Genomic DNA, 461,373 nt, shown 5'->3' on the forward strand with positions numbered 1-461,373 from the left:
ATATTCACATAAGAGAATTTTGGCTATTCACATCTATTTAACCCTGTTTTATGGATAAAAAAAGTATTATTCACATATAAAAAAAGAAACAAGGTTTTATGTGAATATAGGTCAAGAAGTATTACAGGCACTCAAAGATGAAATAAGTGAACTCGAATATAACAGATATATAAGACATCTCTCTTATGATATAAAAAAATCTACTGCTGATTTGGCTATATTTTATGCTCCCAATGCACTGGTTGTCAACTGGATTAAAAATAAATACAGAGAAAAAATAGCACATCTTTTTGAAGTAAAAAACGGTTCCAAAGTAAATGTAGAAATAACGCTTAAAAACAGTATAGAAAAAAGAAAGACAAAAAAAGCCGTAGAAGTAAAACAAAGCAGCTCTTTGTTAAATCCTTCACACTCTTTTGACAACTTTATGGTCGGAGGTTCCAACCAGTTTGCCTATGCTGCTGTAAAAAGTGTCAGCGAAAATGCAGGAAAAGTTTACAATCCTTTGTTTATCTACGGTGGTGTCGGTCTTGGAAAAACCCACCTCATGCAGGCAGCCGGCAATGTTTTTCAAAATGAAGGCAAAGTTGTTATATATACGACAGTTGAGCAGTTTTTAAATGATTTTATCCGACATGTACGGAACAAAACGATGGAACGTTTTCAGGAAAAATACCGTAAATGTGATGTACTGCTTATTGATGATATTCAGTTTTTAAGTAATAAAGAAGGTATTCAAGAAGAATTTTTTCACACTTTTGAAGCTTTAAAAGGTGCCGGAAAGCAAATTATTCTCACGGCTGACAAACATCCTAAAAAAATCGGCGGTCTTGAAGCGCGTCTGCAAAGCAGATTTGAGTGGGGACTCGTTGCCGATATACAGCCACCGGAATTAGAAACAAAAATAGCCATCATCAAGAAAAAATGTGAAATAAACAAGGTAAAACTCTCCGAAGATATAGTCAACTACATAGCAACCGTCATCGACAGCAATGTAAGAGAAATTGAAGGAATACTTTCCAAACTCCATGCCTATTCACAACTGATGCATGTTGACATTGATCTGGATTTTACAAAAAATGTGCTCAAAGACCAGATGAATGAGAACAGAGCAAACCTTACAATGGAAACCATTACCGAAGTTGTAGCCAAAGATCTCAACATCAAACCAAGTGAAATACGTTCAAAAGGCAGAAGCAAAAATATTGTATATGCCCGTAGAATTGCCATATATATCTGCCGCGAACTTACACAAAACACAATGCCTCAACTCGCACAGTATTTTGGAATGAAAGACCATACCGCCATCAGCCATACCATTAAAAAAATCAACAATCTACTTAAAGATGATGAAGATTTTAAAGTAAAAATTGATGAACTTACAAACAAAATAACATCTATCTCCTGATTTTATTTTAAAAGCATTAAAAAAAAAGATATAATTGTAAAAGTGAATAGATGTGAAAGAAGCCTTAAGGTGTATTCACATCTCAAAAAGTAAGCCTGTAGGTGTTTGAGTTGATTTGTCACATATTCACTCCATACTACTACTACTTACTAAAATTATATAAATATATAGGGATTTAAAAAATGAAAATTACCATCTCAAAATCTATATTGGAAAATATACTCATTCATGCTGCACCTTTTTTGGAAAAAAAAGATACATCACAGATAACTTCACATGTCTATATGAATGTTTCCAGCTCAAAACTAACACTGAAGGCAACTGATTATGAAATAGGTTTTTTAGTATCAACTGATAATCTAAAAATTGAAAACGAAGGCAGTATTACCGCTAACGGTAAAAAATTTCTCGATATTGTCAGAATATTAAAAGATGATGATATTAATTTGGAAGCAAAAAATGACACTCTTCTTATATCACAGGGACACTCTAATTTCAAACTGCCTACTTTTTCATATAATGAGTTTCCGGAATTTCCTTCTTACGAAGGAAAACCAAGAATTTCCATCGAATCACACACTCTCATCGAATCTTTAAAAAAAATAACACCTGCCATAGATACCAACAATCCCAAATTTGAACTTAACGGTGCTTTAATAGATATAAAAAAAGATTCTATTAACTTTGCAGCCACAGATACACGAAGATTGGCAGTTGTTACTCTTAACAACCAAAGTGAGAACGAATTATCTATAATAATTCCCAAAAAAGCAATTGTTGAAATCCAAAAACTCTTTTTTGATAATATCGAGCTCTATTATGACGAAACAAATCTTATTATCCATTCAGAACAATATACTTTTTTTACAAAACTCATTAACGGAAAATTCCCTGAATATTCAAGAATCATTCCCAAAGAAACAAACTATAATCTGGTTTTGCCTAAAGCCATTATGATTAATTCTATCAAACAAATTACAACTATATCTACAGATGTAAAACTCACTTTTTTCAATGATACCATCAGTTTTGAAAGTTTAAGCGAAGACAACATCGAAGCAAAAACAGAAATTAGTTACAACACAGGTTTCGATGAACCTTTTTCAATAGCAATCAATTCAAAATATTTACTTGATTTTTTAAATTCTATAAACTCTTCAGAATTTACAATCGGACTCAATGAAGGAAACCTTCCTTTTGTTTTAAAAGATGAAAATTTTATTACAGTTGTTATGCCTATAGTTATTTAAACTGTAGGTTCTCCCTTCCTCTGCACAGCTATAAAACTTATCATAAGATTATTTTAGATAAAATGTCTTTAATTATGCCGAAAACGGCAATGGAGTATTAAATGCAACAAGAATATGGCGCTAGTAATATTAAAGTTCTTAAAGGCTTGGAAGCTGTTCGTAAACGTCCCGGTATGTATATCGGAGATACCGGACACCGCGGTCTGCATCACTTGGTCTATGAAGTTATTGATAACTCTATTGATGAAGCAATGGCAGGGTATTGTGACACTATAACAGTAACACTCACTAAAAACGGTACATGTAAAGTCAGTGACAACGGTCGCGGAATTCCGACAGAGATGCACCCTACCGAAAATATGAGCGCCGCTACTGTTGTTTTAACAGTACTGCATGCCGGAGGTAAATTCGACAAAGATACCTACAAAGTTTCCGGAGGACTGCACGGAGTCGGTGTTTCTGTTGTAAATGCCCTCTCTTCTGATTTACACATGACAATTTACCGTGACGGGAAAATCCATGAACAGGATTTTAAAATGGGGATTCCCCAGGGACCTCTTGAAGTTACAGGAACAACCCGTAAAACCGGTACAACTATTGAATTTGCAGCAGATCCGAGTATCTTTACAGAAACAATAACCTTTGAATACGAATATCTGGCAAAAAGATTCAAAGAACTTGCCTATCTGAATCCTTTTATCACCATAAAATTCAATGATGAAAGAAACGGTACAAAAGAAGTCTATCATTTTGAAGGCGGTATAGCCCAGTATGTAAATGATATGAATAAAAAAGAAATTGTTGCCAATGTCTACAGTTTCAGCGGAAAAGCCGAAGATATAGAGTTTGACATTGCCCTGATGTATAATGACTCCTATGAAGAAAAACTTGCCTCATTTGTCAATAATATCCGCACGCCAAACGGGGGAACACATGAAGCAGGTTTTCGTGCAGGACTTACACGTGTCATATCAAACTATAATGCCAAAAACGGTGCCGCAAAAGAAAAAGATGTCAAAATTTCCGGAGATGACGTAAAAGAAGGACTGATTACAATTGTTTCAGTCCGTGTTCCGGAACCTCAGTTTGAAGGACAGACAAAAGGAAAACTCGGAAACACCTATGTACGTCCGCTTATTCAAAAAGCAACAGGTGAAGCTCTTAACAAATATTTTGAAGAAAATCCTATAGAGGCCAAAGCCATTGTCAGCAAAGCTTTAATGGCAGCACGCGGTCGTGAAGCTGCCAAAAAAGCAAGAGAATTAACACGAAGAAAAGATTCTATGAGTGTTGGCACCCTTCCAGGAAAATTGGCTGATTGTCAAAGCAAAGATGCAAGTATCTGCGAACTCTATCTGGTGGAAGGGGATTCTGCGGGTGGTTCTGCAAAAATGGGGCGTGACCGTGTTTTTCAGGCAATTTTACCACTTAAAGGTAAAATTCTAAATGTTGAAAAAGCACGGCTTGACAAGATTTTAAAATCAGATGAAATTACAAATATGATAACGGCTATGGGTTGTGGAATCGGAGAAGAGTATAAAGAAGAAAAACTCCGTTACCATAAAATTATTATCATGACGGATGCTGATGTTGACGGTTCTCATATTCAGACACTTCTCCTTACTTTCTTTTTCAGGTATTTTCGTGACATTATCGATAAAGGCTATTTGTACCTTGCACAACCGCCACTGTATCGTTACAAAAAAGGCAAAAAAGAGATCTATTTTAAAGATGATGCTGCTATGAATGAATATCTTATCAGCAACGGTATAGAATCTTTGGAAGTTGACGGAGTGGGAAATAATGATTTAATAGCCTATTTTAAAATGGTTGATCATTATGCTTCTTCACTCGAAGCACTCAATCGTCGTTATGCTCTTGTAAAACTTATCCGTCATTTTATTGAAAACCCTGACCTGATTGCCTTGCCTGCAAAAGAGATGTTTGTTGAAATAGAGAAATTTTTAACTTCAATAAACAACAATATTTTAACCTATACCATTAATGAAGAAACAAATGAAATTCATCTTTTTGTACAGACAGAAACAGGAATGGAAGAGCTTCTTATAAATGATGATCTTTTTTCTGCTCCGCATTTCAATGAAGCAAGTTTTGTTTATAAAAAGATAACAGAATGGGATATTCATTTTGACAAAGATATCATAGAAGTACTGGAAAATATCAAAGACTATGCAAGAAAAGGTGCGTATATTCAACGCTACAAAGGTCTGGGTGAAATGAATCCTGATCAGTTATGGGAAACAACCATGACACCTGAAAACCGTGTCCTTTTACAAATTTCCATAGAAGATGCAACTGTTGCATCAGATGCATTTACATTGTTTATGGGTGATGAAGTTGAACCTCGTCGTAACTATATCGAAACACATGCAAAAGATGTGAAGCATTTAGACGTATAAATGTTATTGTCCCAAACAAAAGAGAGGGAATACCGTTTTAAGCTTGCACTTAGAATGGCTTTACCTATCTTTGCTCTTATACTTGCCTTTATTTTTCATACACTTATCAGTAATTACACTACACTTGAAATATCATTTTATATAGAAGCTGTTTTACTTTTACTTGTCAGTATCTACTTTATTTTTTTTCTTATATACAAAGGATTTGATGTAAAAATAACAGACAGTGTAACAAAAACCTTCAGCAGAGAATATCTGTATCAATATTTGCAAAAAGAGATAAAACAAAAAAAAGAGTATACGCTGATTCTTATCAGTATAGATAATTTAAATGATATAAATACTCTTTACGGATTAAAAAACGGAGATAAAGTTTTAAAGTATGTTGTTGATTGGATAACAGAGTATTTAAAAAAAGAAGGGATTGAAAATTTTCCTATTGGTCACATTAAAGGCGGTGATTTTATCATAGGACTTGATGGAGCAAAAGACAGATACAGCACTTTGCTAGAACTTATATGTTTAAAATCCAATGATTTGAATGTGGATGATATAGAGATAAAAATATCAGGAGCCATGACAGATACGAGTTATTCAAAAGATTTAAATTACCTCATAGAAAACCTTTTTGATCTTCAAAATAAAAACAAAAATATGAAATACAAAGAAGAAGAGAGTATCAATCCAAATGAATTGGAATTATTGGTCATTGATGCTATTGAAAATAAAAATCTTCTTATTATGTCACAGGCAGTTTACAACAATAAAAATGATGCAGTCTTTAGAGAATGTTATATAAAACTCAAAGGACAAAACAAAAAAATAATTCATCCAAAAACATATTTAAAAGTTATCAATAAACTGGGACTCGGTGTGAGTTTTGATTTGATGGTCTTAGAAGAAATTTTAAAAAACTGCCAATACAGAGAAAATATTTACGCAATCAATGTTTTGCCTACATCATTGAGAAATGACAAATTCCTTTCAAAAACAAAAGAACTTTTAAAAGAATATTCTGACAAGAAAATAATGTTTGTTTTAAGTGAAATGCAGTATTATTCTTATATAAGCAGATATAATAGTATAATAAAATCGTTAAAAGCTTTTGGTGTCCTTGTAGCCATAGACAGATTAGGTTCACTGCATACAAGTTTTTTATATTTAAGAGAATTAAATATTGATGTAGTCCGATTTGATACTTATTATTCAAATAAAGAAAAACTATTTCACAATCGTAATATAATTGATGGTTTTACTGTTATGGCTCATGAAAAAGGTGTAAAAACCTGGATAAAAAATATAGAAGATAAAGAAGTTTACACGGTTGCCAAAGAGATGAAAATTGATTATCTGGAAGGAAAATATCTCTCAGAAATTGAAACTGTTGTAAACTAAAATATAAGGAGTAGATAATGTTTGGTAAAAAAAATCAAGATAAATTGGCAAATTCGCAATTAATTGAAAAAATAGCAAAAATGAATCTTACCGAAATGCGCTCTTATATAAAAAATAATATGAAAGATCTTGCACTAAGTGTTGAAGGCGCAAATGAAGTTATGAAAAAACTTATTTCGTTTGATGAAAAAACACAAGCATATTTTATTAAAAACGATGATATGGATATAAAAAAGAAAAAAGCTTTTGAGCTTTTTATTGCTGTTTTGACGAACAAACATATTAATATGGAAACTATCGAATCAGCTCAAAAATTTTTAGAAATTTATAAAGAACTTATCAATGATTATGACACACGTAATAAACAAATATACAGTTCAAAACTCGTTGAGACTTTAAAATCAGCAATAAACACTATAAATCAATATTCAAAACTACAAAATAAAATGAATATTTTAGGAAAGTAGATTTTTTTGGAGCCAGATGAGAGCATCAGATTTAGTGTTAAAAATATTTTGAATCTGTGCCTGATATGTTGATTGAAGTATTTTTGAAAATTCTTTTGATGGCTGCAGACCCAGTTCAATTAAATCTTTTCCACTGACGAGAGGAGGAATTGGTTTATGAAGTACATTGAGTTTTTTCGCTTTTTTGAGTAAATACTCTGTATTTTTCTTTTTCTTCTGCGTTACATGTAAGTAGTGTGCATAAAATGCAATATCTGTTTTTTGAGCAAGTTTGTATATATCATAATCATTAAAATCATCTAAATCAAAATCAATTGTATGAAGTTGCAAAACTTTTTTGATTAGTGTTTTTTCATTTGTTACTCTCTGTAAAAATGTCTGTGTCTGTATTGTTGAAAACTTCGATGTTATAACAGCCAAAGCAAGTATAACAAACTCTTTATCATTTGTTATTGACAGTTGTTTTAACATATCCAAAGAGTTGAAAATTTCCTTATACTCTTGTCTGTTTAGAAATGCAAGTTCTCTAAAAAATGAAAATGCTCCTAACTCTTTAAGAAGATTAAATCCGAGAGAGGGTTTGTCTGATTTTAGAAGAAGTTTTTGTAATTCTTGAAAAACTCTTTCTTTGGGAAGTTCTTCAAGAAGTTTTTCTTTTATCATCTCTTTACATGTAAGCATAAGAATTTTATCAAGCTTCATACGGAAGCGGGATGCAAAGACAACGGCACGAAGAACCCGCAAAGGATCCTCTTTAAATTTTTGTTTATCCACAGAGCGTAATATTTTTTTATCTAAATCTTCTCTGCCGTGATAAGGATCTAATATTTTTTTACCGACAACATCATAACCTATGGCATTGATGGTAAAATCCCTTCTGAGTGCAGCTGTTTTAAAATCCAGATTTTTATAGATTTTGATTGCAAAACCCTGATGTCCCGAAGCAATTTTGTTATCTTCTCTTGGCAGAGAAAAATCCAAATCCAAATTTTTATAGTACATCTTGCAGACACCAAAGCTCTTTCCAACACTGTTCACCTTTCCAAATTCCTGTAAAATTTCTTCAACTTTATCAAGAGAACTGACTCCGTAGAGCTCAATATCAATATCATTTGAAGGAATTCCTAAAAGTGTATCGCGAATATAACCGCCTACAATGACAGGCAGTATATTGTGTGTGTATAATTTGTGAAAAATAGTATCGAGACTCTTCGGATAGTTAATCATACTCTAAGTATATCACTAATTTTACAAGGATATAATAATTATTTGGGTATAATTCGCGAAAAATAGCTGAAAGTACTCTGAAATGCAGAATTTTCTTCAGCAAATTTTCCAAATAAAGGAAACCCCTAATGCAAAAAATTAGAAATATAGCCGTTATCGCTCACGTTGACCACGGTAAAACTACACTGGTTGATGGGCTCTTGGAGCAATCCGGTACATTCGGTTCTCACGAACAACATGATGAAAGAGCGATGGATAGCAATGACATCGAAAAAGAGCGTGGTATTACGATTCTTTCAAAAAATACAGCTATTCGTTACAAAGATTATAAAATCAATATTATAGATACTCCGGGCCACGCCGATTTTGGTGGGGAAGTTGAACGTGTTTTAAAAATGGTAGATGGTGTTTTGGTACTTGTTGATGCCTATGAAGGTGTTATGCCTCAAACAAAATTTGTTGTGAAAAAAATGCTGGCACTTGGTAAAATGCCGATTGTCGTTATCAATAAAATTGACAAACCTTCAGCAGATCCTGAGCGTGTTGTAGATGAAATGTTTGACCTTTTTGCAGACATGGGTGCAACAGACGAACAGCAGGATTTTCCTATTATCTATGCTGCTGCCCGTGACGGTATGGCAAAAATGGATATGGATGATCCTGATGGTGATTTCGAGTGTATTTTTGAAACAATCATCAATAAAATTCCTGAACCGGAGGGTGATGCACAAAATCCTCTGCAGGCACAGGTATTTACACTTGATTATGACAACTATGTCGGTAAAATCGGTATCAGCCGTATCTTTAACGGTACTGTACATAAAGGCGACAATGTTATGCTTGCAAAAGCTGACGGCGAAATGGTCAAAGGAAAAATCTCCAAACTTATAGGTTTTCACGGACTGAACCGTATGGAAATCGAAGAGGCGGAAGCAGGAGATATTGTTGCATTTGCAGGAATGGAAACTGTTGATGTTGGAGACACGATTGCCGATCCTGTAAATCCTGTTGCACTTGATCCTATGCATGTTGAAGAGCCGACACTGACTGTTGTTTTTGCCGTAAATGATTCTCCTTTGGCCGGTAAAGAAGGCAAACACGTTACATCAAACAAGCTTCGTGAAAGACTTGAGTTTGAGATGAACACAAATGTTGCCATGCGTCTTGAAGTTGTCGGCGAGGGTAAATTCAAAGTTTCCGGCCGTGGTGAACTTCAAATTACAGTACTTGCCGAAAATATGCGTCGCGAAAACTTTGAATTTTCAATTTCGCGTCCGGAAGTTATTACCAAAGAGATTAACGGTGTGAAATGTGAACCTTTTGAGCATTTGGTGATTGATGTTCCGGAAGATTTAAGCGGTACGGTTATTGAGCGTTTGGGAAAAAGAAAAGCGGAAATGAAATCAATGCTGCCAATGGGACAGGGTTTCCAACGTATAGAGTTTGAAATTCCTGCGCGTGCACTTATCGGTTTTAGAGGGCAGTTTTTGACAGATACAAAAGGTGAGGGTGTAATGAATCACTCTTTCTTGGAATTTCGTCCGTTCTCAGGTGAAGTTGAGTCACGTTCGTACGGTGCACTTGTTTCCATGACATCTGGTTCTACACTGGCTTTCTCGCTTTTTGGTATTCAAGACCGCGGTGTTTTGTTTATCGGTGTGCAGACAGAAGTGTATGAGGGTATGATTATCGGTGAGCATTCACGTTCAAATGACCTTGTGGTAAATCCTATTAAAGGAAAAGCACAGTCAAATGTCCGTTCAAGCGGTGCAGATGAGGCGATTAAACTTGTTCCGCCTCGTGATATGAGTTTAGAGCGTGCATTAGAGTGGATAGAAGATGACGAACTTTTGGAAGTGACACCTAAAAATATTCGTATCCGTAAGAAATTTTTAACAGAGAGTGAAAGAAAACGTCACGCACGCAAATAAAAATAGAGAGTTTCAAATATCTTTTTGAACCTCTTGCTGCAAAAATGTTTTAAAAAAACTGACAACTCTTTTTTCCGCCCAATATTGAGGGCGGAAAATACTTCCTGACACAAACCCCACATGTCCTCCAAATTCACTGACTTCCAATTCAACGGCAGATGATATTTCATTATATTTTGGCAATATATCAGGAGGCATAAAGGGATCATCTTTCGCATGAATAACAAGTGTTGGAACTGATATGAATTTTAAAAACTGTCTGCTGCTGGATTTCGTATAATACTCCTGTGCAGAGCAAAATCCATGAACAGGGGCTGTGTAGACATTGTCAAATTCCCAAAAATTTTTTAATTTTTTTATCTCATTTTGCTGCAAAGAAATAATCTGTTGCATATTAAAAGATTCATATTTCTTTTCCAAGTCTCTTTTTAAATCTTTTAATAAAATCTTTTGATAAAATTTTGCAAAGCCTTTATTTATGTGTGTGGCACATTTGTCTAAAAGCATCGGTGCAGATACAGCAACAGCGGCAGTAAGTTTACATGTAGAGCGTTTCTCTCCTAAAAGTTTCAGGAGCATATTTGCACCGAGTGAAAATCCGACCGCAAATATCTTTGCCCGGGGATATCTTTTTGAAACAGCCTGTATAAATTCAAAAGCATCCTGTGTATCACCGCTGTGGTATGATCTTGGTTTGAGATTCTGCTTGCCCGAACAGCCTCTGAAATGCATGACTACACTGCTGAATCCCGCTTCTTTGAGTCCTTTTACTGTTCCTTGAATATAGGGAGACTTATAAGAACCTGCCAATCCGTGAAAAAGTATGACAACAGGAGACATTTTTGTATGATTATCAATCTTTTTCCAATAACATTCGAGAAAATCTCCGTCGCTGAGGGTGAATGTTTCTATCTCAAAATTTTTGACAAGAACCCTTCGAAAGAGGCTGGCATAGACAGTTTGTACATGTCTGTTTTTTAATAAAATAGATGGTTTGAAATTCATTCTCATATCTTATCAAAAATTTATCTACAGATGGATATAATCATACACTCAAATAATCACTTACAAGGGAATTCCATGAACAGAAAACAGATATATAACCCTGACTCAACTGAAAATGTTAATGACAGAAAAGTCTTTGGCGGAAATCCGACAGGTATTTTTGAACTCAATAACATTAAATACCAATGGGCATATAATCTGTGGGAGATGATGCTCAACAACACATGGTTTCCAAAAGAAGTTGATATGACACGGGATGTCAATGATTACAAACAACTCACGGATGCTGAAAAAACGGCTTATGACAAAGCGCTTTCGCAACTTATTTTTATGGATTCACTCCAAACAAACAATTTAATAGATAACGTAAATCCTTATGTGACTGCTCCTGAGATAAATCTTATTTTGGTGCGCCAGTCTTTTGAAGAGGCTTTGCACTCACAAAGTTATGCTGTGATGGTTGATTCTATTTCCACAAATTCGGAAGAGATATATGATCTGTGGCGCAGAGATATGATGCTCAAACACAAAAATGATACGATTGCCGCAGTCTATCAGGAGCTGGCAAAAAATCCGACAGATACAAATTTTGTCAAAGCATGTTTTGCAAATCAGATACTTGAAGGCATCTATTTTTACAGTGGTTTTACCTACATCTATACACTGGCACGTTCGGGAAAAATGCTCGGTTCCGCACAGATGATTCGTTTCATTCAGCGTGATGAAGTGACACACCTGGTACTGTTTCAAAATTTAATCAATACCTTAAGAAAAGAGCGACCGGATCTTTTTACTGATGAACTCAGAGCCGATGTAATTGAGATGTTTAAAGAGGCTGTCAAGCTTGAGACCGAGTGGGGAAAATATATCACGCAGGGACAGATTTTAGGTTTGACAGATGGGATTGTTGAGCAGTATATTCAGTATCTCGCCGATGACAGATTAAACTCTGTCGGTTTTGACAAGCTGTACAATGTCTCCAACCCTATTAAATGGGTAGATGACTTTGCAAAATTCAATGACCAGAAAACAAACTTCTTTGAAGGCACTGTAACAAACTACTCAAAAGGCAGTCTTTCGTTTGATGATGACTTCTAACACTGCCGAATACTCTTTATGCTCTTTGTTGTTTGAAACAACACAGAGTTATGAAAATAATTTACAGACACTTTTGGCACTTATTACACAAACAGAAAAAAATACCATTATAGTTGCACCTGAAGTGTGTTTGACTTCTTATGATTATGAGCGTATGGATGCAATGCTTGCTTTTGCGCCACGGGCTACTGAGGCACTGAAAAAAGTTTCTCATGACAAAATCATTGTTTTGACAATGTTAGAAGAAAAAGAGGGGAAAGTCTATAACTTTGCCAAAGTTTTTTATAACGGAGAAGTGGTGTTTCAAAGAGCAAAAGCCAAACTTTTTAAATTTGGTGATGAAGACAAATACATGCATGCAGGCAGTGAAGAAGATTTTAAAATAGTGGAAGTTGCCGGTATTAAGTTAGCCGTGTTTGTTTGTTTTGAACTGCGTTTTAAAGAACTGTGGCAAAAATCAGAAGGGGCCGATGTTATTGCCGTGCCTTCATGGTGGGGAGAGTTGCGTACAGAGCATTTTAAAATTTTGACACAGGCACTGGCCTTGATGAATCAGTGCTATGTTGTGGCAAGTGACAGTGCAAATAAAGAGTGCACAGCAATGAGCGGTATTATCACCCCGCAGGGTGAAGCCTTCAGAAACACAAACAAGTCTTGTTTGAAAATGCAGTACAGGAAAAAAGAGATAAAACTAATGAGAAGATATATGGATGTGGGGATAGAATAACTTGGACAGAATAACAGCGACAAAAACAGCCCGTCTGGCAGAAGAGTGTAGTACACAGTTTCCTTTAAGTGAAGAAGTAAAAAAAGCGATTGCTGCTACAAACAGAGAAGCCTTTGTGCCGGCAGGATTTAGACACAATGCCTATAAACTCGATGCTTTGCCTATAGGGGCTAATCAGTATATCAGTTCTCCTTTGACTGTTGCAAAAATGACGGAATACCTTTTTCCGCGTGGAGCAGACAGGGTTTTGGAGATAGGCTGCGGAAGTGGATATCAGGCAGCCGTTCTTTCCCATCTGTTTCGCGGGGTTTTTACCATAGAGCGCATAGAATCTTTGATACTTGAAGCAAAAAAAAGGTTTCGAGAACTTGGTATAAATAATGTCCATGCCCGTACAGATGACGGACAAAACGGCTGGATTCAGTATGCGCCTTATGACAGAATTCTTTTTTCTGCAACAGCGAAAGAGATTCCAAAAAAACTTTTTGAACAGTTGGCTGAGGGGGGAATTCTTGTTGCCCCTTTGCAAAAAGGAAACAAACAGGTTATTACCCGTTTTATAAAAAACGGGGAGTATATTGAAGAAGAAGAGCTTGAAGAGTGTGATTTTGTTCCGATACTTGACGGGGTGCTCAAGTAGCTTTTTAAAGCTTTTTATAGTAGAATAGTAGTAATTTAATTGAGGGCATAATCATGGAAGAGATGTATGGCATAAAGTATACGAAGCCAGAAGTTGTTTTGCTGCAAGATACCGGTATTGGCGTGGCAGAAACAGCTGCACGCACATGTTATGACAGTTTTGGCAACAGTGAAAATGAGATTGTTCAAGAAATTGAAAAGGTGCTTCCTGATACGAAAATGTGTGAATCTTTGAACAATATAGAAGAGTCACAGCTGCTTGATGATTTGGCATGGACCTATTTTCACCACTCTATTTTGGAACATGCCAATTTGAGTTATCTTATTCGCTCAACAAGCAGAGGGGTTTTACAAGAACATGCAAGACACCGCATACAGGCAATCAGTGTAAGAAGTACACGATATACAATGAGCTCGCTTATCAATGCTTTTGTTGCTGCAAAACACTCAGGAGAGAAAGAATTTTTTATAGAAAAGGTTTTGGGTTTTGATATGTTTGTCACTGCCGATGAAGCCTATAACAGACTCGAAATCAGCGCAATGTATGATAAGCTTGATTTTCAGTCAAAAAAAGTAGACAATTTTTATGAACTTGCTGTTGCAAAAAGTTCTCTTCCTCTTTTGAAAGAATTTCAAGGCAAGCCCCAAAAACTTTATGATGCTCTGCAGACCGGAAAAAAGAAGAGAAATGTAGGCGATGCTTTTAAACACATCATTACAGATAATGTCAAAGTTGACATGGTAGTGACATTTAATCTCAGAAGTTTGAAAAACTATCTTACATTACGCGACAGCGGTGCTGCCTATTTTCAAATACGCTGGCTGGCTCAGGAGATGATGAAAGTCACTCCAAAAAAATATCTTGATTTGATTATCAAGAAAAAATAGGATTTTTTATGATTAAGATTTCAATGCTTACAATACTTTTTTTGACAGGATGTTCCAATATTACTATAACAGCGGCCATGTGTGACAAAATTCAAGGTGATCCCACTGCCACGATTCCGCAAGAGTGCCGAGACTATAGTGAAAAAGAGGCAGATAAAGCATTTAACAAAGTTGTGAATGAGAAAAAAGTATCTGATTCAGATTTAGAGTTTCATAAAGAAAAGTAGTATAATTCCAAAAAAACAATGAAGGAATAAAATATGCCAAGAAGTGAAGTATGTGAATTATGTGCCAGCAGTGAAGATGTGACTCTTTTAGAACTGCCTGTAAGTGATGGCAGTGAAGAACAAAGCGTTTATGTTTGTGTTACATGTAAAGAGCAGATAGAAAATGATGAGCTTGATGAAACACATTTTAACTGTCTCAATGATGCTATGTGGAGTGAAGTGCCGGCTGTAAAAGTACTTTCGTATATATTATGGAACAGGCTTGGTCGCGGGGATATGACAGATATGATGTATCTTGAAGAAGAAGAGAAAAAACTTGCAGATGCGGCTATCAATGCAGAAGCAAACAAGGTAGTTTTTCGAGATGCAAACGGCGTTGAACTCAAGGCCGGTGACTCCATCGTTATATTAAAAGATTTAGATGTCAAGGGTGCGGGATTTACTGCAAAACGCGGAACAACTGTGACAAGAATTGCATTGCCGCATGATATGGATGACCATGTTGAAGGTCGGGTCAACGGAACAAAAATCTATCTAAAAACCGAATTTATTAAAAAAGCCTAAGAAGAACAATATTGAAACCTTATGAACGATTTTATAAAATAGAAAAAGATTTTCGCAATCCTTATTGACAGAGACAGAATCATTCACTCTGGGTCATTTAGAAAACTTGAGTATAAAACACAGGTTTTTCTAAACCACGAGGGTGATTTTTTTCGCACACGTTTAACACACTCTATAGAAGTATCTCAGATTGCACGTTCCATAGCATCACAGCTTGAACTTAATGAATCACTCTCTGAATCAATTGCTCTTGCACATGATCTCGGACATACGCCTTTTGGACATGTAGGGGGAGATACTCTGGATGAGTGCTTGAAGGCTGACGGATTTTCTAACGGATTTGAGCATAATTTTCAATCATTTCGGGTTGTGACCAAACTTGAAAAACGGTATAAAAATTTTGACGGACTCAATCTTACTTTTGCAACACTTGAAGGAATTTTGAAGCACTCTTATCCCTACAAAAAGCCCTTTCTTCCAGAGATAATAGACAAACAGTTTGATTTAAACAAACATCCTACCTATGAGGCTATGGTTGTAGACCGTGCCGATGAAATTGCGTATATGAGCCATGACATAGATGACGGGGTAAACTCCGGACTGCTTACTTTTGAGGATCTCAAAGAGAGTGAACTTGCCTGTGAAATTCTTGAAAAGGTTGCTTTGGAAGGTGTAGGAGAAGAGAATGATGAAATGTTTCGCTACAGATTCAGTTCACATCTTATAAACCATCTGGTCTATTCTCTCCTTGAATACTCAAAGCAAAAAGTTGCGCATTGTGAAGAAACACCTATAGGTTTTGAAAAAGAGCTTGAAACAAAAATTAAAAAACTGAAGAAACTTCTTTTTGTCAAGATGTATCAGCATAAAAATATAGTTCGAAAAATGTATGCCGGGAAACAGGCAGTCAAAGGACTTTATAAAGGTCTGATGGAAGAAGAGAAAATGCTTCCGCAGTTTTATTATAAGCAGTTGGATATAAGAAGCAAACACAGGGTTATTGCAGATTATATTGCAAGCATGAGTGACAGGTATGCACTTAATTTTCATAATGAAATGTATGGAAAAATAAATTAAAGGATTAAGAGAAGAAGAAACGTTCTCCCAAAGGAGAAGCGTTTACAGGCGTGATTCGTAACGTCTCATCATATAAAGACGTTTAAGCATTTTCTTACGAGAAGCAATTTTGAACTTTTTACGTTTTTCAGTCTCTGTTTCATGGAAACGGCGAGCACGAGCTTCTGTAACGATTAAGTTACGGTCAACTTGTTTTTTGAAACGTCTGTAAGCAGCATCAAAGTTGTCATCCGGACGTAGTACAATACCAGGCATATCACATCACCCACTTTCTGTTTAAATTTGAAATGGAAGTATAGCATAATAAATTTTTCTTTCAAAGTTGATATTGTTTTTTTATCGTGCGGTACATGAAATAATTTTTGGTAAAGTTGCTATGTCTTCCTGTATTGTGTCTAAAAAGCAGTGCAGAACTTTATTTTTGCCAAGAGAATAAATGATCCACTTTCCGCTTTGTTTTGTTTGTACAAGTTGGGCTTCGCGCATCTGTTTCAGATGGCGTGAAACCAATGGCTGTGAGAGCTCTAAGGTGTCACAGATTTCACATACACAGAGCGCTTTTTCTCTGTAAAGCAGTGCTATTATTTTTACTCTGTTACTGTCTGACAGTATTTTTGCAAGCTGAACTAATTTTTCCATCTAATCTCTTTCGAAGTTTTATTATATAACAATATCGTTATATGAATTATATCATAAAAAGGAATTTTAGTTATGAAAAAATTATTATTAGTTTTAATTTTAGGATTTGTTTCTCTTGGAGCAAATTCGGGAGAAAATATATACAAAGCAAAATGTGCCTCATGTCATGCTATGAAAGGGATGATGGATCAGACACAGATGCAGGAAATGCGTCAGAAAATGCAAAATGCCACACAGGAAGAAAAAATGGCAATGCGTGAAAAAATGATGCGTAAAATGCAAAAAAGCAAAATGAAAGCGCCGCCGATGCCTATGGTATCAAAACGTTTGAAAATGATGCTCAAAACCCGTGAAGATTTTATTGCTTTTGTAGCAGATTATATACAAAACCCTTCAAAAAAGAAAGGTTTCTGTATGCCGATGGCATATAAACGTTTTGGCACAATGCCTCCGATAGGAAAAACGCTAAGCAAAGAAGAGAGAGCGGCTGTTGCTTCCTGGCTGTATGATAATTTTAAAGAGTCATGGGGCAAATCTATGGGTGGTAAAATGTGTGAAATGAAAAACAAAAATATGAAATACGGCGCAGGAAAATGCGGCGCCGTAAAAATCCAAACACATTAGGTTTATGATGGAAACTGTTATGCTTTTTTTCTCTGCTCTGGTTGATTTAAGCAACGCCATGGCCCCTTATATTTTGTTCGGACTTGTTTTTGCCGGGTTTTTGCACGAACTTGTTCCTGAGAGTATTGTAAAAAACCATCTTGGAAAAGATTCTGTTATGTCGGTAATCAAAGCGACAGTTTTCGGTATTCCTCTTCCTGTATGTTCTTGCGGGGTAATTCCTTTGGCAGCGGGTATCAAAAAAAGCGGTGCAAGTAACGGTGCCACACTCTCTTTTTTGATCTCTACACCGATTACGGGAGTTGATTCCATACTTGCAACTTATGGAATGTTTGGCTGGGCTTTTACTATTTACAGGGTTGTGACTTCGATGATTATTTCTGTTATTGCCGGAATTTTATCCAATTTTTACCCTGAAAAGGAGAACAAAAAAGAGCAAAAACCTGCCGCAGTATTTAGTATGAAGGCTCCGACAAACCAGCCTTCGGTAATGACTTTCTCGGCAGTAAAAACATCTGATGATGCAAGCTGTTGCAGCACGCAGGCAAGCAGTGGCGAGAAAAAAAACAATATTGTTAAAAATGCCTTTACCTATGCTTTTGGAACACTTTTAAAAGACATTGCGTCACCATTGCTTGTAGGTCTTCTTCTGGGTGCTTTGATAACTGTGGCGGTTCCTGACAATCTGAGTGAAATACTTATAAAATACAACTGGCTCTCGTATATCATAGTGATAGCCATTGCCGTGCCTATGTATGTATGTGCAACCGCTTCTTTGCCGATTGCCGCAGGTTTGATGTTAGCCGGTGTGAGTCCCGGAGCGGCTTTTGTTTTTTTAAGTGCAGGTCCTGCGACAAATACTGTAACAATAGGCGTTGTAAAAAAGATGTTGGGAACAAGAACGCTTTATATCTATCTTGGGACCATCATAGCCGGCTCCCTTCTTTTCGGACTGGGACTTGACTATCTTTTTCGCGATGTGAATGTCAAAGAACTTGTGCATATGGATGAAGATGCCGGTTTTATCGCCTGGATTGCAAGCCTTGTTCTTTGGGGATTTGTGCTGTACTATGTAATAAAACCATATTTTTTCAAGGATAAAGAGTGTAATGACGGCAGTTGTTGCAGTGCTTAGGGTATAATACGATTATGAAAAAGAGACTGCTCACATTTGTTTTATTGTTGTCAATGAGTTTTAACATACTCCATGCGTACGCAATAGAGGTTCTTGAGACAGACCCGTGTCAGGTGAGTGAGTATGTCCATGAATTTAGCAATAACAGTGAGACAGCGGATAACTGCATTTGTCAGTTGCACCACTGTTTTCACATTGCTTTTATTCTTCCTGAAATAAATATCCCTTTTGCACGTGAAAATTTTTCTCAAAAACCCTATTCAAATATCAAGATATATGAGTTTAACTCATACGATAACTTTCTAAAACCTCCTATCAGCGCATAGTTCTAATCTAATATTTATAAATTAACAACAAACAAAAGGATAACTATGTTTAAAAAAAGCATATTTGCAGTATTTGGATTTTGTGCAGTTCTGTCCGCACAGGATTTTGATACATTTTTATATGAGGCTTTGCAGGCATCTCCCTATCTTAAAGCGAATGCTTTGGAGATAGAGCGTGCGGATGAGCAGTCAAACGTGATACAGAGATATAAAAACCCGAAACTCTCCCTTGAGGCATCAAAGTTTACTCCTGATCTTGGAAAGAGTGAAGCAGGCTACAGGGTTGCCCTGATGCAGCCTGTCCGTTTGTGGGGTGTCGGCAAAGACAGAACAAATTTGGCAGCAGCAACAAGGGCAGAGGCTAAAGGACTGGTGACTCTTCAGCATGCAGAATTTGTGAAAGTGCTCTCTTTGCTTTATGTTGAGTATATAACCGAGTCTGCATTGCTCCGATTGGCCCGGGAGGAGTTTTTAATTTCTAAAAATATTGCAAATATTTCAAGAGAGCGATATGAAGCGGGAACAATCGCAAAAGTGAAATATCTTCGGGCAAAAGTGGATTTGACAAGCAGTAAAAACCTGCTGAATGAGAAAAAAGCAATGCGGCTTGCAAGTTATTATAAACTGTTGGCATTTGCGGGTCTGCAAAACGAGAAAGAACTCGATGACAACTATGTGTTTAGGCTTTCAGACAAAATGCAAAAAGAAGAGATACAAAACAGTTCGGCAGAGCTGTACTACCTCAAAACACAGCAAAATACCGCAAATGCAAAAGCAAGACTCAATGCAAACAAAATTCAGTGGATGAACGTTTATGCAGCCTACGAAGCTGAACCGGACCAAAGCATTGCCAGAGTCGGTATGAATATTCCTCTTGCTCTGTTTAACACAAAAAAAGAAGAGCAGCGTATCGCCGTATTACAGGCAAAACAGAGTGAATTTCTGCTGCAGAATCAAAAAACAGCGCTTTCGCGCAATATCGAGCGGTTAAAAAAAGAGTTAAATATTCTACGTGCTGTTGTAGGCTCTACACAGGATCTTTACAATGCGCAAAAAGAGCTGTTAAAAATGTATGAAGACGGTTACAAAATAGCAAACATCAACCTTTTGGAACTGCAAAATATCAAGAACCAAATGATACAGACAAAAGAAAAAAAGATAATACTTGAAAATAAAATAAACAGAAATATAGTTCTGTATAACTATGAAGTAGGAGAATATAATGAATAAGTTATTACTATCACTGTTGCTGGGAATCGGGGCTGTTGTACTGGCTGCTGAAGTTCCACTGGCAAAGACACAAATGCACAGTTTTAAAAAATCGGTAGCACTCAATGCCAAGATCATACAGCTTTCAAACGCGCAGCAGTCTATTACCTCGTTAGTGGGCGGGCATTTGGAAAAATATTTTGTCAAACCCGCACAGGATGTAAGTGAAGGGGATAAAATTGCTCTTATCAAGTCTATTAAAGTTTCAAAAATGAGCGCAGATTATATTGCACTGAAGAAACAGTATAAGTCAGCACAAAAAAATTATGAAGCTGTTGAAAAACTTTACAAAAAGGGAATGACGTCAATGCAGAGTCTTAACTCTGAAGCGATTAAGACAAGTGAAATTGCGGCCAATCTTACAGCCTTGCAGTCGCAACTTGAAACATTGAATATAGATGTGAAAAATCTCAAAAAAGCAACCGCTGACTTTATTTTATATGCACACAGCTGCGGACGTGTTTCAGCTCTTTTAAAACCATTGCACTCTTCTGTATCCCCAAATGAACCGATTGTTTCAATAGTAAAGAATCAAGCCTATTATGTGAAATCCTATCTGCCTCTTGAATATGCGACCAAAGCGCGTATTGGGGATACAGTAGTGGTTGACTATGCAGGAGAAGAGATTATTACACATGCCACGCAAATAATGCCCAAGGTGGATGAAACAACACAAAGAGTCGTGGTTCTTTCAAGCGTGGATCAAAAAGTGGATGATCTTTTTATTGATGTCTATGTAAAGGCAACAATATATTTTGCTGATGCAAAAAGCTATGTTGCTGTGAAAAAATCGGCACTTTCTTTTTTTAACAACGAATGGGTGGTTTTTGTTCCCAGCAAGGAAGAGTCTCCGGAATATGTGCCGCAGGTTGTGGCAATAGTTGCAGAAGATGATGAATATGTCGGGGTAAAAGGTTTGGAGTTGGGAGAAACCTATGTGAGCGGTGAGAGTTATTATGTGAAATCGGCATTGCTCAAATCATCTCTTGGCGATGGGGATTAGGGGCTGGTATGTTAGATAAACTTATAGAGCTTTCGCTCAAATACAAAATTTTAGTGCTTGTCTTTTTTCTCGGAATTATTGCTTTTGGTTACAGGGCATACCGGGATATTCCCATTGATGCCTTTCCTGATATTACGCCGAAACAGGTTGTCATTTATACAGAGAGTCCGGGAAATTCTGCCGAAGACATAGAAAAGCTCATCACCTACCCTATAGAATCAGTTGTCTCGGGGATGGCAGGGGTGAAACTTATTATGTCAAACTCCATTTTTGGACTCTCCTATGTTTCTGTCTTTTTTGAAGACGATATGGACATATATTTTTTACGCCAACTCGTTTCAGAACGACTTGCAAGTGTGGATATTCCAAAAGGCTGGGGAAAACCTGTTTTGGGACCAAATACAACCGGTTTGGGACAGGTTTTCTGGTATCAGGTAGAAGATACAACAGGAAAATACTCCCTGCAGGAACTCAAAGAGATGCAAAAGTACATTGTTACCCCTCTTTTTAAAAGTGTCAGCGGTGTCGAAGAGGTCATCGGCTGGGGCGGTTATGAGAAACAGTATAATGTTTTGATAGATACAAAAAAACTGCAGGACTTTGGGATTACCTATGGCGATATCATTGAGGCACTGCAAAAATCAAATCAGGCAGCAGGCGGGCAGTATTTGGAGTTTAACCGGGAACAGTATCTGATTCGCGGAGCAGGTTTGTATAAAACGCTTGATGATATAAGAAACAGTGTCATAAAACCCAGTCAGGGGCAGGCTATTACCATTGGTGATGTTGCCAGTGTAATGCCTGGTGTGAGCCCAAGATTTGGAGCCGTGACGATAGACGGGAATGAAGCTGTTATGGGAATGGTGCTGCAACGGACAGCTACCAATGCGGCAAAGGTCGTCGAACGTTTAAAAGAAAAGATCAAGACAGTCAACAGTGCTCTGCCGGAGGGTGTGAAAATTACTACTCTGTATGACAGAACAGACATTACACACAAAGCGGTAAATACAATGACCTCGGCACTTTTAAGTGGTGTAGTTTTGGTTGCCATTGTACTGTTTTTATTTCTGTTTGAACTGCGCAGCGCTTTTATTGTTATCCTCTCTTTGCCCCTGTCTTTATTGAGTGCGTTTTTGCTGATGGATTATTACAATCTTTCAGCCAATCTTATGAGTTTGAGTGGTCTGGCAATTGCGGTAGGTATGATAGTTGACGGAACCATTGTAATTGTAGAGAACAGTTTTAGAAAACTGCATGACAATCCTTATGAGCCCAAATTGCAAGTAGTCACCGAGGCGGCAAAAGAGGTGGCAACCCCTGTGACTTTTGCTGTTTTAATCATTGCGGCGGTCTTTATTCCTCTGCTCTCACTTGACGGTTTAGCCGGAAAACTCTATACGCCGATGGCACTCAATATTGTGTTTGTCATGCTCGGCTCGCTGCTTGTAGCACTTGTACTGGTTCCGGTACTTATTTTGATGCTTTTAAAACCGACAAACTCTCCTGAAAATATCGTGATGAGAGCTATTAAAAAAGTCTATACGCCTGTACTGCTGTTTGCACTGGAAAATGCAAAAAAGATATTGGCAATTGTCACTGTTGTGTTTATTGTTCTTGCCTATATGCTTTCTCAGCAGGGACGGGAATTTTTGCCAACACTCAATGAAGAGTCTATTATGTACAGGGTTATTGCAATTCCGGGAACAGCGCTTACCCAGTCCATAGAAGTTTCTGAAGATATAGAAAAGTATATACGAAAACATTACCCCAAAGATGTAGAGTCTGTGCTGACAATGATAGGACGAAGCGAAAAAGGAGAAACGGCGCAGGCAAACTACATGGAAGTGCTTTTGACGCTCAAACCCAATATTGAAAATTTGCCTGCTTTGACGAAAAAGATGAGTGAAGATTTGGAACATCATTTTGCTTTTGTACAGTTTATTCCTACGCAGCCTATTGCAATGCGTATAGAAGAATTACTTGAAGGCGTAAAAGCAGAACTGGCTATTAAAATTTACGGAGAGAATCAAAAAGAGCTTGACAGAATTGCCAAAGATATTCAAAACACCATTAAAGGCGTGGACGGACTGGAGCGAATGGAAGTAGAATCACAGCTTGGTCAGGCACAGATTAAAATAACTCCGGACTATCTCGCTCTTGCACGGTACGGTATAAGTGTAGAAGATGTGATGCAGGTTATTCGTAACGGTATAGGAGAAGAGGGTGTCACCCAGAAAATAGAGGGGATTAAAAGATTTGCCATTGTTGCCAAGATAAAAGGCGCAAAAGAAGATATTGCATCTATAAAAAATGTAACACTCCGTTCACAAAACGGAAATATTGTTAGGCTCAAAGATGTCTGTGCCATTGAAATAGTCCAAGGCGCCTCTTTTATCAAAAGAGAGAACCTGAGCCGTTATATGGTCGTCTCAATGGATGTAGAAGGACGAGATACCGCCTCTTTTGTAAAAGAAGCGGACAAACTGATAAAAGAAAAAGTGAAAATGCCCGCAGGATACTATATAGGCTGGGCGGGTGACTTTAAAAATATGAAAGAAGCGACACAAAAGCTGATTATTATTATTCCCGTAACACTTCTTTTGGTTATTTTACTGCTTTATACGGCATTTAATTCTCTGAAAAAGTCGATGATTATTTTGCTGAATGTTCCTTTTGGGTTTATCGGCGGTATCATTGCTCTGCTTGTCGGCGGTATATATTTGTCTGTTTCGGCGATAGTGGGCTTTTTGGCTATTTTTGCCATCGCGATACTCAACGGTATTGTATTGGTGAGTTTTATAGATGAACTGCGAACCAAATATCCTGATGTGGATTTGAAGATACTTTTAAAAGATGCAACACTGCTGCGTCTGCGACCGGTACTGATGACAGCTTTTACAACACTTTTCGGAATTCTGCCGCTTCTTTATGCGACAGGTGTAGGGAGTGAGATACAGTACCCTTTGGCGGTGGTTATAACAGGAGGGATTATAAGCTCGACACTGCTTACTTTACTGATATTGCCATCAACATATCTGCTTTTTTATGATAAAAAGAAAAATTAGTGAAGTGCTAACACTTTGCTAACTATGTTGTGTGATAATACCAACATCAAAACAAGGGAATCAAAGAATTCCCGGGTTTGAAAATTAAACACAAAGGATTTCAGATGAAATTAGTTAACATTACATTATCAGTTGCTTTGCTTGGTCTTTTAAGCATAGCTTCGGCAGAGGATGTTGTCACTACAGACACAACAGTGAGCACTGCTCCAACAGAAGAAACTGTTTCAACAGATACTACGACAGATACTACGGTGAATATTGATGCACAGATAGAAGCTATTCAAAGTGCACCGGAACAAGATAGAGTGGAATTGATGAATGAGTTTAAACAAAGACTGATGCAGATGAATCAGGAAGAGAGAATGGCTGCAATACAAGAAATGCAGAGTAAAATGCAGGCAGAAGCTGGTACAGAAACTGCAAGCATGGCAAGAGATATGACACAAACAAGAGCTCAGGATCATGTGCAGGAGATGCAACTGCAGACAAATGAAAATATGAGCCAGGTACAAAATATGATACAGCAGCAGGCTGGCAGTCAGTATATGCAAACTGTTGAAACGAGTGGAATAACAAGTACCACTAATATTCCAAGCATGAATGCTGGAATGATGCGACGCAGATAAAAAATTAAACAATCAATCATCTCCAGAGCTTAACGAGGTGATTGATTAATAAGGAGATATTTATGAAAAAAATGTTTATATTAATGATGCTGGGCATGTTCTCTGTCAGCCTTTTTGCCTACTCTGATTCAGATATGGACGGTGTGGATGACAGTAGAGACAAATGTCCCAATACCCCTTTGACCGATTTGGTTGATATAAACGGGTGTACTAAAAAAAGCCTTGTCTCCTCCCATCATTTTGATATTATAATCGGTGCAAATTATGCCGGATCCAATTATGCCTCTTTAAATCAGACAGATACCTATTCCAGTTCCCTTCAAATTGACTATTACTATAAAAACTTTTCACTTCAGGCGTCTACATCCTATTATACTACCAATGGAGACGGCTACAGTGAAAATGGTTTAAATGACTCGTTTTTAGGAGCATCGTATCAGTTTAAACCACTGAAATCTTTCTCTTTGCGTGTAGGAGCAGGCGTTCTTCTGCCTACATATGATACAGCGTTAAATAACAACAACACTGACTATACAGCTTCACTGAATGCAAGTTATGCTTTAGGAAAAGTCAATATATTCGGTGGTTATATTTACACGATGATTAATGATGATGATATAGCAGGAACGGTTGCCTATCAAAACACAAATGCATTTAGTGGCGGTTTAGGGTATTACGTTACAAACAAACTGTACCTAAGCGGGGCATATAATACTTCAGACAGTATTTATGCAGGTGTTGAAAAAATTAGAACAGTTTCGGCGTACGGATACTACAGTATAAACATGCACTGGTTCACTACCTTCTCTTATGCGTACGGACTGAGTGACAGTGCAAGTGACCAAGCCGCTTCCGTAAAACTGGGCTATTATTTTTAAAGAAAGATGATGCAAAAACATATACTTTTACTTGAAGATGATGTACCCCTCGCCCTGACTTTGGCAGAGCTCTTGGAAGGGGCCGGATACAGTGTCGATACGGTACACAACGGAAATGATGCTATTGACGCTTCTTATGAGAACAGGTATGATTTGTATGTTTTTGATATTAATGTTCCGGATATGAACGGACTGGAACTTTTGGAGAGCCTGCGAAATGCCGATGATACTACGCCGGCAGTTTTTATCAGTGCTTTAATAGATTTGAATTCTATATCCAAGGCGTTTTCCATTGGTGCGGATGATTATCTCAAAAAGCCTTTTTTCCCGGAAGAGTTGCTTATCCGTGTCAATGCCAAATTGTCTCAGACAAACAAAGACATTGTTTATAAAAATCTGAGATATTCAGCAGAAAAAAAAGAGCTCTATAAAGATGGCAAAATAGTCTCTTTGGGAGAAGTGCAAGAGTGCCTTTGTGATCTGTTTATGCATAATATCGGCAAGGTTTTGGACAAAACTGTTCTGATGGACTGTCTTGTCAGCCCATCAGATGCGGCTTTACGGGTTGCACTCAATAAATTTAAACATATCACAGGTCTGGATATAAAAAATATTCGCGCAATAGGATATATGCTTGAAAAAAGTTGAAAAAGAGTCCCTGCTGAAGAGTTTTTTTCTCTTCTTCTTATCACAGACACTCTTGGCAGGGGCTCTTTTTCTGCTCAACTATCAAAAAGAGCTGCAAAGCCTTGATGAGACTGTTTTTTCAAAAATGAGACTTTGCAGTTTTTCTCTGCAGTGTAAAGAGTTTCAATACGATTTTGTCCCCAAAAAAGAGTATGAACTCTACAGACTGTATAAAAATGAAAGCGAATTAAGTGCTTATTTTTCCATTCCTAATTCTACAAAAAATGCCCTGAAAATTTATCTTCCAAAAGAGAAGTATATGCAGGAGGTACGCACTCTGCAAAAAGAACTTTTATGGAATTTTTTTATTGTTGTATTTGTCATTGCAATATTGTCTTTTTTCTTTGCTCTGTATGCACTCTCTCCGTTAAGAAAGGCGTTACATGTAACCGAGGAGTTTATAAAAGATATTTTACATGATTTTAATACGCCTTTGTCTACCTTGCGCCTCAATGTTTCCATGCTCAAAAGTGAAACGGGAGAAAATACTAAAATCGAGAGAATAGAAAATGCTGTGCAGAATATTTTGAATCTGCAGGCAAATTTGCGAGCTTATCTGCATTCACATGTAACGCAAAAAGAGCAGCTTGTGTTAAAAGAATTTTTGAAAGAGCGTATAAATCTTATAGAAAGTAATTACAGAGATATCAGCTTTCATACAGAAATTCCGGCTGTTGTGTTACATGTAAACAAAGATTCTTTTGCGAGAATCATAGATAATCTGATCTCAAATGCTGCCAAATACAATCAAAAAGAGGGAAAGGTTTTTGTCCGATTTAGCGATAATATTTTAAGCATTGAAGATACAGGCAAAGGCATACAAAATCCCAAGCGTGTCTTTGAGAGATTTTACAAAGAGCAGAAGAGAGGTATAGGCATAGGACTGCATATCGTTAAAAAACTGTGCGAAGAATTAGATATTGCTGTTTCTGTACAAAGCGAAGTCGGCAAGGGGACAGTTTTCACGCTTAATCTTAAAAATATCATAGTATAATTTCTTTATGATTTCCCAAGATTCCATAGAAGCCCTCAAAGCCAGACTTGATATTGTTGATGTTGTCGGCAGCTATATAGAACTGAAAAAAGCAGGAGGTAATTTTAAAGCACCTTGCCCTTTTCATGAGGAAAAATCCCCCTCTTTTGTAGTGAGTCCGCAAAAACAGATCTTTCACTGTTTTGGATGTGGAGCCGGCGGGGATGCAGTGAAGTTTGTGATGGAGTATGAAAAGCTGAACTATCCCGAAGCTTTGGAAAAACTGGCGGATTCCTATAACTTTACACTTGCTTACACCGATAACAAACATAACAAACCACGTTCACAGGTTATGGAGAAGCTCAATGAGTGGTATCAATCACTTTTAACGAAAAACCAAACAGCCTTTTCGTATCTTCAAGAGCGGGGCATTTATGAAAACAGTATAGAAAAATTTGGTATCGGTTATGCACCTGATTCGAATGCAACGCTGAACTTTATCCGCTCACAGCAGTTCAGTATCAAAGAAGCAGTAGATATGGGTGTTGTCGGTTACAATCAGGAACGCAACCATACCTATGCCCGTTTTATAGAGCGAATAACCTTTCCGATTTTCTCCGCCAACGGCAGTATTGTCGGCTTTGGCGGCAGAACCATAACCGGACATCAGGCAAAATATGTCAACTCTCCCGAGACAGCCTTTTTTAACAAATCACGTCTTTTGTATGCCTATCATCTGGCAAAACAAAGCCTGCATAAAAAAGGCGAAATCATTATCACGGAGGGTTATCTCGATGTTATAATGCTGCATCAGGCCGGATTTGACAATGCTGTGGCAACGCTGGGAACGGCGTTGACACATGAACATCTGCCGCTGCTTCGAAAAGGTTCTCCTCGTATTGTCATGGCATATGACGGAGACAAAGCAGGGCGTGCAGCAGCCCTCAAGGCTTCAAAACTTTTAAGTGCTTCTGGTTTTAACGGCGGTGTTGTGGTGTTTGACGGAGGACTTGACCCTGCCGATATGGTCAAAGAGGGGCGCGTTGAAGAGTTGAGCAGTATGTTTCGCAAAGCAAAACCTTTTATAGAGTTTGTCCTTGATGAAATTCTTTCTCTGTATAATCTCAAAGACCCAAAAGAAAGAGAAGCATGTAGAGAAGATTGTGTTGGATATTTGAAAACTTTGTCTCCAAGTTTGCAAGAAGCCTATAAACCAATTTTGGCAGCAAAATTAGGTGGTTTTGTTATTAAACCTTCTTTAATTAAAGTTTCTAATACAAATAGTATGGATACTAATAATATTAGAAAAGACTCTCACAGAGATATGTGGGAGCTCTCTTTGATTAAAACTATTTTGGACAAACCTGAGTATATTGAACAGATTTTGGATGTGATTGACCCGAGTTTTTTGCAGTTTCACTCTTATGAATTTTCACTGGTCCTGCAGGGAAAACAAGATACTCCCGAGATAATGGCTATTCGGGTAGATGAGACTATCACACCGCTTCAAGATGAAGAGGCTTTGAATGCGGAACTGATTACTTTTTTGACAAGATACTATGAAAGAGAGTTGAAAAAGGTCAATATTGCTTCAAATATCAGTTTTGAAGAGAAAGCTTTTTATATCCGGAAATTCCGGGGGAAAATTGCAAAACTCAAAAGAGGGGAACTGGTCACACCGAATGATTGAGTCGGATTAAAGATTTTTTGTTATACTAAAGAAAACAGAAGGAACCCAAGATGGCAGGCGTACATTTCTCATTTGACAATTTTAAAAATTTACTGGATTTAAATATTGGTATATCGGACAGACTGGATGAAAACCGTGCTGAGAGTTTTACTCTGCTCTACTGCGATTTTTCGGGGATTGAGCAGAGTGTGGTGGATGCTTCTTTAACGGAAATACTGCGTTCATCAGATTCGATAGCAAATGACGGCGCGGATTATTTTTTTGTCCTTCCTTACACTGACAAATACGGAGCTGAGATTGTCAAAAAGATGTTTGATGAGTTTTTTGCAAAGTATCTGGACTCTTTTTTACTGAGCTATCCCGTGGACGGTGAAACAACAAAAGATATTCTTGAAAATATGCAAAACAGTGTCAGTAGATTTTTTAAAAAAGAGTTGCACTGTCTGGACAGGATTACAAGAGACTATTAAGTAGGTACTTAGAAGCCTTTTTTTGTAAATTTATAATATTTGGAGTTTTTGTAAAAAGAGATTGCTTCGGATATTTTTTGCTCTTTGTATATTTTTTTATCGCACACCCATCTGCATTTTATTTTTGGGTTGTGCATCGCTTCAATATTTGACTTGGAAACTTTTGTGGCATATATGGTCTCTGCAATCACCAATAACGGCAAAAGTATAAAAAATATAATTTTCATATTTTTAATATCGACACTTCTTTAAAAATATTAATGCTTTCTCGGAACCGGTACTTTCTAACGCTAAAGCGTGACTTGGAAAAAACTAAATTTTTTTCTGCAGTGTCTGCTGTTGCAATAGTCTTGCCACTCTCAGCCCGGACTGAAGTCCGCGTTCCGAAAAATCTGCTTAACTTAATGGAACACTAAATGCTTTGTATTTTAAAATTCTTTTGAAAAGCAGAGGAGCAAAGTGTGATTTCAGTAGATATAAAAAAAGAGATTTCTTCCTTATCTCCTTTAAATACAGCACTTCCGGAAGAGGAAGAGCCAACGATCTCTTTTGCATCCTTGCTTAAAGGAACAAAAGAATCAAACAGTAAAATTATGCAAAACGGTTCATTGATTCTTGCATTAAATGATGAAAAAGTTTCTGTTGGATCTGCCACAGAAGTAGAAAGTTCCGAACTTGCTTCGCAAATAACAGCCAAAATGTCACAAGAGGATGTGAAGGTTTTGATAAAAGAGGCAAAAGAGTTTCTGAAAAACAAAATTGTGCAGAGTGAAGGGTACAAGAAAGCCGAGATTGATGCCTTGCCAAAAACACTGAACGGTCTTGTACAGCTTGCAAAGAAAACAGGGATTGAACTTTCAAAAATCACATTGGAAGAAGTAAAAGACTTTGCACAGACGAATGCAAAAACAATAGCAGAACAAAAATCCCCTCCTTTGCAGATAAAACAAGAAGCAGTACAAAAGTCAGAACAAACTTCTTTTTCCCAGATAAAACAAGAAGCAAAAGAAGAAGCAGACGTTTCAAATGAAGAGATACCGGTTCGTGTCAAAGTAAAAAAAACAAAAGCAGATGTTGCAAAAGTTCAAGAGACAGGGGTGGCAGACGAAAGTTTGGAACTGGTAAAAAAAGAGAGTGTTAAAAATACACAGCAGGTTAAACAAGAGCAGAAACAGACCCCCTTGTTTAAAGCGCAGAGCAGCGTTACTGAAATTACGACACAGCAAATTGTAGATACAAAAGTAAATACACTGACAATAGACAAAACTCCAAAACAAAAAGCTGATGACACATTGAAGCTTCTTCTGCGTGGAGAAAAAATCACAAAGAATGAATCAGGTCTTACAGCAGATTTTTCAGTGGCAACAGCAAAGGTGATGGTAGCACCGCATACTTCAAGAGAGACAGAAAAATCATTAGCGTCTCTTTTGCAAAATGACAAGAGTGAAGACGGCGCTGTACAGGCAAAGACAGATGGATTGAATATTGCAAAGGCAGACAGTTTTGAGGTAAAACTCAATGAAGCAAAACAGATGGTAAAATATCTCTCTCATGATGTAAAATCTGCAATTGAAGAGTATAAGTCACCATTTACACGTATCAAAGTTCAGCTAAATCCACAAAGACTGGGTGAGGTTGACCTGACAATAGTACAACGCGGAAAAAATCTTCATATAAATATCAGTTCAAACAATACTGCCATCAATACTCTGGCTGTGAATGCGCAGGACTTAAAAGTGCAGTTACAAAATAATGGAATACAAAATGCTTCTTTAAATTTTAACAGTAATGCTCAAAGCGAAAACTCTCAAGCCGGACAGCAGGAACAGCAGAGACAAAACCAGCAAAAGGCTGATGACGAGTACAACTATTTTGAAACGCTGCAGAGCAATGAAGAAGTTTTAAGCTCATTGGAAATTGTAGTTCCATACTACGCATAAAGGACATATTATGACAATAGATACAACAGCAAATAATTCGGCACTCTCCGCAACTACATCGTCTGACAATCCAAAAGGAACACTCGGGAAAGATGATTTCATGAAGCTGCTTTTGGTACAGCTTCAATATCAGGATCCCACTTCACCAACCGACACAGAAACAATATTGACACAGACTTCCCAATTGGCCAGTCTTGAATCGGCGGACAATACAAATGCAGCCTTGGAAAAATTGACAGCTTCTTTGGGAAGTTCGCAACAGTTTTCGACTATCGCAGCGATAGGAAAAACTGCCGATCTTGGCAGTGATGCTATTGCTCACGACAAGGGGACAGATACAACCTTTGAAGTTTATTTTCCAAATGCAGTCGAACAGGGTACGGTTTCTATTACAGATGCAGACGGAAATACTGTACAGACTTTGGATGTAGGAACAAATCCTTCAGGTGTGTATCAGTTTACATGGGATGGTACAGACACTTCGGGCAATCAGGCTGAGAGTGCCATTTATCATGTAAATGCACAGTATGTAGATGCAAATGGTGATACACAACAAACACGCTTGGGAGCTTATCCTATAGAGTCTGTACGATTTGACAACGGAAATACACTTGTCAAAGTCGGTTCAAATTATGTGCCGTTAGACAACATAAAAGAAGTTTACTAAAAGAAGGATTTGCTATGATGACGCAAGCATTTTATACGGGAATATCCGGCTTAAAAACATCTTCTGGTGGTATTGATGTTGTTTCAGATAATCTTGCAAATATTTCTACTGTCGGATTTCGTGCATATAATGCTGAATATTCAACACTTTTTGAAGACAGCTTAGCCAGCGCATCAAATAATCTTGCCTTGAACAACAGTATAGGTACTGGTGTGCAGATGCAGTCAACTTCTCTCTCCCTGGCACAGGGAACTTTGTCACTTTCTGACAGAAGTACAGATTTGGCTATTTTGGGTGATGGCTGGTTTGGAATTGAGCAAGGCGGTGCACCACTCTATACCAGAGCGGGAGACTTTACTTTTGATGCAAACAGTGATCTTGTCACTACTGATGGATACTATGTTCTTGGAACAATTGGAAATAATATCAGTGAAGATAACATACTTACACAAACACTTAGTGAAGTTCCGTTAGGTGGTGTAAATGAGCAGGAAAAACTACGTTTTCCAAAAACCCTCACATACCCTCCTGAACCAACAACACAAGTGAAATTCTTAGGAAATGTAGGTGTGGGTGCAGAAGGTTCAGAAGTGGTTACAATGGGTGCAAGTGTTATTGACCCTCAAAATAATCGTAATGAGTTGCGTTTAGAATTTACCAAATCAGCAGTGCAAACCCCGCCGGGAACACAATGGGATGTTACAGCAACAACAAAATCACTTGATGGGCAAATAATTTATGATACGCAAACCGGAACAGTTGCATTTGATGAAACAGGTGCTCTTGTCTCATCGACATTAACAACTATAGATAATAATGGCACACCTGTCACCATTGATCTTGGTACAGCATATGATGGGGTTGTTTCAATCGACATACCTGTAGTACCTGGCTCTTCTGTAGCCGATGGAACAATAGGGGGAGAACTTGAGGGATATGCAATCAATAAAAACGGTGAGGTAATTGCAACGTTTACAAATGGAAGACAGAGTAGTGTCGGACGCATAGCCGTATACCATTTTGTCAATGATCAGGGCTTGGAAAGGATTACCGGTACTCGATTTGGAGTAAGTTCCAACAGTGGTGAACCAATTTTTTTTCAAGATACCAACGGGCAAAATATAATTGGAACAGAAATTACAAATTTTAGATTGGAAGGCTCCAATGTTGCAATGAGTGCCGGACTTACCGAACTGATCATTCTGCAGCGTGCCTATGATGCCAACTCAAAATCAATTACTACAGCGGATCAAATGATGCAAAAAGCACTCAATATGGATGCATAAAGTATAAAACTGGAACACTTTATGCTTTAAAAATCATACTAACACTATCTTTTTGCGATAGTTTTCAAAGGATTTAATATGTTAAAATCACTTTTCTCCGGGGTATCCGGACTGCAGTCCCATCAGGTTGCGATGGATGTAGAATCAAACAATATTGCCAATGTCAATACAATTGGTTTTAAATACTCCAGAGCAAATTTCTCAGATCTTTTGGCACAAACAAAGGCAATTGCTACTGCTCCTCAGGGACAGCTCGGCGGAAAAAATCCTGTACAGGTGGGGCTTGGTTCAACGGTCAGCTCCATGACGCGTATTTTTTCACAGGGATCTATCCAAAACTCCGATAAAAATACGGATGTCGCGATTCAGGGAGATGGGTTTTTCATTATATCGCCTGATGGGGGGAACACATATAAATATACACGTGCAGGTGATTTTAAGTTTGATGCAGGCGGAAACTTTGTTGACAATAACGGCTTTATAACACAGGGATGGCTGCGTGATCCGGTTACCGGAAAAGTGGATTCTACTGCACCGATTGAAAATATCAATATTCCGCCAGGATTGACAACTCCTGCAAGTCCAACTTCAGAAGTTGTTTTAAAAGCAAATCTCAATTCGGGACCTTTGGTTGAGAGTTACTCTCGTGCTTATCAAATTGATGATGCCGGAGTTGTGAGCGATTATAACGGTAATACCGCTGGTGTAAATTCCGGTGATGTCGGTTCTATGTTTAACAGTAACGGAGAGGCTTTTTCTTTGCAGGACGGACAGGGTATAACAATTGACTATGGTAATGGAACTGTACAGACATATGAGTATCAGTCAGACGGTACAGGAGACTTTCAGACATTAAAAGACCTTAGAGACAAGATAAAAGCAGATGTGAATCTTGTGTCATCTACTGCAACAGTTGTTGTAGATGAACAGGGGAAAATAAAAATTGACAACTCAGCTGCCGGTGGTGCTGCTTTAAATATTATAGTAGAACCACTGTTAGCTGGTGGGGTGACTGAAAATACACGCTTTTTGACAACAATGAGTGCCCTAGAAGGCAGTTTGCCAAATGTTACAGGAGCCGTTGCTTTTTCTCAGGATTTTAATGCCGCTACGCATTCAAGTTCTATAGATATATTTGATTCACTGGGTACTAAACATACGCTTCGAACTGAATTTAGAAAGGTTTCTGCAAGTAAATGGGATATGAGGATTACCGTTCCTGAACCTGCAACAATCAGTACAGCAGCCCCTACAAACCAGGTCAATGGTTCGATAACATTCAATACAGACGGCTCTCTGAGTACCTATGATCCGACAAGTGTTTCCTTTACCGGAAACAACGGTTCTGCTCCAAATCAGACTGTTAATCTTTCTTTTGGTACGCCTAACAACTTTGACGGGATGACATCATTTGACAGTAAAAGTGCTACTTCCGGGATTTCCCAAGACGGTTTTACAGGAGGGGATTTGATTGGAATCAGAATTGATCAAAGCGGTACTCTGATTGGTTCATTTTCAAACGGACGTTCTTTTGGTTTGGCACAAATTGCTATGGCGAAATTTACAAATAACGAAGGATTGGCTACAGAAGGCGGAAATGTTTATAACCAGACAGCCAACTCAGGAGACCCTATCATAGGAACTGCTGCGACTGCCGGACGTGGATTTATCCAAAGTTCTGCCCTGGAAGCTTCTAATGTGGATCTTTCTCGTGCATTGACACAGCTCATTATTATTCAGCGTGGTTTCCAGGCAAACGGAAAAACTATTACGACCTCTGACCAGCTTCTGCAAACACTTATTGGTTTAAAACAGTAAGCTTTTAGTACAGCACTCTGTTTTCAGGGCTTTATTGGCTCTGAGAATGTATAATTATTTTTATGTTTAAAACATTAATTGGTAAATTTACTTTCTTATTTTGGCTTGTATTTTTCTCTATCATCATCCCTGTATATATTATTTCATTTTCCTATTTTAAAGAGATACTCATTAAAGAAGAGGGACAAAAGATTACATTCTTATTTCGCGGAATAGAACCTTTGCTTGCTTTTCACATCTCTTTTGAGCAAAAAAATAATGTAAAATTTTTGCTAAATAAAATATTAAAACAGTATGATATTGCTGAAATACGTCTAAAAGATGCAGACGGAAAAATAATATATGAAAAGAAAAAGAAAATATTGCCTCAACAGGCTTTTTATTATGAAGGTGTTATAACAGATCCTTTTAATAATAAAAGCATAGCTTCAATCAAAGCAGAATATTCCAATAAAAATTTGAAAAAACTTTCCGTAAATATACTCTATATGCTGGGTTTGACACTGTTGCTTACTTTGGGAATCTTTTTAATAAGTCTCTTTTTATTGCGGCGTGATTTGCATCTGCTCAACGTCATATCTAAAGCTTTTTTAAAATATTCACATACAAAAGAACCGGTTGATGTGAAAGTTGATAATGCAACGCAGGAAATTCAAATTATTGCCAAAACATCAAATGAAATGATGTACACGATTACAGACTATTTGCATCAATTACAATTATTTAATAAAGAACTCAAGGAGAAGGTACAAGAAGAAGTGGCAAAGCAGCATCAACAGGAAAAGCTTATGCTGCATCAATCAAGACAAGCTGCTATGGGGGAGATGATTGAGTCTATTGCACATCAATGGCGTCAGCCTTTGAATAATATTGGACTGGCTAGCAGTGATTTGCTGATTAAGTATGATCTTGATACATTACATGCACAAGAGTTTCACAAGAGAATGGAAGAGATCTCTCATAATATTCAGTATATGTCTGATACTATTGATGATTTTCGCAATTTTTTAAATCCTTCAAGAAAAAACAGTTATTTTAATTCTGTTCCTTTATTAAAAGACGTTATAAAGATTTTGGATGCACAGTTTAGGAATAATGCAATCTGCTGTAATTTTGATGTGCAAACTAAAGCACTTTTTTATGGTGTTGAAAACGAATTCAAACAGGTTGTGCTCATAATACTGAATAATGCAAAAGATGCCATTAGGAGCAGACAAGAACGGAATGGGCTTACAGATGGCATGATTTCTATGGTGCTCAAAGGTACAGATAAAGATACTGTTTTAGAAATTTGTGATAATGGCGGAGGCATTCCTCCAAAAATTATAGCAAATATATTTGAGCCTTATTTTACAACAAAATCTAAAATTTCAGGAACAGGAATCGGACTGCATATTGCAAAAAATATTATAGAATCGAGGATGAAAGGTTTGATAATGGCTGAAAATAGAGATGATGGGAGCTGTTTTACCATCAAGTTAAAAAATTATAAAGAGAGTGAAGAATGGTAAAAATGGTTTTTTTACTGCTGTATGCAGTTTTTGTTAATGCAAATGCCACATTTGATGATTTTAATTTGACACAGGATCTTCAGGATGTTTCACAAATTGCAACAAAAAGTAAACTTAACATCAGTCAAACACCTTCCGTTGTTTCGGTTTTACATCCAAAAGAGTTAAAAAAACTTGGAATTAGGACTCTGTATGAGGCTCTCTCTACGGTACCCGGTATTGAGCTTTCAATGGGAACAGCCGGAGCAAAGCAGATAAATATGAGGGGAAACAAATCATTTATCCGTGATAAAATCAAACTGATGATTGATGGGGTGGGCATTAACAGCGAGTTGGCAGGAGGGGGATATTTTTACCTTGATATGCCGATAGACCTCATAGAACAGATAGAGATTATTCGCGGACCTGCTTCTGCGTTATATGGTTCTTTGGCACATGTCGGCGTTATCAATGTTATTACGAAAAGTTTACATCCGTCAGCGCATATTCTCTCTTATACCCGTTCTTCTAAAAACTTTCAAAATCTGACATTTTCCCAGTCTGTAAAACAGAACAATATGCATATTGCCCTGGACGGTTACTTTAATAACAATGAAAACAGTCGTATATATAAAAACTATTCTTTAATTACAACACAAAACAAGTTTGTCTCTTATGAAAATTACACAGACAAATCATTCGGTTTAAATATAGCGTATAATGCTTTGTCATTTAAATCACGATGGCTTGAACACAATACACAAAACTATTATGGTTACGGGGATTGGCCGATTAGTCATGATCCTAAAAAAATTAAAACAAAATCTTTTTTCAGTGAGCTCGTGTATGCTCCAAAAATAAATAATAATTTGTCTTTTAATCTAAAAGCCGGTCTGAAATTGTACCAGTTTGGCGGTGTTTCTCGCTATATTCCATACTCGATTATGACAACACCCCCCTCTCCCGAGTATGATTTGTTGGGAGAAGGCAGATATAAAGAGCGTACACTCTACAGTGAAGACACCCTTTTATATAAAACACAGTTGAATGAATTTCTACTTGGGATATATATTGCAAAAAGTGATGAAATTACTACCGATTACAGAGTGAATGATCCAACCCTTTCAGAAAATATCAATATAAAAGTAAATAATATTGATAAAGATATTAAAAGAAAACAGTATGCCCTTTATTTTAATGATATTTATCCGTTAATGCCGCATATTACACTCGATGCAGGTGCAAGATATGATTATTACAGCGACAGTGATGCAGGATTTTCTGCCAAGTTGGCATTATTGTATGCGTATGATGAAGTACAAAACTACAAACTGCTTTATCATCGTTCTTTTCGTGTGCCCTCTTTTTTGGAGCTTTACAGTTCTGCAAGTCCATATTTTGGAAATAAAGATCTTAAATCTGAGACAATTGATACTGTAGAATTAGTGTATCATCGTCAAAACAGTTTTAATAACTGGATAAATATTAATCTGTATTATTCAAATATGTCAAATTTTATAGATAGAAACAACAGCTTTTATTTTTATAATGCTGAAGATATAAGTTCATACGGAGCAGAGTTTGAGATAAAATACTCATTGGATGCAACAATGAATGTGCAGGCAAACTACTCTTTTGTTAATAATACGAAGATGCCTTTTATTTCCAGCCATCTGGCAAATATTATGCTGTTGAAACATTTTACAGCTGATCTTGAGAGCGGAACCCGCATACGCTATGTCGGTGCAAAACAGAGAGAATCTGCCGATACACGGGAGAAAATAAAAGCAAAAGTTTTTGTTGACCAGACTTTTACATACTGGTATAAAATGTTGACATTGACGGCATCTGTGAAAAATATTTTTAATACAACTCCCGTCTACCCTTCAAAGCTTGGAGACGGAGTGACGACAGGGACATATCTTGAAGATTTTCAAAGAGATGGGCGGACATTTTGGTTGAATGTCGAATGGAATCTGCCTTGAAAAAACTCTTACTCTTCTTTGTAGTCGCTTATACAACTCTATTCGGATATCAGTATGATACTGTTATTATAGATATAGAAGCAAAGTTGTTCCCAAAAATTGCATTAATGGAAAAAAGTGTGCAAAAATCCCCTTCAAAGCGTTTGAATATTTGGATTGTTTATAAAAAAATAGACACCAAGATGGCCAAAAAATTTAAATTTAAAATTGAAATGCTCTACAAGATGCCTCTGCTTGGCAAAAAAATAACGGTTGATACTGTTTTAATGAGTCAATATAATAAGATGCAAAATCTTCCGGATGCTCTTATTGTGCTTTCATATGATTCAAAAGAGATGAAAGATATTGCAAAATGGGCGAATGAAAATAAAATAGTCAGTTTTGTGTATGAACCAAAAGATTTGCAATACGGTTTTTTGGGCTCCGTTTATATTGGGCTTTGTGTGAAGCCTTATCTCAACAAGAAAACGATAAAAGAATTTGGATTTGTTTTGACTCCTTATCTATTACAGTTAAGTAAGTTCTGAATTATCTTAAGCATTGTATAATTCTGCTATATATAAATAAGGAAGTATAGTTATGCACTTTTCTGCCCCTCTTAAATCAAATTCAAAAAAAATCATGTTGCTCGGTTCCGGTGAACTTGGTAAAGAAGTCATCATAGAAGCACAGCGCCTGGGACTTGAAACCATAGCCGTTGACAGATACGAAAATGCTCCTGCTCATCAGGTGGCGCATCGTTCCCATGTTGTGAATATGCTTGACAAAGATGCCCTTTTGGAAATCATCTATCGTGAAAAACCTGATTATATTTTACCGGAAATCGAAGCTATCAACATTGATGCGCTTTTTGCGGCAGAAGATCGAGGCTACAATGTTATTCCAAATGCCAATGCAGTCAGCAAAACGATGAACAGAAAAAATATCCGTACCTTTGCGGCAGAGGTTTTGGGACTCAAAACCGGACCGTATAAATTTGTTACAACACAAGAAGGCATGCTTGAAGCAGCATGTGAGCTTGGCTTTCCCTGTGTGATTAAACCGGTTATGAGTTCAAGCGGACATGGGCAGAGTATTGCCAAAAGTGAAGCAGATATTCCTGCTTCATGGGAAGCGGCAAAAGAAGCACGCGGAGATGCAAGTGAGCTGATAGTCGAAGCATTTGTAGATTTTGATTATGAGATTACAATGCTTACGGCTCGTAACGGCAAAGAGACAGTTTTTTGTGAACCTATCGGACATGAACAACGCGACGGAGATTATGTCTTTTCATGGCAGCCGATGCAGATGAGCGAGATAGCCAAAGAAAAAGCACAGAAAATGGCAAAAGAGATAACAGACGGACTTGGAGGACAGGGGCTTTTTGGTGTTGAACTTTTTATCAAAGGGGATGAGGTTTATTTTTCTGAAGTCTCCCCGCGTCCGCATGATACGGGAATGGTAACGCTTATAACACAAAGCCAGAGTGAGTTTGCCTTGCATCTGCGTGCTGTGTTGGGACTGCCACTCGGATTTACTTTTTACGGTGAAGGCGCATCTGCCGCATTCAAAAGCGAAAAAGAGAGCTTTGCTCCTGTTGTTGATGTGGATGAGAGCCTCTTTAGTGACAATTCCTATGTCAGAGTATTTGGAAAGCCCGAAGCACATAAAGGACGCCGCTTGGCTGTGGCACTTGTTTTTGATAAAGTAGATGCCGCACTTGAAAAAGCGCGTGAACTTATAACAAAAATCAGAGACATGTAAATGCAAAGCCGTACAATAGTTTTACTCGATACATTGACCTTTGGCGATACAGACCTGTCCTGTTTTGACAAGTTGGGAAGCGTAACAGCATACAAAACAACATTACCGCAGGAGACACTCAAACGTATAACAGATGCGGAAGTTATAGTAACAAACAAAGTTGTGATAACAAAAGAGCATATGCAGCATGCAAAAAACCTCAAACTGATCTGTGTTGCGGCAACAGGAATGAACAATGTTGATCTTGAGGCTGCAAAAGAGTTTGGCATTGCAGTAAAAAATGTGGCCGGATATTCTACCGACTCTGTTATCCAGCACACATTTTCTATGCTTTTTTATCTCATAGGCCATTCACGCTATTATGATGAAGTTGTCAAAAGCGGTGCCTACTCCAAGAGTGCCCTGTTTACCGATGTAAGTCATCCGTTTTTTGAGATAAAAGGAAAAAAATGGGGCATCATCGGTTTGGGTGAAATAGGCAGAGGTGTTGCTAATATTGCCAAATGTTTCGGTGCGGATGTCTGTTACTACTCGACAAGCGGGGTAAATCGCAGTCAAGATTTTCAAAGAGCAGACCTTGACGAGCTTTTAAAAAATTGCGATATTATTACTGTGCACGCACCGCTTAATGAAAAAACAAAAAACCTTTTAGACTATGAAAAGCTCTTTACATGTAAAGAGGGTGCAGTGGTACTGAACCTCGGGCGTGGCGGAATCATTAACGAGTCGGCAGTTGCCAGACTTGTGGATGAAAAAAACATCTCTTTCGGGCTGGATGTGTTTGAAAAAGAGCCCTTGCCGCAAGAGAGTCCCCTGTTACATGTAAAGAACAAAGAGAGGCTCTATATGACACCGCATATTGCCTGGACATCGGTTGAAGCCAGAGAAAAGCTCATTCAGAGTGTATGTGAGAATATACAATGATTACAGATGTATTGATTATAGGAGCAGGCGGGGCAGGGCTTACAGCGGCGCTTGCTGCCAAGGATGCCGGTGCAAGTGTGCGCGTACTTACAAAAGAGTACCCGACAAGAAGTCAGACCTGTATGGCACAGGGCGGGATGAATGCTGCACTTGGAAATGTGAGTCCGGACTCTGTAGAAGAGCATATTCAAAACACGCTGAAATCTGCACACGGACAGGCAGACGAAGAAGCTGTGCGTTACATGTGCAGTGAAGCACCGAATGCCATACAGTGGCTTGATGAAATCGGTGTCTGTTTTTCCCGTACAGCTGATGGAAAAATTGCCCAAAGAAAGCTTGGAGGGGCATCCGCTCCAAGGGCCTGCTATGCACAGGATTATACAGGATTAAAAATACTGCATACACTTTATGAGCGTTGTTTGAAAGAAGATATTGAAATACATAATGAACGCTATTTGCTTGATTTGCTCACAAAAGAAGACGGGAGTATCTGTGGTGCATTAATTTTGAATATAAGAAGCGGAGAATTGGAACATCACTTTGCAAAAAGTGTTGTTTTGGCATCAGGAGGGTACTCACGCATATATGACAAATACTCTACAAACTCAACAGCTTCTACAGGAGACGGTATCGCGGCAGCTGCTAGAATCGGTGCAAAACTTTTGGGTATGGAGTTCGTACAGTTTCATCCGACAGGATTGAAAAATTCTTCTATCCTTATCAGTGAAAGTGCCAGAGGAGAAGGCGGGTATCTGCTTAATTCCAGGGGAGAGCGTTTTATAAACGAACTTGCACCAAGAGATGAAGTAAGTCGTGCAATCAATGAACAAATCTTAGCAGGTGAAGAGGTCTATTTGGATATTCGGCATCTAGGAGAAGAGTTTATAGACGAGAATCTGCCACAGGAGAGAAAACTGGCGCTTTTGTATGAAAAGGTGGACCCTGTAAAAGATCTGATTCCCATCAAAGCAGTTGCACACTATACCATGGGCGGAATAGAAGTTGATAACAAATCGCAAACAAGCGTAAGCGGTTTGTTTGCCTGTGGTGAGTGTGCAAACCACAAAGTACATGGCGCAAACCGTTTGGGTGGCAACTCTTTGCTTGAGATTATAGTTTTTGGTCGTGAAGCCGGTAAAAGTGCAGCGCATTATACTTTTTGCGATGATAAAAGCAAAAATGAGCATACATGTAAAAAAGAGACAAATTTTCTTGATAAGCTCAAAAGCTTTAGCAATGAAATTGATTTTTATGAAAAACGTTCGTATGTAGGGGAACTTTTTTATAAAAAAGTGGGCATTATAAGAAAAGAGAGTGCACTGCTCCAAGCACGAAAAGAGATACAACTCTTAAAAGAACAACTGCCCCTTATGGGTGTCAAAGACACCGGCAAAGTTTATAATACCAATCTTGTAGAGTTCATAGAATTTAGAAATATGCTTGATGTCTGTGAAGCGGTAGTGCGTGCTGCGTTAGAGCGAAAAGAGAGCTGTGGCGCTCATTTTGTACAAGAGGAGCAATAGATGAAAGTAAGCATAAAAAGAGCATCAGGCTTTGTGATGTATGAAGTAGATTTAAACGATGCTACGCTTTTAGAAGTGTTAAACAGTATAAAAACAGAGCAGGACAGTTCTTTGGCATACAGCAGCGGATGCAGAAGCAGTGTCTGCGGCAGCTGTTCGATGCGTGTAAATGAAAAAGAGGTGCTTGCCTGTGCCTATAAAGTGCAAGACGGGGATGTGATAGAACCGCTCAAAAATGTAACAGTCATACGTGATTTGGTTGTCAATATGGACAAAGCCCTTGAGACGAACAAACGTGCCAAAACATGGCTGCAGACATATAACAAAGCAGCAAAGCTCACGCATGAAGATGAAAAAACAAATGCTTTGCAGAGTGACTGTATCTTATGCGGTTCGTGTTATTCTGCCTGTCCGGTTTACAGTGTAAATGAAGAGTTTTTAGGACCTTTCGCGTTGACAGGTGTCTGGAAATATGTCAGTGACAAACGCGAGGCAGAGCCCAAAGAGAAGATAGACACCGTGCAGACAAACGGTGTCTGGGATTGTACTTTGTGCAATGAATGTACTTTAGTCTGCCCTCAGGGAATATCTTCAAAAGCAGACATAGAAAAACTTCGCATGAAGTCTACAATGGCAGGGTACAGCGACCCGAGTTTTGCGCAAAATTTTGGTGGAGGACTTTCATTTTAACAAAAAATAATTTTCTTGATTGTTTTACGCAAATAAGATATAATAATAAAAATTCAGAAAAAATTAATGGAAGTAGATATGTTTAGCTGTATACAGGAAAAACAAAGAATTAAAAATGAAAATTTTACTGTTCTTATTGTTGAAGATTCAAGAGTCATTAACAATACATTAACAGCAAGATTAAAAGAACAGGGTTTTCGCTGTTTGCAGAGTTATGATTTGGCAAAGGCACGAGAGATTTTGCAAGAAAATGAAATTTCTCTTGTTATTCTTGATTTGCATCTTCCCGATGGAGAAGGTGAAGATTTAATTGATGAGATTAAAGAAGCCAACAAAGAGACTAAAATTGTTATATTTACTTCAGAAAATGATCTTTTGCGAAGAGACGAGTTGTTCAGACTCGGGATACTGGACTATCTGCTCAAAGGAAAAAATGCAAATTTAACAGTCAAAGAGATTTTGTCCATTATAGAAAGTATGCAAATAAATCCAAATTATACACTGCTGATAGTCGATGACTCCCGTGTTATCAGAAGAATGATGAAAAATATTTTATCTTCTTGCGGGTATACGATTCTTGAGGCACACAATGGTACAGAAGCGATTCAAAAAGTCGCACAGTCCAAGATTGATTTAATGCTGTTGGATATGCAGATGCCGGATATGAGCGGGTTAGAGGCTTTGAAGCAAATCAAAGAAGATGAAAAAAATTTCCATTTACCGGTGTTTATGATTTCGAGTACCCTAGATATAGAAGTGATGCGAGATGCGTATAAAGCGGGGGTGCTGGATTATTTCAAAAAACCGTTTTCTCCTGAAGAGCTCAAATTAAAAGTAGAGCAGGTTATTCGTCAAAAACAGATTGAAACTGAACTGCAATGCAGCATGAAAGTCAGTACACTTTGCAAAAGTTATTTAAATGAGTTTTATGCGACGGCAATCTTTTATACAGATACAAAACTGAAATATGCAAACGAAAAATTTAAAAATGAGTTTGGAGAGTCTTCTTCAAATATGGCACAGGCTTTTGAAAAGTTTGACGCAAAATTTATTGAAGATATCATTATAACGATGAAAAATTATCAGACATACAGCAAACAGGTGACAGATAAGCAAGGCCAGCACTATCTTGTGAAGGCATTTCCAATGCAAGAAAATGAATATTTAATCTCTTTTGAAAAAGTAAACTGTAGTTAATCATCCTGAAATTTGGCATAGATGGTTTTTATTTCATCTATGTTTTGGATAAAATATTCGACAATCTGTGGGTCAAAATGCTCTCCCTTTTCGGCGATTAACAGCTGTAAGGCTTTGTCAAAGTCCCATGCTTTTTTATACGGCCGGTTTGATGTCAGTGCATCAAATACATCAGCAACAGCTACAATTCGGGCATATAAAGGAATCTCTTTGCCACTGAGTCCTTTTGGATACCCTTTGCCGTTGTATTTTTCATGATGTGACTGGGCTATGACTGCTCCTGCCTTGAGAAAAATATTCTCTTTGCCTTGCAATATTTTCGCACCAATTATGGAGTGCTTTTTCATTTTTTCAAATTCATCTTCTGTCAGTTTTCCTGGTTTGAGTAAAATGGCGTCATCAATGCCGATTTTTCCTATGTCATGCAGAGGAGCGGCATAGTAAATAATATTTTGTTCTTCTTCAGAGAGTCTGGCTGCTTTTGCCAAAAGCTTAGAATAGTGAGAGACCCTGCTGATATGGCTTGCTGTTTCGGGATCTTTGTACTCTGCTGCTTTTGAGAGTACCTCAAGGGCTTCATATTCGCTCTTTTGCAATGCGGCTGTTGCTTTTTCTACCTTTGTTGTTAAAAGTTCATTGAAATGCTGCGTGATATTGAGAGAATTTTTCAGTTTCAAAATATTATTTAAACGCAGTTTAAAAACAAGCGGAGAGATAGGTTTTGTCAAGAAGTCTGTTACACCATTTTCAAGGGCACGGTGCATCATTTCGTTGTCATTATTGGCTGTGATCATAATGCTTACCAGGTCAGGATAGAGTGTTTTTGCCTGCTTGAGAAGTTCTATCCCGTCCATTTCAGGCATATTGAAGTCGGTAATGAGTGCATCAACAGTGTTTGATTGTATATAGCTTAATGCTTCGTGAGCATTTTCAAAAGTCTGGATATGCTCGTAGCCTTCTGCATTTACAATACTTTCGAGTAAAAGCAGATTGACTGTTTCGTCATCGACTATGACAATATGTAGTTTATGTTGCATCTTTTAAACCATCCTCCAGTAGATTGGTATAGGTGTTGAGTGTTTTAATTTTGTCATTATAGCTAATTGAAATATTATTGGCTATATCTTTTTCTATCTCTCCCATTATATCAGCTATTTCATCCAGGGCAAGTGTTGCTGAGGAACCTTTGAGTTTGTGGGCCAGGTGTAGTATGGTTTGTATATCATTGGTTTCAAATGCAGTTTCAAGTTCTTCAAGTGCGCTGCGAAAGTTTGTTGTAAAAGCACTCAGAAGTTTTATGATGATGGTATCATCGAGTTCCAAGCGTTCTTTTATCTCTTTAAGCAGAGCATTAAAATTAAAGTCACCGGGTTTGTCATCTGTGTGAATACTCTGTGTGGGAGCATATTTTGTGATGACTCTTTGGAGTTCCTTGATTTGGATAGGTTTGGCTATATAGTCATCCATTCCTGCAGCGAGAAAGCGCTCTTTGTCTCCGTCAAGTGCATTGGCTGTGAGCGCTATGATGGGAATATGATGCTCTAGTTTTTGTCGTATTTTCTTTGTTGCATCGATACCGTTCATTTTTGGCATATTGACATCCATAAATATCATATCATACGAGGAAGCCGTTGCTTTTTGAACAGCTTCTTCCCCGTCATTTGCAAATTCATAACTGATGTTTGGATGTCTGTTCAGAAGAGATTCTATAAGCATGCGGTTAATGTCATAATCTTCGGCAACAAGAATTTTTAATGTCTGTGTTATAATCTGTTCGTTTTCTTTATGCATTGCAGCATGATTTTGCATTTTGGAGAGAAGAAAATTATATAAATTCGAACCAAAAGATTCATCAAAAGTCAAATCAATACAATCAAGATGCTCATTATTGCATGTATCGCTGATACAGATGATTTGTTCCCGCGGGAGAAGATCTCTTGCCTGCATACCAACAGTGGTATCCAGGGTTAATAAAATAGTGTTTTGAGAAAGTTTCTTTGTAAAATCATCCTCTTTGGGCAAACGTGTATAGTTCAGATGAAAAGAGTCTAATGTCTGGGCTATCTTTTGTATAACAAATTCATGATTGTCTTCTATGAGTATCAGTTCATAGTCTGTTAAAAGCTTCTTCAATGTAGGCATGCCTGTACACTTTTTAAATTCCAAATCAAAGAAAAATGTGGTGCCTTTGCCTTCTTGCGACTCTACTTCCAGTTTGCCTCCAAAGAGTTTTACTAAATCTGCACTTATGGTGAGACCGAGTCCTGTGCCGCCGAATTTACGTGTGGTAGAGTCATCGGCTTGAGAAAAAGGTTTAAATATAGTTTGCAGTTTTTCTTTTGGTATGCCTATGCCTGTATCATGAATACTAAAACGGATAGTTTGAAAATCGTTATTTGTTTTTATAACCTCCGTCTGAAAGAGAACCTCTCCATTTTCAGGAGTGAATTTAATGGCATTTGAGAGAAGGTTTGTAATGATTTGGCGCAGTCTTGTCGGATCACTGATAATGCACTCAAACATTTTTGTATCAAACTTATGCAGATAGAGCAATGATTTTTTTTCTGCCAATGATTTAAGAAGCTCATAGGTTGTATTGAACTCAACATAAGGATTTATCTCTATATGTTCAAGTGTTATTTTATTGTTGGCAATTTTTGAAGAGTCAAGAATATCGTTAATAATGTTTAAAAGTGTCTGGGTTGAACTGTTGATGATATCTACATATTTTTTTTGTGTATCTGATAGCTGGGTGTTTTGCAAAAGTTCTCCAAAGCCCAAAATACCGTTCATCGGTGTTCGTATCTCATGGCTCATATTTGCCAAAAACATTGCCTGCGCCGCTTCTGCCCGTTGTGCTTTTTCTTTTGCCTGCTCGAGTTCGGTAATGTCATTGAAGGTATTGATGATATAGATGGTTTCATCATCATAAACAACCTGACGGGACCGTACATGATAAATCCGTTCCTGGTTATTTGCATCAAGCATCATTGCCAGATGAATTTTATAAGGCTCTTTTAAAACTGTGTCATACCAGACTTTCGGTCTTTTTTCTTTTTTCAGATAGCCCTCTTTTTCTATAAAAAGGTCACAGATACACTCATGCCAGCTTGTAAAATCTTCTAAAGTTTTATATCCGAAGCGTCTGTAAAATGCTTGATTGACTTTGTCTATTTTATTGTTTTTTGTGACAATGACTATGTTTTCTTCATTGTCAAGGAGCATATTTGTAAATTTGAGCTGATTTTCATAGGCTTTTTTGCTCTCGACAACATCTGTTATATCTTGACGAATAGCCAAATACTCTGTGATAGTATGGTTTTGATCAAAAATTGGAAAGATATGTGTTTTTATATAGTAGAGAGAACCGTCTTTTTTACGGTTTGAAAGTGTTCCGTGCCAGACATTACCTTTTTTTATTGTTTTCCATAAATCCTTAAAGACATCTGCTTCAACCAGAGGACTGCGTACTATATTATGCGATTTTCCCAGCAGTTCCCTTTTTTTATAACCGCTTATTTTTTCAAACTGTTCATTAACATAGGTGATTTTTCCCTGTAAGTCAGTTTTTGAAATAATGACAACACTGTTAATGGCTTCTAAAAATTCGTCAAGTTTGAATTTTGTTGCATCAAACTCTTTTTGTTGGAGTTGAAGGTTTTTTGAGACATAGTCGATGAGGTGCAGGGTGGCACTCTCTGTCAATTTACCTGTTTGCACAGGTGCGTCTGTTTGTTTTGGTGCTTCTTTTTTTATATGTTGTGTATTTTTTTCATTAAGAAACAGCAGAGTATTTGTAATATTGAGCAGATTTGCCTGTTGCGTGTCTGTATAAAATTCGCCATAGGTAAAAAAGCCTGCTGTAGGGGCAAGTTGTGCTATGTGGGAGAATGCTTTTTCCAACTCAAAGGACAAAAACTGCTTGCGTGCGGCGCAGGAGTAGATAAAGGCAGCCTGAATTTCTTTGTTTTCTTCTTTGAGTATTTCTTCAGGGTGATGTGCATTCACCTGTGTGGCACTTCCCAAGCCGAAACTGACTTTGTCTCCTTCTTCAAAAAGTCCTGCATAGAGGATACTTTCATCTTCGAGAATACTCACCATTGCACGCGCAACCAAAACACCGTTCTTTTGCTTTAACAGAGGAAATTCGACTGCCGAGGCGGGAAGATTTGTCACAACGTCTTCGCCTAAAACTTCTGTATAGAGTGTTTTTACGGGTTTGTTGTCTATTTCATAAACTCTGTTGCCCTCTGCTTTTGTCACTGTAAAAGTCGGACCGACAGCTCTCCAGCCAAGGTTGTAATCACTTGTGACTTCAAGGTCTTCTCCTCTGAGCGCAACTCCAACAGCACCTTTTTTGTAAATTTTGTTTTGATAAATGACAAAAGTATCATCAAAGCTAAAAAGGTCTGCAGACATACCACCGGCTACAAGAACGCCTGTTTTATTGCAGGAGTTAAAGCCGTTAAGGTACTCTTCTCCAATGTGTGATAATCCATCTACAAACGAGATGACACATTTTGTATCGTCTTTTAAAAGTTCATTGGCAACTTTGACACCAAGCCAATGAGAATTTTCATCATCCATGTATGATGTTTGGAGGGTTGTATTTTCAAAAACAGAGATACTTAAAACAACACTTCTCTCAAGCATTTTTTCTTCAAGAATCTCTCCCGCACTTGAACAGCCGATGAGTTTTGCATGAGGCAGGATTGCACAGACATCATTTGCAATGCGTTCTATTTCTTCTTTATTTTGCAAAGAAGTGAACATTTGGATTAAAATTTTGTCATCAAAAAGAGGCACATCGTTTACATGTAAATACTCGATGAACTCTTTTTTTGATGTGTAGTTATAGTTTAGTTGTTTCATAAAGGATACTGTATAATCTTTTTTTATTTATTCTAGCAAATTTAAACTTTATCTGACATTTATCCTTTTCATAGGCGGTTTGTAGTGCGGGTCTTTTCCCTCTACCGTCCATAACTCTTTTGCTAAAGCACTTACACTCTTTTTAAAGTCGTTTTCTATAAGTATTACATCTGAAAAACTTTCAAAAAGCAATTTTTCTTCTTCTTTACATGTAAGTATATTGTTTTGTTTTGGAAGTGTGAGTGCTGTTTTGTTTTTGAGATTGTACAGATGCCAAAGACTTAAGAAATCTTCGGAATATTTATTCAAAATATGATGTGCATAAAGCTGAAAATTTTTATGTCCACTTTTTTCAAAAAGATTTACAATCAGTGTTATTGTCTCTTTTAAGTGCACAAAAGGCACCATGGAAAAGAGCTGTCTTGCCACACTTTTTCCGCTGTCGTGTTCGGCACCTATAAAAACTCTTGCGCCTCCGTCGGTATCTCCGAAGTTGTTGGTTTTCAAGCCTATGAGCCCGATGTCGGTATGGCGATGGCGTCCACACCCTTTGGCACAGCCTGAAAATCCGACTTTTATTTTATGTTCGTAAATTTTTTCCAGGGGCAGGTATTTGGCACTTTCATCCTTAATGCTCCAAACCGCGTAGGGACAAAGATTGCCGGCACAAGATACTACTGTAGAGCTGAGCGCGGGCGAATCAAAAGGCGCTGTTTTTTCGTTTATGCCTACGATATAGATGTTTTGGTCAATTCCCAAACGGATCTGGGCATGGTGTTTGTTCGCATAGTCACTTATTTGGCGCATCTCTTTGGGACTGAGTCTTGCAAAATCTGTTTGATAACAAAAGGCGTATTTGTTATTGTTTAAAAGTTCAAATTCATTAAATTCGCCATGCAAAAGCTGCAGTTTGCCGGCAGCATTGAATTTTTTTCCATAGACATCTTCGATAAGTGCTTTGAGTTTGTCCAGCCCCAACTCTTCTATCATGTAAAAGAGTCTGGTTTTAGAACGTGAAAAGCGTGAGCCGTGCGTATAAAATGTCTCTACAAAAGCCGTAAAAAAATCAAAAACTTCCTCATAAAGCAAAAATACATCTGCATCCTGTGCTATTTCCGTATTTTTGCCGCCCATATAGACATTAAAACCGTAAGTGTTTTCTTTTTTGGCAAGTGCAAAGTAGAGGTCATTTGCAAAAAAGGAGTTGACATTTGCCTCGTTACCCGAGATACCGATACTGACACGGCGGGGCAGCATGCCGACATATTTCGGGTTTTTGATGATGTAGTCCTGCATCTGTTGTATCAGCGGATAGACTTCAATTTTTGCGTGTTTGTTGACGCCGTCATAGACATCAGTGACTATATTTCTGATGTTGTCGCCAAAACTTTGCCAGGTAATGAGTCCGTTTTCATTCAAGAGTCTAAAAAGTTCATGGACATCGTCGGCTTCGACATCATGGAGTTGAAAGCCTGCACGTGCCGTGACTACAAGGGTTAAATCATATTTGTTGACAATATCTGCCAAAAAATTAAACTGTTGTGTACTGATTCTGCCTCCGGCTACGCGAATACGAATGGTGAATTCATCTTCCAAAAAATCGGTATTGAAAATGCCAAAATCCTGCAGATAGTACCTGTCACCTTCACCCAGACTCTCAAAATCAATGGTATCGAACTCTTTGACAAAATAGTCATAGGGTTTGAGTCTGGCTTTGTAGCGTTCACGTTTGTTGAGTTTTTTTTCTAACTCTTCTTGCATATAAGTACCTAGATGTAAAATAATTAGAGTGATAATAGCTATTTTTTCTTTACATGGAGATGATATAAGTCAATTTTAGTTAGATTTATACTGTTTGGAATCGGTACTTTAGTGCCGACCTTGTGCTTTCAAGCCGCAAAGACCGCACTGAAGTACGGGTTCCTAAGAGGAGGTTTATATTTCTTCGGAATCGGTACTTCAGTGCCGACCTTGCATTTTTAAAACTAAATTTTTTTCTGTAGTACCGACTGTTATTGATAACAAACAAACTATGTTATAATTAAAACAAAAAAAGGATAACACCTATGGCAAAAGAACACTCGTTTGATATAACGGCAAAAATAGATATGCAGAATTTGAAAAATGCTATTAACCTGGTAGACAGAGAAGTCTCCAATCGTTATGATTTCAAGGGAACACCGTATGAAGTGAATCTGAAAGAGAAAGACAAAGTACTGGTACTTGTTGCTTCGAGTGATAACAAACTGGATGCACTCAAAGACATTGTTATAGCAAAACTGCTAAAACAGGGGCTTTCCTCAAAAGTGCTGGATGAACTTCGTGTGGAAGATGCCAGTGGAGGCACACGCAAGGCGACTTTTAAAATTGTGGATTATATAGAATCCAAAGAGGCGAAAAAAATTACTGCAGAAATTAAAAAGATGAAACTCAAAGTCAACGCCCAGATAGAAGGGGATTCTATCCGTGTAAAAGGTGCAAAGCTTGATGATCTGCAAAAGGTGATGAAAATGGTGCGTGAAGGCGAGTGGGAAGCTCCTTTGGTTTTTGAAAACATGCGTTAACAGGGAAAAAAGATGAAAAAGATGAGCATAAATGATGCGGCTGAGTATTTTGGTGTTTCAAAAGAGGCTATACACAACCGGGTCCGACGGGGTTCTTTGCAAAGTGTTGTAGAGAACGGTGTCAAAATGGTGCTGCTGGATGAGACACAGGCAAAAACAGGGCGAAAAACTGTGCAGCCAAGACGCAACACACTCAGCAATGACAGATATTACAAACTTCTTGAAGAACAAAATCAAAAACTGCAGTCGCGTGTGGATACTCTGGAGAATGAAACGAGGAGCCTTAGAGACCAAAAAGAGCAGATGCTTATAGCCGAGCGTGAAAAAATAGAAAGAATCTATAAAGAAAAAGATGAACAGCTCAAAAATATTCTCAGCAGTATTTCGTCACAGTTTATGCTCAATGCTCCGCAAGAAGCAGTAGCCGAGGAGGAGGAGATGCTTGAGGCAGTGATAGAATCCGAGGTTGCCCAAGAGAGCAAGGTTGTCTCTTTAGACAGGCATCTTAAAAAACGTGGTTTTTCAACAAAAAAAATCAAAAAAATCAAAGCAAGATTTAAAAAGAGTGCAAAAAAAGATGAAAGAATTATTATTGTAGGGAAAAAATATTACATAGATACAAAAAAATATGACTATAGTGATATAATTGGCTAATCTTTTTTAAGGGTGGTATATGCATATAATTATTGCGGGTGCCGGAAAGGTTGGTTTTAACCTTGCCAAAACACTGAGTGTGGGACACAACGTTACTGTCATTGATAAAAATTCACAGGCTTTGGACAGGATACAGGAGAGTCTGGATATTTTACCGCTTCAGGGGGATGTCGAAGACATACACACATATAAGCGTTTTATCGGTCAGGAAATCGACCTGTTTATAGCAGTGACAAATATTGACAATGTAAATCTTATTGCTGCAATGACAGTAGATGCGGCTTTACATGTAAAGAGAAAGTTTGTACGGGTGCAAAAATATTTTTTTCAAGAGCAGGTTATCCAAAAGAGACTTGCTGTTGAAAAAGTTATTTTCCCTTTAAAGCTTACCTCGGGGGCCGTTTCTTCACTTCTTTTGTACCCAAAAGCAAATAATGTAAAATTTTTTAAATACACACCCTGCAAACTTATTTCTGTTATGGTTTCAAGCAAAACACTTCCGCAAAGCATCAGTTCTGAGCATTTTAAAATAGTCGGCATTGAACGCAAGAAGGATTTTTGCATTCCTGATGCAGATGTGGAAATTCTTCCCAATGATCTTGTCTATTTTTTTGGTGATGAAAATGAAATCAAGCAGGTGTGCCAGAAATTGGATGTGGACAACACTCTGGATATTCAAAGATGTGTTGTATTTGGCGGTGGTGAACTCGGGATTGCCATTTCGCAGGAACTTCTAAAAGCAGACAAAGAGGTCAAACTGGTAGAAAAAGATTTAAAACTTTGTGAAACAGCGGACGAAGAGCTCAAAGGCAGGGTCTCCATCATTAACTATAAATACGGTTCGCATGATATTTTTGAAGATGAAGGACTGGAGAGTGCCGATATTTTTATAGCAGCGACCAACAATGATGAGTATAACATCATAAAATGTCTCGAAGCAAAAGAGAGCGGCATAAAAAAAGTGGTTGCGATTAACAATGAAATGGAATATTACAACCTGATGCACTCTTTGGGGATAGTCGTTGTCAGAGGTCCAAAAATGAGTGCCTACAATGCAATCATGGAAGAGATCAGTTCTACAGGTGTTGTTATTCAAAAAAGTTACTGCGGGGCAAAGGCAGTGGTTTTTATGCGTAAAGTTTTTCCCGCCTCGAGGCTTATTGACAAAGTGATAAAACCTTTACATGTAAAAGAATCCAGCCTCTTTTATATAAGAGAAAATGTGATACGGAGTCTCAGTGAAAAAGTGAGACTGCAGGAAAATGATTTGATTGTAGCCTTTTGTGCAGTAAAAACAAGTGCAAAAGTAAAAGAATGGATTTATGAACTATAAAAATGTGCTGAAGATTCTCTCTCTTATAGGCATTACTGTTTCTGCACTTTTTTTGTTTGATGTCTTGATAGGCGTTATATACAAAGAAGCGTATGGAAAATTTTTGCTTTATGACGGGGTGTTTTTTTTGATCAATCTTGGCGTATGGCTGTGGCTGAGAAAGCATGAACTGGATTTGAAAATAAAAGAGAGTATCCTGGTGGTTAATCTGCTCTGGGTGTTGCTTGGCGTTGCCGGAGCCATACCGCTGTTTCTTTATACAAATGTGTCTCTTGCCTCTTCGTTTTTTGAAGCCGTCAGCGGATTTACAACAACGGGAGCAACAGTTTACAGCGATATAGAAGCTCTGCCCCATTTGATACTATTTCACAGAAGTCTGATGCACTGGCTTGGAGGGCTTGGCGTTATTGTCTTGGGCGTTGGGCTTTTGTCAGTCATCAATCCTACGGGAAGCCTCTCTCTTTTTAAAGCCGAATCAACAGGAATTTCTCTTGAAAAACTGACACCAAAAATAAAAGATACAGCCTTGCGTCTGTGGATAGTATATGCCTTGCTGACACTGGTCGACATGCTGCTTTTGAAGTTTTTCGGTATGAGTTGGTTTGATGCGCTCAACCATGCCTTTTCGACAATTTCCACGGGAGGATTCTCTACAAAAAATGATTCTCTGGGCTCTTTTGGCAATGACGGCATTATTTGGACAACGACAATTTTTATGATGCTGGCAGGGATAAATTTTTTAGCCCATTTAAAGCTTTATTTCAGGGATGTCAGCGGGTACAAAACAGAAGAGGTCAGATGGTATTTTACAGTTTTTTTACTGCTGAGTCTTGCTTTGAGTCTTGTACATGTAGATATCAGCGGAGATTCTTTTTATGATGCCCTCAAACACTCATCTTTTACGATTGCTTCTGTCATGACAACAACAGGATTTGCAACTATAGATTACGGCTCCTGGTCGCATTTGGCTATAGCAATTATATTTTTGGGGCTTTTGATGGGGGGCAATGCCGGTTCAACGGCAGGCGGCATTAAAATCATCCGCCATGTAATTATTTTTAAAACACTCTCTGCGGAGCTTAAAAGAATACTGCATCCAAATATGATTATTTCTGTTTTTATCGACGGGCTCAAGCAAAAAGAGCGGATTTTGTCTTCAACGTTTGGTTTTTTTACGCTTTTTATGATTACTGTAGCCATCGTAACCGTCTATATTTATGCCCGGGGGTATGATGCGATGACTGCAGTTTCAGGTGCATTTGCCATAGTGGGCAATATCGGTCCAGGATTCTCTATGGTAGGCCCTGCAGACAACTTTTCTTTTTTCTCTGATTTTGACAAAATCTTTCTCTCCGTGGCTATGATTATAGGCAGATTGGAGTGTTATACTGTTTTTGTCCTGCTCAGCAGTTCTTTTTGGAAAAAGTTCTAATACAATCTTAATAAAAAGTGTTATAATCTTTTTAAAGACTTTAAAGTAGAAAATGAGATGATACAAAATCATATAACAGAACAGACAGCTATTTTTTTCAGTGTTACAAAATGGGTTTTTCTCTCATCAATTATCGGCATAATGATTGGTGCAACAGTTACAGGTTTTTTAAAAATTTTAGCCTATAGTGAAACAAGCCGTTCTTTTTTACCGTTTGAATACTACTATACGCTTCCTTTTGCCCTTGTTCTGACTGTATGGCTGGTGAAAACCTTTGCCCCGAGTGCAGAAGGGCACGGAACGGAAAAAGTTATTTCCGCAATTCATAAAGATAACGGGAAAATAGATGTTTCGGTCATTCCCGTAAAAACACTTGCGACCGTTTTAAGTATTTTTGCAGGTGCTTCTGTCGGAAAAGAGGGCCCTGGCGCGCAGATCGGGGCAGGTGTTGCCTCTTTTATTTCTACGCTTTTGAAGTTTCACAAACAAGACAGAAAAAAGCTTGTTGTATGCGGGATCAGTGCCGGTTTTGCCACAGTTTTCGGTACCCCGATAGCCGGAGCAATCTTCGGTGTTGAGGTGTTAATTATCGGTGTGATTATGTATGATGTGCTTCTGCCGTCTTTTATTGCAGGTTTTGCCGCTTTTACAACAGCCCAGTTTCTGGGGATAGAGTATACCTATTATGACCTGCATTTTTTTCAGGATATCTCTTTGGATATCTGGCTGATAGCCAAAGTGGTCATTGCCGGACTCTTTTTCGGTTTTGTCTCTGATATAGTGATAACAACAATCTCCTACAGCCATACATATGTAAAAAGCATCAAAATAAATACATACATCAAAGCTTTTGTGGGCGGTATTTTGATAGTCGCACTGACCTTGGTCTTCGGTGAGCAGTATATAGGTTTGGGAATGAGTACAATTGCAGATGCTCTCAATCCCCATACCGCTGCATCTCAGGACATTCACTGGTATACATTTCTTTTAAAAACAGTATTTACTTCTCTTTCTCTTGCCGCAGGAGGAAGCGGGGGTGTCATTACGCCGATCTTTTACATCGGGGCAACAAGCGGGCATTTTTTTGGCTCCATCATCTCTCCCGAACATATTACGCTTTTTGCAGCCCTCGGCTTTGTAAGTGTTGTTTCGGCCACCACAAATACACCTATTGCCTCAACGATTATGGCAGTAGAACTCTTCGGGATAGATATCGCACACTATGCAGCACTTGCAGCAGTTATAAGCTTCTTGATTTCAGGGCACAGAAGTATCTTCTCTTCACAGATTCTGGCCATGAGAAAATCCGAAATGCTGAGTGTAAAAATAGGTGAAGAGGTAGAAAATATAAGTATTTCGCTGGAAAAACACGAGATAGATAAAATAGAAAAATTTCGAAGAAGACTTCATAAAAAAAACAAAAAGAAGTAAGCATTTCTTTGGAACGCGGACTTCAGTCCGGGCTGAGAGCGGCAAAACTATTGCAACAGCCGGCACTGCAGAAAAAAACTTAGTTTTTTTCACAAGTCATGCTTCAGCATAGAAAGTACCGGTTCCGAGAAAGCATTATAAATCAGTGAGTTTCAGACGCAGGCCTTTGATGTGAGAAACAGGGTAGGCGAAGGTAAGCCCTCTGCCGTTTCCTGTGATGTCGAGTTTTGTTATTATTTCTCTTATAATTTTGTCAACATTTTTTGTCTGGGTGATAAACATCAGGTTTGCATCAGTTGCGCCCGCATGGAGTCTGTCATAAAAATTTTCCATATGTTCAAGCCCCATACCGTGTGCACTCATGATAGTTACCCCTCTTGCACCCGCATCTCTTGCTGCAATAATTGCCTCTTCCTGTTTGTCTTTTGGAACGATTACATGTACTGCAGAAAAGCTCATATGCGGAGAGTGGTGTAGTGCGTCTGCACCGTCCACTCTTATAGTTGAGAGTTCCATATTCTGTACATCTTCGAGTGCATGTCGCAACTCTTCCATATGGATTTCTTCTTTTTCCCGCTCTCCTTTAACGCCCATTTTTTCTGTAATAATACCATAGAGCATAACGGTAAGCATTGGAAACAAAGAAGCAAAGGCAATGAGCCCGAAACCGTCTATCAACGGGTCTCTGCCGTCTATGTTTGTTGCCAGTCCAAGTCCAAGAGCAGCAACAAGAGGAACTGTAACGGTTGAGGTTGTGACTCCGCCGCTGTCATAGGCTATGGGAATAATGTATTTTGGTGCCAAGAAGGTGAGAATGATGACAAAAATATATCCGCTTATGATGTAGTAGACTATTTCACCGCCGGTAACGATTCTGTAGGCTCCGAGTGCAATTCCTATAGCAACGCCCAGCGCTACAAAAAGACGAAGAACAAAGTCATTGATTTTACCGTCACTGACCTCTTTTGCTTTTCTAGCGATTGCTGTAAGCGCCGGTTCTGCCATGGTGGTTGAAAAACCGATAAAAAAACCAAAAGAGTAGATGATAAGGTTGTTGTCATAACGGGTAAGCTCAAATGCCATAGTCTCACCGACAGAAAAAAGTCCCATCTCCAAACCGACTATAAAGGCATCAAGCCCCAGAATAACCAGCCCGAAACCTATCATCACGTTCTTGAGATTTTCTATGGGTTTTTTTAGAATGATGTACTGAAAAAAGAGAATAATCGCCAAAATAGGCAGGACATCTGTGATGACACCCAGCAGTCCTTTTAAGATTGTCATGGCGCTAAAGTCCAGGTTGACTGTCTCAATCTCTTTGATAACAGCAGGAACAACAGTTGCAGAAGCATCTATGAACTGGTACACAACGATACCGTAAAACTGTACAAATATCATAGGTGTGAGCGAAGCAAAGGCGATGAGACCAAAGCCGTCAAGTACAGGATTGCGCCCTTTGATGGTAGAAGCCAGTCCTATACCAAGGGCGGCAACAAGCGGAACGGTGACAGTGGATGTGGTAACTCCGCCCAAATCATAGGCAAGGCCCACTATCTCCTGGGGAGCAAAAGCCGTTGCGCTGACAACCAGGATATACCCTGCAATGATATAGTAGTGGATAGGATGCCCTTTAATGATGCGCCATACCCCTAAAACAATGGCAAAACCGACAGAAAAGGCAACAACAGTTCTTAGCACTGTAGCGTCAATCCGTCCTGCACTGATACTTGCAGCCTTGTCTGCGATGACGATAAGCGCAGGTTCGGCAATGGTGGTTCCAAAACCTATCATGAAGCCGAAAATCAAAATCCAAAAGGTTGAGCCTTTGTGGGCAAATTCACTCGCAAGCCCTTCTCCTACAGGAAAAATCCCGACTTCAAGACCAAGTAAAAATACTGCAAGCCCCAGACCGACGATGCCTAAGCCTATGGACGTGCTCAGCCAGTTTGGCGGGACACTCTGGATGATGGCAAGCTGGAAGAACATAATCACAAGTATGATTGGCAAAAGGTCACGGAATGACTCTTTTAGAAGTTGCAAAAAAGTTGAAATGCTCAGCACGTTATATCTCCTCTCGTTAATTTTCCAGAACCTGTACTTTAGTGCGGGCTTTATGTTTTGAAGACTAAAAGACGAAGCTAAAGCATCGCTTCCGGAAATTATTTTATGCAATAATATCGAAAAATATTATAAAACTGCTATAATTTTAAAATGAAAACATTATTTATAGGCGGCATTAAGAGTGGAAAATCCCGTAGTGCCGAAAATTACATTAAACAACTCTCAGACAAAAAACCTGTCTATCTGGCAACGACTGAATTCATAGATGATGAAATGCAAGAACGTATAGCACAGCACCAACAGCAACGCAAGAGTGATTTCATCACAGTCGAAGAGGCGATAAATCTCAGAGAAAAAATAGCTTTGCAGGAGGGTGCGGTACTTGTTGAATGTGTAAGTATGTGGATCAATAATATGCTCTATCGTGAAAAAAGTTATACGGAAATGGAAGCGGAATTGGCGAATGTTATAGCATTAAAACAAGACATTGTGTTTGTTATGAATGATGTGAGTTGTGGCATTATCCCTGAGAATAAACTTGCCCGTCAGTTTGTGGATATCAGCGGAAAGCTCTCCCAAATGCTTGCACAAAAATGTGATGAGGTCTATCATGTTGTGGCCGGAATCAGTACACAGATAAAATGAGCAAACTCTTCAAAGGTTTTACTCTGGCTGTTTCAATGCTCAGCATTCTTCCTTTTTTTAAAGTGCATGATTTTTATAAAGGCATAAACGGCTATGCGGTGATGTTTTATCCGTTTGTCGGTTTTTTGCTCGGTTTGCTTTTGTATGGTACTTTTTTGTTGCTTACTCTTTTTTTTCCGCCTTTACATGGTAGCCTCATTGTCTTTTCCTTGTGGGTTTTAGTGACAGGTGCCTTGCATCTTGATGGTTTCGCAGACACTGTAGACGGCTTGTTTGTTCCCAAAGAAAAAGCTTTACATGTAATGAAAGACCCCTATAACGGCGGGATGGGTATGATTTTTACGGTAGTGTTTTTATTGCTCAAGGCATCTTCTGTAGCGGCTTTGGATGCGATGTATCTTTTACCTGTCGTGCTTATGCTTTCACGTTTTACGGCAGTTGCTGCAATCTGTCTCTATCCATATCTCTCTGCAAACGGAATGGGTGCCTTGGCAAAAAAAGAGTTTTCGCAAAAACAGTTTTTGATAAGTGTGGTATATGTTACAGCAATCAGCATACTCTTTCACAGTTTTGTTTTGCTGTTTGTTGCTTTATTGGTGCTGTTTGTATGCAAACATTTTTTTATGAAGCGATACGGCGGGTTTACGGGTGATATTTACGGTTTTTGCATAGAAGTGACAGAACTTGTACTGTTAAATGTTCTTATAGTCGGTTTGGTATGAAAATAACACTTATCCGCCATAGTGAAGTGCAAAAGGCATATATCGGCAAATATAACGGACATAATGACATAGGCCTTTCAAAAAAAGGGCATGAGGATGCCAAAAAGCTGGCAAAAGCTTTTACATGTAAAGCATTTGATTTGGTCTACTGTTCAGATCTCAGACGGGCAAAAGAGACAATACAACCCTTCTCTCAGGCAAAAAAAGCAGTATATACATCAAAATTGCGGGAAAAATCATGGGGAAGACATGAAGGACTCGGATATGAAGAGATTAGGGCGCAAGGCATAGAATATGAAAACTTTGCACAGTGGATAAAAGCCCTTGACGGCGAGCCTTATGGAGTTTATATACAAAGAATAAAAGAATTTTTCTTTGAAACAGTGTTGCAACAAAAAGCTGAAAATATTTTGGTTGTAACACATGCAGGCGTTATTAGAACTTTTATGGCAGTTGTGCAAAATCTGTCACTCGAAGATGCTTTTGGCATTGCGCTTCCTTATGCGTCATATACTGTTTATGATACAAAATTACAAACTTTTAGCACTATTAAAACTTAGCTCTGCTATAATACCGCTCTCACAACAAAGGACAGCTGGCCGAGTGGTCGAAGGCGCTCGCCTGGAACGCGGGTGTAGAGCAATCTACCTAGGGTTCGAATCCCTAGCTGTCCACCATCTGTTTATAGTAAAATCATTAAGCTTCTATAAAATAACCAATCCCCTGATTATTTTTGATAATGTCAGTTTTTAGTTTGTTTCTGAGCCGCCATACCAAGGTTCGCAAATTGTTTTCGGTTATCAGCTCTTCTTTGTTCCATATATAGTTTGTGGCCTGTTCAAAGGTGACTACCTGTCCCATGTTCAGGAGAAGAAGCTTCAAAAAAAGGCTCTCTTTTTTAGTCAGTTTGAGCTTTTGGTTTTGATAAAAAGTTTCTTTTGTTTTGAGATTGAAATGGTAGCCTGTTGCAAATTCAATAATATTTTTATCTGCTTTTTTTGTTTTTTTATCTATTTTTTTTATTTCATAGCCACGGGAAGCTATATAGTTTTCTATATCTACTATATCTGTATCATTTGCTTCGAATACCAGTACAACATTTTTACTCACAAGCTCCTCCGTTAATATTAAAAATAGCAATAGTATAACAATGAAGTGTAAAAGCTGTGTAAAATATTTCTTTTAATCAACTGATAATTATGATAAAATTTCATTATGATAACTCAGTTTTTCAAAAAATATCTCAGTATTATCTTTATTATTGCAACTTTTATGGGTGTTTTTCATCATCATAATGATTTGAAACAGCATAACGACTGTAAAATCTGTACAGTGCAGTCAAGCCTGTCACATGCCGATACCCCTGTTGCCATAAATTATCTGACAGCACTGGAAATACTGAAAGAATCTGTTGTTGCGCCTCTAGTCTCGTTACATGTAAAGCAGGTTCACAATACTCTTTACGCACGAGCCCCTCCAAAAATCTCCTAATTCAATACCGTTTAATCCAAGCAGCTTTTTCGGAACCCGTACTTCAGTGCGGGCTGAGAGTGGCATGAAAGAAACAGCAGTCGGCACTGCAGAAAAAAATTTGGTTTTTTTCACAAGTCACACTTTAGCGTGAGAAAGTACCGATTCAAAATAGTGCAACTTGGATTTCAAAAAAAAACATAAAAATTACTACTAAAATATTGGAGAATAAACAATGAAAAAAAGACTCTGTCTCTCTGTGCTTGTATGCTCCTCTTTATTTGCGGATGCAGATATAGATGCGCTCAAACAGCAGTTGGAACAACAAAAAATCAGTATGCAAAAACTAGAAGCGAAATTTGAGGCTTTGAATACAAAACAATCGCAGATGCAGGTGACACAAAGTGTCAATACCTCTGCCTCTTTTTCGCAAAATGCCTATTTGCCGGATATCGCTTTGATTTTAAATATGTCGGCAGTAAGTCGGAATGTGAAAAACAGTGATTATGAAAATTTTCAGATACCGGGTCTTATAAATGATGATGGTATATCACCGGCGCCTTTGCCCTTTAACAAAAACAGAGGCTTTAATCTTAATTATGCAGAAATAGCCATGCACTCTGTAGTTGATCCCTATTTTCAGGCCTATGCATATTTTCATCTGCAACCAAACGAGTTTGAAATAGGTGAGGCATATATTCTGACTACATCTCTGCCTTATGGGCTAAGAGTCAAAGCCGGAAAATTCAAAAGTGATTTTGGACGCATAAATGCAAAACACCAGCACTCCTGGCATTTTGATGCACAGCCTGTTATTTATGAAACACTTTTTGGTCCCGATGGCATCAGTGATCCTGGTGTGCAATTCCAATGGGTTGTCCCGACAGATACATATATTATGGCGGGTGCAGAAGCGATGCAGGGAACAAATGACAAAAGTTTTGGCGATACCGAGTCAAATAATCTCTACGTCGGCTATATAAAATCAAGTGTCGATGTTGGCGATGATTTGTCAGTTCTTGGCGGTGTGAGTATCGCCCACGGGAAAAATACAACAGCAAATACTACCAATGTTTATGGCCTTGATTTGACACTGCGTGAGCAGTTAGGAAGCTACAGCGCAGTTGTCTGGCAGAGCGAATATCTTTACAGAAACAAAGATGTCGGCACAGGAACAGATAAACAGGCAGGACTTTACAGTGAACTGATTTATCAGTATAACAACAACTACTCAGCAGGTTTGCGTTATGGGGCAATTACAAAAAATGAGACAGACCTGTCTTCTTATGCGGGCATTGACACGGGTAATTTGGACAGGTACACAGCCGAACTGGAGTATAAACCATTTCCGATGTCACGTCTGCGTCTCTCTTATACTTACGACAGAACAAAAATCATAGCCGGTGAGAGAAAAAACATCAGTGAAGTAATGCTCTCACTCAACATTGCAGCAGGTGCACATGGCGCGCACTCGTATTAGGAGAAACATATGATAAACATTAAAACTATACTACTAACAGTTTTACTCACAAACTTTTTGTTTGCTACAGTCAAAATAGATACAACATATACAACAGCCGGTGCCATTGCGCAAAAAATAGGAGGAGATTTAGTACATGTAACGGTTCTTGGAAGTTCGAAGTATGACCCGCATTTTATTGTGCCCAAGCCTTCGCTTATCGCAAAACTCCGTCGTGCAGATTTGCTCATCATTAACGGAGCAGGTTTGGAGCTTGGCTGGCTGCCTCCGCTTTTACGTGCTGCAAACAATGCCAAGATTCAAAACGGAGCCAAAGGTTTTTTGGATCTGTCTCACTATGTGCACTTGATAAATGTACCGACAACCGTTTCACGTGCTTTTGGTGATGTGCATGCACAGGGCAATCCTCACTATACAACAGATCCTTATGCTGTCCTGCCGATGGCAAAAGCCATAGCCCAAAAACTTTCGCAAATTGACCCGCAGCACGCAGGGGAGTATGAAAAAAATTTGAAAAAGTTCACAAATGATTGGCAAAACTATTTACAAAAGTTTGATGCAAAAATGCATACATGTAAAGATAAAAAAGTGGTACAGTATCATCCGCTTTTTAACTACTTTTTACAGCGATACAACTATAAAATATATGGAACGATTGAACCGCTTCCGGGGATTGCTCCGAGCTCAAAACACACTTTGGAATTGATCAATATAATGAGAGACAAGGGTGTGCAAAAGATTTTGCAGGATGTTTACCATGAGAAAAAAACAGCAAAATTCATCGCAGGCAAGACAGGAGCAAAAGTTGTGATTATTCCTCATGACTTAGGGGCTGACGGCAGTAAAACACTGCAAGAGTTTTATAACAGAATCGCTAAGAGAATATGTCAGTAGTCGAGTTACTGTGGCCGGCTTTTGTGCTGGCTGTTGCCTTAGTGTTTATCCACTCTGTATTTGGTTTGGAGATTATTAAAAGAGGTGTTGTTTTTACCGACCTGGCGATAGGGCAGATTGCCGCTGTCGGCATGGCGCTGAGTGTTGCATTTATGGATTCGCAGTATCAAAGTGCCATGACCCTGCTTTTTGCACTTTTGGCTGCCGTAATTATTACCTGGGCTACAAAAAAAGTACAAAAGATTGAAGCGTTTATAGGATTGTTATATGCTTTGGGCATATCTTCTATAATGCTCATACTTGCGCAAAGTGCAGAGGGGACCGAACTTTTTTCCAAACTCAGTGCGGCAGATATTCTTTTTACTTCAAGTGAAGACCTGTATAAAAGTCTGCTGTTATACAGCGGCATTGCCTTTGTTATGTTTGTGCTTTATCCAAGAATGAGCGGTGCAAAAAAAGAGTTTTTATTTTTTGCAATGCTTGCGTTAACCGTGACATCTTCTGTGCAGTCTGCCGGTGTGCTGGTTGTGTTTGCTCTGCTTATCGCTCCTTCATTTGCAGGGTTGAGCCAAAGAAAAACAAAGCCCTTTGTGTTTGCCTGTCTGTTTGGTTCTGTGAGTATTGTGTTAGCACTTTTTGGTTCATACTATTTAGATTTGCCGACGGGATATGCTATTATATTTGTAACAGTTTTGTTTTCACTTGTTTTTGTTGTTATTTCCAGTATAATGAGTTCTAAAAAGAGAGTAAATGAAAAGTAAGATATTGGTCGGTTTGCAGTTTTTTATTATATTTTTGATGATTTTGCCTTTGGGCTCAAAAACCCAGCATTTATATAGCGGTTTAGTGATTCTTTGTCTTGGAATAGGCATCGGACTTTTGGCGATAAGAGAACATAAAAGAGGAAACTTTAATATTCGCCCCGATATAAAAGAAAATTGTGAACTGGTCACAGGCGGTATATATGCATACGTGAGGCATCCTATGTATCTTTCGGTCTTGGTGAGTATGTTTGGTGTCGCCGTGATCTATTTTACCTATTACGAGTTTGTGCTTTTCCTTTTTTTGCTGCTGACGCTTTTGGCAAAACTGTTTTATGAAGAGAGTTTGTGGCAATGCCATAATCCGGCATATATTGCATATATGAAAAAGACAAAACGCTTAATACCTTTTGTCTTTTAAAAAAGGCTGCTGCAATGGATATAACACTTCTTATAAAATCTCTGGCTGCCTTGAGCGGAGCGCTTGGCATCTTGGTCCTTTTATATTTTTATTTTTTACATGCAAAAAAACAGCAAAAGAGAAAAATCTCTAAAAAACCATTGCGTATACGTGAAGTGAAGCCTGATTTAAATATGCTGATAGAAGTTATAAAAGATAAAAAATCAACAACAGAGGAGCTCAAAGAAGCAGTTGAACTGATACTGAAGTATTACGGAAAAATTCCTCAGAAACTGGGTATGCGTGCTCATCCGAAATTTGAAATATATTCGGAACTGATTTTAAGAATCTGTCATCATCCCAATGTGAACAAAGACATCATCATAAAACTTGACAAAGAGCTGCACAGACGCAACCCTGAATATGCCCTTGAACTGGATGACTCCTTGACAAAAGGTTTGGATACAAGAGGCTTTTAGACTTTATCTGCCTGTTGACTCTTTTACGGCAGAGAGAAGCTCTTCAAAGCCGACTTCACTTGCATGTTCGACCTCTTGCAATACCTGAAGTGCTGTATCAAAATTCCCCTGCATATTTTCCTGTATCGCTTGTTTAAGTCCCTGGTGCACTGTTTTGTGATGTTGTGTAATGCTTGAAAGGTGAGTGTTTCCTTTAAGCAGAGTGTGGCTCACTTCTGAAAACCACTTGCCAAACCGACAGCTGTTTTCATCCGGAATATCAGTTGTTGTTTTATCAAGGATTGCTTTGTATCCCTTGATTTTGAGTGCAATATGGTCAATTTTTCCGTTACTGACATTGAATTCATTTGTCAGGCGTTGTGTTCTGTTTTTAATCTCATTGGAGTTTTCGACAACTTTTTGGATATTTTCATTAAAAACATCGACTATTTCCATCACTTTGGATGTTTCATTCATAAAAGTGTTGCCGATTTCTATAATTGAGTTGGAGTTTTGTTTGAGTCCGTTGATGTTAATTTCTACTTCCTGGGTTGCTTTTTGTGTACGTTCTGCCAGTTTTCTTACCTCATCGGCAACAACGGCAAAACCGCGTCCGTGCTCACCGGCACGGGCAGCTTCTATGGCTGCGTTGAGTGCGAGCAGGTTGGTCTGATCTGAAATATCTTTAATGAGATTGATGATTTCTGAGATAGACATAACACTGTCATTGAGCGCATTTGAGTCTTCTCCCAAAGTATTGGCATGTTCTTGAATTGTTTCTGTTGTAGAGATGATTTCAGCAGTCTGTTCTTCAATATTGTGCATTCTGTTGTTTGTTTTATCATTGAGCTCGTTAATCTCTTCAAGTTGAACGAGATTGTCTTCGATGGTTCCCTGCAAAAAGTGTGTACCGTTGCTGTAGCTCTCTATGATGAGCTTGACAAAAGCATCATCTTTCATCCCGGAAGTGCTCTCTTGGGTGTTTTGCTGATTTTTCAGTTGTTGAATTTCATCATAAAGCCTGTTGTTTTCAGCCTCCATCTCTGCTATCTTTGCTTTATATTCATTTTCAAGTTTTTCAAGTTTTGCACTACATCCAAACATATTTGATTCCTTTTGCTTATTTCCTGTTATTTTAACATAATCCGGGTTAAATTAAGACTCACACACTGTATCCAGTGGCAGCAAAATTGAAAAACAGCTCCCCTCGGTATCACTTTTCCATGAAAGTTTTCCCCCAAGATGTTTTTCTACAATAATTTTGGACATATATATGCCAAGTCCTGTGCCGTTTTTGGATTTTGATGTGACATAGGGCTCTCCGAGTTTTTTGAGTATTTCCGGTTTTATGCCTCCGCCGTTGTCACAAATATCAAAGAGAATCTCCTGCTCTGATGTTGTCACATCTATACTGATGCGGCCTCCCTCTCTTGTGTTCTCTTTAATGGCATCTTTTGCATTGTTGAGTATATTGATCAGAACCTGCAGAAGCTGATTTTGATAGGTACAGAATTCAATATCGCTGTTTTGCGGAAGGGAGAGTGTGATGGCATTGTTCTCTAAAGATTTTTCAACAAGATGGGTGAGTTTTTTCAAAACAGTATCTGCCGTGACAAGCTCTTTCTTTTTGTCAGGCTGGAAAAAGTTTCTAAAGTCATCAATGGTGTGCGAAAGGTATTGCGTCTGTCCGTTGAGTGTATGAATGAGTTCCTGCAGAGATTTTGCATCAACATTTCCCTGCAGATCAAGCTGTACCTGAATATTGTTTGCGACCATGGAGATCACACTCAAAGGCTGTCTCCACTGATGGGCTATCATGGAGAGCATGTCGCCCATGGCTGCCTGACGGGACTGTGAAATCATCAGTTCGTCTTTTCTCTGTATATCGGTGATATCAACAATGGCTATGAGGTACAGGGTTTCATTGCCGTTGTACTGGTCGTCAAGTTTGACGGCATGCAAAACTCCGACTCTCTGCTCTTTTGATTTTGTGGTAATACTCTGTTGTTGTTTGGGCTCTTTTAGAGGGTTTTTGTAGTATTGCCTAATGCTTTTTATACTTTCTTCCTCTTCGTGAACAAAGAGTTTTTTCAGCATTTTTTCGATTGTCGGAATTTCGCTGAGGGTATAGCCTGTGGTTTCTTGAAAAATTCTGTTGAGCATTAAAATTTCCCCGTTTGCATTGTAGAGCATCAAAGGAATGGGCGTAAACTCTATCATTTTTTCAAATCTGTTCTTTTCGACTTCCAGCTGGTACATTAAAAGCTTGAGTTGTGATATGTCCCGAATTATTTTGAGCAGATAAAGCGGTTTTTTCTGTTCGTCGACTAAAAGCACCACTGCCAGACTTACCCAGATGACAGTGCCGTTTTTATGGATATAACGCTTCTCAATATGGTATGATTTTTTTTCATTGTTTTGCAGTTGTTCAAGCATGTATCTGTCTGTATCTCTGTCCTGGGCAAAAGTGATGTCGGAGACATGCATGTTTTTGAACTCCTGCTTTGTGTATCCCAGGAGTTTTGTGAGGTATTCATTGGTATCTATCCATTTTCCCTCAAGGGAGACATGCGCTATGCCTATGTCTGCCTCTTCAAAAGTCAGTTTGTAAAGATGCTCCTGTTCGTAAAGCTTTTCTGTGAGCGTTTCCTGGTCGGTTATGTCTACACCGGAACTTATTATGTTGATGATATTGCCGTCTTTGTCTTTGATGCAGGTATTTCGCCATGATACAGTGTGCTCGTTGCCCTCTGCATCTACCAGTTGGCTTTTGTACTCTTTGGCAGCTTTTGCTTTTTGAGAGACAATGGCATCAAAAATATTCTGCATCTTCGGCTGTATTGATTTTGGTACAAAATGCTGAATGAAGTTTTTGCCGAGTATCTTCTTTTTTGGCAGCCTGAGCAGTTTTGCACCACTGTTGTTTATCATCTGCACGCTTCCGTGAAGATCCAAAATCAGCACTATTGTTTCTGTTGAGTTGAGATACAAATCGTTCATTTTGTGCTCATATTCAGCCTCTTGGAGCAGTTTTTTCTTTTGTGTGATGTCATGAAAAGAGAGCACAGCCCCGTTGACTTTTCCCTCTTCTATAATAGGATTCTGCAGCACTTCAACATCAAAAGGAGTGCCGTCTTTTTTGAAAAAAAGTTCCTCTTTACGGATAGAAATACCTTTGATGAGATGCAGATGCAGGGTACACTCATCAAGAGGGTAGTGGCTGCCGTCGGGTTTTGTATGGTGCCAGATTCTGTGGGCGTTTTTTCCAAGCAGCTCGTCCTCTGTGTAGCCCAGCATTGTAAGGGCAGCTTCATTGACAAAAGTATGGCACCCCTGCAGATCAAGCCCGATGATACCGTCATGCGTGGAATTCAAAATCAAAGAGAGCTGCCTTTGCATTTTTTGTTCATTTGTGATGGATACCTGCAGCTCTTCATTGGAGCTTTGCAGCTCTTCGTTGGAAGTTTCGAGCTCTTCGTTGGCACTTTGCAACTCTTCGTTGGCACTTTGGAGCTCTTCATTGAGCAGTTGCATATTCTCTTTGGAAAGCATCAGCTCATCCAAAAGAGCGTGATTGTCCTCCTGGAGTTCCTGCACCCGGTTTGTAAGGTTTTCTATCACATACGATTCGTTTGGCAGGACTATTTCTCTGGTGTTGAACTCCAGATTGTTGGCATTGAGTTCCTGAAAGTAGAGTAAAATAAAAACAGCGTCATGTTTGTTCGCAAAAGGAGTGGCAATCACTTTGACAAAGTTCTGCCTGTCCTCGCCGAGTTTGACTTCGATAAATTTTGTACTCTGCACTTTTGCGCTTTTTGCAGTCTGATCAAGAATCTTTTTGACGCTGTACTGCAGCTCTTTTTTCAGGTTTTCGACAATATTCAAAGTCACAAAACCGTCATTAAGCTCTAAAAAAGGGTTGTTTCCCTGTTTGTAGACAATGGTGAAATTTGTATCGACGATAATGCACTCCGAAGAGAAAAGTTCAAATATGGTATTTGTTATCTCTTCTTGTATGTTGATATCTTTGAGGGTAAATGTTTTTACTTCCGAGAGGTTCTGTTTGGCATGTGTATGTGTTGAAAAGTAGTGCGAAGAGATTCTTGGAGGATTCTCAAGCTGCTCTTTGATGTAAATCTTATGCTCCTGGTTGAGCGTTTTAAAATAGGCAACGCTCATAAGTGTTGATTCCGAGGAGCCTAAAAACAAGAGACCTTTTTCTTTGAGCGCATAATGAAAGAGGACAAAAAGATCCTCCTGGACCTCAGGCAAAATATAGATAAGAAAATTTCTGCAGCTGATAATATCCTGATTGATAAAAGGCGGATCGCATAAAACATTGTGTTTTGTAAAAATAATCTGAGAACGAATAGACTCTTTGACTTTGTAGGCTCCGTCCAAGGGAACAAAATACTCTTTGCGTATTTTCTTTGGAGTCTTTTGGAGTGCTTTTTTGGAGTAGATCCCCTTTTTTGCAATGTCAAGTGCTTTTTCGTCAATGTCTGTGGCAAAAATATGAACATCGAAATTTTTTTTGAGCTTTTTTTTGATTTGGTCAATGGTGACAGCCAGAGAGTAGGCCTCTTCTCCTGTAGAGCAGGCAACAGACCAGACTCTCAGATCATAGCTGTCGGGTTTGTCAGAGAGGTACTCTTCAAGATGCTGCTTGAGTGCCTCAAATGATTTTTCGTCTCTGAAAAACTCTGTAACCCCGATAAGGATGTTTTGATACAGCAGATGCAACTCATCCGGATAGGCATTGATATAGTCAATATACTCTTCAAGCGTTGCGCATTTATTCAGAAGCATGCGTTTGTTCAGCCGTCTCATAATAGTCTCTTTTTTATACTTTTGTATGTCAAGGGACTCTTTTTCTTTGAGAAGCTTTACAATTTTCATGAAAGGTCCGGGTGCGGTATGCACGATGTTTACAAGATTTTGGGCGATCTCTTCTACCTCAAATATATAGTCAATGAAACCGCTTGCAATCGCATATTGCGGCATCTCCTGGTACTGGGCTTCTTTTGGAGACTGGGCGACGGTGATCCCGCCGTTTTCTTTGATGGTTCTCACACCCGCAGTTCCGTCATGTCCTGTCCCGCTGATGACGATGCCGAGGCAGTTTTCTTTTTTGTAACTGCTGAGCGCTTTGAAAAATACATCGATAGAAGGCGTCGGAATATGGGGAGTATCGGGTGCTTTTTCAAGGAGCAGTCGGTGGCGTGTGTAGATGAGGTTGTATCCCGGAGGAACAACATAGACATTGTTTGGCAAAAACTGCTGGTCTTTTGTGATGAGAGAGACAGGCATAACCGTATATGCGGTTAATATTTCGGCCAGGGCGCTTTTTTTATGCGGGTCAAGATGCTGGGCAATTATATAGACATACTCCTGGTCTGTGGGCAGCAGAGGAAACAGCTCTTTTAAAGCCTGCAACCCTCCGGCACTCGCACCTATCCCGATAAATACAGAATTTTTCATATTTCTCTGCCTTGTAGCTGAAACGAAAGCTTTTATTTCTTAATATTAGCATAATTTTGATAAGATTAGCGTATGATAAATTTAAAAGCATTACAATCATTGGCAAGAAAATTTAAAGTTTTATATGTAGAAGATGATATGGCTGTGCAAACTGCACTCACGGGGTATTTGAAGAATTTTTTTACACATGTGACGACTGCAAAAGACGGGCTGGAGGGTTTACAGCTCTATAAGAAGGGGCAGTTTGACATCGTGATTACAGATCTGTCCATGCCTAAAATGGACGGTATAGAGATGCTTAAAAAAATAAGAGAGATAAATCCGAATCAGGCTATACTGATAACAACCGCACACAGCGGTTCGGACTATATGTCTCAGGCTATTAAAATAGGGGTTGACGGCTATATAATCAAACCTTTTGATTATGAACAACTGAATTACGAACTCTACAAGGTCAGTGAAAAACTCGAAGTCATGCAGGAGAATGAAGCGTACAAAAAGTCCCTGCAGCGTATGGTGGAGCAAAAAACAGCCGAACTGAGTGCTATGATGCAGTTTCAGCATGACAATTATGAAAAAACTCTTTTGGCAATGGTCAAACTTATAGAAGAGAGAGATACCTATACGGCGGGGCATTCCCAAAGAGTTGCCAAATACTCTAAAATGATAGCCCAAAAGATGGGACTCTCCCAAGAAGAGTGCGAAAAAGTCTATCAGGCGGGGATTTTGCATGATATCGGCAAGATTGTCACACCGGATGTTGTCCTCTTAAAGCCAAAAAAACTCAATGATCTGGAGTATAAACTGATTCAAGAGCATCCTCAGGTCGGCTACAGACTTTTGGCAAATATTCCTATGTATGAGGAGCTGGCAGATATAGTCCGTGATCATCATGAGCGATGTGACGGCAGCGGATACCCAAGAGGCATTGCCGCCAATGAAATTGACACTCTTGCAAAAGTGATGATGATTGCCGACTGTTTTGATGCCATGACAACCAACAGAATATACAAAGGCAGAAAAACACCCAAAGAAGCACTCGATGAGATAGAACGTCTCAGCGGTGTGCAGTACGACAGGGATGCAGTCAAAGCAACACTCGAGGCGCTTAAAGATGTAGTTGTAGACAAAAATATAAATCAGTTGCCTCATACAGATATAGAAAAGGAACGATTTGCCTATTTTTACAAGGACAATCTGACCGATCTGTACAATCAGAGCTATCTCGATGTAATGTTGTTGCAAAACTCTTATGAAAAAAAATACACACAGCTGCATCTGTTGCGATTGAAAAATTTTTCGCGTTACAACAAAGAATCCGGATGGAAAGAGGGAGACACTGTTTTGGTGAAAATTGCCAAATCTTTACAAAACTGTTTTGACCTCTCTATGGTTTTTAGAATTTTTGGCGATGATTTTGCCCTCCTTGATAACGGAGAGTGCAATATGAAAAAAATAGAGCAGAAAATCAATGCCATTTTAGACAACACTATTATAGAATCAGACATACTGAATCTCACTCTTGACACCCAAAAGAGTATAAGTGTTGATGATTTGGAAAAACTTTGATATCTTCCAGGTAAGTGAAGAAAATTAATGCTTTCTCGGAACCGGTACTGAAGTACCAATGCCATTAAGTTAAGCGGCTTTTTCGGAACCCGTACTTCAGTACGGGCTTTGTGTCTTTCAAAACTAAGGCCTAGGTTAAAACCTAGGTTCCGAAAATCTGGGAATCGGTACTTTCTAACGCTAAAGCGTGACTTGTGAAAAAAACTAAATTTTTTTCTGCAGTGCCGACTGTTGTTTCTTTCATGCCACTCTCAGCCCACCCTAAAGGATGGGTTCTAAAACTCTGCTTAGCTCTTTGGAATCGGTACTTTAGTGCCGACTGTCAGGGTGCAAAAGCCTGAACCTGCCTTTTGTTAAATCCGGAAGTTCCCATTTTTGCCTCTGGGTGAAACTCTTTTGCATAGGGCTTGAGGTATGCGGGGATTGCTCTGCCTTTTAACTTCATCATATCCTGAAGCATATACTCTGCGATTTCCTCTTCGGTTATCTTTTTCTTTACATGTAAATAGGAAAAAAGCAGTTCGCCCTGTCTTTGCAGAGAGATTTTCCATGTCGAATCTGTCTGTTCGTAAATCCAGAGTCCAAAAGCATAAAAGTTTTCATACACACTTTCTTCCTGCCATAACAGCGGGAGCGTTGTTTTGAAATTTCCGCTGTTGTAATACAAATCCCAAAAGCGTGCAAAGCGTTTCATAATCTGTATATCGTTGAAGCTGAGTTTGTTGTTTTTTAAAATATCATAGGGCGGAATGTCGCTGTAAACCATGCCCTCTTCCCTGTCGTGACGGCTGATGTGCGTGCCGGAGAGTTTTTTCAGGATGCCTATCTGGATTTCACAGCTGCTGATGCGCATCAGCTCATCAAGGTTGCGTCCAAAGCTCTGCAAACTCTCCCCCGGTAATCCGACTATCAGATCAAGATGAATATGTGCCGTTGTCTCATTTTGCAAAAAGCGGATGTTGTCTTTTATTTTGTCGAGTTTGAGTTGTCTGGAGATATTGTTTGCAATTTTTGGATTGAGTGTCTGTATGCCGATTTCAAGCTGCAGCGCACCGTGAGGAAAACGTTTTATTTTTTCCCGCAAAGAGAGGGGAAAATGGTCGGGAATAACTTCAAAATGGGCAAAATAGGGCGGCTCTTTTTCTAAAAAAAAGTCCAAGATTTTGTTTGCCGCTTTCATGTTGAGATTAAAGGTTCTGTCAACAAATTTAAAATTTCTCGCTCCCCGTTCCCAGAGCTTCTCAAATTCTGTCAAGACTGCATCAAGATCAAAGGCACGTACTTTTTCATCCATGGAAGAGAGGCAAAATTCACATTCAAAAGGACAGCCTCTTGATATTTCCACATAAATATAACGGTTCTTTATGTCCTCGTCTGTGTAGTACATGTAAGGAAGCTGAATAGCTTTGAGATCGGGCAAGGTCATTTTTATGATTTTCTCGGCAGGACGCTCTTCCTGAATATTTTTGCACAGCCGGTAAAAAGCCAGATCACCTTCGCCCTGTATGATGTAATCGGCATCATCAAAGTTGACACGAAAAGGCAGGTAGCTCACTTCGGGACCTCCGAGAATTACAAGTGTCTGGGGTGAAACTTTTTTCAGGATGTGAATAAGTTCATGCACCTCTTTGGCATTCCAGATATACACGCCTATGCCTATAATGTCAGGCTGCGAGAAAAGGAGTTTCTCTGCAATCGTCTGGATGGCATCATTGATGCTGAATTCGAGTATAGTCGTGTCCTGTTGGAGTTCCTGCATATTTGCATACAAATAGCGAAGCCCTATGGCACTGTGTGTAAAGCGTGAATTTAAAGTTGTCAGTATAATTTTCATTTGCTAAGAGAGATATTTCTTAATATCAACTTGAACCTGTTGCGCTATTTGGATACACTGTAGGGTAATTTTTTCATTTGGTTCAAAATCAGGCAGTACTGAACCAAAAGGATATTTGGATGAAAGATAAATAGTGTCTATCAGGTCAATCTCATCTTCTGTAATAGTTAATAATACATTCTCTTTTTTAGGTTTTTCATTGAGAGATAATATACTATGTGTTTTTTGTAACTTTATTCCATATTCAATTAAATATGCTTTTATATATTTTTCTATTGCTTGCTGTGTGTTTTGCAGGGATGGATTATAGAGATGACTTTTTAATAAAATCTTAGCTGATTGAAAATTTTCTTCTGCAAAAACAAGCCATTTCTTTGTCTCATCTTTCATAAACAACTTTTCCTTTATAAATTTCATCCAAGAAGACACCTTTTGCATCCTCTTTAATGGGAATTATATCTATAGGAATGATTTTTGAAATTTCACGCAATACCTTTCTGTATTTTAGAGAAAGCGTTAAAAAGTTGTCATCTGAGTTTTGTATGACCGCAATATCAATATCATTTGGATTTTGGGAAGATAAAAAAGAGCCAAAGAGCACAACACTGTTTATCTCTGAAAATTGGGAGAGTTTCTTTGTAATAGTGTGAATAAAAGTTACTTTTTTATTTTTCGTTAAATACATAATGAGGAATAATATCATATTTCTTTTTTGAATGGGCTTAAAGGGAGGAAAAACAGCCGAGAGTAAAAAAGGGGGAAAACTCGGCTGTTTTAAAAATTTATAGGAGTAAATATCTCTCTTATGAAAGGGGAAAAACATAATTGAGATATAGAATTATATTTATTATAAGTAAATGTTAGGTAAATAGCGATAAATTACCTTGTTTCTTCATACTCTTTTAGCATGAGATTTAAATCTTTAAAAAGTTCATGCGAAGCATCTTCCATTCTTCTGAAATTTTCCACTATTATCTTAGGATGATCTGCTTTGAGAACACTGTGTTCTTTGACAAAAACCATGTTTTTGGCCACTGCATCATGCACAGTCGCATGCGGTGCATCCATTTTCTTAAAGGCAGAAGTGTTTCCAAAGCGTTCTTTGCCTGTACTGAAATACCATTGTCCCATTCTACAGTGTTTGTGATCCGGAAACTCTTTGCTTGCATCTTCGTTGAGTACAGCTGAGTACGCATTTGATTTAAATAAAATATGGTCAACCTTGACAAGTGTAGTAAAGAGACGGTTTTGAATACCGATAGCTGTTGTGTGCGCTGCATTGGCAAGCTCATTGAGTTCACTAAAGGTATTTTCAAATTCATGAATAACGTCGCTTGACTCCTGTGCTATGTTTGTAATCTCATCAGAGTTTGTTCGCATATCGTTTGCCTCTTGCTGAAGAGTGGAAATGTTGATTTCTATTTCTGTTGTTGCTTTTTGGGTGCGTTCTGCAAGTTTTCTGACCTCATCGGCAACTACGGCAAAACCGCGTCCGTGTTCACCCGCACGGGCTGCTTCTATGGCTGCGTTGAGTGCAAGCAGATTGGTTTGGTCTGCAATATCTTTGATGAGACCTACAACCTCTGAAATATCCCGTGAACGCCCTTCAAGGTTTACAATACCTTCATGCGAAGAAGATATAAGCTCCACAAGAGAGCCCAGTCTTTGTCCTATTTCAAGAACACTGTTAAGACTTCCCGAAGCTTTTTCTGCCGTTTGTTCGGAAACATGAACAATGTCTTCTGCTTCACCGGAAGAAGTTGTTAGGTCTGACTGGATGATAGAAAGCCCCTGTCCTATACCTCCGCCAAGTGTTGAAAACTTAGAAGAGAGTTCGGCCTGCAGTTTTCTTCTGTATCCGCTTGCGATTGCCTCTATGGCTGTATTGACTTGAGCGGCGGTAGTATGAAACAGCCCCTGCAGTCCTTGCGGATAGGTGTGTCTGTAGGTTTTTCCGGCTGATGCGCACTCTATCGTTGTTGCGATATCACGCATAAATGCTTCTACCTGGTCAAGCATATCGTTGAGCGCCCAGGCAATTTTAGCATTATGAGAGTTGTCATTTGGAATGTGTGTAATGCGTCCTTCGAGTTTTCCCTGCGCAGCCTGTACTAAAATCTCTTCGAGTTTGTCCATAACGGTAGAACTTTTTGAAGCTGTTTCTCCCGGAATAAAGAGCGCCACAATTGCTATAAGCAAAACAAGCCCGCCTACAATGTAACTTGCACTCAGCAGGCTGTAGATACCAACGCCTAAAAGTGTTACAAAAAGCAATAAAGCCTGGTTATTTTTGAAGAGAGATGATATACTCATCATAGCTGACTCCTTCCTGGTTTAATAAATCTGTTAAAATTTTCATACTTGCGTCCATACCGCCGCTTCTTTCTGCCTGAAGCATCTGTGCATAGAGCGGTTTGATAATCTCAAGTGCTTCAGGGTTTGGCTTTCTTCTTACAGAGTAGTATCCTACGGTATTGCCGCGTTCATCCAAAGAGGGTGTGACATTGGCGTAGACCCAGTAGGAGTTATTGTTTTTTGTACTGTTGATGACATAGGCAAAAATCTCTTCTTTTGCCTGAACTCTATCCCATAAAAGTTTAAAAATTGCCTTTGGCATATCCGGATGACGGACAATGTTATGAGGTTTTCCAAGGAGTTCTTCTTCTGTATATTCCGCTAAGTCAATAAAGATCTTATTGACATAGGTCAGTCGACCTTTTGTATCTGTTTTAGAAACAATAAAATCGTTTTCGCCTAATGTTCGTTCCATTTTAGCTCTCTCCTTTATTTGTTGAAAATATTGTAGCATATCTTTATTGGATTATTGCTATAATTTGTGATAAGGAAGTTTATGTTTGCTCTGTTATCTCTTTTTTACTATTTTTATTTTTCCATAGTGGGAATATACATTATATTTTTGCCAAAAATTCTCAGCGGTGTCGGCTATGATGCAAGCGAGATAGGGATTATTTTTGCGGCATCCCCTTTGGTGCGTTTTATTCTGCCTTTTTTGTTTTTGCGTGGACTGACGCTCAATGCTGCTGTTTTTAAATTTTCATTATTGACCGTTATTGCAAGTACGCTCTCTTTTTATCTCTCCTTGGAACACTTTTATGCCTTGCTGCTTTCAAACATATTTCTTGGATTGGGTATGAGCCTGATGCTGCCTTTTGTGGAGGTTATCTCTTTGCATACCATCGGTAAAGAGCGTTACGGAAAAGTACGGCTATTTGGTTCTGTGGGCTTTATCATTGTTGCGCTTGTGCTGGTCAGGTTTTTAAGTTCGGCCTATGTTGCCTTGGATTTTTTGTTTGTTTTGAGCCTTTTGACTGCTTTTGTAGCCTATTTGGTGCTTTGCCGCGCGCCTGACACCAGTTATGTAAAAGAGAAAAGTATCTCTAATGATATAGATATCTTCAAAGACTGGCAACTCTGGGGCGGACTTGTTCTGGTGCAGATGAGCTTTGGCTCCTTTTATAACTTTTTTACCATTTATGAAACGGATCACGGTATCAGTTTGGATATGACAATCTATTTGTGGAGTTTTGGCGTACTTATTGAAGTAGGGATGTTTTTCTTTCAAGGGGGACTGTTGCAGGGAAATTTACTCAACCTGTTACGCTTTACGGCGCTGGCAACGGTACTGCGTTGGTTTTTAGTTTTTGCATTTCCTGAGAATTTGGCGATACTGTTTTTCTCCCAGGCCCTGCATGCTCTGAGTTTTGCCCTGTTTCATACAGCCGCGATCAGCTATCTGTTTCAGCGCTACAGACACAAAAGTCTCTCTCAGCAGTTTTTTTCCGGAATAACTTACGGTTTTGGAGGACTCAGCGGAGCGCTTATTGCCGGATATGTGTATGAGTATTATCCGAAATATCTCTTTTTAACCTCAAGTCTGATGGCATTTGGAGCATTTTTGCTTTTTATGGCTGTAAGGCAGCACAAAGGGGAGCAGCTGTCCCGCCACGCTCGCCCGCACTGAAGTACGGGTTCCGAAAAAGCTGCACAGGCTCATCTTTGGAAGATACCGGAATCGGTACTTCAGTACCGACTGTTGCAACTTTCCTGCCACCCTCAGCCCGCACCGCAGAAAAAAATTTAGTTTTTCTCACAAGTCATGCTTTCGCATAGAAAGTACGGGTTCCGAAAAGCTGCACAGGCTAATCTCTGGAAGATACCGGAATCGGTACTTCAGTGCCGACTCTTAGGCTTTATAGTTTCCACAAGCCGTGAAAGCTGATAATAACTGTTTTGATATTGTGAGTCTATTTCAAAAAGAAAAGGTCTGTATTTGAGGTAATTTGCCCAGACCTTTTTGCTCTGTTTTTCCCTGCCTCGCTTTACCAGCTCAAAACTGACAGCGGCATTGATGAAGCCTTTGAGCAGTTTGACCTCTTTGTCTTTTTCGAAACGTCGGGGAAACCAGGCTGCTTCCAATGCTTCATGAGCATCATAATAACGCTCTTCTTCGAGGCATTTTATAAATTCGTTGATATGTTTATGCATCGTTTTCATCCAGTAGCATCATATTTTTTCTCCAGTATCCTCGACCGCCTTTAAGGGAAATACAGTGGTGATTCGGAAATTTTTCTTTGTACTCTTTGAGCCGATCAAGTGTCGCCTTGCCGGAATCGCAGTAAAAAACAAAGACACTCCCTTTGGGGTATTGTTTAAGTTCATAAGGATTGTAGGTTACTGTGTCTGCTTTTTCTATGGGTGCTAAAACAGTGTCAACAAGCACGACATCCACACCTTCTTGTTCCAGTTTTTTCTTATTTTGCAAAAACTCTTTTTGCGTCCATTCATCAGGATAATTCATGCGGTCATTATATAACAGATTTTTTATATTTTATTGAAGCAGTAAGATTAGGCATTTTTCGGAACCCGTACTTTCTATGCTAAAGTATGACTTAGAAAAAAACTAAATTTTTTTCTGCAGTGCGGGCTGAGAGTGGCAGAGATGTTGCAACAGTCGGCACTGAAGTACCGATTCCTAGGAGGTTATGTATTTATTTTGGAAGCGATACTTCAGTGCGGGCTGTCAGGCTTTTGAGCCATAAAGCTGCTAAACTTGTGTTATAATCTCTTTTATGGCAAGAAAAAATAAAAAAAACAGTAAAATTAACCAGAGAATTAGAAAATATTTTGATGATGACCCCTTTGATGTGGGGATTGAACGGGTGGAGGGTAAAACCCTCAGTGAGCTTTTTGCAACACTGGGTATATATGATATAGAGCATAACAAAACGCTGATGGTAAAAACACTCCGAATGATTTGGAGCGAGGCAGACAGCGGTATGCGCCATGATATATTGAACTTTTTTGAGAGTGACGGACGGGTGTACAAGTCTGAGAAGCCAAAAAAAGAAGTTGTTTTTGACAGAGAAGACAAAATTAACGCACTTTTGGAAGAACTTGATGTAAGCCAGGAAGAGGCTGTGCGTCTGCGAGAAGCCTATTTACATGTAAGAAGCAAAAAAATAACCATAGAAAAAATGGAATCATCTTTGCGTCATATCCGTTTTGAGATGAAAAAAGAGAGATTAGAACGTGAACTTGAGGGACTTTTTGATCTGGATGACTGCTTTGAATTTAATGCCTCGCTGAAGTACGAACTCTACGAACAGCATTTTCACAAGATTTTGACACTCAAAACAAAACCCTATGCGTATGAATACCTTGAAACAACGGATTTTGATGCGATTGTGCAAAAGATAGGGCAGGACAAAGTTACGGTTGTGGAACAAAAGCAGGAGAATATTAATAATTTTTTAAGCAATTTGAAATATCCGCATGCCTATTTGAGTACCAAGGAAATTTTAGATGCACTGCGGGCTTCGCCTCCAAAATCAAAAGTGAGCTATCCGCTGATATCACAGAAACTTTTAAAAAAAATTGTCAAGTCTAAAATAGAGGCCGAGGGAGTGGAACTTCATGAAGAAGAGGTGCTGATTCGTGTCAATGAGCAGCTTTGTCTCCCCTACAGTGAGCAGAAAATCTCTTATAAACTGGAGTTACATGTAGAGCTTGAAGGACTTTTAGAAGAGATATGGAATGCGAAAAGGTTTAATTTTGATGCTATTTTGGCAGAGGTCAAAAAAGAGCACGAAGATGAATTTTTACTCACCCTCGATGCTTTGGTAAAAGAGTGTGAAGAGTATGCCCAGCTTTTGCATTTTAGCCAAGAAGAGCTGCATGCGAGAGTCTATGAGTATCTTTTTGAACTGCTTCCTCAGACCTTGAATATAACGCCTAAAATTCACAGAAAAATAACACGGCGTTTTTTGCATTCTATTCATGACGAACTGATAAAAAAACAGCGTGAAGCACTGCTTGCACGGACTATTCGTGATTTTAAAAATCTCTTTCCCATTGCGCGCAGTATGCAGAGAAAACTTATACTGCACATCGGTCCTACAAACAGTGGCAAAACCTATGAGGCGATGGAGCATCTCAAAGAGGCAGATACAGGCTACTATCTGGCGCCTTTGCGGCTTCTGGCACTCGAAGGTTATGAAACGCTCAAAGCACAGGGCATTGAAAGCTCCCTAATTACCGGTGAGGAGCAGATCCTGGATGATGAAGCGACGCATATCAGTTCTACAATTGAGATGATGAATTATGATGTAGATGTGGATGTCTGTGTCATAGATGAAGTGCAGATGATAGATGACCGTGACCGCGGCTGGGCATGGGCAAATGCCATTATAGGTGCACCTGCAAAAGAGGTCATTATGACAGGTTCGCCAAATGTCAAAGAAGCGATTGTCGCTTTGGCAGAGTATCTGGGTGAAGAGCTGGAGATACGGGAGTTTGAGAGGAAAAATCCTTTGGAACTTTTGGAAAAACCGACACATCCAAAAGATGTGGAGGCAGGCACGGCGATTATCGCTTTTAGTCGTAAAGATGTTCTGCGGCTGAAGCAGAATTTTTCCAAAGATTTTGAAGTGAGTGTTGTCTACGGCAATCTTTCGCCTGAGGTAAGACGGGAAGAAGCCAGACGTTTTCGAGAAGGCGAAACGCAGGTACTTGTTGCCACCGATGCCATAGCGATGGGGATGAATCTGCCCATAAAAACGGTGCTTTTTTCAAAAGCCGAAAAATTTGACGGGATAATCCAACGCAGTCTCTTTCCTTCGGAGGTACAGCAGATTGCAGGAAGGGCAGGGCGTTACGGTTTGCATGAAAAGGGCTATGTCGGGGCTCTGCACGGGGATGCTTTACATGTAGTCAAGAAAAATTTCACCAAGCCGGCAAAAGAGATAAAAGTGCCCTTTAAAGTAATGGCAAATTTGGAACATATAAAACTTGTCAGTACGATTTTGGAAGAAAACTCTTTGGAAGAAATTTTGCGCTTTTTTATCAAAAATATGGTCTTTGACGGACCTTTTTATGCGGCTTCGCTTGATGATATGCTGGAGGCTTCCCGCATTGTTGACAGTTATGATCTGGATATTGCGACAAAGTATCATCTTGCCTGCGCGCCGCTGACGCTAAAATCAGCCTATATCATCAGTGCCTATGAGCGCTACATCAATGCTTTGGAGAAAAAGGAGCCGGTTTATTATCATGCGCCAAAACTGACAGGTTCGTATGCACAAACCTCCGAAGAGCTGTTGCGCGCTGAAGATATGGTCAAAGAGATTTCGCTGTATCTGTGGCTGAGTTACCGTTTTAATGACTACTTTGTAGATGAAAACAAGGCAAGAGCCTACAGGGGTGTTTTGAACAAATATATAGAAGAGACACTCAGGCAGACACAGCTGAGTCAAAGCTGCAAGCTCTGTGGCACGGTTTTGCCGGTAAATTCCAAGTACAGTATCTGCCAGTCGTGTTTTAAAAAGAACTATGTGCACAAAAGAGGGCACCGGCGTTTGCCGCGTTAGAGAGTTCTGTCCTTAGCTTTTAAATTCGTCGATAGTTTTTTGCAAAGAAGAGGCAACCTGTACGAGTTTTTGCAAATCATTTTCAATGCTTACAACACTGGTGCCGTTGGCTGTTGAGAGTGTTTCGATTTTTTCTATGTAGGTGATGATCTCCTGAATATTCTGCGACATTTTTTCACTGTCTTCTTTTGATTTGTTTGCCATCTGTGTGGAGATTTGCATCGCTTGCGATGTTGTCGTGATTTTTTGTTCCACATCATCAGATATATTGACAAGGGCTTCAATGTTTTGTGCATTGATTGTCATCTTGTCACTGACGTCATTGATAGCCTGTACAATGGTACTGACGCTGATGTCTATCTCCGCCAGACTTTTTTGTGTCCGTTCTGCAAGCTTTCTGACTTCATCGGCAACGACGGCAAATCCTCGCCCGTGTTCTCCTGCGCGTGCCGCTTCTATGGCAGCGTTGAGAGCTAAAAGGTTTGTCTGCTCGGCTATCTCTTTGATGACATTGAGGACGTCCTTGACCTGGTCGGCATCATTTTTAAGGACTAAAAGTTCGCTTGAGAGTTCGTTTTCACTCTCTACAAAATGTTCTACTTCACTGTTGAGTTTTGCCAAAGAGCTGTGTGCCTCTTCGAGTTCTTTTTCGGCATTGAGGATGGTTTCCTGGGTAACAGTGGCTGCCTCTATGGTCTCATCTAAAATAGTTTGGATATCTTCTGTTTTTTTGCTTGTTTTGGAAACAATCTCTCTCTCCTGCTGTACGCCTTTTCGTATGACGTGGGAGGAGATCTCAATTTCAGAGGCTATTTCATTGTTTTGTTCGCCGAGTGATTTCACCTCATTTACTGTAGATTGAATCATTTCTATAAAATGATTTACTTCATTGGCTGTCTCTCCGAATTCATTGCCTTTTTTGTAGGCAAGACGTTTTGTTAAATCTTTGTTCCCGCGCACAAGATCTGCAATTCTCTCTTTGAGGTTGTTCAGCGGTGTAAAAATTTCACGGCTGAAAAAGAGCAGGGCAACCATACTAAATGCAATACTGCCCAGAATCAAAGAGATGACAAGTGTTGTGTTCGTCTGTGCAATATCTTCATCATTTTTATCCAGTGATATCGTCAAATCCATGGCACCGAGTGCATAACCGACTTCTGCATTATAGTGGCACTGCAGGCATCTTTTTTCGGCTATCATAGGTTTAATCATGCGGATAATATGGTGCCCGTTTTCATTCTTTTCGATAATTTTTGTCTCTTTGTTTTGCAATACATCTTGCACAAGAGGGTCGGCCGTATATGTTTCATCTGGTGCATAAACTTCCATAACAGCTTTTGACTTTGCAATTTTCAAGTCCTCTATGCCGTCAATGCCTTTTGCACTCTCAAAAGCAGTCTGAACCACTTCCGGGTCTCCCATCATCATGCTTGTTGTCATCGTCTGAAAGATGGACTGACTGAGCATTTTCAAAGATTTTTTTGCGGTAGTATCTGAAAGGCTGTGCAGTGTAAAGGAGAGATAATAAGACATTCCGATAAGCCCGAGAACACTTAAGGCAACAATGGAGACAATGACTTTTGACCTTACTGATGCAAACATGAAAAAATCCTAAGAGTAAAAAATTTAAGTATTATAACGTAATAAAACCTTTGCAGAATTACATACTATAGATTAAATACTCAATCTGCTCCAAAAGTTCCTGATTTTGTATGTTGCTTTGCACGGCGTACGTAAGAGAAGCCCCGGCACCTACGCCCTCTTTCGCTTCGCCCTCGTCATACTTTTTGAGTATGGGTATCTGGGTATTTGCAAAACTGAATGTAGTGTAAACGGCATGTGGTGCATAGCTTAACTGCTCTAAAATATGGGCAATATCGGAATTTTTGTCTTGTGCGACCCACTGCGTGGTTGCAAGGGTAATGTTGTCATGCTTTACACGCATCAAAACATCTTCCTTGAGTTTGTCGGCGATTAACAGACAGGCTGCCATCTGTGTTCCGCCGGCTAAAACGATTTGAAATCTTTTTGAGGCTTCAAGCAAAAATCCGGCACAAAAAAGCAGCATATTGTCACTTACGATACCCAGTTTTTCAAAATTGTTCATATCATTGTCAAGCAAAGAGAGGGCTTTGTTTATCGTTTGTGTTTTAATATCATCGGGTACATGTAGGAAACTTGAGGAAAAGTCATCGGCGCAGTCAAAGCCAAGTGCCAAAGCCGAAGCAGTCGCTGTGGTTGTTCCCGCGGGTGTACTCTCTCCTAAAATAAGATAATTTCCTTTAAGCTCATAGGACTTTCCAAACTGCATCCCTTTTGCGAATACCTCTTTTGCATTGATACCGGCACCTTTGTCTATTGCCTCGGAGGGGTGGATGCCAAAATGGTGTGTGATACAGTTTTTAGGCTGGGAAACAAGACCCAAATCCAAAATCTCTATAGTGCTAAAAGGTGTCAGATTGTGAACTGCATGGGTAATAAGTGCAGGGGTAGGGACACCTGTCGGTGTTTCGGCAAGTTCGCCCAAAGAGAAAACTTTTTCATGACTTATGTATTCGGCGTCAAGTGTAGGGGTAAGCGGAATCATCCCCGGAATCCCGGCCTGGGTAATGTTGTCTATCTCGCATGTCTTTGTGACACTTGCGGCAAGTAAAAAATCGGCTTTTCCTTCAGGAAATGTATCAATGGTGTTTGTCAGTATGTTATATGTTTGCATTATAAGAATCTTTTTTCTAATTGTAACAAAAATTACAAATATTTTCTTTTGTTTCAATATATTTTGGATAGTTTAAGTTTTTACTGTTAGAATAAAACTTATTTTAATGACAGGAGCATAGTTATATGTTGAAAAAAAGTGTTATCATAGCGTCGTTGATGGCGTTGGTTTTAGTTGGGTTTAGTGGTTGTAGTGCGATGAAGACTGCCGTGAAGAAGAGAAATCTTGATGTACAGACAAAAATGTCTGAAACTGTGTTTTTGGAGCCTGTGAGCCCGGAAGAAAAGGTTATTTATTTTGATATGAGAAATACTTCTGACAAACAGGTCGATGTTAAGAATGCAATCGCTAACGAGTTTAGAGCCAAAGGCTATAAAATAACAAATGATCCTAAAAAAGCAACATATATGCTTCAGGGAAACATTTTAAAAGTCGGTAAAAGTGACTTGAGAGAAGCAAAAGCTATGATGGGTTCTAGTTTTGGTGCTGCATTGACCGGCGGTGCTTTAGGTGCTGCAACATCATACTCATTAGGCGGTGGCGGACGTACAAGTGCTGCTGTAGGTTTGGCAGGTGCTGCTCTTGGTTTTCTTGGGGATGCTCTAGTTGAAGATACTGTGTATGTTATGGTCACTGATTTACAAATCCGTGAGAGACCGCTTGACGGAGAAGTTGTCACACAGACACAACAGGCATCTTTGGCACAGGGAAGTTCTACAAAAGTACAACAGGATATCAAAGGCGGAAAAGTAAAATGGAAAACTTACCGTACACGTATCATCTCTACTGCAAACAAAATGAATTTAAAATTTGACGAAGCACGTCCGGTTCTTGAAAAAGCGCTTGCTCGTTCAATCGCAGGTGTATTTTAACAAAATTAGAAAGGGCAGTTTAAAAACTGTTCTTTCTGCCCCTTTATAAACTCTCTAGTCAATATCCACACCCTCCCAGAACTCGTCATAATCAAGATTAGTCAGTGCATTTTCATCTGCAAGGTTCTTCTCCAATAGTTTTTTTTGCTGTTCTTCAAAGTAGAATTCAAGGGCTTCATTGATAAGTGTGCTTTCATCTTTTTTAAGGATCTGTGTAAATGTTTCCAGGTTTTGTAAGTTGTAGTCGTTAATAGTTATCTGCATAAAATATTTTAGCCAAATTTAGCAAAATTTGCTAATTTCGGCTAAATGTCTGCAGGTTTTATTTTGTCTGTACAACTCTTTTGTTAAGAGGCTGTGTCGGTCTTTCGTTGTTTCTGTAGTATTTTCTTAAAGCATCCAGTTGTGATTTTGAAATATTGACAGTATCTTTGAAAATATACCACTCTACGCCCTCTGTACAGGGTGGTGTGGTAAATGAACCTTTGTAGTGATAGTAGTGATCCGTATCTTCAGGCAGCAAATCATTAGGATTTATGGCTATTTTGTGTTTTGCATGTAAAATCTTTTCTAAAGCAGGATTTTCTTCTCCGACTTCAAACATTACTGCCACAACTGCCACTGAACCGTCTTTTGCCATATGAACAAAGTGCGCGACTGCATTGTATCTTCTGCCGTCAATTGTATGCTCGCTCATGCCATGAAAATGAAACTGTTTTAGTTTGTAGTCTTTGCCGTGCAGTGAGATATAGCCTGCATCTACCGGGGTAACCTTTAGAGAGTGCCCGTTATCAACAACAGTGGAAATACCTTTGTAATCTTCGGAAAGTTCAATCGTGTAACTCTCGTCTAACTGCTGTGTATTTTCTGTTTCTATATTTATAGGGGACTGTTCTTTGCCTTTTTTGCAAGTTTCGCTGAAGTGTCCCCAGTCTTGCGGACCATGTTTTGCGTAGTCCCAATGTGCTTCAACACCTGCAAATGCAATTGTTGAACTCGCCATGAGTGTCAAAGCGATTGTAGAGAATTTTGTCATAAGCTGCCTTTTTTAATTTATATATTAATTATAAGGGTAGCTTACTTAATAGAGACTAAATCAGGCTGTATATATAAGTTTTTCATTGATTGTGTTTCCGCTCAGTTCAACATAACGCATCGGGTACATATCCAAGTCAAGCGGACGGACAAATCCGCGTGTGACAATAACCCTTGTCCCCTGAAGCTCTTTGACAGAGTCTATATGTTTGTGTCCTGAAAGCGTCAAAATCAGGTTTGGATATTTAAAAAGTTTTTTTTGTACCTCTTGCGTGTTGTTCAGGACATATTTATGAATATCTTTTTCTTCTGTGCCGCCCCAGTAATTTGTATAGGGATGGTGGTTGAGTATTACTGTCGGTTTGTTTTGGTCGAGAATTTTTTGGGCAAAAGCGATTGTCTCTTCTGTATAGGCTCCGTTGTTGTGGTTTTCTATACAGCTGTCAAGCCCTAAAATATTGTAGCCTTTTGTTTGCATCAGCCAGTCTTTCCCCTCTACATGTAACTCTTTCGCACTGCAGAACATGTTTTTAAATGCTTCAAGATTAATCTGTTTGTCGCCGCTTGGAAAAGATTCTTTGTTTCCTCTTACCGTGTAGTATGGACAGTGGAGCGTATCGGCAATCTCTTTGAACTTCAATGCATCACTGTCTTGCGGCGCATTGTTGTTAAAGTTGTCACCGCCAAAGAGAACAAAATCCAAATCTTTGTAGTTTGTGTTGATAAATTGAGCCATCAGCTGCATCGCTTCGACACTGTCACTGTCGCTCAAATCCATATGCGAATCGGTTACATGTATAAACTTCAGTGTTTTTTTCGAATCTGTCTGGGTGCCGGCCATTAAAGGCATGGCACCGGCGACTACTGCACTCTTTAAAAAGTTTCTTCGTGATATTTGTGACATTGTTTTTCCCTTTCTTTGTTTAAATACTCTCTACAGTAATGTAGCATCACTGACAATACATTTTCCCCCGTATGTCTCCAAAAACTTTTTAAGATCTTTTTGCATGTTCTCCAGCAGTTCTTTTTTACAAACACTGAAGACCAAAATATTGCTCAGCACATCCGAGACATCATCTGCTGTCTGAAAACCGTGACCCCCGTAGCCTTCTACATCTTTGATGACAGTATATCCGTCTACTTTGTGCTTTTTAAAAACTTTCAAGAGTCTCTTTATGTAAACAGACTCAATGATGACTTCGATTTTTTTCATCTTTTACCCCCAAAATGTTGTTATCATATAATAATACAACGGTATACCTAATGAAATATTGAATGGGAAGGTAACTGCCAGACTGAGCGGAAGATATATTCCCGGATTTGCTTCAGGTACAGAGAGTCTCATTGCTGCCGGAACAGCGATGTAAGAGGCACTCGCACTGAGCAGTGCCAAAAGAAAAGCATCCCCTTTTTCAATTCCGAAGAAATAGGCTACCGCTACAGCTACAGAGGCGTTGACCATCGGCATGATGAGTGCAAATCCTATCAAAAACAGACCCACTTTTTTCAGTTCATGAATTTTTCTTGCTGCAACAAGACCCATGTCAAGAAGGAAAAATGCAAGCATCCCTTTAAAGAGCGTTCCAAAAAGCGGCTCCATAGAGTGCCATCCTTTGTCTCCTGTCAATATCCCGATGGCAAGCGCGCCTATAAGCAAAAATACAGAAGGGTTTAAAAAAGCTTCCCGCAAAATTTCTTTTATACTTGTATTTTCATCTTCTGCGTCAGGACTTTTGGCAAAGAGTGCTGCAAAGACCAGACCTATAACAATAGCCGGAGACTCCATAAGCGCCATAGAAGCAACCATAAATCCGCCATGTGCAACACCTATGGTGTCAAGATAGGTAATCCCCGTAATAAAAGTAACAGCACTGATAGACCCAAAAGTCGCCGCAATGGCAATGGCATTGTAAACATCTATTTTCATTCTTAAGATAAAAAAGCTGTATACAGGAACAAGCATGGACATAACTACTGCAATAAGCAGTGCTTTAAAGATGTATGTGCTGAGTCCGCTTTGGGAAAGTTCATGTCCGCCGTGCAAACCAATTGCTATAAGCAAATAAAGAGAAAACAGTTTAGGTAATGGCTGCGGAATAGTTAAATCAGATTTTAAGAAAATGGCCAGCATTCCTAAAAAAAAGAATAAAACAGGCGGATTTAACATGTTTTGTAAAATTATATCGATATTCATTTTTTAAACTCCTATTGCATAAAGGCGGTATTAATTCGATTCAGATTTTTATCTGTAGTGTAGCGAAACAAACCTTTATCTTTATGTGGTATTTCCCTCCTTTTCCCCTAAAAAAGGAGGGATAAAGGTACGGTTTTTATTCGCCTTGTCCTAAAGAGTATGCGCGTTCACCGTTAAGCATATAAAGGTTTTCAGTTTTGATAACCTCTATGCCTGCTGCATCAATTCTGTTCATCATATCTGTAATATCACTGTTGCTTATGATATCCCCTTGGTTTTTAGCATAGTATCTGCATCTCCAGTGGTCTGTCAGGAAAGTTTCCGGGTGACCGTTCGGGTAGACCTTCTGACCACGGTTAGAGATCATTTTGAGTGCCATACCTGTATCTTTTGCCAGCTCAACCAGCTTGTCACCGATAGTATTTGCATCACAGTCATCTCTTGTAAAGATATCCACACCGATAAGATCCATTTTTTCAGTTCTTACATTTGAAAGAACAGGTTTTTTGATCTGAATCGCTTTGTCATATCTTACAGGAGCAAGTGTTGATGGCTCCTGTCCCAGTCTTTCAATGACAGCATCAGCGAACTCTTTTGTTCCCACTTCAGTATGTTCTTTTCCCTGTGCTTTGAGTTTTCTGGCAAGATCGTATGTCACAATACCGTCTTCAATGGTTTTCAACCAGGCATTGTGTACTTTTTGAGCTACTTCAGGCTGTCCTACCTGTACCATCATCATCACACCGGAGAGTAAAAGACCTGACGGATTTGCTTTGTTCTTTCCGGCATGACGCGGTGCAGAACCGTGAATTGCTTCATACATTGCTATATCGGCACCAACATTCGCACCCGGTGCAATCCCGACAGAACCAGTCATAAGTCCAAGTATATCTGTTGCAACATCTCCGTAAAGGTTAGGCATTAACACCATGTCGAAATCTTCAGGCGCATCAACAAGTTTTGCCATACCGATGTCTATAATCCAGTCATCCGCCTGAATTTCAGGGTATTTTTTGGCAGTTTCGTAAAATACTTTTACAAAAAGACCGTCTGTTATTTTCATGATGTTGTCTTTGATCATACATGTAATTCTTTTTCTGCCGTATGCTTTGGCATATTCAAATGCGTACTGGCATATTTTTTCACAACCCGGTCTTGTAATGATTTTAAGACACTGTGTTACTTCCGGTGTTTGCTGGTGCTCTATCCCTGCATATAAATCTTCTTCATTCTCACGAATAGTGACAACATTCATACCCGGGTATCTTGAAGGTATAAACGGATCATAAGAGATAGCCGGACGAACATTCGCATACAAGCCAAGTGTTTTGCGGATAGTTACATTTAAACTTTTGTATCCGCCTCCCTGAGGTGTTGTAATAGGTGCCTTGAAAAGCACTTTGTTCTTTTTGATAGACTCCCATGCTTCATCAGTAATTCCTGAAGTATTTCCTGCAAGGTATACTTTCTCTCCAACATCAATGTGTTCCCATTCTACATCTGCGCCGGCAGCATCAAGTACTCTGATGCTTGCATCCATAATCTCAGGACCGATTCCGTCCCCGCGTGCCACTGTAATAGTTCTTTTTGCCATTTTAATTCTCCTTAATAAAATCCTTCATAATATTTGAGAAATCATCATTTTGATAATGATTTCCACCTACATTTGAAAACATGCCGGTATTTTAATAAAAATAAAAGATTAAGTCTTTACAGGTTTTATTGTTAAAATTATCTATTTTTAATCTATTTATACACAAATATTATTCTAAATATCTTCAATTTTTATTCAGAATTTTTACTTTTGAAAAACAAAGTATTCTGAATGTACCTGTTTTAAAGGGTTTGTGCTAAAACTTGATTGAGAGGTAAAAGCTTAAATCAAAATGATTGTCATCAGAGAGATATTTGTTCTTTTTGTAGATTGCGTAGGGTGGTTGGGTCGTTGTTTCGTATTCGCTGTTTGGAAGCCATTCTGTGTAAACCCAGTATAAAAAGTGTAAAAAATCTCCATCGGCACCGGTAATGTCAAATTTGGCATAGACACCTTTTGCAATGTTGAGTTTTGGCAGTCTTTCATAATCAATTTTGCTTTTATCATTGACTTTTATGCAGGCGACATACTGGCACTCTTCAAGGTGTGTGACCGTAGGATTGTCATGAAAAAGGGCAATATGCTCGTAGTCTTTAATATTGTTGCTGTAGGTCCATGTCTGCACTTTCTGCCAGGTTTGTTTGATTTGGTCATTGTAGCCGTTGTGCCGCATATAGTAAACTTCGATTTGCGGCATATTGACTATAGTTGCTTCAATGTTATTATAGTTTGCATTGGAGGCGATTGCTTTTTTTGATTCTGCAAGAATAGTTTGGGAGTACTCTTTGTGTCCGCCTTTTTTCCATGCCGTAGGAGTCATGGAAAATCTCTCTTTAAAAACACGGATGAAAGAGGTCTGTGAGCTGTATCCGCATAAAGCGGCTATCTGGGTGATAGTGGAATATTTGTTTGTCAGCAGCAAAGAAGAGGCTTTTTGCAACCTGATAGATTTGATGCTTTCATAAATATTTCTTCCGAAAACCTCTTTGTAGATCTTGTGCATATAGACTTTGCTGATGTTAAACTGCTGGGCCAGCTCATCCATATTGATGTCGGTATCAATATGTGTATATATATAGAAGAGTATATCATTTGATATCTGTGTTTTTTTATTGAGTGTTTCTCGCTTCATGATGTAAATTATAGCAAAAATTACTGTAAATGATTTGCTTTAGAGAAGTTTCAAAGCATTTTGAACATCTGTTTTTTCTATTTTTGTTTTGCCTTCGCCAAAATGCGCTTTTTTCTTGAGTTTGCCAAAGTAAGATGTGTCTCCGCCAAGCTTTACATGTAAAGCCAGTGCCATGGCAGTGATGGGATGTCCTGCATTGGGGCTCTCGTGCTTTTTTCCGTCTGTGTAAAAGGCAAAAATGTTTTTCTGTTTTGCAAGGAACAGAATGAGCAGTGCCGTCAGCCTTGAGGGAATGAAGTTCGCGATATCATCAAGTTTTGCCGCACATTTGCCGAATTTTTCATATTTCTCATTTCTGTAGCCGACCATAGAGTCCATGGTGTTAACGGCTTTGTAAATGACAATACCCGGCAGATTAAACAGCAGCAGATAAAAGAGCGGGGCGACAACGCCGTCACTCAGGTTTTCGGCATAGGTCTCAATCGCTGCCTTATAGACATCACTTTCACTCATATCCTGTGTATCGCGTGATACGAGCATGGCAATCGCCTCTTTTTTGTTCTTTACATGTAAGACATTCCGTACAGAGTCTCGCAGCATCTTATGGGCGATAAACATAGAGGCTATAAAGGAGCTGATGAGAATGTTTGCAAAGGTGTCGAAAAGCTGCAGATAGAGATAAAGTGAAACAGTGAAAAAACTCACAGTTCCCAGCACAAACAGAACTAACAAACAGCCGCGTGTTACAGAGTCCTTGTAAAATTTTTCCTCAAAAAAAGTGATAATCTCGCCTATAACGATTACAGGATGTTTTATGAAGGAGAACTCCCCGAATTTTCTGTCGATGAGGTAGGCAAAGAGTGCGATGAAAATATTATGTATCATCCAGTGCCTTGTGGATAGCGTCTATGTTTACATGTAAAGCGATATGTTCGGCAAAGTCGGCAATAGTCTCTTTTTTAAATGCATTAAAATTATAACCTTTGTACTTTTTGTTGAGTCTGTGAAAAACTTTATAGCGAAATGCATCGCTTTCAAAAAGCCCGTGAACAAAGGTGCCGTAGAGGTTTTTCTTTTTTTTGGCACGTTTTTTGGCGACAGCGTTGTGAATCTCATATCCTTCTACCATAATGCCTTGGAGATTATAACAGCCTTTTTGTACAATTTTTTCTTTTTGAAAAACAACATCTCCTTTAAAACGTCCAAATCCCTGTGTCACTTCTTTTTCTGATTCTATATGCTCGGGGTCAAGAATTTGCTCAAACAGCATCTCATAACCTCCACAGATCGCTATGACGTGTCTCTGTTTGTCATCTAAGACAGTTTCAAAACCGCGTTTTTTCAGCCAAAGCAAATCATCGACAACCCGCTTGCTTCCGGGAATGATGAGCAGGTCATAATGTTTTGCTTCATTCACACTCTCAATAAAGTTCAGCTCAATTTCCGCATCCGCAACAAGAGGCTCAAAATCGGTAAAGTTACTGATGTGCGGAAGTTTGACAACACCGACTTTTATGATGGACCTGGAAGTGTTCTGTGTGTAGCCCATCAGTGAAGCAGAGTCTTCAAAGCCGAGATTAAAGGGTTTAAAAGGAACGACACCTAAAACTTTGATGCCAAAATCTTTCTCAATGATTTGGACCCCCTCATCAAACAAAGAGATGTCACCCTGAAATTTATTGACAATTACACCGATGACATTTTTACGCAGTTTTTTCGGCAAAAGATTGTAAACTCCGTAAATGGAGGCAAAAACACCGCCTCTTTGAATGTCTGCGACAAGTACTATCTTTGTTTGAAATTCCTGGGCTACATAGATGTTTGAGAGGTCTTTGCTCATCAGATTGAGCTCAACCGGACTGCCCGCCCCCTCGGCAATGATACAGTCATACTCTTTTTGCAAAGAAGCAAATGCTTTTTTGACGATGGGTTTGAGCCGGTTTATGTCTTTGTAATAGCTCCAGACATCCGTATCGCCGACACTTTTCCCGTTGATAATCATGTGGGCTCTGCTCGCTCCGCCTGATTTTAAAAGTATGGGATTAAAAAGAGGGGTAGTTTTGAGCCCGATAGATTCTGCAGCAAAGGCCTGAGGAATGGCTATTTCACCGTTGTCAATGTCGGTAACAAGAGAATTGTTCGAGACATTCTGTGCTTTGAAAGGGGCTACATGCAAACCTCTGTGGTGTAAAAGATAGGTCAGAGCAAAGGCAAGCGTGGATTTGCCCGCATCACTGCTGGTGCCGAAGATGCTCAGAGAGTGCATAGCTTATTTACGCCACAGCATTTGCAGTGTATCGAGTTCTTGAAGAAAGCTGTCTGCTTTGACATAGCCGTTAACAATAAGCAGCGTTTTTTGCGTAGCAGGGTCTACGAAAAAGATACGGGGGCTAAAGGGTGCCGGAAATTTGTCGGCAGGGTAATCTCCCTCATCAAAATTCTTATATACAAGCACAACAACCACTTCTTTGTTTAAACGTTTATGCACTGTCGGATTGGTGAAAGTGCGGTCTTCGAGACGGTCGCACCAGGGACATTCTGCTTTGGTTACAACAAGCATCAGGGGACGCTGCTCTTTTTTTGCTTTGGCAAGGGCTGCGTAATAATCGCGTTGAAAGCCCATTTTCTGGGCGTATTCGTCCAAATCAGCGCGAGCGAAAAGGCTAAAGGCTACGAGTAGCAGGCTAAGTATAATTTTCATTGGTTTTCTCCTGGGTAAGTTGTAAGTGCATTTTGCAGCGCTGTATGTGATTGTTTGTCTTTTACGGCAAAGCGGAGCCATCCGTTATCAAGGTAGTCAAAACTGCCGCAGGTTCTGACAAGTATCTTCTGTCTGAGCAGATGAGAAAAAATTTCTTCCGCCTGTGATGATTGTGTCAGAATGAAGTTTGCATCACTTTGGACAATCTGTTCAAAAAGTCCGCATTTTTTTAAAATATCAAGCAGTTCCTGTTTTTGTATTGTATGCAGTTGGCGGCTTTTTTCTCTAAAAGTTTGATCGCCAAGACGTTTTTGCAAAAATGCCGCATCGAGTGAAGAGATATTCCAAAGCGGCGGATGCAATTTTGTGATATTTTTTTTGTTTGAAAAAACAGCACCGATTCGCACCCCTGGACAGCTGTAAAACTTGGAAAATGACTGAACGATATAGAGCTTTTTATAGTTTTGAATCATCTGCCGCAAAGAGGGATGATTCTCAAACTCCAAAAAGCTTTCGTCCAAAATAACGGTACATTTTTGCTTTTTCCAGTAAGCAAAAAGTGTTGCAAGTTCGTAAAAACTCCCTTCGGGCGTAGAGGGGTTGACAAAAACAACAATGGACTTTTTTGCAACGGTTGCGTCGATATTTTCAATTCGGTTGATTTTGTAAACATCTTTTTTGCTTTGGAGGGCCGCTTTTTCATATTCGCCGTACAGAGGCGCATACAAAGTGACCTTTTTTTGTTTTAATGCCTCAAACAAAGCATAAACAGCGGCAGTCGCCCCGTTATACAAAGTGATTTGTGATTTTTTCAGACCATAATTGTGTGCAATAGCCGTTTTGAGTGTTGTGTAATTACTTTGGGCATATTTTGTAATGGTACTATTGGTTACATGTAAAGCACTCTGGGGTTGATAAAGATTGATGTTTGATGAAAAGTCTATAATCTCATCACTCCTGCATCCGAGTTGTTTTGCATATTTATATATATTGGCACCGTGTTTCATACGCGGATTTTACCAAAAGTTTACTAACTTTACTTGGTTTGAAAGAAAAACTTTAAGCGATATTTTGTGTGTTATGTACGAAAATTAACAAATAACACACATTTATATTGACAGTTAATTGTGTGATTTAAGGTTATTCTACCTATAATGTGCGTTAATAAATAGTTATCCGCTCACTGCGTGACCGGATAACGGGGGCGCGGGTTGAACACCCGCTAGTCATCTGTCGCACAGCGCCAGATAACAAGCGGGAGGAATGAGCAACAACATCAGAAAATAAATTTTCAGATGTTGTTGCTCATTCACCCGCGCCCCCGTTAGTCTCCAAAAGTAACATTATTAAAATACAATATTGGAATAGAAGAAAATGATACCTAGTAGTTTATGGAAAGACAATACATTATATCAACCAGACAAACTTATTGATATTTATAAAAATAAATTAATTGAATTATCAATGTATGATCATGCAAAAAAATATCATAAAAAAACGACTGGAGCTACGGGAGGTAAAAATATTGCCGAAACAAAAAAGCATTTTGCTGAAAGATTTTTAACATCATCTGCTAGAACTCAATTTGTGATAATCGACCCAAGAGAAGATTTTCTAGAAATATCTGTAAATCTAAAAGCAACATTTGGAGGGGGTAAAATATCTATTTTAGATATTCCAGCAGGTACAGGGGCAGGAATATTATCATTACTTTCTAATATATCTGAGTTAAGAGCACATTCTAAACTTCCAAAATTACCTTTATATATTAATATTTTAGCAGGAGATTTTTCTTCATCTGCATTAAAAATATATAATGAATTACTAGAAGAAATAAAAATGTATTTAGAATATCAATTAATATATATAAATTATGAAATATGTGAATGGGATGCTTCTAGTCCACAGTCAACTAACCTACTTATACGAAAATTTCTACAAAATGAAGATGCTTATGAAGAACATTATGTGTTCATGTCAGCTTTCAGTGGAGTAGGAAGTCCTATTTACAAACAATTTGATAAATCTTTTACATATATACAAATTGCTCTATCCCATTTAAACACGACAATCTTATACATTGAGCCAAATACAAATGAGGCTAGTAGTTTTTCAAAATTTATAACTAAGTTACACAAGTTGACAACGTGGCTACCTAAGGTTATAAATATATCTCAAGATAGTACTTCACGTTTTAAGTGGTATGATCCTATTACGGGTAATACACCTAAAAGCGGAATTATTCTAAAACAATACTCAAGAGAAAAATAAATGAATATTTATAATAATATTGCTTTACGTTCATTAAATCAAGTTAAAACATTAAACCCAATAATGTATATAAGCATAAGATGTTTTTTTGAAGACTTTTCAAATTCTTCTGCTCAAAATGGCTTATTTAATGATTTCATTGAAAGAAAACTAAAAGTAAGAAAAAATTGGTCTACTAAACAAAATAAATTATTTAAAGAAAAAGAAGGTGATAGTTTTATATATAGAGATACATTATCTTTATCTACTTTTGGCATTATCTCGGAATCTTACTTGCTCAGATTAATATCACAACAAAATTGTATAAATAATAAAGAGTTTGTTTATAGCTATTCACTTCCTCAATATGTGAATTCAACGAGAAATTTTAAATATTATTTTAATGGGTTTAAAAGAAGAAATGAAAATGTCCATAATATTCTTAAATCTGACAAGGACTTAATTGCAGTTGTCTTAGATTTAACAAAATTTTATCCATCAATTAACAAAGAAAACGTTAAACAACTTTTTTTTAAAGAAATTGATAATAATTCAGAAGATAATATATTAAGCATGGTGGAAAATATTACAAATTCAATTTTAGAACAATCTATTAATGGTGTGCCTATAGGTTTAGACTTAAGTCATTTAATGGCACAAGTTTATTTGAGTGATTTCGATAAACAACTTAGTAGTAAATATCCAAAAAAATATTTTAGATATGTTGACGATATTATTATAGTATGCGATAAATCTGATAAAGACAAGGTAGTTGAGTATGTAAATTCTCAACTACCTCATGAGCTAACAATTAATGAAACTAAAACAGATGAATTAACCCTTGAGGATTGGTCATTACTTAATAGTAGTAATGATGCTAAAGAAGGCAATTTATATGAAGTATTAAATTATATAACAGCTTATATTTCCATGCATCCCTCTAGAATTGAAAGTTTAGAGAGTGCGATTAAATCTTTGGGGTATAACATACCATTAAGTAGAATAAAAAAACAAGCTAAAAGCAAAGGCTTTATGTTTTATATAAAAAGCTTGATGAAAAATGATAAACGATATGGAACCTTTGAAATATATTTTACTAAAAATGATTTTATAGTCCAACAGTTAATTAATTTACAAAAGTTCTACCGAATAAAGCTAAAAAAATTACTTGAACTCAATTATGATGATACTAATTCAGCAGAAAATAGGTCTAACACACAACAATTAAAATATATTGTTAATCAGCTATTATACTTATCAAGTACCGAAGAATTGGAAAGAATTAAAAATGCATTGCCAAATACAACAAAGTTTGAGGACACAAAAGAAGTTATAAATGCTTTAAGTTCCAAAAACTTAACTCATGCGATTCAATATGGTGGTAAAGTTGTTCAAACAATTTCAGAGTTATGGAATGAAAATAACTTTGATACTATTATCATAGAGAAAAGTGATCTAGATACAATACAAAATATAGATAATATTATTGATTCCATAATTATTTTTTATTTGTACAAAGTAATAGAATTTCCTATTCATGATGTATTAGATTTATTAAATGATTATAATAAAGAATATATACAAGTAGTTTTATGTGATGAATATACTATACAAAATCACGAATATTCATTTTTAGTAGAACTACAAGGGATGTTTCAAGGTAGAGATTTAAATACAAAACATAAGTTATTAACAACACGATTTGATAATGATGAAAGTATTCAACTCGCAGGTTTAGATTTAGGGCTTGCATATTCTCTATAATTGAACATCAAGAGACAAGACTAACAAAGCCTTGCAGTGAACGCAGAGCGTCACTGAAGTCAACCGTTATGTCCAAAATAAACTGCTAAGAAATCTCCACAAATCTAATTTTTGCTATAATACTATCAAACAAAGACTAGGAATGATAATTGCCAACTTTACTCAATAAAAATGGTTTAATTAAAGGTAAAGAAGTTCACTTTGATGATGAATACTTACATGTAAAACTTGAAGATGGCAGAATCATCTCAACTCCGATGGAGTGGTATAAACCTCTCAAAGAGGCTTCTATCTCTCAACTCAAAGAGTATAAATTCATCTGCATGAATACAGGTATTGAATGGGAAGCTATTGATTATCATTTAAACATTGAGAGTATGCTTGAAGTATCATTCGAAGATGTTGCATAAAGACATAACAAAGAGACCGTTTAAATTCCGTGTCAGTAACTTTTAGAAGGTACTATACATTTCTTTGGCACGTTTTGTTTTTTTGTCATGGTTTATTCGCAGAAGGGCATAGAAGTTTGCTGCTGTGTTGCGCTGTTTTTGTAGCTTTGCTGTGGTGATTTTTTTATTTCTTTTTTGATTGTATATTGCCAAGAACATTTTTGTGTAGAGTTGCCTGTTTTTTGGATTGAAAGAGAACAGGGCTACGCTCGCGTCAAAGGCAAACTCTCCCAAACCGCCGTCTATAAAATCAAATACGGCTATGTTGTTTTTGTGAAAAAGGGTATTGTCTTTGAAAATGTCTCCATGGATGAAACCTTCGTTCTTCTGGCGTAAATTTTGCAGTGAGCAGAGCTTTTTATAATAATAAAAATGATTTTTCTTTACAAAATCCAGCATACTGTTGATATTGTATGCGTTTAAAAAAGGAGAAGCATCCGTAAAATCTTTACTCACAGTATGAAATTGTGCCAAAAATCTTGCGAGTGCGCGAATATGGAAGAGTTGTATGTTTTTTGGCATACTGCCCTGGAGTTTTGAGTAGAGATACCAGCCGTTTTTTTCTTCCAAAAACTGCGGTGTATTGAGTTTACATGTAAAGAGATGCTTTAAAAGTGCCTGTTCTGTTTGCACCTTTTTGCCCGTCTCTCTTTCATATTTTTTTAAAATATAGCTGTTTTTGCTGTTTTTTACAATGTAGGTTGTATCCATTATGCCGTTTGTTGTGGGGATAATTTGCTTAAAACCATAGTCGGGAAAAATCCGACGCAGTTGTTCAAGCGTTAATTCTGTTTTGACACCCATTTAAACCTGGCAGACTTTCATAATCTTTGCCCAGTCCAGGTCAAAATGTTTCTCGACATAGGCTCTGTGATGCGGTACACTGCATCCGGAACAGTCTTGATGGATTGCTTCGCCGTAAATGCCCTGTCTGCCGTCTTTTGACTCGATTGCACAATAACTAAACTGTGTTTTGTCTTCTGTTTTTTTAAAACCCTTGTCATTAAAACGAAAATTCGGACAGGAACAAAGATAGCAGTTGAGGCTCTCCATATCATGGCATTTTTTATTTTTGGCATAAAGCGGACAAAAATCACTCTCTTTTTCTTTCATGTTTTCAAAATCAAAGTAGTCGATGATCTGCTGTTTGTTTAGCCCCTGCTGTAGGAGTTTGTCAATTATTTTTTTATGTGCTTCTGCATGTTCTTGCACCCATGTTTCATAACCCATATAGATTCCTTTGTTAGCGTTTTTGCGCTCTTGAGATGATAAGATAGATAAAAAATGGCCCGCCGATAATGGCGGTAATGATTCCGATAGGCAATTCACTTTGTGTCTGCAGTGTTCGTGAAACTGTATCACACAGTACCAAAAAAAGACCGCCAAAGAGTGTTGTTTTTATGATTCTTTTGCTGATGTTTACAGGATAGAGTTTATGGACAATATGAGGCACAATTAATCCGACAAAACCGATAGGTCCGCTGATACTGACAAGAGTACCGACAGCAAAAGAGGAGATGACAAGCAAAATAACAGTGACTTTTTTTGTATTGACTCCTTTGAGTTGGGCCTGGTCTTGCGAAATACTCAGAAGCTGCAATTCAAACCGGTACATGTAAACAGCGATAAAGAGTATGATGGCGGAAAAGCTGATGATAAGAGGATACTGCCAGCCGATAACGGAGAGAGAACCCATTGTAAAACGAATGAGCATATCATTTTGCATCGCACTGCCAAGATAGAAGATGACCATCAACAGGGCACTGTAAAAAAGCGAAAGTGCAATACCTAAAAGTAAAAGAGATTCTGCATGACTCTGGCGTAAAAACCGGGAAAGATACAGGAGTAAAAAGACAGTAAACAAAGCGCCAAAAAATCCAAAAACAGAAATGGCGGCAAAACCGAAAAGGAGAGTGCCGAGTGAAAGTTTTATGGCAATGCCAGCACCCAAAACCGCTCCGCTCGATATTCCCAAAGTGTATGGCGTCATCAGGGCATTTCTAAAGAGCGTTTGAAACAGCAGTCCGCTGAGTGCCAAAACAGCACCTGCAAAAAAAGTGAAAAGTACTCTGGGAAGGCGCAGAGCAAAGAAAATCTGTGCATCAAGAGAGTTTAGATGAAAGATATTTTGCAGATGCAAATCAACAGAACCGACAAAAGCCGAGAGTAAAAATACCGCTGTCAATGCCAGCCAGATAAGTTTTCTAATCATACTTTACCGCCAAGGATGCGAATTTAACACCGTAAAGCTGTTCGAGTGTAGTATCATGAAAAAACTCTTTTTCGTAGTAAACTGCCGATTTGTTTTTTAGAAAAAGAACAGGCGTATTAATGTAGGCGGCAAGATGCAGATCATGGGTGATAAGTATAACAGTATGTCTTTTTTTGAGCTCGTTTATATGATTTGCAATTATTTTTGAATTGTGCGGATCGAGATTTGCCGTAGGTTCATCAAAAATAATGATTTTGCTTTGCTGCGTGAGTGCCTGTGCAATGAGAGTCAACTGTTGTTCTCCTGAACTGAGTTCACTGACAAGATGTCGGCCAAGATGCGAAATATTTAAAAAGGAGAGCATCTCTTTTGCAATTTTTTTATCTTCATCAGAGTAGTCAAAAAAACTTTTTTTATAGGCAAATCTGCCTAAAACCACAAAGTCTCTTACTGATATGTCCGGATCATAAATTTCGAGTTTTGCAGGAATATAAGTAATGAGTTTTGCTTTTTCATTGAGAGAAAGTGCCTGTATGTTTGTATCTTCAAGCAATATTTCACCTTTGTATGGCACAAGAGAACAGATGGCTTTTGCCAGTGTACTCTTGCCCGAACCGTTTGCACCGAGAATACTCAGGTGGGTATCTGTTTCCAATGAAATGTTTTCAAAAACAGTTTTGTTTTTATAGTTACATGTAAGTGCACTGAGCTTAATCATTCATTTGCCTGCAGAGTCGCTGAATGGTTAAAGCCACTCTTTGTGAGGGAATATGCAGATAATCTTCATCTACAACAGAGATTTTTTTGTTTTTTGCGGCTTTGGTTGGCAGAGCATACCAGTTTTGCAAAGCTTTTTTCACATTGACATTGGGCTCGGTGGCATGTGAATGTAAAATGATGATCTGCTCCGGGTTTAAAGCAATAACATTTTCATAATTTAAAACAGGCTGGTTTGTTGTATGTGCGGTGTAGGCGTTTGTGTTGCCACAGGCTTTGATAATGTCGTTAAAAAAGATGTCATGCCCCGCTATATAAATGCCGTTTCGCAAATCTTCTTTGAGCCCGTAAACGATCATGACACTGTGCGGATGTTTGGATTTCTTTGCGTTTGTTAGTGCATTAGTTATGTTTGTATTAAGTTTTTTCGCGTTCTTTTGCGCAGCGAGGGTTTCGCCGAGTTTTTTTATGGAATTTTGTATGTCAGACAAGGTTTTGAGTCTGAGCATCAGTGTTTTTATATGAAATTTTTTCAGTCTGTTTAATGTGTTTTGATTGAAAGTCTGTCCTATGACAAGTGTAGGAGACAATGCTATAATTTTTTCTATGTTAGGCGTTTGGTATCCTCCGATGACAGGCAGTTTTTGTGCTGCTTTTGGATAAAGCGAATAACTGCTCGTAGCAACAAGTAAATTGTCGCGATGCAGACCGTAAATTATTTCGGTGATGGATGGGCTCAGAGAGACAACTCTCTCATTTGCCCAAAGATTGAGTATAAAAAAGGGGATAAGGAGAAAAATTTTTATACTCACGGGTTTTTCCTTTTAGTATTTTAGGTTAAAGCCAAAAATAGCCGTTGTCGTAAAGTTTACAGGGTAAATGGCATCATCTCTGATCCATAAACCGTTTTTTTGATTAAAAAGATTGTTTATTTTAACAAAAATTTCGTAATCTTTTTTTGCATAGGTACAGGAAACATCCGTACTTGTGTATGCCTCCTGTCTTTGTGCAAAGTTGTTGTTGAAGTCATTTGCGGCGTAGGCACTCGAACGGTATACTTCAGTTATTGCCAGGGTTGTAAATCTGTTTGGCAGATAATTGAGTGTTGCTTTGATGTTGTGGTTGCTGACACCCGGTAATTCATTTCCTGAATAGTCTTCGCCGTTTTCAATTTCATCATCTATAATTGCCTGCACATAATTATAGTTAAAGACTGCATTGAAGTTTTGAGAAAAAAGATATTTGTCATACAGATCAAAACCGTATTTATGTGATTTGTCAATATTTGTATTTTTTGAATTTACATAGGTTGGATCCGCATAGTAGTAGATTTCATCATTCATACCAATATAATATATTGATAATTTCAGTTTGTTTGTTCTTGTGATTTTGTTGTAACCGAGTGTAAAACTGTTTGACTTTGACGGTTTGATAAACTGGTTAAACGTTCCGCCATAATTAAAGAAACGATCGATATTTGGTGCCTGATACCCTTTTGCATAATTAAAAAACAGTGATTGTTCCTTGTCCAGCATATAGTTGTATCCAAGTTCTATACCATGCAGTGTGTCATCTTGACTGAGTATGTTTCCTGCGGAGGGAGCATATTCATAGGAGACTTTTTCGTACCGGTAGCCGGCTTTGAGTGTTGTTGCTCCTAGATAGATGTTTGTTTTGACAAATGCAGCTTGATTTTTCTTGGTTGTCCGATTTGCAGAAGCTTTTCTTGTACCGTCAAACAGATAGCCTCCTCCGATAACTTCATAGTTCTCTTTGATATACTTTAAAACAGTATCTGCCGAGTTGTAGCTGTATGCAAATTCACTGTTATAGGTAATGTAGTTTGAAGTTTTATACTCATGATTGTAGTTCATATCTAAAGAGAGCGTATCTGTAATATCATAGGTAAGACCTGTTCCGATGACATCACTGCTGGCTTTTTGATGGACACCTGCGAAAAAAGAGTTGCTTTTTTGTGTCGGGTCTTCATTGTATTGGTCCAGTGTCAGACTGCTTGCATACCAGACATCTATATCTGATGTCAGGGCGTTTGCTCTGAGCTCCAGGTTTTCAAGTGCCTGGTAGGCGATGTCAAAACTGAAATTTGAAAATTTATTTTCAGCCTTGTTGCCATTGTTGTCAATATATCGAATACCTCCGTGCTTTTGAACTTCTCCATTGAGATTGTAGGAAAGTTTATCGTCGATATGCCCTATGTTGAAAGTTCCGTCAAAAGTATTATAGCTTCCTGCATAGAATCCTACCTGTGTACGGTCTGTTTTTTTTGTTATTATATTGATAACGCCGGCATTTGCACCGTCTCCGGCTTCAACTATGCCGCCTGCTTTGATGATTTCTATTTTCTCAATCGCATCAGGAGAAATACTTGCCAAAAGCTGTGGTACTCCGTCGATATTGTTTAATCTTCTTCCGTTTACTTTTATGACAATATTTTCATATCCGTCTCCAATACCAAAACCGCGCATGTCAATTTTCTGAGAAAAAGGGTTTCCGTAAGAGGGCATTGTAATTACAGAAGTCTGCTGGTTTAAAAATTCATAAATATTTTGCACATGGGCTTTTTCTATATCTCTGGCCGTGTAAACTTCTACGGCATCTGTAGACTGTAACTCATCTGTTTTTATCGCAGTTGCAGTGATTTCTAATGGCGCAAGAGTAATTTCCTGGGCATGAAGCTGACTCAAAAGAGCGACACTGAGAAGTGAGAGTTGTATTGTTTTTTGCATATGTATCCTTTTCGTTTTATGGTTTGTGCTTTTTTTGAAAGCAAGATTTTAATCTCAATATCATTAAGTTAGACATATTTTCCGGAACCCAGACTTTAGTCTGGGCTGTGCGTCTTGAAAGGCTAAATCCTAGGTTTCGAGAAGCATCTTAGTTTTTAGAGAAATTGCTGGGTAGAGTTATTTTGCAGGAGGAGAATTGATTTTGATTTTAAGAGGTTTGCCGTCAAGTGTACATATAGAACTGGACAGAGCAATAATCTTTGTTAAAGAGATATATGCCTGGATTGCTGCTAATGTAAAGTAGTTTTTACCGAAACCTTTAGGCATATTTTGGGGAATCCTCTTTTGTTTTTGAAATTTTAGCTAAAATACTCTTATGAAACTTTCACATTTAGAACAAATTACTGATTATTTACAAAATTTTAAAAAAATATCTGCTGCATTTCGGGTAAGCGACAGCATCATCAAAATTGTTTTTGACAAAAATGATGCGCTCTATTTTAATATGCAACGCTCGAATTCAAGTATATTCAAATGTGAAGAGTACCCGCGTTCCAAGGTATATAATGCCCCTTTTGATGTCATTTTAGCCAAACGGTTCAACCGTGCAAATGTCTTACATGCAGAACTGCTCAATGATGATAAAATAATACGCATTAAAACCTCTCTGGCTTCTGCTTATAAAGAAGAGATTACCTATCTGCAGATAGAATTTACAGGCAAATATACCAATGTCATTATTCTGGATGAAGAGAATATTGTGCTTGAAGCACTGCGTCATGTTGATCTGTTTTCCTCTTTTCGGGAAGTTCGGGTTGGGCAAAAACTGCTGGATGTTCCGCCTGCGCCTTTTGTGGCAAAAGAGTATCCGCTTGAGGATGTGGAAGCATTTTTATACGAAGTGTATGAAAAAGAGCAAAATGCAAAACTTGAAGGATTGAAAAAGCAAAAAATTTCACAGCTTGAGAAAAAACTGCAAAAACTGCAAAAACTTTATGCAAAACTTGATTCACAGGAGAGCCTGGAAAAAGAGGCACAGGAAAATGGGCATTTGGGCAATTTGGTGCTCTCAAATGTGCAAAACATCAAGCCTTATGCAAGAGAAATAGAACTGGAAGATTATGACGGTTCAAAAGTGCACATAGCATTGCAAAAACGCTATCCCACTCCTTTTATGATAAGTGAAATGTTCTTTTCCAAAAGTAAAAAAGCAAAACAACGTGCCAAGCATCTGCATATAGAAGAGGAGTCCCTACGCTCAAAAATAGAACATCTCAAGCGCTTTATACATGTAATCAAAGAGGCAAAAGATGTGGCAAAGATAGAGATGCTTTTGCCCAAAAAAGTACAAAACAAAAAAGTCAGGCATAATGACTCCATAGAAGTGTTTTGGATAGAAGGGTACAAGGTACAGCTTGGAAAAAATGAAAAAGGCAATATTGAACTTTTAAAAAACGCACGGGCAAAAGATATATGGCTGCATATGAAAGACCGTCCTTCCGCCCATGTCATCATCACCACTGACAAGCAGAATCTGCCGCAAAACATCATTTTGGCAGCGGCAAGACTCTGTGTGGAATTCAGTACCGCTTCAAAAGACCGCTTTTTGGTCGATTATACTCCAAGACGGGAAGTCACGATACAAAACGGGGCAAATGTGTTGTATAATAAGTATAAGACAATAGAGGTAGATACAAGAGCCTAGCAACAGTCGGCACTGAAGTACCGATTCCGAAAAGTTACTACAGTTCGGAACCTATCCTTTAGGGTGGGCTGAGAATGGCGAAAAGGTAGCAACAGCCGGCATTACAGTACCGATTCCGGAAAGTTTTGGAACCCATCCTTTAGGGTGGGCTGAGAATGGTGAAGAAGTAACAACAGCCGGCACTACAGTACCGGTTTTGTGAACCAAAAGGAAGGAGGAGCCTATGAGTGTCGGAGCTATCGGAAATGTAGTCTTGGTAAACCAGATGACGCCTGCCGTCACACCTTTGCAGGGCAATCAATATGTCCGCTTTGATTTGCAAAACCTTGCCGCGCAGGCTGCTGTGCAGGAGAAAGAAAAAGAGATAGAAGAGGTCCGTCCTACCGAAGAGAGTCATGCAATAGACCCAGACCGCGAACACCAAAGAGAAGAAGCGGATCAGGAAACAAACAATCTGCCAAAAAACCAGGGGCATGAAATTGTTGAAGAAAAGAGTGAGGACGAACCGGACGAACCACTGCATCTATTAGATATTAAAGTCTGATTAGATATAATATTTTATCTGAAAAATTTGTAGGGATCTTTTATGAGCATATTACGAGATAGTAGAGAGCGGATAGTCACAGGATTGGCACTTTTGGCCGTTGTGCTGACTGTCGGATTGATAGACAATTTTTTTGTTATGTGGCTTTTTCTTGGGACTGTATACATTTTGGCTTTTAAAGAGGCTGTGGTGCTTTTTGGTGTAGAAAAAGATAATCTTCTGCCATATGCAGCAGCCTTATGGCTTATAGCCGCTTTTTACCCTTACGGGGATGATTTGTTTGTGCTTGCAGGCGTCGGCTATGCATCTGCTGTGGCGTATGATAAAAACCTGAAATGGGTTGACTTTTTACCGTTTATCTATCCGACGGCAGGGCTGCTTTTTATTTTAACAATGTATGAAGAGTATGGCGTACTGTCACTAGTCTGGCTGCTGGGTGTTGTTGCCCTGACTGATATCGGCGCCTATTTTGTAGGCAAAAGCATAGGAAAAACAAAATTTTGTGAGACAAGTCCGAATAAAACCCTTGAAGGTGTCATAGGCGGTGTAGCCCTTGCAACATTTGTCGGCGCATTTTTGGGTGTTTTTGCTGTTGATTTCTGGATTGCTCTTGTCATCTCTTTTATGGTTGCGCTGAGCTCAATATTCGGCGATTTGTTTGAGTCGTCGCTCAAACGCAGTGCCGGAGTAAAAGACAGTGGTGATCTGCTTCCGGGGCATGGCGGCATACTTGACAGAATTGACGGCTACCTTTTTGGTGCGATTGTCATGCTTGTACTGCTTCGCGGACTGGTCTAGTTGATACTTTTAGGCTCGACAGGTTCCATCGGTGTCAATGCTTTGCTGGTTGCCAGACGTTTTGGTATAAAAGTTGAGGTGTTGGTTTGTGGTAAAAATATTACACTTTTAAATAAGCAGATTAAAGAACATAAGCCAAAAATTGTCGTTGTAGCAAATAAAGCAGATGTTGCAAAAGTAAATCATTCTCGTGTTTATAGTGGAGAAGAAGCTATATTACATGTAATAGAAGAAGCAACCTCCAAACTTGTAGTAAATGCACTGGTAGGTTTTTTGGGCCTGCGCCCGACACTCAAAGCCATAGAGTGTGATAAAAAAGTGGCCCTGGCAAACAAAGAGTCACTCGTTGCCTGCGGCAGTTTCATTGATACATCAAAAATACAGCCCATTGACAGCGAGCATTTCGGGTTGTGGTATCTGTTGCAGGAGAGACCGGTAAAAAAAATGACGATTACAGCAAGCGGCGGAGCTTTTCGTGACTGGGAGATAACAAGACTGCATACAGCAACACTCTCAGATACACAAAAGCATCCAAACTGGTCAATGGGGCAAAAAATTACAATTGATTCGGCAACCATGGTCAATAAAATGTTTGAGCTGCTCGAAGCACGCTGGCTCTTTGGCGAGGGAGAATATGATGCCATTATTGAGACACAGTCGTTGATTCACGCGATGATAGACTTCAAAGACGGCTCAACCACAGCACATTTTGCCAATGCGAGTATGCAGTTGCCCATAGCCTATGCGCTGGATGAAAAAATGGATGAAGCGATTTTACCGCATGTTGATCTTGTACAGGTGGGACGTCTGGAGTTTCGCCAAATCAGTCCGGAGCGTTACCCTGTCTGGCAGATTAAAGAAGATCTGCTGAATAATCCGCAAAGAGGTGTTGTTGTCAATGCGGCAAATGAGGCGGCTATTGAGATGTTTATCGCTAAAAAAATAGGTTTTATGGATATCAGTAAAATTATTATCAATGCGTATGAAAATTTCAGTGATGCACTCCCTTTACATGTAAGCGATATATTCCTTATAGATCAAGAAGTGCGAAAATATGTAGGAAAGAACAGATGGTTTTAAGTATAGAAAGTTCCTGTGATGACAGTGCAATTGCTGTAACAGAAATAGCAACAAACAGGCTCGTTTTTCATAAAAAAATTTCTCAGGAAATTGAACACAGCGTATACGGCGGTGTTGTTCCCGAACTTGCAGCGCGACTGCACGCAGAGGCTTTGCCAAAGATTTTAGAGCAGTGCGAGCCCTATTTTAAAAAGATAAAAGCGGTTGCGGTGACAACAAGCCCGGGACTTGCCGTTACGCTGATAGAGGGGGTTACTCTGGCAAAGGCAGTGAGTGTTGCACTTGATATTCCCCTTATTGCGGTAAATCATCTTACCGGGCATATTTATTCACTTTTTATTGAAAAAGAGACGCTTTTTCCTTTGACGGTTCTGCTGGTATCAGGCGGGCATACACAAGTGATGGAGGTCAGGAGTCTGACCGATATTGCGACGGTTGCAAAAAGTATGGATGACAGCTTCGGTGAGAGTTTTGACAAAGTGGCGAAGATGATGGGGTTGGGGTATCCCGGCGGACCGGTTATAGAAAAACTTGCAAAAGAGGGCGACAGAAAAAGATATGACTTTACCGTCCCTTTGCTTAGAACACCAAAATTTGCTTTTAGCTATTCGGGACTGAAAAATGCGGTTCGGCTTGCTGTTGAAAAATCTGAACCGCAAGACTATAAAGATATAGCGGCTTCTTTTGAATATACTGCAAGCAAACATCTTGTACACAAACTTAAAAAATATTTTCAGACAAACCCTCCGAAAAACTTTGCCATTGTCGGAGGCGCAAGTGCAAACCTGTATCTGCGAGGGGAAATAAAAAAGCTGCTGCAGCCTTATAATGCACAACTACTTTTGAGCGATTTAGAGTACTGTTCGGATAATGCGGCTATGATAGGGCGTGTTGCAGTGGATATGTACAAGCAGGGGATGTTTACTTCCTTGGAAGAAGTGAGTGTAGCAGCAAGGGTAAAGATGTGATAAATTAAATTTAACTTAAAGCAAGGTTTTCTGAGCTTTAATAAGTTAAATATTAGTATTTTAATTGTACAATTCCAACAAGAAAAATCAAACATTCAAAATGAGTGTTAAATAAAGGAAATTGAATATGGCAACAACTAAATTCAAAGGTACAGACGTAGAGTTATTAGGAAATGAAGTAAATGTAGGTGATAAAGCACCAGAAGTTAATGTAGTAAACTCAGATGGTTTGGGTGATGTAAAAGTTGGTGGTGCTCAAGGTACAAAACAACTTATCATCGTAGTTCCTTCACTTGATACAGGTGTATGTGCTACAGAAACTCGTAACTTTAATGCAAAAGCTGCAGAACTTGACGGTGTTAAAACTGTTGTTGTTTCTATGGACCTTCCATTTGCTGCAGGACGTTTCTGTTCAGCTGAGGGAATCGATAAATTAACTGTTGCTTCAGATTTCAGAAACAAAGACTTTGCTAACGCATACGGTGTACTTTTAGGCGGTTCTCCACTTGCAGGTGTAACTGCTCGTGCTATCTTCGTAATTGATGAAAACGGAATTGTAACTTATAAAGAAATCGTTCCGGAAATCACTGAAGAGCCTCAGTATGATGCTGCAATAGAAGCTGCGAAAAAGTAGTCAGTTTCTCTTCTTGCCGCCATTGGTGGCAAAAAAGCAAAATGAGTATGTCTTATTTTGTTTCTCCTTCTGTTTGCATTTTGATTTATTCAAAATGCAAACGCTATCTAATCAAACATTTTTAATTATTCTTCCAGCAATCTCTGATATAATAAAGTAAATTATTTTAACGGGGTTAAACATGAAAAAAATCTTATCTGCTATTGCTGTAAGTACAATTTTGAGCGCTTCGCTTTGTGCCGACATGGCAAGAGTTGAAATCGGTGCGGGTGCATGGGCACAGACACCATCTGGTACAGCTGATTATAACGCTGGCGGCGGTGTCACAGGTACAAATACATTTGATGAAAAAAAAGACACATCCGCCTATGTGTGGATGCTTATAAAACATCCTATTCCGGTTGTTCCGAATATCAGACTTGAGTATGTCAGTATCCATGCAACGGGTACGGCAACAGGTTCATGGGGTGGCGTGACTATACCTGGGTCATCAAACAGTGTTTTGGATATCAAAGAGTATGATATTATTCCTTACTATAATATACTGGACAACACTTTTTGGACAACAGTTGATCTGGGGCTGGATATAAAAGTGATGAACATGGACTACACAGTGGCACAAAACGGAGTGTTTCCGGGTTATCAGGATTCCTATACCGCACCTATTCCGCTTCTTTATGCAAGGGTAAGAGTGGAAATTCCGACAACAAACATTGCTCTTGAGAGTGATGCAAAGTATGTGACTACGGGTTCTTCGACTATTTATGACATACGTGCAAAAATAGACTATACCTTTGACATCTCACCGATTGTGCAGCCTGCCATTGAAATAGGCTACAGAACACAAAAAATAAAAATAGACGAAGACGGGGAAGATGTGAAAACAGATATGGATTTTTCAGGATTCTATGCAGGTTTAATGCTGCGTTTTTAAGAGGCGTTTTTTGGCCTGCAAGCTTTTAGCCCGCACTGAAGTACGGGTTCCGGGAATCATTGGGAATTCAGACTTCTGTCTCAATGCCATTAAGTTAAGATAAAAGTTCGATATCCTTTCGGAATCTGGGCCTTAGTTTTGAAAGAGACAAAGCCCGCACTGAAAAGTACGGGTTTCCGGGATTATTTGGAACCCATCCTTCAGGGTGGGCTGAGAGTGCAAAAAAAACAGCGGTTGCGTGAAAGTCAAAAGAGTATTTGTGTTTTTGTGTCTAAAAGTACGATTTCTAACTCTAGTTTTATTCCAAAGTTGTTAAAAACTTTTTTTTGTGCTTCAGTTATAAGAAAAACAGCATCCTCAAAACTGCCGTTTCCGTGATTGACTAAAAAATTTGCATGGACTCTGCTGAACTCTATATTGCCGACTCTTTTGCCTTTGAGTCCTACCGCCTCTATCAGTCTGCCGGCATAGTCACCTTCGGGGTTTTTAAAACAGCTGCCTGCACTCGGGGTTGCAGGCTGATTGGCACGCATTTTTTTAAACATTGTTACTTTTTCCTGACTAAAACCATATGTTAAAGAAAAAGCTGCTTCAAGTATGGGTTCTTTGATATTTGTTTTTCTGTAACCAAATTGTATCTCCTCTTTTACATGTAACCCGGAGGGGGTGGTAATACTGATAAGATTGTTAAAAATTTCAAACTCTTTGAGTCCGGCATTCATATAAACAAGACCACCGAGTTTTCCCGGAAGATGGGAAAGAAATTCAAAGTTTGCGATATTGTGCTTTTTACAAAAAGAGGCAATTTTACCCGAGGGTGTTGCTCCGCCGATTTTTAAAAGACCGTTGTTTATTTTTATATAGTTGTATTTTTTATCGAGCATCATCAGTTTTGGTGGATTGGGTCCTATAAGAGTATTGTTGCAGGACCCTATGAGAGTGTAGTCTGCCAGATCTGTAAAATCTTCTTCTAAAAGAGCAACATCAACAACATTCCCTATTTTAAAAGAGGAATATTTTGAAAAATCGATACTTTTAAACTGCATTACTCGACAAAGGTGGGAATCATATTAAATACACCGACAGAAAAGTCTGTCATCTCGTTGAGCATCCAGGGCATTGTAAGGACGATGACGATAACCACACCGATTATTTTTGGAATGAAAGAGAGCGTCATTTCATTGATTTGTGTTGTAGCCTGGAAAATACTGACAGCAAGTCCCAAAAACATACCTGTAAGGAGTCCGGGAAGTGCAAGATAGAGTGCAATCTGAAATGTCTGTACGCCAAGTGCTACGAGTTTTGCTTCCATTTATGACTCTCTCAGTGCCGTATACTCTGTAGGGATCAGATAGTCTCTGATCGCAACAGGTTTGTCGTAAAATCCGTGTTCATAGCCTATTTCAAAGAGTTTGTCGATGGCTTCGTATTGAATATCGCTGAGGGTGATGGAGTCATCATTTGCATAGAGTTCAAGATATTTTGCAAGTGTCTGTGCATCTATGCGGACCAGGTCACGCTCTATAAGCATGTGTGAGAGTCTCTCTTTGTGGTCACGGGCAACCTGCACTGCTTTTGTCAGTGTTTTTTCATAATCTATTGCACGGTTAAGAGGCAAAGAGCGACGGATTGCCATACCTCCAAGAGGCAGCGGCAACTCTTTGCCGGCAAGTTCCTGCCAGATATCCCACATTTCGCGTTCTACTTCAAGTTCGTCCGCAAAAGTTAATATACTTTCATGTATCAGTACTCCGGCATCCACTTTCCCCTCTTTGACGGCATTCTCTATTTCCAGAAAATTCATATAGCTTATGCGTGCCTCAGGGTAGGCGATGCGAAAAAGCATTGCATTGGTTGTATGTTTTCCGCTGAGAGCCACTTTAAAATTTCGTCTGAGTCGCTGACCCTTTCTTTTGATAAGTTTAGGGCCATAACCTTCACCGAAACTTACAGCCGTCCGAAGAGGAGCATACTCTTCTCTTATATGAGGATAAAGAGCAAAACTGATGGCTACAATATCATAAACACCGTTGAGTGCATCCTCATTGAGTGTTTGTATGTCTTTTGCAATATTGTCAAAGTGTGTATCTTTCATATCTACCCAGCCAAATTTAATGGCATAGTACATAAAAATATCGTCTGCGTCAGGTGAATGTGCAATAAGAGTTTTTTTCATGGGTTTATTTTATCGAAAAATAGATAAAAAGAACTTTTTGATTAAATTAATAATAATGGGAGTATAATTAAATAACATTATTTTTAATATAAGGAGAACAGTTATGAGCAAAGAAGCATTGGTAAAAGTCTATGATAACTACGATGAGGCAGCAGAATTTGTCAATAAACTGCTGGCAAACGGTGTACTGAAAAAATATATTTCAGTAATAGCTAAAGGAGAACAGGAAGAAAAAAACGAATTTGAGTATAAAAAACACAGTGAAAACATTATATTTTGGGGTGAACAGGGTGCTTTTTGGGGCGGACTCTGGGGACTTCTGATGGGCGGTATTCTCTTCTGGGCTCCGGGTGTCGGACCTATAGTGGCAACGGGGCGAATACTTGCATCTATCGCAGGGATGGCAGCAGGGGCTGTAATGTTTGGCGCAACCGGAGCGATGACGGCCTGGCTTGTTGATTTGGGCATAGAAAAATCTTTGGCGGAAAAATACGGAGATATGATACAGGAGAACAAAATACTGGTTATTGTGCATGGAGATGAAGCTGCCGTAGAAATAGCAGAAAAAACTGCAGGTGAAAAGTAAATTATTTTTATTTACTTCTTTTTATGTTTTTTAGCTAAAATTTCATCAAATTCTATGGAAAAAGAATATGATTAAAAATATGGCAAAATGACATAAATTTAAGCATATTGCAAATTTTTACATAAAATAAGTCTAAATTTCATAATAAGTGAGTCCAAAATGGATGCAAACAAACAAAAATCATTAGACTTGGCGATGAAGCAGATAGATAAAGCCTTTGGCAAAGGTGCTTTAATGCGCCTTGGTGATAAGGATATTGTGCCGATCCGGTCTATAAGTACAGGTTCTTTGGGGCTTGATTTGGCACTTGGAATAGGCGGTGTACCGCAGGGAAGAGTCGTTGAGATATACGGGCCGGAGAGCTCCGGTAAGACAACTTTGGCGCTCCAAATTACGTCTGAATGCCAAAAGGCCGGAGGGGTATGCGCTTTTATAGATGCAGAACATGCACTTGATGTCATCTATGCGAAGAATCTTGGCGTAGATATTGACAATCTTCTGGTTTCTCAGCCTGATTATGCTGAACAGGCACTTGATATTGTAGAGACGATTGCACGAAGCGGTGCTATTGATCTGATTGTTATAGATTCAGTGGCCGCATTGACACCAAAAGTTGAACTTGAAGGTGAGATGAATGATCAGCAGGTCGGTGTTCAGGCCCGTCTTATGTCTAAGGCATTGCGAAAGCTCACAGGTGTGCTGAGCAAAATGAACTGTACGATTATTTTTATCAACCAGATTCGTATGAAAATCGGTATGATGGGGTATGGCTCACCGGAGACAACATCAGGCGGGAATGCTTTAAAATTTTATGCTTCTGTCCGTATAGACGTGCGTCGTATAGCTTCACTGAAGCAGGGGGAGAGTCAAATCGGTAACAGAGTCAAAGCAAAAGTAATTAAAAATAAAGTGGCCCCTCCTTTTCGTCAGGCAGAATTTGATATAATGTTCGGAGAAGGAATCTCAAAAGAGGGTGAGCTCGTTGACTATGGTGTAAAATTAGACATAATAGACAAAAGCGGGGCTTGGTTTTCTTATGGAGAGACCAAACTTGGTCAAGGCCGTGAAAATGTCAAGGCGAAATTTAAAGATGAGCCGGAACTTGCAGCTGAGATTGAAGAGAAGGTTAAACAGGCGATGGGCATGAGCTCTCTTATGACGATGGATACTTCTGATATAGCAGAAGCCGACGCATAAAAAGCCTTTGAATATTTAAAATTTTTAAGAAGGTATGATATATGTTTATTGATGATGTAAGTGCAATTGAAGTAATGGACTCCCGCGGGAATCCGACAGTAAAAGCAACAGTAAGACTGAGTGACGGAACAACCGCAAGCGCAATAGTACCCTCCGGGGCAAGTACCGGAAAACGTGAAGCTTTGGAGTTGCGTGACGGCGGTGATCGCTACATGGGCAAAGGTGTTTTAAAGGCTGTTGAAAATGTGAATTCTCAGATTTCTGATGTGCTTATCGGGATGAGTCCTTTTAACCAGGCTGTCATTGATGCAACAATGAAAGAGCTTGACGGAACACAAAACTATGGAAATCTCGGGGCAAATGCTGTTCTTGGTGTTTCTATGGCGGTTGCACGTGCAGCTGCACAGAGTCTTGATATTCCTTTGTACCGCTATTTGGGCGGAGCCAATGCAATGGTTATGCCGACACCGATGCTCAATATCATCAATGGAGGAAGCCATGCTGACAATAATGTAGACTTTCAAGAGTATATGATTATGCCTGTCGGCTTTGAAGATTTTGCAACATCTTTACGCGCCGCTGCTGAAGTGTACCATAACCTGAAATCTATTTTAGCTGCAAAAGGACACAGTACAGCACTTGGCGACGAGGGTGGTTTTGCACCGGATCTGAGTTCGAATGAGGAGCCTATTCAGGTTATCATGGAAGCGATTGAAAAAGCAGGGTACAAACCAGGTGAAGAGATTGGGATTGCACTCGATGTTGCAGCAAGCGAGATTGTTACAGAGGGCGGATACAGACTGGAGTCAGAAGATCGCACACTCAGCAGTGAAGAGCTGGTAGCCTACTATGAAAATCTGTGTCAAAAGTATCCGATTGTCTCAATTGAAGACGGATTAAGCGAAGATGACTGGGACGGATTTAAGCTTATGACTGAAAAACTTGGCAATAAAATTCAGATTGTCGGTGATGATTTGTTTGTTACCAATGCCGCTATATTGAATGAGGGTATTCAAAAAGGTATAGCAAACTCTATTTTGATCAAGCCAAACCAAATCGGTTCGGTAAGCGAGACTATGCTGACAGTTCGTCTTGCCCAAAGAAACGGTTACACCTGTGTAATGAGCCATCGTTCAGGTGAGAGTGAAGATGCGTTTATCGCTGATTTTGCTACGGCACTTAACTGTGGTCAGATTAAAACAGGTTCGACTGCGAGAGGTGAAAGAACTGCAAAATACAATCGTTTGCTGGAAATTGAAAATGAAACAGTCTACAGTGAGTATTTAGGTTCAGCACTGTTTAGCTAGGTACCTGATGAACAAAGAAGAACTTTTTGAAGAGATTGACACATCCCAGACAATTACTCAAAAATATCTGGGACTCTCTTTAAAAAAGTTTTTTCTCCTGTTTGCTTTGGTGATAGGACTGGGGATATATTTGGGTGTACTTTTGTACGGTACAAACTCCCTTGAAGTTCTTTTTGGTTTGCAGGAGTATGAGAACTATCTTCAAAATGAAGTGGTGCATTTGAAAAAAGAAAATGCTGAACTTCAACGCGAGTATTTTGAACTCAAAGAAATTTCTGCACAATAATCATATAAATTTGCTATAATGTATTAAAAAAATAGGGTTTGTTATTATGATAAGAGTTTTGTTGTTTTTAAGTCTCTTTTTTATGATGCTTCATGCAAGAGAAAATCCCTTTTTCCCGGTACAGAGTGGACAGGATATCCCTTTAACATCCAATCAGACAACAAAACTGCCGATGCTCAAAAGAGCCACTGTGACATTACCCTCAACTGCACGAACGATTGAAAGTGTTACCGTGACATATAAAAACCTGGACGGTTCGATTGCACATAAAAAAGTCACTATCCAAAATGCGATAGACTGGCATTTGCCTGTTTTTATTTCACAAAACTATAATGAATCCGACAGTACACAGTCTATTGAAAAACAGATAAAAAAAAGCAGTGTAAAAATAAAATACAAAAAAGTCGCATCATTAAAGTTTATAGCATTTTATGTCAAAAAGAACAAACTCAAGATTGTGACAAAAGATAAAATGCTGAGAAATTTTTTGTTGGTAAAACCACATAGAATTGTCTGTGATTTTAAGCGTGATACCGATATAGGCAGCCTGATAAAAAGTTTAAAAGAGGGGTCGCTTTTTACAAAAATACGACTGGGAACACATAAAGGCTACTACAGGGTTGTGATAGAACTCGACGGGTATTACAGCTATAAACTGGATTATATCCGTGGCGGATATATAATTACACTTTTATAAAATACAAGGTTGTAGATGAAGTTTTTGATTATATTGGTACTGTTTTTGGTTAATTTGGAGGCTGTCATTACCATAGCACCAGTGGATATAGGAAAACAGCCAGGGCTGAGTGGCGGTGTTAAAGGCTCTTTTTCCACAACACGCGGCAATACCGATACCGATGAGTACAGTGCAGGATTGCGTATGATATATGACAATAACAGCTCCTATGTGACATGGAGCGATATAGCATTTAATTACGCGAAAGCATCAGGAGTGTTAAACAGACAAAACACGTATGCGCATCTGCGCTATATTCATACACTCTATAAGAAACATTTGAACTGGGAAGCTTTTGTACAGTCCCAGACAAACAAGTTTACAAAAATAGAAAAAAGGCTGTTAGTCGGTCTTGGCCTGAGATACCATACACAAATGCAGGGGTATGGAAATATTTATGTGGGATTTGGCTGTTTTAGCGAATATATCAGCTATACGACAAATGTTGATCCGAGTGAGCATAATTTAAGATTAAATATGTATATTGCATATAAAAACAGATTTAGCAGGAATGTGAGATTTTCATACATTGGCTACTACCAGCCCAGAGCAGATGTGGTGAGTGATACCATAGCATCCAACGCAGCAGAATTAAGAGTTACAATATACAAACAGCTTTCAATTAATTTTGAATTGACATACAATCAGGACACAAGGCCTGCTATTGGAGTAAAAAAATATGATTTTTCCCAAAAGACAAGTTTTGTGTATGATTTTTAAAAAGAACATAAGATAACAGATGAAAGAACTGAATAAATATTTACAATCACACAGCAGCAGTGAAATGCACCCGGCTGAAATAGCAAAAATTTTAAAAGGCTTAAATGACAAAGATTTCAGTGAGGCTATAAAACTGGTTCCAAAAGACCTGGTAGGCGATGTTGCACTGGCTCTGCCTGACAGATATTTTGATGATGTGGTCGAAAATTTTAATGCAGAGGAACTTTCTCATGCTGTAAGTGAACTTGAATCGGATGATCAGCTTGAGTTTATGCAAGAGTTGGAAGATGTTGATGAAGATAAAGCTTCAGAAGTATTTCACAAGCTTGATGCCGAAGACAAACATGAAATTGCAAAACTCAAAAAGTATGATGAAAATCAAGCCGGTGCTTACATGCAGCTTGAGGTGTTTACTGCAAAAGAGGATGAAATTGTTCAGGATGTTATTAAACGGTTTGCCCGTTTAAGAAAAGAGAATGAACTCGAAAATGTTCAAAATCTGTTTATAGTAGACAGCAACAACAGACTTTTGTATACTGTAGGTCTGGATGACCTGCTCATATTTGATTTTTCAAAGACTGTCAAAGAAAATATTGAGCAGAGCGAAGAGTCTTTTGAGCCTAAAAGTGCACGAGATACGGAAGATATCAAAGAGGTTGTCAACTATTTTAAAGAGTATGACCTTTCAGTTATGCCGGTTGTCAATGATGAAGGAATTCTGGTCGGTCGTATCACCTCTGACGATATTTATGACATCATTAATGAACATGCAACAGAGCAGATGTATAATCTTGCCGGTGTTGATGACGAAGCGGAAGAGGATGAAGATGTTCTCAAGGCGACGAAAAAGCGTGCAACATGGCTGGGCATCAATCTTCTAACAGCCATTGCCGCTTCTTTGGTTATCGGTTTGTTTTCAGATACGATTAACTCCATGGTTGCGCTTGCTGTTTTAATGCCCATAGTCGCTTCCATGGGAGGCAATGCCGGAACGCAGAGTCTGACAGTTGTTGTACGCCAACTCGCTTTGGGTGAAATATCGCAGACAGATGCCTTTAGAACCATAAAAAAAGAGGTTGTCATCTCCCTGATGAATGGTCTGCTTTTTGCTGTAGTAATGGGTATAATAGCATGGTTGTGGTTTCATATACCGATGCTTGGAGTAGTTATTGGATTAAGTATGATAATTAATCTGTTAATGGCCGGATTTTTTGGAGCAATGATTCCCTTGTTGCTCAAAATACTTGGTATAGACCCTGCTATAGGGAGTACTGTTATTTTAACAACAGTGACTGATGTTGTCGGCTTTTTCAGCTTTTTGGCATTGGCAAAATATATATTACTTTAAAGGAACTGTAAAACTTGGAACTATTACTCATATTTTTTCTTCTTTCTGTCGGCATTTCGTTTTTGTGCTCAATATTAGAGTCGGTATTACTCTCTATCAATATGTCTTATGTGGCAGTGTTAGAAAAAGAGAAACCTGCTGTAGGAAAGCTTCTTCGTCATCACAAAGAAGATATTCACAAATCAATTGCTTCGGTACTTATTTTAAATACCATTGCTAATACTCTCGGTGCTGCGGCAGTAGGTGCACAGGCTTCAAAAATATTTGGGAATGATGCCGTTGTGTATGTATCAGTTGTATTAACTTTTGCAATTTTGTTTATATCTGAGATAATTCCAAAAACAATTGGGGCAATTTACTGGAAACAGCTGGCGCCTGTGGCAGCATATTTTATTCGGGTTTTCATATGGATTACATATCCTATAATACTGACAACTCTGGCTGTTACAAATAAAATATCAAAAGGGAAAAAGGATTCCAACTCTTTAACAAAACAGGAACTGCTTGAGAGTATGTTGATGAGTGAAGATGAAGGGGTGATAGATGAAAAAGAGTCAGATGTCATTGAAAATATATTAAATCTTGACAATATCAAAGTGAGTGAAATTCTCACGCCGCGAAGCGTTGTTTTTGCTTTGGATGAAGATATGCTCATCAAAGATGTTATCAAGACCCAGCCGGCAATTTTTAAATTTTCCAGGATACCGATTTTTAAAGGTTCCATAGAAAATGTAACAGGGCTGGTGCTGACAAAAAAGATATTTAAACAGGCACTCCAAGATGACAATGTACCTTTGTCTTATATCAAAAAAGAGATATTTATTATCAATGAAAACATACCGGTAAGCAAAGCACTGGATATGTTTATAAAGAAAAAAGACCATATGTTTTTAGTGACAGACAATTATGACCAGACAGAGGGAATAATCACTCTTGAAGACTGTATAGAGACGATACTGGGCTTGGAGATCATGGATGAGAGCGATACAACCGAAGATATGAGAGAGCTGGCAAAAAGAAAAATGAAACTCAAACGGAAGCTGAAAGAACGCTGAAAAGAGTGCAACACTCTTTAGGACAGCTACTTTTACATCCCGGGAATTCTAGGAATTTTACCGAGTTTAGAATTGCGGCAGTATAATCCCCAGCCTTTTTTCAGCCAGTGTCCAATGACAGGCATTGGAAGCATAAACGCACGTTTTTCGTCTCTGTAGACAAAGGCCGCACCGTCTCCGGTATCCATAACGCATAAAATATTCAAATGCTCATGGTAGCCTTTAAAATCACTGCCGCCGTTGTCACGCTGATCGATATTGTGTGCTGTATTTTTTGCCATTACCTCGGCAATATGACCCTGTTTTGCCCGCCAGTCGTATCCTTCGAGTGCTGCAACATCCCCAATGGCATAAATATTACTTAAAGAGCCATCCTCGTTTAAGACGCAGGAGGTGTCGTCTGTTTTGACAAATCCGGCTTCATTTGTCGGCAAGTCCGAATTCTTTATGACTTCATGCCCGTCTCCGGCAGGAATGAACATGGTAAAATCGGAGGCGAGCTTTGTGTCATCTTCAAATACAATACCATCTTTTTCAAACTGCTTAATTTTTTTGCCAAAATGCTGTTTGATATTCAGTTTTTTAAACATCATATCCATCATCTTAAGTGCCTGGGGACCCATTCGTTTGCCGGGTTCAGCCATCGGAGCGAAAAAAGTCAGCTCAAAATTCTCTCTGATGCCTTTTGCTTTGAGCATATTGTGCACATTAAAGAGGAGCTCAAATCCCGGTCCGCCACGCACTGCCGAACTGTCTTTCGGATTGCCTCCAAAGCCCATACAGATTTTGCCGCTTCCTTTTTTGACAAGGACGTCCAGAGCATCTCTGATTTGTAATGACTGTTCTGGTGCGCCACAGATAGAAAGTGTGTTTTCTATGCCTGGTGCTTTCATTTTTGCAGCACCCATGGCAATGACAAGATAGTCATAATCATCAAGAGTTCCTGAGTTTTTCAAAGTAACACTGTTTTCTTTTTTTGATATTTCGGTCACGTCGTCAACAACAAGGGTAAACCCGTGTGCATTTTGCAATTCTCGCAAATCAACACAGACGTTTTGGAATTCACTTTCATGTGTCGGTATCCAGATGGAAGTAGGATATATGTAAAAATAGTCTCTGTTACTGACTAAAGTAACATCATAATTCAGTTTTCTTAAGTGGATTGCAGCATCAACACCTGCAAAACCGCCTCCCAATATAAGTACTTTTTTCATCTTTTGGCCCTTTTATTTGTTACAGTTATAAGGTATATTATCTGATTTGATGTTAAAATTAGATTAAACTGGCTATTTTTATCGTCATTTTTACTTTTTGTTTATAAAGTATACCGCAAACATACTGATAAGTCCACCAATAACTATATGTAACTGTAAGGGTTCGTCCAATATAAACCAGGCAGAAAAAAGAGCAAAAAAAGGCACTAAAAACATAAAAGAGCTTGTCCTTTGACTGCCGAGTTTCCCGCTGGCAATAAAAAATATGGTTGTTGCGACAGTCTGTCCCAAAACGGCGAGATAAATTAGGGCAGTCCAAAATTTTGCTCCCTGGGTAAAAACAGCACCAAGGTCTGCATTGAAGGCATACAAAAAACTGAAAAAAGTAGCTATGAGAGAAATTAAAAAGCTGTAATAGACCGGATGTATATGTTTTTGCGAATGCTGCGAAAGCAGAGTGACTCCTGCCCAGATAAGGGCACAGAGTAAAAAATAGATATTTGAGCCGTGTAAAAAAAGAGAAAAATTGTTAAGCTGGAGTAAAACATAGCCGCCGACCAGCCCGAGCAAAAGCCCGAAATACTGCCGTGTTGAGAGTCTGCTCCTAAAAATCACAGCAACAAGCAAAAAGGTCATAATAGGGCTGAAAGTTGTTATGATGACACTGCCCGCACCCGCAAGACCGTACTTTATGCCTAAAAAAGAAAAAACCATAAAGGCTATATTTAAAAAAGAACTGCCGAGGATATATTTGAATGAGCCCTGAGTCAGTGTCAGTGGAATTTTAAAAAAGTAAAGAATGGGCAAAAATGCGAGGCTCATCAGAAAAAACCGCCAAAAGATGACGACATCCATCGGCATTGCTGTGGTGAGAATTTTTAAAGCTGTCCATCCGCCGCCCCAGAGCAGCATGGAAAAAATGAGCAGATACGCATAGCGTCTATCGTCGTTTTTCAAATTCATCAACTATTTTTGTAACAATCAAATCAGAGGTGACATTGAGTGAGGTACGACACATATCAAGAATTCTGTCCACGGCTACAATCAAAGCCATGTATTCAACAGGCAGTCCAAGCTGGTTGAGTATAATCACCATCATAACAAGCGAGGCACTCGGCAGGGCCGCAACACCGACACTGAGCGCGACAACGGTAATCCCTAAAAGAATCTGATCTCCCAAACTCAAAGCGACTCCCGCCAAATTGGCAATGTATAAAACAGCTACACTCAAATATGCCGCTGTACCGTCCATGGAAACGGTAGCCCCCAAAGGCAGAACAAAAGAGGCAGTTTTTTTGTCGATACCGCCCATCTCTTCGGTAACACGCATACTCACAGGAAGCGTAGCCGCAGAAGATGCTGTGGAAAATGCCATAATCGGGGCTTCTCTTACATCTGAGAGATAGCTGTAGGGATTTACTTTTGTAAAAAAACGCAGGACTGCAGGGAGTGTGACAAGTCCATGAAAAATGATGACGCCAATCACGACCAAAACATATTTGTAAAGCCCAAAGACAACATCAATTCCCTGCTCGGCAATAACATAGGAGATGAGCGAAAAAACACCGATGGGAGTAAGGAGTATCACCCACTCTGCCATTTTGAGCATAGCTTCACTGATGGCTGTAAAGAGGGTGCTGAGCGCCTCTTTTTGTTTTGGAACAAGGTAGAGAGATGCCACACCAAAAAGAATGGCAAATATAATAATCTGCATCATCTTGCCCTCAGAAAGAGCATGAAATATATTGGTAGGAATGAAGCTTAAAATCATATTCTCAAAAGAAAAAGGAGCCAGTGCTGCCGCTTTTTCATAGGCAAGACCACTGCTGCTGACATGCTCGCCAATGTGAAAAATATTCATGACAGCAATGGCGGCAGTAACGGCAAGAGCGGTTGTCAAAACATACAGCCCTATAGTTTTGAGGCCCATCCGTTTTAAATGTTCAATAGAACCAAGCCCAAGAATAGCGACAAATATACTGGCAAAAACAAGAGGCACGACAAGCATTTTCAAAAAATAGACAAAGGCGGTTCCTATCATCTTTTGTTTGAGGGCGAGTTCGGGAAAAAAGATGCCAAACAAAACACCAAAAACAATACCGAAGATGACAAGGGTATTTGTCGTTGCATATTTTTTTATTTTTTTGATCATTCTATATTTCCTCTGTTTCTTTGTAAATATTATTGAGTTTTCGGAATCGGTACTTTCAGGCACTTTCAGCCCGCACTGAAGTACGGGTTCCGAACAACACATCTTCCTCTTTCTCGGAATCGGTACTTCAGTGCCGACTGTTGCTTCTTCCTGCTATTCTCAGCCCGGACTAAAGCAGATTTTTCTTTATCCAATACGATAGTACATAAAGTCCCCATACATGCTGCTTAAAACTCCCCCTTGATGCGGTGTTTATATATTCGTCTAACTTTTTTTTGTGAAACATCCCTGTTTGCACATTGACCTCTTGAATAAGATCAATTTTTTTGGAACTGATGAGATACTCCATATAAGGATTGGAAAAGCCTTTTTTCTTCCGTGTGAGTATCTTATCAGGGAGTTTGTCTGTCATGATTTGCTTTAAGAGTGATTTTGTGATGCCGTCTTCATAACGCAGCTTTGGATTTATGCCAAAAATCAAAGATGCCAGTTTATGGTCCAAAAACGGGGTACGGGATTCTATGGAGTGTGCCATGGAAACACGGTCAAGTTTGGTTAAAAAATGCTCCGCCTGAAAAATATTGAGGTCAATATAGCTGTACCAAATGCTTTCATCACTGTGGGCAGAGGCTTCAAAGCGTTCTCTGTAACTTTGCAGGTATTTGAGGCTTTCGTTATCTTTGACATTGCGCCTGAGAAGCTGGTTTTTTTGCAGGTCCGTAAATTTTTCACCGCTTGTACGAAAAAGAAGCGAGTCGTCAAAAATCCGCTTGTACCACTCCCACTCTCTGTTCATTGAAAAATTGGCACGGAAATATTTTTTGAGCCAGTTTTTGTGTGCCAAACCTGCGGCATTTTCAATGTCTAGATACTCAAAATACTGTCGGTAGCCTAAAAAAAGCTCATCCGCACCCTCTCCGCTGAGTACAACTTTGTATCCGTCTTTTTGAATACGCTCAAACAACAGATACAGAGGCACGGCAGCAGGATCATTAAGCGGTTCGTCAAGTGCATCTAACACTTTGTCACTTGCACGGATAAAATCATCTTCATCTATTTCCACCTGGATATTGTCCAAACCTAAAAACGCAGCACTTGCTTTGGCATTTTTTCTCTCATCATATTTTGCAAATTCTTTATAACCAAGTGTATATGTTTGTAAATGTGTGTTGTTTTGTTTGGCAAAGTAGTTGAGTGTTGCAGAGTCTATGCCACCAGAAAGCAGTGATGCCATAGGAACATCACAGTCTAAGCGCAGATGGATGGAATGTTCTAACTCTTCTTCTAACACACGCAAAGCTTCGTGTTTGTTTGTTAGAATGTTTGGAGTGACATCAAGCAGATCAAAGTAGTGTTTACATGTAACACGGCCCTCTTTACATGTAAGGTACTCACCTGCTGAAAGTTTTTGAATACCTTCGTAAAAAGTATGCGGCGGAGTCGGCGCCAAAAAAGAGAGATAAGAGAGCAGAGCATCATTGTTGAGTTTACATGTAGACAAAAAAGGCTTGAGCGCTTTGATTTCCGAGGCAAAAACAAAACTTTCCCCTTGCATATAAAAAAGCGGTTTTTTCCCGAGTCTGTCACGAAAAAGGTAAAGCGTGTCATCATCCATTAAAGCAATGGCAAACATACCGCGCAGATGCTGGACAAAATCAACGCCCCATTTCAGATAAGCGGCAATGATGACTTCACTGTCGCTGTGTGTCTGAAAGTCAAAATCAAGTTCTCTTTTTAACTCTTTAAAGTTATATATCTCTCCGTTGAATGAGAGCAAAATATTGTTGTGTTTGCGTGGTTGATGGCTTCTGTGATGGCCATCAACAATGCTGAGGCGCTGATGGGCAAAAAAGAGATTTTTCTTTTGCACAATACCACAGTAATCAGGTCCACGATGCACAAGAAGAGACAAGGCGCTTTTTGCCTGATTCTCATTATATTCGCCGATTATGCCAAAAACTGCACACATTATTTGAAAAATCCTACGGTAATGTCATGTTCTATGTAGCCCTCTGTCAAACGGGTATGCTTTACATGTAAGCTTTTTGCAAGGGTATGGATGGTGTCTATATTTATATAATTATAAACATCACTCTCCTTGTCGCCGTAGAGGGCATTGAAAATAAAACCTTTTTTTGAAGAGGCAAAGCAGTTGCGTACAAAAAGCTGTGTTTCAAAAGGTGTGAGTATATTGAGTGCACCGCTGCAGATGTAATAGTCTGCCACAGGAAGTCTGGCTTTTGTTATATCGGAACGGATGATTTCACACGCTGTTTTTTCGCGGGCAATGTCGCACATCTCCTGGAGCGAATCTATGCCGATATATTTGTTTACATGTACACCGTTGTTTTGTAAAAATCTGTAAAAATCTCCAAAACCGCAGCCTGCATCGACGATGGTACTCTGTGTAAGATCATCACCGAGCATCTCTAAAATTTTGTCAAACCGTATACTTTGATGCGCATCAGAGGACCAGTGCAGACCGCATGCGGAGATGCCGTGCTTTTGAAGTGCTGCTGTGTAAAATTTTTCACTGTCTATACGCGGCATATGACTCCTTTTTTACTTTTGCTATTATATAATAGTTATGTAAAAAAGCCGGCATTTCGGAACCCGTACTTCAGTGCGGGCTGAGAGTGGCTTGAAAGTTGCAACAGTCGGCACTGAAGTACCGATTCCGGAAAAGCGGAAGGTGTATTGTTTGGAACCCGTACTTCAGTGCGGGCGAGAATGGCTTGAAAGTTGCAACAGTCGGCACTGAAGTACCGATTCCGGAAAAGCGGAAGGTGTATTGTTTGGAACCCGTACTTCAGTGCGGGCTGAGAGTGGGTTGAAAGTTGCAACAGTCGGCACTGAAGTACCGATTCCTGGAAAGCGGAAGGTGCGTTGTTTGGAACCCGTACTTCAGTGCGGGCGGGGTATCTTAAAAATTGAAACAGAGGAAATATATATGAGAATTGCAATAGTCGGTTTAGGCGGTGTCGGCGGATATTTGGCGGCGTCCTTTGCAAAAAGCGGTTTGGATGTGACGGGTTTTGTAAGGGGAGAACATCTCAAAGCCATACAAAAAGAGGGGATAAGGATCAAAGAAGATGAAAAAGAGTGGCGTGTTCCTTTACATGTAAAGCATCCGGATGAAGCGGAGGGCATATATGATGTTGTGATGTTTTGTGTTAAAAGTTATGATTTGGGAACTTCTTGCAAACGCATGCAAAATCACATCAACGCAGACTCGATTCTGCTCTCTTTTTCAAACGGGGTCAACAACGGTGATGTATTGCGTGCATGCTGTGATGCCAGAGTACTTGACGGTTGCATCTACATCCTTTCGCATATTGAATCCCCGGGTGTGATTCGCAAAAAAGGAAAAGTTTTTGCGGCACTCTTTGGAGGAGAAGATGAGGCGGCTGTCCAAACTGTGGCAGATATATTTCAAAAAGCCGGCCTGCGTTACAAAACACCGCAAAATATCAAAGAAGCCTTGTATAGAAAATATATATTTATTGCCGCTTTTGCGACATTGACCTCATATTACAAGACAGGTATCGGCACGATTTACGAAGAACATTATGAGGAGGCAGAAAGACTTTTAACAGAAATTGCCGAATTTGCAAAAGAGACACAGGGCATAGATATTTTCGATGAGGTGCAAAAGTCTTTGGAAACGGCAAAAAAAGTGCCTTATGATGCTTCTACGTCCATGGCTCTTGATTTTAAAAACGGCAAAAAAACTGAGCTTGAGAATTTAAGTGGATATGTTCAAAAGCCTTTTATGCAAAAACTCTATAATGAGTTAAAAAAGAGAGAAAACAAATGAAAAAAGAGCGAATTGTACTAGGCGGCGGGTGTTTTTGGTGTATAGAAGCGGTGTACAGAAATGTCAAGGGGGTACTCTCGGCGGTGAGCGGCTATGCCGGAGGCGCCCGAGCCAACCCGAGTTATGAAAACGTCTGTTCAGGTGCAACCGGACATGCTGAAATTGTCGATATTGCCTATGACGCAGATGTTATCAGTCTGAGTGAGATTTTGGATATATTTTTTGAAATACATGACCCGACAACACTGAATCAGCAAGGTGCGGACAAAGGAACACAGTACCGTTCTGTTATTTACTATGGGGATGAAGCACAAAAAAAAGTGATTGAAGATTCTATTGCAAAACATCAGCAGGACTTTTCCGATAAGATAGTAACTGAGGTAAGCCCTCTGCCCGAGGTTTATCCGGCAGAGCCGTATCATCAGAACTATTATAATTTAAATGCTTCGCAAGGCTACTGCCAGGTGGTTATCGCGCCAAAACTGCAAAAATTTATGACAAAGTTTCCTGATAAATTAGCCTAAATGTGATAAACTATGATTAGATTATCATAGAGGCGGTTTTTATGGAAAAAATATATGAATTGGCTATAGTCGGTGCCGGACCTGCGGGGATTGCCACTGCTGTTGAAAGTTACCTTCAGGGTGTCCGTGATATTGTGCTGCTTGAAAAAGACACAAATCACAACTCGACTATTCGTAAATATTACAAAGAAAACAAGCGTGTGGATTTGGAATGGAAAGGACAAAAAGTCGAACTCAACGGCCGTATCCATTTTATAGACGGTACCAAAGAGACGACACTCGATTTTTTTGATGAAATTTTAAAAGAACATCTCGTAGAACTGCAAACAGAGGTGGAAGTGCAGTCTATAGAAAAAAAAGAAGACTACTTTGAAGTCCACATGGCAGGTAGGAGCATTAAGGCAAAAAATGTAGTTGTGACCATCGGACGGATGGGGAAGCCAAACAAACCGAGCTACAAAATTCCCCCAACTATACGAAAGAAAATTAACTATACAACAGATGAATGCTCACAGGGAGAAAAGATTCTTGTTGTCGGAGGCGGTGACAGTGCTGTAGAGTATGCAGTTGATTTAAGTGAGCATAATGATGTGTCCATTTGTTACAGACGAGAGAGTTTCCGCCGGGCAAATCCTACGAATCAAAGAAATATTGCCGATGCGATTGCACAGGGAGATGTCCGACCGATTTTAGGTATAAATATCAACGGTCTCGAAGATGACAAGGGCAGAGTCAAAGTGCTTTTCAGCGAAAGAGAACCTGAAACATTTGACAGAGTTATCTATGCCATAGGCGGAACGACACCAAGTACATTTTTGGCAAGTTCGGGCATAGAAGAAAAAGACGGCAAACCTGTACATGATGAACATTATGAGACAAACATCAAAGGACTTTTTGTTGCCGGAGATATTACTCAGGAGAGCGGCGGCAGCATTGCGCTTGGACTCAATCACGGCTATGATATTGCCAGATATATTAAAGGAAAAAGTGAAGTCTAGTCTTTTGCTTTTCGCATTTTATAAATATGTATGAGTTTGATAATAATCATGATACTGATAACCTGAAACAGTGCGGCCAAAATAAAAGCATAATAGTGCAACTGATCAATGGAGTTAGCGGTATATGCCAGAGTGGCCATCGCAATAAGCAGGGTCAAAGGCATAGAATGAGAAAGTCCAAAAAGAACCGTGTCAATTAATCCGAGCTCTTTTATAAACACCAAAGAGGCAATAAGCCGCATGAGAATCATTACCACTGTGATGATGACAGCCTCCCGTATGAGTCCGTTGATCCAGAGGGCGTTGAGGTCAAAAGAGCTCCCGATATGAATGAAAAATATAGGGATTAAAAATCCAAATCCGAAAGAAGCAAGCTTTTCAGGCAATTCATGTTTGTGCTCAAAGAAAGTCGGAATGAAGATACCGGCTAAAAAAGCCCCAAAAGCAAGTTCAAGATGCAAAAAGAGCATAGCCCCTATAAGCAGAAAAAATATTCCCATAGAGAGACGGATGTCCTGTTCTTTGTTGTCATTGTGAGGCATAAGGGCAATAGCGACTTTGGGAAACCACCAAAACAGAAGCTGCATAGAGCGAAAAAGAAGAAACATAAAAAGCAAAAATGCCAAAAGGGCCATGATTGTTTGAAAAAGTCCCAATCCGAAACCAGACTTCAGTGCTGCAGAGCTTATAGTAAGTATCACAATACTTGCAACTTCACCTATGCCCCCAACTGTCATGGAAAGAGCAATCCAGGGTGTTTTTCCATACTCTTTGGCCAGTGTGGCGACAAGTCCTACAGATATGAGAGGTAACAAAACGATAAAGATTTTTCCCAAATCAAACTGTACGGAAAAGGCGATGGAGAATCCGTAAAGTACTGCAAGATAGACAACAACCTTTTTCATAACAGAGACAGGTGTTTTGAGTACATTTTTTAAATTGATCTCTGTTCCTGCAATAAACATCAGATATAAAAACCCGAATTCAGCGACTAAGTCAAAAAGATGTTCATCATGCAAGAAGCCTACATATCCTAAAAGAGAACCTAAAATAATTTCAATGGGTGTTGTAGGAAGCCGTAAAATTTTGGCAAAAAACGGAGAAAAAATGATGATAAGCGATATGGTAACAATCAGTATAATATTATCAGTCATACTTTTCTCCTTTTTTTTAAAATCCGGGTTATAACCCGTGTGCAGGGCTTTTATTGCACACTTTTTGCAATATCAAGACCAAGAGACTGCAACATTGCCAGATCCTGACTCATAACACGTCCTTTTGTGGTGAGGTAGTTTCCTATCACGATGGAATTTGCTCCGTTTTGAAAAATTTCTGCTTGACGTTCTTTAAACATAAGTTCGCGACCGCCGGCAACCATAATCCTCTCGGCATCACAAAGTGTTTCGCGTGTCAACCTGATGAGTGCGAGGGCTTCATCCACTGTTAAAGGATTTGGTTCAAGTTCAAGTGCAGGGTTGTGATGATAAAAGTTAACAGGAACCGAAGTAGGGTTGAGTGATTTGAGAGATTCGAGCATAGAGATTCTGTCTTCTTGTGATTCACCAAGCCCGAAAATTCCACCGCTGATGAGTACCAAGCCGGCTTTATTGACATTTTGGCAGGTTTCATATCGTTCACTCCAGGGATGGGTTGTGCAAATTTGCGGATAAAAGGCTTCACTTGTCTCAAGGTTGTGATTATAGGCTTTGATACCTGCTTCTTTGAGTGTGAGGAGTTGCTCAACATTTGCTGTGCCGTTACAGGCGATAAGACGTAATTCAGGGGCGACTTTTTGTACCTCTTTGGCAACATCACAAACAAATTTGAGTGTTTTGTCAGTTAAACCTTTATCTGCAGTGACAAGACAAAATCCAAGGGCTCCGTTGTCTCTTGCCGTAATGGCTTCTTGGCAGATGGCATCCACAGGCTTTTGTTTGTAACGCTCTATATCTGCTTTGTAGCGCACACTTTGCGAACAAAACTTACAGTCTTCTTTACATGTACCGCTGTTGATATTACAAATGGAACATAAAAATATTTTTTCACTCACTTTTTTGCCTTTCATAAGAAAAAGTTTTTGTGAGCATATACTGCTCCTGCTCTTTCTTTTTTGTATAGTATTTTACTATAAATTTTTTTTCTAAAACTTCAAGCATGGCACACTCAGAAAGCGGTTTGTTTCGTGCGCACACTTCACCGGGGTTTAAAAAGAGTATACCCCCTGCAAACTCTACTTCAAACTGATGTGTATGTCCAAAGATGACAACCTCGGCATCTCTGCTCATATAAAAAGGCAGGTGCATCAACTTGAATTTTGTATTTGCCAGTTTAAAATAGTAGGGTTCCTGAACCAGGTGGTACCTGTTATGATATTGTACTAAATGGGCATCATTGTTTCCGTAAACGGCTATATATTTTTTCCCGCATGCTTCAAGCAGGTCCAGTACCTCTTTTTCGACAATATCTCCGGCATGTATAATAAACTCGGCTCCGTTTTGCACTAAAAAATCAAGAGCGTTTTTTGCCTTTTTGACCTTTTTATGTGTATCGGAGAGTATGCCTATTTTCAATTTTTTATCCTCTGCTTCTGTAACTTCTCTGCCACTTTCGCCCGCACTACAGAAAAAAATTTAGTTTTTCTAAGTCATGCTTTAGCATAGAAAGTACGGGTTCCGAGGGTATTGCGGAATCGGTACTTTAGTGCCGACTGAGTAGGGATTTTAAGCCTTGTCTATCTCTTCTCTTGGTGTACGCGCTTTACACTTCACACATTCGTACACCTCTTTATTTCTGTAGGTACGAGGCGCAAGTACACCTGTGCATCCTTTTTCTTTACATTTAATGGTTGTCGGCTCAAACTTTGAGATAAATTTACACTCAGGATAGTTTTCACAGCCCCAAAAAGGGCCTCTGCGAGAGTTTTTCAGGCTGATTTTTCCGCCGCAGTCAGGACAAGGAGTCTCACTCACTTTCTCTTCGACATTAATACTTTTTGTATTTTTGCATTCAGGGTAGTTTGAACATGCAAGAAATTTTCCGTTACGGCCATTCTTTTCTATCATATCCGCACCGCATTTGTCACACTTTTCATCGGCAGTTGTCTCTTTTTTCTCTATCGCGTTGCCCTCTTCGTCACACTGCTCTGTATATTTGCATTTTGGAAAACCGGAGCATGCGATGAAGTTTCCAAAACGTCCGCTTCTCAGAAGCAGTTCATGTTCGCCGCATTTAGGGCAGGTGCGCCCAAGCGGTTTGGCAAGTTTGAGCGAGACAATGTTCTCTTTTCCTGCTTCTATCTGCTTCATGAATTTTTCATAAAACTCAAGGAGCAGTTTCTGCCAGTCCACTTTGCCTTCGGCGATTTCATCGAGTTCTTCTTCCATTTCAGCCGTAAAGTTGATATCAACGATATTTGGAAAGTTTTTCTCCAGAATCTCTGTCACGGTAAAAGCGATTTCTGTCGGAATAATCTGCTTTTTTTCTATGGTCACATAGGTACGGTTGGAGAGTGTCGCAATTGTCGGGGCATAGGTCGATGGACGCCCGACGCCTTCTGATTCGAGTTTTTTAATCAGACTTGCTTCAGAGTAACGCGATGGCGGTTCTGTGAAGTGCTGCTCGGGTTTTACACTCTGAATTTCAGCTTTGTCACCCTCTTTTAAAGTAGGTAAAAGTTTGTCTTTGTCTTCTGCTCCCGTGACCGCATAAAAACCGTCAAAAATGAGTTTTCGTCCGCTTGCACGGAATTCATTTTCATTGCCTTTAAAGATAATGCTTTGCTGCTCAAAGAGCGCATCTTCCATCTGACATGCCATAAAACGCTCATATATGAGGCGGTAGAGTTTGATTTCATCGGCTTTTAAAAATTTTTGTGCCACTTCGGGTGTAAACTGCAGCATAGTCGGGCGGATGGCCTCGTGTGCCTCCTGTGCGCCTTTTGATTTTTTCGTATAAACCTTTGGTTCTTTGGGCAGGTATTTTTTGCCGTAACGGCTCTCAATGATGCCTCGAACTGCACCCACGGCTTCTTGTGCGAGGTTGAGTGAATCGGTTCTCATGTAGGTAATGACCCCTGAAGTACCGTCTGGAGTTTTGACACCTTCATACAGAGTCTGGGCGACCATCATTGTTTTTTTCGGGGTAAATCCGAGTTTGCTTGAAGCAGCCTGTTGCAGGGTTGAGGTCATAAACGGCGGCGGCGTGGCACTTTTTCGCTGTTTTGTCTCAATTTTTGCAATTTTGAAGTCATCATTTTTGACACTTTGGGTAATTGTCTCTGCCTGTTCTTTGTTCTCTATGGAGAGTTTGGAAATTTTTTGCTCTTTGTGTTTGATAAGATTGGCTTCGATATTTGGCTTGAAAAGAGTGTCAATAGTCCAGTATTCTTGAGGAACAAAGGCTTTGATTTCGCGTTCACGGTCTACGACAAGCTTGAGTGTCGAGCTTTGCACACGCCCGCCACTTAAGCCTTTTTGAATTTTAGAAGCAAGCAGAGGCGAGAGCTTGTAGCCTACAATACGGTCAAGCAGACGACGGGCCTGTTGGGCATTTACCATGTCCATGTCTATTTTTCTTGCATTCTCAAGTGCATGCTTGATGGCTGTTTTTGTAATCTCATGAAAGACAATACGCGGGAGTGTTTCGGGGTCTTTTTTGATAGCATGGGCAATATGCCACCCAATTGCTTCTCCCTCGCGGTCCTCATCGGTCGCGATGTAAATTGTGTCGGCTTTTTTGGCTTTTTCTTTTATCTCTTTGACAGTTGGCGCATTTTCTTTGGCGACAGAGTATTTGGGAATAATTTCATGAGTTTCTTCATCAATTGTAATTCCAAAACGGGATTTTGGCAAATCCCGGATGTGTCCTTTTGAGGCAATGACATCATAGTTTTTGCCTAAAAAGTTCTTGATAGTACGGGCTTTTGCGGGTGATTCGACGATTATTAAGTTCAAATAGTTTTCCTATATATAGTATAGTGATTTGGTTTTTGGTTTTGGAAGTGTAGCGAAAAAGAATAAAATAAGGAAATATTTTTAAATTTATAAAATTTGCAAAAAAAATTAAAGTTATTTTTTTGACTGACGATATTGTTACAGTCTCAAGGCAAGGATGCCTTTTAGAGAACAAAAAATACAAAGAGCGAAAGCTCTTCCATAGAAAAGGATTTATTATGGGTTTTAGAATTAACACAAACGTTGCGGCAATGAATGCATTGCGTAATGCAACACAGACAAACTTGGGTTTAGACAAAAGTTTAAATGCTTTATCTTCAGGTCTGCGTATTAACAAAGCGGCAGATGATGCTTCTGGTATGGCAATCGCCAACTCACTGCGTCAACAGGCACAGGGTCTCGGTCAGGCTATCAACAATGCAAATGACGGGATTGGTGTAACACAGACTGCTGACGGTGCGTTGGATGAGTATACAAAAATTATTGATACTGTCAGAACGAAAGCTATTCAAGCGGCATCTGATGGTCAAACTCTTGACACTCGTAAAAAAATTCAGGCGGATATTGACAGACTTCTTGAAGAAGCGCAAAATATCGCTTCGACGACTTCATTTAACGGACAAACACTCTTAAACGGTGCTTACCAAAACAAAGCATTTCATGTTGGTGCCTATTCCGGTGAGACAGTGAAGCTTTCAATCAGTGATACACAGACTGCAAAAGTAGGTGAGTTTGCTTTAGCGGAAACAACTGTAGGTTTTGGAAATACTACTGGTGCTTCAGCGGCAGGTAGTGCAACATTATCTGTTACAGTTACGAATGCAGATGCGACAACAACAAGTGTTACTGCAACTATTTCAGTGGCGGCGGGTGCTAATGATGCTTATGCGATCGCTCAGTCTTTGGTTGACAGTTTCAATCAGGCAGCACAAACAAATGGTGTTTCTGTTCGGGCAAGTCTGTTTGAAACAAGCAACTCCACAACAACATCGCCTGAGTACGGATTCCGTTTAGATTCCCCTCTTGAAATGTCAACAATTACTTTGACAGACGGTGTCAATGACGGAAAAACATCAGCCATTGCATCAAGTGCGACAGTCGGTCTGACCAACAATCTTTCAACCGTTGATGTAACAACACGTGAAAATGCGGAAAAAGCGATTATTACTGCAGATTATGCATTGAAAGATGTTGATAAAACTCGTTCAGATATTGGTTCTGTCCAAAATCAACTTGAATCAACAATCAGAAATATTTCTGTAACTCAGGTCAATGTGACAGCAGCTGAGTCTCAGATTCGTGATGTTGACTTCGCGGCAGAGAGTGCAAACTTCTCTAAACTGAACATTTTGGCACAGTCTGGTTCATATGCTATGAGTCAGGCAAATGCTGTTCAGCAAAATGTACTGAGACTGCTTCAGTAGGTAGTCTTCTATCAATTCTCAAGCTTTGGCTTGAGAATTTTCTATACTATTTTCTTTAAATCATCTTTATATGATTCTATTATTTTATTCAACTGCTCTGCAATTTCCGTCTTTAGTTTTTTGATATGCTTTTTATTGTTTTTCAGCTCTTTTGTATTGAAAAAATCAAATACATAAGAAGAGAGTGTAAGAAAATATATAGTTAAAATTTGAAGCAGTTCCAAATGCTTTTGTTGCAGCATAGAATTCATCATAGCAGCATAGTTTTTTAAAAACAGTTCTGCATCTGCACCTGGAGTCTGTTTGAAATCCTGAATGTTTTGTTGAAAGTTCTCTATTTGAATATTTCTTTCTTGGAGCAGTGCGGTCTCTTCTGCATTGAAATCAGCTGTTGCGTAATGATCAAACAAAGAGAGCAGTTGTGTATGGAGCTTATTTTTATTCAGTGCTGTTTCAAGCTTGACTTTGCTTGTCTGCAGAGGTTCGGCAGATTCGAGGTATGCCCCGTCATTCAGATTATATACATGTTGCTGTGTACTCTTGTAGTCTCTGGTTCTTTGGTTGAAAATAGGGATGGACATTGAAAGTCTCGGGGTTGTCTGTACGGTAGCTCTAAGGTTTCCTTTGATATTTAAGAGACTTTTGTCCATATCTATAGCATCTGTATCCGCAGTTTCATCTTCATCAATTTTTTTTACACCGTGATGTTCTTTTGCGTGTGTTGTGCCGTCTTCGGCAAGTGCAAAGTCAAGTCCGAGCAAATAAATGTTTTTGGCATTGAATATAAGTGAAACTGCATACATGGCCTCACCGATACTTGCTGATTCAAGATAAGATTTTCTAAGTTTATAGTATGTTCTGTCTTCAATAAGATAGATATTCTCTTTTGTGCATGCATCGAGTAAAACCTGTGGAACAGAAGCTGAAAAGATACAGGGAACCTTCTTTAAGAACTCTTTATTTTTAAGTCTTTTCAAAAGAGCTGTGGTTTCTGCTTCTTTTTCGTCTATCTGCATGACAATATCGGGTTTTATATCTGCATCAAGAATTGTTTTTAAACTTGCAAGGGCAGCAATGATAACAAATTTATTTTGATTGTTTTTCAGCCATTGTATGTTTTTGTCCAAAGAGGGTCCGGCACCCAAAATAATAACAGGTTTATCGTCAAAGAAAGACTCCTCTTCTTTTTTGAGCAGATTGAGAAATTTATATTTTTGCGTCAGTGTATGAATGACTTTTTTGTTTTTTATTAAAAGCAGTTCATGCTGATAGGAGTTTTCAGGACGTGTCAGTATGAGTTTTTGCACATTTTGAATTTTTTTGTCATACTGATTGGAAAAAGCAAAAAATTTAATATAATGATTGTAAGAAAAAGACATTTCAAAAAACTGTGTAAAAGTTGTTTGAAATTCATGTTCATTTTGGGCAATACTGAAATAAACAAGTTTATTTTTAAAAATGTGAGAATATTGGCAGGTAAAGAGTGAAAGTCTGAAAAGTTCTATATCATCTTCAATGACAAGAGACATTTTAAAATTGTATTTTTTCATAAGCATTGGCAGATGAAGTCCCAAACCTGTGCCAAAAAATATAAATTTGTGAATCTCTTTCATATGTTGTGATTTTTCATGATGGGTATTATAGTAATGGATAATTGGGGCAGTTGTTGCAAACAAATCGCTTGCCTGTAATGTTTTAAACAGTTTTATATCCTCATCCCGATAATGATAATCCTTAAAACTTTCAAAGACATGGGCATCTTTTTTTGTATTGACAGCTTTTAATATTTCTGATGAGAACTTATTTGAATCTGTATTATAAAGCAGTTGAGTGCTTTGTAGCTCTATGACATCAAAGTAGCCGTCTTTGTACTCCAGGTCATATTTGTGCGGATACCGGCCGTCTTCCAAGAGTGTTTCAAGTGCTTTGAGTTTCGTATAGAGATTTTCGTGTTTCTCTTGAAAATAGTTCATATTGTCATTGTATGTCTGAATAGCTTTGTTTTGTATGGTTTGCATAAAAAAGACCTTTATGTGTTTTGTATGATTTGCTCAGCAAGCATGATGTCTTCAATTGAATCGATATCTATACTCTTTGTCTCATTCATAATATAGGGAATGGTTTTGTCGCTGAAAAACTCTTTGGTTTTTAGAAATATATCATTCCCGAAAATATAAATAGCCCCGTTTGGATAGTAGGCTGTCGGTAGTTTTTGACGAGGCATAAAGGGATAGTCATTGTTTACAATTCCGGTAAGATAGTTGTCTTCATTGAGTGTAAATGCCTTGAACGGCGAATGTTTTGGAACAGACATACTGATAAGGGATGTGGCCTGGGAACTGTAATACAGGTCAAAAGCCTCATCTATGTCTTTTGCATCCCGCAAAGGGGATGTTGGCTGGAGCAAGATGACCGTATCATATTTTTTATCTATATTGCGTAACATGTCATAAACAACATCCTGTGTTTTTGTATCATCAAGGGCAAGTTCTGCCTCTCTTTGATATGTTTTTATTTGGCAGTTCCTGGCAATATCGAGAATCTTGTGACTGTCTGAATTGACATAAACATCTGTAATATATTTTGAGTTTTTTGCAGCTTCAATTGTATACAAGATGAGTTCTTTTTTATTCAGAGGGTATATGTTTTTATTTTTAAGCCCTTTTGAATTGCCTCTTGCAGGAATAATCGCCAATACTTTTTTCATTTGCTTTCCAAATCATAAAATTGTTTTTGTTTGGGTGTTTTCCAAAAACTTTCTTGTTGCAAAAGACGTAAAAAGAGCTGGTTTGAGTTTCCTTTGCCAAATGCAAACTGTTCTTTTTGGAAGCAAAAATGTTTGACCGATTCAATTGCCTGTAAAATTTCTTTGTATGCATAGCCGGTATTGATGATATTTTTGCTTTTTGAACGATTTTTTTGTCTTGATCCGATATTTATCGCAGGAATATGATAATAAGGGGCTTCGTGCATAGCAGTTGAGGAGTTTCCGATTAAAAAATCTGCATTGCGAAGCAACTGTAAGAAGTATTCAAAACGAATAGAGGGAAAAATTTTAAATTTCGGATTTGCAGAGAGCTTTTTATACTCATGCATGATTTCATGGGAACCAAGATCGTTGTTTGGAAGAATGACAATATAGTTTCTATCCGAGTCTTCAAGGGCTTTTACAAGGTTTTGCGCATAGGTTTGCATTGCATCAAATTCGGTAGTGACCGGATGAAACATCACAAGTGCATAGTTTTTAAAAGGAATTTCATAATAATTTTTTACAAATTCCAGGGAGGGAAGTGTATCGGGATTCATTAAATCAAGATCAGGAGAGCCTATAAGAAAAATATTTTCTTTATTTTCTCCAAGCTGAACAAGCCTTTGTCCGGCTTGTTCGTTTCCAACCAAATGCAGATGGGACAGCTTGCTGATAGCATGCCGAATGGAATCATCCACTGTTCCTGAAACCTCACCTCCCTCGATGTGTGCTGCCAGTATATTGTTAAGACTCGCTACAATAGCGCCTGCGAGCGCTTCTATTCTGTCGCCGTGAATGATGATGAGTTCAGGCTGTATTTCAGCAATATATGTACTGAATCCGTCAATGGTCTTTGCCAAAGTTCTGTCCATATGGTTAATCTCGTCATGGTTTATGAACTGGTAAATATTTGTAAAACCGCTTTTATATATTTCATTGACGGTTTTGCCGTATTTTGAGTTCATATGCATACCGGTTGCAAAAATATGGACATCGAAATTTTTATCGTTTTGTGTAACCTCTATAAGGGACTTTATTTTCCCGAAGTCTGCTCTGGTTCCCGTAAGAAAGACTATTCTTTTAGGCATTTATATCATTCCATTTGAGATGGGTATCTTTTTTGATCGATTTTGCAGCGGTTTTGCCAAGTATCTGTGTGAAAAATTCTGCCTGTATTTCTCCTGTACCCGGGCGTTTTACCCAGAGGTTTTTGTCTGTAAAAACATCTCCTTCTCGAATATCCTCAAGCGTTACCACCGTTGCAAAAGCAAAATCCATTGTAACCTGTTCTTCCTGTGCAGCCTCTTTTTTCCCGCCGCGCATTTTAGCAATCTCTTCTGAGCCCTGTATGAGTTCCCGGAGTGCTTTTGGATCCATAGAATTTATAATATCTGGACCTTCTCTGTCCATGGAATCGGTAAAATGTCTCTCAAGTATTACCGCTCCAAGTGCAGTGGCCGCAAAACAAGCCAGGTTGGAAGTTGTATGGTCTGAAAGCCCTATGGGAATGTGTGGAAATTCATTTTGCAACTCCTGCATAGCACCAAGCCTTACAAGCTCTGGAGGCGTAGGATAGAGGTTTGTTGTGTGAAGAAGTGCATAATCAATATTGTGTTTTTCTACAATTGCAACTGTTTTTTTTATGCTTTTTATATCATTCATTCCGGTGCTGATTATCATGGGTTTGCCAAATGAAGCAATATGCTCGATCAAAGGATAATTGTTACATTCTCCCGAACCGATTTTGTAGGCACATACATTCATTCGTTCAAGTCTGTCTGCGGCAGCTCTGGAAAATGGTGTTGAAATAAATAGCATACCGAGCGATTCGACATAGTTTTTTAAAGCTGTTTCATCTTTTTCGTTTAGAGCCGCTTTTTTCATAATATCATAGATGGAAATGTCAGCATTGCCGGGAATTACTTTTTTTGCTTCTCTGCTCATTTCGTCATCTACGACATGTGTTTGATGCTTAATGACTTCTGCTCCCGCTTTATGGGCGGCATCTACCATCTCAAAGGCTTGCTGTAATGAACCGTTATGATTAATGCCTATTTCTGCAATAACAAGAGGAGGCGAGTCTAAACTTATTTTTCTGTTACAAATTGTAATCTCTTTCACGCATTGCCTTTGGAAATATAATAGCTGTAAATAATGTGGTCCAGAATCATATGGGCATCCTCTACGAGTCCGTATTCATTCTTGGCTGTGGCAATATGAAAACTAATGTCGGAGAGCTTTTTTAAGATTCCGCCGTCAAAACCTGTGAGCCCTACAATGGCGGCGTTTTGTTTTTTAGCATATTTGACTGCTTTGACAATATTTTTTGAATTGCCGCTGCAGGAGATGGCAATCAGAGTGTCATTTTCGTTTATTCTGTCTTTGAGTTGCATGTAAAAAATATTTTTATACCCAATATCATTGGCTAAAGCGCTGCACACCGGTGTGTTGTCGCTCAGACTTTGAATATTGAAATTTTTGATGCCTCTTCGTTTGAGTCCTACGCCCAGGTCGTTGACCATATGGGATGCAGTTGCGGCACTCCCGCCGTTTCCTATAATATAAATAGTCCCTTTTGTAGAGTTAAGAACCTCTACTATTGCTTCTACACTTTTATAATCTATCTCCTGCAGCAAAGCAATTAAGTTGTTTATATATTTTTTTGCAAATTTTTTCATTTTAAACACCATATAAGTAGTAATGGGTTATCTTATCTTTAATTTTCTTAAAAGGTAATTTTATATTGGAATTTGATGACACTTTCTTTTTAAATCCGGATGAAGCATTGCGGGCAGCCAGGCAGCAGAACAAAAGAGACAGATATGTTTTGCAGGTATGCTACTATGACAAAGAGAGTGCAAATTTTGATCAAGAACAGTTGCCAAACCTTATTCCTGTTTCGCTTAATAATCTGGTTGATGATTTGGCGCTTGGCATACATCGTCTGCCTGAGAGTATCAGTTTTGCCGGCTTGCATCTTTCTGATGAAGTAAAAAAAGAAATAGTGGAAAACTTTGAACTCTCTGTCCGTCAGGCACATATCATCAGAGAAGAACTGAAGAGGTATTATCTAAAAAACATTAAAGAAGCAAAACCTGATTTCAAAGAGCCGTTGCGGTTTTACTTGTATGCTTCGGCATATACACAGGTCATGCAGTATGTTTCAAAAAATATTGCGGATACCCTGGAAGATATGGGCTATGAGGTATTGTTTGATTTGGACTATGGTACTCTGGATGTTGATTGCCAAAAGCTGTTAAAAGAGTTTAATCCTCATATTATTATTAGTATCAATCATATGAACAACTCTTTCTTAGGGGAAGAAGTTTTCAATTTTGTATGGTTTCAAGATTCCATGCCGATAATAACAAATGACGAACTTATCCATACCCGCAAAAGAGATTTTGTCTTTGCACTCCTTCCGGGGGTAAAGGATGCTTTATATAAAAAAGGTGTTTCGTCTGAGATACAAAATTTTTGTATCAATACAAATTTATATAAAGTAGACAAAAGTATTGAAAAAAAAGCCAAGGTCGTTTTTATAGGAGGCTCCTATCTGGAAAATTATATGCCTTATTTATCCGGAAGCAATGCGAAAGATTTAGGTGAGTTGGCAGGTATTGATACCCTTATTCATGAAGCAGTTGAAATATATAAAGCAGACGGTGTCTTCAGTGAGGATATTAAGTATTATTTGGCTCAAAAGTATAATAAAAGCTACCAATTGCTGAACTCATATGTCATCCCCTTTGTGATACGGGATATGACACTGCTTGAATTATGCAAAATGGATATTGCTTATGATATCGAAGTGTATGGATGGGGATGGGAAAAGTATGAAATTATAAAACCTTATTATAAAGGTGTACTGAACTATGGAGAAGACATATCAAAAGTCTATAACGGTGCAACATATGCCATTGTGGCACATCCAGATTATCTGGTGCAGCAAAGAACCCTGGAAGCTGCTGCCAGCGGATGTATACCGCTGGTGTATGACTGTAGATATAAAGAACTTGTAACACCTCCTTATTATGAGGACTCTCTGGTGTTTTTTCAGAATCTGTCCGAATTGAATGATATTTTACGAAAAACTCCCGTAAAAAAAGAGTTGAGCACTATTGTTGATGATCATAAGTACAGCAGTTTTGCAAAAAAACTGATTCATATAGTAGAAGAGAAAGTACAGTAGTTGTGAGTCAAAAAAACAGACCCAAACATATCATTTTTATCCCGCCAGACGGTGCCTTTAAAAAACAGGATTTTTCAATACAGAGAGTTGTGAAATGGCTCCATGCAAATGATACTTTTGCAGTAAAAACAACTTTGTTGTATATCGGCTCGGATATTTCGGGAGTGGAATCAGATTTGTTTGATGAAATCATAGTTGCCAGGGATAAGCAGGAGATCATAACTATCTTAAGAAATTTGGAATATGATGTGGTTTTTCACAGGGCGTGGATGACATGCTATGAGTTTGCAGCTGAATTAACGAAAGAGTTTTCAAAGGTAGTTGTGAACATAAAAGATTGGAATTTTGCTTCAAAAGAAGTCTATGAGTTTTTATATCCTGATTATAAAGACCATGAAGCTATAGAATATATTTTTAAAAATGCGTATAAAATATTATCGCATTTTACGGCAGAACAGTCAAAAATTTGGGCAAAAGAGTATAAAACAAGCCAGGAGAAATTTGTTTTTTTCCCTGAATACTGCAATGAAAGTTCTTTTCACAGCAAACAAATTTCCCAAAGTGAAGTAGTGCATCTGGTATATGCAGGAAATATACAGCCTACGGCAAGACCAGAGGAGTATTTTCCTGGAAAAGCACATTTGCGATCTCTTAAAAAAATAACCGGCCAAGCAGTAAAAATAGATTTTGTGTTACCGGAAAATGTATATGACAATTTTTTTCAAAATAAAGATTTATATCAAGATTTCATATTTGAAAGCTTTGTAAATGATAACTTCAATATTGTCAAAGGAAAAGCGCTCAATAGTTCAGTGTTGAATAAATACGATTATGGTTTTTTCGAATTAGAGGCAACAGGAGTGAACAATATGCTCTATAAATATGCAATTACCAGTAAATTTGCATTTTATCTTGAAGCAGGTTTACCGATACTTGTCAACAGTAAATTTGTTTCCATGAGTAATTTGGTACAAAAATATCAGTTGGGGATCGTATTTTCCAATAACAATCTTGATGAAATAGATACCATACTCGATAAAGCAAAGTCAGAATATAGCAATTACCTTGATAACATTAAAAAATTTAGAAAAGAATTTGTCTATAAAAATAAATATTTGAGTGAGATTATAGATGTATAAACAAAAAAAGGTACTTTTGTATTTGGCAAGCAATTCTCCTTTTTATACTAATTTGTATCCATCTATCAAAGGAGGTTTTGAGGAAGCAGGGTGCTTGGTTGAGGGTGGACATACTTTACTTGAAAGTAAAGAATTAATCAAAAAAATAGAAAGTTTCCAACCGGATTTTGTTTTTGAAATGAATAGAGTCAAATCGGAGATAGAAAATTTCCCCTCAGGCATTGCGCATATTTGTTGGGTAGTGGATTTTTGGGGAAGAGTGCATGAAAATTTTCAAGGAAGTGATATTTTATACCCTTGGGCAAATGACTGGGTGGACAAATTTAAACAAGCTAGTATTGAGAATGTTTATTATTTGGCTCCGGCTACCGATAAAACCATATATAAGCCATTGTCAAAACAGAAAAAAGAGTCAGAGCTTGTTTTTTTAGGGCATATTTCAAAAGAATGGACCTCTTCTGAGCTTACAAGGGTTGTAGGAAAATCGAAGAGTAAAAATGTATATTTTACTGATTTACTGCCTCTTGTAAAAAAGCATGTATTGACACTCAAACATACACAGCCCTTTTTAGATTCTCTTTTCGCTGCGGGAATTGAGTTAAATATGCCTATAGACAAGACAATGTTATATGATATAAGCAGCCGAAGTTTCAGGCAAATTAGAAGAGAATTTTATTTAGATCTGTTTTTGAAGCTTGATAAAGAAATAGCTATTTACGGGAGCGAAAACTGGAAGCTGTATGAAAGGTTTCAAAAGTTTTATAAAGGGTATATAGAAAGTCCCTCGGAGTTAAATAAGGCAATGCAAAAAGCCAGTATACTTTTACATGACGGCAACTATCCTCATTTTAGAACTTTTGATGCAATGGCTTCCGGTGTTGTAGTTGCTGCTGCAAAAGCACATGCTGAATATACTCACCCCTGGGAAGTTTTAGACTTCAAACATAACGAAGATTATATAAATGTCGATATATATGATGAAAATGTTGACCTGAGTATTTTAAACAATAAAAATAAGCTAAAAGATATAGCACACAATGCAAGAGAAAAAGTCTTACAAAAGCATTTATGGGTGCATAGAGCAGAGCAGGTCTTGACAGATTTTGAGCAATTAAAAGGAAGTGATAATGGACGATTTTGATTCACATGTATTTTACGTAACATCGCAAGGCTATGCGGGAGATCACTGGTACAGCTGGTTTTGCAAATCACTCAATGCTCATCCTGAGATGTTTGTCTATATAGCCAATGAAGGTTCTCGTCCAAAGTATTTTGATGAAAGAAGCCGCTCAGAGAGACCTGATTTGTTAAAATTTACAAAATTTATTTCAGATGTGGGCAGAACCTATGAAGCTACGGGAGACTGTTATTCATACAGAGCACATAAAATGCAGCCTTTGGTAAAGGAATACGGAGATAAGGTACGATGGGTAAATCTTGTCAGGCATCCCTATGTCTGGTTGTTTTTTTATACCAGATGGAGAGCAACAAATATGCGTATGGGCAGCGGTAAAACAAAACCGCTAGAACATGAATGGAATATAGTAGAGCATGAATTATATAAAAATCTGAGACCCTATACCAAAGATGATGTCCATATTTGGGCTTTTTACAGAGGTTTGACATTTTTAAATCATCATATGATGAAAGATTTGTCTATAGAGACAAAACATATAAAACTCGAAGATATTATTGCTTCAAAAGATTCTTTTCAAGAAGTTGTTTCTTATTTGACACATGACAGAGTGGCATTTGACGAGGAGTTGTTGGATAGGGTGTATTCTTGGCGATATGAACCTTTTCGAGGAGAAGAAAAAGTATATGTCAATGCAGATAATGAAAAAGAATCTTATGAAGACTGGCAACTGGAGGCCATAGATAAAATTGTCTCACAAGAGGCACAAGAAAGGTTTAGGGAACTTGGGTATGCATTATAATGAAAATCCTGTAGTACTGATATCGGGTTTTAAAGCCGGAACATGGCTTATGCGAAAGATTTTAACTTCTTTAACAAATATGGAATATTTTGAACCTGAAATAATTCCGGGTGAAAAAAAATACTATAATGCTAAACAGCTACAATTTGTCGATAATCACTTTTACAGCTGGCATTTGGTTCCGACACCTGAAGTCGTGAAAATTTTAAATGAGAAGAATGCCAAAACAATTTTTGTGATGAGAAATATTTATGATGTAGTAGTTTCAATATATTATCATTTTTATAATGATATTGATGCAGACATTGGACGAGGCAACGCGAAAGACAGTTTTTTGAAACAGTTTAGTTTTGAAGAAGGCATTTCTTTGATCATTACAGGTTTTGATGAGGGAGATGGGCTGAGATGGAATGGAATGGCAGAAATAATTGAGCATTTCAACAGAATGAGTCTTGCCAGTTTGGAGTGCGAAAGTTTGATTTTTGATTTTGAAAATATAGTAAAAAATAAAAAAAGTGTTCTTGCTGAAATATCAAATTTTCTGGATATAGAGGCATCAAGTGAAAAAGTAAATAACATTCAAAATACGACGGCTTTTGGTTCTATGAAAAAAGAAGCATTATCGCAAGGTATAGGAGTATCGCATTTTCGAGAGGGAAAGGCTAACAGTAACAGAAAAAAACTTTCTTATTTTCATAAAGTTCAAATTCGCAATGTAGTACAAAAAACTGCTCCTGATTTTTATAAAAATTTACAAAAGGTTTCGTTAGAATGTGTTTATCAAGAAACATAACACTCAAAAGGAGAAGAGCGATGTTTGACTTTACAAATATGACACTCTCAAAACCGTTTACAGAAAAAGACGTTGCAGATACTATTGTCAAATATGGCTTTGTGATCCTTCCAGAGTTTTTTTCAAAAGAAGAAGTCGATGCTATCTACAGTGATCATTCGGATGTTATGAACTTACCGGTTTCCTTGACTGATAAAATTGATTTTGGCAATGGTGAAATGGCACAGGTTAAAAGAAGAACACTTGAAAAACATGATAAAGGTTTTAAGCATTTATTAAAACATTTTTATTCTGATTTTTCAATTACAGTAACAAAAGAATATTTTAAACATTATAATATAGAAATTGATGATAAAAATGTTTTGAATCAATTTGAAGTAGAAGACGACTTTAAAAAAGGAAAATCTCTAGGCAGTGATTTGCATTATGACAGAGTGCCTGCATTGAAAATGTGTTTATATCTTGATGATACTACGCAAGCTAATGGCGCGTTGAGAATTGTTCCACGATCACATGCACGGACAAGAAATATAGCATTGTCCCAGTATAAAAATAATAGTAATTCATTGTATCAAAAAAACTTCTTGAAAGAGGAAGATTTGGTTGCGAGTCATCCTATAGAAGGCAAAGCCGGTTCTGTCGTTTTTTTAGATACTTATTGTTTGCATGGAGGGGGAAAGCTGACTGAAAATACTAGGCGGAGAGTTATTCGGGGTATAAGTTGGGCAATCCCGTTGTTATCGAGTTATTTTGATACAGAGAAAATATTGGAAACTGATCAATTTTCTTTTTCCAAAGAATCTTTTTTTCATCCCCGACCTGTTCCAGAAAATCAAACAATTGAGAGTGATTTTTTATTCATTAAGTAAAAAACTATATAAATCTAATGGAGTTACTGTGAAGCAAATACAAAAAAAAAGAGAAAAGCTTTTTGCAATAAAAGATGTAGAACAAGCTATTAAAGAGATGAATAAATTTCTTAAAAAGAGACCTATGGACACTGCTGTAAGATTACGGCTTGCCTTGCGTTTGATTAGTTCTGATACACAAAGACTGTCAAATATGGCAAAAGCCGAGAATCATTTAAGGGTGGTAACCGCATTGGATCCAAAGAATGAGATTGCATTTTTTCATTTAGGATTGGCAATACAGACACAGGGAAAAAGAGGCTCTAAAAAGTTTTTTAAAAAAGCTATTAAAATCAAATCAAATTATGAAGCTGCCCATTATACATTATCAAAAGAGTATTTTATTGAGAATAAGTTTGACAAGGCAGCAATACATCTGAAAAAAGCATTGGAATTAGCTCCTGAGAATAAAATATATCAAAAAGAGTATGATGACTTGAAATTAGTTCTGAAAAAATATATGTCAAAGAACAAGCAGTTTAAAGCTAACAGGTGGCCTGTGATGCATTCAGATTTTTCTAATTTATCTGAAGCTATTACAAAATATATTGTACCGGAACTGGAGGATATGCCGACGATTTTAAATAAAAAATCCAATGTGGTTACATTAGGATCTTGTTTTGCAGGAAACTTGGCAAGAGTATTAAGAAAGCAGAATGTGAATGCGGAAAATATTACAATAGGCGAATATATTAATAGCACATATGCAAATAAAACATTTCTTAATTGGGTGAACGGAACACTGAATGATGAGCATTTGTCTCAAAAAATGGAATTAATTTTTGAGCAGGAAGCATCTTATTATAAAAATTTAATCATGAATGCAGATATCTTGATTTTTACATTAGGAGTAGCACCGGCTTTTTTTGATCGTTCCTCTAAAAAGTTTGTTATGCCTAGAGCTTCTCAACTGAGTCTGGGTGCGCTAAAAACAAAATATGAATTTAGAACGACAACTGTTGAGGAAAATACGGAAAATTTAGATGAAATTATACAAATATTAAAAGATTTAAGCGGCAATAAAAAGATTATTCTTACCCTCTCGCCTGTTCCGTTATCTGTGACATTTGAAAAAAAATCGGCAGTTATTGCAGACTGTTTGTCGAAATCTGTTTTAAGAAGTTCCATTGAGAATGTTATTCAAAAAAACAATCAAGATATCTACTACTGGCCGTCATTTGAAATTGTTCGTTGGATAGGTTCTTATCGTGGAGATGGCTATGGACAGGATGATGGTTCCTCTCATCATGTTTCAGAAGCATATATTGATAAAATAATTAGTACATTTATCAATGCTTTCGGAGATGAAGAATTTATTAATTTTTCGAAATGTTGATGTGATTGAAAAATATTATTTGACCCACCTCAAACAACTAGAAGCGGAATCAATTCACATTCTCCGTGAAGTGGCGGCAGAATTTTCCAACCCTGTTATGATGTACTCAGTAGGGAAAGACTCTTCCGTTATGCTTCATTTGGCTTTAAAAGCATTTGCTCCTGCTAAACCTCCTTTTACATTCTTACATGTAGATACACTGTGGAAATTTCGTGAGATGATAGAGTTTCGTGATAATCGTGCCAAAGAGTTGGGCTTTGATCTTGTTGTGCATTCAAACCCTGAAGGTGTAGCCATGAATATAAGTCCCTTTGAGCATGGAAGCAAAGTCCATACCGATATTATGAAAACAGAGGCACTCAAACAAGCGCTGAATCAAGGCGGATAAGATGCTGTTATCGGTGGAGCCAGACGAGACGAGGAAAAATCCCGTGCCAAAGAACGCATTTTCTCTTTTCGTGACAAACACCACAGATGGGATCCCAAAAATCAAAGACCCGAACTCTGGAATGTATATAATACTAAAATAAACAAAGGGGAAAGTGTCAGAGTGTTTCCTATAAGTAACTGGACAGAACTTGACATTTGGCAGTATATTTATTTGGAAGGAATTTCTATCCCGTCACTCTATTTTGCTGCGGAGCGTGAAGTGGTTGAGTATGAAGGTGTAAAAATCATGGTCGATGATGACAGAATGCCGGAGCAACTCAGAAAAACAGCGAAAAAAGAGATGGTGCGTTTTCGTACGCTTGGATGTTATCCTCTAACCGGTGCAATCAACTCAAATGCAACAACACTGCCTGAAATTATCCGTGAAATGTTGCTCTCAACTTCAAGTGAGCGAGAAGGCAGACTGATAGATAAAGACAGTGAAGGTGCTATGGAGTATAAAAAGACAGAGGGGTATTTTTAATGAGTGCAAAGAATGAAAAAATCTCTTTAGACATAGAAGCTTACCTCAAAGAGCATGAAAACAAAAAGATGCTCCGTTTCTTAACCTGCGGCAGTGTAGATGACGGAAAATCTACGCTTATTGGCCGTCTTTTATATGACAGCAAGATGATTTTTGACGATCAGCTCTCTGCTGCACAGCGTGAGAGTAAAAAATACGGTACAACGGGTAAGACGTTGGATATGGCTTTGCTTGTTGATGGTTTGCAAAGTGAGCGGGAACAGGGAATTACCATAGATGTAGCCTATAGATTTTTTGCAACCCAAAAAAGAAAGTTTATTATTGCCGATACGCCAGGGCATGAACAGTACACCAGAAATATGGTAACAGGTGCCTCAACGGCCGATGTTGCCATCATTTTAATAGATGCTAGAAAAGGAATTCTTACACAAACAAGAAGACACAGTTTTATAGTCAATCTTTTAGGCATAGAACATGTCATAATAGCTGCCAACAAGATGGATTTAGTAGATTTTAGTGAAGATGTATTTAACGCAATAAAAAAAGCGTATGAAAGCTTGGCAACTGAACTGGGTATTAAAAACAGATACTATATTCCTTTAAGTGCATTGAATGGGGATAATGTTGTAAACCAAAGTGATAATACTCCTTGGTATCATGGAAAACCACTCTTGGAATTACTCGATACGATGGATATTTCCAAAGAGATAAAAGAGGAAGAATTTAGATTTCCGGTGCAGTATGTCAACCGTCCAAATTTAGATTTTAGAGGCTTTTGTGGAACTGTTGCCAGTGGCAGTGTGAAAGTCGGCGATGAAATTACGGTACTGCCTTCGGGAAAAACGACAAAAGTCAAAAGTATCATCAATGCCGGAGATATTACCAAAGAGAATAACAGTGTTCCATGTAATACAGTCTATGCCCCAATGGCGGTAACGATTACTACCGAAGATGAAATTGACATCAGTCGTGGAGATATGCTTGTGCACACCAAAGCAATGCCGAGAGTTTCAAATGCATTGAAAGTTATGCTTGTGTGGATGGATGAAACACCGATGCAGGTAGGAAAAACCTATGAGATTAAAAGTGCATCTTCATTTATCAGTGGGCATGTTGAACATATTAACTATAAAATAGATATAAATACGTATAAAAGGGAGCAGGTACAAGCGTTACAGCTCAATGATATAGCCTCTTGTAAAATAACACTTACCCGTCCGATAGCAGCAGACAAATACAAAGAAAATCGCCAGACGGGAAGTTTTGTTATCATTGACAGAGTGACAAACAATACAGTGGGTGCGGGTATGATAGTTGATGTGGCAGCAAGAGAGCATGAAAGAAAGAGCCAAACAAGAAATTATACCGATTCGGAAAAAGCACTGAACCAGTATATAAGAGAAAACTTTCCCGAGTGGAACTGCAAAGTAATTTAATGTACAAAGAGACAAACAAACGTTCCGTTGTTAAAGGTATAAGCTGGCGTATTATTGCTACAACGACTACTGTTATCATTGTGTATCTTTTTTTTGGAAGACTTGATTTGGCGATTGCTGCAGGAATGATAGAGACCGTACTAAAAGTCGGTCTTTACTGGGCACATGAGAGAGCCTGGATGAAGATTCGTTGGGGGAAAAAGAAAATAGAACCGTTTAATTTATGGTTTACAGGACTGCCTCTCTCAGGAAAAACAACTATAGCTGACAGAGTTTATACACAACTGCAAGAGCTTCATATTCCCATCGAACGCTTAGATTCCAAAGACATAAGGGAAGTCGTTCCAAATATCGGGTATACAAGAGAAGACAGAAACAGACATATGAAACGGATAGGACACCTTATAAAAACGCTGCAACACAATTCTATTTCAACCGTAGCATCCTTTGTCTCTCCTTACAGGGAGAGTCGAAAAGCTATACGCGAGATGGTGAAAAACAATGTTGTTGTTTATGTAAAAGCAGATATAGAGAGTTGCAAGCAAAGAGATTACAAGGGTATTTATGTTAAAGCAATACGAGGTGAATTGCAGAACTTTTCTGGTATAAATGATGTATATGAAGAACCACAGTATGCAGAAATAGTCATAGACACGGATACGACCGATATAGAAGAAGCTGTGCAAACAGTAGTAAAATATATAAAGAGGCATTATGTCAAATAATAAACATATTATTCCTCATGAACATCAGCTTTGCAAACAAAAAAGAGCAGCTATAAAAGGGCAGAAGCCTTGTGTGTTGTGGTTTACCGGCTTAAGCGGCAGCGGTAAATCTACACTGGCTAATGCCGTAGAAGTAAAACTCAATCAATTACAAAAACACAGTTACCTTTTAGACGGTGATAATATTCGTACGGGTTTAAATCAAGGGCTTGGTTTTTCCGAGGAAGATCGAGTTGAAAATATTAGAAGAGTCGCTGAAGTTGCCAAATTGTTTGTTGAGAGCGGCCTTATAGTTTTGAGTGCTTTTATATCTCCTTTTCAAAAAGAAAGAGACAAGGCACGAGCACTTGTTGCAAACGATGAATTTATAGAAATATTTGTAGATACTCCTTTAGAAGTCTGCCAACACAGAGATCCAAAAGGACTGTATAAAAAGGCAATAAAAGGAGAAATTCCAAATTTTACAGGTATATCTTCACCCTATGAAATACCAAATAAAGCAGAGATACATATAAAAACAGATAAAATGACCATTGAAGAAGCAAGCCAGATAATTATACAATATTTACAAAAAAGAGGATATTTAACGTGTTAGAAGAGATTGACCTAGAGCAGATTGTCACCATTGCAAAAGAGGCAGGCAAAGCCATTATGCAAATATATCAAAAAGATTTTACGGTAGAGTACAAAGATGACAACTCTCCTTTGACGGAAGCTGACACCAAAGCAAATGAAATTATTGGTTTGGCTTTGCAAAAGCTGTATCCAAATATACCGATACTCTCTGAAGAAAATAAGCAGACAGCCTATGAAACAAGAAAAAACTGGCAATATTACTGGTGTGTTGATCCCCTAGACGGGACAAAAGAGTTTATAAAGCACAATGGCGAGTTCACCGTAAACATAGCGCTCATTCATAAAGACACACCGGTTTTAGGTGTAGTATATGCTCCGGCAACAGAAGAAATGTACAAAGCAAAAAAAGGCAAGGGCGCGTTTAAAAACGGACAAAAACTTCCTTTACATGTAAACAGCCATCCTCAAAAGGAACTTCGTATTGTTGCTTCAAAATCACACCTCTCACCAGAGACACAAGCATTTATAGATGCTCTTGCAGCAGAAAAAAAAGAGCAAAGCAACAGGGGAAGTTCTTTGAAGCTTTGTATGGTGGCTGATGGAAGTGCAGATATTTATCCAAGGCTTGGACCAACTATGGAGTGGGATACGGCGGCGGCTGATGCTATTGTCAGACAAAGCGGCAAAATGACATATCAGTTTGAAAACATGCAACCATTAGTGTATAATAAAAAGAATTTGCTAAACCCCTGGTTCATAGTAAAATAAGAAGGTTTTATAAATGAGTGATAAATTTGCAATAGATTCACATAAAATGTCATTGCACCCAGTTCGGGTTGCCAAATGGGTAGAAGCCAACGACGAGTGGGAGACATTAAAAAAAATCTACCCTGTGTATGTGGAAGTGTCACCGTATGGAGGATGCAATCACCGGTGTACTTTCTGCGCGCTTGACTATATGGGCTATGAAAATATCGGCATAGATTTTGAAGTTTTAAAAAACAGCATGAGTGATATGGCAGCTCATGGTGTGAAAAGTGTGATGTTTGCAGGAGAAGGCGAGCCTTTGTTGTTTAAAGATTTAGACCTCATTGTAGAGCACTGCTCACAAGTGGGTATCGACACATCCATAACAACAAACTTTGTTCCGCTTAATAAAAAAAATATTGAGCGTTGCATTGAGAACTGTTCCTGGATAAAAGTGAGCCTCAATGCAGGAACCGCTCAAAGCTATGCCGCAATTCATCAGACAAAAGAGCTTGATTTTGAAAGGGTCATGAACAATTTAGCGTATGCTTTGGAGTACAGAAGACAAAACAAGCTTACATGTACGCTTGGCGTGCAGATGCTTCTGCTTCCCGAAAACAGAGATGAAGCGGTGATTTTAGCTCAAAAGGTCAAAGAGCTCGGGGCTGACTATTTGGTGATAAAACCCTACTCACAGCATAATTTCAGTGAGACAGACAGATACAAAGACATAGACTACTCTCAAATGCTCGATGTTGAAGAGGAGCTAAAAAGCTTTAATGATGAGAATTTTCATGTAGTTTTTCGTGCAAATACGATGAAAAAGTATGTGAAAAAAGAGCATTCCTATTCTACCTGCCACGCGACTCCGTTTTTTTGGGGATACATTGCCGCTGACGGAAAAGTTTTCGGCTGCAGTGCTTACCTTGGGGATGAGCGCTTTTGTTACGGCAATATTTATGACAACAGCTTTAGTGAAATTTGGGAAAGTGACAAACGCAGAGAATCGTACAACTTTGTGCAGAATGAGTTGGATATTAAAAATTGCAGAGTCAATTGCAGAATGGATGAGGTCAATCGCTATCTGGACAGGTTGAAAAATCCAGAGGCGCATGATAATTTTATATAAGGGATGATATGAAAGCAGTAGTTACGGGAGGAGCCGGGTTTATCGGCTCGCATATGGTTGATTTGTTGGTCAAAGAGGGTTTCCATGTAACGGTGTTGGACAATCTGGCAAACGGACGGCTTGAGAATATTGCACATCACAAGGGGAAGATAGAATTTTTCCAAGTTGATATTGGCGATTATGAAACTGAATTGGACAGCTATTTTGAAGATGCGGATTATGTGTTTCATTATGCAGCTTTGGCGGATATCGTCCCATCAATTAACAACCCTGTGAAATACCATAGAGCCAATGTAGACGGCACAATCAATGTGCTTGAAGCGGCGAAAAAGAGCAAAAACCTTAAAAAATTTGTCTATGCCGCATCAAGTTCCTGCTATGGTATTCCCGATGTCTATCCGACACCCGAAGATACTCCCATAAAACCGGAATACCCGTATGCCCACACAAAAACAGTAGCCGAACAGTATGTCATGCACTGGGGGCAGTTATATAATATGCCCGTAGTGTCGATGAGGTTCTTTAATGTCTATGGAGTGCGTCATAGAACAGGAGGAACATACGGTGCTGTATTTGGGGTGTTTTTGGCACAATTGTTAAATGACAAACCGCTGACAATAGTGGGTGACGGAGAGCAGACAAGAGATTTTACCTATGTGACCGATATAGTCGATGCATGTTTCATGGCAGCAAAAAGCCCTATAAGTCAAGAGATTTTTAATGTAGGCAGTGACAATACTTACAGCATTAATTACCTTGCCGAGCTTTTAGGCGGAGAAAAACACTACATTCCAAAAAGACCGGGAGAGCCTGAGAGCACTTATGCGGACATTTCAAAAATAAAAACTATGCTAGGCTGGAAACCAAAAATAAGCTTTGAAGAGGGCGTGAAAATAATGCTTGAAAATATAGATTCTTGGCGGGAAGCTCCGCTTTGGGATGAAAAAAGCATTCAAGAAGCGACCAAAGAGTGGTTCTTGTATCTGGGGGAGAAATAATTTTGTTAGATGCAAAAGAGATAAGAAAAAAAACAATAGAACTCTCCTGCAAAACAGGAGCAGGACACTTGGCACCCTCACTAAGTACCGTCGAAATGCTGAGTGTCCTCTTTAGAGATTTTTTGCACTATAACAAAAAAAATGCTCAGGATGAAAGCCGTGACAGGCTCATATTTTCCAAAGGGCATGGTGCCTATGCGTACTATGTGATCTTAAACGAGCTTGGTTTTTTGCCAAAAGAAGAACTGGATAATTTTTATAAGGGAGCATCCATTAAAGGATGTTTGACACAAAATTTGGACTATATGATAGAAGCCTCGACCGGCTCACTCGGACACGGACTGCCTATAGCCGTTGGGATGGCACAGGCTTTTAAAATGCAAAACAAAACAAACAAGGTTGTCTGTATCGTCGGAGATGGAGAGATGCAGGAGGGGAGCAACTTTGAAGCCTTGGCGCTTGCATACAGATTCCAACTTGACAATCTTCTTTTGATTGTCGATGCAAACGAACTGCAGGCGATGGACAGAGTGGCAGATGTGGGGCTTGATAATGAGAGACTGGCAAAAGTCTTGCACAGTTATACGGATAATTTCTCAAAAATAGACGGGCACAACGAAGATGCTTTACATGTAAGCTTAGAGAACTTTTTTCATACAAAAAATGACAACTTCTCCATTGTGTTTTGTGATACGCTCAAGGGCAAGGGCGTAGCGGTTTGTGAAAATTCTATAGCCCATCATTTTCGATGCCCGACGCAAGACGGCTATGTTTTGGGGGTGTGATGATGAGTAAATTAGTCGGTAAAAAAGAAGTTATGGCAGAAATATATAGTTATTTTAAAAATGATGAAAAGATGGTCTTGCTGGTCGGCGATATGGGCTTTGCCGTGTTGGATGATTTTTTTGACAATCATAAAGAGCGAACATTTAACACGGGAATATGCGAGCAGGCAACCATGAGCATGAGTGCGGGAATGTATTTGGCAGGGTTGAAGCCGCTTGTTTACTCTCAGGTGCCTTTTTTGGTGATGCGTGCGTATGAGCAGATTCGTTATGATCTAAACGAACACAAAATGAATGTTAAACTTATCGGTGTAGGTGCCGATAATTATTTTTCTAGTTTGGGCAGAAGTCATTGTATGGATGATGATGACATAGCCATGATGAAAATGTTTAAAAATTTTAAAATATTTGCACCGACACAAGAGACGCTGCAAGAAGATATAAAAAATATGTTTGCCTATGACGGGCCTGCCTATTTGAGATGCTTATAAATGGAGAATAAATGTCAGAATTAATACTAGATGGATCTAAAATACTATGGCATCAAGAGCGCTTGGAGCAATGGAAAAGAGGGGAAAGAATTGTCCCTATCACCATTGATATGGCACTGACACAGGCTTGTCAGTATAACTGTGTCTTTTGTTATGCAAATATGCAGAGAAACAAACCGCATAAGATTACTTTTGAAATTATGAAAAACTTTTTGGATGACTGTGCCGAGGTGGGAGTCAAAGCCATCAGTCTCGTGAGTGACGGGGAAAGTACGGCAAATCCTATATACGAAGATGTCATCGTTTATGGCAAAAAAGTCGGTTTGGATATGGCTATAGCAACCCATGGAAATACACTTACAGAAGATGTGCTAAGAAAAATTTTGCCGGCTTTGACCTATTTGCGCTTTAACTTCAGTGCGGGAACACCACAAAGGTACAGCGAGATAATGGGTGTTCCGGTTGAGAAGTATTATGAAACCTGCGAAAATATCAAAATGGCGATGCAGATAAAAAAAGAGATGAATCTTGATGTGACTATCGGGATGCAGATGGTCTTGATGCCGCAGGATGCGGATGAGATTATTCCTCTTGCAAAACTCGGTAAAGAGTTGCGACCTGATTATCTGGTCATTAAACATTGCAGTGACGATGAAGAGGGAACCCTGGGGGTTGATTATGATAAATATGATGACCTGGTTGACCTTTTAAAAGAAGCAGAGAGCTACAGTGACGAGGAATATTTCGTCAAAGCTAAATGGTCCAAGATTCTTTCTAAGGGCAAAAGGAACTACAGCAGATGTCACGGTACGCCTTTTCATCTGCAAATGTCCGGAACAGGTCTGATAGCCCCGTGCGGGAGCTTTTTCAATGAAAAATACAAGCAGTACCATATAGCCAATATAACAGAACCGGGAGTGCGTTTTAAAGATATACTCAAAAGCGAGAGATACTGGGAAGTGATGGATTTCCTGGCATCGGACAAGTTTGATGCCTGCTCGATGTGCGAAACATTATGTTTGCAGGATAAGACAAATGAAGTGCTTGATGCCTATAAAAAAGGACAACATGCGCTGACACGTCCAAGCGGTGATTTACCGCAGCATCTCAATTTTATTTAGTATGGCTATGAAAAAAGTATTTGTATCGGGTGATTTCAATGTACTGCACCCCGGGCATTTGAGATTGTTGAAATTTGCCAAAGAGAGCGGGGATTACCTTGTTGTCGGTGTCAACAGTGATAAAATCAGCCAAAAAGGTATTTCTCAAGATATCAGACTGGAGTCCATCAATGCTACGAGCTATGTGGATGAAGCGTTTATTTTGGATGTTCCGGCACTTGAGTACATTAAGCAAAACAGACCGGAGATTGTTGTCAAGGGAAAAGAGTTCGCAAATAAATCAAATGCGGAACTGGAGGTTATCAGTGCCTATGGCGGAAAACTTCTTTTTAGCTCCGGAGAGATAGGTTTTTCTTCTATAGATTTATTAAAGCAGGAATTCGCTGCACTCAATTATAAAGTAGAACATAACAGTTCGTATTTGCAACGCCACTCTTTTGATATGGCACATTTAAATGCCATTATAGAAAAATTTTCACAACTTAATGTTTTGGTCATAGGTGATTCCATTGTAGATGAGTACATTATTTGTGAGCCTTTGGGGATGAGTCAGGAGGACCCGACTATCGTCGTAACGCCTCTTGTAAGCGATAAATTCATAGGAGGTGCCGCCATCGTTGCCAGTCATGCAAAAACGCTCGGTGCAAACGTAAAGTTTGTTTCTGTTGTCGGAGATGATGAAAATTTTAACTATTTGGACGAGGGGCTTAAAAAACTCGATATTGACGCGAAATTATATAAAGACACGACAAGACCCACTACGCTCAAACAAAGATTTCGTGCCAATACAAAAACACTGCTGCGTGTCAATCATCTTAAACAGCACACTATTGCAACAGATATAGAGGAAAAAATTCTTCAAGACGTCAAAGAAAATATAGAGCGTACGGATTTGATTATTTTTTCAGATTTCAGTTACGGTGTACTGAGTAAAAAGATTATTGATACCATTACAACAATGGGGCGTGAGGCAGGTATATTAATGGCCGCTGATTCTCAAAGCTCCTCACAAGTCGGGGATATTTCAAAATTTAACAATATGACGTTGGTCACGCCTACTGAGAGAGAAATCAGGCTTTCTTTAAATGATTTTGAATCGGGTTTGGTGGTGCTTTCGGACAAACTGGTAAAAAAATCACAGGCAAAATATGTATTTACAACACTCGGGGCAGAGGGTATTTTAATATATAACAATTGTGAAGATGACCTGCTGACAGATAATATAAACGCTTTGGGAAATGTAGTACGTGATGTCAGCGGAGCAGGGGATTCTCTGCTTACATGTAGCGCGATGGCGTTGGCAGTGGGTGCAAATATCTGGCAGAGTGCCTATTTGGGTTCTTTGGCCTCTGCGATTCAGGTAAGCCGGGTCGGCAATATTCCCATTCAAAAAGATGAACTTTTACAGGAGCTGGAGTAAATGAAGGCCTTGTTGCTTGCAGGCGGACTGGGTACACGGCTGCGTCCCGTTACGGATTTTATTCCAAAGTGTCTGGTGCCTGTTCACGGGAAGCCTTTGCTGGATTACTGGCTTGAGAATTTGAGTGCAGCAGGAGTTGATGAGTTTTTGATAAATACATCCTATCTTGCCGAACAGGTGTTGGCATGGAAGGAGAAGAGTTCTTTTTGTGAACAAATAACGCTTGTGCATGAAGAGCAATTGCTTAATACAGGAGGAACACTGCTGCAAAATCAAAATTTTTTTGATGAGGAGGCATTCTTCTTGATTCATGCCGACAACTTGTCATTTTGTGATTTTCAGGCATTTGTCAACGCACACAAAACGCGTCCGAAAATCTGTGAGATCACAATGATGACATTTAAGACAGATACACCGTCATCTTGTGGAATAGTTGAATTGGATGAAAAAGAAATAGTACAGCATTTTTTTGAAAAAGTAGAAAACCCGCCTTCAAATTTGGCAAACGGTGCTGTCTATATCTGTGAGCCGACGCTGTTTCCTTTTCTGAAAAGTTTGCATAAAAAAAATATAGATTTTAGTCTGGATGTTTTACCTCATTTTATGGGAAAGATATACACTTATGAAAACAGAGTGTATCACAGGGATATTGGAACTGTAAAAAGTTATGCCTTGGCACAGATAGAATATCTGTACGTATAAGTGCAAGATGGCTAGTTGTTACTGTTAAGTTGCGCTGAGATGATTTGCTGCAGTGATGAAAACTGGGAGTTGAGTCTGCTGATTATTCCGTCGTATGCAGTGAATCTTTTGGTCATAATTTCATATCTTGTATCAAGAGAAGCCTGGGCTTTTTCTTTTGCATCGGCTAAATTTTTGGCATCTTTTGTCAGTCCACTGTCAAAATTTGAGAGAAGCCCGCTATACCCGGTATATTGTTTTACTTTATCATCGAGATTTGTAAAGAAACCTGTTACAGTATTGCCGTTGCTGTCTGTTCCTCCTGCAAAAAAAGTTTTAACACTTGCGGAATCAGTTTGCAGTTTTGACTCCAAAACACTACTGTCAAAACTCATTACTCCGTATCTGTCTATATCAATTCCGTAGTCCATAAGAGATCCTGAACTAAAACGGCTTGTTACAGTACCTGCGATATCTCTTTTTAGCCCGTTAACAAAGCTGTCTCCCTGGAAGATTCCCCGCTTTCCCTGCTCTTTGTCAAAAATGGTCATATCGTTAAGGTTGGTCATTAAGGTATTATAGTTGTCAACAAACATTTGCATTTCATCAACAATTTTTTGAGTATCTTGATTGATGGTAACATTGGAAATGTCCCCCTCCGTTTTGAGCGTAATAGTTACACCTAAAATCAAGTCACTTATTTCATTGGTTGAGCGTGTTGCTGTGATTCCGTTGAATTTAAAAACAGCATCTGTAGCGTTTTGTATTTTCTGGTAGCCGTCTGTTACAGTCGTGTCAAAAAGAGCCGCATCAAGTGAACCTGTTCCATTGGTTCCGTCATCTGTATCAGTTATCGTGATAGCTTGATTTGCGCCAGTTAGTTTAGAGGAGAGTACAAGACTGAATGCTCCGGAGCTTGTCTCTAAAATGGAGGCATCTATCTGGGTTCCTGCAATATCTGTTATGGATTGTGTCAGGCTTTCAAGTGTTGTTGTCGCATCATAGTTAATGTTATAGGTCGTGCCGTTGATATCAAGGTTCAAAACGCCGGCTGCAGAAGCGATGGGCGTAGTTTTACTGTTTAGTGCACCGAGTTTTGTAATATCTTTTTTGGCTAATGTAACTGTTTCGAGAGTAAAAGAGTCAACATTGGCTCCGGCATCAACCGTAACTTCGGCAGCTCCGCTTACATCAACTGTTTTATTGTCAAAAAGAGTATCGTTACTAAGGGCAAAAGTACTTCCCTTAAAGCTATTCATATATGAAGAGAGGAGGTCATATGATTGCTGTTTTTGATTGTTTGTTTCAATTTTTCTGTCAATAGGGTCAATTATTTTTGCCGTGTCGGCTGCTTTGAGTTGGTCGATAACATCTGCTGTTAAAACACCTGAACCTATACCGAGTGAACTGATGTTTCCTGCCATAATAAATTCCTTCTTTCAATAATTATAACTATATCGTCTTAAGCGATAAAAACTTTAGCATAATTGACAATGTTTTTTTATAAATTTATGTTCAAGTTATTCATAATGTTGCCGATATACATTGAATGAACAATGAAGAAAAACAAAAGGAATCTGCGATGTACAGTAATGCAGCTTATAATATTTACAATCAAAACAATGTCAATATAGAATCACCGGAAAAATTAATAGAAATGATGTATGAGGGTGTTTTACGTTTTAATGCACAGGCAAAAAAAGCTATTTTGGATGAAGATAATGCGAAAAAAGTATATTGGATAAACCGTGCCGTTTCAGTAATTGTAGAACTGATTGCAGTGCTGGATAAATCGCAGGGAGAGGTTGCTGTATATCTGGACGGACTTTATAATTATCAGATCCAATTATTAAGTTATGCAAATATTGAAAACAATACAGCAAAAATTGATGAGGTAAGTAATGTTTTCAAAGGTTTGCTTGCAGGATGGAGAGAAACAACTGATGTGGCATACTAAACTGCAGATTGCCATTATAGAAAAAAATGCACAACGCATTGATATACTTGTATCACAAATGCCAAAGTTTGAGACAATAGAGCAGATGAAATCTGCTGCTTTACTTATAAAAGAGGCATTAAAAGTTGTAAGGCAACTGAAAAGTGAAACAGGAGAGACTTTAAAAAAGTTACGCCAGCATCAAGATTTTTTAGGTGCAACTGCTCCAATGACAAATAATAAGTTTGACATCACCTCTTAGCTTTTTTAGCAATTCCGAAATGTAAACTTCTGAGAGTATACTCAGTGACCACGGCACCTTTTCGCATGGTGAGTATATGCTCTACAGCATCGGCAATATCCGCAGCAATCAGCCTCTCATCTTCTTTTGGACTGACATCAAAACGCAGCTCATCATAAAAGCTGCTTTGTGTCATATCCGGATTTATGTTTGTTATACTGAGTCTGCTTTTTCTGGTTTCTTCGAAAAGGGCATCGCCAAAAGCTTTGAGACCTGCTTTTGTAGCTGAGTAAACGGCTGCAAATTTACTTGCCCGTAAGGCTTCAATGGAGTTGATATTGATGAGGTAGCCTTCATTTTCTTTGAGAGAACGCAGTGAGGCATTTGTGAGTAACATCGGAGCGGTAAGGTTTAAAAATGTCATGGCGGTGATAGTGTTTACATGTAACTCTTCATGCGGTTCAAAACGGCCGAAACCTGCGCAGTTTACATGTAAAAAGAGATTTTCTTTTTTAAGTTTTTCACATAGTTTTATTGTCTCTTTTTCTTCTGCGAGGTTACATGTAACTGCCTGAAAGTTTACATGACTGAAATCCTTCTCCTGTATACTTCTGCTAACACCTAACACTTCAAACCCGAGTGTTAGCAGTCTGTTTGTTATAGCTTTTCCTATGCCGCTGCTTGCTCCGGTGACTACTGCTTTTTTACGACTCGACATTTAGTGCCTTCCTGTATTGAAATTTAGTTCTTGTCAAATTTATTTTCACAATTTTGATATACTATATGTATGAAAAATATTTACATAACGGACCTGGATCACACATTTTTACGGAGTGATTTGTCTTTGAGTGATTATACTAAAAATATATGGAACTCGTATGCAGACAGATCGATTTTATCTGTTGCAACAGCAAGAACCTATAAAAAAACGGCACAGTTTTTACAAGGTGTGCATGTGAATGCGCCGATGATACTGCTTGACGGTGCACTCATAGCGACAATGGATAAAAAGATCATTGATACAAAGTTTGTGACCAAAGAAGCAGGCGACACTATCATAGAAGAGGGTACAAAACTCGGCATTTATCCTTTTGTACTTTCTTTGGTTGATGATGAACTTAATGAAGCATTTTCTTATTCTACAACGCTCAACAGCTATCAAAGTGAAATAATAAAACGCTATGTGAATGATGACCATACACAGGTGTTTGAAAATTTACGAGCCATGCAGAGCAATTTTAAAATCGTTTATATGGGAGATGAAGCACTTTTAAGGGAGTTGGAAAAAAATCTCAGAGCTGTTTTTGGGGAGGAACTGAAGTATATTTTGGCACCCGAAGCCTATATGGGATGCTATTTTTTGACACTTTTGCATAAAGATGCCGATAAATCCCATGGCATACAGAGTGTCAGTGAAGCGGCCGGTTTTGATTTGAAAAAGCTAACAGTATTTGGCGATAATTTTAACGATATAGGTATGTTTAGGCTTGCAAAGACTTCCGTAGCGGTTGCAAATGCTCAAAAAGAGGTAAAAGAGTGTGCTGACATAGTGTTAAAACATACAAATGATGAGGACGGTGTGGCAAAGTATCTGCAGGAAATCAGCAATGCATAAACAGTCAAGTGTTTTGGCAATGAGCATTATAGGTGTTTTGTTTTTTATATTCGGTTTTGTAACCTGGCTCAACGGCTCTCTAATTCCCTATCTGAAAGTTATCTGTCATTTAAATGAGTTTGAAGCGCTCTTTGTGACCTTTGCTTTTTATATTGCTTACACTGTAATGGCATTGCCAATGGCTGTGATTTTGGAAGGAACAGGCTATAAAAAAGGGATGGCACTGGGACTTCTGGTCATGAGTCTTGGTGCTTTGCTTTTTATTCCCGCAGCACTGAGCGGTGAATTTTTGGTTTTTCTGACAGCACTTTTTACACTTGGAACAGGACTCACAATACTACAAACGGCATCAAATCCCTATATAGTTTTGGTAGGGCCGATAGAATCAGCGGCAATGCGTATCAGTATAATGGGACTCATCAACAAAAGTGCAGGTGTTTTGGCTCCGCTTCTTTTTACCGCATTTATATTGGCAGACATCGGTTTTGGCGTAGACCTGGAAAGTATAAATACACAAGAACTGGCACATAAGCTCATTAGCCCCTACATGACAATGGCAGGGATACTTTTTTTGTTGAGTTGTTTTGTCTGGTTCTCCTCATTGCCTGATGTGAAGTTTGAAGATGATCCGTATGATAAGGCAGGTATTTTTGCTTTTCCCCGGGTTGTATTGGGGGCTTTGGCACTCTTTTTTTATGTCGGCATAGAAGTTATAGCCGGTGATACGATTGGGCTGTACGGGCAAAGTCTGGGTATGTCCAATGCAACTGCCTTAACTGCATACACTATGGGATTTATGGTTGTCGGCTATCTTGCAGGTGTCTTTTTTATACCAAAATATTTATCGCAGGAAAAAGCACTTGTTCTTTCTGCCTTGTTTGGTATTGTTTTTTTGTTTGGAGTGGCCTTTAGCTCTGCGACTGAGTCACACATTATAACGGGCCTTCCTGACAGCGTGGCTTTTGTGGCAATGCTAGGTTTGGCAAATGCTCTTGTCTGGCCGACAATCTGGCCTTTGGCATTAAAAAATTTGGGCAAGCACACAGCCAAAGGAAGTGCATTACTCATTATGGCAATAGCAGGCGGAGCAGTTGTACCGCTTGTTTTTGGAAAAGTGGCACAACTGACACAGGATATGCAGATGTCTTATCTGATAGGCATTATTTGTTATGCAGTGATTCTGATGTATGGATTACAATGGCATAAAATGACAGGTTGGAGGAAATCATGGCAAAAGTAATAATATTCAGCGGCGCAGGAGTGAGTGCGGAGAGTGGAATTTCAACATTTCGGGACAGCGGCGGACTTTGGGAAAATTACAAAATTGAAGAGATCTGTTATGCCGGTTGCCTGGACTGGAATTATGAGGCTACGATAGGGTTTTATGACAAACGAAGAGAAGATATAAAAGATAAAAAACCAAATAAAGCACACAGTGAAATCAGCAGATTAAAAGAAAAGTATCCCGACGACATAGCAGTAATCACACAAAATGTTGATGATATGTTTGAACGTGCAGGCTGCAGAGATGTTTTACATTTGCATGGGTTTCTACCGGAAGTCAGGTGTGAAAGCTGCGGTTTTACAGATAATATAGGCTATAGGAAATTACGTGAAGCATATGAGAACTGTCCTCAATGTTCAAATAAACTACGCCCGAATATTGTCTTTTTTTCAGAACAGGCTCCGAAATACCAGGATCTGTACAATGAACTGCAAGACTGTGAAATGTTGGTTGTTATAGGAACAAGCGGCAATGTTATCAATACAGATGCTTTTTTGCAGGGAAATATCAGATATTCCATACTCAATAATTTAGAAAAAAGCAGTGCAATAAATGATGAATTGTATTCAAAAGTGCTGTATAAAAAAGCGACTGTGGCAATTGATGAAATTGTAAATGATGTAGAAGAGTTTTTAAAACCCTAGGTTTGAACCTAAGGTTAATTTAACTATTTTGTTGGCTGTAAAGCTCTTTTTCGCGTTGCATTAAAATATTGGCCAAAAATGTATATGCTTCGATCCATGCCTGTTTGTATTCATCAGTGAAATCATCACCTAAAACATCGCCCATAGCGGTGATTAAAGCATCGGCAACCATAGGATAGTGTTCCGGCTTTACTTTTGTCAGTACATGTGTATTTGCCATTTTTTCAACTGCTGCAGATAAAGCGCCAAGATTGTCAATATTTGCGGCAAAAGCTGCAATAGCACCTGCGAGTTTTTTATGCTGATCACCTTGTGCATTTGCAAACAAAGGTTTTGTTTCAGGGTATTTGCTGAAAAGTATTTCATACATACGTGTTGTTATTTTTTCGGCATTTTTTCCGACTGACGGGATTGTTTTTTTAACAGCTATTACTGTCTCTTGAGATAAGCTCATAGGATATTCCTTAATTTAATTTATGCGGAATTATATATATACTACCTTAAAGTGGTATATTGTTGTTTAACTAAAAAGCAATCTGTTATGATTTATAAGTTACAATCAATAAACTCAATTTTTCGAGGTATTTTATGCACTTTTCTAAAACAACTGAATATGCTATTCGCGCTTTGTCCTACCTGGACCGTTACCCAAATAAGGCACATTCAGTCTCTTTTTTGCATAAAGAGTTGGAGCTTCCTTATAAATACCTTACGAAACTTATGACCCAACTTGAAAAACAGGGTTTGGTACATGCCTCAAAAGGACGCAACGGAGGTTTTAACCTGGCAAAGGATTCTGAGCAAATATTTTTATGTGATATTCTTGAAGCAATAGGTGAACCGTTGGAATTTGACCGGTGTATTTTGGGTTTTGAAATGTGTGACGCGTCAAATCCCTGTGCCCTGCATTCGCAATGGGTTGAACCCAAGACAAATATTGAAAATATGCTGCAGACAACTTCTTTAGCTTCTCTTGCAAAGGACAAAGAAACGAAAATTTAATACTAGACAGCTGTGTTGATTTTTTTGAAAGATTTAAAAGAATAAATAATTAAGTGGTGCGGATGAAAGGAAACTGGGGACAACCCCTTCAAATACCACTAAATACCATAAATACAGGCTTTGAATTTTTTAGTTTTTTAAAATGAGTGCCATTTTTTGGTAGGGAATGGCACTCATTTGGCACCAGATTTTAACTGGCAAACTGTTCAGAAATTATTCTTTGCTGTTGTTTGATTGCATTGAGTTTTTTTCTATACTCTTCTGCCTCTTTAAATAATTTCATTTGTTCTTCAACATACTCTTTTGAACCTTGAATTTTATCAGCTTTTTCAATAGTTTCTCTTTGGAGCTCATTGATTCTATGAATAGCTTGTTTTATCTGTTCTTCACTTAGTATCAAAATAACCTCCTAATTTTTCTATTAATGTATCTGAGTCAATATCTTTGTAAAGGGTATCATCTCTTTTGTCTAAATAATTTAATGTAATTTTACCATTATATTGCTGTTTTATACTAATAACTGTGTGAAAAGAGTCTATATTACTTTTAACAAAAATGTCATAAGGAACTTTTCTATTAGTTACAACCTCTCTTTTAATGGCATATTCATAACAAACAGCAGGATCATTATATAAATAGTAAAGTTCAATAGTATACCCTTTGTTAATCAATCTATCAATATTCTCAACAGCTTTACTGATATTAGATAGATTACTATCTAGTATGATTGAGAAGCCTTTTTTTACAGCATAATCAAAAAGTTTACTAAAACCTTTACTGGCAGGTTTTTGAAAAGTATTTGAGTTTTGTCCATTGTATCCAATAGGTCTAAAAAACTCTCTAATTTCATCAGTATCTATATGTAGTAAATTAGGATTTTGCTCTTTTAAGAATTGAGCAAATTCAGTTTTTCCAACACCACTCATACCAGCAGTAAAAATGACTACTTTATTTTGTTCAGGCTGGATTTCATCTGTAAACTGTGCAATAAACTCTTTTTTGTTTTTATTAAGATAGTCTATTGCATTGCTAACTAGCTCTGTATCATTCAAAGTAAGCCTTTATTTTTAATAAATAATTGTACATTGTTTGTACCAATACAACAAGTTTATATCATATCTTCTAAACTGCTAACATTATTGAAGTTGTTGAAGAGTTGAAAATCTATATCATTTTCAAAAGAAAAATCTTCTTTTATAAACCCTTGCTCTAAGCCAAACTTATGCAGTATAGCAAGTTCAATTTTCTTATCTTCATACTCTTGATGCATTCTTTTATGAATCATTATTTCTTGATTGAATTCTTCAATAAACAGTTTTTTAAGTGCATCTAAAATGATTTTCTTTCTTTCTCTACTCATAGTATTAAAGGCTTCAATTAACTCTTCTGAGTTACTCTCTGATAGTAACAGTAATAAATGTCAAACGAACCCTAAAAATTTGCACTAAAAAGTAAAAAAAAGTTACAATTTGAAACTTAAACCACCACTTTGTTTTGTCCTGTTTTGTTTGAAGATTTAGCTCCAAACTTATATAAATCTGAATTGATAATTCCTGACTCTTTTTTCTCTTTTAATCTATAGCTGTCTCCTTGTATGTTGATGATGTGTGAATGATGCAGTAGTCTATCGAGGATAGCAGTTGTTACAACCTTATCACCTGCAAATACCTGTGACCACTTGCTAAAGACAAGATTGGAGGTAAGGATAGTAGAGGCTTTTTCATACCGTTTAGAGATAATCTGAAAGAAGTGATTGGCTTCCTCTTTGTTCATATTGAAATAACCTATCTCATCGATAACAAGTATTGAAGGATTGGTTACTGATTTTAAAAAGGCATCATACTTCCTCTCTTTTTTGGCTTTATTGGCATTGGCAAGTAATTCTGCAATAGTAGTAAACTTTGCTTTGTATCTGTTCTGAACTGCCTTATATGCCAAAGCAATAGCCAGATGGGTTTTGCCTACACCACACTCTCCAAGGAGAATAATGTTTTCATGCCGTTTAATAAAACCTAGAGTTGCCAACTCCTCTATTTGTTTGCGGTTAACTCCTACAGAAAAAGTATAATCAAACTGCTCAAGCGTTTTAATAGCAGGAAACCCTGCAAGTTTGGTTAGGGTGTTTTTACTTCTGTCCATTCTACTGTTATTTTCAAGCACTAAAAGTTCATGTAAGAACTGTGTATATTGCCAACTCTCTTTGGCAGCAGTGGCGGCAACAGTGTGAAACTCGTTTGCTACAGTAGAGAGTTTGAGTGATCTGCAAAGTGTTTCTATCTCCTGCTCTAGTTCCATAAAGCACCTCCCAGTTGTTGCATAGAAAAAGTTGGCAGCATACAGTAAAGCAGGGCAGCAGGGATCAGTTCATCATAACTTTGTATATCTGGTTTTGGAATATAGATAGAATCTATTGTTTGTGTTTTATTGAACTCTTGATTATTTTTTGCTACACTTTGTATTACAGCCTTTGGATGGATGCCACCATAAGGTTTAGGCAGAGAAAGCAAGTGGGGTTGCTCCTCTGCCAACAGATCAAATGGCCTTTGCAGGGTTGTTTGATGTATGCGTACATTGGCTTGCATTTCAAGCCATTTGAGTACTTCTGCATTAGCATTGTCAATATTGAGCTGATAATTTTTCATTGCAAGTTTTACACGCAGTGCGTTATGAAAACTGTAGCGTAAATAATGGTTAAATCTCTCAACTTTTCCTTTCGTCTTTGCACGGTATGGTCGACATACTTTAATAGCAAAGCCACAATGCTTGGCGAAGTCTTCAAAGAGAGGATTGAGTTTATGTTTACCTCTCCCGTACGCATTGCGTCTAATAATGACTGTGCGCATATTATCATATAGACACTCTAGTGGAACGCCTCCAAAGTATCTAAAAGCGTTCATATGGCATGCCAGCAATGTCTCTATCTTTTCATTATCAACATACTCCACATACGAAGCCCTTGAATAGCCCATTGTAGCAACGAATGCAGAGAGGTTGTCTTTTGGAAACTCTACCCAATCGACTTGCATCTGTTTGGCTGGCTCTGTTTCAAAGCGTATAAGCTTTTCACTATTTTTTATTCGCTCACGCAGTTCATATTTCTGCATTACCTGCTGGAGCCAACGCAAGCTTCCTTTGTATCCTAAAGCCTGTATCTCTTTGTAAATTACAGTGGTTGGAATAAAAGAGTTCTCCTTATGGGATATTTCCAACATCTTTGCAATATGGGGAAGATATGGATCTACAATATTTTCTACTGGTGCTCTGTTAATAACTGGTGTATACCCATCAGGAAGTTTAGAATATTTACGAACTGTCTCACGACTGATTCCCAGTCGTCTTGCTACTTCTGTTTTATTAAATCCTTGTTTTAAAAGTTTTTTTATACCCTCAAGGGGCACCCCGTCATTTGAACTTGCCTCTTATCTAACACTTGACTCCCTTCAAAAAAGATGAAACGGAGTCTATCAAAAATTAATTTGATTTTTTAAGGTTTGTGTTTAAAAAGTAACTTTTAACTCACTTCCCTTAGTGCCAATTTTAGCAGTTCGTTTGACATATTAATTTTGAGGCATTGGAACAGATTCCAGCAATGTTAAAACTATTAGAAAAAATATCAGAAGATATCAATAAACAAGTAGATAAGAGATGGCTTTCAACAAAAGAAGCAGCTCTATATCTTGGATATTCCATAGACTCCATTAATGCAAAAGTTAAAAGTGGTGACTTTCTTCCTGGATATCACTATTATCAAAACAGTTCAAAAAGAATGTTTGATAGAGCAGTGTTAGATAAATGGGTAATGGGTAAAGATTACCAAGAACTTGAAGCTGATATGAAAAATACTGTTGAAAGTATTGTAGAGAAAATTGTAGCTTAATAATAAAAGATTCATCTATTTTCAACTATAATTATAATCTGTAATTATGGTTGAAAGTGGTTTCAAATAAAAGGAAAACACATGAGACTATATGTAAAAAAAACAAAAAACAAAAAAGGTGTAAAGGAGTCACTATGGATTGATTTTACTCATAATGGAGTAAGACATAGAAAACCTTTGAACCTTGATAATACACCAGCTAATAGAAAATTGGCTGAAAAGCAAATATTACCAGCTATACAATATAAGATTAGCACAGGTGAGTTCTTTAAAAATAAAATGAAAACTGTTGATGAATATATGAAAATCTCTTTTGATTTGCAGAAGTCAAATAGAAAACAGTTTACTATTGTAGACTATATCAGTAAGTATAATAAGCATTTGCAACCTGTTTTTGGTAAAAAACTTTTAGATACTATAAAAGGTGTAGACATTACAGAATGGCAAAACAGTATGTTAGAAAAAGGTTATGCTATTGAAACTATTAAAAGTGTCAGAGGTATTTTAAGTACTATTTTTGAAGAAGCAATTAGGGCAGAACTAATTGAAAAGAATCCTGTAAAATATGCTTCTATTATGTCTAAAAGAAAACAAGTAAAAAAAGCAACTAATGAAATAGTGCCATTTAGTATTAGTGAAATAAAGAGCTTGATACAGTCTACAAGAACAGAACAAATGAAAAATTTGTATATGCTTTTGTTTACAACTGGACTAAGAGGTGGAGAAGCAATAGGTTTAGAATGGAGTAAAGTAGATTTTGAGAAAATGGAGATTGAAATAAGTTCTCAAATTGGTAGGGGAGTTGTTGGATCACCAAAATGGGACTCATTTAGAACTGTTCCAATAACAGAAGCATTACTTCCTTATTTACAAAAGCAATTTGAAATGACAGGAGATAAAAATTCTTATGTCTTTTTAAATACTTGCTCTAAACCATTTTGGGATATTTCTAAAATTAGAGAAGGTGAATGGACAAAAGACTTAGCAAGAGCTGGTATCAAGTATAGAAAAATTCACCAAACTAGACATACATTTTGTTCTACACATATTAGTGCAGGAGAAGATATAAATTTGATTAGTAAAATTGCTGGGCATAGTTCAACAAGAATGACACTTGAAGTTTATTCAAAATATATTCCAAGAGATTTGGGTGATTTTGGAAAAGCTTTTAATAATATATAGACACTGAATGGCACTCATTTGGCACCAAGTAATTTTGATAATCTCTGAAAGTAAGTATTTTAGGGGTTGTTTAGTTGAGTGGTGCGGATGAAAGGACTTGAAAAATAGCATATTTTCAAGTTTCTTAAAGTATTGTCAATTATCCTCAAGTATCGCCTGTATAAGGCTTTTATAGAGTTTTTGTTTTATCATCTAAAATCAAGTAAAATCATCTTTTTTCAAAAATGGTGACTAATTAGTCACCAGATTAGTCACCAAAATCATGTTATACTTCTTTATCAATTTAGTGAGTATAATATGGCAAAATTTATAAATTCTAAAAAATATGAGGGCGTACAATACTATCTTAAAGAAAACGGTTATAAAACTTATTATGTACGATATCGAGATGAACAGAATAAACTAAAACGAGTAAAAATTGGTTGTGAGACAGAAGGTGTTACTGAGGTTTATTGCAGAAATAAACGGGTTGAAATTCTCAATGCGCTTATTAAGGGAGAACAGCCACCAAAAATCGTAAAATCTCGAACAAGAAAAATTTTAACTTTGGACTATGTTGCAAAAAAATATTTTGAAACCAAAGATGATTCAAAGAGTACATTTGAGCGTTTAAGCAAATATAATAAACATCTTGCTCTCGTATTAGGAATGAAAGAAATCACAAAAATCACAAAAAATGATTTACTTGATTTACAACAAAAAACATTGCAAAATGGCTTAAGCAATCAAACTGCAAATATGATTGTTGAGCTATTTGGAACTATTTTTAATTATGGCTTCAAAGAAGAGATGTATGAAGCGGTAAACCCAGTTTTAAAAATTTCAAAGTTAAAAGTCAAAAATACAAGAGAAAGGTTTTTAAATAAATATGAAATAAAAGAGCTTTTTGAAGTTGCCAAAAAAGCTGATTTAGAGAATGAATACGGATGTTTATTGGAGTTGTTTTGTAAGTTATCTCTCACAACTGGTGCAAGAATGGAAAGTATCTTGCATCTAAAAAAATGCGATATTGATTTACAAAATGACATAATACGACTAACTGATTTTAAAGGTGGTGGTGAAGTTTATAGCGGTTATATTACAGATACTACAAGAGAAATTTTACATACAACACTTTCAAAAATTGGTTTTAATGACTATGTTATTTCATTTCATTACGATGGTGAAAAAATTACAGGTCGACAACTACAACGACGATTAAAGCCTATTCTTGATGAACTATTCAACAAAGGATTAAATGTGAAAGATAGAAAAAATCGTATTGTAATTCATTCTCTGCGTCATACTTTTGCATCTCAGTTAGCACTCTCAAATGTGTCTATTAGGCAAATTCAAGAGCTTTTGAATCATTCTGATATTTCACAAACTGTAAGATATGCAAAACTTCAAGATGATGCAAATAAGCAAGCACTGCAAAATATTTTTTAAATCTTGGATATAATTTTGTTTTAATTCAAGGAAGTATATTGGGCAGTAAGAATCGTATTTTATTGGGGATTTTAACAGATATAATTTTACACCATTTTCGCAATACTCTGCTCAAAAAAGAGCTTTATATTACCAAACTGAAAGTTAAAAAGATCGCAAACAAACACCCTGAAATTATTCACTTTATAACACAACATAATTTTCAAATTATTATTGATAACACGGTTGCAAGATGCGATTATAACAAGGAAGGAATCTATAACTTACTTGCCCATGTGGATGAAAAATACATACTCTATTCTGTATCAATCAATAATTTTTACTTAGAAGGTGGTACACTTTTTTATACAAGTAAACGACAATTAAAAAAATGTTTAAAATCAATAAAATTTTTTAATAAAAAGTATGAAGAGGATTTTTTGAAGTTTATAGAAAGCTAAGAGGCGGGAGGACTCGCCCCGCATCTCTCTTACACCGATACTGCCCCGCATCTCTGCCAAAGGGTGTAAGGCTTATGGATGTCCGTTTTTCCACCTCTCTTAGCTAACATACTGAGGATTATACCATTTTTTTAAAAGTTTGTAAAATTTTAACAGTGGGAGTATATTGAAAATTATCCAATATACTCCCATAAAATCTCTTCATCATCCCTAAAATAACTCCCTTCAATTTCCATATCATGACCAAGTGTCAAACGAACTGCTAAAATTGGCACTAAGGGAAGTGAGTTAAAAGTTACTTTTTAAACACAAACCTTAAAAAATCAAATTAATTTTTGATAGACTCCGTTTCATCTTTTTTGAAGGGAGTCAAGTGTTAGATAAGAGGCAAGTTCAAATGACGGGGTGCCCCTTGAGGGTATAAAAAAACTTTTAAAACAAGGATTTAATAAAACAGAAGTAGCAAGACGACTGGGAATCAGTCGTGAGACAGTTCGTAAATATTCTAAACTTCCTGATGGGTATACACCAGTTATTAACAGAGCACCAGTAGAAAATATTGTAGATCCATATCTTCCCCATATTGCAAAGATGTTGGAAATATCCCATAAGGAGAACTCTTTTATTCCAACCACTGTAATTTACAAAGAGATACAGGCTTTAGGATACAAAGGAAGCTTGCGTTGGCTCTAGCAGGTAATGCAGAAATATGAACTGCGTGAGCGAATAAAAAATAGTGAAAAGCTTATACGCTTTGAAACAGAGCCAGCCAAACAGATGCAAGTCGATTGGGTAGAGTTTCCAAAAGACAACCTCTCTGCATTCGTTGCTACAATGGGCTATTCAAGGGCTTCGTATGTGGAGTATGTTGATAATGAAAAGATAGAGACATTGCTGGCATGCCATATGAACGCTTTTAGATACTTTGGAGGCGTTCCACTAGAGTGTCTATATGATAATATGCGCACAGTCATTATTAGACGCAATGCGTACGGGAGAGGTAAACATAAACTCAATCCTCTCTTTGAAGACTTCGCCAAGCATTGTGGCTTTGCTATTAAAGTATGTCGACCATACCGTGCAAAGACGAAAGGAAAAGTTGAGAGATTTAACCATTATTTACGCTACAGTTTTCATAACGCACTGCGTGTAAAACTTGCAATGAAAAATTATCAGCTCAATATTGACAATGCTAATGCAGAAGTACTCAAATGGCTTGAAATGCAAGCCAATGTACGCATACATCAAACAACCCTGCAAAGGCCATTTGATCTGTTGGCAGAGGAGCAACCCCACTTGCTTTCTCTGCCTAAACCTTATGGTGGCATCCATCCAAAGGCTGTAATACAAAGTGTAGCAAAAAATAATCAAGAGTTCAATAAAACACAAACAATAGATTCTATCTATATTCCAAAACCAGATATACAAAGTTATGATGAACTGATCCCTGCTGCCCTGCTTTACTGTATGCTGCCAACTTTTTCTATGCAACAACTGGGAGGTGCTTTATGGAACTAGAGCAGGAGATAGAAACACTTTGCAGATCACTCAAACTCTCTACTGTAGCAAACGAGTTTCACACTGTTGCCGCCACTGCTGCCAAAGAGAGTTGGCAATATACACAGTTCTTACATGAACTTTTAGTGCTTGAAAATAACAGTAGAATGGACAGAAGTAAAAACACCCTAACCAAACTTGCAGGGTTTCCTGCTATTAAAACGCTTGAGCAGTTTGATTATACTTTTTCTGTAGGAGTTAACCGCAAACAAATAGAGGAGTTGGCAACTCTAGGTTTTATTAAACGGCATGAAAACATTATTCTCCTTGGAGAGTGTGGTGTAGGCAAAACCCATCTGGCTATTGCTTTGGCATATAAGGCAGTTCAGAACAGATACAAAGCAAAGTTTACTACTATTGCAGAATTACTTGCCAATGCCAATAAAGCCAAAAAAGAGAGGAAGTATGATGCCTTTTTAAAATCAGTAACCAATCCTTCAATACTTGTTATCGATGAGATAGGTTATTTCAATATGAACAAAGAGGAAGCCAATCACTTCTTTCAGATTATCTCTAAACGGTATGAAAAAGCCTCTACTATCCTTACCTCCAATCTTGTCTTTAGCAAGTGGTCACAGGTATTTGCAGGTGATAAGGTTGTAACAACTGCTATCCTCGATAGACTACTGCATCATTCACACATCATCAACATACAAGGAGACAGCTATAGATTAAAAGAGAAAAAAGAGTCAGGAATTATCAATTCAGATTTATATAAGTTTGGAGCTAAATCTTCAAACAAAACAGGACAAAACAAAGTGGTGGTTTAAGTTTCAAATTGTAACTTTTTTTTACTTTTTAGTGCAAATTTTTAGGGTTCGTTTGACAATAAGAGAAGAATAAATCAATAATATCTAAATAAAATGCTTCTTTTGATGGAGATACTTTCGTCCACTTAATTTCACCCCAACAATTATGTTTTTGACGAAGCTCTTTAACATGCTGTTTTATACTATCATTTAAGCCAGACTCAATCCAAAGACTTCCTATCATTAATCTTTTATCCACTGCCTTAGTTGAAGTAAAAAGCTCTGGTAGTGTTTCATCACAATATACATTGAACTTCATATTTTTTTACCTTATATTAACTCTATTACAAACATGATCAAATATTTTTATTTGTCTCAAATTATTTACTCTAATTTTAGCAAGGAAGATGTAAAAAATTGATAATATATTAAGCTTTTATATAAAAACTGTTCAATTTACCTCAAAGTACCTTAAATAGGTACCTGATAAACTGTTTTTTATTAAAAATAGCACTTGAAAATGTTTCACGATTGTTTCACAAGATATAGATTTATTGTGTAAAAACTACCAAGTTAAGAATACAGCTTTATTATAAGATAATATGATATTTAAAAGAATTCAGTTTTGTCTAGTTTTTAGGGGACATTCCAGATAGAGAACTAAACAACAACTCTATACCGAATATTTCTCCCTTGAGTACCTTCAACTTGTTCAATGCATCCAAACTCTAAGAGTTCCGCGATATCACGAGAAGCTGTACTTGGTGTTGTGTCAGCTATTTTGATATATTTTTTCTTACTTAAATCTCCTAAAAAATTCTCTACTCCCACATCAAGAATTCTGTTTAACACTTTTATCTGTCGTGCATTTAATTTACAATCTTTAAACTTATCCCAAAATTTTGTTTTATCTATAATATAGTGAAGTTTTTTTCTAGTATCAACAAGAGTGGTATGAAGTGTTTCTAAAAACCAGATACACCATGTAGTTATATCAAGATGATTATCACTTCGTTTTATATAGCCTGTTGTATGCTCTAAAGCGTTGTAATAGCCTTTTCTATCTGCATTTATAGCACTTGACATTGAATAGAGTTTTGAGATTTTAGAACGTTCTATTTTTGAGAGAACTAAATCTGTTACAGCTCTTGCAATTCTTCCATTCCCATCATCAAATGGGTGAATAATGACAAACCAAAGATGGGCAATCGCCGCTTTTACTATATGTGTTGGTTCACTGTTAAACCACTCTAGAAAATCTTCCATCTCCTTTTCTAATCTATTTCTAGGTGGAGCCTCATAGTAAACTTTTTCTATGCCAGCTACATTGGAGACAACCTGCATAGTTTCTTCTCCTCTAAAAGAAGCAATATTTATTTTTATAAATCCACTGTATCCTTTTGGGAAAAGTGCATGATGCCATCCAAAAAGTCTCTCTAGTGTTAAATCTTTGTCATAATTTGTATTGGCATCTATAAGTATTTCAATCAGGTTATCTGTTGTTTCGTCTATTTTTGTATAGTCTATATCTCTAAGACCAAAACGTTTATTTATAGATGCTTTTACGCTATCACGATTTAAAATCTCTCCCTCAATTGCACTTGTATTTATAGCTTCATTTTCTAAAGCTTCTAATTGTTTTTGAGTTATAGTGTCTCGGTTCATCACTTCACTCATAGCGATAAGATAACCTTGCTCCTGAGAAACTTTTTCTACTAAAAAGTCCACTTTTGTTTTATCATAAGTAAAGTTAGGATAACCTTCTCTTTCCCAAATCCATTTTTTCATATTAAATACCTTTATATAATCATACCATATTTGAGATGATTATTCTGTTTTTTCGTTTCATTTTAAAATTTATTTTATTATCAAACTCGTCAAAAAAGCATTTATAAGATAATGTAACATTTTCTAAGATTTAGACGAATTCAATTCTTTATTTTTACTATACATAATTATCAGAATTGCAATGTGAAAGTATAAACTCAAACTTAAGATTGTACTTTTAACCGATTTAAACTATCTATAAGAGTACTTCGCTTAACTCCAAAAGTTCTACATGCTGCTGCTTTACTCATACCATCATCAAGTGCTTTTTTTATAATCATAAGTTTTTCGTCATCTATTGCTCTTGGACGACCTCCAACTCTCCCTTTTGCTTTGGCTGCTTTTAAACCAGCATTTACTCTTTCTTGAATTAAGCTTCTCTCAAATTGTGCCAATGCACCAAAGATATGAAAAAATAGTTCGCCACTCGCAGTAGATGTGTCCATCCCTTCTGTTATAGACACAAAACCAATACCTTTTTCTTTTAATGAATTGATGATATTGATAAGATGTGCCAAACTTCTCCCAAGCCTATCTAATTTCCAGACAACTAAAATATCTCCACTTTGTAAAAAATCAAGAGCCTTGTCAAGACCTTCTCTTTTATCTTTACTTCCAGATATTGTATCTTCAAAAATATTTCTACTATCTACACCATATTTTAATAATGCATCTTTTTGTAACTGAGTTGTTTGATCTTCAGTTGAAACTCTCATATAACCAATTAACATACGAAAAACCTCCTGTAGTATATTTTCGGACACTTTATCAATCCGACATAGTTTTTCGTATATATTTTAGCTAAAAATAGTATTCATTTGCAAGATTTTGATAAGTATGTCGGAAAACTAATGTTTTTCGTTATATAGTTGTATTAATGTAAATATTATGCAATAAGCTATTCTATCCATTGTAACTCTTTAAGTTCTCTTACTCTTTTTGAATGAAATTCTCGTAATACATTTACAAACTCAACAGGATTCACATCTCTTTTTAATATAATATCGCTAGAGCCTCTTTTTTTTACTTGCTTTTTATGATAAAAAGGGATGTGTCCTAATTTTGCTATCTGATTAAAGTAAAGAGGCATTTTTGTTTCATATTTTTGAGCAATAATTTTTGCTTCTTTAAAAAACTCTTTGTAGTCAATATTTAGGATTTTACACAAGCCTCTATAATCATTTGGTCGAATTTTTGTCTGCTTTCCATTAATAGGTAATCTTGATTCATATCCTTTTGTACTATCATATAGCCCCGTACAGCAAACATCATAAAGTGGTGCAAACAATGGTTTTTCATTGTCATATATAATGGATAGATTTTTAGTGTGAAGATCTTCATAAACAACAATCGATGAATAAACATAGTGTTTGAGTAGTTCCATTCTCTCTTTTGGGGCAATCAACTCCTTGGCAATCCGTTTGAACATTTTTTCAGAAGTTGTATCATATTTATTTTCACTTCTCAAGCCTAAAAAAGCAGCAAAAGAAGACTTTGCAAAGCGATTTGTACCAAGCCTATCAAATCTTTTTACTATGTAGTGATATTCATCATCTATATCAGATTTTACTATCGCACTATAAGGCACTCTAAAACCAAGTTCATTTTTAGCAAATGATAGATGCAGATGTTCATTTAAAGAGATATGGGGGAAATAATTTTCATTTGTACTATTTGCTTTGAGACGACTATAAGGTTTAAGAATATACATATGAGCTTTTTCATTTGTTGTAATAGTTTTCATTTCAAAGTCAATATTGACAAGTTTTTTATACTGAAAACCGCTAATCCCTTGAGTTTGTTTCATCTCAATTTTAGAGAGATCATACTCTTCTGGAAAAAGCTCTTCCTCTTCTATGCGTATCTCAAACCCATCTAAGATATTAATCATAGGGTGCTCTCCAAGAATATCATTTAAAGAACTCATATAATTACTTGCCATGGCACCTTCAATGAAACATCTTTCTTTTGATTTTGAAAAGCACAAATCTCCAATACTATCATCCATTCTTGCGAGTAATTCAAATTCATCAGATGTTTTATGAACTACTTCATCAATTTCTCTATTAATACCCTCAAGCATATTCTCTTCAAATATGGCAGGAATATTGTCAAAATCAAAACATTCTATTTGCAGAGGTAATGTAGGAATTGCTTTATTATATTTAGCAAGGTATTCACTATCATAGTAAAAGCGATATTTTTCTCTGAGTTTAAAAAACTCTCCAATAATTACATTGTTTTTATAAACATATAAAAAACTATACCCAGGATATGCTCGTTGAACATCCTGTATACTATACTGTGTGGATGCTGCATTTCCTGTCACACTAACCCTATTTGCATCTTTAAGCTTACTCATCTCTTTTTGCATTGCTCTTGGACCAGTGGAAATTTTCCCAAGCTTAAGTATTATTTCTTTTAAGTTTAGAGAGTTTTTTTCTTGAATTAGTATATCTAGAATTTCCGATTGAACCCTCGTAATGGTATTTTTCTTCATTTTAAGCTTCTCGCGAATTGATTTTATATTAATTTAATAATTATAGCTAAAATTTACTAATTATCTATTTTAAACTTAAATAAAATTTAATAGTGTTCGCAATAACCTTAAAGCATATACTTATAGTTTTTTTGATTGTACTTAATACTACTGAAATTACTTTGTTGTGATTACAAATTCTTCTAACAATGAAATATGCTCAGTTAGAATTGGCGTCTTTTAAATTCATTTAAATAATATTCATTTTCACTCTGCTTAAAATGTATCAAATTTTCAACTTGAACAAAGTCATTAAATTCGATAGAGTGTTTAAAATTTGGCATATGATACTTGCGTAAAAGATTTTTATGGAGCATTAATTTCATTCCGGAGTCATAAAAGTAGAGTTTTCCACAGATAACTCTTCTTCCTTTGTAATTTCGTCTATAAACTGCTCTTGTTCCCTCTTTTTGAATCGTTTCTATATTGGAAATAGTTAAGTTCTTATTATCTACTTTTTGTTGTAATGATATTAAGACAAGAGAATTTTTTATTTTAATAAGCCACTCTTTGATTCTTCCCATATAGTATTTATAATAGACTTTTATATCATATTCGTTTTTAATTTTATAAAATCCTCTTGGATTCTTTGGAGCATGAGATTTTTGAGTTCTCTTATGCTCTATGGTACTAAGAGTAAGATTTGTACTTGCTAAGTTCACTCTCATTACAACAGCTTTTTTAACATTCTCAACTACTATCCAGTGCAGCTTATGATTTTTTAGGTACTTATTCATCTCTCTTGCAAAATCAGAATCAGAACTAATGAGTACCATGTTTTCTCTATTATGAAATAACTTCATCATTGCAATTATTTTGTCATCTGAAATAGTTTTATGGTCTGTTAAAACTTGAAAACCTTCCTTTTGTATTTTAGTAAGTAGCTTAATCCCTAAGTGTTGTTTTGTGATGATATATAGCTCATCGGGAGTATATTTTATAGTTCTTTTAATGTCATTTAAGCGATGAAAAGGAATATTTTCCAAATCCCACAGTAAAACAGATTTTTCTTTTATTGGTTTATTGTTCCAGAGAATATCTTTTTTCTTGATGGGCTTAATATCTCTTTTTTGTTCATAAGCAGAAAAAAATTGTAAAAGAATGGTTTTCATTTTCTATCAAATTATTATTTTTTTGTTAAGGTTTTTTTGGAAGATTACTTCTATCTACTCTAACTACATACATATAAACATCAAATCCATTTCTGTTTGTATGGAGTTTCTTTAAACACTCAACCCCTTCCTCCTCATCAAGCTCACTGTTTGGAGTGATAAAAATATCTTTGTCCTTATCGTACATATACTGCTTCAAAAGTGACATTCGTAAATCTTCATCATCCTCAAAAAGCGAATCCAGCATATTGTTAAAATACTCTTCATTTATATTTTCCATCGTATATCCTTTGTGTTAGTTTTATTTAAAAGCTCTCAAGAAGCTTCAGGTTTGTATAGTCTATTTCATCTTTTAAAAAATAGACAATTGCCGTAAGCTCAATCCCAAGTGAGACAACTTGAATCTGTTGTCTATCATAATGCTCAGGATACCCCTCTAAAATATCAAGTATCGCTAAAATCGTCTCATCAATCCTATACACCTCTCCTTGTATGTGATGTCCTATCCCTTTATCATCTATGAGATATGGAAAATGCTCCTCTGTATTAACCATAGGATACTTCTCTTTTGTGGTAGCTTCACATACAAACTCTGCATTTTCAAGTAAATCATGGTTATGAAGCCCTCTTTTAAGAGTGCCATATACAAAGATATACATCATCTATTCTATATACATATTTGCTAAAGCATAGGCATAACTTTGATAATCACTAAAGCCATAAACATGATACTCTTTGCCTCTTTCAGTCTCTCCCCAACCACAATACTCACCATCTATCTCTACATCTTCAATCTCATCTTGAGGCACAAATATCGCATAATACTCATCAACCTCTAAATCAACTTCATCTGCACTCCCTGAGTGATAGACAATTTGATGTTTTTCATCTATAATTTTTATATATCCTGTTTCGATTCCAAACATTTTATTCCTCCTCCTCATCTTCAATATACTCTAATTCAAGAGCTTTTACATTACCTATAGCATTGCCCGCTATACCTTTAATTGAGCCATACATACCTATAGTGTTATCTAATACCTTTTCAAGCTGTTTTTCTCTTTGTTTCCAAATGCGAGCCATTGCGTTTTTCTCTTTTTGCAAATCACTCTGCATTGTTGTGAATCCTTCAACTATCGCTTCAACTTGCATTGCAAACTCATTGCTTGTGAGATAGTTATAAAGTAGTATCATCTTGTCACTTTTACCCTCTTGAGATGCTTTGGCTAGTGAGACCTGTATAATTGAGGTACGAATCAGTGCGACACTCCCTTTAAACTCATCAAAAGTACATACCCAGATGCCCTCATAAAATCCCATTCTATCTAACTCTTTTGGCAGTACAGCGGTGATAAGTACACCAACATCTGCACCTTTTTCTCTCATATCTGCTTTGAACTTCTCTATCCAAGATTTTTGAAACTCTTTTGTGCGTTTGGATTCATAATATATTTTCCCACAGTTTACTTTCTCTTGAGTATTTACGATTTGCAAACAATCTGCCCCTCTTTGCCCCTTTTTAATCTCTTCTATCGTATCAAGAGGAAATTTTGAAGAGAGATACTCCTCAATTGCCAACTCCTGCACTTCACCTTGTGTCTGCATACTTCCTTGTTCTGCTTTTCTTTGAGCGATTTGGAGTTGTTCTTGAAGCTGTCGCATCTTTTCATCTGCTTCTTTGAGTTTTAGTTCATTTTGGGAATTGACCTCTTGGATGGCTTTTTGTTTTTCTTCTGTTAGTTTTTGATAAAATTCTATTTGAGCTTCTGATTTTGCTTTAGCAGTTGCTTCTTCGATTTGCATTTTAAGTTTTGCAATCTCTGCTTTGCTTACTTCAAGCTCTTGAACTTGTTGTGATTTTGCTTGAAGGGCATCTTCTAACTCTTTTACTTTTAGAGCACTTTCTTGTTCTAGTTGTGCCTTTATCTGCATCTCTTGCTCTTTTTTACTCTGTTGGAGGGCTTCTTGAAGTTTTCTATCTGCTTCTTGTTGCATACTAAGCAGCTCTTTGCTCTTTTTATCAAGTTCAGCTTTTAGCAGTGCTTCTTCTTGCTCTTTAATCTGCATCATCTCTTGTTGAATAGATACTCTTAAATCTTGTTCTTTAGCTTTAAGTCTAAGAGTAAGAGCATCTTGGAGTTTGTCTTCAAACTGTTCTTGCTCTTTTTTTAGTGTATCTTCTTTTTGTTGCAGTTCAAGCTGTGCTTTTTTATACTGCTCCCTTTTTTCTTGAATATCTTTATTGAACTGTGATTCCAACTGAGTATATAAAGCATCTTCTATGCTTATTTTGGTATGGCAGTGAGGGCAGGTGATTGTTGCTTTGTTTTCCATAAGAGGTTCCTTTTATCCTTTTTAAATAAAGTAGCAAAAAAATAAGAATAAATACAAATAATTTACAAATTGACATAGTATTTATCCAATTTATGATTATGAGTTATTCGTGACCTGAGTCTTTTATTGCTTGTATCACACGCAATAAATCTCCATGTACATAAGAATTAAGTGTTATCTCCGGAGTTTCGTGTCCTGTCTGTATTGCCTGCTCTATTAAAGAGTAAGGTTGTTTTGAGCCATTTATTAGATTTTGGAAATTATATGTAACATATGAATGGCGAAATGAGTGGAATGTCGCATATCTGTTTGTTACTTTTTTAATTATTGCATTGAGCTGATTAAATATATCTTCACCGATAACTTTATTTAAAAAACCTCCATTATGACTGCGTTTTAAAAAAAGATATTCTGATCGTTTAGATAATCGATTGCGCAAAAAATACCACTCTTTTAGTATTTTCATGGAATCTTTATCTAGATGTAGCTGTACCCTTCGTTTTGCATGTGAAGTTTTAAGTTTTAATTTTTGCTTCCTTAGCCCAGTATTGTTAACATCTATATAGATTTCATTATCAAAAAAATAAAAATCTGGCAACATTCTTGTTCTGAGTTCATTTTTGCGCAAACCTCCATAATAAGCCAAAATGATAATAACTTGCTGTTGTAATAGTTCTAATTTATCATGTTTTCCTAGACGTGTTTTTTGAGTATGTATATTATGTTCAAGTAAGGTCAAGATTTCTTTGTATTCATCAAAAAATATTAGTGATTTTGGATAGAAGAGGGCAATAGTATCAAATTTTAATCCTTTTTTTGCATGAAATTTAAAAAATCTACTAATAATCTTGGTGATTTGTTTGATAGATGAGAGTTTATATTTGCCTGAGTTCAGTCTATTGTATAAATTTTCAAGTTCATAATTCTGTATGTCATTCAGATCTTGTATGTTTTTCAATAAATGTTTATTCAGTGTCCATATATAGCCTCTTACTGTCGATGCTCTTAGTTTGTATTTACGATGAAGTTGTAATAAATACATAATGTATTCTAAAAACATTTTTGCATGGATTGATTTGTCTATCTGCAAGTAATAGGCAATCTCCCTTAAGGATCTATTTACTTGTTTTGTTTGTAAAACATTTGATTTAGCATGTAAAAAAGTCATTAAATCATCTAACTCCTTAAGTTGAAGACCTGAAATAGTATCTTCTTTATTTCTAGTATTTGCAATAACATCTTGCTCATCTGCATCAATTTTATTTTTTGAAAAAACTGCTTGAATATACTTTTCTTCTTTGTTTAATAAGTGTTGAGGTATCTTATTTGGTATCAATTTATTAATCTCGCTGAGAGTAAGTTTTACAGTGGGTATTATCTTGGCATAAACTGTCAAATATATTGGTGAGTTACTAAAAAGATGAATGTTTCTGCTTAGATATTTTAATTTGATTATATGTATATTTTTAAGATGTGTCCGCTTAAAATTTAGAAAAAAATCTTCAAAAAATTGTATATTTTTAAATAAAAAATCATCTTCATGAGCTAATGTTGACAAGAAAGGTAAAATAGCATTATCATATATATAAAGATGATATGCTTCGTTCTTTTTCAATACACTTATATCGTCCTCAATGTATTGGATGATTAGATGTGAATTTAAGTGTATTGTATTTTGTAAACTAATTTTTTGAAGCAGGGCAACATCTAAGGGTCGTAATGCAAAAACTCGTAAATAGATGTAGAGATAAGCAAGAGATTCACTGTCTTTTTTGAGAATATTATCAATAATATAGGTTCTCTGCTTCACTATCATGTCTAAATCATTAAAACTTTCACTCAATAAGCTTATATGTGTTGGATTTATTGATCTTAAGCTCAAGGCTTTTGGAAAAAATACTGATTTTTGATGAATAAGCTTGAAGCGTTTTAGTCTATTGAAATTTTTGTAATACTCATTTTCATTAAGCACTCCTCCATCACTTTTTTTCTCAAGCATTTTTGTAAATAGATCATAAAACTTCAGATTAAATACAAATTTACTTTTTATAACTGCCACATCTTCGATATGTTTGCTTAAAAAACTGATAAGTTCTTTTCTAAAAGAAGCGCTTATCGATGAGTGTTTCTTCATTCCTTCTTCTAATGTATTTATTGTCTCTTGCATCTTAAACTCCATAAATTTTTGCAATATTTGATGTTAAGTCTCTTATTTTACTAATGTAGTCTGGCATATCAAGTGTTGAGTATATCCCCATCTGTTCAGCACCGGCTATATAGTGCCCCATAAAAGATTCTAGATAAAAAAGATTAAAATTGGTTTCCATTGCAAGTTTTGTAATAGCATGGCGACCAGTATTGAGAGGCACTAAACGTACAAAATCAATTAAACTTTGCTCAACATTGTAATTCTCAAGTATGTTTAGAATATTTTCAGTTTTATAAATTTCATATTTGTTATTATTGATTAAATAGATATTGTCAGTAGGAATGCAAAGCCTCTCCGCAAGTAATTGATACTTTTTTAAAATATCTTCAATTTCCTTAGACATGGGGATAATGCGCACTCCACTTAGAAGTGTTTGAGACTTTTCTGAGATTACAAATGTGTGAAGTTCAAAACTAAGTCTATCTAAATTTGCAGAATTATAATAGCCTCTTGTGCCCAATAATAAGCTCATTGCATACCTTGTATATAGAGCATAAAAATTAAAATATTTTTCTTCATTTTCTTCGCGTATCATTAGCTTCTTTAAAGATTGAAAAAACATGCTACTTTTTTGTGGTAAAACAACTTGTCCCGATCCAATATATTGAGATGTAGTATTAAACTCAATGGATTTTTTAAAGACTGATGCTTCTATTTCTAAAAGATTGGCACAACATATATGCATATCGAGTTCCTCATAAAGTAATTCAACTAAATTTGAATGACCTTGTGCACGCTTGTTAGTAGAGGCATAGGCAAGCTTAGGTGTATCATTTTGCTGATATCTACCTATACAAAACAGTGTACTCATATCTTCATACAGGTATTTCTTACGGTAAGAATCTAGTATTTTCCACATATGTTTTGGGTTGAGACTTATATGTTTTGGATAAGCCTTTATCTGTTCTTTAATAAACATAAAATATTCATTTGCTTTATCTTCGTTGTAAAGTTCTTTTTTTTGCATATCAGTAAAGTCGTGAAAATAGTTTTGTACACGGTTTATAAGTAGTGATAGACTATATGGAATTCTATAAATAATTTTTTTCGTTGTTTCTTGCAAATAACTATTTGATCGTTTTGAAAATAGATTATTATCGAGGTCCATTTTAAGATAATTGTTTTCTAGTTTTATGATTTTTTGGTTTTGTAAAAAAAGATCTAAAATTTTTACATAACCTAATCCAAGGAGTGTGTCAGTCATAAAGATTGTTTTATATATATCTTCAACTATAAGTGTACCCTCAAAAGGTTTTTGAGTTAAAAAATGTATAAAGTCTTTTAAGATTGGCAATGGTGGTATATCATAGTCAGCTGATAAAACAAGTGCTCTTTTGGTAATATTTGCTGAAAATGCTTTGTTTTGCAGTTGTTGTTTATAGAGATTTGGAATATCTTGTTGTTCCCCATTTGCAGGGACAGCACGTTTTTTAAGTTTGGCACGATTCAGTGCATCAATGGCATCTTCATGAGAGAAATCTTCTGGTAGTTGTACTTTTGGTTTTATGACATCTCTTAAGAATTCCTCTTCTTCTGTGAATTGTATTTTTCCACCCGATCCTCCGTTTCCACCATTTCCATTTCCGTCAGATGAAGGAAAAATTAACTGAAGTATTTGCATGTAATACTGCTTTCCATCAAGTATATAATGCACAATATTGGTATTTTGCCAATCATTTCTAGATTCACCTTTTCTAATCATACGACTTGACTCAATTTGGATATGAATATCTAGTTCATGATTTTGATAGACTAAAAAATTACCTATTTTTTTATCGCGTCTTATAAAAAAACAGTTTTTTTCATTAGAATTTTGATCTTCTAAAAGATTAAAAAAGTTCTGATCAAGCGCTTGTTTAGTATTGAAATAGATATTATTTAATTTTTCATTATTTTCTCGTGCAAATGCTAGTAAATATTCTATTATGCGAACAATAGTTTGTGTGCTATCTTTATATACAGCAGGAGACTTGGAGGCTCTTTCATCTTTTTTATAAATAATATATGATAGGTGATATTTTATCACCAACAAGAGAACAGTTTGAATATTTGAATTGTTTATAAAATCTTTTTCTGTTTTATTTTCAAGGCCTAACGAAAAATAAATTGCATAATACAGCCATGTTAAAGGTGCTTCTTGTAGTTGTTTTGGAGATTTTTTTAGCATAGATTTCTTTGGAGTGCCATTCAAATTTTCAAGTATTTGATCTAGTTTTTTAAAAAATAGAGGTAAATCAAGCTTAATTTTACACTGTTTCAATAGTTCTTCTAGCAAGTCATCATGATCTTTATTTAAATAGAATGTTATTTTTAAAGTTTTCAAAATATTATAAAGGGCAAAATCATCTCTATAATCCAGAGTCTGTTGGCAGACATATTTTCCAAATTTTAAGATTTTTTCTTCATTTTTATTTTGCATTGGAATCCTTTCTTTTGTGATGCAAATTTAAACCCAAAAGATTTTGAAAAAAATATTTACCTGGTTTTTTTACAAGTTTTTTATATGTAGCCTTTGTGTAAGCAGTATGAAACTCTTTTTCTAGTTTTTCATAATCTATTTTGCCTGTAAAATTACTTGTATTTTTGACTAGTAAAGAGTCGATTTTTATTAAATCATATAAAAAGTGTGTTTTTGCAATACCTTTTTTTGCTTCTACAAAAATACACTCAATTTCTTTATCTGCAATATCTTGTTTCGAAAAAGTAAAATATATAAACTGCAATGCATCTATAGTAGGGATATGGTGAACTATACTTAGATAAGGAACAACCTGCTCAAACTTTTTAAGTCCAATATTGGCACTTATTGATTGTAATGGAACATAAAATACTGAAGGTATTTTTAAGAGTTCATCCAAATAAACAACACTTACTCTTTTGCTACTTCGAAAATAAATACTATTATCTTCCAATTTTAAAAAATACTCCATTTCATGCAAAACAGTTGCGAGTGGAAGTTTTACAACAATTGAACCCATTATTTTTTCTCCTCTCTACATTTCAGTAAGGCAGATTTACTGATTCTGATTGCTCGGCCAAATCGTTTACCAGGAATCTCACCATTCAAAAACATTTGGCGTAACTTTTGATATTCCATTTTGCTTAATTTTGCAGCTTCTTCGATAGTTATTAATTCTTCAGAATTCGTTTTTTGATTTAAAAAATCTATAATTTGGTCTAATTGTTTTTTGATATATCCAATTTCATCATTGATTTGCATTTTTTTCCTTTTATTGGTATTATTATATAATCACTTGAGAACATTTGAATCAATATGTTCTTATTTGTAGAATTATGACGAATATATTCTTTAATTGTTCTTAAATGGGGTTAATATGGAAAATAAATATACCGTTGAGGATATATTGGAGCGAATGTTTGCTTATTACAATGTATCTTCTATCTCTGGGTTATCTAAGGTAATTAACACATCTCCAAAAACTATTTCCAATTGGAAAATAAGAAATTCTATTTCAGCAGTTAAAAAAAAGTGTAGAGAACTTGGAATATTTCAAGAAATTTTTAATTCTACTGGTGCTGCAATTGTTAGTGATAATCATGGGAATATTGCAGGAACAGTATTTGGTAGCCAATATTCTGAAAAAAAATCGTTAAACAATGATATTGATGATGGGTTACTAAAATTGGTTTATCTTGCAACTCAAACATTAAATTCTGAACAAATACAGGAGTTGAAAAAAATGATTAAACAATTTATGATGGATTCGGTAATATAAGTGCCAGAAGTGCAAACCAGTGAGAATCATGGAAATAATGCGAACATGGTTATGAGAGACCAGATTTCTATACAAAACCTGATTTTAAAATTATTTCACTTTCCTCGAAAATATCACAATGTAACTTCACATCAATTAATTGCAAAAAAAGAACTAACAGCACCAGAACAGTTTAAAGTAAAAATAATGGATATTAATAGTGCGAGAAAAAAGTATCAAAAATATGTTTATTTTCAATTGTTTTTTATTTTTGCTACATTGATATCACTTCTCTTTCAGTTTAATAGCATACTCGCTCGATTTCTCTTTCTTTTATTATTTATAGCAATATTTATGAATTGGCTTATCATTGCAGTAAAATCTGAACAGTATAAAAGAGAAGAAGAAATTGAAGCAATGCATGATAATTATATTTTAACTGAGCATAAAAAGCTAAATACTTTGTTTGATAAATTTAATTTTATGATTGAACCATTTTGCCAATACTATATTACAGTAGAGTTGCGAAACATACATACAGATGAGAGAAAATATCTTCATATTGCAAGTCAATTAGCTTACCATGAACTTTTGACAAATTTACATCTTCGATATGAGTTTTTACATATTCATAGTAGTTAACTGTACATATACATTTAGATAAACTAGTTTTTAATTTCATAGTGCAATTATTATAATTATATATACTAAAAATGAAGAGTCAAACTTATCTAAAACTTCCAAAAAGTTACATTATTTGATAAGTTTACCAGGATTCCCCCCCCATTTGTGTTAAGATTAAAGAATTTTGTGTAAAATACAACTAAAATTAATATTTAAGTGAATTTAAAAAGTTGCAATACCAACATAATTTCAATCCAACCATATCAGATGATGATATTTTTACAGCGATAAAAGAGGAAAAAGAGCATATAGGCTACTATACGCTTCCTTTTATTGATACTATCCCTTTTAAAGCCTATGCCAAAACAGTCAAGCAAAAAAACATCGTTGTTATCGGTATTGGCGGGAGTACACTCGGGACCTATGCCATCTATAAGTATCTCAAACACTCACGCAGCCTGGAAAAAAAGCTCATCTTTTTAGAGACAACTGACCCTATTGACATTAAGTCAAAAGTCGAAGGCATAGCACTTGAAGATACTCTCTTTATAGTTATCTCCAAATCGGGTACAACTATTGAAACTGTTGCAATTTTTAAGTATATTAATGCACTTGTGAAGATTGATAAGTCAAACTGTGTTGTTGTCACTGAAAATGATTCCAAACTCAAAAGCTATGCAGATAAACATCAGATGAAAACTTTTGAGATTCCTAAAAATGTGGGAGGAAGGTTTTCTGTTTTCTCTGCTGTGGGACTCCTGCCGCTTGCCATTGTCGGTATAGATATAGACGAACTGCTCAAAGGGGCACAAAAAATTCATGACGCCTTTTTTGTGGAGCAAAATGAGATAAAAAACCGTCTTCTTAAAAAAGCCCGCTTCTTGGTGGAGTATAAAAACAGCTTTAATATCAATGTCGTCTTCTCCTACTCCTCACGTTTAGAGGGCTTTAACAAGTGGTATATTCAACTCTGGGGAGAGAGCCTTGGTAAAGTAGACATCAATTCTACACGACAAGGCCTCACACCCATAGGCATCATCGGCCCAATAGACCAACACTCCTTTTTGCAACTCATCATCGAAGGAAAAAGAGATAAAACTGTAACCGTCATTAAGGTAGAAAACTTTGAAAATGACCTCAAAATCCCTGCAGTTACACTAGAGGGTCTTGAAGAGCTTGACTATTTGAACAATCTTGAGTTTGCCTCACTCATTAACAAACAGGCAGACGCCACCATAGAGTCCATCAACAACATGAACGACATTCCCTGTGATGTCATAACTATAGATGGAGTCTGTGAGAGTGCCATAGCAGCGCTTATGTATGAGTATGAGCTGCTGACATCGCTGTGTGGAAAGTTTTGTGCATTGATGCCTATAATCAACCGGGGGTTGAAGGTGGAAAAATTATTTTAAAAGAGAAACTACAAAAAGGAAAGAACATATGAAAGGCATTATCTTAGCAGGAGGAAGCGGCACAAGGCTATATCCAATAACAAAAGGAGTCAGCAAACAACTCGTACCTATTTATGATAAACCGATGATTTATTACCCACTTTCTGTATTAATGCTTGCAGGTATCAAAGAGGTGCTTATTATCTCTACTCCTGATGATCTTCCAAATTTTCAAAAACTTTTGGGTGATGGCAGTGATATAGGAATGCAGTTTAGCTATAAAGTACAGCCTTCTCCTGATGGTCTTGCTCAGGCGTTTATACTGGGAGAAGAGTTTATCGGAGATAGTGATGTTTGCCTTGTTCTGGGTGATAATATTTTTTATGGACATGGACTAACAAAACTGCTATCTCAAAGTGTTCTTAATGCAAAAGAGAAAAATAAAGCGACTGTATATGGTTATTATGTTAATGATCCAGAGAGATATGGTGTGGCAGAGTTTAATGAAAAAGGTGAGGTGATTTCCCTTGAAGAAAAACCAACTAATCCTAAAAGTAACTATGCTGTAGTTGGTCTTTACTTCTACCCAAATGATGTTGTACAAAAAGCAAAACAGGTACAGCCAAGTGATAGAGGAGAGCTAGAGATTACAACACTCAATCAAGAGTACCTAAAAGAGAAAAGATTGCGAGTAAAACTTATGGGGCGTGGTTATGCATGGCTAGATACTGGAACACATGAGTCTCTTCTTGAAGCAAGTATGTTTATACAGACCATTGAAAAACGTCAAGGACTCAAAGTGGCTTGTATAGAAGAGATAGCACATGAAATGGGATATATAACTGTTGAGCAACTGATACAACTTGCACAACCATTAAAGAAAAATGGATACGGACAGTATTTACTAAAACGTGCCAAAGTATAGTAGAGAGATGAATTTTATAAGAACAAAGATACCTGATGTAGTAATAGTCGAACCAAAAGTTCACGGTGATGAGCGTGGCTACTTTGTAGAGACTTTTAGAGCAGATAAACTTCAAGAGTTTTTAGGCTATAAAATCAACTTCTGCCAAGACAATGAATCTAAAAGTAGTCGTGGCGTGCTTCGTGGTCTTCACTACCAACTCCACCCTGCCGCACAGACGAAACTCGTACGTGTTATTCAGGGTAGAGTATTGGACGTTGCTGTAGATATTCGCAAAGGAAGCCCAACATTTGGTAAGCACGTGAGTGTGGAGCTAAGCGGTGAGAACAAACGCCAGCTTTTAGTCCCTCGTGGATTTGCACATGGCTTTGTAGTACTTGAAGACGATACAGTTTTTGCCTACAAGGTAGATAACTACTACTCTCCTGAGAATGACAGAGGCATCGCTTTTGATGACGTGGCACTTGGCATAGAGTGGATAGTTCCAAAAGAGGAACTGCTACTCTCTGCAAAAGACAAGACTCAACCAAAACTCTCTGAGACTGAAGATATATTTGACTATGAGGTAAACTACTACAATGAGTAATATTTTAGTAACAGGTGCAAACGGTCAGGTTGGCAGTGAGTTGCGTGAGCTCTCAAAAAAGTATGCATACAACTTCTTTTTTACAGACAGAGACTCGCTTGATATTACAGATAAAGTTGCCGTTGAAGTATTTGTAGTAAAAAACAAAATAGACACTATTATCAATGCTGCAGCCTATACGGCAGTAGACAAAGCAGAAGAAGAGAGAGAAAATGCAGACAAAGTAAACCACTTGGCTGTAAAATATCTTGCAGAAGTTGCAAAAGATAAAAATATAAAACTCATTCATATCTCAACAGACTATGTCTTTGACGGTAAAAACTATAAGCCTTATACAGAAGAAGACACTACAAACCCGCAAGGTGTTTATGGAGTAACAAAGCTTGCAGGTGAAAATGCTCTGCGTGAGATAAATCCAAAAAATTCTGTAATTATCAGGACTTCATGGGTATATTCTAGCTTTGGAGCGAACTTTGTAAAGACTATGCTTCGTCTTGGCAAAGAACGTGAGAGTCTAGGGGTGATATTTGACCAAGTGGGTACACCTACTTATGCAAAAGATTTTGCACAGGTTATTTTAGATATTTTACCAAAGATTAAGAATGATACAGTTGCAATCTATAACTACTCAAATGAAGGTGTTCTTAGCTGGTATGACTTTGCAAAAGAGATAATGCGAATGGCAAAAATAGAGTGTGAAATAAATCCAATTGAGACAAAAGAGTACCCAACGCCGGCAACTCGTCCACACTATTCACTGCTTAATAAGGCAAAAATCAAAAGTATATTTGACATAAGCATACCATATTGGAAAGATTCACTAGATAGCTGTTTAAAAGTTTTAGGAGAGAGAAGATAATGTTTAACAATAAAAATAAAACAATTTTAGTAACAGGATGTGCTGGCTTTATAGGAAGCAACTTTGTACCCTACTTTTTAGAGAAGTATGAAGATTACAATATAGTCAATCTTGATCTGCTTACTTATGCAGGAAACTTAGAAAACCTTACAGAAGTAGCAGGCAATCCTCGTTATAAGTTTATAAAAGGTGACATATGTAACCGTGAACTCGTTGAGTTTATATTTGATGAGTATGATATAAGAGGTGTTATTCACTTTGCTGCAGAGAGCCATGTAGACAATTCCATTAAAAATCCCGGAGTATTTATTGAGACAAATGTAAATGGAACATTTACACTGCTTGATGTTGCTAAAAACAGATGGATGGAAAAGCCATTTATCTATAAAAATGAATATCAAAATTGTAGATTTCACCATATCTCAACTGATGAAGTCTATGGTACTTTAAATGAGACTGACCTCTTTACAGAAGAGACTCCATATGCTCCAAACTCTCCATACTCAGCAAGCAAAGCAAGCTCTGATATGATAGTAAGAAGTTACCAAGAAACATATGGGCTCAACACTGTGATTACAAACTGCTCAAACAACTATGGTCCTAAACAGCATGATGAAAAACTCATCCCTACCATAATTAGAAAATGTTTAGCAGGTGAGCCTATTCCAATCTATGGAGATGGAAAGAACATAAGAGACTGGCTCTATGTGCTTGACCACTGCAAGGGTATAGATTTAGTGTACCACACAGGTAAAGAGGCAAATGTCTATAACATCGGTGGAAGAAATGAGCGAACAAATCTTCAGATAGTTGATGCCATTACAGGAATACTTGATGAAAAAGTACCACCCAAAGAGCGTATAGGAAAAGAGAGTTATAAAGAGCTTATCACTTTTGTAGAAGATAGAGCAGGACATGACAGACGTTATGCCATAGATGCCACAAAACTCGAAAATAAACTTGGCTGGAAGGCTGATGAGAACTTTGAAAGTGGTATAATTAGAACAATAGATTGGTACCTAGGAAAATATAATAATGATAACTAAAGAAAGATTAACACATCTAAAACAATTAGAAGCAGAATCAATACACATTCTTAGAGAAGTTGCTGCAGAGTTTACGAATCCTGTGATGATGTATAGTGTAGGAAAAGACAGCTCTGTTATGCTTCATCTTGCCATGAAAGCTTTTGCACCAAGCAAGCCACCTTTTCCAATGCTACATGTAGATACACTGTGGAAATTTAAAGAGATGATAGAGTTTCGTGATAAGCGAGCAAAAGATTTAGGTTTTGATCTTATAGTACACTCAAACCCTGAAGGTGTTGATATGAATATATCACCATTTACTCATGGCAGTAAAGTGCATACTGACATCATGAAAACACAAGCACTCAAACAAGCACTAAATGCAGGTGGCTATGATGCAGTTATTGGTGGAGCAAGACGCGATGAAGAAAAATCTCGTGCAAAAGAGCGGATATTTTCCTTTCGTGATAAAAACCATAGATGGGATCCAAAAAACCAAAGACCAGAACTGTGGAATATTTACAACACAGCTATACAAAAAGGTGAATCTGTACGAGTGTTTCCTATCAGCAACTGGACAGAACTTGACATTTGGCAGTACATCTACTTAGAAAATATAGAAATCCCTTCACTCTACTTTGCAAAAGAGCAAGAAGTAGTGGAGTATGAGGGTACAAAAATACGAGTAGATGATGAGCGTATGCCTGAAGAACTTAGAAAAACTGCAAAAAAAGAGATGGTTCGTTTTAGAACACTGGGTTGCTACCCGCTCACTGGGGCTATAAACTCAACCGCTACAACATTGCCAGAAATCATCAAAGAGATGCTACTCTCAACAAGTTCAGAGCGAGAGGGTAGATTGATAGACAAAGACCAAGAGGGCGCAATGGAACAAAAGAAGATAGAGGGGTATTTCTAATGGCTGAGATAAAAAACATAGAAGAGTACCTCAAAGAGCATGAGAACAAGGATATGCTTCGTTTCTTGACTTGTGGATCTGTTGATGATGGTAAAAGTACACTTATAGGTCGTATGCTTTATGATTCTAAAATGATATTTGATGATCAACTCAGTGCTGCTGAGAGTGAAAGTAAGAAGTATGGAACAACTGGAGAGAAGATAGATATGGCTCTTCTTGTTGATGGGCTTCAAAGTGAGCGTGAGCAAGGCATAACTATTGATGTAGCATATAGATTTTTCGCTACTGAAAATCGTAAGTTTATCATCGCAGATACACCAGGGCATGAACAGTATACTCGTAACATGGTAACAGGTGCAAGTACTGCAGATGTAGCCATCATACTCATAGATGCTCGCAAAGGCATACTCACACAAACAAGAAGACACAGTTTTATAGTAAATCTTCTCGGCATAGAACATGTCATCATCGCTATCAACAAGATGGATTTGGTAGATTTTAGCGAAGATGTGTTCAATGATATAAAATCAGCTTATGAAAGCTTGGCAGAAGAGTTAGGAATAAAAAACACTTACTACATACCAGTAAGCGCATTAGATGGCGATAATGTTGTAGATGTCAGTAAAAACACACCATGGTACAAAGGTCAACCACTTCTTGGTTTGCTTGACAGTATGGATATATCTAAAGAGATAAAAGAGGAAGATTTTAGGTTTCCTGTTCAGTATGTAAACCGTCCTAACTTAGACTTTCGAGGGTTTTGCGGAACTATTGCAGCAGGGAGTGTGAGTGTTGGTGATAACATTACCATACTTCCATCTGGTAAAACTACAAAAGTCAAAAGCATTATAAATGCAGGTGATATTACAGAAAAAAATCGACAAGCTACATGCAAGAGTGCTTATGCACCTATGGCTATAACGCTTACAACTGAAGATGAAGTAGACATAAGTAGAGGCGATATGATAGTCCATACAGACTCTCTACCAAGAGTTTCAAACAGCCTCAAAGTGATGCTTGTTTGGATGGATGAAAATCCGATGGATGTCAAGCGCAGTTATGATATCAAAAGAGCTACTTCTGTTGTCTCTGGAAAGTTTGAACACATTAACTATAAAATTGATGTAAACAGTTATGAGAGAACAAAAGTCGATAGACTGGAATTAAACGACATCGCCTCATGCAAAATGCTCCTAACACAACCAATAGCTGCAGACTCTTATGAACACAATCGCTTAACGGGGAGTTTCATAGTAGTTGATAGAATCACAAATAACACTGTTGGCGCAGGTATGATAGTAGGAGTAAGTAGAAGAGAAGCAGATGTGAGTAAGCTAGCAGAAAAAGAGTACACAGATGCAGAAAAAGCACTCAACCAATACATACGAGATAATTTCCCAGAATGGGAGTGTAAAGTAATCTAATGTATAAAGAGACAAATAAACGATCAATTGTAAAAGGTATTAGCTGGCGCATTGTTGCTACAACTACTACTGTTATTATCGTTTATGTTTTTTTTGGAAGACTTGATTTGGCTATCGCTACAGGTATTATAGAGAGTGTACTTAAAGTTGGACTTTACTGGGCACATGAGAGAGCTTGGTTTAAGATAAACTGGGGGAGAAAGAAGATAGAACCTTTTAACCTCTGGTTTACAGGACTGCCACTCTCAGGTAAAACAACTATAGCCGACCGAGTATATGAAGAACTTGAAAAACTTCGCATACCACTAGAGCGAATAGACTCAAAAGACATTCGAGAACTTATACCGGACATAGGCTACACAAGAGAAGATAGGAACAGACATATGAAACGCATAGGAAATCTTATAAAGACTTTGCAAAACAACTCTATCTCTACTGTAGCATCATTTGTGAGTCCATACAGAGAGAGCAGAAAAGCCATACGAGAGATGGTGAAGAACAATGTTGTAGTTTATGTCAAAGCAGATGTAGAAACTTGTAAACAAAGAGATTATAAAGGTGCTTATGCCAAAGCACTTAGTGGAGAGTATCAAAACTTCTCAGGTGTAAATGATGTCTATGAAGAACCACAACATGCTGAGATAGTAGTAGATACTGATAAACTCTCAGTAGATGAGTCAGTAGAACTCATCATAAAACATATAAAGAAGAACTATGTCAAATAAAAATATAATCTGGCACGAGCATCATCTTTCTAAAGAAGATCGCTCAGCGATAAAACAACAAAAACCTTGTCTGCTTTGGTTTACAGGCTTAAGTGGTAGTGGGAAAAGTACCATTGCCAATGCAGTTGAAGCAAAACTTTATGAACTCAAAAAGCATACCTACCTCTTAGATGGCGATAACATTAGACTAGGACTAAACCGTGGACTTGGATTTAGCGATGAAGACCGTATAGAGAACATTCGTCGCATTGGTGAAGTTGCCAAACTTTTTGTAGATGCTGGCATAATTGTTCTGAGTGCTTTTATCTCCCCTTTTAGACAAGAGAGAGATAATGTAAGGAGACTTCTTGAAGATGGAGAGTTTATAGAGGTGTACATAGATACTCCACTAGAAGTTTGTGAGCAAAGAGATCCAAAAGGGCTTTATAAAAAAGCAAAGAGCGGGGAGATAGCAAACTTTACAGGGATCTCATCCCCTTATGAAGCTCCAAAAAATGCAGAGATAGTTATAAAAACAGATAAACTCAGTATAGAAGAGTCTGTGGAAAAAATCATAGATTATTTAACAAAAAAAGGATACTTGTCATTCTCAGCTTGACTGGGAATCTCATAGAAAAATATGAATACATTAAACAATATAAACTTAGAAGAAATTGTTGCCATTGCTAAAGAAGCAGGTGATGCCATTATGAAGATATATAGAAAAGATTTTTCAGTAGAGTACAAAGAGGATGACTCACCACTCACAGAAGCTGACACAAAAGCAAATGAAATTATATGCAAAGCATTGTTTGAACTCTATCCAGAGATACCTATGCTCTCAGAAGAAAACAAAGAAGTACCTTACAAAGAGAGAAAAGAGTGGAAATACTACTGGTGTATAGACCCAATAGACGGCACAAAAGAGTTTATAAAGAAAAACGGGGAGTTTACTGTAAACATAGCCCTTATTCATAAAGATACACCTGTACTTGGTGTAGTGTATGCTCCTGCAATAGATGAGATGTATAAAGCCAAAAAAGGCAATGGAGCATATAAAAACAATCAAAAGCTCCCACTCAAAACAAATACAAACCCAGAGAAAAAGCTCACTGTCGTAGCAAGCAAATCACACCTCTCAAAAGAGACACAGGAGTTTATAGATAAGCTTGATACCGAGGAGATAGAACAGATCTCACGAGGAAGCTCACTAAAGCTCTGTATGGTTGCAGTTGGTGAGGCAGACATCTATCCAAGACTCGCTCCTACTATGGAGTGGGATACGGCTGCAGCTGATGCCATAGTGCGTGAGAGTGGAAAGATGACATACGCTAAAGAAGAAGAAAAACCGATGGTTTATAATAAAGAGAATCTACTCAATCCTTGGTTTGTGGTGAAAAATAACAATAGGAAAGATAAGAAATGAAATTTACTGGAGAGAGATTTATACCTGATTTTTTTGAAGGTTCAGATGATGAAATTGTATATGAACATATAAATCGTTATACTGCAATTTCAAAACAAGTTGAAAATAAAACTATATTAGATGCTGCATGTGGTGCTGGCTATGGAACAGCCATTTTAGCACAAACGGCTTCTAAAGCTTATGGAATTGATATTAGTGAAGAATCAATCAATTTCGCAAAAAATAAATATCAAACCAATGAAAAAGTGGAATATATACAGTCTTCTGTTGAGAAATTACCTTTTAAAGATCATTTTTTTGACATTATTATTTCGTATGAAACTATTGAACACATTGATGAAAAAAAACAACATGATTTTCTAAAAGAGATAAAAAGAACATTGAAAGATGATGGCTGTTTGGTAATATCTACTCCCGATAAATATTTATATAGTGATATAAATAATTATAAAAATGAGTACCATATTAAAGAGTTTTATCATAATGAATTTTTTAATTTTTTAAATACTTATTTTAAAAATATAAGTTTTTACTATCAAAATGATGAAATCGTTAATTTAATATATCAGGCAAAGTCAAAAGATTTGGATATCAATACAATATCTGATTTGAATATAAATGGTAAATACATTGTCGCAGTGTGTAGTGACAAAGAGATTGAAGATGGATATTTGAGTAGTGGCTTTATTCTTAATAATACACTAAAGTTGATAAAAAACCGAGTAATAGAGCTTCAAGATGAAGTTGAAGAAAAAAATCAGTGGGCGTTTAGCTTAAATAAAACAATCAGTGAACTAGAAAAAAGTTTGAGTGAGACAAAAGAGTCTGTAAGCAAACTGCAAGAGGATGTTCAAAGCAAAGAGGAACAAGAGCAGAACTATCTAGAAACAATCAGTGAACTAGAAAAAAGTTTGAGTGAGACAAAAGAGTCTGTAAGCAAACTGCAAGAGGATGTTCAAAGCAAAGAGGAACAAGAGCAGAACTATCTAGAAACAATCAGTGAACTAGAAAAGAGTTTGAGTGAGACAAAAGAGTCTGTAAGCAAACTGCAAGAGGATGTTCAAAGCAAAGAGGAACAAGAGCAGAACTATCTAGAAACAATCAGTGAACTAGAAAAGAGTTTGAGTGAGACAAAAGAGTCTGTAAGCAAACTGCAAGAGGATGTTCAAAGCAAAGAGGAACAAGAGCAGAACTATCTAGAAACAATCAGTGAACTAGAAAAGAGTTTAAGTGAAAGGATGTCAAGAATAGTAGAACTTCAAGATGAAGTTGAAGAAAAAAATCAGTGGGCGTTTGGTTTAAATGATAGAATTAAAGAGTTAGAAGGAATCTCCAATATTTATCATCAAATTCTTAGTTCCAATGGATGGAAACTCTTGTCAAAATATTATAGTATAAAAGAGTTAGCGATGATTATGAAAAACAGTTTGCTGCATCCATTTAAATTGTATAAAGTTACTGATAAATATTCTTTTCACAGAGTTTTACACCATATAAAACAAGGTAATTATGCTTATGTATTAGAACGAATGGGATATTATATAAAAACCGAATCTTCTAAAATAGAGTTAGATTTAATGCAAGCGGCACATGTGGATGAGGTTTTAGAGTTTCCAACAGTTAAGAATCCAAAGGTTTCTATAGTTATACCTGTATATAATCAGTTTGATTATACTTATAACTGTCTCAAAAGTATTTTAGAACATACGGAAGGTATTGCTTACGAAATCATTATCGCTGATGATGTATCAAATGATGCCACGATCAATATCAAACATTTTGTTAAAAATATAAATGTTGTAAGAAATAAGAAAAATCTTGGCTTTTTACTCAATTGTAATAATGCAGCAAAACAAGCCAAAGGCGAATATGTCTTTTTTTTAAACAATGATACAAATGTTCAAAAAGATTGGCTTTCAACATTACTTGAAACGATAGAAAAAGATAAAACGATTGGAATGGTTGGATCCAAACTTGTGTATGCTGATGGAAGGCAGCAAGAGGCTGGAGGCATAATCTGGAATGATGCAAGTGGATGGAACTTTGGTCGACTTGATGATCCTGAAAAACCAGAGTATAACTATGTAAAAGAAGTTGACTACATCTCCGGTGCTGCAATAATGATACGAAAAGAACTGTGGAATGAGATAGGTGGCTTTGATGAAAGATATGTCCCTGCTTACTATGAAGACTCTGACTTGGCATTTGAAGTTCGTAAGCATGGCTATAAAGTTGTTCTGCAACCAAAATCAATTGTAGTGCATTTTGAAGGTATTTCCAATGGAACAGATACAAGCACGGGAATCAAAAAATATCAAGTAGTTAACAACGAGAAATTTTTTGAAAAATGGAAAGATGTTTTAGAAAAAGAACATTTTCCAAATGCTCAAGATGTTTTTTTAGCGAGGGATAGAAGTAAGGACAAAAAGCATATTTTGATTATTGATCATTATGTTCCTTTCTACGATAAAGATGCAGGTTCACGAACAATGTGGCAATATCTATTTTTATTAAAAGAATTAGGATATAATATAACATTTGTTGGAGATAATTTTTATAAACATGAACCATATACTTCTATACTTGAGAATGCCGGAATTGAAATACTGTACGGAGGATATTACTATCATCATTTTGATGAATGGTTAAAAACCAATGGACAATATTTTGATTTTGTGTATTTATTACGACCGCATATTGCTATTAAATATATTGATAAAATCAAAAAAAATACTTCTGCTAAAGTTTTTTACAATGGAACAGATTTCCATTTTTTAAGGATGCAAAGAGAATATGAAATTTCAAAAGATAAAAGTCTTTTAAATCAAATTAAAGATATGGAAGAAAAGGAAGTGTCATTATTTGAAAAATCAGACTGTGTACTGACAATTAGTGAATATGAAAAAGAATATTTTGAAAAAAGATTTCCTAATTGGAATATTAGGGTTATACCAACTTTTATTTATAAAGAAAAATTCCCTTTAAGTAAAAATAATGATTTTGCTCAAAGAAAGAACATTTTATTTGTTGGAGGATTTACACATACTCCTAATGTTGAAGGGGTAAAATGGTTCCTTCAAAATATATGGCCTATTATCATTAAAACTAATTCAAACATAAAGTTTATTATTGTCGGTTCAAATGTGCCAGATGAAATAAAAGCAATGGAAGATGAAAATATTATTATAAAAGGATTTGTTGAAGATATTGAGTTAGAAAACTTATACAATCAAATTAAATTAGTTGTTGCTCCATTAACCTTTGGTGCTGGTGTTAAAGGGAAAATTATTGAAGCAGTTTGCCATGCCATCCCTACTGTAACAACTAGTATAGGGGCAGAAGGAATTGTTGAAAATGAAAACATTTTGTTTGTTGAGGACTCTCCTGAAAAATTTGCAAAAACAGTTCTTTCTATATATTCAGATAATGAAAAATGTTCAAAGGTAAGAGATGAACAAATCAAATACGCAAAAAAATATTTTAGTAGTGAATCAGTAAAAGAACTGATGCAAAATATATTTCAGAAGGATAATGATGTATAAAAAATTAATTATTGGAAAAAATGGTTTTATAGCACAGAAATTGCAAGAAAGAAATACTCAATGCTCTGTTACTACTTCATGCAAGGATGATAAAGAAAGCGTTTATTTGAATCTATTAAACAGTGAGGAATTTGATTATTCTATGATTACTGCAGACACGAGTATAATATTTTTAGCTGCAATTTCATCTCCAGATGAGTGTAATAATAACTATGAATATGCCTATAAAATAAATGTTATAGGAACAAAATACTTTATCAGTGAAGCACTAAGTAGAGGTGCAAAAGTTTTGTTTTTTTCAAGTGATGTTATATATGGCAACACTGAAAAAGCAGTGGATGAAGATTCAGCTACTAACCCTTTTGGTAACTATGCGAAAATGAAAGATGAAATTGAAAAGTTTTTTGAAAAAGAGAAAAACTTTAAAGTCTTTAGACTTTCTTATGTATTGTCCAAAGAAGATAAGTATCTTTCTTACTTAAGTAGCTGTATAAGAAAAAATGAAGTTGCAGAGGTTTTTCACCCATTTACAAGAAAGGTTGTATATATAGAAGATGTTCTTGAAGCGATAGAGCAAATAACAAAAAAATGGGATAGTTTTTCAAATCAAAAATTTAATATATGTGGAGAAGAAGATATCTCTAGAAAAAATATAGCAGACTTTTTTAATGAATGTATGAGTGGTTCTTTAAAGTATGAACTAATAACTCCGCAAGAGGAGTTTTGGGAAGCTAGACCTAAAGATATAAATATAACTTCTAAGTATTTTCATAGATTAATTGGTCGTAAACCAACAAAAATTGAAAATGCAATCAAACAAATTATAGAGCAAGGAGAATAAACATGGCAAAAAAAGCATTGATTACAGGTTTTACAGGACAGGTTGGTTCACAAATGGCAGATTTTCTACTGGAAAATACTGATTATGAAGTTATAGGAATGATGCGATGGCAAGAACCTATGGATAATATATATAATTTAACAGAACGAATAAACAATAAAGACAGAGTGAGTGTCTATTATACGGATTTAAATGATTATGCAGCAATGTCTAGAATGTTAAATGATATTAAGCCTGATGTGATTTTTCATTTAGCAGCACAATCTTTTCCAAAAACATCGTTTAATATACCTATTGAAACACTTCAAACAAATATTATAGGTACGGCTAATTTACTAGAAAACATAAGACAATTAAAAGAGAATCAAGATTATGATCCAGTAGTGCATGTTTGTTCATCTAGTGAAGTTTATGGTAGAGCTAAAGTTGGTGAAAAATTAGCAGAAGATACTAAATTTCATGGGGCTAGTCCATATAGTATTAGTAAAATTGGAACAGACTACCTTGGTCAATTTTATGGTGAAGCGTATGGAATAAAAACATATGTTACAAGAATGGGTACACATAGTGGTCCAAGAAGAAGTGATGTGTTTTTTGAAAGTACAGTTGCTAAGCAAATTGCTTTAATAGAAGCCGGTTTACAAGAACCTGTTATTAAAGTTGGAAATCTTTCAAGTGTACGAACTTTTCAAGATGCAAGAGATGCAGTAAGAGCTTACTATTTGTTATCTCTTGAAAGTGAAAAAGGAAATGTTCCTTGTGGGGAAGCATTTAATATAGCAGGTGAAGAAGCATACAAGCTTCCAGAAGTTATAGATGTACTTTTAAGTTTTAGTACAAGAGATGATATAGAAGTAAAAACTGATACAGATAGGCTTAGACCAATAGATGCTGATTACCAAATGTTTGATAATAGCAAAATTAAGAAGTTTATCGACTGGAAGCCTGAAATAGCGACGAAAAAAATGTTTGAAGATTTGCTTAATCATTGGCGTAAAGAGATAAAAAGTGGTAGAGTACCACTAAGTAGGTAACAATATGAAAATACGAAGTAAAGCCCCATTACGATTAGGTTTAGCAGGTGGAGGAACAGATCTAAATACTTACTGTGATATCTATACAGGATATGTCCTAAACAGTACTATTTCACTTTATGTTCACTGTACCATAGAAGAAAGGGATGATGGGAAAATAGTTTTAGAATCTAGTGATATGAATCAGATTACAGAATTGGACTCATCATTGTCGCTTACATTAAATGGGAATATGGACTTGTACAAAGGTGTGTATAATAGAATTGTAAAAGAATATGTAAAAAAGCCACTAAGTTTTAATATGTCTACATATTCTGATGTTCCAAGTGGTAGTGGACTTGGTGGTAGTTCTACATTGGTGGTCGCTATCATTAAAGCTTTTACAGAGTGGCTGAACCTTCCTCTTGGAGAGTATGATATTGCAAGACTTGCATTTGATATAGAAAGAGAAGATATAGGCATAGTAGGTGGTGCTCAAGACCAGTATGCTGCAACTTTTGGTGGATTTAACTTTATGGAGTTTTATGAGAACAAAAGAGTCATTGTAAACCCACTTAGAGTGAAAAACTGGATTATAGATGAACTTGAAGCATCTATAGTTTTGTATTTTACAAACATTACAAGAGAAGCAAGTCAGATAGAAAATGAGAAAAAAAGTTTGCTATCTGATGAAAAATCATTACAGGCAATGCATGAAGTAAAAGAGGATGCTACAAAGATGAAAGAGGCATTGCTAAAAGGGGATATTCGATTGTTCTCAGATATATTGGGAAAATCATGGGAAGCTAAAAAAAGAGTAAGTAACTCTATTTCTAATAGTGAAATAGATAAAGTTTATAATTTAGCAATGGAGTGTGGAGCTTATAGTGGAAAAGTCAGTGGTGCTGGTGGTGGTGGTTTTATGTTTTTTATGGTAGAACCAACAAAAAAACTACAGCTTATTCATGAGCTTAATAAACAACAGGGTGAAGTGATAAATTTTGAATTTGTTAAAGACGGAACAAAAGGATGGAGAATTGTTCAATAAAATTAGATACAATAAAGACAAGGAGTATTCATGAAAGAGTATAAGAGATATGTGGAAGAGGCAAGAGAAAAGAAAGAAGATTTTCGATTTGCAAATTCAAGTACAGATCATGCTAAAATTTTGATTGAAAATATTATTTTGGATGCAAATAGAAACATTAAGATATTGACAGATTCTTTCAACGAATTTTTTTATAATCAACTGAAAGAAAATTTTATTAATTTTTTGAAAAAAGATGCAAATAATAAGTTAGAAATAATTTTGTCTTCAAAAGAAAAAAATAGTTTATTAGATGAATTAAAAAGTAAATTTTTAGATCAAGTAAGTGTTATACTTATTGACAAGGAAAAACTTCCTAAAGACAAGGAAACTGAAGAGATAGTGAACTATATTGTGAATGATAATAATGCATTTAGGTATGAGTATAGTGATAAAGATTTAGAATATGGAGTTGTTGAAGCAGTGGCAAACTTTAATAATAAATCTGATGCTGATAGTTTGATTAGTAATTTTGAACAGATAAAAAAAGTTGCAGCATAGTATTGTATGAAGCAAATTATAGATAAAAAAATCTGGATAAGTGAGTACTCTAGAGTTTTGCTTTATGGAGTTTTAATATTGTCTGTTTTGTTGTCTTTTATTTTTTCATTAAAAATAGAGACGGCAACATTACTTAGCTTTGAGCAAACTATATTTGTAATTATTTCTGCAATTCTTTTTGTATTTAATGAGTCTATTATTAGTTATTCAACCATCTCTAAAATAAGAAATAAGATTAATGATTTAAAGAAAAAAAATGTCAAGAATGATATCTTATCATACATAGGAAATCAATCAGCTATTAAACAATATGATGATTTTTTAAATGATGTAGAAATGGATATCGTGAGATTTTCTAAAACAATAGAAACGTTTAAAAGAAAATCATATAAATTATATATGTTTTTTAGTTTATTTGGTTTTATCGTTATCATAATCACTATAGTAAAATCAAATTCTGTAATTTTGACTTTTTTACAAGGCAATGATTGGATTGGATACGGAACTATGTTGGCACTCAAAGTAATAGCGGTAAAATTTTTTGTATTTGGACAATTATTATCCATTCCAGTATGGATAATTTCGGCTTATCAAACTCAACTACAAAAGCATGAAATGTTAAAGTATTTCGAAATTAAAAATATTTCAGAAAAACTAGAATTTTATATTAAAGAAAAACAAGAAAAAAATATTGATTTGCAGGTTAGACTGTAATGCAAGAAAGCCTTTTTATAAAGAATAACTTAAAAAGCAAGGAAACTAAAAAATAGGCATCAGAATAGTAACAATATTATTTCAAAGAGCGATGCAAGATGAAATTCTTGCAGAGTTTGATTTTTTAAATACTCTTTTTTGAGTTCAGTTTTGTTGAATTTGAACAGAGTATTTTGATAATCAAACTATAGAATAAACTATATAGTTTTTCTATTTTGGTTAACAATTTAGTAATGATTTAAGTACTAACTTGGGATCTTTAACTTATCACTGTTTATGACTAATTTGTAAATACACGATTTGGATTATAGGGTGTATTGTATTTAAAAATAGAGTAGATAATGGTTGCAAGTTTTCTTGAGACAGCAACTAAACCCTCTTTTTTAGATTTACCCTGACTTCGTTTAGTATCGTAGAGTTGCTTCATCTGTTTGTTGTGTATCAAACAACTTGTAGCACTCAGATAAAGTGCATGCTTAACTAAGGATGAGCCTCTTTTACTAAGATGTCCAACACTCTTGGAGTTACCAGAACTGTTTTCAGTAGGAAATAACCCAAGGTAGCCTATGAACTTAGGAATGGATGGAAACCTTGTTAGGTCTCCACACTCACTAATAACAGCAGCAATAGTCTTATCGCTTACCCCAGGTATAGTTTTAAGATTCTCTATTAAACTATTTTTAGTTGGAAGTTCATCAAGTGTTTGAGAGTTAATACCTTTTTTATCCAGTAAAGCAACTATCTCAGCTTCAATAATATCTAACTCACTAAGGTACATTTTTAAAAGCCTAATAGTGCTTCTAATAGCGATAGCTCGTGCATCTTTGGCTTTACCTGAGTAGATAGATTCTCTTGAGAGTTCTAGTAGTCTTAGGGCTTTATCTTTATTAAAGTTATTCCCTTGAATATGACTAAAAACTTTCATGATTCTATCTACACTGCTATGCTTATAGTGGTGTGCAGTAGGATATTTCTCAAGCAGTGCTAATCCACTGATTGTAAATGGATTTGTAAAGCTTTCAAACTCTGGAAATGTAACCGTTATCTGAGTTAGTATTCTCTTTTTAACCTCTTTCATATCTGCTTGAATAGAAGCACGATTACGATAGAGTGTTCTAAGACTTTGATACTCATCATCAGTCACATAACCAGAAGAGTATTTGCCATCTTTTAAAAAGAGTGCTATTACTAAAGAATCTATGTTGTCATTTTTAACTTTTTTCATAGTTATTTGCTCTCGATACCTTGAAGTCTGGAATGGATTTAATAGTTTAACACTATACCCCTTAGACTTTAAAAACTCTAAAAGATTTTCACCATAAATACCTGTTGCTTCTATACCAATAAGAAAGTCATCTTTCTCTAAAGTGACACTATCTAAAATAGTAAGTAGTTTCTCAAATCCTTTTAAGTCATTGTTAATTTTAAAAGGTTTGTTAATAACTTTAGTTTCATTATCATCGATAACAGAAACAACATGAAAACTCTTTGCAATATCTATACCTACATAATACATCTTTGTAATCCTTGTCGTGTAATCTTTGGTTGCCTAACAACTTAATGTTAGAGTTCACAGCCTCGTTAATCTATATGTTGTAAGTGCTAAAATAACAGCTACCCCAACAGCTTGTAATAAGTGATTAACAACTAAAGATACCAACTGGCTTAATGATGTAGTCAGTAGATCAAATTTGGTAAATTTTATATTCTGCTATAAGGAGAAAAATGTTGTTTTACCTTTAGTCATAGACTGTGATAGTTACAAGATTTGAAGTTAGTACTTCAATCTTAAAAGAGTAATATTTCTTGATAAAAAAGTCAAAAAACTTTAATAAAAGAACCTATTTACTCATAAAATAAATTATACGAGGAGAATATAATGCAGGGTTTTATAGCAAACCAAGTAAAAAAATCTTATGAAACAAAACAGGCTATTTATGAGAATAAAGAGCTTATGGAATTAATACAAAATGTATCTCAAATAACCATAGAAGCATATAAAAAAGGAAATAAGACACTCATAGCAGGAAATGGTGGAAGTGCTGCTGATGCACAACACATAGCAGGGGAATTTGTTAGCAAATTTTACTTTGACAGACCTGGACTTGCTTCTATAGCACTTACTACAGATACCAGTATATTGACAGCTATTGGAAATGACTATGGATATGAAAAGCTTTTTTCAAGACAAGTACAAGCCAATGGTGTCAAAGGTGATGTTTTTATAGGGATTTCAACAAGTGGAAATTCTAAAAATATCATAGAAGCATTTAGAGAATGTAAAGAAAAAGGAATCATCACTGTTGGGCTAACAGGTCAAAGTGGTGGTGCAATGAAAGAGTTGTGTGACTACTGTATATGTGTTCCTTCAAATGAGACACCAAGAATTCAAGAGTCTCATATTTTACTCGGTCACATAATATGTGCTGTGGTAGAAGAAGAGCTATTTGGTAAAGGTTTTAACTAGTGGAAGCTATCATCTTAGCTGGTGGACTTGGAACAAGGCTTCAAAGTGTTGTTTCTGATGTTCCAAAACCAATGGCACCCATTAAAGATGTGCCATTCTTGGAGTATATTTTAAAATATCTTAAAAAAAATGGTGTGAGTCGTGCCATTTTATCTGTTGGATATAAATGGGAGATTATTAAAGAATATTTCGGTGATAACTTTGATGGTATAGAACTTATATACAGTGTTGAGAATGAACCTTTAGGTACTGGAGGGGCTATAAAAAAAGCGTTATCTAAAGTAAATTCTAAAAAAGTTTACATCATAAATGGAGATACATTTTTCAATGTTGATCTGAAGACTTTGGATTTAAGTGATAAAAGCAAAATACAATTGTCACTAAAAAAAATGTATAATTATGACAGATATGGTTCTGTTGAAGTAGATGAAAACAGTAATGTAACTAAATTCACAGAAAAAAGCTTTCAAGAAGTAGGTAACATCAATGGAGGAATCTATTTGGTTACAAAAGATATATTTGACAGTTTTGATGTAGCAGTGAAGTTTTCGTTTGAAGAGTTTATGGAAAACAACTTTGAAGATTTACATGTAACAGCACAAATTTTCGAGGATTATTTCATAGATATAGGAATACCTGAAGATTATGCCAGAGCTCAGATGGAACTGGAGCAACAAATATGACAAAAGCACTTTTTTTAGATAGAGATGGTGTAATAAATGTAGAGAAAAACTATGTTTATAAGATAGAAGATTTTGAATTTGTTGATGGTATATTTGATGTTTGCAAGCATTTTCAAAGTCAAGGGTATATCATCATTGTCATTACAAATCAGGCCGGAATTGCAAGGGGGTATTATAGTGAAGATGATTTTCATAAACTTACCAGATGGATGTTAGAAGAGTTTAGCAAAGAAGGTATTAATATATCTAAAGTGTATCATTGTCCTCATCATCCAGAATTTACGGGAGAGTGTGAATGCAGGAAACCAAAGCCGGGAATGATTTTAGAGGCTCAAAAAGAGTTTGATATTGACTTATCAAAATCTATCTTAGTTGGTGATAAAGAAAGTGATATAAAATCGGGGATAAATGCTGGAATAGGAGTAAATTATCTGCTGTCGAATCAACAAAAATTTCTGGAGTTAACTAAAAGTTCTTGCAAAATTATAAAAAGTATATCTATTATAAAGGAAACTGATCAATGAGAAAAGTGATTTTACATATTGGACCGCACAAGACTGGCTCAACGTATTTGCAGAAGATGCTTTATGAAAATAGAGACAAAATAACAGCTCAGGGTGTTGGGTATGCTGATATTTGCAAAGATGGATTGATTGCACATCACCAATTAGCAGAGAAACTAATTAATAAAGATTTTGATAGTGCTAATAATATTTTACAAAAAATATTTATTAAGAGCACAGAAGATATAACAATTATATCTTCTGAAAACTTTGATATGTTATCTATTGAGGCTATTGAATTTTTAGCAAATACTTTATGTATGAATGATACAGTTGAAGTGAAAGTGATTTTCTTTAAAAGAAAATTTGATGACTTAATTATATCTAATTGGCAGGAATCGATTAAACATGGGAATACACAGTCGTGTTACCATTATTTATTAAACCATATATCTGCGCCATATAGCTCAAGTGTTTTGAATATAACTGGTGTATTAGAAAAATATAGTAAATATTTTGGAAAAGAAAATTTAATTATTATAGATTATAATCAAGCAAAAGAAGAAAGAAAAGATATTATTGATATTTTTTTTCAATCTATCAATAAACCCGAAATAAAGAATATTGGTACAAAAGCGCATATTAACAATTCTCTAAATTATACACTTGTTGAAGTCATTAGAGGTTTAAATATTTTATTTTATAAAAAATATAAAAAAAATCCATATGATACTATCAGAAACAAATTTTTACTAAAATTAAAAAATAAATTTGTTGAGAGTAAAGTGGATATTTTGATTGAATCAATAGAACAAAATTTAGAAAATATAAACCTTGGAGAAACATTCGTATTTAATTTATTGAATAACCAGTTTGATAAAATATATCAGGAGAATATAATAAATTATAATAAAATAAATTATAATAAAAAAATAATAAGCATCCCTAATGACAGCTGGATGTTGGATATTAATAATACTAAATGTTTAAATGACATATTTAATTATCTTGATAATGAAGAATAAATATATGAAAATTAACATATCAGTCGATAGAGCAGATAGGGATATATATGATTTTTAATGATGATTTGTGTTTTATACATGTACCAAAGGCTGCAGGAATGTCTGTTAGTAAGTTTTTATTAAAAAATTTAAAAAATAAGAATATACATTATCTTTTACCAAAAGGACATGCAACTGCGGATGAAAAAAAAATCAATGGTATTCAGGTTCATGAAGGTATAAGGCATGAAAACTTGGAAGAAGCAGAAGTTCGTTTAAAAAAATTTAATAAAAAACTTTCTAACTTCAAAGTTGTAATAGCTGTCATTCGCAATCCTTATGATTTGGAAGTGTCAAGATTTAAATATTTGCAAAATGGACACGAATGGGATAGTGGTAAGGATGCAAAGTTAGCGAAAAGTGGAAATTTTAAAGATTTTGCATTGCAGTCTTCATTCTGGGGTAAATCAAGTGCAGAATTTGAAAAATATTATTCTTTAAGAGACTCCATCTTAGATAATATGATTATACTTAGGTTCGAAGATTTAAGTAATCAAATTAATATATTTTTAAATGATTATCTTGAAAGTAATTATAAACTAGGAAAAACTAATTCAACTAAAAGAAAGAAGTATTGTACTTATTATGATGCTGACAGTGAGAAGGCAGTTTATAACAGATATAAGTGGATTTTCGACAAAGGTTTTTATTCGAGGGAATATTTCCATAAGAATTCTTTTTTAAAATCTTTAATTAGTAAAATGAAATCTCATAATACACTGATTCAATATAAGAAATAGCTGTGCAAAAATATAGCCCTTGTGAATCTAAGGCATTTGGTTTAGAAGAGTATTCAAGCCTTGTAAGCGAAGAAAGTTCTCATGTAGATGATATAAAGGAACATGTAATAAAAGATGGTTTAAAAATCATATATAAAAATATAATATTTGATGATGTCTCTCTTCCTTTTCATGCTACATTAGAAAAGGAGTTGTTAAATGGTGTTAAGCATATAGAGATAGATAATTGTGTGTTTCAAAAAAATGTTTTTATAAATGTAGTATTTGAGACTTTGAGTATAAAGCAAAGTTGCTTTGAAGGAAAGTTTTATATAAACAATCAATATAATAATCCTAATAAGGTTTTACAGCTTGAAGCTTTACATATAGAAGATGTGAAATTTTATGCAAATTTTAAACTCCATAACTGTGAACTGAAAAACTTTGCACTCAAAGATACAGATTTTGAAAAAAATGCTGATTTCTTTAAAACGAAGTTTTTGACAAATCAAGATATAGTTTTTCATGCCATAAACTTTCGAGCCTTAGCTTTATTTGGAGATACTTTTTTTAAAGAACACCTGTTATTTGAGTATGTTACATTTGCAGGTTATAGTCACTTCAGAAAGGCAACATTTTGTAAAGGTCTAAATCTTGAGTATGCAAATATAGAAAAAGAGATGAATTTTTTTGGTGTTAAAGAGCTTGATAAAAAACCATCTATAGAGCTAACATCCCAAGAAACATATAGAACAGTTAAATATCAACTTCAAAAAGTAGGCAATATCATAGAGTCAAATAAATATCATGCCTTAGAACTACAAAAGAAGAAGGAAAGTGTCTGTAAGTGTAGTTGTAAAATTATAAAAACAATTCCTGATTGTTTGACATTAAGTGTTCATAAAGTATCATCAAACTACTCAACAAATTGGGTTTGGGCATTAGGATGGATTTTAGCGGTCGGACTATTGACGAGTTACATTTTAAAAGATGAACTTTTCTATAGTGAGTTTTATAAATACAGTTCACTTCTGTCTTCACTGGATGATTTTAGTGGTATTTACTGGTTGTTTATGCTCAATAAAATAATGTTAGGGTATTTGTACTATCAGTTTGTGACAGCTGTTAGAAAAGATACGAGAAAATAAGGTTGGTTACTATGTGGTTTTTGTTTAGAAATTATATTCAAATAATAAAACAATTTCTTCAAACAAAAAAGAAGTGTATATCTTTTATAGTTTTCTCATCCATATTGTTGCAAGCTTTGCAGTTGGCATCTTTTATAGTTCCTTTGAAAATGCTTTTTCATTTAACAAGCAGGAAAGCTTTTAGTTACTCCGTAGGTTCTTTATTTATTGTAGATACAAAAGAAGAGCTTGCTATAGTTATGGTGTTTGTATTGTTAGGATTATTGGGATTGATGGTAGGTTTAGAAAAAGTAACTACTGGTCTAAAACAGAAGTGCGCTAGTGACATTTGGAAAGAGAGTAAAAAGCTTCACATTTACAACAATCAAGAGCAGTTGGCTACAAATATTTATGCACAGGTAACGAATGGGCTTGGTGCATTTGTTTTTGTATTATTGATATATTTAGCGATATTGTACCTGTATAGAGACATTGCACTTGTCCTTTTGGTATTTTGGATGTTTTCTTTTTTAGTTGTTCTTAAACTTTTTGCTTTGAGTAAAACATTTCAAGATAGCGTTGAAAACAATCTGCAGAAAATCATTGTTAATGTTAATCTCATTGGATTTCTCATTGTTTTTGTATTTATTGCTGTTGATTTTTTATCATCAACTCCATCTACTACGATTGCTCATGCTGTTATATCTCTCATTTTAGTTAGACATGTAAGCGGAAGCTTGAGTCAGTTTATAATGAGTGTTAAAAATATATACAATCAAAGAGTTCAGATACAGAATATTTTCTTTGCAGAAAAAAAAGTAGCTATAACGCATCAAAGTAAAGATCCTTTTAAGGAACTGTTTTATAAAAATTATCACCGAGAATGGGTGCCTGATGTGCTAAAGAAAATAGTTGGTCTTGAAGATGAAGTCATAAAGTACGAATGGTATGATTTTGGGGTGCCAAATGTTGTTTCTTTAATCATAACTACAAAAGATAAAAGGTATTTAGTCAAAACATTTGCCAAGCATTTTCAAACACAGGCTATTAATAGTGCATCTTTATATACTGAATGCCATCTAAACGCTCTATCTTTGGACTTTTTAGGTGCGACTTTGGTAGAAGGGTTTCATTGTCATATTTTTAGTTTTGAAAATTTTACTCAAATATATCCACCGGAGTTTCAATCTAAAAAACTAAAAATACTTAGAAAAATTTCCGAATTTGAAGTGCCCCAGAGTATCATCTCGCAGTATAAAATGACACATCAACTTATTGGTGATAGATTGCAAGAGAAAAAGCTACAAGATGTCCTAATTGTCAACGATTCTGATTCTCATGAACTATTAGAATGGTTTGAAACTCATTTTGACGATATTATAGAAGAGATTGGAACATTACCAGTTAAGTTATTGTTACCAGGTATAAATCCAAATACACTTGTGACGGATTATAATGAAGATGTGAAATTGGTAAACTTTTTAAACTGGTCACTAGAGCCTCTTGGTTTTGGATTTGTAACAAATGTTGAAAAAGAGATGCTCAAAACTCTTTTAAAACCACATGAATATAAAAAAGCATTGATAGTGAATCAGCTACAGATGTATGAGCAGAATTATAATACAAACAGACTTAACATGTCTCTAAAAATTGTAGCAGATATTAAAGAACTATATGAAAGTGATAGCGAAGCTGTTTATAGTAGAAGTGAAGATGAGTTTCAAAGATTGTTAGATAAGGACAACTCTAAAAGTTTACTACAAGCAGCAATGAAAAATGTGCTTGACTATGACTTTGAAGATATAGTGTATGAGTGGTATGAACTTGGGATTCAAAATACCTTTGCTTTTAAGGTGACAGTAATAAAAAATAATACTCAAGAAGAGGCTTTTTTAATAAAAATTTACAATAATAATTTTTATATTAATGCAATGAGTGAAGTTAACTTATATGAACAGTGCAGTGAACTTTCTTTAAAACTAGTCGGAGATACTAATATAGACGGGTTTATATGCCATATATTTAACTATGATGACTTTGAAAAGATAGCAGATGAAGAGATGATACAAAAAAGATTTTCTATGCTGGAAAAGATAAGCCAAAATAAGATTCCAGATGCTTTTTTAAGTCGATATGTAGGAGATCATAATTTAATTTATAAGCGTATTACTCCTGAAAAATTAAATAAGTTATGGAACTTAGTTGATAGAGATGAAAAAGAAATACTTATATGGTTTAGCTCTTTTTACGATAAAATTGTTGAAGATATAAGAAAGCTTCCTTTACGATTAGTATTACCTATGGTTAATCAAAATACTTTAGTGGTCAATACTAAAAAAGATGTGAAGTTAGTAAGTTTTCATAACTGGAGCATTGAGCCGTTAGGTTTTGCTTTTATGTCAAATCCTGAAAAAGAGTTATTGAAAAAAATACTTAGCGAAGAAGATTACAAAAAGGCTTTAGTAGTGCATTATTTAAGAGTTTGTGAGCAAAATTTTAATGCTAACAAATTAAAAGAAATTATTACTATTTTATTGAAAATAAAGAATTTGTATGAATAAAAATACCTCAAAAATACACGCAACCATAGTCCTTTATAATAACATTCCGGTACTATTTGAAAAGGCTATTGAGAGTTTTTTAGATACCCAGTTAGATGTAAAGTTATACCTCATAGACAACTCTGAAACAGATGAGTTAAAGTATCTGGCAGATTTGGATGAGAGAATAGAGTACATTTTTAATGGTAAAAACTTAGGTTTTGGAGTGGCACATAACATAGCACTGCAAAAGAGTATAGATGATGCTGTACCTTATCATCTAGTGTTAAACCCAGATGTCTATTATGACAAGGGAGTATTAGAAGAGTTGCTGGAGTATATGGAAAACAACCCTGATGTTGCAAATGTTATGCCACAGGTCTATTACCCAGATGGAAGCCTGCAAAGACTTTGCAAAAAGCTTCCTGCTCCCATAGAACTTGTAGTAAGAAGATTTGTACCAACAAGCACAAAACTTGTCCAAACTCTTAACAAGCAGTATGAGCTTCATGATTTTGGATATGACAAAGAGTTAAATGTACCGTATCTCTCAGGCTGTTTTATGTTACTACGGGTCAATGCTCTTAAAGAGGTTGGTTTGTTTGATGAAAATATTTTTATGTATATGGAAGATGTAGATTTAAGTAGAAGACTCCATATGAAGTATAAGACTATCTTCTATCCACATGTAAGCATCACCCATGTCCATGCAAAAGAGTCCTATAAAAGAAAAGCTCTTTTATGGGAGCATATTAAATCCACCATTTACTATTTTAACAAGTGGGGATGGCTTTTTGACAGTGGACGCAAAAAGATCAATAAAGAACTTTTAGAGAGAATAAAAGAGTTATGATTTATACAGTTCTGTTGTTGTTTTCGTTTGCTTTGACTTACTTAGTAAAAGTATATGCAATAAAAAAAGCATTAGTAGATATTCCAAATGAGAGAAGCTCTCATAGTGTTGCTGTTCCTCATGGTGGTGGCATAGCCATTGCCATATCTTGGTTTGTGGGCATATCTTACCTTTACTATTTTGATGATATTGAAAGTTCCTTGTATTTTGCACTGTTAGCGGGTGCTGTCAAACGAACCCTAAAAATTTGCACTAAAAAGTAAAAAAAAGTTACAATTTGAAACTTAAACCACCACTTTGTTTTGTCCTGTTTTGTTTGAAGATTTAGCTCCAAACTTATATAAATCTGAATTGATAATTCCTGACTCTTTTTTCTCTTTTAATCTATAGCTGTCTCCTTGTATGTTGATGATGTGTGAATGATGCAGTAGTCTATCGAGGATAGCAGTTGTTACAACCTTATCACCTGCAAATACCTGTGACCACTTGCTAAAGACAAGATTGGAGGTAAGGATAGTAGAGGCTTTTTCATACCGTTTAGAGATAATCTGAAAGAAGTGATTGGCTTCCTCTTTGTTCATATTGAAATAACCTATCTCATCGATAACAAGTATTGAAGGATTGGTTACTGATTTTAAAAAGGCATCATACTTCCTCTCTTTTTTGGCTTTATTGGCATTGGCAAGTAATTCTGCAATAGTAGTAAACTTTGCTTTGTATCTGTTCTGAACTGCCTTATATGCCAAAGCAATAGCCAGATGGGTTTTGCCTACACCACACTCTCCAAGGAGAATAATGTTTTCATGCCGTTTAATAAAACCTAGAGTTGCCAACTCCTCTATTTGTTTGCGGTTAACTCCTACAGAAAAAGTATAATCAAACTGCTCAAGCGTTTTAATAGCAGGAAACCCTGCAAGTTTGGTTAGGGTGTTTTTACTTCTGTCCATTCTACTGTTATTTTCAAGCACTAAAAGTTCATGTAAGAACTGTGTATATTGCCAACTCTCTTTGGCAGCAGTGGCGGCAACAGTGTGAAACTCGTTTGCTACAGTAGAGAGTTTGAGTGATCTGCAAAGTGTTTCTATCTCCTGCTCTAGTTCCATAAAGCACCTCCCAGTTGTTGCATAGAAAAAGTTGGCAGCATACAGTAAAGCAGGGCAGCAGGGATCAGTTCATCATAACTTTGTATATCTGGTTTTGGAATATAGATAGAATCTATTGTTTGTGTTTTATTGAACTCTTGATTATTTTTTGCTACACTTTGTATTACAGCCTTTGGATGGATGCCACCATAAGGTTTAGGCAGAGAAAGCAAGTGGGGTTGCTCCTCTGCCAACAGATCAAATGGCCTTTGCAGGGTTGTTTGATGTATGCGTACATTGGCTTGCATTTCAAGCCATTTGAGTACTTCTGCATTAGCATTGTCAATATTGAGCTGATAATTTTTCATTGCAAGTTTTACACGCAGTGCGTTATGAAAACTGTAGCGTAAATAATGGTTAAATCTCTCAACTTTTCCTTTCGTCTTTGCACGGTATGGTCGACATACTTTAATAGCAAAGCCACAATGCTTGGCGAAGTCTTCAAAGAGAGGATTGAGTTTATGTTTACCTCTCCCGTACGCATTGCGTCTAATAATGACTGTGCGCATATTATCATATAGACACTCTAGTGGAACGCCTCCAAAGTATCTAAAAGCGTTCATATGGCATGCCAGCAATGTCTCTATCTTTTCATTATCAACATACTCCACATACGAAGCCCTTGAATAGCCCATTGTAGCAACGAATGCAGAGAGGTTGTCTTTTGGAAACTCTACCCAATCGACTTGCATCTGTTTGGCTGGCTCTGTTTCAAAGCGTATAAGCTTTTCACTATTTTTTTCGCTCACGCAGTTCATATTTCTGCATTACCTGCTGGAGCCAACGCAAGCTTCCTTTGTATCCTAAAGCCTGTATCTCTTTGTAAATTACAGTGGTTGGAATAAAAGAGTTCTCCTTATGGGATATTTCCAACATCTTTGCAATATGGGGAAGATATGGATCTACAATATTTTCTACTGGTGCTCTGTTAATAACTGGTGTATACCCATCAGGAAGTTTAGAATATTTACGAACTGTCTCACGACTGATTCCCAGTCGTCTTGCTACTTCTGTTTTATTAAATCCTTGTTTTAAAAGTTTTTTTATACCCTCAAGGGGCACCCCGTCATTTGAACTTGCCTCTTATCTAACACTTGACTCCCTTCAAAAAAGATGAAACGGAGTCTATCAAAAATTAATTTGATTTTTTAAGGTTTGTGTTTAAAAAGTAACTTTTAACTCACTTCCCTTAGTGCCAATTTTAGCAGTTCGTTTGACAACGGAGCAATTATAGGAAAATTATGAAGGCTGATACCTGAGTTAGAAAGTGCAATAAATTGCATAGAGTTGATGAAAAATGATGATAGTTGATAAAAAGAAAATTGTTTTTTTAATGCGCCAATTCTAATATCAAGTGCAATTTTTTAAAAGTAAGTTGAAAGGTAGGGTTAACTGATAACCTGCTAATCTATTTCAACCAAAAAATAAGAAGTAGCATGAGATATAAACAATTAACCCTAGAGAAACGATACCATATTTCAGCTTTGCAAAAGGCTGGATTAAACCAAAAAGAAGTTGCAAATGAACTTGGTGTGCACCCATCAACAATAAGCAGAGAGCTTAGAAGAAATAATGATAAGATAAGAGGCTATAATGCAGAGCTAGCTCAGATTATTTCAACAAAAACTGAGATGCAAAAAAGAAAGAGACACTCACTCACGAAACCTATCGAGAAATATATCAGAGCGAAGCTAAAACAGGACTGGTCGCCAGAACAGATATCAGGTCGTATGAAACTCGATACTGGGGTATCAGTAGTTCATGAGACTATCTATCGCTACATTTATACCAACAAAAAGAATGGTGGTAAACTTTACCAGTACCTCCGACACAAAAACAAGAAGTATCATAAGCGAAGTAATGACTATATGGCGAGAGGTACTATTATAGACCGTATCATGATAGATAAGAGACCAAAGATTGTAGAGAAAAAGTCTCGCATCGGAGATTGGGAAATTGACACTGTAGTTGGTAAAGATCATAAAGGATTTTTAGTTACTGTAGTTGACAGAAAATCAAAATTTGCTATCATTAAAAATGTACCAACTAAACATGCCGAAGTAGTAACCCAAGCGCTTATAGAGATGCTCACACCAATGAAAAAGATCACTCATACAATTACAAGTGACAACGGCAAGGAATTCGCATATCATAAACAAGTAGTAGCTGCACTGAACACAGATTTTTACTTTGCTAATCCATATCACTCTTGGGAGAGAGGATTGAATGAACATACTAACGGATTAATCAGGCAGTATTTACCCAAGAAAAGCACCTTTTTAAATGTCTCAAAGGATGAAATCATTATGATTCAGAACAGACTTAACAATCGACCTAGAAAAATCCTTGGATATAAAACTCCATATGAGGTGTTTTTTAGTGAAATGAGTAAAAAGTTAGCTAGTTAAATTAGGTGGAAATTGCACTTGATATTAGAATTGGCGATGTAGTAAACTTAAAGTAATAGAGTTTTTTAATTACTAATAGTGACAAAAAAAGAGTAGTGGTGACTAATAGATGACTAAAGTAGATTTTTCATAAACTTAAAGTAGTTGATTTTATTCGTTGTTATCGATGTTTTGAGAGATTTTTATAGTTGAATGGTGCGGATGAAAGGACTTGAACCTTCACACCTTGCGGCACCAGATCCTAAGTCTGGCGTGTCTACCAATTTCACCACATCCGCGTGGATAAGTTTTTAACGTCACTTCTGACAAAATAATATAAAAAATTTAGTGGTACCCCCTACACGATTCGAACGTGTGGCCTACGCCTTAGAAGGGCGTTGCTCTATCCAGCTGAGCTAAGGAGGCTAAAATGGTACGCCCGATAGGATTCGAACCTATAACCCTCGGAGCCGAAATCCGAAACTCTATCCAGTTGAGCCACGGACGCTACTACATTTGTTATATTATTTAATTTTTTATATTTTTTCATGGGGTGGGATACGGGATTCGAACCCGCGACCCCCGGCACCACAAACCAGTGCTCTAACCAGCTGAGCTAATCCCACCATATTGTTATATAAAATATAAAGTAAAAATTTAAAGTGGTCGGGGTGAAAGGACTCGAACCTTCGGCCCCCTGGTCCCAAACCAGGTACTCTAACCATACTGAGCTACACCCCGACCTGCACACATTAAACAAGCAGTTATGCTGATTAATGAGGCGAAATTATAGTTAATTTGATTCAAAATGTCAATAGTATTTTGGAATTCTTTTTAAAAAACTGATTTTTTCAGTATAATTAGACTACTTCAATACAGAAAGTTACGCATGAAAATAGCTAGATTTAGTCGGATTGGTTTTATAATGGCAGCAGCAGGCAGTGCTGTAGGACTTGGAAATATTTGGAAATTTCCTTATATTACAGGAGAGTATGGCGGCGGAGCTTTTGTCCTTGTTTATCTCATCACGGTACTGCTTATCGGCTTTTCCATTATGACAGCGGAAATGCTCATCGGGTATCTTGGCAGACGTGATACCGTGACCTCTTTTGAAGTGTTGGCACCAAAACATAAAAACTTATGGAAATTTGCCGGTTTTCAGGGGCTGGCAGGTCTTTTTATCATGATATTCTATTCTGTAGTCATCGGATGGATATTCAACTATATAGTTACCTCGCTGACCTATCTTCCCTCGACGGTTGCCGAAGCAGAAACAACCTTTACAAAGATGCTTCATGCTGATTTCTGGACACAGTTTTTCTACCATACGCTTTCCTTTGTTATGATTACCTATGTCCTGCACAAGGGTTTAAAAGGCGGTATAGAAAAGCTCAATATGTTTTTGATGCCGGCACTGATGATTATTTTGGCTTCGATGTTTGCGTATGCAGTTACACTGGACGGTTTTTCAAAAGCGGTCACCTTTATGTTCTCTCCTGACTGGTCCAAGATTACCTCGGAAGCCTTTGTGGTCGCTGTCGGGCATGCTTTTTTTACATTGAGTCTTGGGATGGGTGCCATTATGACCTATGCGGCATCACTTGAAAAAAATGCAAATATTGTCAAGAGCGCTTTTTGGGTTGTCTTTTTGGATACGACAATAGCCATAGTCGCGGGACTGATGCTTTTTACCTTTTTGTACCAGTACGGTTCGGGTCCTGCAAAAGGTCCGGGGCTTGTCTTTATCTCTTTGCCGGCTGCATTTTATGAGATGGGCATCATCGGAAATATTTTTGCCATTTTGTTTTTTATTGCTTTGGCCTTTGCAGGATTGACATCTTCTGTTTCTCTTGTTGAGCCTATGGTACAGTATTTTATAGACCGATTTGGCTGGAATCGTCTCAAGTCGACTCTTTTTGTGGGGACATTTTTCTGGTTTTTCGGTATTTTTGCCATTCTCTCAAACATAGACGGTGCAAAAGAGTATCTGACATGGGGCAGCAAAAACTTTTTTGACTGGGTTGACTATGTGACTGCTGCGATTATGTTGCCTCTTGGCGGGCTTTTGATGGCGATTTTCGTCGGTTATGTCATGCCGCGTTCGGAAGTGGAAGCAACAATGAAACCACAGTTAAAATGGGCCTTTGGGCCATGGTACTTTTCTCTTCGTTATATTACGCCTGTCGCCATGTTTGTGGTGATGCTTTCACTAATGGGGATTATATGATGGACAAAATTAAAGACGAGTGTATAAAAATCTTGGAGAAGGAGGGAATAAATCCGGTCTCTGCTATTGATTTTGATGTGAACGGCAAAGTACACTCTTTGAGTTTTATCTATATTATAGAAACGTATATGCAGGCATCAGAAGAGTCACGGCTGGTATTTTTGAGTGCTTTGAAAAAAGCGGTAGTTGCAAAAGAGATGGGAATTGAAAAATTTTTTGAGGGAATGGGAAAACTTCTTTTGATGACACATCTTTCTGAAAAACTTGATATCAAATAAGGAGGTTTTTATGGTAAAAAATATTATTATCGCAGTTGTTTTGCTTTTGGCAGTAGGCGGACTGGTGTACAAGGCAGCCAATCCGTCAGATTACAAACACCCGCTCCACCGCTAAAAGCAAAGTAAAAGAACTTTGTTCTTTTACGGGACTAAAACTGTATCATACCGTCTACCGGAGATGATGCGGTTGCGTAAGGGCGTTTTGGAATTCTTCCTGCAAGGTAGCTCATTCTTCCCGCCTGTACGGCATGCTTCATAGCCTCTGCCATTACCATAGGGTTTTGTGCCTGGGCTATGGCTGTGTTTGTTAAAACACCGTCAGCACCAAGTTCCATCGCATAGGCAGCATCACTGGCACAGCCGATGCCTGCATCCACAATTACCGGCACTTTTATTGCATCGCGGATAAATACAATATTGTATGGGTTTTGAATACCCAGGCCGCTTCCGATAGGGGCGGCAAGAGGCATAACCGCATCTGCTCCGGCATCCTCAAGACGCTTTGCCATAATCGGATCATCCGAAGTGTATGCCATGATTGTAAAACCTTCTTTTGCAAGAACTTCACAGGCCTTTATGGTTTCAAGCACATCAGGGTAGAGTGTTTTTTGCGTATCGCCGATGACTTCAAGTTTGATCAGATCAATACCCGTAGCCTCGCGTGTCAAACGAAATGTCGTAATTGCTTCTTCGGCAGTCACACATCCCGCGGAGTTTGGCAGAAACTTTACATTTGTTCCGGCAAAAGTATCACGCAGATTTTCCTTGTCCGGATCTGTAATATTAAGACGTCTGACCGCAACGGTGATCAGTTCGCTTCCGCTGGCAAGTGTTGCTTCTTTTGTTGTTTCAAAAGAGTCATATTTCCCGCTTCCGACAATAAGTCTTGAACCGAGTTCATATTTTCCGATTTTTAATTTGTTATCCATTTTTTATCTGTCCTTTTTTGTTGTATTCCCTTCACAATGCTGTGGAGTAAAGAGTATGATATTTTTCGGAAGCAAGTTTCTTAAAGACACTCAGCTTAGACTTTAGTCTGAGTGCCATTAAGTTAAGAAAAAACCTGATGTTTTTCTGGAACCTGGGCCTTTGTCTTTAAAGATATAAAGCCCGCACTAAAGTATGGGTTCCGAAAAACTGTTTAACTTAATGGAATTGAGACTGAAGTCCGGGTTCCGAAAAAAGCTTATAAGAGAAATTATACGATTTATAACATAAGCAATCTTATAAATTCCCAATTCCCTGTATCAAATTCTCCGGTGTAAGAGAAAAATCAGCACCGGAGTAGTTTTGTGCCAGTTTTGTGTGTGCAAGAGATCCGTGTATTGCAGCATCGAGTGGGGTTTTTCTCTGTGCCAGCAAAGAGCCTATGAGTCCGCTCAGTACATCGCCGCTTCCTGCTTTGGCAAGTTTGGCACTGCCGTGAGGGTTTATGAAAAACGCATCTCCTGCACCGATAATAACATTTGCCCCCTTTAAGAGAAGGGTTGCATCCGGATAGGCTTTGCAAAAGAGTTCCACATAGAAAAATCGTTTTTTTTGCAGTTCCCCTACAGTGATGTCGGCAAGTTCTGTGAGTTTTAAAAGTGATACAAACTCTTTTGGATGCGGTGTGAGCACAATATTTTTACGCTCTAAAATTTCCAAAACAAGAGGCATCGCAAACAGGTCCGCATCCACCAGAAGAGGAAGACCGTTATTTAGCAGCTCTTTAAGTTCAGCATCACTGAATTCTGTTCCCAGTCCCATACCGCAGGCAATTGCAGTTGTATTAGCCGGCAGAGCATGGGCATACATGAGGGAATGAGGAATATGCAACATCTGATGATTTTCATATCCGACAAGGGTAACAAGCCCTGCACCAAATCTAAGAGCACCCAGAGCACTCATGATGGAAGCTCCCGGTTTTTCACCGCAAAGCAGGCTTAAATGGCCAAAACTGCCTTTATGGGTATTTTTTTCTTCTCTTGTCGGAAGCTGTAAATCACACAGATCCAGAAGCTGCCAGTTTGTCTGTGTTTCATAGAGTTTTCTTGTAACTCCCAAATCCAGAACTTCAATCTTTCCTGTCTGCTCTTTTGCTTCGTCCAAAAAGAGTGCTTTTTTCAAAGCCCCCATTGTCAGCGTCACATCTGCACAAAAGGTTGTTTTTGCACAGGCACCGCTTTTTGTAAGCCCGCTTGGCACATCACAGGCAATTTTAAAAGCCTTGACTGTGTTCATTACATGTAAAAGGTTTGCAATTTCTGCAGAAAATTCTCCACTGAAGCCTGTGCCGACAATGGCATCAACAAGGATATCACACTCCTGAAATTCTTTTATCTTCTTTACATGTAAAGCCTTGGCTCTTTTTTCCTGTAGCAAAGCCATTTGGGACTTTGGGTCTTTGGCATACAAAAGGCAGACATCATACTCACCATGCAAAAGCCGTGCCAAAGCGATTCCGTCTGCTCCGTTGTTGCCGCTTCCTGTGACTATGAGGATTTTCTCTTCGTTTGAGAAGTTGGCTCTTATATAGGAGGCCATGCCGTTTGCGGCATGTTCCATTAAAATATCTTCGCTTAAAAAGAACTCTTGGTAGCATCTTTGATCAAGCGGGGCAACCTCTTCAAATATCTTTTGCATAATCAGACTTCAGGAACATACTCGTCTATTTTTACCATACTGCTTTTTATATCATTAAAGAGCAGTGTAGGGTAGGCAGTTCTGTACTGGTAGTAAAAGTGGTTTTTTTTCAGTGTTTTTAAAATGGCTGTATTGAAATAGTTGGCATTGGAACATTTTCCTACATAAAGAAAGGAAAACAACAGTTTGAGATGCGGGTTCTCAAAAGTCGGATGCGGCTGTGCCAAAAATGTAAAGCCCTGTTTTTGAAGATTTGTGAAGCTGAGCATATAGAGTAAAAAATCTTCAAATTTTGTATAAAAACCGTTAAGGTTTTCAATATCATGGAAAAAATAGTAATAGTTGTCCAAAAGTTCCTGCTGGGAAATTACTTTTGAAAGTTTGCTTTTCTTCTCTCTTTTGGTGGCAAAAAAGTTAGGATTGACAGCCATATAGATATGCTTTTTTTCAGCTACAAGTGCAGCAAAAGCCTCATCAAACGCTTCGCTCTCTTCAAAACGAATATAGTTAAAGTGCTCATCTTTGTATCTGAGCTCAACATCATCCTCATGGGAATCTGCAAAGTCCATATAGAGCGTGGGTACATTATTGTCAATGACAAAATTCCTTATTTTGCAGGCCAGGTTTGTCTTGCCCGCACCCTCTTCACCCAAAATCAATGTATTGTGTGTGAGCATTCTGTTTTCTAATCTTAAAGCATCAATAGTATCCAAATATCTACCAATAACATTTCTCATAGCATGTCCTTAAAAATCATATTTTTAGTATTATATCTTCTTGATGATAAAAAAGGTATAATTAGACTATGAATTATAAAACAATTGCACAGGAAACATTAAATATCGAAGCAAATACCCTGCTCAATGCGGCAAAAAACATTGATGATGCCTTTAACAAAGCTGTAGAAATCATACTTGCATGCAAAGGCAAACTTGTTGTGAGCGGTGTTGGAAAAAGCGGACTTATCGGTGCAAAAATGGCGGCTACCTTTGCCTCGACAGGAACACCGAGCTTTTTTCTGCACCCAACAGAAGCACTGCATGGCGATCTTGGCATGATAGACAAAAATGATGTTGTTATTGCTATCAGTTATTCAGGCGAAAGCGAAGAACTCAGTTCTATTTTGCCGCATATCAAACGTTTTGGCATACCGCTTATAGGCATGACACGGGACAAACACTCAACGCTTGGACAGTACAGTGATGTAGTCATTCAGGTTGTTGTTGAAAAAGAGGCCTGTCCTCTCAATATCGCACCGACAAGCTCGACAACACTGACGCTTGCACTCGGTGATGCCCTGGCTGTGGCTCTGATGAAGGCCAGAGATTTTAAAAAGAGTGATTTTGCTTCTTTTCATCCCGGCGGCGCTTTGGGAAAAAAACTTTTTATTAAAGTGAAAAATCTGATGAAAAGTGATGATCTGCCTGTAGTTTCAAAAGATGCAAAAGTAAAAGATGCTATTTTGAAAATAAGCGAAGGCAGGCTCGGAACTGTTTTGATAACCGATAATGCAGGAAAGCTTGCAGCACTTATGAGTGACGGCGATGTCCGCCGGGCACTTTTAAGAGATGACTTTTCACTTGAAGATGATGTGCTTAAATATGCCACATCTGATCCTATGAGCATAGATGATGAAGAGATGCTTGCGAGTGATGCACTTGTTTTAATAGAAGAGAAAAAAATCCAGCTTCTGGTTGTAACAGACAAGGACAAAAAGATACAGGGCGTACTTCATATTCATACGCTCATAGAAAAAGGAATTTCATAATAATGAGACTAAACAAATATATTGCACACTATTCAACCTACTCAAGACGAGAGGCTGACAAGGCTGTCCAAGACGGTTATGTCCGTGTAAACGGAGAGATAGAAACGAATCCTGCAACACAGATACAAGAGGGTGTGGATATTGTCTATATCAGCGGCAAACAGGTTTCTCCTCAGGAAAAATACACGGTGATTGTGTATAACAAACCAAAAGGAGAACTTGTTACAAAGAATGACCCAAAAGGCAGACGCACAATTTACGACTCTTTAAGCAAAGAGTTTAAGCATTTTATTCCTGTCGGCCGGCTTGACTTTGCAAGTGAAGGACTGCTGCTTCTGACAGATGCCTCCCATGTAGCGACGGCGCTGATGGAGTCAGATCTTGAGAGAATTTACAAGATTAAAATCAAAGGGATGGTGACTCCGGACATGGAGGATGCCATGCTCAACGGGATCTATCTGGATGATGCAAGTGCCGGAGCGCATTCGCATTCCAAAATTACTTCGATGGACATAAAACCTTTTATAGGCTATAAGATTCAAAAGAATCAGCCCAACTACTCCATCCTCAAAGTAGCGCTAAAAGAGGGGAAAAACCGTGAACTTCGCCGCTTTTTTGCACACTTTGGCGCAGAGGTGGCTGATCTCAAACGTGTAAGTTTTGCTGAAATCGAATTAAACAATCTGCCAACGGGCAAAACAAGATATTTGACGCGCAGTGAGTATTCTGCACTCTACAAATTTTTAAAAGAAGAGAAAAAGAGAGCCAGAGAGAAAAAGAGAAAAGAAGAAAAAGAGTAGGAGATGGATTTTACACATCTGCTGCGACCTGCAAATTTTGATGAGATAACAGGACAGGAGCATTTAACAGCAAAAGATGCGCCTTTGCGTGTTTTATGTGAAAAAGAAGTACTTGGTCACAGTTTTTTTTATGGACCTGCCGGTGTTGGAAAGACATCACTTGCCAGAGTCATAGCAAAAACTATGCAGCTCCCTTTTTATGAGTTTAATGCCACTTCGCTGAAAGTCGAACAGCTTCGTAAAATATTTGATCAGTATAAAAATGCTCTGCAAAAGCCGCTTATATTTATAGATGAGGTGCATAGGCTTTCAAAAAATCAGCAGGAGGTTTTATTGCCGGTGATGGAAAACAATTCTGTGCTCATCATAGGCGCTTCAACTGAAAACCCTTTTTATTCGCTTACCTCTGCAATCCGTTCACGCTCTATGCTTTTTGAGCTCAAAAGTATCTCCCATGCCGGTTTGGAAAAACTGTTACTGAGAGCACTGAATAAAACTAATATTGTCCTTGAGGAGGATGCAAAAGAGTACCTCATAGCTTCAAGCGGCGGAGATGCCAGAGCGATGCTCAATCTGTTGGAATTTGCCGCCAACATCAATGAAACAGTGACTCTGAAGTTGTTGCAGTCGCTCCGTCCCAATGCTCTGCAGGCCGGAAGCAGTGAAGACGGTGTACATTATGACCTGACGTCAGCGCTGATTAAGTCTATTCGCGGCAGTGATGCGGATGCAGCGATTTATTACCTTGCACGTTTGATTGCAGGCGGAGAGAGTGCCGACTTTATCGCCAGACGGCTTGTAATCCTGGCAAGCGAAGATGTCGGGAATGCAAACCCGCAGGCTCTGACATTGGCGACCTCCTGCCTGACAAGTGTAAGCAAGATAGGCTATCCGGAGGCAAGAATTATCCTGGCACAGGCGGTTATTTATCTCTGTGCCTCTCCAAAATCCAATTCTGCATATTTGGCAATAAACAAAGCTTTAAAGAGTGTGAAAGAGGGTAACATTGCAGAAATCCCGAAAAATATCACAAACAATAATGAAAACTATTTGTATCCCCACGATTTTGGCGGCTATGTCGAACAAAACTATCTTGCAAAACCGATGCATTTTGTGGAGTTAAAAGAGATAGGCTATGAAAAAAAGATGAAAGAGTGGATAAAAATTATAAAACACTCATCAAAATAATGATATACTTGAAAAAATACTTTTCAGCAAGGAAGATTTTATGACTATTTCAGTGTCTGCAAATACTGTAACTATAAACGGAAATATCAAATCGATACAGGACTATCAACAGATTAAAGAGACGATAGATACGCTCAGAACAACACACAGGCATATTGTTCTCATAATCAAAGATTCCATATCCATCACCTCCTCTGTAATTGGGTATTTAAACAAACTTGTTTTAAAGGACAATGTTGATTTACATGTGGAAGTAGGCGATGAACAGCTTATGGAGCTTTTTGAAGATCTGAATCTTGTCTCTTTATTTCACGTAAAAAAGGTATAAAAAATGACTATAAAAAGCAAACTCAATCTTATTACCGCAATTGTTGTCTCTTTTGCGTTGGTAATTATAGGATTGACGGTTAACACAGCGCTGAAAGAAGATACTGTTGTACAACAGTCAAAGATGTTGAATGTAATGTCTCAAAAACTGAGTCTGTTGATTCATGAGACGCAAAAAGAGAGAGGGGCAAGTGCCGGTTATTTGGGTTCGAAGGGGAAGAAATTTGCAGGTATTCTTCCTAAACAAAGAGAACTGACAGATAAAAGGAACCAGGAGTTCAAAGAGTATCTCAAGACATTGGATTTAAACGATTTTCCAAAAGAACTTCAAGATCAGATTCGTGGACTGCAAGAATATATGAATAAAATCAGTCAAATCAGAAATCTTGTTGACAGTTTCAGTATCAGTGTTGCAAAAGAAGTTGCATATTATACAAAGATGAATAGGAAGATTTTAAATATTGTCGGATTGAGTGCAAAACTGGCATCGACTCCTGAACTGGTCAAAGCCCTGGACGCCTATACAAACTTTTTAAAATCAAAAGAGAGAGCGGGGATAGAGCGTGCGGTACTGAGTGCTACATTTTCTGCAGACAGGTTTGCTCCGGGAATGTATGCCAAGTTTGTTACACTTGTGGCGCAGCAGGACGCTTATATAGATGCATTCTTAACGATGGCGACAGACAGGGCAAAGCAACTTTACAGAAGCACAATGAACTCTCCTGCTGTGGATAAAGTAAACAAAATGAGAGAAATTGCCCAAACAAAAGCAAATGAAGGTAATTTTGGGGTTGACAGTGTTGTCTGGTTTCAAACCATTACAAAAAAGATAAATCTTTTAAAACATGTAGATGATGAACTTGCCAAAAACAATGATGCAATTTTGGCAAAAATAGAATCAGAATATAAAAAACGGACAGTCGTTACTCTTGTAAGTTATATTGCTTTTGCAATTATTATTTTTATCATCATTATGACAATCAGCAGAGGCGTAAACAAAAGCGTGCAAAGCTCTTTGGAAAAAATAAAATGCGTTTCGAGTGATCTTGACCTTACATGTAACATCATTGTAGAAGGCAATGATGAAATTTCCCAAATTTCCAAAGCTTTACATGTAATGATCAGTGCCTTTAAAGAGACAGTTCTGAGTGTTACCGATGTCTCAAGAAGAAACCAAAATGAATCTGAGAGATTACGGGATGTCGTGATTACTTTAAAAGAAAACAGTGAAGTGGAAGACGGCAAAATCAGTGTGGTCAATGAACTGGCGGTAGATATTGGTAATAAACTCGATACGGTAGAAGAATCTACTGTGACAGTGACAGAAGATTTACAGACAACATCGAATTTCTTAGAAGAGTTTATAAGCAAACTGAGTACAGTGGTAGAGTCTATAGAAGAGGGCAGTTCACAACAGCAGGAGCTTGTTCAAAAAGTCAGCGAGTTGACAGAACAGGCAAAAAATATCAAAGATGTGCTGGAGATTATTTCAGATATTGCAGATCAGACAAATCTGCTTGCACTCAACGCCGCTATTGAAGCAGCCCGTGCCGGGGAACATGGTCGAGGTTTTGCCGTAGTTGCCGATGAAGTGAGAAAACTTGCCGAGCGTACACAAAAATCCTTAAGCGAAATCAGTGCAAATGTAAATCTCATTACCCAAAATGTAGTTGAAATCGCCGAAGAGACACAGCATACCTCACAAAGTATGGATCAGATTGCAGAATCCGCGCAGGAACTAATCGTAGCATCCAATGATACAAAAGAGAATCTGATGCAGACAAAAGAGAGCTCCACTGATGTCATGCACCAAAGCATATACATAGCAACAAAAACAAAAGAGCTTGTGAGTACGATGGATGAGATTGTTGTTGTTTCTACAAAAAACAATGAGCTGCGCACAACGATAGAAGCTGTTGTCTCAACACTTTCTCAGGATGCCGCTGCTTTAAAAAATGAACTCAGTAAATTTAAAATTTAGTCCAAACAATGCAGGAAAAGAGTACAGATAAATCATTACAGGAGAAAGATGCCTATGCCGCCTACCAGGAAGAGCTGGCATTTCAAAAAGAGCTCAATATCCTGAGAAATGATTTTTATTACAAGATGATTGATTCTAAAGATATTTCACTGGTAGACTTTTTTTATCAGCCTCTTGACACACTGAGCGGGGATGCCTATTCTGCTCGAAGAATCAATGAAGACAAAACTTTTTACTTTCTTGTTGACGGGATGGGAAAAGGATTGAGTGCTTCACTCAGTGCCATGGCTGTGACAGTCTTTGTCAATCATTTGATAGACAAAATGATAGAGTATGAGAATTTCAGTCTTGATATACTGATTCAAGAGTCTATGGATTTTATGAAGCCTATCTTGCTTGATGAGGAAGCTCTGTCTGTAGACTATATTTTATTTGACAACTACTCTTTTGAATTGGAATATGCCAAATTTGCAATGCCGCCTTTTTTACTTGAGGACAATGCAGGCAATGTGATAAAAATCAAATCAAACAATCCGCCGATGAGCAAGTGGAGCGAAACATACAAGATAGACAATTGCTCTGTAAAAAATATACATAAATTTCTTTTTTACAGTGACGGCATAGTAGAAAACAATACTGTAGAGGGAATCGTATATAACAGTTTTATTGAAAATGATTTTATAGACTCTTTTACCCGAGAAGAGATGAAAAAACATGTATTGGAAAAAATTGCCATACAGGAAGATGATTTTACTTTTATATTTATCAACAGATTAGAATTAAATGAAACAACACTGATCAGTGCAAAGGTTTTTGAAACAACGCTGGATGCCGTTGAAGAAGCAAATAACTGGTATGATGGTATTTGTCGGAATCATTGCAGCGGGCTTGCTTTTAATGAACTTTTTATGAATGCATACGAGCACGGAAATCTGGGTATTGATTCTGAAATAAAACATCAGTTGCTTGAGCAGGATAAATATTTTGAGACACTGGTTTCGCTTGAAAAAGAGTGTACAAAAAAAATAACCGTAAAAATATATAATATCAAAACTGCATCTGCCCAATACAGAGTGACACAAATCACAGATGAGGGAGAGGGATTTGACACAAATCAGCTGGCGACAATCTTTAGAAATTCAAAAAAATTCAATGGTCGCGGAGTTTTTGTCTCCCGTAAAAACTCTATGGGCATATACTACAACTCAAAAGGCAACAGTGTCCTTTTTCTAACAAAGGTCTAAAAGTCTCTGCAGAGTGCGGAATAATTTCACAACGGATACATCCACTTGGAACCGGTACTTCAGTGCCGGCTGGTGTTGGCAGCAGATTTGAAATATAAACAACAAGGATAACAATTATGGCAGAGAAACCATCATTTAAACAGGCGTCACTGGATTACCACAAAGCCAAAAGTGAGTTTGACACAAACGGAAAAACAGGAACACTGCTGACAAAACCGTGCACAACACAAGAAGAGCTCTCAATGGCCTACAGTCCCGGTGTCGCATATCCGTGTCTGGAGGTACAAAAAGATGCAGACCTTGCCTATGAATATACCAACAAAGGAAATCTGGTTGCAGTGATAAGTGACGGCACAGCGGTCCTCGGGCTTGGTGACATCGGTCACTTGGCGGGAAAACCGGTGATGGAGGGTAAAGGTGTTTTGTTCAAATCTTTTGCAAATATTGATGCTGTTGATATTGAACTCAACACAAAAGATACAGATGCAATTGTGAATATTGTTGCATCGATGGCTGACAGTTTTGGCGGCATCAATCTGGAAGATATCTCAGCACCAAGATGTTTTGAAATAGAAGAACGACTCAAAGAGATTTGCAATGTTCCTGTTTTTCATGATGATCAGCATGGGACAGCTGTTATTACAACAGCAGGGCTGATGAATGTTGCCCAAATGAGCAATAAAAATATACAGGATCTCAAAGTCGTCATTATTGGTGCCGGAGCAGCGGGAATTGCCTGCGGGAAAATGTATAAGGCTTTGGGCGTGAAAAATATTACCATGCTTGATTCCAAAGGGGTTATTCACAGCGGCAGAAGCGATCTCAACAAATACAAAAAACTTTTTGCATTTGAGACAGCTGACAGAAGTTTGGCAGATGCAATGAAAAACGCAGATATGGTGCTTGGGCTCTCCCGACCTGACCTTATCACACCCCAAATGGTAAAATCCATGTCCCGGACAAATCCCATTATTTTTGCCTGTGCAAATCCAAACCCCGAAATTACCCCTGCGGATGCAAAAAAAGCGCGGCCGGATGTGATTATTGGAACCGGTAGAAGTGATTACCCCAATCAGGTAAACAATGTACTCGGTTTTCCGCAGATTTTTCGCGGTGCATTGGATGTAAGAGCAACAAAAATTACTGAAAATATGAAACTTGCAGCTTCACATGCTTTGGCCGCTCTGGCAAAAGAGCCGGTTCCAAAACATGTAAAACAGATACATCACAAAGAAAATATGGAGTTTGGGCACGAGTATATTATTCCCTCGCCTTTTGACAGACGGGTTTTGGTGTATGTCGCTTCCGCGGTTGCCAAAGCAGCGATACAAGACGGTGTTGCCCGTGTAAAGGATTTTGACACTGATGCGTATAAAATAAAACTGCAAAGATTAGCGGATCATTTAGACGGTAAAATTTAAGCAGCCGTTTTCGGAACCCGTACTTCAGTGCGGGCTGTTACAGTAATTTATAAAATTTCTTGAGACCTTTTTTTGCCTTGCAGTCAAGTTTATAAGAGATAAGCTGCAGATAATCAAGTATATCAGCGGGGGCAACATTTGTCTTTTTTGATGCTTTTTGCAGAAGATACTGCGGGATTTTTATCTCTCTTTTGAGGAATGCTTTTTCTATCTTTTTGTACTGCTTTTGGTTTTTGTGATAACATAAAAGCGCAAAAACAAAAGGCAGATGATACTTTTCATTCCACAGTTGTGCCAAATCAATATAGTCATTATTTACAAGCGCATAACGCAATGCTTTGTCTCCTATGAGTACTTCGCCCTTTACATGTAAGAGCTCTGCCAAAAGGTTGGATGAAGCAGATTCAATATCTGTTTTATTCTGTACCGAGGGAATAACAATAACGCTTCTGACCTCTTTTTTTGCAATGATTCCAAGGTTTACATGTTTGCTCTTTTTTGCTTTGATACTTGAGATAAATGCGGCATCAACACGTCTGTTTAAAAAAGCATCGTTTATTTTTGCCGGAACATTTTTTTTGTATTCCATCTGTAGCTTTTGCTGTGTGCTTCGTGTAAATCGCTTCATAAATACATGAAAAGGCAAGAGATTGAGGTATTCTATTTTTCCAAAAATCATGCGTAATTATACATCACTTAACTTATCTTAGATATAATTAGAGTAATTTAAGATGAGGATGTTGTTTTGGTAAGAGTAGAATTTTTAGGACCGATACAAAAAGAGGCGTTGGAATTAGAAATAACCAATCTCAATGAACTGGCAGCAATTTTGCAAAAAGACGAAGAGGTAAAAGAGTGGCTTGACAATTGTGCGGTGGCAGTGAACGATAATCTTGTGACCTCTTTGGAGTGTGAGCTTAAAAACGGAGATAAAATCTCTTTGCTTCCTCCTGTTTGCGGAGGCTGAGATTTGTTGCAACTATATAACAATTCACTGGATGTGCCGAAAATCCTGCAGGAATGGTATGAAGAAGAGGCGAAAAGCAATTATGGCGCATATATCCCTTTTGTCGGAACAGTACGCAGCGAAGACGGCATTGAAGGACTGAGTTTTGATATCTATGAACCGATTTTGGAAGCATGGTTTAAAAACTGGCAGAAAAAAGCAGAAGAAAAAGGTGCTGTGGTCAAAATGGCTCACTCCCGCGGAGATGTAATGCTGCATGAATCTTCATATATTGCCGCAGTCTTTTCACCAAAAAGACGGGTGGCCCTGGAACTTATAGACGAATTTGTAGAAGATTTCAAAGCATCCGCGCCGATATGGAAATATGATTTGAAAAACGGACAGAGAGTCTATGCAAAAGACCGCTCAACCGCAATAAAAGGCAGCGGAATTTTAGGAGCAAAACAATGAGTATAACAGGAACTGATTTTATCTCTTTTGAGACAAGCCAAAATATGCTGGAGCTTTTACAGGTAAACAACCACAGGTATGAAAGAGTGCCTTTAAGCGATGCGTTAGGCCGTGTGTTGGCAGAGGACATTGTGGCCGAATTTAATGATCCGCAGTTTCCTACCGCTTCCATGGACGGGTATGCGGTGCGTCATGAAGATTTGCAAAACGGCATACTGGCTGTTCTCGGTGACAACCCTGCGGGACATGATGAGATACGGGTACTGTCTGCAGGGGAATCTATTAAAACATTTACAGGTTCGATGATGCCGCAGGGAAGTGATACGCTGATTCAGATAGAGAATGTCAGCTACAGTGACGGCAAGATAATTATCAATGAACCGGTTGAAAAAGGCAATGCGGTGCGTCCGGTCGGTGAAGGATACGGAGCAGGGGATGTGCTTATTCAAAAAGGCACAAAAATAGGTTTTGCCCAAATCGGTGTAATGGCCGGACTCAATCAGGTGATGGTAAAAGTAGCCCTTCGCCCCCGTGTCGCAGTTATCGCAACCGGAAGCGAGATACTCGATCTGGGCGAAAATTCTGATAACCCTGCCCAGATAAGAAGTTCAAACAATTATACGCTTGCAGCACTTTTTGAGTCGGCCGGTGCAGAGGTCATACAGCTTGGAACTGCTCCCGATGACAGAGATACTATTATGAAAACGTTTGAGAACGCTTTGGAGTCTGCAGATATTTTGGTGAGTACCGGCGGAGTGAGTGTCGGTGATTATGACTTTGTAAAAGACATTATTCCCCGTTTGGGTGCAGAAGTGGTCTATAAAGGTGTCGGTATCAAGCCAGGGCGACATATTATGGTTGCGCAGCGCGGGCACAAGTTTATTCTGGCGTTGCCGGGATTTGCCTACTCTTCAACAGTTACAGCGATTTTGTATGCACTGCCGCTGATTGCAAAAATGCTTGGCAAAAAAGCTCCGTACAGAACTGTTGCTGCAAAACTGCAGGAAGATTTTACAAAACGAAGCCGGTTTACTGAGTTTACCGCATGCAATATTGTGGTAGAGGACGGTGAGTATTTTGTGAATTTCAAAGGAAAGAAAGTAGGAAGTTCTGCCATTTTGACAAATATGCTTCATGAGAGCGCATTAATGATTACAGGCGAAGATGACAAGTTCCTGGAAGCGGGAACATCTGTGAATGTTATTTTACTGGATACTTTTTAATGAAAGCGCTGAGTATAGACAATCAGACACTGGCGGTTGAAGAGATTGATATTACCATGGCTGCAAATACCGTATATACTTTTTTCAGTTCAATTTTAATTGACGAACTGGCAGGTCTGAAAGAACATGTAATATATACAGATGCAAATGCCCTGAGTGAAAAGAAAAAACCCTATTTCATAGGAGAACAGCTTCTTTTGGGGGATGCCCTGATCTTGGGCAGAGACGGTTTTGACGATGTGGATGCCAAAATTGCCAAAGAAGAACTGCATTCTTTAATCAATCCCGAGGTAAATGCATTTTACAAAGAAGTACTGGATGTGCTTGCCGATACTGACATAAATCTCTACAAAACATTCACGGTGGAAAAAAACGGCGAAAAAATTGCGCTCAACACCGAATGGGTACTTTATACATTTAATATTGCCGACGAGAGAACAAAAGAGTATTTTATCAATGAATTGAAAAAAGCGGTTGCAGCGAAAAACAATGTTGCAGAATATATGCAAAAAATGGCACAGCTTGCCATGAATGTCGCAGCATAACCCACTGTTTTCGGAATCCGTACTTTAGTGCGGACCCTGTGTCACGACAGGTTGTCAATGCAGTGCTCACACCAGGCCGGCACTGAAGTACCGGTTCCGAGGTCATTTCACTCCGATTCCTTCTTATTTTAATTTCCAGGCATTTGCTCTTATTCGGGAGTGGCATGATGTACACTGTCTGATAATCTGGGAATAATCTTCTATGGCATCATCTATGTTTTCATTGTTGAGAGATACAATCATATCATCCGCATACATTGTAATCATTTTAGCTCTTTTTTGAGCGAACTTGTCCGCATAGGCTTCATTTGCAGGAAGGTAACTTCTTGCATCTGTTGTTGTCAGTGAACCAATTGCACTCTTTAGTTTGTTGACGCCCTCTGTCATACCCTCTTTGTTGTAGTAAAACCCTGCCGTTTGAATCTGATTGACTGCCTGTAACATTTTGCGCATATCTGAAGCAAGTTCTGACTGTTTGAGCGTATCGCCTGCCTGAAGAGACGAAGAGAAGATGAAAATTGCTGTCATGATGAGTAGTGACTTCACTTTGCTATCCTTTAGTATCTTATAATATCTTTTGTAAACTCTGCAAGAGTTACAGTCTGGGCTTTGTCTTTTACAAGTTTTTTTGCTTTTCTTTTTCCGCCATACTGCTCTTTAAGTTCTGGTTTAAATGCTCTGAAAAACTCATGAAATTTATCCGGGCCCAAAACACCGACAGCCCATATGGTATCATCATCATGATGCTCCAATACAATCGAAGCCAAAGGCTGCGGTGCAGGGCCGCCAAGTACTTTTGCTCCTTTTTTGGGATCATACACCGATAAATGAGAACCGCATACTATTACCTCTCCTTTGTCATGACAGGGCATACTTTTGGTACAGCCCATAGTTTTGCCCCCTGTTTTGAGGTACGATATAAATGTGTCACTTTTGTTGATATGTGTAAGCTGGTGCGGGCAGATGGATGAGAAAGCAACAATGTTTCTTTCTTTGCCGACTCCGCCTTTCCATATATATTGGACACCGTCTTCACTTGTCAGTTTGACATTTTTCTCTGTAGGATGAGGCAGAGCAATCAACATACAGCTTGTTCCCGCATACGGATAGTTAAAAACATAATTAACCTCTTTGTCCAACTGTGATGCCAACAAAGGCTTGCCCTCGGCATCACTCAGCTGTACTTTCTTGTACGATGTATAGAGTGTACCATCCTCGGCATAGAGTCTGCCCTCTATCAAAGAAGGTGCTACAGCGACAACGCCAACACCTCCGACTACTTTTAAAAAGTCTCTTCTTTGCATGCAAAACTCCCTGTTACGCGTTAAACATATCTCTAAACATACCTTTTGCCCATTCATTCAGAGCTTTTCCGTTGTTTAGGCCTGTTTTGCCGCGCCATTGCTGTGAAAGATCGACATTTGTAAATCCTTTGAGTTTTTTGCCCTCAAACTCATACTCTGCCCTGACGGAAATCGCATGTATCGGTCCGGCTGAAACAGCAGAATAACAGACTGTCAGCGGAGACTTCCAAGGAATGTCTTTTTTGCCGTTGACTCTTTGTGCTATAAGTTTCCCGATATAGTGACCTTCAGAATTTGATGTATTGCCTGATTTGGAGTAACCCATCGGACGTGCATCACCGGAGACAAAAATATCTTTTTCGCCTATAACCTCATAGGTAAACGGGTCAATATTCCCTACTTTCTTGTTAAATACATTGTCTTTTGCAACGCCGCAGACCTCCAAGAGCTTTCCGCCTCTGACATGCGGATAAAATGCAGCATCTTCAAAGGAATACTCATCATCAAATTCACCCGCGACAACAACTTTTTTATCTAAATCTATGCTCATAATTTTAGAGTTTGGATGGTACTCGATATAGTCTTTGTACATTTCGTCAAAAGAGGACTGGAATCCCTCTTTTTTGATCGTTATATCCGGATTTTCATCAAGAAGGATCACCTTGCCCTCAATCTCGTTTTTCTTAAAATAATCTGCTATCAGACAGGCTCTTTCATAAGGAGCAGGCAGACATCTGTAGTTTCCGCCGGGAACCGTCAGTATAAAATTACCGCCCTCAAAATCTTCCAGTTTTGCTTTGAGTGTCATGTGCTCGCTTCCGGGAATAAAGGCGGCAGGATACTCGCTGCGAAGCCTCTGTTCTGTAACAGTATCGACATTCCATGCACTGTAGTCATAGTCTATACCGGGAGCCAGTACCAGATAGTCATATTTGATGTCTCCGTTGCTTGTTTTAATGATTTTGTTTGCTTTGTCTATACCGATAGCCGTAGCATTAAAGTATGTATATTTGTTTTCGCGGGCTGCCTGTAAATAATCATGTGTTAAGAATTCCAAATCCACTTCACCCACAAGATACAGGTTGCTTATAGGACAGGATATAAACTCTGTTCTTTGTTCCACTAAAACAACATCCGCATTGGGTGCGAATTTTTTTGTGTATTTTGCGATAGACAAACCGCTCCATCCGCCGCCTACAATCACTACTCTTTTGCCGGTTGCCGGAGGAAGAGGGGCCGGTGTGCCCATACCTACACTGCTGTTTGTTTTGTTTTGTTTTTTTGAGGGTTTTGCTTCACCATAAGCGCACCCGGTCAAAGTTGTAGCAGCTGCAGCTACACTGATAGCACCAAGTCTCAGGGCATCTCTACGATTCATATTCATTTCATTCTCCTGTAAAGTTAAATATACTTTAAAAACAAAAACTTGTTTTCAATCAGGAAAATAGTATTACTGCTCGTCTTAAGCAATCTTAAAATATAAAATTAATTTATAATATTAAAGCATTAATCTTTTAATAATTATAATTATAAATTATTATTGTGCTGTTTTTGACCGTGTGTGAAAATGAAAGTTTCATACAGCAGGGCTTTTGAAACAGTTTGAGTTTATTTAAAATAATTTTATCACAAAAATGTAATATAGTTAAAATATTTTAATGATGTGTATAAAAGTAACATATACGAAATATTAAAAGTCTATTTTTAATCGAAGAGTGTAGATTCCAGTGCCTTTATTTTGTAACTTCTGCGATGAATTTCACAGTAGCCATACTTTTTTATCATGGCTACATGTAACTTGGTGCCGTAGCCTTTGTGCTTTTCAAACTGATACTGGGGGTATTTTTTTGCCTGTTCCAAAATATCTCTGTCATGTGCAACTTTAGCAAGGATGGATGCAGCACTTACCTCGGGGACTTTACCGTCAGCCTTGATCATAGTTGTCAGGTTTTGTACTCCATAGCTTTGGTTGCCGTCAAACAGATACTCATCCGCCTGCAGATTTTTCATAATTTTATGAAGCCCTTTTTTTAAACATGCAGATATTCCGTTGTTGTCTATCTCCTGTGCAGAAAATTTGACGATATGATAACTTGCATTTTTGACAATCAAGGTATAAAGAGCTTCACGCTTTTTGGCTGTCAGTTTTTTTGAATCATGCAGTCCGACAATGGTATTGTGCAAAATACAGCCGGCCATTACCAAATCTCCCGCCAGAGGTCCGCGCCCGGCCTCATCTATACCACAGAGCAAATGCATCAGTTCATGCTCGCCATGGTAAACATTACAGAAACAATATATAAGAAAAAGAGGCAAACAAAGAGAACATAGACCCATACAACCCATTGATTGTATCCGCCAACTTCTTTCATTGTCTCAATACGTTTTTGCGGATCCGCAATAGCATTTTCTATCTCGGCTTTTTTCTGTTTATAGCCTTTGTATACAAAATAGGTAGAAAAACCGCCTGCAAGTATGGCAACGAGCAATCCGCCAAAGGGTATGGCAGTGGCCAATATGGAAAGCACAAAGAGCACAAGTGCAGGGACATACTGTTTTCTGTAAAGCAAAAAGGCCCATCCGCCAAAAAAAGCCCACCAGCTCCAAACCCATTTCATCGTGTCAATCCCGTTGACATCAAATTTGGAAAATGCCTGTTGGTACCAGAATGTTTTTTCCGGTTTGTTCACAAAAGCCTCCAGCATTGCTTTTTCATATTCGTCTTGAGGTAATTGCATAAACTTTCCCTGTTTGTTTTATATAACGTATTATAATGAAAGAAGTTAATAAAGTACAGCTTTGCCGACAAAAGTCAGCCAATTCGCCAGCCACTTCCGGCCCGCACTGAAGTACGGGTTCCAAAAAAGCCGGAAATCTCCCTGGAACCGGTACTTCAGTGCCGGCTGTCGCAACACTCTGCCATTCTCAGCCCGGACTGCATTCCACGTTCCAAAAAAGCTGGAAATCTCCCCGGAACCGGTACTTCAGTGCCGGCTGTCGCAACACTCTGCCATTCTCAGCCCGGACTGCATTCCACGTTCCAAAAAAGCTGGAAATCTCCCCGGAACCGGTACTTCAGTACCGGCTGTTGCAACTTTTTAATCTCCCAGTGCCCAGATATCAAAAGGGATGATATCCACACTGCTGAGCGGATGCGCGATATTTCCCTCTTTGTTCATGGTTATGACCGTGATTTTGGTAATTCCGTAGCTGAATATAAAAGCTTCAATACTTTCAAGTTTCTTAAAGAGTCTGCGTTCATCCACAAAAGGTTTGCAAAGAATAATTTCATCGTTTGTGGGAAGATAAAAATCAATACCTTCTTCATAATAACATTCGGCAGATGATTTAAGCAGTTCAAGATAGACCATGTTTTCAAAAAGTTTTGCAAAGTTTTTTTCAATGCTTAAGGCACTTTTTAAAGAAGTATCACACAGATAGACTTTTTTTGTTGCACGTGTATGCTGATATTTTGCCAGTAAATGAATATACTTTTTTTCTGCCAAAAGAGCAAAAGATGCATACAATCTGTCTTTAGAAATTTTACGCGTACTTTTAAGCCTTTCATATAATGTATAGGCAGAGAGCTTCTGCGACATGAATTTTGCACATAAACACAATATGTCAAATTCAATTTCGCTCAGGGCGAACTGTAAAATATTTTGCAAATAAATTACTCGTTCATCCGGTGCTACAGTATGCATAGATGCAAGTCCTCCGAGTTGAAAAAAGTGGTTGAGCGCACTTGAGTCATATTTGTGCTCATATGCCAAAAATTCTTCATAATCAAGCGGATAAAGTGTCAAAGGCTTCAAAAAGTCAAAATTGTAGGGAATTTCACTTGTAATGACCAACTGCGAAACATTCACGAATTTGATGGTTGGATTGTAGTTATCCAAAACAAGTGTGTCAATTTTGTTGATATTGCAAAAAGAGGGGAGCGCGGCATTGAGTTTTTCGCTCTCTATGCGTACATCATTGCAGTTGATATAAAGATAGGAACTCTTTTTTAAAGATAAAAGATAGTTTTTGACCAAACGGGTTTTTCCGCTTTTGGTGATACCGCTGATTTGGTATGATCTGTCATCTATAAAAACTTTTCTTTGTATATATTTTTCTACATGTAAGTCGGTTTTATAAAATTCTTCGAGTAGTATTTCCATAAAATTTCCAATTTTTAAACTATCCAATTGTATCATTTCCTTATTAAAAGGAAATAAATTATAAAGAAAAACGATTTTTGGACCCTAAATCCTTGAATATTCAGAGCTCTTTGAGTATAATTCCGTTCCCTTAAAATAGTTGGGCTAGGATCCAACGAGTTCTTTAGAAGGAAAAACATGGAAAAAATTCGTTTAAAATTGAAAGCTTACGATCATCGTGTGTTAGATAGATCAGTAGCGTCAATCGTAGAGGCTGTAAAGCGTACAGGTGCCGTAATTCGTGGTCCAATACCTTTACCAACAAAAATTCGTAAATATACAGTATTGAAATCAGTTCACGTTAACAAAAAAGCGCGTGAGCAGTTTGAGATTCGTATGCACGCAAGAATGATCGACATCGTTTCTGCAACACCGGAAACAGTGGATTCATTAATGAAACTAGATCTTGCACCGGAAGTGGACGTTGAAGTTCGCTCTATGGACAAATAGGAGTAATCGTGGAATATATTGTTGAAAAAATCGGTATGAGCCGTACTATCACAGTTCCGTCTAAACCAGTTACTCTGTTAAGAGTTTTAGATGCGAAAGTATGTGAAGTGAATGAAGGTACTGCTATTGTCGCGTATAACAGTGGTAAAAAAATGAATAAAGCAATAGAAGGTCAACAGAAGAAATACAACCTTCCGACTGAATTTAACCGTTTTGTTACATTAGAAGTAACAAATACCGAAGCCGGTGATTTGGATTTAGCTCCGCTTGCAGAGGCAAGTGTACTTAAAACTACTTTCAACACAAAAGGTCGTGGTTTTTCAGGTGCAATGAAGCGTTGGAATTTCGGTGGTGGTCCTGCATCTCACGGTCACAGATTTGGTCGTAGAACAGGTTCTATCGGTAATGCTGAATGGCCAGGTCGTGTAATGAAGGGTAAAAAAATGCCTGGACAATACGGAAATACACAAAACAGTGTGAAAAATGAAATCGTTTCTTTCGATGCTGAAAACAAAATCATTGCGGTTTTAGGTTCAGTTTCAGGTGCTAACGGTTCTTTAGGTCGTGTAAAGGTAGCTAAATAATGAGCGCAATCGTTTTAAATGAAAAAATGGAAAAAGCATCTGAGTTAGCATTGCCAGAGTCTTTCTCTGGAATTAACCCTCATAACCTTTACCTTTATGTAAAGTCTGCTCAGGCTGCACAACGTGCAAACACAGCGACAACTAAGGGTAGAAGTGAAGTACGCGGTGGTGGTAAAAAACCATGGGCTCAAAAAGGTGGCGGTCGTGCCCGTGCGGGTTCTCGTCGTTCTCCTATATTCGTAGGCGGTGGTAAAGCTTTTGGTTCTCAAAACAACCGCAACTACGATTTAAAAGTAAACAAAAAGCAGAAAAAACTTGCTTTAAACTTTGCTTTGAATGAGCATGCACAAAATGGTACTCTTTTTATCGTTGACAGCATCTCTGTTGAGTCTGGTAAAACTAAAGATGCGGCAGCAATGTTCAAAGCTTTAGGTCAAAGAGATACACTTTTTGTTAAATCTTTATTGGATGAAAAAACATATTTGGCGTTTGAAAATCTGCACCAGACATATGTTATTGAATCTAATGAGTTAAACGCATACTTAGCTGCCAACTATCGCTCAATCGTGATAGAAAAAGCTGTATGGGAAACTTTGACAAGTGAGGCTAAGTAATGGCTGATATTACAGATATTAAATCTATTTTATATACAGAAAAGACTTTGGGTTTACAAGAAGATGGTGTTATAGTTGTTCAAACATCACCACGTATGACTAAAACAGGTCTTAAAGAGGTGTTTAGAGAGTATTTCGGAATAATTCCAACAAAAATCAACTCTCTGAATCAAAGCGGAAAAGTAAAACGTTTCCGTGGTGTACAGGGGAAACAAAATGACTTTAAAAAGTTCTATGTTACTCTCCCTGAAGGTGCACAAATAGAAAGTTTGGCGGTATAAGATGGCAATTAAAACTTATAGACCGATAACTCCGTCTCGTCGTTTTTATACGAATGTAGACAGTTCAGATATCACTGCTAAAGCGAGTGTCCGTTCATTACTTGTAAAACTTCCGACAACTGCCGGTCGTAACAACAATGGTCGTATCACTTCTCGTCACAAACAGGCTGGGGCGAAAAAGCTTTACCGTATTATTGATTTTAAAAGAAACAAGTTTGGTGTACCGGGTACAGTCTCTACTATTGAGTATGATCCGTACCGTAACTGTCGTATCGCATTAATTACATATGCAGACGGTGAAAAAAGATACATCTTGCAACCAAAAGGTTTAAATGTTGGCGATACAGTTGAAGCTGCAGAGTCTGGTTTGGATGTTAAACCGGGTAATACGATGAAACTCAAAAACATTCCTGTCGGTACACTTGTTCATAATGTTGAGTTAAAAGTGGGCAAAGGCGGACAAATGGTTCGTTCAGCCGGAACTTCAGCTCAGATTATGGGTCGTGACGGCAAATATGTATCTTTACGTATGCCTTCATCAGAAATGCGTTTAGTGCTTGGTGAGTGTTTAGCTACTGTAGGAATTGTTGGAAATGAAGAATTTGCCAACATTGTTATAGCAAAAGCCGGTCGTCAGCGTCACCTTGGTATTCGTCCACAGACTCGTGGTTCTGCGATGAACCCGATTGATCACCCGCATGGTGGTGGTGAAGGTAAAACGAACTCAGGTCGTCATCCGGTTACTCCTTGGGGTAAACCAACGAAGGGTGCTAAAACTCGTCGTAAGAAAGCTAGTGATAAGTTAATTATTACTCGCCGTAAACCAAATGCTAAAAGGGTAGGTTAATAATGGCTCGTTCAGTAAAAAAAGGTCCATTCGTAGATGATCATTTAATGAAAAAAGTGGAGGCTATGAAAGCCGAAGCGAAGAAAAAACCTATTAAGACATGGTCAAGAAGATCTATGATTCTTCCTGACATGGTTGGTTTGACAATAAATGTTCACAATGGTCGCCAGTTCGTTCCTGTATATGTTACAGAGAACCATATTGGTTATAAACTTGGTGAATTTGCACCAACTCGTACATTCAAGGGCCACAAGGGCTCTGTTCAGAAGAAGGGGTAGTCATGGCTAGAGCATTACTAAAATTTATCCGTGTATCACCTATCAAATCTCGTCTTATTGCACGTGAAGTGCAGGGTATGAATGCTGAAGAGGCAATGGCAGCTTTAGAATTCACTCCAAACAAGGCGGCAAAAATTATCTCTAAAGTAATTGCGTCTGCAGTTGCGAACAGCGGTAGTGAAGCTGAAGATTGTGTAATTACATCATGTCGTGTTGACAATGGTCCAGTACTTAAACGTTTCCGTCCACGTGCTCGTGGTATGGCGTCTGGTATTCGTAAACCAACAGCACATATCTTAGTAGAAGTAGAGGGTAAATAGTATGGGTCAAAAAGTTAATCCTATTGGTTTACGTCTTGGAATCAACCGTAACTGGGAATCAAGATGGTTTCCTAACTTTAAAACAGCTCCTGCTGCTTTGGGTGAAGATCACAAGATAAGAACATATTTGAAAAAAGAGCTTTACTATGCTGGTGTTTCCAACATCATCATTGAAAGAACAGTGAAAAGACTTCGTGTAACTATCGTTGCTGCTCGTCCTGGTATCATTATCGGGAAGAAAGGTGCTGATATCGAAAAACTTAAAACTGCTGTTCAAAAGTTAGTTGGTAAGTCAATCTCTATCAATATCAAAGAAGAGAAAAAAGCACAGACTTCGGCACAATTGGTTGCTGAAAATGTTGCGACTCAACTGGAACGTCGTGTTGCATTTCGTAGAGCTATGAAAAAAGTTATGCAGGGTGCGCAGCGTTCTGGTGCAAAAGGTATCAAAGTTGCAGTTGCAGGTCGTTTAGGCGGTGCTGAAATGGCAAGAACTGAATGGTATTTGGAAGGACGTGTTCCTCTTCATACTCTTCGTGCAAAAATTGATTACGGTTTTGCCGAGGCACATACAACATACGGTATTATCGGTGTTAAAGTATGGATCTTCAAAGGGGAAGTACTGACTAAAGGTATTCCTGCAGAAGCGAAAGAAGAGAAAAAAGAGCGTCGTGGTAGAAAACCAGCCAGACGTGAAAATAGTGAAAAGGCTGAATAATCATGTTAATGCCAAAAAGAACAAAATATCGTAAAGTGATGAAAGGACGTAACCGCGGTTACGCTCGTTCTGGTTATAAATTATCTTTTGGTGACATCGCATTCAAAGCGGTAGAAGCAGGTCGTATTAACTCTCGTCAGATTGAGTCGGCTCGTATTTCTGCAACACGTCACATTAAAAGACAAGGTAAGATTTGGATTCGTGTGTTCCCTGCCAAGCCGTTAACTGCAAAACCTCTTGAAACTCGTATGGGTAAAGGTAAGGGTGCAGTTGATCAGTGGGTAATGAACATTAAACCAGGTCGTATAATCTTTGAAATGGGTGGTGTACCGGAAGAGCTTGCTCGTGAAGCATTGACTCTTGCTATGCACAAACTTCCATTCAAATGTAAAATTGTTACTGCGGAGATGAACAATGAAATATTCTGATTTAGCAGATAAAAATGCAGCAGAGCTTCAGGCGATGCTCAAAGAGAAAAAGACAGAACTGTTTACTTTAAAAATTAAACAAAAAATGATGCAATTACAAAATACTAGCGAACTTCGTGTTGCTAAAAAAGATATTGCTAGAATCAATACTGCACTTGCTGCAGTAGCAAAGTAGGGGCGGGCGATGGCTAATAAGCGTGAAATTCAAGGTAACGTAATTAAAATTGCAGGCGATAAAACAGTCACTGTACTTGTTGAACGTCGTGTAATGCATCCTCGTTATCATAAAGTTGTAAAACGTTTCAAAAAGTACCTGGTACATGATGAGCGTAATGAAGTAAAAGTCGGAGACGAGATTATTGCAATCGAGTGTCGTCCGCTTTCTAAGACTAAATCTTTTAGACTTAAATCAGTTGTAAAAGGAGCGTAGTAGTATGATACAAGGTTTTACTCGTTTAAATGTAGCTGATAATACAGGTGCTAAAGAGATTATGTGTATTAAGGTACTTGGCGGTTCCAAGCGTCGTTATGCATCAGTGGGTGACGTTATCGTTGCTTCTGTAAAAAAAGCGATCCCGACTGCCAAAGTTAAAAAAGGTAAAGTTGTAAAAGCTGTTGTTGTTAGAACGCATAAAGAAGTCCAACGTGAAAACGGTTCTTTAATCCGTTTTGATGACAATGCGGCAGTTATACTTGATGACAAGAGAGAACCAATCGGTACTCGTATCTTTGGACCAATCGGTCGTGAAGTACGTTACGCAGGATTCATGAAAATTGTATCTCTTGCTCCGGAGGTTGTGTAATGGCAAAATTTAAGTTTAAAAAAGGCGATATTGTAGAAATTATCGCTGGAGATGACAAAGGTACAAAAGCAGCTGTACTTGCGGTATTTCCTAAGAAAAACAAAGTAATCGTTGAGGGTTGTAAAATAGCGAAAAAAGCTGTTAAACCAACTGAAGAGAATACAAAAGGCGGGCATATCAAAAAAGAGATGCCAATCGATGTTTCAAACGTACGCAAAGTGGAGGCATAATAGATGGCTCGTTTAAAAGAAAAATATTTAGCGCTTAAGCCGGAAATTCAAGCAGCTTTAGATATTAAAAATGTAATGCAGATTCCTGAATTTGACAAAATTGTTATCTCTGTCGGTGCAGGTTTTGCTATGAAAGATAACAAACTCATTAAAAATATTGAAGATACTATCACTACTATAGCCGGTCAAAAAGCTTCTACTGTGATTGCGAAGAAATCTGTTGCAGGTTTTAAAGTACGTGAAGGTATGCCTGTAGGTGTTCGTGTAACACTTCGTGGTGAAAATATGTATAACTTCTTCGATCGCCTTGTTTCTATCGCACTTCCTCGTGTGAAAGATTTCCGTGGTGTTCCGAGAAATGGTTTTGACGGTCGCGGTAACTATAACTTCGGTCTTCAGGAACAACTTATTTTCCCTGAAATCAGCTATGATTCAATCATGCAGATTCATGGTATGAATATTACAATAGTAACATCTGCAGATTCAGACAAGGCGGCATTTACTCTTTTAGAGAAAATGGGAATGCCTTTTAGTAAAGGGAGCAACTAATGGCTAAGAAGTCAATGATAGCTAAAGCAAAACGTACTCCAAAATTTAAGGTACGTGGTTATACACGTTGTCAGATTTGTGGTCGTCCACACTCTGTACTGAGAGATTTTGGAATTTGTCGTATCTGTTTTAGAAAAATGGCAAATGAAGGTTTAATACCAGGTGTTAGAAAGTCTTCTTGGTAAGCCAAGAGGAAACTGCTAGCAGTCAGCAGTTATTTTGCAAAAACAAAATAACTACAAACAAGGAAAATATAAATGGCAATTAATGATTTAGTATCAGATGCGTTAACACGTATTCGTAATGCCGGTATGAGAAGATTACCGGTTACTACTTTGGTACACTCTAAAAGTGTAGAAGCAGTAGCAAATATCTTAGTAGACAAAGGTTACATTGAGTCTTGTAATGTAATCGAAGACGGTGTGAAAAAAACTATCAAAGTTGTACTGAAGTACGGTGAAGATGGAAAATCTGTAATCAATGAAATGAAAAGAGTTTCAAAGCCTGGACGTCGTGTTTATAAAGGTAAAGAAGATATTAAACGTTTCAAAAACGGTTACGGAACTATTATTGTAAGTACATCACATGGCGTACTACCAAATGACAAAGCATATGAGCTTGGCATTGGTGGTGAAGTTATGTGTACGGTATGGTAGGAGTATAGCATGTCAAGAATTGGAAAAAATCCTGTAGAATTTGCCAGTGACATTACTGTTACTACAAATGGAAATGTTATAACTTTTGCTAAAGGCAAAAACAGTGTTGATTTAGATACTAAAGGTTATGTGACTTTCGAAGTAGAAGGAAACACTTTAACTTTTAAAAATCTTTCAGACTCTCGTGAGCATAGAGCTTTCTGGGGAACTTTCAGAGCATTGGCCCAAAATATCGTAACAGGTTTGACTACCGGCTATGAGAAAAAACTTGAAATTAACGGTGTTGGTTACAGAGCAGCCGTTAAAGGAAAAGTTTTAAATCTTCAGCTTGGTTTCTCTCATGATATCAATTATGAGTTACCTGAAGGTTTGGAAGCAAGCGTTGAAAAGAATGTGATAACTCTTAAAAGCCATGACAAACAAATGTTGGGTCAGGCAGCTGCAGAGATCAGATCATTCCGTCCACCAGAGCCTTACAAAGGTAAAGGTGTTAAATACATAGATGAGCATATCGTGCGTAAAGCCGGTAAAACTGCTAAGAAATAAGGGAGGAAGATAGATGAATGCTAAAGTATTAAAAAGCAAAATTGCGAATCGTTTAAAACGTAAGCGTCGTATCCGTGCAAAAATATCTGGTAGTGCTGAACTTCCTCGTGTTTCTGTATTTAAATCAAACCGTTACTTAAGTGTACAGGCAATTGATGATGCAACTGCAACAACAATTTGTTCACTACACTCAAAGGCTACTGGTCACAAAGCTAATAAAGAAGGTGCTGCTGCACTTGGTGAGGCATTTGCTGCCAAACTCAAAGAAGCAAACATCTCTGAGATTGTATTTGACCGTAATGGTTACCAATATCACGGCGTAATTGCTGCATTTGGTGACGCAATTCGTGCAAACGAAATCAAGTTCTAGGAGCACAGATGGAAATCAATAGAGATGATTTTGAAGAATCAATAGTAAATATTGGTCGTGTAACAAAAGTTGTTAAGGGTGGTAGACGTTTTCGTTTTACTGCACTTATCGTTGTTGGTGACAAAAACGGTACTGTAGGTTATGGTGTTGGTAAAGCAAAAGAGGTTCCTGATGCTATACGCAAAGCTGTAGACAATGCTTTTAAAAATTTAACAACTGTTAAGATAAAAGGTTCTACAATAGCACATGACATTGAGCACAAGTACAATGCCAGTCGTGTTTTATTAAAGCCGGCATCAGAAGGTACCGGTGTTATTGCCGGTGGAGCAGCGAGACCTGTTCTTGAACTTGCAGGGATTAAAGATATCCTTACAAAGTCAATCGGTTCAAACAATCCAAACACACTGGTACGTGCTACAATTGAAGCACTTTCTCGTATAAAAGGATAGGAAAATGGGTATTGAAAATTTACAACCTGCTCCGGGTTCAACACATTCTCGCAAACGTGTTGGGCGTGGTCAAGGTTCTGGTACTGGTAAGACTGCCGCTCGTGGTCAAAAAGGTCAGAAATCTCGTTCAGGTTACAAAAGAAAAAGAAACTTTGAAGGTGGGCAACAGCCACTTGCAAAACGTTTGCCAAAAATCGGTTTTCACTCGAAAGTGATCAAACCGTATGTGATAAACGTTGAAAAAATCAAAGCTGTAGCAGAACTTGGTGAAATTACAATGGAATCAATCCGTTCAGTTCACAAGGTTGCTTCTTCAGTGACTAAAATTAAACTAGTAGGTGCCAAAGCAAAAGATTTGGCATCGAAAATTAAAGACGAAAACGTTACAACAACAGGTAACTAGTTGTGAATAAAAATCTAGTAAATAAGATACTTATTACTATCGGTTTTTTATTTATCTACCGCCTACTGGCCTATGTGCCGGTTCCTGGCGTAGATACAGCTGTTATTGCTTCTTTCTTCGACTCACATCAATCAGACGCATTGGGATTGTTTAACATGTTCAGCGGAAATGCTGTACAGAGACTCTCTATTATTTCACTCGGCATTATGCCTTATATCACCGCCTCAATTATTATGGAGCTTTTAGCTGCAACATTTCCGACACTTGGTCAAATGAAAAAAGAGCGTGACGGTATGGTGAAATATATGCAGATTATTCGTTATGCGACTATCGTTATAACATTAATTCAGGCTGTCGGTGTCAGTGTAGGACTGCAAAGCTTAACCGGACCTACGGGCAACTCTGCAATTCTTGCCGATCACACTACATTTATCATGCTTTCTGCTGTTTCAATGCTTGCAGGTACAATGCTATTAATGTGGATTGGTGAGCAGATTACACAAAGCGGAATCGGTAATGGTATCTCTCTTATTATCTTCGCAGGTATTGTTTCGGCAATTCCAAGAGCAATTGGTCAAACAATCGAAATGGTAAATACCGGTGCAATGAGTTTTATTACTGTCATAGCAATTCTTGCTTTGATTCTGACAACGGTAGGAATTATCATTTATGTTGAGCTTGGTGAGCGTCGTGTGCCTATAACCTATGCGAAAAAGACGATGATGCAAAACCAAAACAAACGTGTAATGAACTATATTCCTATTAAAGTGAATCTGGCGGGTGTTATCCCGGTTATCTTTGCCTCGGCAATTTTAATGTTTCCGATGACTGTGCTTTCAAGCAGTACAAATCCGGCTATTCAGGCTATTGCGGATTATCTGAATCCAAACAGTTACTTTTTTAACTTTTTGACCTTTGTGTTTGTTGTGTTTTTTGCATTCTTTTATGCCTCAATCACATTCAACGCAAAAGACATTGCGGATAATCTCAAACGTCAAGGCGGGTTTATTCCCGGTATTCGTACCGGTGATGCTACGAGAGAGTTCTTGAATGAAACGGCAAGCAGATTGACATTTACCGGAGCACTCTATCTTGGACTCGTTGCGACTCTGCCTTTTATGATTATAAAAGGGATGGGGGTACCGTTCTTCTTTGGCGGTACTGCCGTGCTGATCGTTGTGCAGGTTGCTCTTGACACAATGAGAAAAATTGAAGCTCAGATATACATGAGTAAATATGAAACTCTCAGTGCAGTTGGTCTGTAGCAATGGCTATTGCGCTTAGAAAACCTCAAGAAATTGAAAAACTTCGTGCCGCCAACAAAATTGTCGGCGGCACATTAGACCTTCTTCGTAAAAATACCAAAGTCGGTATGAGTTTAAAAGAGATGGATGCTATGGCAGAGGATTATATTCGCTCTCATGGTGCAAAACCCTCTTTTAAAGGATTGTACGGCTTCCCAAATGCGGTATGCACCTCACTCAATGAAGTTATTATTCATGGCATTCCAAGTGACTACAAACTCCAGGAAGGAGATGTTATAGGGTATGATATTGGAACAGAACTTGATGGCTGGTTCGGTGATGCCGCAATAAGTATGGGTGTCGGAGAAATCAGCAAAGAAGATGAAGATTTGATTGCCTGTGCAAAAGATACTTTGTATTATGCTATTGAAAATATCAAAGAAGGAATGCGCTTTAAAGAACTTTCCTATTTAATGGAACAGTTCATATTGGAGCGCGGTTTTGTTCCTTTACGTAATTTTTGTGGGCACGGAATAGGAAGAAAACCTCATGAAGAACCTGAAATTCCTAATTATTTGGCGGGCGGAAATGCGAAATCCGGACCGAAAATAAAAAACGGAATGGTTTTTTGTCTGGAACCTATGATATGTCAAAAAGAGCCAAAACCTGTTATCTTGGATAACGGGTGGGATGTTGTCAGTACCGACGGTTTACGCGGTTCTCACTATGAGCACACTGTCGCAGTTGTTGACGGTAAAGCTGAAATTTTATCTCTTGCGTGAGAGTTAAAGTAAGAAATTTCTTTATAAAGGACTAAAATGGCTAAAGCAGATGTTATTGAAGTTGACGGCAAGATTATAGAGGCTTTGCCGAACGCAACTTTTCGTGTTGAATTAGAAAACGGACATGTTATACTGTGTCATATCGCAGGTAAAATGCGTATGCACTATATTAAAATACTTCCAGGAGACAAAGTGAAACTTGAGTTGACACCATACTCTTTGGACAAAGGGCGTATCACCTACAGATACAAATAGGCAAAAGAGGTCCCGGCCTCTTTTTAATTTTAAAAATTCCCGGCGTTTCTTAACTCACTTATTTCCGTTTCAACCATTTCATCAATCATTATCTTAAAGAGTTCAGAGATCATATTCGGATTGACATTGAGTTCAATCGCCTTTTTTCTTACTTTCTGCATAATATCATCAATTCTGTCCTGGGCTTTTACCTCTGCCACACTCTCTTTGAAACCGGCTGCCTGACGAATTAAATGGCTGCGCTCAGATATCAGTTCAACAAGTTTTTTGTCAATAATATCCACCTCGTCTCTTACTTCCTGCAGTGTATTGCATTTTTTCATATTTTTACTCCTTTTTCAAGTTTTGTTAACACTATTGTAACAATTTAAGTATATAATCTTACTTGCGATTCTCCTTGTATATCTTTAACATGATTCATTATGGATATGCGTCCATAGAGCCCAGGATTAATTGGGCTTTATACTCTTTTTTACTGCTTTGGGCAAATGTGCAAAAGGCATTTCAGTATTCGTTTTTTCATTTTTTTCTATCTTTATTACATCCACTGTCATATTTGAAGGGTTAAAACGTAAAACTTTGTAAAAGATATTGTCCTGTATATATTCTACATTTTTTTTACTTAAATCATGTGTTTGTTTCTTTTTTGCCATTGTTTACACCTTGAGATATATACCGGTATCTTTGACCGTAATTTTTCCGTCATCCTGAAGTTGTGTCAAGGAACGTTTGAACTCTTTTTTACTCAGACCAAATACATTTTTAATCAGCTCGGCATCACTTTTGTAGTTATAAGGCATAATACCCTTGTTCTGTTCTAACAGGTTGAGAACTTTTTGGGCAGAGGAACCGTCTTTTTTGCTGCCGGGACGCCGGAGTGTAAGGTCAATATTGCCGTCTTTGCGCACTGTTTTGACATAGGCAGTCTTTTTGTCTCCCAGTTTTATCTCTTCAAATATTTCATTGTGATATATCAGTCCTTCATATTTACCGTTGACAATACATTTAAAGCCAAGCGGCGTTTTGGAAATGACTAATATTTCTGCCTCTTTGTTTTGTGCAAGGTCTTTGACTTTGCGATCAAAAAAATCACCGAGTTTTTCTGTGCCGACGAGTCTGTGTGTCCGTTCGTCATATATGATGCGAATAAATCTTTTTTCGCCGATTTCAAAAGGTGTTTTTTGAAACATCTTAGGGACAAGTAAATCTTTTGGTAGTCCCCAGTTCATAAAAGCACCGAAAGGAGCCACATCCACGACTTCCAGGAGTGCAAAATCATCCAGCATTGCAAGGGGTCTGTCGGTAGTGGCTACCAGTCTGTCTTCAGAATCTGTATATAAAAAAACATCTACAAGAGCATTTTCGCACATATCATCTGTGACATACTGTCCGGGAAGAAGGACGTCATTGCCGTCCTCAGCCATAAGGTACAGGCCGGGTGTTGTGTCTCTGTCGACACGCAGGGTATTCATTTTGCCCAGTTCCAGGTAAGGGCTTGTCTCTTTTTTCATGGTAATTCCGTTGTGTTAATATGGTGACATTATAGCATTAATTCTTCCCTCTTCTTTAAATAATCCGGTTAAGAAAAAACTTGATGTTTCCAAAGAACTTGGGTTTGAACGCTATAGTGTAACCTGACAAAACACAAAGCCCGCACTGAAGTACGGGTTCCGAAAAGCCGCTAAATCGGAATCGGTACTTTATTGCCGACTGTTAGGGTGCAAAAGTCTAAGTTGTATGAAGAAGTGGTTTTAAAAAAGCCGCTTAACTTAATGGCATTGACCGGTTCTGAAGCTATTTCCTTTAAAATTTATGTTTCAGTGCCAATACAATACAATCAACAGTTTTACCGGAACCCGCACTGAAGTACGGGTTCCGAAAAGCCGCTTAATCGGAATCGGTACTTTATTGCCGACTGTTAGGGTGCAAAAGTCTAAATTGTATGAAGGAGTGGTTTTAAAAAAGCAGCTTAACTTAACGGCACTGACCGGTTCTGAAGCTATTTCCTTTAAAATTTATGTTTCAGTGTCAATGCCATACAATCAGGCAGTTTTACCGGAACCCGTACTTCAGTGCGGGCTGTGTGTCTTGGAAATTAAAACCCAGGCTATAGAAAAAGTTTCAAAGTATTATAATACCAATCCCAACCAAGGAGCAGCATATCTTAGATGAAAATGTAAAAATTTCATTCTATTTATGAATAAGAGTAGAACAAGTTGTACGTGATATTATTGCATAAAAACTTAACAAGGATGAGAATATGTTTAAAATAATAGTAGAGAGAGAATGTGGCTGTTTTAAAAGAAGTAATCTTCAAAGTAGTACGGAAATAGCGTCAAAAGATGAGGCGTTGATGAAGTCATTGGAGATGGTCAACCATATGAATGATGAATTCTGCGGCAAACACAAGTTTAAAGTTGAAGAAGCTGACAATACTTTTATAATCAAAATGCAGTAAAAGTTACGTATTTATCGGAACCCGGGTTTTCAGATGCCAAAGCGTGGCTTGTGAGAAAATTAAATATTTCTGTAACCCAGGAATAAGTCTTAAAAGATGCAAAGCCCGCACTGAAGTACGGGTTCCGAAAAGCCGCTTGATTGAATGGCATTGGCATTGAAGTGCCAGCCCGATCTGAAAATTTTGCTTTTTGCAAAACAATGCTACAATTTTTTTCCAAAAACCAACACTTGAAAATATCTCCCTCCCCAAATCAAAAAGAGCAAGAGCCAGGCAGTAAAAGAGATGTCAAACAAAAATCCAAGCCCCCATCCAAAAGCTATATTGATACTGTAAAGCGCACGGAACAACACAACAAGCTGTATAAACAAAAATATCTTTGTTGCCAATGTATCTGCCTGCGGCGGTTGTCCCGAGTGACCGAGTGTCACACGTGTTCCAAAGCCTATAAGGAGTGTTGTTAAAAAACCTATTGCCAGAAGATGAATATTTAAAAAGAAAAAAGAGGTATCTAAAAATATCTCCGCACCCAAACTGAGCGCCGAAAGAAAGAAAGACAAAGGCAGCCAAAAAAGTGCAAGATGCAGTACCCATAAAATAGGAGGGGACTGCAAAGGGTGTAAATCCCAGCGTTTAAACTCAAAAAACATATAAGCGGCAAGCAGTAAATCTGTAACTATCTGCAAGCTTTTTATATCTGCAGAAACAAAGATACTCTTGAATAGAAACAAAACAAAAACAATTTTGACAAAATTTTCATTTTTTGGCGCAAATGAATGGGAGAAGAAAGGAATCATTCTCTGTCCGACACTAAAAGCAAGAAAAATCAGGTACATGTAAAAAGAGATACTGATGGCAACTGGTAAAATTTCCGGTATGAACAAAGAGAGTATAAAAAGAAGATTGCCAAAGAGCCCAAAGTAGTTTGCATTGAGTATCCAAAATGAGTCTGATTTGTCCGCTGCCATTCCTGTTTCATAGATGTTTTTTAGTTTCAATACTATAAAAACCTGAGTTGTCAGATTTATAACCATTGCCCCGAGTAAAAGGGTTTCAGAGCTGAAAACACCGATAAGAAAAAGCAATGATGCAAGCGTGTTTGCATAAAAAATATTGGAATAGTATTTTTTTGCTATCACCTGTGTCTGATTAAAACGCGGAAAAGTTGTAAATAAGAACCCTGTAAAAAAATTTGTAAAAACCAGAAATATCAAAGAATAGCTGTGAAAGAGCAAGAGCGTTACATGTAAGGAGAATATGCCTTTGTACTGTAATGCAAAAATGAGCATCATAACGATTGCATTGAGTATTCCAAGAAGAAAAAAGGGTTGATGGGGTTGTGATAAAAAATAGTTTTCTTTTGTCTGCATAACGCTACCGTCCTATAATAAAAATTCCTGACCGAGTTTTTTGCAGTATGCTCCAAGCATAGCGCGTTCAAAGTCATTGTTTGTAGAGTATTGATATCCAAATGTTTTGGCCCACATGTGATGCTCTTCCATACAAAGATAAAAAAAGACCTGCTCTTTTGTCACCCCGGAGGAAGTGCCCTTGGGGTGCCATGGAGCAAAACTTTCATAGGCATGTTTGAACATTTCAACTTTTGTCGCATCAGGATACGATGTCTTTCCGCTTGCATCTTCATGCGGGATTTGTGTAATTTTGCTTCTGAATTCACGCTCACGCAACTGTTTTATGACAGGCTTTATAAAGGTAAGTGTCCCAAAACTGACAAGCGCAACCTCTTGTGGAGAGAATTTTAGTATAAGTTCTTCATATACTTCTTGATATTCGTCAAGATAGCCTTCGTATTCTACAATGGGATGAAAATGAAAGCCGACTTTAACACCTTTGTCCGCCATTTTTCGAGCGGCTGCTATACGTTTTGCAAGCGAAGCGGTGAGATGTTCTTCATTGTCAATGATAGTCTGGGTATTGAGACTCCAGGTACAGAGTATATTTTTCGGCACTTCATTTTCAAGCAGATATTTTATATTGTCTGATTTTGTTTTAAATTCTAAAATGACATTGGGATTTTTTCTTGCAAAGGCAAAAAGAGCATCCAAAACACCCTCCCGGTTGCCAAACATCAGTGAGTCCGATGCCTGACCGGTACCTATGTGGTAGGTCTTGTTTGGATCAAGTTGCAGATTTAAGAGTTTGTCTGCAAAACTGCTGTCAAAGGTAATGGTATTTTGATTGTAAAAACTCTGAATGGAACAGTAGGAACAGTCAAACCCGCAGCTCTCAACCGCATCAAGCGTGAGCAGATTGCAGCAGCGTGTCTTTTCACTTGCCACAGGGCAGAGTCCAAGGCCAAAACCTTCTTTTGGTACTGTTTTAAAGGTATATTTTTGTTCTTGGGGGATATTTTTGAGGGTAAAGTTTTTATAGGAATTTGGTTTGTTGCGTATATTTTCATAGGCTTTTTTAAGCCTGGAGAAAACAACTTTTCTTTGGGGATGTTCGGGAAATATTGCAGTGATTCTTTTCTCATCCCACATCCCCAGATCTCGCGCGAAATTGATTATCTGTTTGATTTCCTGATAGGAAAATTTGTACTCAAAGGATTTCTCTTTGATAAACTCCTGTTCATGTTTGGGAAGTTTATTAAAAAAACTGTTTTCTATAGCGTTGGTAAATTTTTCTGCGTATGAATTCATAGAGGAATTCTAGCAGAAAAAATTAATTATTTTATAGGGATAAGTCTTGCTTTTGGTTTTTTAACTTCTTTTTTAGGAATCGTGACGGTTAAAATACCGTTTTCAAATTTTGTTGCAAGTTTGCTTTCATCAATATTTTCAGGCAGTTGAATTGATTTTTGAAACTCACCGTAAAAAATCTCTTTTTTGACAAAATCTTTGGATTTTTCTTCTTTGGACTCTTTTTTCTCGCCTTTTACAGTCAAAATTTTATTGTCATCAATGGAAAGTTTAATATTTTTTTTGTCAACTCCCGCCAAATCAAACTTTAATACTATTTTGTCTTTTGCATCCTGAATGTCCGTTCTTGGATAACTGAAATTATTTAATGCCGAACTGCTTAAGTGTGACTCTATTAAAGAGTTGAAATACTGGTTCATTCTTGCAAAATCTGCATCATAGGGGTTCATTGCATCCATACTCGCGAATGCAGATCCGGTCAGCAAAGATGAAAGCAACAGACTGCTTACTAGTTTTTTCATAGCTAACTCCTTGTGTCAGCACCCTTTGTTATTGGATGCTGATGTTTTTTGTCTTTTTGGATTCGAGTTTTTCAAGAGTCAGATACAGTCTTCCGTCTTCAAATTTTGCCTGAATTTTATCTCTGTCTATATTGTCAGGCAGGATAAAACTTCTTGAGATGACGCCGAAATTTGATTCACAGAGATAGTAATCATCCTCTTTGACCTCGTTTTTAAATTTTCTGACCGCTGTAACAGTCAGATAGTCATCTTCGACTTTTAATTCTATATCTTCTTTTTTAACACCCGGTAAATCAACTTCGATTGTGAAGGTGTCATTACGATGTTTTGCAAGGTTTGCCAGAGGAAGATGTGATGCTACATTGTGAAATGTATCTTTGACAACTTCCAAACCTTTTTCAACTTTTTCTTCCGCTTTTTCCACTAACTCTTTTGATGTTTGTACGATATCCATGATAATCCTCCTTACTCGATTTCAATTTTTTTCGTTGTATCTTTTTCGACTTTCAGTTTTGGTATGGTAATCTCGACTACCCCGTTTTCTCCGGTTGCACGGATATTTTCACTGTCTACTTTTTCAGGGAGCGTAAAACTTCTTGAAAAAGTACCGTAGGCACTCTCTATTCTGTAGTAGTCCTCTTTCTCTTCTTCTTTTTTTACTTCTCTTTTGCCTTTGATGGTTAAGATGTTTTTGTCAACACTGATCTCCACATCCTCTTTTTTTATACCCGGCAGATCAAGCTCAATATAGTAGGCATCGTCCCCTTCTCTCGTATTGACAGCCGGTACAAAGTCAAAAACCTCTCTTGGCTCTTCGCTGTTCTGTGTTTCCAGTGCATTAAAAAATTCGTTAATCAAATCAAATCTTCTTGTATTTTGTATCGGATTTCTATGTCTTGTCACTAACATGTCTCACTCCTTAAATTTTTATTTAAGAAATAATAGTCTGTTTTGAAAAATTCTTTTGCTACTTAAGTAGCATTTGGGAGGTTTTGTCTAAAAGTTTTTGAAGATTCTTTACTTTTATGTTGCGTCTGCTGGTTTCTATGATGTCGTCGGCTTTGAGCTGTTTGATGCTTCTCTCTATAACATGACGGACCGTTCCGAGCAGTTTTGCTATTTCGCTGTTGGAGAGATTTTGCAGGAGTTGGTATCGGAATCTGTGATTGGGGTTTAAATTCTGTACTAAAAGATTTAAAAAACGCTCTTTTGTATCATACAGGGCAAGTTCGGTAGCAAGTTCTTCCGTATAGCGCATATGCGCAGCAAGGTAGGGAAAGAACTTTTTGTTAAAAGTAGCATCATTTTCAAGCCAGTAGCGGACTCTTTCAATCGGCAGGCGTAAAATATTTGCATCTTCGATAACCTCATAAATAACCTCATGCGGTTTGCCGTCAAGCAGGGAGATGACATCAAACATATCTCCGCGCTTATAGATGAAGAGAGTCTGTTCTTTGTTTGTCTGAAAGTTTATCTGATATGTTTTGACTCTGCCGTTAACGACTATATAAAAATATTTGAGCAGATCATCCGGATAAAATGGCGAAGACCCTTTTTCATACTCAAAAGGTTTGGCATATCGGAAAAACTCTTCTTCAAAGGTTTTATTTGTATTGTTTAAAAGCTCTAATTGTGTTGAATTGTTTTGCATGAGGAAATTGTATCATATTTTCATAACTGGTGTTGTAAAAAGTGCAACACATCAGAAGCATTTCCCTCAAAAACAACAGGTATGGGACTCTTTTTAATCTGGTAATCATACATCGGGTCGTAGTATCTTTGTAACAAAAGGGTAATCCACTCCAAGTAGAATGTTTTTGCCTCTGCCTGGGTATCTTGGGAACAGGCTTCGTCAAAGAGTTGTGCAAGTTGTCTGTAAAGCTGGTCACCCAGACGTTTTTGGATTCTTTTGAGCCCTGATTGTACATTGTGTGCCCATATTTGCGGACCTTCTTTCCCGTAGTGTAATGTATACTCTTTGAGTGCGCCAAGAACATACTCCTCATACGTTATGAGTGCGCGAACTTCAATCGGAGTCTGCAGCAATACAAGCTGTCCCTGCATAAAATTGTCATATACGGGTTTTGGAATAAATGTTCTGCCGATATTATGGCTTTCATGTTCCAAAACAAGATGGGTAAAATTTTTATGATGAAACTGTATGAGTTTGTAGGCAAGATTGTTTTCAAAATCAATCTGCGAGGGCTGTGCGTTGACAAAACTTCCAAATGAAGAGCCGCGATGATTGGCAACGGCTTCAAGGTCAATGGCATTTGGCAGTTTATTTAAAAGAATGGTTTTTCCCGAGCCTGTTCTGCCACCTAAAATTAGTGTGGGTGTCTGCGTACTGATGTCTTCACTCTGTTGCATCAAAAAATTGCGAAAAGCCTTGTATCCGCCTTTGAGTCGGGTAATATCAATATTGCTCTCTTTGAGCCACTCCTGCGCAATCCCTGAGCGTTGTCCTCCTCTAAAACAGTAAAGCTTTGCCTCGGGATTTTTTTTGAGGTAGTCCTGCCAGAGGCGGACTCTTTTCTCTTTTCCCTCATTTTGAATAAGAGACTCGGCCAGCTTTATGGCTGCGTCATTTCCGGCCTCTTTGTACCGTATGCCGACAAGTCTGCGTTCTTCATCATCAAGTATAGGCAGGTTTGTTGCATTGATAAACTTTCCTTTTTCAAACTCAACAGGGGCGCGGACATCAAGCAGAGGTGTTTCATTGAGTACAATAGATAAAAAATCATCTGTTACATTTGTAATATTATTGGGCAAAGTCAGACTACCTCTACAAGATATTTGCTTGCTTTACATGTAAATCCGATTGGTTCCAGGCAAAGCCCTGCATTTTTTGTAAGTGCCAAAAAGGCTTCTTTTGTATCTTTTTTCACCACACACAGCAGTCCGCCAGAGGTTTGTGCGTCACATAAAATGTCCTGCTGTTCTTGGGACATCGGAGAAATTTTATTTCCGTAACTCTCAAAGTTTCTGCGTGTGCCTCCCGGAACACAGCCCATCTTCAGATACTTTTTGACATTTTTGAGTGTCGGCACTTTGTCAAACTCTACAACAGCGCTGATACTGCTTCCCTCACATATTTCGCTTAAGTGCCCAAGCAGTCCGAAACCTGTCACATCGGTAAGTGCGGTTACGCCTTTTAATGCGGAGATTTCTGCACCGATTTTGTTCAGGGTACACATGGCTTCTACGGCAATATCTATGTCACCCTCGGCAATTTTTCCCTGTTTTTGTGCCGTTGTCAGTATGCCTATCCCCAGTGGTTTTGTGAGGTAGAGTTCGCAGTCGATTTCGGCAGTATCATTGCGTTTAAGATGTTTATTTTGTGCTATGCCTGTAACTGCAAGTCCAAATATAGGTTCGGGAGAATCTATACTGTGCCCGCCTGCCAGTGGAATACCTGCTTCTTCACAGACTGAGCGGCCGCCGTCAATAACTTCGCGTGCCACATCCGCATCAAGCTTGTCAATCGGCCAGCCAAAAATGGAAATGGCCATAAGCGGTTTACCGCCCATAGCGTAAATATCGCTAATGGCATTGGTGGCAGCTATGCGCCCAAAAGTAAACGGGTCATCGACTATGGGCATAAAAAAGTCAGTCGTGCTTAAAACAGACGTCCCGTTGCCCAAATCAAAAGCCGCGGCATCATCTTTTGAAGAATTGCCGACAAGCAAATCAGGGTAAGCAATCGTTTCTCTCGTGGTTGTTAAAATAGTATCAAGCAGTTTTGGAGAAATTTTACAGCCGCAACCCGCCCCGTGACTGTATTGTGTGAGTTTTATACCTTTCATAATGTATAATGTCCTAAATATTTTTTCATATACTAGTCTTCTTTGACTAAAAGAGAGATTAAAAACCATTTCACAGCCCGCACTGAAGTACGGGTCCCGAAAAACTGTACTATCCCTCGGAATCGGTACTTTAGTGCCGACTTTAGGCTTAAAAACTACACAAAACAAGAAGGAAAAAAATGCAGAGAAATATAAAACATATTATTTTGGATTATAACGGTACGCTTGCAAAAGACGGTATTTTACTGGAAGAGGCAAAGAGACTGCTGCCGCTTTTGGCCAAAGAGTATACCTTACATGTAATCACGGCAGACACCTTTGGCAGTGTCAAAAATGAGCTAAAAGAGTATGCTTTACATGTAAAGGTATTGGAGAGTGCAAACCATACTTTGGAAAAAGAGGCATATATTATTGCATTAAATGCAAGTGAGTGTGCGGCTGTGGGTAACGGAAACAACGATATGAAAATGCTGCAAAAAGCGCACATAGGCATTTGTGTACTTGGTGATGAGGGCTGCAGCACAAAAAGTCTGCTCACTTCGGATATAGTCTGCAAGTCTGTCACCGAAGCACTCGAACTTTTCATTTATCCTAAACGGTTGACTGCCACACTCAGAGTATAAACTCCACTACTTCGTCGAACGGCAGTCTGATCTGTTTTGGTTGCGGATTGAGTCTGTAGCCAAAAGGAAGCACCATTGCGACTTGAAATTTTTTAGTATCAAGACCTAAAATATCTTCGACTTTTTCTTTTTCAAACCCTTCTATAGGACAGGAATCTATTCCTGTATAGGCAGCACCGGTCATCATGTTGGCAGCAGCTATATAGGTCTGTCTTGCACTCCAGCAGTAAATATTTTCATCGCTGCTAAGTGTTTTTTCCAAATGTTTGGCATAGAGGTCCATATACATATCAAGTGATTCCTGCGGCATATTACGCCTTGAAAATCTTTTTTTGACTTCTCCTGACTCCGGTTTGAGACTCTCTATTCCGGCAAGAATAACAACGAGATGCGAACAGGAAGTGATTTGTACCTGATTCCAGCATGCCGGTCTCAGCTCGGCTTTGAGGTCTTCGTTTGTAATGACCAAAAATTTCCAGGCTTCCATACCGAAAGAGGAGGGTGATTTTCTGCCACATTCAAGAATAAAGTGCATATCTTCATCACTTATCTTTTTGGTTTCATCAAATATTTTACAGGCATGGCGAAAGTTCATCGCATCCATAAATTTGTTTTGCATTGTTGTATCCTTATAATATGTCAAATTGCAATAAATTGCGAAGCAGTGGTTGAAAAGCCTTATAATAATAGCATAAAAATCAGGAGTGAGATGATGATTTTAGGAAAATGCCCATATTGCGATGACGGTGCAATTGAAGTACGCGACAAAGAGGTGCGAGGAAAAAAAGTAAAACTCTATGCCTGTTCAAACGCCCACTGGCAGACAGAAGACGGAGAGATGTTTGAAGTGACGCCGGAATCTACATGCAGCTTCAGAATCTGGCAGAACTCTTTGGCAAAATACGGTAAATGGCTGGGTTACAAGGAGGTCAGAGAACTTTTAAGTGAGGGGGAACTCGAAGTGGAACTGCTCAGTAAAAAATACGGCAAAAAGATTTACTATACAAAAAATATCATTTTGAATGAAGAGTATGGCGTAAGTGTACTTTGGGATTAGTTTGGCTAAAATTAAACTATGTTAGAACAGTATAAAGAAGCGATTGAAAAAAGCAATATTATCTCAAAAACCGATGTCAACGGCATCATTACCTTTGTCAATGAGGAGTTTTGCAAAATTTCGGGCTATTCAAAAGAGGAACTGCTCGGGAAAAACCACAATATTGTCAGACATCCTGATGTCGCAACCTCCGTGTTTAAGAAATTGTGGGAGACAATCAAGGCAAAAAAAACATACAAGGCTACCGTAAAAAACAGAGCAAAAGACGGCAGAACTTTTTATGTCAATACCACCGTCATTCCCATCCTTGACAAACAAAACAACATTGAAGAGTTTGTGGCGATTCGTTATGATGTTACAAAAGAGGTGTTTTACAAAAAGAGTCTGGAACAAAAAGAAAAAGAGCTGCAGGAACTCAATGAAAATCTTGAAAAAAGGGTGCAGGAGAAGACACAGGAGCTTAAAGAACTCAATGAAACGCTTGAGCTTCGGGTGCAAGAAGAGATAGCCAAAAATGAACAAAAGCAAAAAGTGATGTTTTGGCAGTCACGGCTTGCAAGTCTGGGCGAGATGCTTGCAAACATAGCCCATCAGTGGAGACAACCGCTCACAGAACTCAGTCTGACACTCTTTAGTTTAAAAAAAGCAGCGCTTAACAACGAAGAAGAGGAAGTGCAGAGTCTGTATGATGAGAGCAAGGCAATTATACAGAATATGTCGACGACGATTGATGATTTTACCAACTTTTTTAAACCGACAAAGCAGAAAAACTATTTCAAAATAGCAGACAGTATCAATGAATCATTAAACATTTTAGAAAAAATTATAATCAAAGAGATGATCAGTGTGCATACCGAGTTTGAAGATGTGGAAATTTTAGGCATTTCAAATGAGTTGACACAGGTGATTATCAATCTTATCCAAAATTCAAAAGATGCTTTTTTACAGTCGTCTGTTTTGATAAAAGAGATACATATACGTGTAAAAAAAGAAAAAGATTTTGCACTTATAGAGTTTAGTGACAATGCCGGCGGTATCAAAGAAAAAGAGATTTATAAAATCTTTGAACCCTATTTTACGACAAAGCACTCCTCTTCGGGTACAGGACTTGGGCTGTTTATGTCGAGAATGATTTGTGAACAGGGCTTGAACGGTTCCATAGATGTAAAATCCAAAAACGGTTCTACAACTTTCAGTATAAAAATTCCGCTGCAAAACAGAGAGAAAAGATAATGAGAAATAAATTTTTAAAAAGTCTGAAAGTTTTATTTGTTGAAGATGAAGAAAAACTTTCACTGTTGCTGAAAAATGCTATCGGAGACCATTTTCACAGTTTTTTACTGGCAAAAGACGGAGATGAGGGCTTACATATATATAAGAAGGTTTTTCCGGACATTGTGATTACCGATATTATGATGCCAAACAAAAGCGGACTGGAGATGGCTCAGGAGATCAAACGTATAAATCCACAGAGCAAAATTATAATACTGAGTGCTTTTAGCGATGTGGAAAAATTGTTGGGTGCAATAGATACCGGAGTCGTTAAGTACTTTATAAAACCTTTTGATCCGGATGAGGTTTTAGAGTATATTCTCTCACTCGAAGCAAGCATTGGTAAAAAGCTTTTAAATTTTTTGGACGGATTTGTATTTAATAAAACCACCAACAGTCTATACAAAAACAACAGATATATCGCACTTTCAAAAAAGGAACTTCTGTTTTTGCAGGCGTTAGTCAAAAACTATGAGGAGAACCGAGGTATTTTGGAGTATGCAACAATCAAAAATATGATTTGGAAGGAAGATGTAAGTGATGAAAGATTGAGAACATTTATAAGGCGCTTTAGAGAAAAAACCTCCAAAGAGTTCCTTATAAATGTAAAAGGACTTGGCTATCAGATAGCGTTTAATCAATAGCCTCGGATTAATTCTGACCCGGATGGTATGGTCTTGCAATAGCCGGTTTTTTCACTTCTTTTTTGTCGTAGTGTACTGTGTCCTGTGCCTGTAGTGCAACCATTGCCAATGTAAATGTCAGTATAACTTTTGTCATGATATTTCCTTGTGAAGAGTATACAAATACTCAGTTTTTTAAATAAGACAAACTTTGTCTGATTTAAATTTCACAGAATGATAACTTATAAACGGCAGTAAAAAATTGATTTATGTCAAGAAAAAGGAATTTATCTCCAAATAACAGGAAAATTACTTCTTAAGAGGGATTTGTTGAAAGGTTTTGAAGGTTTCTGCAGTCCGCCTACAGTACTTTTTGCTTCGATAAACTCCTGAATATAATAGGTATTCTTATAGCCTCTCTCTTTTAAATCTGACAGAATGCAGTTGATGTCATCTACATTGAGCAAATCGCTATGGAGTGTGGTGCGTACTTCAAAATCAATACCACTGCGGATAAGCAGGTCAAGTGTTTGGCTGAATTCATGAAATTTGCCGGAGTGTGTTACAGGTGTGAATTTATACTGAGGGGCTTTATAATCCAGCGCGACATAATCAAGCAGGTCCAGACCAAGGAGTTCCTTTACATGTAAAGGGTTTGTGCCGTTGGTATCAAGTTTGATTAAAAATCCGAGCTTTTTGATTGCCTTGCAAAAGTCAGTGAGGGCATAGGAAGAGGCTTCTCCGCCTGAGAGAACGACAGCATCAAGCAAAGAGACTCTTGTTCGCAAAAACTTCAGCACATCTTCCATACTGTAACTGCCTTCTTTTGCAAAGACTATCTCTTTGTTGTAGCAAAAATCACAGCGCATATTGCACCCGCTGAACCATATGATGCAGGCTAGATGATCAGGGTAGTCCAGATGGGTAAACTTTGTGATATCATAAATGCATTTTTTACTCTTTGAACTGTTTGCGTTGTCTGTGTTCACCGGTTTTTCCTAGGTTGAAGCTTTCAACAGGACGATGATATCCCATGACTCGTGTGTATACTATACATTTTTGTCTCTGTTCTTTAAGTCCTTCTAAGATTTTATTTTTATTTATCATGATGCTTCCTTTTTGTTGTTTTCATATTCTTGTATCAGTGCTTCGTCACATTTTGGGCAGTATTCGTGTTCTCCTGAGAGATAGCCGTGTTTTGGACAAACTGAAAAGAGCGGTGTTACCGTAATGTAAGGCAGTCTGAAATTTGTGATGACATTTTTGACCAGTCTGCGGCAGGCTTCGGTTGAGCTGAGACGCTCCTGCATGTAAAGGTGCAAAACAGTGCCACCGGTGTATTTTGTCTGCAGTTCATCCTGCAGAGTGAGTGCTTCAAAAGGGTCATCTGTCAGACCCACAGGAATCTGTGAAGAGTTGGTATAGTAGATGTTTTCATCCATACCGGCCTGTATGATTTTGTCACCGTATCTTTTTTTGTCCTCTTTGGCAAACCGGTAGGTTGTTCCCTCCGCCGGTGTGGCTTCAAGGTTGTAAAGATTGCCTGTTTCCTCCTGAAACTCGACCATTCTTTTTCTTATGTGGTCTAATATCTCAGTGGCAAAGTCAATGCCCTGTGTGGAACTGATGTCATAGGCTCCTCCGGTAAAATTCAAAATCATTTCATTCATCCCGTTGACCCCGATGGTAGAAAAGTGGTTTCTAAACCCGGGCAGATATCTTTTTGTATAAGGGAAAAGCCCTCTGTCGTACATCTCTTGAATAAAAACACGTTTTTTCTCCAGTGTAGACTTTGCATACTCCATCAGTTCGTCAAGGCGTTCAAGCAGAGATTCCATATTGCCTTTGTGCAAAAAGCCCAGCCTTGCCATATTAATAGTGACAACCCCTATGCTGCCCGTCATTTCCGCACTGCCGAAAAGACCACCGCCTCGTTTAAGCAATTCTCTTAAATCAAGCTGTAGTCTGCAGCACATACTTCTGACATGTCCGGGTTTGTAGGCCTCTTCGTTTGCGATGATTTCCCCGTTTTTGTCCCGTTTGTATTGGCTCCCTATGAAATTTTGGAAGTAGGAGGAGCCAATTTTAGCGGTGTTTTCAAACAGCAAATCCGTATTTTCACCGTACCAGTCAAAATCTTCTGTAATATTGACGGTAGGTATAGGAAATGTAAAAGGCTGACCGGTTTTGTCTCCCTCTGTCATAACCTCATAGTAAGCTTTGTTGATGATGTGCATCTCTTTTTGAAAATGTTTATAGGTCATCTCTGTGAGGGATGAAACACCCCTCTGCAGTGCTTTGAATCTTAACCCGGTATCTGAAATATTTTTAAAAAGATGCTCCTGCTTACATGTTGGAATCTGATCCTTCAAATCATCAGGAACGTTCCAGTCTATAGTAATATTTGTAAAAGGTGATTGTCCCCATCGAGCGGGTACGTTTAGGTTATATATGAAACTGCGAATACTTTTTTTTACCTCCTTGTATGAAAGTTGATCTTTAAAAAGATAAGGCGCCAGATAGGTGTCAAAAGATGAAAAGGCCTGGGCGCCGGCCCATTCACTTTGCAAAATTCCCAAAAAGTTCGCCATTTGTCCGAGAGCTTCTCTGAAATGCTTTGGTGCATCACTCTCTACTCTTCCCCTTACTCCGTTAAATCCTTCATCCAGAAGAACCCTCAGACTCCAGCCGGCACAGTATCCGGTCAAACAGTCCAAATCGTGTATGTGATAGTCCCCGTTTCTATGTGCATACCCCTCTTCTTTTGAGTAAATTTTGTCAAGCCAGTAATTGGCAATCACTTTGCCTGCTGTATTGTTAACAAGACCGGCGCTGGAGTAGCCTGTATTTGAGTTTGCTTTTATTCTCCAGTCACTTCCGCTGATATACTCTTCTATAGTCTGTGTCGAATGGATATAGGTAGTATCATCTTCAATGGCTTTTTCTCTTTGAAGTTTATGAAGATGTCTGTAGAGTATAAAAGAGCGCATAACATCAAAATATTTTGCTTTGTACAGCTCTTTTTCTATAATGTCCTGTATATCTTCAACAGCAACAATCCGTTTAGCTTCAAGTCTTTGAATGACTTTGATGTATACCGCTTCGTCAAAATCTACATTTTCACTTAAAAAGGCTTTTTTGATGGCATCTTCTATTTTATAAGAGAAAAATTGTTTGTAGGAACCGTCTCGCTTTAAAATATACTCTACCATCTGTTGTTTTCCTTCTTAAGTGATATCGACAGTTTATAAAAACCGGCGTTAAAAATCACTAATAAAATTTGTCACTTTTGTGTCACTTCCTATGCTCTTAATAATACTTTTACATTGTTTTGGATATAATTCCCATCCACTTTACTGTTTTAACAAAGCAAAGAGTATTTCTATCTATATGATTACATGTAGATAAAAGTATTGGCAAGCAACGTTATTACAAGTGTTATGCGCTTGCCTAAAGGCAGTAAAGATGTTACCACAGGAGACTTTCAATGAAAGTACGTGCTTCAGTAAAGAAGATGTGTGATGACTGTAAAGTTATCAAAAGAAGAGGTATTGTAAGAGTAATCTGCAAGAACCCTAAACATAAACAGAGACAAGGATAATCATGGCTCGTATTGCTGGTGTTGATTTACCTAAGAAAAAAAGAATAGAGTATGCATTAACATACGTCTATGGAATTGGTCTTCATACTGCCCGTCAAATATTAGACGCGACAGGAATTGACTACAATAAAAGAGTTTTCGAATTAAACGAAGAAGATGTAGCAGCTATAACAAAAGAGATCCGTGAAAACCATATGGTTGAGGGTGATTTGCGTAAAAAAGTTGCTATGGATATTAAAGCACTTATGGATTTAGGTTCATACAGAGGGCTTCGTCACCGTCGTGGTCTTCCATGCCGTGGTCAAAAAACTAAGACAAATGCGCGTACTCGTAAGGGTAAACGTAAAACTGTCGGCGCAGCGTAAGGAATTATAGTATGGCAAAAAGAAAAGCTGTTAGAAAAAAAGTAATAAAAAAGAATATATCACGTGGTATCATTCATATTGCGGCATCATTTAATAATACTCTTGTGACTATTACAGATGAAATGGGTAATATGATTGCTTGGAGTTCTGCCGGTTCTTTAGGATTTAAAGGTTCTAAAAAATCAACTCCGTTTGCTGCACAGGCTGCTGTTGAAGATGCAGTTGCAAAAGCACAGGTACATGGTATAAAAGAGCTTGGTATTAAAGTTCAAGGTCCCGGTTCTGGTCGTGAAACTGCAGTAAAAGCTGTCGGAGCTATCGAAGGAATCCGTGTTACATTTATGAAAGATGTTACACCATTACCACACAACGGTTGTCGCGCGCCTAAGCGTCGTAGAGTTTAAGGAGATTACTGATGGCAAGATATAGAGGTCCAGTAGAAAAAATCGAGAGAAGATTCGGAGTAAGCCTTAACCTAAAAGGTGAGCGTCGTTTGGCAGGAAAATCTGCTTTAGAGAAGCGTCCTTACGGTCCAGGCCAGCATGGTCAGCGTCGTAAAAAAGTTTCTGAGTATGGTTTACAGCTTAATGAAAAGCAAAAAGCGAAATTTATGTATGGTATTTCTGAAAAGCAATTCCGTGCTTTATTCGTTGAAGCTAAGCGTCGTGATGGAAATACAGGTACAAACCTTATTACATTAATCGAGCAGAGATTAGACAATGTTGTGTACAGAATGGGATTCGCATCTACTCGTAGATTTGCACGTCAACTTGTAACACACGGTCATATTTTGGTAGATGGCAAAAAACTTGATATTCCTTCTTACCGTGTTAAACCGGGACAAAAGATTGAAGTAAAAGAAGCTAGCAAAAAGAACAATCAGATTGTTCGTGCTATTGAGCTTACAAACCAAACTGGTCTTGCTCCTTGGGTAGACATTGATGCTGAAAAAGTGTATGGTATCTTTACTCGTCTTCCGGAGCGTGAAGAAGTTGTTATTCCAGTTGAAGAACGTTTAATCGTTGAACTTTACTCGAAATAATAATTTAATACAAAAGGCGTAAAAGATATGAAAAAAATTAAAACTACTCCACTTGCTCCACAAGAGTTTGAGGTAGAACAAATAAGTGACAATGAAGCAAACATTATGGCATACCCCTTTGAAGTAGGGTACGCTATATCTTTGGCTCATCCACTTCGCCGTTTTTTATTAAGCAGTTCGGTTGGTTATGCACCAATCGCAATTAAAATCGAAGGTGCCAAACATGAGTTTGACTCGGTTCGCGGTATGCTTGAAGATATTTCAGATTTTATTTTAAATTTGAAAGAGATACGCTTTAAACTGAACAATGATGCAACAGAAGCTGAGATTAACTACAGCTTTGCGGGACCGTGTACCATTAAAGGCGGCGATCTCAGCAATGATGAAGTAGAGGTGGTAACACCGGATGCTCCGCTTGCAACTTTAAATGAAGATTCTACACTGAATTTTACGCTTAAAATTGCACAGGGTATCGGCTATGTTGCGAGTGAAGATACTGCTGCGGAAGTTGATGATGATGAATATATCGCATTGGATGCATATTTTACTCCGGTAAGAAGTGCTACATATAAAATTGACAATGTACTGGTGGAAGATAACCCTAACTTTGAAAGAGTTATTATGAATATCAGAACTGATGGACAAATTTCACCAATCGATGCATTTAGAAACTCTTTGGAAGTAATGTATGCACAGTTGGCTGTATTTAATTCAGAAATCAGTATTAAAGCGCCTGCTACCATTGAAAGAGTTGAAGAGTCACCTGATTTGAAAAAACTAACAACAAACATTGACAGTTTAGGATTAAGTGCGCGTAGCTTTAATTGTCTTGATCGCTCAAACATTAAACTTATTGGTGAGATTGTACTTATGAGTACAAACGATTTGAAAAATGTGAAAAATCTTGGAAAAAAATCTTACGACGAAATCGTAGAAAAAGTTCAAGAGTTTGGTTTTGAAGTTGGTGCTGATTTAGCTGATGATGTAGTTACTGCACTAAAAAAGAAAATAGAAGCCGTACAGGCACAATAGAGGAATGAGATATGAGACACCGTCATGGATATCGTAAGCTAGGTCGTACAAGTGCACACCGTAAAGCACTTTTAGCGAACCTTAGTATTTCGTTAATAGAACATGGTAAAATAGAAACAACTGCTGTAAAAGCAAAAGAGCTACGCTCTTATATTGAGAAACTTATCACAACTGCTGGTAAAAATGACTCAAATGCACACAGAGCAGTATTTGCTGCGCTTCAAAACAAAGAAGCAACGAAAACTTTAGTAAATGAACTCGCACCGAAGTATGTTGATCGTACAGGTGGATATACTAGAATAGTGAGAACTCGTATTCGTCGTGGTGATGCTACACCAATGGCATTTATCGAATTAGTATAGTTACTATATTTACAATACCAGACCCTGTGTCTGTTATTGTAACTTCTTTTTAAACTTTCCCCATTAGACAGAGAGAATTTACGAATTCTAAAATACTTTACAATACAGGACGCATTATGAGTACTTTCGCATTCGGAACTTACAGAGTCACAGATGAGAATCCTTTGCATATAGAAGCATTGAAAGAGGCTGTATACGCCGGGATAGAACTGATTGACACCTCTACAAATTATACAGACGGCGGTGCCGAAAGAGCAATCGGCAAAGTGCTGCGCAGTGTTCCTGATGAAATCAGAGATAAAATTAAAATTGTAAGCAAATACGGATATATCCAGGGTTCAAATTTGCTCGCACACAAAGAAATGCCTTTTGAAGATGTTGTAGAGTTCAGTGAACACTGTTACCATTCAATTGCAAAATCGTTTCTAAAAAAACAGCTTGATGCTTCACTCCAAAGACTGCAAATGAGTAAACTTGATTGTTATTTAATTCACAATCCTGAGTATTTTTTGCTTGATGCTCTCAATAAGGGCAAAAACAGAGATGAAGTTTTGGATGAAATGTACCAAAGAATCTATGAAGCATTTGTGGGCTTGGAAGAAGAGGTCAAAGAGGAACGTATCAGCTCCTACGGTATCAGTTCCAACAGCTTTGCAAAGGCAGAGGACGATTTGGAGTTTTTGCCCTATGAAAGTTTACTGACACTTGCCCAAAATGCCGCAGATGAAGCGGGAAACAGACAACACAGTTTTACCACAGTGCAACTGCCAATAAATAAAGTTGAAAAAGAAGGTCTCAAATGTGCAGCCTGGGCGAAAAAAAATGGGCTGAGAGTCCTTGCCAACCGTCCGTTAAATGCACAGAAAAACAAACTGATGCACAGACTGGCCGATTATGATGAAAGCAGGGAATACTATACCTATCTGAATGAATTGCTTCAGGCCTGTGACAATGATTTACTCAAACCGTTGTATAATTTGATTGAACAAATGGATGAAAATAAGCACAGGTTTGGATGGATTGGTGAGTATGACACTTTTTTGCATTCACAGATTATTCCTCATATAAGAGAAGCATTGAAGAATTTAGAACCGGATTCTTTGGATGAATTACTCAGATTTGTAGATCTTTTTTTACAAGAGTACAGAACAATGGTTGCATACGAGTGTTCAAAACGTGTGAGAAGTGAACTTAAAGAAGAATTTCAGGGGTGTCATAAAAAAATCCAGGTGTGTGCTTTGGAATTTTTATATAAACAGGATGTAATTGATTATATACTCGTCGGTATGCGAAAGCCCTCTTACGTACAAGAGGTTATGGCTTTAAAAGATGAGTTAAATAATAATTTTATGACTTGTTAAGCGATTTTGTCATATTTTATGATAATAGAAGAGTTATAATATAAAAAGGATAAGTATGATTCCATTTACAGATGAAGAATTATTGGAACCGGTTCGGCGTGTTATAGACAAGGTGCGCCCCTCTTTGGCGCTTGACGGGGGAGACATAGATTTTATTACCGTGAAAAACGGAAGTGTCTATGTGCAACTAAAAGGTGCATGCATAGGGTGTGCGAGCAGTGGAAGTACATTAAAGTACGGTGTCGAGAGACAGTTGAGAATGGATATCCATCCTGAAATAACTGTTGTCAATGTCCCGATGGGCATGGAAAATGATATAGATAATTTATAAAAGAAGCATATGGGAACAATAAGTAAATATAAAATATTATCACAGGCAAAAGAGAATTTTTCGCGGGCGGAATATAAAAATGCCTTAGATAAATTTGCGCAGGTTTTGCAAAATGATCCGGATTCAAAAGAGGCTTTTAACGGGGTTATACTTTCGGAAATGGCTATGAGCGGAGAAGAGGGTGCCGAAGCACTGTTTGATTATTATGAAATATTAAGAGAAGAAGACAAAGAAGAAGCTGATGCTATTATGAGTGAAATACTTGAAAGCATGGACGGTACCTTGGAAAAACTCAGTGAAGTATTTGCCGAACCTTTGCGTAACAGATTGGAGTTTGAAGAGGGGATTCTCTACAGTGATTTTCAAAAAATTTTGGATGAAGGCGGAGATTTTGTAGAAACTTTTGAAAATATTATGTTTTCTACCCGAGTAATTATAACAAACAAAGAAGATTTTTTAGATTTTTTAGACAAACTGATAGAACATGATTTTGCACAAATGGCATTAACCTATCTTGAAAATGCTCTGAGTGTATATCCCGGTGACAAACTCTTGCGAAAACTGTTAAAAAAACTGGCACAGGGCAAAAATATTGAAAATTGAACTGCCAAATCAAGCGTATAAATATATCACTGAAAACTCAAAAGAGTGTGATGCCGAGACGGCGTTTGTTCTGACGCACCAAAACAGCGGCTACATAGAAGACGCAAAGAGGAATAATGCCCACTCTATTGTCAGAATCGAAGACATTGCAGAGTTCTTTGGTGTTGACCAGGTTAAAATAATCGGTATTACCGGTACAAACGGCAAAACTACAACGGCAAGTGCAATCTATTCATTTTTACTCGATCTTGGCTACAAGGCTGCAATGCAGGGAACCCGCGGGTTGTTTATGAATGATGAGGCATGTGAGGGAAAAACGCTTACCACCCCATCCGTACTCAATACCTACAGGCATATTTACCAGGCAGTGAGAGCGGGATGTGAGTATTTTGTAATGGAAGTCAGTTCCCATGCAATCGTGCAAAAACGTATTGAAGGCCTCAGTTTTGCGCTGAAAATTTTGACAAATATCACTCAGGATCATCTGGACTATCATAAAACTTTAGAAGAATATATACATGTAAAAAACAGTTTTTTTCAGGATGAGAGCAAAAAACTTATAAACAAAGATGAATCCAAAGCTGCATTTAATTTTAAAAATGCCTACACATACGGTATAGAAAATCCTGCAACATACAGACTTATGGCATATTCTCTCAATGACGGCTCAAGTGGTATTATCCAGCATTTTCAAGAGATTGTCCCTTTTACCGCTTCACTTCACGGTTTTTTTAATCTGTATAATTTGATGGCTGCCATATCGGCAACACATCTCATAACAGACAAAAGTCTTGAAGAGATTGCAGATGTGGTGGATAATTTTGCAGGGGTGAGCGGAAGAATGGAACAGGTCTGTGCTGCTCCGAATGTCATAGTGGATTTTGCACACACACCTGACGGTATGGCTCAGGTACTCAATGCTTTGAAAGAAAAAGAACTGATTGTCGTTTTTGGAGCAGGCGGTGACAGAGACAGAAAAAAACGACCGCTTATGGGCAGGGTAGCTGCAAGTCTTGCCAAAAAGGTCATTGTTACGAGTGATAATCCGCGTTATGAAGATCCGCAGACAATTGTAGAGGATATTTTAGAAGGTATACAGGAAAAATCAAATATTATGGTTGAGCTTAACAGAAAAAAAGCAATACAGATGGCACTTGAGTTGCAAGGAGAAGATGACGTTGTTGTTATTCTCGGAAAAGGCGATGAAACAGACCAAATTATTTATGATGAAAAATTTCCTTTTGATGACAGAGAAGTTGTAAAAGAACTTTTGAATTTAGAGTGAAAATAGTAGAAAATAGCTTAAAAATCTAAACTTATTTCACTTTATTAGAAAACAGATGCAAATTTTCGATATAATTGCGAAAAAATTAAGGATTATTTCAATGGGAATTCCACAACCGGCATTTTATATCTTCAAGTGTGAGCAGTCTGCTCCTCCGGGTATGCCAAAACCATCATGTGTTACACCAGAGACGCAGGACCTGTTTCAATACACGGCCCAAAAACTGATGAAAGAAGGGATTATGATGACAGCACCAATCGTGCGCACTTCATGTCTTAACCGTTGTTCGGCAGGTCCTGTTATGTTAGTAGAGCCGGGACATACTATGTATGTAGGCCTAAACAAGGAAAAAATTGACCGTATTATAGAAGAACATATAATCGGCGGAAAAGTTGTTGAAGAATATGTGATTGATTCTGAAATGTGGGATGAGCCTATATCTCCTGCTGATGCAAAAAAACAGATGGGAATGTAGGAAAACAGTCATGTTAATGGAAATGTTGTACAGCAAAATACACCGTGCCACTGTAACTGATGCTAATTTGAACTATGTTGGCTCGATTACCATAGATGAAGAACTTTTAGAAGCTGCCAAGATGAGAGTCGGACAAAAGGTAGAAATCCTTAATATTAACAATGGTGAGCGATTTTCTACCTATATCATTCTAGGCGAAAGAGGAAAACGTGACATTTGCTTAAATGGTGCAGCAGCAAGAAAAGTACACAAAGGCGACAAGGTTATCATTGTAGCCTACGGTACTTATGACGAAAAAGAACTTGAAAGCTACAAACCGAAAGTTGTTATTTTGGATGATGACAATAACATCGACGCTATTCACGATGAGATTTAATGATGAATGTGAGATGTCATAGTGTTTGGTAATCTTGGCGATATGGGCAAACTCCTTGAAGGAATGCAGGAAAATGCTGCAAAACTTCAAGAAGAGCTGGCAAATAAAACTTTTAGTGTCAAAAGCGGTGGAGGGATGATTGAACTCACCCTCAACGGCAACGGCGAAGTCATTGATCTTAATATTGATGAAGAGCTCTTAAGCGACAAAGACTCCCTGCAGATTTTACTTATAGGCGCCATCAATGATGCAAATAAAATGGTACAACAAAATCAACAAAACAGTGCTTTGAGTATGTTTGGCGGGCTCAAATAGGTGCTTCGCCTGTTTCTCATACTGCATCTTTTCTTTTTCAATGTTTATGCCTGTAAAGGCGGGTATGATTTTTGTGTCAAAAAAGCAAAAGATGCAAAAATCATACATGGCAGGGCACTTTTTATTCCTGTCGAAAAAAATCATCGTATTGTCTTTTCCCGACAAAAACCCCAATCAAAAATTTTAAAACATGACCCCTTTTTGTCTCTGTATCTTATCGAAGAGAAAACCTCTTTTGCCTATCCGTATGATCTGAATATGCGTTTACAGCTTGGAACTGCTATAGTCAATGCCGAGGAAGCCAAAGAAGGAAGTATGCTGATACATCAGGTAGGACTCGACTTTTTTGGAAAATACAGTCAAAAACTTTCTTTGCCGGCTATCATTAGCAGCAGTTGCTGCTCTTTGGAAGCTGTTGTCAGTAAAAAAGGGGTGATAGAAAAAGAGTATCTGCAGTATTTTCTCAAAACAGAAAAGGTCCGTTATGCTGACATCGGTGTTCGTGTAAATGATGCAAACAGGTCAGTAGTCGTCATTGCAAGTGATCCCTATATGCCGGACAATCCTTTTAAAAAAGGTGACTGTATCCTGTATTACGACAACAAAAAAGTGAAAAATGCCGCATCATTTATGAGAAAAGTTCTTTTTGGTTCTTTGGGAGTTAAACACACGGTGCAGATAAAGCGTGGAGGAACGTTGCTGACTTTTGAAGTGCAGAGCAGGCAAAGATACGGCGGTGGTTTTTTGAGTGATACCTTCTTGGAACAAAAAGGGATCTATTTTGATGAGGGTTTACATGTAAGCCGGTTAAAAAAAGCCTTTAAAAACTATGGACTCAAGAGTGGAGACAGACTCATACAGGTGAACGGCATCACTGTAAAGAACCAGGAAGAACTGCGAAAATATATAGAAAACTTTAAAGACTGCTCTTCTTTGTTATTTGAACGCAATAACTTTCAGTTTTTTGTAAAGATTAAGTAGAAAAACAATACAATTTCACATGCAAAACTTCGAACAATTTTTATTAGACAACTTACCGACATCACAAAGTATTCATCCTACATATGAGCGTGCTTTGCAAGATATGCTCAAAGCAGGCGGAAAAAGATTTCGTCCTGCATTGCTGCTGGGTGTTGTCAAAGCCTACAACCCTCTCATGCTTGAATCTGCAAACCATGCAGCCCTGGCTATAGAATTTTTACATACTTATTCGCTTATTCATGATGATCTGCCGGCTATGGATAATTCTCCACTGCGCCGCGGACATCCGACTTTACATGTAAGCTTCGATGAAGTAACGGCAATATTGGCGGGGGATGCTTTAAACACCTATGCCTTCGAGTTTTTGTCCAATGCTCCTTTTTCTGATGAAATACGGGTAAAACTGATTCGTGAGCTTGCAAGCAACGGAGGACTGGGCGGCATGGTGCTGGGACAGGCTATAGACTGTTATTTTGAAAACAAGCCTTTGAAGATAGAAGAGATTAAGATCTTGCATACCAACAAAACAGCAAAACTCATTGCCGCCTCTTTGAAGATGGGCGCTGTTATTGTCGGGCGTGATGATATGGCAGAAAAGTTGTATGATTTTGGGATTAAACTCGGATTGCTGTTTCAAATTCAGGATGATATTTTGGATGTCACACAAAGTTCAGACGAAGCAGGAAAGCTGACAAACAATGATGAAGAGAAAAACAGTTTCGTAACGATACTTGGACTGCAAACGGCAGTAAGAGAGGCAGATGCTTTGGCAGATGAGCTCAACAGTGAAATGTGTAATTTTGATGAGAGCTTGTCAGGCGAGTTGTCACCTTTATTAACAAAATACATAAACAGGCACAAGGAATAAAAATGAATGAAAATGCAATGCGTCAAAAGATGGCGAATACGATAAGATTTTTAGCAGCAGATATGGTACAAAAAGCAAATTCGGGTCATCCGGGCGCGCCTATGGGATTGGCCGATATTGCAGTGGTTTTGAGTGAACATCTCAAGCATAACCCTAAAAATCCTTCATGGCTGAACCGTGACAGACTTGTCTTTTCAGGCGGGCATGCAACAGGGCTTATCTACTCCCTCTATTATCTTTGGGGATATGGCTTGACGCTTGATGATTTAAAGCAGTTTCGTCAGCTTGATTCAAAAACACCGGGACATCCTGAATACGGACACACTGAAGGCATAGAAATCACAACCGGTCCGCTGGGGCAGGGAATCGCCAATGCGGTAGGTTTTTCTATGGCATCAAAATATGTCGGTGCACAGGTGAATTCGGATACAGCGAAACTGATTGATCACACTGTCTACTGTCTGTGCGGAGACGGTGACCTGGAAGAGGGTATCTCTTATGAGGCATGCTCTCTTGCGGGACACAACAAACTGGACAATCTTATTCTTATTTATGACTCAAACCGTATTACCATCGAGGGCAATACTGACTTAAGTATCAGTGAAGATATCCGAGCACGTTTTGAATCGCAGTGCTGGGAAGTACTTGAGTGTAACGGGCATGACTATGATGAGATAGACGCAACAATTGCTCAGGCAAAAAAAGCAGACAGACCGGTCCTTATCATTGCAAATACTATTATAGCCAAGGGAGCAGGTCCTCTTGAAGGTTCTCATCATGCCCACGGGGCACCGCTTGGTGAAGATGTGATTGCAGATGCCAAAAGAGGTGCAGGATTTGATCCTGAGAAAAAATTCTTTGTGCCTGAGGATGTGATGGTACGTTTTCGATGTGCCGTTGAAGCGGGTGATCTGGCAGAACGCGAGTGGATACATTCGCTTAAAACTGCTCCTTTAATGGAACAGAATGAAGCACTTGAGGCACTCCTGAATCATGACTTTTCAAGAATACAATGGCCGGTTTTTGAAAAAGCCGATGCAACAAGAAATACAAATGGAAAAATTCTCAATGCCATAGCCAAAGCGATTCCCGGTTTTATCGGCGGTTCGGCGGATTTAAGTCCTTCAAACAAAACATATTTGAATGATATGGGTGTTTTTCCAAAAGGAAAAAATATCTATTTTGGTATTCGCGAGCATGCGATGGCGGCTATTGCCAATGCAATGGCATTGTATGGTCCGCTCATGCCGTTTACTTCAACGTTCTTTGTATTTTCGGATTACCTCAAGCCTGCTGCAAGGATTGCGGCACTGACAGGCATTCAGCAGTTCTTTGTATGGACGCATGACAGTATCGGTGTTGGAGAAGACGGCCCGACACATGAACCGATCGAGCATCTTTCACAGTTCCGTGCCCTGCCGAACTTTTATGTGTGGCGTCCGGCTGACGGTGCTGAAAATGTTGCAGCATGGAAAACAGCATTGACAATGAAAAAATCTCCGTCTGCTTTTGTATGTTCCCGCCAGGGTCTCGCTATTGTCCCTGCTCCGGTAAAAGGGGAAATAAGCCGCGGAGGGTATCTGCTGGCAAGTGATGAAAATGCTTCGCTGACGCTTATTGCTTCAGGAAGCGAAGTGGAACTGGCACTCAAAACAAAAGAGGCACTGAATGAAAAAGGTCTTTTTGCCAATGTTGTTTCTGTTCCGTGCTATGATTTGTTTATAGAACAGGATCAGGACTATATCGATGAAATTATTCTTCCGGATACAAAAAAAGTAGCCATTGAAGCGGCGCGCGGACTGGAATGGTACCGTTTGGCGGATGAAGTCATCGGCATGGATACTTTTGGTGCATCAGCACCGGCAAAAGAACTGTTTGAGAAATTTGGTTTTACAGTAGATGCCATACTGGAAAAAATCAAATAGACTTTATGAATCCTGACTGACCAGGCTTCTGTTGCGGCCGCTGTATTTGGCGGCATACAGAGCCTTGTCGGCATATTTATAGAGTAAATCAATATTTTTATCACCATCAAGATGCTCAAGGGTGGCGATTCCTATACTTACAGTCAAAAAATCTGATATTTCAGAGGCTTTGTGCTCTATTTTCAGATTTTCTATAATTGCAGTGAGTTGAGATACCCACTGATGTGTTTTTTCTTTTTCGTTTGAAAGAATGATACCCGCAAACTCTTCCCCTCCGAGCCTGAAAACAAAATCATCGCCTCTTTGTATGTGTTCTCGGAGTACATTTGCTACCTGTATGAGCGTTTCATCACCTTTTATATGCCCGTAATAATCATTATAGTATTTAAAATAATCAATATCCAAAATAAAAAAAGTGATATAAAGATCCTGGCGTTTTGCCAAAAAAGAGAGTTTGTTGATCATATTGTCATAATATCTTCTGTTGTACAAACCGGTGAGCTGATCGGTAACAGACTGCTGATGCAGCTCTTCGCTTCTTTGGCGCTCTTTGGCTCTTGCAAGCTGTAAGTCCTGTTGTGCCGCATCCAAAAGGGCTTCATAAATATACATACAAAGCGTGAGAATTGTAGAAGCAAGGACCAGTCGTACCCAGTCTGTAAAGTGCCACTCTCCTCCATTCCATACATTGATGTAATGGTAGGAAAGAGCAAAAAGAAAGGTATAAAACAGGAGTGAAAAATACAACCCGGCTTTTTTGCCGTTACTGATAATGGCAAAAACAGGAACAAAAATAGTCCAGATTAAAGAGAAATGAGAGGCCTGTGAAATATATGCAAAAACAAGAAAAAAGACAACAACATTGAAAGTCACTATACGGACAGACAGAAGAATATTGCCCGTTTTTTGCATATAAATATAAGAGAGTATGCTGACTACGGCAGAGACGGAGTCTATAATCGCTGCCCAGTACTGCCCAATGAGAAGGTTGATACAGGCAAAAAGTGAAAAGAGAACAATAGTGGCAATCAAGGCAAATTTTATAACAACAGAACGTCTGTTGCAAAAATCACTCTCTTTTTCCAGGATAAAAAAATCTAATATTTTATTCATGTAATAATTATATCACAATCATCACATCTTTTTTATATCGGGGGAGAAAAAATTTTAATTTGAACTGAAAATTTATAAAATACTGATTGTCGCTTCGGGCTTGCCCAGATAATATCCCTGCGCATAATCAATATTCATATCTTCAAGGGTTTTTAAAACACTTTGCGAATGGACAAATTCAGCCACAGTTTCAATGTTGAGTGCGTTTGTCAGAGTGAGAATAGACTCTGTAATTGATTTAGAGATGTTTGATGTATCTATATTTTTGATAATAGAGGCATCTATTTTGACAATGTCTATCGGCAGTGACTGAAACAGTGTATAGTTGGCAAATCCGCTTCCAAAATCATCTATAGCTATTTTTACACCGCAGGCTTTAATTCTTTGCAGGTTTTTTATAAATATTTCACTTGAATTATCGAGTGGTTCATACTCCAGTAACTCTATAATAAGCCAGTGGGCATATTCTTTGTTTTGTTCCAATTCATTGAGAATCAGTGAAAATATATTTTTGTCAATAATATCCGAAAAGTTTAGATTGATACTTATAGAAACTCTGTTTTCTTTGATTTTTTCAAAAACAATGCCTAAGATAGTTTTTGTCAGTAAATTGTATATGTTCGTATGCATGACAACCGGCAAAAATTCCATCGGGGGAGTAATACTGCCGTCTCTGTTTTGAATTCTCACAAGTGCTTCGTATTTATGAATTTTTCTGCTTTTTATATGGAAAATAGGTTGATAGTAGCAAACAACTCTTCCCTCTTCTATTGCTTCTTGTACCTCATACACCGGAAGGAGTCTCTGTTTTCCTGCTTCTTTTTGCCTATTTACAGCATCTAATACAACTTGGTTGCGCCCGTCTCTTTTGGCGACATAGAGCATTTCGTCTGCATGTTTGATAGCATCACTTACCGTTTTAAATGTTTGCGGTCTACATGTAACGCCTATGGAAACAGTGATGCGAAGATCCTGGTTGTTATAATGAAAATTTGTAGCAGCAATATTTTCTCTGATTCTCTTTGCAACCTTGCATTCAGAAGCCAGACCGCTGCTTTTTTTGATAAATATGATAAACTCTTCACCGCCGAAACGGATGAGCCTGTCTTCATCACGGATTGTACTTTTTATAATTTTGGAGACTTCCTGAAGTATTTTATCCCCTGTCTGGTGTCCGTATGTATCATTGACCTGCTTAAAGTGATCTATATCCACCATCAGTATTTTATAGTTTTCTATCTGTATATTGTTTAAAAATTCCCGTAAATAGTTTCTGTTGTATGCTCCGGTAAGCGGATCTGTAAGATTTTCTTTTTTTGTTTTATAAGTAAAATAGAGTTGCAGCAGTATGACAATAAACATGAGAAAAATAGCGGCAAAAATTGAAAAAAGGATTGTCTTCAGCGGTAACAATGCTTCATGTATCTGTTTTTCTATATTGTTTGAAAAATCTATGGCAATTATCGCTTGCGTTTTTCCGTGTATTACAACAGGATAAAGATAGGTAACCCAAAGAGTTTCCACTTGTTTGTGATAAAAAACATGACTGCGGGCATTTTTCCAGACCTGATCCCATATCTCTTTGTTTACATGCAGTTTCTCTCCAAATTCGCCTTTGTCCTTTTTGCTGCCGTCGAGGAGATATCTGTAGGTTCCCGTTTCATCTCTGTAGAGCACAAAAACATATTTGTAAGTATCTGTTGCAATCAGGCTTATTTCCCGTTCCAACTCTTCTCTGAGATACTCTCCCTCAAAAAGTGCATCAAAAAAATTTTCATCTTGCGGCAGCTGCTGTGTTATCTCACGGGATATGTTTTTTGCAAATTCGTTTGCCTGCTGTATAAAGAGTCTGTTGACGTTTGCAGATAATTTTTGTGTCGTATGCTGCAGCGAAAAATAGAGATATCCGATACCAACAGCGATTAAAATAAAAATAAAAAAATATATTTTTGCTAAATTTTTCATCAATAGTCCTCAATATATTCAGACATTGATTTTGGAAGCGTTATATGATATTTTTCCAAATTCCGTTTTATAAAAATAATGTTCGGACGCCCTTTTTGCCAATAAAAACCACCGATAAGACTCTTTTTGTATTTTTTGAATGTTTTATAGTTTGTGGCAAATTTCAAACCATTCAGGTTGCTGGCATTTTCACCTGTACCTAGCAGTAATATATCTGCCTGCGCAGGTGCTGTGACCAGTTGTATATCTTTTGTTTTTGTAAAAATTCTGTTTGTTGTCTGTGAGTCACTCCATACATATACAACATTTTTGCCCGGAAAAAGCGCCTGAAAAATTGTCTGATATATCTTCAATTCATATTCAATTTGCGAAGCTGATAAAAGCTCTGTTAAAAACAGGAAAAGTAAAAGGTATTTTTTCATCATTAAAATGTGTACTCCACATTCAGAAAAAACTTCTGGTCAGTCACAGGAATCGCGTAGGATACCCCTCTGTATGGCAAAGCAAAGCCGCGGTTTAATATGTTTTCACCCCGGAGGCCTACAGAAAAATCGTTTGAGTAGTTGTATTTTACAGCAGAGGTAAAGTCAAGACTGGCTTTTGTATATATATTGTAAAGTGTATAAGAACTCCGATAAATCAGTTCATTGTAAAAATCAAATTTTTTGTACCTGTTGTAAGCACGGATTGTTGTTTCAAAAGCAGGTGAAAAGTTTGTATCTTTACTGTTTCGCCCAAAGTCAATATTGCATACAATTTTATTGTCAAGATCAAACTTATATCTGTAACCCATTTCCAGGAGCTCTTTGTATATGTCCTCCTTGCTGTTTACCCAGCCATATACCGTGCTCGGATCATAAACAAGTGTATCTTTGAGCGTGGCATGAACAAATTCCAGGGAGAATTTATGCTTTTTGGAGAGATCCTGATAATAGACTCCTGTTGTAAAGAGATCCATTTTTGGCGCATTAAGTTGAGGATTTGCCCTGTATGGAATATTTTGGGGATTGTAGAGTTGATAAAAAGCAAGGGGAATGTATGTTTTACTGTATGAAAATTTAAATCGGGCCCTTCCTGCGGCTTTGACAAAACCGATTTTTGCAAGGTATTCATTCTGCGATTTTACATCTTTTTGATAACGAAAAAAATCTCCTTTCACAGAAGCCAAAATATGCGTGGTATCGTTGACTGCATAGGTGTCTTCTGCATAGAGAGAAACCAAATTCAGGCTGTTTGAGAGTTGGTTTTGGTGTCTGTATGTCAAAGCGGTGTCATAATAGTCGCCTTTGGCCGTAAAAGCTTTATATTTGTAAAAAGATCCTATAAAAAGAGTATTGGCATCGTTTTGAAACTTTTTTTCCAAAATGACAGAAAAGATGTCATCATTAAATTTTATATTGTAGCTATTGATGAGAGGGGCATTGGCAATGCGTATGCCGTTTTCATCATTGTATTGTCTGTTGTATTCAAGGTTGTCGTAGGAGATTTGCAGTTTGAGTCTCTTGGGAAATTTTTTTGTAAGATGTATGTATAACTGTTGGGCATCAAGTCCTCCTCCCTCGGGTGTTTTGTGTGTTCCTATCCCTATAAAACTGTCATTTTTTTTATAATATTTTCCAAATTCCAGTTTATAATCTTTATAGCCGAGAGAGCCGTAAAGATTGTACCCTTTTTTATCACTTTTAAAATCATATGTTTTGTTGTTATAGGTGTTATGATACGTTTTTCTGCGTATATTGTCACTGTTGGCATAAGCAAAATAGCTTATACCGTTTTTTGTGATGTCTGTTGTATAGATGTTGGCATCATAACCTCCTCGCGAATCGCCTATCATCCTTACTTTTGAACCGTTGTCACGCGCCGCATCTTTTGTGTAGAGTTTGACAATGATTGAAGCATTTTCATTTCCAAACTCCATGGAAGAGGTTGCTTTGTAAATTTCTATGTGGTCAATATACTCTATAGACATCTCGCCCCAGATTAAAAACCCGCTTCCAAAAGAGCTGGATGTCATATCATGGTCATTGATGTAAATTCTTGAAAAAGTGACAGGTGTACTCTGGGCAGAGGCCGTTGTAAAAAGTGTCAGGTTGTTTGCCCCTCTCTTGAGATAGAGACCCGGTACTGTTTTTAAAACATCCAGAAGGTTATGTGCCTGCATTCTTTCAAGGTCTTCTCTTGTATATATCTCAAGAAATCCCGAGGTGTCTCTTTTTGTTACTTTTGAGAGATCAGACTCTTTTTTGTAGGCATCAAGCAGAGAATGGAGCTCCTGGGAAAAAAGTGCTGTACAAAAACCTATCACAAATAAAAATTTCATTTTTCCGCTCTCCTCATCGTTTTACCGTTTACCATTAAAAAAAGCAATTATAGGGAAGATCCACTTAAAACATATTAAAACAAAATACAGTCGGATTTTAATACGCCGGTGTCGTCTCTATTCTGGAGTCAACATAACCGCGGCCTACCGTAAAATGGTAGAGACTCTGGTAGAGATTGTTTTTGAGTCCCAATACATTAACATTCATCAGATCATCCAAAAAGCAGCCGATGCCTGTGCCGGAGAGTCCGAGTGATGTGGCTTCAAGATAGAGCTGCTGTCCTATCATGCCGCACTCCCAGTAGAGTTCTTTGTATCTGTGGGCATTAAAGGCAAGCAGTTCTTCGGAGTATCTGCATATCATCCCCAGAGAGAAAGCCCCGTCACTGGCTATATCCTGGTTGCAGCTTATGATTTTGGAAGCTTTGGTAAAATCAGCTGTTTCCAATAGGTAGAGGTTTTCAAAGTCTGTTTTTTTCCAAAGAAATGTATCATGAAACTCTTTTTTGAAATGTTCTAAATCTTTTTGGTTTCTTACATGTAAGTAGAGTCCCTGGGCATACTCTTCTACCCGGTGAACAAATATTGCCAGGTGGGCGGCATTGGCTTTGCCGTCAAGCGAGCAGTCTACCGACTTTAGAAGTGTATGAAACTGTTTTTTGGAAATTTTGGATTTTTCTTTATCCATTACATGGACACTTCTTCTGCCCAGTACAACCTCTTTTGACTCACGGCTCGGCTCTCTTGCAACCTTGCATCTGTCTGTCTGTACCTGTGGAATCTGCATCACTGAAGTTGCTTTTTCAACTTCATCTATAATTGTCCACTCATATACTGAAGGGCTGAGCTTGTTTGCTGTGCCTTCATATTTGTTTGGAAGCGCGTCTGTCAGCGGTGCAACATCCAGGCCTGGGGAAATATCTTCTTTGGAAACAATCAAAAGCATATCAGGCTTTTCCTCTTCAAAAAATCTGTTTTTTTGGTCAAGCCCGATGATTTTCGCTATTTGCGCATCACTGACACTCTCAACTCTTGTAATCTTCCAGCCAAGCATTTTTGCAGATACTGCAAGTGCCTGCCAGGCATGTCCCGCATCGAGTTGGACATAACGAAAGGCACGCTCTCCGTACTTCCATGCTTCACGCCAGGCAATGCTTGAAAGTGCAACGACAAAACTCTCTTTGGGGAGGGTGTCAAAAAAATCACTCTCAAACTCAGTCAGAATTTCCAAAGAATGGTTTTTTGGCGCATAATGGGCTACGGTGCTTTTTGTATTTTCCGATATCGGAGGCAATACAAGATAGGCCTCTGTGGGATGCAGGTTTCCGCTTGAGGCATTACACCGTACAGCCCAGGAACTGCCGCCGGAACTTTTCCATGCGGCAATGCCCATAGAAAACTGCAACAGTTGAGACAGGGACTCTAACATCAGTGGTGCAGAGGGTAATTCCTCATCCAAAAGAGAATAGGGCGGTGTGGGATTGTCAAAACTCAATGCAAGTGCTATGCTCTTTGTCCCCTGATACATACGAAAAGGATCAGGCTGTGTCGCCCAGTCCATATAGCCTAAAGATTTTGCATATCTTTTTTGGGAGTGTTTGGTTGTTTCATGGTAGTGAAACAGTGTCTGGAGTTCTTTATTCATGCCCGGAGTGTAATATTTTTTGCTTAAAAGTTTCCAGCGTTTTAAAAATTAATTTTTTAAAGTAGCTTTTTTTAATGCAATCAACGCACTCATCGTTAAAGATATTTGAGTATGGAAACACCAAAAAAGACAACCCCCAAAAATAAAACAGAAGAGAGAAACACCAAAGCCGTCACAAGTTTGGGTTGACAATCATAGAGTGAAGCCAGGTTGACATTGGCAACGGCGAGCGGCATCAGCAGTTCTATAAATATAATGCCTTTTATCATCGGTGCCAAATCGATATTGTATAAAATGACAAAAGCAACAAGCGGCAGCAGGACAAATTTGAGTGACATAACCCAGCCAATGAGTTTTTTGTTGATTGAGCGTATTTTAATGTCATACATGTAGATGCCAAACAAAAACAGCTGCATGGTCATAGAAGCATAGGCACCCATCATCAGCATATTCATAACGGCATCCGAGGGTGTATAATGATTGACACTGAGTACAATGGCAATGATTGCTGCCCAGAGAATAGGGAGTTTGAAGATGTTTTTCAGGGATGTTTTGGCATCAAAATTCCCACGCGAATAAAAATAAACCCCTACAGTGTAGACAACAAAAACATTCACAAGGTTGACAACCGTTGTGTAGGGAATGGAAGCTTCCCCGAAAACAGCTATGTTTAAAGGGATGCCGAGATTGCCTGTGTTGCCTATGACGGAAGCAACCATGGCAATGGAGTACTCTTTTTTGTCTGCAAACAGTTTTACGGCAAAAAGAGCAGACAACACAAGCACAAGCACAACAATGACAAGGTAGACAGCAGGGGCATAGAGCAGTGTAATATCTACAGGATGCAGCAAAAGCCCCCAAAAAGTCAAAAAAACCTGAAGAAAATAGACATTTAACAGTGTAATGGTTCTTTCGTCTATCTGTTCTTTAAAGCTGCGTTTGGCGATGTACCCCATCACAATAAAAACATAAATACTTAAAATTGAAAAAATAATTGAACTCATAAGGGAATTATACAGTATAATTTTATTATGAACACAATAGAAAACATAGAAAAAACAATACAAGAAAATCCGGCAGTAATGCTCTACTTCTCTGCGCCTACATGTAACGTATGCCATGCGCTCAAACCAAAACTGCTTGAAGCGATAGATAGAAATTTCAAAGAATTTACCATTGTAACTGTTGATATTTCAGTTGAGCAGGAAATAGCGGCACATTTTAGTGTTTTTGCAATTCCTACGATACTCGTTTTTTTAGACGGCAGGGAATTTTTACGAAAATCCCGTCATATGAGTGTGGATGAGGTTATTCGGGAGATACGCCGTCCTTATGAAATTATGATCTCTTAATATCCTTTTGTAATATTATATAAAATAATACAATGTTTGTAAGCTTCTTGTAACCTTTTTAACATATAATTATCTTTTGAAAGGATAAGCAGTGAATAAAATTGTTCCGAGAAATAACGAAATAACACTCGCAGAAGATGAGTTTATAGTTTCTAAAACTGATACAAAAGGAAAAATTCTTTACGGGAATAAAATTTTTATAAAGATTTCCGGTTATGAAGAAAAAGAGTTGCTTGGCCAGCCCCACTCAATACTGAGACATCCTGATATGCCTAAGATTATCTTTAAACTGCTTTGGGAGAGACTCAAAGCGAAAAAAGAGATATTTGCCTATGTGAAAAATCTCTCCAAAGACGGTTCCTATTACTGGGTATTGGCAAATGTCACAGTCACTATGGGAAAAAACGGAGATGTTATTGATTACCATTCTGTAAGGCGTAAACCCTCTGCCAGGGCAATGGCGGTCATTCCGGAGCTTTATGCACAGTTGCTGCAGGAAGAAAAAAGATCAGGAATGGCTGGCTCCGAACAAATGCTTGACGCACTACTCCATGAAAAAAGGACAGGGTATGATGATTTTATCTTCCATTTACAGCACTAAGCAAACACTTTCTCTCTATATGCTTTTAGGTGCCATATTGATTTACACATTGGTTACAGGACAGTATATATTTGCAGGAGCAGTATTTGCCGGACTTATCTCAACATTGCTTTTATCACTTGCATCAGGTGATATCTGCGATAAAATATTCCAGGATGAGCTGGTTCGACAGATCAGAGATGTGCTTCTCAAGGCTGGCAAAGGAGAGCTTTCTTATAGAATTACAAATATACCCGATACCCATATAATGCAGGGAGTTGCATGGGGAATCAATGATTTGCTTGATCAAACAGAACAGTATATCCGTGATGTGATTGCTTCGATTGAAAATGCAAATGCGGGATATAACAACAGAATAATCTATGAAAACGGATACAGAGGAGAATTTCTTGCATCCATTCCTGCGCTCAACCATGCCATTACGTCTATAGGAGTATCTCACAAAGCTGCACAAAAAACAAATCTTGGAGAAGTTTTTGATGTCAACAGTAATGGGGGTGTGACACGTGGACTGAATATTATTCAAGAAGATATATCTGATAATCTGGACATATTGCAAAGAATTGCACACAGTACACAAGAGACGGCAGAGGAAGCAACAGAGTCCAAAGTTGTGGTGAATAATATTACAAACAGGCTGGAAGAACTTATCACACTTATTACAAATTCAGATGAAGTCATTCGTGCTTTGAATGAGCAGACAGGTGAAATCAATACTATTGTTGATTTGATTAAAGATATTGCAGACCAGACAAATCTGCTGGCACTCAATGCTGCTATTGAAGCAGCGCGTGCCGGAGAGCACGGGCGAGGGTTTGCTGTAGTAGCCGATGAGGTAAGAAAACTGGCAGAAAGAACACAAAAAGCAACCCAGGAAATCTCTATTACAACCAATACACTCAAGCAGGAAGCGGATGATATCCAAAACAACTCTATGCAGATTACTGATCTTGCAATGCGTTCCCAAGAAGATGTTTCAAAATTTAACAATACACTCAACAGCTTTGCAAACAAAGCAAATGAATCAGCATATGAAGCTGTATTTATGTATGACTCACTCTATACCAGTCTGGCAAAAGTAGACCATATTATACTCAAGCACAAAGCCTACAAGGCGCTTTTAGATGAAAATGAAGCAATGGCAAAAGAGTTTGTTGATCACAATAAATGCAGAATGGGACAATGGTACAATACCGATGCAAAACAGAAGTTTGGACATACAAAAGCCTATAAAGAGCTGGGAAATGTTCATAAGAGAGTCCATGATAAAATATTTGAAGTAATGCGCTGTGTGCCTGAACATACCTGTATTACGAAAGAAAACCAGGATAATGTTATAAGCGGATTTAAAGATATGGAAGAAGCGAGTTTTAAGATGTTTGATCTCTTTAGAGCAATGGTAAGAGAAGGTAACCCCAAGGTTACGCTTTAAAGGCAATCAGTGATGCCGTAACGGCAACATTGAGTGATTCTACACCTCTGTTCATGGGAATAGAGACAGAATCATTGCAGAGTTTTTCCACTGCATCACTGACGCCTTCGTTTTCATTCCCCAAAACATAGACGGTTTTTTTATCTTCTCTGATATCGTTGAGAGCAGTTTTTGCATGGGAGGAGAGCGAATAGATTTTTGCTTCTTGAAGTTGCGGCAATATCTCTTCAAGTGTATTACAAAAGTAGACAGGCAGTTTAAAAAGCGTGCCGGCACTTGCTTTGACAACAAGAGGAGAAATTTTTGCCGAGTTCTTCTTTGGCAGAATGATACCGTCAATATTTCCTGCAGCACACGAACGTATAATCATTCCTAAATTTTGCGGATTTTGTATACCGTCAAGTGCAATGAGTCTGTATTGCTGCAGTTCTTTTATTTTGTTTACATGTAAATATGTTTTAGAAGCTATATCAATGGCTACTCCCTGATCCTGTTTCGCATTTTTGCTTATGCGTGAAAGAGCGGCTTTGTTATGTTTCACTGTTTCGATATTACGCTCTTTTGCAAGTAAAAGAATCTTTTTTATTGCTCCGTCAGGTTTGTTTGAATCTGCCAGATGCAGTTTGTGAATTTCAATAGAACTGTCTTGGAGTATTTCTACAACGACATTTCTTCCGTACAAGGTAATGATTTTTTCAAAAAAAGCTTTTTTTTCTTTATACTCTTGAGAGTCTTTCATATTGTGTTTCTCCTATTCTATTATATTGTATACAATTTCTTTTTTTAGTTTTTGCTCTGTAATCTCGTGAACCTGTAAATTTTCTATCTCAAGTTTCATAAAATCATTCAGAGAGTTTACACCGGCTTTTGCAATTTCACGCAAAACAATTCCCCGATAGGCTTTTGCCCAGTGTGAAACTGTTTTTCCGTTTTTTAAAAATTTCAGTGTTGTATGCGGTTGCGTGAGTTTGTAAAATTTATTATAATAGCCTGCCCGTAAATCTAAAATATCATTGCCTCCAAGATATAAATCAAGCTGGTAGGAAAAACGTTCTTTGTAAAATTTATCCGGTGCAATATCACCGATACTGTTTCCCTGTTTGACTTTATAGTTTGCAATTACATCACCACCGAGTACAGGACCGTAAAGATTTGAAAATATAAGAGTATTGTTTTTGAGATGCTCTTGCGCACTTTCATTGAGTTCAGCATATTTCAGGTAGTCATAGGCTACACCCTGATAGCGTTCTATCGCACACATCAAAGCAGAATTGTATATGTCGTTTATGTATGGCCGGCATTCACTGAATTTTTTAAAACCAAAAAGTTGTTTTATTTTTTCTTCATTAGCACTTAATACTATAGTATTATAAGCGTCCAAAATTTCTTTCCTTGCATTTAATGCACCAAAAAGGTCTTTTTTCTTTTCGTTTCCGCCGCTCTTTTTCCCTTCTGATGGAGAAAATAATATTTTTAACATTATTTATATACCTTTGTAAAAACTGTTAATGCAATTATATCTACATAAATGCTATAATATTTCCAAAACAGCAAAAAGTGTATAAAATGTATGAAAACATCATAAAAATTTTAGGTGCCTATGGAACTAAAGCCAAAGGTTTTGGAACAACATCCTTTATGTTGGATGCCGCAACTGTGATTGATGCCGGAAACCTTTTAAATGCTTTGGCCGAGAACTCTTTACATGTAGAGTATATTTATTTAACACATTCTCACCTTGATCATATAGCGGATATAGCTTATATTGTAGACAACTATTTTTTACAAAGAAGAAAAACTTTGCATATCATAGGCTTGCCCCAAACAATACAGGCATTAAAAAAACATTTTTTTAATGACATAATATGGCCGGATTTTTCCAAAATTCCTTTGGAAGGCTCAGAAGAAATGAGCATCAGATACAGAGATATACATTGTAACGAGAGATATACACTCAATAACAAAACAACTATTATGCCAATTGAAACGGACCATACGGTTCCGAGTTGCGGCTATATTTATAAAGTAAACAACAAAGGAGTACTTATAACGGCAGATACACTCTCTCTTGAAAATATTATAAACAGACTGAACAATGACAGAGAAATAAAGTCGCTTGTTATTGAATGCTCTTTTCCATCAAATATGGAAAAACTAGCAATAGTAAGCAAACACCTGACACCAAAACTGCTTTTTAAAGCATTGCAGAAATTACAAAGAGATGATATAAGACTCTATATTAACCATATCAAACCGTCATATTTAAAAGAGATTACTGAAGAAATAGAAGAATTTGGGAGAAATTTTAGGCCAATTCTACTAAAAGACGGTGATTTTATAAATTTCTGAGAAAAACCCTTGACATTGAATTTGTTTTGCACTATAATTCTGGCTCAAATTCGATGCCGACATAGCTCAGTTGGCTAGAGCAGCTGATTTGTAATCAGCAGGCCCGGGGTTCAAATCCTCGTGTCGGCACCATTGAATTTTGAATATTAGAAACAGTGTTAGACCAGAAAAACATTTTATAAATGTACACGTGGTGGGATAGTCAAGTGGCCAACGACGGCAGACTGTAAATCTGCTCCCTATGGGTTCAGAGGTTCGACTCCTCTTCCCACCACCACTCATATGCGGGTGTAACTCAGTGGCTAGAGTTCCTGCCTTCCAAGCAGGCTGTCGAGGGTTCGAATCCCTTCACCCGCTCCATCTGAGATTCTGGAAGCTGAAGTATAATTTCTATCTTACTTCATACAATCTGTATATTTGTAAAATATATATTTATATAGAATACTCTAATCACAAAAAAACTAATATCAAAATAAAAGAATTATTCAATTATTGCTTAATATAATCTCGTTTGCTCTCGTGGCTCAGGGGTAGAGCACTTCCTTGGTAAGGAAGAGGTCGGCGGTTCAAATCCGCTCGTGAGCTCCATTTAAGTAAAATTATGTTTTAATTAAGCAATAATTGAATGATTTTTGGGTATAATTCCATTTCAATTCAAAATTAAAGTCGGAGAACATTATGGCAAAAGAAAAGTTTGAACGTAACAAACCCCATGTTAACATCGGTACAATTGGTCACGTTGACCACGGTAAAACAACATTAACAGCAGCTATTACTGCAGTACTTGCAGTTAAAAATGATGCAAAATTTATGGATTATGATGCAATCGATAATGCACCTGAAGAAAGAGAGCGTGGTATCACGATCGCTACTTCACACGTAGAGTATGAAACAGACAACCGTCACTATGCGCACGTTGACTGTCCTGGTCACGCGGATTATGTTAAAAACATGATTACAGGTGCTGCACAAATGGACGGTGCTATTCTTGTTGTTTCTGCAGCGGATGGCCCAATGCCACAAACTCGTGAGCATATCCTTCTTTCAAAACAAGTTGGTGTTCCGTACATCGTTGTTTTCATGAACAAAGAAGATATGGTTGATGATGAAGAGTTGTTAGAGTTGGTTGAAATGGAAATTCGTGAACTGCTTGATATGTATGAATTCCCGGGTGATGACACTCCAATCACTGCAGGTTCAGCATTAAAAGCTCTTGAAGAAGCAAAAGCAGGTAGTTTGGGTGAATGGTCTGAGAAGATTGTTGAGCTTATGAAAACTGTTGATGAGTATATTCCTGAACCAGAACGTGAAACTGACAAAGATTTCTTAATGCCTGTTGAAGATGTTTTCTCAATCTCTGGTCGTGGTACAGTTGTTACTGGACGTATCGAGCGTGGTGTTATTAAAGTTGGTGAAGAAGTAGAAATCGTTGGTATCCGTGATACACAAAAAACTACTGTAACCGGTGTTGAAATGTTCCGTAAAGAAATGGAGCAAGGTGAAGCCGGTGACAACTGTGGTATTCTTGTTCGTGGTATTGCGAAAGATGAAGTTGAGCGTGGTCAAGTACTTTGTAAGCCGGGTACAATTACACCTCACACTAAATTTACTGCAGAAATCTATGTTCTGAGTAAAGATGAGGGTGGTCGTCATACTCCATTCTTCAATGGTTACCGTCCACAGTTCTACGTACGTACTACAGACGTTACCGGAGCAATCACTTTACCAGAAGGTACTGAGATGGTTATGCCAGGTGATAACGTAAGTATTACTGCTGAGTTAATTCACCCAATTGCAATGGAAAAAGGTACTAAGTTCGCTATCCGTGAGGGTGGACGTACAGTTGGTGCCGGTGTTGTTGCAGAGATTCTTGCATAATTAGCCTTTGGCTAATATGCAAAATCCTTTAAAAGGTTCCTTAATATGAGAGAAGCAATACACTTGGGTTGTGAGAAATGTACAAGACGTAATTATCACACAACAAAAAACAAAAAGACTCACACTGAGAAATTTTCAGTACGTAAATACTGTAAATGGTGTAAAGAGCACACAATTCACAAAGAGATGAAACTGTAATAACAGTTCATTTTTTTGTAACAAATGAAGGCACTAGTGCCGCGGGCTTCCTGCCGAAGGAAACTCAGCGTTAGCGTAGATATCGGGACTTGTTCCGATGTCGTCACTATTAAATAATTGGTGCCTAAATTTTGTAAAAATTTAGGCGTATAGCTCCAATGGTAGAGCACCGGATTCCAAATCCGGGTGTTGGGAGTTCGAGTCTCTCTACGCCTGCCACACATTTATTATAAGTAGAGCAGATCTGCTTTATTTATAACAAATGACATTTCAATATATGGAAAAGATAGATGAATTTAAGTAAAGTAATAAGTAACGCAAGACTGGAACTGAGCAAAGTTATCTTTCCTACCAAAAGTCAGGTAAAACAGGCATATATAGCAGTTGTTATTGTAGTTTCTGCAATAGCAGCATTTCTTGCATTGGTTGACTTGCTTATGTCATCTGTTATGTCTGCAATTTTAGGTTAAGGAGTAAAAAATGGCACATCAATGGTACTCTATACAGACCTATGGCAGTGACAGAACAGTGAGAGATGCAATCTTTAATATGATAGAAGAACATGGTCTGCAGGACCATATTACCGATGTAATAGTTCCTACAGAGGATGTTATTGAAGTAAAAGACGGAAAGAAGAAGGTGAGTGAAAGATCTTTGTATTCCGGTTATGTGTTCGCCCGTATAGATTTAAATACAGAAATTCAGCATATGATTCAGTCAATACCGAAAGTATCAGGTTTTATCGGGGAGGGAAACACGCCTACACCTTTGAGCGAACATGACATTAATGTTATTTTGGATCGTGTGAACAACCGTGCCGCACCAAAACCAAAAGTATTTTTTGATAATGGTGAAACGGTACGTATTATTGACGGACCTTTTGCCAACTTTACGGGAACAGTTGATGAGTATGACCTTGAACACGGCACTCTTAAGCTGAATGTTTCAATCTTTGGCAGAGCTACTCCTGTAGATATTTCTTACACACAGGTAGAAAAAATAATCTAATCAAGAACCCTGCTACGCTAAGGCTAGGTTTTAATTTTTTGAAACTTAACCTTAGCGTAGTAAACTGGACCTCGTTTGGATTACGTAATTAAATAATGAAAAAGGACAAAAAATGGCAAAAAAAGTCATGGATTATATCAAGCTACAAATAGAAGCTGGTAAAGCTAACCCGGCTCCACCAGTAGGACCTGCATTAGGACAACGTGGTGTTAATATCATGGAATTCTGTAAAGCATTCAATGAAAAAACAAAAGATAAAATGGGATTTAAAGTTCCTGTTATTATTACAGTTTACAATGACAGAAGTTTTTCTTTTGTTACAAAACAACCACCTGCTTCTGAACTTTTAATGAAAGCAGCCGGACTGAAAAAAGGAAGTGACAATCCTCTTAAAAATAAAGTTGGGTCATTAACTCGTGCACAGCTTATGGAAGTTGTAGAAGCTAAAATCGAAGATTTAAATACTGACGACAAAGAGATGGCTGCAAATACTTTGGCTGGTTCTGCCCGTTCAATCGGTATAGAAATAAAAGACTAGTAAAAACAATCATCGACCACAGTGATTTCAAAATTATGTGGCAGAATTAATATGGAGATTTGTAATGAGCAAAAGATATAAACAATTATTAGAAAAAATTGACAAAACAAAATCATACAGTGTAGAAGAAGCTTCTGCAACAGTAAAAGATTTAAAAAGTGCAAAGTTCGATGAAACAGTTGAAATTGCAATGAACTTGAATGTAGATCCTCGTCACGCAGACCAAATGGTTCGTGGTGCTATCGTTCTTCCTCATGGAACCGGTAAAACAGTTCGTGTTGCTGTATTTGCCAAAGGTGCCAAAGCTGATGAAGCAAAAGCTGCAGGTGCAGACATCGTTGGAACTGATAATTTGGTTGCACAAATCAAAGAAGGTATATTTAACTTTGATGTTGTTGTTGCAGCACCTGACTGTATGGGTCTTGTAGGTCAAATTGGTCGTATTCTTGGGCCAAAAGGATTGATGCCAAATCCTAAAACTGGAACTGTAACACCTGATGTTGCAACAGCTGTGAAAAATGTCAAAGGCGGCCAGGTTAACTTTAGAGTTGACAAAAAAGGTAATATCCATGCCGGTATAGGGAAAGCAAGCTTTGAAGCTTCTCAAATAGCAGAGAATTTAACAACATTTCTTTCTGCAATCAATAAACAAAAACCTGCCTCTGCAAAAGGGCGTTATATTAAAAATGCAGCATTGAGTCTAACTATGAGTCCTGCAGTTAAACTTGATGTTGTAGAGTTGGCAGATATCAAATAAACGGGCTAAAGCCCCTCATAGGAAAAAACCAAATTTTTTCCTATGCTGAAATAAAAGTTTTTATTGTAGTATAAAATATATATTACAATAAAGATTTTCATTTTGGAAATCTGAATTACTTGGACTAAAGATAGTTGGGGGTATCTGCCGTGTCGGCAGTGAACTTAATCGTACCCTTTCGCCCCGCTTGAAGTTATGTCTGGAAAGGAGAACTATATATGCTTAAGTCAAAAAAAGCTGAAGTAATTGAGCAGTTAACTACTTCATTTGCCAATACTACGGCAGTTGTTATATGTGACTACAAAGGTTTAACTGTAAGTGAACTTGAAGAGTTGCGTAAATCTGCTCGTGCAAAAGACACAAGTGTTCAGGTTGTTAAAAATACTTTAGCAACAATTGCACTGAATAATGCTGAGATGAGTGGTGTTGAAATCAAAGATACAAATATTTTTATTTGGTCTGATGATGTTATCAATGCTGCTAAAATCGCGGCTGATTTCGCCAAAGATCATGACAAGTTCGTGATTAAAGCCGGTTATTTAGATAAAGAACCTGCAGACGTAGCTAAAATCGAAGCATTCGCCAAACTTCCTGGTCGTGATGAACTTCTCGGTATGCTTGCTGCTACCTGGATGGCTCCAATTACAAATATGGCAATTGGAATCGATGCTTTACGCAAAAAGAAAGAAGAAGAGGAAGCATAGTCTTTCACTTTTATGAAATGAGGTTACGATTTAAAATCGTTAATGGGAAAATCGTGCTGGCACGATGAGCCTCCCGCTGAGGGAAACCTAGTGTTAACGTAGATAGGAGAATTACTTCTCCTGTCGTCATTAACAAGTAAAAGGTTTCCTTAATTTTTAAAAAAAATAAAGGAGCTTAATATGGCTGTTACTAAAGAAGATGTATTAGAGTTTATTTCTGGACTTTCTGTTTTAGAATTATCTGAACTTGTTAAAGAGTTTGAAGAAAAATTTGGTGTTTCTGCACAACCTGTTGCTGTTGCCGGTGTTGCCGGTGATGCTGGTGCTGCTGCTGCTGAGCAGACTGAATTCAATGTTGTTTTAACTGATGTCGGTGCGAAAAAAATCGGTGTTATTAAAGCGGTTCGTGCATTAACTGGTCTTGGACTCAAAGAAGCAAAAGAAGCATGTGAAAGCTTACCGTCTACAATCAAAGAGGGTGTAGATAAAGAAACTGCTGAAGAGGCAAAAGCTGCTTTAGAAGAAGCTGGTGCTACAGTAGAAGTTAAGTAGTCTTAACTTAAAAACAAAGAGGGTTTTGTCCCTCTTTTTTGGGCGCTTTAGCGAAGAGAACGGACTCTCTTGGCTAAAGTGCCCTTATGTCGTTTATAAGCACTATAAAAAAATCTCTTAATAGCTAAGAGTAAAACAATCTATCTGGTGACGACTGGATACGATATGCTTGAACTTATCAAGTCCCTAATTAACAACTTATCGAGGTAGCCTATGTTAAACACTTTATATTCCGGAAACCGTCTTCGTATAGACTTCTCTAAAACTCCTCAAGAAATTGAAGTACCAAATTTACTCCAACTGCAACAAAGCTCATATGATACATTTTTAATGTTAAATGCAAAAGACAGAGCGACAAGCGGTATTGAAAAAGTTTTTCAATCTGTTTTTCCTATTCATGATGCACAAAACAGATTAACTGTTGAATATATCGGTTCTGAAGTCACGAACCCAAAATATACCGTTCGTGAATGTATGGAAAGAGGACTTACCTATGCAGTAAGCCTTAGAATGAAAACACGCCTTATTTTGTGGGACAGAGATGAAAACACAAAAGAAAAACTTGGTGTAAAAGATATAAAAGAGCAGAGTATATTTGTTCGTGATATTCCGCTTATGACCGATAGAACTTCTTTTATTATCAACGGTGTTGAACGCGTTGTAGTCAACCAGTTACACCGATCACCTGGTGTTATCTTTAAAGAAGAAGAGTCAACTACTGCAGGAAACAAATTAATTTATACCGGACAGATTATTCCTGACCGCGGTTCATGGCTCTATTTTGAGTATGATCCTAAAGATATTCTCTATATGAGAATCAATAAACGTCGTAAAGTACCTGTAACAATCATGTTCCGTGCTTTGGGATATTCCAAACAGGATATTTTAAAACTCTTTTACCCGATTCAGACAATAAAAATCAATGACAATACTTTTTCTATGGATTTTAATCCTAAAGATTATGCAACACGTATCTCTTATGATTTGGTTGATATGAACGGTAAAGTGCTTGTTGCTGCAGGCAAAAGACTTTCAAGCAAAAAAGTACAAAAACTTTTAGATGACGGTGTGAAAGAAGTTCAGTATCCTTTGGAAATACTCTTGGACAGATATTTGGCTGAGCCTATCATTGACCCGGAAACAGGGGAAGTGTTATTTGATACAATGACACATATAGATGAGACCAAATTAAAGAAAATGGCTGAAATCGGCGTAACAGAATTCAAAATTGCCAATGATATTGCCGAAGGTGTTGACAGTTCTATTATCAACGCATTCAATGCCGATACAGATTCTCTGAAGCTTTTAAAACAGACAGAAGATATTGAAGATGAGAATGATTTGGCTGCGATTCGTATCTACAAAGTGATGCGTCCGGGCGAGCCTGTAACCAAAGAGGCTGCAAAAATATTTGTAAACCAGCTTTTCTTTGATCCTGAGAGATATGATTTGACTCAGGTTGGTCGTATGAAAATGAATCACAAACTTGGAATGAATATTCCTGAGTATGTGACTGTTTTAACACACGAAGATATTATAGAGTCTGTAAAATATGTTATTAAAGTAAAAAACGGACAGGGTCACCTGGATGACAGAGACCACTTGGGTAATCGTCGTATTCGTTCCATCGGTGAATTATTAGGAAATGAATTACATAACGGTCTTGTGAAAATGCAAAAAGCAATTCGTGACAAGCTCTCTACTATGAGCGGACCGATGAATGAGCTTATGCCTCATGATTTGATTAACTCAAAAATGATTACCTCTACAATCATGGAATTCTTTTCAGGCGGTCAGCTTTCTCAGTTTATGGACCAGACAAATCCACTCTCTGAAGTGACACACAAACGTCGTCTTTCGGCTCTTGGTGAAGGCGGTCTTGTCAAAGAACGTGCCGGGTTTGAAGTACGTGATGTCCATCCTACACATTATGGCAGAATCTGTCCTGTTGAAACGCCGGAGGGACAAAATATCGGTCTTATCAATACACTTGCAATGTATGCAAAAGTAAACGAGCATGGATTTATTGAAGCTCCTTACAAAGTAATGAAAGACGGAAAAGTTACTCATGAAATAGTTTATCTGACGGCAACACAGGAAGAGGGTAAAAAAATTGCCGCAGCTTCTAACAAACTGGATGAAAACGGCCAGTTTATTGAAGACCTGATTGCTGTAAGACAGGACGGAGAAATCCTTTTACGTGATCCCAAAGAGTGTGAATATGCAGATCTCTCTTCACAGATGGTTGTCGGTGTAGCCGCGTCACTGATTCCGTTCTTGGAGCATGATGATGCCAACCGTGCACTTATGGGATCAAACATGCAACGTCAGGCAGTGCCTCTTTTACGTGCAAATGCACCAATGGTCGGAACGGGCGTTGAAAAACTGGTTGCCCGTGATGCATGGGAATGTGTCAAAGCAAAACGTGCCGGTAAAATTGAAAAAGTTGACGGTAAACACATTTATGTGATGGGTGAAGAAGACGGCGAAATCTTTATTGATTATTATCCGTTACAAAAAAATCTTCGAACCAACCAAAACACCTCTTTTACACAAAAACCGATTGTAAAAGTCGGTGAAATGGTAAAGAAAAACCAGATCATTGCCGATGGTCCAAATATGGACAAAGGGGAACTGGCGCTTGGTGTCAATGCAATGGTTGCTTTCATGCCATGGAACGGATATAACTTTGAGGATGCCATAGTCATCTCAGAACGTTTAATCCGTCAGGATGCATTTACCTCGGTACATATTTATGAAAAAGAAGTCGAAGCCCGTGAATTGAAACACGGTGTCGAAGAGATTACCCGTGATATCCCGAATGTTCGTGATGATGAACTGGCACATCTCGATGAATCAGGTATTGTCAAAATCGGTACAAATGTCAAAGGCGGTATGATTCTTGTCGGAAAAGTTTCTCCAAAAGGGGAAGTGAAACCAACACCGGAAGAGCGTCTTTTACGCGCAATTTTTGGCGAAAAAGCCGGTCATGTCGTCAATAAATCACTCTACTGTCCGCCGTCAATGGAAGGGGTGGTTGTAGATATTAAAGTATTTACAAAAAAAGGTTATGACAAAGATCCTCGTGCATTGGAACTTGAAAAAGAGGAGAGAGACTACCTTGAACGCGAGCATTATGACAGACTTATTATGATAGATAAAGAAGAGATGCTTCGTGTGACAAAACTTCTCACCCGTGAACCGTTGCAGAGTGACATCAAAATAGGTGATACCGAGTATAAGGCCGGAGAAAAAATCAACGGAGATGATTTAAAAGAAGTAAACCGTTTTGCTATGAATGCAATCGTCAAATCTTTTTCACAGGAGATTCAGGATGAGTACAACAAAACGAAAAGTCATTTCCAGAAGCAAAAAAGAGTTTTCAGAGATGAACATGAAGAGAAACTCACTATATTGGAAAAAGACGACATTTTACCAAACGGTGTTGTGAAGTATGTAAAAATCTATATAGCAACAAAACGTCATCTCAAAGTCGGTGACAAGATGGCCGGACGTCACGGAAACAAAGGTATTGTTTCTATTATAGTTCCTGAGGTAGATATGCCGTATATGGAAGACGGACGTTCTGTTGATGTCTGTTTGAATCCGCTTGGTGTACCTTCTCGTATGAATATCGGTCAGATTTTGGAAATGCACCTCGGTATGGTAGGTCGTGAACTCGGCGATCAGATACAGGCAGAGTTTGACTCAAAACAAAAAGACTATATACAAAATCTTCGTGCAAAAATGATCGAAATAGCTGATGTTGCAGGAATGATGAAAGCTTCTGAAATTATCGGAAATATGAGTGATGAAGAGTTTCTGATCCATGCAAGAGACTGGGCCAAGGGTGTTAAATTTGCTGCACCTATTTTTGAAGGGACAAATGCTGAAGAGTTTGAAAAACTCTACAAACTGGCAAATATGGATGCTGACGGCAAACGTGTACTTTATGACGGAAAAACCGGTGAGAAGATGAAAGAGCGTGTCAATGTCGGTTACATGTACATCTTAAAACTGCATCACCTGGTAGATGAAAAGATCCATGCCCGTTCAACCGGACCATACTCGCTTGTTACACAACAACCGGTTGGTGGTAAAGCACTCTTTGGTGGTCAAAGATTCGGTGAGATGGAAGTCTGGGCACTTGAAGCATATGGTGCTTCAGCAGTTCTAAAAGAGATGTTGACTATCAAATCAGATGATGTTGATGGTCGTGTACGTGCTTACAAAGCACTTACAAAAGGTGAATTGGTACCAGAATCTGGTATTCCTGAAACACTATTTGTATTAACAAAAGAGCTGCAGGCATTGGCTCTTGATGTAGATATTATGGACGAGGTAGAAGACGATGAGTAAATTAGTACCGGTAGAAGTAACAGAAGACAGCAGACCAAAAGATATAAAACAGCTCCAGTTCCGTTTGGCATCCCCTGAAAAGGTAATGTCATGGAGTCACGGAGAGGTTAAAAAGCCAGAAACTATTAATTATCGTACTTTAAAACCTGAGCGTGACGGTTTGTTTTGTGCAAAAATCTTTGGACCTGTAAGGGACTATGAGTGTCTTTGCGGCAAGTATAAAAAGATGCGCTATAAAGGTGTGGTATGTGAAAAATGTGGTGTTGAAGTAACATCTACAAAAGTACGTCGTACACGTATGGGACACATTGAATTGGTGACTCCGGTTGCACATATATGGTATGTAAGTTCACTGCCTTCTCGTATCGGTACGCTGCTTGGTATCAAAATGAAAGATTTAGAGCGTGTACTCTATTATGAAGCGTATATCGTTGAAGAGGGCGGAGAGTCCTATTATGATGCAGAGGCTAAAACTCCGGTTTTAAAATATGATGTTTTAAATGAAGAGCAGTACCGTACACTTGTGCAGAGATTTGGTGAGCTTGGTTTCAAAGCCCGTATGGGTGGTGAAGTGATTCGTGATTTATTGGATTCTATTGATTTGGTTGACCTTTTTACTAACTTAAAAGAAGCGATTGGCGAAACAAAATCTGAGGCAAAGAAAAAAACGATTAACAAACGTCTGAAAGTTATTGAGTCATTTTTAAATTCAGGCAACAACCCTGCCTGGATGATGCTGACTGTGCTGCCGGTTCTCCCACCGGATTTACGTCCGTTGGTATCACTTGACGGCGGTAAGTTTGCCGTATCTGATGTAAATGATTTATATCGCCGTGTTATTAACCGTAACCAGCGTCTTAAGCGTCTTGTAGAACTTGAAGCACCTGAAATTATTGTCAGAAACGAAAAGCGTATGTTACAGGAGTCAGTAGATGCACTTTTTGACAATGGTCGTCGTGCAAATGCGGTAAAAGGCGCAAACAAACGTCCTTTGAAATCTTTAAGTGAAATCATTAAAGGAAAGCAGGGGCGTTTCCGTCAGAATCTTCTTGGAAAGCGTGTTGATTTTTCCGGACGTTCTGTCATTGTTGTCGGACCAAGTTTGCGAATGGATGAGTGCGGACTGCCGAAAAAAATGGCACTCGAACTCTTTAAGCCGCATTTGATTGCCAAACTTGAAGACAAAGGTTATGCAACAACGGTAAAAGCTGCCAAAAAAATGATAGAAGAAAAAACAAATGAAGTTTGGGAGTGTCTTGCAGAGATTGTTGACGGGTATCCGATTATGCTTAACCGTGCACCGACACTGCATAAACTTTCTATTCAGGCGTTTCACCCTAAACTGATAGACGGAAAAGCAATTCAGCTTCACCCATTGGTTTGTGCGGCATTTAATGCCGACTTTGACGGGGATCAGATGGCTGTACACGTACCGCTTTCTTCTGCTGCTATAGCTGAATGTAAAGTGCTGATGCTGGCTTCTATGAACATTTTGCTTCCTGCATCCGGAAAGGCTATTGCTACACCTTCTCAGGATATGGTACTTGGTATTTACTATCTTTCACTTGAGAAAAACGGTGTGAAGGGTTCTAACAAACTTTTTGCAAATGTTGATGAGATCCGAATTGCTTTAGAGCATGATGCACTTGACTTGCACGCAAAGGTTAGAACACGTGTTGACGGACGTATTATTCACACAACTGCAGGTCGTCTTTTGATTAAGGCTATTCTTCCTGATTTTGTTCCGGCTGAGCTTTGGAACAAAGTAATGAAGAAAAAAGCTATTAATGAGATTGTTGATTATGTACAAAAACACGGGGGAATTGGCATCACTGCATCTTTCCTTGACCGTTTGAAAGATTTGGGTTTCAAGCATGCGACAGAAGCCGGTGTGTCAATTTCAGCGGATGATATTCGTGTGCCTGATATGAAACCTGCAAAAATTGCAGAGTCTAAAGCAAGAGTCATTGAGATTCAAAAACAGTTTGAAGCGGGACTTTTGACTGAGCAGGAACGTTACAATAAGATCATTGATGTCTGGACAGATACAAACAATACACTTGCAGCAGAAATGATGCAACTTGTACAGACGGACAAAGACGGTTTTAACTCTATTCATATGATGGCAGATTCCGGCGCTCGTGGTTCTGCAGCGCAGATTCGCCAGCTTGCCGGTATGCGTGGTCTGATGGCTAAGCCTTCTGGAGAGATCATCGAGACACCGATTATTTCTAACTTTAAAGAGGGTCTTAATGTCATTGAATACTTTATTTCAACACACGGTGCGCGTAAAGGTCTTGCAGATACGGCACTTAAAACTGCCAATGCAGGGTATTTGACTCGTAAACTTGTTGATGTTGCACAGAATGTTAAAATTGTTGAGCATGACTGTCATACGCACGAAGGGATAGAGATTTCTGATATATCTGATCAAAATACATTGATAGAATCATTGGAAGACAGACTCAACGGTCGTGTTCTTGCGGATGATGTTATTGACCCTATCTCCAATGAAATTCTTTATGCTGAGGGAACACTTTTAGATGAAGTTTCTGCAAAAGTTATTGCTGAGTCAGGTATCAAAACAGCAGTAATCAGAACACCGACTACATGTAAAAGCGAAGAAGGTGTATGTGCCTTGTGTTATGGTGTGAACCTTGCTACCGGATATATTGTTCGTCCTGGTGAAGCGATAGGTATTATTGCGGCACAGTCTATCGGTGAGCCTGGTACACAGTTGACACTGCGTACGTTCCACGTTGGTGGAACGGCATCTTCTACTGCACAGGAACGTCAGGTTGTTGCAGAAAAAGAAGGTTTTATACGTTATTACAACCTTAAAACGTATAAAAACAAAGAGGGTAAAAATATTGTTGCCAATCGCCGTAATGCGGGTGTTTTACTGGTTGAACCAAAAATCAAAGCACCGTTTGCGGGAACTGTTGAGATTCAGACGATTCATGATGAAGTCATTATCAGTGTAAAATCCGAAGATGAAACTGTTCGTTATTCACTGCGTAAGCTTGAAATAGCGAAGCCGAATGAACTTGCGGGAGTCAGCGGACAGATTGAAGGAAAATACTATTTCCCTCATAAAAACGGGGAAAAAGTCGAGGCACTGGATTCTATTGTTGAAACAATTAAAGACGGATGGAACGTACCTAGCCGTATTCCGTATGCATCAGAACTTTTAGTTGATGACGGTGCACCTGTTACGAAAAAGATTCTTGCAAAAGAAGAGGGTACTGTGAAGTACTTCTTGCTCAAAGGGGACTACCTTGAGAGATTTGAAGGCCTGAAGTCAGGATATGAAGTTGTAGAAAAAGGTCTTTTTGCCGCTGTAATTGATACAAACAACCGTGAAGCGATTCGTCATTATATTGCACGCGGTTCAGTTATTGTAACAGATGACAATGAAAGTGTAGACAGAGATACAGTTATTGCGAAACCTTCCTCTGATGAATCAGTTGTGATCGCCGAATGGGATCCGTACTCTAACCCGATTATTTCAGAAGCTAACGGTGTTGTGAAATATGAAGATATCATTGTCGGAACAACTGCGAGTGAGCAGCTTGATGAGTTGACCGGTAAAACGCGTTTGATGATTAATGACCACATCTCTTCAGAGTATAAGCCTGCAATAGTACTGGCAACAGAAGACGGAGAACTTTTGCGTTATGCAATTGAGCCAAAATCATCTGTGTATGTTGCTGACGGTGCTGAAGTGAAAGTGGCTGACATATTGGCAAAAACGCCAAAAGCATTGCAAAAATCATCAGATATTACCGGGGGTCTTCCACGTGTATCTGAACTTTTTGAAGGTCGTCGTCCTAAAGCAACCGCACTGATTTCTGAAATTGACGGTGTGGTCAGCTTTGGAAAACCGCTTCGCGGAAAAGTAAGAATTATTGTCAGCAATGCAGACAACGGAATTGTAAAAGAGTATTTTGTTGACAAATCACATGAACCGGTTGTAAACCCTGGCGACTTTGTGCATGCCGGTGAGCGATTGACTACGGGTATTTTATCTTCTCATGAACTTTTACGTATCATGGGTGTCAAAGCACTGTATAACTATCTTGTGTCTGAAGTACAGCAGGTATATCGTTCTCAAGGGGTTAACATTGCCGACAAACACATTGAAGTCATCTTTACCCAAATGTTGCGTCAGGTAAAAATTGTAAAATCCGGCGATACAAAATTCATAGAAGGTGATTTGGTTTCCAAGGTGAAATTTACTCAGGAAAATGAAAAGATTATGCGTCTTGGCGGTCGTCCTGCGATTGCTGAACCGTTCCTGGTCGGTATTACTCGTGCGGCAGTTTCAGCTGACTCTATTATTTCAGCGGCATCATTCCAGGATACTACGAAAGTATTGACAGAAGCGGCAGTTTCGGCAAAAGTTGACAATCTTGAAAACCTGAAAGAAAATGTTATTATCGGCCGTACTATTCCTGTTGGAACCGGTATCTACAAAGATCAAAATATAGAATTTGAGATTGAAGAAGAGTAACCTCTTCTTTCAACTCTCATAACACATTTACCCATCCACCTTCCACATTATTAATTTATACTTAAAATAAGCTAACTTTAATTACAATTTCTGTATTATTTCGTGTCTATAATTCTCTCGATTATGACTTCTTATCTCAAAAAACTTTGTTTTTTGTAGCTTTAGGGGGTTGCAGGGACATTTGTCTCTGCCGTTATAATGGGCTTTTGCTCATTATAGATAAAGTAAAAGAGAATTTTATTCTACTGGAAAAAAATTAAGTAAAAAGGAATTGTATGCCTACAATCAATCAATTGATTCGTAAAGAGCGTAAACGTGTGATTAAAAAATCAAAATCACCTGCTCTTGACTCATGTCCACAGCGTCGTGGTGTATGTACACGTGTTTACACAACTACACCTAAAAAACCTAACTCGGCTTTAAGAAAAGTTGCGAAAGTCAGACTGACTTCCGGTTTTGAAGTTATCTCATATATCGGTGGTGAAGGTCACAACCTTCAAGAACACTCTATCGTACTTGTACGTGGTGGTCGTATTAAAGATTTACCTGGTGTGAAGTATCACATCGTTCGTGGTGCACTTGATACTGCCGGTGTTGCTAACCGTATGGTTGCCCGTTCTAAATACGGAACTAAGAAACCGAAAAAATAATCTGAGATTATTTTTTTAATATATAAATTCAATAGCTACAGGATTAATCTTTAGTGATTAATTTTGAGTAAATTTGAAGAATACAAATTGAAGTAAGGAAAATTACAAATGAGAAGAAGAAAAGCTCCCGTTCGTGAAATTATGCCAGATCCTGTTTATGGAAGCAAAATTTTAACGAAATTTATTAACAAAATCATGTTAGATGGTAAAAAATCTACAGCTGAAAAAATCATCTACAGTGCAATGGACATCATTAGCTCTCGTGGAGAAAAATCAGGAATAGACACATTTAATGAAGCTATTGAGAATATCAAACCTATTATAGAGGTTAAAAGTCGCCGTGTCGGTGGTGCTACTTATCAAGTTCCAGTAGAAGTACGCCCGGTGCGTCAGCAGTCTCTTGCAATCAGATGGTTGGTTGATGCAGCTCGTAAACGTAATGAAAGAACAATGGCTGAGAGATTGGCAAATGAATTCATGGATGCTGCATCAGACAAAGGTTCAGCATTTAAGAAAAAAGAAGATACATATAAAATGGCAGAAGCTAATAAAGCATTTGCTCATTACAGATGGTAACAGGATAACATATGCCAAGAAGTCATAAATTAGAAGATGTAAGAAACATCGGTATTGCTGCACATATTGATGCGGGTAAAACGACAACAACAGAAAGAATTCTTTTCTATACTGGTGTTGAGCATAAAATCGGTGAGGTCCATGACGGGGCTGCTACTATGGACTGGATGGAACAAGAGCAGGAGCGTGGTATTACGATTACTTCTGCTGCGACTACCTGTGAGTGGAACGGAAAACAGATAAATATTATCGATACTCCGGGCCACGTTGACTTTACTATTGAAGTTGAGCGTTCTATGCGTGTACTTGACGGTGCTGTTTCAGTATTCTGTGCTGTTGGTGGGGTACAACCACAATCAGAAACAGTTTGGAGACAACGTAACCGTTATAAAGTTCCGTCTATCGTTTTTGTAAACAAAATGGACAGAACAGGTGCAGACTTTTATGAAGTTGAGCGTCAGATTCGTGATCGTCTTAAAGGGAATCCTATGCCTTTTCAGCTGCCTATCGGTGCTGAAGACAAGTTTGAAGGTGTTGTTGATTTAGTTAAAATGAAAGAGATTGTCTGGGATGAAGATGCTGCGATGGGTTCAAACTACCATGTACAGGATATTCGTCCTGAGTTACAGGAAATTGCAGACGAATACAGAGAAAAAATGCTTGAGACTTTAGCTGAAGTTGAAGGCAATGATGATTTTGCTGAAAAATTCCTTGAAGGCGAAGAAATTTCTGAAGAAGAGATCAAAGCGGCTATCAAATCTGCAACAATCGGCATGGCTGTTGTTCCGATGACTCCGGGTACTGCATTTAAAAACAAAGGTGTTCAGACTCTGCTTGACGCTGTTGTTGACTATCTTCCTTCACCGGTTGAAGCACCGCCAATCATGGGTACTATGATGGATGATGAAGAAAAAGAAGTTGTTGTTGAATCAACTGATGACGGCCCTTTTGCTTCACTTGCTTTCAAAATTATGACTGACCCGTTTGTGGGTGTTCTTACATTTATCCGTGTATACCGCGGTTCTTTAGAATCAGGCTCGTACGTACACAACACGACAAAAGACAAAAAAGAGCGTATCGGCCGTATCTTGAAAATGCATGCTATCAAGCGTGAAGAGATCAAAGAGATATATGCCGGTGAAATCGGTGCCGTTGTCGGACTAAAATCAACAACTACCGGTGATACTTTATGTGATCCTGCTGAGAAAGTTGTACTGGAAAGAATGGACTTCCCTGAGCCGGTTATCTCTGTTGCGGTTGAGCCAAAAACAAAAGCTGACCAGGAAAAAATGGGTATAGCCCTTGGTAAACTTGCTGCTGAAGATCCGTCTTTCAGAGTACACACTGATGATGAAACAGGTCAGACTATTATTTCAGGAATGGGTGAGTTACACCTTGAAATTCTTGTTGACAGAATGAAACGTGAATTCAAAGTTGAAGCAGAAGTCGGTGCTCCGCAGGTTTCTTACCGTGAAACAATCAAGAAAGAAGTCAACCAGGAATACAAGTATGCAAAACAGTCTGGCGGTCGTGGTCAGTTTGGTCATGTATTCTTGAAAGTGAAGCCGGGTGAGCCTGATTCTGGTTTTGTATTTCACAACGAAATCAAAGGGGGAACTGTTCCAAGAGAATATATTCCTGCTGTTGAAAAAGGTTGTGAAGAAGCGATGCAGGCAGGTGTTCTTGCGGGTTATCCTATGGAAGATATTGATGTTACACTGTATGACGGTTCTTACCATGATGTGGATTCAAATGAAATGGCGTTTAAACTCGCTGCTTCAATGGGATTTAAAGAAGCCTGTCGTAAAGCAGATGCTGCTATACTTGAGCCGATGATGAAAGTTGAAGTTGAAGTTCCTGAAGAGTATATGGGTGATGTTATCGGTGACTTGAACCGTAGACGCGGACAGGTAAACAATATGAGTGACCGTGCCGGTAACAAAATTATTGATGCTTTTGTTCCACTTGCCGAAATGTTCGGTTACTCAACCGACCTTCGTTCTGCAACCCAGGGACGTGCAACATATGCAATGGAATTTGATCATTATGAAGAAGTTCCAAGAAATATAGCTGAAGAGATTCAGAAAAAACGTAACGGATAGTATTTTCGTTACAAACACTCCTTTCTTCTCTCTTTAACGAGAGAGGAGTCTTTCTTCTTTTAAAAATAAAATTCTGTTATAATGGTAAAAATTTTTCAGGCTGATTTGAATGCATAAAATACTACTTTTACTTATACTCGCTACACTGCTTGCGGCACAAAATCCAAAAGCTTTTTCTGCGCTTGGTGATATTGTTTACAATAATGTAGATAAAATTCAAAAGCTTGCAAATATAGATGAGTACGCACCGTACGAAAAGAAAATACAAGAGTATGCTACTGCTGTCAAAAAGTTGAAAAAAGAGGGTTTTTCATTGGATGAGGGAGCGGTTAAAGACAAGATGCGTTATCTAAACAGATTAAGAGAACTTTCACGAACAAATGATTTTTTTGTACGCTCTGTCAAAAGAAATTTGGATTTGGCAATCGAAAATGAAAATTCAAAACTTTTCACAAAACTGGCAAACAGCGGACTGATTGATGAAAAAAGAAGTAAAAGCAAGATACTCGATTACTATTTTGCACATTCTGATGATGTCAATACAACAGGAATAATACAAAAATATTTGGATGAAGATAAAAAACTACAGGCAAAAAAAGAGCGTAAAAAAAGCCTGCTGCAACGAAAAAAAGAACGAGAATTGGAAAAAATTCAAAGAATCAGAAAAAAAGACAAACTCGAACAGCAAAAACTGGAAGAGCAACTTAACAAAGAAGTACAAAAGAAAAAGTTACAAATTAGAGAAGAACAAAAAAAAGAGCTCTCTAAGACCATATAAATTTTTCGTGTTCGTGCGGTCTGCCTTGAAGCGTGAGGTAAGGAGTATACTGGGCTTTATAAGAAAGAGAAGGGCATCCTTCTACATAGTACCCCAAATATATCCATTTTTTGTTTGTATTTTTAGCATATTTTATCTGATTATACAGGGAAAGTTTACCTAAGGAGTACTGGGCATAATCCGGATCATAATAAAAATAGATTGATGATATTCCGTTTTCAAGAATATCTATCAAATCTACTGCAATAAGCTTTTGCTGATCATAATACAGTACTTCATAACCAAAGTCAGCATGGCCTGTGACAAAAGAGTTATAGTAGTGCTGTGCAGTTGTCGCAGAGTAGTCCCACCCTTTTTTATCATGCATATAAAGATGGTACTTTTCAAACAGTTCAAGGTGCTCCTGGGTTACACTCGGTACCTGTATGTAAGAAGTAATATCTTTGGATTTTTTGATAACTCTTTTTGCAGATTTGCCGAATGCATAGTTTTCTACATCAATTTTAATACTCTGGCATTCTGTACATGTAGTGCATATGGGTCTAAAGTACATTTTTCCAAAACGACGGTATCCTCGTTCAATCAGGGCTTCACAAGATTTGGAGTCACAGTTGTTGATCACTTTATAGTGTGTAGTTTGTTTTTTGCCGCTCAGATAGGAGCACGTATCATCAAGTAAAAATTCTTTAAGTAGATTCATACCGGGATTTTGACATAATTTGCTTTAGAAACAGCAAAAGAAAAAGAGAGAAGATGGAATTTTTTTTAAAACATAAGATTGTTATTTTAAGGTCAGTTGGCATATTCATGTTTTTTATCGGTTTTGCAGTACATTTTTGGACGACACCCAAAATCGCAATGAGTGCAAATGAGGTAGCTGCAGCCAATGTTGCAAGAATTGAAGCCAGTGTTTCAGGGCATCTGCCAGGTGTAAAAAAAGCTAAACCGGACATAGCCACGTTCAGGGAGTCTTTAGTAAGTGCACAGCAACAGCAAAAAAAGTATCTTACGATTTTTGCAATGCTGCTTGGAGTATTGTTTCTAGGCTACAGTTTTATAAAAAAAGAGCAAGACTAAGTACGGTTCATAGCTATTAAAACACCCTCAATCATTGTATCAATATCTCCGTCCAGGATACCAGAGACATTAGAGTAGGCTTCATTGCTTCTTGTGTCTTTGATTTGCTGGTAAGGCTGCATAACATAGGAGCGTATCTGATGCCCCCAGCCTATTTCACTTTTGGCGATACCTGCTTCTTTTGCTTTTTGTTCTTCAAGTTCTAATTCATAGAGGCGGGATTTGAGCATTTTCATGGCTGTTGCTTTGTTTTTGTGCTGGCTTCTGTCATTTTGGCACTGTACGACAACACCTGTGGCGATATGGGTTAGGCGTATGGCAGATTCGGTTTTGTTAACATGCTGTCCGCCTGCACCGCTTGAGCGGTAGGTGTCAATGCGTATGTCTTTGTCTTCTATGGTAATGTCTATATCATCATCAATTTCGGGAGAGACCATAACAGAGGCAAAAGAGGTATGACGTTTGGCATTGGAATCAAACGGTGAAATTCTTACAAGTCTGTGAATACCGTTTTCAACCTTGAGATACCCATAGGCATTCTCCCCCTTTATAAGTATGGAGACATCTTTGATGCCTGCTTCATCTCCTGCCTGGTAATCCAAAACTTCTACTTTGAAGCCGCGCCGCTCTGCCCAGCGTTTATACATTCGCAGCAGCATCTCCGCCCAGTCCTGGGACTCTGTTCCTCCTGCACCGGGATGAATAGAGAGAATGGCATTGTTGGCATCGGTTTCACCGCTTAGCAGGACTTCGATTTCCATATCACGAATCTGTTTTTCCAAATTTGGCGCATCTTCGTAAAGTGCTTCGAGTGATTCTGTATCATTCTCTTCTTTAGCCATTTCATAAAGTTCTTTTGCGTCATCAACAGCATTTTTGGCAGTATTGTATTTGTCAAGTTTTCTTTGAAGCTGAGTTTTTTCTTTTTGTATTTTTGCGGCATAAGCAGCATCGTTCCAAAAATCCTGGTCATTTTCCATAGTCTCAATCTCTTTGAGTCTCTTGTGGATTTTTTCCGGTTCGACAACCTCGGTAATGTTTTTCATTTTTGCATCAATATTTTTTAAAAGTTCTGTGTATTCGTAGTTATCCATATTCCATCACTTAGGGGCATTAAATTTGTTATAATTGCGATTATATTATATCAGGGCTTAAAATGAAGATTATATCAAATCCTTTGGCATTAAAACAATACTTAAAAGATGAAAATAAAACCGTAGGTTTTGTGCCTACCATGGGTGCTTTGCATGAAGGGCATATTGCTTTGATAAAACGCGCAAGACAAGAGAATGAAACAGTGGTAGTTTCTGTCTTTGTCAATCCTGCACAGTTTTTGGCAGGTGAAGATTTAGACAAATATCCGAAAAAAGATGATGCCGATAAGAAAATATGTGAATTGGCAGGCGTAGATATCCTTTTTTTCCCAACTGCTTCAGATATATACAGTAAGGATGAAGTGAAAATCTGTGCGCCTAATGTACGTGGATATGTTTTAGAAGGGGCAACAAGACCGGGGCATTTCAGCGGTGTTTTGAGAGTTGTTATGAAACTGCTCAATATTGTCTCCCCGACAAGAGCCTACTTTGGAAAAAAAGATGCACAACAACTTAATCTCATCAGTCTTATGGTAAAACAGTTTTTCATGGATGTTGAAATTGTTCCTGTAGATATCGTTCGCGATAATGATGGACTGGCACTCAGCAGCAGAAATGTATATCTTTCAAAAGCACAAAGGGAAGAAGCCTTAAAAATTCCAAAGTCATTATATGCAGCTTCAAAGCTAATCAGTAAAAATATTTTGGATACAGTAAAAATTAAAGAGGAGATGCACGCTATCTTGTCTCCTTTGGAAGTAAAATATGTAGAAGTACTTAATCGTGACTTTGAAGTAATAAAGAAAGTAGAAATCGGAAATACTGTTATTCTTGTGGAGGCGATTGTAGGTGAAACAAGGCTACTTGACAATATTTGGCTCTAAATAACCCTCTTCTATCATAATATCAACCGCTTTTTTAAAGACAGGAACAGCAGTTTGGGCTGCAAACTGGCTTTTTTTAGGCTGTATAACAATAACACCTATAGTGTATTTGTGCTTTTTGTCATTGGCGAATCCCATAAAAGCGGTGTTGTATTTCCTTACATACTGCCCTTTTTCAACAATGTGCGCAGTTCCTGTTTTTCCACCGATTTGCAATCCTTTTGTGATGGCTTTTTTCCCGGTGCCTTCATTTACTGTTTTGAGTAAAATTTTATTCATTCTTTTGGCAGTTGCACTTTTTATAACCTGCACACTCTCCTCATAACCGAGTTCTTTTACAGTGCCGTGTTCATCTATAAAACTTTTGACAAGTTTAGGTTTTACCATACGCCCGTTATTGTTAAAAGCACTGTAGGCACGGAGGAGTTGCATAAGATTTGCACGGATGCCGTAACCATAGGCACAGGTGGCTTTGTATATTTCATTTTCAAGCCGTTTGGCACTTGGAACAGAGCCTTTTTTTTCATAAATCAAATCAGGTGTGGATTTGCTTGCAAAGCCAAATTTTTTCAGCCCTTGATAAAAGTCATACCCGGAGAGTCTTTGTGCCAGTTGGGCTATACCGATATTTGAAGAGTAGACTATAACATTCTCAGCCGAAAGCCAGTCAAATCTGTGCTCGTCAGTAATAACTTTTCTCCCTATTTTAAAGCGTCCGTTATGTCCGTTTACCAAATCATAGGGATTCACAAGTTTGTGTTCCAGGAGCAGGGCAAAAGTGATAGGTTTCAGAACACTTCCCGGCTCAAAACTGTACTCTATCATAGAACTGTTTAGAGAGGGATAGTCCCTGCGTTTAATCTTTTTTGGCAAATATCTGTTGGAACTGGCTATAGCATAGACATCACCTGTTTTGGAGTCCATAATAGCAATCATAACCTCTTTTGCACGGAGTTCTTTTTTCATACTGTCAAGCATCTTTTCTATGCGTATTTGAAAAGAAACCGGAATGGTCAGTTTAATGTCAAGCCCGTTTATTTTTGGTTTGGTAAAGCTCTCTTTATTTAAAATAATGTAGCTGTTTACATCACGTTTGCCTCTGCTGTAGCCGTCCTGTCTGGGTGAGAGTTCGTTGTCAAATCTTTTTTCAAGTCCTTTGACTCCTTTGATGGAGGTATATCCGTCTTCTTCTATTTTATGCGGATAGCCTATAACAGGAGTAAGCAGGGTTCCATAAGGATACTCCCGGCTTTCCCCGCTCTCAAGTATGCTGAGCCCATGCACAGAACGAAGTCCTGTTGCCGGGTTTTTTAACTCTAAAAATACTTTAAAGCGTCGCAGTTCTCTCGCGAGTGTTTTGAGATAATGTGCTTTTATTTGTGGCACATTATAACTCAAAACGACAACACCTTTGCGTTTGGAGAGTCTTTTTTCAATGGCCTTTGGTGTCATACCTGAGTAAATACTGAAAAGCTTGACAAACAACTCTTTTTTATCAGGGTCGATGTATCTGGTATTGACAACTGCTTTATAGAGTTTTTTTGTTGTAGCTATGTGAAAACCGTCTGCACTGATGATACTGCCACGCTGTGCTTTTGAGCTTTCTGTTGCATACAAAGAGGGCATACGGCGTGATTTTGTGGCAGTGAGAAGCATAACGCTTAAAAAAACCGCAAAAGCAAGAGAAATAAGGACATAAAGAAGGAATATTTTTTTACTTTTGTTACGGTTTAGCATGAAGTTATTATGTGCAGAGGCAGATTATAATTGTGTTCTGCCAATCTCTTTGTAGGCATTTAATGCTTTGTTTCGAATCTCTAACATAAGTTTCATACTTGTTTCTGCTTTGCCGATTGCAAGAGCTGCCTGATGGAGATCTTTTACCTGGCCTGTTGCCAAATCGGCTATAGCTTCTTCGCTCTCTTTTTGAATCTCATTAACCTCATTGAGGGCTGATTTTAACTGCTGAGCAAAAGCTTCACCACCGGTTTTTTCAGTACTGCCTTTTTGTTTTAAAAGGTCTGCTGTTGAAGCACCGGAAATATTATTAATGTTGTTCATAATCTTTCACTTCCTTTTTTACTGTAACAGTGATATGGCAGCGTTTGCCATATCCTTTGCACTTTGAAATGCCGCAACATTTGCCTGGTAGGAGCGTGTTGCCTCTACCAAATCGGACATTTCCACAACAGGATTAATATTTGGATATGCCACATATCCGTTTGCATCTGCATCCGGGTTGTTTGGCTCAAATTTCATAAGAGGTTTGCTGTCGTCTCTTACAATTTTGTCAACTACTACACTCATTATAGCAGGATTTACCTTTTGTCCAAATTGCCCTTCATTCAAAGGGTCTTGATATTTGGCACTTTGTGCAGTCTCACCCAGGGCTTTGTTGTATACATCGTTAAAGTTTACTGCTTTAAAAACAACCTCTTTGCGACGATAGGGTCCGCCTTCTTCTGTTCTTGTTGTCTGGGCATTGGCTATATTGCTTGAAATGACATTGACACGGACTCTTTGGGCTGAGAGTCCGTATCCGCTGATATCAAAACTGTTGAGAAAGTTACTCATGGTTCTTCCTTTTATGTATGCGCTTATCAAAACTGTTTAAAAAATTACTCAAAAATTATCCTTAATTTACTTTTGCAGAAGCATCTATGACACTTTTGAAAATGCCTGCATCTTTTTTGGCTGCCATGACAATGGCATTAAACATAATGGAGTTCTTGCTCATTTCGGTTGTTTCCACATCTATATCGACAGAGTTGCCGTCATTGCGAGCCATATGCCCGTCTCTGAAAAAGAGTGTGGGTTTGAGATCGCTTGTCTCTTCTTTTGGCGCCAAATGATTGGCATTGGTACGAGCCATTTTCAACTGATGTGCATTATCCTGATACAGGGCATTTTTTTGTGCAATCAAAGCATCTTCAAAACTGATATCTCTCGGTTTGTAATAAGGCGTGTCCGCATTGGCAATGTTTGATGCTATCATATCCTGACGTGCAACACGATAGTCCATCGCTTTCGTTAAAAGAGAATGGGTTTTGGAAATTTCAATGCTCATCAATGACTCCTTGTTTACATGTAATAACAGATAATAAGCAACTTTTATTCCAAATATTTTATCAGCCGGCATTAAAATACCGGTTCCTAAATCATTCCCTCCCGGAATCCGTACTTTAGTGCGGACCATGCGTCTTTTAAATTAAAAACAATCAGATTAAGCAAACTTTAATGAAAATAGGTCCATAATGTTTACTAAGATTACCAGTGTAATCCAATTTTTAAAAATATAAGGAGTTCTTATGAAAAGAGCTGGTTTTACAATGATCGAATTGATCTTCGTTATCGTTATTTTAGGTATTTTGGCAGCAGTTGCCATTCCAAAACTTTCAGCAACGCGTGATGATGCAAAAGTTTCTACAGAAGTATCAAATCTTGCAACATGTATTTCTGATGCAGGAAGTGAATATACTGCTGATGGTAATATAACAGATATAAATACATCTTCTAATGCATGTTCTCAACTTAATTGTTTTACTGTAAGTGCTGATGCAAATGGTACTTTAACAGTTTCAAGTTCTGGTGCATCTGACACTTATTGTACGCGTGCTGTTAGTTTAGCAGGAGAAAAAGACTTAAATGGTACTCATACATTTGGCGGTTCTAATGTAACATATTAGTATTTGCTAGATTCGAATATTAATATATAACTTTAAGGTATTCCCAAGTTCTTGCTTGGGAATACCTGCAAAAAACTTTAAAATTTTTCCTCAAATTCTTTGTTTCAAAAATTCTCTGATATAACAATATTATTACTTTAAAACAAAAATAATAAAAATTATGATACTATAAACAAATCCGGTTGTTTTATATTATCAAGGAATAAATAGTGATGAAAAATAAATCTCAGAAACATTCGTTTCACAGCGCTTTTACAATGATTGAATTGGTTTTCGTCATTGTTATTTTAGGTATTTTGGCAGCTGTTGCAATTCCAAAACTCTCTGCAACAAGAGGCGATGCTGAAGTCTCTAAAATGGCAATGAGTATAATGACAGGGGCATCTGAAATTGCTTCGTATGCAATGAGTAAAGCAAAAACTGAAAACAATTTGTCTGTAATGTCCAATGCCATATCTTCCTTGGAAAACACAGGAGAAGCGGCTATTTCTACAGCAGATAAGAAAGCAGTTTTTAAAGTGGGTTCTGTAAATGATTGTGCTACAATACAGATACAGACAGGTCCAAATGATGATAATTTAACACTCTCTTTTGGTAATGCCGGCAGTGATACACTCTGTACAGCACTGCAAAGTGCAATAGATGCCACGCAATACCCTATGAAACTCCGTGGAACATCTGTTACTTATTAAAAAAGGTTATATGTTTATGAAAAAATCAAAACAGGCAGCCCAAGGGCACTCGTTGCAAAACGCTTTTACAATGATAGAGCTTGTCTTTGTCATTGTTGTGTTGGGTATCTTGGCAAGTATTGCCATTCCCAAGTTTGCCGCAACAAGAACAGATGCACAGATAAGCAAAGGACGTGCAGATATTGCCTCTATACGCTCTGCTATAATTACAGACAGACAGGCACATATTATTCAAGGCGATCCGGATTATATATCGGGTTTGAGTCAAAACAGTACAACTCTTTTTGACGGAAACGGAACAGTAGGCAGAGAACTTTTGATGTATGGAGTGACTGCAGCAACAACTGACGGACATTGGAGCACAACAGACAATACTGCACCTTATTTACATTATGTATATAAAGTGGGCGGTAAAAACTGTGCCTTTACCTATAGCCCTACAACAGGTAGATTTGATTTAAATACCGGTCAAGATACAATTTGCGATAAACTTGTAGACTAAATAATTAATCGAAATTCGAGTATAATTAAGTATGGCTAAAATAGATGAGATAAAAGAGCATATTGGCGCACTGAAGAGTTATTTGAATATTCTAGTCGCTATTATATTAACACTGGGTGCAGGTGTATCAAGGTTGTATGTTTCCAATAATATAACAATTCTCTTTTGACTTTATTTATTATAATATCACGGAGTATTCATTCGAATATAAAAAGATTAAAGGATTTATAAAATGGATTTAGCAACAATTGCAATTGTAGCAGTAGCAGTTCTTTTTGCAGCTACAATAATATACGGAACAAAACAAATAATCGAAATTGATAGTTAGTACTATATCATATAGTGTAAATAAATCTTTTTAAATTTGCGTATAAATTACTACAATATAGCACTCATAGGTTCACCACTTGGTGAGTTTACCTATCACTCAGAACAAGAGATAGAAATCGGCACCCGTGTCACTGTACATGTAAGAAACAGAGTAGTAAACGGCGTTGTTATTGCTACATGTAAACAGCCTGATTTTAAAACCCATGAAATTTTGGAAGTGAGTGCATTTTGTTTTTCAGACAAACAGCTCATTCTGGCAAAGTTTATAGCCTCTTATTATATCTGCTCACTCGGAGATGCTTTGGCTTTAATATTGCCGCATAAATCAGCCGGCACTGAAGTAGTGGTTCCAGGTGCAAATGAAACTGAGGCCGCAGCCCTCGGAACCCAGACTTCAGTCTGGGCCATGCGAGATGACGGTTCAGAAAATGCAGCCAAAATAAAAGCCGGCACTGAAGTACCGGTTTCGGATGCAAATGAAACTGAGGCCGCAGCCCTCGGAACCCAGACTTCAGTCTGGGCTGCACGTCATAAGGACATAAAAAGTACCTCAAAAATTATACTTTCATCAAAACAGGAAAAAGCACTCACCTTCTTAAAACAACACAAAGTCTCCCTTCTTTTCGGCGATACAGGCAGCGGAAAAACAGAAGTCTATATGAAATACTTTGAACAGATGATTCAAGAAGAAAAAACATCCATCTTTTTAATGCCTGAAATCTCTTTGACACCGCAGATGTCCAAACGTCTCAAAGAACATTTTGGTGAAGATTTTGTGATGTGGCATTCAAAACTCACCCCATTGGCAAAGAAAAAAGCACTGGAAAAAATATATGCAGGTGAAGCAAAAATCATTGCAGGTGCCCGTTCAGCTCTTTTTTTGCCTGTCAAAAATCTGGGGCTCATTGTTGTAGATGAAGAGCATGATGAGAGTTATAAGTCATCTTCAAGACCGCGATACAATGCAAGAGATCTGGCCATATATATGGGAAAACTTTATGCTGTTCCCGTAGTGCTTGGCAGTGCGACACCCTCACTGAACTCGTATGTGAAATTTCCTCATTTTAGGCTCAAAGGGGGACATTTCAGTGCAGATAAAAAATTTATATATGAAAAAAGTGCGGAAACTCTTTCGCCTTTGATTCTGAAAAATTTGCAAGAAGTTATTGAAAAAAAAGAGCAGTCCATTGTCTTTTTACCCACACGTGCCAATTTTAAATATTTGCAGTGTCAAGACTGCGGGCATACTGTAAAATGTGCCTTTTGCAGTGTCGGTATGAGCGTACATCAGCATTCACGCGCATTGAAATGCCACTATTGTAATTTTACGCAGGCAATTCCGCAGGTTTGTCCGGAGTGTCACAGTCAGAATTTGTCCAGTGCTAGACTCGGTACGGCAGAAGCGGCAAAAATTTTAAGTGAAATTTTTCCAGAAACAAAAATAGAACAGTTTGACAGAGATGTCATCACAACCGCGAATAAGCTCAAAAAAGCATTGAAGCGTTTTAACGACAAAGAGAGTGATATTCTTGTCGGCACTCAAATGCTCTCAAAAGGGCATGATTATCACGGAGTCACTTTGGCTGTGGTTTTGGGTATGGACAACATGCTGAACATGGGTGATTACCGTGCGCGGGAAAAAGCGCTTGCTTCTTTGATTCAGGTAGCCGGAAGAAGCGGACGGGCAAAAGATGCAAAGGTCATTGTGCAGACTTTCAATGAAGATTTTTTCAAAGCATATATAGAAAAATATGAAGATTTTTTGGAAGAAGAAAAGGTTTTCAGAAAAGAACTTTACCCGCCTTATAAAAAACTGTGTCGTATTTTGTTTGCCCATAAAAACGGAGCAAAAGCACAAGAACAGATGCGAAAAATGCATGAAAATCTGCTTACATGTAAAGGTGTGGAAATTGTCGGTGCAAAAAAATGTGCCATAGAAAAAGTGGCGAACAAGTACAGATTTGAGATACTTTTGCGGGCTGATAAAAGCACCGATATCATAAAAGCGGTAAAAAAAGCTAAAGTGGCTTTGGCAGAAATAGATATGGACCCCATAGAGTTTGGATAGTTCATACGAAGGATTTTTGGCTGTAATGCAGTAAAGCCAAGACTAAAGTCTCAACGCCATTAAGTTAAGAAAAAAGTTCGATATTCTTTTGGAACCTAGGCCTTAGTCTTGAAAGACACAAAGTCCGCACTGAAGTACGGGTTCCGAAAAAGCCGCTTAACTTAATGGCATTGAGACTGAAGTCTGGATGCCGAGAGGAGGGATGACCCAGGAATCGGTACTTCAGTGCCGACTGATGTCTTTGCTTCATCTTTTGAGCTTTCATGCCGCAAAGCCCGCACTGCAGAAAAAAATTTAGTTTTTTCTAAGACATACTTTAGTGCCGACTTTTTTTGTATCAAAAAACCAGTAAAAAGCCAAAGAAACACCGGTTGTTTTTTGATAGCGTTCATCAAACATAAACTTTTTTGCTTCAGATACGGGGATGTAAATGACCTCGATTTCTTCCTCTTCAAGACCACCGCCTTCATTTATTTTCATATGTTCGTCAATTTCGGCATAGTAGAGTGTCTGATAGGTCCCCGATATGCCGACACTGGTGTAAAAAGCACTGATTTTTTCCAGATTTTGCACAGGCAGATCATATCCGCACTCTTCCAAAATTTCCTCTTTGGCTATTTGCTCTATGGAACACTCTTTGTCAACAATGCCGGCACAGAGTTCATACATGTAACCGTTGTTTTGATTTTTGTTAAGCACGGTAGCACGGAGCTGTTTGACAAGCACAAAGGCATCTTTTTGTGTGTGATAGAGGAGTATAGCAACACTGTCATGCGAAAGTACGGCTTCCCATCTTTTTTCTTTGCCGTTTTGTGTGTAGTTTATCTCCACCGGTTTGACAAAATTTGGTTCTTTGAGCTCTTTTATGGAAGTTATTTTACCCATTGCTTTTTTCCTTTAAAAGATGAATATAGGACATGTTTTCAAAAGGCGGGCGTTTTTTATAGGCTGTTTTGTTGTTGAGGTGAAGATTGACACTTTCATCATAGTTTTTCTTTAATCGTAAAAATGCTTTTTTTGCTTTGCCTTTGAGCTTTTTGGTCGTTACCTGTACAACTCTGAGCGGGTTGATTGCACGTCCTCTTTTCCTGAGTTCAAAATGCAGATGTGGTCCGGTAGAGCGGCCTGTAGAGCCGACATAGCCTATAGTCTGCCCTTTTTTTACACGTTTGCCCCTGTGAATACCCCTGCGGAATGATTTTAAGTGGGCATAGCGTGTTTCATAGCCGTCAGCATGGCGTATTTTTATCAAATTTCCATAGCTTCCCATTCTTGAAGCCCATACAATGACACCTCTGCCCGCTGCAATAACCGGTGTTCCGCGTCTTGCAGCATAGTCAACGCCCAAATGTGCCTTCCATTTATGCAGTACAGGGTGCCATCTCCTTTTTGTAAAATAAGAAGATATTCTGGCTCCCCTTACCGGACGGGCCAGTAAAAATCCTTCGACCTCATGGGCTTTTTCATCATAATAACGTCCGTCACTGTTGAGGTAGATAAAGTGTTTTTTATGATGCATTTCTATCATGGCGACTTTTAAAGCAGGCATGGAAAAAGGCTCTCCCAGACGATATTTTTGTTCATAAATCATGACAAGTTCATCGCCTTTGCGAATGTCGTTTTTAAAGTTTAATGAGTGTTTGAAACTGGCAACAAAAATTTGTGCCAGTTTTTTGGAACCTGTTTCTTTTAAAATATTGTACATCGGTGAACTTGTAATTGTTGTGTAAAAAGCTTCTGTTTTTGTTGTGCTTATAATGGGAATGGCTTCAAATTTGTAGCTTTTGTCATCTTTGTATATATGGATTTGCAGTTCATCATTCAAAGGCAGTAAAATCTGTTCTATCTCTTCTTTGTCATCTTTTAAAATCTGATAATGAATGCCTGCACGCATCTCCTCTGTGAGTCTTTGGTCATCCTTGTCAAGATTGTAGTAGAGCGGTCGCAACGGAAGATTGTGATTTTGTAAAAAATCCAGATAAGTTTCTCCGTTACTCCACCGGTATCTGTCCACATGGGCAGCAAAAGAGGAGGTAATCAGTAAAAAAAATATGAAAAATCGTATCATAAATATAAGCCTAGAATAAATAATTTGCAAAGATTATCAAATTTTGGCTTAGTCTGAGGTTTGTTTGATATAATCATAAACAAAAAATCAAAGAAGAAACATGAAATATATACTTTTATTCACGATACTTGCGTTGGAAGTTTTTGGCGCTGTTATAAAATCACCTGTAGTCTCAGTTGATAATCAAAATGAAACTGCAACAATAAAAACAGACAAGATAGATGTCGGTGTCAGCGGTTTTGTTGTGCATCACATTAGCCCTGAACACAGTGCCATTGTTAAAAATGCTGTTGTGCAGAGTTTTAATGCACAAACAAAGACGGCAACAATCAAAATGAGTGCATTTACTGCTCTGCAAAACAGTGCACTGCCTCACGGAAAATGGCAAGTGCAAGTGGGTGATACGGTCGAGTTGGCATTTGGCTACTCCCGTTCACTGCTTATCGCTCCCAATGAAGAGATTTATTATAGAATTGCCAAGAGTGTGCAGACACAATGGATTCATCCGGATCTTTTTGCAACGGTTCTTTCTTTTCGGGGACATCCGACACCTTTGAAAGAGGACTTTGAAGCGATGGCAGATGCCGGCAGCGTAGGATTGCTTTTTATATATCTCAATCAAAAAGTATATACGCTCGACATCAAAAGTTTTAAAATCCTGAGTATCAGTGATGCAAAACTCAAGCAGGACAAGGTCCATCTTCCTTTTTATACGCGTGTCAACAACATTGATGCTGCATGGTGGGGAGCGGGGAGTTCGAGACTCAAAAGTTATGCGCCACACTATTATGAACTGTTGGTTGCAAACAACAAAACGAACAAAGAGCTTTATAATATTATAAAAAACGGTGATGCTTCTTTGCATTATTTACTTGATGAATTTGAAACAGGAAAATAAGATGATAGATAAAATACATTTACAACATTTTACAAATATTGTAGGAGAAGAGAATATTTACAGCGACAAGGCACATCTGCTTGCCTATTCGTATGATGCGACACGGGAACATTTTGAGCCCGATGCGGTTATTTTTCCGAGAAATGAAACAGATGTCAGCGAAATACTCAAGTACTGTAATGAACATCAGATCATTATAGTACCGCGCGGTGCCGGTTCCGGTTTTACGGGCGGAGCACTTCCAAGCAAAGGCGGAATTGTCCTGGCAATGGAAAAACATATGAATAAAATTCTTGAAATAGATATGAAAAATATGGTCGCCATTGTTCAGCCCGGTGTGATCAATATGGACCTGCAAAAGAGAGTAGAAGAGGTGGGGCTGTTTTATCCGCCTGATCCTGCGAGTCAGGATTACTCTACTATCGGTGGAAATGTGAGTGAAAATGCCGGTGGGATGCGTGCTGCAAAATACGGAATCACAAAAGATTACGTCATGGCAACACGGGCTGTTTTACCAAACGGCGATGTAATAAAAGCAGGAAAAAGAACCATCAAAGATGTGGCAGGGTATAACATAAGCGGGATATTAATCGCGAGTGAAGGCACCTTGGCAGTGCTTACAGAAATCACGCTTAAATTGATACCAAAGCCGAAAATGACAAAAACGGCAATGGGAATTTTTTCAAGTGTACATGAAGCAATGGAAGCCGTTTACAAAACAATGGCAAGCGGTATTACTCCGGTTGCGATGGAGTTCTTGGACAATTTGACGATTCGAGCCGTGGAGGAGACCTTTCACAAAGGTCTGCCGGTTGATGCGGGTGCTTTGCTTGTTACGGATGTTGACGGCAACCTTGAAGACGATTTGGATTTTCAACTTGCACAGATTGAAAAAGTATTCCGTGAAAACGGATGCAGTGACTTTAAAGTGGCAAAAGATGACAAAGAGGCGGCAGACATCTGGTTTGCCCGTCGAAATGCTTCGCCGTCACTCAGCATTTACGGCAGTAAAAAACTCAATGAAGATGTAACAGTGCCCCGTTCGGCACTGCCGGAACTGCTAGAGAGATTTTATGCAATAGCGGACAAATACAATGTCAAAATCCCGTGTTTCGGACATACGGGTGACGGAAATGTGCATACAAATGTCATGGTTGACGGGAGTGATCCTGAGCAGGTAAAAATTGCCTATAAAGCCATAGAAGAGGTGTTTCAGGCAACAATTGATTTGGGTGGAACACTCTCTGGTGAGCATGGAATAGGGCTTGCAAAAGCACCGTACATGAAAATGGCGTTCAGTGATGCGGAGATGGCACTTTTTAAATCCATCAAAAAAGCATTTGATCCGAACAATATTTTAAATCCTGCAAAAATGGGGCTTGACTAATAGGTCATGAATGAAAAGCTGACAAAATACTTTAAGCCTGTTCAACTGTTTGTCAGCTCTTTTATTGATAAAGAGCTCACACTTTTTGCGGCAAGTTTGAGCTTTTATACGATTTTTACCATTATTCCTCTTTTGTTGATTGTGATGGCTATTTTGACTGCCTTGCCCTCTTTTGCCGATTATTATGAAAAAATTCAGGGCTTTATATTTTCCAATTTGATGCCTGTGAATTCGGACACGGTTATGTTTCAGATAAACGGATTTTTACAAAACGCTTCTAAAATGGGAGCCATAGGATTTGTGGCAATCTTAGTCTCTTCTCTTTTGTTTTTTAAAAATTTTGAATACATTGCCAACAGAATTTTTCATGCAAAACCAAGAACTTTGTGGGAGAGCATTACGACCTACTGGACACTGTTGACACTCACGCCTGTTGCACTTGGCATCTCTTTTTATATTACAGGCTACATTGCTGCGCTTATGGCTTCAAACGCATTAACCTCAGGGCTTAATATTTTGCCTCTGGTTCCCTACATCATCATTTGGGGACTTTTCTTTTTGATATTTCAAATTGCCGCCAATGCAAAAATAAATCCAAAAGCTTCACTTATCAGTTCTTTTATTGTCTCCGTAATTTTCAGTGTCAGTAAAAATGCTTTTATTTACTATGTTTTTTTAAACAAGTCCTATACGACCATGTACGGCTCTTTTGCTATTTTGATGTTTTTGTTTTTATGGATTTATGTTTCGTGGATTATCTTTTTGTATGGTTTGAAACTATGCCACATTATAGATGAAATATACAAAAAGAAGCAGCGTATAGCCGAGTAAGGCATAGAGTGCTTTTTTGCTAAATACGGCTGCGAGTGAAAGCACAATTTCTGCAATAAGATAAACTTTTGCAAGTGTGTGTTGCAGGGCATGTGCGTTTACATGTAAGAGATATGTCAAAGGTGTGTCTAAAAGACTGCCAAAGCCCATTACATGTAAGGCGATAGTCAAAGGGTAAAAAAGCGTAAAAAGTGTTGTCCATACAATTGAGAGGGGATGATAGAGGCTGAAGTTGCCAAATATTGCCATAGAATAGGGCAGCATCATCAAATAAACCCAAAAAGGCAAGAGCAGAAACTGTCTGATTTTACTGAGTGTTTGAAAATGAACAAGAAACAAGAAGATGTAAAAAACACCGCTGACTGAGAGCCAGAAGCCTATACTGAAAATGAGTTTTGGAAAAAGTGCAAGCAGCAAAAGAACAGTAAGAAGCAGTGTCTGCATGGAGATGATTTTGATACCTCTGTCATATAAAACAAAGCCGACAAGAAGCATGCCGTACGCTCTCAGCAGAGAAGGAGGCGAATTCAAAAAAAGCAAATAGCCGAGCAAAACCAGGCTGATAAAAATAAAACTGTCTCTTTTGTAACTTCTGTATGGAAAATATCTGTTTTGCAAAAATTGATAGGGGTATTTGAAAAGAAAAAAGAGGATGGCTGCAAGAACGCCCAAATGAAAACCGCTGATGGCAATGAGATGCGAAATACCGAGTTTTGAAAATTGCGTTTGCATGGTTTTTGGCAGAGGCGTTGCCAAAAAGAGGGCTTTATACAGAGCGGCAATATCTGTGTCTGTGTGCTGAGAGTTTATAAATGAGGAGAGTGTTTGTTTGAGTGTGGGGCTTTTATAGACTTGGAGAATCTTGCTAAATGCAAAAAATCCTCTAAGATAGTCTTTGAAACTGATTTTTCCCGCCCACAACTCTACATGTAATCGTTTGTTTTGCAAATTATGCAGTTTTTTGCTTGCCATGGTATAAAATACAAAGCCCTCATCACTTTGCAGTTTTAAAATTTTATAGCTTTTGATTTTGCCGGTTTTGGTGAGTTTTGTTTTGTCGTAGGCTTTTAAAACAGTTGCATCAGCAAGCTGTGAGTCAAATTTCGTCAGCTCGCTATATTTGTAATATTGATAGCCAAGAGAAAAACCTAAGAGGCTAAGCAGGAAAAGAAAAAAGAGAAAGTAGTCTTTTTTGCTGCTAAAAAGCGAAACCTTCTCTAAAGCCTGCATTTAAATAGAAGGCATCTCTACCTGCGGCATATCAATATTTGCTGATTTGGTATCTACATTTTCATAGACGGTTTCTATGCCTTGCGCATAGCCCGGCGCGTCCACAAAACGGGTAAGCTTTTTTTGAAAGATGAGTTTGACATGCCCTGTCGGACCGTTTCTTTGTTTGCCGATGATGATTTCGGCATCCTCTTCCTCTTTTTCCACATAGGTTGAGGTAAACTCTTTGCCCTCGGCCTTTGCGGCTTTTTCACGCTCTTTTTCTTCTTTGTAAAGGTAGACATCATCACGATAGACAAATAAAATAATGTCGGCATCCTGCTCTATTGAACCAGATTCGCGAATATCGCTCAGCATCGGACGTTTGTCGTTACGGCTCTCAAGCCCACGGTTGAGCTGAGAGAGTGCAACTATTGGCATTTCAAGCTCACGCGCGAGCATTTTGAGTCCACGCGAAATTTCTGAGACCTGCAGGTGTCTGTCCTGCGAGCCTATTCCCTGCATAATCTGCAGGTAGTCAATCACGGCTATCTCAATTTCCGGATGCTGATTTTTAAGCTTTCTGAGTTTAGAACGGAGCTGGTTGATATTCAGGCTTCCCTGGTCATCGACAAAGAGTTTTGCGTCATTCATTCTGTCTATGGCACCGTTAAGGTTGGACCACTGATCATCATTCATATCTCCCACACGAAGCTTCTGCAAAGGAATGGAGGTCTGAATAGAAAGCAGACGCAGCATCAACTGTTCAGCCGGCATCTCAAGCGAGAAAAAGGCAACACCTTTACCCTGGAGTATAAGAGAGTTAACGGTGTTGAGGATAAAAGAAGTTTTGCCCATCGCCGGCCTAGCGGCGATGATAACCAGGTCTCCCTTGCCAAATCCGGTTGTCATTTTGTTCAGTTCTTTAAAGCCTGTATCGACACCGACGAGTACGGAGTTTCCTCGTGCTTTCATCTCTTTGATGTATTCCATCGTATCAAAGGTCATTTTTGGAGAGTCTTTAAAATCGCTTGTCTGGTTGTCCTGGGTGATTTCATAGAGTTTTTTCTCTACGATGTCCACCACTTCGGCCGATGGCAGTTCTTCCTCTACAGTGACTCTTTTTATCTCGGTCGTGAGTGTCAGCAGATGGCGTTTGAGTGATTTGTCTTTGATCTCATCAACATAGGCTTTGGTATTTGAAATAGGGTTGGCAGAGAGAATTTCAAGCAAAACCTGTTCGTCAAATTTTTTTGCCTTCATGAGCTCTTTTTTTATAAACTCTTCATCGATTGGCTGGTCTTTTTGCAAAAGTGTAAGCATTGCAGCAAAAATATCCTGATGAGCAGGCAGGTAAAAATCATCTTTTTTCAGTATAACGCTGAGCTCATCAAACTGACTCGGCTCAAAGACTATGGAACTTAATACGGAACGTTCAAAAGCGAGGTTGTAGAGGTTATCTTGCATTGTTTAATTCTTTTTGTAAATTTTTTAAATATGTTTTTAGTTTTTCATCTCTATCTTTCAGATCATAGTTAATAGTAGTGTCGAAAGCTTCACCTAAATTATAAATATTTATAGTTATTTGTTTTAGGTCATCATGAAGTGGAGTAATTTTGTCTTGTAAAACGTTCCAAACTTCTTCTTCATCAATACCAAAATAACCATGAGCAACTATATTCCTAAAATCTATGATTTGTCTAAAATATTTTGGTGAAGATTGATGGAACTGTTTTGTTTGAAGTAGGTTTTTAATGGCTTCACCAATAATTTCTAATTGTCTTATAGTAGCATCCCAATGCAGAGAATCATGTAATAATTCTTGTGCTGATGAAAAGTTGGAAGAATATGCTTTTATTTTAAATATAGCAATAAATATATCGAGTACAAAGAGTTCAACATCTCTTTTTTTAGACATAAAGTATCTCTTTTTCAACACGGCGTCTATAAAACTCTCTCATACTGTCTAAATAGCCTATATCTATTTTTGTGCCGAAAGTATCTTCTAAAAAATATTGTAAATCAGATTTGATAAAAAAATCTTTTTTAGATGTTTCAATAGCTAAGTCGATGTCACTTGCTTCTTCTGCCTCATCACGTGCATAGCTTCCAAACAGTCCGATTTTAGTGACATTATATTTCTCTTTTAAAAGTTGTTTATTGTTCTTTAAAAAGTTTAAAATATACTCTTTTGTCATAACGCAACATCCTTTGTGTATTAAACATATTCTAGCATAATTTATATCAAAGGTTTATGACCTTTTAGCCATATCTTCCACTTCGCTGACAAACCTGTCGACAAGTTCTTTTTCATCCAGATTGGCAACCACTTCGCCTTTTACCATGACAAGCCCTTTGCCTTTTCCGTAGGCTATGGCGACATCGGCGTGTTTGGCTTCGCCTATGGCATTGACGACACAGCCCATTACACTTACATCCAGCGGTGCTTTTATGTGTGCTGTTCTTTTTTCTATTTCGGCTACTGCTGAGACCAAATCGGCTTCGATGCGTCCGCAGGTCGGGCAGGAGATGATGTTTAAGCCCTCTTTTGCAACGCCGCTGTCTTTTAATATTGCACGGCCGACTTTGATCTCTTCTTCGAGTTCGCCTGTAATGCTTATGCGCATAGTGTCGCCGATACCTTCAAGCAAAAGTGTTCCCAAGCCTATGGCACTTTTAACGGTTGCATGAAAAATAGTTCCCGCCTCTGTTACACCCAAATGAAACGGATAGTGGTTCTTTGGACGCAACATTCTGTAGGCTTCAACCGTTCTTTGTACATCGCTGGCTTTGAGCGATATTTTAATGTCATCAAAACCCAAGTCTTCAAGGTACTTTATGTTGTACTCTGCCGAAGCGACCATTGCTTCTGCCGTCGGACCGTATTTGTCATCAAACTCTTTTTCCAAGCTTCCTGCATTAACCCCGATGCGAATAGGAAGATTCCGTTCCTGACAGGCTTTTACTATCTCTCTTATTTTGCTTTTATCGCTAATATTTCCGGGGTTGAAACGGATACAGTCAACAGATTCGGCTGCAATGAGTGCAAGTTTGTAATTAAAGTGAATATCTGCAACAAGCGGGAGTGAAATCTGCTCTTTGATGGCTTTGAGTGCAAGGGCGTCTTCCATATCAGGAACGGCAACGCGGACAATGTCCGCTCCTGCAAAGTGCAGGCGGTTTATCTGCTCAACCGTTGCTGCAACATTGTGTGTGTCCGAGTAGGTCATAGACTGCACGGAGACAGGAGCATCACCACCGACGGGCACATCACCGACAAATATTTTTTTAGTTGGGTATCTTTTTATCATGGTTGGATTTTAGCCCTTTTTAGGTAAAAAAGGGCTTAGGAAGTTTTTTACTGTCGTCCGTATTGATGACCGTTTCCTGTTGCAGATGCTGTGTCTTGTGGGTACTCCGGATGATTGTATTCTTCACCAATGACTGCACATCCCTGTGTTACACCCATATTTTTGAGGGCCGTATCAAATGCCCAGTAGTGTGTATAGCTACCGTCTCTTAAAAAGTTAAATACGGTGACGACATCGCTTGCATTTGAATCCTGTGCAATGGCGATATCCTCATCAAGATCGTTGATATCTGTCACCTCTACCATACATCCGACTTCAAGTGCATCTTGTTGAGACTGTTTTCCTTTTGCTACGAGTGTGTCATAAAGATTTTGGATAGCCTGAATGTTGTATTGTCCTGCCGGTAATTCACTTACACTCATATCTAAATAGCTTAAATTCGCATCCGGAAGATTTTGAGCTGCATCTACATTGGTAAACTCATCTAAAGAAGTGATATATTTTTTAATCAAAAGTTGCATATCTGTTGTATGGACTGTCTCAGAATTTGTTGCGATATTGTAGAGTGTTTTAATTTCGGTTCCGCTCTCAAGGTGGTAATTATAGAGTGTCATATAGACATCATGTGCCAGACGCTCTTCATTTCCCATATATGCCAGGGTATCTTTTGCCTCTTGTGTAAGAGTAGAAGCAGGTGAAAGCAGTGCCTGTGTTACTGCTGATGTTGTTTGTGTCTGCATAGTAGCGGTATCTGAAATTCCATTACCCTGATGTGCGGCTGAGTTTCTTGAATATCCATGAGCCGAAATGACACTTTGGACATAATCTGTTGTTTGGGTAAGGTGTTGGATTGCTGTTTCTTGGTCGACAAGTGTAAGGTTTAAATCTGCAGCAATTGCATCAAGATTTTCTGCTGTTAGTTTTTCATGTGCTCTTTGACGAAGCTGTTCGCGTACCTGTGCCTGAATACGAATACCATCATTTGCGTTGTTGTTGTCGTCGCATGACTGCAAAAATTCTGCAATTGCGATGACTTCACTGTTATTGAGATCTGTTCTGTTTACATCTGTCAAATCTTGCGGAAAAACCATAGCATCCTGTGGAAGTGTGTAAATTGTTCCAAGTTCAAGTGTTTCAACACTGAACGTTACTGGAAGTGCAGTACATGTAAATGAGCCGTTTTCATCGGTCACACCTGTTGTACCGTCACTGCATGTATAGTTGACATCAGCGACAAAACTGTCAACAAGCTGCCCGCTTGCAGTGAGAGATGTGGCTGTAGCAGTACTGTCAGATGATGAACCGCAGCCACTTAAAAGAAGTGTCGCTGCAACAGTAGATATGCTAAGAAGTATTTTTAAATATTTTGTTTGCATAGAGTAGAATCCTTTTGTCCTTAGTTTTCAAAAGTATAATACAAAAGTGTTAGCGCAGTGTTAGTACCTCAGGATGAGGTACTTAAAATTTAAAATCCAAATTTGTGTAGAAGTAACGCCCCGGTTCATTCATAAGCATAACATCAGTTGTACCACCTGAAATAAGTACCAAGTCTGCATATGTATTGCTTCTTGCATAGGTTTTGTTGAGTATATTATTCATCCCTACAGTGAAGTCGAATTTTTTACTGACAGCATGTTTTATTTTTGCATTGAGTATTGCCCAGCCGGCTAGAACCTGTTCACCGTTTTCATCATCTATCTGTGTCCAGCGTTTACGCATCATAGTGTCAATTGTTGCCATAGAACGGTTTGCATATTCATAGTTAAGAGCAATTTTCCCCTCAAGCGGTGCTATATCCGCCAGGTTTGTGTTTGTTTGTCCTGCAAGGGGAGCATCTTTTTTTCCGCGTTTATAGGCTGCACTCATATCTAAAGAGATGTCATCACTCAGATAAACAGATGCGCTGGCTTCTCCGCCATAAATATATGCGTCAATATTTTGAAATGCATTCACGGCTACACCTTTTTGGATGTAGATATAATCTTTAAGTTTTGAGTAAAAAGTTTTGATTTTAAACTCGAAACTGTCATTATTGATTTCGTATCCTAAATCAACTTCTTGATTTCTGACATTTTTAAGGTCAGGGGTTCCGACAAGATTACCCATAGAACTGAAGAAGTAAAGTTCTCTGGCATCTGGTACACGATAAGCCTGTCCGATACCAAAGAAGATTTTATTCTCTTGATTGAGATTATATGTTCCAAGAATATTTGCACCTACCGAGTGATAATCGTTGTCTTGATAGCTGTCGTTTGTTATGATAGTGTCATCAACTCTGGTTCCAAGAGAAAGGTTGAATGCACCAAAATTTTTGTCAAGTTTTGCAAAGAGTGCTGTGTTTTTTGTTACTGCATTGTCGATACTTTTCTTGTACCCTATGAGTGCTGCTGAATCATTTTTCTCATAATGTCCATTCCATTTTCTGTTACTAGCATCAAGACCGATAAGAAGTTTGTAGGAGTTGATGTCAAAACTGTTTTTTAGTTTGATACCGTCAAGGTTTGTTGTCAGCCAGTTTTTAATATTTCCTGTTGCAAGAGAAGAGTTTCTGTAATTTGTTCCCATTGGATGGTCAACATCAGAGTGGTAATATTGCAAATTGATATTTTTGTACCCTTTGGCTACATTGTCAATATTATATTCCACTGAGTATATATTTGAGTCATCATAGAGTGCATCCATTTTGGAGTTTGCATACAATACATTCTCACTTCTGTTTGCTGTGACACTTAAACGAAGTTCTTGATCTTTTGCAGTTGTGATAAAGGCTTTGGCCATGGCACTTTTTTTTGTGTATGCAGGCATATCATAATAAGCAGGTTGGAGTCTTGGGTCTTTGGACCCAACCAGTGTTGCAGAATTTGCTGCTTGGTATTTGTCAATCTGCTGTGCTAAAGAGTCACCGTTTCCGTCATGATACTGATCAGAGGATTCAGTTGAAACTGTTGCAGTCATACGGATAAAATCATTGCCACCGCTTGCACTTGCACCAAATTTTTTATAGTTCCATGAACCAAAACCAAGATTAACAGATGCTTTGAAATCTTTTGTAGGTTGTTTTGTTTTTATCTTCACGCCACCGCTTAAATTGCCGTATGTTGTTACATCATATGGTCCTGTGATTATTTCGATAGAATCAATCTGGTTGGCTACAATGTGTGAAACCGGAGGATCCATTCTGTTTGGACAGGCTCCATAGATTTTTGTACCGTCAACTTCTACGGAAATATTGTCGCGTTTTTGACCGCGGATGAAGATGTCATTGGCAATACCGCTTCTGCGACTCATGTCTATGCTTGGAACTGAATCAGCGAGCGCTTGTGCGACATCAGCAGAAACCTGCGCATTTTGTGCGACTTCTGTGAGTGTTGTGGATTCTACGCTGATAGGTGCGAGTTCAATATCCGACGCATACAGAGAAGAAAATACCAATAAGGAAAGAGTGAGTGTTTTTTTCATGTTTTACCCTTTTTTAATGAATAAGTTAAATAATAATTTTAAGAAATTATTTAATTTATGATACAAAAAGAAGTGTTACAAAAGTGTTAATTTTTTGCTAAAATTGCACTATGAGTACAAAAGAAAAAATAAAACGGACGATTTTAATAGCAGCGGGGTTTGGTCTGGCGACCTATTTGATTATGAGCGGGATGGCGATGCTGCACTAAAGGCTTTTGAAAAAGCTGAACTTATATGCAAAAGTTCATTGTTACGCAGTGCAGTGAGCCGTGTTGACGGATTAAGACAGAACAGTCAATGGGTACAATTTCTCTGTGCGGAAATGTCTGTTTGAAAATCTTCAGAGCTTCTTTGTCTTGGGCAACTCCATATACAGGAACCAAAACAGCTCCGTTGACAAAAAGGAAATTGGCATAGGTGGCAGGGAGTCGTTCGCCCTCAAAATAAACAGCATCACACATCGGCAGGGCAATAAGTCGGAAATTATGCTCTTTGGCTATTATCTGCAACTCTTCTTCCATCCGTTTGAGTACCTTGTAATGTTCATCGTTTGTATCTTTACATGTAACATACATAATGGTGTTTTCATCTGTAAATCTTGCAAGGGTGTCTATGTGGGAATCTGTATCGTCTCCAGCCAGGTAGCCGTGATGCAGATATAAAATCTGTTCTGCGCCGAAAAACTCTTGGAGTTTTTTTGTAATTTCTTTGGCAGTGAATTGGGGATTGCGGTTTTTGTTGTGCATACATGCAGCGGTTGTTAAAAGGATACCTGCACCATTGCTCTCAACTGCACCGCCTTCAAGAACAAAATCAATTTTTTCAACCTTGCATGGCAGGTATTTGTGCGCAATTTTTTGCGTCATCAGATTGTCTTTTTTGGCATCAAATTTGTTGCCCCAGCCGTTAAAAGAAAAATCAAGCAAAGCGGTTTTATTGGCTGTTGCAACAGATAAAGCAGAACAGTCTCTTGCCCAGGTGTCATCTGTGACACAGTGTACAAATTCAAGATTGTCTGTATCTGAAAAATATTTTTTTACCGCATCTGTGTCATAGGCGACAACAAGGCATTTTTGATATTTTCTGATGGCATTGATGATGCTGACAAAGGTGTTTTGTGCATCTTCAAGGTAGTCTGTCCAGTCTGTATCTGCATGGGGAAATATAATTTGGGTAAAACTTTGTTCTTCAAATTCGGCAATTAGCCTTTTTTTCTCTTTCATTGTGTATAATTCTCCTATGGCTTACATCGCATTAGATAAAAATCATTTTTTTAACAATCTTGATATTATTACCAAACTAACTAAAACAAAAGATAAAACAGCGCTGGTTTTGAAAGATAATGCCTACGGGCACGGACTTTTGCAAATCGCACGGATGGCAAAAGAGTACGGCATAACAAAAGCAGTGGTACGCACCTTTGAAGAAGCAAAACAGATTGAGAGCTTTTTTGAGTATATTCTGGTTTTGGCAGATTTTGCACAGGAGTCAAATGAAAAAATAAGATATACGATTAATGATTTGCGGGCGATTCACAAATTTGCAAAAAACACAAAAGTACAACTGAAAGTAGATACGGGAATGTGTCGTAACGGTATTTTGATGGATGAACTCGAAGAAGCCTTTGTGTTATGTGCAAAACAGGGACTCAAACTTGAAGCTGTTTTTACACACCACTCTTGCGCTGATGAAGAGAATGAATATTTTGATTTGCAAAACAAAAATTTTCAACAGGTGAAAAAAGAAGCAGAGGTGTTGGCAAAAAAGTATGATTTTACTCCTTTAGGGTTTCATTCGTGTAATTCTGCCGCACTCTTTCGCACAAATGATTTTGATGAAGATATGGCGCGCGTAGGCATCGCAGCCTATGGTTGTCTGGAATTGCCGAATGCTTTACATGTAAAAGGCTTACATGTAAACGAATTGGCACCTGTTTTGTCTGTATATGCAAAAAAGATCTCTTCAAGAAAGCTTCAAAAAGGAGACTGTGTCGGTTATGGAGCAGCTTTTGAGGTAAAGGCCTCTTGTAGCGTGACAAATTATGATTTTGGGTATGGTGATGGTTTTTTAAGAAGCTGTTCGCACAATTTTATAACGCCTGAGGGCATTAAAATAGCGGGTAGAATTTCTATGGACAACAGTTCTTTTTTGACAGACAAAGAAGAACTCCTGATTTTTAATGATGCACGCGAAGTTGCCAAGTATGCGGGCACAATAAGCTATGAAATTCTTACCTCTTTAAAAGCACACCTGCGAAGAACAATTTAGAGGTATCCTTAAGCTATTTTGACAATCGCCTCTGTAAATACAGCACCGTCTATTCCCAACAGTGCCATCTCTTCTATCTCTTCTTCCTTCTCTATATGTACTAATATTTTTGCATCAAACAAATAGTTTTCAGCAATTTTCTGGGCAGTTTTTGCCAGTTTCTGCTCTACATGGATATAACTTGCACCCAGGGCAGAAGCATAAATGAGCTCTGTGATATCTTGAACTTTGAGTGCGAATTTTATAGAATTCTGATTGAGGTATTCAATAATATCAAGATTTTTCTCTTCAAATTCGAGGTAAATTATTGACGCAGGTGGTGTCTGAACAATTGCGTCTATATCAGACACATGATAAAATTTTTCACTCTTTATAAATCTATGACCAAATAAAAGCATTATTTTCCTTTTTGTAAACATTCGCGAGAGCAGTAGTATTTTCCGTTACTGAGAATACACTCTTGTATTTCCGCATAAACACCACAGCTTGCACACTCCACCATTTCATCGGCATCAGGCTTTTCTGAGTCTTTTCTCGTGTTCTTTTTTGTAACTTTTGCTTCTGGTTTTGTCTTGAAAAACAGAAAGTAAACCGCAGCAATAACTGCTCCGATTATAAGTATTTTCAGTATCATAATTCTTCTCCTAGAAGTAAATAGTGTCTGTTTTTTGTTTCAATTATTTTATGTTTTATATCAATATCAGCTTCAATTTCATCAAAAACTTTTTCACCTTTGTAAAAAAGCAGTTTTGAATGAGCATCCCGAAAATTTTTACTGAGAGATAAAAGCATTTTTGTGTCTGTGACGGCACGTGATGTGATAAGATCAAATACTTTCGGCTGCATCTCTTCAACCCGTTTTTTTACGACTTTTACATTGTCAAGTCCCAAATCAGCCTTGACAAACTGCAAAAAACTTGCCCGTTTTGTCAAAGGCTCTACAAGTGTTACCTCTGTGTGCGGCAGTGCAAATGCCAAAATCATTCCCGGAAATCCGGCACCGGTGCCTATGTCGAGGAGGGAGTCTACTTTTGGTAAAAAACTGACAGGAAAAACCGCATCATAAATGAACTCATTGATAGTCCGTTCACTTTTTGCACCTGTAAGATTATGAATTTTATTCCATTTAAAGAGATGCTCTTTGTATTTTTGTATGTTTTGAAAAAAATTATTTGGTAACTCTATTTTGTCATGAGCCAGTGTTGTTTTTAAATCCAATAGAATATCCTTTAAAAAGGATATTTTATCTGAATATTATTTAATAGAATGTAAATTGCAGGAATTCAGAATTTATTATGAAAATATTTTTTTCATAGCTGTAAAGAAAATTTTGAACAGACCTTTGTTTCCAACAAGGTCATTGATAAACTCGTCATAAGTGATTTGTTTTTCTTCAAAAAATCCTCTTAAGTATTTTTCACTTGCTTCCATCCCGCCTTCCTGCTCGATCTCAAGCAGTTTTGCATAAATCGGTTCCATTGTATCAACTGCTTTTTGCGGAGCGGCTTTTCTGTATGCCGTATGAGAGATGATTTTGTTTGTAATAGGATCTATTTTTGGCTCAAACTCTGTGACAACCCAGTAGTAACTTCCGTCTTTGGCAAGGTTTTTCACAACAGCGATGATGTTTTTTGCCTCATTGATTCTGTCCCACATCATTTTAAATACAACTTTTGGCATATCGGGATGTCGTATGATACTGTGAGGTTTTCCGATAAGTTCTGATTCACTGTATCCGGAGATTTCTACAAAATAATCATTGCCGTATTCGATGATTCCTTTTGGATCTGTTTTGGAAACTATATATTTTTTTGGATTTAATTTGATTTGGTTATTAATTGGTTCTGGGTGTTTCAAGTTACATTCCTTTCTTAAGTTTTGACAAATTATATAATGATTTTTCTTAAATAGATGAATAAATTTAGAAATTTTATGTAATAATACAGGTACTTTATAAGGTGAAACAATATGACGAAAGAAAAAACAATAGATGCGATGGAACATGCCCGTGAGGCACATATAGAGCAGATGACAAAAATAAAGTTTTTGATTGAAGGCAAAAATATTGACAATTTAACACCTGTGTCGAAAATGAAGTGTGAATTTGGGAAGTGGTTTTATGATGATACCCAAGAAATAAAAAGTGTTTTAGGTGTTCAGTTTTATGAGAGTCTAGACAGGATACATGAAGCGTGGCATATACAGTATGCCAAAATCCATGCTATTTTTACGGGTGCAAAAGAGGAGGGTTTTTTTTCCAAACTGTTTAAAACACATAAGGTAGATGATTTGGAACTCGAAAAGGCAAAAGTATATTATAAAGATCTTGAAGAGATTACAAAAGATCTGCTGAGACTTCTTGAGACAAGCAAAAGAAGAGTGCAGGCCCTGAGCGCATCAAAGTTTTCCTGATCTTTATAAAAGATGTCCCATTCCGTCGCGCTTGACATCAAGGTATCCTTCATTATGCTTGTTCGGTTTCATAATAATGGGAATCCTCTCAACAATTTCAACACCGCTGATTGAGTTGACTTTGTCAGGATTGTTGGTCAGCAGTTTTATTTTTTTGATATTGTAATGATGCAAAATAAAAGTGACGATTTCATAGGTACGCTCATCTGCAGCAAAACCGAGTTGATGGTTGGCCTCTATGGTATTGAGTCCTTTGTCCTGCAGGGCATAGGCGTTGATTTTGTTTAAAAGTCCTATGTTTCTTCCCTCCTGCCGAAGATAGATTACCATTCCGCCGGTTTCATCAGCCATTTGCAAACCATACTCAAGCTGGTCACGGCAGTCGCATTTTAAACTGCCTATGGCATCTCCGGTAAGACACTCCGAGTGAACACGTACTATCGGCACTTCAGCCAACTCTTTTGCACAAATAACAAGATGCTCTTTTTGCCCTTGTTTAAAAGCCTGTACATTGAAATCACCGAATCTTGAGGGCAAATCTGCCACATCAGATATTTTTATTTGCATATATGCTGTCCTGTACAATTTTGCAGGCATTATAGTTAGATTATGATTAGAATTATATTATATGAATAAATTTAATCTTTAAAAGGGTAAAATAGCCTCTTTAAAATATAAAGGGTCAAAAATGTTTCAAAGATTTCGCAGAACCAGACTAAACAAGCATCTCCGTGCGCTTGTAAGAGAAACACATGTAACTGTAGATGATTTTATATATCCGCTTTTTATCCGTAGCGGTGGAGGTATTAAAACCGAAGTGGCATCCATGCCGGGTGTCTATCAGATGAGTATTGATGAGGCTGTAAAAGAGTGTGCGGTGCTTAAAAAATTAGGATTGTATTCGATTATTCTTTTTGGAATTCCCGATGTCAAAGATTCCATAGGCAGTGATGCTTTGTGTGAACACGGGATTATCGCTTCAGCAGTACGGGAGATAAAAAAAGCACACCCTGATATGTTTGTCGTCACAGATTTGTGTTTTTGTGAATATACCGATCACGGGCATTGCGGCATAATTGATGATGATCGTGAGACAGTTGATAATGATGCCACTTTGGAGATTTCCGGACAGCAGGCAATTATACATGCTAAAGCAGGTGCAGATATGATAGCACCTTCGGGTATGATGGACGGTATTATAGAAACTTTGCGAACATACCTGGACAGAGCAGGGTATAAAGAGTTGCCGATTATGGCATACTCTACAAAATTTGCAAGTGGATATTACGGACCGTTTCGTGATGTGGCTGAATCAACTCCTAGTTTTGGTGACCGCTCCTCGTACCAGATGGATCCTGCAAACCGCCGTGAAGCGATTGCTGAGAGTAAAAGTGATGAAGAGCAGGGGGCTGATATTTTGATGGTAAAGCCTGCTTTGGCTTATTTGGACATTGTGCGTGAGATTAAAGACAACACTTCGCTTCCGATGGCTGTTTATAATGTAAGCGGTGAGTATGCCATGCTGAAATTTGCCGGTCTGAATAATTTGATAGACTATGAACGCGTGGTGATGGAGACGATGATAGCATTTAAACGTGCAGGCGCTGACATAATTATCTCATATCATGCAAAAGAAGTAGCACAAATGCTCAAAAATCGCTAATTTAAAGAAAAGTATATTAAAATAGCTGATAAACAAAAAAGAGGAAGAAACTGTGAGACATTTTTTAACACTCAAAGATTTTACCAAAGAAGAGATTTTAGAAATTATAGATATCGGTCTGAAAATAAAAAAAGAGCTCAAAGCGGGCATTTACAATAAAGAATTAGAGATGCAGACACTTGCTATGATCTTTGAAAAGAGTTCAACAAGAACGCGTGTAAGTTTTGAAACAGGAATGTTTCAGCTTGGGGGGCATGCGCTTTTTCTCTCTAGCCGTGATATTCATTTGGGACGGGGAGAACCTGTAAAAGATACGGCAAGAGTTATTTCGAGCATGTGTGATATGGTAATGATACGCACCTATGAACATTCCATGATAGAAGAGTTTGCATCGTATTCTCAGGTACCTGTTATTAACGGACTCACTGATACCTATCATCCCGTGCAGCTTTTGGCTGATTATATGACGATGATTGAATTTGGAGTTGCAAAAAATGCAATTGTTGCCTACGTCGGTGACGGAAACAACATGACAAATTCATGGTTGATGCTTGCTGCAAAACTGGGCTTTGAATTACGTATTGCAACACCAAAGGGGTATGAAGTTGACAGTAAGGTTCTTCGAGATGCTTTGGATACAGCAAAAGAGAGCGGTGCGATTATCAGGGTAATGAATGATCCCAAAGAGGCAGTACGCGGGGCTACAATTGTCACAACAGATACATGGGCTTCAATGGGGCAAGAAGATGAAAAAGAGCAGAGAATCAAAGATTTCAAAGGCTTTATGGTTGACGGACTGATGATGTGTCTTGCACAAAAAAATGCAAAATTTTTACATTGTCTGCCTGCGTATCGGGGACAGGAAGTAAGCGAAGAGTTGCTTGAAGACAATGCGGATATAGTGTTTGCAGAGGCTGAGAACAGACTGCATGCACAAAAAGGGCTTATGGTCTGGCTTGACAGACAAAGGTAACTGTTGACAAATGGATAAAAATTTCAACTATTCAAATTTGAAACTCGGCATTATCGGAGGCGGGCAACTCGGCAGAATCATGTCACACAAAGCAAAAAAGATGGGATTTCATGTAACAATACTTGACCCCACATTTAACTGTCCTGCCGCACAGGTTTCAGACAAGCATATCCTTGGCGGGTTTTATGACAAAGAGAAGCTTGAACAGTTAGTGCAAGAGACAGATGTGACAACTTTTGAGTTGGAACATGTAGACACTTCCATACTCAAAGAGCTGTTTGATCATGGGCATATCATTCATCCCTCTCCTTATATTATCGAACTCATTCAAAATAAATATGAGCAAAAAAAACTTCTTGACAAAAAAGGTGTTCCTGTTCCTGCCTATAAAGATGTGAAGAAAGAGGAAGATTTGGCTGCCTTTGGATTTCCTGTTATTCAAAAAGCAAAGATGGGTGGTTATGACGGAAAAGGCGTGCAAATGCTAAAATCCGAAGCAGATGTAAAAAATGCACTCCAGACCGAATCATTTATCGAAGAGCTTGTGGATATAGACAAGGAACTGGCCGTAATCGTTGCGAGGAATATTGAAGGCCAGATCAAATGCTACCCTGTGGTTGAAATGCTTTTTGATGAGAGAGTGAATATTTGTGACATTGTAATGGCTCCTGCAAAAATTTCAAAAGAAATTGCGGACAAATCAAGAGAAATTTCAATTGAAGCCATCAAAGCCTTGGACGGTGTTGGAATTTTTGCTGTTGAATTGTTTTTAACAAAAAAAGGCAAGATTTTGGTTAATGAAATAGCACCGCGTCCTCATAATTCTGGACATTATACAGTTGAAGCCTGTGCAACATCACAGTTTGAACAGATTATCCGGGCGGTAACAAATCTGCCTTTGGGATCTACCAAGCTTATTTCTCCTGCAGTTATGATTAATTTGCTCGGAGAAGAAGGATATGAGGGAGAACCTTTTATAGAAGGAATTCATGATGCATTGGAGATTCCGGAGCTGTCTTTTCATTTTTACGGAAAAACCTTTACGAAACCATTTAGAAAAATGGGGCATGTAACAATCCTTGATGATGATATTGACGAGGCATTAAAAAAGGCAATGAAAGCAAAAGATATTCTAAAAATTAAAGGAAGCAAAAAGATATGAGTAAAGCGTTGGTTGGAATTATTATGGGGAGTGACTCGGATTTACCGGTTATGAGTGGGGCTATTGAGATATGTGAAGAGTTTGGTGTTGCCTGTGAAGTAGATATTGTCTCCGCACACCGTACACCGCAAAAACTTGTAGAGTATGCACAAACAGCACAAGCAAGAGGCTTGCGCGTCATCATCGCAGGAGCCGGCGGAGCTGCACATCTGCCGGGTATGATTGCTGCGCTGAGTGTCTTGCCTGTTATTGGAGTGCCGGTGAGAAGTTCTGCACTTGACGGAATGGATTCTCTGCTCTCTATCGTGCAAATGCCGGGAGGTGTTCCTGTGGCAACAGTAGCTATTAACGGTGCCAAAAATGCAGGAATTCTTGCAGCGCAAATTATTGGGACAGGGGATGAAGCCCTGCAGAAAAAGATTGCCGAGTATAAAACTGCAATGAAGGATGAGGTAGACAAAAAGTCAGAAAAACTTGCAAAAATGAAGTACAAAAAGTACTTGAACCAATAACAGACAAGGATTTGATTGAGATGAAATTTTTTCTTTTTTTACTCATTTTTTTTACTTCTCTTTTTGGAGCAAAAGCAGTTGAAGTCGGCAAACGGTTTGAAAGTTCCGAAAACTGCAAAGTCTGTCACAGGCGTATCGTAGAAGAGTGGAGTGCTTCATGGCATGCAAAAAGTCATTTTGGAAAAGATGAATATTTTAAGAAAAGTCTTGAATATGTCAGCCGTAAAACGAGAAAAAGTTTAAATGCTGTAAAAATTCAGTGTGCTACCTGTCATAACCCTCGAATCAGTGTAACAAAAACAGATGAAGATTATGAAATTGCTGCTGTTATGGGATTGGCAGATGAAGATGATCCTGTGAACAAAGCAGTAAATTCAAAGGTTATCAGTGAAGGAATTAATTGTGTTGTTTGTCACAATATAGATAAAATACATGATGAATATGACAAATCAAAACGAGGAATCAACAGAGTGGAGTGGACTCCGTCGGGTGTTATGACGGGACCTTTCAAAGATGCCAAATCGCCTTATCACAAGGTAGTCTCACATGAGTTTATGCGTTCAAATCCAAATAAACTCTGTTTTGTATGCCATGCAAATGACAGAAGTGTAAAAGGCGTGGTTTTTACAGATATGGAGAGTGAGTATGTCGGCAAGCAGACCTGTGTCTCGTGTCATATGGGTCCCAAACAAAAGGGTGTTGCCGCAACATATAAAATGTACAATGGTAAAGCAAAAATGCGAATGGTGAGAAAACACGGATTTATTGGTGCACATACACCCGGTTTATGGAAAGGCGCTTTGCGTTTGCAACTGAAAAAACAAAAAAACAGACTGCTCATAAAAGTTAAAAATCCGCAACCGCACAATATACCAAGCGGTTTTGGTTCAAGAGAACTTCTTGTTGAAATTGTCTATAAGAAAGGGACTGTAGTCATCAGTGAAAAAACTGTTTCTCTTTCACGCCATTATATAAGAAGACATAAAAAAGTCGGTATTGCGCATCTTGCGCTGAAGCAAAGTAAAGATACAAGTATAAAGGCACATGGTGAGAAAACAATACGTTTGCCGCTGGTCAATGGGGCAGACAGTGTTGAAGTGACATTGTATTATCGTCTTGTCAATGATGAGGTTCGCAATTTGCTGGATCTGAAAGAGCCGATCTGGTCGAAAAAGAACTTTATAGTAAAAAGTTCTTTGCGACTTTGATAAAATACTTTTTTAGTATTTTATCCCTGTTACTGTTCTGACTTTGTCTATAGTCGGCGCTACAATCTCTTTTGCTTTGTGCGCACCCTGGAGGAGTATTTCTCTCACTTCGTCTTGATGCGCTGCAAAATATTCTCTTTTTTCTCTGTAGGGTCTGAAATATTCCCAAATCACATCATGTAGATAGAGTTTAAAATGCCCGTGTCCTTCCCCGCCTTTTTTGTAACGTTCCTGGAGTTCTTTGCATTCATTTTCATTTAAAAAGAGTTTTGCCATATTGTACACATTACAGTTTTCATACTCTTTTGGTTCTTCCATCGGTACTGCTTCGGTAACAATTTTTTTGATTGTTTTGAGCTGTTTTTTCTCTTCACCAAATATATTGACAGTATTGTTATAGCTTTTAGACATTTTCTGTCCGTCAGTTCCTGGAACTGTGGCAACATTCGCTTCTATTTTATATTCCGGAAGTTTAAATATATCACCATATTCGTTGTTGAATTTTATGGCAATGTCGCGTGCAATCTCAACATGCTGGATCTGATCTTTTCCCACCGGTATAATATCAGGCTGATAGAGTAAAATATCGGCAGCCATTAAAACAGGATAGGAAAAGAGCGAATGGTTGGCGGCTATGCCTTTGGCAGTTTTGTCTTTATAGCTGTGAGCACGTTCGAGCAGCCCCATAGGTGTAAAAGAAGAGAGCACCCAGTAGAGTTCCAAGACTTCTTTTACATCAGACTGTACCCAAAAAGTTGATTTTTGCGGGTCTATGCCGAGTGCCAAAAAATCTGTTGCCGACTGCATAGTCAGCTCTGCCAGTCTTTTGCCGTCTTTTACGCTTGTCTGTGCATGGTAGTTTGCTATAAATGCAAAAGTGTCATTCTCTTTTTGTGCATCGACCATCTGTTTGATAGAACCAAAGTAGTTTCCTATATGCAAATCACCTGAGGGTTGAATACCGGTTAAAACTCTCATTATACAATTCCTGATTTTTTAAGGCGTATTATACCCATCTCAGCTTTATTTTGCTATTATATAGTTAAATATAATTAAGCCCTATGGCTTAAAATTAAAGGATTTATGATGATAGTACAAATTCGTGCAAAAGATATAACTTTAACAGACGAAAAGAAAGCACATATAGAACAGGGCATTGAAAAATTTAAAAAGTTTTCTTTAGATATTACAAGAGTAAACTGTATAGTTTCTGCTGAAAGAGCAGGTGTCTTGGTAGAGTTTGAAATACATGTAGCACACTCTGCTCCTATTGTCATCAGTGAACACCACAAAGACCTGGATGCTGCCATTGATGTGGCTGTTGACCGTGCAAATAAAGCTTTACGCCGCTTACATGACAAAGTAACTGATCATAAAGGGCCTTCTATTAAAGAATTAGAACTTACAGATGTATAAAGCAGCTATATGAAATTATTATTATTTTTGATTTTCACAGTAAATCTTTGGGCATCACAAAGTAACTATTCTCTTAGAGTGGCGGTTGGAAAACCTACATTCTATTCGGCAGCTGATATAGCGCTTGGAAAGTTTGGAGCTTACAGAGATGATTTAAAAGCGTATAATTTAGATGGAGGGTATCTTTTAGCAAAAGATTTATTTACTTTACCATTAGATTTGTATCTTAAAGGCGGATTGACATTTTATGATGAAACGGCACAAAAAGATGTATATGGTGCTGATATTTATATAAAAGCATATTACAATATTGATTTTTGGAATAACAGAGTGCGTTTTGGTTTTGGAGAGGGGGCTTCTTATGTAAGCCGTGTTTTGGAGATAGAACGCATAGATGCTCAAAATCATAATGACAACAATTCACACTTTTTAAATTATTTGGATATAAGCCTGGATTTTGATTTGGGAAAACTTGTGAAGTATAAGCCATTAGATGAAACATATATTGGTGTTTTGTTAAAACACCGGTCAGGGATTTTTGGTTTGATTAACAATGTAAGACACGGTGGTTCAAACTATGAATCTGTGTATATAGAAAAAAACTTTTAGGTGTCTTATATGTATAACTGGCTTTTATGGTTTCATGTCATCTCTTTTATCTCCTGGTTTGCAGTATTGTTTTATCTGCCTAGGCTTTTTGTCTATCATGTTGAAAACAGTAATAACAAAGGTTTTGTAGAGGTAGTTAAAATTCAGGAAATGAAGCTTTTTAAATATATAGGTGTGCCTGCTATGTGGGCTACACTCCTTAGCGGTGCAGCACTTATTTATCTTGGCGGATGGATGAGTGCTCCGTGGTTACATGTAAAGCTTCTGTTTGTACTTTTTTTAATTATAGACTTTTACTCAATGAATGTGTACAGAAAACAGCTTTTAGAAGACAGATGCACAAAAAGCGGAAAGTTTTTCAGAATGTATAATGAAGTACCGACACTTTTGATGCTTGTTATTGTAGCGATGGTTGTACTCAAACCCTTTTAAATCGGAATCGGTACTTTAGTGCCGACTGTTTTTTCTTTCTTCCTCTTTCATCTTTTTGTAAAAATAAACACTCAAGGCTGTCAGCCCGATTCCGCCAAATAAAAATGTAAACGCAAGCGCATAACTCATGTTTATTTGTCTCCTCTCTTTTTTGCTTTAAAAAGAAGCGGGGTTCCACTGAAATTAAAGGCTTCGCGCAGTTTGTTAGTAAGATAGCGTCTGTAGGTAAAATGCAGACCTTTGGGCTTATTCATAACAATGGCAATTTTTGGCGGTCGTGTTTCATACTGTGTTGCATAATAGATTCGAATCACCTGTCCGTGCATACTTGGCAGGGTGTGACGGCGCAGTGCCCGCTCCAAAACTTCATTGAGCCGGGATGTCGGAATTCTTTGTGAATAGTTTTCGTTTATTTCTAAAATCATATCATGAAGTTTGTCTACTCTTTGATGGCTTTTTGCCGAAAGGGTTAAAATAGGGGCATAGGCTAAAAACTTAAATCTGTCACGCACCTCTTTGATGATTTTGTCATGCTCTTCTCTTTTGGCAATATCCCATTTGTTAAGAATGATAATACAGGCAAGCCTGTTTTGATCAACAAGTCCCGCAATTTTTTCATCCAAATCCAAGAACGGCTCACTCGCATCCAAAACAACAAGTGCCATATTTGCATTTTCAAGCATCTCTTTTGTGCGCATTAAAGCATATTTTTCAATACCGACAATTTTTCCACGACGGCGAAGCCCTGCTGTGTCAACAAAGGTAAGCTGTTTGTCTTTATAGACTATGGTCTCATCAATCGGGTCGATTGTTGTACCGGCAACAGAACTCACAACAGAACGTTCTTCGCCCAAAAGAGCATTAAGCAGTGAACTTTTTCCGACATTGGTACGTCCGATAATAGCTATTTTTATATGGTTTATGTCATTTTCATCAAACTCTTTGATACGATCATTCTGAGCAAATATTGAGTCATCTTCTACCTCTTCCTCATCCCAGTAGATGAAACTGTCATCTTCTTCATCCTGGGCATATTGTGAGAAAAATTCTTCATCACTGAGTTCTTCTTTCTCCTCTGTGATGATTTGTACTTCTTCTGTTTCGTCTTCTTTGAGAATATCACTTTGTGGCAGTTTGTCATAGATCCAATCAAGCAGTTCAACAGTATTCCTGTTGTGTGCTACAGAGATACCGAAGATGGCATCTGTGCCAAACTCATAAAACTCCCAGAGCTTCTCTTTCATTTTGTCATTGTCTATTTTGTTGACAACAAGAGCAATCTCTTTACCCATATTTTGGAGTTCATAAAAAAGTTTTTTGTCTTCATCCTCAGGCAAACCTTTGCCGTCGACCATATACAAAATAATATCTGCTTTGTAGGCAGCTTTTAATGACATCTCTTTTATTTTATCAAAAAGCTCGCACCCTTTATCAAGTCCACCCGTATCTAACAGTTCTGCTTCTTTGTCAATAATTACGGCTGTTTTTCGTTTGACATCCCGTGTTGTTCCTGCCAAATCAGATGTTATGGCATCACGTTTTTTTACCAAACGATTAAAAAGTGAGCTTTTTCCAACATTTGGACGGCCTATAATTGCGATTTTTTTCATGAGTGAACCTTGTAAACTTGCGAAGAATTATAAAATATTTTTGAAATTATATCTAAATTATGGTTTAAATGGGGAGAGAAACAAAAACTGCCTGTTTTACAGGCAGTAGGGAGTGCTGTTATTCAGTCGGAAATTCTTTGTCTAAATTTTCCAGTGCCTGTTTTGACTGAAACTGCTGCCAAAGGGCATTGTCATTTTGAAAACTTGAAGCAACAGTTTTTTTGTAGGCTTTTTTGACCTCTTGGTTAACGCTTGACTCGGGAACAGTTACAAGCATATAAATTGCACCTGATGGCGCCGTCCACATATCTATAGCTTTGGAGTCTTTTAAATCCACTTTTGCCACCTGTTTTGTGACAGCCGTTGTGACTTTGTCCACTGTTTCGGCAGAACCGTTTCCTGTGGCTCTCGTAAAACCTTCCATCTTGTCTTTGATTTTGCTCTCAATCTGTTGTGCCAAATCAGAACGGCCGTTCATGAGGGCAACACGACGCATATGGGCAATACCTGCTGCACTTTTCTCTGCAACACCCACACCTGCATAGTAACCGGGTACTTCCGGTATACAGGTCCATCTGGGAGCGGCTACTCCCTCTTGTTTACATGTAAAGGTGGGTGTGTAGACTTCCTGCTTTTTTGGTTCGGCTTTTTTGCTGCTACAGCCTGTAATCGCTGCTGCGATCAGTGTTGTTGCAATTATATTTTTCATTATTTTATTCATTAACAGTACCTTTTTATTAACATTACATGTAGTATACTACCATAAATCTTTACCATAACTAAGGAAAACATTGAAACAGTACTATTCTTATGAAAATTTCAGAAATGATACATGTAAACTTAGAGACAATGTGAAAACATTTAAACCTGAAACAATAGTTGCTGTTGCAAGAGGCGGGCTTGTCCTGGCGCATTGTCTGGCAGAAGGGCTTGATATTCGAGATGTGCAGAGTATAAGAACAGAACTGTATGATGCTACATGTAAACGCGAAGCGCTGTCTCTTTTTGGAATGTGCAGTTTGGCAGATGTGAAAAGAGTGCTCGTTGTGGATGATATAGCCGACAGCGGTGAAACACTTGCGTATGTCATGCAGCATTTGCAAAAAAACTTTCCTGAAGCGGCATTTAAATCTTCGACACTTTTTTATAAAAAAACATCAATATACGAACCGGATTTTTGGATAAATGAAGCAGATGCATGGATAGAATTTTTTTGGGAGAAAGATTTCAGCCCAGCGGGTTAAACGGTTTTATGCTTTTCAATCCTGAGAGTCGGCACTAAAGTACCGACTGGTGTGACTTTTTTGCCACTCTCACTTCCTTAAAGGATGGGTTTTGACATATTCCCGGAATCCGTACTTCAGTGCGGACTGTGTTGCCTGGTAAAATCTGTTTCGTAAATATATGCAGCTATATCTTGTAAAACATCTTTTTCAAAGGCAAGATTGGGCATGAGTTCGTATTTGTCAATGGCATCTTGCATGATTGAAGTTGTTTCGCTCGGTTTTTGTACCCACTCTGCCATCTGTCTGACAAAATCTTTTTTATTGGGAAATGCATTCAAATATCTTGTACGCACTTCCATCATTGCCGGGGCCGAGACAGATTTCGTTTCAAAATGACAGGTTGTGCAGTTGCCGTGAAAGAGCAGGGCACTGTTTTGTGATGCCTGCAAAAGAGTGCTAAGGAAGCAAAGCAGTATAAAAAGAGATTTCACACGCTATCCTCTGGATTTTTTTATCATCTCATAGGCCTGATTTATCTCCTGCGTTTTGGCAGTTGCTTCTTTGATATACTCTTCGCTTTTTCCCTGAGACTTGATGATATCAGGGTGATACTGACGCACAAGCTTTCTGTAGGCTTTTTTGATGCTGCTCATATCATCATTTTTACTGACACCCAAAATTTTGTAGGCATCATCCAGCGTAGCCTGCGGATGGATGTTTTTCATCATCGCTTCAAACTGGTCAAACAGAGCGTGATATTTTTGCGGATCAAATGCAAAAGCCTCGGCAATTGTGGTGAGTACTTCTTCTTCACTTTGGGTCACTTCACCGTCTGCAAAAGCGAGCTGAATGAGAAATCCCATAAACTGCTCTTGTTGGGCTTTATTACGTCTGAGTGCTTCTGCTAAAGCATGGGCAATCTGCTCTGTATTGTCACGGCGTTCTTTTTCTTCGTTGAAGATTTGTTTTAAAATATCTTTTGTTTTTGCAGGTTCCGGAAAGACCTTGGAAATGTCATCAAACATGATGCCTACAAGCTGTGCTTCAAGGGCATCGACATGACCGTCTGCCTTGGCAACTTTGGCAACAAGGGCGACAAAAAGTCCCAGCTCACTGTTTTTGAGTGATTCATACGAAACAGAAAAATTTTTAAATGCTTCTTGCGAATACTCGGCTGTGTATCTGCCGTAACTTTTAAATATATAATAAAAGACTGCCCCTAAAAGCAGAAATAAAAATAAATTACCCATATATTTTCCTATATTTTTATGAGATTATACAATGCTGAAGTAAATGGATATAATTGCATTTATGAATAGAATCAAAAATTTAAACAAAGGCGTACAGTATATGCTTATTGCCAGCCTGGCATTTGCTGTTATGGGTGCTTTTGCCAAACTTGCCAGTCAAAACATGAGTTCACTTGAAGTTGTTTTTTTTAGAAATATTGCAGGGGTACTGTTAGTCGGTATCGCAGTATTGAAAAAGCCTATGCAGCACAAGGGAGGAAAGCCTCTGTTGCTCTTTTTTCGGGGTTTCATGGGCTTTGTCGCTCTGCTGGCATTTTTTTACAATATCGCACATATTCCTCTGGGCGATGCAATGACCTACTCCAAAACATCTCCGATTTTTACGGCAATATTTGCCTGGCTTTTTTTAAATGAAAAACTCTCTTACAGGGGATGGATTGCCGTTTTTACAGGCTTTGTCGGTATACTTTTTATAACACAGCCGAGCGGAATCGGATTTTCAAAATATGATCTGCTCGGAATTTTCAGCGGGGTGGGTGCAGCACTTGCCTATACCTCTGTACGGGAATTAAAAGCCTACTATGATACCCGTGCCATTGTGCTTTCTTTTATGATTACAGGAACACTCGGTCCGGTCATTTTGTTTGTTGTTTCTCCTTATCTGAACTTTCCTGAACTTGATTTTATGCTTGCAAAATTTGTAATGCCGCATGGTATTGTCTGGTTCTATCTCTTTGCGATGGGAATTTTTGCTACAATTGCACAATTGCTGATGACAAAAGCCTACGGAGAGACAAAAGCGGGAATTGTCGGTGCTGTAAGTTATACAAATATACTTTTTTCGATACTGGTCGGTCTGTTTTTGGGAGATGCTTTTCCGTCACTGGTAACGAGTTTTGGAATCGTACTGATAGTTGTTGCGGGTATTATGGTTGCACGCGATAAGTAGGGATTAAAAAGAAAAGAGTATAATGCAATACAATGAAAAAATTATACAAATTAGGTGAAAATAATGAAACTTTTAGCGGGCCCCTGTGTTATTGAGAGTGAAGAAAATATTTTTACAATAGCAAAAGCATTGGAAAAATATCATAATGACGAGACAATAGATTTTTATTTTAAAGCGAGTTTTGACAAAGCCAACCGAACATCTTTGGAGAGTTTTCGTGGTTTGGGTATGGGTGAAGGTCTTCGCATACTCCAAAAAGTCAAAGATGATTTTGGCTATAAAATAGTGACGGATGTGCATGAAACGATTCAGGTTGAACCTGTTGCAAATGTGGTAGATATGTTGCAGATTCCTGCATTTTTATGTCGGCAGACAGATTTACTCGTCGCCTGTGCAAAAACAGACAAAGAGGTAAATATCAAAAAGGGACAGTTTATCAACCCGCCTGATATGAAATACTCTGTTATGAAAGTGCTTAAAACCCGCGGATGTGATGAAGTGAATTATGAAAATTCCCAAAAGCACGGGGTCTATCTGACAGAGAGAGGCAGTTCTTTCGGATATGGCAACATTGTTGTGGATATGCGTTCTTTGGTGATTATGAAAGAATTCGCACCGGTGATTTTCGATGCCACACACTCTGTACAGATGCCGGGTGCTTTAGGCGGAAAAACAGGCGGTGACAGCTCTATGGTGCCGCATCTTGCAAAAGCGGCAGCAGCCATCGGCGTGGACGGATTTTTCTTTGAAACACATTTTGATCCAAGTTGTGCTTTGAGTGACGGTCCAAATATGCTAAAATTAGACGAATTGGAAAAACTGATAGAGAAAATCAAAAAAATACAAGCAGTAATATAAATAACTCACAAGGAAGAAGTATGCAGTTAATTGAAGGTAAATTAAAAGTAGTAAACGGCAAAAAAATTGCCATAGTAAGTACACGATGGAACCACTTTATAGTGGACAGACTCGTAGAGGGAGCAAAAGATGCCTTTGACCGTCACGGCGGGAATGAAGAAGATTTGACACATGTATTGATTCCGGGTGCGTTTGAGTTGCCGATGATCGTCGATCAACTCCTTGCAAGTGGAAAATATGATGCAATTTGTGCATTGGGAGCCGTAATACGCGGTTCAACACCGCATTTTGACTATGTTGCGGCTGAAGCGACAAAAGGAATTGCAAGCATGAGTCTAAAATACCAAAAACCGGTTTCATTCGGTCTTTTGACAACTGACACGATTGAACAGGCGATAGAGCGAGCCGGAACAAAAGCCGGAAACAAAGGTTTTGAAGCAATGACGGTTGTGATTGAAATGCTAGATTTGTATGAGGTGCTGTAATGGCTACTCGTCAACAGGCGCGTATGGCTGTAGTCAGTCTTTTGTACGCATACGATCTTGGAAATGGCAATACTTCCGAACACTCTAATGAAATTCTTGAAGAGAAAAAAATCAGAAACAAGCAAAAAGATTTTGCTCTTGGACTCTATGAAGGTGTAATGGAGCATATTGAGGCAATTGACAAAGCTATTGTAGAACATCTCAAAGAGTGGGATTTTGAACGTCTAGGTGCCATTGAACGTGCAACATTGCGACTGGCTACGTATGAAATTCTTTTTAGCGGGCTTGATTCTGCCGTAGTTATCAATGAAGCAGTTGAAATTACAAAATCGTTTGGAACAGAACAGTCTCCAAAGTTTATCAATGGTGTTTTAGATGCAATAGCCAAAGACAAAAAGGCATAAACAGAGATGAGAAAGATACTCTGGTTCGGTGTTTTATTTGCAACATTTTTATCTGCAGCAGTCAATTACAAACAAACAAACAACTGTTTGAAATGTCACGGAGGGATTGAGCATATACGGGCGCCTGAATCCGGCATGGCAAAAGCGATTGCAAAAAAAGCAGCCAAAGCAGGGTATCCGAAAAACAGCTGTATTGTCTGTCACGGAGGCAATCCGGCAACAAAACATAAAAGCAAAGCCCATAAAGGAAGTCTGAAATACTTTTTGTCGCATGAAGGCCCCAAAGAGTTTTATCCGGCACCGGGAAGTACCTGGGTCAACAAAAATACCTGTGGAATGTGTCACAAAGAAGAAGTCGCAGCACAAATGAATTCTCTGATGATGACAGAACAGGGAAAAATCCAGGGAGCACTTTGGAGTTTTGGTGGCAAAGAGGGATATAACCATACAGTAGGCACATATCAAACAAAAAATCCGACAGATATTCATGCCAGACTTGGTACAAAAAAGTATCAGGAGTATATGCAAAAACTCTCAAAAATGGAACCGCAGGCATTTCCTGAAAAGATGACCCAGTTGCCTCCCGCTCCAACAGCACAAGAGATTGAAAAAGACCCTTCTTTGGCTGTGTATACCTATTTGCGTCAAGAGTGTCTGCGTTGCCATACAGGAAGCAAAGGGCGTCAAAAAAGAGGTGATTACCGAGGTATAGGCTGTGCAGCCTGTCATATCCCCTATTCAAACGAAGGCTATTATGAGGGTGGCGACAAAAGTATATCGCATAAAGAACGGGGTCATTTGCTTGTGCATCAGATACAGTCATCACGCGAAACAAAAGTTACGGTGCATAAACAGAGTTATTCGGGCATTCCGACAGAGACATGTTCAACATGCCATAATCGCGGAAAACGTATCGGGGTTTCATATCAGGGACTGATGGAAACTGCTTACAAGGCAACTTTTGACAAAGACGGAAACCCCCAGCCCAAACTTCATACCAAACGATACATTCATATGCAGGGAGATGTGCACTTCAAAAAGGGAATGCTGTGTCAGGATTGCCACACATCCAATGATATGCACGGAGACGGTTTTTTAAGCGGAGCCAATGCCGGTGCTGTAGAGATAGAGTGTCAGGACTGCCACGGAACAACAAAAAAATATCCCTGGGAACTGCCATTGGGTTACAGTGATGAGTTTAAGACATCTCCACAGACAGGAGAAGCCAGAGGCGTTACAAAGACGATGGCAGAGTATCTAAAACAGGGAAGTGTCAATAAACCGGATGAGGGTTATCTGCTTTCGGCACGGGGAAATCCTTTGATACATGCAACCAAAAAAGGCAATGAAGTTATAATGCATTTGGCAAGCGGAAAAGATGTGGTGCTCAAACCGCTCAAACTGCTTAAAAAAGAGGAAAAACTCTCAAAAGCCGGACTGCTGGCAATGGACAAGATTACAGCACACAATGACAGACTTGAGTGTTACACCTGTCATGCAACATGGGCACCGCAGTGCTACGGTTGTCATGTGAAAATTGACTACAGCGGCGGAAAACAAAACCCTGATTATCTGCAGTCTTCTCATGATCATGATATACACGGACAAACAGGTATTATGCGAAAATCATTGAAAAAATATCTGGTTGACGGACAGGTTACCGAAACAAGAAGTTTTTTACGCTGGGAAGATCCGGCTCTGTCCCAAAACGGAGAAGGACGTATAAGCCCGACTGTTCCGGGATGCCAGACAACGATTACCGTTATCGGGAAAGACGGTAAGGCGCTTTTGCAAAATCACATTTTTAAAATACCAAATGTCGAAGGTGCAGGAGCTGAAGGTCAAAATGCCATTGATATGGCACCGATTCAGCCTCATACCATTCAAAAAGAACCAAGAAGCTGTGAAAGCTGTCATGCAATGAAAAAAGCACTCGGGTACGGTATAACAGGTTCGCAAACAACATTTGATCCTTCTGTGGATACTATAGTCGATATCATGAGTGCTGATGGAAAAATAATGCCGACGATTGTAGATGAACAAATTCCTGCCATACCGAATCTTCATTTTGACTACTCAAAATTTTTAGATGAAAACGGAACGCAACTGCAGACTGTCGGGCATCACTGGAAACTTTCACAGCCTCTGAGCCAGGCACAGATTGATAAAACAGACAGAGCAGGAGCCTGTGTGGCCTGTCACCAAAGTATACCGGAAGGAAATCTGGCAGTTTCCGCAATGGCACATATTGCAGAGATGGCAAATATAAATATAGACAACAAAGAACATGCCGATATTTTACATAAAGTTTTAAATTTAGCTGCATGGCTTCAGGTAATTCTGGGTGTATTTATTGGTATGCTTGCAATGTACATTTTTTATAGGCTTTTTATTAAAAAGAAGTCTATCAGTTCACGAAACAGAGGATGGAAATAATGAAATATTTTTTACTGTTGGTAACACTTTTAAATGTTACTCTTTTTGCAAATGATATCATTATAAAAGAGAGTACAAAGAGTGTTGATACAACAATACAAAAGATAAAAGACATTGTGACAAAAAAGGGTTTGCGTGTTTTTACTGTAGTTGACCATCAGGCAAATGCAAAACACATCGGGATGCAAATGCGAAGCAGTAAACTGATAATTTTTGGCAATCCTGAAACAGGCACACAACTGATGCAGCAGGATATTGTAACAGGTGTTGATTTGCCTATGAAAATTCTTGTCTACCAAGACAGAGACAAAAAGGTGAAAGTTGCCTACAGAAACGGAAGTTGGCTCAAAGAAGAACACCCGTTGCTCTCAGATAAACTGGTGCAAAAAATAGATAATGCACTTGATAAAATTACAAACAAAGCGATACAATGAGCAGACTGACAAAAGAAGAAGCACTGGATTTAATCCGCAATGCGGATTTAAAAGAGTTAGGAAAGATGGCGACGAACAGAAAAAAAGAGTTGCATCCAAAAGGAATCACGACCTTTGTCATTGACAGAAACATTAACTATACAAACATCTGTTGGGTAGACTGCAAGTTCTGTGCCTTTTACAGACATGAAAAAGATGCGGATGCCTATGTGCTGAGCTTTGACGAGATAGATGCAAAAATAGACGAACTCTTGGAAATCGGCGGGACACAGATACTTTTTCAAGGCGGTGTGCATCCCAAACTCAAAATAGAGTGGTATGAAGATTTGGTGGAACACATTCATCAAAAATACCCGACGATTACGATTCACGGATTCAGTTCCATCGAGTTGGACTTCATCGCCAAAGTTTCGCGTATCAGTATTCAGGAAGTTTTGGCACGTTTAAAAGCAAAAGGACTGGCTTCTATTCCGGGTGCGGGGGCTGAGATACTTTCAGACAAAGTGCGTGACATTATTGCACCCAAAAAGATAGACGCTGAAGTCTGGGTGGATGTTCACAGACAGGCGCATAAACTCGGTATAATGAGTACGGCGACAATGATGTACGGAACAGTTGAGAGTGATGAAGACATCATAGCGCATTTGGATATGGTGCGAAATCTGCAGGATGAAACGGGAGGATTCCGTGCTTTCATTATGTGGAGTTTTCAGGGCAAAAACACGGAACTGCTGCGTCTGATTCCTGACATGGAAAAACCCTCTTCTAACAGATACTTGCGTTTGTTGGCTGTTGCCCGTCTGTATCTTGACAATGTGCCAAATATCCAAAGTTCCTGGGTTACGCAGGGTCCCTATATCGGTCAGATGGCACTCAAATTCGGGGCAAATGATTTGGGAAGCACGATGATGGAAGAAAATGTCGTCAGTTCAGCCGGTGCGGCCTACCACATGGCAAAAGAGGAGATGGTACATCTCATCAAAGACCTGGGTGAAACCCCGGCTGTAAGAAATACGGCATATGAGACTTTAGAGATATTTCAATAATGAAACTTTTTTTTATAATATTAGCAATAGGACAGATAATCATGGCAGCACAAATAGACTATATAGAAGTAAAGGGAATCAAAGTCCCGCTTATTTTTGAGCAGGATAAAAGACTTCCCCTTGTCAACACACAGATTGTGTTTACAAACAGCGGAACGATAACAGATACAAAAATACCGGGATTGGCAAAATTTTCTTCAAAACTTCTCAATGAGGGAACAAAAAAACTGGGTTCAAACGGTTTTTCTGAGGAGCTTGAGTCTCGGGCGATTCACATATCTGCAAATACAGGCAGTGAGACTTTTGTAATTGAAATGAGTTCGCTTAAAGATGAGTTTGAAAATGCCACAAAGTTTTTAAATACTTTGCTGAAAGATCCAAACTACAGTGAAGCAGCGCTTTCCAAAGTCAAAACAATGACGCTTGGTTCACTTAGCCGCAAAGAGAATGACTACGATTATGTTGCATCAAACGAACTCAAAAAGCTTCTTTTCTCAAACACACCGCTGGCACAGCCTGCATCGGGCACTGTAGAGAGCGTAAAAAGCATAGAACTAAAGGATGTAAAAGAGTTTGTGAAGCAGCATTTGGTTGTGGCTAGAGCTATCATTGTCATCGGAGGTGATCTTGATATAAAAGAAGTCAAAGAGAATATGGCCAAAATTTTAAATACACTGCCAAAAGGCAAAAGCGAACCTCTGCCGCATTTTCAAGCGAGTGACAAGCCAAAAGAGAGTATTTTAAAAAGAGAAACAGAACAGGCATACATCTATTTCGGCTCACCGTATAATATGGCTGTAAATGATGAAGAGTATTACAAAGCCAGAGTGGCAACCTTTATACTCGGAACAGGCGGTTTTGGCAGTCGTCTGATGGAAGAGATTCGTGTCAAACGCGGACTTGCCTACTCCGCCTATGCTCGGGTACATGTAAACAAATCTGTTTCGTATATGGACGGATATCTGCAGACAAAACTTGACTCAATGGATGAGGCGAAAAAAACAGTCATAAATGTGATTTCGGAATTTGTTCACAAAGGTGTAAGCAAAGAAGAGCTTGAACAGACAAAGAAATTTCTTCTCGGCAGTGAACCGTTACGGGTAGAAACCATGAGCCAAAGACTGCAACGCACCTTTATGGACTACTACAAAGGTTTTCCTCTGAATCATTCAGAAACAGAACTCAAAAAAATTAAAAAATTAAAGCTCAAAGATTTGAATGATTTTATCAAAAAGCATACAGAGATCCTAGAGCAGAGCTTTGCGATAGTAACGAAGTAATATGGCATGATGTCATATTTTTCATTTTTCATTGCAATTTATAATAGTATAGTATTAAAAATATAAGGGATTTTATTATGACGGCTCCTATAAACTATAAACAGCTTACAAAGTACAAACCATTTATAAAATGGGTAGGAGGCAAAAGAGGTCTGCTCCCACAATTGTTAGAAAAATTTCCAAAAAAATTTGAAAATTATCATGAACCGTTTTTAGGAGGTGGTGCAGTTTTTTTTGAGTTATATTCGCAAGGTTTACTTCAAAATAAAAAAGTGTATCTTTCAGATATTAATAGCGAACTTATTAATGCTTATAACGTTGTAAAAGAAAATCCAGATGAACTTATAGTTAACCTTGAAACATATGAAAAACTACATTCTAAAGAGTTTTACTACGAAGTAAGAGCATTAGATCGCAAAGAAGATTTTAAAAATTTAAGTGATATTGAAAGAGCTACAAGATTTATATATCTTAATAAAACTTGTTTTAATGGACTCTACCGAGTTAATAAAAAAGGACAATTTAACACACCTATAGGAAGTTATAAAAATCCAAATATTGCAGATAGAGATACGATTTTAAATGCAAGTGAAGCATTGCAAAATGCAATTATTTTAAATAAAACATTTCATAATGTTACTGATAATGTAAAGAAAAACGATTTAATTTATTTTGATCCTCCTTATTATCCATTAACACAAACTGCAAACTTTACAGCGTATGATGAAAATACTTTTTTGGATGATAAACAAAGAGAATTGTTTGATGTTTTTGAAGAGTTACACAAAAAAAATTGTTTTGTTTTACATAGCAATTCAGATACTGGCTTTATAAAAGAGTTGTATCAAAAATATAATATTGAATTTGTTCAAGCTAATAGATTTATTAATAGCAAAAGCGATAATCGCGGTAAGATTAATGAAGTTTTGATAAGGAATTAGTAATGAATGTTGAAGCAAGAAGTCAAACAATAGAAAGTATTTTAAAAAAAGGACAATATATTATTCCTGAATATCAAAGAGAATATGATTGGACAGAAGATAACCTAAATGAATTTATTAGCGATATTAATGATAGTCAAGAGGATAATTATTTTATAGGGCATATGGTTTGTGAAGGTAATTATAATGGATTAAAGTTTAGAGTTATAGACGGACAACAAAGAATCACAACTATTACAATAATGTTGTCAGTTATTAGAGATATTTTTTTTGATAATAAGTTAGATGATTTAGCTAATGGTTTACATGAAAATTATATTTTTGCAAAGGATAAGAATTATAAGGAATATGTTATACTTGATAATAAAATGCCATATCCAGTATTGCAAGCATATGTTCAAAGTAAACCTAACAAGAAAGATAAAAAAATTCAAGCAGTGAAAGCTGGTGAAAAAAAGATTATAAAAGCATATAATAAATTTTATAAAGATTGGAAAGAATTAGATAGTGATAAATTAATAGTATTACGAGATAAAATTTTAAATTTAGAAATTATTTTTGTTGCTGTCGATGATGAAGTTGATGCCTTTACAATTTTTGAAACATTAAATGCTAAAGGAAAAGATTTAACCCCATTAGATTTGATAAAAAATCAAGTTTTTAAAAACTATAATAGGCAACCACACATAGATGAACCTAATGATAGTTGGAAAAAAGTAATAGAAAATTCAAAAGAAAAAAATTTAAAATTTTTAAATTATTTTTGGGCATCAAAATATAAAAAAGTTTCTGATAGAAAAATATATAAAGAATTTATGAAAGAATCAAAAGAAGATGACTTTGATTACAATACCTTTTTGACAAATTTATGTGAAGATTCGAAACTTTTTAAAAAGATTATTAGTCCAAGAGTAGAAGATTGGAAAACTAATGGAGAATTTAAAGTATATCTATCACTGCATGCGATTCAAATCTTTAATATACAAGTTGCAAATAGCTTATTGATATCTTTATTAAGAGAATATCAAAATAAACATATATCATTAGCCTATTTAATAAAAGCATTAAGAGCAATTGAGAGATTTCATTTTATAAATAATGCAATTATGGGAGGTAGATCATCAGGATTAGATACTATGTATTCAAGAATTTCAAGAGATTTATATAATGCTGGTACTAAACATTTAAAGCATAATGTAATTGATGAGATGATGAAAAAATTAAAGGATAAGCTACCAAGTAAAGAGCAATTTCAAGCCAAAATAAATACTAGATTATATTTTTCTTCAAAAAATCCAAAACAAAAAAAATTGGTTCAATATTCACTTAAAAGGCTTGAATATGAAAAACAAAATTACAATGTAGAATTATTTGATGTGAGTTTAGAACACATATATCCTGAAAAACCTGATCAATCTTGGCAAAGAATAGATACAAAGTATATTCAAAATATTGGAAATTTAGTTTTGTTGGATAAAGATATTAATTCAAAAGTAGGAAATAAAAGTTATGATAAAAAAAGAAATATTATTTTAAAGGAATCTACGCTATTAACAACTAAAGAAGTTTTTGAAAACAGTGATTGGGAAAAAGAAAATATTGAAAAAAGAAATAGTTCACTAATGGAACAATTATATGAATTTTAATAATTTAAAAAATACATTTCAAGAATCAATATTTACATGGGATTATTTTGTAGATTTTGAAAAAGTGAAATTAAATGTACAAAAAGTAAAAGTTGAACTTAATATTTTGAATTCTTTGATCGGTGAAGATAATATTGAAGAAGAATTTATAAAACTTGTGGATGAATATCCAAAAGTTAGGCAAGCTTTACCTTTGCTTGTTGCCGTTAGAAAAGATAAACTACACGATACCTCTATTATTACAGATATGAATACTTTAATTGCTGAAAATAAACAATATATTTTTTATGATCCAATCAATGATAATATAAAAAAAGAGTTATTGATATTTTTTTGTGAAAGTGGCTTAAAAGATATATTTCAAAATAAATATATCAAAAATTTAGTTGATTATTGCTTTGGTGTTGAGGTTGGCTTTGATACGAATGCTAGAAAAAATAGAACCGGTACGCTGATGGAAAATTTAGTATCTAAATTTTTAGATGCATTTTGTGAAAAAAATAAAAATTATAGTTATATTGAACAAGCAACGCAAAAAAGAATTCGAGAAACATTTGATTATAATATAACGATAGATAAAAACAGTAGAAGATTTGATTTTGCACTTTTTAATAATGATATTAAAAAATTGTATCTTATAGAGGTAAATTATTATAGCGGTGGAGGTTCTAAATTAAAAGCAACTGCTGGAGAGTACCAATATTTACATGGTTTCTTAAAATCACAAAATATTGAATTTATATGGATTACAGATGGAAAAGGTTGGCTTACAGCACTCAATGCACTTGAAGAAACTTTTAATCATAATAATTATGTTATTAATATTGATATGCTAAAAAATGGTATTTTGGAAACAATATGTCTATGAAATTATATCTTTTGTATATTTTATTATATACAAATTAGAAAAAATGAGTTATAATTATGCTTGAAAAAGATATTCAAATAGAGTTGATAAAAAAAGGCTTGAAACCCAGTGATGTATATAAAGCATTGAATATTCAAAGGGCTCACTTTTATCAGGCTATCAGAAGTTCAAATTTAGGAAATAAAACACTCTTGAAAATTTTGGATTATTTAGGACTTGAAATATCTTTAAGTTTAAAAACAAAGGATAGTAAGTGAATTATTTTAAAACTATTTACATTATGAACATAGAGCATGTTTCCTCTCAAGTTGAAGATAGCTTTTTGATGTGTGGAGATGCAAATTGGGATTACTATTTTACTTTTCCAGATGAAAATATAGAGTGCGAAAAAATTGATAATGTAGTATTGGATGAAATTTATAATGCTGATGAATTTGAAAGTCTCATAAAAAAGAACACTGTAATAGACTACTCATTTGAAAATAATCAATATAAAGTATTAAGTTATGCAAAAAATTAAAAAGCTTAATCCTGATGATTTTGAGCAAGAATGTACGACTGTTTGGAGTTTTGCTCGCCGTGGAAAATGGGCAACACATAATTCAAAATATCGTGGAAATTGGGCACCGGAAGTTGTACGAAATTTAATTATAAGATATTCTAACGAAGATGACTATCTACTTGATCCGATGATTGGCGGAGGAACAACGGCAATTGAGTGTAAACTTTTAAATCGAAACCTTTTAGCACTTGATATTAACCCGAATGCAATAGAACTTACGAAAAAAGCACTAGAATTTGAGTGTGAATATAATCCACATATAAAACTGGACATAAATGACAGCAGAAGTTTGAAGATGTTGAATGATGAGTCTATTGATTTTATTTTAAATCATCCACCTTATGTGGATATTATAAAATATTCAGAGAAACAGATTCAAGAAGATTTATCAAATATACATGATTTAGATGAATTTTGCGATGAGATAGAAAAGGTGGCAGAAGAATTTTACAGAGTTTTAAAGAAAGATAAATATTGTGCGATCTTGATTGGAGATACTAGAAGAAATAAAATGTACCAGCCATTAGCATTTAAAGTAATGCAGAGATTTTTAAAAGTTGGATTTGAATTAAAGGAAGACATTATAAAACATCAGCATAACTGTAGAGCTACCGGTTTTTGGGTGAGAAAAAGCAAAGAGGCTAATTTTTTATTGATTATGCATGAACATCTTTTTGTATTTAAAAAGTAGAATAATATGACAATCATAGGGCAAATCGACAGAATTCTTTTTGAATCCGAGGGCTTTTTCATTGCTGTTTTAAAAAGCGGTGAAAAAATCAGCGGGACCTATTTTGAAAGTGATGTCGAGAGTATTAAAGGGTCTGCTATTACGCTTGAGGGAGAGTGGGTTGAGCATAAAAAGTATGGCAAGACTTTTAAATTTGAGACACTCAAAGTCAACCAGAATGAACTCTTTTTCTTTTTAAATAAAATCATTAAAGGCTTTACAAAAAAACTCTCTGCGGATCTGATAGAACATTTCGGCGCGGAAGAACTTGTAGAAATTTTGGACAATGACATAGAAAAACTGCTGGAGTTCAAAGGCATTAAAGAAAAACGGCTCAAAAAAATCCAGGCTTCCTGGAAACAGTTTCGTTCCATGCGTCGGCTGGGGGAGTTTTTAAGCCCTTATGATGTAACACCGGCACTGTTGACAACGATTGCCACCGCGATGAAAGATGTGGACGAGCCGTGCACAAAAATCAAAGAAAATCCCTACATTCTGACAAATATCAACTCCATAGGTTTCAAACGTGCAGATGAACTGGCACTGAAAATGGGCGTGACGCCTGAGAATGAACAGCGTATCAGTTCGGCGATGGATTATGTGCTCTTAAACTACTGTGAGGCACAGGGAAACAGCTGCATAGCAAAAGAGGTGCTTTTTGGCGGTCTGGACGAACTGCTTGGCTTTGTCAACAAAGAAAATCTGTATGAGGCGGCTTTGGTGGAGCGGGTGGCTGAACAAAGCATAGTGATTATGAAAAACGATCGGGTTTCTCCTGCACGTCTGTATGATGCAGAGAAGTTTTTGTATGATGATTTTACAACGCGAGCAAAACTTGACAGCGGCGGATTTGTCAAAGATCTTGATGCTTTTTTGTCTGAGAGTTCTCTCAAGCTCGGCGAACAGCAAAAAACTGCCGTGGAGATGATAAATAAGGGCGCTTCTTTACTTTTTTTGGTCGGGTATGCCGGAACAGGAAAGAGTACGACAAGCAAAACAATTTTAGAACTGCTTAATACCCGATATGATAAAAAAGAGATAATTACCTGTGCTTTGAGCGGTATAGCTTCCCAGCGTATCAGCGACACAACGGGTTTTGAGTCTGCAACAATTCAGTCACTGCTAGTCAAACATGAGGGAAGTGACAAATTTCCCTATTCGGTTGTATTGATTGATGAAGCCTCTATGATAAACTCCTCTTTATTTGCACGGGTGATGCACAAAATTTCTAAAAAGGCCATTGTCATTATTGTCGGAGATGATGCGCAGTTGCCTCCTATCGGAGCGGGAAATGTTTTGAGTGATGTGCTGACACTCGCACTCGCGCCTACTGTGAAACTGACGCAGATTTACAGACAGAGTGAAGAACAGGCGATTACCCTCATCGCCAACCAAATCCGTCAGGCAGAGATTCCTGAGTATCGGCAAAAATATGAAGATTTCGAGTTTGTCGATGTCAGCATACAAAACTACTACGCCTTGAAAAACCAACTCTCACAGGAGGAGCTAAAAAACCTCAGAGAGGACAACTCACAACAGATTATTGCGGAGATTATTCACCGGGTTGTCGAGTCTATAGAAAAAGCCAGATACCGGCTGAGCAACAAACAGATTAAAGAGTATCTGAACTATTTTCAGGTTATTACGCCTATGAAAGGCGGAATATTAGGCTCGAATAATCTCAACAAAGTTTTGCAGGAGTATTTTAATCCCAATCCGAAAAAGTGTGTCAAGCGGGGAGAACTTGAATTTCGTTTGATGGACAAGGTCGTGCATACGAAAAACGAAAATATGGTTTCCTGGAGCGGCGAGGGCTTTAAAGAGGGGGAGGAAGCAAATGAGCGGAGAATTTTTAACGGCATGAGCGGACTCCTTTTTAAAATTGATGAAGAAGAGGAGCAGGTATTTGTTTTTTACCCCAATGAAGATGTAGTGGTTCGTTATGAATATGAAGAGCTGAAATCACATTTGATGCTCTCCTATGCCCTTACCATTCACAAAGTACAGGGCATGGAGTATGATATTGTGGTGATTCCTATGAGTTTTACGCACTATATTATGCACAATACCAAGCTGATATATACCGCCATTACGCGTGCCAAGCACAAATGTATCGTCATAGGCGAGGGCGGAGCCTTTGAAAATGCCTGCAGACGGGTTGATGTAACCAGGAGAGACACGGTACTGCTGGAATTACAATAATTGTGTTAAAATATCTTAGAGTGACTTTTTCGGAACCCGTACTTTTAACGCTAAAGCGTAACTTAGAAAAAAACTAAATTTTTTTCTGCAGTGCGGGCTCTGTGGTTTAAAAGGATAAACCGATGGACTACCAACAAATTCTGCAAGATATTGAAATTGAGATACAGCCGCTTTTTGGAAAAGGAAAAGTGGCCGATTATATTCCTGCACTTGCAGAGGCTGATGCAAAGCAGTTTGCGATGAGCATTACCTTTTTTGGCGGAAGTTCTTACCATGTGGGTGCTTCAGAGACACTTTTTTCCATACAGAGTATCTCCAAAGTTTTTACCTTTACGATGGCTTTAAAATATTTCGGTGCAGAGCTTTACAGGCGCGTAGGACGTGAACCTTCGGGAAACCCTTTTAATTCTCTTGTGCAACTCGAATATGAAAACGGCATTCCGCGTAACCCTTTTATAAATGCCGGAGCCATCGTGATTACAGACACGCTTATCACGCATTATAAAAAAGATACGCTCGCCTTTGATGCCATAGTGGATTTTATACGCTCTATTGCCGATGATACAAGTATAAGTATGGATGCAGTCGTAGCAAGTTCAGAAATGCAGCATGCCTACAGAAATCTGGCGCTGACAAACCTGATGAAGAGTTTTGGAAATATAGACAATGAAGCCATAAGTCTGGTGCAGACCTATTTTAATCACTGTGCCCTGGAGATGAATACAAAAATGCTTTCACGCTCTATGCTCTACCTTGCCAACCACGGCATAGACCCCATAAACAAAAAAACCTATATAACCAAAGCGCAGGCAAAGCGGATAAATGCCGTGATGCTGACCTGTGGACATTATGATGCGTCGGGGGATTTTGCTTTTAAGGTAGGCGTTCCGGGAAAAAGCGGTGTAGGTGGGGGAATTGTAGCCGTCATTCCTCAAAAAATGGGAATCTGTGTCTGGTCACCTGCTTTGAATGAACAGGGAAACTCACTCATAGGTACAAAAGCACTGGAGCTTTTTACGACAAAAACGGGGCTTTCGATTTTTTAAAGGAGGAGAGAATGATGTTTGATGAATCTGTTAAAGCAATATTATGTGACATCGGCGGTGTGTTGTATGTAGGCGAGGAGCCTATAAAAGGCGCGGTTGCGGCAATAAGAGAGATAAAAAAGCACTACCCCATACGTTTTTTGACAAATACCACCCAAAAAACCTCTGCACAGGTTGTCAAAAAACTGCAAAAAATGGGCTTTGACATTGAGAGTGAGGAAATTATTACGGCGCTTGACGTGACAAAAATGTTTTTAGCAAAAGAGAAAAGTTCTGCGGAGTTTTTACTGACGGATGATGCGCTCTCTTTTTTTAACGAGCTGAAATATTATGACAAAAAGTATGTCGTTGTCGGAGATGCCCAAGAAAATTTCAATTACAAAAATCTCAACCGTGCATTCAGAAAGCTGATGGAGGGGGCTTCGCTGCTTGCCATTGCAAAAAACAGGTACTTTAAAGATGCGGACAACGAACTGAGTATGGATGCCGGCTGTTTTGTGAGTGCCTTGGAGTATGCCAGCGGACAGAGTGCTTCGCTTATAGGCAAACCAAGCAAAGAATTTTACCATTTGGCCTGTGCGAGTTTACATGTAAAGCCAGAGAAGTGCGTCATGATAGGCGATGATATAGAGAGTGATATAAAAGGAGCACAAGACGCCGGTATAAAAGCGGCTCTTGTCAAAACAGGCAAGTTTTCAAAAAAAGATTTGTCTTTGGGCATCAAGCCTGATTATCTTTTTGACTCCGTTGCTTCTATTTTGTAGCGTTGTCTACACTGTCCATAACTTTGTTGATAACAGGGGCGATGTAAGACATAGCTGAATCATCTTCAACCGCTTTTTTCAACTGCTCGGTTGTAGAGATTGTTTTGATGTCGGTAATTTTTTTGTTTAAAAGCGTCACAACAACTATTTTTGTTGTATCAATCCCTTTTCTGTACGGGGCGGCAACTTTTTTGTCATCCAAGAGCAGAACAATGTGTTTGAAGTCTTTGAGACCCGGAAGGATAAAAAGGCTTCTGATAATGGAAGGTGCCGCACTTACATCGGCTACAAACTGCACATGATGCTCTTGCAGGTAGTTCGGTTTTTGTGTGTTAAAAAAGTCGTTACATGTATGTGCAGGCTCTTTGTCAAAAGCAAAAATCACTTTGTATGTGTCTGCATTGAGTGTATGCGGCTTTTCAAACTGGTCTTTGAGTTTTAGATCTGCCAGACTTTTTGAGACAACGAGTTTTGGTTCTACATTTTTGTTCTCATCACTTTTTGAGCTGCAGCCCAGCAGCAAAAAAGTCGCCAAAAGTCCAATAATTATATTTTTCATATATCTTCTCCGTATTTTTTCAGTATTATAGGTAAAAGTAGTTAATACAAAAGTCCTAAAGTGTAACTATAAGTAAAAATAGAGTAAAATTTTATAAACAAAATGTGGAATAAAGTCGTACTGGTGCGACGGGCTTCCTGCCGAAGGAAACCTAGTGTTAACGTAGAGAATGAAATTACTTTCATACTCGTGATAAAATCAATAGACGGTTTCCTTCATTTTGTAAAACAAAATTAAGGAATTAAAAGATGGCATGGGCAACAGCAAGACATATACTTGTAGAGAGTGAAGAAAAGTGTAATGAATTGAAAAACGAAATACAAAACGGAGCGGATTTTGCGGAGGTGGCAAAAGCAAATTCCACATGTCCTTCTTCGGCAAACGGCGGAGATTTGGGGAAATTCGGACCGGGACAAATGGTTCCTGAATTTGATGAGGCTGTATTTAGCGGGGATGTCGGTGTTGTGTACGGACCGATTCAAACACAGTTTGGCTACCATCTTTTAGAAGTAACAGGCAGAGGATAGATTATGAATAAACCGGTAAAAGCAGCTGCAATTCAGATGAGTATGAGCGAAGACAAAAACGCCAATGTTTTAAAAGCTGGGCAGTTTGTCCGTGAAGCTGCTGCAAACGGAGCAAATATCATACTTTTACCGGAACTTTTTGAAGGGCTCTATTTTTGCAAAGATATGGACGAAAAATACTTTGCATGGGCACAGCCTTTGAAAAATAACGCACTGATACAACATTTTGCGGCTTTGGCAAAAGAGCTACACGTGGTTGTCTTAGTGAGTTATTTTGAAAAAGCGGATGAAGGGTACTTTAATTCACTTGTCGTTGTCAATGCGGACGGAGCGGTGCTGGACAACTATCGTAAAACGCACATTCCTGACGGTCCGGGGTATGAAGAGAAATTTTACTTCAAACCGGGAAATACGGGCTTTAAAGTCTATGAGACAGCCTATGGAAAAATCGGCGTGGGCATCTGCTGGGACCAATGGTTTTGCGAAACGGCACGGGCATTGACTTTGATGGGTGCAGAGATTCTGTTTTATCCGACGGCTATCGGCAGCGAACCGGAGATTCATTTGGATTCAAAAGAGCACTGGCAAAGAGTCCAGATGGGGCATGCCGCGACAAATACGGTACCGGTGGTTGTCGCAAACCGTACAGGAGAAGAAAAAGGGGAGAGCTGCAGGCTTACTTTTTACGGTTCTTCTTTTATTACAGACTATACAGGGGCAAAAATTGCAGAGGCTTCCCGTTGGAGAGAAGAGGTTATTTACGCTGAATTTGACCTGGCTGAGAATGCCAAACAAAGAGAATACTGGGGACTGCTAAGAGACAGACGTCCTGAGATGTATGCTAAAATCTGCTCAAAATAAGTTCTTCCAAATCTTCAAGTTTTGCATTTGTAACATTTCTAAACTGCGTGCGGTTAAAAGTCTGTTGTCTTTTTGCAAGCTGTGCGGTGTGTGTAGAGATAAGAGAGAGCATTTCCTCTTGTTTTATTTTGCCGTCTAAAAAATCAAGCACTTCCATTATGCCGATTGCGCCCATGGCATGGGGTGTTCTTGTATATTTTTGTTCCAAAAAACAAACCTCGTCAATCAGTCCTTTTTCATACATTTTCTGTGTTCTTTTTTGGATGCGTTGGCGCAAAACATCTCTTTGGACGTCAATATTGTAAATATCTATGTCCTCGATAATGGGCTTTGGCGGATTTTGTCGGAACCATTCACTCGCAGAGATACCCGATGCTTCATAAATCAGGAGCGCTTTTTCTATACGGTATCTGTCACTGGAGGCGATTTTTTGCATATATTCTGGATCTGTTTGTACCAAAAATGCATAACAGGCATCCAGATTTTGCAGTTTCTTCGTTACATGTAAACTGTGTTCCTGTGTAATATCGGGAAGTGTCGAGAGCCCTTCAAGCAAAGATTTGAGGTAAAAAGAGGTGCCGCCGACGATGACGAGATTTTTGTTTTCTTCTTTACATGTAAGGCGTACTTTTTTATACAAATCTATAAAAATATCAACACTGAAATGTTCATTGACAAAAAGTTCATTGATACCGTAATGTTTGATTTGTGTGAGTTCTTCAGAAGAAGGCTTTGCCGAGACGATGTCAATTTCTTTATAGATGCTCAGTGAATCTATGGAGAGAATACAGGCATTTGTCTGTTGTGCAATGCTGATGGCCAAGTCACTTTTTCCCGAGGCCGTTGGTCCTATAATGGCAATCTGTTTGAAACTCATTTGTCTTGATCGATTATTTGCGCGTCTTGCGTTGTTTCATCACTGAGCAGTTTAGGTTCATCTGCAGGTGAAATATTGCCGCTGAGTGCTTTTATAAGCTCACTCTCCTGTTCTTTTCCCAGCTTGCCGCTGGCGACAGTGTCTATAATTTTTTCGGCTATACGCATTTTTGTCATGTTTTCCTGCTGATGAAAATATTTGTCCAGGTTGTCCTGGTAGGCTCTGAGTTTATCATCGTGTCTGCGCTTGAAATAGAGGTAGATAAAATAAGTAGCAATAAGCAGTACAAAAAAGAGTATCAACAGGAGGTAGCGTTTTAATTCCATAGCATCCTGACGCTCCAAATCACGCAGTTTTGCTTCAAAAGCCTCTTTCTCTTTTGCCTGGGCCAAAAGCATTTTTTCTTTTTGTGCTGCTGCTTCAAGTTTTATTTTTTCGAGCAGTTGTGCTTTTTCCATTTTCGCCAGAGTAGTCTGTGCATTTATCTTTGCCAGCTCCTGCTCTTTTTGTGCATCAATTTGTTTGAGTTGTATCTCTTTTGTGTCGGCAACTTTTTCTTCAAAAGCTTTTTTTTGTGCAAGCTGTTTTGCTGCAAGCTCCTCTTTGGATTCAGTGAAATTGCAGGCACTGAAAAAGAGAAGCAGAAAAAGAAAAATAGTAAATTTCATAATTGAATAAACCTTATTGTTTTGTTGATTTGAAGAGTAATTATACCAAACTTAATAACTTTGTAAAGCCTTATGGTGTAAACTCAAACAAAAAGATTTATTATGAAACAGTACAATCATATATATACAAATTTGGATGCTTTTCACAGCTTTTTGCAAGAGGCAGCCATTGATGTAAATCAAAAAAATATTTTAATTCAACTGTTCAGCTCTTTGGAATCAAAAGAGGCACTGCAAAAAACCGCTGCAGAGATATATGCGACTTTTACAGATGCCCTGCTCATCGGTGCTTCTGCGGCAGGAGAAATTGCAAACGGAGAGATGCTTGACAGCAGTACGGTTGTCAGCATAACACTTTTTGAAAAAACAACGCTGCATGCATATTATGAAAGAGGAGAGGACTCTTATAGACTCGGGCACACTTTGTCAAAAAAGATTTTTGGCAAAGATACAAAATGTGTCATTACCTTTTTGGACGGTCTGCAGCATAACGGAGAGGAGTATCTTGAAGGGCTTGCCTCCTGTAATTTCAATCATGCGGTCATTGCCGGAGGGATGGCTGCAGATATGCTTCATTTTCAACAGACCTATACAGTTTTTGAAGACAAAGTGTTTGACGGTGGTGCGGTATGTGTTACCCTGCAAGGGGAGGCACTGGAAGTGTTTCAGGATTATAATCTGGGTTGGAGAGCTGTCGGCCCGACTTTTATGATTACAAAATCCGAAGGTGCAAGAGTCTATGAAATCGATCACCGTCCTATCAAAGATGTGTATGCCGAAGTGCTTGGTGATTTCGCCGTGGACAATATGCCGGCTTCAACGATAGAATTTCCGCTCATCTGCCAGGAAAAAGATATGCCTGTCGCAAGATCCATGCTCAGTATGTTTGATGACGGAAGTTTATTGTACGGTGGTAATTTGGCGGAGGGAGAAGAGGTGCGTTTTGGCATAGGCAGCAGAACTCTTGTGAACCAGTATACTCTCAAAGAAGGCATAACGGATACAGACTCTTTGCAGGCCTGCTTTATATACTCCTGTATTGCAAGAAAACAGTTTTTGGACAAAGAGCTGGAGAAAATATTTCGATTGCTTGAAAATATTGCACCCACCAGCGGTTTTTTTACCTTTGGAGAGTTTTTCTTAAATGAAAAAAAAGCAAGACTGCTCAATATCACGACAACAATTTTATTTTTGCGTGAAAAAGGGACCCAAACACGCAAGCATACGCTCAATGAAAAAAGAAAACTGAAAAACAGTTCCAAAACAGACAGTGCCCTTTTTAATCTGATTGACTATGTGACAACCGAGTTGAAGGAAAAAGAGAAGCACTTTAAAGCGTCAAAGTTTAAACTTGACGAGTTTTTAAAAGCACTTGACAGTGTTGTTATTATTTCAAGAACAGACACTCTGGGAAACATTACCTATGTGAATGAACGTTTTGAAGAGGTGAGCGGGTATAAAAAAGAAGAACTTATCGGTCAGGCGCACAGTATTGTCCGTGACCCGGATGTGCCTGATGAGGTCTTTGCCGAGATGTGGAGAGAAATAAAAAAAGGAAATATCTGGCAGGGAGAGTTTGCCAACAGAGCAAAAGACGGCAGCAGTTACTATGTCAAAAGCTCTATTATTCCCATTCATGATGAAAATAATGAGATTATAGAATATATGGCAATTCGTGAAGATGTAACCTCTTTGGTGGAGAGTAGAAAAAAGGCTGAAGCAGCCGAAACAGCACAGGCAATGTTTTTGGCAAATATGAGTCATGAAATCAGAACTCCGATGAACGGTATTTTGGGTTTTACAGAGCTGCTGAGCAAAACACGGCTGGATGCGACACAGGAAAAATATCTTAATGTTATCAGCTCTTCGACAAAAACGCTGCTCAATATTGTCAATGATATTTTAGACTCTTCAAAAATAACCAACAATAAAATCTCACTTGAAAAGGTGCCGTTGAATCCTTTTGTGGAATTTGCAACAACCTATGAACTGCTCAAATCCGTAGCAGATGAAAAAGGCCTGCATTATACACTTGAAATTGACAATGCCATTTCTGCATGTTTGTACAGTGATGCTACCCGCCTGCGACAGGTCATGATAAATCTACTCTCAAATGCCATTAAATTTACTCCTGAATGCGGCACTGTGAAGTTGAGTATATCTTTGGTCAGTGAAACTGCGACACAGCAAAGACTTCATTTTAGTATCAAAGACAGTGGCATTGGCATTGCACAGGACAAACTCGAAGAGATATTCAAGCCTTTTGCCCAGGCGGAGACATCGATAACGAGGAGGTTTGGAGGAACAGGGCTCGGTTTGAGCATCAGTGCCGATCTGCTTCATGTATTTGACAGTGAACTGCGGGTAGAGTCTGTTGAAGACAAAGGCAGTGAATTTTTCTTTTATCTGGATTTTGATCTGTGTGATGCGGATGAAGAAACGCTCCAGGAAGACAATATATATGGAGAGTGTCAGCAAGAGGGGGTATGTGACAAGCTCTCTTTACATGTACTTGTCGCAGAAGATTATGAAATAAACAGAATGCTGATAGAGTCAATTTTCAGGAAGTATACAAATATAACCCTCGAATTTGCACATAACGGGAAAGAGGCCGTGGATAAAGTGGCACAAAACGAGTATGATCTGGTTTTTATGGATATAAATATGCCGGTGATGAATGGTCTTGAAGCGACAAAACTTATACGCAAAGAACTGCAGTCTGATGTTGCCATTGTGGCACTGACGGCAAATGCCATCAAAGGAGACCGGGAAAAATTTCTTGCCTGCGGTATGAATGAGTATCTGAGCAAGCCGATAGACAGTGAGGAACTGGAAACGATTTTGTCAAAATACTCAAGACAACACAGAGATGTCATACAGATAGATATAGAAAAAATCTTACTGCAGGTAAATAAAAAAGTAGGTGTCAGCAAAGAGGTCGGATTAAAACTTTTGAGGTTGTTTTTAGAGAGTCTGCATGAGCTTGTGCCTCTTCTTGAAGATGCCTTTGTTCGCGAAGACAACAAAAAAATATATGAGACGGCACACAAAATAAAGGGTGCGGCAGGGGCACTTTTTCTTGAGGAACTCTACACCCTCATGCAAGAGACAGAAAAGAGTGCCTTGGAAGAAAATGCTTTGCAACACAAAAACAAAACAGAAGTGCTTTATGAATATATTGAAGCATTTGAAACAGGAGTTGCACAATATCATTAAAATTTAAATCACATTTAGATAGAATATAAAAAAGAGTGAAGATGAGGTTTGATTTGCAGCGGATACTACAAAAAGCAAAAGATTTTAATGAACTTGTGATGTTTGAACACTCCGTCTTTTCCCTGCCATTCATTTTTATAGCGATGATAGTGGCAGCGGATGGTTGGTTCGGTTTATGGCTTTTGGTTCTTGGTGTTTTGGCGGCACTCAGTGCGAGAAACTTTGCAATGGGTGTAAACCGTTATGCCGATCGTGATATTGATGCAAAAAACCCAAGAACAAGCAGCCGTCCGAATGTAGACGGCAGACTTGACAGGGGAAGCATACTTATATTTGTCATTGTAAATGCGCTTATTTTTATTGCCGTAGCCTATATGATAAATTCTCTTGCCTTTGCTTTGAGTTTTCCTATTTTATTTGTTCTGGCTGCATACTCTTATTTTAAGCGTTTTTCGTCTTTGGCACATGTGGTTTTGGGTATAGCGCTCGGACTGGCTCCGATTGCCGGAGTGGTTGCGGTCAATGCGGCTATACCTTTATGGTCTGTGTTGCTTTCTTTGGGTGTCATTTTTTGGGTGGCTGGATTTGACCTGCTTTATTCTTTACAGGATATAGATTTTGACAAAGACAATGACCTCTACTCTATACCATCGCGTTACGGAGCAGATGCCACACTCTTTATCTCTGCTCTTTTTCATGCCTTGGCCGTTTTGTTCTGGCTGCTTTTTGTATGGGCGGCAGATCTTGGCATGTTTGCGTACGCAGCGGCTTTGGGCAGTGGTTTTGTACTTTATTATGAGCAAATGCTTGTACGAAAAGATTTTACAAAAATAGACCGTGCTTTTTTTACCGTCAACGGCTATCTGGGCATTGCCTTTTTAATTTTAATTATTATTGACAGGACACTCTCATGAATAAACCCCGTTTAGTTCCCGCACCGATTGCTATAGTTTTTTCAGAAGCCGATTTAAACAAAGACGCATATGAAAGAGAGTATCAGCAACTCAGTGAAAGTGATGATGATCCGATTTCACAGTGGCTCAAGCTTGCAAAAGCCCGAGGTGAAACAGCAGAAAGCGATCCTGTTTTGCTGAACCTTATGGTGGAACTTCACCGAAAAATAGACGCTTTGGAGATGTTTTTAAAAAATGAAACACCAAAAAGGCTCTCTTTGACAAATGAAGCGCATATTCGTGCTATCGGATTTGAACATTTTGAACTCGAAGAACCTATGCTGCAAGAAGGCAAAGAGTATTATGGACGCATTAGTATGCCGGTACATCCCAAACGTGATATCGGTGTGTTTTTTAAGGCACTTTCTCCAAATTTGGCACAGATTGTCAGAATGCATGAGCGTGATGAAAAAGAGTGGGCTGCTTACCTGACTGCACGTGAACGTATATTAATCCGTGAATCCAAAGAGAAAAAACAGTGAATTTGGATCAATTCAGTTTCAATATAGAATATCTTATTGTCATACTCGGTGCGATTATTCTCTATCTGCTCTATTATGTCTATACAAAAGATGCCGAGTATTCAAAAAACATTCGCTCAGTTGCTTCTGTGGTTGAAGATTTAAACAGAGAGTTTTATTATCTGAAAAAAAAACTTGACCAGACACAAAGCAGTATAAAAGACAATTCACAAAGAATGAGTGATGAGGAGATTTATCAGGAAATAGAACGCAGTGTATATGATATGGTGCATCCGCTCTCTTTGGCGATAAAGCAGCTGCAAAACAATATCAATATCATTGAACATGAAATACAAAACAAAATACTGCAGCTTGAAAGCGGTGTCAAGCAGATCTCTATTCCTGCATCTATTCACGGGAATGATGATGAAAAAATCATATCGCTGTTTAAACAGGGTGTTCCCATAGAAACGATTTCCAAAGAACTGCATCTCTCCAAACCCGAAGTGGAATTTGTTTTAAAAATAAACAAGATAAAGTAGAGCAAGCGTGAACGCAGACAGAAAGCTTTTTACCCTCGTGTCACTTTTGATTGGTATCAGTATAGTACTTTCGTATACGCTGACGCCGTATACTACACTCTTGTTTGGCGTGAATGAATTTCATTTTGCGATAAGACAGACTGTTTTTGGGCTCATGAGTCTGATCATAATTTTTATGCTTTCACAGCTTGATCCGGACAGATGGCTCAAACCCATAGGTTTCACTCTCTTTTTTGGTTCTCTGATTTTAATGATAGCCATGCCTTTTTTGCCTGAAAGTATTGTTTCTGAAGTCGGCGGGGCAAAACGATGGATTAAAATAGCCGGCTTTTCGCTTGCTCCTGTTGAGTTTTTCAAAGTGGGCTTTATCTATTTTCTGGCCTGGAGCTTCTCTCGAAAACTCGGGCATCATGACGGTATGGGACTGAGTGGTGAGTTTAAAAGATTTATGCCCTATGCTGTTATTTTCTTAGGGGCAATGTTTATTATAGCCTTTTTGCAAAAAGATTTGGGTCAGGTTGTTGTTCTCGGAGCTACTTTGCTTTTTATGCTGATTTTTGCAGGGAGCAGTTTTCGGTTTTTCTTTTCTATCCTGGGTGTGATTTTTGGAGCAGTTATCCTCTTTATTGTAACGGCACAGCACAGAATACTCAGGATAAAATCATGGTGGGCTTTGGCACAAAACTCTGTGCTTGATCTTTTGCCTGATGCGATTGCCGATAAACTTCGGGTGCCTGTTGAAGTTGAACCATATCAGATAGGGCACTCTCTCAATGCTATACACAATGGCGGTCTTTTTGGTACAGGCCTTGCAAACGGAACATTTAAACTCGGTTTTTTAAGCGAGGTACATACGGACTTTGTTTTGGCAGGACTTGCGGAAGAGTTTGGATTTTTTGGTGTTTTATGTGTTGTTTTCATCTTTTTGTGGATGATTCAGCGTATATTTAAAATAGCCAACAGAACCAAAGATACAAGTATATATCTCTTTAGTATCGGCATCGGACTGATCCTCTCCTTTTCTTTCTTGGTAAATGCCTATGGAATAAGCGGTATAACGCCTATTAAAGGGATTTCTGTTCCTTTTCTCTCTTATGGCGGTTCGGCAATGCTTGGTGCTGCTTTTGGTGTTGGTATGGTGTTGATGGCATCGAAAAAAGCAAAAATGAATTAAGGAAAAGCGGGTATGAAACTATGTATTACAGGCGGCGGAACAGGCGGGCATTTGATGATTGCCGAAGCTTTGTCAGAGGCTGCTGTAGCTGATGGATATGAGGTGATTTTTGTCGGTTCGACCTCGGGACAGGACAGAAAATATTTTCAAAAATACAGTAATTTTTCAAATGTCTATTTTTTAGAAACAACAGGTGTTGTGAACAAAAAGGGTATTGCAAAGATAAACGCACTCTATAAGGTTTTTCAAGCCTTCTTGGAGGCAAGAAAGATTCTGAAAAAACATAAAATACAAGCAGTTTACAGTGTTGGCGGATTTTCTGCGGCACCGGCATCTTTTGCTTCTTTGAGCCTTTTTATACCGCTTTTTATTCATGAGCAAAATTCGGTTGAGGGCAGACTCAACAGGCTTTTAAAAAAATATGCCAAAAGTTTCATTTCTGCTTATGACAAAAATTCTCCTGTAAAGGGGTATCCTGTCAAAGAGTTTTTTTATAAAAATGCCAGATGCAGAGACAAACTGAAAACCATTATATTTTTAGGCGGTTCTCATGGGGCAAAGGCGATTAATGATTTGGCTTTACATGTAGCCTATAAGTTGCAAAAGATGGATATTGCCATCATACACCAGGCCGGAGAGGCTGATTATGAAAGGGTCAGGCAGGAGTATGACAGACTTGGTGTTTCAGTTGAGCTTTATGGATTTACAAAAAAACTGCCGGAGTTGATTACACGTGCCGATTTGGCTGTTTCGCGTGCAGGCGCTTCAACACTTTGGGAACTCACAGCAAACGGGTGTCCTGCGTTTTTTGTTCCCTATCCGCATGCTGCAGGTGATCATCAGTATTATAATGCGCAGTTTCTTGTCAAAGACAATGTGGCATGGTGCGAACGTGAAGGGAAAAATTTGAAACCAAAACTAATCAAGGTACTTAAAAATCCGCAACTCAAAGAAAAAAGTGAAAAGCTTCTGCACTACACAAACGGGAATGTCGCACAGCAGATGATTCAAGATGTACAAAAGAAGATGAAATGATACAGGAACTGGCGCAGGATTTGGTAGATTTGATATTTGACTGGGGATATCCCGGTATTTTTATTATGATGGCGATTGAATCTTCTTTTATTCCTTTTCCGAGTGAAATTGTTTTGGTTCCTGCCGGATATCTGGTAGCAAAAGGAGATATGAGTATAGCGTACATTATGGGAAGTGCTTTGGGCGGCTCTTTGGTTGGAGCTTTTGTGAATTACTATCTGGCACTGACACTGGGACGTAAATTTCTTTTGAAATTCGGGAAATATTTTTTTATTTTTCCAGAGACACTTGATAAAATGGAAAATTATTTTCAAAGCCACGGGCATATCTCTACTTTTACAGGCAGGCTTATTCCGGGAATTCGGCAGCTTATTTCGATTCCGGCAGGGCTTGCCCGCATGAATATCGTTGAGTTTTCTTTTTTTACCACGCTGGGAGCCGGAATCTGGGCGCTGATTTTGACACTTTTGGGCTATTTTATAGGAGAAAATGAGACGCTTATACAAGAATACTTAAAAGAGATAACTATAATAGTTTTTGTTTTGTTGGTAATATTAGTCTGGATATACTACACTTATCAAAAAAGAAAGGCATAAGATATGGATTATATGTTTACGCAGGGGTTTTTGGGAACAAGAGCCCCTTTGTTTATGGATGTTGTGACACTTATTGTAGCAGTTTTACCATTATTGGTATATGGAGCAATATCTTTGGCAAGAAAAAAGCTTTACAGGGCGCACGGAATTATTCAAAATACCATTTTTGCAGTATCGGTCATTGTTGTCGGATACTTTGAATACGGTGTCCGTATGGGCGGAGGATTTGATGCTTTTATGGAAGGAAGCGGTGTTTCACATACTTACGCTTCTCTTGTACTGGGCTTACATGTAATCATAGCCGTACTTACATTGGTATACTGGAGTCGTACAATAGTAAAAGCAAATTATCAGGTTATAAAAGGAGTGCTTCCTGGGTTAAAGTCCAATGAGCATAAATTATTGGCTTTGAAAACTTTTTTGGGTATAGTTTTTACTTCATTTAGCGGTATTTGGGTATATTTGCTGTTGTTTGTTTACTAGCAATAGCGCTTTTAAAGCAATTAGCCGGCACTGCAGAAAAAAATTTAGTTTTTTTCTAAGTTACGCTTTAGCGTTAAAAGTACCGGTTCCGAAGTACATATTGATATTTTTTCGGAATTAGTACGTCAGTGCGGACTTGAGAGTGGCTTCGAAGGCGGTTTACTGGAACCTGTACTTTAGTGCGGGCTGAGGGCGGCTTTGAAGTTTGCATGTTAAATTTATTTTTAGGAGGAAAGAAAATGATAGAAGTTGGAGAGAAGGCACCGGATTTTTGCCTGCCGAATCAGGATGATGTTGAGATGTGTCTGCGGGATTTAAAAGGAAAATGGATAGTGTTGTATTTTTACCCGAGAGACAATACCCCGGGATGCACAACAGAAGCCTGTGAGTTTACGGAGGCTGCTCCGGATTTTTCATCATTGGATGCGGTGATTCTTGGGGTGAGTGCAGACAGTACGAAAAAGCACAGGAACTTCATAGAAAAACATAATTTAGGCATTACGCTTTTGAGTGATGAAAGTACCGAGATGATGCAGAAGTACGGCGTGTGGCAGTTGAAGAAAAACTATGGCAAAGAGTATATGGGCATTGTCCGTTCCACATTCATTATAGACCCTGAGGGCATTGTGCGCGCAAAATGGGAAAAAGTGCGTGTCAAAGGACACGTAGAAGCTGTCAAAGAAAAACTCAAAGAACTGCAGCAGTCATAAAACCGGAAGATGATGAATTTTACATTTTTAGAGGTAAGCGATAAAAAAACCCTGGACAAAGTTTTTGCTTTTAGGTATAAAATACTGAGGGAAATATATCCGGAATATCTGGAAAAAAGTGCTCTTAAAGATGAAAAAGAGTATGACAAATATGACGCATATTCGGTACATTTTGCGGCATTGGATGAAGAAGAGAATGTCTGTGCAACAGTACGCCTGATTTATAATTCTCCCATTGGATATCCGACACAAAACAGTGCAAGGTTTGACAACAGTATGTTTGAAAAAAACAAACTTGGCGAGATGTCACGAATCTTTGTTGATAAAAAATACAGAAGTATGAAGACGACAAAAGTTATTATAGAAGCGGTAAAACATTATATGTATGGTAAAATGTTAGAAGAGGGAATAGAATATACATATGGAAATCTTGAAAAAAACTTTTTACGGCTGTTGAAAATATACAAAATGCCATATAAACCGGTAGGAAAGCTTCAGCAGCATCAAGATTTTGGATGGCGTTATCCTTGTATTTTATATACGAAAGAACTTGGGTATGCAAATCCCGAATTAGTAAAATTATGGGGGACAATGGAGTGAAGCGCAGCATACGACTTTTTTTACTTGTCTGTCTGGCAGTACTGCAACTGCAGGCAGAAGATTTGCTCTCTTCCATTATGACAGATATGAAGCAGTTTAATGAAATTGCTACACAAACAAAACAAAATGAACATTACCAACCCTATATTATTTCTGTCTTTGAAGCAAAAGAGTTGGAAAAGTTGGGTGTGTCGACACTTAAAGAGGCATTGTTGCTTGTTCCGGGTGTAGATATGGCTACTGATAATTTCAATAACCAGACACCGATTTTCAGAGGTTCCAACCCTTTTGCCTATGGACAGTCCAAACTGCTTATAGACGGTGTTTTAGTAAACAATCTTTTCTTTGATTCTTATTCCGAGTATCTTTCCATGCCGATAGAGATGATAAAACGCATAGAGGTTATCAGAGGACCAGGGAGTAAAGTAGACGGGATTAATACCTATGCCGGATCTATTAATGTTGTTACTTATGCAGAAGATTTTGAAGAATTTGAATCAAATGACAAAGTTGTATTTAAATACGGGTCGTATGATTACACAATGGGCGGTTTTGTAAAAAACTTTAAAAGCAAAGAGTTTAAGACACATATAGATTTTTATTACCAAAAAGACAATAAAAATATATCTTCCGGTCCGGACGGACTCTCTCAAGGTGCGTTAGGTCCGGCAAACATAGCTTTGTCTCAGTCCGGTGAAGCTCCCCTGTGGCTTGATGAATATTCTCTCGGACTGGATGTAAGGTACAAAGACTTTCGACTCAAAGCCCGTATGCTGCAACATAAACAGGGAAGCGCCTACGGGATCAACCTTGCCCTGCCTCAAAAGAGTGACAGAATGAAACTGCCGAGTTACTATGCTGAACTGGGATATATGAAAAAGATACACTCTTTTAAATTGGACATAAAAGCAGGAGTAAAATACGATGCTTTTGATTCAAAAGCAAAACTGGCACCTGATAACTTGGTTTTAGGCAGTGTAGTATTTCCTGATGGTATTTACGGAGAGCATTATGCCAAGCAGAGAGTTTTGTATCAGTCGACGTATGTGAAATACAGCGGAGTTGCAAAACATACCATTACAATAGGCTACAAAGCAAGACAGGAGAGAACGATCCAGATGAGTTCGAAACTCTCCAATCTTGCTACGGGTGATGCAACTTTGGTAGATTATACGCTGACACGGCCGTTTTTTGATAAAGATGCTTCACGGGATGTTTATACGTTCTTTTTGGGGGATGAATACAATGTTAATGCTAAGCTAAGCATCTTATACGGTATAAATTATGAACAGACTTCTTATGAAGATGCAGGGTTTGAACCAAGAATTTCTTTTGTGTATCATAAAGATTTCAAAAACATATTTAAAGCTATATACAGTAACTCCCACAGAAATTCCTCTTGGCAGGAGATGTTTACAAAAAACAACAGTGCAAGAGTAGGCAGTACAGATTTAAAGCCGGAGAAAGTAACATCGTATGAACTGGCATACATCAGAAATTTTTCCAATGATGCCTATTTGCAGGCGAATCTTTTTTATCTTGCCAACAAAGATCAGATATACAATTCTGTTACGGATCCTGTGTATAAAAACAGTGCCAAGACAGATATTTACGGAATAGAACTTGAGTTCAGGGGGCATATCCTGCCTAATGACAAAGTATATGCAAATTATACCTACACAGATGGCAGCTACAGGATGGATGGCAGCAGCGACAGTAATAACCTGCCGAATGTATCCCATCATCTGGTAAAAGGATTTTATATTTATAATATAAATCCTGCTTTGGCTTTGAGTGCAACAGCAAAGTATGTCAGTTCAAAAGAGAGGGTAGAAACAGATCTGCGTCCAAAGCTAAAAGCCTATATGACACTCGATACTGCAGTGAATTATAAAAATATTCAGTATGGTTATACGTTGAATGTCAGTGTGAAAAACCTTTTTGATACAGATGTGCGATACCCCTCTTCACCAAATACCTATGTAAATGATTATGCGCAGGAACGCAGAACATTTTTACTTACCTTTAAAAAGAGGTTTTAGATGATGCGTTTATTACTTTTACATTTCTTGTTTGTTCCTCTGCTTTTTGGATACAGTTATGATGAGTTGTTACTCAAAGCACAGGCATCAATTTTTCCAAAAATCATGTTACTGGATAAAAAAATAGAAAAAAAACTTATAAAAAACAGACTTGTATATACCATTGTGTGTGATGAAAGTGATTATGATACAGCCCTGCATGTAAAGCAGTATATAGAAAATAAATTTAAAGGGCATTTTGATAAATACCCTTATGAAGTGAAGATAGTTGATTTCGCACATCTTGATATGAAAACACCTGCGTCCGCATTTTATGTTCTGAAATCTTCCAAGGAGAATATTGCCAGGGTTGCAAAAATTGCCAGAGAAAAAGGAATCATCACCTTTTCTTATGATATAGAAAATCTAAAAGAGGGACTGCTGCTCTCCTTGCTGATAGAAAAATCAACCATGATTTATCTTAATAAAGAGAACCTGAGAGATGATGTTGATTTTGTCTCTTTTTTATATCAAATGGTAAAGTTTTTGGACAAAGATAGTTTTTGACATAACATTTATGCTAAAATATATGCAAAAAACAGGCTTGCTGCATGAAAGAAAAAAAATTCAAATCGCTCTCATTCAGGATTATGAGCTCCATCGTAATCACCTCATTTATTACAATTGGGGGGATTTTTTTTGCATTTGAAAAAATAAACAAACACGCCTTTTACAATATGGAATTTCAAAAAGCAACCCTCATCTTAAAAACAATAGAACCTTTGATAGCGGTAGATATGTATCTGGGACTGGAAAACCAAATTGATGTGAAACTGAAGCAGTTAATGCAAAATAAAGAAATTCTCTCTGTGAAGGTTTTTGAAAAGGACAGGTTGATTTATGAAACAAGATCTAAAAACAGTTATCAGAGTCTTTTTACCATCAAATGGGATATTCTTCAGCCAAATTCCAGGAAGAAAATAGGAACAATTGTTTTAAGCTACTCAAATCACAATTATGAACAGCTTATACAACAGTATACACATTTGCTTCTCAAAATGCTTGTGATTCTTTTCCTGATATTTATATTTCTTGGTGCCTATATAGATAATTTGCTCAAGCCTTTGCGAAAAATTGCCAATATACTAAAAGGTTTTACACCGGAGAAAAAATTAAAGATAGAACCGATACAAGAGAATAATGAGATCGCGCTTATAGTCTCTGCATTAAATGAGATGCAGGAGAAAGTATTTGACTATGCAAGAAAACAAAAAGATATCAACGCCTATCTGGCAAGAGAAGTCGAGAAGAAAACAGTAGAGTTGAAAAGACAGCTTTTTATAGATGATCTGACACAGTTGCCCAACAGAAAAAAACTTTTTTACAATATAGAAAATTTGAATAATGACGGGGCATTGCTGATTTTAAATATAGATGACTTTAAAGAGATAAATGATTTCTACGGACAGATTGCAGGGGATTATGTCCTCAGAGAATTTGCAAAAAAACTGCAGGCTTTTGTCGAAGAGGAGCAAAACATCAGTGTCACACGACTCTCAGGAGACGAATTTGCGCTGTGCTTTAGAGCAAGGCCTTCTCACAGGACTTTTATGCGAATTGTCAACAGTCTGTCAAAAGAGATTGAACAGATGGTATTTCATTATGAAGAAAACGAGATTTATATCCGTGTGACAATGGGTGGAACATTGCAGCCCAATGAGATGTTGGAAAAAGCAGATATTGCCCTTAAAGTTGCCAAAGAGCAGAAAAAGTATTTTCTGCTGTATGATGAAAAACTTGAAATAGAGAGAAAATATCAAGAAAATATGGAGTGGGTGAAAAAACTAAAAGCTGCCATAAAAGAAGAGAGAATAGTGCCTTTTTTCCAGCCTATTTTTGATACCCGAACGAAAAAAGCGGTGAGTTATGAATGCCTTATTCGCCTGATAGAGACAGACGGCTCAGTTGTCAGTCCTTACAGGTTTTTAGATATTGCCCAAAAAAGTAAACTCTATCCGCAGTTAACAAAGATTATGCTGAGTAAAAGCTGTCAGTATTTTGAGCACAGAGATACATCGTTTTCGGTCAATCTTTCTATTGATGATATGCTTGATGCAGAGATGGTGCAGTATATTCAAAAAACCGTTAAAAAATACGGTGTCAGCAAAAAAATAGTTTTTGAGATTCTTGAGACGGAAGGGATTGAAAATTATGAAGAGGTTTCAGTTTTTATACGCAAGATGAAAACATTGGGCTGTAAAATTTCTATAGATGATTTTGGTGCGGGGTATTCCAATTTTGAGCATATGCTCAAGCTTGATGTTGATTACATTAAGATTGACGGCAGTCTTATCAAAAATCTTGAAACAGATAACAATGCACGCATAGTAGTCGAAACAATTGTAGATTTTGCCAAGAAATTAAACCTGGTAATTGTAGCGGAGTTCGTTCATAATCAAGCGGTGTTTGAAATAGTCAAATCGCTTGATATTGAACGGGTACAGGGTTTTTATCTGGCTGAGCCAGATAAAGAGATACCCAAAAACTAGTATCTGTATCTGAGATAGAAACGGATATCCTGGGCTGTATCTATGACCTGGGAACCTAAACCGGCTGCAATTGCCTGGTCAATGCTCATTGCATTTCCTGAAGTGCTTCCGAAGAAGCCGTTGCTTCCGGCATATTTATAGTCTATATATGTATAGCGAATCTGAAAAGATAAAATATCTTCTATCAAAGGTTCTGTAAAATATGCCTCGTATGCATTGCCGCGAGCTGCGAGTTTTGAACCGATGTTCGTATCTTCACCGTAGGTAATACTTCTCCAGTATTTTGAACCGTGATTAAATTCGATTCCCCATCTTCCCTCTTCTGTCACAAGTGAAGGTACCTGCAGCCCAATCCAGTAAGAATACCCTTTCACGCTTTCATCAACCGCGCTGCCAAGCATGCTCTGTCCTTTGTCCGGGTCTGTAATACTTACCGCGCCACTGACAAAAAAGAGTGTATCGTCTAAAAAGTCATTGATTCCGTCTCCTATACCGTTTGCCACAAAGTTGGCTGTAAATGAGTGTATGTTGCCGACAGTCTGAAAACCTTGTGTCTGGTTTGCGGGATTGACAACATCAATCAGGTTTCCTGCATAATAGTACTGGGAATTAACAGAATACTGTCCGTCGCTCCAAGGAGTAAAGATCAGTCCAACCAGGTCTATCGATGCATTTGAAGTTGTATCTGCATAAGGGGCTGTATTAAATCTTGGGGCTGCATTGCTCATGCCGCGGCCGGCACAGAATTTGACATACATCCCGTCAATACCGGTTACGTTCTCTAAATTAAATTTAGAGCTCAATCCGTCAAATTCAACATTGATTGTGTGCCCCATCGGAGAAGCTGCATGGTCATCATCTCTCAGGTTGACAAGATGTCCGTTTGTTGAAGGACGGCGTCCTACACTGAATGTCCAGGGAATATCACTGCCCATAAAAGTGTCGTTTTTGTAGAAAAAGTATGCAGAACGTACTCTTAAGGTATCGTTATAGGCATTTTCATTGGCTATCCAGTCAAATGTTTCAAAAGAGGCATTTGCAGGATTGGAAGCACCGCTTCTGGCACCGAATGCTTTGTTGTATGCAAGTTGCCCTGTAAAACTCAGGTGTTTTGTAGCCGCCCAGTTCATATTTAACCAGAGTCGGTTTGTCATAAAAGCATTGTTCTTTTGTGTGCTGCCGTCTGCCATTTTGTACTGAAGATTGTCAACGGCAAATCTGTAATCAACATTGAATTTTATGTGATTTCCGTTGGTGTTTCTGTTGAGATTAGAAATGGAATCTTGAATCTCTGCGAGCTGCTCTTCTACCGTCATTTCATCATCATCTTCGTCATCTTCTTCATCTGATGAAGCTGTTGCCTCGGTATCATCAGCCGATTCTTCCTCATCAGCATCTTCTTGCATCATAGATGCCTGTTCTTTTGCTTTAAGGGCATCAAGCTCTTTTTTCATCTTTTTCATTTCAAGTTCCATTACTTGAAATCTGTCATACATTGATTCGGCATTTACATTTGTTGTTCCTAAAATAGCAATAGTTGCTAAAGAAAGCAGTAGAGGTTTCTTCATTTCATCCCTTTTTTGTGTTGTTTCTGTGATACTATACATTGTTTAAGATAAATTTACTTTTAAACAAGTGCAGATATATATAAATATTTGTTATGCAAATGCAAAATTGCATATTTTTAAAAAAGCTGGCTTTAAATAAAGTTTTAGTATAATTCGCGGATTTTTCTTTTACATGTAAGAGAAAATATTAACAGGTATGTGTCAAAAGTCAGTGCAACCCGTTTTTTAACGGATAATTGTTCGACATTACCAAAGCCAACTGACAAATTTCTGGTTTGAAACAAAACCTTTAAGGATACCCTATGGTAACTATGAAAGACCTTTTAGAATGCGGTGTACACTTCGGACACCAGACACGTCGTTGGAACCCGAAAATGAAAAAATACATTTTTGGTGTTCGTAAAAATATCTATATTATAGATTTACAAAAAACTTTGCGTTATTTCCGTAACACATATACTATTGTTATGGATGCGGCAGCTGAGGGCAAGACTATTCTTTTCGTCGGTACAAAAAAGCAGGCACGTAATTCTGTAAGAGAAGCAGCTATCGCTTGTGGTATGCCGTATGTAGACAACAGATGGTTGGGTGGAATGCTTACAAACTTCCCGACTATTCAAAAGTCTATTCGTAAACTTGATGTGATTACACAAATGCAGGAAAACGGACAGATAGATCTTTTGACGAAAAAAGAAGCATTAATGCTTTCTCGCAAAAAAGACAAACTTGAACAGTATTTCGGTGGTATCAAAGATATGAAAAAACTTCCTGATATGCTTTTTGTTGTTGATGCGGTAAAAGAGCATATTGCAGTTTTGGAAGCAAGATGTTTAGATATTCCAATTGTAGCACCGCTTGACACAAACTGTGATCCGGATCTTATCACATATCCTATTCCTGGTAATGACGATGCTATCCGTTCTATTCAGCTTTTTTGTCGTGAAATGACAGCAGCTATCAATGAAGGAAAAGCACTTCGCGATGCACCGGCAGAGCAAGAGCAAACAGAAGAAGCTGCAAGTGAAGAAACAGCAGCTACAGAAGCTCCTGCAACTGAAGAAAAAACTACAGAGGAAGCATAATTATGGCAGCAGTTACAGCAGCAATGGTAAAAGAGTTGCGTCAGGCAACTGATGCACCGATGATGGATTGTAAAAAAGTTTTAGTTGAAGCTGACGGAGATATGGAAAAAGCGAAAGAGCTTTTAAAAGAGCGCGGTATCGCCAAAGCAGCCAAAAAAGCTGACCGTGTTGCGGCTGAAGGTCTTGTTGGACTGAAAATGGCTGATGACAACTCGAAAGCTTCTGTGGTTGAAGTAAATTCTGAAACAGATTTCGTTGCACAAAACGAAGGCTTCCAAAATCTTGTAAAAGATACGGCAGAAGAGGTATACAACAATCAGCCTGCTGATGTTGATGCGCTTATGGCAAGTGAATTCGGTGCCAAGTTTACAGAAACTGTAACGAAAATCGGTGAAAAAATCGAAGTACGCCGTTTTGGTACGCTTACAGCTGCTCCGGATGAGGCATTAAACGGATATATCCACTCAAACAGCCGTATAGCCGTTATTGTAAAAGCAAAATGTGACAGTGAAAAGACTGCGGAGTGCATGAAAGATACATTGAAACAGATTGCTATGCATGCATCGGCTATGAAACCGACAACACTCAGCTATAAAGATTTTGATCCTGAGTATGTTGCAAGTGAAACACAGGGTCGTATTGAGGCACTGAAAAAAGAGAATGAAGAGTTGCAAAGACTCGGAAAACCTTTGAAAAATGTACCTAAATACATCTCTATGATGCAACTCACTGATGAAGTGATGAAGCAGGCTGAAGCTGACATCAAAGCAGAATTGCTTGCAGAGGGAAAACCTGAGAAAATTTTAGACAAAATTATTCCTGGTAAAATTGCCCGTTTTATTTTAGACAACACACTTCTTGATCAGGAACAGGCACTTTTAGACCAGCAATATGTTTTAGATGACAAATTAACTGTAGCTCAGGCAGTTGAAAAAGCAGCAAAAGCATGTGGCGGTACTGCCGAGATTACTGAATTTATTCGCCTTGAAGTAGGTGAAGGAATCGAGAAAAAAGAAGACGACTTCGCAGCAGAAGTTGCAGCACAAATGAGCTAAGCCTTTGGCTTGACTCATTTCTTACTACAAACCCCTCCCTTTTTTAAAAACTCCGTTTTCCTGAATTTTATGCTATACTTTTTGCATGAGTATAAATAATTATAATAAAATTATTGTTATCGGCGGCGGTTACGGCGGTCTCAGGGCTGTAGAAAATCTTGCCAAAGACAAAAACAATCAAATTACACTTTTTGATAAAAATGCCTATCATTTTATGCAGACAGATGTGTATGAGCTTATTGCCAATGAAAAAGATTTTGCAAAAGTGAGTGTCGATCTTTTTACCTACTGCAGCGGATTTGAGGGAAATGTCAGTTTTTACAAACAGGAAGTCGAAAATATTGACTTTGAAAATAAAAAAGTCATTACTGATACACAACGGTTTTCTTATGATTATCTTATTATAGCTGTGGGTGCACGGACAAAATTTGTCAACAGCATCAAGGGTCTCAAAGAGTATGCTCATGGAGTCAAGGCATTGCATCGTGCGATGTATTTTAAACAAAAGTTTGAAATGTCACTTTTTAAAAAAGTACAGGAGAGCGGTGTTACATGTAAGGCTTTGAGTATTGTGGTTGCCGGTGCAGGACTGAGCGGTGTTGAAATAGCGGCACAGATGGCATCATATGCAAAAGAGTTTTATTGTGAAAATAATTTTTTATGCAGAAAATTAAATATAGTCCTTGTCAGTTCATCAAAGCAGATACTCAAAGGTTTGGATGATTTTTTAGTCGAAAAGTCTCACAAAAGATTGCTGGATCTCGAAGTCGTTATAAAATCAGAGGCAAGAGTGGTCTCTTTGACACAAGAGAGTGTTACACTGAGCAACGGAGAGACCATACCTATGGATTTTATGATTTTTGCCGGAGGAATTGAGCCAAACGGACTCATCTATAAACTTGACTTGCCGAAAAATGAGAGGGGTTTTTTAAATATCAATGAGTATCTGCAGGCAGGTTCAAAAAAAGAGGTTTTTGCCATAGGTGACTGTGCCACTTTGTATAATAAAGGTGAATTAATAGCACCTACGGCAGATGTTGCTGAGCAGATGGCAGAGTTGTGCAGTGAAAATATTATGCGTATCGGCACAAACAAAAATCTCAAAGCGCATGATATCCGGTCACGTGGTATGTTGATTGCCCTGGGACGCAGGTATGCAGCAGGAAAAATTTCCAATATATACATCAGCGGATTTGTGGCATTTATTATGAAAAAATTTATTGAAAAAGTCTATTTTATAAAACTGGACAGACGTTCAAAAAAAGGCTGTGATAAAATTTTTAATGCTTAAAATAAGCAAGAGTAGAATATAATAGCCCTATGAATCTATTATCTGCCAAAAATTTATCACACTCATTTGAATATGAGCTTTTTTCTGACGTTTCCCTCTCTCTTGAAAGTAATGAAAGTATTGCTATTATCGGTATGAGCGGGAGCGGAAAGTCTACGTTGCTGCATCTTTTATCTACTCTTTTGAAACCAAAGAAGGGGACTGTTACGCTTTTTGGAAAAGAGACAGCCTCTATGAGTAAAAAAGAGCTGACGCTTATAAAACGAAACAAACTCGGTATAGTTTTTCAATCCCATTATCTTTTTAAAGGCTTTAGTGCCTATGAAAATCTTGAAGTTGCCCAAATTCTTTCACAAAAAGAGATAGACAACAGTTTAATCAAAGATTTGGAAATCGAGCAGTGCATGCACCAAAAAGTCACGGAACTCTCAGGCGGACAGCAACAGCGTGTCTCTATTGCAAGGGTTTTGACAAAAAAACCTTCAATAATATTTGCCGATGAGCCGACAGGAAATCTTGACAATAAAACGGCTGCGGAAGTAATGAAACTTTTTTTTGATTATTGTCAGGAGAATGATGCCGGTATGATACTTGTAACGCATGACAATAGTCTGGCCAACATGTGTAAACGAGTCTATAAACTTGAAGACAAAGCATTGAAACCAATTAAATAAGGTTAGAAAAGTGGGATGGACACAGATACTTAACGAAACGAATGTAGTAGCCTTTCTTTTGCTTTTTTTTCGTTTTGCCGGATTGTTTATTGCTGTGCCTATTTTCAATCATCAAAATATCCCAATGAACATTAAAGCGACCATGGCTTTTCTCTTTACAGTCGTTTTTTACTCTTCTATGCCTCCTCTGCATATAAGTATTGATGTGCCTACTGTTGTCATTGCTATACTGGGTGAACTTTTGCTGGGTCTGTCAGTGGGCGTTGTATTGCAGCTTGCCTATAATGTCATTACTTTTGCAGGCGGTCAAATATCTTTTATGATGGGCTTTTCGATGGCAAGTGCTATTGATCCGCAGTCAGGCATTTCAATGCCTATAATTTCTCAGTTTCTCTCTTTGATGGGCTTAATGATTTTGCTTGTACTCAATCTGCATCACTGGATGCTGCTTTTTGTCGACCACTCTTTAAAAACAGTGCCTCTGGGCGGTTTTATGATGAGTAAAGATCTGTTCCACTACATTATGCATGCGGCATCAAACATGTTTTTGGTCGGTTTTATTATTGCTTTTCCCGTAATTGCACTTTCATGGCTGGCCGATGTCATATTTGGGATGCTTATGAAGACAATGCCTCAGTTTAACCTTCTGGTCATTGGTTTTCCTATTAAAATAATGGTGGCTTTTGTCGTGCTTATAGCAACTTTTACTACAATTATGCTATTACTCAAGGGAGAAATTCAAGAAGCATTTAACTCTTTGGAAATACTTTTTTAGTTTTTTTTTGATACAATAGTGCTAATAGAGATTTTTGAAATTCAATCAATAGATCATCCAAAGGAATATGCGTGAAAATACTGCTTTTAAATGATAATCCCGTTGTAAATAAATTAGTGACGCTCAGTGCACAAAAAACTTCTGATGAAGTAGAAACAGCCTCTGGTCTTGAGGAGATTTCATCACATGATTATGATTTGCTTATTGTTGATGACAGTGTTTACACTGATGATTTACTGCATGAATTAGAGGCAAAAATAAAATATAAGAAATCACTGTTTATATGTGCAAAAGATGCCAAAGAGAGAGATTCTTTTTCATCAATACTGAAAAAACCTTTTTTACCGACTGATTTGGTAGAACTTTTTATGATGTTGGAAAAAGAAATCAAAAAAGAAGCAGATGAGATGCCGGTTGAAGAACTGCATGCACAAGAGAATGAAATAGAAGAATTGGATGATTTGGGTGATTTGGATACGCTGACTGATGATTTGGACCTGGATGATGAGTTGATTTTGGATGATGATGAAGAAGATTTCGGTGAAAGCGTACTGGATGATGAAGAGGCACAGAAGGTAAAAGATCTGCTTGATGAAAATGAAGAAGATCTCTCTTTTGATGAGGAAGTACAAAATGATCTTGAGAGTCTGGAACTGGATGAGATGGGATTAAATGAAGAAGAGTTTTCCCTGGATGAGTCTTTGGATGAAGAGGCACCGGAGCAAAAACCGGAAGCAGAAGAGGCATCTGCCGAAGAAGAGGATCTCATGGAGGCTTATGACATGGCATTGGATCTGGAAGATGAAGCAGACGCTGATATTTCAGAGGAGGAGAGTTTTGATTTGGAAGAGGAAGTCAAAGCACTTGAAGACGAAGAATTGCAAGAACTCGATACAGCAACAGTAGAAGAGCTTGAAGAGGAAATAGACGAAATTGTCACAGATGAACTCAATGCCCAAGAGGGTGACCTGGCAATGGATCTGGCATTGGATTTGGAAGACGAAGCAGATGTCGATATTTCGCGTGATCCTGTAGATGATTTAGAGATGCCGCAAGAGGCAGAAGATGCAAGCCTGGAAGAAGAAATTCAAAATGCTGTTGAAAATCTGACACAAGAAGATTTAGAGAGCGAACTGGATGAAGATACTCTGCTTCAAATAGCAAAAAACGAGATTGATCCGTTGGAGAGCCTGACAAGCAAAGATTTAAAAGAGGCTCTGGGAGAAGAGACAGAGGAAGAAACAGCAGAAGAGACGGATCTTTTGGAACCTGAAGAAACAGTAGAGTCTGAAGAGGAGAATAAAGAACAAAACAGTGGAGTCGAAGCACTGAAAAAACTTCTTGAGGCACTCAGTGACAAAGATGTTGCAGCATCTATGAAAGGAATGAAAATCAGTATAAATATTACATTGGGTGACAACTCATGAGTGCTATTCACGGGGCAGTTTTGGTTCTTTCCGGTCCAAGCGGGGCGGGAAAAAGTTCTTTAATCCATAAAATTATCGATGATATCGGTGAATGTTATTTTTCCATATCTACAACAACACGTCCTATGAGAGAGGGAGAAGCGGATGGTGTGGATTATTATTTTGTGGATGAAGAAGAGTTTAAAAAAGAGATAGAAGAAGATCAGTTTTTAGAGTATGCCATTGTGCATGGAAATTACTACGGAACTTCACTCAAGCCGGTTAAAAAAGCGCTCTCTGAAGGAAAACTGGTTATTTTTGACATAGACGTGCAGGGGAACAGTGCAATTAACAGTCGGCTCGGGGATATTACAACTTCTGTGTTTATTACGCCACCGACGCTGAGTGAATTGAAAAGAAGACTGCAAAACAGACAGACGGATGCGCAAGAAGTGATAGAACGCAGAATTCAAATGGCCAGACGTGAAATTCAGAGAGTCTCTGAGTATGAATATCTTTTGATAAATGATGATTTGGATGCTGCTGCTGAAAAACTGCGTCTTATTGCAACTGTTGCAAGATTTAAAAAATCAAATGAAGAGATTAACAAATTTGTCCAAAAATGGGAAGATTTGTAAAACTTCAAAACATAATATATAGTGATAAGAGAATTTACAGCAAATGTGAGTTATACTTCACAACATAATTTATAACAAGGAAAAAATATGGGAATGCCTAGTGGAACTGAACTACTGATAATCTTCGGAATTATCGTTTTATTATTTGGAGCAAAAAAGATACCTGATTTAGCAAAAGGTCTCGGAAAAGGAATCAAAAACTTCAAAGCAGAAATGAAAGAGGTTGATGAAGTAGAAGTTGAGACACCGAAAAAAGTTGAAAAAAGTGATGAAGTAGCTTCTACTGAATCAACTCCTAAATCTACAACACAAGCCTAAACATTGAAACAACGTGTATCGGCGTTATTACGCGAAAAAATAGGTCGTGAAGTTGTTTTAGAAAAGCCACGTGATCGTTCTTTTGGTCACTTTGCTACTCCTATAGCATTTTCTTTGGCAAAAGAACTCAGAAAATCTCCGATGGTCATTGCGGATGAACTGGCTTCATCTTTTGAAGAGAGTGAAGTATTTTCCAAAGTAGAGGCCGTCAAAGGCTATTTGAATTTTCGTTTAAGTGAAGATTTTTTAGCTGAGTATGCTTCCTGGGCTTTGGAGAATCCTGCAGAGTTTGCAAAACAGGAAAAAAACCAAAGAATACTTTTAGAATTTGTCAGTGCAAATCCAACCGGACCTCTGCATATCGGTCATGCAAGAGGTGCTGTTTACGGCGATACTCTGTACCGTCTGGCAAAACATCTCGGATATGATATAACAGCCGAATATTATGTAAATGATGCCGGCAATCAGATTGATCTGCTTGGACTTTCTATTCAGCTTTATGCAAGAGATCATCTTTTAGATGAAACGGTAGAATATCCTGAGAGTTATTACCGCGGAGAGTATTTGGATGCACTTGCCCGTGATGCGATGGAAAAATTCGGCAGAGAAATTTTTTATGATGAATCTCGTCAAAAAGAGTTGGCGCTTTGGGCAAAAGATGAAGTGATGAAAATCATTGTCAAAGATTTGGGTGATTTGAATATTTTCTTTGACACTTTTGTGTATGAATCAACTTTGTATGCTGACTGGGGCAGAGTGATGCAAAAGATGGGCGACGGCATTTATGAAAAAGAGGGCAAACTCTGGATAGCTTCAGAGGCTAAAGGTGATGAAAAAGACAGAGTTGTTGTCCGTGAAGACGGTCGCCCGACTTATCTTGCCGGCGATATAGTCTATCACAATCAAAAATTTGAACGCGGGTATGATCATTATATTAATATCTGGGGAGCGGATCATCACGGATACATTGCCCGTGTGAAGGCAGCAGTTGAATATCTGGGATATGACTCAAAAAAACTTGAAGTGCTGCTTTCTCAGATGGTAAGTCTTTTAAAAGACGGCGAACCGTATAAAATGAGTAAGCGTGCCGGCAATGTCATACTTATGAGTGATATAGTCGAAGAGATAGGTGCAGATGCTCTGCGTTTTATTTTTGCATCGAAAAAGAGCGATACCGCACTCGAATTTGATTTGGCAGAGTTTAAAAAACAGGACAGCTCGAATCCTATATTTTATATTCAGTATGCACATGCACGTATTCAAACACTGCTCTCCAAGGCAACTGTTTCCAAAGAGGATATTGCAAATGCAAGTTTGAAAAATCTTGGAGAAAATGCAGATACACTATTGTTTGATGCACTTTTGCTGCCTGAAATCATTGAAGATGCTTTTAACACAAGACAGGTGCAGAAATTAACTGATTACCTGAAATCTCTGGCAGCTTCTTTGCATAAGTTTTATTATGATGTGCGCATGATCGGTACAGAAGATGAAGCAAAGCTTTTAAAGCTCATGCTGATGGTTGCGTTGAGTATAAAAACAGGACTTTCACTTATGGGTATTGCAGCCAAAGATAAAATGTCTAAAGAAGAGGAGTAATCCTCTTTTTATTTGAGCAATTCGGAATTTTTCAGCTGCGGATAAAGTTTGAGAACCTTTTTAGAGGATTTTTTTGGAATCTGCACTAAAACAGGGTTTTTCTTCTTATCAAGCCAGCCGGCAATCTTTTTTATATCTTTTTCACTCATGGAAGTACAGCCGACAGTGGGACTCTTCGGTGCACGCTCAATATGCATAAATATACATGAACCTCTTCCTCTTGCTGACTTTTTGTTATAATCAACGACTATGCCTGTTTTGTACTGGACATCGTTTCGTCTCATATATTCAAAGCTTTTTTCATCTCCCTGTGCCATAATTATCTGATTATAGAAATTTGAGTTTGTATCATCAACACATATCAGATTTTTCTCAGCATAAAGATAGGGCATTTTATAATTGCTTTTTGGAGCGTAACCAAAAATTGCACTTAGGCTGAAAATCCCTGCAGGTGCTTTTTTGTCACCTTCATATTTCAACGCTTCATCAGGATTTTTTTGAAATTCCCTGCTTTCTGCACCCCAGCCTAATCCATTTTTCCCCAAATTGACGCTCATTGTCTCAAAGACTTTGTTTGAGCCCTCATAACATTCGAGTTTTGCCGATGAACTGTTCATATCATTGGCAACAACGAGCACTATTTGCTGGGAAGAAAACAAGAAAATTGACAAACTTGCTGTAATTAAGAAACTTTTTATCATAAAGTATGGTACTATTACTATTATACGATGTCAAGAGTAAAATAGATAAAATTAAAGTTTGGATAAAACAATGAGTCTTAAAATAAAACAGGCTACGGCTGAAGATGCTTCTTTTTTAGCACAAATGATTTTACAAAGTTCACGGGCAGGGAAAAAGAAGGGTCTTTTTGATGTGCTTTTTGGGACAGATAATGATACAGAAGTCTTGGAAAAACTACAAAAGCTTACACAGACACAGTCAAAAAGCCATTGCCATTACAAAAATTTTTTAATAGCGCAAATGGACGGAAAGAGTGTGGGAAGCTTATGTAGCTATGAGCCCAGAATTGCAACAAAAGAGGCTTTTGAAGAGGCCCTTAAAGAGATAGGTTGCGGTGATGAGATCCAAAAACCGTTGGAAGTTGTGTATGAATGCAGTTTTAATACAAGCAAAAGCAGATTGATGTTTGATTTTATGGAAGAACTTGAGGGATTTATTGATGTGGGTGTACTCAAAGCATTGATGCAAAAAAGTCTGCTCACTGCAAGACTCAAGGGCTACAGTATTGTACAGACCGTTATAGAGATAGGGTCTTTGGAAGCAGAACTTTTTTATAAGAGACTCGGCTTTGAAATTGTCGATAAAAAAGAGTGTGATGCGTACAGAGAAATTTTTGGCAGAGCCGGTGTTATGCTTCTGGCTATGGAATTCTAAAGGCTTCTTATAGAACTCTCTTCTCTCTCGGTTCTCCCTTCTTTGTTAGCCATTATTTTGGCGCTCTATACCAAAAATATTGTACTCTCTTTATCTGGCGGTATATTTTTAGGACTTTTTTTTCTGCATGGTTTTTCATTCCTTGCAACGGCTGATGCTCTAGTTGCACTTTTTTTCTCTTTGTTAAGTGAAGGGTGGATACTTAAGACACTGGCTTTTGCAGTGCTTGTCGGAAGCGTTATGGAGTTGATACAAAAAAGCGGAGGCATTAACGGATTTGTCTCTTTTATGACCCAAAAAACAAAACTTGTCAATTCTCCCCGTTCCGCTTTGCTTGTCAGTTATTTTATCGGTGTATTGATTTTTATAGAATCTTCTATAACCTCTTTAATAGCAGGAGCTGTCGGCAGACCGCTTTGCGACAAAGAAAAAGTGCCGCATGCCAAACTGGCTTTTGTCTGTGACTCCACTTCTGCGCCTGTCAGCTCTTTAATTGTTCTTAATGGCTGGGGTGCGCTTTTGCTCGGACTGATTGCGACGCAAATACAAACAGGCATCATAGAAGGTGATAATGTAAATTTATTACTCCATAGCGTCATGTATAATTTTTATGCCATGAGTGCTTTAGTCGTCACTTTTTTGGCTGTTTGGTTTAATATTGACATTGGTGCGATGAAACATGCCAAGCCGTCTTTAGCCAAAACTTCTTTACATGTAAACGCGCATGTGAGTATGAATTATATGCTTATCCCGATCTTTTTGATGATTGCATTTGTGTTTGTATTCTTATACATAACGGGAGAGGGCAATATGCTCAAAGGAAGCGGTTCGACTTCTATTTACTATACAATGCTTGCTACTTTGAGTGTAATGTTTCTCTATTATGTCGGGACAAAAAACATGTCTGTAAAAACTTATACAAAAAGTGCTTACATTGGAGCCAAAAAACTTTTTCCGATTGCTGTGATACTGCTTTTTGCTTTTGCTATAGGAGAAGTAACGGTTGACTTGAAAACAGGGGAGTATCTGGCTTCACTTGCCAATGAGTCTCTGAGTCTGTTTCTTTTAAGCGGTGTGATATTTTTGCTCAGCAGCATCATCTCCTTTTCCACAGGAACATCCTGGGGTACTTTCAGCATTATGATACCCATAGCCGTACCGATGGCTGTTGGGATGGATGCTGATGTGGCTTTGGCAATAGGAGCGGTTATCAGCGGCGGTGTTTTTGGGGATCACTGTTCTCCTATTTCTGATACGACAATTATCTCCTCTTTGGCAAGTGATTGTGAGGTAATCGAACATGTAAAGACACAACTCCCTTATGCGCTTATAAGCGGTTTTATTGCTTTTTTTCTGTTTATACTGTTTGGATTTATGACTCCAGGTAGTAGTTGATAGAGTAGCGCAGATCTTCATCAATATTTTCCATATTCTTCAACATCCATCGCAGATATCCTGCATCTTCACTTGCAACTTCTTCAAGACTTTTGCCTTTGTGTTTTCCAAATCTGAATGTTTGTACCAAAATAGGAGTGTTGGTTAAATCGACCATCTTTTCAACAGGATTTTCATTTGGAAACTGTTCTTGGACAATATCTTTGAGTTTAGAGAGAAAGAGTTTCAAGACAAGGACATCACCGATGGCATCATGGGCCTTGACAACGATGCCAAGTGCCTCGGCCTCTTTTTCTTCTTCTTTGTAGAGTTCCATTTTATAGCGAAAATACTGCAGTCTGTGCGCCTCTTCATCCGGCATAACATGTTTTGCAACCCTTAGCGTATCTATAACTTTCATCTGTGTTACAAAGCCTTCTTTTTCGAGCATTGTTATATCAAAAGGGGCATTGTGAATGATGAGATAATTCTCTGCAGTATTTAATTCCAGAAGTCTTTTGTATGCCTGTGTCTCTACACAAGGCGGCTTGCCTTCAATCAAATCAGGCGTAATCCCATGCACTTCCATCGCACCGTATTTTATAGCAATATCAGCAGAACAAAATTCGTTATGCACTTCTATCTCTTTTGTGCCTAAAACCATATAACCGAGTTGAATTATTCTGTCTTCTTCATTTGTACCTGTTGTTTCTGTATCTAAAATCACATATTTTTTTGCCATCAGAGTTTCACTTTTAATTATATTATAAAGCATATTGGAACCTAGGTTAAAACCTCACTGCCATTAAGTTAAGCATTTATTTGGAACCGGTACTTCAGTGCCGGCTGAAAGTGGCAAGACTATTGCAACAGCCGGCACTGAAGTACCGGTTCCGAGAAAGCATTAATTTTCTCAACTTAATGGCAGTGAGGTTTTAACCCCAGGCTAATTTGCTTTGATTTACCATGTCGCTATTATATGATATACTAATGAAAAAGTAGGTTAAAGCTTTGATTGACTCTCCTTTGGTATATCTTTTTACACTTGCTTTACTTGTAGCAGCACTCAGTTTTGCACAAATCAAAACAAAACACAAATTTTTCGAGTATATTCCTGTTGTTGTGCTGATATATGCTTTTTCTATGCTGCTTGCCTCTTCGGGAGTGTTTGCGCAAAATCAGGAGATTACAGCTGTCTACAGACTGACAAAAACGAATCTGCTGCCGGCAATGCTTTTTTTGATGCTTTTGGAAGTGGATTTTAAGCATTTTTTCAAGCTCAAAAAATCGCTTTTGATCGCTTATGTTTTAGCTGTTTTTTCCATTGCTTTTGCCTTTATAGCCGTTGCATATTTGTTTGGGTTTGACAAAGTAACAGCAGCAGCATTTGGCGCACTCGCAGGGAGTTGGATGGGAGGTACGGCAAATATGATCGCTGTCGGAAGTGCTTTACATGTAAGTGAAGATGCCTTTGCCTATGCTCTTGTTGTGGACAGTGTCAATTATACTGTATGGGTGATGCTCTTGCTTTTTTTGGTCCCTTTTGCAAAAATATTCAACAGGTTTACAAAGAGTGAAGAAAAACTTGCCTATCTGGATAAAATCGGTTGTGCCTGTTCTGTGGGTGCTAAAAGATACTGGCTCCTAATTCTTCTGGCACTCGGAGCATCTCTGTTTTCTCAGATAATAGCCGAAAAATTGGTGATACTCAATACAACGACAAGTATTGTTGTTTTTTCCACACTCTTAGGGGTGCTCGGCTCTTTTACAAAATTACGGTTTATAAACGGTTCAAACGAAGTGGCAACAACCATGCTCTATATTTTAATAGCACTGATAGGTTCTCGTGCTGTCATAGAAAGCTTCAGTGGTCTTGGCATGTATGTTTTTGCCGGTTTTGCCGTCTTGCTTGTGCATGCATTGATAATGGTGGCAGGGGCAAAAATATTCAAGCTCGATTTATTCAGTATCTCGGTTGCCTCTCTGGCAAACATAGGCGGTGTGGCTTCGGCACCAATTCTTGCGGCAACTTACAACAAAGCACTTGTAAGTATAGGTGTACTGATGGCAATAATGGGGTATTTGATAGGAACTTTTGGCGGGCTTTTGGTCGGATATATACTTATTTACAGCACGCAGTAGAGAATTTATCTATTATTATTTTATTTATCTAATTAAAATTAGTAATAAGGCTACAGACAAATTATGTTACTATCATTAAAATTTTATAATGATATGAAGGATAAGAAATGACAGAGGGAAAAGTATTATCGTTGTTTGTGACGATGCCTGATATGATGCGTGCGGGGCATCGTATGAAATGTGAAGACTTTGATTGCGATGAGAACGGAATTGTTGGGAGCAGAGACTATGACAACGGTGAAGTGAAGCCAATGGTTTTGGTTTCAAAAAAAAGTTATGACATCATAGAAGATGCAGAACTTGTGTTTGAAAGAGGACTTTTAATGGAAGATATTTACGTGGATGTTGACCTGTATCATCTCAACAAAGGTTCGATAATAGAGATCGGCGAGATGCTTTTTGAAGTTAACGGGCCGTGTGAAGATTACCGGTATCTGTATGCATTCGCTCCTGAACTTCCTGCACTGATAAAAGGAAAACGCGGTCTTTTTGTAACGCCTCTTGAATACGGCGGAATTGCAGTCGGAAATGATGTAAAAGTGGTAAAAGAAGTTTAGTTTGAAAAAAATAGGCATTGGCATTGAATACAGTAATATCTGTAAGGATTATAATACATTTTATTTGGACAGAGACAATTTAGATCCTGAAACTTCTCAATGTATGAAAAAAGTTATGGCATGGAGTCAAGAGTTTTTGTCCGAATTATTGGATGCTTTTGAGTATAAAATATTTAATTTAAATGCATCTGTTCCTGTCAAAGTTTCAGATATCGCTTCGAAAAGATTTCTTTTTTATTCACTGGAAAAGGGAATAACACTGCAAAGCTATGTGCTTGCAAAAGAGTTCACACAATATGAAGGCTTGGCTGCCTGGGAGTTGCAAAACGAGAGTAATATTCTTGTCCAAAATGACGAAGACGGCGGAGCACTTTATTTTTATGTCAATGAAAATTCTCAAGAGTATGAATGGATAACTTCCAAATTAAAAGATTTTTCACTGGATGAAATTCCTTTTACTGTAAAATAAAAAACAGAGAGGGCATCAGCCCATCTCTACAGAATCTATTTCACCTTTGAACTCTTCAATGGAAAATGTTATTCTGTTGGCGATCTCCTCGGGTGTTTCCCGCAATAAGGTTGCATCCAAATGAATTTTACGTGTATGTTTGTTGTAATCACCCAAAACATAGGTAACTAATACAAAAGGGGTTTCTGATACATCACACTCTTTTACCGTTGTTTCAACACCGGGTATACAATAATCAATATCTATATCCGGATCTACCATCGCTTTGTTTACCAGTGTAACAACTTTCTCTAATTTTTCTTTCGTTACTGCGTCCATAACAAACTCTCCTGAAATAATATCGTCTATAGAATAATTATAGCAAAGTTAACAGTATCCATGCAGATATGAGAACTCTTTTTCTGAAACATGACAAAAGTGTGTAAAAAACGAAAAACTGCTCTTACATCATATTTTCTTATTCTATGCCATGAAACTGTTTATAGATTCTTTGGACATAATTCGGCTTAAGACCTAATATTTTGATTTCTGCTATCTCTTCTTTGATATGCTCTTTTTTGATTGCTATGAGCATTTCCCATCTCTTGACAAGTATCTCTTTTATATCCGACTCAAAATCACCTTCATAATCAGGGTAGGCTTTGGCAAGTGCTGTGACAATTTCATCTAACGCAGTTGTTTTTATAATATCAAGCTGCTCCTGAGGATGTGTTTTTTCCACATTTACATAGTGTGCCCATGTAGCTTCCAAAAGAGTTCTTATCTCTTGTGCATAGTCTCTCTCCTGTGTTGAGAATTTTTCTTTTAACAAGTCGGGAATATCTTTAAATTCATTTGCATTGACTATTTCAAGTTCTTCTTGAAAGCCTTTTAAATCTTCTTCATACTCGGCTGCATCTTCATAGAGTTTTGCAATTTCAGCATTTTTATCCCTATTGTTGTTTGCTTTTTTTGGAGCAGGGTTTTTTTCTTCTTCATTTGCGGCACAGGCTTCTTTAAGCTCCTGCATTTGCATTTCCATATACCGTTTTGTTTCTTGAGTAGCCATATAATCAGTACCTCACAATATTTTTTTTGTATTTTAGATAAAACTACAGTAATTTGAAGTTAAAGAAGAAAACATCTTCATTTCTTAGGCTTATATAAAGGTTGTGAAATTTATGTAATTGACAGGGTAGTTTCTTTTTAAATTTAGCATGATAAAATTATAGAAAAAAAAGGAAAAGAGATGTCAAATACTTTAATTCACAATCCAGATGAGTGCAGATACGAATACCATATAGAGGGACATGTAGCTTATATAACATATGATGATCAGGATGGCAAGATGCACTTGACACATACTATTGTACCGCAAGAATTGGCGGGAAAAGGTCTTGCAAAAGCTTTGCTTGAAGATGTGCTCAAAGAGATAGAAAAAGAGAATAAAAAAGCTGTGGCGCAATGTTCGTATATTGTCAAATATCAGGAAAAAAATCCTGACAAGAGTCACCTGTTTATATAGAAACACAACAGCCTTTTTGCATAAGCCTGTCCAGCCACAGGGCATGCCCTTGGGTTAATGAAAGCCTGTTGTAAGTGAAGTCCAGCTCTTCCAGGTTTAGCAGATTTTCAATCTCGTCAGGCAGGGTGCTCAGCCGATTCTTCCAGAAAGTCAGCTTGGTTAAATTTGTCAATTGTCCGATTTCAGCAGGAAGGGATGAAAGCTGATTTGCGCCCAGTTCCAATGTTTTTAAATTTTTGAGCGAAGCGATCTCTTTTGGTATGCATGAGAGTCTGTTTTCCTGCAAAAGAAGCAGTTTCAGATTTTTTAAAGACCCTATCTCTTTTGGCAGTTCTTCCAATTGATTCCCTGCAAGATAAAGTTCTTCAAGCTGTGTCAGAAGGCCTGTCTCCGGGGGCAGTTTCTTCAACCGGTTTCCCAGCATATAAAGTTTTTTTAAATTCTTAAGACAGGCTATTTCCGGCGGCAAGTCTGAAAGCTGACTGCCAAGAAGATTGAGCTCCTGCAGTCCGAGCAATGATTCTTTGTCTCTCGGAAGTCCTCTGAAATAGCCACCTTTGAGATAGGAATCATGCGCTATCCACTCTAAATCGGATATATTGTTTTTATCAGCCCAGTCCCAGATTTTTTGAATCATTGGATCTTTACTGATTATGAAATCCCAGGAGTTTTCCAAAAAGTTTATCTTCGGTAAGACCCATTTTGGCAGATGTCATAAGATTGTTCTCTTCATAGTACTTTACAAGTTCCTGGGCATCCTGGCCTGTCATCATTGCCTGATAGCCTAGTGCGGCATGCACTTCCTGTATATGAACATCTATTCCTTCTTTTTTTGCCAAAGCTTCAACGATAAGGGCAGTTTTTACAACTCTTTTCGCATCTTCACGTACAGATTCTCTTAGCTGAAGAAATTTCTCTTTGTCTTCGAGGAACTGTTTGTGCTCTTCTTCTGTGTAGTTTTTTGTTTTTTCGCGCACTTTTGCATCTATCTCCTGCTCGACGATATTCTCAGGCAGTGTGAAATCAAATTTTTCAATTAAAGCATTTATTATCTTTGGCTTAAGCTCCTGCATATACAGTTGTGAAAGTTCTTCGGATATAATCTGGTCTGCAAATTTTTCTTTGAGTGTGTCAAGTGTTGCCGAGGGATTGCTTAAAATTTTTTGGGCAAAAGCATCATCGGGTGTTTGGGCTTCCTGCTGTTGAATTTCATGAAGTTTGACAGCAAATTTAGTCTCTTTTCCTGCCAGATCTTCTGCCTGGTAGTCTGCCGGAAAGGTTACGGTAATGGTTCTCTCCTCGCCATACTCCATTCCGATTATCTGTTCTTCAAAACCCGGAATAAATGACTGGGATCCGATTTTCAGGTTGAATTTTTCTGCACTGCCGCCTTCAAACGGTTTCCCATCAATAGAACCGGCAAAGTCGATGACAGCGACATCACCTTCTTTTACTGCCCGAGGTTTGCCTATTTTGGTAAAGGGAGCCTGCTGTTGTGCAAACTCCTGAAGTTTTGCCTCCACTGCTGCAGGATCGGCTTTTGGCTTTGTGAAGTCGGGGATGATATCGTTATAGTCTATATCTGTATTGATTTGAGGACTTGTTGAGAGCGCGACCTCGAAGTAGACATTGTTCTCCTGCTGTTCATATTTTTTCAGGAGCGGTTGTCCCAAAATAGTATCTATGTCTATATTTGCTTTTTTGATGCCGGTATTGATGAACTCTTTGAAAACTTCGCCTGCTGCTTCCTGCTCAATATTTTCACTTTTTGACGTATCGTTATTTGTCTTTTGTGTTAATTTTTCTTTAAATTCTGCCACTTTGTTTTCTATTATATTGTTTTCGATCGTACCACTCAAGATAAAGTTAATATCATCGATTTTTTTTACTGAAACTTCCACTATGGTCCTTTTGATTTTTAATTATATTATTTTAACATTATTGTATAAAAGTAACTTTTTATAAGGAATTGGATAAATAATAAAAGATTTTTTAAATTTTTGGAATGGCAATAAGAGGGTATAAGCCATCCCTAAAGGATGACCTATATATACAGAAATTATACTGCTTCGACGTTAGGCATTTCCATCGTAATACAATCACGATTGAGCATATCAGTACATACGTACACACATAATGCACATCCTTTACATCTGTCTACATCAACCCAAGATGTATTTCCGCTTTTATCAAACATGAGTGTATTGGCTTCCGGGCAATACAGAGTACAGGTATTACACTTGTACTCGGCACACATGTCAGAATTAACTTTTGCTACATAATACATTTATTATCCTTTTATATGTCGAACTTAATAATTAAATCAGCAGTATCCAAATCGATAGAATTTGCCATTTCAAAAGTCTTGCTGATTACATCCATATTTTTTTGGAGTAACTCTTCTTTTTTCTTAAACTTTTTCTCTATTGCAGAGTCAAGCATAGCTGTACCGCCTGAAGATACAAATGATGTTCCCAGGAATCTCTCTTTTACCGCTGTTTCAATGTTTTCAATACTTACAAGGTTTATAAGTCCAAGCATCATACCCATCATTGCCATATTTGTTGCCAGCTCTGTTCCTGCCGTATCAAGTGCAAGTTTTGTTGCATCAAACTGAACAACAGTAGCTCTTAAGTCTTTTAAAACTTTTACATCATCTTCATCAAGTACATTTACTTCAGAGTTGATGATAATCAAACTGTCAGGCTTAAGACCTGTGTAAAACGGCATTGTATAAGACTTACCGTGTGTTACAACCTGTGAGTGGTAAATCATGATAATATCAGGATATACAACTTCACCAACTTCATAAATCGGCTCTGTTGAAGCTCTTACATAAGCCTCAACAGGTGCCATTCTTTTTTCAGAACCAAAAAACGGTACCAAAGATGCATATTGACCTGCATTATCCATTGTTGAACCAAGGATGTGAGCAGTAGTTACAACACCTTGTCCGCCTAATCCGGAAATACGTATGTTATATCTTTTTTTTCTTGTTTTATCAGCCATATTAATTTACCGCCTCTGTTTTTTGAGCTTTTCTTGCCATTCTTGCTGCTTTTTCTTCAGCTTCTACACGTTCGATGACTTCTTTTGCTTCATCAGTCATGTATTCTTCAAATGTAAAACGATCTTTTTCCTGTGCTTTTGCATCAGCAAACACTTCATGTGTAGGAATTGAATATTCGATATTACATGATGTATATGCATGAATAAATGTCGGTCCGACTTCTCTTGCAACAAAGATTGCACGTCTGATAATCTTAGCCGCTTTTTTGATGTTTGTCGGAGACATTCTTACAGTATAGACACAACCGGCTGCTCTGGCAAGCTCTGTTGCCGGCATTTTACCGAAGTCTTTTCCTTTTGGAGCCATTTTAAGAACAGCACCTTTTGGAGACATTCCAGAAGATTGTCCGCCTGTATTTCCATAAACTTCATTGTCAAGCATGATAGTCGTGAATTTTTCGCCACGAATCCATGAGTGCATAGTCATTGAGAATCCGATATCCATAGTACCACCGTCACCGGCAATAGTAATAACATCTTTTGTTTTATCAGGAAAACGTAATCTGAACGCACGTGTCAATCCTGATGCCATAGCATTTTGGTCACCGTAGTTACCATAGATAAACGGTACCGCAGCCTGAGAAATAGCCAAACGGCCACAACCGGCTGTACCCAGTGTTACTGTATCTTCCGGATTTGGAAGTGAAGCAAAAATCAGTCTGATATAGTATGCCATCCAACAACCAGAACACATCGGATGCTCTTCAACGAGCTCTTTAAACTGCCCCATATTACCTGGTCCGGCTTCTTCTTGTGTTTTTCCAAACGGACCGTAGTCAACTAGCTCTACATAATCTTTTGGTAGATATTTTTTAAATCTCTCTGCCGGAGTTATATATTTTAAACTCATTTTATCTCCTTTTTATAGTTTTAGGTCGTATTCTAAGCCAAGTGAGTTATGAATTTCTTTCATAATCAACTCAACCGGAAGTGTCATACCACCGTATACTCTTGGTCCCTCTGTAACAATTCCGCCATTTGGAATCGCCGCTTTTACTTCTTTACATAACCAGCCGATAATATTGTGTTCAGGGACGATGATAGATTTTGCATTTTTAACTGCATCTCTGATTTCATCAATCGGGAACGGTCTGATAGCTCTTACTTTGATTAAACCAACGCTTAAACCTGCTTCCTGTGCATATCTCCATGCTTCTCTTGCCTGTGCAGCTGCACAACCCGAAGCGATAAGGAATACTTCAGACTCAGGATTTTTCACTTCAATCGGTCCGCCAAGATATTCATAGATATATTTCATTGCACGTTTGTTTGAATCCCAGATTTCCTGTTGCCATACAGCATGAATCAGGTAAGACATAAAGTTTGACTTTTGAACAGGAGCATCACGCTGGATTCTTGCAGGTGGAGTTTCATTGTCCATCGCAGGAACCGGTGCGGCTACCGGATCAAATTCAGTCAGTGCCATATCTTCCGGAGTCATGTCAACATAACCTTTTGCGTGTGTTACGAAGAAACCTTCAGTAGCAACTGCAACAGGAATGTATACATCAACTTTTTCAGCAATAGCAAAGGCTGCCAAAGTGAAGTCAAATGTGTCCTGCTGATTTTCAGCATGTAACATTACGGCACCACAATGCATCATATATGCCATTTCGATATTATCAGGCTGAATAGACAACGGTGCATTGATAACACGTGTTAATATTCCAAGGACAGCCGGAACACGGTGACCTGGCCAAGAAACAATAGCTTCCAAACCGCGAAGCAGTCCCGGTCCTGAAGTAGCTGTAAAAAGACGTACACCCGCTCTTGCAGCACCTGCAATAGCAGACATGGTACCAAGCTCTTCTTCAGCTCTGTAGTACTCTTTAATGTGGCCTTGCGCATATATGTCACCTACAAGGTGCATTACCTCTGACTGTGGTGTAATAGGGTAGGCGATTGCCATATCAACACTTGCTCTTTTAACAGCTTCTGCCATTGCCTGCGCACCTGTGATAAAGTGCTTTTCTCTCGGAGCTTCTTTTAACAGATAGTTAATATCTACTAATGTTTTTTCTAATTTTTTTTCTGGATTTGGACTCATTGATTATCTCCTTTATTCAACTTCAGTAACATGTTCACCTTTTCTTGTCATGATGAGACTTCTGTACTCACCATAATCAGCAGGTGATAATGTAGTCAAATCTTCTTTAGGTAAAGATGGATTTTCAGGTGGTAAAGTAGTTTCCCACTCAATGCCTAGTTTGTTTCTTTCTTCAATCACAATCTCTTTAAATTTGTGAATATCGTCTGCATGAAGGTCTCTGATTGATGCCATAGCCTCTTCATGACCCATATAGGCACATAATGCTACAGTGTAGCAGTCAGTACCTGCACGTATCATTCTAAGAGTAAGATTTGCATAGTGACAGTGTACACCGACAAAAACACACGCTTTGATCTTGTTATCCAAAATCGTCAGGTTAGGGTGATTAGGATTAATCTCTGCCTTCACATCGATTTTTGGATACTTTGGTCTGTAATCCGGCATTGGAATAATTTTACAGTTTGGAATTTCAGACGCCAGCTCTAAAAGCGCTTCTGCTTTTGCAGCTACATCATCTTTCCAGTCCCATAATACTTGTGGACCAGGGAAAATTGTCGGGTTATCTCGAGTCAGCAATGCTCTTGCTGCATCTCTCATAGCCTCTTCTTCACTTACTTTATTTCCATAAAGCAAAGCCTGCCCTTCAGGTGCAAGTTCAACTCCCATATATGGTGCCGATTGAGGCATATACCCAGCCGGACCTTCTGTTACTTTTTTTAACATTGTTACCTCCTTATTTAGTACGAATACGAAAAAGTTTCGATAAATTACATCGAAATGCCCTAACACGCAGTTAAGCTTAGTAACTATATTTTAATCTTAAGACTATCTTCCTTCATCTAGTTGAATTTGCGAATTATTATTATTAGCATTTTATATTATTATTTATAAGATAAGGATTCCAAATAAGCAGGGAAAACAGAGCTCCGCATATAGGAGGCTACAGGGGGTATAATTTCTCTTTGTCTTTACTCTTAAAGTAAACATAAAAAAATTATTTAATTTATCAAGATTAATTTTTTGGAAAAATTCTGTAACTTTTTCGCCTATTTCCCCTGTAGACGCTATTAGAATTTTAGTATCTGCAGGGAGTTAGGAGAGAAAGCATAAAGAAAGGTGTGTAGAATTTACACAGTATAAATTACTTATTTATACTGAATTGGGGAAGAACCAAAAAAGGAAATTTTTGACTGAGTAGTTTTATATCATCTTCTATGCTCTCACCGATAAAGATTAAGAGTGATTTTTCTTTATACTCCGGTAACTCTTCATAGCTGGCATCACCAAAGGAGTAATTGATAAATATAGGATTGGCGACATCAGTCACTTTTACAATACCTTTTGTCCTGTAGATGCTCTTAGGAAGGGCACTGAGGAGCTGGTCTATATCATTAAATGCCACATTGTCTTTGAGATAGGCTACTTTTTGGGTGATAGAGTCTTTGCCGGTATGATCAAGATGCTTGTAGTCTTTTGCCAGGCCGATGACTTCATCTATTTTATAAACGCCTTCAAATACCTCTTTGTTTACCAGACCCTGCTGGGCATAATGAATCATATAGTTGTTAAATACTGTCTCTCCTGTGAGATTGTTTTTAATGTTATACTCTTCTTTAATCTGTATAACCTCTTTTTTTACTTCTTCAAGCTGTGCAGGTGTTACCAAATCGACTTTATTGAGTATGATAATGTTTGAACCGCCCAACTGATACTTTGCGGTAGAGTTCTCTTTGTATGTATCAAAGTTTTTTGTATCGACAACACATATAATGCCCTCTATTGATATACCGAGGTTCTGCAAAGAGAGGAAAATCGGAAAAGGTTCTGATGCACCGGAGGTTTCTACAAAAATTATGTCAGGACTGTATTTGCTGATAATTTCACTCACACCGCTTTCAAATTCCTGTGCCAATTTACAGCAAATGCACCCTTCGGAAATTTCAAGTACCTCACTGTGTACATTTGTAAGAATTTTACTGTCAACTCCTACATCACCAAATTCATTGACAACTATTGCTATTTTCTTATCTTTAAAATATTTTTTGACAGTATTTGTAAGCATGGTAGTTTTACCAACACCTAAAAATCCTGTAATTATAAATGACTGTATGATGGGATCTTCCTTTAATGATATGGAATTATGTTTGTATAGAACAAATTGTTCTGGAGTATTATAGTATATTTTGGAAAAAGTAACTACTGTGTTGAATAACAGTAGTTACATTATGACTATTTTTTTGGAGATTCTAAAATCTGTTCAAATCCGACTTCTTTACACCAATCAACTGTCAAGTCAAATGCTGCTGAAGCAGTATCAAGATTTTTTTGAATAAGTTCTTTCTTTTTCTTGAACTTTTTCTCAATAACCGAGTCAAGTGTAGCCGTACCGCCGGAAGCTGTATATTTTTTCAGGAATCTGTCTTTGATTCCCTCTTCAATAGCCGGCTTGCTTACAGTGCCCAAAGCTCCAAAAAGTGCACCCAGCATTGCCATGTTTGTTGCAAGTTCAGTTCCTGCCATATCAATAGCAAACTGAGTAAAGTCTTTTGTAAGCACTTTTACATTCAAATCACTCAATGTTTTTTTATCATCATCAGTCAAAAGATCTCTGTCACTGTTGATGATTACAAGGCCGTTTTCTTTGATACCGGCATAAAAAGGCATTGTGTATGATTTACCCATAGTAATAACCTGCGGGTGAAAAATCATAATGATATCAGGGTAAATAACTTCCCCTCTGTCATAAATAGGCACTGTCCCTATTCTTGCATAACTTTCAGATGGCGCCATTCTCTTTTCAGCACCAAAAAACGGATTTGATACAGCATAGTAACCTTCTGTATCTGCAGCTGTAGCAGCAATGTGTGCTGCTGTTACCGCGCCTTGGCCGCCAAGGCCAGGCATTCTGATTTTTATTGAATCTTTTGCCATTATATACGCCCTTCTTCTTTACATTTTTTCAAAAATTCTTCTGCTTCTGGTGAAACATGTTTGTAAGATGCAAATCTGTCTTTATCCTGATCTTTCATCTCACCAAGGCCTTCATTTGCACTTAAACCGATTTCAAGAATACACGGTGTGTAAATATTAAGGAAAGTCGGTCCGATTTCTCTTGCAACCAAGATCGCTTCTCTGACTGCTTTGGCAACTGCTTTTGGAGCAGAAGCTGTCATGTTTACAGAGTAGTGACATCCTGAAGTCGTTGCCAATTCCCACATAGGAACTTTGTCAAACTTTTTACCAAGAGGCGCCATTTTAAAGACCTGTCCTTTGGCTGTAGCACCAGACTCCTGTCCTCCGGTATTTGCATAGACTTCATTATCAAAACAGATTGTAGTGATATTTTCCTGTCTAAAGAAAGACTGAAGTGTATAGTCAAGACCGATATCAACAGTAGCACCGTCTCCGGCTAAAACAACAACATCTTTCTCAATATCCGGAAATCTCCAGTCAAGCACTCTTTTGATTCCTGATGCAACCGCATTTTGGTTACCAAAAAGTGAGTGCACAGTATGAAGCGCGATATGCGGGAACATTAAAGATGTACAACCCGTAGAGTTTACAATAATAGTATCTTCCGGTTTTGGCAGTGCAGATAATACATATCTCAGAGCAGCCGCTTCAGGACAACCGGCACAGAGTGAATGCTCTTCAAGCAACTCTTTTGTGTCAGGAAGTTCTTTGATACCACGCGGTTTGTCCATTTTGACTGACCATGTAGCTTTTTCCTCAAGATCTATAATCTCTTGAGGCATAATATCACGAAATTCTGGATTTATTTTATAGATATCTAATGCCATCTTATGCTCCTTTTCCCGGGTTGATTTTTTCCATTACTTCCGCAATAATTGCTTCAGCAGGCATACTCATACCGCCAGCAACTCTCGGTCCGCCGATAATGTCTGCTTCACACTTGTTGTAGAGTTCTTTTCTTACTTCTTTTTCCAGCCATCCGACAACATTGAATTCAGGTACAAATATGTGTTTGATACCTTCAACAGCTGCAAGAAGTTCTTTCGCAGGGAAAGGTCTGATTGTTCTTAGCTTGATAACTTTTGTTTTGATACCAAGTTTCATAAGCTCTCTGTGTGCTTCTTTTGCCTGGTTTGATGCCGTTCCGCATGTTACGAATGCAATTTCTGCATCATCTTCACCGGTAATGTGAATAAGACCTTTCAAGTAATGCTCTGCATAAGGGCGTGAACGCTCTACCGCTGATCGTACTTCCCACTGCCAAGAAGCGTGTGTTGCATACGAAATATAGTTAGACTTCATTACAAATGGATCTCTTAAGAAACGTCCCGGAGGTGTTTCAGAATCAATCGGAGGCAACGGAGCTCTGTACGGATCATACGGCTCTAATGCTATATCATCAGCCGGAAGCATAACTGCCTCTCTTGTGTGTGATACAAAGAAACCGTCAACAACTGTAATAATCGGAACATGTACATCAGGCTTTTCAGCTACTGTAAATGCTGCAATTGACATATCGAAAAGTTCTTGAACATTTTCAGCATACCAAATCATACATCCGGTTTCAAGCATAAAAGAAACTTCCAGGTTGTCAGGTTGAATAGTCAGTGGCGAGTTAATACCACGGGCCATTAAAACCAGTTGACAGGGGATTCTTGTTCCAGACCACTGAGGAAAGTTTTCCATCGCTCTGAGTGTTCCCGGTCCGGAAGTTGTTGTCACTGTTCTGGCGCCTGCCATTGCACAGCCTGCAACTTCAGACATTACACCAAATTCGTTTTCCCCTCTAAAATAAGTACCGACATACCCTTCAGCCCATAATTCACCGATAAGGTGTGCTGCTTCTGACTGCGGTGTAATTGGGTAGGATACCGAGGCATCTACCGTACATCTTTTCATTGCTTCTTTTAAAACTTCAGAACCAGTCATGAAGTGTTTCTCTCTAGGAGCTTCGAAAAGCAAATAGTCTGTTGAAACTAATTTTTGTCCAGACCAGTTGTGTGTGTTTGTCATATCACTTCGTTTACTCATTGTTTTATACTCCCAACTCTGATTTAACTTCTTTAGCTATTTTGATGAACTTTTCAAGATCAGAAGCATGTTGGTCTCTAATAGTAGCCATTGCATCTTCATGTCCGGATAAAGCACACATTGCTATAGTGTAACAGTCTGTTTCTGCTCTAACAATCTTTAATGCAACATTTGCATAATGACAGTGAACACCGATAAAAATTGCTGCTTTGATTTTGTTTTCCCAAATCGTCAAGTTTGGATGATTTGGATTGATCTCAACTTCAGCATCAATTTTTGGATATTTTGGTCTGTAGTCATACATTGGAATCATGTTCGCATTCAGAACTTCTGCCATCTCTTTGATAAGAGTTGCTTTTCTTTTTGCTTCATCGCTCCATGCGTAAAGTACTTGTGGACCGGGGAAAATTGTTGCATTTTCTTTTGTCAACATCTGTTTTGCAATTTCTCTCATTGCCGTTTCTTCATCTACCACATCTTCTAATAAAAGTGCTTTTCCTTCTGGTGGTGTTATTACACCTTCATACGTAGCCGCAGGATATGGTGAATAATACGCAGGACCTTGGTTTGCCATAAGTTCTCCTATGATTTTTTTATTTTACTCTATTTTTTACTTAAATCTAAAACTTAGACTTAGACTGCTTCAACGTTAGGCATTTCCATCGTAATACAATCACGATTGAGCATATCAGTACATACGTATACACATAATGCACACCCTTTACATCTGTCTACATCAACCCAAGATGTATTTCCGCTTTTATCGAACATGAGTGTATTTGCTTCCGGGCAATACAGAGTACATGTATTACACTTGTACTCTGCACACATGTCAGCATTAACTTTTGCTACATAATACATTTTTTCTCCTATAAATGACTTAAACATAAAATACCAGTCTATTGAAAATTCAATCAATTCTAAGTATCTTTATCAATTTTGCGGCATCAAAAAATATAGAAATATACTTTTTATCAGCAACATTTTATGTTTTCAGTTGGGAGTTTACTTGGAAAGTCCTTTAAATTCTCTTTAATTTATGAGATAAATATTTTTTGTAAAACAATAAACCTGCACAAATAAGTTGTTTTGCCGGGTCTTATGCTACTTTTTGAAGCAATGAGGATATATTGGTGTTACAATATGTAGCACTTAGGATAGCCAGATTATCTCAAATGGCTGTATAGTGAGATTTAACCTAAATATTAGCTGTAGTAATCTGTGACTGATTCTATTTTTAGCCGAGCTTAAAAGTTATAATGTTTAAATTGCTGCCATATAAACAAAAAGGGGTTCCATATGGTTCAGGTTAATAGTATTATAGATCCGTCAGCACTTAATGATGTGTTGCATGGCTTAGAAGATGAGGGAATACAGGGTGTTACTGTAACAAGAGTATTAGGAAAAGGTTGCTGGGACGGTACAGAAACCGAATTGACAGAAAAGGTAATGGTTATTGTTATAGTTCCCAACAAGATATATAAAGACAAAGCAATGGAGGCTATTCGTGCAAATGCACAGGATATAGATCACGGTGCAGGAAAAATCTGGGTCGTGCCTGTGTTGGAGGTTGAACGTATCCGTACAGGTGAAAGAGATTTGGATGCTCTGCAAAAGACTATAGTGAAAAACAAAAAAAGATCGAATGATATTGATTTAGATGCTTTTAGTGCTATTGATACACCGGCGAGCTAAATATCTGCATTAGAAAACAGGAGTTTTAATGGAAAAAATTATACTGCTCATTCCGGGTATTCCTATTGTAATAGCATTTTTGCTGATTTTTGTGAAGAAAAAAGAGTTTATTCCGAAAATCAGTCTTATTTTGTCGAGTATGATAGCCTTGCTCGGACTGTACGGAGCGTATTATGTCATAAGTAATGATACACAAATCACGGGATTTGGCGGATTGCTTATATATAATCAGCTTTCAGCTGTTTTGGTACCCTATGTTGCAATTCTTGGTCTTGTCATTCGTAAATATGCTACGAAATACATGTGGGACGAAGCAGGGTATAAAAGATTTTTCATTCTTTTGAACTTTATTTTTGCGTCAATATATTTACTGGTTATGAGTAACAATCTGATTGTTTTGGCTCTGGCATGGCAACTGATGAGTATCGGTCTGTATTTGCTTGTTTCATTTAATGTCGGTTCAAAAACAGCTGTAAAAAATGCAAGATGGACTATGTACATACATAAAGGTGCCGATCTGGTTTTTTTACTGGCCGTGATACTGACCTATAAAACATTTCAGAGTCTGGACCTTGCAACATTGAGCGAAAAGTGGCTTCTTATGTCCAAGGGTCCGGTTGAAGATCCTGTGATCTTTGTTATAGGACTGCTTTTCTTGATTGCCGCGATGATGAAATCGGCAATAGTGCCGTTTCATATCTGGCTGCCTTACACTTCAGAAGCACCAACTCCTGTATCGGGATTGATGCATGCCGGTGTTGTCAATGTTGGCGGTATACTGCTCAATAAGCTTGCTTACCTGTTGATGCTGACTCCGGGTGTGCTTAATATTGCTTTTGGCGTAGGCCTTTTTACGGCAATATTTGCATCGGCTTTAATGCTGGTAGTCTCAGATATCAAGCGTTCTCTTGGATACTCTACCGTAGGACAGATGGGGTATATGATCATGGAAATCGGTTTGGGTGCATTTTCACTTGCCATCTATCATCTTATTGTGCATGGTATATTCAAGGCAACACTTTTCCTGGAATCAGGCGCTTTGATCAAATATGCCCGACATGATCCTAATATACCCGAACGCCTCTCCTATAAAGTATTTTGGGAGGATAAAACAGGCAACAGGAGCAACAGACTCTTTTATCTTATTGCAATTTTTACCATTTTGCCTGTTCTGGCTTTTATAGGTGTGAAAATGGTATTGAGCGAAGAGTTCTTTGAATTTAATGCGGCTATTGTTATACTGGCCTTTGCCTGGTTGACAGGAACTCAGCTTTTCCTGTCATTCTTTAAAGTGTCAAAATCTGACTCGATACAAGTCATTCTGGCACTTGTCAGTACATTTGTTCTGATTTTGTTTACCTATGAGTTTATCGGTCTGACACTTGAGCATTTTTTATATGGTGAGGATGCCTTACTCTTTTACAAAGCGGCAACACTGAATGTGACGATGGCAAGTTCCATGGTTATGCTGGCTGTCATTATGACCATTGGCTGGCTCTTTATGTATAAACAGCATTTTGTGGAAATTCCGAATGCCGACATAAAACCAAATAAAATGAAGTGGCTTTTTTACAAACTGCTGGCAAAAGAAGGGTTCTATTTTGAAATATTTAAGCGTTCTAAAAAAGGGAGACTATGATATCTAGTATTTTATTATTTGTATTGGCTGCAGGATTTCCTTATTATATTTTCCTGGAAAAAAGCAAGAAGATTGGCAGTAAAGGTATCTTTTTATTGAGCGGATTTTTGCTTTTATGTGCAATTGTTCTCTCTTTTTTTATAGTAAATGAACATCCGACTTCACTTGTCATGATATCTTTTTTCAGTGCATTGTATACTATATACAGGGCTACAAAAACAACAAATTTTTATAAACTCGGATACTATTTTGTTTTTATAAATGCTCCGTTTTTTATGCTTTTTGAAGACAAGGGAGCCTTTTACAGTCTCTCTTTGCTGGTTTCTCTTCTTGGGATCTATTTTATAGGAAGGTTTTATGAAAAAAATTACGGCAGTGCAAATTATCTTGCCGTAAGAGGTATAACACTTGCCACACCTTATCTGAGCATCTATATCACTGTGTATCTGCTTTGTATAGCTCTCTATCCTCCCTTTCCCAATTCGCTCTTTTTTTTGAATTATCTCTTTACGGGGGAACCGTTTGGGCTTTGGTCTATAGTTGTTATAACGCTTTTTATAGGAAACTTTTTCTTGGCTATGAGAGTTATGGAAAAGTCACTTTTTGGAAAGCCGAATTTAAATATTCACTATGTGGATTTAACTTTTAGAGAAAAACTGTTGCATTTATCTGTTGTTACAGTCTTACTCGGACTGAGTATATATGGACTGAAGGAGCTGCTTTTATGAGTACAATCATGCAAAAACTTGATGCTGTCAAATCAACGGTACCCCATTACTGGCCAATCGGTGCATTTATTCATCACAACCCTTTAAAAGGTTTTGAACATCTCCATTTTAAAGAGGGAGTGGCCAAGGCGCAGAGTATCTTTGGCGGGAATGTTTACATGCAGCCGTCGTATTATCTGAATCTTTACAAAGAAGGCAAAATCAATTCTGATTTGCTCGAAGCAAACTTAAAAGAGATACTCAAAAGTGACGGATTGCAAGAACATTATGATCTGGCAAAAAAATGTCTGATAGAAGTCAATCCGAAATGGAACAGTCTTAGAAGTACTGCAGATTTAAACGAACATGAAATTGATGAAGATCTGTTGGCATATCTTGATGAAAAGTTTTTCTATCACAATAAAGAAAAGTGGATAGAAAAACTGACAAAGCATATGACACTCTATGAGATCAATGATATTCTTTTTGATCGTGATGACAAAGAGATGATAGAAAAAGATATTATTGAGTATATCACCAGGTTTTTGGATGAAGAACAGACAACCATCACTATGCCAAACAGAGAACTGGGAATGTTTGAAACATTCAAACTGTATGAAAACTTTGACTATGCGAAGGATTCCGAATCTTTTGTAAATGAGACCCTTCAAAAGCTGAAAGTGAAAAATGTTGAGCAGTATCTACTGGCGCATATTTTAAAACTGCACGGATGGGCCGGATTTATAAAGTACCGTTCCGAGGATCCTGACTATTTTTCACAGCAGGAGTATCCGTCATCACTGATGGACTATATGGCTATCAGACTCTATTTTGAACTTGCCTACCTTCAGCACAGACAAATCAAGAACTTTGAACTGCTGGACTCTTTTGTGCAAAAAAACAGTGCCTGCGTCATTTTGAAAATACTGCAGGCAAAAGGGGATCTGCCCGGCAAATATATAGATGCTATACAGGAGCATCAAAATTATGAGCAGATTTTGGAAAATTATGTGCAGGATGAACTGAAACTTGATGCCAAGCAGGTGCACCTCTCAAGTGCCCAGCTGAACAATAAAGAGATTGCCTTGACAGAGTTGGCAAAAATCATGGAGACATTACGCTCCCATGAGGGATATATCTGGCTGAAGTCTCTTGAAGACAGCTATATTCATGCTTTTATTGATGAGATGAAACTGACTCAAACAGTTAATGGGCAGAGACCTCTGGCTTCTGCCACATTTTGTCTGGACGTACGTTCGGAACTGATGAGAAGGTCTCTTGAGAGCAGAGGCAGTTATGTAACATACGGGGCAGGAGGTTTTTTGGGTTTTCCTATTGCCTTTGTGGAGTTTGACAAGGCGCATGAACAGTTTTTATGTCCGGCGGTGGTAAAACCCGGCAATATTATATTTGAACTGCCAAAAGAAGCGCATGAAGAGTACAGTTCGAAAAAAATTATGAACAAAACTACGAAAAAAGTTTTAAGTGATCTGAAAAACAATCCTTATACTCCTTATATAATGGTAGAGGCAATCGGCTGGATCTTCGGAATAAACCTTTTTGGAAAAACATTTTCTCCAAGAAAAACAAACAGGTTTTTGTCCGGCTTTAAGGCACAAAAACCTAAAACCACATATACTCTGGACAAACTCTCAGATCAAGAGATAGAAATGTATGTCAATAAAATGCACAGATATGTGATTGCAGAAGCTTTGAAAAACAGTGCATCGCAGGAGTATACGGCAGAAGAGATTCAGTCCATTCGCAATCATTTGGTTTTTGAAGAAGAGTTGTCACTGGATATTCCAAAAGAGTTGCTGGAAAAACTGCGCACAAAGTATAAAATAACACGAAAAGATTATGAGTATCAGAAGAACAAACTCAAAATGGTCGGATTTACTCTTGAAGAGAAAGTGCAATACCTCTACAGCTTTTTGATGATGATAGGCCAGGTGGATAATTTTGCCGAGTTCGTCATTCTCTGTGGACACCAAAGTGTTTCGGACAACAATCCGTTTGAGTCGGCACTTGACTGTGGCGCATGTGGCGGGAGCAGCAGTTTGCCAAACAACAGAGCTCTTTGTATGATAGCCAACTCGCAAGATGTAAGAGAGGCCATAGCCAAAAAAGGTATTGTCATTCCTGATGATGTTAAATTTATGCCGGCTTTACATGTAACGAGTACAGATGAGATAAAGTTTTATGATACAGACATCCTAACGCAAGAAGAGATGACAAAATTTACAAAAGTTATGAAGGATTTTGAAGAAGCTTCAAAAATTTCGCGCCAGGAGAGAATCACCCAGTTGCCGTATACAAATACCCAGGAAGATATCATTGTAAAATCAATGGACTGGTCAGAACCAAGGCCGGAGTGGGGATTGGCAGGAAATATGGGTGTTTTTGCCGGTCCAAGAAGTTCTATAAAACATATGGCATTTAAAAACAGACTCTTTATGCACTCGTATGAGGCTTCTTTGGATAATGAAAATGCGGATATTCTGACAAAAATTTTCAACGGACCTCTTATTGTAGGCGAGTGGATCAACATGGAACACTATTTTTCTACAGTAGACAATGCCGTTTATGGGGCAGGTTCCAAAGTCTACCACAATATTGTTGCCAAAGTCGGGGTTTTTAACGGTAATTACGGTGACCTTAAAATAGGACTTCCTACGCAATCTGTTATGCTGGAGGGTAAAGCCTACCATGAACCTGTCAGATTGCTTACGTATATGGAAGCTCCTTTGGAAGCAGTGGGCAAGGCGGTTGAAAATTCGGTGGCCAAAGAGTTTATTTTAAATGAGTGGATACGACCTGTTATCATTGACAAAAAAGCGAAGAAGGTATATTCGTATGAATCAGGTGATTTTAAAGTTATAAAAGAGTTTTAATAGTATGTTTTCTTAACCATACTTTTAAGCGCAAAGTGATATAAACAGAGATTACTCTATACAAAGGAAATATTAATGTATACAATAGAAATTGACAAAGAATGCAGTTGCTTTAAAAAAAGCGGGTTTGAAAACAATATGACATTTGATTCAAGAGAAGACATGATCAACAAGGCAAGAGTGTTAGAGTGTCGTATGAATCAAGAGTTTTGCATGAAACACTTTTTTCAGGCTGTAGATTACGGTGACAAAATCATCATTCACAGTACTGTAAGACCTGTGGAAGACGAAGATGAAGATATCGAGGATGCAAGAGACCTGGTGCAAAGAAGCGGTGTAACCATCGGATTTGACGCAAGTGAAAGCACACCAAACGGAAAAGAAAACTGCAGCACTCCAAGTTCTGATTTTTAAAGCCAGGCATCTTTTTTGGAACCGGTACTTCAGTGCCGGCTGTTGCAATAGTCCTGCCACTCTCAGCCGGCACTGAAGTACCGGCTTTGTGCCTTTGAAGACTAAGGGCTGGGTTAAACCCCGGGTTCCAAGCAAACGTCAAATTTTTTGAAAGCTTTCTTACTCTCCGTAAACTGTAATACAGGATTGTCGGTCATAATCCCACAGTAAAAATGTTTTATATTTAAATTCTGTATCAATATGTTTTATTTTTGAAATTTGAGCATTTCTTGCTGCAGTAATAATACTTGTGTCTTTATCTGCATCTCCTAATTTATAGCATAAGGTTGATTTTTTTAACGTGTCAATTTTTGAATAATCTACTTGATTTCCATCATAAACCATATTTGCAGGAGTTGCAATCATTTTATGTGCACATCCACTAAATCCCATTGTCAGTGTTATCGCTGTTAAGGCTAAACCAATTTTTTTTGTCATATATAATCCTTTTATTGTGATAAAATAATAAAAACAAAAATTATTAAATATATTTGTTTTTATTTTTGAATTTGTATAATATATGATAGTAGATAAAGAAAAGCTGAATAGCAAACAGGTAAAATTACTTTTACAGTCTTTTGCTATACTTACAAAAAAAGTGAGTGAAATTTGATGCAGGATTATCTTATTGTCTTTATTGTGCTGTATATGCTTTTGGAGTTTTATGAAGTGCAGTGGCAAAAGGCTGGGACACTTATGGACATGTTGGCACGGATGTACCGCTATTATCATAAAAATGTTCTTCTTTTTCTGATTATGCACCCGACCTTTTATTTTGCCGTCTGGTTTTTGTTTTATACCCACTATAATCCCTATGCTTTGGCATTACTCTCTTTTAAAACTGCTGATATTGTAAGTAAAATTATTATGATTGATCAGGTTTTTATAAAAAAAGAGATATCAAAAGAGTTTGCCCAGGTATTGCTGACTCCCATAGGACCGTATTTGCCGTATGTGGGACTTTTGCTTTATCCGTTTTTTATCTATATGGCCTCAGTGTGAAAATACAGAAGATAGAAAGACAGATAAAGAAAAGAGCACTGAAGACCCCTTTTGTTACCGCGCTGCGACGGGTGGAAAATGTTGAATTTATACGGCTAAAGATTACATGTGACAATGGTCTGTTCGCTTATGGTGAAGCGCCTGCCACCAAAGCAGTGACAGGAGAAGACCTGCAAAGCATTGCAAATGCGATTGGCGGGTTGCAAGATGCCTTGCTTGGCCTGACGCCGGGTGAGGCTTTACATGTAATCCATGGCAGTACAATGGGTTCGAGTGCAAAAGCCGCTCTTGATATGGCAGTTGTCTCTTTGCTGGCACAACAGAATAATCAGACACTGTTACAGTATCTCGGTACAAAAGATTTTTCTCCGATTTTTACCGATATTACTGTCAGTCTCAATGATGCAGACATAATGCTCTCAGATGCGAAAAAAGCTTTTGACAATGGATTTCATATTTTAAAAGTAAAGCTTGGCAGTGATCTGGAGCATGCTGTTGCAGTTACAAAAATGATTAGTGAAACGCTTGTAGATGCAGAGGTGCTCATAGATGCCAACCAGGCGTGGAATCTTGAACAGTCACTGTACTATGTTGAGGCGGTAGCGGGATTACATGTAAGCCTGATTGAACAGCCTGTAGTTGCAGATGATTTACAGAGCCTCAAAACAATAACCCAAAAAAGCACTGTTCCCATTCTTGCGGATGAAGCGGTATTTACTCTTGAAGATGTAAAAAAAGTGTATGAAGAGGGCTGTGCAAATATGATAAATGTCAAACTGATGAAGTGCGGCGGTGTGAGCAGGGCACAGGAGATTTTGGAATATGCCAGATCCAACAACATAGAGTGTATGCTGGGGTCTATGCTGGAGGGACCTGTCTCTATACATGCGGCTCTTTGTCTTGCCTTTGCATACAGAGATGTTGTAAAGTATGTAGACTTGGACTCTCCTTTATTGTATAAAGATACGCCTGAGATTTTTGGAGAATTTGGTATAATACGCAACACAATACAGAGTCTTGCAGGTTCGAACATTTATAAAGGTTGAGAAATGAAATATGATTTTTCCGGGGTTTTAGAGGGTGATTCGGAGCTGATTTATACCGAACTCAGAGACAGATATTTAACCTGTATAGAATCATATGCCTGTGAGCAGGTGATAAAAAAGTTTTATCTGCGAATTATTAATTTATTTCATCAGTCATTCACTTCGAATGATATAAATACTCTCTACAAAGAGCTGGCAATGTATAAAATTTCGATGAATGTTCCCTACATTATTATGACCAACGAAATATACGGGCTGAAAAACCTTTTGTTATCCAGAATTGCGCAAAATATTGAGAGTAATAAAATTTTGAATCTCATATCCCTGTTTAAAGAGATAAACAATGGTGTTGCCTATATCTATCTCTCGAGATATACACAGGAGATTTATACGGTCAATAATAATCGGCTCAGTTCTTTATCTGATCTTTTGGACAAAGACATTATCATAAAACATTATGAAGCGCATTTAAACTGGCTGAATGATTTGGCAAAACATATTAACAGTTTTGACAAAAATGATTTTCCCGAACTTGACGGGATGCAGTGTGAATTTGGACACTGGCTGCACAACAGTGCAAAAAAAATCATCCAAAACAATTCAAAGCTCAAGGCTCTGACACGGTTGCATAATGATTTGCATATGTTTGCAAAGAAAATATTTGTAAATTTAAAAACATCGGAGTATCATGTACTTATCTCCTATTTGGAAAAATGTGAGCTTATCTCTTTGAGCATCGGTACAGAGTTGGCACTTATTGACAATATCGAGATGAATAAAAAAATGACCAAGGACAATCTGACAGGTGCGCTCAATCGAAATTCCCTGGAACTGATATTTAAAACCCAATACGAACTCTCTTATGCCACAGGGAACTCTTTTGTTCTTGCAATGTGTGATTTGGATTATTTTAAAAATATAAATGATACCTACGGGCATGTCGCCGGAGATAAAATGTTGCATTTTTTTGTTGCAATTGTGAAAAAACATATCAGAACTTCTGATATTGTCATCCGATACGGAGGCGAAGAGTTTATGATAATTCTCTCAGCCATACAAAAAGAGGCAGGTTTCAAAGTATTGGAAAAGATACGCCAGGCTTTTGAAGCCGCGGTACTTGAATCGGATGGACAAAAGTTACAGGCCACTGTAAGCATGGGGGCTATGTGGATTAAGCCTGATAAAGTATACAGGCATACCCTGCTTGACGAATATGTAATGATTGTGGATAAGATGCTTTACTGTGCCAAAGAGAACGGAAGAAACACGATTGAGGCTATTTAGAGACAACAAATCTCAGCCAGACAAAGCCCAAAAAACCTGCAAGCAATGAGGCCAGCAGTATTCCTGTTTTTGCCTGAAAAATCAGTGTGCTGTTGCCTGCAAAGGCCAAATCAGCGACAAAAATACTCATCGTAAAACCAATACCGCCCAAAATGGCAACACCAAACAGCTGACTCATGCTGCTGTTATGCGGCAGTCTGGCAATGCCGAGCTTCACACTCAGGTAAGAAACCCCGAATATACCAATGACCTTGCCCAGCAGAAGCCCAGATACTATACCCAGGGAGACAGGATTGGCTAGACTTTGACTAAATGATGTAAAATCCAAACTGACACCGGCATTTGCAAGTGCAAAAAGAGGAATGACAAAGAGTCCTATGGGAAGATGAAGCGCATGCTCAAGCCTCAGAGCAGGAGAACTTACCAAGTCAATTCTGTCTTTGAGGTTTTGCAAAAGGGCTCTTTGTTTTTCATGCATTGTGTGATCGGTGGCAATGGGATAGTTGTCATATTCGTCAAGCAGATTTTTTGTATGTGTTGTAAAATCCAAAGGAGTATAGCTGGGCTTGGAGGGAATTGCAAAAGCGGCAATAACACCGGCAATTGTCGCATGGATACCTGATTCGAGCATAAACAGCCACATAAAAATGCCTACAATGAGATAGGGCAAAAGCATGTGAATGCCAAAACGGTTAAAGGCCACCATAATGAAAAATGACAAACCTGCCAGAAAAAGAGGGAGAATATGAATTTGTTCGGTGTAAAAAAGTGCAATAACTACAACGGCCCCAAGATCATCTACAATAGCAAGCGCAATCAGGAATGTAACAAGTGCCGGAGAAATTCTGCGTCCTAAAATCACCAAGGCACTGATGGCAAATGCTATGTCTGTGGCCATTGGTATGCCCCAGCCGTTTGCACCGGGACCGTCTGTATTGATGCTCATATATATGAGTGCAGGAAAAACCATACCGCCGACAGCTGCAAAAATAGGCAAAATGGCAACTTTGATATTTGAGAGTTCTCCGATGAGAATTTCCCGTTTGATTTCAAGTCCTATCAAAAAGAAAAAGAAGGTCATCAGTCCGTCATTTATCCAATGGCTGAGTGACTGTGAAAGTTTCCATGAACCTATAGAAACAGATATGGGCGTATGAAATATATCATAATAGAGTCCGGAAAAAGGTGAGTTGGCAAGGATAAGAGCAAGAATAGTTGTAAAAAATAAAATAAGTCCCGTAGTTGTTTGTGCATGAATGAAATTTTCCAAAGGAGTGGAAATTTTTTCAAAAGCTTTTTCCCACGGTGCGTATAACTTCATTTGCCATTCCTTAAATATCAGAGATCAATTATAACACTAAATAAGAATAAGTTGAAATATGTGTATAATTTGTGTATGAATTTACAGAATTTGAAAAATAAGACCATATTGCTGCTTGGAAAGAGCAGGGCTTTTAGTGAAGATGAGTTTGTGTCACAGCTGAAGTTTCATAATATTACCCTGTGTAAAGAAGTTACCAATGCGGTTACTCTTGTTGTTGAGGGGCGCATGATGAGTCCGTATGAGCAAAACCTGAGTGATACCCTTTATGAAGAAGAAAAATATGAGTTTATGAATATAGATTTGTTTGAAAAACTTTTGGCAGAAGAGATTGACAGCGATACGCTGCTTATGAGTCTCAAACTCTCCAATGACAAAAAAAGATTAAAAAGTTTTTTGCAAAACAGCTGTATAGAAGATGCGCTTTTTTTTAAACTCTTAAAAATGTACTCTTTTGGCGGTGAAGATTTTTTCGAAAATGATGACAATCGTGATGTCTCTGCTGCTTTAATAGCAAGGTTTTATGAAAATATAGAGAGAAACCATAATGTACAGTATGCGACAACGGGAATTTATCATCTGATAGTACAAACAAAAAACGAACAGCTTTTAGAAGCCATTGCTTTTTTGGAGCCGAGCAAAAAACATCCCAAAATTATAAAAGCACTTGCCCTGCATGAAAAAACGCCCACAAATGTGTTGAAAATGTTTTTAAAAAAAGGGGATGAAGCAACAAAAGAAGCGATGGCGTACAATGTCAATCTGGATAAAAATATAGCCCGTGAGTTGATAAAAAATAAAAAACTTGCCGAGATTGCAGCACAGAATATCAGGCTCGATGAGGAGATGTTCTCACTTTTGTCTGAGTGCAAAAATGCTTTGGCGGCAAATGAGACCTTAAATGAAGCTATGCAGCAGGAGCTTGTTACATGTAACGATGAGACAATTCATTTTGCTTTGGCTGCAAACAAGTGCTTACATGTAATTACATGTAAACAGCTGCTTTGTCTAAATAATGAGAGAATCAGACAAGTAATTTATGCCAACAGTGCAACGCCGAGAGATATTCTGAAGTCTGCCTATAAAGAGGGAAACTACAGTGAATCGCTGAGTCGCAACAATGCGACACCGCAAAATATTTTGGAAGAACTTTTTAAATGCGGGGATGCACAGATACTTCTGAATTTGGCAAAAAATGAAAATACTCCGGTAGATATTTTATATCAACTGCAGCTTGAGAGCCGTTTTGAGCGGGCAGTCAAAACAAACAAAACCTTTTCAAAACATATACAAAGTGAAAATATAGGATGGTTAGTATGAGAGCAGGAGAATTGACACAGGCTCTGCAGGCACTGGTCTTGCAAAAAGTGCCCACATTTCTGTGGGGAGCACCTGGAATTGGAAAGTCTTCGATTGTCAAACAGATTGCAGAGAAAAACAAGCTTGGTTTTATTGATTTGCGTTTGGCTTTGATGGACCCGACAGATTTAAAAGGCATCCCTTTTTATGACAAAGAGTCACACACCGCACTTTGGGCTCCGCCTGCTTTTTTACCGAGTGAAGGCCAGGGGATTTTGTTTTTGGATGAGCTTAACTCTGCAGCGCCTGCCGTGCAGTCTTCGGCGTATCAGTTGATACTTGACAGACGTGTCGGTGAATATGAGTTGCCTGAGGGATGGGCTATAGTTGCTGCGGGAAACCGTGAGGGTGACAGAGGCGTGACCTACCGGATGCCGGCTCCTCTGGCAAACCGTTTTGTGCATTTTGAACTGGAAGTGAGTGTGGATGACTGGCGCAACTGGGCATACAAATCCGGACTTGACAGTCGCATAATTGCCTACATAAGTTACAAAAACGAGCATCTCTTTACCTTTGATGCAAAAAAAGAGCATAAAAGTTTTGCAACACCCAGAAGCTGGGAATATGTCGGGAGTATTTTACAAAGTGCTCTGCCTGCATCTGTGCTTTTGGAAACAGTGAGCGGTGCGGTAGGACGGGATGTTGCCGTTTCATTTTTGAGTTTTTTAAAAGTGATGGACAGGCTGCCCGATATTGGGAAGATACTCAGTGCAGATGATTTTGTTTACAGTGATGAGGTCGATGTTTTGTATGCTTTGAGCTCTGGACTGGTGAGTCACTATCTGCAAAATCCAAGCGATGAGCGATTGGAAAATTTACTCCGATATACGCTCAAGCTCAAAGGGGAATTTGCCGTGATGATAGCACAGGATTTACAACGAGCGGGCATCACTATGGAAGGCTCAACTGTCTTTAAAGAGTGGGTAAAAAAGTTTTCCTATCTGTTGCAATAGCCGACACGAACACACTGGTCTCAAAGGGTGTTTTTCCCGGAATCCGTACTTTAGTCCGGGCTGAGAATGACAAGAAAGTTCAAACAGTCGGCACTGAAGTACCGATTCCGGGAGGATGTGTAGTTTTTTCGGAACGCGGACTTCAGTTTGGCTACCAAAATACAGCATCTCTTCGGAACCGGTACTTTAGTGCCGGCTGTTGCAATAGTCTTGCCACTTTCGTCCGGACTGAAGTTTGCGTTCCGAAAAACAGGAGTGAAGGAAAAATATGCAAAAAACAGAAGAAAAAATCTCGCAGGCAAAAGCAAAACTTTTGCTTGAATATCCTTATTTTGGAACCCTTGCCTCCAAAATCGATGTTGTGATGAATGATGATATTGAAGCCTTTAAAAGTGACGGTAAAAAGCTTGAGATCAACAGCGATTATCTGAAAAATCTGGAACTCAGTGAAATGGAATTTGTCTTTGCCAACGGGGCGATGCATGCCAGCCTGGCTCATGAGATGCGTAAAAACAAACGCAGTGGCTGGCTCTGGCAGATGGCTACGGATATGGCAGTCAATGATATGCTTGTACAAAACGGCTTGGATATGCCCTATGGTGCACAATACAGGGAACGTTTCAGCGGGATGTATGCAGAGGAGATTTATGCCGAGTTAAAAGATGATATTCTGCGTGATGACGAAGACTTGGAGTATGAAGCCGATGATGCAGGTGATGTAGAGCAAAAAGAGAACAATGAGCAGGAGCAACAGAGTTCAGAACAACAGTTGCAAGAAGAAATTTTGCAAGAACAGCTTTTTGCAGAGGAAGCCATTGCTCTTTTGGAATCCAAAATGCACAAAGGTGAAGCACCGGTGACGATTGAGCGTTTTTTCCAACTGAGTGATTTTGGAAAAATTGACTGGCGAAATGAACTGAGGATTGCACTTGACCCGTATTTTCGAGATGATTATGTCATGATGCCGCCTTCTAAAAAACTGCTCTACAGCGGTATATACCTGCCTTCGAATATTTCTCAGACCTTCCGTCTTGTGATTGCAGTGGACAGTTCCGGCTCCATTGATACAGTGCTTTTAAATGAATTTTTGAGTGAAGTAAACTTTTTAATGACATTGGTGCAAAATTATCAGATTGAACTGCTTGTATGCGATGAAAAAATCCAATCACACAGTACTTTTTATAGTGGAGAAAGATTGGAAATTGATATAAAAGGCGGCGGGGCAACAGACTTTCGTCCTGTGTTTTACTTTATAGAAGAAAACTTTGATGATGTGAAACTGCTTTTGTATTTTACAGATCTGGCAGGAGTTTTTCCGAAAAATGCACCGGATTATGAGGTGAAATGGATAAGTTCCAAGGAAAAGGAACTTCCGTTTGGAACACTGATAAAGATGAATCAGGCTTGAAAAACAACCTGGTTTCTTCCGTTCTTTTTTGCATTGTATAAAAGCATATCGGCTGCATTAATATTCTCCTCAAGAGATTCCTCTTCGTTAAAGAGTGTTGCACCTATTGAGACAGTGAAATTTATATACTTGTCATCTTTTAGGTGATATGAGAATTTTTCCACTTCTTCTCTGAGCCTGTTGAAAATTTCTTCTGCACTGTACTGATTGATATTTTTCAGTACAACACAAAATTCTTCTCCTCCAAACCTTGCTACAATATCATGCGGATTTGTAGAACTTCTCAGGATATCTGCGAGGGCGATGATGATTTTGTCTCCTGTATCATGACCATAAGTGTCATTGATATTTTTAAAGTGATCTATGTCTATCATCGCGATGGCAAATCTTTCACCGCTGTTTTTAACTTCGTCGATATATTCATTTATTGTGTCAAAAAAGTATCTGCGGTTATACAGCCCTGTGAGGTAGTCACGGTTTGCGTAGTTTGTGATCATCTGTATATTTTCCAAAGCTTCTATGGAATTGTTAATGCGGCAGGAAAATTCCTCTTTGGAAAAAGGCTTTTTAACATAGTCATTTGCTCCGTGTTTTAAAAAGAGTGCCGTTATCTCTTCATCTTCATTTGAAGAGATGACAAGAATACAGAGTTCGTTTTTGGTATATGTTTTTCTGATTTCTATGGTTAACTCCAAACCATCCATGACAGGCATATTGTAATCAGTCAGAACAAGAGAGATGTCAGGTTGGGATTTGAGCATACCGATCGCTTCTTCTCCGTGGGCAACGCTGATGACCTGAAAAAAAAGATTTTCAAGCATTGTCTGCATCTGCTGTCTAAAGATTCTCGAATCATCCACTACAAGCACTTTGTGCTTTTTGTTGTTTTGCAGACGCTCTATGGTGTGGATGATGTAGTTTATGTCATCTACACCGCTTTTGTTGACATAGTCAATAATATTTTTTTGAAGAATTTTTTTTCTGAATTCTTTGTCAATATTACCGCTTAAAACTATGGCATGAATCTTTTTTTGCGTTACATAATCAACAATCTCTCCGTTTGGCGCATCAGGCAGGTTGATATCCAAAAGTGTAACGAAATAGGAATACCGTGCGATAAAGAGTTTTGCTTCTGCCATTGTGTACGCCACATCGACTTCCAAATCAAGAGCAGAATGTAGCTTTTTTGCAATAAGTTTTGCCAGTGTTTTATTATCTTCTACAATTAAAATTTTTTTATTCATATTTGAACGAATCCTATTATGTTATAGAGAAAGTATACAGTTATTAATCTGAGATTATACTAAGAATGGCTATTATCCGTGTATGAATTATAAAGCCTTGATACTTGATAAATTAGACAGGAAACAGAATATTTTTTTAACAGGCGGTGCCGGTGTTGGAAAAACGACTGTTACAAGAGAAATTATTGCAGCATTTGAGAGGGAGGCAAAAAAAGTTGCAAAACTGGCTTCAACCGGAATGGCAGCTACACTTATAGGCGGGCAGACACTGCACAGCTTTTTTGATTTGGGGATTGCTTCGGATGTGGATGAGTTGCAAAAAAATGCAAAATTTGAAATTAAAAAGAAGATTAAAAAACTGATATTGAGCATGGATTTAATCGTTATTGATGAGATTTCCATGGTCAGTGATACACTTTTTGCAATGATAGAACTGCGTCTTAAGCAGGCAGATTTTAATGGCTCTTTGCTGGTCGTAGGTGATTTTTTGCAACTCCCTCCGGTTGTACGCGGTTATGGCGAAGTAAAATTTGCTTTTGAATCACCTGCCTGGCAGAATTTCTCTTTTGAAACAGTGGAACTGACACATATTTACAGAACAGATGATCTTCGTTTCATAGAGCTTTTACATGCAGTGCGATTTGGCAGGATAGATGAACAGACGCATAATCATCTGAACGAATTTATAAAGCCATTGCCAAATGATTTGAGTCAGTTTACATTTTTGTTTGGAAAAAATGTTTCGGCTGCAAAACACAATAAAGCCCAGCTTGATTTTATAGATGAGGCTTTACATGTAAAGGAAGCACAGATTGTAAAACATCTCAAATCAACGCAGGACAAAGAAGTGGAGCGTTTTATGGATGATGCCAGAATAGATAAAGAACTTGCATTGAAAGTGGGTGCTCCTGTTTTGTTTACACGAAACGCCTGGAACTACTTTAACGGAGAAAGAGGCACTGTTGTGAATGTGGATGAGCGCTATGTGTATGTGCAAAAGAGTGACGGCAAAGTGGTAAAACTTGAGCCGAGTGCACAAAGTAAGGCCGTATGGAAAGAAAAGAGTGTAGAGGGAAAAAAAGAGATGGTGGAAGAGAATGTTTTTACGGTCTATCAGTTTCCAATAAAACTTGCGTTTGCGATAACCATCCATAAGTCACAGGGGATGTCCATCGAAGATTTGATTATAGAGACCAATGAGATTTTTGCACCTTCTCAGTTTTATGTGGCACTTTCACGTTCCTGTAATCCTGCAAGACTCACACTTATTGCCCCAAAAAGGCAATGGTATGAGCTTGCATATGTAAATCCAAAAGCTTTGAATTTTGTACAAAAGGAAGAGGCTTGTTGAAAAATGTAGAGAGCGGCATACTTTTTATGCTTGGTGCGGCTTTGATTTCTGCACTCAACGGAGCGTTGACTAAAATACTCTCCGAAGATATTTCTGCTTTGGAAATTGTCTTTTTTCGCAATCTTATCGGAATTTTTATCATACTGTATGCGCTGCAACATACGGCACCAAAACTTACAGGCGGAAAGATTTATATGCTTTTTACCCGCGGGCTTTTTGGATTTATGGCAATGATCCTCTTTTTTTATACCATTAGCGTTATTCCTTTGGGCGAGGCGATAACTCTGAACAAAACTTCTCCCTTTTTTGTAACACTGTTTGCCTATTTTCTTCTGCATGAACGTTTAAACAAAAAAACACTGCTGGCACTGTTTATAGGCTTTTTCGGCGTTGTTCTCATAACCAAACCTTTTGGAATGAGCTTTTCATATACCCATTTCCTGGGTATTTTGGGCGGTTTTTTTGCAGCAGCAGCATATACAACGATAAAAAAAATAAAAGATATATATGACTCACGTGTGATTGTCCTCTCCTTTGTGGGTGTAGGAACATTTTTGCCGGCATTGTTGTTCCTGACTGCACCCTTTGTCAATGCTCCTGCTTCGTTAAGCTTTTTGTTCCCTGAGTTTATTTTGCCGACTACATTGCATGTATGGCTTTTGGTGGTTTTTATGGCATTTATATCGACACTCTCTCAATGGCTCCTGACAAAAGCATACAGTGCGCAAAACTTAAGTATTATAGGTGTTGTCAGTTATACAAATATTCCCTTTGCCATAGGTTTTGGGTATCTGCTTGGTGACAGTTTGCCGGATATATTGACATTTACAGGCATAGCCTGTATTGTATTTGGAGGTATTTTGGTAAGCAGGCGTTAAAGAATGAAATTATTTCATTCCACTTGCTGCAAGGGTTTAAGAGTATACAAACCACCATATATATTTATTAAAATTCCATCAGGGAGTTTTTTTCGAAGCTTCTTTATAAGTGTTCTTATAGAAGCAGCACTGTATTCTTTATCATTGTCCTCCCAAATGTTAACAAAAATATCAAATGAATTGAGCGATTTGTTTACATTGAGACATAATAGATGCAAAAGTTTCGTTTCATAATTACTTAACAAAATCAATGTATTATTGACAAAATATTCTTTTGTATCCAAATTATATGTTGAGATTGTATTCAAGTGTATAATATTCTTGGTAAAAGATTCAGTTTTTAATAATTCCAATGCTATATCTATACTCTGTGTTAATTCTTTTCTTTTGATAGGTTTTACTAAATAGTTAAGCATTTGCATACTTAAAGCCTCAAGCAGTTTTTCTTTTTCAGAGTGTGCAGTAAGTATAATGATTTGTGTATGTTTGGAGATTTTTCTTATCTTTTTTGAAAGTTCCAAGCCTGATAAAAAGGGCATTGTAATATCTGTAAGAACAATGTGAGGGGAATGTGTCTTGTATAAACTAAGCGCTTCTTCTCCGTTGTCAGCCTCATAAACAGTACAATTGTATCGACTTTTTATATAGGCAATATGATTTTTCCTTGTGGTGTACTCATCTTCTGCATACAGTAGTGTAAAATTTTTCATAATATTATGCTAAACAGCGCTCCTTTTTGAGTGTTTTTGACATACAATTCTCCTTTTAGACTATTTTCTACCAGCATCTTTGCCATATATAGACCAATACCGATTCCGTTTGATTTAAATTTGGTTGTGAAGTAGGGTTCAAAAATTTTCTCTAAAATTGTTGTATCTATACCGCCTGCATTGTCTTCAACTTCAATAATGGCTTTTCCATCTGCATTCTTTAATGTAATATGAATTTTCCTATATTCCATATTTTTATTTTTAAATGCATCGACAGCATTAATTAAAAGTACATGAAGGACTTGAATGAAATCATTGCTGTTTATCTTTGCCGAAATGCTTTGGGAAATATCTACTTTTACTGTTATTGTTTGTAGTTTTGTATCGATTAATCGTAGTGCCTGAGAGATAAGGTCTTCTAATTTTGCTACGGTTATATTTTTAGAGCTCTCTTTAAAATAGTTGCTGAAATTTTCAATAGTCTGGGACATGTGTTGTGTAATTGTTTCTATTCGTTCTATATCTGTATCTAGTGTTTTTGGTGTAATTTTTTTTGTATAAAAATCAGCATCAATTTTCATTGCTACTGCATTAAGTTCAGATAATGGCTGTCGCCATTGATGCGCAATATTTTGTAACATTTCTCCCATTGCAGCTAATTTGTTTTGGCGCTGGAGATGATTATTTTTATGTTGATTTTCTCTTTGCAGCGTGTGTATTTGTTTTGATAATATTATGGAAAAGGAGAAAATTTCAAAAATAACAGTTATCTCAAAGAGGTATGCAATAGGTTTGCTTAAAAACCCTACATAGTAAAGCATGGTAAAAATCATTCCACCTAGAGAAACTCCCCAAATAAAAGCAAAATATTTTGCATATTTTTCTTTTTTTGTTACTGCAAGATAGATACTGACAGCCTCTAAATATAAAGCAAAAATAATGGCCAAAGGTGTCATATATTTTAGAAGATAATTCTGGTGTGAATTAAACAGAACAATCAAGACAATTAAAAACATAATTAACACAAAGGAATAATAAATTTTATTATAATTATGTAAATTTAAAAATTTATTGACAAAAAGAAAAATGGAAAAGACTACTATAGCCAAATAATAAACAGGCATATATGCCTGTTGGTAAATCAGTGTTTGGTTGTCTTGCAGAAAATATGCGATCATACCGCTTAAAGAAAGGTGATGTATAAAAATCATTGCTATAAAAAGAGCATAATAAAAATAACTTGAATTGTCACTGTGAATACTTATACTTATTGCATAGATAAATGCAACAAGCAAAATACTAAAAAAAACAGTTAAGAGAAGCTGATGACGAAGTTCTTCATTTTTATACACTTTGTAATCTTGTAGTTTTAGATGAAAATGGAGCGAGTGGGTCATAGGACGAAGTGCAAAAAGAAAAGTTTTTTCTTCATGGGGACGAAGTGAGACTTCAAATGTGAAAAAAAGTTCGTTTCTGAATTTTTTTCTTTGCAGAACACCGTTTTTCTCTTTTCTTTTGAGTGTATTATTCGCATCGATTTCATAAAAATCGCAAACAGCAAGGTTTGGTGCATCAAGGGTAAAATAGCGTATTATTTGTTTGTTTGAAGTGTTTTTAAGAATAGATTTTATCCAAAGTGTGTCTTTGAAAATATATCCAAAATTAAAAAAATCTTTTGTGCTGTTTTGAAATAATATTGATTTTTGCAGTATGTCACTCACTGATTTTTGACTGTTTTTATCTAAAAACCAGGAGCTTTCTTTCAAGACATTAAGATTATTTGTATTTTCGCTTATACTCGTAATGCTTTGTGCATTAACAGATAATTGCATCAGCAAAAGAAGAGAAAAAAAATACTTATATGTTGAAAATTTCAATAATGGGCCTTATGCAGTTGCAATATTATTTCGAAAGTGTATCATTTTTACATAAAGAGAATCTTTTTATCCGTTTTTTTATAATAATTAATATTTTTCACATTTGGCACACACTTTTTTTATAGAATTTCGTGAAATTAAAACATAAAGGAAATAAATGAAGAAAGTAATACTTGCAGGAATACTAACAATGAGCGCCAGCCTTTTTGCAGAGGTCGATTTAAATGAACATAAAACTATTGACAAGATAGCATTAGCAGGATTAAATGCAAACATAGCAAAAGTTGATAAAGCTGCAGCCGGTCGTTGGTATTTATATCAGGGAGAAACAGCTGTTTGGAGAAAAGTAAGAAATGATGAATTTGAACTTGACGGTGCAATTGAAGAGGCATATACGCATTTTCTAAATAAAATAAAAGAAAATAAAGACATAATTGGACAAACAAGTGTATTAAGACTGGGGGCACAGTTTGGAAAATATAACTTTAAAAAACAAGAATTTCCTCTGTCACTTATGAGTAAAAATTCGTATATATCATATTATGGATCCGTTTTGGCATATAACGGGAAGACTAAATTGTCATTTGATAATATTAATCCTAATAATACAATACTTCCAATGATAAAAGCAGATGCTAAGCAATTTATGAAAGCAAGAAAGAACAGCAGAGGCAGTGTAGATAGAGATTTGACTGCAAAATATTCTTATGTAATTAAAAAAATAATCTCTTCATCTGAAAATATTGAACAATGTCAGGAAAATTTTCGCGGATGTAGTGATGATATTAATGTGAAAGTGATCGGACATATAACGAAGCTGGAAATTTTAGGCAAAGATGGCAAAGTTTTAAAAACATATGACAACTATAAGTAAAAGTACAGATAACTGAAAAACGAAGGAATTAAAATGAGTGAAAAAAAACAAAGAGTAGAGGTCAATAGATAATGAAAAAAGTTTTATTAACAGTAAGTATTTTAGGTATAGTTATGTTTTCTGGATGCAGTTCTGATTCAAAAGAGTCTTTAAGACAAGAAATGAAAACACTTTTTCAAGATTGTTATAATTTGAAATATTCAAAAGAGGAATGCAGAGAAAAAGGTGTAGAACTTGGAGAAAGAATCAAAGACTTCAACAGAGGAGCCTCTTCAGAAGATAAAATCCGATTATAGTCTATAAAATTCTATCAAGAATGCAAGGTAGTGCAATGAATAAAATGATAATTACTATGATAATCTTACTGAACGGATTAGTCTATGCTGATTCTTATAGCAAAAAAAATATTTTAGGAGTATGGGAGGTTTCGTCAGTAAAACCAAATGGTTTTGCCTCCTTTGGAAAAGAATTTTCAAAAACCAGAGGTGAAATTTATACTCTTTCCTTTAACAAAAGGGGAGAAGTGAAAAATAAAACTACAAATACTGTGTATAACTATGAAGTTGTCAATGGAAATTTGAAAATCTATCCAACGAAAACATATAAAAAAAACTATAAAATCAAAGATAAAAGACATTATGACCTGTGGAAAATCTCAAAGAACTACGAGAATTGTTACCAAGCTAATATAGTGCAGAAAAAAATTCCGGGTTATTATCGTAAAAACGGGTATAAATGGTGTAAAGTACAAGAGTATCCGAAAATTATATTTAGTGTGTTTCCGTCTTCTTCTCTGCCACAACAAACAATGAAAAATCCCAATTAAGCTTTTTGGCAGAAAACAAAGGTTATCATTTAAATATATTAAAAAAGGGAAAGAGTAGATGCAAGCTGCGGACAGAAGTGTTACTATTGCAATAGATGAACTTCCTGATAATGTTGTTATTTATAAATTTGAAAAGAATGATTTTATTTTTGTGGATTTAAATAAAAATGTTGAGAAAACTGAAAATATTTCCAAGAAGAAGCTGATAGGCAAAAAATTGACAGAAGCGTTTCCCGGGGTAAAAGAGTTCGGGCTTTTTGATGTTTTGTTGCAGGTCCATGAAGACGGCAAAGCAAGAGATCTTGACACAAGGCTTTACAAAGATGAGAAGCTCAGCGGCTGGCGATATAACAGTGTAAGAAAACTGCCAAACGGTGAACTGATAGTCTTTTACAAAGATATGACGAGGTGTAAGCAGATGGAAGAAGAGTTGTATTATCTGGATAAAGAAACAGTGCTTGAGAGAAAAAAAGTGCAACTTCTTGCACAGGCTTTGGAACAGACTGATGACATGGTGTTGATTACCGATGCAAACGGTATCATAGAGTATGTCAATGATTCTGTGATTGAAAAAACAAAATATGAGAGAGAAGAACTGATAGGCAACAAAACAAATATTTTTAAATCAGGAAAACATACACAGGAGTTTTATAAGAATCTTTGGGAGACAATACTCGCTGGAAAGAATTATCATAATATTCTGATTGATAAGACAAAAGATGACAGGCTCTATTATGCAGACTTGAAAATAACACCGCTCTTTGATGAAAACAGAAATATTCAAAACTTTGTTTCGACAAGTACAGATATAACAAGCCGCATTGAAATGGAAAAAGAGCTGAAGAAACTGGCAACCATAGACAGCTTGACGGAAATATACAACCGTTACAAAATAGATGATGCGATAAATATAGAAATACAAAGATATAAACGCTATAAAGAACCGTTTTGCATACTAATGTTTGACATAGATCATTTTAAAGTTGTCAATGATACATACGGCCATGATATAGGAGACAGAGTGTTAAAAGCTTTGAGTCGTCTGGTTTTGAAGCATATTCGCAAAACTGATATATTTGGTCGCTGGGGAGGTGAAGAGTTTGTTGTCATACTGGAAAATACAACAAAAGAGAAGGCTGTTGTCATTGCCGAAAAAATAAGAAAGAGAGTTGAGGCATATACTATAGATAAAAAATATAAAATCACGATCAGTATAGGCGTTGCCGAGTATCAGGAGCCGCAGACGAGAGAAGAGCTGGTGAAAAAAGCAGATGACGCTTTGTACAGAGCGAAACAAAACGGGAGGAATCAGGTTGTTGCTGCATAAAAATTTATTGTTGGTTTTATTGTTGGCGGTTGTCAGTTTCAGCGGATGTGTATCGCATCAGGATAAAGGGTATTATGAGAGAGCAAACAAGGCAAGCGAGAAAGCACTGCAGAAGCTAGACAGAGAGTAAAAACTCTCTTATCTAAAGATTTTTATAACTCTTTTTCGTGTTTTGCCAAGTACTCGGCAACACCTTCGGCGTCAGGTTTCATACCCTCGTCACCTTTTTCCCAACCGGCAGGGCACACTTCACCGTACTCATCAGTAAACTGCTGTGCATCGATCATTCTGAGCATTTCATCAACATTACGTCCAAGTGGAAGGTCGTTGATAACCGCATGACGAACAATGCCTTTGTCATCTATTAAAAATGAACCGCGAAGTGCTACTGCATTGTTTAAAAGTACATCATAAGCACGGGAAATATCTTTTGTCAAGTCTGCAACAAGAGGGAAATTGATACGGCCGATTCCGCCTTTTTCAACCGGAGTTTCTCTCCATGCAAAGTGAGAAAACTGTGAATCAACTGAAACACCTACAACGTTCACACCTCGTTTTTGAAATTCATCGTATCTGTGAGAAAATGCAATGATTTCTGACGGGCAGACAAAAGTAAAGTCTAACGGGTAAAAGAATACAACTGTCCCTTTTTCACCGAAATTTTCGCTTAATTTGAAGTCTTCTACGATTGAGCCATCAGCTAAAACTGCTGTAGCTGTAAAATCTGGAGCTGGATTTGTTACTAACATATATATGTCCTTGTGTTTAATTTTATAAACCGATTCTATCTAATTTTTACTAATAAAAATCTATATTTTTTGAGTTAATTTATAACTTTTGATTTTGCCAGTGCGGCTTCTATCTCTTGGGTGCTTACATCACCGTCAAGCTTTAACGAAACATCGCCGTCTTTTCCGCTGACAGACATATTTTTGATTTTGCTTTTTGTGGCATCACTCATACATTCGCATTTTCCTGTGGCACAGTTTTCTACCATGGAAACGATATTTTGCTTTTTGACTGCACCACTGAAGGAAATTTTTACACCGCTGTCTGTTTTATTTACTTTTCTGTTCATCGCATAACTCCTCTTTTATGATTGGCAATAACTTTTTTTCTATTAAATTGAGAGTTTTTTCATACTCCGCTTCTGCTTTGCCGCTTGGATCTTCAAAGCTTACATGTAAGGTCTTTACCGCTTTGGCAAAGACGGGACAGCTCTCTTTTGCAGCGTCACAGACCGTAATGACCAGATCAAAAGGAGTATCCAGCACCGTTTCAATCACCTTTGAATGATACTCATCTTTCCAATACCCTTTTTGTTTGAGCAGTGCCTGTGCGTGAGGGTTTACCTTGCCGCTTGCTTTGACACCTGAACTTTGGGCATGCACACACTCACCAAGTTTCGCATTGACAAGGGCTTCGGCCATGATGGAGCGGCAGCTGTTGCCGGTGCAGAGAATTAAAACTTCTTTTTTTTGACTCATATTTTACATGCTCCGTTTTGGGATGATTTTTTCAAAGGCGGCAAGGCTATTTCCAAATGCCGAATTTCTCTTAAAGCCTCTGTGCGAAATCTGTCAAGCGGTGAGCGAATAGCATAAAATCCCCAGGTGCCTTTTCTCTCAACTCTTAAAAACCCGGCTTCTTTGAGTATTTTCAGGTGCCGTGAGAGACGAGACTGAATCATATCAAGCGATTCCTGCAAATCACAGACACAACACTCCCCGTATTCATCCAAAAATCGCAGTAAAAGGACTCTGGTTTCATCATTTAATGCCGAAACAGTTTTTAAAAATATTTCCATTGCATCCTCCGTTTGCAAAATTATAGCAGATAAAAACACAAATATCAAGATATATTGATTTATAGATTTTATTTCGTTATACTTTCACCAAAGCGTACAAATTATGCACAAAAGTTGTAACAGCCGGCACTGAAGTACCGGTTCCGAGGTCTTTTTGGAATAGAGATTGCGTCATGAAGTGAAGTAACTTTTTGGGAACCCGTACTTCAGTGCGGGCTTTGTGTCTTTTAAGCCTGATGCCATTAAGTTAAACAGCTTTTTCGGAACCGGTACTTCAGTGCCGGCTGGGAGCAGTAGGGCTGCAACAACAGTATTGATTTTAAAAATAGTATAAAAGGTGAAGTATGGTACTTGCATTTGGTTTGTTTTTAGTGACATTGGTTTTTATCATCTGGCAGCCCAGAGGTTTGCAGATTGGGACAACGGCGGTTATTGGCGCTGTCGTCGCTCTAGTGCTGGGTATAGTGAGTTTTGATGATGTGCTCACAGTGATAGATATAGTCTGGGATGCGACACTCTCTTTTATAGGCATTATCATCCTTTCCATGGTACTGGATGAAATAGGCTTTTTTGAATGGGCAGCCATTAAAATGGCGCGTCTCAGCGGTGGAAACGGAAACAAAATGTTTGTCTATATTTTACTCTTAGGGGCAGTTGTGGCAGCTTTCTTTGCTAATGACGGGGCAGCTTTGATTTTGACACCGATTTTACTGGCAAAGATGAAATACCTGAAAATGAAACCCTTGCCTATTTTTGCTTTTTTAATGGCAGGCGGTTTCATAGGCGATGCCGCATCAAATCCTCTGGTCATTTCAAACCTGACAAATATCGTAACAGTAGGCTACTTTGACATAGGTTTTGTGGAGTATGCCAAAAATATGTTCCTGCCAAATCTTTTGAGTATTTTTGCTTCCATTGCTGTTTTATGGATTTACTTTCGAAAGGATATTCCTTTACATGTAAACGTAGAAGCCTTGCCTGAAGCCTCTACAGTCATAAAAAGCTCTGTAATGTTTAAAATTTCATGGGCTTTTTTGGTACTTTTGATGTTGGGCTATTTTATAGGCGATAGATTTCACCTGCCCGTGTCTCTCTTTGCACTCGGCGGGGCTTTGGTGTTTTTGGCAATAGCAAACCATTACAAGACCGTCAAACCGATTATGACAATCAAAGCGGCACCCTGGCAGATTGTATGGTTCAGTATCGGGCTGTATGTTGTGGTGTACGGCTTGAAAAATGCAGGATTAACGGACATCATTGCCTCATGGATAGCAATGCTCAATACACAGGGCACAACGGCAGCTGTCCTAGGTACGGGCTTTTTGTCGGCCGTTATCAGTTCTGTGATGAACAATATGCCGACAATTATGATAATGGACATCGCCATAGATAAAGTCGGCTATGCAGGCAATGAAGCTTTGGTATATGCCAATATACTCGGAGCAAATCTTGGACCGAAAATGACACCCATAGGCTCTCTCGCAACACTGCTGTGGTTACATGTACTCGCACAAAAAGGACTCAAAATAGGCTGGAGCGAATACATGAAAGTAGGACTTATAGTAACACCTCCTGTTTTATTTATCGCACTTTTGGGATTAATTTAAGTTTTTTAAGTTTTAAGCCGATATAATGAGTATGATATATTAATGCAAGGAAGTAATATGAAAAGAAGCGGTTTTACTCTTATAGAGTTAATTTTCGTAATTGTGATCATTGGTGTTTTGGCAGCAGTAGCTGTTCCGAAATTTAAAAACTTGAAACAGAGTGCAGAGGCGAATAATATCATTAAAGTTACGACTGATATGGCAAGTGCGGGTGCATCTACAGCAGTAAATCAAAGAGACTTAGAAGATAATGCGACATATGCACTGCAGGATTTAGTAAATCTTAATGGTAAAAACTGGGTTTGGACGGATGCAAATACATCTCAATACCAAGATCCAAACAATGCTAATGCGGTTGTTGCACAGATTCAAATGACGGATAACTCTACCATTGTTTATGGTGTTGATTGTAATCAGCTTGGTGATCCTCAAACAAAAGCAAAATGTGCCAAGTTGAATGACAATAACAGCACGACAGCACACACTATAACATTTTAATTATATTATAAAGAAGGGATAGTCTCTCTTCTTTATATAAAGGGCTTGTTTGAAAAAAGCATTTACACTCATAGAACTAATTTTTGTTATTGTAATCATCGGTGTTTTAGCCGCAGTTGCTATACCAAAATTTAGTCACCTCTCTTCAAATGCCAAAATCTCTTCTGAAATGGCAACGGCTGCGACGGTGCAGTCTGCACTCGATGATATTCATGCCGACTGGATAACCGCTGAGGGTACATTCAGCTGGGGAAACGGCAACAGTATTGACTGTAACAACGGGAGTGATACTCTTTTTGACTGTGACAACGGTTACCCTAAAAAACTGGGTGAGTGTGCAGCAACAAATTCCCAGGCTTTTAAGTATCTGCTGAAAAATCCGGCAAGTGTGGATGCAAAATGGAGCTGCACGGCAAACAACGACTACCACGGACCGGCATCAAGCACAAACAGCGGTATTGGCGAAAACAGCAGTGACAAACCTGACAGTACAGACCATTGGGAATACAATGATGTCAACGGAACTTTTATACTTATAGAGGGATAGAACTTTCTTATAAATTTGACATTTTGTGTATAATCCATAAAGCAAATCCCAGTATAAATGCACTTACAATTGCTATACCGATACTCCCTGTCTCTATATCCATTCTGACTCCTTTAGTTTGCCATATCGACCATATTCCACATTGGCAGGAAAATTCCAAGTGCAAGCATTAAAACAAATCCTGCAATTGCCCCGAGCAGTATAGGCTCTATCAGTGTAGCAATATTGTCGACAATATAGCTGAATCTGTCTTTGTAAATCTTGACAACTTTTTGCAGCATTTTATCCAAACCGCCACCGGTTTCACCCGCTTTTATCATCTCAACAACCATATTTTCAAAAAGTTCTGTCTCTTCAAAACCCTGGTTCAGACTTTTCCCCTCTTCGATAGCACTCGCAATTCTGTCTACTTTTTGTTTGATGTAGACATTGTCTATAATTCCGGAGGCTATGCGGAGGGCTTCAAGCATGGGAATTCCTGCTTTGACAAGTACGCTGAACACATAGACAAAACGACTGATCATTGCAAAAAAAGTTGCTTTGCCGATAATGTAAATTTTAAGTATCAGTTTATCCAAAAACATATGAACTTTGTCGCTCTTTTTATACATGTAAGAAATAGTAAGCGCCAAAAATACAGCACCAGCAAGAATATAGGGACCATAGACACGTAAAGCATACTCCAGCCAGAGTAAAAACTTTGTCGGCAGAGGCAGTTCCATTTGTGAACTTTCAAAGATAGATTTAAACTGGGGAATAACAAAAATTGTCACAACACTAAATGCAATACCCATGGCTGTCACGATGACCAGCGGATAGCGTGTGGCTTTTTTGAATTTTTTTCGGTTATCCAGAATGTCTTGGAGTATATCGGTGAGATGTGTGAGTGATTCGGCTATTTGGCCTGTCTCTTCACCAAGCTGAATCATGGCAACAGTGAGACTTCCAAGCTGCTCTTGAAACGGAAGCACGGAAGCATAAAAACCTTTTCCGCTCTCTATGTCGTTTAAAACTTTTTCAAATATGGCTTTGAGCGCTTTGTCTTCCTGGTGTTTTGTTACTTCGCTGAGTGTATAGTTGAGAGGAAGCCCTGCATCAAGCATAATTGCCATTTGATCGAGCAGTGCTATGAGCCTCTCCTGATCAACTTTTCCCTTGCCTATAGGGTCGTTGTATTTTGCCAAAAGGTCTTGAAATGACTGTTCAAGCGGTTTTGAAGTCTCTTGAATTTTTACAAGAACGCCAAGTTCCATTTCAAAAAACTTCTCCATGGCTTCTATCTTGTTTTGTGCTTCGAGAACAACGGAGGAACGTTTTTTTCCAAATTTGTAATCAATTTTAAAATACTTCACTCTAATGTTCCTTGGTTACACGCAGTACTTCCGCAACAGTTGTTATCCCTTTGAGTACCTTGTTCATTCCGTCGTAAATCATTGGCTTGTATTTTCCCGCTTTTTCTGCATACTCTGCCAAAACTATTTTATTTGCATTTTCAGAGATAAGCTTTGCGGTATCTTCATCAAGAGCAAAAACTTCTGAAATCATTGTTCTGTTGAAATACCCTGTAAAATCACATTTTGAGCACCCTTTCCCTTCATAAACAACAGCGTCAGGCTTGATATATTTTTCTACTTTTGGCAGTTGGGATTTTTGTATTTTTACCTCATGCTTGCAGTAGGGACAAATCTTTCTTACAAGACGCTGTCCTACAACACCGATAAGAGAATCTGAAATCAAGTAGGGTTTTAGCCCCATCTGTACCATTCTCGGTATTGCTCCCGGGGCATCGTTTGTGTGGAGTGTTGAGAGTACGAGATGTCCGGTAAGGGCAGCCTGGGATGCAGCATCAAGGGTTTCGCTGTCACGAATTTCACCGATGAGGATAATATCAGGATCCTGGCGTAAAAAAGATTTTATTGCTCTTGCAAAAGTGAGTCCTGTTTTTTCGTTTACCTGGATTTGCTGTACAAGAGGTAGTCTGTACTCAACAGGATCTTCTGCCGTCATAACCTTGTTGGAGATGCTTTTTATCTCATTGAGTGCCGCATACAGAGTGGTTGTTTTACCAGAACCCGTAGGTCCGGTAATGAGTAAAATGCCGTGAGGCGAGGTAATCAGGTCATTAAATGCTTCCAGGTTTTCATCTGCAAAGCCCAAATCTTCGAGTTTTAAAAGAACTTTTTCTCTGTCGAGGATTCTCATAACGATAGATTCGCCAAAGATAGTCGGCGTGGTAGAGAGTCTGAAATCATAGGCTTTGTCAAAAAGGTTCAAAGAGAATCTTCCGTCCTGGGGAACCCTCTTTTCGGATATGTCTATATTGCCTAAAAGTTTGATGCGTGAAGAGATGGCATGGTAAATCTCCATATCAAAAATGAAGTTTTCAAACAAAACGCCGTCTATACGGGAGCGTACAATCATTCTGTCATTGTCTTCGGGTTCTATGTGGATATCACTGGCTCTTTTTGCAATAGCATCGCTGATGAGCAGTCGAATAAGCCGCATAACAGCGCTGTCTTCTCCCTCTTTTTTTAATCCCTCTGTCTGTAACTCTTTTTTTACTTCATCTATAAGGACTTTGGTTTTTTTAAGCGTCTCTATTCTTTTGAAAATAACATTAATGTCATCTTCATAGGCCAAAGAAATTTTCATCGGTTTGATGGATATGCTTCTTTCCAAATTCTCCAAAGCATCATAATTAAGCGGATCGCTGGTTGCCATATAGATGAAGTCCTCATCCTCTTTAAAAGGAATGGCATGGGCGACTTTTAGTAAATTTATCGGGTACCTTGCAACAATTTTTTCAAAATCAATTTTTTCGCCAAAAAGGTCGACAAAAGGAATTTTGAGTTGAGTTGCAAGCATTTTAAGCAGTTCTTTTTGTGAAATATACCCCTCGTCAATAAAAATTTCACCGAGTTTTTTTGTAAAGTTAAGCTCTTTTTGTTTGGCCAGAGCAGATTCAAGCTGCTCTTGTGTGATATATCCTTTTTCAATCAGCAGGTCACCGAGTCTTATCTTTTTGTTTATCATTGAGTATGCTCCCATTGTTTTAACAGGCTTTGCGCTGCATCCGAATTTTCATACTGCAAATATATATGCAACAATTGCCTGGCTTTGGCACCCTGATGCAGTGCATAAAGAGATTTTGCATAAATTATCCAGGATTGTGCATCACTTTTGTTAAGCTGATTTGCTTTTTTTGCCCAAACTATCGCTTTTTTGTAGTTGCCTTCTTTGTAATAGTTGCGTGCTATGACAAGTGCTACGGCATAATTTGGAGTCTGTGCAAATCTCTTTTGAAGCTCCTGTGTACCAGCACTTTGCACTTTGATCATAGGGGGTACTGTCTTTTGTGCATTTTTTTGTATTTGCAACGGCGGAACTGCTTTTTTAGCTTTTTCTTTTTTTTCTGGCACTGTTTTTTGCTGCAGGGCATCATTGTTTTGTGTCCGGATAACATAGTCCAGTTTTTTTCTTTGTGCCAGTTTTATATAGGGATCAAGGTCTTGCAAAGTGTCTGATTCATTACATACAAGGTGGATGTAAACAGAAGACTGCTGCAGTTTGCAATTGACAAAACCAAGAGTCTCGAGATGCTTTTTTTCATTTTTGATTCTGTTTATATAGCGTGGAGATGCTACCAAAAACTGCAAAGAGTATTTTTTTGCATCTGTTTGCACTTTTTTTGATGCTTTTTTGACTTTTTCTCTTTGCACTTCTTTTTTAGGTGCTGTTTTTTTTACAGGATGCGCACTAACAACAGCTTTGGGTTTTGCAGGAGTTTTTCTCTCAGGAAGAGTCGATACCTGCTCAAGCGCATAAAGATAAAGAAGCAGAGCTGCGATAATTACAGAAACAGCGACAAGGGCATATTTCAGTTTTTTTTTCATTGCATATTTTTTACAGCGTTTTTGCAAGTCGTCAAAATTATGCATTGATCAGCCCTCCGTCTATGGCAGCCATAGTCAGAATACATTTGTTAAATGCTTTGTAATGCTCTTTATCATTTTTTTGTGCATAGTCAATGAGTAAAAAGGAGGTATAGAGAAGTTTTTTGAGTACGCGCATATTGCCGTTACTGAGTCTGTATATATCTTTTATATGTTTTTTTGTGATTTCACCGGCAAGCATAGAGGCGTTTTTATTTTGCAGTTCTGTGTAAATGTACTCTCTGCACTCCTGCATTGAAATATTTTGCAATTTGAGAACCTTGTGCGGTCTTGATGCAAACTGTGGCTCTTTGAGTATCTTTTGTGACTCATGCTCATGCATAGCGAGGATAAACCAGAATGCCTTGGAATCTGCCAGAATCCGAATGATTTCAATCATATCTTTAGAGAGCAGCTGTGCTTCATCGAGCACTACTATATAGTTTGAATTCTGGTATAAAGAGATGACCTGCTTGATGAGTTCTTCTAAGGAGTAGTTGGCAACTTCTGTCTGCGTTTTTTGAATTAGAATTTTTACGAAGTCTATAGGTTCCAAAAAAGGAATGTCAAATTTGATAATGTCATAAGTAAACTGTTCTTCGATGTAATTTAAAAAAGCACTTTTTCCTACGCCTGGTTCGCCTGTTAAAAAGAGGAGTTGTTTTGTATTGTTGTTTAAGATGCTCTCTATTGTATTTTTTATGTGAAGCACTTCACTGTTTTGATGATAATGTTCAGAACTGTTTTGTTCTTCAAAACACTGGGCAAGTTCTAAATAGTTCATTTGGCAAACCTACCCATTGGTTGTATTCTCAATGGTACTGTTTTTGTCAAAAGTTGATTGAAAAAACGGATCTTTTAAATCAATGTCTCTGAGTGTCGGCATAGCTTTTGTCGTTACAACATGGGGCTGTATGATAATAAACATCTCCGTTTTTTGTTTTATCTTCTCTTTATAGTTAAAGAGAGATCCAAAAAACGGGATATCTCCCAAAAGAGGTACTTTTACAGAAGAACCGCCTTTAGTGATGCTGACAAGCCCGCCAATGACTATTTTTTCATTGTTTTTTATACGTACAATAGAGGTCATCTGCTTTATTTTTGTATCAGGCGGAATCTCCCGTGTAGCACTTGAAGCGGTGTTTGTTGTGGAGGTGTTGTCAGCGAGTTTGGAAACCACAGGATTTATTTTCATAATGATTTCATTGTTTTCGCTGACTTCGGGAATAACATAAAGAGTAACACCTATAAAGGTCGAACCGACAGAAAAAGTGTTGGTTCCGGCCGCTGTGCCGCCTGTCGTTGTCACGGAACCTGTCTGGAATTTATAGGAGAGTTGCTCTCCTACATTGATAACAGCAGGCTGGTTGTTCATTGTGACAACTTTTGGGTTGGAGAGGACTTTGATGTCCCCGTATGTTTTTAAATATTTTAAAAACTTTGCTGTTGAAAAACTGTATGCCAGATTATAGGAAGGTTTGTTTAAAAGTGTGGCATCAACAGCTCCGGGGTCATTGCTTATACTCCCGCTTAAAGAGATGTCAAGTTTGCTCCAGTCGATGCCTGTTGAGGAGCTGTCATCATAGGTGAGTTCTATTATTTTTGCTTCTATAGCCACCTGTTTGTGCATTTTTTTCAGTAAAACATTAAGGTATCTGTCTACCTTTTCCAGGTTCTTTTTTGTTGTGGTGATGGTTAAAAGAGAAGCATCTTTGTTAATGAAAATTCGTACATTTTCTTTTGTATGAAACAGTTTTGAAATATTACTGTACAGATTGTCCCAATAAGTAAATTTTGATTTTGAGCTAATAGTGGTAAAATCATTGGAAGATGAAGTTCCTCTGTTTTGGCGTCCGTTGTTGCCTCCGGCACCGCCGCCACCGCCAAATCCGCCGCCACCGCCAGAAAGGCCACCTGCGCCTCCTCCTGTATTACCTGCCGCAATACCTGCTGCTCCTGTTGTAATGGACTTACTGCTTTCACTGCTTAACTCACTTAGATATATATAATCAACACTGAAGGTTTTTGTTCGCAAATACTGTACTTCCAGGGTATTTTTTGTAGGCTCATAGGTATAAAAAAGATTTGCCTCGTTAAACAGAAAGTCTAAAAACTGCTCAAAAGTATAGTTGTTAATATTGACATAATCCAGTTTTTTATGAAGCATTTTTTTGGATACGTCATCATTGAATACAATAGAGAGCTTACAGGTAGCACTTAATTCTTTTAAAATCGAAGCGACTTCTATAGCACTTTTTTGTTTTTGTTTGTAGGCACTGAGTGAGAAGAGCTGGTTTTCACAAACAGTGGATCCAAACAGGGTATGTGCGAGGAACAGTAAAAGTAGTATTTTCATTTTTCTTCTCTTTTTGCTTGTTTGATTTGGATAAGGTGGTTTTTTTGCAAATGCAGTATTTTTAGACGGCTGCGGTTTTGCAAAACAACGGATTGTTTATATATTTTCTTTATTTTATAGCCCTGGATTTTTTCACCGACAGTATAAAATCTGTTGTTGACAAAGGCACGGTTGTTGTAAATTGCACTGAGTACAAAAGAGTTGCTCTGCCTTTTGGTGGCATGGCGTGTATGCAGTATTTTCTGACTTTTGTAAAAAGGGTCATAGTTGACAATGGGCAGAGAGTTTGCATATAAAAAAGGAAAACACACAGAGGCTAAAATCACTTTTTTCATTTCTCAACTCCATAAAATTTTACTTCAAAAGAGAAAAGCGGTTGATTCGTTTCTTGCAAAAAAATGTGCAGGTTCTCAACTTTTATCAGCATGGTACTTTTTTCTACGCTGCGCAAAAAAGAGAGTTCATTTAAAAATCGTCCGCTGGCATTGACATCGATGACCTTTTTCAGTTTTAAATTCCCTATGTAGGGTTTGTTCTCATTGTGCAGAGTGATGGCTTGAATCAAGACACCTTTGTGCAAAGAATTATCTAAAAGTTTGTCCAAAAAGAGACTGATTGACTTTTTGGAAATAAACAGAAAACTTTTTGAATCCAGTTTATGCTGAAAATAATTCAACTGCTCTCTGTCTTGCTCAATTGCTGTTTTGTTTTTTACAATCTCTTTTTTTAAACGAACTGTTTTTGCCAAAAGCAGCCTAAGAGTCGGTTTGCTTAACTCTTTTTGCAGTGCTTCTGTCTTTTTTAGGTTGGCATCAAACTCATCCAGGGCAGAGGAAAGAAACAGAAAGTAAAAAAGAGCAAACAGTATAAAAGGAATAGCAATATATATGCCAGTTTTTTTTCTGGAATCTAAATTCTCTATCTCTTCAAATTTATCTCTTAGCATGCTACTCAACTTCTTTTACACTGATATAGATTTTACTTTTATAGACACCGTCTTCATAAGTAATATCTTTCGTCATAACATTTTTATATCCCAGTTCTATAAGATCATGCATAAACTTGGAAATGTTACCTCTTTTAGCGGATTGCGAGATGAGTTGAATCTCAAATCTTTTTTCATCTTTTTGAAATATAGAGGAGGCGCTCAAACGGTACTTCTTCAGTACTTTCAGAATGTCATTCATCATTTTTTGCCGTTTTATCCCAATTTGTCCTATCATAGGAATAACCCTGAAAGTCGTTTCGTATACAAATATTTTGTCTTCAAGCCCTTCTTTTTCTTTGAGCAGCCGATCATTTTTCTTTTTGATCTTTTTGAAACGAAGAGAGAGGTCTTCTATCTTCTTTTTTCGCTCTTTTGCTTTGACTTCAAGGAGGGTAATTTTTTCCTGCTGTTGGTTGAGATAGTAGCTGACAAAGATGCCGATACCTAAAAGAACAACAATTGTAATAAGTGTTTCTATAAGATAGCGAAAGCCCGTATACTGCGATAGCGGTTTTTTTCTTTCAAGGTGTGTTAAATTAACCTGATGAAAATCTGCTCCCTGATGCAGCCCAAAGAGATACTCAAGCAAGACAGAAAGAGAAGGTGTTGCCTGCTGTATATGGTATGTCAAAGGTTTTATAACAGGTTCAAAGCCATATTGAGAGAAAAAATCTCCTATGCCTTCGAGGGTGTGTCCTTCAAAATCTATGACAACTGTATCTATGCCGGTCAATCCGAAAAGACCGCGTTTATGGTTGATAGAGTAGACAATCTTTTCTATATCTTTTGAAAAGACTTCAATGACGGTATCTAAAATCAAGGTCTCTTCAAGCCCGTAGTTGTCACGGTTAAAGCCTTTTTCCTGCAAATACTCTTTGAGCTTTACAAGTTCCAGGCCTGTCCGTTTCGAGATAGCATTGAGTGAATTGATAACCCTGTGACCGATATACCTGCCGTTTTGGTATATCGCTCCGAAAGCTTCGTCGTCGCTGATGTAGATATACAAATCATTTGATTTTTTCTCTTCTTCTGTTTTATAAAGTGCTTCATATATCAAAAAACGGGGCAGGGCAAGGTCGACTACATCTATTTTATATGAAAAATTCGCAATATAGTGATTGAAATCATCAAGAGAAAGGGCAAAAGCTTCGATGAGATACTCATGGTCAAGCTCATACTTGATAAAATCAACAGCATACTCTTTTTGTACATCAAGTCCGCCCTCTTTGTACATTTTGAGTTCTGTTTTCATTGCGAGTTCATCATCGCTGATTGTATTTGCAATTTTAAAAGAAAAAGAGTGAATATATTTTAAGGGAACAACAACTGCAGTGAAAAGTTCAGGGTCCTTGTTCTTTGTATCAAAAACAGGTTTTTGTCCGTCATAAATAACAGTATGTTCATTATCAAGAAGAACTATTGCATTTTCAGCCAAAAACCAATCCTATTTTCTTTTATTATAACAAAATATGAATTAGGTTACCTTAAGTCACCGCTGAAATGGTCAATTGTAATGTTTTTTTCTTCGTTATTGTAACTTAATGTTATCACAATATCACTGGCCAATAATGAGTTTTGTGTTGTTTTGTTTCCGTCAGTTCCGTTGTGTACGCGTCCGAGTGTATCAAAACAGAGAATGTTCTCATTTGGAGTTACCGTAAATACAGCATGTACTTTATAATGTGTATCAATTGTTGTTCTGTCGGTGAAAAAATTCTCTTGAGCGATACATCCTATAGTATAATCCATACTTCCGGACGGATTCCTTTTGTCATAATTGAGTCCTTCATATCGGGTTGTATTGAGTTGGAGTTCTAAAAAATCACGATCGTTCTGAAGGTAATGCGGTTTAAAATAGTAAAATCCTGTTCCGGCTAAAACCCCTATGATAATTATGACAAAAATCAATTCTATTAATGTATAGGCCTTTGTTCTCATGGTCGTTGCAGGCTCCTTGTTACGATTCTGACGGGAGATATATAGTCTCCTATCTTCTTATTGCTGCTGTTTGTCTGTACTGTGATGTTTATAAGAACATAGCCGTTTGACTCTTCTGTCTGAATTCTTTTTTTTACGTTGTTGCAGTTTGTCCCGGTTGCATTGTCATAGTCATCTGCATAAAGATAATATGTTGAAATATTTACATCTGCTGTAAATTTGCCGTCTGCCGAATCAAGGCTAAAGAGTGTCAGGCACTCGGTACTTCTGTCTGTCCCTTCAATCTTTAAAATTGCTGTCTCTAAAACACTTTGGGAAAAAATTTCTGCCTGCTCTTTTATATAGCTGTCGGCAAAATGTTTTGCAGAAATTGAAGTGTACTTGAGTGTCAGTACACTTGCTCCGGCTAAAAGAAGAATGATGAAAATGGCCATTAAAAGGTTAAATCCGCTGCGCATTAAAATACCACCTTCATTTTGGAAAAATGCACCGGGTGGGCGCCGCGAATCTGTTTGTTGACATCCAGAAGAATGCGTATCGTGTAATCAACTTCACTGAAGTTGAAACCGTCTATATTCTGCATCAAAACAGAGACATTTCCCACTTTGGAGTTGCCCTGTTTGTCTGCACAAAATGTTTCCTGCTTCCACGGTCTGTAGTTTGAAAAGAGAAAAAGAGTACTGTTGACATCTTTGCTCTTTAAGCCAAGATCTGTGATACAGGTGGCATTTTGATCGATATCTTCTCCTCTGGCGATAGCATAAGCGCTCTCAACCAAAAAATATTTTTCATACAGAAATTGCGGGACAGGGTTGTCAAGAGAGATATTTTGATCACTTATTGTGATATCATAGGTGTCCTCTCTGTTGCTTTCATGCCAGCCGAAACTCGAAGCTATATTTGCACTGTCACTTTGTGAACGGTCAAAACTTCCTGCGAATATAAGAGCTGTTTTACTTGTATCTATGGCAGTGCCGTCTATATCGTATGAGGCGACTTTTGTACCGGTTTTTGTTGCCATATCAAAAAAGCCACTGTATCTTTTTTCAAGGTATAAGTCATTGGCTCTGCCTATCCACTCAAGTACAGGTTTGGAGCTTGTCAAATCGCCTATATACTCAAAACTGCCGTCATTGGGGTTGTATCCAATGGTACTGTAGACGATGCGCTGCGTTAAATAATTACTGATTTGGTTGACAACAATCTGAGACTCCAAAGAGAGGTTTGTAAGCTGTTTTGCTTTATACTCACGCACTAAAATTGCCTGCATCGCTTTAAATGAACCCGTAGCCAAAAAAGAAATAATGACAATGACAAATATCATTTCTATGAGGGTTGCCGCTCTTCTCATTGCCATACTCTTCTGTTTACTTTGATTTGCCCGATATTTTGGGCAATAAAAGGAATTTTTACAAAACTGTTGCCTAAAACATTTCCTTTTTTATTTGCCTGAACCGTGACTGTTATGAACTTTGTATTGGTAGTATCGGTGGCATTGGGAGGATAGACAATTGTGTACTGGGTTGCATTGAGCGTAATGTCATCTATATAGTTTTCCGTTACACTGAGGTTATAGTCACGTGAACTGCTGGAGTTTTTTGCATTGAGCGTGATAAAATCATCCATATCATCCAAATCATTGCTGTCAGACCCAAGTACAGAAGCATATTTTTTATGAAAACAGTTCCGAGAGCCTTTCATACCGCCTGCTCTGTAGCCTGATGTTTCATTACAGTCATAAACACTGTTGCCGCTGGTCACAAGAAGAATGTCATCAACTTTTGTATTTTCTTCATCCCATGCGGTGGATTTAATCAAGCCGACATAGGCTACGGCATTAAACATTGCTTCTTCTTTTAAGCTTGTTGTGGATGACTTGATGGAGAGCTGCAGAATTTTAGGCAATACAGAAAAAGCAATGGCGATGATAACCATAGAAAAGATAAGTTCTATCAGCGTAAATGCTTTTTTCATCGCAGCAGCCTGATTCCTCGAGAATTTTTGGAGACATTGACATCAAAAGAGACACCGTTGACATTCCCGCTGCTGACACCTGTTCCGCTGCTTTGTGTATTGAAATTGTATTTGATACAGGGGTGCTCACTGCAACTGCTGCCGACACTTTCGTTATAGTCACTGCCAAAATTTTCATGGACATACCAGATCCACGGACTGACATCCAAATGAATATAGTGAGTCAGTGTATTTTGATTTGGATTGTTGACAGTTATGCTAAAGGTGCCGTTTGTATCAAAACTGACTGTTGCGCTCATTCCGTCATCATCCGCCGATTTTTTCGTTGTAGTTCTTGAAACATTCAGAGCAAGGATGTCTCCGTTTGTATTTTCGTTTTGAGGGACATAGTGATACCAGTGACTCAACTCTTCTGTCAAATTCAAATCACTTACATAACTGTCTGCAAGGCTGTCATAGACCAGTACTTTTGCCTGCACGGTATCAGTTGTCTGAGAAGTTGCCAAATCCTGTGTATAGAGTCTTGCATAGTAAAATTTACTGCTGTTGTTTTCCGGAGTCAATCCTCTGTTTATGACACTGGAGCTTGTTGTGTTTACCTCTGTGACCGTGATAGTACGAGGTTCTTTTGGAGCGTTGAAGACTCTGTAGACATTGAGGGCATACTCTATTTGTGTAGAGTCTCCGGAACTGAAGTTGCTGTCATTGACTGTAGCATTCAGGTTCATATTGCTTAAATTTTTATCATGTCCGGTTGTAACGGTATTGTTTATACGCTCAAAATAACTTGCATTCGCATCATCATTTGTTGTGTTGAGATCTATTTTTACACCGACATCTGTTGCAGCGCACAGAGCATCAAAGTTTTGTGTTGTCTGGTTCTGCTCATTTTGTGCCCGGACATTAAAGGCGATGCTGATATTGGCATCATTGACATTCGCCATGTATCGCCAGTCCTGATCCGGATTGTTGCGTGTAAAGCTATAGTTTATGATGGAAAAATGATGTGGTGCAAAGGAGACTGTTGTCGAATTTTGTTCTATCAGTCTTTGAATGTCATTTGTGTCATCTGCATCTATTTTTGCAAATTCATTGCCGTTTATCTCTTGTATAGTGATATTAAGTTCGCCGACTTCACTGTAGCTTGCATTGACATCATTTTTTTGTCCGTTGACAAAGGAAAAATTTTCCATCGTAAAGCTTCCAAGAGTACATGTACTTTTTGTAATATTTGCGTCCACTTTAAAAGAACTGTTCCTTGTTTCATTATAGTCTGTGGAGGGATTGCCGTTTGCATCCAAAGCTTGAAAAGTGGTGTTGAAATCTGCGCCTGCAACCAGAGGTAAAGTTGTGACATTCAATGTGAAATTTACAGGGCGTACGGCATAATTATCATTTGAATAAGAGCTGTTTGTGTCCAAAGAGGTATTGTTTTGATCTCTTCCCTCTATGTAAACCTGAACACATTTTACAGCGCGGTCTATCGTCATATTGTCATAATAAGCACAGCCGCTTGCATTGGTATCGTTACATGTAGTGCTGGTTGCGTCATCACATTTTACGACATTGGCAAGAAGATTGCCGCCACAGTCTGTAGTGTTTCCGTCATCATAGTATTTGAGTGTAACCTTTGTAATGTCTGCCACGCTTGGAGCAGTCTGCGTCAGTGCATCTTTTGAGAGGATGTAAAGACCATAAGGCTTATTGACTATTTGTGTAGTAAGGTTGTTATCCCAGTCATTTACCGCGTTACATGTAACGCCGCCAATAGAACTGACTGCATTAAAAAGCGTGGTTTTGTTGTTGTTTTGATTGCCGCCACCACATTGAGGGACAGCTCTGCTGGTTCCATTATAGTTGTTGCCGCTGTTTTCATTGTTGTAAAGAGTCTGAATGTCATTTGCGCTGAATTGAGTATTAAAGATTTTGAATTCATCAACGGCTGCACCGATAGACTGTCCATTCGGCTCATTGTTATTATTACTCTGGTAATCACTGTTGAAAAGTAGGCCCAGTGCTCCGGACGGTGCTTGAGTAAAATTAAGAGCTTCTGTTGTATCAACATAGACTTTTGTTGTGTCATTGTTACCATCAACAACAAAACTTAAAAGATGCCACCCTGACAGGTTTTGAGGATTGTAACTTTGACATTCGTAATTATTTCCCTGCATACATAAATACCAATTGTTGTTTGTTGTATCAAGAGCAAAATATATATAGTCATTACTGCTTCCTGGTCTGTCTGCAATATTGAAATATTTTGTATTACTGAAAGATACATGCCCATTTTCATTAAGAGGAAATTTAATCCAGGTTGTCAATGTATAGTTTGCAGGAAGTGAAATATTGTTTTGTACTAAAATTGCTTTATCAGAACTATTCGTAGCATTGATATCTCCTCCGGTATAAATTTTCCCATCCGTAACATTGGCATCATTGAGAGCCGTTGCATTATAATCACTTCCAAGAGTTCCGTCGTTTTTTATTTCGTAAGTATTGCTGTCACTGTCCCAGCTACACTCATCCATACGGTAATCAATAATTGGTTTTGGATAAATATCTGCTACTGATGTATAAGGAATAACAATAAGTTCGCCAAAAGAAATATCATCATAATTGGAACTACTTATTTGTCCACAAATAATTTCTACTTTTGATATACCGCTTACACTTCCCTCGTAAAGTTCTGAAACATCAAATTTGTAGTTTCCTGATTGGTTGATATCAAAAGTTGTGATAAGTGCATTGCTGCTGTCATAGACTTTTATTTTATCTATCTCGTCTGCGGAGACATCTCTCATTCGTGAAATGAAAATTCTAAATGCTGCCAAATTTCCTGTTATATTGCCATCTAGCAAATATACTTTTGATGTCGCTTCCGGAGCATCAGGATAAAAAGAGTTGGAAGTGTCGTCAATATCATAATTGTCATCACTGTCCGTATAATCGCCAATATGAACTCTTTGTATAAAATTTACAGCTGTTGTTGTTTGTTGAGATATCAATTTTAGAGCAGAAAAATAAAAATCATCAATGTCTCTGACAAACCAGTTTCCACAGTTTGTTTCGTTCCCAAATCGATTATAACAACTCCCGTGTACAGCAATATCATGGTAGCCGCTAGTCAGACTGAGTGTCGTATCGAGTGTTATGGCAGCACTTCCGCTTGCCCCTGTCCCCACAAGATTTCCATCAATATAAACACGAATAGCACTGTCAATTCCTACCGCATTTACAAGTTCTACTGCGGTAATATCACTGTTTTCACTCAAATAAAATTTTGTAGGATTGTTAAGGTAGTAGTCATATGTGTCTTCGGTGTCATTTGTGAGAGGTTCAGAAGGAATAAAGCTGCTCTCAACATTATCACCAGGATGCAAGTTTCCTGTTAGCTGAATATCTGCATAAAGAGAGATTGAAAAAAGAGATAAAAGTAATAAAATTTTTATAATAATTCTTTTTTGCTGCATTGCATCTTTTTCCTGAGATCAGTTTGTTTATTATAACTGTTATTTACATTAACTTTTCTTTAATGAACCCTCTGTTTTAGCGTTTTTGAACAGTGTTGTCAAAAATGCGCTATTATTTGTGAACGTTTAAAGGACAGAAAACAAGATGATAACGGAATTTTTATTACATCATTTTTCTTATTGGATATTGTTCTTTTGGAGTATCCTCGAAGGAGAAATAGGGCTGACACTTGCCGGATTTTTAGCCAAAAAAGGAGTATTTTCTATTGAGAAAATTATTCTGATTGCTACTGCCGGCGCTTTGATCGGCGATATACTTCTTTATATAAGCGGTCGTTTTCTTATCAAAAAAAAAGATTTTCTACCTGTTCATTATAAGAAGCGGATAGAAAACATTGAACACTGGTTTCACAAGCATGGCATTTTAGTTATAATATTTGAGCGATTTATATACGGAACACACATTCCTTCACTGCTTTTTGTCGGTATGTCAGGATTTTCGTTTTGGAAGTTTTTCATTGCGGATATTATCGGTGTTTTCTTATGGTCGGTTGTATTTACATCGCTGGGCTATCTGTTTGGCGAAAGCATCATCGGCATAATGATTGTTTTGCAAAAACATTTGTCTGTACTGTTTCTGGTACTGTTTTTTGTTTTGATTATCTTTTTGCAAAATAAAGAGGAAAAGTAAAATGTTACAGTCAAAACCAATCTCTTGTACCAGAACAA

General features: G+C 37.9%; 480 protein-coding genes, 11 tRNA genes and 5 pseudogenes. 309 read left to right on the forward strand and 187 right to left on the reverse strand.

Annotation, left to right across the window (positions count from 1 at the left end; genetic code table 11):
- The first annotated feature begins 100 nt into the window (after positions 1–100).
- The 5 genes from dnaA (at position 101) to MLC35_RS00025 (ending at position 6,940) form a co-directional block, all read left to right on the forward strand.
- Positions 101–1,408 (forward strand): chromosomal replication initiator protein DnaA, encoded by a 1,308-nt coding sequence (gene dnaA / locus MLC35_RS00005; protein WP_193150788.1) that lies wholly within the window; start codon positions 101–103, stop codon positions 1,406–1,408.
- A gap of 182 nt (positions 1,409–1,590) precedes the next feature.
- Positions 1,591–2,658: a DNA polymerase III subunit beta gene (gene dnaN / locus MLC35_RS00010; protein WP_434637128.1), complete on the forward strand. Its 1,068-nt coding sequence runs from the start codon at positions 1,591–1,593 to the stop codon at positions 2,656–2,658.
- Between the two features lie 101 nt (positions 2,659–2,759).
- Positions 2,760–5,078: a DNA topoisomerase (ATP-hydrolyzing) subunit B gene (gene gyrB, locus MLC35_RS00015; RefSeq protein WP_434637130.1), complete on the forward strand. Its 2,319-nt coding sequence runs from the start codon at positions 2,760–2,762 to the stop codon at positions 5,076–5,078.
- A complete protein-coding gene (locus tag MLC35_RS00020; RefSeq protein WP_434637132.1) occupies positions 5,079–6,473 on the forward strand; it encodes a bifunctional diguanylate cyclase/phosphodiesterase in 1,395 nt (464 codons plus the stop codon).
- Positions 6,474–6,490: 17 nt separating this feature from the next.
- Positions 6,491–6,940 (forward strand): hypothetical protein, encoded by a 450-nt coding sequence (locus MLC35_RS00025; RefSeq protein WP_346389059.1) that lies wholly within the window; start codon positions 6,491–6,493, stop codon positions 6,938–6,940.
- Here the strand turns inward: MLC35_RS00025 and MLC35_RS00030 are convergent.
- Positions 6,929–8,167 (reverse strand): CCA tRNA nucleotidyltransferase, encoded by a 1,239-nt coding sequence (locus tag MLC35_RS00030; RefSeq protein ID WP_434637134.1) that lies wholly within the window; start codon positions 8,165–8,167, stop codon positions 6,929–6,931. The genes MLC35_RS00025 and MLC35_RS00030 overlap by 12 nt on opposite strands.
- 128 nt (positions 8,168–8,295) lie before the next feature.
- Here MLC35_RS00030 and typA point away from each other — a divergent pair, with 128 nt between their 5' ends.
- Positions 8,296–10,098: a translational GTPase TypA gene (typA, locus tag MLC35_RS00035; RefSeq protein WP_151901455.1), complete on the forward strand. Its 1,803-nt coding sequence runs from the start codon at positions 8,296–8,298 to the stop codon at positions 10,096–10,098.
- A 12-nt stretch (positions 10,099–10,110) separates the two neighbouring features.
- On the opposite strand, the gene MLC35_RS00040 is transcribed toward typA, so the two are convergent.
- Positions 10,111–11,103: a hydrolase gene (locus MLC35_RS00040; protein ID WP_434637136.1), complete on the reverse strand. Its 993-nt coding sequence runs from the start codon at positions 11,101–11,103 to the stop codon at positions 10,111–10,113.
- A 75-nt stretch (positions 11,104–11,178) separates the two neighbouring features.
- On the opposite strand from MLC35_RS00040, the gene MLC35_RS00045 reads away from it, so the two are divergent.
- From MLC35_RS00045 to MLC35_RS00075, 7 genes and pseudogenes are all read left to right on the forward strand, one after another.
- Complete coding sequence (locus MLC35_RS00045; protein ID WP_151901453.1) at positions 11,179–12,201, forward strand: ribonucleotide-diphosphate reductase subunit beta; 1,023 nt, start codon at positions 11,179–11,181, stop codon at positions 12,199–12,201.
- A complete protein-coding gene (locus tag MLC35_RS00050) occupies positions 12,188–12,928 on the forward strand; it encodes a carbon-nitrogen hydrolase family protein (protein ID WP_151901452.1) in 741 nt (246 codons plus the stop codon). The genes MLC35_RS00045 and MLC35_RS00050 overlap by 14 nt, the downstream gene beginning before the upstream one ends.
- Before the next feature lies 1 nt (position 12,929).
- Positions 12,930–13,568 carry a protein-L-isoaspartate(D-aspartate) O-methyltransferase gene (locus MLC35_RS00055; protein WP_151901451.1) on the forward strand — a complete coding sequence of 213 codons (639 nt, stop codon included), beginning with the start codon at positions 12,930–12,932 and terminating at the stop codon, positions 13,566–13,568.
- Positions 13,569–13,621: 53 nt separating this feature from the next.
- Positions 13,622–14,455, forward strand: coding sequence for an FAD-dependent thymidylate synthase (locus tag MLC35_RS00060; RefSeq protein WP_151901450.1), 834 nt, complete (start codon positions 13,622–13,624; stop codon positions 14,453–14,455).
- Between the two features lie 8 nt (positions 14,456–14,463).
- Positions 14,464–14,682, forward strand: coding sequence for a hypothetical protein (locus MLC35_RS00065; RefSeq protein WP_151901449.1), 219 nt, complete (start codon positions 14,464–14,466; stop codon positions 14,680–14,682).
- 33 nt (positions 14,683–14,715) lie between these two features.
- Positions 14,716–15,246 carry a PhnA domain-containing protein gene (locus tag MLC35_RS00070; RefSeq protein WP_151901448.1) on the forward strand — a complete coding sequence of 177 codons (531 nt, stop codon included), beginning with the start codon at positions 14,716–14,718 and terminating at the stop codon, positions 15,244–15,246.
- 11 nt (positions 15,247–15,257) lie between these two features.
- Positions 15,258–16,323, forward strand: a pseudogene (locus MLC35_RS00075) (deoxyguanosinetriphosphate triphosphohydrolase family protein).
- 42 nt (positions 16,324–16,365) lie between these two features.
- Here MLC35_RS00075 and rpsU read toward each other — a convergent pair.
- Both rpsU and MLC35_RS00085 read right to left on the reverse strand, forming a co-directional pair.
- Positions 16,366–16,578 (reverse strand): 30S ribosomal protein S21, encoded by a 213-nt coding sequence (gene rpsU, locus MLC35_RS00080; RefSeq protein WP_151901446.1) that lies wholly within the window; start codon positions 16,576–16,578, stop codon positions 16,366–16,368.
- A gap of 81 nt (positions 16,579–16,659) precedes the next feature.
- Positions 16,660–16,962 carry an ArsR/SmtB family transcription factor gene (locus MLC35_RS00085; RefSeq protein ID WP_151901445.1) on the reverse strand — a complete coding sequence of 101 codons (303 nt, stop codon included), beginning with the start codon at positions 16,960–16,962 and terminating at the stop codon, positions 16,660–16,662.
- Between the two features lie 72 nt (positions 16,963–17,034).
- Here MLC35_RS00085 and MLC35_RS00090 point away from each other — a divergent pair, with 72 nt between their 5' ends.
- The 12 genes from MLC35_RS00090 (at position 17,035) to MLC35_RS00145 (ending at position 29,708) form a co-directional block, all read left to right on the forward strand.
- Positions 17,035–17,586 (forward strand): c-type cytochrome, encoded by a 552-nt coding sequence (locus tag MLC35_RS00090; protein ID WP_151901444.1) that lies wholly within the window; start codon positions 17,035–17,037, stop codon positions 17,584–17,586.
- A 7-nt stretch (positions 17,587–17,593) separates the two neighbouring features.
- Positions 17,594–18,721: an SO_0444 family Cu/Zn efflux transporter gene (locus MLC35_RS00095; protein ID WP_434637140.1), complete on the forward strand. Its 1,128-nt coding sequence runs from the start codon at positions 17,594–17,596 to the stop codon at positions 18,719–18,721.
- Positions 18,722–18,735: 14 nt separating this feature from the next.
- A complete protein-coding gene (locus tag MLC35_RS00100) occupies positions 18,736–19,047 on the forward strand; it encodes a hypothetical protein (protein ID WP_151901443.1) in 312 nt (103 codons plus the stop codon).
- Between the two features lie 45 nt (positions 19,048–19,092).
- Positions 19,093–20,277 (forward strand): TolC family protein, encoded by a 1,185-nt coding sequence (locus MLC35_RS00105; RefSeq protein ID WP_434637143.1) that lies wholly within the window; start codon positions 19,093–19,095, stop codon positions 20,275–20,277.
- Complete coding sequence (locus MLC35_RS00110; protein WP_151901441.1) at positions 20,270–21,319, forward strand: efflux RND transporter periplasmic adaptor subunit; 1,050 nt, start codon at positions 20,270–20,272, stop codon at positions 21,317–21,319. The genes MLC35_RS00105 and MLC35_RS00110 overlap by 8 nt, the downstream gene beginning before the upstream one ends.
- 8 nt (positions 21,320–21,327) lie before the next feature.
- Positions 21,328–24,384, forward strand: a complete 3,057-nt coding sequence (locus MLC35_RS00115; RefSeq protein WP_434637146.1) for an efflux RND transporter permease subunit — start codon at positions 21,328–21,330, stop codon at positions 24,382–24,384.
- 104 nt (positions 24,385–24,488) lie between these two features.
- On the forward strand, positions 24,489–25,010 hold the full coding sequence (locus MLC35_RS00120) for a hypothetical protein (protein WP_151901439.1): 522 nt from the start codon (positions 24,489–24,491) through the stop codon (positions 25,008–25,010).
- Between the two features lie 62 nt (positions 25,011–25,072).
- On the forward strand, positions 25,073–25,888 hold the full coding sequence (locus MLC35_RS00125; RefSeq protein WP_151901438.1) for a DUF3187 domain-containing protein: 816 nt from the start codon (positions 25,073–25,075) through the stop codon (positions 25,886–25,888).
- A 9-nt stretch (positions 25,889–25,897) separates the two neighbouring features.
- On the forward strand, positions 25,898–26,536 hold the full coding sequence (locus tag MLC35_RS00130) for a response regulator transcription factor (protein ID WP_151901437.1): 639 nt from the start codon (positions 25,898–25,900) through the stop codon (positions 26,534–26,536).
- Positions 26,523–27,569, forward strand: coding sequence for a sensor histidine kinase (locus tag MLC35_RS00135; protein ID WP_434637149.1), 1,047 nt, complete (start codon positions 26,523–26,525; stop codon positions 27,567–27,569). The genes MLC35_RS00130 and MLC35_RS00135 overlap by 14 nt, the downstream gene beginning before the upstream one ends.
- 7 nt (positions 27,570–27,576) lie before the next feature.
- The gene (dnaG, locus tag MLC35_RS00140; RefSeq protein WP_434637151.1) at positions 27,577–29,238 is read left to right on the forward strand and encodes a DNA primase; all 1,662 of its coding nucleotides are present in this window, start codon (positions 27,577–27,579) and stop codon (positions 29,236–29,238) included.
- A 50-nt stretch (positions 29,239–29,288) separates the two neighbouring features.
- A complete protein-coding gene (locus MLC35_RS00145; RefSeq protein WP_151901434.1) occupies positions 29,289–29,708 on the forward strand; it encodes a hypothetical protein in 420 nt (139 codons plus the stop codon).
- 8 nt (positions 29,709–29,716) lie between these two features.
- On the opposite strand, the gene MLC35_RS00150 is transcribed toward MLC35_RS00145, so the two are convergent.
- Positions 29,717–29,935 (reverse strand): hypothetical protein, encoded by a 219-nt coding sequence (locus tag MLC35_RS00150; RefSeq protein WP_151901433.1) that lies wholly within the window; start codon positions 29,933–29,935, stop codon positions 29,717–29,719.
- A 234-nt stretch (positions 29,936–30,169) separates the two neighbouring features.
- Here MLC35_RS00150 and MLC35_RS00155 point away from each other — a divergent pair, with 234 nt between their 5' ends.
- From MLC35_RS00155 to MLC35_RS00210, 12 genes are all read left to right on the forward strand, one after another.
- Positions 30,170–31,648 carry a flagellar hook-length control protein FliK gene (locus tag MLC35_RS00155; RefSeq protein ID WP_434637153.1) on the forward strand — a complete coding sequence of 493 codons (1,479 nt, stop codon included), beginning with the start codon at positions 30,170–30,172 and terminating at the stop codon, positions 31,646–31,648.
- A 10-nt stretch (positions 31,649–31,658) separates the two neighbouring features.
- Positions 31,659–32,315 carry a FlgD immunoglobulin-like domain containing protein gene (locus MLC35_RS00160; RefSeq protein ID WP_434637155.1) on the forward strand — a complete coding sequence of 219 codons (657 nt, stop codon included), beginning with the start codon at positions 31,659–31,661 and terminating at the stop codon, positions 32,313–32,315.
- Between the two features lie 14 nt (positions 32,316–32,329).
- On the forward strand, positions 32,330–33,601 hold the full coding sequence (locus tag MLC35_RS00165) for a flagellar hook protein FlgE (protein WP_434637157.1): 1,272 nt from the start codon (positions 32,330–32,332) through the stop codon (positions 33,599–33,601).
- 78 nt (positions 33,602–33,679) lie between these two features.
- The gene (locus MLC35_RS00170; protein WP_346389079.1) at positions 33,680–35,419 is read left to right on the forward strand and encodes a flagellar hook-basal body complex protein; all 1,740 of its coding nucleotides are present in this window, start codon (positions 33,680–33,682) and stop codon (positions 35,417–35,419) included.
- A gap of 62 nt (positions 35,420–35,481) precedes the next feature.
- The gene (locus tag MLC35_RS00175) at positions 35,482–36,930 is read left to right on the forward strand and encodes a sensor histidine kinase (protein ID WP_434637159.1); all 1,449 of its coding nucleotides are present in this window, start codon (positions 35,482–35,484) and stop codon (positions 36,928–36,930) included.
- Entirely contained in the window at positions 36,924–38,894 is a 1,971-nt protein-coding gene (locus MLC35_RS00180; protein ID WP_434637161.1) for a TonB-dependent receptor plug domain-containing protein, read from the forward strand. Before MLC35_RS00175 ends, MLC35_RS00180 begins: the two co-directional genes overlap by 7 nt.
- Positions 38,891–39,421, forward strand: a complete 531-nt coding sequence (locus MLC35_RS00185) for a hypothetical protein (RefSeq protein WP_346389082.1) — start codon at positions 38,891–38,893, stop codon at positions 39,419–39,421. Before MLC35_RS00180 ends, MLC35_RS00185 begins: the two co-directional genes overlap by 4 nt.
- A gap of 52 nt (positions 39,422–39,473) precedes the next feature.
- Complete coding sequence (gene purT, locus MLC35_RS00190; RefSeq protein ID WP_434580708.1) at positions 39,474–40,637, forward strand: formate-dependent phosphoribosylglycinamide formyltransferase; 1,164 nt, start codon at positions 39,474–39,476, stop codon at positions 40,635–40,637.
- Positions 40,638–41,561, forward strand: coding sequence for a D-2-hydroxyacid dehydrogenase (locus MLC35_RS00195; protein ID WP_434637163.1), 924 nt, complete (start codon positions 40,638–40,640; stop codon positions 41,559–41,561). It begins immediately after the preceding gene.
- Positions 41,558–43,084: an FAD-binding protein gene (locus MLC35_RS00200; RefSeq protein WP_346389085.1), complete on the forward strand. Its 1,527-nt coding sequence runs from the start codon at positions 41,558–41,560 to the stop codon at positions 43,082–43,084. Before MLC35_RS00195 ends, MLC35_RS00200 begins: the two co-directional genes overlap by 4 nt.
- On the forward strand, positions 43,085–43,774 hold the full coding sequence (locus tag MLC35_RS00205; RefSeq protein WP_434637166.1) for a succinate dehydrogenase/fumarate reductase iron-sulfur subunit: 690 nt from the start codon (positions 43,085–43,087) through the stop codon (positions 43,772–43,774).
- A gap of 78 nt (positions 43,775–43,852) precedes the next feature.
- Entirely contained in the window at positions 43,853–44,971 is a 1,119-nt protein-coding gene (locus MLC35_RS00210) for a response regulator (RefSeq protein ID WP_434637168.1), read from the forward strand.
- Here the strand turns inward: MLC35_RS00210 and MLC35_RS00215 are convergent.
- The 3 genes from MLC35_RS00215 to MLC35_RS00225 are packed head-to-tail and all read right to left on the reverse strand — an operon-like array spanning position 44,968 to position 51,604.
- Positions 44,968–46,008: an HD domain-containing phosphohydrolase gene (locus MLC35_RS00215; protein ID WP_434637170.1), complete on the reverse strand. Its 1,041-nt coding sequence runs from the start codon at positions 46,006–46,008 to the stop codon at positions 44,968–44,970. The two genes, MLC35_RS00210 and MLC35_RS00215, sit on opposite strands and share 4 nt — an antisense overlap.
- Positions 45,998–49,843: an FIST N-terminal domain-containing protein gene (locus MLC35_RS00220; protein WP_434637172.1), complete on the reverse strand. Its 3,846-nt coding sequence runs from the start codon at positions 49,841–49,843 to the stop codon at positions 45,998–46,000. The genes MLC35_RS00215 and MLC35_RS00220 overlap by 11 nt, the downstream gene beginning before the upstream one ends.
- A gap of 48 nt (positions 49,844–49,891) precedes the next feature.
- The gene (locus MLC35_RS00225) at positions 49,892–51,604 is read right to left on the reverse strand and encodes a nitrite/sulfite reductase (RefSeq protein WP_434637174.1); all 1,713 of its coding nucleotides are present in this window, start codon (positions 51,602–51,604) and stop codon (positions 49,892–49,894) included.
- 305 nt (positions 51,605–51,909) lie between these two features.
- On the opposite strand from MLC35_RS00225, the gene MLC35_RS00230 reads away from it, so the two are divergent.
- The 5 genes from MLC35_RS00230 to MLC35_RS00250 are packed head-to-tail and all read left to right on the forward strand — an operon-like array spanning position 51,910 to position 57,257.
- Positions 51,910–52,407, forward strand: a complete 498-nt coding sequence (locus MLC35_RS00230; RefSeq protein WP_151901420.1) for a YajQ family cyclic di-GMP-binding protein — start codon at positions 51,910–51,912, stop codon at positions 52,405–52,407.
- A gap of 12 nt (positions 52,408–52,419) precedes the next feature.
- Positions 52,420–53,061, forward strand: coding sequence for a DNA-binding protein (locus MLC35_RS00235; RefSeq protein ID WP_434637176.1), 642 nt, complete (start codon positions 52,420–52,422; stop codon positions 53,059–53,061).
- A gap of 19 nt (positions 53,062–53,080) precedes the next feature.
- Positions 53,081–54,394 carry an NAD-binding protein gene (locus MLC35_RS00240; RefSeq protein WP_151901418.1) on the forward strand — a complete coding sequence of 438 codons (1,314 nt, stop codon included), beginning with the start codon at positions 53,081–53,083 and terminating at the stop codon, positions 54,392–54,394.
- Positions 54,384–55,826, forward strand: coding sequence for a TrkH family potassium uptake protein (locus MLC35_RS00245; protein ID WP_151901417.1), 1,443 nt, complete (start codon positions 54,384–54,386; stop codon positions 55,824–55,826). Before MLC35_RS00240 ends, MLC35_RS00245 begins: the two co-directional genes overlap by 11 nt.
- A gap of 57 nt (positions 55,827–55,883) precedes the next feature.
- Positions 55,884–57,257, forward strand: a complete 1,374-nt coding sequence (locus tag MLC35_RS00250; RefSeq protein WP_188109999.1) for a chloride channel protein — start codon at positions 55,884–55,886, stop codon at positions 57,255–57,257.
- A 135-nt stretch (positions 57,258–57,392) separates the two neighbouring features.
- Here MLC35_RS00250 and MLC35_RS00255 read toward each other — a convergent pair whose 3' ends face one another.
- Entirely contained in the window at positions 57,393–59,318 is a 1,926-nt protein-coding gene (locus tag MLC35_RS00255) for a DUF1538 domain-containing protein (RefSeq protein WP_434637179.1), read from the reverse strand.
- Between the two features lie 150 nt (positions 59,319–59,468).
- Between MLC35_RS00255 and cobU the strand changes: the two genes are divergently transcribed.
- From cobU to MLC35_RS00275, 4 genes are all read left to right on the forward strand, one after another.
- On the forward strand, positions 59,469–59,963 hold the full coding sequence (gene cobU, locus MLC35_RS00260) for a bifunctional adenosylcobinamide kinase/adenosylcobinamide-phosphate guanylyltransferase (RefSeq protein WP_346389093.1): 495 nt from the start codon (positions 59,469–59,471) through the stop codon (positions 59,961–59,963).
- On the forward strand, positions 59,960–60,685 hold the full coding sequence (cobS, locus tag MLC35_RS00265; protein ID WP_151901414.1) for an adenosylcobinamide-GDP ribazoletransferase: 726 nt from the start codon (positions 59,960–59,962) through the stop codon (positions 60,683–60,685). The genes cobU and cobS overlap by 4 nt, the downstream gene beginning before the upstream one ends.
- On the forward strand, positions 60,682–61,245 hold the full coding sequence (locus MLC35_RS00270) for a histidine phosphatase family protein (protein ID WP_151901413.1): 564 nt from the start codon (positions 60,682–60,684) through the stop codon (positions 61,243–61,245). Before cobS ends, MLC35_RS00270 begins: the two co-directional genes overlap by 4 nt.
- 29 nt (positions 61,246–61,274) lie before the next feature.
- Positions 61,275–61,362, forward strand: a tRNA-Ser gene (locus tag MLC35_RS00275).
- 19 nt (positions 61,363–61,381) lie between these two features.
- Here MLC35_RS00275 and MLC35_RS00280 read toward each other — a convergent pair.
- The gene (locus MLC35_RS00280; protein ID WP_230973279.1) at positions 61,382–61,795 is read right to left on the reverse strand and encodes a winged helix-turn-helix domain-containing protein; all 414 of its coding nucleotides are present in this window, start codon (positions 61,793–61,795) and stop codon (positions 61,382–61,384) included.
- A gap of 105 nt (positions 61,796–61,900) precedes the next feature.
- On the opposite strand from MLC35_RS00280, the gene MLC35_RS00285 reads away from it, so the two are divergent.
- The 6 genes from MLC35_RS00285 to MLC35_RS00310 all read left to right on the forward strand — a co-directional run bounded on the left by MLC35_RS00285 (position 61,901) and on the right by MLC35_RS00310 (position 66,169).
- Entirely contained in the window at positions 61,901–62,176 is a 276-nt protein-coding gene (locus MLC35_RS00285; RefSeq protein WP_151901411.1) for a hypothetical protein, read from the forward strand.
- 214 nt (positions 62,177–62,390) lie between these two features.
- Complete coding sequence (locus MLC35_RS00290; RefSeq protein WP_434637182.1) at positions 62,391–63,635, forward strand: hypothetical protein; 1,245 nt, start codon at positions 62,391–62,393, stop codon at positions 63,633–63,635.
- 9 nt (positions 63,636–63,644) lie between these two features.
- Positions 63,645–64,529: a metal ABC transporter substrate-binding protein gene (locus tag MLC35_RS00295; RefSeq protein ID WP_434637184.1), complete on the forward strand. Its 885-nt coding sequence runs from the start codon at positions 63,645–63,647 to the stop codon at positions 64,527–64,529.
- Entirely contained in the window at positions 64,520–65,290 is a 771-nt protein-coding gene (locus MLC35_RS00300) for a metal ABC transporter permease (protein ID WP_151901408.1), read from the forward strand. The genes MLC35_RS00295 and MLC35_RS00300 overlap by 10 nt, the downstream gene beginning before the upstream one ends.
- Positions 65,280–65,711 (forward strand): methyltransferase family protein, encoded by a 432-nt coding sequence (locus tag MLC35_RS00305; protein WP_151901407.1) that lies wholly within the window; start codon positions 65,280–65,282, stop codon positions 65,709–65,711. Before MLC35_RS00300 ends, MLC35_RS00305 begins: the two co-directional genes overlap by 11 nt.
- A 14-nt stretch (positions 65,712–65,725) precedes the next feature.
- Positions 65,726–66,169 (forward strand): hypothetical protein, encoded by a 444-nt coding sequence (locus MLC35_RS00310; protein ID WP_151901406.1) that lies wholly within the window; start codon positions 65,726–65,728, stop codon positions 66,167–66,169.
- Between the two features lie 3 nt (positions 66,170–66,172).
- Here the strand turns inward: MLC35_RS00310 and MLC35_RS00315 are convergent, their stop codons facing one another.
- Both MLC35_RS00315 and MLC35_RS00320 read right to left on the reverse strand, forming a co-directional pair.
- On the reverse strand, positions 66,173–67,252 hold the full coding sequence (locus MLC35_RS00315; RefSeq protein WP_434637187.1) for a methyl-accepting chemotaxis protein: 1,080 nt from the start codon (positions 67,250–67,252) through the stop codon (positions 66,173–66,175).
- A 51-nt stretch (positions 67,253–67,303) separates the two neighbouring features.
- The gene (locus tag MLC35_RS00320; protein WP_434637189.1) at positions 67,304–71,629 is read right to left on the reverse strand and encodes a PAS domain S-box protein; all 4,326 of its coding nucleotides are present in this window, start codon (positions 71,627–71,629) and stop codon (positions 67,304–67,306) included.
- A 72-nt stretch (positions 71,630–71,701) separates the two neighbouring features.
- Between MLC35_RS00320 and MLC35_RS00325 the strand changes: the two genes are divergently transcribed.
- Complete coding sequence (locus MLC35_RS00325; RefSeq protein WP_346389101.1) at positions 71,702–73,198, forward strand: HD domain-containing phosphohydrolase; 1,497 nt, start codon at positions 71,702–71,704, stop codon at positions 73,196–73,198.
- Positions 73,199–73,520: 322 nt separating this feature from the next.
- On the opposite strand, the gene MLC35_RS00330 is transcribed toward MLC35_RS00325, so the two are convergent.
- From MLC35_RS00330 to MLC35_RS00350, 5 genes are all read right to left on the reverse strand, one after another.
- Positions 73,521–75,032: a B12-binding domain-containing radical SAM protein gene (locus MLC35_RS00330; protein WP_346389102.1), complete on the reverse strand. Its 1,512-nt coding sequence runs from the start codon at positions 75,030–75,032 to the stop codon at positions 73,521–73,523.
- Between the two features lie 3 nt (positions 75,033–75,035).
- Entirely contained in the window at positions 75,036–75,422 is a 387-nt protein-coding gene (locus MLC35_RS00335) for a HEPN domain-containing protein (RefSeq protein WP_346389103.1), read from the reverse strand.
- Complete coding sequence (locus MLC35_RS00340; protein WP_230973278.1) at positions 75,412–75,735, reverse strand: nucleotidyltransferase domain-containing protein; 324 nt, start codon at positions 75,733–75,735, stop codon at positions 75,412–75,414. Before MLC35_RS00340 ends, MLC35_RS00335 begins: the two co-directional genes overlap by 11 nt.
- 176 nt (positions 75,736–75,911) lie before the next feature.
- Entirely contained in the window at positions 75,912–77,348 is a 1,437-nt protein-coding gene (locus MLC35_RS00345; RefSeq protein ID WP_434637192.1) for a methyl-accepting chemotaxis protein, read from the reverse strand.
- Positions 77,317–77,802 carry a PAS domain-containing protein gene (locus tag MLC35_RS00350; RefSeq protein ID WP_418640872.1) on the reverse strand — a complete coding sequence of 162 codons (486 nt, stop codon included), beginning with the start codon at positions 77,800–77,802 and terminating at the stop codon, positions 77,317–77,319. Before MLC35_RS00350 ends, MLC35_RS00345 begins: the two co-directional genes overlap by 32 nt.
- An 81-nt stretch (positions 77,803–77,883) precedes the next feature.
- Between MLC35_RS00350 and MLC35_RS00355 the strand changes: the two genes are divergently transcribed.
- Positions 77,884–79,014 (forward strand): MFS transporter, encoded by a 1,131-nt coding sequence (locus MLC35_RS00355; RefSeq protein WP_418640873.1) that lies wholly within the window; start codon positions 77,884–77,886, stop codon positions 79,012–79,014.
- Between the two features lie 209 nt (positions 79,015–79,223).
- Here MLC35_RS00355 and MLC35_RS00360 read toward each other — a convergent pair whose 3' ends face one another.
- Together MLC35_RS00360 and MLC35_RS00365 are read right to left on the reverse strand one after the other, a co-directional pair.
- The gene (locus tag MLC35_RS00360) at positions 79,224–79,538 is read right to left on the reverse strand and encodes a DUF309 domain-containing protein (protein ID WP_151901564.1); all 315 of its coding nucleotides are present in this window, start codon (positions 79,536–79,538) and stop codon (positions 79,224–79,226) included.
- Entirely contained in the window at positions 79,531–79,851 is a 321-nt protein-coding gene (locus MLC35_RS00365) for a hypothetical protein (protein ID WP_151901398.1), read from the reverse strand. Before MLC35_RS00365 ends, MLC35_RS00360 begins: the two co-directional genes overlap by 8 nt.
- 271 nt (positions 79,852–80,122) lie before the next feature.
- Here MLC35_RS00365 and MLC35_RS00370 point away from each other — a divergent pair, with 271 nt between their 5' ends.
- Positions 80,123–82,918 (forward strand): SUV3 C-terminal domain-containing protein, encoded by a 2,796-nt coding sequence (locus MLC35_RS00370; protein ID WP_434637194.1) that lies wholly within the window; start codon positions 80,123–80,125, stop codon positions 82,916–82,918.
- A gap of 12 nt (positions 82,919–82,930) precedes the next feature.
- Here the strand turns inward: MLC35_RS00370 and MLC35_RS00375 are convergent, their stop codons facing one another.
- Together MLC35_RS00375 and MLC35_RS00380 are read right to left on the reverse strand one after the other, a co-directional pair.
- Entirely contained in the window at positions 82,931–84,520 is a 1,590-nt protein-coding gene (locus tag MLC35_RS00375; protein ID WP_346389108.1) for a methyl-accepting chemotaxis protein, read from the reverse strand.
- 58 nt (positions 84,521–84,578) lie between these two features.
- Positions 84,579–85,634: a nicotinate-nucleotide--dimethylbenzimidazole phosphoribosyltransferase gene (locus MLC35_RS00380; RefSeq protein WP_434637196.1), complete on the reverse strand. Its 1,056-nt coding sequence runs from the start codon at positions 85,632–85,634 to the stop codon at positions 84,579–84,581.
- 125 nt (positions 85,635–85,759) lie between these two features.
- Between MLC35_RS00380 and MLC35_RS00385 the strand changes: the two genes are divergently transcribed.
- A complete protein-coding gene (locus MLC35_RS00385; RefSeq protein WP_418640876.1) occupies positions 85,760–86,506 on the forward strand; it encodes a complement resistance protein TraT in 747 nt (248 codons plus the stop codon).
- 54 nt (positions 86,507–86,560) lie between these two features.
- On the opposite strand, the gene MLC35_RS00390 is transcribed toward MLC35_RS00385, so the two are convergent.
- The 11 genes from MLC35_RS00390 to MLC35_RS00440 form a co-directional block, all read right to left on the reverse strand.
- Positions 86,561–86,770, reverse strand: coding sequence for a hypothetical protein (locus MLC35_RS00390; protein WP_418640877.1), 210 nt, complete (start codon positions 86,768–86,770; stop codon positions 86,561–86,563).
- Between the two features lie 58 nt (positions 86,771–86,828).
- Entirely contained in the window at positions 86,829–87,542 is a 714-nt protein-coding gene (locus MLC35_RS00395) for a carbonic anhydrase (protein ID WP_418640878.1), read from the reverse strand.
- 60 nt (positions 87,543–87,602) lie between these two features.
- Positions 87,603–88,445 carry a metallophosphoesterase gene (locus MLC35_RS00400; RefSeq protein ID WP_434637199.1) on the reverse strand — a complete coding sequence of 281 codons (843 nt, stop codon included), beginning with the start codon at positions 88,443–88,445 and terminating at the stop codon, positions 87,603–87,605.
- Between the two features lie 30 nt (positions 88,446–88,475).
- On the reverse strand, positions 88,476–88,754 hold the full coding sequence (locus MLC35_RS00405; RefSeq protein ID WP_151901391.1) for a P-II family nitrogen regulator: 279 nt from the start codon (positions 88,752–88,754) through the stop codon (positions 88,476–88,478).
- A 3-nt stretch (positions 88,755–88,757) separates the two neighbouring features.
- Positions 88,758–89,735, reverse strand: coding sequence for a sodium-dependent bicarbonate transport family permease (locus tag MLC35_RS00410; RefSeq protein ID WP_151901390.1), 978 nt, complete (start codon positions 89,733–89,735; stop codon positions 88,758–88,760).
- Positions 89,736–89,871: 136 nt separating this feature from the next.
- On the reverse strand, positions 89,872–91,329 hold the full coding sequence (locus tag MLC35_RS00415) for an NADP-dependent isocitrate dehydrogenase (RefSeq protein WP_434637201.1): 1,458 nt from the start codon (positions 91,327–91,329) through the stop codon (positions 89,872–89,874).
- Positions 91,330–91,585: 256 nt separating this feature from the next.
- On the reverse strand, positions 91,586–92,461 hold the full coding sequence (locus MLC35_RS00420) for an AraC family transcriptional regulator (protein WP_151901388.1): 876 nt from the start codon (positions 92,459–92,461) through the stop codon (positions 91,586–91,588).
- 39 nt (positions 92,462–92,500) lie between these two features.
- Entirely contained in the window at positions 92,501–93,346 is an 846-nt protein-coding gene (cbiB, locus tag MLC35_RS00425) for an adenosylcobinamide-phosphate synthase CbiB (protein ID WP_418640882.1), read from the reverse strand.
- Entirely contained in the window at positions 93,336–94,727 is a 1,392-nt protein-coding gene (locus MLC35_RS00430) for a cobyric acid synthase (protein WP_418640883.1), read from the reverse strand. Before MLC35_RS00430 ends, cbiB begins: the two co-directional genes overlap by 11 nt.
- Before the next feature lie 3 nt (positions 94,728–94,730).
- A complete protein-coding gene (locus MLC35_RS00435) occupies positions 94,731–95,084 on the reverse strand; it encodes a thioredoxin family protein (RefSeq protein ID WP_434637203.1) in 354 nt (117 codons plus the stop codon).
- Positions 95,085–95,158: 74 nt separating this feature from the next.
- Entirely contained in the window at positions 95,159–96,169 is a 1,011-nt protein-coding gene (locus MLC35_RS00440; protein ID WP_434637205.1) for an aminotransferase class I/II-fold pyridoxal phosphate-dependent enzyme, read from the reverse strand.
- Positions 96,170–96,536: 367 nt separating this feature from the next.
- On the opposite strand from MLC35_RS00440, the gene MLC35_RS00445 reads away from it, so the two are divergent.
- The 3 genes from MLC35_RS00445 to MLC35_RS00455 all read left to right on the forward strand — a co-directional run bounded on the left by MLC35_RS00445 (position 96,537) and on the right by MLC35_RS00455 (position 99,586).
- Positions 96,537–97,433 (forward strand): hypothetical protein, encoded by an 897-nt coding sequence (locus MLC35_RS00445; protein WP_434637207.1) that lies wholly within the window; start codon positions 96,537–96,539, stop codon positions 97,431–97,433.
- Positions 97,434–99,176, forward strand: coding sequence for an RNA-directed DNA polymerase (locus tag MLC35_RS00450; RefSeq protein ID WP_434637209.1), 1,743 nt, complete (start codon positions 97,434–97,436; stop codon positions 99,174–99,176).
- 149 nt (positions 99,177–99,325) lie between these two features.
- Complete coding sequence (locus MLC35_RS00455) at positions 99,326–99,586, forward strand: DUF2442 domain-containing protein (protein WP_434580772.1); 261 nt, start codon at positions 99,326–99,328, stop codon at positions 99,584–99,586.
- A gap of 42 nt (positions 99,587–99,628) precedes the next feature.
- On the opposite strand, the gene MLC35_RS00460 is transcribed toward MLC35_RS00455, so the two are convergent.
- The 7 genes from MLC35_RS00460 to MLC35_RS00490 all read right to left on the reverse strand — a co-directional run bounded on the left by MLC35_RS00460 (position 99,629) and on the right by MLC35_RS00490 (position 105,628).
- Positions 99,629–100,429 (reverse strand): phosphotransferase, encoded by an 801-nt coding sequence (locus MLC35_RS00460; protein ID WP_434637211.1) that lies wholly within the window; start codon positions 100,427–100,429, stop codon positions 99,629–99,631.
- Positions 100,430–100,855, reverse strand: coding sequence for a hypothetical protein (locus tag MLC35_RS00465; RefSeq protein ID WP_434637213.1), 426 nt, complete (start codon positions 100,853–100,855; stop codon positions 100,430–100,432).
- Between the two features lie 13 nt (positions 100,856–100,868).
- Positions 100,869–101,837 carry a FecCD family ABC transporter permease gene (locus tag MLC35_RS00470; protein WP_434637215.1) on the reverse strand — a complete coding sequence of 323 codons (969 nt, stop codon included), beginning with the start codon at positions 101,835–101,837 and terminating at the stop codon, positions 100,869–100,871.
- The gene (locus tag MLC35_RS00475; RefSeq protein ID WP_434637217.1) at positions 101,830–102,555 is read right to left on the reverse strand and encodes an ABC transporter ATP-binding protein; all 726 of its coding nucleotides are present in this window, start codon (positions 102,553–102,555) and stop codon (positions 101,830–101,832) included. The genes MLC35_RS00470 and MLC35_RS00475 overlap by 8 nt, the downstream gene beginning before the upstream one ends.
- Positions 102,548–103,366, reverse strand: a complete 819-nt coding sequence (locus MLC35_RS00480) for an ABC transporter substrate-binding protein (RefSeq protein WP_434637219.1) — start codon at positions 103,364–103,366, stop codon at positions 102,548–102,550. The genes MLC35_RS00475 and MLC35_RS00480 overlap by 8 nt, the downstream gene beginning before the upstream one ends.
- Before the next feature lie 12 nt (positions 103,367–103,378).
- Positions 103,379–105,301: a TonB-dependent receptor gene (locus tag MLC35_RS00485; protein ID WP_434637221.1), complete on the reverse strand. Its 1,923-nt coding sequence runs from the start codon at positions 105,299–105,301 to the stop codon at positions 103,379–103,381.
- Between the two features lie 177 nt (positions 105,302–105,478).
- Entirely contained in the window at positions 105,479–105,628 is a 150-nt protein-coding gene (locus MLC35_RS00490; protein ID WP_434637223.1) for a hypothetical protein, read from the reverse strand.
- Positions 105,629–105,677: 49 nt separating this feature from the next.
- Here MLC35_RS00490 and MLC35_RS00495 point away from each other — a divergent pair, with 49 nt between their 5' ends.
- The 7 genes from MLC35_RS00495 (at position 105,678) to MLC35_RS00525 (ending at position 111,964) form a co-directional block, all read left to right on the forward strand.
- Positions 105,678–107,006, forward strand: a complete 1,329-nt coding sequence (locus MLC35_RS00495) for an NFACT RNA binding domain-containing protein (protein ID WP_434637225.1) — start codon at positions 105,678–105,680, stop codon at positions 107,004–107,006.
- Positions 107,007–107,229: 223 nt separating this feature from the next.
- Positions 107,230–107,550, forward strand: a complete 321-nt coding sequence (locus MLC35_RS00500; protein WP_151901364.1) for a hypothetical protein — start codon at positions 107,230–107,232, stop codon at positions 107,548–107,550.
- A 42-nt stretch (positions 107,551–107,592) separates the two neighbouring features.
- Positions 107,593–108,348 carry a phosphatidate cytidylyltransferase gene (locus MLC35_RS00505; protein WP_346389123.1) on the forward strand — a complete coding sequence of 252 codons (756 nt, stop codon included), beginning with the start codon at positions 107,593–107,595 and terminating at the stop codon, positions 108,346–108,348.
- Positions 108,349–109,428, forward strand: a complete 1,080-nt coding sequence (gene dxr, locus MLC35_RS00510) for a 1-deoxy-D-xylulose-5-phosphate reductoisomerase (RefSeq protein WP_346389124.1) — start codon at positions 108,349–108,351, stop codon at positions 109,426–109,428.
- Positions 109,419–110,396: a tRNA (adenosine(37)-N6)-threonylcarbamoyltransferase complex transferase subunit TsaD gene (gene tsaD, locus MLC35_RS00515; RefSeq protein WP_434637228.1), complete on the forward strand. Its 978-nt coding sequence runs from the start codon at positions 109,419–109,421 to the stop codon at positions 110,394–110,396. Before dxr ends, tsaD begins: the two co-directional genes overlap by 10 nt.
- Positions 110,397–110,523: 127 nt before the next feature.
- Positions 110,524–111,030, forward strand: coding sequence for a thiol peroxidase (tpx, locus tag MLC35_RS00520; protein ID WP_151901360.1), 507 nt, complete (start codon positions 110,524–110,526; stop codon positions 111,028–111,030).
- Between the two features lie 181 nt (positions 111,031–111,211).
- Complete coding sequence (locus MLC35_RS00525) at positions 111,212–111,964, forward strand: TIGR04219 family outer membrane beta-barrel protein (RefSeq protein WP_434637230.1); 753 nt, start codon at positions 111,212–111,214, stop codon at positions 111,962–111,964.
- 245 nt (positions 111,965–112,209) lie between these two features.
- Here the strand turns inward: MLC35_RS00525 and MLC35_RS00530 are convergent, their stop codons facing one another.
- Genes MLC35_RS00530 through MLC35_RS00540 form a run of 3 tightly spaced genes read right to left on the reverse strand, consistent with a single transcriptional unit; the run spans position 112,210 to position 114,140 of the window.
- Positions 112,210–113,010, reverse strand: coding sequence for a UDP-N-acetylmuramate dehydrogenase (locus MLC35_RS00530; RefSeq protein WP_434637232.1), 801 nt, complete (start codon positions 113,008–113,010; stop codon positions 112,210–112,212).
- Positions 113,010–113,276 carry a flagellar biosynthesis protein FliQ gene (fliQ, locus tag MLC35_RS00535; RefSeq protein ID WP_151901357.1) on the reverse strand — a complete coding sequence of 89 codons (267 nt, stop codon included), beginning with the start codon at positions 113,274–113,276 and terminating at the stop codon, positions 113,010–113,012. The genes MLC35_RS00530 and fliQ overlap by 1 nt, the downstream gene beginning before the upstream one ends.
- On the reverse strand, positions 113,277–114,140 hold the full coding sequence (locus MLC35_RS00540; protein ID WP_418640901.1) for a menaquinone biosynthesis family protein: 864 nt from the start codon (positions 114,138–114,140) through the stop codon (positions 113,277–113,279).
- A 103-nt stretch (positions 114,141–114,243) separates the two neighbouring features.
- Here MLC35_RS00540 and MLC35_RS00545 point away from each other — a divergent pair, with 103 nt between their 5' ends.
- From MLC35_RS00545 to MLC35_RS00580, 8 genes are all read left to right on the forward strand, one after another.
- The gene (locus MLC35_RS00545; RefSeq protein WP_418640902.1) at positions 114,244–114,726 is read left to right on the forward strand and encodes a hypothetical protein; all 483 of its coding nucleotides are present in this window, start codon (positions 114,244–114,246) and stop codon (positions 114,724–114,726) included.
- A gap of 159 nt (positions 114,727–114,885) precedes the next feature.
- Positions 114,886–115,923 carry a recombinase RecA gene (gene recA, locus MLC35_RS00550; RefSeq protein WP_151901354.1) on the forward strand — a complete coding sequence of 346 codons (1,038 nt, stop codon included), beginning with the start codon at positions 114,886–114,888 and terminating at the stop codon, positions 115,921–115,923.
- Between the two features lie 41 nt (positions 115,924–115,964).
- Positions 115,965–117,230, forward strand: a complete 1,266-nt coding sequence (gene eno, locus MLC35_RS00555; protein ID WP_151901353.1) for a phosphopyruvate hydratase — start codon at positions 115,965–115,967, stop codon at positions 117,228–117,230.
- Between the two features lie 7 nt (positions 117,231–117,237).
- Positions 117,238–117,516 (forward strand): hypothetical protein, encoded by a 279-nt coding sequence (locus MLC35_RS00560; protein ID WP_151901352.1) that lies wholly within the window; start codon positions 117,238–117,240, stop codon positions 117,514–117,516.
- A 46-nt stretch (positions 117,517–117,562) separates the two neighbouring features.
- Positions 117,563–118,213, forward strand: coding sequence for an AMIN domain-containing protein (locus MLC35_RS00565; protein ID WP_434637235.1), 651 nt, complete (start codon positions 117,563–117,565; stop codon positions 118,211–118,213).
- 15 nt (positions 118,214–118,228) lie between these two features.
- A complete protein-coding gene (locus MLC35_RS00570; protein ID WP_434637237.1) occupies positions 118,229–118,972 on the forward strand; it encodes a DUF481 domain-containing protein in 744 nt (247 codons plus the stop codon).
- 19 nt (positions 118,973–118,991) lie between these two features.
- Positions 118,992–120,320 (forward strand): magnesium transporter, encoded by a 1,329-nt coding sequence (gene mgtE, locus MLC35_RS00575; protein ID WP_151901349.1) that lies wholly within the window; start codon positions 118,992–118,994, stop codon positions 120,318–120,320.
- A 14-nt stretch (positions 120,321–120,334) separates the two neighbouring features.
- Positions 120,335–121,375 (forward strand): CNNM domain-containing protein, encoded by a 1,041-nt coding sequence (locus MLC35_RS00580; protein ID WP_151901348.1) that lies wholly within the window; start codon positions 120,335–120,337, stop codon positions 121,373–121,375.
- Positions 121,376–121,407: 32 nt separating this feature from the next.
- Here the strand turns inward: MLC35_RS00580 and MLC35_RS00585 are convergent, their stop codons facing one another.
- The 5 genes from MLC35_RS00585 to MLC35_RS00605 form a co-directional block, all read right to left on the reverse strand.
- The gene (locus MLC35_RS00585; RefSeq protein WP_434637239.1) at positions 121,408–122,589 is read right to left on the reverse strand and encodes an NAD(P)/FAD-dependent oxidoreductase; all 1,182 of its coding nucleotides are present in this window, start codon (positions 122,587–122,589) and stop codon (positions 121,408–121,410) included.
- A 90-nt stretch (positions 122,590–122,679) separates the two neighbouring features.
- Positions 122,680–123,552 carry a DMT family transporter gene (locus tag MLC35_RS00590; RefSeq protein WP_151901346.1) on the reverse strand — a complete coding sequence of 291 codons (873 nt, stop codon included), beginning with the start codon at positions 123,550–123,552 and terminating at the stop codon, positions 122,680–122,682.
- A complete protein-coding gene (locus tag MLC35_RS00595; protein WP_151901345.1) occupies positions 123,530–124,741 on the reverse strand; it encodes a dicarboxylate/amino acid:cation symporter in 1,212 nt (403 codons plus the stop codon). Before MLC35_RS00595 ends, MLC35_RS00590 begins: the two co-directional genes overlap by 23 nt.
- A gap of 169 nt (positions 124,742–124,910) precedes the next feature.
- Entirely contained in the window at positions 124,911–126,710 is a 1,800-nt protein-coding gene (gene asnB, locus MLC35_RS00600) for an asparagine synthase (glutamine-hydrolyzing) (protein WP_434637243.1), read from the reverse strand.
- Positions 126,710–127,291, reverse strand: coding sequence for a class I SAM-dependent methyltransferase (locus MLC35_RS00605; RefSeq protein WP_434637245.1), 582 nt, complete (start codon positions 127,289–127,291; stop codon positions 126,710–126,712). The genes asnB and MLC35_RS00605 overlap by 1 nt, the downstream gene beginning before the upstream one ends.
- A gap of 400 nt (positions 127,292–127,691) precedes the next feature.
- Here MLC35_RS00605 and MLC35_RS00610 point away from each other — a divergent pair, with 400 nt between their 5' ends.
- The 3 genes from MLC35_RS00610 to MLC35_RS00620 are packed head-to-tail and all read left to right on the forward strand — an operon-like array spanning position 127,692 to position 130,080.
- The gene (locus tag MLC35_RS00610; protein ID WP_434637247.1) at positions 127,692–128,558 is read left to right on the forward strand and encodes a ketopantoate reductase family protein; all 867 of its coding nucleotides are present in this window, start codon (positions 127,692–127,694) and stop codon (positions 128,556–128,558) included.
- Positions 128,555–129,082 (forward strand): peptide-methionine (S)-S-oxide reductase MsrA, encoded by a 528-nt coding sequence (msrA, locus tag MLC35_RS00615; protein ID WP_151901337.1) that lies wholly within the window; start codon positions 128,555–128,557, stop codon positions 129,080–129,082. The genes MLC35_RS00610 and msrA overlap by 4 nt, the downstream gene beginning before the upstream one ends.
- A gap of 41 nt (positions 129,083–129,123) precedes the next feature.
- Positions 129,124–130,080, forward strand: coding sequence for an NAD(P)-binding domain-containing protein (locus tag MLC35_RS00620; protein ID WP_151901336.1), 957 nt, complete (start codon positions 129,124–129,126; stop codon positions 130,078–130,080).
- On the opposite strand, the gene MLC35_RS00625 is transcribed toward MLC35_RS00620, so the two are convergent.
- The 4 genes from MLC35_RS00625 to topA form a co-directional block, all read right to left on the reverse strand.
- Positions 130,077–131,234: a cation:proton antiporter gene (locus MLC35_RS00625; protein ID WP_346389137.1), complete on the reverse strand. Its 1,158-nt coding sequence runs from the start codon at positions 131,232–131,234 to the stop codon at positions 130,077–130,079. The two genes, MLC35_RS00620 and MLC35_RS00625, sit on opposite strands and share 4 nt — an antisense overlap.
- Positions 131,235–131,284: 50 nt before the next feature.
- Positions 131,285–132,130, reverse strand: coding sequence for a biotin synthase (locus MLC35_RS00630; RefSeq protein ID WP_434637248.1), 846 nt, complete (start codon positions 132,128–132,130; stop codon positions 131,285–131,287).
- Entirely contained in the window at positions 132,123–132,650 is a 528-nt protein-coding gene (locus MLC35_RS00635) for a metallophosphoesterase family protein (protein ID WP_434637250.1), read from the reverse strand. Before MLC35_RS00635 ends, MLC35_RS00630 begins: the two co-directional genes overlap by 8 nt.
- 150 nt (positions 132,651–132,800) lie before the next feature.
- Positions 132,801–135,032 carry a type I DNA topoisomerase gene (topA, locus tag MLC35_RS00640; protein ID WP_434637251.1) on the reverse strand — a complete coding sequence of 744 codons (2,232 nt, stop codon included), beginning with the start codon at positions 135,030–135,032 and terminating at the stop codon, positions 132,801–132,803.
- A 218-nt stretch (positions 135,033–135,250) separates the two neighbouring features.
- Here topA and MLC35_RS00645 point away from each other — a divergent pair, with 218 nt between their 5' ends.
- Complete coding sequence (locus MLC35_RS00645; RefSeq protein WP_434637253.1) at positions 135,251–136,456, forward strand: flagellin; 1,206 nt, start codon at positions 135,251–135,253, stop codon at positions 136,454–136,456.
- 41 nt (positions 136,457–136,497) lie between these two features.
- Here the strand turns inward: MLC35_RS00645 and MLC35_RS00650 are convergent, their stop codons facing one another.
- Genes MLC35_RS00650 through MLC35_RS00670 form a run of 5 tightly spaced genes read right to left on the reverse strand, consistent with a single transcriptional unit; the run spans position 136,498 to position 141,883 of the window.
- Positions 136,498–138,474: a motility associated factor glycosyltransferase family protein gene (locus MLC35_RS00650; protein ID WP_434637255.1), complete on the reverse strand. Its 1,977-nt coding sequence runs from the start codon at positions 138,472–138,474 to the stop codon at positions 136,498–136,500.
- Positions 138,475–138,485: 11 nt separating this feature from the next.
- Positions 138,486–139,163 carry a cytidylyltransferase domain-containing protein gene (locus MLC35_RS00655; RefSeq protein ID WP_434637257.1) on the reverse strand — a complete coding sequence of 226 codons (678 nt, stop codon included), beginning with the start codon at positions 139,161–139,163 and terminating at the stop codon, positions 138,486–138,488.
- Positions 139,160–140,293 carry a UDP-N-acetylglucosamine 2-epimerase gene (gene neuC, locus MLC35_RS00660; protein ID WP_434637259.1) on the reverse strand — a complete coding sequence of 378 codons (1,134 nt, stop codon included), beginning with the start codon at positions 140,291–140,293 and terminating at the stop codon, positions 139,160–139,162. The genes MLC35_RS00655 and neuC overlap by 4 nt, the downstream gene beginning before the upstream one ends.
- Complete coding sequence (locus tag MLC35_RS00665; protein WP_434637261.1) at positions 140,286–141,326, reverse strand: N-acetylneuraminate synthase family protein; 1,041 nt, start codon at positions 141,324–141,326, stop codon at positions 140,286–140,288. The genes neuC and MLC35_RS00665 overlap by 8 nt, the downstream gene beginning before the upstream one ends.
- Complete coding sequence (locus MLC35_RS00670; protein ID WP_434637263.1) at positions 141,323–141,883, reverse strand: SIS domain-containing protein; 561 nt, start codon at positions 141,881–141,883, stop codon at positions 141,323–141,325. The genes MLC35_RS00665 and MLC35_RS00670 overlap by 4 nt, the downstream gene beginning before the upstream one ends.
- A 65-nt stretch (positions 141,884–141,948) precedes the next feature.
- Here MLC35_RS00670 and MLC35_RS00675 point away from each other — a divergent pair, with 65 nt between their 5' ends.
- The 19 genes and pseudogenes from MLC35_RS00675 to MLC35_RS00765 all read left to right on the forward strand — a co-directional run bounded on the left by MLC35_RS00675 (position 141,949) and on the right by MLC35_RS00765 (position 160,553).
- A complete protein-coding gene (locus MLC35_RS00675; protein ID WP_434637265.1) occupies positions 141,949–143,397 on the forward strand; it encodes a hypothetical protein in 1,449 nt (482 codons plus the stop codon).
- 2 nt (positions 143,398–143,399) lie between these two features.
- Positions 143,400–144,536 carry a hypothetical protein gene (locus MLC35_RS00680; protein WP_434637267.1) on the forward strand — a complete coding sequence of 379 codons (1,137 nt, stop codon included), beginning with the start codon at positions 143,400–143,402 and terminating at the stop codon, positions 144,534–144,536.
- Positions 144,529–145,677: a glycosyltransferase family protein gene (locus tag MLC35_RS00685; RefSeq protein ID WP_434637269.1), complete on the forward strand. Its 1,149-nt coding sequence runs from the start codon at positions 144,529–144,531 to the stop codon at positions 145,675–145,677. The genes MLC35_RS00680 and MLC35_RS00685 overlap by 8 nt, the downstream gene beginning before the upstream one ends.
- Positions 145,664–146,473 (forward strand): hypothetical protein, encoded by an 810-nt coding sequence (locus MLC35_RS00690; protein ID WP_434637271.1) that lies wholly within the window; start codon positions 145,664–145,666, stop codon positions 146,471–146,473. The genes MLC35_RS00685 and MLC35_RS00690 overlap by 14 nt, the downstream gene beginning before the upstream one ends.
- Complete coding sequence (locus MLC35_RS00695; RefSeq protein ID WP_434637273.1) at positions 146,463–147,266, forward strand: sulfotransferase domain-containing protein; 804 nt, start codon at positions 146,463–146,465, stop codon at positions 147,264–147,266. Before MLC35_RS00690 ends, MLC35_RS00695 begins: the two co-directional genes overlap by 11 nt.
- A 20-nt stretch (positions 147,267–147,286) precedes the next feature.
- Positions 147,287–148,135, forward strand: coding sequence for a phytanoyl-CoA dioxygenase family protein (locus MLC35_RS00700; RefSeq protein ID WP_434637275.1), 849 nt, complete (start codon positions 147,287–147,289; stop codon positions 148,133–148,135).
- Positions 148,113–149,510, forward strand: a complete 1,398-nt coding sequence (locus tag MLC35_RS00705) for a GSCFA domain-containing protein (protein WP_434638323.1) — start codon at positions 148,113–148,115, stop codon at positions 149,508–149,510. The genes MLC35_RS00700 and MLC35_RS00705 overlap by 23 nt, the downstream gene beginning before the upstream one ends.
- Positions 149,479–150,423 (forward strand): annotated as a pseudogene (gene cysD / locus MLC35_RS00710) (sulfate adenylyltransferase subunit CysD). Before MLC35_RS00705 ends, cysD (MLC35_RS00710) begins: the two are co-directional and overlap by 32 nt.
- Positions 150,423–151,859, forward strand: a complete 1,437-nt coding sequence (gene cysN, locus MLC35_RS00715; RefSeq protein ID WP_434637277.1) for a sulfate adenylyltransferase subunit CysN — start codon at positions 150,423–150,425, stop codon at positions 151,857–151,859. Before cysD (MLC35_RS00710) ends, cysN (MLC35_RS00715) begins: the two are co-directional and overlap by 1 nt.
- The gene (cysC, locus tag MLC35_RS00720; protein ID WP_434637279.1) at positions 151,859–152,584 is read left to right on the forward strand and encodes an adenylyl-sulfate kinase; all 726 of its coding nucleotides are present in this window, start codon (positions 151,859–151,861) and stop codon (positions 152,582–152,584) included. Before cysN (MLC35_RS00715) ends, cysC (MLC35_RS00720) begins: the two co-directional genes overlap by 1 nt.
- Positions 152,574–153,179 (forward strand): adenylyl-sulfate kinase, encoded by a 606-nt coding sequence (gene cysC / locus MLC35_RS00725; RefSeq protein WP_434637281.1) that lies wholly within the window; start codon positions 152,574–152,576, stop codon positions 153,177–153,179. The genes cysC (MLC35_RS00720) and cysC (MLC35_RS00725) overlap by 11 nt, the downstream gene beginning before the upstream one ends.
- A complete protein-coding gene (gene cysQ, locus MLC35_RS00730) occupies positions 153,173–153,928 on the forward strand; it encodes a 3'(2'),5'-bisphosphate nucleotidase CysQ (RefSeq protein ID WP_434637283.1) in 756 nt (251 codons plus the stop codon). The genes cysC (MLC35_RS00725) and cysQ (MLC35_RS00730) overlap by 7 nt, the downstream gene beginning before the upstream one ends.
- A gap of 13 nt (positions 153,929–153,941) precedes the next feature.
- Entirely contained in the window at positions 153,942–155,036 is a 1,095-nt protein-coding gene (locus MLC35_RS00735) for a radical SAM protein (RefSeq protein WP_434637285.1), read from the forward strand.
- A gap of 8 nt (positions 155,037–155,044) precedes the next feature.
- Positions 155,045–156,034: an SDR family oxidoreductase gene (locus MLC35_RS00740; protein ID WP_434637287.1), complete on the forward strand. Its 990-nt coding sequence runs from the start codon at positions 155,045–155,047 to the stop codon at positions 156,032–156,034.
- A gap of 2 nt (positions 156,035–156,036) precedes the next feature.
- The gene (locus MLC35_RS00745; RefSeq protein WP_434637289.1) at positions 156,037–156,819 is read left to right on the forward strand and encodes a transketolase; all 783 of its coding nucleotides are present in this window, start codon (positions 156,037–156,039) and stop codon (positions 156,817–156,819) included.
- The gene (locus tag MLC35_RS00750) at positions 156,819–157,310 is read left to right on the forward strand and encodes a transketolase (protein WP_434637291.1); all 492 of its coding nucleotides are present in this window, start codon (positions 156,819–156,821) and stop codon (positions 157,308–157,310) included. The genes MLC35_RS00745 and MLC35_RS00750 overlap by 1 nt, the downstream gene beginning before the upstream one ends.
- Before the next feature lie 11 nt (positions 157,311–157,321).
- The gene (locus MLC35_RS00755) at positions 157,322–158,431 is read left to right on the forward strand and encodes a radical SAM/SPASM domain-containing protein (protein WP_434637293.1); all 1,110 of its coding nucleotides are present in this window, start codon (positions 157,322–157,324) and stop codon (positions 158,429–158,431) included.
- A 7-nt stretch (positions 158,432–158,438) separates the two neighbouring features.
- A complete protein-coding gene (locus tag MLC35_RS00760; RefSeq protein WP_434637295.1) occupies positions 158,439–159,851 on the forward strand; it encodes a PfkB family carbohydrate kinase in 1,413 nt (470 codons plus the stop codon).
- A complete protein-coding gene (locus MLC35_RS00765; protein WP_434637304.1) occupies positions 159,852–160,553 on the forward strand; it encodes a nucleotidyltransferase family protein in 702 nt (233 codons plus the stop codon).
- A gap of 11 nt (positions 160,554–160,564) precedes the next feature.
- Here the strand turns inward: MLC35_RS00765 and fliD are convergent, their stop codons facing one another.
- Complete coding sequence (fliD, locus tag MLC35_RS00770) at positions 160,565–161,956, reverse strand: flagellar filament capping protein FliD (RefSeq protein WP_434637306.1); 1,392 nt, start codon at positions 161,954–161,956, stop codon at positions 160,565–160,567.
- Positions 161,957–162,114: 158 nt separating this feature from the next.
- Between fliD and fliS the strand changes: the two genes are divergently transcribed.
- Both fliS and MLC35_RS00780 read left to right on the forward strand, forming a co-directional pair.
- Positions 162,115–162,489 carry a flagellar export chaperone FliS gene (fliS, locus tag MLC35_RS00775; protein WP_151901308.1) on the forward strand — a complete coding sequence of 125 codons (375 nt, stop codon included), beginning with the start codon at positions 162,115–162,117 and terminating at the stop codon, positions 162,487–162,489.
- Positions 162,476–162,730 carry a hypothetical protein gene (locus MLC35_RS00780; RefSeq protein WP_151901307.1) on the forward strand — a complete coding sequence of 85 codons (255 nt, stop codon included), beginning with the start codon at positions 162,476–162,478 and terminating at the stop codon, positions 162,728–162,730. Before fliS ends, MLC35_RS00780 begins: the two co-directional genes overlap by 14 nt.
- On the opposite strand, the gene MLC35_RS00785 is transcribed toward MLC35_RS00780, so the two are convergent.
- Positions 162,720–163,427 (reverse strand): SDR family oxidoreductase, encoded by a 708-nt coding sequence (locus tag MLC35_RS00785; protein WP_434637308.1) that lies wholly within the window; start codon positions 163,425–163,427, stop codon positions 162,720–162,722. The genes MLC35_RS00780 and MLC35_RS00785 overlap by 11 nt on opposite strands.
- Before the next feature lie 69 nt (positions 163,428–163,496).
- Between MLC35_RS00785 and MLC35_RS00790 the strand changes: the two genes are divergently transcribed.
- From MLC35_RS00790 to MLC35_RS00800, 3 genes are read left to right on the forward strand one after another with little or no spacing between them, the layout of a single operon-like run.
- Positions 163,497–164,324 carry an HAD-IIB family hydrolase gene (locus MLC35_RS00790; protein WP_434637311.1) on the forward strand — a complete coding sequence of 276 codons (828 nt, stop codon included), beginning with the start codon at positions 163,497–163,499 and terminating at the stop codon, positions 164,322–164,324.
- Complete coding sequence (locus MLC35_RS00795; RefSeq protein ID WP_434637313.1) at positions 164,317–165,564, forward strand: sugar MFS transporter; 1,248 nt, start codon at positions 164,317–164,319, stop codon at positions 165,562–165,564. The genes MLC35_RS00790 and MLC35_RS00795 overlap by 8 nt, the downstream gene beginning before the upstream one ends.
- Positions 165,552–166,253, forward strand: a complete 702-nt coding sequence (locus MLC35_RS00800) for an SIR2 family NAD-dependent protein deacylase (RefSeq protein WP_434637315.1) — start codon at positions 165,552–165,554, stop codon at positions 166,251–166,253. The genes MLC35_RS00795 and MLC35_RS00800 overlap by 13 nt, the downstream gene beginning before the upstream one ends.
- 19 nt (positions 166,254–166,272) lie before the next feature.
- On the opposite strand, the gene MLC35_RS00805 is transcribed toward MLC35_RS00800, so the two are convergent.
- Positions 166,273–166,707 carry a globin domain-containing protein gene (locus MLC35_RS00805; RefSeq protein ID WP_434637317.1) on the reverse strand — a complete coding sequence of 145 codons (435 nt, stop codon included), beginning with the start codon at positions 166,705–166,707 and terminating at the stop codon, positions 166,273–166,275.
- A gap of 134 nt (positions 166,708–166,841) precedes the next feature.
- Here MLC35_RS00805 and MLC35_RS00810 point away from each other — a divergent pair, with 134 nt between their 5' ends.
- Positions 166,842–167,255 (forward strand): RrF2 family transcriptional regulator, encoded by a 414-nt coding sequence (locus tag MLC35_RS00810; RefSeq protein ID WP_151901302.1) that lies wholly within the window; start codon positions 166,842–166,844, stop codon positions 167,253–167,255.
- Between the two features lie 190 nt (positions 167,256–167,445).
- Here the strand turns inward: MLC35_RS00810 and MLC35_RS00815 are convergent, their stop codons facing one another.
- The 5 genes from MLC35_RS00815 to istA (MLC35_RS00835) form a co-directional block, all read right to left on the reverse strand.
- Positions 167,446–167,655 (reverse strand): hypothetical protein, encoded by a 210-nt coding sequence (locus MLC35_RS00815; protein WP_151901299.1) that lies wholly within the window; start codon positions 167,653–167,655, stop codon positions 167,446–167,448.
- Positions 167,642–168,307, reverse strand: a complete 666-nt coding sequence (locus MLC35_RS00820) for a zeta toxin family protein (RefSeq protein ID WP_151901298.1) — start codon at positions 168,305–168,307, stop codon at positions 167,642–167,644. The genes MLC35_RS00815 and MLC35_RS00820 overlap by 14 nt, the downstream gene beginning before the upstream one ends.
- Before the next feature lie 56 nt (positions 168,308–168,363).
- The gene (locus tag MLC35_RS00825) at positions 168,364–168,615 is read right to left on the reverse strand and encodes a hypothetical protein (protein ID WP_434637320.1); all 252 of its coding nucleotides are present in this window, start codon (positions 168,613–168,615) and stop codon (positions 168,364–168,366) included.
- A 116-nt stretch (positions 168,616–168,731) separates the two neighbouring features.
- Positions 168,732–169,550 (reverse strand): IS21-like element helper ATPase IstB, encoded by an 819-nt coding sequence (gene istB, locus MLC35_RS00830; protein ID WP_434579842.1) that lies wholly within the window; start codon positions 169,548–169,550, stop codon positions 168,732–168,734.
- Positions 169,541–170,653: an IS21 family transposase gene (gene istA, locus MLC35_RS00835; protein ID WP_434579843.1), complete on the reverse strand. Its 1,113-nt coding sequence runs from the start codon at positions 170,651–170,653 to the stop codon at positions 169,541–169,543. Before istA (MLC35_RS00835) ends, istB (MLC35_RS00830) begins: the two co-directional genes overlap by 10 nt.
- A 173-nt stretch (positions 170,654–170,826) precedes the next feature.
- Between istA (MLC35_RS00835) and MLC35_RS00840 the strand changes: the two genes are divergently transcribed.
- The 7 genes from MLC35_RS00840 to istB (MLC35_RS00870) all read left to right on the forward strand — a co-directional run bounded on the left by MLC35_RS00840 (position 170,827) and on the right by istB (MLC35_RS00870) (position 176,509).
- Positions 170,827–171,132 carry a hypothetical protein gene (locus MLC35_RS00840; protein ID WP_434637322.1) on the forward strand — a complete coding sequence of 102 codons (306 nt, stop codon included), beginning with the start codon at positions 170,827–170,829 and terminating at the stop codon, positions 171,130–171,132.
- Between the two features lie 81 nt (positions 171,133–171,213).
- Entirely contained in the window at positions 171,214–172,314 is a 1,101-nt protein-coding gene (locus tag MLC35_RS00845; protein ID WP_151901284.1) for a tyrosine-type recombinase/integrase, read from the forward strand.
- A 297-nt stretch (positions 172,315–172,611) separates the two neighbouring features.
- Positions 172,612–173,742, forward strand: coding sequence for a tyrosine-type recombinase/integrase (locus tag MLC35_RS00850; RefSeq protein ID WP_434637324.1), 1,131 nt, complete (start codon positions 172,612–172,614; stop codon positions 173,740–173,742).
- Between the two features lie 38 nt (positions 173,743–173,780).
- Positions 173,781–174,182, forward strand: coding sequence for a hypothetical protein (locus tag MLC35_RS00855; RefSeq protein WP_434637326.1), 402 nt, complete (start codon positions 173,781–173,783; stop codon positions 174,180–174,182).
- A gap of 405 nt (positions 174,183–174,587) precedes the next feature.
- Positions 174,588–174,875 carry a helix-turn-helix domain-containing protein gene (locus tag MLC35_RS00860; protein WP_434637328.1) on the forward strand — a complete coding sequence of 96 codons (288 nt, stop codon included), beginning with the start codon at positions 174,588–174,590 and terminating at the stop codon, positions 174,873–174,875.
- Between the two features lie 6 nt (positions 174,876–174,881).
- The gene (istA, locus tag MLC35_RS00865; protein WP_434637330.1) at positions 174,882–175,700 is read left to right on the forward strand and encodes an IS21 family transposase; all 819 of its coding nucleotides are present in this window, start codon (positions 174,882–174,884) and stop codon (positions 175,698–175,700) included.
- On the forward strand, positions 175,691–176,509 hold the full coding sequence (istB, locus tag MLC35_RS00870) for an IS21-like element helper ATPase IstB (RefSeq protein ID WP_434579842.1): 819 nt from the start codon (positions 175,691–175,693) through the stop codon (positions 176,507–176,509). The genes istA (MLC35_RS00865) and istB (MLC35_RS00870) overlap by 10 nt, the downstream gene beginning before the upstream one ends.
- Positions 176,510–176,537: 28 nt before the next feature.
- Here istB (MLC35_RS00870) and MLC35_RS00875 read toward each other — a convergent pair whose 3' ends face one another.
- The 13 genes from MLC35_RS00875 to MLC35_RS00935 form a co-directional block, all read right to left on the reverse strand.
- Complete coding sequence (locus MLC35_RS00875; RefSeq protein WP_434637332.1) at positions 176,538–176,807, reverse strand: hypothetical protein; 270 nt, start codon at positions 176,805–176,807, stop codon at positions 176,538–176,540.
- A gap of 341 nt (positions 176,808–177,148) precedes the next feature.
- A complete protein-coding gene (locus MLC35_RS00880; RefSeq protein ID WP_434637334.1) occupies positions 177,149–178,276 on the reverse strand; it encodes a Fic family protein in 1,128 nt (375 codons plus the stop codon).
- Positions 178,277–178,479: 203 nt separating this feature from the next.
- On the reverse strand, positions 178,480–179,046 hold the full coding sequence (locus tag MLC35_RS00885; RefSeq protein ID WP_434637336.1) for a recombinase family protein: 567 nt from the start codon (positions 179,044–179,046) through the stop codon (positions 178,480–178,482).
- A gap of 167 nt (positions 179,047–179,213) precedes the next feature.
- Positions 179,214–180,815 (reverse strand): type II toxin-antitoxin system HipA family toxin, encoded by a 1,602-nt coding sequence (locus tag MLC35_RS00890; protein ID WP_434637338.1) that lies wholly within the window; start codon positions 180,813–180,815, stop codon positions 179,214–179,216.
- A gap of 203 nt (positions 180,816–181,018) precedes the next feature.
- A complete protein-coding gene (locus MLC35_RS00895) occupies positions 181,019–181,966 on the reverse strand; it encodes a hypothetical protein (protein ID WP_434637340.1) in 948 nt (315 codons plus the stop codon).
- A 25-nt stretch (positions 181,967–181,991) separates the two neighbouring features.
- The gene (locus MLC35_RS00900; RefSeq protein ID WP_434637342.1) at positions 181,992–182,246 is read right to left on the reverse strand and encodes a hypothetical protein; all 255 of its coding nucleotides are present in this window, start codon (positions 182,244–182,246) and stop codon (positions 181,992–181,994) included.
- A gap of 25 nt (positions 182,247–182,271) precedes the next feature.
- A complete protein-coding gene (locus tag MLC35_RS00905; protein WP_434637344.1) occupies positions 182,272–182,625 on the reverse strand; it encodes a gamma-glutamylcyclotransferase family protein in 354 nt (117 codons plus the stop codon).
- A 3-nt stretch (positions 182,626–182,628) separates the two neighbouring features.
- Positions 182,629–182,892: a hypothetical protein gene (locus MLC35_RS00910; protein ID WP_434637346.1), complete on the reverse strand. Its 264-nt coding sequence runs from the start codon at positions 182,890–182,892 to the stop codon at positions 182,629–182,631.
- A gap of 1 nt (position 182,893) precedes the next feature.
- Positions 182,894–184,300 (reverse strand): DUF2130 domain-containing protein, encoded by a 1,407-nt coding sequence (locus tag MLC35_RS00915; RefSeq protein ID WP_434637348.1) that lies wholly within the window; start codon positions 184,298–184,300, stop codon positions 182,894–182,896.
- Positions 184,301–184,403: 103 nt separating this feature from the next.
- Positions 184,404–186,467 (reverse strand): tyrosine-type recombinase/integrase, encoded by a 2,064-nt coding sequence (locus MLC35_RS00920; RefSeq protein ID WP_434637350.1) that lies wholly within the window; start codon positions 186,465–186,467, stop codon positions 184,404–184,406.
- Position 186,468: 1 nt separating this feature from the next.
- Positions 186,469–188,928, reverse strand: a complete 2,460-nt coding sequence (locus MLC35_RS00925; protein WP_434637352.1) for a hypothetical protein — start codon at positions 188,926–188,928, stop codon at positions 186,469–186,471.
- Positions 188,918–189,487 (reverse strand): hypothetical protein, encoded by a 570-nt coding sequence (locus MLC35_RS00930; RefSeq protein WP_434637354.1) that lies wholly within the window; start codon positions 189,485–189,487, stop codon positions 188,918–188,920. Before MLC35_RS00930 ends, MLC35_RS00925 begins: the two co-directional genes overlap by 11 nt.
- The gene (locus tag MLC35_RS00935; protein WP_434637357.1) at positions 189,487–189,729 is read right to left on the reverse strand and encodes a helix-turn-helix domain-containing protein; all 243 of its coding nucleotides are present in this window, start codon (positions 189,727–189,729) and stop codon (positions 189,487–189,489) included. Before MLC35_RS00935 ends, MLC35_RS00930 begins: the two co-directional genes overlap by 1 nt.
- Before the next feature lie 115 nt (positions 189,730–189,844).
- On the opposite strand from MLC35_RS00935, the gene MLC35_RS00940 reads away from it, so the two are divergent.
- The 18 genes and pseudogenes from MLC35_RS00940 (at position 189,845) to MLC35_RS01025 (ending at position 207,812) form a co-directional block, all read left to right on the forward strand.
- Positions 189,845–190,246, forward strand: a complete 402-nt coding sequence (locus MLC35_RS00940) for a hypothetical protein (protein WP_434637359.1) — start codon at positions 189,845–189,847, stop codon at positions 190,244–190,246.
- The gene (locus tag MLC35_RS00945) at positions 190,247–190,867 is read left to right on the forward strand and encodes a hypothetical protein (RefSeq protein WP_434637361.1); all 621 of its coding nucleotides are present in this window, start codon (positions 190,247–190,249) and stop codon (positions 190,865–190,867) included.
- A 212-nt stretch (positions 190,868–191,079) separates the two neighbouring features.
- A pseudogene (locus tag MLC35_RS00950) lies at positions 191,080–192,296 on the forward strand (glucose-6-phosphate isomerase).
- The gene (gene rfbA / locus MLC35_RS00955; protein ID WP_434637363.1) at positions 192,293–193,168 is read left to right on the forward strand and encodes a glucose-1-phosphate thymidylyltransferase RfbA; all 876 of its coding nucleotides are present in this window, start codon (positions 192,293–192,295) and stop codon (positions 193,166–193,168) included. Before MLC35_RS00950 ends, rfbA begins: the two are co-directional and overlap by 4 nt.
- A 7-nt stretch (positions 193,169–193,175) precedes the next feature.
- Positions 193,176–193,754: a dTDP-4-dehydrorhamnose 3,5-epimerase gene (rfbC, locus tag MLC35_RS00960; protein WP_434637365.1), complete on the forward strand. Its 579-nt coding sequence runs from the start codon at positions 193,176–193,178 to the stop codon at positions 193,752–193,754.
- Complete coding sequence (rfbD, locus tag MLC35_RS00965; RefSeq protein WP_434637367.1) at positions 193,747–194,613, forward strand: dTDP-4-dehydrorhamnose reductase; 867 nt, start codon at positions 193,747–193,749, stop codon at positions 194,611–194,613. The genes rfbC and rfbD overlap by 8 nt, the downstream gene beginning before the upstream one ends.
- Entirely contained in the window at positions 194,613–195,659 is a 1,047-nt protein-coding gene (gene rfbB / locus MLC35_RS00970; protein ID WP_434637369.1) for a dTDP-glucose 4,6-dehydratase, read from the forward strand. The genes rfbD and rfbB overlap by 1 nt, the downstream gene beginning before the upstream one ends.
- Positions 195,649–196,560 (forward strand): sulfate adenylyltransferase subunit CysD, encoded by a 912-nt coding sequence (gene cysD / locus MLC35_RS00975; protein WP_434637372.1) that lies wholly within the window; start codon positions 195,649–195,651, stop codon positions 196,558–196,560. The genes rfbB and cysD (MLC35_RS00975) overlap by 11 nt, the downstream gene beginning before the upstream one ends.
- Positions 196,560–197,984, forward strand: a complete 1,425-nt coding sequence (cysN, locus tag MLC35_RS00980; protein ID WP_434637375.1) for a sulfate adenylyltransferase subunit CysN — start codon at positions 196,560–196,562, stop codon at positions 197,982–197,984. Before cysD (MLC35_RS00975) ends, cysN (MLC35_RS00980) begins: the two co-directional genes overlap by 1 nt.
- Positions 197,984–198,709 (forward strand): adenylyl-sulfate kinase, encoded by a 726-nt coding sequence (cysC, locus tag MLC35_RS00985; protein ID WP_434637376.1) that lies wholly within the window; start codon positions 197,984–197,986, stop codon positions 198,707–198,709. Before cysN (MLC35_RS00980) ends, cysC (MLC35_RS00985) begins: the two co-directional genes overlap by 1 nt.
- A complete protein-coding gene (gene cysC, locus MLC35_RS00990) occupies positions 198,699–199,307 on the forward strand; it encodes an adenylyl-sulfate kinase (protein WP_434637378.1) in 609 nt (202 codons plus the stop codon). The genes cysC (MLC35_RS00985) and cysC (MLC35_RS00990) overlap by 11 nt, the downstream gene beginning before the upstream one ends.
- 21 nt (positions 199,308–199,328) lie before the next feature.
- A complete protein-coding gene (gene cysQ / locus MLC35_RS00995) occupies positions 199,329–200,114 on the forward strand; it encodes a 3'(2'),5'-bisphosphate nucleotidase CysQ (protein ID WP_434637380.1) in 786 nt (261 codons plus the stop codon).
- Positions 200,111–203,656 (forward strand): glycosyltransferase, encoded by a 3,546-nt coding sequence (locus MLC35_RS01000; RefSeq protein ID WP_434637382.1) that lies wholly within the window; start codon positions 200,111–200,113, stop codon positions 203,654–203,656. The genes cysQ (MLC35_RS00995) and MLC35_RS01000 overlap by 4 nt, the downstream gene beginning before the upstream one ends.
- Positions 203,649–204,497 carry an NAD-dependent epimerase/dehydratase family protein gene (locus tag MLC35_RS01005; protein ID WP_434637384.1) on the forward strand — a complete coding sequence of 283 codons (849 nt, stop codon included), beginning with the start codon at positions 203,649–203,651 and terminating at the stop codon, positions 204,495–204,497. Before MLC35_RS01000 ends, MLC35_RS01005 begins: the two co-directional genes overlap by 8 nt.
- 2 nt (positions 204,498–204,499) lie before the next feature.
- A complete protein-coding gene (locus MLC35_RS01010; RefSeq protein WP_434637386.1) occupies positions 204,500–205,531 on the forward strand; it encodes a GDP-mannose 4,6-dehydratase in 1,032 nt (343 codons plus the stop codon).
- Positions 205,532–205,535: 4 nt separating this feature from the next.
- Complete coding sequence (gene hddA / locus MLC35_RS01015) at positions 205,536–206,558, forward strand: D-glycero-D-manno-heptose 7-phosphate kinase (protein WP_434637388.1); 1,023 nt, start codon at positions 205,536–205,538, stop codon at positions 206,556–206,558.
- A gap of 30 nt (positions 206,559–206,588) precedes the next feature.
- A complete protein-coding gene (locus tag MLC35_RS01020) occupies positions 206,589–207,098 on the forward strand; it encodes a hypothetical protein (RefSeq protein ID WP_434637390.1) in 510 nt (169 codons plus the stop codon).
- A 6-nt stretch (positions 207,099–207,104) separates the two neighbouring features.
- Positions 207,105–207,812: a hypothetical protein gene (locus tag MLC35_RS01025; protein ID WP_434637392.1), complete on the forward strand. Its 708-nt coding sequence runs from the start codon at positions 207,105–207,107 to the stop codon at positions 207,810–207,812.
- A gap of 280 nt (positions 207,813–208,092) precedes the next feature.
- On the opposite strand, the gene MLC35_RS01030 is transcribed toward MLC35_RS01025, so the two are convergent.
- Positions 208,093–209,328 (reverse strand): IS110 family transposase, encoded by a 1,236-nt coding sequence (locus tag MLC35_RS01030; RefSeq protein ID WP_434636480.1) that lies wholly within the window; start codon positions 209,326–209,328, stop codon positions 208,093–208,095.
- A gap of 363 nt (positions 209,329–209,691) precedes the next feature.
- Between MLC35_RS01030 and gmhA2 the strand changes: the two genes are divergently transcribed.
- The 9 genes from gmhA2 to MLC35_RS01075 are packed head-to-tail and all read left to right on the forward strand — an operon-like array spanning position 209,692 to position 218,031.
- The gene (gmhA2, locus tag MLC35_RS01035; protein WP_434637394.1) at positions 209,692–210,279 is read left to right on the forward strand and encodes a D-sedoheptulose 7-phosphate isomerase; all 588 of its coding nucleotides are present in this window, start codon (positions 209,692–209,694) and stop codon (positions 210,277–210,279) included.
- Positions 210,279–210,962, forward strand: coding sequence for a D-glycero-D-manno-heptose 1-phosphate guanosyltransferase (hddC, locus tag MLC35_RS01040; RefSeq protein ID WP_434637396.1), 684 nt, complete (start codon positions 210,279–210,281; stop codon positions 210,960–210,962). Before gmhA2 ends, hddC begins: the two co-directional genes overlap by 1 nt.
- Positions 210,959–211,486, forward strand: coding sequence for a D-glycero-beta-D-manno-heptose 1,7-bisphosphate 7-phosphatase (gmhB, locus tag MLC35_RS01045; RefSeq protein ID WP_434637398.1), 528 nt, complete (start codon positions 210,959–210,961; stop codon positions 211,484–211,486). The genes hddC and gmhB overlap by 4 nt, the downstream gene beginning before the upstream one ends.
- Positions 211,483–212,490: a hypothetical protein gene (locus MLC35_RS01050; RefSeq protein WP_434637400.1), complete on the forward strand. Its 1,008-nt coding sequence runs from the start codon at positions 211,483–211,485 to the stop codon at positions 212,488–212,490. Before gmhB ends, MLC35_RS01050 begins: the two co-directional genes overlap by 4 nt.
- Before the next feature lie 47 nt (positions 212,491–212,537).
- Positions 212,538–213,269 (forward strand): hypothetical protein, encoded by a 732-nt coding sequence (locus MLC35_RS01055; protein WP_434637402.1) that lies wholly within the window; start codon positions 212,538–212,540, stop codon positions 213,267–213,269.
- 2 nt (positions 213,270–213,271) lie between these two features.
- Positions 213,272–214,396 carry a hypothetical protein gene (locus tag MLC35_RS01060; RefSeq protein ID WP_434637404.1) on the forward strand — a complete coding sequence of 375 codons (1,125 nt, stop codon included), beginning with the start codon at positions 213,272–213,274 and terminating at the stop codon, positions 214,394–214,396.
- An 11-nt stretch (positions 214,397–214,407) separates the two neighbouring features.
- A complete protein-coding gene (locus tag MLC35_RS01065; RefSeq protein WP_434637406.1) occupies positions 214,408–216,936 on the forward strand; it encodes a hypothetical protein in 2,529 nt (842 codons plus the stop codon).
- Positions 216,929–217,768, forward strand: a complete 840-nt coding sequence (locus tag MLC35_RS01070; RefSeq protein ID WP_434637408.1) for a glycosyltransferase family 2 protein — start codon at positions 216,929–216,931, stop codon at positions 217,766–217,768. The genes MLC35_RS01065 and MLC35_RS01070 overlap by 8 nt, the downstream gene beginning before the upstream one ends.
- Positions 217,765–218,031 (forward strand): hypothetical protein, encoded by a 267-nt coding sequence (locus MLC35_RS01075; RefSeq protein WP_434637410.1) that lies wholly within the window; start codon positions 217,765–217,767, stop codon positions 218,029–218,031. The genes MLC35_RS01070 and MLC35_RS01075 overlap by 4 nt, the downstream gene beginning before the upstream one ends.
- A gap of 21 nt (positions 218,032–218,052) precedes the next feature.
- On the opposite strand, the gene istB (MLC35_RS01080) is transcribed toward MLC35_RS01075, so the two are convergent.
- From istB (MLC35_RS01080) to MLC35_RS01090, 3 genes are read right to left on the reverse strand one after another with little or no spacing between them, the layout of a single operon-like run.
- Positions 218,053–218,871 carry an IS21-like element helper ATPase IstB gene (istB, locus tag MLC35_RS01080; RefSeq protein ID WP_434579842.1) on the reverse strand — a complete coding sequence of 273 codons (819 nt, stop codon included), beginning with the start codon at positions 218,869–218,871 and terminating at the stop codon, positions 218,053–218,055.
- Positions 218,862–219,659 carry an IS21 family transposase gene (istA, locus tag MLC35_RS01085; RefSeq protein WP_434637411.1) on the reverse strand — a complete coding sequence of 266 codons (798 nt, stop codon included), beginning with the start codon at positions 219,657–219,659 and terminating at the stop codon, positions 218,862–218,864. Before istA (MLC35_RS01085) ends, istB (MLC35_RS01080) begins: the two co-directional genes overlap by 10 nt.
- Positions 219,643–219,972 carry a helix-turn-helix domain-containing protein gene (locus tag MLC35_RS01090; RefSeq protein ID WP_434637414.1) on the reverse strand — a complete coding sequence of 110 codons (330 nt, stop codon included), beginning with the start codon at positions 219,970–219,972 and terminating at the stop codon, positions 219,643–219,645. Before MLC35_RS01090 ends, istA (MLC35_RS01085) begins: the two co-directional genes overlap by 17 nt.
- Before the next feature lie 374 nt (positions 219,973–220,346).
- On the opposite strand from MLC35_RS01090, the gene MLC35_RS01095 reads away from it, so the two are divergent.
- Positions 220,347–221,318 carry an IS30 family transposase gene (locus tag MLC35_RS01095; protein ID WP_434636706.1) on the forward strand — a complete coding sequence of 324 codons (972 nt, stop codon included), beginning with the start codon at positions 220,347–220,349 and terminating at the stop codon, positions 221,316–221,318.
- Between the two features lie 193 nt (positions 221,319–221,511).
- Here the strand turns inward: MLC35_RS01095 and MLC35_RS01100 are convergent.
- From MLC35_RS01100 to MLC35_RS01120, 5 genes are all read right to left on the reverse strand, one after another.
- A tRNA-Leu gene (locus MLC35_RS01100) sits at positions 221,512–221,596 on the reverse strand.
- Positions 221,597–221,646: 50 nt separating this feature from the next.
- Positions 221,647–221,723, reverse strand: a tRNA-Arg gene (locus MLC35_RS01105).
- 5 nt (positions 221,724–221,728) lie between these two features.
- Positions 221,729–221,805 (reverse strand) — tRNA-Arg (locus tag MLC35_RS01110).
- A 41-nt stretch (positions 221,806–221,846) separates the two neighbouring features.
- Positions 221,847–221,923, reverse strand: a tRNA-His gene (locus MLC35_RS01115).
- Positions 221,924–221,960: 37 nt separating this feature from the next.
- Positions 221,961–222,038: transfer RNA gene (locus tag MLC35_RS01120), tRNA-Pro, on the reverse strand.
- Between the two features lie 148 nt (positions 222,039–222,186).
- On the opposite strand from MLC35_RS01120, the gene MLC35_RS01125 reads away from it, so the two are divergent.
- Both MLC35_RS01125 and MLC35_RS01130 read left to right on the forward strand, forming a co-directional pair.
- Positions 222,187–223,524: a sodium-dependent transporter gene (locus tag MLC35_RS01125; RefSeq protein WP_434637416.1), complete on the forward strand. Its 1,338-nt coding sequence runs from the start codon at positions 222,187–222,189 to the stop codon at positions 223,522–223,524.
- Positions 223,521–223,802 carry a hypothetical protein gene (locus tag MLC35_RS01130; protein ID WP_434637418.1) on the forward strand — a complete coding sequence of 94 codons (282 nt, stop codon included), beginning with the start codon at positions 223,521–223,523 and terminating at the stop codon, positions 223,800–223,802. Before MLC35_RS01125 ends, MLC35_RS01130 begins: the two co-directional genes overlap by 4 nt.
- A 149-nt stretch (positions 223,803–223,951) precedes the next feature.
- Here the strand turns inward: MLC35_RS01130 and MLC35_RS01135 are convergent, their stop codons facing one another.
- The 3 genes from MLC35_RS01135 to MLC35_RS01145 all read right to left on the reverse strand — a co-directional run bounded on the left by MLC35_RS01135 (position 223,952) and on the right by MLC35_RS01145 (position 227,164).
- Positions 223,952–224,731 (reverse strand): thiazole synthase, encoded by a 780-nt coding sequence (locus MLC35_RS01135; RefSeq protein WP_346389172.1) that lies wholly within the window; start codon positions 224,729–224,731, stop codon positions 223,952–223,954.
- 295 nt (positions 224,732–225,026) lie between these two features.
- Complete coding sequence (locus MLC35_RS01140; RefSeq protein ID WP_434637420.1) at positions 225,027–226,427, reverse strand: NAD(P)H-hydrate dehydratase; 1,401 nt, start codon at positions 226,425–226,427, stop codon at positions 225,027–225,029.
- A gap of 2 nt (positions 226,428–226,429) precedes the next feature.
- Positions 226,430–227,164, reverse strand: a complete 735-nt coding sequence (locus tag MLC35_RS01145; protein WP_151901280.1) for an ATP-binding protein — start codon at positions 227,162–227,164, stop codon at positions 226,430–226,432.
- Between the two features lie 68 nt (positions 227,165–227,232).
- Here MLC35_RS01145 and MLC35_RS01150 point away from each other — a divergent pair, with 68 nt between their 5' ends.
- From MLC35_RS01150 to MLC35_RS01185, 8 genes and pseudogenes are all read left to right on the forward strand, one after another.
- A complete protein-coding gene (locus MLC35_RS01150; protein WP_418640927.1) occupies positions 227,233–228,195 on the forward strand; it encodes a KpsF/GutQ family sugar-phosphate isomerase in 963 nt (320 codons plus the stop codon).
- Positions 228,196–228,197: 2 nt separating this feature from the next.
- Positions 228,198–228,995, forward strand: a complete 798-nt coding sequence (locus MLC35_RS01155) for a pseudouridine synthase (RefSeq protein WP_226067307.1) — start codon at positions 228,198–228,200, stop codon at positions 228,993–228,995.
- A gap of 3 nt (positions 228,996–228,998) precedes the next feature.
- The gene (locus MLC35_RS01160; RefSeq protein WP_434637424.1) at positions 228,999–230,183 is read left to right on the forward strand and encodes a replication-associated recombination protein A; all 1,185 of its coding nucleotides are present in this window, start codon (positions 228,999–229,001) and stop codon (positions 230,181–230,183) included.
- A gap of 40 nt (positions 230,184–230,223) precedes the next feature.
- Positions 230,224–230,511, forward strand: coding sequence for a hypothetical protein (locus tag MLC35_RS01165; RefSeq protein WP_418640929.1), 288 nt, complete (start codon positions 230,224–230,226; stop codon positions 230,509–230,511).
- Between the two features lie 135 nt (positions 230,512–230,646).
- Positions 230,647–231,366 (forward strand): annotated as a pseudogene (locus MLC35_RS01170) (nitrate- and nitrite sensing domain-containing protein); the annotation flags it as partial.
- Between the two features lie 261 nt (positions 231,367–231,627).
- Positions 231,628–232,491, forward strand: coding sequence for a methyl-accepting chemotaxis protein (locus tag MLC35_RS01175; RefSeq protein WP_418641422.1), 864 nt, complete (start codon positions 231,628–231,630; stop codon positions 232,489–232,491).
- A gap of 8 nt (positions 232,492–232,499) precedes the next feature.
- A complete protein-coding gene (locus MLC35_RS01180; protein WP_434637427.1) occupies positions 232,500–233,735 on the forward strand; it encodes a PP2C family protein-serine/threonine phosphatase in 1,236 nt (411 codons plus the stop codon).
- 116 nt (positions 233,736–233,851) lie between these two features.
- A complete protein-coding gene (locus MLC35_RS01185) occupies positions 233,852–235,156 on the forward strand; it encodes a malic enzyme-like NAD(P)-binding protein (RefSeq protein ID WP_434637429.1) in 1,305 nt (434 codons plus the stop codon).
- 37 nt (positions 235,157–235,193) lie between these two features.
- On the opposite strand, the gene MLC35_RS01190 is transcribed toward MLC35_RS01185, so the two are convergent.
- Entirely contained in the window at positions 235,194–235,835 is a 642-nt protein-coding gene (locus MLC35_RS01190; RefSeq protein ID WP_434637431.1) for an MqnA/MqnD/SBP family protein, read from the reverse strand.
- A 66-nt stretch (positions 235,836–235,901) separates the two neighbouring features.
- Between MLC35_RS01190 and MLC35_RS01195 the strand changes: the two genes are divergently transcribed.
- The 4 genes from MLC35_RS01195 to MLC35_RS01210 are packed head-to-tail and all read left to right on the forward strand — an operon-like array spanning position 235,902 to position 238,341.
- Positions 235,902–236,123 carry a MoaD/ThiS family protein gene (locus MLC35_RS01195; protein ID WP_434637433.1) on the forward strand — a complete coding sequence of 74 codons (222 nt, stop codon included), beginning with the start codon at positions 235,902–235,904 and terminating at the stop codon, positions 236,121–236,123.
- 3 nt (positions 236,124–236,126) lie between these two features.
- Positions 236,127–236,573 carry a molybdopterin synthase catalytic subunit gene (locus tag MLC35_RS01200; RefSeq protein ID WP_151901270.1) on the forward strand — a complete coding sequence of 149 codons (447 nt, stop codon included), beginning with the start codon at positions 236,127–236,129 and terminating at the stop codon, positions 236,571–236,573.
- Positions 236,570–237,796 carry a molybdopterin molybdotransferase MoeA gene (locus MLC35_RS01205; protein ID WP_434637436.1) on the forward strand — a complete coding sequence of 409 codons (1,227 nt, stop codon included), beginning with the start codon at positions 236,570–236,572 and terminating at the stop codon, positions 237,794–237,796. The genes MLC35_RS01200 and MLC35_RS01205 overlap by 4 nt, the downstream gene beginning before the upstream one ends.
- The gene (locus tag MLC35_RS01210; protein WP_434637438.1) at positions 237,796–238,341 is read left to right on the forward strand and encodes a hypothetical protein; all 546 of its coding nucleotides are present in this window, start codon (positions 237,796–237,798) and stop codon (positions 238,339–238,341) included. Before MLC35_RS01205 ends, MLC35_RS01210 begins: the two co-directional genes overlap by 1 nt.
- A gap of 123 nt (positions 238,342–238,464) precedes the next feature.
- Here the strand turns inward: MLC35_RS01210 and MLC35_RS01215 are convergent, their stop codons facing one another.
- The 6 genes from MLC35_RS01215 to MLC35_RS01240 all read right to left on the reverse strand — a co-directional run bounded on the left by MLC35_RS01215 (position 238,465) and on the right by MLC35_RS01240 (position 243,808).
- Positions 238,465–238,887: a hypothetical protein gene (locus tag MLC35_RS01215; RefSeq protein ID WP_346389184.1), complete on the reverse strand. Its 423-nt coding sequence runs from the start codon at positions 238,885–238,887 to the stop codon at positions 238,465–238,467.
- Between the two features lie 11 nt (positions 238,888–238,898).
- On the reverse strand, positions 238,899–239,645 hold the full coding sequence (locus tag MLC35_RS01220) for a Rieske 2Fe-2S domain-containing protein (protein ID WP_434637439.1): 747 nt from the start codon (positions 239,643–239,645) through the stop codon (positions 238,899–238,901).
- Between the two features lie 13 nt (positions 239,646–239,658).
- Entirely contained in the window at positions 239,659–241,029 is a 1,371-nt protein-coding gene (locus MLC35_RS01225; protein ID WP_418640935.1) for an FAD-dependent oxidoreductase, read from the reverse strand.
- Between the two features lie 320 nt (positions 241,030–241,349).
- A complete protein-coding gene (locus MLC35_RS01230) occupies positions 241,350–241,904 on the reverse strand; it encodes a ribonuclease HII (RefSeq protein WP_434637441.1) in 555 nt (184 codons plus the stop codon).
- The gene (locus tag MLC35_RS01235) at positions 241,904–242,383 is read right to left on the reverse strand and encodes a DUF2628 domain-containing protein (RefSeq protein ID WP_434637443.1); all 480 of its coding nucleotides are present in this window, start codon (positions 242,381–242,383) and stop codon (positions 241,904–241,906) included. The genes MLC35_RS01230 and MLC35_RS01235 overlap by 1 nt, the downstream gene beginning before the upstream one ends.
- A gap of 360 nt (positions 242,384–242,743) precedes the next feature.
- Positions 242,744–243,808, reverse strand: a complete 1,065-nt coding sequence (locus MLC35_RS01240; RefSeq protein WP_434637445.1) for an ATP-binding protein — start codon at positions 243,806–243,808, stop codon at positions 242,744–242,746.
- A gap of 177 nt (positions 243,809–243,985) precedes the next feature.
- Between MLC35_RS01240 and rpsJ the strand changes: the two genes are divergently transcribed.
- From rpsJ to infA, 23 genes are all read left to right on the forward strand, one after another.
- Positions 243,986–244,297: a 30S ribosomal protein S10 gene (gene rpsJ / locus MLC35_RS01245; protein ID WP_013326019.1), complete on the forward strand. Its 312-nt coding sequence runs from the start codon at positions 243,986–243,988 to the stop codon at positions 244,295–244,297.
- A gap of 8 nt (positions 244,298–244,305) precedes the next feature.
- Positions 244,306–244,881: a 50S ribosomal protein L3 gene (gene rplC / locus MLC35_RS01250; RefSeq protein ID WP_151901244.1), complete on the forward strand. Its 576-nt coding sequence runs from the start codon at positions 244,306–244,308 to the stop codon at positions 244,879–244,881.
- Positions 244,881–245,495, forward strand: a complete 615-nt coding sequence (rplD, locus tag MLC35_RS01255) for a 50S ribosomal protein L4 (protein WP_188109991.1) — start codon at positions 244,881–244,883, stop codon at positions 245,493–245,495. The genes rplC and rplD overlap by 1 nt, the downstream gene beginning before the upstream one ends.
- Positions 245,495–245,776: a 50S ribosomal protein L23 gene (locus tag MLC35_RS01260; RefSeq protein WP_151901246.1), complete on the forward strand. Its 282-nt coding sequence runs from the start codon at positions 245,495–245,497 to the stop codon at positions 245,774–245,776. Before rplD ends, MLC35_RS01260 begins: the two co-directional genes overlap by 1 nt.
- Position 245,777: 1 nt before the next feature.
- Complete coding sequence (gene rplB, locus MLC35_RS01265; protein WP_151901247.1) at positions 245,778–246,623, forward strand: 50S ribosomal protein L2; 846 nt, start codon at positions 245,778–245,780, stop codon at positions 246,621–246,623.
- A 2-nt stretch (positions 246,624–246,625) separates the two neighbouring features.
- Entirely contained in the window at positions 246,626–246,901 is a 276-nt protein-coding gene (rpsS, locus tag MLC35_RS01270; protein ID WP_151901248.1) for a 30S ribosomal protein S19, read from the forward strand.
- Between the two features lie 2 nt (positions 246,902–246,903).
- On the forward strand, positions 246,904–247,221 hold the full coding sequence (gene rplV / locus MLC35_RS01275; RefSeq protein ID WP_013326025.1) for a 50S ribosomal protein L22: 318 nt from the start codon (positions 246,904–246,906) through the stop codon (positions 247,219–247,221).
- Between the two features lies 1 nt (position 247,222).
- On the forward strand, positions 247,223–247,939 hold the full coding sequence (gene rpsC, locus MLC35_RS01280) for a 30S ribosomal protein S3 (RefSeq protein ID WP_151901249.1): 717 nt from the start codon (positions 247,223–247,225) through the stop codon (positions 247,937–247,939).
- Between the two features lie 2 nt (positions 247,940–247,941).
- A complete protein-coding gene (gene rplP / locus MLC35_RS01285) occupies positions 247,942–248,367 on the forward strand; it encodes a 50S ribosomal protein L16 (RefSeq protein WP_151901250.1) in 426 nt (141 codons plus the stop codon).
- Entirely contained in the window at positions 248,354–248,542 is a 189-nt protein-coding gene (rpmC, locus tag MLC35_RS01290) for a 50S ribosomal protein L29 (RefSeq protein ID WP_151901251.1), read from the forward strand. Before rplP ends, rpmC begins: the two co-directional genes overlap by 14 nt.
- A gap of 9 nt (positions 248,543–248,551) precedes the next feature.
- The gene (rpsQ, locus tag MLC35_RS01295) at positions 248,552–248,797 is read left to right on the forward strand and encodes a 30S ribosomal protein S17 (RefSeq protein WP_151901252.1); all 246 of its coding nucleotides are present in this window, start codon (positions 248,552–248,554) and stop codon (positions 248,795–248,797) included.
- A 4-nt stretch (positions 248,798–248,801) separates the two neighbouring features.
- A complete protein-coding gene (gene rplN / locus MLC35_RS01300) occupies positions 248,802–249,170 on the forward strand; it encodes a 50S ribosomal protein L14 (protein WP_013326030.1) in 369 nt (122 codons plus the stop codon).
- Positions 249,170–249,400, forward strand: coding sequence for a 50S ribosomal protein L24 (gene rplX / locus MLC35_RS01305; protein WP_151901253.1), 231 nt, complete (start codon positions 249,170–249,172; stop codon positions 249,398–249,400). Before rplN ends, rplX begins: the two co-directional genes overlap by 1 nt.
- Before the next feature lie 3 nt (positions 249,401–249,403).
- Positions 249,404–249,949, forward strand: coding sequence for a 50S ribosomal protein L5 (gene rplE / locus MLC35_RS01310; protein WP_151901254.1), 546 nt, complete (start codon positions 249,404–249,406; stop codon positions 249,947–249,949).
- On the forward strand, positions 249,949–250,134 hold the full coding sequence (locus MLC35_RS01315; RefSeq protein WP_151901255.1) for a type Z 30S ribosomal protein S14: 186 nt from the start codon (positions 249,949–249,951) through the stop codon (positions 250,132–250,134). Before rplE ends, MLC35_RS01315 begins: the two co-directional genes overlap by 1 nt.
- Positions 250,135–250,206: 72 nt before the next feature.
- Positions 250,207–250,605, forward strand: coding sequence for a 30S ribosomal protein S8 (gene rpsH / locus MLC35_RS01320; RefSeq protein ID WP_151901256.1), 399 nt, complete (start codon positions 250,207–250,209; stop codon positions 250,603–250,605).
- Positions 250,606–250,614: 9 nt separating this feature from the next.
- Complete coding sequence (rplF, locus tag MLC35_RS01325) at positions 250,615–251,151, forward strand: 50S ribosomal protein L6 (protein WP_151901257.1); 537 nt, start codon at positions 250,615–250,617, stop codon at positions 251,149–251,151.
- A gap of 13 nt (positions 251,152–251,164) precedes the next feature.
- Positions 251,165–251,521, forward strand: a complete 357-nt coding sequence (rplR, locus tag MLC35_RS01330) for a 50S ribosomal protein L18 (protein WP_151901258.1) — start codon at positions 251,165–251,167, stop codon at positions 251,519–251,521.
- A gap of 8 nt (positions 251,522–251,529) precedes the next feature.
- Positions 251,530–251,970, forward strand: a complete 441-nt coding sequence (gene rpsE / locus MLC35_RS01335) for a 30S ribosomal protein S5 (RefSeq protein WP_151901259.1) — start codon at positions 251,530–251,532, stop codon at positions 251,968–251,970.
- Between the two features lie 4 nt (positions 251,971–251,974).
- Positions 251,975–252,373 (forward strand): 50S ribosomal protein L15, encoded by a 399-nt coding sequence (rplO, locus tag MLC35_RS01340; RefSeq protein WP_151901260.1) that lies wholly within the window; start codon positions 251,975–251,977, stop codon positions 252,371–252,373.
- Between the two features lie 2 nt (positions 252,374–252,375).
- Positions 252,376–253,638, forward strand: a complete 1,263-nt coding sequence (secY, locus tag MLC35_RS01345; protein WP_226067371.1) for a preprotein translocase subunit SecY — start codon at positions 252,376–252,378, stop codon at positions 253,636–253,638.
- 2 nt (positions 253,639–253,640) lie between these two features.
- The gene (gene map / locus MLC35_RS01350) at positions 253,641–254,399 is read left to right on the forward strand and encodes a type I methionyl aminopeptidase (protein ID WP_151901262.1); all 759 of its coding nucleotides are present in this window, start codon (positions 253,641–253,643) and stop codon (positions 254,397–254,399) included.
- Between the two features lie 36 nt (positions 254,400–254,435).
- Positions 254,436–254,654 (forward strand): translation initiation factor IF-1, encoded by a 219-nt coding sequence (infA, locus tag MLC35_RS01355; RefSeq protein WP_151901263.1) that lies wholly within the window; start codon positions 254,436–254,438, stop codon positions 254,652–254,654.
- A 29-nt stretch (positions 254,655–254,683) separates the two neighbouring features.
- Here infA and MLC35_RS01360 read toward each other — a convergent pair whose 3' ends face one another.
- The 3 genes from MLC35_RS01360 to MLC35_RS01370 all read right to left on the reverse strand — a co-directional run bounded on the left by MLC35_RS01360 (position 254,684) and on the right by MLC35_RS01370 (position 256,165).
- On the reverse strand, positions 254,684–254,977 hold the full coding sequence (locus tag MLC35_RS01360) for a chorismate mutase (RefSeq protein ID WP_151901264.1): 294 nt from the start codon (positions 254,975–254,977) through the stop codon (positions 254,684–254,686).
- Between the two features lie 126 nt (positions 254,978–255,103).
- Entirely contained in the window at positions 255,104–255,307 is a 204-nt protein-coding gene (locus tag MLC35_RS01365) for a hypothetical protein (RefSeq protein WP_434580877.1), read from the reverse strand.
- A 3-nt stretch (positions 255,308–255,310) separates the two neighbouring features.
- A complete protein-coding gene (locus tag MLC35_RS01370; RefSeq protein WP_434637447.1) occupies positions 255,311–256,165 on the reverse strand; it encodes a CvfB family protein in 855 nt (284 codons plus the stop codon).
- Positions 256,166–256,914: 749 nt separating this feature from the next.
- On the opposite strand from MLC35_RS01370, the gene MLC35_RS01375 reads away from it, so the two are divergent.
- Positions 256,915–257,112, forward strand: coding sequence for a hypothetical protein (locus tag MLC35_RS01375; RefSeq protein ID WP_151901267.1), 198 nt, complete (start codon positions 256,915–256,917; stop codon positions 257,110–257,112).
- A gap of 203 nt (positions 257,113–257,315) precedes the next feature.
- Here the strand turns inward: MLC35_RS01375 and MLC35_RS01380 are convergent, their stop codons facing one another.
- Genes MLC35_RS01380 through selD form a run of 8 tightly spaced genes read right to left on the reverse strand, consistent with a single transcriptional unit; the run spans position 257,316 to position 264,105 of the window.
- A complete protein-coding gene (locus MLC35_RS01380) occupies positions 257,316–258,482 on the reverse strand; it encodes an NnrS family protein (protein WP_434637450.1) in 1,167 nt (388 codons plus the stop codon).
- Positions 258,483–258,494: 12 nt separating this feature from the next.
- A complete protein-coding gene (locus MLC35_RS01385; protein WP_434637452.1) occupies positions 258,495–259,775 on the reverse strand; it encodes a radical SAM protein in 1,281 nt (426 codons plus the stop codon).
- Between the two features lie 26 nt (positions 259,776–259,801).
- The gene (locus MLC35_RS01390; RefSeq protein WP_434637454.1) at positions 259,802–260,296 is read right to left on the reverse strand and encodes an Hsp20/alpha crystallin family protein; all 495 of its coding nucleotides are present in this window, start codon (positions 260,294–260,296) and stop codon (positions 259,802–259,804) included.
- Positions 260,297–260,324: 28 nt separating this feature from the next.
- On the reverse strand, positions 260,325–260,750 hold the full coding sequence (locus tag MLC35_RS01395; RefSeq protein ID WP_151901234.1) for an Hsp20/alpha crystallin family protein: 426 nt from the start codon (positions 260,748–260,750) through the stop codon (positions 260,325–260,327).
- Between the two features lie 11 nt (positions 260,751–260,761).
- Positions 260,762–261,205, reverse strand: a complete 444-nt coding sequence (locus MLC35_RS01400; RefSeq protein WP_418640944.1) for an Hsp20/alpha crystallin family protein — start codon at positions 261,203–261,205, stop codon at positions 260,762–260,764.
- 58 nt (positions 261,206–261,263) lie between these two features.
- A complete protein-coding gene (locus MLC35_RS01405) occupies positions 261,264–261,947 on the reverse strand; it encodes a Crp/Fnr family transcriptional regulator (RefSeq protein WP_151901232.1) in 684 nt (227 codons plus the stop codon).
- Between the two features lie 20 nt (positions 261,948–261,967).
- The gene (gene mnmH / locus MLC35_RS01410; RefSeq protein WP_434637459.1) at positions 261,968–263,068 is read right to left on the reverse strand and encodes a tRNA 2-selenouridine(34) synthase MnmH; all 1,101 of its coding nucleotides are present in this window, start codon (positions 263,066–263,068) and stop codon (positions 261,968–261,970) included.
- Positions 263,069–263,070: 2 nt separating this feature from the next.
- Positions 263,071–264,105: a selenide, water dikinase SelD gene (selD, locus tag MLC35_RS01415; RefSeq protein WP_346389566.1), complete on the reverse strand. Its 1,035-nt coding sequence runs from the start codon at positions 264,103–264,105 to the stop codon at positions 263,071–263,073.
- Between the two features lie 176 nt (positions 264,106–264,281).
- Between selD and MLC35_RS01420 the strand changes: the two genes are divergently transcribed.
- The gene (locus tag MLC35_RS01420; protein ID WP_434637461.1) at positions 264,282–264,725 is read left to right on the forward strand and encodes an HAD family hydrolase; all 444 of its coding nucleotides are present in this window, start codon (positions 264,282–264,284) and stop codon (positions 264,723–264,725) included.
- Here the strand turns inward: MLC35_RS01420 and MLC35_RS01425 are convergent.
- Positions 264,715–265,344, reverse strand: a complete 630-nt coding sequence (locus MLC35_RS01425; protein ID WP_151901229.1) for an NAD(P)H-dependent oxidoreductase — start codon at positions 265,342–265,344, stop codon at positions 264,715–264,717. The two genes, MLC35_RS01420 and MLC35_RS01425, sit on opposite strands and share 11 nt — an antisense overlap.
- Before the next feature lie 90 nt (positions 265,345–265,434).
- Here MLC35_RS01425 and MLC35_RS01430 point away from each other — a divergent pair, with 90 nt between their 5' ends.
- The 3 genes from MLC35_RS01430 to MLC35_RS01440 are packed head-to-tail and all read left to right on the forward strand — an operon-like array spanning position 265,435 to position 267,698.
- Positions 265,435–265,782: a hypothetical protein gene (locus tag MLC35_RS01430; RefSeq protein ID WP_434580889.1), complete on the forward strand. Its 348-nt coding sequence runs from the start codon at positions 265,435–265,437 to the stop codon at positions 265,780–265,782.
- A gap of 18 nt (positions 265,783–265,800) precedes the next feature.
- Positions 265,801–267,015, forward strand: a complete 1,215-nt coding sequence (locus tag MLC35_RS01435) for a PAS domain-containing sensor histidine kinase (protein WP_151901227.1) — start codon at positions 265,801–265,803, stop codon at positions 267,013–267,015.
- Positions 267,015–267,698, forward strand: a complete 684-nt coding sequence (locus MLC35_RS01440) for a response regulator transcription factor (RefSeq protein WP_151901226.1) — start codon at positions 267,015–267,017, stop codon at positions 267,696–267,698. Before MLC35_RS01435 ends, MLC35_RS01440 begins: the two co-directional genes overlap by 1 nt.
- A gap of 7 nt (positions 267,699–267,705) precedes the next feature.
- Here MLC35_RS01440 and MLC35_RS01445 read toward each other — a convergent pair whose 3' ends face one another.
- The 4 genes from MLC35_RS01445 to MLC35_RS01460 all read right to left on the reverse strand — a co-directional run bounded on the left by MLC35_RS01445 (position 267,706) and on the right by MLC35_RS01460 (position 270,889).
- Entirely contained in the window at positions 267,706–267,834 is a 129-nt protein-coding gene (locus tag MLC35_RS01445) for a hypothetical protein (protein WP_255613235.1), read from the reverse strand.
- A gap of 130 nt (positions 267,835–267,964) precedes the next feature.
- Positions 267,965–268,666, reverse strand: coding sequence for an anaerobic ribonucleoside-triphosphate reductase activating protein (locus tag MLC35_RS01450; RefSeq protein WP_346389199.1), 702 nt, complete (start codon positions 268,664–268,666; stop codon positions 267,965–267,967).
- Positions 268,632–268,781, reverse strand: coding sequence for an anaerobic ribonucleoside-triphosphate reductase (nrdD, locus tag MLC35_RS01455; RefSeq protein WP_434638326.1), 150 nt, complete (start codon positions 268,779–268,781; stop codon positions 268,632–268,634). The genes MLC35_RS01450 and nrdD overlap by 35 nt, the downstream gene beginning before the upstream one ends.
- Positions 268,781–270,889 (reverse strand): ribonucleoside triphosphate reductase, encoded by a 2,109-nt coding sequence (locus MLC35_RS01460; protein ID WP_151901224.1) that lies wholly within the window; start codon positions 270,887–270,889, stop codon positions 268,781–268,783. The genes nrdD and MLC35_RS01460 overlap by 1 nt, the downstream gene beginning before the upstream one ends.
- Before the next feature lie 275 nt (positions 270,890–271,164).
- Here MLC35_RS01460 and rpmJ point away from each other — a divergent pair, with 275 nt between their 5' ends.
- The 16 genes from rpmJ (at position 271,165) to tkt (ending at position 282,599) form a co-directional block, all read left to right on the forward strand.
- On the forward strand, positions 271,165–271,278 hold the full coding sequence (rpmJ, locus tag MLC35_RS01465) for a 50S ribosomal protein L36 (protein ID WP_041675103.1): 114 nt from the start codon (positions 271,165–271,167) through the stop codon (positions 271,276–271,278).
- Between the two features lie 2 nt (positions 271,279–271,280).
- Positions 271,281–271,643, forward strand: a complete 363-nt coding sequence (gene rpsM / locus MLC35_RS01470) for a 30S ribosomal protein S13 (protein WP_151901223.1) — start codon at positions 271,281–271,283, stop codon at positions 271,641–271,643.
- Between the two features lie 11 nt (positions 271,644–271,654).
- Positions 271,655–272,047 (forward strand): 30S ribosomal protein S11, encoded by a 393-nt coding sequence (gene rpsK / locus MLC35_RS01475; RefSeq protein WP_151901222.1) that lies wholly within the window; start codon positions 271,655–271,657, stop codon positions 272,045–272,047.
- 11 nt (positions 272,048–272,058) lie between these two features.
- Positions 272,059–272,685, forward strand: a complete 627-nt coding sequence (gene rpsD / locus MLC35_RS01480) for a 30S ribosomal protein S4 (protein ID WP_151901221.1) — start codon at positions 272,059–272,061, stop codon at positions 272,683–272,685.
- A gap of 27 nt (positions 272,686–272,712) precedes the next feature.
- Entirely contained in the window at positions 272,713–273,717 is a 1,005-nt protein-coding gene (locus MLC35_RS01485) for a DNA-directed RNA polymerase subunit alpha (protein WP_151901220.1), read from the forward strand.
- An 11-nt stretch (positions 273,718–273,728) separates the two neighbouring features.
- Entirely contained in the window at positions 273,729–274,079 is a 351-nt protein-coding gene (gene rplQ / locus MLC35_RS01490) for a 50S ribosomal protein L17 (RefSeq protein WP_151901219.1), read from the forward strand.
- A 116-nt stretch (positions 274,080–274,195) separates the two neighbouring features.
- A complete protein-coding gene (locus MLC35_RS01495) occupies positions 274,196–275,440 on the forward strand; it encodes an aldo/keto reductase (protein ID WP_434637463.1) in 1,245 nt (414 codons plus the stop codon).
- Between the two features lie 55 nt (positions 275,441–275,495).
- Entirely contained in the window at positions 275,496–275,771 is a 276-nt protein-coding gene (locus MLC35_RS01500; RefSeq protein ID WP_151901217.1) for a NifU family protein, read from the forward strand.
- Between the two features lie 9 nt (positions 275,772–275,780).
- Positions 275,781–276,374 (forward strand): hypothetical protein, encoded by a 594-nt coding sequence (locus tag MLC35_RS01505; RefSeq protein WP_151901216.1) that lies wholly within the window; start codon positions 275,781–275,783, stop codon positions 276,372–276,374.
- A complete protein-coding gene (locus tag MLC35_RS01510) occupies positions 276,364–277,659 on the forward strand; it encodes a UDP-N-acetylmuramoyl-L-alanyl-D-glutamate--2,6-diaminopimelate ligase (protein ID WP_434637465.1) in 1,296 nt (431 codons plus the stop codon). The genes MLC35_RS01505 and MLC35_RS01510 overlap by 11 nt, the downstream gene beginning before the upstream one ends.
- Before the next feature lie 100 nt (positions 277,660–277,759).
- A complete protein-coding gene (locus MLC35_RS01515) occupies positions 277,760–278,134 on the forward strand; it encodes a (2Fe-2S) ferredoxin domain-containing protein (RefSeq protein ID WP_151901214.1) in 375 nt (124 codons plus the stop codon).
- A 10-nt stretch (positions 278,135–278,144) separates the two neighbouring features.
- A complete protein-coding gene (gene panD, locus MLC35_RS01520) occupies positions 278,145–278,510 on the forward strand; it encodes an aspartate 1-decarboxylase (protein WP_151901213.1) in 366 nt (121 codons plus the stop codon).
- Positions 278,511–278,531: 21 nt separating this feature from the next.
- Complete coding sequence (locus MLC35_RS01525) at positions 278,532–278,825, forward strand: YbaB/EbfC family nucleoid-associated protein (protein WP_346389203.1); 294 nt, start codon at positions 278,532–278,534, stop codon at positions 278,823–278,825.
- Complete coding sequence (locus MLC35_RS01530; RefSeq protein ID WP_434637467.1) at positions 278,826–279,806, forward strand: DUF7488 domain-containing protein; 981 nt, start codon at positions 278,826–278,828, stop codon at positions 279,804–279,806.
- Positions 279,807–279,825: 19 nt separating this feature from the next.
- Entirely contained in the window at positions 279,826–280,674 is an 849-nt protein-coding gene (locus MLC35_RS01535; RefSeq protein WP_346389205.1) for a polyprenyl synthetase family protein, read from the forward strand.
- A gap of 2 nt (positions 280,675–280,676) precedes the next feature.
- Positions 280,677–282,599: a transketolase gene (gene tkt, locus MLC35_RS01540; protein ID WP_434580914.1), complete on the forward strand. Its 1,923-nt coding sequence runs from the start codon at positions 280,677–280,679 to the stop codon at positions 282,597–282,599.
- Positions 282,600–282,602: 3 nt separating this feature from the next.
- Here tkt and MLC35_RS01545 read toward each other — a convergent pair whose 3' ends face one another.
- The 6 genes from MLC35_RS01545 to MLC35_RS01570 all read right to left on the reverse strand — a co-directional run bounded on the left by MLC35_RS01545 (position 282,603) and on the right by MLC35_RS01570 (position 290,646).
- Complete coding sequence (locus MLC35_RS01545) at positions 282,603–283,712, reverse strand: GGDEF domain-containing protein (RefSeq protein WP_434637469.1); 1,110 nt, start codon at positions 283,710–283,712, stop codon at positions 282,603–282,605.
- 72 nt (positions 283,713–283,784) lie between these two features.
- Positions 283,785–285,677, reverse strand: a complete 1,893-nt coding sequence (locus MLC35_RS01550; RefSeq protein ID WP_434637471.1) for a putative bifunctional diguanylate cyclase/phosphodiesterase — start codon at positions 285,675–285,677, stop codon at positions 283,785–283,787.
- Positions 285,677–286,102, reverse strand: coding sequence for a hypothetical protein (locus tag MLC35_RS01555; RefSeq protein WP_434637473.1), 426 nt, complete (start codon positions 286,100–286,102; stop codon positions 285,677–285,679). The genes MLC35_RS01550 and MLC35_RS01555 overlap by 1 nt, the downstream gene beginning before the upstream one ends.
- Positions 286,102–287,997, reverse strand: coding sequence for a TonB-dependent receptor plug domain-containing protein (locus tag MLC35_RS01560; RefSeq protein ID WP_434637475.1), 1,896 nt, complete (start codon positions 287,995–287,997; stop codon positions 286,102–286,104). Before MLC35_RS01560 ends, MLC35_RS01555 begins: the two co-directional genes overlap by 1 nt.
- Before the next feature lie 97 nt (positions 287,998–288,094).
- Complete coding sequence (locus MLC35_RS01565; protein WP_434637477.1) at positions 288,095–289,642, reverse strand: SagB family peptide dehydrogenase; 1,548 nt, start codon at positions 289,640–289,642, stop codon at positions 288,095–288,097.
- 95 nt (positions 289,643–289,737) lie between these two features.
- The gene (locus MLC35_RS01570) at positions 289,738–290,646 is read right to left on the reverse strand and encodes an AEC family transporter (protein ID WP_434637479.1); all 909 of its coding nucleotides are present in this window, start codon (positions 290,644–290,646) and stop codon (positions 289,738–289,740) included.
- Positions 290,647–290,673: 27 nt separating this feature from the next.
- Here MLC35_RS01570 and MLC35_RS01575 point away from each other — a divergent pair, with 27 nt between their 5' ends.
- From MLC35_RS01575 to MLC35_RS01590, 4 genes and pseudogenes are all read left to right on the forward strand, one after another.
- A complete protein-coding gene (locus MLC35_RS01575) occupies positions 290,674–290,994 on the forward strand; it encodes a thioredoxin family protein (RefSeq protein WP_434637482.1) in 321 nt (106 codons plus the stop codon).
- Between the two features lie 91 nt (positions 290,995–291,085).
- Complete coding sequence (locus MLC35_RS01580; protein ID WP_434637484.1) at positions 291,086–291,595, forward strand: PAS domain-containing protein; 510 nt, start codon at positions 291,086–291,088, stop codon at positions 291,593–291,595.
- 247 nt (positions 291,596–291,842) lie between these two features.
- Positions 291,843–292,559: pseudogene (locus MLC35_RS01585) on the forward strand (methyl-accepting chemotaxis protein); the annotation flags it as partial.
- Between the two features lie 81 nt (positions 292,560–292,640).
- Entirely contained in the window at positions 292,641–293,027 is a 387-nt protein-coding gene (locus MLC35_RS01590; RefSeq protein WP_434581615.1) for a CZB domain-containing protein, read from the forward strand.
- On the opposite strand, the gene MLC35_RS01595 is transcribed toward MLC35_RS01590, so the two are convergent.
- Positions 293,017–293,766, reverse strand: coding sequence for a TrmH family RNA methyltransferase (locus MLC35_RS01595; protein ID WP_434637486.1), 750 nt, complete (start codon positions 293,764–293,766; stop codon positions 293,017–293,019). The genes MLC35_RS01590 and MLC35_RS01595 overlap by 11 nt on opposite strands.
- Before the next feature lie 12 nt (positions 293,767–293,778).
- On the reverse strand, positions 293,779–294,507 hold the full coding sequence (locus MLC35_RS01600) for a YaaA family protein (RefSeq protein ID WP_434637488.1): 729 nt from the start codon (positions 294,505–294,507) through the stop codon (positions 293,779–293,781).
- A gap of 86 nt (positions 294,508–294,593) precedes the next feature.
- Between MLC35_RS01600 and MLC35_RS01605 the strand changes: the two genes are divergently transcribed.
- From MLC35_RS01605 to MLC35_RS01700, 20 genes are all read left to right on the forward strand, one after another.
- The gene (locus MLC35_RS01605) at positions 294,594–295,376 is read left to right on the forward strand and encodes an MBL fold metallo-hydrolase (protein ID WP_434637490.1); all 783 of its coding nucleotides are present in this window, start codon (positions 294,594–294,596) and stop codon (positions 295,374–295,376) included.
- A gap of 55 nt (positions 295,377–295,431) precedes the next feature.
- Positions 295,432–295,508, forward strand: a tRNA-Thr gene (locus MLC35_RS01610).
- 60 nt (positions 295,509–295,568) lie between these two features.
- Positions 295,569–295,653: transfer RNA gene (locus tag MLC35_RS01615), tRNA-Tyr, on the forward strand.
- 7 nt (positions 295,654–295,660) lie between these two features.
- A tRNA-Gly gene (locus tag MLC35_RS01620) sits at positions 295,661–295,736 on the forward strand.
- A gap of 153 nt (positions 295,737–295,889) precedes the next feature.
- Positions 295,890–295,964, forward strand: a tRNA-Thr gene (locus tag MLC35_RS01625).
- A 90-nt stretch (positions 295,965–296,054) separates the two neighbouring features.
- The gene (tuf, locus tag MLC35_RS01630; RefSeq protein ID WP_434637492.1) at positions 296,055–297,254 is read left to right on the forward strand and encodes an elongation factor Tu; all 1,200 of its coding nucleotides are present in this window, start codon (positions 296,055–296,057) and stop codon (positions 297,252–297,254) included.
- A gap of 45 nt (positions 297,255–297,299) precedes the next feature.
- Positions 297,300–297,452: a 50S ribosomal protein L33 gene (gene rpmG, locus MLC35_RS01635; RefSeq protein WP_151901156.1), complete on the forward strand. Its 153-nt coding sequence runs from the start codon at positions 297,300–297,302 to the stop codon at positions 297,450–297,452.
- Positions 297,453–297,595: 143 nt separating this feature from the next.
- Positions 297,596–297,671 (forward strand) — tRNA-Trp (locus MLC35_RS01640).
- 71 nt (positions 297,672–297,742) lie between these two features.
- Entirely contained in the window at positions 297,743–297,922 is a 180-nt protein-coding gene (gene secE, locus MLC35_RS01645) for a preprotein translocase subunit SecE (protein ID WP_151901155.1), read from the forward strand.
- Positions 297,923–297,932: 10 nt separating this feature from the next.
- Complete coding sequence (gene nusG, locus MLC35_RS01650; protein ID WP_418640972.1) at positions 297,933–298,460, forward strand: transcription termination/antitermination protein NusG; 528 nt, start codon at positions 297,933–297,935, stop codon at positions 298,458–298,460.
- A gap of 112 nt (positions 298,461–298,572) precedes the next feature.
- Positions 298,573–298,998: a 50S ribosomal protein L11 gene (gene rplK / locus MLC35_RS01655; protein WP_151901153.1), complete on the forward strand. Its 426-nt coding sequence runs from the start codon at positions 298,573–298,575 to the stop codon at positions 298,996–298,998.
- Between the two features lie 64 nt (positions 298,999–299,062).
- Positions 299,063–299,755 carry a 50S ribosomal protein L1 gene (gene rplA, locus MLC35_RS01660; RefSeq protein ID WP_434637495.1) on the forward strand — a complete coding sequence of 231 codons (693 nt, stop codon included), beginning with the start codon at positions 299,063–299,065 and terminating at the stop codon, positions 299,753–299,755.
- 218 nt (positions 299,756–299,973) lie between these two features.
- A complete protein-coding gene (rplJ, locus tag MLC35_RS01665) occupies positions 299,974–300,459 on the forward strand; it encodes a 50S ribosomal protein L10 (RefSeq protein WP_151901151.1) in 486 nt (161 codons plus the stop codon).
- Between the two features lie 180 nt (positions 300,460–300,639).
- Complete coding sequence (gene rplL, locus MLC35_RS01670; RefSeq protein WP_151901150.1) at positions 300,640–301,011, forward strand: 50S ribosomal protein L7/L12; 372 nt, start codon at positions 300,640–300,642, stop codon at positions 301,009–301,011.
- A 213-nt stretch (positions 301,012–301,224) separates the two neighbouring features.
- Positions 301,225–305,370 (forward strand): DNA-directed RNA polymerase subunit beta, encoded by a 4,146-nt coding sequence (gene rpoB, locus MLC35_RS01675; RefSeq protein ID WP_434637497.1) that lies wholly within the window; start codon positions 301,225–301,227, stop codon positions 305,368–305,370.
- Positions 305,363–309,883 carry a DNA-directed RNA polymerase subunit beta' gene (gene rpoC / locus MLC35_RS01680; RefSeq protein WP_151901148.1) on the forward strand — a complete coding sequence of 1,507 codons (4,521 nt, stop codon included), beginning with the start codon at positions 305,363–305,365 and terminating at the stop codon, positions 309,881–309,883. The genes rpoB and rpoC overlap by 8 nt, the downstream gene beginning before the upstream one ends.
- A 275-nt stretch (positions 309,884–310,158) precedes the next feature.
- Entirely contained in the window at positions 310,159–310,533 is a 375-nt protein-coding gene (rpsL, locus tag MLC35_RS01685; RefSeq protein ID WP_151901147.1) for a 30S ribosomal protein S12, read from the forward strand.
- Positions 310,534–310,641: 108 nt separating this feature from the next.
- Positions 310,642–311,109 (forward strand): 30S ribosomal protein S7, encoded by a 468-nt coding sequence (gene rpsG, locus MLC35_RS01690; RefSeq protein ID WP_226067598.1) that lies wholly within the window; start codon positions 310,642–310,644, stop codon positions 311,107–311,109.
- Between the two features lie 11 nt (positions 311,110–311,120).
- Positions 311,121–313,211: an elongation factor G gene (gene fusA / locus MLC35_RS01695; RefSeq protein WP_151901145.1), complete on the forward strand. Its 2,091-nt coding sequence runs from the start codon at positions 311,121–311,123 to the stop codon at positions 313,209–313,211.
- Between the two features lie 109 nt (positions 313,212–313,320).
- Entirely contained in the window at positions 313,321–313,989 is a 669-nt protein-coding gene (locus tag MLC35_RS01700; RefSeq protein ID WP_434637499.1) for a hypothetical protein, read from the forward strand.
- Here the strand turns inward: MLC35_RS01700 and MLC35_RS01705 are convergent.
- A complete protein-coding gene (locus tag MLC35_RS01705) occupies positions 313,976–314,689 on the reverse strand; it encodes an arginyltransferase (RefSeq protein WP_434637501.1) in 714 nt (237 codons plus the stop codon). The two genes, MLC35_RS01700 and MLC35_RS01705, sit on opposite strands and share 14 nt — an antisense overlap.
- Positions 314,690–314,742: 53 nt before the next feature.
- On the opposite strand from MLC35_RS01705, the gene MLC35_RS01710 reads away from it, so the two are divergent.
- The gene (locus tag MLC35_RS01710) at positions 314,743–315,066 is read left to right on the forward strand and encodes a hypothetical protein (RefSeq protein WP_434637503.1); all 324 of its coding nucleotides are present in this window, start codon (positions 314,743–314,745) and stop codon (positions 315,064–315,066) included.
- Here MLC35_RS01710 and prfB read toward each other — a convergent pair.
- The gene (gene prfB, locus MLC35_RS01715; RefSeq protein ID WP_346389251.1) at positions 315,063–316,160 is read right to left on the reverse strand and encodes a peptide chain release factor 2; all 1,098 of its coding nucleotides are present in this window, start codon (positions 316,158–316,160) and stop codon (positions 315,063–315,065) included. The two genes, MLC35_RS01710 and prfB, sit on opposite strands and share 4 nt — an antisense overlap.
- A gap of 62 nt (positions 316,161–316,222) precedes the next feature.
- On the opposite strand from prfB, the gene panC reads away from it, so the two are divergent.
- Positions 316,223–317,044: a pantoate--beta-alanine ligase gene (gene panC / locus MLC35_RS01720; protein ID WP_434637505.1), complete on the forward strand. Its 822-nt coding sequence runs from the start codon at positions 316,223–316,225 to the stop codon at positions 317,042–317,044.
- Here the strand turns inward: panC and MLC35_RS01725 are convergent.
- The 4 genes from MLC35_RS01725 to flgB form a co-directional block, all read right to left on the reverse strand.
- A complete protein-coding gene (locus MLC35_RS01725) occupies positions 317,021–318,781 on the reverse strand; it encodes a peptidoglycan D,D-transpeptidase FtsI family protein (RefSeq protein ID WP_434637508.1) in 1,761 nt (586 codons plus the stop codon). The genes panC and MLC35_RS01725 overlap by 24 nt on opposite strands.
- Positions 318,782–318,805: 24 nt before the next feature.
- Positions 318,806–319,105, reverse strand: coding sequence for a flagellar hook-basal body complex protein FliE (gene fliE, locus MLC35_RS01730; protein ID WP_151901138.1), 300 nt, complete (start codon positions 319,103–319,105; stop codon positions 318,806–318,808).
- An 18-nt stretch (positions 319,106–319,123) separates the two neighbouring features.
- A complete protein-coding gene (gene flgC / locus MLC35_RS01735) occupies positions 319,124–319,618 on the reverse strand; it encodes a flagellar basal body rod protein FlgC (RefSeq protein WP_193151109.1) in 495 nt (164 codons plus the stop codon).
- 61 nt (positions 319,619–319,679) lie between these two features.
- A complete protein-coding gene (flgB, locus tag MLC35_RS01740; RefSeq protein ID WP_434638328.1) occupies positions 319,680–320,111 on the reverse strand; it encodes a flagellar basal body rod protein FlgB in 432 nt (143 codons plus the stop codon).
- A gap of 241 nt (positions 320,112–320,352) precedes the next feature.
- Between flgB and MLC35_RS01745 the strand changes: the two genes are divergently transcribed.
- The 4 genes from MLC35_RS01745 (at position 320,353) to MLC35_RS01760 (ending at position 324,322) form a co-directional block, all read left to right on the forward strand.
- Positions 320,353–320,730 (forward strand): type II secretion system protein, encoded by a 378-nt coding sequence (locus MLC35_RS01745; RefSeq protein ID WP_434580990.1) that lies wholly within the window; start codon positions 320,353–320,355, stop codon positions 320,728–320,730.
- 212 nt (positions 320,731–320,942) lie between these two features.
- The gene (locus tag MLC35_RS01750; RefSeq protein ID WP_434638330.1) at positions 320,943–321,422 is read left to right on the forward strand and encodes a type II secretion system protein; all 480 of its coding nucleotides are present in this window, start codon (positions 320,943–320,945) and stop codon (positions 321,420–321,422) included.
- 16 nt (positions 321,423–321,438) lie between these two features.
- On the forward strand, positions 321,439–321,924 hold the full coding sequence (locus tag MLC35_RS01755; protein ID WP_434637510.1) for a type II secretion system protein: 486 nt from the start codon (positions 321,439–321,441) through the stop codon (positions 321,922–321,924).
- A 364-nt stretch (positions 321,925–322,288) separates the two neighbouring features.
- Positions 322,289–324,322, forward strand: coding sequence for a primosomal protein N' (locus MLC35_RS01760; RefSeq protein ID WP_434637512.1), 2,034 nt, complete (start codon positions 322,289–322,291; stop codon positions 324,320–324,322).
- A gap of 294 nt (positions 324,323–324,616) precedes the next feature.
- On the opposite strand, the gene MLC35_RS01765 is transcribed toward MLC35_RS01760, so the two are convergent.
- Together MLC35_RS01765 and MLC35_RS01770 are read right to left on the reverse strand one after the other, a co-directional pair.
- Positions 324,617–325,207 (reverse strand): NUDIX domain-containing protein, encoded by a 591-nt coding sequence (locus MLC35_RS01765; protein ID WP_434637514.1) that lies wholly within the window; start codon positions 325,205–325,207, stop codon positions 324,617–324,619.
- Positions 325,200–326,390, reverse strand: a complete 1,191-nt coding sequence (locus MLC35_RS01770; protein WP_434580996.1) for a peptidoglycan DD-metalloendopeptidase family protein — start codon at positions 326,388–326,390, stop codon at positions 325,200–325,202. The genes MLC35_RS01765 and MLC35_RS01770 overlap by 8 nt, the downstream gene beginning before the upstream one ends.
- 100 nt (positions 326,391–326,490) lie before the next feature.
- Here MLC35_RS01770 and MLC35_RS01775 point away from each other — a divergent pair, with 100 nt between their 5' ends.
- The 3 genes from MLC35_RS01775 to MLC35_RS01785 are packed head-to-tail and all read left to right on the forward strand — an operon-like array spanning position 326,491 to position 329,506.
- Positions 326,491–327,288 carry a plasminogen-binding N-terminal domain-containing protein gene (locus MLC35_RS01775; protein ID WP_346389260.1) on the forward strand — a complete coding sequence of 266 codons (798 nt, stop codon included), beginning with the start codon at positions 326,491–326,493 and terminating at the stop codon, positions 327,286–327,288.
- Position 327,289: 1 nt separating this feature from the next.
- Entirely contained in the window at positions 327,290–328,675 is a 1,386-nt protein-coding gene (locus MLC35_RS01780; RefSeq protein WP_434637516.1) for an FAD-linked oxidase C-terminal domain-containing protein, read from the forward strand.
- Between the two features lie 6 nt (positions 328,676–328,681).
- The gene (locus MLC35_RS01785; RefSeq protein WP_434637518.1) at positions 328,682–329,506 is read left to right on the forward strand and encodes a YihY family inner membrane protein; all 825 of its coding nucleotides are present in this window, start codon (positions 328,682–328,684) and stop codon (positions 329,504–329,506) included.
- Here MLC35_RS01785 and MLC35_RS01790 read toward each other — a convergent pair.
- From MLC35_RS01790 to MLC35_RS01825, 8 genes are all read right to left on the reverse strand, one after another.
- Entirely contained in the window at positions 329,453–330,736 is a 1,284-nt protein-coding gene (locus tag MLC35_RS01790) for a ComEC/Rec2 family competence protein (RefSeq protein ID WP_434637520.1), read from the reverse strand. The two genes, MLC35_RS01785 and MLC35_RS01790, sit on opposite strands and share 54 nt — an antisense overlap.
- Entirely contained in the window at positions 330,737–332,182 is a 1,446-nt protein-coding gene (locus MLC35_RS01795) for a replicative DNA helicase (protein ID WP_434581001.1), read from the reverse strand. It abuts the gene before it with no gap.
- Positions 332,172–332,633: a HepT-like ribonuclease domain-containing protein gene (locus tag MLC35_RS01800; RefSeq protein WP_434637522.1), complete on the reverse strand. Its 462-nt coding sequence runs from the start codon at positions 332,631–332,633 to the stop codon at positions 332,172–332,174. Before MLC35_RS01800 ends, MLC35_RS01795 begins: the two co-directional genes overlap by 11 nt.
- The gene (locus MLC35_RS01805) at positions 332,626–332,913 is read right to left on the reverse strand and encodes a nucleotidyltransferase family protein (RefSeq protein ID WP_151901124.1); all 288 of its coding nucleotides are present in this window, start codon (positions 332,911–332,913) and stop codon (positions 332,626–332,628) included. The genes MLC35_RS01800 and MLC35_RS01805 overlap by 8 nt, the downstream gene beginning before the upstream one ends.
- A 54-nt stretch (positions 332,914–332,967) precedes the next feature.
- Complete coding sequence (gene ispG, locus MLC35_RS01810) at positions 332,968–334,026, reverse strand: flavodoxin-dependent (E)-4-hydroxy-3-methylbut-2-enyl-diphosphate synthase (RefSeq protein ID WP_434637524.1); 1,059 nt, start codon at positions 334,024–334,026, stop codon at positions 332,968–332,970.
- A 47-nt stretch (positions 334,027–334,073) separates the two neighbouring features.
- Positions 334,074–335,402 carry a DUF2202 domain-containing protein gene (locus MLC35_RS01815; RefSeq protein WP_434637526.1) on the reverse strand — a complete coding sequence of 443 codons (1,329 nt, stop codon included), beginning with the start codon at positions 335,400–335,402 and terminating at the stop codon, positions 334,074–334,076.
- Positions 335,403–335,484: 82 nt separating this feature from the next.
- Entirely contained in the window at positions 335,485–337,485 is a 2,001-nt protein-coding gene (locus MLC35_RS01820) for a TonB-dependent receptor domain-containing protein (protein WP_434637528.1), read from the reverse strand.
- 230 nt (positions 337,486–337,715) lie between these two features.
- The gene (locus MLC35_RS01825) at positions 337,716–338,708 is read right to left on the reverse strand and encodes an agmatine deiminase family protein (RefSeq protein WP_434637530.1); all 993 of its coding nucleotides are present in this window, start codon (positions 338,706–338,708) and stop codon (positions 337,716–337,718) included.
- Between the two features lie 16 nt (positions 338,709–338,724).
- Here MLC35_RS01825 and MLC35_RS01830 point away from each other — a divergent pair, with 16 nt between their 5' ends.
- Positions 338,725–339,753, forward strand: a complete 1,029-nt coding sequence (locus MLC35_RS01830; protein ID WP_434637532.1) for an alanine racemase — start codon at positions 338,725–338,727, stop codon at positions 339,751–339,753.
- 8 nt (positions 339,754–339,761) lie between these two features.
- Here the strand turns inward: MLC35_RS01830 and MLC35_RS01835 are convergent, their stop codons facing one another.
- The 4 genes from MLC35_RS01835 to MLC35_RS01850 form a co-directional block, all read right to left on the reverse strand.
- On the reverse strand, positions 339,762–340,151 hold the full coding sequence (locus MLC35_RS01835; protein WP_434637533.1) for a hypothetical protein: 390 nt from the start codon (positions 340,149–340,151) through the stop codon (positions 339,762–339,764).
- Positions 340,151–340,387, reverse strand: coding sequence for a PP0621 family protein (locus tag MLC35_RS01840; RefSeq protein ID WP_434637535.1), 237 nt, complete (start codon positions 340,385–340,387; stop codon positions 340,151–340,153). The genes MLC35_RS01835 and MLC35_RS01840 overlap by 1 nt, the downstream gene beginning before the upstream one ends.
- A complete protein-coding gene (gene rsmG / locus MLC35_RS01845; protein WP_151901116.1) occupies positions 340,384–340,971 on the reverse strand; it encodes a 16S rRNA (guanine(527)-N(7))-methyltransferase RsmG in 588 nt (195 codons plus the stop codon). Before rsmG ends, MLC35_RS01840 begins: the two co-directional genes overlap by 4 nt.
- Positions 340,972–341,046: 75 nt before the next feature.
- Complete coding sequence (locus MLC35_RS01850) at positions 341,047–341,610, reverse strand: PAS domain-containing protein (protein WP_346389273.1); 564 nt, start codon at positions 341,608–341,610, stop codon at positions 341,047–341,049.
- 111 nt (positions 341,611–341,721) lie between these two features.
- Between MLC35_RS01850 and MLC35_RS01855 the strand changes: the two genes are divergently transcribed.
- Positions 341,722–342,165, forward strand: a complete 444-nt coding sequence (locus MLC35_RS01855; protein WP_434581016.1) for a CZB domain-containing protein — start codon at positions 341,722–341,724, stop codon at positions 342,163–342,165.
- 3 nt (positions 342,166–342,168) lie between these two features.
- On the opposite strand, the gene ribA is transcribed toward MLC35_RS01855, so the two are convergent.
- Complete coding sequence (gene ribA, locus MLC35_RS01860; protein WP_434637537.1) at positions 342,169–342,732, reverse strand: GTP cyclohydrolase II; 564 nt, start codon at positions 342,730–342,732, stop codon at positions 342,169–342,171.
- Between the two features lie 121 nt (positions 342,733–342,853).
- Between ribA and hemB the strand changes: the two genes are divergently transcribed.
- Genes hemB through MLC35_RS01885 form a run of 5 tightly spaced genes read left to right on the forward strand, consistent with a single transcriptional unit; the run spans position 342,854 to position 347,683 of the window.
- Positions 342,854–343,828: a porphobilinogen synthase gene (hemB, locus tag MLC35_RS01865; RefSeq protein ID WP_434637539.1), complete on the forward strand. Its 975-nt coding sequence runs from the start codon at positions 342,854–342,856 to the stop codon at positions 343,826–343,828.
- A gap of 52 nt (positions 343,829–343,880) precedes the next feature.
- A complete protein-coding gene (argF, locus tag MLC35_RS01870) occupies positions 343,881–344,801 on the forward strand; it encodes an ornithine carbamoyltransferase (protein ID WP_151901111.1) in 921 nt (306 codons plus the stop codon).
- Positions 344,802–344,811: 10 nt separating this feature from the next.
- Entirely contained in the window at positions 344,812–345,963 is a 1,152-nt protein-coding gene (locus tag MLC35_RS01875) for a 5-(carboxyamino)imidazole ribonucleotide synthase (protein ID WP_151901110.1), read from the forward strand.
- A complete protein-coding gene (gene purE, locus MLC35_RS01880) occupies positions 345,960–346,475 on the forward strand; it encodes a 5-(carboxyamino)imidazole ribonucleotide mutase (protein WP_434637541.1) in 516 nt (171 codons plus the stop codon). Before MLC35_RS01875 ends, purE begins: the two co-directional genes overlap by 4 nt.
- 20 nt (positions 346,476–346,495) lie before the next feature.
- On the forward strand, positions 346,496–347,683 hold the full coding sequence (locus MLC35_RS01885; RefSeq protein ID WP_434637543.1) for a multiheme c-type cytochrome: 1,188 nt from the start codon (positions 346,496–346,498) through the stop codon (positions 347,681–347,683).
- 12 nt (positions 347,684–347,695) lie between these two features.
- Here the strand turns inward: MLC35_RS01885 and trpS are convergent, their stop codons facing one another.
- Positions 347,696–348,661: a tryptophan--tRNA ligase gene (gene trpS / locus MLC35_RS01890; protein ID WP_151901107.1), complete on the reverse strand. Its 966-nt coding sequence runs from the start codon at positions 348,659–348,661 to the stop codon at positions 347,696–347,698.
- A 108-nt stretch (positions 348,662–348,769) separates the two neighbouring features.
- On the opposite strand from trpS, the gene hpf reads away from it, so the two are divergent.
- The 3 genes from hpf to MLC35_RS01905 are packed head-to-tail and all read left to right on the forward strand — an operon-like array spanning position 348,770 to position 350,140.
- Positions 348,770–349,099, forward strand: coding sequence for a ribosome hibernation-promoting factor, HPF/YfiA family (gene hpf / locus MLC35_RS01895; RefSeq protein ID WP_151901106.1), 330 nt, complete (start codon positions 348,770–348,772; stop codon positions 349,097–349,099).
- Between the two features lie 9 nt (positions 349,100–349,108).
- On the forward strand, positions 349,109–349,708 hold the full coding sequence (locus tag MLC35_RS01900; RefSeq protein ID WP_151901105.1) for a hypothetical protein: 600 nt from the start codon (positions 349,109–349,111) through the stop codon (positions 349,706–349,708).
- Positions 349,709–349,717: 9 nt separating this feature from the next.
- Positions 349,718–350,140: a CopD family protein gene (locus MLC35_RS01905; protein WP_151901104.1), complete on the forward strand. Its 423-nt coding sequence runs from the start codon at positions 349,718–349,720 to the stop codon at positions 350,138–350,140.
- Between the two features lie 131 nt (positions 350,141–350,271).
- On the opposite strand, the gene der is transcribed toward MLC35_RS01905, so the two are convergent.
- Positions 350,272–351,750: a ribosome biogenesis GTPase Der gene (gene der / locus MLC35_RS01910; RefSeq protein ID WP_151901103.1), complete on the reverse strand. Its 1,479-nt coding sequence runs from the start codon at positions 351,748–351,750 to the stop codon at positions 350,272–350,274.
- A gap of 118 nt (positions 351,751–351,868) precedes the next feature.
- On the reverse strand, positions 351,869–352,471 hold the full coding sequence (locus MLC35_RS01915; protein ID WP_346389280.1) for an LPP20 family lipoprotein: 603 nt from the start codon (positions 352,469–352,471) through the stop codon (positions 351,869–351,871).
- 70 nt (positions 352,472–352,541) lie between these two features.
- Between MLC35_RS01915 and MLC35_RS01920 the strand changes: the two genes are divergently transcribed.
- Complete coding sequence (locus MLC35_RS01920; protein ID WP_434637545.1) at positions 352,542–352,994, forward strand: phosphoribosyltransferase; 453 nt, start codon at positions 352,542–352,544, stop codon at positions 352,992–352,994.
- A 116-nt stretch (positions 352,995–353,110) separates the two neighbouring features.
- Here the strand turns inward: MLC35_RS01920 and MLC35_RS01925 are convergent, their stop codons facing one another.
- Together MLC35_RS01925 and MLC35_RS01930 are read right to left on the reverse strand one after the other, a co-directional pair.
- A complete protein-coding gene (locus MLC35_RS01925) occupies positions 353,111–353,467 on the reverse strand; it encodes a c-type cytochrome (protein ID WP_434637547.1) in 357 nt (118 codons plus the stop codon).
- Positions 353,468–353,470: 3 nt separating this feature from the next.
- Positions 353,471–354,226 carry a TerB family tellurite resistance protein gene (locus MLC35_RS01930; protein WP_434637549.1) on the reverse strand — a complete coding sequence of 252 codons (756 nt, stop codon included), beginning with the start codon at positions 354,224–354,226 and terminating at the stop codon, positions 353,471–353,473.
- Positions 354,227–354,269: 43 nt separating this feature from the next.
- Between MLC35_RS01930 and MLC35_RS01935 the strand changes: the two genes are divergently transcribed.
- The 17 genes from MLC35_RS01935 to MLC35_RS02015 all read left to right on the forward strand — a co-directional run bounded on the left by MLC35_RS01935 (position 354,270) and on the right by MLC35_RS02015 (position 370,877).
- Positions 354,270–355,175 carry a DMT family transporter gene (locus MLC35_RS01935; RefSeq protein ID WP_434637551.1) on the forward strand — a complete coding sequence of 302 codons (906 nt, stop codon included), beginning with the start codon at positions 354,270–354,272 and terminating at the stop codon, positions 355,173–355,175.
- Positions 355,176–355,238: 63 nt separating this feature from the next.
- A complete protein-coding gene (kdsA, locus tag MLC35_RS01940) occupies positions 355,239–356,033 on the forward strand; it encodes a 3-deoxy-8-phosphooctulonate synthase (RefSeq protein WP_434637553.1) in 795 nt (264 codons plus the stop codon).
- 20 nt (positions 356,034–356,053) lie between these two features.
- Entirely contained in the window at positions 356,054–356,518 is a 465-nt protein-coding gene (gene ribH / locus MLC35_RS01945) for a 6,7-dimethyl-8-ribityllumazine synthase (protein WP_151901097.1), read from the forward strand.
- On the forward strand, positions 356,518–356,922 hold the full coding sequence (nusB, locus tag MLC35_RS01950; protein WP_151901096.1) for a transcription antitermination factor NusB: 405 nt from the start codon (positions 356,518–356,520) through the stop codon (positions 356,920–356,922). Before ribH ends, nusB begins: the two co-directional genes overlap by 1 nt.
- A gap of 6 nt (positions 356,923–356,928) precedes the next feature.
- Positions 356,929–359,358: a multiheme c-type cytochrome gene (locus MLC35_RS01955; RefSeq protein ID WP_434581026.1), complete on the forward strand. Its 2,430-nt coding sequence runs from the start codon at positions 356,929–356,931 to the stop codon at positions 359,356–359,358.
- Positions 359,358–359,792: a DUF302 domain-containing protein gene (locus tag MLC35_RS01960; protein ID WP_151901094.1), complete on the forward strand. Its 435-nt coding sequence runs from the start codon at positions 359,358–359,360 to the stop codon at positions 359,790–359,792. Before MLC35_RS01955 ends, MLC35_RS01960 begins: the two co-directional genes overlap by 1 nt.
- Positions 359,789–360,838, forward strand: a complete 1,050-nt coding sequence (locus MLC35_RS01965; RefSeq protein WP_434637555.1) for a dehypoxanthine futalosine cyclase — start codon at positions 359,789–359,791, stop codon at positions 360,836–360,838. Before MLC35_RS01960 ends, MLC35_RS01965 begins: the two co-directional genes overlap by 4 nt.
- 41 nt (positions 360,839–360,879) lie before the next feature.
- Positions 360,880–362,118, forward strand: a complete 1,239-nt coding sequence (locus MLC35_RS01970; RefSeq protein ID WP_434637557.1) for a M16 family metallopeptidase — start codon at positions 360,880–360,882, stop codon at positions 362,116–362,118.
- Positions 362,119–362,195: 77 nt separating this feature from the next.
- Positions 362,196–363,059, forward strand: a complete 864-nt coding sequence (locus tag MLC35_RS01975; protein ID WP_434637559.1) for a DNA adenine methylase — start codon at positions 362,196–362,198, stop codon at positions 363,057–363,059.
- Between the two features lie 2 nt (positions 363,060–363,061).
- The gene (locus MLC35_RS01980) at positions 363,062–364,705 is read left to right on the forward strand and encodes a DUF262 domain-containing protein (protein WP_434637561.1); all 1,644 of its coding nucleotides are present in this window, start codon (positions 363,062–363,064) and stop codon (positions 364,703–364,705) included.
- Entirely contained in the window at positions 364,695–365,573 is an 879-nt protein-coding gene (locus MLC35_RS01985; protein ID WP_434637563.1) for a type II restriction endonuclease, read from the forward strand. Before MLC35_RS01980 ends, MLC35_RS01985 begins: the two co-directional genes overlap by 11 nt.
- Before the next feature lie 56 nt (positions 365,574–365,629).
- Complete coding sequence (locus tag MLC35_RS01990) at positions 365,630–365,830, forward strand: hypothetical protein (RefSeq protein WP_434637565.1); 201 nt, start codon at positions 365,630–365,632, stop codon at positions 365,828–365,830.
- On the forward strand, positions 365,827–366,093 hold the full coding sequence (locus MLC35_RS01995) for a hypothetical protein (protein ID WP_434637567.1): 267 nt from the start codon (positions 365,827–365,829) through the stop codon (positions 366,091–366,093). Before MLC35_RS01990 ends, MLC35_RS01995 begins: the two co-directional genes overlap by 4 nt.
- Positions 366,080–366,826, forward strand: a complete 747-nt coding sequence (locus MLC35_RS02000) for a TRM11 family SAM-dependent methyltransferase (RefSeq protein WP_434637569.1) — start codon at positions 366,080–366,082, stop codon at positions 366,824–366,826. Before MLC35_RS01995 ends, MLC35_RS02000 begins: the two co-directional genes overlap by 14 nt.
- Before the next feature lie 6 nt (positions 366,827–366,832).
- A complete protein-coding gene (locus MLC35_RS02005; RefSeq protein ID WP_434637571.1) occupies positions 366,833–369,067 on the forward strand; it encodes an AAA family ATPase in 2,235 nt (744 codons plus the stop codon).
- Positions 369,068–369,189: 122 nt separating this feature from the next.
- The gene (locus tag MLC35_RS02010) at positions 369,190–370,113 is read left to right on the forward strand and encodes a glutaminase (RefSeq protein WP_434637573.1); all 924 of its coding nucleotides are present in this window, start codon (positions 369,190–369,192) and stop codon (positions 370,111–370,113) included.
- Between the two features lie 11 nt (positions 370,114–370,124).
- Positions 370,125–370,877: a TIGR01458 family HAD-type hydrolase gene (locus MLC35_RS02015; protein ID WP_418640999.1), complete on the forward strand. Its 753-nt coding sequence runs from the start codon at positions 370,125–370,127 to the stop codon at positions 370,875–370,877.
- Here MLC35_RS02015 and MLC35_RS02020 read toward each other — a convergent pair.
- Positions 370,867–371,436 carry a hypothetical protein gene (locus MLC35_RS02020; RefSeq protein ID WP_434637575.1) on the reverse strand — a complete coding sequence of 190 codons (570 nt, stop codon included), beginning with the start codon at positions 371,434–371,436 and terminating at the stop codon, positions 370,867–370,869. The genes MLC35_RS02015 and MLC35_RS02020 overlap by 11 nt on opposite strands.
- Positions 371,437–371,684: 248 nt before the next feature.
- Here MLC35_RS02020 and MLC35_RS02025 point away from each other — a divergent pair, with 248 nt between their 5' ends.
- Positions 371,685–371,963, forward strand: a complete 279-nt coding sequence (locus MLC35_RS02025) for a peptidylprolyl isomerase (protein ID WP_151901089.1) — start codon at positions 371,685–371,687, stop codon at positions 371,961–371,963.
- Between the two features lie 3 nt (positions 371,964–371,966).
- Positions 371,967–372,824, forward strand: a complete 858-nt coding sequence (gene aguB, locus MLC35_RS02030; protein WP_151901088.1) for an N-carbamoylputrescine amidase — start codon at positions 371,967–371,969, stop codon at positions 372,822–372,824.
- Here the strand turns inward: aguB and miaA are convergent.
- Both miaA and MLC35_RS02040 read right to left on the reverse strand, forming a co-directional pair.
- Entirely contained in the window at positions 372,805–373,701 is an 897-nt protein-coding gene (gene miaA / locus MLC35_RS02035) for a tRNA (adenosine(37)-N6)-dimethylallyltransferase MiaA (protein WP_434637578.1), read from the reverse strand. The genes aguB and miaA overlap by 20 nt on opposite strands.
- Complete coding sequence (locus MLC35_RS02040; protein WP_151901086.1) at positions 373,698–374,369, reverse strand: hypothetical protein; 672 nt, start codon at positions 374,367–374,369, stop codon at positions 373,698–373,700. Before MLC35_RS02040 ends, miaA begins: the two co-directional genes overlap by 4 nt.
- Positions 374,370–374,471: 102 nt before the next feature.
- On the opposite strand from MLC35_RS02040, the gene MLC35_RS02045 reads away from it, so the two are divergent.
- The 13 genes from MLC35_RS02045 to MLC35_RS02105 all read left to right on the forward strand — a co-directional run bounded on the left by MLC35_RS02045 (position 374,472) and on the right by MLC35_RS02105 (position 388,709).
- A complete protein-coding gene (locus tag MLC35_RS02045; RefSeq protein ID WP_434637580.1) occupies positions 374,472–377,585 on the forward strand; it encodes an FIST N-terminal domain-containing protein in 3,114 nt (1,037 codons plus the stop codon).
- A 53-nt stretch (positions 377,586–377,638) separates the two neighbouring features.
- On the forward strand, positions 377,639–378,499 hold the full coding sequence (gene mqnP / locus MLC35_RS02050; RefSeq protein ID WP_346389293.1) for a menaquinone biosynthesis prenyltransferase MqnP: 861 nt from the start codon (positions 377,639–377,641) through the stop codon (positions 378,497–378,499).
- On the forward strand, positions 378,496–379,020 hold the full coding sequence (locus tag MLC35_RS02055) for a hypothetical protein (protein ID WP_151901083.1): 525 nt from the start codon (positions 378,496–378,498) through the stop codon (positions 379,018–379,020). The genes mqnP and MLC35_RS02055 overlap by 4 nt, the downstream gene beginning before the upstream one ends.
- Complete coding sequence (locus tag MLC35_RS02060; RefSeq protein WP_434581042.1) at positions 379,017–379,541, forward strand: hypothetical protein; 525 nt, start codon at positions 379,017–379,019, stop codon at positions 379,539–379,541. The genes MLC35_RS02055 and MLC35_RS02060 overlap by 4 nt, the downstream gene beginning before the upstream one ends.
- Positions 379,542–379,548: 7 nt before the next feature.
- Positions 379,549–380,715 (forward strand): FtsW/RodA/SpoVE family cell cycle protein, encoded by a 1,167-nt coding sequence (locus tag MLC35_RS02065; protein WP_151901081.1) that lies wholly within the window; start codon positions 379,549–379,551, stop codon positions 380,713–380,715.
- 12 nt (positions 380,716–380,727) lie between these two features.
- Entirely contained in the window at positions 380,728–381,750 is a 1,023-nt protein-coding gene (gene murG, locus MLC35_RS02070; protein ID WP_434637582.1) for an undecaprenyldiphospho-muramoylpentapeptide beta-N-acetylglucosaminyltransferase, read from the forward strand.
- On the forward strand, positions 381,747–382,346 hold the full coding sequence (locus MLC35_RS02075; RefSeq protein ID WP_434637584.1) for a DedA family protein: 600 nt from the start codon (positions 381,747–381,749) through the stop codon (positions 382,344–382,346). The genes murG and MLC35_RS02075 overlap by 4 nt, the downstream gene beginning before the upstream one ends.
- A gap of 3 nt (positions 382,347–382,349) precedes the next feature.
- Entirely contained in the window at positions 382,350–382,829 is a 480-nt protein-coding gene (locus MLC35_RS02080) for a DUF420 domain-containing protein (protein WP_434581047.1), read from the forward strand.
- A gap of 239 nt (positions 382,830–383,068) precedes the next feature.
- Positions 383,069–383,539, forward strand: coding sequence for a thioredoxin-dependent thiol peroxidase (gene bcp / locus MLC35_RS02085; RefSeq protein WP_151901077.1), 471 nt, complete (start codon positions 383,069–383,071; stop codon positions 383,537–383,539).
- A 12-nt stretch (positions 383,540–383,551) separates the two neighbouring features.
- On the forward strand, positions 383,552–384,139 hold the full coding sequence (locus MLC35_RS02090) for a GNAT family N-acyltransferase (RefSeq protein WP_434637586.1): 588 nt from the start codon (positions 383,552–383,554) through the stop codon (positions 384,137–384,139).
- Positions 384,136–386,181 carry a TonB-dependent receptor gene (locus tag MLC35_RS02095; RefSeq protein WP_434637588.1) on the forward strand — a complete coding sequence of 682 codons (2,046 nt, stop codon included), beginning with the start codon at positions 384,136–384,138 and terminating at the stop codon, positions 386,179–386,181. The genes MLC35_RS02090 and MLC35_RS02095 overlap by 4 nt, the downstream gene beginning before the upstream one ends.
- On the forward strand, positions 386,182–386,727 hold the full coding sequence (locus tag MLC35_RS02100) for a hypothetical protein (protein WP_151901075.1): 546 nt from the start codon (positions 386,182–386,184) through the stop codon (positions 386,725–386,727).
- Between the two features lie 44 nt (positions 386,728–386,771).
- A complete protein-coding gene (locus MLC35_RS02105; RefSeq protein WP_434637590.1) occupies positions 386,772–388,709 on the forward strand; it encodes an EAL domain-containing protein in 1,938 nt (645 codons plus the stop codon).
- Here the strand turns inward: MLC35_RS02105 and MLC35_RS02110 are convergent.
- Entirely contained in the window at positions 388,706–390,277 is a 1,572-nt protein-coding gene (locus MLC35_RS02110) for a DUF3373 family protein (RefSeq protein WP_434637592.1), read from the reverse strand. The two genes, MLC35_RS02105 and MLC35_RS02110, sit on opposite strands and share 4 nt — an antisense overlap.
- Positions 390,278–390,579: 302 nt before the next feature.
- Here MLC35_RS02110 and rpsB point away from each other — a divergent pair, with 302 nt between their 5' ends.
- From rpsB to argS, 9 genes are all read left to right on the forward strand, one after another.
- Positions 390,580–391,359 carry a 30S ribosomal protein S2 gene (gene rpsB / locus MLC35_RS02115; RefSeq protein ID WP_418641012.1) on the forward strand — a complete coding sequence of 260 codons (780 nt, stop codon included), beginning with the start codon at positions 390,580–390,582 and terminating at the stop codon, positions 391,357–391,359.
- A gap of 2 nt (positions 391,360–391,361) precedes the next feature.
- Positions 391,362–392,414, forward strand: a complete 1,053-nt coding sequence (gene tsf, locus MLC35_RS02120) for a translation elongation factor Ts (RefSeq protein WP_151901071.1) — start codon at positions 391,362–391,364, stop codon at positions 392,412–392,414.
- Positions 392,415–392,499: 85 nt separating this feature from the next.
- Positions 392,500–393,705 carry an NAD(P)/FAD-dependent oxidoreductase gene (locus MLC35_RS02125; RefSeq protein WP_434637594.1) on the forward strand — a complete coding sequence of 402 codons (1,206 nt, stop codon included), beginning with the start codon at positions 392,500–392,502 and terminating at the stop codon, positions 393,703–393,705.
- A 29-nt stretch (positions 393,706–393,734) separates the two neighbouring features.
- Positions 393,735–394,379: an ABC transporter ATP-binding protein gene (locus tag MLC35_RS02130; RefSeq protein ID WP_434637596.1), complete on the forward strand. Its 645-nt coding sequence runs from the start codon at positions 393,735–393,737 to the stop codon at positions 394,377–394,379.
- Between the two features lie 10 nt (positions 394,380–394,389).
- Positions 394,390–395,154 carry a flagellar biosynthetic protein FliR gene (gene fliR, locus MLC35_RS02135; protein ID WP_434637598.1) on the forward strand — a complete coding sequence of 255 codons (765 nt, stop codon included), beginning with the start codon at positions 394,390–394,392 and terminating at the stop codon, positions 395,152–395,154.
- 71 nt (positions 395,155–395,225) lie between these two features.
- Positions 395,226–396,581, forward strand: coding sequence for a hypothetical protein (locus MLC35_RS02140; protein ID WP_346389304.1), 1,356 nt, complete (start codon positions 395,226–395,228; stop codon positions 396,579–396,581).
- Positions 396,578–397,198, forward strand: a complete 621-nt coding sequence (gene gmk, locus MLC35_RS02145) for a guanylate kinase (protein WP_151901066.1) — start codon at positions 396,578–396,580, stop codon at positions 397,196–397,198. Before MLC35_RS02140 ends, gmk begins: the two co-directional genes overlap by 4 nt.
- Before the next feature lie 87 nt (positions 397,199–397,285).
- A complete protein-coding gene (locus tag MLC35_RS02150) occupies positions 397,286–397,516 on the forward strand; it encodes a Sec-independent protein translocase subunit TatA/TatB (RefSeq protein ID WP_151901065.1) in 231 nt (76 codons plus the stop codon).
- Between the two features lie 3 nt (positions 397,517–397,519).
- Positions 397,520–399,115 (forward strand): arginine--tRNA ligase, encoded by a 1,596-nt coding sequence (gene argS, locus MLC35_RS02155; RefSeq protein WP_434637601.1) that lies wholly within the window; start codon positions 397,520–397,522, stop codon positions 399,113–399,115.
- A gap of 8 nt (positions 399,116–399,123) precedes the next feature.
- Here argS and MLC35_RS02160 read toward each other — a convergent pair whose 3' ends face one another.
- Positions 399,124–399,816, reverse strand: a complete 693-nt coding sequence (locus MLC35_RS02160; RefSeq protein WP_434637603.1) for a L,D-transpeptidase family protein — start codon at positions 399,814–399,816, stop codon at positions 399,124–399,126.
- 70 nt (positions 399,817–399,886) lie between these two features.
- Between MLC35_RS02160 and MLC35_RS02165 the strand changes: the two genes are divergently transcribed.
- A complete protein-coding gene (locus tag MLC35_RS02165; protein WP_151901551.1) occupies positions 399,887–400,510 on the forward strand; it encodes an acyl-CoA acyltransferase in 624 nt (207 codons plus the stop codon).
- A gap of 42 nt (positions 400,511–400,552) precedes the next feature.
- Positions 400,553–401,905: a Na+/H+ antiporter NhaC family protein gene (locus MLC35_RS02170; protein WP_434637605.1), complete on the forward strand. Its 1,353-nt coding sequence runs from the start codon at positions 400,553–400,555 to the stop codon at positions 401,903–401,905.
- Here the strand turns inward: MLC35_RS02170 and MLC35_RS02175 are convergent.
- Complete coding sequence (locus MLC35_RS02175; protein ID WP_346389307.1) at positions 401,883–402,626, reverse strand: 3'-5' exonuclease; 744 nt, start codon at positions 402,624–402,626, stop codon at positions 401,883–401,885. The two genes, MLC35_RS02170 and MLC35_RS02175, sit on opposite strands and share 23 nt — an antisense overlap.
- A gap of 269 nt (positions 402,627–402,895) precedes the next feature.
- Here MLC35_RS02175 and MLC35_RS02180 point away from each other — a divergent pair, with 269 nt between their 5' ends.
- The 3 genes from MLC35_RS02180 to MLC35_RS02190 all read left to right on the forward strand — a co-directional run bounded on the left by MLC35_RS02180 (position 402,896) and on the right by MLC35_RS02190 (position 405,052).
- Positions 402,896–404,026 (forward strand): DUF819 domain-containing protein, encoded by a 1,131-nt coding sequence (locus MLC35_RS02180; RefSeq protein ID WP_434637607.1) that lies wholly within the window; start codon positions 402,896–402,898, stop codon positions 404,024–404,026.
- A gap of 107 nt (positions 404,027–404,133) precedes the next feature.
- Positions 404,134–404,583 carry a hypothetical protein gene (locus MLC35_RS02185; RefSeq protein ID WP_151901060.1) on the forward strand — a complete coding sequence of 150 codons (450 nt, stop codon included), beginning with the start codon at positions 404,134–404,136 and terminating at the stop codon, positions 404,581–404,583.
- Position 404,584: 1 nt separating this feature from the next.
- Positions 404,585–405,052 carry a hypothetical protein gene (locus tag MLC35_RS02190; protein ID WP_151901059.1) on the forward strand — a complete coding sequence of 156 codons (468 nt, stop codon included), beginning with the start codon at positions 404,585–404,587 and terminating at the stop codon, positions 405,050–405,052.
- Between the two features lie 15 nt (positions 405,053–405,067).
- Here MLC35_RS02190 and MLC35_RS02195 read toward each other — a convergent pair whose 3' ends face one another.
- Positions 405,068–405,370, reverse strand: coding sequence for a hypothetical protein (locus MLC35_RS02195; RefSeq protein ID WP_151901058.1), 303 nt, complete (start codon positions 405,368–405,370; stop codon positions 405,068–405,070).
- A gap of 139 nt (positions 405,371–405,509) precedes the next feature.
- Entirely contained in the window at positions 405,510–406,100 is a 591-nt protein-coding gene (locus MLC35_RS02200) for a hypothetical protein (protein WP_434581074.1), read from the reverse strand.
- Positions 406,101–406,280: 180 nt separating this feature from the next.
- Here MLC35_RS02200 and MLC35_RS02205 point away from each other — a divergent pair, with 180 nt between their 5' ends.
- Positions 406,281–406,556: a GNAT family N-acetyltransferase gene (locus MLC35_RS02205; protein WP_346389311.1), complete on the forward strand. Its 276-nt coding sequence runs from the start codon at positions 406,281–406,283 to the stop codon at positions 406,554–406,556.
- Here MLC35_RS02205 and MLC35_RS02210 read toward each other — a convergent pair.
- The 11 genes from MLC35_RS02210 to MLC35_RS02260 all read right to left on the reverse strand — a co-directional run bounded on the left by MLC35_RS02210 (position 406,549) and on the right by MLC35_RS02260 (position 417,253).
- Positions 406,549–407,232: a leucine-rich repeat domain-containing protein gene (locus MLC35_RS02210; RefSeq protein ID WP_434637609.1), complete on the reverse strand. Its 684-nt coding sequence runs from the start codon at positions 407,230–407,232 to the stop codon at positions 406,549–406,551. The two genes, MLC35_RS02205 and MLC35_RS02210, sit on opposite strands and share 8 nt — an antisense overlap.
- A complete protein-coding gene (gene tig / locus MLC35_RS02215) occupies positions 407,201–408,457 on the reverse strand; it encodes a trigger factor (protein WP_434637611.1) in 1,257 nt (418 codons plus the stop codon). The genes MLC35_RS02210 and tig overlap by 32 nt, the downstream gene beginning before the upstream one ends.
- Before the next feature lie 397 nt (positions 408,458–408,854).
- A complete protein-coding gene (locus MLC35_RS02220; protein ID WP_151901052.1) occupies positions 408,855–409,565 on the reverse strand; it encodes a 2-oxoacid:acceptor oxidoreductase family protein in 711 nt (236 codons plus the stop codon).
- Between the two features lies 1 nt (position 409,566).
- Positions 409,567–410,475 (reverse strand): thiamine pyrophosphate-dependent enzyme, encoded by a 909-nt coding sequence (locus tag MLC35_RS02225; protein WP_346389313.1) that lies wholly within the window; start codon positions 410,473–410,475, stop codon positions 409,567–409,569.
- Positions 410,476–410,487: 12 nt separating this feature from the next.
- On the reverse strand, positions 410,488–411,672 hold the full coding sequence (locus tag MLC35_RS02230) for a transketolase C-terminal domain-containing protein (protein ID WP_434637613.1): 1,185 nt from the start codon (positions 411,670–411,672) through the stop codon (positions 410,488–410,490).
- Between the two features lie 12 nt (positions 411,673–411,684).
- Positions 411,685–412,362, reverse strand: coding sequence for a carbon monoxide dehydrogenase beta subunit family protein (locus tag MLC35_RS02235; RefSeq protein ID WP_346389315.1), 678 nt, complete (start codon positions 412,360–412,362; stop codon positions 411,685–411,687).
- Between the two features lie 454 nt (positions 412,363–412,816).
- The gene (locus MLC35_RS02240) at positions 412,817–413,809 is read right to left on the reverse strand and encodes a GTP-binding protein (protein ID WP_346389571.1); all 993 of its coding nucleotides are present in this window, start codon (positions 413,807–413,809) and stop codon (positions 412,817–412,819) included.
- 95 nt (positions 413,810–413,904) lie between these two features.
- Entirely contained in the window at positions 413,905–414,606 is a 702-nt protein-coding gene (locus tag MLC35_RS02245; protein ID WP_346389316.1) for a 2-oxoacid:acceptor oxidoreductase family protein, read from the reverse strand.
- Complete coding sequence (locus MLC35_RS02250; protein WP_346389317.1) at positions 414,606–415,475, reverse strand: thiamine pyrophosphate-dependent enzyme; 870 nt, start codon at positions 415,473–415,475, stop codon at positions 414,606–414,608. Before MLC35_RS02250 ends, MLC35_RS02245 begins: the two co-directional genes overlap by 1 nt.
- Position 415,476: 1 nt before the next feature.
- The gene (locus MLC35_RS02255) at positions 415,477–416,679 is read right to left on the reverse strand and encodes a transketolase C-terminal domain-containing protein (protein ID WP_346389318.1); all 1,203 of its coding nucleotides are present in this window, start codon (positions 416,677–416,679) and stop codon (positions 415,477–415,479) included.
- 4 nt (positions 416,680–416,683) lie between these two features.
- Positions 416,684–417,253, reverse strand: coding sequence for a carbon monoxide dehydrogenase beta subunit family protein (locus MLC35_RS02260; RefSeq protein ID WP_151901043.1), 570 nt, complete (start codon positions 417,251–417,253; stop codon positions 416,684–416,686).
- A 725-nt stretch (positions 417,254–417,978) separates the two neighbouring features.
- On the opposite strand from MLC35_RS02260, the gene MLC35_RS02265 reads away from it, so the two are divergent.
- From MLC35_RS02265 to MLC35_RS02285, 5 genes are all read left to right on the forward strand, one after another.
- Positions 417,979–418,374, forward strand: a complete 396-nt coding sequence (locus MLC35_RS02265) for a P-II family nitrogen regulator (protein WP_151901041.1) — start codon at positions 417,979–417,981, stop codon at positions 418,372–418,374.
- Between the two features lie 28 nt (positions 418,375–418,402).
- Positions 418,403–420,013 carry a proton-conducting transporter transmembrane domain-containing protein gene (locus MLC35_RS02270; protein WP_151901039.1) on the forward strand — a complete coding sequence of 537 codons (1,611 nt, stop codon included), beginning with the start codon at positions 418,403–418,405 and terminating at the stop codon, positions 420,011–420,013.
- Positions 420,010–420,741, forward strand: a complete 732-nt coding sequence (locus tag MLC35_RS02275) for a hypothetical protein (RefSeq protein WP_346389320.1) — start codon at positions 420,010–420,012, stop codon at positions 420,739–420,741. Before MLC35_RS02270 ends, MLC35_RS02275 begins: the two co-directional genes overlap by 4 nt.
- The gene (locus MLC35_RS02280) at positions 420,738–423,614 is read left to right on the forward strand and encodes a putative inorganic carbon transporter subunit DabA (RefSeq protein ID WP_434637615.1); all 2,877 of its coding nucleotides are present in this window, start codon (positions 420,738–420,740) and stop codon (positions 423,612–423,614) included. Before MLC35_RS02275 ends, MLC35_RS02280 begins: the two co-directional genes overlap by 4 nt.
- A 75-nt stretch (positions 423,615–423,689) precedes the next feature.
- Positions 423,690–424,028: a hypothetical protein gene (locus MLC35_RS02285; RefSeq protein WP_151901036.1), complete on the forward strand. Its 339-nt coding sequence runs from the start codon at positions 423,690–423,692 to the stop codon at positions 424,026–424,028.
- Between the two features lie 159 nt (positions 424,029–424,187).
- On the opposite strand, the gene MLC35_RS02290 is transcribed toward MLC35_RS02285, so the two are convergent.
- Positions 424,188–424,505: a hypothetical protein gene (locus MLC35_RS02290; RefSeq protein ID WP_434581087.1), complete on the reverse strand. Its 318-nt coding sequence runs from the start codon at positions 424,503–424,505 to the stop codon at positions 424,188–424,190.
- A gap of 174 nt (positions 424,506–424,679) precedes the next feature.
- Between MLC35_RS02290 and MLC35_RS02295 the strand changes: the two genes are divergently transcribed.
- Genes MLC35_RS02295 through MLC35_RS02305 form a run of 3 tightly spaced genes read left to right on the forward strand, consistent with a single transcriptional unit; the run spans position 424,680 to position 427,399 of the window.
- Positions 424,680–425,069, forward strand: a complete 390-nt coding sequence (locus MLC35_RS02295) for a hypothetical protein (RefSeq protein ID WP_434637617.1) — start codon at positions 424,680–424,682, stop codon at positions 425,067–425,069.
- Entirely contained in the window at positions 425,066–426,115 is a 1,050-nt protein-coding gene (locus tag MLC35_RS02300; RefSeq protein ID WP_434637621.1) for a dipeptide epimerase, read from the forward strand. The genes MLC35_RS02295 and MLC35_RS02300 overlap by 4 nt, the downstream gene beginning before the upstream one ends.
- 3 nt (positions 426,116–426,118) lie before the next feature.
- Entirely contained in the window at positions 426,119–427,399 is a 1,281-nt protein-coding gene (locus MLC35_RS02305; protein WP_434637623.1) for a GGDEF domain-containing protein, read from the forward strand.
- On the opposite strand, the gene nhaA is transcribed toward MLC35_RS02305, so the two are convergent.
- On the reverse strand, positions 427,392–428,720 hold the full coding sequence (gene nhaA, locus MLC35_RS02310) for a Na+/H+ antiporter NhaA (protein ID WP_151901033.1): 1,329 nt from the start codon (positions 428,718–428,720) through the stop codon (positions 427,392–427,394). The genes MLC35_RS02305 and nhaA overlap by 8 nt on opposite strands.
- A 90-nt stretch (positions 428,721–428,810) precedes the next feature.
- On the opposite strand from nhaA, the gene MLC35_RS02315 reads away from it, so the two are divergent.
- From MLC35_RS02315 to MLC35_RS02325, 3 genes are all read left to right on the forward strand, one after another.
- Entirely contained in the window at positions 428,811–430,040 is a 1,230-nt protein-coding gene (locus MLC35_RS02315) for a hypothetical protein (RefSeq protein WP_434637625.1), read from the forward strand.
- Positions 430,037–431,032, forward strand: coding sequence for an AAA family ATPase (locus tag MLC35_RS02320; protein ID WP_434637627.1), 996 nt, complete (start codon positions 430,037–430,039; stop codon positions 431,030–431,032). The genes MLC35_RS02315 and MLC35_RS02320 overlap by 4 nt, the downstream gene beginning before the upstream one ends.
- A gap of 268 nt (positions 431,033–431,300) precedes the next feature.
- On the forward strand, positions 431,301–432,440 hold the full coding sequence (locus tag MLC35_RS02325; protein ID WP_346389330.1) for a vWA domain-containing protein: 1,140 nt from the start codon (positions 431,301–431,303) through the stop codon (positions 432,438–432,440).
- Here MLC35_RS02325 and MLC35_RS02330 read toward each other — a convergent pair.
- Positions 432,431–433,684, reverse strand: coding sequence for a GGDEF domain-containing response regulator (locus tag MLC35_RS02330; protein ID WP_434637630.1), 1,254 nt, complete (start codon positions 433,682–433,684; stop codon positions 432,431–432,433). The genes MLC35_RS02325 and MLC35_RS02330 overlap by 10 nt on opposite strands.
- A gap of 82 nt (positions 433,685–433,766) precedes the next feature.
- Between MLC35_RS02330 and MLC35_RS02335 the strand changes: the two genes are divergently transcribed.
- Both MLC35_RS02335 and MLC35_RS02340 read left to right on the forward strand, forming a co-directional pair.
- Positions 433,767–435,035 carry an ATP-dependent DNA helicase gene (locus MLC35_RS02335; protein WP_434637632.1) on the forward strand — a complete coding sequence of 423 codons (1,269 nt, stop codon included), beginning with the start codon at positions 433,767–433,769 and terminating at the stop codon, positions 435,033–435,035.
- Positions 435,029–435,913 (forward strand): DMT family transporter, encoded by an 885-nt coding sequence (locus MLC35_RS02340; protein WP_434637634.1) that lies wholly within the window; start codon positions 435,029–435,031, stop codon positions 435,911–435,913. Before MLC35_RS02335 ends, MLC35_RS02340 begins: the two co-directional genes overlap by 7 nt.
- A gap of 14 nt (positions 435,914–435,927) precedes the next feature.
- Here MLC35_RS02340 and MLC35_RS02345 read toward each other — a convergent pair whose 3' ends face one another.
- Entirely contained in the window at positions 435,928–436,623 is a 696-nt protein-coding gene (locus MLC35_RS02345) for a response regulator transcription factor (protein WP_434637636.1), read from the reverse strand.
- Complete coding sequence (locus tag MLC35_RS02350) at positions 436,620–438,500, reverse strand: sensor histidine kinase (RefSeq protein ID WP_434637638.1); 1,881 nt, start codon at positions 438,498–438,500, stop codon at positions 436,620–436,622. Before MLC35_RS02350 ends, MLC35_RS02345 begins: the two co-directional genes overlap by 4 nt.
- 157 nt (positions 438,501–438,657) lie before the next feature.
- On the opposite strand from MLC35_RS02350, the gene MLC35_RS02355 reads away from it, so the two are divergent.
- The 5 genes from MLC35_RS02355 (at position 438,658) to MLC35_RS02375 (ending at position 441,657) form a co-directional block, all read left to right on the forward strand.
- Positions 438,658–439,374, forward strand: a complete 717-nt coding sequence (locus MLC35_RS02355) for a DUF4852 domain-containing protein (protein ID WP_151901025.1) — start codon at positions 438,658–438,660, stop codon at positions 439,372–439,374.
- Between the two features lie 71 nt (positions 439,375–439,445).
- The gene (locus tag MLC35_RS02360; RefSeq protein ID WP_151901024.1) at positions 439,446–439,670 is read left to right on the forward strand and encodes a hypothetical protein; all 225 of its coding nucleotides are present in this window, start codon (positions 439,446–439,448) and stop codon (positions 439,668–439,670) included.
- A 35-nt stretch (positions 439,671–439,705) separates the two neighbouring features.
- On the forward strand, positions 439,706–440,200 hold the full coding sequence (locus MLC35_RS02365) for a hypothetical protein (protein ID WP_434637640.1): 495 nt from the start codon (positions 439,706–439,708) through the stop codon (positions 440,198–440,200).
- A gap of 58 nt (positions 440,201–440,258) precedes the next feature.
- Positions 440,259–441,527 carry a diguanylate cyclase gene (locus tag MLC35_RS02370; protein WP_434637642.1) on the forward strand — a complete coding sequence of 423 codons (1,269 nt, stop codon included), beginning with the start codon at positions 440,259–440,261 and terminating at the stop codon, positions 441,525–441,527.
- Complete coding sequence (locus MLC35_RS02375) at positions 441,517–441,657, forward strand: hypothetical protein (RefSeq protein WP_346389336.1); 141 nt, start codon at positions 441,517–441,519, stop codon at positions 441,655–441,657. Before MLC35_RS02370 ends, MLC35_RS02375 begins: the two co-directional genes overlap by 11 nt.
- Before the next feature lie 22 nt (positions 441,658–441,679).
- Here MLC35_RS02375 and MLC35_RS02380 read toward each other — a convergent pair whose 3' ends face one another.
- From MLC35_RS02380 to MLC35_RS02395, 4 genes are all read right to left on the reverse strand, one after another.
- Positions 441,680–442,276 (reverse strand): peroxiredoxin, encoded by a 597-nt coding sequence (locus MLC35_RS02380; protein ID WP_151901021.1) that lies wholly within the window; start codon positions 442,274–442,276, stop codon positions 441,680–441,682.
- A 74-nt stretch (positions 442,277–442,350) separates the two neighbouring features.
- The gene (locus MLC35_RS02385; RefSeq protein ID WP_151901020.1) at positions 442,351–442,605 is read right to left on the reverse strand and encodes a hypothetical protein; all 255 of its coding nucleotides are present in this window, start codon (positions 442,603–442,605) and stop codon (positions 442,351–442,353) included.
- Positions 442,586–443,014: an arsenate reductase ArsC gene (locus MLC35_RS02390; protein ID WP_151901019.1), complete on the reverse strand. Its 429-nt coding sequence runs from the start codon at positions 443,012–443,014 to the stop codon at positions 442,586–442,588. Before MLC35_RS02390 ends, MLC35_RS02385 begins: the two co-directional genes overlap by 20 nt.
- Positions 443,011–443,334, reverse strand: a complete 324-nt coding sequence (locus MLC35_RS02395) for an ArsR/SmtB family transcription factor (protein ID WP_434637644.1) — start codon at positions 443,332–443,334, stop codon at positions 443,011–443,013. The genes MLC35_RS02390 and MLC35_RS02395 overlap by 4 nt, the downstream gene beginning before the upstream one ends.
- Before the next feature lie 344 nt (positions 443,335–443,678).
- Here MLC35_RS02395 and MLC35_RS02400 point away from each other — a divergent pair, with 344 nt between their 5' ends.
- Genes MLC35_RS02400 through MLC35_RS02410 form a run of 3 tightly spaced genes read left to right on the forward strand, consistent with a single transcriptional unit; the run spans position 443,679 to position 445,986 of the window.
- Entirely contained in the window at positions 443,679–444,941 is a 1,263-nt protein-coding gene (locus MLC35_RS02400) for an arsenic transporter (RefSeq protein WP_434637646.1), read from the forward strand.
- A 57-nt stretch (positions 444,942–444,998) separates the two neighbouring features.
- A complete protein-coding gene (locus MLC35_RS02405) occupies positions 444,999–445,439 on the forward strand; it encodes a prepilin-type N-terminal cleavage/methylation domain-containing protein (protein WP_283949347.1) in 441 nt (146 codons plus the stop codon).
- A gap of 49 nt (positions 445,440–445,488) precedes the next feature.
- The gene (locus MLC35_RS02410) at positions 445,489–445,986 is read left to right on the forward strand and encodes a type II secretion system protein (RefSeq protein WP_434637649.1); all 498 of its coding nucleotides are present in this window, start codon (positions 445,489–445,491) and stop codon (positions 445,984–445,986) included.
- A 113-nt stretch (positions 445,987–446,099) separates the two neighbouring features.
- Here MLC35_RS02410 and MLC35_RS02415 read toward each other — a convergent pair whose 3' ends face one another.
- Genes MLC35_RS02415 through MLC35_RS02475 form a run of 13 tightly spaced genes read right to left on the reverse strand, consistent with a single transcriptional unit; the run spans position 446,100 to position 460,644 of the window.
- Complete coding sequence (locus MLC35_RS02415) at positions 446,100–447,338, reverse strand: type II secretion system F family protein (RefSeq protein ID WP_151901015.1); 1,239 nt, start codon at positions 447,336–447,338, stop codon at positions 446,100–446,102.
- Position 447,339: 1 nt separating this feature from the next.
- Positions 447,340–449,019 carry a GspE/PulE family protein gene (locus MLC35_RS02420; protein WP_434637651.1) on the reverse strand — a complete coding sequence of 560 codons (1,680 nt, stop codon included), beginning with the start codon at positions 449,017–449,019 and terminating at the stop codon, positions 447,340–447,342.
- Positions 449,016–449,924 (reverse strand): tetratricopeptide repeat protein, encoded by a 909-nt coding sequence (locus tag MLC35_RS02425; protein WP_434637653.1) that lies wholly within the window; start codon positions 449,922–449,924, stop codon positions 449,016–449,018. Before MLC35_RS02425 ends, MLC35_RS02420 begins: the two co-directional genes overlap by 4 nt.
- Positions 449,917–450,702, reverse strand: coding sequence for an AAA family ATPase (locus tag MLC35_RS02430; protein WP_418641040.1), 786 nt, complete (start codon positions 450,700–450,702; stop codon positions 449,917–449,919). The genes MLC35_RS02425 and MLC35_RS02430 overlap by 8 nt, the downstream gene beginning before the upstream one ends.
- A 9-nt stretch (positions 450,703–450,711) precedes the next feature.
- Complete coding sequence (locus tag MLC35_RS02435) at positions 450,712–452,274, reverse strand: type II secretion system protein GspD (RefSeq protein ID WP_151901011.1); 1,563 nt, start codon at positions 452,272–452,274, stop codon at positions 450,712–450,714.
- Positions 452,271–452,609, reverse strand: coding sequence for a hypothetical protein (locus tag MLC35_RS02440; protein WP_418641041.1), 339 nt, complete (start codon positions 452,607–452,609; stop codon positions 452,271–452,273). The genes MLC35_RS02435 and MLC35_RS02440 overlap by 4 nt, the downstream gene beginning before the upstream one ends.
- A complete protein-coding gene (locus MLC35_RS02445) occupies positions 452,606–453,220 on the reverse strand; it encodes a hypothetical protein (RefSeq protein ID WP_434581122.1) in 615 nt (204 codons plus the stop codon). The genes MLC35_RS02440 and MLC35_RS02445 overlap by 4 nt, the downstream gene beginning before the upstream one ends.
- A gap of 1 nt (position 453,221) precedes the next feature.
- Positions 453,222–454,697, reverse strand: coding sequence for a hypothetical protein (locus MLC35_RS02450; protein WP_151901008.1), 1,476 nt, complete (start codon positions 454,695–454,697; stop codon positions 453,222–453,224).
- Positions 454,698–454,741: 44 nt separating this feature from the next.
- Entirely contained in the window at positions 454,742–455,200 is a 459-nt protein-coding gene (locus tag MLC35_RS02455) for a prepilin-type N-terminal cleavage/methylation domain-containing protein (RefSeq protein ID WP_346389349.1), read from the reverse strand.
- Positions 455,197–455,658: a hypothetical protein gene (locus MLC35_RS02460; RefSeq protein WP_434637656.1), complete on the reverse strand. Its 462-nt coding sequence runs from the start codon at positions 455,656–455,658 to the stop codon at positions 455,197–455,199. Before MLC35_RS02460 ends, MLC35_RS02455 begins: the two co-directional genes overlap by 4 nt.
- Entirely contained in the window at positions 455,658–456,551 is an 894-nt protein-coding gene (locus tag MLC35_RS02465; protein WP_418641043.1) for a type II secretion system protein, read from the reverse strand. Before MLC35_RS02465 ends, MLC35_RS02460 begins: the two co-directional genes overlap by 1 nt.
- On the reverse strand, positions 456,548–457,174 hold the full coding sequence (locus MLC35_RS02470; RefSeq protein WP_151901004.1) for a type II secretion system protein: 627 nt from the start codon (positions 457,172–457,174) through the stop codon (positions 456,548–456,550). The genes MLC35_RS02465 and MLC35_RS02470 overlap by 4 nt, the downstream gene beginning before the upstream one ends.
- The gene (locus MLC35_RS02475) at positions 457,171–460,644 is read right to left on the reverse strand and encodes a hypothetical protein (RefSeq protein WP_434637659.1); all 3,474 of its coding nucleotides are present in this window, start codon (positions 460,642–460,644) and stop codon (positions 457,171–457,173) included. Before MLC35_RS02475 ends, MLC35_RS02470 begins: the two co-directional genes overlap by 4 nt.
- 145 nt (positions 460,645–460,789) lie before the next feature.
- On the opposite strand from MLC35_RS02475, the gene MLC35_RS02480 reads away from it, so the two are divergent.
- Positions 460,790–461,335, forward strand: coding sequence for a DedA family protein (locus MLC35_RS02480; RefSeq protein ID WP_434637661.1), 546 nt, complete (start codon positions 460,790–460,792; stop codon positions 461,333–461,335).
- The last annotated feature ends 38 nt before the right edge of the window (positions 461,336–461,373 follow it).

The sequence above is a fragment of the Sulfurimonas sp. NW7 genome (genome assembly GCF_051132265.1).
In the GTDB taxonomy this organism is placed as follows: domain Bacteria; phylum Campylobacterota; class Campylobacteria; order Campylobacterales; family Sulfurimonadaceae; genus Sulfurimonas; species Sulfurimonas hydrogeniphila.

What these genes read in the sequence shown, in the direction of transcription:
- dnaN (WP_434637128.1), top strand. Translation starts at nt 1,591, where the DNA reads ATGAAAATTACCATCTCAAAATCTATATTGGAAAATATACTCATTCAT.
- gyrB (WP_434637130.1), top strand. Translation starts at nt 2,760, where the DNA reads ATGCAACAAGAATATGGCGCTAGTAATATTAAAGTTCTTAAAGGCTTG.
- MLC35_RS00020 (WP_434637132.1), top strand. Translation starts at nt 5,079, where the DNA reads ATGTTATTGTCCCAAACAAAAGAGAGGGAATACCGTTTTAAGCTTGCA.
- MLC35_RS00025 (WP_346389059.1), top strand. Translation starts at nt 6,491, where the DNA reads ATGTTTGGTAAAAAAAATCAAGATAAATTGGCAAATTCGCAATTAATT.
- MLC35_RS00030 (WP_434637134.1), bottom strand. Translation starts at nt 8,167, where the DNA reads ATGATTAACTATCCGAAGAGTCTCGATACTATTTTTCACAAATTATAC.
- typA (WP_151901455.1), top strand. Translation starts at nt 8,296, where the DNA reads ATGCAAAAAATTAGAAATATAGCCGTTATCGCTCACGTTGACCACGGT.
- MLC35_RS00040 (WP_434637136.1), bottom strand. Translation starts at nt 11,103, where the DNA reads ATGAATTTCAAACCATCTATTTTATTAAAAAACAGACATGTACAAACT.
- MLC35_RS00045 (WP_151901453.1), top strand. Translation starts at nt 11,179, where the DNA reads ATGAACAGAAAACAGATATATAACCCTGACTCAACTGAAAATGTTAAT.
- MLC35_RS00050 (WP_151901452.1), top strand. Translation starts at nt 12,188, where the DNA reads ATGATGACTTCTAACACTGCCGAATACTCTTTATGCTCTTTGTTGTTT.
- MLC35_RS00060 (WP_151901450.1), top strand. Translation starts at nt 13,622, where the DNA reads ATGGAAGAGATGTATGGCATAAAGTATACGAAGCCAGAAGTTGTTTTG.
- MLC35_RS00065 (WP_151901449.1), top strand. Translation starts at nt 14,464, where the DNA reads ATGATTAAGATTTCAATGCTTACAATACTTTTTTTGACAGGATGTTCC.
- MLC35_RS00070 (WP_151901448.1), top strand. Translation starts at nt 14,716, where the DNA reads ATGCCAAGAAGTGAAGTATGTGAATTATGTGCCAGCAGTGAAGATGTG.
- rpsU (WP_151901446.1), bottom strand. Translation starts at nt 16,578, where the DNA reads ATGCCTGGTATTGTACTACGTCCGGATGACAACTTTGATGCTGCTTAC.
- MLC35_RS00085 (WP_151901445.1), bottom strand. Translation starts at nt 16,962, where the DNA reads ATGGAAAAATTAGTTCAGCTTGCAAAAATACTGTCAGACAGTAACAGA.
- MLC35_RS00090 (WP_151901444.1), top strand. Translation starts at nt 17,035, where the DNA reads ATGAAAAAATTATTATTAGTTTTAATTTTAGGATTTGTTTCTCTTGGA.
- MLC35_RS00095 (WP_434637140.1), top strand. Translation starts at nt 17,594, where the DNA reads ATGGAAACTGTTATGCTTTTTTTCTCTGCTCTGGTTGATTTAAGCAAC.
- MLC35_RS00100 (WP_151901443.1), top strand. Translation starts at nt 18,736, where the DNA reads ATGAAAAAGAGACTGCTCACATTTGTTTTATTGTTGTCAATGAGTTTT.
- MLC35_RS00105 (WP_434637143.1), top strand. Translation starts at nt 19,093, where the DNA reads ATGTTTAAAAAAAGCATATTTGCAGTATTTGGATTTTGTGCAGTTCTG.
- MLC35_RS00110 (WP_151901441.1), top strand. Translation starts at nt 20,270, where the DNA reads ATGAATAAGTTATTACTATCACTGTTGCTGGGAATCGGGGCTGTTGTA.
- MLC35_RS00115 (WP_434637146.1), top strand. Translation starts at nt 21,328, where the DNA reads ATGTTAGATAAACTTATAGAGCTTTCGCTCAAATACAAAATTTTAGTG.
- MLC35_RS00120 (WP_151901439.1), top strand. Translation starts at nt 24,489, where the DNA reads ATGAAATTAGTTAACATTACATTATCAGTTGCTTTGCTTGGTCTTTTA.
- MLC35_RS00125 (WP_151901438.1), top strand. Translation starts at nt 25,073, where the DNA reads ATGAAAAAAATGTTTATATTAATGATGCTGGGCATGTTCTCTGTCAGC.
- MLC35_RS00130 (WP_151901437.1), top strand. Translation starts at nt 25,898, where the DNA reads ATGCAAAAACATATACTTTTACTTGAAGATGATGTACCCCTCGCCCTG.
- dnaG (WP_434637151.1), top strand. Translation starts at nt 27,577, where the DNA reads ATGATTTCCCAAGATTCCATAGAAGCCCTCAAAGCCAGACTTGATATT.
- MLC35_RS00145 (WP_151901434.1), top strand. Translation starts at nt 29,289, where the DNA reads ATGGCAGGCGTACATTTCTCATTTGACAATTTTAAAAATTTACTGGAT.
- MLC35_RS00150 (WP_151901433.1), bottom strand. Translation starts at nt 29,935, where the DNA reads ATGAAAATTATATTTTTTATACTTTTGCCGTTATTGGTGATTGCAGAG.
- MLC35_RS00160 (WP_434637155.1), top strand. Translation starts at nt 31,659, where the DNA reads ATGACAATAGATACAACAGCAAATAATTCGGCACTCTCCGCAACTACA.
- MLC35_RS00165 (WP_434637157.1), top strand. Translation starts at nt 32,330, where the DNA reads ATGATGACGCAAGCATTTTATACGGGAATATCCGGCTTAAAAACATCT.
- MLC35_RS00170 (WP_346389079.1), top strand. Translation starts at nt 33,680, where the DNA reads ATGTTAAAATCACTTTTCTCCGGGGTATCCGGACTGCAGTCCCATCAG.
- MLC35_RS00175 (WP_434637159.1), top strand. Translation starts at nt 35,482, where the DNA reads ATGTTTAAAACATTAATTGGTAAATTTACTTTCTTATTTTGGCTTGTA.
- MLC35_RS00180 (WP_434637161.1), top strand. Translation starts at nt 36,924, where the DNA reads ATGGTAAAAATGGTTTTTTTACTGCTGTATGCAGTTTTTGTTAATGCA.
- purT (WP_434580708.1), top strand. Translation starts at nt 39,474, where the DNA reads ATGCACTTTTCTGCCCCTCTTAAATCAAATTCAAAAAAAATCATGTTG.
- MLC35_RS00195 (WP_434637163.1), top strand. Translation starts at nt 40,638, where the DNA reads ATGCAAAGCCGTACAATAGTTTTACTCGATACATTGACCTTTGGCGAT.
- MLC35_RS00200 (WP_346389085.1), top strand. Translation starts at nt 41,558, where the DNA reads ATGATTACAGATGTATTGATTATAGGAGCAGGCGGGGCAGGGCTTACA.
- MLC35_RS00205 (WP_434637166.1), top strand. Translation starts at nt 43,085, where the DNA reads ATGAAAGTAAGCATAAAAAGAGCATCAGGCTTTGTGATGTATGAAGTA.
- MLC35_RS00210 (WP_434637168.1), top strand. Translation starts at nt 43,853, where the DNA reads ATGTTTAGCTGTATACAGGAAAAACAAAGAATTAAAAATGAAAATTTT.
- MLC35_RS00215 (WP_434637170.1), bottom strand. Translation starts at nt 46,008, where the DNA reads ATGCAACATAAACTACATATTGTCATAGTCGATGACGAAACAGTCAAT.
- MLC35_RS00220 (WP_434637172.1), bottom strand. Translation starts at nt 49,843, where the DNA reads ATGAAACAACTAAACTATAACTACACATCAAAAAAAGAGTTCATCGAG.
- MLC35_RS00225 (WP_434637174.1), bottom strand. Translation starts at nt 51,604, where the DNA reads ATGCAAGAAGAGTTAGAAAAAAAACTCAACAAACGTGAACGCTACAAA.
- MLC35_RS00230 (WP_151901420.1), top strand. Translation starts at nt 51,910, where the DNA reads ATGGCAAAAGAACACTCGTTTGATATAACGGCAAAAATAGATATGCAG.
- MLC35_RS00235 (WP_434637176.1), top strand. Translation starts at nt 52,420, where the DNA reads ATGAAAAAGATGAGCATAAATGATGCGGCTGAGTATTTTGGTGTTTCA.
- MLC35_RS00240 (WP_151901418.1), top strand. Translation starts at nt 53,081, where the DNA reads ATGCATATAATTATTGCGGGTGCCGGAAAGGTTGGTTTTAACCTTGCC.
- MLC35_RS00245 (WP_151901417.1), top strand. Translation starts at nt 54,384, where the DNA reads ATGAACTATAAAAATGTGCTGAAGATTCTCTCTCTTATAGGCATTACT.
- MLC35_RS00250 (WP_188109999.1), top strand. Translation starts at nt 55,884, where the DNA reads ATGATACAAAATCATATAACAGAACAGACAGCTATTTTTTTCAGTGTT.
- cobU (WP_346389093.1), top strand. Translation starts at nt 59,469, where the DNA reads ATGAAAACATTATTTATAGGCGGCATTAAGAGTGGAAAATCCCGTAGT.
- cobS (WP_151901414.1), top strand. Translation starts at nt 59,960, where the DNA reads ATGAGCAAACTCTTCAAAGGTTTTACTCTGGCTGTTTCAATGCTCAGC.
- MLC35_RS00270 (WP_151901413.1), top strand. Translation starts at nt 60,682, where the DNA reads ATGAAAATAACACTTATCCGCCATAGTGAAGTGCAAAAGGCATATATC.
- MLC35_RS00285 (WP_151901411.1), top strand. Translation starts at nt 61,901, where the DNA reads ATGATAACTCAGTTTTTCAAAAAATATCTCAGTATTATCTTTATTATT.
- MLC35_RS00290 (WP_434637182.1), top strand. Translation starts at nt 62,391, where the DNA reads ATGAAAAAAAGACTCTGTCTCTCTGTGCTTGTATGCTCCTCTTTATTT.
- MLC35_RS00295 (WP_434637184.1), top strand. Translation starts at nt 63,645, where the DNA reads ATGATAAACATTAAAACTATACTACTAACAGTTTTACTCACAAACTTT.
- MLC35_RS00300 (WP_151901408.1), top strand. Translation starts at nt 64,520, where the DNA reads ATGTCAGTAGTCGAGTTACTGTGGCCGGCTTTTGTGCTGGCTGTTGCC.
- MLC35_RS00305 (WP_151901407.1), top strand. Translation starts at nt 65,280, where the DNA reads ATGAAAAGTAAGATATTGGTCGGTTTGCAGTTTTTTATTATATTTTTG.
- MLC35_RS00310 (WP_151901406.1), top strand. Translation starts at nt 65,726, where the DNA reads ATGGATATAACACTTCTTATAAAATCTCTGGCTGCCTTGAGCGGAGCG.
- MLC35_RS00315 (WP_434637187.1), bottom strand. Translation starts at nt 67,252, where the DNA reads ATGTTTGGATGTAGTGCAAAACTTGAAAAACTTGAAAATGAATATAAA.
- MLC35_RS00320 (WP_434637189.1), bottom strand. Translation starts at nt 71,629, where the DNA reads ATGAAAAATTCTGTATTTATCGGGATAGGTGCGAGTGCCGGAGGGTTG.
- MLC35_RS00325 (WP_346389101.1), top strand. Translation starts at nt 71,702, where the DNA reads ATGATAAATTTAAAAGCATTACAATCATTGGCAAGAAAATTTAAAGTT.
- MLC35_RS00330 (WP_346389102.1), bottom strand. Translation starts at nt 75,032, where the DNA reads ATGAAAATTATACTGACAACTTTAAATTCACGCTTTACACACAGTGCC.
- MLC35_RS00335 (WP_346389103.1), bottom strand. Translation starts at nt 75,422, where the DNA reads ATGAAAGATGAGACAAAGAAATGGCTTGTTTTTGCAGAAGAAAATTTT.
- MLC35_RS00340 (WP_230973278.1), bottom strand. Translation starts at nt 75,735, where the DNA reads ATGATATTATTCCTCATTATGTATTTAACGAAAAATAAAAAAGTAACT.
- MLC35_RS00345 (WP_434637192.1), bottom strand. Translation starts at nt 77,348, where the DNA reads ATGATGAGTATATCATCTCTCTTCAAAAATAACCAGGCTTTATTGCTT.
- MLC35_RS00350 (WP_418640872.1), bottom strand. Translation starts at nt 77,802, where the DNA reads ATGGAACGAACATTAGGCGAAAACGATTTTATTGTTTCTAAAACAGAT.
- MLC35_RS00355 (WP_418640873.1), top strand. Translation starts at nt 77,884, where the DNA reads ATGTTTGCTCTGTTATCTCTTTTTTACTATTTTTATTTTTCCATAGTG.
- MLC35_RS00360 (WP_151901564.1), bottom strand. Translation starts at nt 79,538, where the DNA reads ATGCATAAACATATCAACGAATTTATAAAATGCCTCGAAGAAGAGCGT.
- MLC35_RS00365 (WP_151901398.1), bottom strand. Translation starts at nt 79,851, where the DNA reads ATGAATTATCCTGATGAATGGACGCAAAAAGAGTTTTTGCAAAATAAG.
- MLC35_RS00370 (WP_434637194.1), top strand. Translation starts at nt 80,123, where the DNA reads ATGGCAAGAAAAAATAAAAAAAACAGTAAAATTAACCAGAGAATTAGA.
- MLC35_RS00375 (WP_346389108.1), bottom strand. Translation starts at nt 84,520, where the DNA reads ATGTTTGCATCAGTAAGGTCAAAAGTCATTGTCTCCATTGTTGCCTTA.
- MLC35_RS00380 (WP_434637196.1), bottom strand. Translation starts at nt 85,634, where the DNA reads ATGCAAACATATAACATACTGACAAACACCATTGATACATTTCCTGAA.
- MLC35_RS00385 (WP_418640876.1), top strand. Translation starts at nt 85,760, where the DNA reads ATGTTGAAAAAAAGTGTTATCATAGCGTCGTTGATGGCGTTGGTTTTA.
- MLC35_RS00390 (WP_418640877.1), bottom strand. Translation starts at nt 86,770, where the DNA reads ATGCAGATAACTATTAACGACTACAACTTACAAAACCTGGAAACATTT.
- MLC35_RS00395 (WP_418640878.1), bottom strand. Translation starts at nt 87,542, where the DNA reads ATGACAAAATTCTCTACAATCGCTTTGACACTCATGGCGAGTTCAACA.
- MLC35_RS00400 (WP_434637199.1), bottom strand. Translation starts at nt 88,445, where the DNA reads ATGTCACAAATATCACGAAGAAACTTTTTAAAGAGTGCAGTAGTCGCC.
- MLC35_RS00405 (WP_151901391.1), bottom strand. Translation starts at nt 88,754, where the DNA reads ATGAAAAAAATCGAAGTCATCATTGAGTCTGTTTACATAAAGAGACTC.
- MLC35_RS00410 (WP_151901390.1), bottom strand. Translation starts at nt 89,735, where the DNA reads ATGAATATCGATATAATTTTACAAAACATGTTAAATCCGCCTGTTTTA.
- MLC35_RS00415 (WP_434637201.1), bottom strand. Translation starts at nt 91,329, where the DNA reads ATGGCAAAAAGAACTATTACAGTGGCACGCGGGGACGGAATCGGTCCT.
- MLC35_RS00420 (WP_151901388.1), bottom strand. Translation starts at nt 92,461, where the DNA reads ATGAAGCGAGAAACACTCAATAAAAAAACACAGATATCAAATGATATA.
- cbiB (WP_418640882.1), bottom strand. Translation starts at nt 93,346, where the DNA reads ATGATACATAATATTTTCATCGCACTCTTTGCCTACCTCATCGACAGA.
- MLC35_RS00430 (WP_418640883.1), bottom strand. Translation starts at nt 94,727, where the DNA reads ATGCACTCTCTGAGCATCTTCGGCACCAGCAGTGATGCGGGCAAATCC.
- MLC35_RS00435 (WP_434637203.1), bottom strand. Translation starts at nt 95,084, where the DNA reads ATGGGCTTTCAACGCGATTATTACGCAGCCCTTGCCAAAGCAAAAAAA.
- MLC35_RS00440 (WP_434637205.1), bottom strand. Translation starts at nt 96,169, where the DNA reads ATGAAACACGGTGCCAATATATATAAATATGCAAAACAACTCGGATGC.
- MLC35_RS00445 (WP_434637207.1), top strand. Translation starts at nt 96,537, where the DNA reads ATGATACCTAGTAGTTTATGGAAAGACAATACATTATATCAACCAGAC.
- MLC35_RS00450 (WP_434637209.1), top strand. Translation starts at nt 97,434, where the DNA reads ATGAATATTTATAATAATATTGCTTTACGTTCATTAAATCAAGTTAAA.
- MLC35_RS00460 (WP_434637211.1), bottom strand. Translation starts at nt 100,429, where the DNA reads ATGGGTGTCAAAACAGAATTAACGCTTGAACAACTGCGTCGGATTTTT.
- MLC35_RS00465 (WP_434637213.1), bottom strand. Translation starts at nt 100,855, where the DNA reads ATGGGTTATGAAACATGGGTGCAAGAACATGCAGAAGCACATAAAAAA.
- MLC35_RS00470 (WP_434637215.1), bottom strand. Translation starts at nt 101,837, where the DNA reads ATGATTAGAAAACTTATCTGGCTGGCATTGACAGCGGTATTTTTACTC.
- MLC35_RS00475 (WP_434637217.1), bottom strand. Translation starts at nt 102,555, where the DNA reads ATGATTAAGCTCAGTGCACTTACATGTAACTATAAAAACAAAACTGTT.
- MLC35_RS00485 (WP_434637221.1), bottom strand. Translation starts at nt 105,301, where the DNA reads ATGCAAAAAACAATACAACTCTCACTTCTCAGTGTCGCTCTTTTGAGT.
- MLC35_RS00490 (WP_434637223.1), bottom strand. Translation starts at nt 105,628, where the DNA reads ATGCCTAAAGGTTTCGGTAAAAACTACTTTACATTAGCAGCAATCCAG.
- MLC35_RS00495 (WP_434637225.1), top strand. Translation starts at nt 105,678, where the DNA reads ATGAAACTTTCACATTTAGAACAAATTACTGATTATTTACAAAATTTT.
- MLC35_RS00500 (WP_151901364.1), top strand. Translation starts at nt 107,230, where the DNA reads ATGAGTGTCGGAGCTATCGGAAATGTAGTCTTGGTAAACCAGATGACG.
- MLC35_RS00505 (WP_346389123.1), top strand. Translation starts at nt 107,593, where the DNA reads ATGAGCATATTACGAGATAGTAGAGAGCGGATAGTCACAGGATTGGCA.
- tsaD (WP_434637228.1), top strand. Translation starts at nt 109,419, where the DNA reads ATGGTTTTAAGTATAGAAAGTTCCTGTGATGACAGTGCAATTGCTGTA.
- tpx (WP_151901360.1), top strand. Translation starts at nt 110,524, where the DNA reads ATGGCAACAACTAAATTCAAAGGTACAGACGTAGAGTTATTAGGAAAT.
- MLC35_RS00525 (WP_434637230.1), top strand. Translation starts at nt 111,212, where the DNA reads ATGAAAAAAATCTTATCTGCTATTGCTGTAAGTACAATTTTGAGCGCT.
- MLC35_RS00530 (WP_434637232.1), bottom strand. Translation starts at nt 113,010, where the DNA reads ATGCAGTTTAAAAGTATCGATTTTTCAAAATATTCCTCTTTTAAAATA.
- fliQ (WP_151901357.1), bottom strand. Translation starts at nt 113,276, where the DNA reads ATGGAAGCAAAACTCGTAGCACTTGGCGTACAGACATTTCAGATTGCA.
- MLC35_RS00540 (WP_418640901.1), bottom strand. Translation starts at nt 114,140, where the DNA reads ATGAAAAAAACTCTTATTGCACATTCACCTGACGCAGACGATATTTTT.
- MLC35_RS00545 (WP_418640902.1), top strand. Translation starts at nt 114,244, where the DNA reads ATGAGCAAAGAAGCATTGGTAAAAGTCTATGATAACTACGATGAGGCA.
- recA (WP_151901354.1), top strand. Translation starts at nt 114,886, where the DNA reads ATGGATGCAAACAAACAAAAATCATTAGACTTGGCGATGAAGCAGATA.
- eno (WP_151901353.1), top strand. Translation starts at nt 115,965, where the DNA reads ATGTTTATTGATGATGTAAGTGCAATTGAAGTAATGGACTCCCGCGGG.
- MLC35_RS00560 (WP_151901352.1), top strand. Translation starts at nt 117,238, where the DNA reads ATGAACAAAGAAGAACTTTTTGAAGAGATTGACACATCCCAGACAATT.
- MLC35_RS00565 (WP_434637235.1), top strand. Translation starts at nt 117,563, where the DNA reads ATGATAAGAGTTTTGTTGTTTTTAAGTCTCTTTTTTATGATGCTTCAT.
- MLC35_RS00570 (WP_434637237.1), top strand. Translation starts at nt 118,229, where the DNA reads ATGAAGTTTTTGATTATATTGGTACTGTTTTTGGTTAATTTGGAGGCT.
- mgtE (WP_151901349.1), top strand. Translation starts at nt 118,992, where the DNA reads ATGAAAGAACTGAATAAATATTTACAATCACACAGCAGCAGTGAAATG.
- MLC35_RS00585 (WP_434637239.1), bottom strand. Translation starts at nt 122,589, where the DNA reads ATGAAAAAAGTACTTATATTGGGAGGCGGTTTTGCAGGTGTTGATGCT.
- MLC35_RS00590 (WP_151901346.1), bottom strand. Translation starts at nt 123,552, where the DNA reads ATGAATTTGAAAAACGACGATAGACGCTATGCGTATCTGCTCATTTTT.
- MLC35_RS00595 (WP_151901345.1), bottom strand. Translation starts at nt 124,741, where the DNA reads ATGATCAAAAAAATAAAAAAATATGCAACGACAAATACCCTTGTCATC.
- asnB (WP_434637243.1), bottom strand. Translation starts at nt 126,710, where the DNA reads ATGTGTGCAGTTTTTGGCATAATCGGCGAATATAATGAGAATCAGGCA.
- MLC35_RS00605 (WP_434637245.1), bottom strand. Translation starts at nt 127,291, where the DNA reads ATGCCGCGTATAGACAGTGAAAAATTTTACACAGCAGCACTTCAAAAG.
- MLC35_RS00610 (WP_434637247.1), top strand. Translation starts at nt 127,692, where the DNA reads ATGAGAATTGCAATAGTCGGTTTAGGCGGTGTCGGCGGATATTTGGCG.
- msrA (WP_151901337.1), top strand. Translation starts at nt 128,555, where the DNA reads ATGAAAAAAGAGCGAATTGTACTAGGCGGCGGGTGTTTTTGGTGTATA.
- MLC35_RS00620 (WP_151901336.1), top strand. Translation starts at nt 129,124, where the DNA reads ATGGAAAAAATATATGAATTGGCTATAGTCGGTGCCGGACCTGCGGGG.
- MLC35_RS00625 (WP_346389137.1), bottom strand. Translation starts at nt 131,234, where the DNA reads ATGACTGATAATATTATACTGATTGTTACCATATCGCTTATCATCATT.
- MLC35_RS00645 (WP_434637253.1), top strand. Translation starts at nt 135,251, where the DNA reads ATGGGTTTTAGAATTAACACAAACGTTGCGGCAATGAATGCATTGCGT.
- MLC35_RS00650 (WP_434637255.1), bottom strand. Translation starts at nt 138,474, where the DNA reads ATGCAAACCATACAAAACAAAGCTATTCAGACATACAATGACAATATG.
- MLC35_RS00655 (WP_434637257.1), bottom strand. Translation starts at nt 139,163, where the DNA reads ATGAAAAAAGTATTGGCGATTATTCCTGCAAGAGGCAATTCAAAAGGG.
- neuC (WP_434637259.1), bottom strand. Translation starts at nt 140,293, where the DNA reads ATGCCTAAAAGAATAGTCTTTCTTACGGGAACCAGAGCAGACTTCGGG.
- MLC35_RS00670 (WP_434637263.1), bottom strand. Translation starts at nt 141,883, where the DNA reads ATGAAAAAATTTGCAAAAAAATATATAAACAACTTAATTGCTTTGCTG.
- MLC35_RS00685 (WP_434637269.1), top strand. Translation starts at nt 144,529, where the DNA reads ATGTATAAACAAAAAAAGGTACTTTTGTATTTGGCAAGCAATTCTCCT.
- MLC35_RS00690 (WP_434637271.1), top strand. Translation starts at nt 145,664, where the DNA reads ATGGACGATTTTGATTCACATGTATTTTACGTAACATCGCAAGGCTAT.
- MLC35_RS00695 (WP_434637273.1), top strand. Translation starts at nt 146,463, where the DNA reads ATGCATTATAATGAAAATCCTGTAGTACTGATATCGGGTTTTAAAGCC.
- MLC35_RS00700 (WP_434637275.1), top strand. Translation starts at nt 147,287, where the DNA reads ATGTTTGACTTTACAAATATGACACTCTCAAAACCGTTTACAGAAAAA.
- cysN (WP_434637277.1), top strand. Translation starts at nt 150,423, where the DNA reads ATGAGTGCAAAGAATGAAAAAATCTCTTTAGACATAGAAGCTTACCTC.
- cysC (WP_434637279.1), top strand. Translation starts at nt 151,859, where the DNA reads ATGTACAAAGAGACAAACAAACGTTCCGTTGTTAAAGGTATAAGCTGG.
- cysC (WP_434637281.1), top strand. Translation starts at nt 152,574, where the DNA reads ATGTCAAATAATAAACATATTATTCCTCATGAACATCAGCTTTGCAAA.
- MLC35_RS00735 (WP_434637285.1), top strand. Translation starts at nt 153,942, where the DNA reads ATGAGTGATAAATTTGCAATAGATTCACATAAAATGTCATTGCACCCA.
- MLC35_RS00740 (WP_434637287.1), top strand. Translation starts at nt 155,045, where the DNA reads ATGAAAGCAGTAGTTACGGGAGGAGCCGGGTTTATCGGCTCGCATATG.
- MLC35_RS00750 (WP_434637291.1), top strand. Translation starts at nt 156,819, where the DNA reads ATGATGAGTAAATTAGTCGGTAAAAAAGAAGTTATGGCAGAAATATAT.
- MLC35_RS00755 (WP_434637293.1), top strand. Translation starts at nt 157,322, where the DNA reads ATGTCAGAATTAATACTAGATGGATCTAAAATACTATGGCATCAAGAG.
- MLC35_RS00760 (WP_434637295.1), top strand. Translation starts at nt 158,439, where the DNA reads ATGAAAAAAGTATTTGTATCGGGTGATTTCAATGTACTGCACCCCGGG.
- MLC35_RS00765 (WP_434637304.1), top strand. Translation starts at nt 159,852, where the DNA reads ATGAAGGCCTTGTTGCTTGCAGGCGGACTGGGTACACGGCTGCGTCCC.
- fliD (WP_434637306.1), bottom strand. Translation starts at nt 161,956, where the DNA reads ATGGCAGGAAACATCAGTTCACTCGGTATAGGTTCAGGTGTTTTAACA.
- fliS (WP_151901308.1), top strand. Translation starts at nt 162,115, where the DNA reads ATGTACAGTAATGCAGCTTATAATATTTACAATCAAAACAATGTCAAT.
- MLC35_RS00780 (WP_151901307.1), top strand. Translation starts at nt 162,476, where the DNA reads ATGTGGCATACTAAACTGCAGATTGCCATTATAGAAAAAAATGCACAA.
- MLC35_RS00785 (WP_434637308.1), bottom strand. Translation starts at nt 163,427, where the DNA reads ATGTCGAGTCGTAAAAAAGCAGTAGTCACCGGAGCAAGCAGCGGCATA.
- MLC35_RS00790 (WP_434637311.1), top strand. Translation starts at nt 163,497, where the DNA reads ATGAAAAATATTTACATAACGGACCTGGATCACACATTTTTACGGAGT.
- MLC35_RS00795 (WP_434637313.1), top strand. Translation starts at nt 164,317, where the DNA reads ATGCATAAACAGTCAAGTGTTTTGGCAATGAGCATTATAGGTGTTTTG.
- MLC35_RS00800 (WP_434637315.1), top strand. Translation starts at nt 165,552, where the DNA reads ATGGCAAAAGTAATAATATTCAGCGGCGCAGGAGTGAGTGCGGAGAGT.
- MLC35_RS00805 (WP_434637317.1), bottom strand. Translation starts at nt 166,707, where the DNA reads ATGAGCTTATCTCAAGAGACAGTAATAGCTGTTAAAAAAACAATCCCG.
- MLC35_RS00810 (WP_151901302.1), top strand. Translation starts at nt 166,842, where the DNA reads ATGCACTTTTCTAAAACAACTGAATATGCTATTCGCGCTTTGTCCTAC.
- MLC35_RS00825 (WP_434637320.1), bottom strand. Translation starts at nt 168,615, where the DNA reads ATGAGTAGAGAAAGAAAGAAAATCATTTTAGATGCACTTAAAAAACTG.
- istB (WP_434579842.1), bottom strand. Translation starts at nt 169,550, where the DNA reads ATGGAACTAGAGCAGGAGATAGAAACACTTTGCAGATCACTCAAACTC.
- MLC35_RS00845 (WP_151901284.1), top strand. Translation starts at nt 171,214, where the DNA reads ATGAGACTATATGTAAAAAAAACAAAAAACAAAAAAGGTGTAAAGGAG.
- MLC35_RS00850 (WP_434637324.1), top strand. Translation starts at nt 172,612, where the DNA reads ATGGCAAAATTTATAAATTCTAAAAAATATGAGGGCGTACAATACTAT.
- istA (WP_434637330.1), top strand. Translation starts at nt 174,882, where the DNA reads ATGCAGAAATATGAACTGCGTGAGCGAATAAAAAATAGTGAAAAGCTT.
- istB (WP_434579842.1), top strand. Translation starts at nt 175,691, where the DNA reads ATGGAACTAGAGCAGGAGATAGAAACACTTTGCAGATCACTCAAACTC.
- MLC35_RS00875 (WP_434637332.1), bottom strand. Translation starts at nt 176,807, where the DNA reads ATGAAGTTCAATGTATATTGTGATGAAACACTACCAGAGCTTTTTACT.
- MLC35_RS00880 (WP_434637334.1), bottom strand. Translation starts at nt 178,276, where the DNA reads ATGAAAAAATGGATTTGGGAAAGAGAAGGTTATCCTAACTTTACTTAT.
- MLC35_RS00885 (WP_434637336.1), bottom strand. Translation starts at nt 179,046, where the DNA reads ATGTTAATTGGTTATATGAGAGTTTCAACTGAAGATCAAACAACTCAG.
- MLC35_RS00890 (WP_434637338.1), bottom strand. Translation starts at nt 180,815, where the DNA reads ATGAAGAAAAATACCATTACGAGGGTTCAATCGGAAATTCTAGATATA.
- MLC35_RS00895 (WP_434637340.1), bottom strand. Translation starts at nt 181,966, where the DNA reads ATGAAAACCATTCTTTTACAATTTTTTTCTGCTTATGAACAAAAAAGA.
- MLC35_RS00900 (WP_434637342.1), bottom strand. Translation starts at nt 182,246, where the DNA reads ATGGAAAATATAAATGAAGAGTATTTTAACAATATGCTGGATTCGCTT.
- MLC35_RS00905 (WP_434637344.1), bottom strand. Translation starts at nt 182,625, where the DNA reads ATGTATATCTTTGTATATGGCACTCTTAAAAGAGGGCTTCATAACCAT.
- MLC35_RS00910 (WP_434637346.1), bottom strand. Translation starts at nt 182,892, where the DNA reads ATGTTTGGAATCGAAACAGGATATATAAAAATTATAGATGAAAAACAT.
- MLC35_RS00915 (WP_434637348.1), bottom strand. Translation starts at nt 184,300, where the DNA reads ATGGAAAACAAAGCAACAATCACCTGCCCTCACTGCCATACCAAAATA.
- MLC35_RS00920 (WP_434637350.1), bottom strand. Translation starts at nt 186,467, where the DNA reads ATGCAAGAGACAATAAATACATTAGAAGAAGGAATGAAGAAACACTCA.
- MLC35_RS00925 (WP_434637352.1), bottom strand. Translation starts at nt 188,928, where the DNA reads ATGCAAAATAAAAATGAAGAAAAAATCTTAAAATTTGGAAAATATGTC.
- MLC35_RS00930 (WP_434637354.1), bottom strand. Translation starts at nt 189,487, where the DNA reads ATGGGTTCAATTGTTGTAAAACTTCCACTCGCAACTGTTTTGCATGAA.
- MLC35_RS00935 (WP_434637357.1), bottom strand. Translation starts at nt 189,729, where the DNA reads ATGCAAATCAATGATGAAATTGGATATATCAAAAAACAATTAGACCAA.
- MLC35_RS00940 (WP_434637359.1), top strand. Translation starts at nt 189,845, where the DNA reads ATGGAAAATAAATATACCGTTGAGGATATATTGGAGCGAATGTTTGCT.
- rfbA (WP_434637363.1), top strand. Translation starts at nt 192,293, where the DNA reads ATGAAAGGCATTATCTTAGCAGGAGGAAGCGGCACAAGGCTATATCCA.
- rfbC (WP_434637365.1), top strand. Translation starts at nt 193,176, where the DNA reads ATGAATTTTATAAGAACAAAGATACCTGATGTAGTAATAGTCGAACCA.
- rfbD (WP_434637367.1), top strand. Translation starts at nt 193,747, where the DNA reads ATGAGTAATATTTTAGTAACAGGTGCAAACGGTCAGGTTGGCAGTGAG.
- rfbB (WP_434637369.1), top strand. Translation starts at nt 194,613, where the DNA reads ATGTTTAACAATAAAAATAAAACAATTTTAGTAACAGGATGTGCTGGC.
- cysD (WP_434637372.1), top strand. Translation starts at nt 195,649, where the DNA reads ATGATAACTAAAGAAAGATTAACACATCTAAAACAATTAGAAGCAGAA.
- cysN (WP_434637375.1), top strand. Translation starts at nt 196,560, where the DNA reads ATGGCTGAGATAAAAAACATAGAAGAGTACCTCAAAGAGCATGAGAAC.
- cysC (WP_434637376.1), top strand. Translation starts at nt 197,984, where the DNA reads ATGTATAAAGAGACAAATAAACGATCAATTGTAAAAGGTATTAGCTGG.
- cysC (WP_434637378.1), top strand. Translation starts at nt 198,699, where the DNA reads ATGTCAAATAAAAATATAATCTGGCACGAGCATCATCTTTCTAAAGAA.
- cysQ (WP_434637380.1), top strand. Translation starts at nt 199,329, where the DNA reads ATGAATACATTAAACAATATAAACTTAGAAGAAATTGTTGCCATTGCT.
- MLC35_RS01000 (WP_434637382.1), top strand. Translation starts at nt 200,111, where the DNA reads ATGAAATTTACTGGAGAGAGATTTATACCTGATTTTTTTGAAGGTTCA.
- MLC35_RS01005 (WP_434637384.1), top strand. Translation starts at nt 203,649, where the DNA reads ATGTATAAAAAATTAATTATTGGAAAAAATGGTTTTATAGCACAGAAA.
- MLC35_RS01010 (WP_434637386.1), top strand. Translation starts at nt 204,500, where the DNA reads ATGGCAAAAAAAGCATTGATTACAGGTTTTACAGGACAGGTTGGTTCA.
- hddA (WP_434637388.1), top strand. Translation starts at nt 205,536, where the DNA reads ATGAAAATACGAAGTAAAGCCCCATTACGATTAGGTTTAGCAGGTGGA.
- MLC35_RS01020 (WP_434637390.1), top strand. Translation starts at nt 206,589, where the DNA reads ATGAAAGAGTATAAGAGATATGTGGAAGAGGCAAGAGAAAAGAAAGAA.
- MLC35_RS01025 (WP_434637392.1), top strand. Translation starts at nt 207,105, where the DNA reads ATGAAGCAAATTATAGATAAAAAAATCTGGATAAGTGAGTACTCTAGA.
- MLC35_RS01030 (WP_434636480.1), bottom strand. Translation starts at nt 209,328, where the DNA reads ATGTATTATGTAGGTATAGATATTGCAAAGAGTTTTCATGTTGTTTCT.
- gmhA2 (WP_434637394.1), top strand. Translation starts at nt 209,692, where the DNA reads ATGCAGGGTTTTATAGCAAACCAAGTAAAAAAATCTTATGAAACAAAA.
- gmhB (WP_434637398.1), top strand. Translation starts at nt 210,959, where the DNA reads ATGACAAAAGCACTTTTTTTAGATAGAGATGGTGTAATAAATGTAGAG.
- MLC35_RS01050 (WP_434637400.1), top strand. Translation starts at nt 211,483, where the DNA reads ATGAGAAAAGTGATTTTACATATTGGACCGCACAAGACTGGCTCAACG.
- MLC35_RS01055 (WP_434637402.1), top strand. Translation starts at nt 212,538, where the DNA reads ATGATTTTTAATGATGATTTGTGTTTTATACATGTACCAAAGGCTGCA.
- MLC35_RS01065 (WP_434637406.1), top strand. Translation starts at nt 214,408, where the DNA reads ATGTGGTTTTTGTTTAGAAATTATATTCAAATAATAAAACAATTTCTT.
- MLC35_RS01070 (WP_434637408.1), top strand. Translation starts at nt 216,929, where the DNA reads ATGAATAAAAATACCTCAAAAATACACGCAACCATAGTCCTTTATAAT.
- MLC35_RS01075 (WP_434637410.1), top strand. Translation starts at nt 217,765, where the DNA reads ATGATTTATACAGTTCTGTTGTTGTTTTCGTTTGCTTTGACTTACTTA.
- istB (WP_434579842.1), bottom strand. Translation starts at nt 218,871, where the DNA reads ATGGAACTAGAGCAGGAGATAGAAACACTTTGCAGATCACTCAAACTC.
- MLC35_RS01095 (WP_434636706.1), top strand. Translation starts at nt 220,347, where the DNA reads ATGAGATATAAACAATTAACCCTAGAGAAACGATACCATATTTCAGCT.
- MLC35_RS01125 (WP_434637416.1), top strand. Translation starts at nt 222,187, where the DNA reads ATGAAAATAGCTAGATTTAGTCGGATTGGTTTTATAATGGCAGCAGCA.
- MLC35_RS01130 (WP_434637418.1), top strand. Translation starts at nt 223,521, where the DNA reads ATGATGGACAAAATTAAAGACGAGTGTATAAAAATCTTGGAGAAGGAG.
- MLC35_RS01135 (WP_346389172.1), bottom strand. Translation starts at nt 224,731, where the DNA reads ATGGATAACAAATTAAAAATCGGAAAATATGAACTCGGTTCAAGACTT.
- MLC35_RS01140 (WP_434637420.1), bottom strand. Translation starts at nt 226,427, where the DNA reads ATGCAAAAGATATTTGAAGAGGTTGCCCCGCTTGATCAAAGATGCTAC.
- MLC35_RS01145 (WP_151901280.1), bottom strand. Translation starts at nt 227,164, where the DNA reads ATGAGAAATGTTATTGGTAGATATTTGGATACTATTGATGCTTTAAGA.
- MLC35_RS01150 (WP_418640927.1), top strand. Translation starts at nt 227,233, where the DNA reads ATGAATTATAAAACAATTGCACAGGAAACATTAAATATCGAAGCAAAT.
- MLC35_RS01155 (WP_226067307.1), top strand. Translation starts at nt 228,198, where the DNA reads ATGAGACTAAACAAATATATTGCACACTATTCAACCTACTCAAGACGA.
- MLC35_RS01160 (WP_434637424.1), top strand. Translation starts at nt 228,999, where the DNA reads ATGGATTTTACACATCTGCTGCGACCTGCAAATTTTGATGAGATAACA.
- MLC35_RS01165 (WP_418640929.1), top strand. Translation starts at nt 230,224, where the DNA reads ATGACTATTTCAGTGTCTGCAAATACTGTAACTATAAACGGAAATATC.
- MLC35_RS01175 (WP_418641422.1), top strand. Translation starts at nt 231,628, where the DNA reads ATGATCAGTGCCTTTAAAGAGACAGTTCTGAGTGTTACCGATGTCTCA.
- MLC35_RS01180 (WP_434637427.1), top strand. Translation starts at nt 232,500, where the DNA reads ATGCAGGAAAAGAGTACAGATAAATCATTACAGGAGAAAGATGCCTAT.
- MLC35_RS01185 (WP_434637429.1), top strand. Translation starts at nt 233,852, where the DNA reads ATGGCAGAGAAACCATCATTTAAACAGGCGTCACTGGATTACCACAAA.
- MLC35_RS01190 (WP_434637431.1), bottom strand. Translation starts at nt 235,835, where the DNA reads ATGATTTTTGGAAAAATAGAATACCTCAATCTCTTGCCTTTTCATGTA.
- MLC35_RS01205 (WP_434637436.1), top strand. Translation starts at nt 236,570, where the DNA reads ATGAGTATAACAGGAACTGATTTTATCTCTTTTGAGACAAGCCAAAAT.
- MLC35_RS01210 (WP_434637438.1), top strand. Translation starts at nt 237,796, where the DNA reads ATGAAAGCGCTGAGTATAGACAATCAGACACTGGCGGTTGAAGAGATT.
- MLC35_RS01220 (WP_434637439.1), bottom strand. Translation starts at nt 239,645, where the DNA reads ATGCAAAGAAGAGACTTTTTAAAAGTAGTCGGAGGTGTTGGCGTTGTC.
- MLC35_RS01225 (WP_418640935.1), bottom strand. Translation starts at nt 241,029, where the DNA reads ATGAATATGAATCGTAGAGATGCCCTGAGACTTGGTGCTATCAGTGTA.
- MLC35_RS01230 (WP_434637441.1), bottom strand. Translation starts at nt 241,904, where the DNA reads ATGCATTTGCTCTGTGGTATAGATGAGGCCGGGCGCGGACCTCTGGCG.
- MLC35_RS01235 (WP_434637443.1), bottom strand. Translation starts at nt 242,383, where the DNA reads ATGCAATTACCTCAAGACGAATATGAAAAAGCAATGCTGGAGGCTTTT.
- MLC35_RS01240 (WP_434637445.1), bottom strand. Translation starts at nt 243,808, where the DNA reads ATGGAAATACTACTCGAAGAATTTTATAAAACCGACTTACATGTAGAA.
- rpsJ (WP_013326019.1), top strand. Translation starts at nt 243,986, where the DNA reads ATGGAAAAAATTCGTTTAAAATTGAAAGCTTACGATCATCGTGTGTTA.
- rplD (WP_188109991.1), top strand. Translation starts at nt 244,881, where the DNA reads ATGAGCGCAATCGTTTTAAATGAAAAAATGGAAAAAGCATCTGAGTTA.
- MLC35_RS01260 (WP_151901246.1), top strand. Translation starts at nt 245,495, where the DNA reads ATGGCTGATATTACAGATATTAAATCTATTTTATATACAGAAAAGACT.
- rplB (WP_151901247.1), top strand. Translation starts at nt 245,778, where the DNA reads ATGGCAATTAAAACTTATAGACCGATAACTCCGTCTCGTCGTTTTTAT.
- rpsS (WP_151901248.1), top strand. Translation starts at nt 246,626, where the DNA reads ATGGCTCGTTCAGTAAAAAAAGGTCCATTCGTAGATGATCATTTAATG.
- rplV (WP_013326025.1), top strand. Translation starts at nt 246,904, where the DNA reads ATGGCTAGAGCATTACTAAAATTTATCCGTGTATCACCTATCAAATCT.
- rpsC (WP_151901249.1), top strand. Translation starts at nt 247,223, where the DNA reads ATGGGTCAAAAAGTTAATCCTATTGGTTTACGTCTTGGAATCAACCGT.
- rplP (WP_151901250.1), top strand. Translation starts at nt 247,942, where the DNA reads ATGTTAATGCCAAAAAGAACAAAATATCGTAAAGTGATGAAAGGACGT.
- rpmC (WP_151901251.1), top strand. Translation starts at nt 248,354, where the DNA reads ATGAAATATTCTGATTTAGCAGATAAAAATGCAGCAGAGCTTCAGGCG.
- rpsQ (WP_151901252.1), top strand. Translation starts at nt 248,552, where the DNA reads ATGGCTAATAAGCGTGAAATTCAAGGTAACGTAATTAAAATTGCAGGC.
- rplN (WP_013326030.1), top strand. Translation starts at nt 248,802, where the DNA reads ATGATACAAGGTTTTACTCGTTTAAATGTAGCTGATAATACAGGTGCT.
- rplX (WP_151901253.1), top strand. Translation starts at nt 249,170, where the DNA reads ATGGCAAAATTTAAGTTTAAAAAAGGCGATATTGTAGAAATTATCGCT.
- rplE (WP_151901254.1), top strand. Translation starts at nt 249,404, where the DNA reads ATGGCTCGTTTAAAAGAAAAATATTTAGCGCTTAAGCCGGAAATTCAA.
- MLC35_RS01315 (WP_151901255.1), top strand. Translation starts at nt 249,949, where the DNA reads ATGGCTAAGAAGTCAATGATAGCTAAAGCAAAACGTACTCCAAAATTT.
- rpsH (WP_151901256.1), top strand. Translation starts at nt 250,207, where the DNA reads ATGGCAATTAATGATTTAGTATCAGATGCGTTAACACGTATTCGTAAT.
- rplF (WP_151901257.1), top strand. Translation starts at nt 250,615, where the DNA reads ATGTCAAGAATTGGAAAAAATCCTGTAGAATTTGCCAGTGACATTACT.
- rplR (WP_151901258.1), top strand. Translation starts at nt 251,165, where the DNA reads ATGAATGCTAAAGTATTAAAAAGCAAAATTGCGAATCGTTTAAAACGT.
- rpsE (WP_151901259.1), top strand. Translation starts at nt 251,530, where the DNA reads ATGGAAATCAATAGAGATGATTTTGAAGAATCAATAGTAAATATTGGT.
- rplO (WP_151901260.1), top strand. Translation starts at nt 251,975, where the DNA reads ATGGGTATTGAAAATTTACAACCTGCTCCGGGTTCAACACATTCTCGC.
- map (WP_151901262.1), top strand. Translation starts at nt 253,641, where the DNA reads ATGGCTATTGCGCTTAGAAAACCTCAAGAAATTGAAAAACTTCGTGCC.
- infA (WP_151901263.1), top strand. Translation starts at nt 254,436, where the DNA reads ATGGCTAAAGCAGATGTTATTGAAGTTGACGGCAAGATTATAGAGGCT.
- MLC35_RS01360 (WP_151901264.1), bottom strand. Translation starts at nt 254,977, where the DNA reads ATGAAAAAATGCAATACACTGCAGGAAGTAAGAGACGAGGTGGATATT.
- MLC35_RS01365 (WP_434580877.1), bottom strand. Translation starts at nt 255,307, where the DNA reads ATGGCAAAAAAGAAACAAACACATGATTTAAGTAAAAAAAATGTAGAA.
- MLC35_RS01370 (WP_434637447.1), bottom strand. Translation starts at nt 256,165, where the DNA reads ATGAAAAAAGAGACAAGCCCTTACCTGGAACTGGGCAAAATGAATACC.
- MLC35_RS01375 (WP_151901267.1), top strand. Translation starts at nt 256,915, where the DNA reads ATGTTTAAAATAATAGTAGAGAGAGAATGTGGCTGTTTTAAAAGAAGT.
- MLC35_RS01380 (WP_434637450.1), bottom strand. Translation starts at nt 258,482, where the DNA reads ATGCAGACAAAAGAAAACTATTTTTTATCACAACCCCATCAACCCTTT.
- MLC35_RS01385 (WP_434637452.1), bottom strand. Translation starts at nt 259,775, where the DNA reads ATGAATTCATACGCAGAAAAATTTACCAACGCTATAGAAAACAGTTTT.
- MLC35_RS01390 (WP_434637454.1), bottom strand. Translation starts at nt 260,296, where the DNA reads ATGAAAAAACTAGTAAGCAGTCTGTTGCTTTCATCTTTGCTGACCGGA.
- MLC35_RS01395 (WP_151901234.1), bottom strand. Translation starts at nt 260,750, where the DNA reads ATGGATATCGTACAAACATCAAAAGAGTTAGTGGAAAAAGCGGAAGAA.
- MLC35_RS01400 (WP_418640944.1), bottom strand. Translation starts at nt 261,205, where the DNA reads ATGTTAGTGACAAGACATAGAAATCCGATACAAAATACAAGAAGATTT.
- MLC35_RS01405 (WP_151901232.1), bottom strand. Translation starts at nt 261,947, where the DNA reads ATGCAAAACAATTCAACACAATTAGAGCTTTTAAACAATACAAATAAA.
- MLC35_RS01420 (WP_434637461.1), top strand. Translation starts at nt 264,282, where the DNA reads ATGCAGAGAAATATAAAACATATTATTTTGGATTATAACGGTACGCTT.
- MLC35_RS01425 (WP_151901229.1), bottom strand. Translation starts at nt 265,344, where the DNA reads ATGCAAAACAAATTTATGGATGCGATGAACTTTCGCCATGCCTGTAAA.
- MLC35_RS01430 (WP_434580889.1), top strand. Translation starts at nt 265,435, where the DNA reads ATGATGATTTTAGGAAAATGCCCATATTGCGATGACGGTGCAATTGAA.
- MLC35_RS01435 (WP_151901227.1), top strand. Translation starts at nt 265,801, where the DNA reads ATGTTAGAACAGTATAAAGAAGCGATTGAAAAAAGCAATATTATCTCA.
- MLC35_RS01440 (WP_151901226.1), top strand. Translation starts at nt 267,015, where the DNA reads ATGAGAAATAAATTTTTAAAAAGTCTGAAAGTTTTATTTGTTGAAGAT.
- MLC35_RS01445 (WP_255613235.1), bottom strand. Translation starts at nt 267,834, where the DNA reads ATGACAAAAGTTATACTGACATTTACATTGGCAATGGTTGCACTACAG.
- MLC35_RS01460 (WP_151901224.1), bottom strand. Translation starts at nt 270,889, where the DNA reads ATGGTAGAGTATATTTTAAAGCGAGACGGTTCCTACAAACAATTTTTC.
- rpmJ (WP_041675103.1), top strand. Translation starts at nt 271,165, where the DNA reads ATGAAAGTACGTGCTTCAGTAAAGAAGATGTGTGATGACTGTAAAGTT.
- rpsM (WP_151901223.1), top strand. Translation starts at nt 271,281, where the DNA reads ATGGCTCGTATTGCTGGTGTTGATTTACCTAAGAAAAAAAGAATAGAG.
- rpsK (WP_151901222.1), top strand. Translation starts at nt 271,655, where the DNA reads ATGGCAAAAAGAAAAGCTGTTAGAAAAAAAGTAATAAAAAAGAATATA.
- rpsD (WP_151901221.1), top strand. Translation starts at nt 272,059, where the DNA reads ATGGCAAGATATAGAGGTCCAGTAGAAAAAATCGAGAGAAGATTCGGA.
- MLC35_RS01485 (WP_151901220.1), top strand. Translation starts at nt 272,713, where the DNA reads ATGAAAAAAATTAAAACTACTCCACTTGCTCCACAAGAGTTTGAGGTA.
- rplQ (WP_151901219.1), top strand. Translation starts at nt 273,729, where the DNA reads ATGAGACACCGTCATGGATATCGTAAGCTAGGTCGTACAAGTGCACAC.
- MLC35_RS01495 (WP_434637463.1), top strand. Translation starts at nt 274,196, where the DNA reads ATGAGTACTTTCGCATTCGGAACTTACAGAGTCACAGATGAGAATCCT.
- MLC35_RS01500 (WP_151901217.1), top strand. Translation starts at nt 275,496, where the DNA reads ATGATTCCATTTACAGATGAAGAATTATTGGAACCGGTTCGGCGTGTT.
- MLC35_RS01505 (WP_151901216.1), top strand. Translation starts at nt 275,781, where the DNA reads ATGGGAACAATAAGTAAATATAAAATATTATCACAGGCAAAAGAGAAT.
- MLC35_RS01515 (WP_151901214.1), top strand. Translation starts at nt 277,760, where the DNA reads ATGGGAATTCCACAACCGGCATTTTATATCTTCAAGTGTGAGCAGTCT.
- panD (WP_151901213.1), top strand. Translation starts at nt 278,145, where the DNA reads ATGTTAATGGAAATGTTGTACAGCAAAATACACCGTGCCACTGTAACT.
- MLC35_RS01535 (WP_346389205.1), top strand. Translation starts at nt 279,826, where the DNA reads ATGCAAAACTTCGAACAATTTTTATTAGACAACTTACCGACATCACAA.
- tkt (WP_434580914.1), top strand. Translation starts at nt 280,677, where the DNA reads ATGAATGAAAATGCAATGCGTCAAAAGATGGCGAATACGATAAGATTT.
- MLC35_RS01545 (WP_434637469.1), bottom strand. Translation starts at nt 283,712, where the DNA reads ATGAATAAAATATTAGATTTTTTTATCCTGGAAAAAGAGAGTGATTTT.
- MLC35_RS01550 (WP_434637471.1), bottom strand. Translation starts at nt 285,677, where the DNA reads ATGAAAAATTTAGCAAAAATATATTTTTTTATTTTTATTTTAATCGCT.
- MLC35_RS01555 (WP_434637473.1), bottom strand. Translation starts at nt 286,102, where the DNA reads ATGATGAAAAAATACCTTTTACTTTTCCTGTTTTTAACAGAGCTTTTA.
- MLC35_RS01560 (WP_434637475.1), bottom strand. Translation starts at nt 287,997, where the DNA reads ATGAAATTTTTATTTGTGATAGGTTTTTGTACAGCACTTTTTTCCCAG.
- MLC35_RS01565 (WP_434637477.1), bottom strand. Translation starts at nt 289,642, where the DNA reads ATGAATAAAGAACTCCAGACACTGTTTCACTACCATGAAACAACCAAA.
- MLC35_RS01570 (WP_434637479.1), bottom strand. Translation starts at nt 290,646, where the DNA reads ATGAGTTCAATTATTTTTTCAATTTTAAGTATTTATGTTTTTATTGTG.
- MLC35_RS01575 (WP_434637482.1), top strand. Translation starts at nt 290,674, where the DNA reads ATGAACACAATAGAAAACATAGAAAAAACAATACAAGAAAATCCGGCA.
- MLC35_RS01590 (WP_434581615.1), top strand. Translation starts at nt 292,641, where the DNA reads ATGTATGACTCACTCTATACCAGTCTGGCAAAAGTAGACCATATTATA.
- MLC35_RS01595 (WP_434637486.1), bottom strand. Translation starts at nt 293,766, where the DNA reads ATGAAAGACTCTCAAGAGTATAAAGAAAAAAAAGCTTTTTTTGAAAAA.
- MLC35_RS01600 (WP_434637488.1), bottom strand. Translation starts at nt 294,507, where the DNA reads ATGTTAAAAATATTATTTTCTCCATCAGAAGGGAAAAAGAGCGGCGGA.
- MLC35_RS01605 (WP_434637490.1), top strand. Translation starts at nt 294,594, where the DNA reads ATGTATGAAAACATCATAAAAATTTTAGGTGCCTATGGAACTAAAGCC.
- tuf (WP_434637492.1), top strand. Translation starts at nt 296,055, where the DNA reads ATGGCAAAAGAAAAGTTTGAACGTAACAAACCCCATGTTAACATCGGT.
- rpmG (WP_151901156.1), top strand. Translation starts at nt 297,300, where the DNA reads ATGAGAGAAGCAATACACTTGGGTTGTGAGAAATGTACAAGACGTAAT.
- secE (WP_151901155.1), top strand. Translation starts at nt 297,743, where the DNA reads ATGAATTTAAGTAAAGTAATAAGTAACGCAAGACTGGAACTGAGCAAA.
- nusG (WP_418640972.1), top strand. Translation starts at nt 297,933, where the DNA reads ATGGCACATCAATGGTACTCTATACAGACCTATGGCAGTGACAGAACA.
- rplK (WP_151901153.1), top strand. Translation starts at nt 298,573, where the DNA reads ATGGCAAAAAAAGTCATGGATTATATCAAGCTACAAATAGAAGCTGGT.
- rplA (WP_434637495.1), top strand. Translation starts at nt 299,063, where the DNA reads ATGAGCAAAAGATATAAACAATTATTAGAAAAAATTGACAAAACAAAA.
- rplJ (WP_151901151.1), top strand. Translation starts at nt 299,974, where the DNA reads ATGCTTAAGTCAAAAAAAGCTGAAGTAATTGAGCAGTTAACTACTTCA.
- rplL (WP_151901150.1), top strand. Translation starts at nt 300,640, where the DNA reads ATGGCTGTTACTAAAGAAGATGTATTAGAGTTTATTTCTGGACTTTCT.
- rpoB (WP_434637497.1), top strand. Translation starts at nt 301,225, where the DNA reads ATGTTAAACACTTTATATTCCGGAAACCGTCTTCGTATAGACTTCTCT.
- rpoC (WP_151901148.1), top strand. Translation starts at nt 305,363, where the DNA reads ATGAGTAAATTAGTACCGGTAGAAGTAACAGAAGACAGCAGACCAAAA.
- rpsL (WP_151901147.1), top strand. Translation starts at nt 310,159, where the DNA reads ATGCCTACAATCAATCAATTGATTCGTAAAGAGCGTAAACGTGTGATT.
- rpsG (WP_226067598.1), top strand. Translation starts at nt 310,642, where the DNA reads ATGAGAAGAAGAAAAGCTCCCGTTCGTGAAATTATGCCAGATCCTGTT.
- fusA (WP_151901145.1), top strand. Translation starts at nt 311,121, where the DNA reads ATGCCAAGAAGTCATAAATTAGAAGATGTAAGAAACATCGGTATTGCT.
- MLC35_RS01700 (WP_434637499.1), top strand. Translation starts at nt 313,321, where the DNA reads ATGCATAAAATACTACTTTTACTTATACTCGCTACACTGCTTGCGGCA.
- MLC35_RS01705 (WP_434637501.1), bottom strand. Translation starts at nt 314,689, where the DNA reads ATGAATCTACTTAAAGAATTTTTACTTGATGATACGTGCTCCTATCTG.
- MLC35_RS01710 (WP_434637503.1), top strand. Translation starts at nt 314,743, where the DNA reads ATGGAATTTTTTTTAAAACATAAGATTGTTATTTTAAGGTCAGTTGGC.
- prfB (WP_346389251.1), bottom strand. Translation starts at nt 316,160, where the DNA reads ATGGATAACTACGAATACACAGAACTTTTAAAAAATATTGATGCAAAA.
- panC (WP_434637505.1), top strand. Translation starts at nt 316,223, where the DNA reads ATGAAGATTATATCAAATCCTTTGGCATTAAAACAATACTTAAAAGAT.
- MLC35_RS01725 (WP_434637508.1), bottom strand. Translation starts at nt 318,781, where the DNA reads ATGCTAAACCGTAACAAAAGTAAAAAAATATTCCTTCTTTATGTCCTT.
- fliE (WP_151901138.1), bottom strand. Translation starts at nt 319,105, where the DNA reads ATGAACAACATTAATAATATTTCCGGTGCTTCAACAGCAGACCTTTTA.
- flgC (WP_193151109.1), bottom strand. Translation starts at nt 319,618, where the DNA reads ATGAGTAACTTTCTCAACAGTTTTGATATCAGCGGATACGGACTCTCA.
- flgB (WP_434638328.1), bottom strand. Translation starts at nt 320,111, where the DNA reads ATGAGCATTGAAATTTCCAAAACCCATTCTCTTTTAACGAAAGCGATG.
- MLC35_RS01745 (WP_434580990.1), top strand. Translation starts at nt 320,353, where the DNA reads ATGAAAAGAGCTGGTTTTACAATGATCGAATTGATCTTCGTTATCGTT.
- MLC35_RS01750 (WP_434638330.1), top strand. Translation starts at nt 320,943, where the DNA reads ATGAAAAATAAATCTCAGAAACATTCGTTTCACAGCGCTTTTACAATG.
- MLC35_RS01755 (WP_434637510.1), top strand. Translation starts at nt 321,439, where the DNA reads ATGAAAAAATCAAAACAGGCAGCCCAAGGGCACTCGTTGCAAAACGCT.
- MLC35_RS01765 (WP_434637514.1), bottom strand. Translation starts at nt 325,207, where the DNA reads ATGGGTAAAATAACTTCCATAAAAGAGCTCAAAGAACCAAATTTTGTC.
- MLC35_RS01770 (WP_434580996.1), bottom strand. Translation starts at nt 326,390, where the DNA reads ATGATACGATTTTTCATATTTTTTTTACTGATTACCTCCTCTTTTGCT.
- MLC35_RS01775 (WP_346389260.1), top strand. Translation starts at nt 326,491, where the DNA reads ATGAAATATATACTTTTATTCACGATACTTGCGTTGGAAGTTTTTGGC.
- MLC35_RS01780 (WP_434637516.1), top strand. Translation starts at nt 327,290, where the DNA reads ATGATAGATAAAATACATTTACAACATTTTACAAATATTGTAGGAGAA.
- MLC35_RS01785 (WP_434637518.1), top strand. Translation starts at nt 328,682, where the DNA reads ATGAATGAAAAGCTGACAAAATACTTTAAGCCTGTTCAACTGTTTGTC.
- MLC35_RS01790 (WP_434637520.1), bottom strand. Translation starts at nt 330,736, where the DNA reads ATGCAGGCTTTAGAGAAGGTTTCGCTTTTTAGCAGCAAAAAAGACTAC.
- MLC35_RS01795 (WP_434581001.1), bottom strand. Translation starts at nt 332,182, where the DNA reads ATGCAAGATAACCTCTACAACCTCGCTTTTGAACGTTCCGTATTAAGT.
- MLC35_RS01800 (WP_434637522.1), bottom strand. Translation starts at nt 332,633, where the DNA reads ATGTCTAAAAAAAGAGATGTTGAACTCTTTGTACTCGATATATTTATT.
- MLC35_RS01805 (WP_151901124.1), bottom strand. Translation starts at nt 332,913, where the DNA reads ATGACAAAAGAGTATATTTTAAACTTTTTAAAGAACAATAAACAACTT.
- ispG (WP_434637524.1), bottom strand. Translation starts at nt 334,026, where the DNA reads ATGATAAAAAGATACCCAACTAAAAAAATATTTGTCGGTGATGTGCCC.
- MLC35_RS01815 (WP_434637526.1), bottom strand. Translation starts at nt 335,402, where the DNA reads ATGCAAACAAAATATTTAAAAATACTTCTTAGCATATCTACTGTTGCA.
- MLC35_RS01820 (WP_434637528.1), bottom strand. Translation starts at nt 337,485, where the DNA reads ATGAAAAAAACACTCACTCTTTCCTTATTGGTATTTTCTTCTCTGTAT.
- MLC35_RS01825 (WP_434637530.1), bottom strand. Translation starts at nt 338,708, where the DNA reads ATGAAAGAGAAAAAAAGGCTAATTGCCGAATTTGAAGAACAAAGTTTT.
- MLC35_RS01830 (WP_434637532.1), top strand. Translation starts at nt 338,725, where the DNA reads ATGGCTTACATCGCATTAGATAAAAATCATTTTTTTAACAATCTTGAT.
- MLC35_RS01835 (WP_434637533.1), bottom strand. Translation starts at nt 340,151, where the DNA reads ATGCTTTTATTTGGTCATAGATTTATAAAGAGTGAAAAATTTTATCAT.
- MLC35_RS01840 (WP_434637535.1), bottom strand. Translation starts at nt 340,387, where the DNA reads ATGATACTGAAAATACTTATAATCGGAGCAGTTATTGCTGCGGTTTAC.
- MLC35_RS01855 (WP_434581016.1), top strand. Translation starts at nt 341,722, where the DNA reads ATGACGAAAGAAAAAACAATAGATGCGATGGAACATGCCCGTGAGGCA.
- ribA (WP_434637537.1), bottom strand. Translation starts at nt 342,732, where the DNA reads ATGCAAATAAAAATATCTGATGTGGCAGATTTGCCCTCAAGATTCGGT.
- hemB (WP_434637539.1), top strand. Translation starts at nt 342,854, where the DNA reads ATGTTTCAAAGATTTCGCAGAACCAGACTAAACAAGCATCTCCGTGCG.
- MLC35_RS01875 (WP_151901110.1), top strand. Translation starts at nt 344,812, where the DNA reads ATGGATAAAAATTTCAACTATTCAAATTTGAAACTCGGCATTATCGGA.
- purE (WP_434637541.1), top strand. Translation starts at nt 345,960, where the DNA reads ATGAGTAAAGCGTTGGTTGGAATTATTATGGGGAGTGACTCGGATTTA.
- MLC35_RS01885 (WP_434637543.1), top strand. Translation starts at nt 346,496, where the DNA reads ATGAAATTTTTTCTTTTTTTACTCATTTTTTTTACTTCTCTTTTTGGA.
- trpS (WP_151901107.1), bottom strand. Translation starts at nt 348,661, where the DNA reads ATGAGAGTTTTAACCGGTATTCAACCCTCAGGTGATTTGCATATAGGA.
- hpf (WP_151901106.1), top strand. Translation starts at nt 348,770, where the DNA reads ATGATAGTACAAATTCGTGCAAAAGATATAACTTTAACAGACGAAAAG.
- MLC35_RS01900 (WP_151901105.1), top strand. Translation starts at nt 349,109, where the DNA reads ATGAAATTATTATTATTTTTGATTTTCACAGTAAATCTTTGGGCATCA.
- MLC35_RS01905 (WP_151901104.1), top strand. Translation starts at nt 349,718, where the DNA reads ATGTATAACTGGCTTTTATGGTTTCATGTCATCTCTTTTATCTCCTGG.
- der (WP_151901103.1), bottom strand. Translation starts at nt 351,750, where the DNA reads ATGAAAAAAATCGCAATTATAGGCCGTCCAAATGTTGGAAAAAGCTCA.
- MLC35_RS01915 (WP_346389280.1), bottom strand. Translation starts at nt 352,471, where the DNA reads ATGAATAAAATAATGAAAAATATAATTGCAACAACACTGATCGCAGCA.
- MLC35_RS01930 (WP_434637549.1), bottom strand. Translation starts at nt 354,226, where the DNA reads ATGGGTAATTTATTTTTATTTCTGCTTTTAGGGGCAGTCTTTTATTAT.
- MLC35_RS01935 (WP_434637551.1), top strand. Translation starts at nt 354,270, where the DNA reads ATGGATATAATTGCATTTATGAATAGAATCAAAAATTTAAACAAAGGC.
- kdsA (WP_434637553.1), top strand. Translation starts at nt 355,239, where the DNA reads ATGAAACTTTTAGCGGGCCCCTGTGTTATTGAGAGTGAAGAAAATATT.
- ribH (WP_151901097.1), top strand. Translation starts at nt 356,054, where the DNA reads ATGCAGTTAATTGAAGGTAAATTAAAAGTAGTAAACGGCAAAAAAATT.
- nusB (WP_151901096.1), top strand. Translation starts at nt 356,518, where the DNA reads ATGGCTACTCGTCAACAGGCGCGTATGGCTGTAGTCAGTCTTTTGTAC.
- MLC35_RS01955 (WP_434581026.1), top strand. Translation starts at nt 356,929, where the DNA reads ATGAGAAAGATACTCTGGTTCGGTGTTTTATTTGCAACATTTTTATCT.
- MLC35_RS01960 (WP_151901094.1), top strand. Translation starts at nt 359,358, where the DNA reads ATGAAATATTTTTTACTGTTGGTAACACTTTTAAATGTTACTCTTTTT.
- MLC35_RS01965 (WP_434637555.1), top strand. Translation starts at nt 359,789, where the DNA reads ATGAGCAGACTGACAAAAGAAGAAGCACTGGATTTAATCCGCAATGCG.
- MLC35_RS01970 (WP_434637557.1), top strand. Translation starts at nt 360,880, where the DNA reads ATGGCAGCACAAATAGACTATATAGAAGTAAAGGGAATCAAAGTCCCG.
- MLC35_RS01975 (WP_434637559.1), top strand. Translation starts at nt 362,196, where the DNA reads ATGACGGCTCCTATAAACTATAAACAGCTTACAAAGTACAAACCATTT.
- MLC35_RS01980 (WP_434637561.1), top strand. Translation starts at nt 363,062, where the DNA reads ATGAATGTTGAAGCAAGAAGTCAAACAATAGAAAGTATTTTAAAAAAA.
- MLC35_RS01985 (WP_434637563.1), top strand. Translation starts at nt 364,695, where the DNA reads ATGAATTTTAATAATTTAAAAAATACATTTCAAGAATCAATATTTACA.
- MLC35_RS01990 (WP_434637565.1), top strand. Translation starts at nt 365,630, where the DNA reads ATGCTTGAAAAAGATATTCAAATAGAGTTGATAAAAAAAGGCTTGAAA.
- MLC35_RS02000 (WP_434637569.1), top strand. Translation starts at nt 366,080, where the DNA reads ATGCAAAAAATTAAAAAGCTTAATCCTGATGATTTTGAGCAAGAATGT.
- MLC35_RS02005 (WP_434637571.1), top strand. Translation starts at nt 366,833, where the DNA reads ATGACAATCATAGGGCAAATCGACAGAATTCTTTTTGAATCCGAGGGC.
- MLC35_RS02010 (WP_434637573.1), top strand. Translation starts at nt 369,190, where the DNA reads ATGGACTACCAACAAATTCTGCAAGATATTGAAATTGAGATACAGCCG.
- MLC35_RS02015 (WP_418640999.1), top strand. Translation starts at nt 370,125, where the DNA reads ATGATGTTTGATGAATCTGTTAAAGCAATATTATGTGACATCGGCGGT.
- MLC35_RS02020 (WP_434637575.1), bottom strand. Translation starts at nt 371,436, where the DNA reads ATGAAAAATATAATTATTGGACTTTTGGCGACTTTTTTGCTGCTGGGC.
- MLC35_RS02025 (WP_151901089.1), top strand. Translation starts at nt 371,685, where the DNA reads ATGGCATGGGCAACAGCAAGACATATACTTGTAGAGAGTGAAGAAAAG.
- aguB (WP_151901088.1), top strand. Translation starts at nt 371,967, where the DNA reads ATGAATAAACCGGTAAAAGCAGCTGCAATTCAGATGAGTATGAGCGAA.
- miaA (WP_434637578.1), bottom strand. Translation starts at nt 373,701, where the DNA reads ATGAGTTTCAAACAGATTGCCATTATAGGACCAACGGCCTCGGGAAAA.
- MLC35_RS02040 (WP_151901086.1), bottom strand. Translation starts at nt 374,369, where the DNA reads ATGAAATTTACTATTTTTCTTTTTCTGCTTCTCTTTTTCAGTGCCTGC.
- MLC35_RS02045 (WP_434637580.1), top strand. Translation starts at nt 374,472, where the DNA reads ATGAAACAGTACAATCATATATATACAAATTTGGATGCTTTTCACAGC.
- MLC35_RS02055 (WP_151901083.1), top strand. Translation starts at nt 378,496, where the DNA reads ATGAATAAACCCCGTTTAGTTCCCGCACCGATTGCTATAGTTTTTTCA.
- murG (WP_434637582.1), top strand. Translation starts at nt 380,728, where the DNA reads ATGAAACTATGTATTACAGGCGGCGGAACAGGCGGGCATTTGATGATT.
- MLC35_RS02075 (WP_434637584.1), top strand. Translation starts at nt 381,747, where the DNA reads ATGATACAGGAACTGGCGCAGGATTTGGTAGATTTGATATTTGACTGG.
- MLC35_RS02080 (WP_434581047.1), top strand. Translation starts at nt 382,350, where the DNA reads ATGGATTATATGTTTACGCAGGGGTTTTTGGGAACAAGAGCCCCTTTG.
- bcp (WP_151901077.1), top strand. Translation starts at nt 383,069, where the DNA reads ATGATAGAAGTTGGAGAGAAGGCACCGGATTTTTGCCTGCCGAATCAG.
- MLC35_RS02090 (WP_434637586.1), top strand. Translation starts at nt 383,552, where the DNA reads ATGAATTTTACATTTTTAGAGGTAAGCGATAAAAAAACCCTGGACAAA.
- MLC35_RS02100 (WP_151901075.1), top strand. Translation starts at nt 386,182, where the DNA reads ATGATGCGTTTATTACTTTTACATTTCTTGTTTGTTCCTCTGCTTTTT.
- MLC35_RS02105 (WP_434637590.1), top strand. Translation starts at nt 386,772, where the DNA reads ATGAAAGAAAAAAAATTCAAATCGCTCTCATTCAGGATTATGAGCTCC.
- MLC35_RS02110 (WP_434637592.1), bottom strand. Translation starts at nt 390,277, where the DNA reads ATGAAGAAACCTCTACTGCTTTCTTTAGCAACTATTGCTATTTTAGGA.
- rpsB (WP_418641012.1), top strand. Translation starts at nt 390,580, where the DNA reads ATGGTAACTATGAAAGACCTTTTAGAATGCGGTGTACACTTCGGACAC.
- tsf (WP_151901071.1), top strand. Translation starts at nt 391,362, where the DNA reads ATGGCAGCAGTTACAGCAGCAATGGTAAAAGAGTTGCGTCAGGCAACT.
- MLC35_RS02125 (WP_434637594.1), top strand. Translation starts at nt 392,500, where the DNA reads ATGAGTATAAATAATTATAATAAAATTATTGTTATCGGCGGCGGTTAC.
- MLC35_RS02130 (WP_434637596.1), top strand. Translation starts at nt 393,735, where the DNA reads ATGAATCTATTATCTGCCAAAAATTTATCACACTCATTTGAATATGAG.
- gmk (WP_151901066.1), top strand. Translation starts at nt 396,578, where the DNA reads ATGAGTGCTATTCACGGGGCAGTTTTGGTTCTTTCCGGTCCAAGCGGG.
- MLC35_RS02150 (WP_151901065.1), top strand. Translation starts at nt 397,286, where the DNA reads ATGGGAATGCCTAGTGGAACTGAACTACTGATAATCTTCGGAATTATC.
- MLC35_RS02160 (WP_434637603.1), bottom strand. Translation starts at nt 399,816, where the DNA reads ATGATAAAAAGTTTCTTAATTACAGCAAGTTTGTCAATTTTCTTGTTT.
- MLC35_RS02165 (WP_151901551.1), top strand. Translation starts at nt 399,887, where the DNA reads ATGAGTCTTAAAATAAAACAGGCTACGGCTGAAGATGCTTCTTTTTTA.
- MLC35_RS02175 (WP_346389307.1), bottom strand. Translation starts at nt 402,626, where the DNA reads ATGGCAAAAAAATATGTGATTTTAGATACAGAAACAACAGGTACAAAT.
- MLC35_RS02185 (WP_151901060.1), top strand. Translation starts at nt 404,134, where the DNA reads ATGACAGAGGGAAAAGTATTATCGTTGTTTGTGACGATGCCTGATATG.
- MLC35_RS02195 (WP_151901058.1), bottom strand. Translation starts at nt 405,370, where the DNA reads ATGGACGCAGTAACGAAAGAAAAATTAGAGAAAGTTGTTACACTGGTA.
- MLC35_RS02200 (WP_434581074.1), bottom strand. Translation starts at nt 406,100, where the DNA reads ATGGCTACTCAAGAAACAAAACGGTATATGGAAATGCAAATGCAGGAG.
- MLC35_RS02205 (WP_346389311.1), top strand. Translation starts at nt 406,281, where the DNA reads ATGTCAAATACTTTAATTCACAATCCAGATGAGTGCAGATACGAATAC.
- MLC35_RS02220 (WP_151901052.1), bottom strand. Translation starts at nt 409,565, where the DNA reads ATGGCTGATAAAACAAGAAAAAAAAGATATAACATACGTATTTCCGGA.
- MLC35_RS02225 (WP_346389313.1), bottom strand. Translation starts at nt 410,475, where the DNA reads ATGAGTTTAAAATATATAACTCCGGCAGAGAGATTTAAAAAATATCTA.
- MLC35_RS02230 (WP_434637613.1), bottom strand. Translation starts at nt 411,672, where the DNA reads ATGAGTCCAAATCCAGAAAAAAAATTAGAAAAAACATTAGTAGATATT.
- MLC35_RS02235 (WP_346389315.1), bottom strand. Translation starts at nt 412,362, where the DNA reads ATGCCTCAATCGGCACCATATATGGGAGTTGAACTTGCACCTGAAGGG.
- MLC35_RS02245 (WP_346389316.1), bottom strand. Translation starts at nt 414,606, where the DNA reads ATGGCAAAAGATTCAATAAAAATCAGAATGCCTGGCCTTGGCGGCCAA.
- MLC35_RS02250 (WP_346389317.1), bottom strand. Translation starts at nt 415,475, where the DNA reads ATGGCATTAGATATCTATAAAATAAATCCAGAATTTCGTGATATTATG.
- MLC35_RS02255 (WP_346389318.1), bottom strand. Translation starts at nt 416,679, where the DNA reads ATGAGTAAACGAAGTGATATGACAAACACACACAACTGGTCTGGACAA.
- MLC35_RS02260 (WP_151901043.1), bottom strand. Translation starts at nt 417,253, where the DNA reads ATGGCAAACCAAGGTCCTGCGTATTATTCACCATATCCTGCGGCTACG.
- MLC35_RS02265 (WP_151901041.1), top strand. Translation starts at nt 417,979, where the DNA reads ATGGTTCAGGTTAATAGTATTATAGATCCGTCAGCACTTAATGATGTG.
- MLC35_RS02270 (WP_151901039.1), top strand. Translation starts at nt 418,403, where the DNA reads ATGGAAAAAATTATACTGCTCATTCCGGGTATTCCTATTGTAATAGCA.
- MLC35_RS02275 (WP_346389320.1), top strand. Translation starts at nt 420,010, where the DNA reads ATGATATCTAGTATTTTATTATTTGTATTGGCTGCAGGATTTCCTTAT.
- MLC35_RS02280 (WP_434637615.1), top strand. Translation starts at nt 420,738, where the DNA reads ATGAGTACAATCATGCAAAAACTTGATGCTGTCAAATCAACGGTACCC.
- MLC35_RS02285 (WP_151901036.1), top strand. Translation starts at nt 423,690, where the DNA reads ATGTATACAATAGAAATTGACAAAGAATGCAGTTGCTTTAAAAAAAGC.
- MLC35_RS02290 (WP_434581087.1), bottom strand. Translation starts at nt 424,505, where the DNA reads ATGACAAAAAAAATTGGTTTAGCCTTAACAGCGATAACACTGACAATG.
- MLC35_RS02295 (WP_434637617.1), top strand. Translation starts at nt 424,680, where the DNA reads ATGCAGGATTATCTTATTGTCTTTATTGTGCTGTATATGCTTTTGGAG.
- MLC35_RS02305 (WP_434637623.1), top strand. Translation starts at nt 426,119, where the DNA reads ATGAAATATGATTTTTCCGGGGTTTTAGAGGGTGATTCGGAGCTGATT.
- nhaA (WP_151901033.1), bottom strand. Translation starts at nt 428,720, where the DNA reads ATGAAGTTATACGCACCGTGGGAAAAAGCTTTTGAAAAAATTTCCACT.
- MLC35_RS02320 (WP_434637627.1), top strand. Translation starts at nt 430,037, where the DNA reads ATGAGAGCAGGAGAATTGACACAGGCTCTGCAGGCACTGGTCTTGCAA.
- MLC35_RS02325 (WP_346389330.1), top strand. Translation starts at nt 431,301, where the DNA reads ATGCAAAAAACAGAAGAAAAAATCTCGCAGGCAAAAGCAAAACTTTTG.
- MLC35_RS02330 (WP_434637630.1), bottom strand. Translation starts at nt 433,684, where the DNA reads ATGAATAAAAAAATTTTAATTGTAGAAGATAATAAAACACTGGCAAAA.
- MLC35_RS02335 (WP_434637632.1), top strand. Translation starts at nt 433,767, where the DNA reads ATGAATTATAAAGCCTTGATACTTGATAAATTAGACAGGAAACAGAAT.
- MLC35_RS02345 (WP_434637636.1), bottom strand. Translation starts at nt 436,623, where the DNA reads ATGAAAAATTTTACACTACTGTATGCAGAAGATGAGTACACCACAAGG.
- MLC35_RS02355 (WP_151901025.1), top strand. Translation starts at nt 438,658, where the DNA reads ATGAAGAAAGTAATACTTGCAGGAATACTAACAATGAGCGCCAGCCTT.
- MLC35_RS02360 (WP_151901024.1), top strand. Translation starts at nt 439,446, where the DNA reads ATGAAAAAAGTTTTATTAACAGTAAGTATTTTAGGTATAGTTATGTTT.
- MLC35_RS02365 (WP_434637640.1), top strand. Translation starts at nt 439,706, where the DNA reads ATGAATAAAATGATAATTACTATGATAATCTTACTGAACGGATTAGTC.
- MLC35_RS02370 (WP_434637642.1), top strand. Translation starts at nt 440,259, where the DNA reads ATGCAAGCTGCGGACAGAAGTGTTACTATTGCAATAGATGAACTTCCT.
- MLC35_RS02380 (WP_151901021.1), bottom strand. Translation starts at nt 442,276, where the DNA reads ATGTTAGTAACAAATCCAGCTCCAGATTTTACAGCTACAGCAGTTTTA.
- MLC35_RS02385 (WP_151901020.1), bottom strand. Translation starts at nt 442,605, where the DNA reads ATGAACAGAAAAGTAAATAAAACAGACAGCGGTGTAAAAATTTCCTTC.
- MLC35_RS02390 (WP_151901019.1), bottom strand. Translation starts at nt 443,014, where the DNA reads ATGAGTCAAAAAAAAGAAGTTTTAATTCTCTGCACCGGCAACAGCTGC.
- MLC35_RS02395 (WP_434637644.1), bottom strand. Translation starts at nt 443,334, where the DNA reads ATGGAAATATTTTTAAAAACTGTTTCGGCATTAAATGATGAAACCAGA.
- MLC35_RS02400 (WP_434637646.1), top strand. Translation starts at nt 443,679, where the DNA reads ATGGTACTTGCATTTGGTTTGTTTTTAGTGACATTGGTTTTTATCATC.
- MLC35_RS02405 (WP_283949347.1), top strand. Translation starts at nt 444,999, where the DNA reads ATGAAAAGAAGCGGTTTTACTCTTATAGAGTTAATTTTCGTAATTGTG.
- MLC35_RS02420 (WP_434637651.1), bottom strand. Translation starts at nt 449,019, where the DNA reads ATGATAAACAAAAAGATAAGACTCGGTGACCTGCTGATTGAAAAAGGA.
- MLC35_RS02425 (WP_434637653.1), bottom strand. Translation starts at nt 449,924, where the DNA reads ATGCATAATTTTGACGACTTGCAAAAACGCTGTAAAAAATATGCAATG.
- MLC35_RS02430 (WP_418641040.1), bottom strand. Translation starts at nt 450,702, where the DNA reads ATGAACTATTTAGAACTTGCCCAGTGTTTTGAAGAACAAAACAGTTCT.
- MLC35_RS02435 (WP_151901011.1), bottom strand. Translation starts at nt 452,274, where the DNA reads ATGAAAATACTACTTTTACTGTTCCTCGCACATACCCTGTTTGGATCC.
- MLC35_RS02440 (WP_418641041.1), bottom strand. Translation starts at nt 452,609, where the DNA reads ATGAAAAAAGTGATTTTAGCCTCTGTGTGTTTTCCTTTTTTATATGCA.
- MLC35_RS02445 (WP_434581122.1), bottom strand. Translation starts at nt 453,220, where the DNA reads ATGCTAAGAGATAAATTTGAAGAGATAGAGAATTTAGATTCCAGAAAA.
- MLC35_RS02455 (WP_346389349.1), bottom strand. Translation starts at nt 455,200, where the DNA reads ATGAGAACAAAGGCCTATACATTAATAGAATTGATTTTTGTCATAATT.
- MLC35_RS02460 (WP_434637656.1), bottom strand. Translation starts at nt 455,658, where the DNA reads ATGCGCAGCGGATTTAACCTTTTAATGGCCATTTTCATCATTCTTCTT.
- MLC35_RS02465 (WP_418641043.1), bottom strand. Translation starts at nt 456,551, where the DNA reads ATGAGAAGAGCGGCAACCCTCATAGAAATGATATTTGTCATTGTCATT.
- MLC35_RS02470 (WP_151901004.1), bottom strand. Translation starts at nt 457,174, where the DNA reads ATGAAAAAAGCATTTACGCTGATAGAACTTATCTTTTCTATGGTTATC.
- MLC35_RS02475 (WP_434637659.1), bottom strand. Translation starts at nt 460,644, where the DNA reads ATGCAGCAAAAAAGAATTATTATAAAAATTTTATTACTTTTATCTCTT.
- MLC35_RS02480 (WP_434637661.1), top strand. Translation starts at nt 460,790, where the DNA reads ATGATAACGGAATTTTTATTACATCATTTTTCTTATTGGATATTGTTC.